This window comes from Arthrobacter burdickii (genome assembly GCF_030433645.1).
GTDB lineage: Bacteria > Actinomycetota > Actinomycetes > Actinomycetales > Micrococcaceae > Arthrobacter_D > Arthrobacter_D burdickii.
Genome location: NZ_JAROCG010000001.1, coordinates 2,219,570 through 2,673,346, shown reverse-complemented (window position 1 = coordinate 2,673,346; position 453,777 = coordinate 2,219,570). Strand labels below are relative to the sequence as shown.

441 protein-coding genes, 10 tRNA genes, 1 other RNA gene, 2 pseudogenes and 2 riboswitches (2 of these 456 only partly in view) are annotated in these 453,777 nt (G+C 67.8%); of the genes and pseudogenes, 205 read left to right on the top strand and 249 right to left on the bottom strand.

Features of this window, described 5'->3' with window-relative positions; genetic code table 11:
- Nucleotides 1–448 carry the 5' end (the start) of a hypothetical protein gene (locus P5G52_RS12565; RefSeq protein WP_301227840.1) on the bottom strand. Its footprint begins 869 nt before the window's first position, so the window shows 448 of its 1,317 coding nt (coding positions 1–448); its start codon is at nt 446–448; the stop codon falls past the left edge of the window.
- A gap of 738 nt (nt 449–1,186) precedes the next feature.
- Between P5G52_RS12565 and P5G52_RS12560 the strand changes: the two genes are divergently transcribed.
- On the top strand, nt 1,187–2,161 hold the full coding sequence (locus tag P5G52_RS12560; protein ID WP_301227839.1) for a metallophosphoesterase family protein: 975 nt from the start codon (nt 1,187–1,189) through the stop codon (nt 2,159–2,161).
- A gap of 74 nt (nt 2,162–2,235) precedes the next feature.
- Here the strand turns inward: P5G52_RS12560 and P5G52_RS12555 are convergent, their stop codons facing one another.
- Nucleotides 2,236–2,643, bottom strand: a complete 408-nt coding sequence (locus P5G52_RS12555) for a VOC family protein (RefSeq protein WP_301227837.1) — start codon at nt 2,641–2,643, stop codon at nt 2,236–2,238.
- An 86-nt stretch (nt 2,644–2,729) separates the two neighbouring features.
- On the opposite strand from P5G52_RS12555, the gene P5G52_RS12550 reads away from it, so the two are divergent.
- Nucleotides 2,730–3,167 (top strand): VOC family protein, encoded by a 438-nt coding sequence (locus tag P5G52_RS12550; protein WP_301227835.1) that lies wholly within the window; start codon nt 2,730–2,732, stop codon nt 3,165–3,167.
- Between the two features lie 27 nt (nt 3,168–3,194).
- Here P5G52_RS12550 and P5G52_RS12545 read toward each other — a convergent pair whose 3' ends face one another.
- Nucleotides 3,195–4,091: a LysR family transcriptional regulator gene (locus P5G52_RS12545; RefSeq protein WP_301227833.1), complete on the bottom strand. Its 897-nt coding sequence runs from the start codon at nt 4,089–4,091 to the stop codon at nt 3,195–3,197.
- Between the two features lie 72 nt (nt 4,092–4,163).
- Between P5G52_RS12545 and P5G52_RS12540 the strand changes: the two genes are divergently transcribed.
- Together P5G52_RS12540 and P5G52_RS12535 are read left to right on the top strand one after the other, a co-directional pair.
- Nucleotides 4,164–5,135, top strand: coding sequence for a DMT family transporter (locus P5G52_RS12540; RefSeq protein ID WP_301227831.1), 972 nt, complete (start codon nt 4,164–4,166; stop codon nt 5,133–5,135).
- A gap of 207 nt (nt 5,136–5,342) precedes the next feature.
- Entirely contained in the window at nt 5,343–6,362 is a 1,020-nt protein-coding gene (locus P5G52_RS12535) for a DUF808 domain-containing protein (RefSeq protein ID WP_301227830.1), read from the top strand.
- Between the two features lie 52 nt (nt 6,363–6,414).
- Here P5G52_RS12535 and P5G52_RS12530 read toward each other — a convergent pair whose 3' ends face one another.
- The 3 genes from P5G52_RS12530 to P5G52_RS12520 are packed head-to-tail and all read right to left on the bottom strand — an operon-like array spanning nt 6,415 to nt 9,138.
- Entirely contained in the window at nt 6,415–7,386 is a 972-nt protein-coding gene (locus tag P5G52_RS12530) for a COX15/CtaA family protein (protein ID WP_301227828.1), read from the bottom strand.
- Nucleotides 7,387–7,390: 4 nt separating this feature from the next.
- Nucleotides 7,391–8,185 (bottom strand): ABC transporter permease, encoded by a 795-nt coding sequence (locus P5G52_RS12525; protein WP_301227826.1) that lies wholly within the window; start codon nt 8,183–8,185, stop codon nt 7,391–7,393.
- Nucleotides 8,182–9,138 (bottom strand): ABC transporter ATP-binding protein, encoded by a 957-nt coding sequence (locus tag P5G52_RS12520; RefSeq protein WP_301228796.1) that lies wholly within the window; start codon nt 9,136–9,138, stop codon nt 8,182–8,184. Before P5G52_RS12520 ends, P5G52_RS12525 begins: the two co-directional genes overlap by 4 nt.
- A 201-nt stretch (nt 9,139–9,339) precedes the next feature.
- Here P5G52_RS12520 and P5G52_RS12515 point away from each other — a divergent pair, with 201 nt between their 5' ends.
- The 6 genes from P5G52_RS12515 (at nt 9,340) to P5G52_RS12490 (ending at nt 14,555) form a co-directional block, all read left to right on the top strand.
- Entirely contained in the window at nt 9,340–10,161 is an 822-nt protein-coding gene (locus P5G52_RS12515; RefSeq protein ID WP_301228794.1) for a helix-turn-helix transcriptional regulator, read from the top strand.
- Entirely contained in the window at nt 10,161–11,633 is a 1,473-nt protein-coding gene (gene sufB, locus P5G52_RS12510; protein ID WP_301227824.1) for a Fe-S cluster assembly protein SufB, read from the top strand. The genes P5G52_RS12515 and sufB overlap by 1 nt, the downstream gene beginning before the upstream one ends.
- Nucleotides 11,634–11,635: 2 nt before the next feature.
- Nucleotides 11,636–12,970 (top strand): Fe-S cluster assembly protein SufD, encoded by a 1,335-nt coding sequence (sufD, locus tag P5G52_RS12505; protein ID WP_301227821.1) that lies wholly within the window; start codon nt 11,636–11,638, stop codon nt 12,968–12,970.
- The gene (locus tag P5G52_RS12500; RefSeq protein WP_087073212.1) at nt 12,970–13,329 is read left to right on the top strand and encodes a non-heme iron oxygenase ferredoxin subunit; all 360 of its coding nucleotides are present in this window, start codon (nt 12,970–12,972) and stop codon (nt 13,327–13,329) included. The genes sufD and P5G52_RS12500 overlap by 1 nt, the downstream gene beginning before the upstream one ends.
- A 61-nt stretch (nt 13,330–13,390) precedes the next feature.
- A complete protein-coding gene (gene sufC, locus P5G52_RS12495; RefSeq protein WP_301227818.1) occupies nt 13,391–14,158 on the top strand; it encodes a Fe-S cluster assembly ATPase SufC in 768 nt (255 codons plus the stop codon).
- Nucleotides 14,159–14,225: 67 nt separating this feature from the next.
- Nucleotides 14,226–14,555: a metal-sulfur cluster assembly factor gene (locus tag P5G52_RS12490; protein ID WP_087073208.1), complete on the top strand. Its 330-nt coding sequence runs from the start codon at nt 14,226–14,228 to the stop codon at nt 14,553–14,555.
- Nucleotides 14,556–14,629: 74 nt separating this feature from the next.
- Here P5G52_RS12490 and P5G52_RS12485 read toward each other — a convergent pair whose 3' ends face one another.
- The 3 genes from P5G52_RS12485 to P5G52_RS12475 are packed head-to-tail and all read right to left on the bottom strand — an operon-like array spanning nt 14,630 to nt 16,654.
- Nucleotides 14,630–15,319, bottom strand: coding sequence for an energy-coupling factor transporter transmembrane component T family protein (locus tag P5G52_RS12485; RefSeq protein ID WP_301227816.1), 690 nt, complete (start codon nt 15,317–15,319; stop codon nt 14,630–14,632).
- A complete protein-coding gene (locus P5G52_RS12480) occupies nt 15,316–16,020 on the bottom strand; it encodes an energy-coupling factor ABC transporter ATP-binding protein (protein ID WP_301227814.1) in 705 nt (234 codons plus the stop codon). The genes P5G52_RS12485 and P5G52_RS12480 overlap by 4 nt, the downstream gene beginning before the upstream one ends.
- Nucleotides 16,013–16,654: a biotin transporter BioY gene (locus tag P5G52_RS12475; RefSeq protein ID WP_301227812.1), complete on the bottom strand. Its 642-nt coding sequence runs from the start codon at nt 16,652–16,654 to the stop codon at nt 16,013–16,015. The genes P5G52_RS12480 and P5G52_RS12475 overlap by 8 nt, the downstream gene beginning before the upstream one ends.
- A gap of 168 nt (nt 16,655–16,822) precedes the next feature.
- Between P5G52_RS12475 and P5G52_RS12470 the strand changes: the two genes are divergently transcribed.
- Nucleotides 16,823–18,421 carry an ABC-F family ATP-binding cassette domain-containing protein gene (locus tag P5G52_RS12470; protein WP_133081896.1) on the top strand — a complete coding sequence of 533 codons (1,599 nt, stop codon included), beginning with the start codon at nt 16,823–16,825 and terminating at the stop codon, nt 18,419–18,421.
- A gap of 356 nt (nt 18,422–18,777) precedes the next feature.
- Here P5G52_RS12470 and P5G52_RS12465 read toward each other — a convergent pair whose 3' ends face one another.
- Nucleotides 18,778–20,373, bottom strand: coding sequence for a hypothetical protein (locus P5G52_RS12465; RefSeq protein WP_301227808.1), 1,596 nt, complete (start codon nt 20,371–20,373; stop codon nt 18,778–18,780).
- 591 nt (nt 20,374–20,964) lie between these two features.
- Here P5G52_RS12465 and P5G52_RS12460 point away from each other — a divergent pair.
- Nucleotides 20,965–21,105: a hypothetical protein gene (locus P5G52_RS12460; protein ID WP_301227806.1), complete on the top strand. Its 141-nt coding sequence runs from the start codon at nt 20,965–20,967 to the stop codon at nt 21,103–21,105.
- A 148-nt stretch (nt 21,106–21,253) separates the two neighbouring features.
- Here P5G52_RS12460 and P5G52_RS12455 read toward each other — a convergent pair whose 3' ends face one another.
- The 3 genes from P5G52_RS12455 to P5G52_RS12445 are packed head-to-tail and all read right to left on the bottom strand — an operon-like array spanning nt 21,254 to nt 22,787.
- Nucleotides 21,254–22,078, bottom strand: coding sequence for an SURF1 family cytochrome oxidase biogenesis protein (locus tag P5G52_RS12455; RefSeq protein WP_301227805.1), 825 nt, complete (start codon nt 22,076–22,078; stop codon nt 21,254–21,256).
- Nucleotides 22,079–22,372 carry a hypothetical protein gene (locus P5G52_RS12450; RefSeq protein ID WP_301227803.1) on the bottom strand — a complete coding sequence of 98 codons (294 nt, stop codon included), beginning with the start codon at nt 22,370–22,372 and terminating at the stop codon, nt 22,079–22,081. It abuts the gene before it with no gap.
- Nucleotides 22,365–22,787, bottom strand: coding sequence for a DUF3099 domain-containing protein (locus P5G52_RS12445; protein ID WP_301227801.1), 423 nt, complete (start codon nt 22,785–22,787; stop codon nt 22,365–22,367). The genes P5G52_RS12450 and P5G52_RS12445 overlap by 8 nt, the downstream gene beginning before the upstream one ends.
- A 221-nt stretch (nt 22,788–23,008) precedes the next feature.
- Between P5G52_RS12445 and fabG the strand changes: the two genes are divergently transcribed.
- The 3 genes from fabG (at nt 23,009) to P5G52_RS12430 (ending at nt 25,752) form a co-directional block, all read left to right on the top strand.
- Entirely contained in the window at nt 23,009–23,746 is a 738-nt protein-coding gene (gene fabG / locus P5G52_RS12440; RefSeq protein ID WP_301227799.1) for a 3-oxoacyl-ACP reductase FabG, read from the top strand.
- Between the two features lie 71 nt (nt 23,747–23,817).
- Nucleotides 23,818–24,567 (top strand): SDR family oxidoreductase, encoded by a 750-nt coding sequence (locus tag P5G52_RS12435; protein WP_301227797.1) that lies wholly within the window; start codon nt 23,818–23,820, stop codon nt 24,565–24,567.
- Between the two features lie 225 nt (nt 24,568–24,792).
- The gene (locus P5G52_RS12430) at nt 24,793–25,752 is read left to right on the top strand and encodes an IS481 family transposase (RefSeq protein WP_301227795.1); all 960 of its coding nucleotides are present in this window, start codon (nt 24,793–24,795) and stop codon (nt 25,750–25,752) included.
- Between the two features lie 10 nt (nt 25,753–25,762).
- Here the strand turns inward: P5G52_RS12430 and serB are convergent, their stop codons facing one another.
- Nucleotides 25,763–26,659 (bottom strand): phosphoserine phosphatase SerB, encoded by an 897-nt coding sequence (gene serB, locus P5G52_RS12425; RefSeq protein WP_301228792.1) that lies wholly within the window; start codon nt 26,657–26,659, stop codon nt 25,763–25,765.
- A gap of 230 nt (nt 26,660–26,889) precedes the next feature.
- On the opposite strand from serB, the gene P5G52_RS12420 reads away from it, so the two are divergent.
- From P5G52_RS12420 to lplAB, 4 genes are all read left to right on the top strand, one after another.
- Entirely contained in the window at nt 26,890–27,675 is a 786-nt protein-coding gene (locus P5G52_RS12420) for an ABC transporter ATP-binding protein (RefSeq protein WP_301227793.1), read from the top strand.
- 37 nt (nt 27,676–27,712) lie between these two features.
- Nucleotides 27,713–28,540: a TrmH family RNA methyltransferase gene (locus P5G52_RS12415; protein WP_301227791.1), complete on the top strand. Its 828-nt coding sequence runs from the start codon at nt 27,713–27,715 to the stop codon at nt 28,538–28,540.
- A 101-nt stretch (nt 28,541–28,641) separates the two neighbouring features.
- A complete protein-coding gene (locus P5G52_RS12410) occupies nt 28,642–28,899 on the top strand; it encodes a type B 50S ribosomal protein L31 (protein ID WP_087073176.1) in 258 nt (85 codons plus the stop codon).
- Nucleotides 28,900–29,120: 221 nt separating this feature from the next.
- Entirely contained in the window at nt 29,121–30,197 is a 1,077-nt protein-coding gene (lplAB, locus tag P5G52_RS12405) for a lipoate-protein ligase LplAB (RefSeq protein ID WP_301227788.1), read from the top strand.
- Here the strand turns inward: lplAB and pepN (P5G52_RS12400) are convergent.
- Nucleotides 30,182–32,791, bottom strand: a complete 2,610-nt coding sequence (pepN, locus tag P5G52_RS12400) for an aminopeptidase N (RefSeq protein ID WP_301227786.1) — start codon at nt 32,789–32,791, stop codon at nt 30,182–30,184. The genes lplAB and pepN (P5G52_RS12400) overlap by 16 nt on opposite strands.
- A gap of 98 nt (nt 32,792–32,889) precedes the next feature.
- Between pepN (P5G52_RS12400) and P5G52_RS12395 the strand changes: the two genes are divergently transcribed.
- Genes P5G52_RS12395 through P5G52_RS12385 form a run of 3 tightly spaced genes read left to right on the top strand, consistent with a single transcriptional unit; the run spans nt 32,890 to nt 36,284 of the window.
- The gene (locus P5G52_RS12395) at nt 32,890–34,452 is read left to right on the top strand and encodes a circularly permuted type 2 ATP-grasp protein (RefSeq protein WP_301227784.1); all 1,563 of its coding nucleotides are present in this window, start codon (nt 32,890–32,892) and stop codon (nt 34,450–34,452) included.
- Between the two features lie 57 nt (nt 34,453–34,509).
- Nucleotides 34,510–35,436, top strand: coding sequence for an alpha-E domain-containing protein (locus tag P5G52_RS12390; protein WP_301227782.1), 927 nt, complete (start codon nt 34,510–34,512; stop codon nt 35,434–35,436).
- The gene (locus tag P5G52_RS12385; RefSeq protein WP_301227780.1) at nt 35,433–36,284 is read left to right on the top strand and encodes a transglutaminase family protein; all 852 of its coding nucleotides are present in this window, start codon (nt 35,433–35,435) and stop codon (nt 36,282–36,284) included. The genes P5G52_RS12390 and P5G52_RS12385 overlap by 4 nt, the downstream gene beginning before the upstream one ends.
- Nucleotides 36,285–36,351: 67 nt before the next feature.
- Here the strand turns inward: P5G52_RS12385 and glgC are convergent, their stop codons facing one another.
- Nucleotides 36,352–37,611, bottom strand: coding sequence for a glucose-1-phosphate adenylyltransferase (glgC, locus tag P5G52_RS12380; protein ID WP_301228790.1), 1,260 nt, complete (start codon nt 37,609–37,611; stop codon nt 36,352–36,354).
- Nucleotides 37,612–37,741: 130 nt separating this feature from the next.
- On the opposite strand from glgC, the gene glgA reads away from it, so the two are divergent.
- Nucleotides 37,742–38,935 (top strand): glycogen synthase, encoded by a 1,194-nt coding sequence (gene glgA / locus P5G52_RS12375; RefSeq protein ID WP_301227778.1) that lies wholly within the window; start codon nt 37,742–37,744, stop codon nt 38,933–38,935.
- 139 nt (nt 38,936–39,074) lie between these two features.
- On the opposite strand, the gene P5G52_RS12370 is transcribed toward glgA, so the two are convergent.
- Both P5G52_RS12370 and P5G52_RS12365 read right to left on the bottom strand, forming a co-directional pair.
- On the bottom strand, nt 39,075–41,195 hold the full coding sequence (locus P5G52_RS12370) for an acyl-CoA dehydrogenase family protein (protein ID WP_301227776.1): 2,121 nt from the start codon (nt 41,193–41,195) through the stop codon (nt 39,075–39,077).
- The gene (locus P5G52_RS12365) at nt 41,192–42,010 is read right to left on the bottom strand and encodes a TetR/AcrR family transcriptional regulator (protein ID WP_301227774.1); all 819 of its coding nucleotides are present in this window, start codon (nt 42,008–42,010) and stop codon (nt 41,192–41,194) included. The genes P5G52_RS12370 and P5G52_RS12365 overlap by 4 nt, the downstream gene beginning before the upstream one ends.
- Nucleotides 42,011–42,072: 62 nt before the next feature.
- Here P5G52_RS12365 and P5G52_RS12360 point away from each other — a divergent pair, with 62 nt between their 5' ends.
- From P5G52_RS12360 to P5G52_RS12340, 5 genes are all read left to right on the top strand, one after another.
- Nucleotides 42,073–43,389, top strand: a complete 1,317-nt coding sequence (locus P5G52_RS12360) for an acetyl-CoA C-acetyltransferase (RefSeq protein ID WP_301227772.1) — start codon at nt 42,073–42,075, stop codon at nt 43,387–43,389.
- Entirely contained in the window at nt 43,389–44,765 is a 1,377-nt protein-coding gene (locus P5G52_RS12355; protein ID WP_301227770.1) for a 3-oxoacyl-ACP reductase, read from the top strand. Before P5G52_RS12360 ends, P5G52_RS12355 begins: the two co-directional genes overlap by 1 nt.
- A gap of 5 nt (nt 44,766–44,770) precedes the next feature.
- On the top strand, nt 44,771–45,664 hold the full coding sequence (locus tag P5G52_RS12350) for a MaoC/PaaZ C-terminal domain-containing protein (RefSeq protein ID WP_301227769.1): 894 nt from the start codon (nt 44,771–44,773) through the stop codon (nt 45,662–45,664).
- Nucleotides 45,665–45,750: 86 nt separating this feature from the next.
- Complete coding sequence (locus tag P5G52_RS12345; protein WP_301227767.1) at nt 45,751–47,001, top strand: kynureninase; 1,251 nt, start codon at nt 45,751–45,753, stop codon at nt 46,999–47,001.
- Nucleotides 47,002–47,024: 23 nt separating this feature from the next.
- Entirely contained in the window at nt 47,025–47,750 is a 726-nt protein-coding gene (locus P5G52_RS12340) for a M50 family metallopeptidase (RefSeq protein ID WP_301227765.1), read from the top strand.
- A 14-nt stretch (nt 47,751–47,764) separates the two neighbouring features.
- Here P5G52_RS12340 and P5G52_RS12335 read toward each other — a convergent pair whose 3' ends face one another.
- Nucleotides 47,765–48,040 carry a hypothetical protein gene (locus P5G52_RS12335; protein WP_301227763.1) on the bottom strand — a complete coding sequence of 92 codons (276 nt, stop codon included), beginning with the start codon at nt 48,038–48,040 and terminating at the stop codon, nt 47,765–47,767.
- Between the two features lie 254 nt (nt 48,041–48,294).
- Here P5G52_RS12335 and P5G52_RS12330 point away from each other — a divergent pair.
- Nucleotides 48,295–48,378, top strand: a tRNA-Leu gene (locus P5G52_RS12330).
- Between the two features lie 140 nt (nt 48,379–48,518).
- Here the strand turns inward: P5G52_RS12330 and P5G52_RS12325 are convergent.
- The 4 genes from P5G52_RS12325 to P5G52_RS12310 form a co-directional block, all read right to left on the bottom strand.
- Nucleotides 48,519–48,716 carry a hypothetical protein gene (locus P5G52_RS12325; protein ID WP_301227761.1) on the bottom strand — a complete coding sequence of 66 codons (198 nt, stop codon included), beginning with the start codon at nt 48,714–48,716 and terminating at the stop codon, nt 48,519–48,521.
- 181 nt (nt 48,717–48,897) lie between these two features.
- Entirely contained in the window at nt 48,898–49,785 is an 888-nt protein-coding gene (locus P5G52_RS12320; protein ID WP_301227759.1) for an NADPH:quinone reductase, read from the bottom strand.
- Nucleotides 49,786–50,010: 225 nt separating this feature from the next.
- Nucleotides 50,011–50,835, bottom strand: a complete 825-nt coding sequence (locus P5G52_RS12315) for a GAF domain-containing protein (RefSeq protein ID WP_301227757.1) — start codon at nt 50,833–50,835, stop codon at nt 50,011–50,013.
- A 192-nt stretch (nt 50,836–51,027) separates the two neighbouring features.
- Nucleotides 51,028–51,372, bottom strand: coding sequence for an ANTAR domain-containing protein (locus P5G52_RS12310; protein ID WP_301227754.1), 345 nt, complete (start codon nt 51,370–51,372; stop codon nt 51,028–51,030).
- A 375-nt stretch (nt 51,373–51,747) separates the two neighbouring features.
- Here P5G52_RS12310 and P5G52_RS12305 point away from each other — a divergent pair, with 375 nt between their 5' ends.
- Nucleotides 51,748–52,023 carry a hypothetical protein gene (locus tag P5G52_RS12305; RefSeq protein WP_301227752.1) on the top strand — a complete coding sequence of 92 codons (276 nt, stop codon included), beginning with the start codon at nt 51,748–51,750 and terminating at the stop codon, nt 52,021–52,023.
- Nucleotides 52,024–52,122: 99 nt separating this feature from the next.
- Here P5G52_RS12305 and P5G52_RS12300 read toward each other — a convergent pair whose 3' ends face one another.
- A complete protein-coding gene (locus P5G52_RS12300) occupies nt 52,123–52,830 on the bottom strand; it encodes a PAS and ANTAR domain-containing protein (protein ID WP_301227751.1) in 708 nt (235 codons plus the stop codon).
- 396 nt (nt 52,831–53,226) lie between these two features.
- On the opposite strand from P5G52_RS12300, the gene arr reads away from it, so the two are divergent.
- The 3 genes from arr (at nt 53,227) to P5G52_RS12285 (ending at nt 55,429) form a co-directional block, all read left to right on the top strand.
- A complete protein-coding gene (gene arr, locus P5G52_RS12295) occupies nt 53,227–53,637 on the top strand; it encodes an NAD(+)--rifampin ADP-ribosyltransferase (RefSeq protein ID WP_301227749.1) in 411 nt (136 codons plus the stop codon).
- 203 nt (nt 53,638–53,840) lie between these two features.
- Nucleotides 53,841–54,821, top strand: a complete 981-nt coding sequence (locus P5G52_RS12290) for a hypothetical protein (protein ID WP_301227747.1) — start codon at nt 53,841–53,843, stop codon at nt 54,819–54,821.
- Between the two features lie 77 nt (nt 54,822–54,898).
- The gene (locus P5G52_RS12285) at nt 54,899–55,429 is read left to right on the top strand and encodes a GNAT family N-acetyltransferase (protein WP_301227745.1); all 531 of its coding nucleotides are present in this window, start codon (nt 54,899–54,901) and stop codon (nt 55,427–55,429) included.
- A gap of 100 nt (nt 55,430–55,529) precedes the next feature.
- Here P5G52_RS12285 and P5G52_RS12280 read toward each other — a convergent pair whose 3' ends face one another.
- The 4 genes from P5G52_RS12280 to P5G52_RS12265 all read right to left on the bottom strand — a co-directional run bounded on the left by P5G52_RS12280 (nt 55,530) and on the right by P5G52_RS12265 (nt 59,293).
- A complete protein-coding gene (locus tag P5G52_RS12280; RefSeq protein ID WP_301227743.1) occupies nt 55,530–57,149 on the bottom strand; it encodes an ABC transporter permease subunit in 1,620 nt (539 codons plus the stop codon).
- Entirely contained in the window at nt 57,149–58,057 is a 909-nt protein-coding gene (locus P5G52_RS12275; protein WP_301227741.1) for an ABC transporter ATP-binding protein, read from the bottom strand. The genes P5G52_RS12280 and P5G52_RS12275 overlap by 1 nt, the downstream gene beginning before the upstream one ends.
- A 194-nt stretch (nt 58,058–58,251) precedes the next feature.
- On the bottom strand, nt 58,252–58,722 hold the full coding sequence (locus tag P5G52_RS12270) for a universal stress protein (protein WP_301227739.1): 471 nt from the start codon (nt 58,720–58,722) through the stop codon (nt 58,252–58,254).
- A 112-nt stretch (nt 58,723–58,834) separates the two neighbouring features.
- Nucleotides 58,835–59,293, bottom strand: a complete 459-nt coding sequence (locus P5G52_RS12265; protein ID WP_301227737.1) for a pyridoxamine 5'-phosphate oxidase family protein — start codon at nt 59,291–59,293, stop codon at nt 58,835–58,837.
- Between the two features lie 140 nt (nt 59,294–59,433).
- On the opposite strand from P5G52_RS12265, the gene P5G52_RS12260 reads away from it, so the two are divergent.
- On the top strand, nt 59,434–61,116 hold the full coding sequence (locus P5G52_RS12260) for a GAF domain-containing sensor histidine kinase (RefSeq protein WP_301227735.1): 1,683 nt from the start codon (nt 59,434–59,436) through the stop codon (nt 61,114–61,116).
- On the opposite strand, the gene P5G52_RS12255 is transcribed toward P5G52_RS12260, so the two are convergent.
- Nucleotides 61,082–61,753, bottom strand: coding sequence for a response regulator (locus tag P5G52_RS12255; RefSeq protein ID WP_301227733.1), 672 nt, complete (start codon nt 61,751–61,753; stop codon nt 61,082–61,084). The genes P5G52_RS12260 and P5G52_RS12255 overlap by 35 nt on opposite strands.
- Before the next feature lie 264 nt (nt 61,754–62,017).
- Here P5G52_RS12255 and P5G52_RS12250 point away from each other — a divergent pair, with 264 nt between their 5' ends.
- Entirely contained in the window at nt 62,018–62,737 is a 720-nt protein-coding gene (locus tag P5G52_RS12250; protein ID WP_301227731.1) for a VIT1/CCC1 transporter family protein, read from the top strand.
- A 41-nt stretch (nt 62,738–62,778) separates the two neighbouring features.
- Here the strand turns inward: P5G52_RS12250 and P5G52_RS12245 are convergent, their stop codons facing one another.
- From P5G52_RS12245 to P5G52_RS12225, 5 genes are all read right to left on the bottom strand, one after another.
- On the bottom strand, nt 62,779–63,672 hold the full coding sequence (locus P5G52_RS12245; protein WP_301227729.1) for a hypothetical protein: 894 nt from the start codon (nt 63,670–63,672) through the stop codon (nt 62,779–62,781).
- 113 nt (nt 63,673–63,785) lie between these two features.
- On the bottom strand, nt 63,786–65,336 hold the full coding sequence (locus P5G52_RS12240; protein ID WP_301227727.1) for a DUF4389 domain-containing protein: 1,551 nt from the start codon (nt 65,334–65,336) through the stop codon (nt 63,786–63,788).
- Nucleotides 65,337–65,575: 239 nt separating this feature from the next.
- Nucleotides 65,576–66,025 (bottom strand): universal stress protein, encoded by a 450-nt coding sequence (locus P5G52_RS12235; protein WP_301227725.1) that lies wholly within the window; start codon nt 66,023–66,025, stop codon nt 65,576–65,578.
- Nucleotides 66,026–66,203: 178 nt separating this feature from the next.
- Nucleotides 66,204–68,405, bottom strand: coding sequence for an alpha-galactosidase (locus P5G52_RS12230; protein ID WP_301227723.1), 2,202 nt, complete (start codon nt 68,403–68,405; stop codon nt 66,204–66,206).
- 74 nt (nt 68,406–68,479) lie between these two features.
- Nucleotides 68,480–69,496: a LacI family DNA-binding transcriptional regulator gene (locus P5G52_RS12225; RefSeq protein WP_301227721.1), complete on the bottom strand. Its 1,017-nt coding sequence runs from the start codon at nt 69,494–69,496 to the stop codon at nt 68,480–68,482.
- A gap of 257 nt (nt 69,497–69,753) precedes the next feature.
- Here P5G52_RS12225 and P5G52_RS12220 point away from each other — a divergent pair, with 257 nt between their 5' ends.
- The 6 genes from P5G52_RS12220 (at nt 69,754) to P5G52_RS12195 (ending at nt 77,783) form a co-directional block, all read left to right on the top strand.
- Nucleotides 69,754–71,817 (top strand): beta-galactosidase, encoded by a 2,064-nt coding sequence (locus P5G52_RS12220; protein WP_301227719.1) that lies wholly within the window; start codon nt 69,754–69,756, stop codon nt 71,815–71,817.
- Nucleotides 71,804–72,733 carry a carbohydrate ABC transporter permease gene (locus P5G52_RS12215; protein ID WP_301227717.1) on the top strand — a complete coding sequence of 310 codons (930 nt, stop codon included), beginning with the start codon at nt 71,804–71,806 and terminating at the stop codon, nt 72,731–72,733. The genes P5G52_RS12220 and P5G52_RS12215 overlap by 14 nt, the downstream gene beginning before the upstream one ends.
- A gap of 95 nt (nt 72,734–72,828) precedes the next feature.
- Nucleotides 72,829–73,662 carry a carbohydrate ABC transporter permease gene (locus P5G52_RS12210; RefSeq protein ID WP_363321907.1) on the top strand — a complete coding sequence of 278 codons (834 nt, stop codon included), beginning with the start codon at nt 72,829–72,831 and terminating at the stop codon, nt 73,660–73,662.
- Between the two features lie 79 nt (nt 73,663–73,741).
- Nucleotides 73,742–75,082 (top strand): ABC transporter substrate-binding protein, encoded by a 1,341-nt coding sequence (locus P5G52_RS12205; protein ID WP_301227714.1) that lies wholly within the window; start codon nt 73,742–73,744, stop codon nt 75,080–75,082.
- Nucleotides 75,083–75,229: 147 nt separating this feature from the next.
- Nucleotides 75,230–76,531 (top strand): M20/M25/M40 family metallo-hydrolase, encoded by a 1,302-nt coding sequence (locus tag P5G52_RS12200; protein WP_301227712.1) that lies wholly within the window; start codon nt 75,230–75,232, stop codon nt 76,529–76,531.
- Between the two features lie 88 nt (nt 76,532–76,619).
- Nucleotides 76,620–77,783: an acyl-CoA dehydrogenase family protein gene (locus P5G52_RS12195; RefSeq protein WP_301228788.1), complete on the top strand. Its 1,164-nt coding sequence runs from the start codon at nt 76,620–76,622 to the stop codon at nt 77,781–77,783.
- Nucleotides 77,784–77,861: 78 nt separating this feature from the next.
- On the opposite strand, the gene P5G52_RS12190 is transcribed toward P5G52_RS12195, so the two are convergent.
- Nucleotides 77,862–78,095 (bottom strand): DUF5703 family protein, encoded by a 234-nt coding sequence (locus P5G52_RS12190; RefSeq protein ID WP_301227710.1) that lies wholly within the window; start codon nt 78,093–78,095, stop codon nt 77,862–77,864.
- Between the two features lie 41 nt (nt 78,096–78,136).
- Here P5G52_RS12190 and P5G52_RS12185 point away from each other — a divergent pair, with 41 nt between their 5' ends.
- Nucleotides 78,137–78,418, top strand: coding sequence for a hypothetical protein (locus P5G52_RS12185; protein ID WP_301227708.1), 282 nt, complete (start codon nt 78,137–78,139; stop codon nt 78,416–78,418).
- Nucleotides 78,419–78,530: 112 nt separating this feature from the next.
- On the opposite strand, the gene P5G52_RS12180 is transcribed toward P5G52_RS12185, so the two are convergent.
- Nucleotides 78,531–79,466 carry an aldo/keto reductase gene (locus tag P5G52_RS12180; RefSeq protein ID WP_301227706.1) on the bottom strand — a complete coding sequence of 312 codons (936 nt, stop codon included), beginning with the start codon at nt 79,464–79,466 and terminating at the stop codon, nt 78,531–78,533.
- Nucleotides 79,467–79,515: 49 nt separating this feature from the next.
- On the opposite strand from P5G52_RS12180, the gene P5G52_RS12175 reads away from it, so the two are divergent.
- Nucleotides 79,516–80,340, top strand: a complete 825-nt coding sequence (locus P5G52_RS12175) for an undecaprenyl-diphosphate phosphatase (protein WP_301227704.1) — start codon at nt 79,516–79,518, stop codon at nt 80,338–80,340.
- A 23-nt stretch (nt 80,341–80,363) separates the two neighbouring features.
- The gene (gene mshC, locus P5G52_RS12170) at nt 80,364–81,638 is read left to right on the top strand and encodes a cysteine--1-D-myo-inosityl 2-amino-2-deoxy-alpha-D-glucopyranoside ligase (protein WP_301227702.1); all 1,275 of its coding nucleotides are present in this window, start codon (nt 80,364–80,366) and stop codon (nt 81,636–81,638) included.
- 127 nt (nt 81,639–81,765) lie between these two features.
- Here mshC and P5G52_RS12165 read toward each other — a convergent pair whose 3' ends face one another.
- A complete protein-coding gene (locus P5G52_RS12165; protein ID WP_301227700.1) occupies nt 81,766–82,656 on the bottom strand; it encodes a PAC2 family protein in 891 nt (296 codons plus the stop codon).
- 105 nt (nt 82,657–82,761) lie between these two features.
- On the opposite strand from P5G52_RS12165, the gene P5G52_RS12160 reads away from it, so the two are divergent.
- The 11 genes from P5G52_RS12160 (at nt 82,762) to P5G52_RS12110 (ending at nt 94,264) form a co-directional block, all read left to right on the top strand.
- Nucleotides 82,762–83,529, top strand: a complete 768-nt coding sequence (locus P5G52_RS12160; RefSeq protein WP_301227698.1) for an HAD family hydrolase — start codon at nt 82,762–82,764, stop codon at nt 83,527–83,529.
- Entirely contained in the window at nt 83,522–84,676 is a 1,155-nt protein-coding gene (locus P5G52_RS12155; protein WP_301227696.1) for a site-2 protease family protein, read from the top strand. The genes P5G52_RS12160 and P5G52_RS12155 overlap by 8 nt, the downstream gene beginning before the upstream one ends.
- Nucleotides 84,677–84,804: 128 nt before the next feature.
- Entirely contained in the window at nt 84,805–85,878 is a 1,074-nt protein-coding gene (locus tag P5G52_RS12150) for a tRNA (adenine-N1)-methyltransferase (RefSeq protein WP_301227694.1), read from the top strand.
- A gap of 281 nt (nt 85,879–86,159) precedes the next feature.
- The gene (gene arc, locus P5G52_RS12145) at nt 86,160–87,917 is read left to right on the top strand and encodes a proteasome ATPase (RefSeq protein ID WP_301227692.1); all 1,758 of its coding nucleotides are present in this window, start codon (nt 86,160–86,162) and stop codon (nt 87,915–87,917) included.
- A gap of 77 nt (nt 87,918–87,994) precedes the next feature.
- A complete protein-coding gene (gene dop / locus P5G52_RS12140) occupies nt 87,995–89,560 on the top strand; it encodes a depupylase/deamidase Dop (protein ID WP_301228786.1) in 1,566 nt (521 codons plus the stop codon).
- A 45-nt stretch (nt 89,561–89,605) separates the two neighbouring features.
- On the top strand, nt 89,606–89,809 hold the full coding sequence (locus P5G52_RS12135; RefSeq protein WP_301227689.1) for a ubiquitin-like protein Pup: 204 nt from the start codon (nt 89,606–89,608) through the stop codon (nt 89,807–89,809).
- Nucleotides 89,810–89,812: 3 nt separating this feature from the next.
- On the top strand, nt 89,813–90,640 hold the full coding sequence (gene prcB, locus P5G52_RS12130; RefSeq protein WP_301227687.1) for a proteasome subunit beta: 828 nt from the start codon (nt 89,813–89,815) through the stop codon (nt 90,638–90,640).
- 3 nt (nt 90,641–90,643) lie between these two features.
- A complete protein-coding gene (gene prcA / locus P5G52_RS12125; protein WP_301227685.1) occupies nt 90,644–91,384 on the top strand; it encodes a proteasome subunit alpha in 741 nt (246 codons plus the stop codon).
- Nucleotides 91,384–92,745, top strand: coding sequence for a Pup--protein ligase (gene pafA, locus P5G52_RS12120; RefSeq protein ID WP_301227683.1), 1,362 nt, complete (start codon nt 91,384–91,386; stop codon nt 92,743–92,745). The genes prcA and pafA overlap by 1 nt, the downstream gene beginning before the upstream one ends.
- 143 nt (nt 92,746–92,888) lie before the next feature.
- The gene (locus P5G52_RS12115) at nt 92,889–93,824 is read left to right on the top strand and encodes an FKBP-type peptidyl-prolyl cis-trans isomerase (RefSeq protein WP_301227681.1); all 936 of its coding nucleotides are present in this window, start codon (nt 92,889–92,891) and stop codon (nt 93,822–93,824) included.
- Nucleotides 93,825–93,868: 44 nt separating this feature from the next.
- Nucleotides 93,869–94,264 carry an FKBP-type peptidyl-prolyl cis-trans isomerase gene (locus P5G52_RS12110; RefSeq protein WP_301227679.1) on the top strand — a complete coding sequence of 132 codons (396 nt, stop codon included), beginning with the start codon at nt 93,869–93,871 and terminating at the stop codon, nt 94,262–94,264.
- A gap of 121 nt (nt 94,265–94,385) precedes the next feature.
- On the opposite strand, the gene P5G52_RS18315 is transcribed toward P5G52_RS12110, so the two are convergent.
- Nucleotides 94,386–94,610, bottom strand: coding sequence for a hypothetical protein (locus P5G52_RS18315; RefSeq protein ID WP_363321886.1), 225 nt, complete (start codon nt 94,608–94,610; stop codon nt 94,386–94,388).
- A gap of 139 nt (nt 94,611–94,749) precedes the next feature.
- On the opposite strand from P5G52_RS18315, the gene P5G52_RS12105 reads away from it, so the two are divergent.
- The 7 genes from P5G52_RS12105 (at nt 94,750) to P5G52_RS12075 (ending at nt 103,918) form a co-directional block, all read left to right on the top strand.
- Nucleotides 94,750–96,378, top strand: a complete 1,629-nt coding sequence (locus P5G52_RS12105; RefSeq protein WP_363321885.1) for a helix-turn-helix transcriptional regulator — start codon at nt 94,750–94,752, stop codon at nt 96,376–96,378.
- A 9-nt stretch (nt 96,379–96,387) separates the two neighbouring features.
- The gene (locus P5G52_RS12100) at nt 96,388–96,738 is read left to right on the top strand and encodes a hypothetical protein (protein ID WP_301227675.1); all 351 of its coding nucleotides are present in this window, start codon (nt 96,388–96,390) and stop codon (nt 96,736–96,738) included.
- A 35-nt stretch (nt 96,739–96,773) separates the two neighbouring features.
- Nucleotides 96,774–97,163, top strand: coding sequence for a Sec-independent protein translocase subunit TatA (gene tatA, locus P5G52_RS12095; protein ID WP_301227673.1), 390 nt, complete (start codon nt 96,774–96,776; stop codon nt 97,161–97,163).
- A 65-nt stretch (nt 97,164–97,228) separates the two neighbouring features.
- Nucleotides 97,229–98,014 carry a twin-arginine translocase subunit TatC gene (gene tatC / locus P5G52_RS12090; RefSeq protein WP_301227671.1) on the top strand — a complete coding sequence of 262 codons (786 nt, stop codon included), beginning with the start codon at nt 97,229–97,231 and terminating at the stop codon, nt 98,012–98,014.
- A gap of 140 nt (nt 98,015–98,154) precedes the next feature.
- Complete coding sequence (locus tag P5G52_RS12085) at nt 98,155–100,980, top strand: DEAD/DEAH box helicase (protein WP_301227669.1); 2,826 nt, start codon at nt 98,155–98,157, stop codon at nt 100,978–100,980.
- A 46-nt stretch (nt 100,981–101,026) separates the two neighbouring features.
- Entirely contained in the window at nt 101,027–102,667 is a 1,641-nt protein-coding gene (locus tag P5G52_RS12080) for an amidohydrolase (protein WP_301227667.1), read from the top strand.
- A gap of 525 nt (nt 102,668–103,192) precedes the next feature.
- Nucleotides 103,193–103,918 carry a polyprenol monophosphomannose synthase gene (locus P5G52_RS12075; protein ID WP_301227665.1) on the top strand — a complete coding sequence of 242 codons (726 nt, stop codon included), beginning with the start codon at nt 103,193–103,195 and terminating at the stop codon, nt 103,916–103,918.
- 77 nt (nt 103,919–103,995) lie between these two features.
- On the opposite strand, the gene P5G52_RS12070 is transcribed toward P5G52_RS12075, so the two are convergent.
- From P5G52_RS12070 to P5G52_RS12055, 4 genes are all read right to left on the bottom strand, one after another.
- Nucleotides 103,996–104,343 (bottom strand): RNA polymerase-binding protein RbpA, encoded by a 348-nt coding sequence (locus tag P5G52_RS12070; protein WP_104051092.1) that lies wholly within the window; start codon nt 104,341–104,343, stop codon nt 103,996–103,998.
- A gap of 275 nt (nt 104,344–104,618) precedes the next feature.
- Nucleotides 104,619–105,551, bottom strand: a complete 933-nt coding sequence (locus P5G52_RS12065) for an SPFH domain-containing protein (RefSeq protein ID WP_301227661.1) — start codon at nt 105,549–105,551, stop codon at nt 104,619–104,621.
- 74 nt (nt 105,552–105,625) lie between these two features.
- The gene (locus P5G52_RS12060; RefSeq protein WP_301227659.1) at nt 105,626–106,099 is read right to left on the bottom strand and encodes an NfeD family protein; all 474 of its coding nucleotides are present in this window, start codon (nt 106,097–106,099) and stop codon (nt 105,626–105,628) included.
- Nucleotides 106,100–106,202: 103 nt separating this feature from the next.
- Nucleotides 106,203–107,147, bottom strand: coding sequence for a putative RNA methyltransferase (locus tag P5G52_RS12055; RefSeq protein ID WP_301227657.1), 945 nt, complete (start codon nt 107,145–107,147; stop codon nt 106,203–106,205).
- A gap of 69 nt (nt 107,148–107,216) precedes the next feature.
- On the opposite strand from P5G52_RS12055, the gene P5G52_RS12050 reads away from it, so the two are divergent.
- The gene (locus tag P5G52_RS12050) at nt 107,217–109,259 is read left to right on the top strand and encodes a S9 family peptidase (protein ID WP_301227655.1); all 2,043 of its coding nucleotides are present in this window, start codon (nt 107,217–107,219) and stop codon (nt 109,257–109,259) included.
- Nucleotides 109,260–109,275: 16 nt separating this feature from the next.
- Here P5G52_RS12050 and P5G52_RS12045 read toward each other — a convergent pair whose 3' ends face one another.
- A complete protein-coding gene (locus P5G52_RS12045) occupies nt 109,276–109,932 on the bottom strand; it encodes a peptide deformylase (protein ID WP_301227654.1) in 657 nt (218 codons plus the stop codon).
- Between the two features lie 165 nt (nt 109,933–110,097).
- Between P5G52_RS12045 and P5G52_RS12040 the strand changes: the two genes are divergently transcribed.
- From P5G52_RS12040 to P5G52_RS12025, 4 genes are all read left to right on the top strand, one after another.
- Nucleotides 110,098–112,485 (top strand): ATP-binding cassette domain-containing protein, encoded by a 2,388-nt coding sequence (locus P5G52_RS12040; RefSeq protein WP_301227653.1) that lies wholly within the window; start codon nt 110,098–110,100, stop codon nt 112,483–112,485.
- 136 nt (nt 112,486–112,621) lie between these two features.
- Nucleotides 112,622–113,452 carry an oxidoreductase gene (locus P5G52_RS12035; protein ID WP_301227651.1) on the top strand — a complete coding sequence of 277 codons (831 nt, stop codon included), beginning with the start codon at nt 112,622–112,624 and terminating at the stop codon, nt 113,450–113,452.
- 117 nt (nt 113,453–113,569) lie between these two features.
- Nucleotides 113,570–114,454 (top strand): NAD-dependent epimerase/dehydratase family protein, encoded by an 885-nt coding sequence (locus P5G52_RS12030; protein WP_301227650.1) that lies wholly within the window; start codon nt 113,570–113,572, stop codon nt 114,452–114,454.
- Between the two features lie 57 nt (nt 114,455–114,511).
- On the top strand, nt 114,512–115,618 hold the full coding sequence (locus tag P5G52_RS12025; RefSeq protein ID WP_301227649.1) for a Gfo/Idh/MocA family protein: 1,107 nt from the start codon (nt 114,512–114,514) through the stop codon (nt 115,616–115,618).
- A gap of 57 nt (nt 115,619–115,675) precedes the next feature.
- On the opposite strand, the gene P5G52_RS12020 is transcribed toward P5G52_RS12025, so the two are convergent.
- From P5G52_RS12020 to P5G52_RS12005, 3 genes are all read right to left on the bottom strand, one after another.
- The gene (locus P5G52_RS12020; protein ID WP_301227647.1) at nt 115,676–117,154 is read right to left on the bottom strand and encodes a sensor histidine kinase; all 1,479 of its coding nucleotides are present in this window, start codon (nt 117,152–117,154) and stop codon (nt 115,676–115,678) included.
- Nucleotides 117,155–117,169: 15 nt separating this feature from the next.
- Nucleotides 117,170–118,612 (bottom strand): BTAD domain-containing putative transcriptional regulator, encoded by a 1,443-nt coding sequence (locus tag P5G52_RS12015; protein ID WP_435868673.1) that lies wholly within the window; start codon nt 118,610–118,612, stop codon nt 117,170–117,172.
- Between the two features lie 545 nt (nt 118,613–119,157).
- The gene (locus P5G52_RS12005) at nt 119,158–121,242 is read right to left on the bottom strand and encodes a fibronectin type III domain-containing protein (RefSeq protein WP_301227643.1); all 2,085 of its coding nucleotides are present in this window, start codon (nt 121,240–121,242) and stop codon (nt 119,158–119,160) included.
- 453 nt (nt 121,243–121,695) lie between these two features.
- Between P5G52_RS12005 and P5G52_RS12000 the strand changes: the two genes are divergently transcribed.
- The 3 genes from P5G52_RS12000 (at nt 121,696) to lepB (P5G52_RS11990) (ending at nt 124,711) form a co-directional block, all read left to right on the top strand.
- On the top strand, nt 121,696–121,950 hold the full coding sequence (locus P5G52_RS12000) for a hypothetical protein (protein WP_301227641.1): 255 nt from the start codon (nt 121,696–121,698) through the stop codon (nt 121,948–121,950).
- Between the two features lie 543 nt (nt 121,951–122,493).
- Nucleotides 122,494–124,104 (top strand): multicopper oxidase family protein, encoded by a 1,611-nt coding sequence (locus P5G52_RS11995; protein ID WP_301227639.1) that lies wholly within the window; start codon nt 122,494–122,496, stop codon nt 124,102–124,104.
- Between the two features lie 160 nt (nt 124,105–124,264).
- A complete protein-coding gene (gene lepB / locus P5G52_RS11990) occupies nt 124,265–124,711 on the top strand; it encodes a signal peptidase I (protein ID WP_301227637.1) in 447 nt (148 codons plus the stop codon).
- 307 nt (nt 124,712–125,018) lie between these two features.
- Here the strand turns inward: lepB (P5G52_RS11990) and P5G52_RS11985 are convergent, their stop codons facing one another.
- On the bottom strand, nt 125,019–125,270 hold the full coding sequence (locus P5G52_RS11985) for a hypothetical protein (RefSeq protein WP_301227635.1): 252 nt from the start codon (nt 125,268–125,270) through the stop codon (nt 125,019–125,021).
- Nucleotides 125,271–125,636: 366 nt separating this feature from the next.
- Between P5G52_RS11985 and P5G52_RS11980 the strand changes: the two genes are divergently transcribed.
- The 5 genes from P5G52_RS11980 to P5G52_RS11960 all read left to right on the top strand — a co-directional run bounded on the left by P5G52_RS11980 (nt 125,637) and on the right by P5G52_RS11960 (nt 129,076).
- Nucleotides 125,637–126,230, top strand: a complete 594-nt coding sequence (locus P5G52_RS11980; RefSeq protein ID WP_301227634.1) for a COG4315 family predicted lipoprotein — start codon at nt 125,637–125,639, stop codon at nt 126,228–126,230.
- Between the two features lie 274 nt (nt 126,231–126,504).
- On the top strand, nt 126,505–126,918 hold the full coding sequence (locus tag P5G52_RS11975; RefSeq protein ID WP_301227632.1) for a cupredoxin domain-containing protein: 414 nt from the start codon (nt 126,505–126,507) through the stop codon (nt 126,916–126,918).
- Nucleotides 126,915–127,400, top strand: coding sequence for a hypothetical protein (locus tag P5G52_RS11970; RefSeq protein WP_301227630.1), 486 nt, complete (start codon nt 126,915–126,917; stop codon nt 127,398–127,400). Before P5G52_RS11975 ends, P5G52_RS11970 begins: the two co-directional genes overlap by 4 nt.
- Nucleotides 127,401–127,527: 127 nt before the next feature.
- On the top strand, nt 127,528–128,337 hold the full coding sequence (locus P5G52_RS11965; protein WP_301227628.1) for an AAA-type ATPase lid domain-containing protein: 810 nt from the start codon (nt 127,528–127,530) through the stop codon (nt 128,335–128,337).
- A 169-nt stretch (nt 128,338–128,506) separates the two neighbouring features.
- Nucleotides 128,507–129,076, top strand: coding sequence for a DapH/DapD/GlmU-related protein (locus P5G52_RS11960; RefSeq protein WP_301227626.1), 570 nt, complete (start codon nt 128,507–128,509; stop codon nt 129,074–129,076).
- Between the two features lie 114 nt (nt 129,077–129,190).
- On the opposite strand, the gene P5G52_RS11955 is transcribed toward P5G52_RS11960, so the two are convergent.
- From P5G52_RS11955 to P5G52_RS11940, 4 genes are all read right to left on the bottom strand, one after another.
- Complete coding sequence (locus tag P5G52_RS11955) at nt 129,191–130,684, bottom strand: MFS transporter (protein ID WP_301227625.1); 1,494 nt, start codon at nt 130,682–130,684, stop codon at nt 129,191–129,193.
- Nucleotides 130,685–131,077: 393 nt separating this feature from the next.
- Complete coding sequence (locus P5G52_RS11950; protein ID WP_301227624.1) at nt 131,078–132,250, bottom strand: ATP-binding protein; 1,173 nt, start codon at nt 132,248–132,250, stop codon at nt 131,078–131,080.
- 1,609 nt (nt 132,251–133,859) lie between these two features.
- A complete protein-coding gene (locus P5G52_RS11945) occupies nt 133,860–134,060 on the bottom strand; it encodes a hypothetical protein (RefSeq protein WP_301227623.1) in 201 nt (66 codons plus the stop codon).
- A 276-nt stretch (nt 134,061–134,336) separates the two neighbouring features.
- Nucleotides 134,337–134,948, bottom strand: a complete 612-nt coding sequence (locus P5G52_RS11940; protein WP_301228782.1) for a TetR/AcrR family transcriptional regulator — start codon at nt 134,946–134,948, stop codon at nt 134,337–134,339.
- Nucleotides 134,949–135,071: 123 nt separating this feature from the next.
- On the opposite strand from P5G52_RS11940, the gene P5G52_RS11935 reads away from it, so the two are divergent.
- Entirely contained in the window at nt 135,072–136,040 is a 969-nt protein-coding gene (locus tag P5G52_RS11935; protein ID WP_301227622.1) for an NAD-dependent epimerase/dehydratase family protein, read from the top strand.
- A gap of 193 nt (nt 136,041–136,233) precedes the next feature.
- Nucleotides 136,234–137,004, top strand: coding sequence for a CPBP family intramembrane glutamic endopeptidase (locus P5G52_RS11930; protein WP_301227621.1), 771 nt, complete (start codon nt 136,234–136,236; stop codon nt 137,002–137,004).
- Between the two features lie 7 nt (nt 137,005–137,011).
- Here P5G52_RS11930 and P5G52_RS11925 read toward each other — a convergent pair whose 3' ends face one another.
- The 9 genes from P5G52_RS11925 to P5G52_RS11885 all read right to left on the bottom strand — a co-directional run bounded on the left by P5G52_RS11925 (nt 137,012) and on the right by P5G52_RS11885 (nt 145,894).
- The gene (locus P5G52_RS11925; RefSeq protein ID WP_301227620.1) at nt 137,012–137,989 is read right to left on the bottom strand and encodes an NADP-dependent oxidoreductase; all 978 of its coding nucleotides are present in this window, start codon (nt 137,987–137,989) and stop codon (nt 137,012–137,014) included.
- The gene (locus tag P5G52_RS11920) at nt 137,979–139,415 is read right to left on the bottom strand and encodes an NAD(P)/FAD-dependent oxidoreductase (RefSeq protein ID WP_301227619.1); all 1,437 of its coding nucleotides are present in this window, start codon (nt 139,413–139,415) and stop codon (nt 137,979–137,981) included. Before P5G52_RS11920 ends, P5G52_RS11925 begins: the two co-directional genes overlap by 11 nt.
- Before the next feature lie 67 nt (nt 139,416–139,482).
- The gene (locus P5G52_RS11915) at nt 139,483–139,950 is read right to left on the bottom strand and encodes a carboxymuconolactone decarboxylase family protein (protein ID WP_301227618.1); all 468 of its coding nucleotides are present in this window, start codon (nt 139,948–139,950) and stop codon (nt 139,483–139,485) included.
- A gap of 170 nt (nt 139,951–140,120) precedes the next feature.
- Nucleotides 140,121–140,825, bottom strand: coding sequence for a TetR/AcrR family transcriptional regulator (locus P5G52_RS11910; RefSeq protein WP_301227617.1), 705 nt, complete (start codon nt 140,823–140,825; stop codon nt 140,121–140,123).
- A gap of 229 nt (nt 140,826–141,054) precedes the next feature.
- Nucleotides 141,055–141,738 (bottom strand): DUF2306 domain-containing protein, encoded by a 684-nt coding sequence (locus P5G52_RS11905; protein ID WP_301227616.1) that lies wholly within the window; start codon nt 141,736–141,738, stop codon nt 141,055–141,057.
- Nucleotides 141,739–141,873: 135 nt separating this feature from the next.
- The gene (locus P5G52_RS11900; protein WP_301227615.1) at nt 141,874–143,184 is read right to left on the bottom strand and encodes an ABC transporter permease; all 1,311 of its coding nucleotides are present in this window, start codon (nt 143,182–143,184) and stop codon (nt 141,874–141,876) included.
- On the bottom strand, nt 143,181–143,885 hold the full coding sequence (locus P5G52_RS11895; protein ID WP_301227614.1) for an ABC transporter ATP-binding protein: 705 nt from the start codon (nt 143,883–143,885) through the stop codon (nt 143,181–143,183). The genes P5G52_RS11900 and P5G52_RS11895 overlap by 4 nt, the downstream gene beginning before the upstream one ends.
- Complete coding sequence (locus P5G52_RS11890; RefSeq protein WP_363321884.1) at nt 143,885–144,811, bottom strand: DUF4389 domain-containing protein; 927 nt, start codon at nt 144,809–144,811, stop codon at nt 143,885–143,887. Before P5G52_RS11890 ends, P5G52_RS11895 begins: the two co-directional genes overlap by 1 nt.
- A 75-nt stretch (nt 144,812–144,886) precedes the next feature.
- On the bottom strand, nt 144,887–145,894 hold the full coding sequence (locus P5G52_RS11885) for an NAD(P)-dependent alcohol dehydrogenase (RefSeq protein WP_301227613.1): 1,008 nt from the start codon (nt 145,892–145,894) through the stop codon (nt 144,887–144,889).
- Nucleotides 145,895–146,087: 193 nt separating this feature from the next.
- On the opposite strand from P5G52_RS11885, the gene P5G52_RS11880 reads away from it, so the two are divergent.
- Nucleotides 146,088–146,708, top strand: coding sequence for a TetR/AcrR family transcriptional regulator (locus P5G52_RS11880; protein ID WP_301227612.1), 621 nt, complete (start codon nt 146,088–146,090; stop codon nt 146,706–146,708).
- A 16-nt stretch (nt 146,709–146,724) separates the two neighbouring features.
- Here the strand turns inward: P5G52_RS11880 and P5G52_RS11875 are convergent, their stop codons facing one another.
- Nucleotides 146,725–147,474 carry a DUF4386 domain-containing protein gene (locus P5G52_RS11875; protein WP_301227611.1) on the bottom strand — a complete coding sequence of 250 codons (750 nt, stop codon included), beginning with the start codon at nt 147,472–147,474 and terminating at the stop codon, nt 146,725–146,727.
- 43 nt (nt 147,475–147,517) lie between these two features.
- The gene (locus tag P5G52_RS11870) at nt 147,518–148,549 is read right to left on the bottom strand and encodes an NAD(P)-dependent alcohol dehydrogenase (RefSeq protein WP_301227610.1); all 1,032 of its coding nucleotides are present in this window, start codon (nt 148,547–148,549) and stop codon (nt 147,518–147,520) included.
- 104 nt (nt 148,550–148,653) lie between these two features.
- On the opposite strand from P5G52_RS11870, the gene P5G52_RS11865 reads away from it, so the two are divergent.
- Nucleotides 148,654–149,337, top strand: a complete 684-nt coding sequence (locus P5G52_RS11865) for a TetR/AcrR family transcriptional regulator (protein ID WP_301227609.1) — start codon at nt 148,654–148,656, stop codon at nt 149,335–149,337.
- A gap of 52 nt (nt 149,338–149,389) precedes the next feature.
- On the opposite strand, the gene P5G52_RS11860 is transcribed toward P5G52_RS11865, so the two are convergent.
- Complete coding sequence (locus tag P5G52_RS11860; RefSeq protein WP_301227608.1) at nt 149,390–150,112, bottom strand: TetR/AcrR family transcriptional regulator; 723 nt, start codon at nt 150,110–150,112, stop codon at nt 149,390–149,392.
- Between the two features lie 88 nt (nt 150,113–150,200).
- Between P5G52_RS11860 and P5G52_RS11855 the strand changes: the two genes are divergently transcribed.
- From P5G52_RS11855 to P5G52_RS11835, 5 genes are all read left to right on the top strand, one after another.
- Nucleotides 150,201–151,007: a DUF4386 domain-containing protein gene (locus P5G52_RS11855; protein WP_301227607.1), complete on the top strand. Its 807-nt coding sequence runs from the start codon at nt 150,201–150,203 to the stop codon at nt 151,005–151,007.
- A gap of 5 nt (nt 151,008–151,012) precedes the next feature.
- Nucleotides 151,013–151,609, top strand: coding sequence for a hypothetical protein (locus P5G52_RS11850; RefSeq protein ID WP_301227605.1), 597 nt, complete (start codon nt 151,013–151,015; stop codon nt 151,607–151,609).
- The gene (locus tag P5G52_RS11845) at nt 151,606–152,565 is read left to right on the top strand and encodes an NAD-dependent epimerase/dehydratase family protein (RefSeq protein WP_301227603.1); all 960 of its coding nucleotides are present in this window, start codon (nt 151,606–151,608) and stop codon (nt 152,563–152,565) included. Before P5G52_RS11850 ends, P5G52_RS11845 begins: the two co-directional genes overlap by 4 nt.
- Nucleotides 152,566–152,627: 62 nt before the next feature.
- Nucleotides 152,628–153,527 carry an oxidoreductase gene (locus P5G52_RS11840; RefSeq protein ID WP_301227601.1) on the top strand — a complete coding sequence of 300 codons (900 nt, stop codon included), beginning with the start codon at nt 152,628–152,630 and terminating at the stop codon, nt 153,525–153,527.
- Nucleotides 153,528–153,684: 157 nt separating this feature from the next.
- A complete protein-coding gene (locus P5G52_RS11835) occupies nt 153,685–153,879 on the top strand; it encodes a hypothetical protein (RefSeq protein WP_435868672.1) in 195 nt (64 codons plus the stop codon).
- Between the two features lie 12 nt (nt 153,880–153,891).
- Here P5G52_RS11835 and P5G52_RS11830 read toward each other — a convergent pair whose 3' ends face one another.
- Nucleotides 153,892–154,473, bottom strand: coding sequence for a dihydrofolate reductase family protein (locus P5G52_RS11830; protein ID WP_301227599.1), 582 nt, complete (start codon nt 154,471–154,473; stop codon nt 153,892–153,894).
- A 641-nt stretch (nt 154,474–155,114) separates the two neighbouring features.
- Between P5G52_RS11830 and P5G52_RS11825 the strand changes: the two genes are divergently transcribed.
- Nucleotides 155,115–155,609 carry an FBP domain-containing protein gene (locus P5G52_RS11825; RefSeq protein ID WP_301227597.1) on the top strand — a complete coding sequence of 165 codons (495 nt, stop codon included), beginning with the start codon at nt 155,115–155,117 and terminating at the stop codon, nt 155,607–155,609.
- Nucleotides 155,610–156,239: 630 nt separating this feature from the next.
- Here P5G52_RS11825 and P5G52_RS11820 read toward each other — a convergent pair.
- On the bottom strand, nt 156,240–156,431 hold the full coding sequence (locus P5G52_RS11820) for an Hsp20/alpha crystallin family protein (RefSeq protein ID WP_301227595.1): 192 nt from the start codon (nt 156,429–156,431) through the stop codon (nt 156,240–156,242).
- Nucleotides 156,432–157,603: 1,172 nt separating this feature from the next.
- Between P5G52_RS11820 and P5G52_RS11815 the strand changes: the two genes are divergently transcribed.
- The gene (locus P5G52_RS11815; RefSeq protein WP_301227593.1) at nt 157,604–157,996 is read left to right on the top strand and encodes a hypothetical protein; all 393 of its coding nucleotides are present in this window, start codon (nt 157,604–157,606) and stop codon (nt 157,994–157,996) included.
- Nucleotides 157,997–158,234: 238 nt separating this feature from the next.
- Here P5G52_RS11815 and P5G52_RS11810 read toward each other — a convergent pair whose 3' ends face one another.
- The 4 genes from P5G52_RS11810 to P5G52_RS11795 form a co-directional block, all read right to left on the bottom strand.
- Nucleotides 158,235–159,515 (bottom strand): alpha/beta hydrolase, encoded by a 1,281-nt coding sequence (locus tag P5G52_RS11810; protein ID WP_301227591.1) that lies wholly within the window; start codon nt 159,513–159,515, stop codon nt 158,235–158,237.
- A 95-nt stretch (nt 159,516–159,610) separates the two neighbouring features.
- Nucleotides 159,611–160,150: a helix-turn-helix domain-containing protein gene (locus P5G52_RS11805; RefSeq protein ID WP_301227589.1), complete on the bottom strand. Its 540-nt coding sequence runs from the start codon at nt 160,148–160,150 to the stop codon at nt 159,611–159,613.
- Between the two features lie 115 nt (nt 160,151–160,265).
- Nucleotides 160,266–161,195, bottom strand: coding sequence for a CPBP family intramembrane glutamic endopeptidase (locus P5G52_RS11800; protein ID WP_301227587.1), 930 nt, complete (start codon nt 161,193–161,195; stop codon nt 160,266–160,268).
- Nucleotides 161,196–161,351: 156 nt separating this feature from the next.
- Nucleotides 161,352–162,170, bottom strand: a complete 819-nt coding sequence (locus P5G52_RS11795) for a CPBP family intramembrane glutamic endopeptidase (protein ID WP_301227585.1) — start codon at nt 162,168–162,170, stop codon at nt 161,352–161,354.
- A 298-nt stretch (nt 162,171–162,468) separates the two neighbouring features.
- Between P5G52_RS11795 and P5G52_RS11790 the strand changes: the two genes are divergently transcribed.
- From P5G52_RS11790 to P5G52_RS11775, 4 genes and pseudogenes are all read left to right on the top strand, one after another.
- Nucleotides 162,469–163,290 carry a CPBP family intramembrane glutamic endopeptidase gene (locus tag P5G52_RS11790; protein WP_301227583.1) on the top strand — a complete coding sequence of 274 codons (822 nt, stop codon included), beginning with the start codon at nt 162,469–162,471 and terminating at the stop codon, nt 163,288–163,290.
- 77 nt (nt 163,291–163,367) lie between these two features.
- Nucleotides 163,368–163,937: a cysteine hydrolase family protein gene (locus P5G52_RS11785; RefSeq protein ID WP_301227581.1), complete on the top strand. Its 570-nt coding sequence runs from the start codon at nt 163,368–163,370 to the stop codon at nt 163,935–163,937.
- 215 nt (nt 163,938–164,152) lie between these two features.
- Nucleotides 164,153–164,299: a hypothetical protein gene (locus P5G52_RS11780; protein WP_301227579.1), complete on the top strand. Its 147-nt coding sequence runs from the start codon at nt 164,153–164,155 to the stop codon at nt 164,297–164,299.
- Nucleotides 164,299–164,577 (top strand): annotated as a pseudogene (locus tag P5G52_RS11775) (helix-turn-helix domain-containing protein). Before P5G52_RS11780 ends, P5G52_RS11775 begins: the two are co-directional and overlap by 1 nt.
- A 489-nt stretch (nt 164,578–165,066) precedes the next feature.
- Here P5G52_RS11775 and P5G52_RS18370 read toward each other — a convergent pair.
- Nucleotides 165,067–165,371, bottom strand: a pseudogene (locus tag P5G52_RS18370) (transposase); the annotation flags it as partial.
- 99 nt (nt 165,372–165,470) lie between these two features.
- Nucleotides 165,471–166,100 carry a hypothetical protein gene (locus P5G52_RS11765; protein WP_301227575.1) on the bottom strand — a complete coding sequence of 210 codons (630 nt, stop codon included), beginning with the start codon at nt 166,098–166,100 and terminating at the stop codon, nt 165,471–165,473.
- A 250-nt stretch (nt 166,101–166,350) separates the two neighbouring features.
- Between P5G52_RS11765 and P5G52_RS11760 the strand changes: the two genes are divergently transcribed.
- Nucleotides 166,351–168,129 (top strand): sensor histidine kinase, encoded by a 1,779-nt coding sequence (locus P5G52_RS11760; protein WP_301227574.1) that lies wholly within the window; start codon nt 166,351–166,353, stop codon nt 168,127–168,129.
- Entirely contained in the window at nt 168,126–168,776 is a 651-nt protein-coding gene (locus P5G52_RS11755) for a response regulator transcription factor (RefSeq protein ID WP_301227572.1), read from the top strand. The genes P5G52_RS11760 and P5G52_RS11755 overlap by 4 nt, the downstream gene beginning before the upstream one ends.
- A 429-nt stretch (nt 168,777–169,205) precedes the next feature.
- Here the strand turns inward: P5G52_RS11755 and P5G52_RS11750 are convergent, their stop codons facing one another.
- Nucleotides 169,206–169,736 (bottom strand): hypothetical protein, encoded by a 531-nt coding sequence (locus P5G52_RS11750; protein ID WP_301227570.1) that lies wholly within the window; start codon nt 169,734–169,736, stop codon nt 169,206–169,208.
- 723 nt (nt 169,737–170,459) lie between these two features.
- Here P5G52_RS11750 and P5G52_RS11745 point away from each other — a divergent pair.
- Nucleotides 170,460–171,146 (top strand): DUF4386 domain-containing protein, encoded by a 687-nt coding sequence (locus tag P5G52_RS11745; protein ID WP_301227568.1) that lies wholly within the window; start codon nt 170,460–170,462, stop codon nt 171,144–171,146.
- 418 nt (nt 171,147–171,564) lie between these two features.
- Nucleotides 171,565–172,299: a TetR/AcrR family transcriptional regulator C-terminal domain-containing protein gene (locus tag P5G52_RS11740; protein ID WP_301227567.1), complete on the top strand. Its 735-nt coding sequence runs from the start codon at nt 171,565–171,567 to the stop codon at nt 172,297–172,299.
- Between the two features lie 84 nt (nt 172,300–172,383).
- On the opposite strand, the gene P5G52_RS11735 is transcribed toward P5G52_RS11740, so the two are convergent.
- From P5G52_RS11735 to P5G52_RS11720, 4 genes are all read right to left on the bottom strand, one after another.
- Nucleotides 172,384–173,040, bottom strand: coding sequence for a maleylpyruvate isomerase N-terminal domain-containing protein (locus P5G52_RS11735; protein WP_301227565.1), 657 nt, complete (start codon nt 173,038–173,040; stop codon nt 172,384–172,386).
- A 143-nt stretch (nt 173,041–173,183) separates the two neighbouring features.
- The gene (locus P5G52_RS11730) at nt 173,184–174,893 is read right to left on the bottom strand and encodes an amidohydrolase (RefSeq protein WP_301227562.1); all 1,710 of its coding nucleotides are present in this window, start codon (nt 174,891–174,893) and stop codon (nt 173,184–173,186) included.
- Between the two features lie 17 nt (nt 174,894–174,910).
- Nucleotides 174,911–176,164 (bottom strand): MFS transporter, encoded by a 1,254-nt coding sequence (locus P5G52_RS11725; protein WP_301227560.1) that lies wholly within the window; start codon nt 176,162–176,164, stop codon nt 174,911–174,913.
- 93 nt (nt 176,165–176,257) lie between these two features.
- Complete coding sequence (locus tag P5G52_RS11720) at nt 176,258–176,875, bottom strand: TetR/AcrR family transcriptional regulator (RefSeq protein ID WP_301227558.1); 618 nt, start codon at nt 176,873–176,875, stop codon at nt 176,258–176,260.
- Between the two features lie 151 nt (nt 176,876–177,026).
- On the opposite strand from P5G52_RS11720, the gene P5G52_RS11715 reads away from it, so the two are divergent.
- The 3 genes from P5G52_RS11715 (at nt 177,027) to P5G52_RS11705 (ending at nt 180,083) form a co-directional block, all read left to right on the top strand.
- Complete coding sequence (locus P5G52_RS11715) at nt 177,027–177,452, top strand: VOC family protein (RefSeq protein WP_301227556.1); 426 nt, start codon at nt 177,027–177,029, stop codon at nt 177,450–177,452.
- Nucleotides 177,453–177,547: 95 nt separating this feature from the next.
- A riboswitch (SAM riboswitch) is annotated at nt 177,548–177,676 on the top strand.
- Nucleotides 177,677–177,934: 258 nt separating this feature from the next.
- Nucleotides 177,935–179,374: an LLM class flavin-dependent oxidoreductase gene (locus P5G52_RS11710; protein WP_301227554.1), complete on the top strand. Its 1,440-nt coding sequence runs from the start codon at nt 177,935–177,937 to the stop codon at nt 179,372–179,374.
- 136 nt (nt 179,375–179,510) lie between these two features.
- Nucleotides 179,511–180,083, top strand: a complete 573-nt coding sequence (locus tag P5G52_RS11705) for an MOSC domain-containing protein (protein WP_301227552.1) — start codon at nt 179,511–179,513, stop codon at nt 180,081–180,083.
- A 32-nt stretch (nt 180,084–180,115) separates the two neighbouring features.
- On the opposite strand, the gene P5G52_RS11700 is transcribed toward P5G52_RS11705, so the two are convergent.
- Nucleotides 180,116–180,670, bottom strand: a complete 555-nt coding sequence (locus P5G52_RS11700; RefSeq protein ID WP_301227550.1) for a cysteine hydrolase family protein — start codon at nt 180,668–180,670, stop codon at nt 180,116–180,118.
- A gap of 242 nt (nt 180,671–180,912) precedes the next feature.
- Nucleotides 180,913–181,446: a hypothetical protein gene (locus tag P5G52_RS11695; protein ID WP_301227547.1), complete on the bottom strand. Its 534-nt coding sequence runs from the start codon at nt 181,444–181,446 to the stop codon at nt 180,913–180,915.
- A 186-nt stretch (nt 181,447–181,632) separates the two neighbouring features.
- Between P5G52_RS11695 and P5G52_RS11690 the strand changes: the two genes are divergently transcribed.
- Nucleotides 181,633–182,226, top strand: coding sequence for a carboxymuconolactone decarboxylase family protein (locus P5G52_RS11690; protein WP_301227545.1), 594 nt, complete (start codon nt 181,633–181,635; stop codon nt 182,224–182,226).
- Nucleotide 182,227: 1 nt separating this feature from the next.
- Here the strand turns inward: P5G52_RS11690 and P5G52_RS11685 are convergent, their stop codons facing one another.
- Complete coding sequence (locus tag P5G52_RS11685; RefSeq protein WP_301227543.1) at nt 182,228–182,692, bottom strand: VOC family protein; 465 nt, start codon at nt 182,690–182,692, stop codon at nt 182,228–182,230.
- Nucleotides 182,693–182,785: 93 nt separating this feature from the next.
- Between P5G52_RS11685 and P5G52_RS11680 the strand changes: the two genes are divergently transcribed.
- Together P5G52_RS11680 and P5G52_RS11675 are read left to right on the top strand one after the other, a co-directional pair.
- A complete protein-coding gene (locus P5G52_RS11680) occupies nt 182,786–183,205 on the top strand; it encodes a DUF3054 domain-containing protein (RefSeq protein ID WP_301227541.1) in 420 nt (139 codons plus the stop codon).
- A 39-nt stretch (nt 183,206–183,244) separates the two neighbouring features.
- On the top strand, nt 183,245–183,526 hold the full coding sequence (locus P5G52_RS11675; protein WP_087075693.1) for an Lrp/AsnC family transcriptional regulator: 282 nt from the start codon (nt 183,245–183,247) through the stop codon (nt 183,524–183,526).
- Nucleotides 183,527–183,628: 102 nt separating this feature from the next.
- On the opposite strand, the gene trpD is transcribed toward P5G52_RS11675, so the two are convergent.
- Complete coding sequence (gene trpD / locus P5G52_RS11670) at nt 183,629–184,690, bottom strand: anthranilate phosphoribosyltransferase (RefSeq protein ID WP_301227539.1); 1,062 nt, start codon at nt 184,688–184,690, stop codon at nt 183,629–183,631.
- 148 nt (nt 184,691–184,838) lie between these two features.
- Between trpD and ctaE the strand changes: the two genes are divergently transcribed.
- From ctaE to P5G52_RS11645, 5 genes are all read left to right on the top strand, one after another.
- Nucleotides 184,839–185,477 (top strand): aa3-type cytochrome oxidase subunit III, encoded by a 639-nt coding sequence (gene ctaE / locus P5G52_RS11665; protein WP_301227537.1) that lies wholly within the window; start codon nt 184,839–184,841, stop codon nt 185,475–185,477.
- Between the two features lie 86 nt (nt 185,478–185,563).
- Complete coding sequence (gene qcrC, locus P5G52_RS11660; protein WP_087075697.1) at nt 185,564–186,355, top strand: cytochrome bc1 complex diheme cytochrome c subunit; 792 nt, start codon at nt 185,564–185,566, stop codon at nt 186,353–186,355.
- A 75-nt stretch (nt 186,356–186,430) separates the two neighbouring features.
- The gene (gene qcrA, locus P5G52_RS11655; protein ID WP_301227534.1) at nt 186,431–187,453 is read left to right on the top strand and encodes a cytochrome bc1 complex Rieske iron-sulfur subunit; all 1,023 of its coding nucleotides are present in this window, start codon (nt 186,431–186,433) and stop codon (nt 187,451–187,453) included.
- Nucleotides 187,454–187,455: 2 nt separating this feature from the next.
- Complete coding sequence (qcrB, locus tag P5G52_RS11650; RefSeq protein ID WP_301227532.1) at nt 187,456–189,138, top strand: cytochrome bc1 complex cytochrome b subunit; 1,683 nt, start codon at nt 187,456–187,458, stop codon at nt 189,136–189,138.
- Between the two features lie 109 nt (nt 189,139–189,247).
- The gene (locus tag P5G52_RS11645) at nt 189,248–189,862 is read left to right on the top strand and encodes a phosphatase PAP2 family protein (protein WP_301227530.1); all 615 of its coding nucleotides are present in this window, start codon (nt 189,248–189,250) and stop codon (nt 189,860–189,862) included.
- Nucleotides 189,863–190,022: 160 nt separating this feature from the next.
- Here P5G52_RS11645 and P5G52_RS11640 read toward each other — a convergent pair whose 3' ends face one another.
- From P5G52_RS11640 to P5G52_RS11615, 6 genes are all read right to left on the bottom strand, one after another.
- Nucleotides 190,023–190,814, bottom strand: a complete 792-nt coding sequence (locus P5G52_RS11640) for a GntR family transcriptional regulator (protein ID WP_301227528.1) — start codon at nt 190,812–190,814, stop codon at nt 190,023–190,025.
- A 121-nt stretch (nt 190,815–190,935) separates the two neighbouring features.
- A complete protein-coding gene (locus P5G52_RS11635; protein ID WP_301227526.1) occupies nt 190,936–191,337 on the bottom strand; it encodes a cytochrome c oxidase subunit 4 in 402 nt (133 codons plus the stop codon).
- On the bottom strand, nt 191,334–193,064 hold the full coding sequence (gene ctaD, locus P5G52_RS11630) for an aa3-type cytochrome oxidase subunit I (RefSeq protein ID WP_301227524.1): 1,731 nt from the start codon (nt 193,062–193,064) through the stop codon (nt 191,334–191,336). Before ctaD ends, P5G52_RS11635 begins: the two co-directional genes overlap by 4 nt.
- Complete coding sequence (gene ctaC, locus P5G52_RS11625; RefSeq protein WP_087075708.1) at nt 193,064–193,936, bottom strand: aa3-type cytochrome oxidase subunit II; 873 nt, start codon at nt 193,934–193,936, stop codon at nt 193,064–193,066. The genes ctaD and ctaC overlap by 1 nt, the downstream gene beginning before the upstream one ends.
- Nucleotides 193,937–194,106: 170 nt before the next feature.
- Entirely contained in the window at nt 194,107–194,487 is a 381-nt protein-coding gene (locus P5G52_RS11620; RefSeq protein WP_301227521.1) for a HesB/IscA family protein, read from the bottom strand.
- A gap of 151 nt (nt 194,488–194,638) precedes the next feature.
- On the bottom strand, nt 194,639–196,063 hold the full coding sequence (locus P5G52_RS11615; protein ID WP_301227519.1) for a dipeptidase: 1,425 nt from the start codon (nt 196,061–196,063) through the stop codon (nt 194,639–194,641).
- A gap of 116 nt (nt 196,064–196,179) precedes the next feature.
- On the opposite strand from P5G52_RS11615, the gene P5G52_RS11610 reads away from it, so the two are divergent.
- Entirely contained in the window at nt 196,180–196,767 is a 588-nt protein-coding gene (locus P5G52_RS11610; RefSeq protein WP_301227517.1) for a DUF3043 domain-containing protein, read from the top strand.
- Nucleotides 196,768–196,931: 164 nt separating this feature from the next.
- Here P5G52_RS11610 and P5G52_RS11605 read toward each other — a convergent pair whose 3' ends face one another.
- Nucleotides 196,932–198,011, bottom strand: coding sequence for a quinone-dependent dihydroorotate dehydrogenase (locus P5G52_RS11605; protein ID WP_301227515.1), 1,080 nt, complete (start codon nt 198,009–198,011; stop codon nt 196,932–196,934).
- Between the two features lie 164 nt (nt 198,012–198,175).
- On the opposite strand from P5G52_RS11605, the gene P5G52_RS11600 reads away from it, so the two are divergent.
- Nucleotides 198,176–199,282 carry an alpha/beta hydrolase gene (locus P5G52_RS11600; RefSeq protein ID WP_301227513.1) on the top strand — a complete coding sequence of 369 codons (1,107 nt, stop codon included), beginning with the start codon at nt 198,176–198,178 and terminating at the stop codon, nt 199,280–199,282.
- Here the strand turns inward: P5G52_RS11600 and P5G52_RS11595 are convergent.
- The 3 genes from P5G52_RS11595 to leuA all read right to left on the bottom strand — a co-directional run bounded on the left by P5G52_RS11595 (nt 199,279) and on the right by leuA (nt 202,637).
- A complete protein-coding gene (locus P5G52_RS11595) occupies nt 199,279–200,079 on the bottom strand; it encodes an isoprenyl transferase (RefSeq protein ID WP_301227511.1) in 801 nt (266 codons plus the stop codon). The two genes, P5G52_RS11600 and P5G52_RS11595, sit on opposite strands and share 4 nt — an antisense overlap.
- Entirely contained in the window at nt 200,076–200,822 is a 747-nt protein-coding gene (gene recO / locus P5G52_RS11590) for a DNA repair protein RecO (RefSeq protein WP_087075723.1), read from the bottom strand. The genes P5G52_RS11595 and recO overlap by 4 nt, the downstream gene beginning before the upstream one ends.
- Before the next feature lie 72 nt (nt 200,823–200,894).
- Nucleotides 200,895–202,637 (bottom strand): 2-isopropylmalate synthase, encoded by a 1,743-nt coding sequence (gene leuA, locus P5G52_RS11585; RefSeq protein ID WP_301227509.1) that lies wholly within the window; start codon nt 202,635–202,637, stop codon nt 200,895–200,897.
- Between the two features lie 228 nt (nt 202,638–202,865).
- Here leuA and P5G52_RS11580 point away from each other — a divergent pair, with 228 nt between their 5' ends.
- The gene (locus tag P5G52_RS11580; protein ID WP_301227508.1) at nt 202,866–204,821 is read left to right on the top strand and encodes a M13 family metallopeptidase; all 1,956 of its coding nucleotides are present in this window, start codon (nt 202,866–202,868) and stop codon (nt 204,819–204,821) included.
- 107 nt (nt 204,822–204,928) lie between these two features.
- Here P5G52_RS11580 and P5G52_RS11575 read toward each other — a convergent pair whose 3' ends face one another.
- From P5G52_RS11575 to P5G52_RS11555, 5 genes are all read right to left on the bottom strand, one after another.
- The gene (locus P5G52_RS11575) at nt 204,929–206,497 is read right to left on the bottom strand and encodes an LCP family protein (protein ID WP_301227507.1); all 1,569 of its coding nucleotides are present in this window, start codon (nt 206,495–206,497) and stop codon (nt 204,929–204,931) included.
- 192 nt (nt 206,498–206,689) lie between these two features.
- On the bottom strand, nt 206,690–207,619 hold the full coding sequence (gene era, locus P5G52_RS11570; RefSeq protein ID WP_301227505.1) for a GTPase Era: 930 nt from the start codon (nt 207,617–207,619) through the stop codon (nt 206,690–206,692).
- Complete coding sequence (locus P5G52_RS11565; RefSeq protein WP_301227503.1) at nt 207,606–208,916, bottom strand: hemolysin family protein; 1,311 nt, start codon at nt 208,914–208,916, stop codon at nt 207,606–207,608. The genes era and P5G52_RS11565 overlap by 14 nt, the downstream gene beginning before the upstream one ends.
- Nucleotides 208,913–209,386: an rRNA maturation RNase YbeY gene (gene ybeY / locus P5G52_RS11560; protein WP_301227501.1), complete on the bottom strand. Its 474-nt coding sequence runs from the start codon at nt 209,384–209,386 to the stop codon at nt 208,913–208,915. Before ybeY ends, P5G52_RS11565 begins: the two co-directional genes overlap by 4 nt.
- Complete coding sequence (locus P5G52_RS11555; RefSeq protein ID WP_301227499.1) at nt 209,383–210,417, bottom strand: PhoH family protein; 1,035 nt, start codon at nt 210,415–210,417, stop codon at nt 209,383–209,385. The genes ybeY and P5G52_RS11555 overlap by 4 nt, the downstream gene beginning before the upstream one ends.
- A 51-nt stretch (nt 210,418–210,468) precedes the next feature.
- Here P5G52_RS11555 and P5G52_RS11550 point away from each other — a divergent pair, with 51 nt between their 5' ends.
- The gene (locus P5G52_RS11550) at nt 210,469–210,729 is read left to right on the top strand and encodes a hypothetical protein (protein WP_301227497.1); all 261 of its coding nucleotides are present in this window, start codon (nt 210,469–210,471) and stop codon (nt 210,727–210,729) included.
- A 162-nt stretch (nt 210,730–210,891) separates the two neighbouring features.
- Nucleotides 210,892–211,887: a GerMN domain-containing protein gene (locus P5G52_RS11545; protein ID WP_301227495.1), complete on the top strand. Its 996-nt coding sequence runs from the start codon at nt 210,892–210,894 to the stop codon at nt 211,885–211,887.
- Nucleotides 211,888–211,926: 39 nt separating this feature from the next.
- On the opposite strand, the gene P5G52_RS11540 is transcribed toward P5G52_RS11545, so the two are convergent.
- From P5G52_RS11540 to hrcA, 3 genes are all read right to left on the bottom strand, one after another.
- Entirely contained in the window at nt 211,927–212,694 is a 768-nt protein-coding gene (locus P5G52_RS11540; RefSeq protein ID WP_301227493.1) for a 16S rRNA (uracil(1498)-N(3))-methyltransferase, read from the bottom strand.
- A 2-nt stretch (nt 212,695–212,696) separates the two neighbouring features.
- The gene (gene dnaJ, locus P5G52_RS11535; RefSeq protein WP_301227492.1) at nt 212,697–213,827 is read right to left on the bottom strand and encodes a molecular chaperone DnaJ; all 1,131 of its coding nucleotides are present in this window, start codon (nt 213,825–213,827) and stop codon (nt 212,697–212,699) included.
- A 108-nt stretch (nt 213,828–213,935) separates the two neighbouring features.
- Nucleotides 213,936–214,949, bottom strand: coding sequence for a heat-inducible transcriptional repressor HrcA (gene hrcA / locus P5G52_RS11530; protein ID WP_301227490.1), 1,014 nt, complete (start codon nt 214,947–214,949; stop codon nt 213,936–213,938).
- Nucleotides 214,950–215,113: 164 nt separating this feature from the next.
- On the opposite strand from hrcA, the gene P5G52_RS11525 reads away from it, so the two are divergent.
- Both P5G52_RS11525 and P5G52_RS11520 read left to right on the top strand, forming a co-directional pair.
- Nucleotides 215,114–215,965: a DUF3097 domain-containing protein gene (locus P5G52_RS11525; protein ID WP_301227488.1), complete on the top strand. Its 852-nt coding sequence runs from the start codon at nt 215,114–215,116 to the stop codon at nt 215,963–215,965.
- Between the two features lie 78 nt (nt 215,966–216,043).
- Entirely contained in the window at nt 216,044–216,460 is a 417-nt protein-coding gene (locus tag P5G52_RS11520; protein WP_301227486.1) for a DUF4870 domain-containing protein, read from the top strand.
- Nucleotides 216,461–216,483: 23 nt separating this feature from the next.
- On the opposite strand, the gene hemW is transcribed toward P5G52_RS11520, so the two are convergent.
- Nucleotides 216,484–217,713 carry a radical SAM family heme chaperone HemW gene (hemW, locus tag P5G52_RS11515; RefSeq protein WP_301227484.1) on the bottom strand — a complete coding sequence of 410 codons (1,230 nt, stop codon included), beginning with the start codon at nt 217,711–217,713 and terminating at the stop codon, nt 216,484–216,486.
- A 30-nt stretch (nt 217,714–217,743) separates the two neighbouring features.
- Nucleotides 217,744–219,597 carry a translation elongation factor 4 gene (lepA, locus tag P5G52_RS11510; RefSeq protein ID WP_301227483.1) on the bottom strand — a complete coding sequence of 618 codons (1,854 nt, stop codon included), beginning with the start codon at nt 219,595–219,597 and terminating at the stop codon, nt 217,744–217,746.
- A gap of 184 nt (nt 219,598–219,781) precedes the next feature.
- Between lepA and P5G52_RS11505 the strand changes: the two genes are divergently transcribed.
- The 3 genes from P5G52_RS11505 (at nt 219,782) to P5G52_RS11495 (ending at nt 221,393) form a co-directional block, all read left to right on the top strand.
- Complete coding sequence (locus P5G52_RS11505; RefSeq protein WP_301227481.1) at nt 219,782–220,312, top strand: type II toxin-antitoxin system PemK/MazF family toxin; 531 nt, start codon at nt 219,782–219,784, stop codon at nt 220,310–220,312.
- 261 nt (nt 220,313–220,573) lie between these two features.
- On the top strand, nt 220,574–220,834 hold the full coding sequence (gene rpsT, locus P5G52_RS11500; protein ID WP_087075755.1) for a 30S ribosomal protein S20: 261 nt from the start codon (nt 220,574–220,576) through the stop codon (nt 220,832–220,834).
- A 136-nt stretch (nt 220,835–220,970) separates the two neighbouring features.
- Nucleotides 220,971–221,393 (top strand): arsenate-mycothiol transferase ArsC, encoded by a 423-nt coding sequence (locus P5G52_RS11495; RefSeq protein ID WP_301227480.1) that lies wholly within the window; start codon nt 220,971–220,973, stop codon nt 221,391–221,393.
- 128 nt (nt 221,394–221,521) lie between these two features.
- On the opposite strand, the gene holA is transcribed toward P5G52_RS11495, so the two are convergent.
- The 3 genes from holA to P5G52_RS11480 form a co-directional block, all read right to left on the bottom strand.
- Complete coding sequence (gene holA, locus P5G52_RS11490) at nt 221,522–222,532, bottom strand: DNA polymerase III subunit delta (protein ID WP_435868671.1); 1,011 nt, start codon at nt 222,530–222,532, stop codon at nt 221,522–221,524.
- A 91-nt stretch (nt 222,533–222,623) separates the two neighbouring features.
- A complete protein-coding gene (locus tag P5G52_RS11485; RefSeq protein WP_301227479.1) occupies nt 222,624–223,379 on the bottom strand; it encodes a ComEC/Rec2 family competence protein in 756 nt (251 codons plus the stop codon).
- A gap of 196 nt (nt 223,380–223,575) precedes the next feature.
- Nucleotides 223,576–224,376 (bottom strand): ComEC/Rec2 family competence protein, encoded by an 801-nt coding sequence (locus P5G52_RS11480; protein ID WP_301227478.1) that lies wholly within the window; start codon nt 224,374–224,376, stop codon nt 223,576–223,578.
- A 51-nt stretch (nt 224,377–224,427) separates the two neighbouring features.
- Between P5G52_RS11480 and P5G52_RS11475 the strand changes: the two genes are divergently transcribed.
- Nucleotides 224,428–224,877, top strand: coding sequence for an ImmA/IrrE family metallo-endopeptidase (locus P5G52_RS11475; RefSeq protein WP_301227477.1), 450 nt, complete (start codon nt 224,428–224,430; stop codon nt 224,875–224,877).
- A gap of 287 nt (nt 224,878–225,164) precedes the next feature.
- On the opposite strand, the gene P5G52_RS11470 is transcribed toward P5G52_RS11475, so the two are convergent.
- Nucleotides 225,165–225,401, bottom strand: a complete 237-nt coding sequence (locus tag P5G52_RS11470; RefSeq protein WP_301227476.1) for a helix-turn-helix transcriptional regulator — start codon at nt 225,399–225,401, stop codon at nt 225,165–225,167.
- 82 nt (nt 225,402–225,483) lie between these two features.
- On the opposite strand from P5G52_RS11470, the gene P5G52_RS11465 reads away from it, so the two are divergent.
- The gene (locus P5G52_RS11465; RefSeq protein ID WP_301227475.1) at nt 225,484–225,975 is read left to right on the top strand and encodes a hypothetical protein; all 492 of its coding nucleotides are present in this window, start codon (nt 225,484–225,486) and stop codon (nt 225,973–225,975) included.
- A 412-nt stretch (nt 225,976–226,387) separates the two neighbouring features.
- On the opposite strand, the gene P5G52_RS11460 is transcribed toward P5G52_RS11465, so the two are convergent.
- The 5 genes from P5G52_RS11460 to P5G52_RS11440 all read right to left on the bottom strand — a co-directional run bounded on the left by P5G52_RS11460 (nt 226,388) and on the right by P5G52_RS11440 (nt 231,274).
- On the bottom strand, nt 226,388–227,344 hold the full coding sequence (locus P5G52_RS11460) for a hypothetical protein (protein WP_301227474.1): 957 nt from the start codon (nt 227,342–227,344) through the stop codon (nt 226,388–226,390).
- Nucleotides 227,345–227,801: 457 nt separating this feature from the next.
- Nucleotides 227,802–228,599 (bottom strand): hypothetical protein, encoded by a 798-nt coding sequence (locus tag P5G52_RS11455; protein WP_301227473.1) that lies wholly within the window; start codon nt 228,597–228,599, stop codon nt 227,802–227,804.
- A gap of 534 nt (nt 228,600–229,133) precedes the next feature.
- Nucleotides 229,134–229,976, bottom strand: a complete 843-nt coding sequence (locus tag P5G52_RS11450) for a hypothetical protein (protein ID WP_301227472.1) — start codon at nt 229,974–229,976, stop codon at nt 229,134–229,136.
- Between the two features lie 67 nt (nt 229,977–230,043).
- On the bottom strand, nt 230,044–231,087 hold the full coding sequence (locus P5G52_RS11445; protein WP_301227471.1) for a phage protease: 1,044 nt from the start codon (nt 231,085–231,087) through the stop codon (nt 230,044–230,046).
- Nucleotides 231,077–231,274, bottom strand: a complete 198-nt coding sequence (locus tag P5G52_RS11440) for a hypothetical protein (RefSeq protein ID WP_301227470.1) — start codon at nt 231,272–231,274, stop codon at nt 231,077–231,079. The genes P5G52_RS11445 and P5G52_RS11440 overlap by 11 nt, the downstream gene beginning before the upstream one ends.
- Before the next feature lie 50 nt (nt 231,275–231,324).
- On the opposite strand from P5G52_RS11440, the gene P5G52_RS11435 reads away from it, so the two are divergent.
- Nucleotides 231,325–231,729 (top strand): hypothetical protein, encoded by a 405-nt coding sequence (locus P5G52_RS11435; RefSeq protein WP_301227468.1) that lies wholly within the window; start codon nt 231,325–231,327, stop codon nt 231,727–231,729.
- Nucleotides 231,730–231,732: 3 nt separating this feature from the next.
- Here P5G52_RS11435 and P5G52_RS11430 read toward each other — a convergent pair whose 3' ends face one another.
- Nucleotides 231,733–232,308 (bottom strand): phage minor head protein, encoded by a 576-nt coding sequence (locus P5G52_RS11430; protein ID WP_301227466.1) that lies wholly within the window; start codon nt 232,306–232,308, stop codon nt 231,733–231,735.
- Between the two features lie 158 nt (nt 232,309–232,466).
- On the bottom strand, nt 232,467–232,853 hold the full coding sequence (locus P5G52_RS11425) for a hypothetical protein (protein WP_301227464.1): 387 nt from the start codon (nt 232,851–232,853) through the stop codon (nt 232,467–232,469).
- 178 nt (nt 232,854–233,031) lie between these two features.
- On the opposite strand from P5G52_RS11425, the gene P5G52_RS11420 reads away from it, so the two are divergent.
- From P5G52_RS11420 to P5G52_RS11385, 8 genes are all read left to right on the top strand, one after another.
- Nucleotides 233,032–233,652 (top strand): hypothetical protein, encoded by a 621-nt coding sequence (locus P5G52_RS11420; RefSeq protein WP_301227463.1) that lies wholly within the window; start codon nt 233,032–233,034, stop codon nt 233,650–233,652.
- Nucleotides 233,653–233,654: 2 nt separating this feature from the next.
- Nucleotides 233,655–234,137, top strand: coding sequence for a hypothetical protein (locus P5G52_RS11415; RefSeq protein ID WP_301227461.1), 483 nt, complete (start codon nt 233,655–233,657; stop codon nt 234,135–234,137).
- Nucleotides 234,101–234,511: a hypothetical protein gene (locus P5G52_RS11410; RefSeq protein ID WP_301227459.1), complete on the top strand. Its 411-nt coding sequence runs from the start codon at nt 234,101–234,103 to the stop codon at nt 234,509–234,511. The genes P5G52_RS11415 and P5G52_RS11410 overlap by 37 nt, the downstream gene beginning before the upstream one ends.
- A 113-nt stretch (nt 234,512–234,624) precedes the next feature.
- Nucleotides 234,625–234,978: a hypothetical protein gene (locus tag P5G52_RS11405; protein ID WP_301227457.1), complete on the top strand. Its 354-nt coding sequence runs from the start codon at nt 234,625–234,627 to the stop codon at nt 234,976–234,978.
- 149 nt (nt 234,979–235,127) lie between these two features.
- The gene (locus P5G52_RS11400) at nt 235,128–235,532 is read left to right on the top strand and encodes a hypothetical protein (protein WP_301227455.1); all 405 of its coding nucleotides are present in this window, start codon (nt 235,128–235,130) and stop codon (nt 235,530–235,532) included.
- 8 nt (nt 235,533–235,540) lie between these two features.
- Complete coding sequence (locus P5G52_RS11395) at nt 235,541–235,705, top strand: hypothetical protein (protein ID WP_301227453.1); 165 nt, start codon at nt 235,541–235,543, stop codon at nt 235,703–235,705.
- A 75-nt stretch (nt 235,706–235,780) separates the two neighbouring features.
- A complete protein-coding gene (locus P5G52_RS11390) occupies nt 235,781–236,110 on the top strand; it encodes a histone-like nucleoid-structuring protein Lsr2 (RefSeq protein ID WP_301227452.1) in 330 nt (109 codons plus the stop codon).
- Between the two features lie 104 nt (nt 236,111–236,214).
- Nucleotides 236,215–236,709: a hypothetical protein gene (locus P5G52_RS11385; RefSeq protein ID WP_301227450.1), complete on the top strand. Its 495-nt coding sequence runs from the start codon at nt 236,215–236,217 to the stop codon at nt 236,707–236,709.
- A 400-nt stretch (nt 236,710–237,109) separates the two neighbouring features.
- Here P5G52_RS11385 and P5G52_RS11380 read toward each other — a convergent pair whose 3' ends face one another.
- Genes P5G52_RS11380 through P5G52_RS18385 form a run of 3 tightly spaced genes read right to left on the bottom strand, consistent with a single transcriptional unit; the run spans nt 237,110 to nt 238,006 of the window.
- Nucleotides 237,110–237,490, bottom strand: coding sequence for a hypothetical protein (locus P5G52_RS11380; protein ID WP_301227449.1), 381 nt, complete (start codon nt 237,488–237,490; stop codon nt 237,110–237,112).
- Nucleotides 237,487–237,732 carry a hypothetical protein gene (locus P5G52_RS11375; RefSeq protein ID WP_301227448.1) on the bottom strand — a complete coding sequence of 82 codons (246 nt, stop codon included), beginning with the start codon at nt 237,730–237,732 and terminating at the stop codon, nt 237,487–237,489. The genes P5G52_RS11380 and P5G52_RS11375 overlap by 4 nt, the downstream gene beginning before the upstream one ends.
- A gap of 16 nt (nt 237,733–237,748) precedes the next feature.
- Nucleotides 237,749–238,006 (bottom strand): aggregation-promoting factor C-terminal-like domain-containing protein, encoded by a 258-nt coding sequence (locus P5G52_RS18385; RefSeq protein ID WP_459076896.1) that lies wholly within the window; start codon nt 238,004–238,006, stop codon nt 237,749–237,751.
- Nucleotides 238,007–238,563: 557 nt separating this feature from the next.
- Here P5G52_RS18385 and P5G52_RS11370 point away from each other — a divergent pair.
- Genes P5G52_RS11370 through P5G52_RS11360 form a run of 3 tightly spaced genes read left to right on the top strand, consistent with a single transcriptional unit; the run spans nt 238,564 to nt 240,217 of the window.
- Nucleotides 238,564–239,187: a hypothetical protein gene (locus P5G52_RS11370; RefSeq protein WP_301227446.1), complete on the top strand. Its 624-nt coding sequence runs from the start codon at nt 238,564–238,566 to the stop codon at nt 239,185–239,187.
- A gap of 2 nt (nt 239,188–239,189) precedes the next feature.
- Nucleotides 239,190–239,735 carry a hypothetical protein gene (locus P5G52_RS11365; RefSeq protein WP_301227445.1) on the top strand — a complete coding sequence of 182 codons (546 nt, stop codon included), beginning with the start codon at nt 239,190–239,192 and terminating at the stop codon, nt 239,733–239,735.
- A 5-nt stretch (nt 239,736–239,740) separates the two neighbouring features.
- Entirely contained in the window at nt 239,741–240,217 is a 477-nt protein-coding gene (locus P5G52_RS11360) for a hypothetical protein (protein ID WP_301227444.1), read from the top strand.
- A gap of 53 nt (nt 240,218–240,270) precedes the next feature.
- On the opposite strand, the gene P5G52_RS11355 is transcribed toward P5G52_RS11360, so the two are convergent.
- The 7 genes from P5G52_RS11355 to P5G52_RS11325 all read right to left on the bottom strand — a co-directional run bounded on the left by P5G52_RS11355 (nt 240,271) and on the right by P5G52_RS11325 (nt 243,270).
- Complete coding sequence (locus P5G52_RS11355; protein ID WP_301227442.1) at nt 240,271–240,480, bottom strand: hypothetical protein; 210 nt, start codon at nt 240,478–240,480, stop codon at nt 240,271–240,273.
- Complete coding sequence (locus tag P5G52_RS11350) at nt 240,481–240,972, bottom strand: hypothetical protein (RefSeq protein ID WP_301227440.1); 492 nt, start codon at nt 240,970–240,972, stop codon at nt 240,481–240,483.
- A 106-nt stretch (nt 240,973–241,078) separates the two neighbouring features.
- Complete coding sequence (locus tag P5G52_RS11345; RefSeq protein ID WP_301227438.1) at nt 241,079–241,291, bottom strand: hypothetical protein; 213 nt, start codon at nt 241,289–241,291, stop codon at nt 241,079–241,081.
- The gene (locus tag P5G52_RS11340; protein WP_301227436.1) at nt 241,288–241,668 is read right to left on the bottom strand and encodes a hypothetical protein; all 381 of its coding nucleotides are present in this window, start codon (nt 241,666–241,668) and stop codon (nt 241,288–241,290) included. The genes P5G52_RS11345 and P5G52_RS11340 overlap by 4 nt, the downstream gene beginning before the upstream one ends.
- A complete protein-coding gene (locus P5G52_RS11335; protein WP_301227434.1) occupies nt 241,668–242,330 on the bottom strand; it encodes a phage replication initiation protein, NGO0469 family in 663 nt (220 codons plus the stop codon). The genes P5G52_RS11340 and P5G52_RS11335 overlap by 1 nt, the downstream gene beginning before the upstream one ends.
- Nucleotides 242,331–242,555: 225 nt before the next feature.
- Nucleotides 242,556–242,966 carry a YopX family protein gene (locus P5G52_RS11330; protein WP_301227432.1) on the bottom strand — a complete coding sequence of 137 codons (411 nt, stop codon included), beginning with the start codon at nt 242,964–242,966 and terminating at the stop codon, nt 242,556–242,558.
- A complete protein-coding gene (locus P5G52_RS11325; protein ID WP_301227430.1) occupies nt 242,932–243,270 on the bottom strand; it encodes a helix-turn-helix domain-containing protein in 339 nt (112 codons plus the stop codon). Before P5G52_RS11325 ends, P5G52_RS11330 begins: the two co-directional genes overlap by 35 nt.
- 533 nt (nt 243,271–243,803) lie before the next feature.
- On the opposite strand from P5G52_RS11325, the gene P5G52_RS11320 reads away from it, so the two are divergent.
- Nucleotides 243,804–244,247 (top strand): hypothetical protein, encoded by a 444-nt coding sequence (locus tag P5G52_RS11320; protein WP_301227428.1) that lies wholly within the window; start codon nt 243,804–243,806, stop codon nt 244,245–244,247.
- Between the two features lie 1,687 nt (nt 244,248–245,934).
- Here the strand turns inward: P5G52_RS11320 and P5G52_RS11315 are convergent.
- From P5G52_RS11315 to P5G52_RS11270, 10 genes are all read right to left on the bottom strand, one after another.
- The gene (locus P5G52_RS11315) at nt 245,935–246,108 is read right to left on the bottom strand and encodes a hypothetical protein (protein WP_301227426.1); all 174 of its coding nucleotides are present in this window, start codon (nt 246,106–246,108) and stop codon (nt 245,935–245,937) included.
- Nucleotides 246,099–246,659, bottom strand: a complete 561-nt coding sequence (locus P5G52_RS11310; protein WP_301227424.1) for a hypothetical protein — start codon at nt 246,657–246,659, stop codon at nt 246,099–246,101. The genes P5G52_RS11315 and P5G52_RS11310 overlap by 10 nt, the downstream gene beginning before the upstream one ends.
- Before the next feature lie 177 nt (nt 246,660–246,836).
- The gene (locus P5G52_RS11305) at nt 246,837–247,148 is read right to left on the bottom strand and encodes a hypothetical protein (RefSeq protein ID WP_301227422.1); all 312 of its coding nucleotides are present in this window, start codon (nt 247,146–247,148) and stop codon (nt 246,837–246,839) included.
- A 200-nt stretch (nt 247,149–247,348) separates the two neighbouring features.
- Nucleotides 247,349–247,639 carry a hypothetical protein gene (locus P5G52_RS11300; protein WP_301227420.1) on the bottom strand — a complete coding sequence of 97 codons (291 nt, stop codon included), beginning with the start codon at nt 247,637–247,639 and terminating at the stop codon, nt 247,349–247,351.
- A gap of 322 nt (nt 247,640–247,961) precedes the next feature.
- Entirely contained in the window at nt 247,962–248,855 is an 894-nt protein-coding gene (locus tag P5G52_RS11295; protein WP_301227418.1) for a ComEA family DNA-binding protein, read from the bottom strand.
- A gap of 383 nt (nt 248,856–249,238) precedes the next feature.
- Complete coding sequence (locus tag P5G52_RS11290) at nt 249,239–250,132, bottom strand: DegV family protein (RefSeq protein ID WP_301227416.1); 894 nt, start codon at nt 250,130–250,132, stop codon at nt 249,239–249,241.
- Between the two features lie 38 nt (nt 250,133–250,170).
- Nucleotides 250,171–252,669, bottom strand: a complete 2,499-nt coding sequence (leuS, locus tag P5G52_RS11285) for a leucine--tRNA ligase (protein WP_301227414.1) — start codon at nt 252,667–252,669, stop codon at nt 250,171–250,173.
- Nucleotides 252,670–252,988: 319 nt separating this feature from the next.
- Nucleotides 252,989–254,506, bottom strand: coding sequence for a glycerol kinase GlpK (gene glpK / locus P5G52_RS11280; RefSeq protein ID WP_301227412.1), 1,518 nt, complete (start codon nt 254,504–254,506; stop codon nt 252,989–252,991).
- 63 nt (nt 254,507–254,569) lie between these two features.
- Nucleotides 254,570–255,316 (bottom strand): MIP/aquaporin family protein, encoded by a 747-nt coding sequence (locus P5G52_RS11275; protein ID WP_087075769.1) that lies wholly within the window; start codon nt 255,314–255,316, stop codon nt 254,570–254,572.
- Nucleotides 255,317–255,451: 135 nt separating this feature from the next.
- A complete protein-coding gene (locus tag P5G52_RS11270; RefSeq protein ID WP_435868670.1) occupies nt 255,452–257,200 on the bottom strand; it encodes a glycerol-3-phosphate dehydrogenase/oxidase in 1,749 nt (582 codons plus the stop codon).
- Nucleotides 257,201–257,326: 126 nt separating this feature from the next.
- Here P5G52_RS11270 and P5G52_RS11265 point away from each other — a divergent pair, with 126 nt between their 5' ends.
- Nucleotides 257,327–258,328, top strand: coding sequence for a sugar-binding transcriptional regulator (locus P5G52_RS11265; protein ID WP_435868669.1), 1,002 nt, complete (start codon nt 257,327–257,329; stop codon nt 258,326–258,328).
- Between the two features lie 27 nt (nt 258,329–258,355).
- Here P5G52_RS11265 and P5G52_RS11260 read toward each other — a convergent pair whose 3' ends face one another.
- Complete coding sequence (locus P5G52_RS11260; protein WP_301227409.1) at nt 258,356–259,366, bottom strand: NAD(P)-dependent alcohol dehydrogenase; 1,011 nt, start codon at nt 259,364–259,366, stop codon at nt 258,356–258,358.
- 89 nt (nt 259,367–259,455) lie between these two features.
- Here P5G52_RS11260 and P5G52_RS11255 point away from each other — a divergent pair, with 89 nt between their 5' ends.
- The 6 genes from P5G52_RS11255 to P5G52_RS11230 all read left to right on the top strand — a co-directional run bounded on the left by P5G52_RS11255 (nt 259,456) and on the right by P5G52_RS11230 (nt 263,924).
- On the top strand, nt 259,456–260,112 hold the full coding sequence (locus P5G52_RS11255; RefSeq protein WP_301227407.1) for a TetR/AcrR family transcriptional regulator: 657 nt from the start codon (nt 259,456–259,458) through the stop codon (nt 260,110–260,112).
- Between the two features lie 59 nt (nt 260,113–260,171).
- On the top strand, nt 260,172–261,005 hold the full coding sequence (locus P5G52_RS11250) for an aldo/keto reductase (protein WP_301227405.1): 834 nt from the start codon (nt 260,172–260,174) through the stop codon (nt 261,003–261,005).
- Nucleotides 261,005–261,922: an alpha/beta fold hydrolase gene (locus P5G52_RS11245; RefSeq protein ID WP_301227403.1), complete on the top strand. Its 918-nt coding sequence runs from the start codon at nt 261,005–261,007 to the stop codon at nt 261,920–261,922. Before P5G52_RS11250 ends, P5G52_RS11245 begins: the two co-directional genes overlap by 1 nt.
- Nucleotides 261,919–263,004, top strand: a complete 1,086-nt coding sequence (locus P5G52_RS11240) for a glycosyltransferase family 4 protein (RefSeq protein ID WP_301227401.1) — start codon at nt 261,919–261,921, stop codon at nt 263,002–263,004. The genes P5G52_RS11245 and P5G52_RS11240 overlap by 4 nt, the downstream gene beginning before the upstream one ends.
- 1 nt (nt 263,005) lies before the next feature.
- Nucleotides 263,006–263,293 carry a hypothetical protein gene (locus tag P5G52_RS11235; RefSeq protein WP_301227399.1) on the top strand — a complete coding sequence of 96 codons (288 nt, stop codon included), beginning with the start codon at nt 263,006–263,008 and terminating at the stop codon, nt 263,291–263,293.
- A gap of 61 nt (nt 263,294–263,354) precedes the next feature.
- A complete protein-coding gene (locus P5G52_RS11230; protein ID WP_301227397.1) occupies nt 263,355–263,924 on the top strand; it encodes a DUF2231 domain-containing protein in 570 nt (189 codons plus the stop codon).
- An 85-nt stretch (nt 263,925–264,009) separates the two neighbouring features.
- Here the strand turns inward: P5G52_RS11230 and P5G52_RS11225 are convergent, their stop codons facing one another.
- The 13 genes from P5G52_RS11225 to pyrR all read right to left on the bottom strand — a co-directional run bounded on the left by P5G52_RS11225 (nt 264,010) and on the right by pyrR (nt 279,223).
- Nucleotides 264,010–266,211, bottom strand: a complete 2,202-nt coding sequence (locus P5G52_RS11225) for a primosomal protein N' (protein ID WP_301227396.1) — start codon at nt 266,209–266,211, stop codon at nt 264,010–264,012.
- A 45-nt stretch (nt 266,212–266,256) separates the two neighbouring features.
- A complete protein-coding gene (gene metK, locus P5G52_RS11220) occupies nt 266,257–267,468 on the bottom strand; it encodes a methionine adenosyltransferase (RefSeq protein WP_301227395.1) in 1,212 nt (403 codons plus the stop codon).
- Nucleotides 267,469–267,631: 163 nt separating this feature from the next.
- Nucleotides 267,632–268,846, bottom strand: coding sequence for a bifunctional phosphopantothenoylcysteine decarboxylase/phosphopantothenate--cysteine ligase CoaBC (coaBC, locus tag P5G52_RS11215; protein WP_301227393.1), 1,215 nt, complete (start codon nt 268,844–268,846; stop codon nt 267,632–267,634).
- Between the two features lie 31 nt (nt 268,847–268,877).
- Entirely contained in the window at nt 268,878–269,138 is a 261-nt protein-coding gene (rpoZ, locus tag P5G52_RS11210) for a DNA-directed RNA polymerase subunit omega (RefSeq protein WP_087025955.1), read from the bottom strand.
- A gap of 42 nt (nt 269,139–269,180) precedes the next feature.
- Complete coding sequence (gene gmk / locus P5G52_RS11205) at nt 269,181–269,750, bottom strand: guanylate kinase (protein WP_301227391.1); 570 nt, start codon at nt 269,748–269,750, stop codon at nt 269,181–269,183.
- Nucleotides 269,751–269,760: 10 nt separating this feature from the next.
- Complete coding sequence (gene mihF / locus P5G52_RS11200) at nt 269,761–270,096, bottom strand: integration host factor, actinobacterial type (RefSeq protein ID WP_301227389.1); 336 nt, start codon at nt 270,094–270,096, stop codon at nt 269,761–269,763.
- A 140-nt stretch (nt 270,097–270,236) separates the two neighbouring features.
- On the bottom strand, nt 270,237–271,088 hold the full coding sequence (pyrF, locus tag P5G52_RS11195) for an orotidine-5'-phosphate decarboxylase (protein ID WP_301227387.1): 852 nt from the start codon (nt 271,086–271,088) through the stop codon (nt 270,237–270,239).
- Nucleotides 271,078–274,389 (bottom strand): carbamoyl-phosphate synthase large subunit, encoded by a 3,312-nt coding sequence (gene carB / locus P5G52_RS11190; RefSeq protein WP_301227385.1) that lies wholly within the window; start codon nt 274,387–274,389, stop codon nt 271,078–271,080. The genes pyrF and carB overlap by 11 nt, the downstream gene beginning before the upstream one ends.
- Nucleotides 274,389–275,714 carry a glutamine-hydrolyzing carbamoyl-phosphate synthase small subunit gene (gene carA, locus P5G52_RS11185; RefSeq protein WP_301227383.1) on the bottom strand — a complete coding sequence of 442 codons (1,326 nt, stop codon included), beginning with the start codon at nt 275,712–275,714 and terminating at the stop codon, nt 274,389–274,391. Before carA ends, carB begins: the two co-directional genes overlap by 1 nt.
- Nucleotides 275,711–276,247: a PH-like domain-containing protein gene (locus P5G52_RS11180; RefSeq protein WP_301227381.1), complete on the bottom strand. Its 537-nt coding sequence runs from the start codon at nt 276,245–276,247 to the stop codon at nt 275,711–275,713. The genes carA and P5G52_RS11180 overlap by 4 nt, the downstream gene beginning before the upstream one ends.
- Nucleotides 276,235–277,614, bottom strand: a complete 1,380-nt coding sequence (locus tag P5G52_RS11175) for a dihydroorotase (RefSeq protein ID WP_301227379.1) — start codon at nt 277,612–277,614, stop codon at nt 276,235–276,237. Before P5G52_RS11175 ends, P5G52_RS11180 begins: the two co-directional genes overlap by 13 nt.
- Nucleotides 277,611–278,639 carry an aspartate carbamoyltransferase catalytic subunit gene (locus P5G52_RS11170; protein WP_301227377.1) on the bottom strand — a complete coding sequence of 343 codons (1,029 nt, stop codon included), beginning with the start codon at nt 278,637–278,639 and terminating at the stop codon, nt 277,611–277,613. The genes P5G52_RS11175 and P5G52_RS11170 overlap by 4 nt, the downstream gene beginning before the upstream one ends.
- On the bottom strand, nt 278,636–279,223 hold the full coding sequence (gene pyrR, locus P5G52_RS11165; RefSeq protein ID WP_301227375.1) for a bifunctional pyr operon transcriptional regulator/uracil phosphoribosyltransferase PyrR: 588 nt from the start codon (nt 279,221–279,223) through the stop codon (nt 278,636–278,638). The genes P5G52_RS11170 and pyrR overlap by 4 nt, the downstream gene beginning before the upstream one ends.
- A 96-nt stretch (nt 279,224–279,319) precedes the next feature.
- Between pyrR and P5G52_RS11160 the strand changes: the two genes are divergently transcribed.
- The gene (locus tag P5G52_RS11160) at nt 279,320–280,609 is read left to right on the top strand and encodes a PrsW family intramembrane metalloprotease (RefSeq protein WP_301227373.1); all 1,290 of its coding nucleotides are present in this window, start codon (nt 279,320–279,322) and stop codon (nt 280,607–280,609) included.
- Between the two features lie 142 nt (nt 280,610–280,751).
- Here P5G52_RS11160 and nusB read toward each other — a convergent pair whose 3' ends face one another.
- The 13 genes from nusB to P5G52_RS11095 all read right to left on the bottom strand — a co-directional run bounded on the left by nusB (nt 280,752) and on the right by P5G52_RS11095 (nt 293,586).
- Complete coding sequence (nusB, locus tag P5G52_RS11155) at nt 280,752–281,162, bottom strand: transcription antitermination factor NusB (protein WP_087075807.1); 411 nt, start codon at nt 281,160–281,162, stop codon at nt 280,752–280,754.
- Nucleotides 281,159–281,722: an elongation factor P gene (gene efp / locus P5G52_RS11150; RefSeq protein ID WP_087075808.1), complete on the bottom strand. Its 564-nt coding sequence runs from the start codon at nt 281,720–281,722 to the stop codon at nt 281,159–281,161. The genes nusB and efp overlap by 4 nt, the downstream gene beginning before the upstream one ends.
- A 112-nt stretch (nt 281,723–281,834) precedes the next feature.
- A complete protein-coding gene (aroB, locus tag P5G52_RS11145) occupies nt 281,835–282,929 on the bottom strand; it encodes a 3-dehydroquinate synthase (RefSeq protein WP_301227370.1) in 1,095 nt (364 codons plus the stop codon).
- Nucleotides 282,919–283,506, bottom strand: a complete 588-nt coding sequence (locus P5G52_RS11140; RefSeq protein WP_301227368.1) for a shikimate kinase — start codon at nt 283,504–283,506, stop codon at nt 282,919–282,921. Before P5G52_RS11140 ends, aroB begins: the two co-directional genes overlap by 11 nt.
- Nucleotides 283,506–284,714 carry a chorismate synthase gene (gene aroC, locus P5G52_RS11135; protein ID WP_301228774.1) on the bottom strand — a complete coding sequence of 403 codons (1,209 nt, stop codon included), beginning with the start codon at nt 284,712–284,714 and terminating at the stop codon, nt 283,506–283,508. Before aroC ends, P5G52_RS11140 begins: the two co-directional genes overlap by 1 nt.
- A 32-nt stretch (nt 284,715–284,746) precedes the next feature.
- A complete protein-coding gene (locus P5G52_RS11130; RefSeq protein ID WP_301227366.1) occupies nt 284,747–285,619 on the bottom strand; it encodes a shikimate dehydrogenase in 873 nt (290 codons plus the stop codon).
- Nucleotides 285,620–286,840 carry an endolytic transglycosylase MltG gene (gene mltG / locus P5G52_RS11125; RefSeq protein ID WP_301227364.1) on the bottom strand — a complete coding sequence of 407 codons (1,221 nt, stop codon included), beginning with the start codon at nt 286,838–286,840 and terminating at the stop codon, nt 285,620–285,622.
- Nucleotides 286,837–287,454: a Holliday junction resolvase RuvX gene (ruvX, locus tag P5G52_RS11120; protein ID WP_301227362.1), complete on the bottom strand. Its 618-nt coding sequence runs from the start codon at nt 287,452–287,454 to the stop codon at nt 286,837–286,839. The genes mltG and ruvX overlap by 4 nt, the downstream gene beginning before the upstream one ends.
- A 7-nt stretch (nt 287,455–287,461) precedes the next feature.
- The gene (gene alaS, locus P5G52_RS11115) at nt 287,462–290,140 is read right to left on the bottom strand and encodes an alanine--tRNA ligase (protein ID WP_301227360.1); all 2,679 of its coding nucleotides are present in this window, start codon (nt 290,138–290,140) and stop codon (nt 287,462–287,464) included.
- A gap of 143 nt (nt 290,141–290,283) precedes the next feature.
- Entirely contained in the window at nt 290,284–290,559 is a 276-nt protein-coding gene (locus P5G52_RS11110) for a hypothetical protein (RefSeq protein ID WP_301227358.1), read from the bottom strand.
- A 24-nt stretch (nt 290,560–290,583) separates the two neighbouring features.
- Complete coding sequence (locus tag P5G52_RS11105) at nt 290,584–290,958, bottom strand: DUF948 domain-containing protein (RefSeq protein WP_087075824.1); 375 nt, start codon at nt 290,956–290,958, stop codon at nt 290,584–290,586.
- A gap of 156 nt (nt 290,959–291,114) precedes the next feature.
- On the bottom strand, nt 291,115–291,741 hold the full coding sequence (gene rpsD, locus P5G52_RS11100; RefSeq protein WP_301227356.1) for a 30S ribosomal protein S4: 627 nt from the start codon (nt 291,739–291,741) through the stop codon (nt 291,115–291,117).
- Nucleotides 291,742–292,107: 366 nt separating this feature from the next.
- Nucleotides 292,108–293,586, bottom strand: coding sequence for a replication-associated recombination protein A (locus P5G52_RS11095; RefSeq protein WP_301227354.1), 1,479 nt, complete (start codon nt 293,584–293,586; stop codon nt 292,108–292,110).
- 84 nt (nt 293,587–293,670) lie between these two features.
- On the opposite strand from P5G52_RS11095, the gene P5G52_RS11090 reads away from it, so the two are divergent.
- Nucleotides 293,671–294,333, top strand: coding sequence for an acVLRF1 family peptidyl-tRNA hydrolase (locus P5G52_RS11090; RefSeq protein WP_301227352.1), 663 nt, complete (start codon nt 293,671–293,673; stop codon nt 294,331–294,333).
- 31 nt (nt 294,334–294,364) lie between these two features.
- Here P5G52_RS11090 and rpe read toward each other — a convergent pair whose 3' ends face one another.
- The 5 genes from rpe to P5G52_RS11065 all read right to left on the bottom strand — a co-directional run bounded on the left by rpe (nt 294,365) and on the right by P5G52_RS11065 (nt 299,332).
- Complete coding sequence (gene rpe / locus P5G52_RS11085; RefSeq protein ID WP_435868699.1) at nt 294,365–295,042, bottom strand: ribulose-phosphate 3-epimerase; 678 nt, start codon at nt 295,040–295,042, stop codon at nt 294,365–294,367.
- Between the two features lie 29 nt (nt 295,043–295,071).
- Nucleotides 295,072–296,667 (bottom strand): RsmB/NOP family class I SAM-dependent RNA methyltransferase, encoded by a 1,596-nt coding sequence (locus P5G52_RS11080; protein WP_301227348.1) that lies wholly within the window; start codon nt 296,665–296,667, stop codon nt 295,072–295,074.
- The gene (locus tag P5G52_RS11075) at nt 296,664–297,635 is read right to left on the bottom strand and encodes a methionyl-tRNA formyltransferase (RefSeq protein ID WP_301227346.1); all 972 of its coding nucleotides are present in this window, start codon (nt 297,633–297,635) and stop codon (nt 296,664–296,666) included. The genes P5G52_RS11080 and P5G52_RS11075 overlap by 4 nt, the downstream gene beginning before the upstream one ends.
- Nucleotides 297,632–298,246, bottom strand: coding sequence for a peptide deformylase (gene def, locus P5G52_RS11070; RefSeq protein WP_301227344.1), 615 nt, complete (start codon nt 298,244–298,246; stop codon nt 297,632–297,634). Before def (P5G52_RS11070) ends, P5G52_RS11075 begins: the two co-directional genes overlap by 4 nt.
- Before the next feature lie 210 nt (nt 298,247–298,456).
- Nucleotides 298,457–299,332, bottom strand: a complete 876-nt coding sequence (locus P5G52_RS11065; RefSeq protein ID WP_301227342.1) for a cytochrome — start codon at nt 299,330–299,332, stop codon at nt 298,457–298,459.
- 210 nt (nt 299,333–299,542) lie between these two features.
- Between P5G52_RS11065 and P5G52_RS11060 the strand changes: the two genes are divergently transcribed.
- From P5G52_RS11060 to P5G52_RS11040, 5 genes are all read left to right on the top strand, one after another.
- Nucleotides 299,543–299,616: transfer RNA gene (locus tag P5G52_RS11060), tRNA-Gly, on the top strand.
- A 51-nt stretch (nt 299,617–299,667) separates the two neighbouring features.
- Nucleotides 299,668–299,738, top strand: a tRNA-Cys gene (locus P5G52_RS11055).
- 26 nt (nt 299,739–299,764) lie between these two features.
- Nucleotides 299,765–299,836, top strand: a tRNA-Val gene (locus P5G52_RS11050).
- Nucleotides 299,837–299,865: 29 nt separating this feature from the next.
- Nucleotides 299,866–299,939 (top strand) — tRNA-Gly (locus tag P5G52_RS11045).
- A gap of 170 nt (nt 299,940–300,109) precedes the next feature.
- Complete coding sequence (locus P5G52_RS11040) at nt 300,110–300,361, top strand: antitoxin (protein ID WP_087075842.1); 252 nt, start codon at nt 300,110–300,112, stop codon at nt 300,359–300,361.
- A 147-nt stretch (nt 300,362–300,508) separates the two neighbouring features.
- Here the strand turns inward: P5G52_RS11040 and zapE are convergent, their stop codons facing one another.
- Nucleotides 300,509–301,543, bottom strand: coding sequence for a cell division protein ZapE (gene zapE / locus P5G52_RS11035; RefSeq protein ID WP_301227340.1), 1,035 nt, complete (start codon nt 301,541–301,543; stop codon nt 300,509–300,511).
- Nucleotides 301,544–301,899: 356 nt separating this feature from the next.
- Here zapE and P5G52_RS11030 point away from each other — a divergent pair, with 356 nt between their 5' ends.
- Together P5G52_RS11030 and P5G52_RS11025 are read left to right on the top strand one after the other, a co-directional pair.
- Nucleotides 301,900–302,829 (top strand): sulfurtransferase, encoded by a 930-nt coding sequence (locus P5G52_RS11030; RefSeq protein WP_301227338.1) that lies wholly within the window; start codon nt 301,900–301,902, stop codon nt 302,827–302,829.
- Nucleotides 302,826–303,266 carry a SufE family protein gene (locus P5G52_RS11025; protein ID WP_301227336.1) on the top strand — a complete coding sequence of 147 codons (441 nt, stop codon included), beginning with the start codon at nt 302,826–302,828 and terminating at the stop codon, nt 303,264–303,266. The genes P5G52_RS11030 and P5G52_RS11025 overlap by 4 nt, the downstream gene beginning before the upstream one ends.
- Here the strand turns inward: P5G52_RS11025 and P5G52_RS11020 are convergent.
- Entirely contained in the window at nt 303,250–304,518 is a 1,269-nt protein-coding gene (locus P5G52_RS11020) for an alpha/beta hydrolase family protein (protein ID WP_301227334.1), read from the bottom strand. The genes P5G52_RS11025 and P5G52_RS11020 overlap by 17 nt on opposite strands.
- A 90-nt stretch (nt 304,519–304,608) precedes the next feature.
- Between P5G52_RS11020 and P5G52_RS11015 the strand changes: the two genes are divergently transcribed.
- The 10 genes from P5G52_RS11015 (at nt 304,609) to P5G52_RS10970 (ending at nt 316,173) form a co-directional block, all read left to right on the top strand.
- Complete coding sequence (locus tag P5G52_RS11015; RefSeq protein WP_301227332.1) at nt 304,609–305,094, top strand: hypothetical protein; 486 nt, start codon at nt 304,609–304,611, stop codon at nt 305,092–305,094.
- Between the two features lie 14 nt (nt 305,095–305,108).
- Complete coding sequence (gene msrB, locus P5G52_RS11010) at nt 305,109–305,534, top strand: peptide-methionine (R)-S-oxide reductase MsrB (RefSeq protein ID WP_301227330.1); 426 nt, start codon at nt 305,109–305,111, stop codon at nt 305,532–305,534.
- A 209-nt stretch (nt 305,535–305,743) separates the two neighbouring features.
- A complete protein-coding gene (locus P5G52_RS11005) occupies nt 305,744–307,108 on the top strand; it encodes a DUF6421 family protein (protein WP_301228772.1) in 1,365 nt (454 codons plus the stop codon).
- The gene (locus P5G52_RS11000; RefSeq protein ID WP_301227328.1) at nt 307,105–307,812 is read left to right on the top strand and encodes an SDR family NAD(P)-dependent oxidoreductase; all 708 of its coding nucleotides are present in this window, start codon (nt 307,105–307,107) and stop codon (nt 307,810–307,812) included. Before P5G52_RS11005 ends, P5G52_RS11000 begins: the two co-directional genes overlap by 4 nt.
- A 7-nt stretch (nt 307,813–307,819) precedes the next feature.
- A complete protein-coding gene (locus P5G52_RS10995) occupies nt 307,820–308,890 on the top strand; it encodes a threonine aldolase family protein (RefSeq protein WP_435868668.1) in 1,071 nt (356 codons plus the stop codon).
- 88 nt (nt 308,891–308,978) lie between these two features.
- Nucleotides 308,979–309,602, top strand: coding sequence for a DUF3000 domain-containing protein (locus P5G52_RS10990; RefSeq protein WP_301228770.1), 624 nt, complete (start codon nt 308,979–308,981; stop codon nt 309,600–309,602).
- A gap of 100 nt (nt 309,603–309,702) precedes the next feature.
- The gene (locus P5G52_RS10985) at nt 309,703–311,013 is read left to right on the top strand and encodes an HRDC domain-containing protein (protein ID WP_301227324.1); all 1,311 of its coding nucleotides are present in this window, start codon (nt 309,703–309,705) and stop codon (nt 311,011–311,013) included.
- A gap of 103 nt (nt 311,014–311,116) precedes the next feature.
- The gene (locus tag P5G52_RS10980; protein ID WP_301227322.1) at nt 311,117–312,367 is read left to right on the top strand and encodes a thiolase family protein; all 1,251 of its coding nucleotides are present in this window, start codon (nt 311,117–311,119) and stop codon (nt 312,365–312,367) included.
- On the top strand, nt 312,364–314,490 hold the full coding sequence (locus P5G52_RS10975; protein WP_301227320.1) for a 3-hydroxyacyl-CoA dehydrogenase NAD-binding domain-containing protein: 2,127 nt from the start codon (nt 312,364–312,366) through the stop codon (nt 314,488–314,490). Before P5G52_RS10980 ends, P5G52_RS10975 begins: the two co-directional genes overlap by 4 nt.
- Before the next feature lie 129 nt (nt 314,491–314,619).
- Nucleotides 314,620–316,173 carry an HNH endonuclease gene (locus tag P5G52_RS10970; protein WP_301227318.1) on the top strand — a complete coding sequence of 518 codons (1,554 nt, stop codon included), beginning with the start codon at nt 314,620–314,622 and terminating at the stop codon, nt 316,171–316,173.
- 6 nt (nt 316,174–316,179) lie between these two features.
- Here the strand turns inward: P5G52_RS10970 and P5G52_RS10965 are convergent, their stop codons facing one another.
- From P5G52_RS10965 to ileS, 5 genes are all read right to left on the bottom strand, one after another.
- Nucleotides 316,180–317,145, bottom strand: coding sequence for an aldo/keto reductase (locus P5G52_RS10965; protein ID WP_301227317.1), 966 nt, complete (start codon nt 317,143–317,145; stop codon nt 316,180–316,182).
- 77 nt (nt 317,146–317,222) lie between these two features.
- The gene (ndk, locus tag P5G52_RS10960; protein WP_087075871.1) at nt 317,223–317,639 is read right to left on the bottom strand and encodes a nucleoside-diphosphate kinase; all 417 of its coding nucleotides are present in this window, start codon (nt 317,637–317,639) and stop codon (nt 317,223–317,225) included.
- An 80-nt stretch (nt 317,640–317,719) separates the two neighbouring features.
- Nucleotides 317,720–318,151 (bottom strand): DUF4233 domain-containing protein, encoded by a 432-nt coding sequence (locus tag P5G52_RS10955; protein ID WP_301227314.1) that lies wholly within the window; start codon nt 318,149–318,151, stop codon nt 317,720–317,722.
- Between the two features lie 7 nt (nt 318,152–318,158).
- Nucleotides 318,159–319,550: a bifunctional folylpolyglutamate synthase/dihydrofolate synthase gene (locus P5G52_RS10950; protein ID WP_301227312.1), complete on the bottom strand. Its 1,392-nt coding sequence runs from the start codon at nt 319,548–319,550 to the stop codon at nt 318,159–318,161.
- Nucleotides 319,543–322,848, bottom strand: coding sequence for an isoleucine--tRNA ligase (gene ileS, locus P5G52_RS10945; RefSeq protein WP_301227310.1), 3,306 nt, complete (start codon nt 322,846–322,848; stop codon nt 319,543–319,545). Before ileS ends, P5G52_RS10950 begins: the two co-directional genes overlap by 8 nt.
- 420 nt (nt 322,849–323,268) lie before the next feature.
- Between ileS and P5G52_RS10940 the strand changes: the two genes are divergently transcribed.
- Nucleotides 323,269–324,597, top strand: a complete 1,329-nt coding sequence (locus tag P5G52_RS10940; protein WP_301227308.1) for a cytochrome P450 — start codon at nt 323,269–323,271, stop codon at nt 324,595–324,597.
- A 48-nt stretch (nt 324,598–324,645) separates the two neighbouring features.
- Here the strand turns inward: P5G52_RS10940 and P5G52_RS10935 are convergent, their stop codons facing one another.
- Complete coding sequence (locus P5G52_RS10935) at nt 324,646–325,620, bottom strand: diacylglycerol/lipid kinase family protein (RefSeq protein ID WP_301227306.1); 975 nt, start codon at nt 325,618–325,620, stop codon at nt 324,646–324,648.
- 5 nt (nt 325,621–325,625) lie between these two features.
- Nucleotides 325,626–326,420, bottom strand: coding sequence for an SDR family oxidoreductase (locus P5G52_RS10930; protein WP_301227304.1), 795 nt, complete (start codon nt 326,418–326,420; stop codon nt 325,626–325,628).
- Nucleotides 326,421–326,699: 279 nt separating this feature from the next.
- On the opposite strand from P5G52_RS10930, the gene P5G52_RS10925 reads away from it, so the two are divergent.
- Both P5G52_RS10925 and valS read left to right on the top strand, forming a co-directional pair.
- Complete coding sequence (locus tag P5G52_RS10925) at nt 326,700–328,226, top strand: SulP family inorganic anion transporter (protein ID WP_301227302.1); 1,527 nt, start codon at nt 326,700–326,702, stop codon at nt 328,224–328,226.
- Between the two features lie 53 nt (nt 328,227–328,279).
- Nucleotides 328,280–330,904, top strand: a complete 2,625-nt coding sequence (valS, locus tag P5G52_RS10920) for a valine--tRNA ligase (protein ID WP_301227300.1) — start codon at nt 328,280–328,282, stop codon at nt 330,902–330,904.
- Nucleotides 330,905–330,967: 63 nt separating this feature from the next.
- Here valS and P5G52_RS10915 read toward each other — a convergent pair whose 3' ends face one another.
- Nucleotides 330,968–331,585 (bottom strand): mycothiol-dependent nitroreductase Rv2466c family protein, encoded by a 618-nt coding sequence (locus tag P5G52_RS10915; RefSeq protein ID WP_301227298.1) that lies wholly within the window; start codon nt 331,583–331,585, stop codon nt 330,968–330,970.
- Nucleotides 331,586–331,763: 178 nt separating this feature from the next.
- Here P5G52_RS10915 and P5G52_RS10910 point away from each other — a divergent pair, with 178 nt between their 5' ends.
- On the top strand, nt 331,764–333,314 hold the full coding sequence (locus tag P5G52_RS10910) for a glyceraldehyde-3-phosphate dehydrogenase (RefSeq protein WP_435868667.1): 1,551 nt from the start codon (nt 331,764–331,766) through the stop codon (nt 333,312–333,314).
- Between the two features lie 94 nt (nt 333,315–333,408).
- Here the strand turns inward: P5G52_RS10910 and clpX are convergent, their stop codons facing one another.
- The 5 genes from clpX to P5G52_RS10885 form a co-directional block, all read right to left on the bottom strand.
- On the bottom strand, nt 333,409–334,701 hold the full coding sequence (gene clpX, locus P5G52_RS10905; protein ID WP_301227294.1) for an ATP-dependent Clp protease ATP-binding subunit ClpX: 1,293 nt from the start codon (nt 334,699–334,701) through the stop codon (nt 333,409–333,411).
- A gap of 164 nt (nt 334,702–334,865) precedes the next feature.
- On the bottom strand, nt 334,866–335,540 hold the full coding sequence (locus P5G52_RS10900; protein WP_087075895.1) for an ATP-dependent Clp protease proteolytic subunit: 675 nt from the start codon (nt 335,538–335,540) through the stop codon (nt 334,866–334,868).
- A 45-nt stretch (nt 335,541–335,585) separates the two neighbouring features.
- A complete protein-coding gene (locus tag P5G52_RS10895) occupies nt 335,586–336,212 on the bottom strand; it encodes an ATP-dependent Clp protease proteolytic subunit (RefSeq protein ID WP_435868666.1) in 627 nt (208 codons plus the stop codon).
- Nucleotides 336,213–336,510: 298 nt separating this feature from the next.
- Nucleotides 336,511–338,040, bottom strand: coding sequence for a trigger factor (gene tig, locus P5G52_RS10890; protein WP_301227292.1), 1,530 nt, complete (start codon nt 338,038–338,040; stop codon nt 336,511–336,513).
- Between the two features lie 69 nt (nt 338,041–338,109).
- Nucleotides 338,110–338,183, bottom strand: a tRNA-Pro gene (locus tag P5G52_RS10885).
- 113 nt (nt 338,184–338,296) lie between these two features.
- Between P5G52_RS10885 and P5G52_RS10880 the strand changes: the two genes are divergently transcribed.
- A tRNA-Gly gene (locus P5G52_RS10880) sits at nt 338,297–338,367 on the top strand.
- An 87-nt stretch (nt 338,368–338,454) separates the two neighbouring features.
- On the opposite strand, the gene P5G52_RS10875 is transcribed toward P5G52_RS10880, so the two are convergent.
- Together P5G52_RS10875 and P5G52_RS10870 are read right to left on the bottom strand one after the other, a co-directional pair.
- Nucleotides 338,455–339,339: an Fpg/Nei family DNA glycosylase gene (locus P5G52_RS10875; RefSeq protein ID WP_301227290.1), complete on the bottom strand. Its 885-nt coding sequence runs from the start codon at nt 339,337–339,339 to the stop codon at nt 338,455–338,457.
- Complete coding sequence (locus P5G52_RS10870; RefSeq protein ID WP_087075901.1) at nt 339,332–339,802, bottom strand: ribose-5-phosphate isomerase; 471 nt, start codon at nt 339,800–339,802, stop codon at nt 339,332–339,334. The genes P5G52_RS10875 and P5G52_RS10870 overlap by 8 nt, the downstream gene beginning before the upstream one ends.
- Before the next feature lie 205 nt (nt 339,803–340,007).
- Between P5G52_RS10870 and pepN (P5G52_RS10865) the strand changes: the two genes are divergently transcribed.
- The 4 genes from pepN (P5G52_RS10865) (at nt 340,008) to P5G52_RS10850 (ending at nt 344,437) form a co-directional block, all read left to right on the top strand.
- Nucleotides 340,008–342,563, top strand: coding sequence for an aminopeptidase N (gene pepN, locus P5G52_RS10865; RefSeq protein ID WP_301227286.1), 2,556 nt, complete (start codon nt 340,008–340,010; stop codon nt 342,561–342,563).
- 77 nt (nt 342,564–342,640) lie between these two features.
- Nucleotides 342,641–343,117 (top strand): OsmC family protein, encoded by a 477-nt coding sequence (locus P5G52_RS10860; RefSeq protein WP_301227284.1) that lies wholly within the window; start codon nt 342,641–342,643, stop codon nt 343,115–343,117.
- A gap of 136 nt (nt 343,118–343,253) precedes the next feature.
- Nucleotides 343,254–343,886 carry a mechanosensitive ion channel family protein gene (locus tag P5G52_RS10855; RefSeq protein WP_301227282.1) on the top strand — a complete coding sequence of 211 codons (633 nt, stop codon included), beginning with the start codon at nt 343,254–343,256 and terminating at the stop codon, nt 343,884–343,886.
- A 122-nt stretch (nt 343,887–344,008) separates the two neighbouring features.
- Nucleotides 344,009–344,437, top strand: a complete 429-nt coding sequence (locus P5G52_RS10850; protein ID WP_363321906.1) for a globin — start codon at nt 344,009–344,011, stop codon at nt 344,435–344,437.
- Between the two features lie 85 nt (nt 344,438–344,522).
- Here P5G52_RS10850 and P5G52_RS10845 read toward each other — a convergent pair whose 3' ends face one another.
- From P5G52_RS10845 to P5G52_RS10835, 3 genes are read right to left on the bottom strand one after another with little or no spacing between them, the layout of a single operon-like run.
- A complete protein-coding gene (locus P5G52_RS10845) occupies nt 344,523–345,434 on the bottom strand; it encodes a metallophosphoesterase family protein (protein WP_301227278.1) in 912 nt (303 codons plus the stop codon).
- 49 nt (nt 345,435–345,483) lie between these two features.
- A complete protein-coding gene (locus P5G52_RS10840; protein WP_301227276.1) occupies nt 345,484–346,140 on the bottom strand; it encodes a DUF8185 domain-containing protein in 657 nt (218 codons plus the stop codon).
- Between the two features lie 5 nt (nt 346,141–346,145).
- Nucleotides 346,146–346,610 carry an acyl-CoA thioesterase gene (locus tag P5G52_RS10835; RefSeq protein ID WP_301227275.1) on the bottom strand — a complete coding sequence of 155 codons (465 nt, stop codon included), beginning with the start codon at nt 346,608–346,610 and terminating at the stop codon, nt 346,146–346,148.
- Between the two features lie 196 nt (nt 346,611–346,806).
- On the opposite strand from P5G52_RS10835, the gene tesB reads away from it, so the two are divergent.
- The 3 genes from tesB to P5G52_RS10820 all read left to right on the top strand — a co-directional run bounded on the left by tesB (nt 346,807) and on the right by P5G52_RS10820 (nt 349,200).
- Entirely contained in the window at nt 346,807–347,724 is a 918-nt protein-coding gene (tesB, locus tag P5G52_RS10830) for an acyl-CoA thioesterase II (protein WP_301227272.1), read from the top strand.
- A 298-nt stretch (nt 347,725–348,022) separates the two neighbouring features.
- On the top strand, nt 348,023–348,349 hold the full coding sequence (locus tag P5G52_RS10825) for a helix-turn-helix domain-containing protein (protein ID WP_301227270.1): 327 nt from the start codon (nt 348,023–348,025) through the stop codon (nt 348,347–348,349).
- Nucleotides 348,346–349,200, top strand: coding sequence for an IS3 family transposase (locus tag P5G52_RS10820; protein WP_301227268.1), 855 nt, complete (start codon nt 348,346–348,348; stop codon nt 349,198–349,200). Before P5G52_RS10825 ends, P5G52_RS10820 begins: the two co-directional genes overlap by 4 nt.
- Before the next feature lie 90 nt (nt 349,201–349,290).
- Here the strand turns inward: P5G52_RS10820 and ettA are convergent, their stop codons facing one another.
- The 3 genes from ettA to P5G52_RS10805 form a co-directional block, all read right to left on the bottom strand.
- Entirely contained in the window at nt 349,291–350,973 is a 1,683-nt protein-coding gene (gene ettA, locus P5G52_RS10815) for an energy-dependent translational throttle protein EttA (protein WP_301227266.1), read from the bottom strand.
- A gap of 90 nt (nt 350,974–351,063) precedes the next feature.
- Complete coding sequence (locus P5G52_RS10810; protein WP_301227264.1) at nt 351,064–351,639, bottom strand: DUF6993 domain-containing protein; 576 nt, start codon at nt 351,637–351,639, stop codon at nt 351,064–351,066.
- 239 nt (nt 351,640–351,878) lie between these two features.
- Nucleotides 351,879–352,487: a single-stranded DNA-binding protein gene (locus P5G52_RS10805; RefSeq protein WP_301227262.1), complete on the bottom strand. Its 609-nt coding sequence runs from the start codon at nt 352,485–352,487 to the stop codon at nt 351,879–351,881.
- 217 nt (nt 352,488–352,704) lie between these two features.
- On the opposite strand from P5G52_RS10805, the gene P5G52_RS10800 reads away from it, so the two are divergent.
- Complete coding sequence (locus P5G52_RS10800; RefSeq protein ID WP_301227260.1) at nt 352,705–353,148, top strand: DUF6098 family protein; 444 nt, start codon at nt 352,705–352,707, stop codon at nt 353,146–353,148.
- A gap of 98 nt (nt 353,149–353,246) precedes the next feature.
- Here P5G52_RS10800 and P5G52_RS10795 read toward each other — a convergent pair.
- From P5G52_RS10795 to mptB, 3 genes are all read right to left on the bottom strand, one after another.
- A tRNA-Arg gene (locus P5G52_RS10795) sits at nt 353,247–353,319 on the bottom strand.
- A gap of 52 nt (nt 353,320–353,371) precedes the next feature.
- The gene (locus tag P5G52_RS10790; RefSeq protein ID WP_301227258.1) at nt 353,372–353,791 is read right to left on the bottom strand and encodes a DUF3224 domain-containing protein; all 420 of its coding nucleotides are present in this window, start codon (nt 353,789–353,791) and stop codon (nt 353,372–353,374) included.
- Nucleotides 353,792–353,871: 80 nt separating this feature from the next.
- On the bottom strand, nt 353,872–355,392 hold the full coding sequence (gene mptB / locus P5G52_RS10785; protein ID WP_301227256.1) for a polyprenol phosphomannose-dependent alpha 1,6 mannosyltransferase MptB: 1,521 nt from the start codon (nt 355,390–355,392) through the stop codon (nt 353,872–353,874).
- A 318-nt stretch (nt 355,393–355,710) separates the two neighbouring features.
- Between mptB and orn the strand changes: the two genes are divergently transcribed.
- From orn to def (P5G52_RS10765), 4 genes are all read left to right on the top strand, one after another.
- Nucleotides 355,711–356,313 carry an oligoribonuclease gene (gene orn, locus P5G52_RS10780; RefSeq protein WP_301227254.1) on the top strand — a complete coding sequence of 201 codons (603 nt, stop codon included), beginning with the start codon at nt 355,711–355,713 and terminating at the stop codon, nt 356,311–356,313.
- A 138-nt stretch (nt 356,314–356,451) separates the two neighbouring features.
- Nucleotides 356,452–356,524: transfer RNA gene (locus P5G52_RS10775), tRNA-His, on the top strand.
- Nucleotides 356,525–356,668: 144 nt separating this feature from the next.
- The gene (locus P5G52_RS10770) at nt 356,669–357,841 is read left to right on the top strand and encodes an acyl-CoA dehydrogenase family protein (RefSeq protein WP_301227252.1); all 1,173 of its coding nucleotides are present in this window, start codon (nt 356,669–356,671) and stop codon (nt 357,839–357,841) included.
- 5 nt (nt 357,842–357,846) lie between these two features.
- Nucleotides 357,847–358,419 carry a peptide deformylase gene (def, locus tag P5G52_RS10765; protein WP_301227250.1) on the top strand — a complete coding sequence of 191 codons (573 nt, stop codon included), beginning with the start codon at nt 357,847–357,849 and terminating at the stop codon, nt 358,417–358,419.
- A gap of 101 nt (nt 358,420–358,520) precedes the next feature.
- Here def (P5G52_RS10765) and P5G52_RS10760 read toward each other — a convergent pair whose 3' ends face one another.
- The 3 genes from P5G52_RS10760 to rnpB all read right to left on the bottom strand — a co-directional run bounded on the left by P5G52_RS10760 (nt 358,521) and on the right by rnpB (nt 361,220).
- Nucleotides 358,521–359,777 carry an MFS transporter gene (locus P5G52_RS10760; RefSeq protein WP_301227248.1) on the bottom strand — a complete coding sequence of 419 codons (1,257 nt, stop codon included), beginning with the start codon at nt 359,775–359,777 and terminating at the stop codon, nt 358,521–358,523.
- A gap of 641 nt (nt 359,778–360,418) precedes the next feature.
- On the bottom strand, nt 360,419–360,694 hold the full coding sequence (locus P5G52_RS10755; protein ID WP_301227246.1) for a hypothetical protein: 276 nt from the start codon (nt 360,692–360,694) through the stop codon (nt 360,419–360,421).
- A 129-nt stretch (nt 360,695–360,823) separates the two neighbouring features.
- Nucleotides 360,824–361,220: RNase P RNA component class A (rnpB, locus tag P5G52_RS10750), an RNA gene on the bottom strand.
- A gap of 80 nt (nt 361,221–361,300) precedes the next feature.
- On the opposite strand from rnpB, the gene P5G52_RS10745 reads away from it, so the two are divergent.
- Nucleotides 361,301–362,062 carry a YaaA family protein gene (locus tag P5G52_RS10745; protein WP_301227244.1) on the top strand — a complete coding sequence of 254 codons (762 nt, stop codon included), beginning with the start codon at nt 361,301–361,303 and terminating at the stop codon, nt 362,060–362,062.
- 3 nt (nt 362,063–362,065) lie between these two features.
- Here P5G52_RS10745 and P5G52_RS10740 read toward each other — a convergent pair whose 3' ends face one another.
- The 3 genes from P5G52_RS10740 to P5G52_RS10730 all read right to left on the bottom strand — a co-directional run bounded on the left by P5G52_RS10740 (nt 362,066) and on the right by P5G52_RS10730 (nt 364,744).
- Nucleotides 362,066–362,929, bottom strand: a complete 864-nt coding sequence (locus P5G52_RS10740) for a reverse transcriptase-like protein (RefSeq protein ID WP_301228766.1) — start codon at nt 362,927–362,929, stop codon at nt 362,066–362,068.
- Nucleotides 362,930–363,021: 92 nt separating this feature from the next.
- Nucleotides 363,022–363,765: a zinc ribbon domain-containing protein gene (locus P5G52_RS10735; RefSeq protein WP_301227242.1), complete on the bottom strand. Its 744-nt coding sequence runs from the start codon at nt 363,763–363,765 to the stop codon at nt 363,022–363,024.
- 100 nt (nt 363,766–363,865) lie between these two features.
- Nucleotides 363,866–364,744, bottom strand: a complete 879-nt coding sequence (locus tag P5G52_RS10730; RefSeq protein WP_301227240.1) for a Nif3-like dinuclear metal center hexameric protein — start codon at nt 364,742–364,744, stop codon at nt 363,866–363,868.
- Between the two features lie 104 nt (nt 364,745–364,848).
- On the opposite strand from P5G52_RS10730, the gene msrA reads away from it, so the two are divergent.
- The 3 genes from msrA (at nt 364,849) to epsC (ending at nt 367,061) form a co-directional block, all read left to right on the top strand.
- A complete protein-coding gene (gene msrA / locus P5G52_RS10725) occupies nt 364,849–365,373 on the top strand; it encodes a peptide-methionine (S)-S-oxide reductase MsrA (protein ID WP_301227238.1) in 525 nt (174 codons plus the stop codon).
- 107 nt (nt 365,374–365,480) lie between these two features.
- Nucleotides 365,481–366,416 carry a cysteine synthase A gene (gene cysK / locus P5G52_RS10720; RefSeq protein WP_301227236.1) on the top strand — a complete coding sequence of 312 codons (936 nt, stop codon included), beginning with the start codon at nt 365,481–365,483 and terminating at the stop codon, nt 366,414–366,416.
- Nucleotides 366,417–366,473: 57 nt separating this feature from the next.
- Nucleotides 366,474–367,061 carry a serine O-acetyltransferase EpsC gene (gene epsC / locus P5G52_RS10715; RefSeq protein WP_087075947.1) on the top strand — a complete coding sequence of 196 codons (588 nt, stop codon included), beginning with the start codon at nt 366,474–366,476 and terminating at the stop codon, nt 367,059–367,061.
- Nucleotides 367,062–367,127: 66 nt separating this feature from the next.
- Here the strand turns inward: epsC and gndA are convergent, their stop codons facing one another.
- Entirely contained in the window at nt 367,128–368,564 is a 1,437-nt protein-coding gene (gene gndA / locus P5G52_RS10710) for an NADP-dependent phosphogluconate dehydrogenase (RefSeq protein ID WP_301227233.1), read from the bottom strand.
- Between the two features lie 233 nt (nt 368,565–368,797).
- On the opposite strand from gndA, the gene rlmN reads away from it, so the two are divergent.
- Together rlmN and P5G52_RS10700 are read left to right on the top strand one after the other, a co-directional pair.
- Entirely contained in the window at nt 368,798–370,024 is a 1,227-nt protein-coding gene (gene rlmN / locus P5G52_RS10705; protein WP_301227231.1) for a dual-specificity RNA methyltransferase RlmN, read from the top strand.
- A 98-nt stretch (nt 370,025–370,122) separates the two neighbouring features.
- Nucleotides 370,123–370,195 (top strand) — tRNA-Val (locus P5G52_RS10700).
- Nucleotides 370,196–370,284: 89 nt separating this feature from the next.
- On the opposite strand, the gene P5G52_RS10695 is transcribed toward P5G52_RS10700, so the two are convergent.
- The 4 genes from P5G52_RS10695 to P5G52_RS10680 form a co-directional block, all read right to left on the bottom strand.
- On the bottom strand, nt 370,285–370,830 hold the full coding sequence (locus tag P5G52_RS10695) for a hypothetical protein (protein WP_301227229.1): 546 nt from the start codon (nt 370,828–370,830) through the stop codon (nt 370,285–370,287).
- 161 nt (nt 370,831–370,991) lie between these two features.
- Complete coding sequence (locus P5G52_RS10690; protein WP_301227227.1) at nt 370,992–371,948, bottom strand: NAD-dependent protein deacetylase; 957 nt, start codon at nt 371,946–371,948, stop codon at nt 370,992–370,994.
- Nucleotides 371,945–372,409 (bottom strand): redoxin domain-containing protein, encoded by a 465-nt coding sequence (locus P5G52_RS10685; protein ID WP_301227225.1) that lies wholly within the window; start codon nt 372,407–372,409, stop codon nt 371,945–371,947. Before P5G52_RS10685 ends, P5G52_RS10690 begins: the two co-directional genes overlap by 4 nt.
- A 3-nt stretch (nt 372,410–372,412) precedes the next feature.
- A complete protein-coding gene (locus P5G52_RS10680; protein WP_301227223.1) occupies nt 372,413–372,832 on the bottom strand; it encodes a DUF3052 domain-containing protein in 420 nt (139 codons plus the stop codon).
- Between the two features lie 351 nt (nt 372,833–373,183).
- Between P5G52_RS10680 and aceE the strand changes: the two genes are divergently transcribed.
- From aceE to fabF, 6 genes are all read left to right on the top strand, one after another.
- On the top strand, nt 373,184–375,937 hold the full coding sequence (gene aceE / locus P5G52_RS10675; protein WP_301227221.1) for a pyruvate dehydrogenase (acetyl-transferring), homodimeric type: 2,754 nt from the start codon (nt 373,184–373,186) through the stop codon (nt 375,935–375,937).
- Nucleotides 375,938–376,059: 122 nt separating this feature from the next.
- Nucleotides 376,060–377,388 carry a PucR family transcriptional regulator gene (locus P5G52_RS10670; RefSeq protein WP_301227219.1) on the top strand — a complete coding sequence of 443 codons (1,329 nt, stop codon included), beginning with the start codon at nt 376,060–376,062 and terminating at the stop codon, nt 377,386–377,388.
- Nucleotides 377,389–377,466: 78 nt separating this feature from the next.
- Entirely contained in the window at nt 377,467–378,432 is a 966-nt protein-coding gene (locus P5G52_RS10665; RefSeq protein ID WP_301227217.1) for an ACP S-malonyltransferase, read from the top strand.
- Nucleotides 378,429–379,490 carry a beta-ketoacyl-ACP synthase III gene (locus P5G52_RS10660; protein ID WP_301227215.1) on the top strand — a complete coding sequence of 354 codons (1,062 nt, stop codon included), beginning with the start codon at nt 378,429–378,431 and terminating at the stop codon, nt 379,488–379,490. Before P5G52_RS10665 ends, P5G52_RS10660 begins: the two co-directional genes overlap by 4 nt.
- A gap of 76 nt (nt 379,491–379,566) precedes the next feature.
- Nucleotides 379,567–379,812 carry an acyl carrier protein gene (locus tag P5G52_RS10655; RefSeq protein ID WP_087075967.1) on the top strand — a complete coding sequence of 82 codons (246 nt, stop codon included), beginning with the start codon at nt 379,567–379,569 and terminating at the stop codon, nt 379,810–379,812.
- Nucleotides 379,813–379,927: 115 nt separating this feature from the next.
- Nucleotides 379,928–381,163, top strand: coding sequence for a beta-ketoacyl-ACP synthase II (gene fabF, locus P5G52_RS10650; protein WP_301227211.1), 1,236 nt, complete (start codon nt 379,928–379,930; stop codon nt 381,161–381,163).
- 138 nt (nt 381,164–381,301) lie between these two features.
- Here fabF and P5G52_RS10645 read toward each other — a convergent pair whose 3' ends face one another.
- The 6 genes from P5G52_RS10645 to P5G52_RS10620 all read right to left on the bottom strand — a co-directional run bounded on the left by P5G52_RS10645 (nt 381,302) and on the right by P5G52_RS10620 (nt 386,699).
- Nucleotides 381,302–381,805: a DUF3145 domain-containing protein gene (locus tag P5G52_RS10645; RefSeq protein WP_087075971.1), complete on the bottom strand. Its 504-nt coding sequence runs from the start codon at nt 381,803–381,805 to the stop codon at nt 381,302–381,304.
- 171 nt (nt 381,806–381,976) lie between these two features.
- On the bottom strand, nt 381,977–382,909 hold the full coding sequence (locus P5G52_RS10640; protein WP_301227208.1) for a tyrosine recombinase XerC: 933 nt from the start codon (nt 382,907–382,909) through the stop codon (nt 381,977–381,979).
- Nucleotides 382,906–383,538, bottom strand: coding sequence for a methylated-DNA--[protein]-cysteine S-methyltransferase (locus P5G52_RS10635; RefSeq protein ID WP_301227206.1), 633 nt, complete (start codon nt 383,536–383,538; stop codon nt 382,906–382,908). Before P5G52_RS10635 ends, P5G52_RS10640 begins: the two co-directional genes overlap by 4 nt.
- A gap of 73 nt (nt 383,539–383,611) precedes the next feature.
- Entirely contained in the window at nt 383,612–384,802 is a 1,191-nt protein-coding gene (gene dprA / locus P5G52_RS10630) for a DNA-processing protein DprA (RefSeq protein ID WP_301227204.1), read from the bottom strand.
- Complete coding sequence (locus P5G52_RS10625; RefSeq protein WP_301227202.1) at nt 384,799–386,304, bottom strand: YifB family Mg chelatase-like AAA ATPase; 1,506 nt, start codon at nt 386,302–386,304, stop codon at nt 384,799–384,801. Before P5G52_RS10625 ends, dprA begins: the two co-directional genes overlap by 4 nt.
- A gap of 29 nt (nt 386,305–386,333) precedes the next feature.
- A complete protein-coding gene (locus tag P5G52_RS10620) occupies nt 386,334–386,699 on the bottom strand; it encodes a YraN family protein (RefSeq protein ID WP_301227200.1) in 366 nt (121 codons plus the stop codon).
- A gap of 223 nt (nt 386,700–386,922) precedes the next feature.
- Between P5G52_RS10620 and P5G52_RS10615 the strand changes: the two genes are divergently transcribed.
- A complete protein-coding gene (locus P5G52_RS10615) occupies nt 386,923–387,216 on the top strand; it encodes a hypothetical protein (RefSeq protein ID WP_301227198.1) in 294 nt (97 codons plus the stop codon).
- Between the two features lie 152 nt (nt 387,217–387,368).
- Here P5G52_RS10615 and P5G52_RS10610 read toward each other — a convergent pair whose 3' ends face one another.
- The 13 genes from P5G52_RS10610 to ffh all read right to left on the bottom strand — a co-directional run bounded on the left by P5G52_RS10610 (nt 387,369) and on the right by ffh (nt 397,455).
- A complete protein-coding gene (locus P5G52_RS10610) occupies nt 387,369–387,692 on the bottom strand; it encodes a DUF2469 domain-containing protein (protein ID WP_087075985.1) in 324 nt (107 codons plus the stop codon).
- 7 nt (nt 387,693–387,699) lie between these two features.
- Nucleotides 387,700–388,434 (bottom strand): ribonuclease HII, encoded by a 735-nt coding sequence (locus tag P5G52_RS10605; RefSeq protein WP_301227195.1) that lies wholly within the window; start codon nt 388,432–388,434, stop codon nt 387,700–387,702.
- Nucleotides 388,431–389,267, bottom strand: a complete 837-nt coding sequence (gene lepB, locus P5G52_RS10600; protein WP_301227193.1) for a signal peptidase I — start codon at nt 389,265–389,267, stop codon at nt 388,431–388,433. The genes P5G52_RS10605 and lepB (P5G52_RS10600) overlap by 4 nt, the downstream gene beginning before the upstream one ends.
- Nucleotides 389,268–389,359: 92 nt before the next feature.
- Nucleotides 389,360–390,043, bottom strand: coding sequence for a signal peptidase I (gene lepB, locus P5G52_RS10595; protein ID WP_301227191.1), 684 nt, complete (start codon nt 390,041–390,043; stop codon nt 389,360–389,362).
- Nucleotides 390,044–390,053: 10 nt separating this feature from the next.
- Nucleotides 390,054–390,413, bottom strand: a complete 360-nt coding sequence (gene rplS / locus P5G52_RS10590) for a 50S ribosomal protein L19 (protein ID WP_087075993.1) — start codon at nt 390,411–390,413, stop codon at nt 390,054–390,056.
- A gap of 211 nt (nt 390,414–390,624) precedes the next feature.
- A complete protein-coding gene (gene trmD, locus P5G52_RS10585; RefSeq protein ID WP_301227189.1) occupies nt 390,625–391,416 on the bottom strand; it encodes a tRNA (guanosine(37)-N1)-methyltransferase TrmD in 792 nt (263 codons plus the stop codon).
- On the bottom strand, nt 391,416–391,988 hold the full coding sequence (gene rimM / locus P5G52_RS10580; protein WP_301227187.1) for a ribosome maturation factor RimM: 573 nt from the start codon (nt 391,986–391,988) through the stop codon (nt 391,416–391,418). The genes trmD and rimM overlap by 1 nt, the downstream gene beginning before the upstream one ends.
- A gap of 127 nt (nt 391,989–392,115) precedes the next feature.
- The gene (locus P5G52_RS10575) at nt 392,116–392,361 is read right to left on the bottom strand and encodes an RNA-binding protein (protein WP_104118497.1); all 246 of its coding nucleotides are present in this window, start codon (nt 392,359–392,361) and stop codon (nt 392,116–392,118) included.
- 1 nt (nt 392,362) lies between these two features.
- Entirely contained in the window at nt 392,363–392,767 is a 405-nt protein-coding gene (gene rpsP, locus P5G52_RS10570) for a 30S ribosomal protein S16 (protein WP_301227184.1), read from the bottom strand.
- A gap of 154 nt (nt 392,768–392,921) precedes the next feature.
- Nucleotides 392,922–393,818 (bottom strand): VOC family protein, encoded by an 897-nt coding sequence (locus P5G52_RS10565; protein ID WP_301227182.1) that lies wholly within the window; start codon nt 393,816–393,818, stop codon nt 392,922–392,924.
- 75 nt (nt 393,819–393,893) lie between these two features.
- Nucleotides 393,894–395,003: an amidohydrolase family protein gene (locus tag P5G52_RS10560; protein ID WP_301227180.1), complete on the bottom strand. Its 1,110-nt coding sequence runs from the start codon at nt 395,001–395,003 to the stop codon at nt 393,894–393,896.
- Nucleotides 395,004–395,117: 114 nt separating this feature from the next.
- A complete protein-coding gene (locus P5G52_RS10555; RefSeq protein WP_301228764.1) occupies nt 395,118–395,825 on the bottom strand; it encodes an alpha/beta fold hydrolase in 708 nt (235 codons plus the stop codon).
- A 46-nt stretch (nt 395,826–395,871) separates the two neighbouring features.
- Complete coding sequence (gene ffh, locus P5G52_RS10550) at nt 395,872–397,455, bottom strand: signal recognition particle protein (RefSeq protein WP_301227178.1); 1,584 nt, start codon at nt 397,453–397,455, stop codon at nt 395,872–395,874.
- Between the two features lie 178 nt (nt 397,456–397,633).
- Between ffh and P5G52_RS10545 the strand changes: the two genes are divergently transcribed.
- Nucleotides 397,634–399,073 (top strand): glucose-6-phosphate dehydrogenase, encoded by a 1,440-nt coding sequence (locus tag P5G52_RS10545; protein ID WP_301227176.1) that lies wholly within the window; start codon nt 397,634–397,636, stop codon nt 399,071–399,073.
- 129 nt (nt 399,074–399,202) lie between these two features.
- Here P5G52_RS10545 and P5G52_RS10540 read toward each other — a convergent pair whose 3' ends face one another.
- The 3 genes from P5G52_RS10540 to ftsY form a co-directional block, all read right to left on the bottom strand.
- Nucleotides 399,203–399,541 carry a P-II family nitrogen regulator gene (locus tag P5G52_RS10540; RefSeq protein WP_055773303.1) on the bottom strand — a complete coding sequence of 113 codons (339 nt, stop codon included), beginning with the start codon at nt 399,539–399,541 and terminating at the stop codon, nt 399,203–399,205.
- Nucleotides 399,538–400,866, bottom strand: a complete 1,329-nt coding sequence (locus P5G52_RS10535) for an ammonium transporter (RefSeq protein ID WP_301227172.1) — start codon at nt 400,864–400,866, stop codon at nt 399,538–399,540. The genes P5G52_RS10540 and P5G52_RS10535 overlap by 4 nt, the downstream gene beginning before the upstream one ends.
- A 262-nt stretch (nt 400,867–401,128) precedes the next feature.
- Nucleotides 401,129–402,322, bottom strand: coding sequence for a signal recognition particle-docking protein FtsY (ftsY, locus tag P5G52_RS10530; RefSeq protein WP_301227170.1), 1,194 nt, complete (start codon nt 402,320–402,322; stop codon nt 401,129–401,131).
- Between the two features lie 64 nt (nt 402,323–402,386).
- Between ftsY and P5G52_RS10525 the strand changes: the two genes are divergently transcribed.
- Nucleotides 402,387–403,679, top strand: a complete 1,293-nt coding sequence (locus P5G52_RS10525) for an MFS transporter (protein WP_301227168.1) — start codon at nt 402,387–402,389, stop codon at nt 403,677–403,679.
- Here the strand turns inward: P5G52_RS10525 and smc are convergent.
- Complete coding sequence (gene smc / locus P5G52_RS10520) at nt 403,676–407,296, bottom strand: chromosome segregation protein SMC (RefSeq protein WP_301227166.1); 3,621 nt, start codon at nt 407,294–407,296, stop codon at nt 403,676–403,678. The two genes, P5G52_RS10525 and smc, sit on opposite strands and share 4 nt — an antisense overlap.
- A 257-nt stretch (nt 407,297–407,553) precedes the next feature.
- Here smc and P5G52_RS10515 point away from each other — a divergent pair, with 257 nt between their 5' ends.
- The 3 genes from P5G52_RS10515 to P5G52_RS10505 are packed head-to-tail and all read left to right on the top strand — an operon-like array spanning nt 407,554 to nt 412,204.
- Entirely contained in the window at nt 407,554–408,579 is a 1,026-nt protein-coding gene (locus P5G52_RS10515; protein WP_301227164.1) for a 3-oxoacyl-ACP synthase III, read from the top strand.
- Nucleotides 408,573–411,239 carry an alpha/beta fold hydrolase gene (locus tag P5G52_RS10510; RefSeq protein WP_301227162.1) on the top strand — a complete coding sequence of 889 codons (2,667 nt, stop codon included), beginning with the start codon at nt 408,573–408,575 and terminating at the stop codon, nt 411,237–411,239. The genes P5G52_RS10515 and P5G52_RS10510 overlap by 7 nt, the downstream gene beginning before the upstream one ends.
- Nucleotides 411,236–412,204: an NAD-dependent epimerase/dehydratase family protein gene (locus tag P5G52_RS10505; protein WP_301227160.1), complete on the top strand. Its 969-nt coding sequence runs from the start codon at nt 411,236–411,238 to the stop codon at nt 412,202–412,204. Before P5G52_RS10510 ends, P5G52_RS10505 begins: the two co-directional genes overlap by 4 nt.
- 129 nt (nt 412,205–412,333) lie before the next feature.
- Here P5G52_RS10505 and P5G52_RS10500 read toward each other — a convergent pair whose 3' ends face one another.
- The 6 genes from P5G52_RS10500 to coaD form a co-directional block, all read right to left on the bottom strand.
- Nucleotides 412,334–413,194, bottom strand: a complete 861-nt coding sequence (locus P5G52_RS10500; protein WP_363321883.1) for a C40 family peptidase — start codon at nt 413,192–413,194, stop codon at nt 412,334–412,336.
- 2 nt (nt 413,195–413,196) lie between these two features.
- A riboswitch (cyclic di-AMP (ydaO/yuaA leader) is annotated at nt 413,197–413,375 on the bottom strand.
- A 141-nt stretch (nt 413,376–413,516) separates the two neighbouring features.
- Entirely contained in the window at nt 413,517–414,491 is a 975-nt protein-coding gene (mutM, locus tag P5G52_RS10495) for a bifunctional DNA-formamidopyrimidine glycosylase/DNA-(apurinic or apyrimidinic site) lyase (RefSeq protein WP_301227158.1), read from the bottom strand.
- Complete coding sequence (gene rnc / locus P5G52_RS10490; protein WP_301227156.1) at nt 414,492–415,226, bottom strand: ribonuclease III; 735 nt, start codon at nt 415,224–415,226, stop codon at nt 414,492–414,494. It abuts the gene before it with no gap.
- A 74-nt stretch (nt 415,227–415,300) separates the two neighbouring features.
- Complete coding sequence (gene rpmF, locus P5G52_RS10485; protein ID WP_087076034.1) at nt 415,301–415,504, bottom strand: 50S ribosomal protein L32; 204 nt, start codon at nt 415,502–415,504, stop codon at nt 415,301–415,303.
- Nucleotides 415,505–415,506: 2 nt separating this feature from the next.
- On the bottom strand, nt 415,507–416,073 hold the full coding sequence (locus P5G52_RS10480; RefSeq protein ID WP_301227153.1) for a YceD family protein: 567 nt from the start codon (nt 416,071–416,073) through the stop codon (nt 415,507–415,509).
- Nucleotides 416,074–416,179: 106 nt separating this feature from the next.
- The gene (gene coaD, locus P5G52_RS10475) at nt 416,180–416,701 is read right to left on the bottom strand and encodes a pantetheine-phosphate adenylyltransferase (RefSeq protein ID WP_301227151.1); all 522 of its coding nucleotides are present in this window, start codon (nt 416,699–416,701) and stop codon (nt 416,180–416,182) included.
- A 126-nt stretch (nt 416,702–416,827) separates the two neighbouring features.
- On the opposite strand from coaD, the gene P5G52_RS10470 reads away from it, so the two are divergent.
- The 5 genes from P5G52_RS10470 to P5G52_RS10450 all read left to right on the top strand — a co-directional run bounded on the left by P5G52_RS10470 (nt 416,828) and on the right by P5G52_RS10450 (nt 421,227).
- On the top strand, nt 416,828–418,063 hold the full coding sequence (locus tag P5G52_RS10470) for an aminotransferase class I/II-fold pyridoxal phosphate-dependent enzyme (protein ID WP_301227149.1): 1,236 nt from the start codon (nt 416,828–416,830) through the stop codon (nt 418,061–418,063).
- Nucleotides 418,060–418,926, top strand: a complete 867-nt coding sequence (locus tag P5G52_RS10465) for a spermidine synthase (protein ID WP_301227147.1) — start codon at nt 418,060–418,062, stop codon at nt 418,924–418,926. The genes P5G52_RS10470 and P5G52_RS10465 overlap by 4 nt, the downstream gene beginning before the upstream one ends.
- Before the next feature lie 161 nt (nt 418,927–419,087).
- Nucleotides 419,088–419,501: a hypothetical protein gene (locus tag P5G52_RS10460; RefSeq protein WP_301227145.1), complete on the top strand. Its 414-nt coding sequence runs from the start codon at nt 419,088–419,090 to the stop codon at nt 419,499–419,501.
- Nucleotides 419,502–419,789: 288 nt separating this feature from the next.
- The gene (locus P5G52_RS10455) at nt 419,790–420,386 is read left to right on the top strand and encodes a hypothetical protein (RefSeq protein ID WP_301227143.1); all 597 of its coding nucleotides are present in this window, start codon (nt 419,790–419,792) and stop codon (nt 420,384–420,386) included.
- 112 nt (nt 420,387–420,498) lie between these two features.
- The gene (locus tag P5G52_RS10450; protein WP_301227141.1) at nt 420,499–421,227 is read left to right on the top strand and encodes a YcnI family copper-binding membrane protein; all 729 of its coding nucleotides are present in this window, start codon (nt 420,499–420,501) and stop codon (nt 421,225–421,227) included.
- A gap of 88 nt (nt 421,228–421,315) precedes the next feature.
- Here P5G52_RS10450 and rsmD read toward each other — a convergent pair whose 3' ends face one another.
- The 11 genes from rsmD to P5G52_RS10395 form a co-directional block, all read right to left on the bottom strand.
- Complete coding sequence (rsmD, locus tag P5G52_RS10445) at nt 421,316–421,888, bottom strand: 16S rRNA (guanine(966)-N(2))-methyltransferase RsmD (RefSeq protein WP_301227139.1); 573 nt, start codon at nt 421,886–421,888, stop codon at nt 421,316–421,318.
- A gap of 10 nt (nt 421,889–421,898) precedes the next feature.
- A complete protein-coding gene (locus P5G52_RS10440) occupies nt 421,899–422,978 on the bottom strand; it encodes a sulfate/molybdate ABC transporter ATP-binding protein (protein WP_301227137.1) in 1,080 nt (359 codons plus the stop codon).
- Nucleotides 422,978–423,808, bottom strand: a complete 831-nt coding sequence (locus tag P5G52_RS10435; protein ID WP_301227135.1) for an ABC transporter permease — start codon at nt 423,806–423,808, stop codon at nt 422,978–422,980. The genes P5G52_RS10440 and P5G52_RS10435 overlap by 1 nt, the downstream gene beginning before the upstream one ends.
- 51 nt (nt 423,809–423,859) lie before the next feature.
- The gene (gene modA, locus P5G52_RS10430; protein WP_301227133.1) at nt 423,860–424,660 is read right to left on the bottom strand and encodes a molybdate ABC transporter substrate-binding protein; all 801 of its coding nucleotides are present in this window, start codon (nt 424,658–424,660) and stop codon (nt 423,860–423,862) included.
- Nucleotides 424,657–425,061, bottom strand: a complete 405-nt coding sequence (locus P5G52_RS10425) for a TOBE domain-containing protein (RefSeq protein WP_301227131.1) — start codon at nt 425,059–425,061, stop codon at nt 424,657–424,659. The genes modA and P5G52_RS10425 overlap by 4 nt, the downstream gene beginning before the upstream one ends.
- A 41-nt stretch (nt 425,062–425,102) precedes the next feature.
- Nucleotides 425,103–427,334: an ATP-dependent DNA helicase RecG gene (locus P5G52_RS10420; protein ID WP_301227129.1), complete on the bottom strand. Its 2,232-nt coding sequence runs from the start codon at nt 427,332–427,334 to the stop codon at nt 425,103–425,105.
- The gene (locus tag P5G52_RS10415) at nt 427,324–428,268 is read right to left on the bottom strand and encodes a DAK2 domain-containing protein (RefSeq protein WP_301227127.1); all 945 of its coding nucleotides are present in this window, start codon (nt 428,266–428,268) and stop codon (nt 427,324–427,326) included. The genes P5G52_RS10420 and P5G52_RS10415 overlap by 11 nt, the downstream gene beginning before the upstream one ends.
- 22 nt (nt 428,269–428,290) lie before the next feature.
- Nucleotides 428,291–429,298 carry a thiamine-phosphate kinase gene (gene thiL, locus P5G52_RS10410; RefSeq protein ID WP_301227125.1) on the bottom strand — a complete coding sequence of 336 codons (1,008 nt, stop codon included), beginning with the start codon at nt 429,296–429,298 and terminating at the stop codon, nt 428,291–428,293.
- A gap of 55 nt (nt 429,299–429,353) precedes the next feature.
- Complete coding sequence (locus tag P5G52_RS10405; RefSeq protein WP_301227123.1) at nt 429,354–430,775, bottom strand: sugar nucleotide-binding protein; 1,422 nt, start codon at nt 430,773–430,775, stop codon at nt 429,354–429,356.
- A 4-nt stretch (nt 430,776–430,779) separates the two neighbouring features.
- The gene (rfbB, locus tag P5G52_RS10400; RefSeq protein WP_301227121.1) at nt 430,780–431,778 is read right to left on the bottom strand and encodes a dTDP-glucose 4,6-dehydratase; all 999 of its coding nucleotides are present in this window, start codon (nt 431,776–431,778) and stop codon (nt 430,780–430,782) included.
- 113 nt (nt 431,779–431,891) lie between these two features.
- Nucleotides 431,892–432,698, bottom strand: a complete 807-nt coding sequence (locus P5G52_RS10395) for a hypothetical protein (RefSeq protein WP_301227119.1) — start codon at nt 432,696–432,698, stop codon at nt 431,892–431,894.
- A gap of 188 nt (nt 432,699–432,886) precedes the next feature.
- Between P5G52_RS10395 and P5G52_RS10390 the strand changes: the two genes are divergently transcribed.
- Together P5G52_RS10390 and P5G52_RS10385 are read left to right on the top strand one after the other, a co-directional pair.
- A complete protein-coding gene (locus P5G52_RS10390; protein ID WP_301227117.1) occupies nt 432,887–433,375 on the top strand; it encodes a DUF3515 family protein in 489 nt (162 codons plus the stop codon).
- A 104-nt stretch (nt 433,376–433,479) separates the two neighbouring features.
- Nucleotides 433,480–434,337, top strand: coding sequence for an SMP-30/gluconolactonase/LRE family protein (locus P5G52_RS10385; RefSeq protein WP_301227115.1), 858 nt, complete (start codon nt 433,480–433,482; stop codon nt 434,335–434,337).
- A gap of 111 nt (nt 434,338–434,448) precedes the next feature.
- Here P5G52_RS10385 and P5G52_RS10380 read toward each other — a convergent pair whose 3' ends face one another.
- Nucleotides 434,449–435,288: an SDR family oxidoreductase gene (locus tag P5G52_RS10380; protein ID WP_301227113.1), complete on the bottom strand. Its 840-nt coding sequence runs from the start codon at nt 435,286–435,288 to the stop codon at nt 434,449–434,451.
- Nucleotides 435,289–435,420: 132 nt separating this feature from the next.
- Between P5G52_RS10380 and P5G52_RS10375 the strand changes: the two genes are divergently transcribed.
- Both P5G52_RS10375 and P5G52_RS10370 read left to right on the top strand, forming a co-directional pair.
- A complete protein-coding gene (locus tag P5G52_RS10375) occupies nt 435,421–436,458 on the top strand; it encodes a glycosyltransferase family 2 protein (protein ID WP_301227111.1) in 1,038 nt (345 codons plus the stop codon).
- 43 nt (nt 436,459–436,501) lie between these two features.
- Nucleotides 436,502–436,732 carry a DUF3072 domain-containing protein gene (locus tag P5G52_RS10370; RefSeq protein ID WP_301227109.1) on the top strand — a complete coding sequence of 77 codons (231 nt, stop codon included), beginning with the start codon at nt 436,502–436,504 and terminating at the stop codon, nt 436,730–436,732.
- A 147-nt stretch (nt 436,733–436,879) separates the two neighbouring features.
- Here P5G52_RS10370 and ribA read toward each other — a convergent pair whose 3' ends face one another.
- Both ribA and P5G52_RS10360 read right to left on the bottom strand, forming a co-directional pair.
- Entirely contained in the window at nt 436,880–438,262 is a 1,383-nt protein-coding gene (gene ribA / locus P5G52_RS10365) for a GTP cyclohydrolase II (RefSeq protein ID WP_301227107.1), read from the bottom strand.
- Nucleotides 438,263–438,335: 73 nt separating this feature from the next.
- Entirely contained in the window at nt 438,336–439,253 is a 918-nt protein-coding gene (locus tag P5G52_RS10360) for a LysR substrate-binding domain-containing protein (RefSeq protein ID WP_301227105.1), read from the bottom strand.
- Between the two features lie 142 nt (nt 439,254–439,395).
- Here P5G52_RS10360 and P5G52_RS10355 point away from each other — a divergent pair, with 142 nt between their 5' ends.
- The 5 genes from P5G52_RS10355 to P5G52_RS10335 all read left to right on the top strand — a co-directional run bounded on the left by P5G52_RS10355 (nt 439,396) and on the right by P5G52_RS10335 (nt 447,147).
- On the top strand, nt 439,396–442,944 hold the full coding sequence (locus P5G52_RS10355) for a bifunctional proline dehydrogenase/L-glutamate gamma-semialdehyde dehydrogenase (RefSeq protein ID WP_301227103.1): 3,549 nt from the start codon (nt 439,396–439,398) through the stop codon (nt 442,942–442,944).
- Nucleotides 442,945–443,062: 118 nt separating this feature from the next.
- Nucleotides 443,063–444,103 carry a YeiH family protein gene (locus tag P5G52_RS10350; RefSeq protein ID WP_301227101.1) on the top strand — a complete coding sequence of 347 codons (1,041 nt, stop codon included), beginning with the start codon at nt 443,063–443,065 and terminating at the stop codon, nt 444,101–444,103.
- Between the two features lie 69 nt (nt 444,104–444,172).
- Complete coding sequence (locus P5G52_RS10345; protein WP_301227099.1) at nt 444,173–445,210, top strand: pirin family protein; 1,038 nt, start codon at nt 444,173–444,175, stop codon at nt 445,208–445,210.
- Between the two features lie 175 nt (nt 445,211–445,385).
- Nucleotides 445,386–446,009, top strand: a complete 624-nt coding sequence (locus P5G52_RS10340; RefSeq protein WP_301227097.1) for an FMN reductase — start codon at nt 445,386–445,388, stop codon at nt 446,007–446,009.
- Between the two features lie 52 nt (nt 446,010–446,061).
- Entirely contained in the window at nt 446,062–447,147 is a 1,086-nt protein-coding gene (locus P5G52_RS10335) for a CE1758 family FMN-dependent luciferase-like monooxygenase (protein WP_301227095.1), read from the top strand.
- A gap of 57 nt (nt 447,148–447,204) precedes the next feature.
- Here the strand turns inward: P5G52_RS10335 and P5G52_RS10330 are convergent, their stop codons facing one another.
- From P5G52_RS10330 to leuC, 6 genes are all read right to left on the bottom strand, one after another.
- Nucleotides 447,205–448,347 (bottom strand): D-alanine--D-alanine ligase family protein, encoded by a 1,143-nt coding sequence (locus P5G52_RS10330; RefSeq protein WP_301227093.1) that lies wholly within the window; start codon nt 448,345–448,347, stop codon nt 447,205–447,207.
- Nucleotides 448,344–449,387, bottom strand: coding sequence for an NAD(P)H-dependent glycerol-3-phosphate dehydrogenase (locus P5G52_RS10325; RefSeq protein WP_301227091.1), 1,044 nt, complete (start codon nt 449,385–449,387; stop codon nt 448,344–448,346). Before P5G52_RS10325 ends, P5G52_RS10330 begins: the two co-directional genes overlap by 4 nt.
- Entirely contained in the window at nt 449,384–450,172 is a 789-nt protein-coding gene (locus P5G52_RS10320) for a lysophospholipid acyltransferase family protein (RefSeq protein ID WP_301227089.1), read from the bottom strand. The genes P5G52_RS10325 and P5G52_RS10320 overlap by 4 nt, the downstream gene beginning before the upstream one ends.
- A 12-nt stretch (nt 450,173–450,184) precedes the next feature.
- Nucleotides 450,185–451,534, bottom strand: coding sequence for a UDP-N-acetylglucosamine 1-carboxyvinyltransferase (gene murA / locus P5G52_RS10315; RefSeq protein WP_301227087.1), 1,350 nt, complete (start codon nt 451,532–451,534; stop codon nt 450,185–450,187).
- A 232-nt stretch (nt 451,535–451,766) separates the two neighbouring features.
- Nucleotides 451,767–452,366 carry a 3-isopropylmalate dehydratase small subunit gene (gene leuD / locus P5G52_RS10310; protein ID WP_301227085.1) on the bottom strand — a complete coding sequence of 200 codons (600 nt, stop codon included), beginning with the start codon at nt 452,364–452,366 and terminating at the stop codon, nt 451,767–451,769.
- Nucleotides 452,367–452,375: 9 nt separating this feature from the next.
- Nucleotides 452,376–453,777, bottom strand: the 3' portion of a protein-coding gene (gene leuC / locus P5G52_RS10305) for a 3-isopropylmalate dehydratase large subunit (protein ID WP_301227083.1). It continues 68 nt past the right edge of the window; 1,402 of the gene's 1,470 nt are visible here — the last part of the coding sequence; its start codon lies beyond the right edge, outside the window — the gene reads right to left on this strand; its stop codon occupies nt 452,376–452,378.

Genomic DNA, 453,777 nt, shown 5'->3' with positions numbered 1-453,777 from the left:
TGGAGTCCTTGTCGATGGTCAGCGCCTCGACGCGCTCGTCGTTGATCCGGGTGGCACTGAGCAGCGTGTACGTCTTCGTGCTCCAGTTGTAGCTGTAACGCCGCATCGTCGTCGGGAAGCCCGGTTCGGCCGGCAGGCCGTCGTTGACGAACCGGTAGCTGGCCACGTTCAGGGTCGTCCCGTCCCACAGCACGTCGTGGTGCGTGCTGGCCCGCGGGTCCGTCGCCACACCCGTATCGATCCACGAGCTCGTTGCGGCATCGAACCGGAAGATATGGAAATCGGAGCTGGCGGTGTCCCACAGGTTCCCCCACCAGGACCCGTCGTTGAACCACAGCGCACTCGTGGCCCGTTTCGTCCCGATCGGCGACGGCGTCCCCGCATGCAAGGGGCCCTCGACGCCGGCATCGCCCGGCTCCGCCGCGCTTGCCGCTGGTCGCGGTGCCACCGCCGAGCCAGCCGAGCCGGCCGATGGAGCCGATGGAGCCGATGGAGTTGTGGGCTCGGTTGCTGATGTCGGTGGTGCCGTCGATGGGACCCGATCATCGAAGCCGGTGGTGGCGTTACTCGCGGTTGAACAACCCGTGAGCAGTAAGACAGCGAGCGCCGCACACACCAGATGTCTGCGGCGGTCGCTGAATGAACTGATCATGAGGTTTTTCATGGTCCCATCAGTGTGTACTGCTGGGTTTCCCCAGCACGTGGCCGCCACCGTGGTCGAGGACGCCGGTGGTGGAGCGGTATCGCGGATCGTCAGTGATCCCCTTCCGGCCAGACACTACGGGCCGACCGACAGCAACACCGTGAGTGATGCCTACCCGACTTTACGGTCGTGCTACGCGATCCACTACCTAATCCGCTTGTGCGACCACCTACTGGTGGTATTCCCGCTGAAGGGGAAGCGACGTCCTGACACCGGTCTCCGGTATCTGCGACAACCACCTGTTCGTTCCCGCTCTGCTACTCGAACCTCTCAGAACCGCGCCGGTAGTGTTGCCGCATCCTGGTCAGCGACCCTACGGTTGAGGATCATCGCAACGAATGTACGGAGCACCGGGGGACCTGCTTCAACAATCCTTCGACCATGGTTCAGCAGCGCGACCACTGCCGAGCCGTTCCGCACCACCAGAGGTTGCCGCCCACCCTCCGGGGCGGGCGGTGACCCTGTATGCATGGGGGGTATCGGATGCAGCCAGCACGTTCTCGTCCCGGGTCCTTCCGGAAAGCGGCGGCGATCGTCGCAGCGCTCCTGGCGGTCTCCGTCACCGGGTGCACCCTCCCGCCGGGCGATGTTCGGATTGCTGCTGTCGGTGACATGAACGGTGCCAAGACCGATGATCCTGATAGCCCGTCCGGCCGGAACGGTGCGGCGATCACCCGGCTCGTGGAGAACGACGAGATCGACGCATTCCTGGGGCTCGGGGACTTCCAGTACGACACCGCGTACTGCGCCGACTACGTGGACTACTGGAAGCGGCTGTGGGGCGGCACGATGCCCAAGCTGTACTGGGTGTCCGCCCCCAACCACGACTGGGAACCCGGCCGCAACGAAGACCTCGACAACTTCATGAACGGGCAATGCCCGGGGTCCACGGCGAAGGCTGCCATCAACGAGCAGCGCGGGTTCATCGGCAACGGGAAACCGTATTCGAAGGACTTCGGAACCTGGCACTTCGCGTTCCTGTCGTCCGCGCACTGGGAGTACGATTCCACGAAGGCCCGGGAGATGACCGAGTGGCTGGACAACGACCTCGCTGCTGCTCGGGCGGCCGGAAAGCACCTGGCCGTCGTCTACCACGAACCGTACTTCACATCGAACACCGACCAACATGAGCGGGCCGCCGACCACAAGCCGTGGATCGACGTGATGTGGAAGCACAGGGTCCGCCTGACCCTGTCAGGGTCACAGCACAACTACGAACGCTCCTGTCCGGTGGACAACGCCGACCGGTGCGTCAGTGACGGGATGACAGCGTTCCAGGTCTCCACGGGAGGTGTCGGCCTCCGCTCCTTCACCAGCCGTCCGCCGTACATCGAGAAACGGTTCAGCGACACCCACGGGTACCTCCGATTGACGCTTCGGGGGGACGGGTCTTTCGACTGGGAGTTCGTTCCGACGACGGGGTCGAGCACGGACTCAGGGACGCGTTCCGCACCGTAACGATAGCCGTGACCCGCATCCCGGGGCGGGTCGCGGGTCAGGGCGAAGCCGCCGGCCGGCGCCCGTCGGAGGAATCACGGTCCGTGGTCCGGCTCGTATCCGATGAGCCAGTGCAGGCCGTGGCGGTCGATCACCTGACCATCGGATGCACCCCACGGTTTCGGGGCCAGAGGATCGATCACGGTTCCCCGGACAGCCAACCTGTCGAACCACTGGTGCAGCGCCGACGGTTCGGCAGTACCCAGGAGTGAGAGCATCAGTCCTTCGCAGCGGATCGTTTCCTCTCCTGCCGGTGCGTCTGCTCCAGCGAGGGCGACGGCGCCGTCGAGCACTCCATGCGCGACGGCATCCGGGGGCCCGTCCGTCCTGGCGAAGTCCTGGTAGGTGAACAGGGACACTTCGCCGCCGAAGACCTCCGCGTAGAACCCCAGCGCTTCACGCGCGGTCCCTGGGAAGCTGATGTAGATCTGTGGTGAAGCCATCCTGCACCGCTCCTCTTGCCACGGAGTGTGGCCTCGCGCTGACCCTGCGATCGCCTGCTGTGCCACCACTTGGTAGCGTGTGCCGCATGCCCATCACACTCGAGAATATAGGCATCGCTGTCCGCGACCTCGAAGCGGCGATCGCCTTTTTCACCGACCTCGGGCTCACCGTCCTCGGTCGTGACACCGTCAGCGGAGAATGGGCGGACACCGCCGTCGGCCTCGATGGCAACCATGCCCGCATCGCCATGCTCCAGACACCGGACGGCCACGGGCGCCTCGAGCTCTTCGAGTACCTGAATCCCGCAGCGATCGAGACGGAACCCACCCTGCCCAACAAGATCGGCATGCACCGCGTGGCCTTCTCGGTCGACGATATCGACGAGGCCCTGGAGATCGCGGCGAGACACGGCTGTCACCCGCTGCGCGGCGTGGCGACCTACGGGGACGTCTACAAGCTCACCTACGTCCGCGGCCCGAGCGGCATCATCGTCATGCTCGCCGAGGAGCTGAACAAGAACTGACCGCGGGCCGATCCTCCTGCAGGACGTCTAGGTGGGGAGTGCACTTCCGCGGAGAGCGTTGACGACGGTGCGGACGGCGGTGCGGTGCAGCGCTTCAGGCCGGCAAAGGATGTCGACGCATCGACCCAGGTGCAGGTCGCTGAGTGGCTTGAGGACTATCCCGCTACCGGGGTGCGGTGCCGCGGTGTAGCGGGGCATCAGTGCAAGAGCGGGGCCGGCTGCCACGATCGCGGCAGCAACGAAGAACTCGTTGATCCGGTGCGTGATGTCGAGGGGTTTGCCTGCGTGGACGGCGATACTTTCCAGCGCGGCAACGAGGGGGAATCCGTCCTGGACGGAGACCCACTGCTCATCGATCAGCTCCGCGACGCTGACGGCGGGTTGGCCGGCCAGGCGGTGGTCACACGCCATGGCGACGTCCAGGGGTTCGCGCACCAGTGGCAGCGCCGTGATGGATGCGGGCCACGGGGCGCTGTGCTCGAGGCGGTGGGCGATGACGAGGTCGTAATCGGCCGTCAGGGCGGGGAAGCCGTCCTGCCCCACATCACGATCGTGGCAGACCAGCCGTGGGTTCCCTTCGCCTGCCAGATCCCTGAGCAGTCGGCCGAAGTAGCTCAGGCCGGCGCTGGTGAACGCGGAGATGCTCACCGTCGCGGTGGGGTCCTGCACATACCGGTTCACGGCCTGCTCGGCCGAGCTCATGGCCACACCGATCTGCATCGCGGCCTCGGCCAGTGCCTGCCCGGCGCCGGTCAGGACAAGGGTCCGCCCCCTGCGTTCCGTCAGAGGCACCTCCACCCGGCGCTGTAACGCGGTGAGTTGCTGCGACACGGCAGACGGGGAGACGTGCAACGCCCGTGCCACTGCAGCCAGGCTTCCACGCTCTCCCAACTCCCGAAGCAGTCGTAACTGGTGAAGATCCATAAGCAAACGCTAAACCATGGATTCACCAAGTGCCCTCTCGTCTAACTCCTGCGGAAGCGGAAGACTCAAGGAGTGCCTTCTCCTTCCTCCGTGGTCCCGCCCCCTCCGCACCCCCCGATCAGAGGGCGGGCCCCGATCGTCTCCTTCCTTGCCGCGCGGCGGGTCGATGTGCTCCTCCTCCTGGTGGCCATCGTCTGGGGCAGTAGTTACCTGGCGGCCAAATTCCTGACCGACACGGTCGACGTCCCCGTCATCCTGTCGCTGCGGTTCCTCATCACGACCGGGGCGCTGGTGGTGATCTCGCTGCTCTGGAAGCGCCGCAGGATCAGTCTCCGGGAAGGTGTCGTCGGCGTCGTGCTGGGCTCCACCCAGGCAGCCGTACTCATCCTGGAGACTTGGGGGATCGCCGGCACCAGTGCCACGAACGCGGGGCTGATCATCAGCCTGGTCATCGTCTTCACCCCGGTCACCGAGAGCATCGCCTTCCGCGTGAAGCTGCCGCGCATGCTGTTCGTCGCAGGCGTGATCGCCGTCGTGGGCGTGTGCCTGCTCGTCTCCGGGGACGGATTCGTGGCTCCGACCCTCGGGGATGCCCTGATGCTCGCCGCGGCGATCGTCCGCTCGATCCACGTCACCGCGGTGTCCGCCCTCACTCGAGGACGCGGCTTCGGCGCCCTGAATCTGACCCTGGTGCAGAGCGCTCTCTGCGCGACCGCCTACACAGCCGCAGGCCATTCCCGCGTTCTCGCCGCCGTGCGGACCTTCAGCGCGGGTGAGTGGGCCGGTGTGGTCTACCTCGGGCTCGCCTGCAGTGTCTTCGCGTTCCTCGTCCAGACCTGGGCCATCCAGCAGACCTCCGCCTCGCGCGCCAGCCTCCTCATGGGAACCGAACCCATCTGGGCTGTCCTCATCGGACTCACCATCGGACAGGAGACCCTGGCCCTTCCCGGAGTCCTCGGCGCCGCACTCATCGTCACGGGCACGTACCTCGGACTTCGAGCCGAGACCCACCACAGGAACCTGCTGCCACCCCACTCCGGGTGAGGCCACGCCGCGCGCGCCTCCCCGGACGGGACTAGGCAGACGTCAGGCCGAGGTGCCTCATCCCGCCTGCGGCTGGTGCGCCCCCGTGAACGGGCGCCGTTGCCCGTCGACGGGCTACCGGCCACCGTATAATCCGAGCATGCCGATCATGCGCCCCCACCGCGGTCCCCGTCCCCAGCAGTGCGCCCTCGGGCAGGGGGGCGGGCTGTGAGCGGCGGTCTCGTCGCCCTGCTCGACGACGTCGCAGCCCTGGCCCGCATAGCGGCCGCTTCGATGGACGACGTCGCTGCCGGGGCCGCGAAAGCGGGGACCAAGGCCGCCGGCGTGGTGATCGACGACGCCGCTGTGACACCGCAGTACGTGTCCGGGGCGGATCCCTCCCGCGAACTGCCGATGATCAAGCGGATCTTCTGGGGGTCGCTCCGGAACAAGCTGATCTTCATCCTGCCGGCGCTGCTGCTCGTCAGCGCTTTCATCCCGGGGGTCATCCCGTTCATCCTCATGCTGGGCGGAACCTACCTCTGCTACGAGGGGGCGGAGAAGGTCTGGCACAAGCTCCGCGGCCACTCCGAGGCCGAGAAGGCGCCGGCGGTCGAACGGGGCCCGGAGGCGGAGGCCAAGGTCACCAAGGGTGCCATCACCACCGACTTCATCCTGTCCTGCGAGATCATGGTCATTTCGATGACCGAGGTCGCCGACGAGTCCCTGTGGGCACGGGCGCTCATCCTGATCGTCGTGGCGTTCGCGATCACGGTGATCGTCTACGGTGCCGTGGCACTCATCGTCAAGATGGACGACATCGGCCTGCACCTGACCACCAAGGACTCGGCGGGCTCCAAGCGCCTCGGCCAGCTGCTGGTGAAGGGGATGCCCGCCGTGCTGACGGTGATAACGCTCGTCGGGACCGTCGCCATGCTGTGGGTCGGTGGTCACATCATGCTGCAGGGGGCCTACGACCTGGGGTGGCACGCGCCCTATGACCTGGTCCATGTCCTGGAGCACCCCTTCGCCGGAATGCCCGTGGCGGGCGGCTTCCTGGCCTGGCTCGTCAACACCCTGTGCTCGGCCGTCCTCGGACTCGCCTGGGGCCTCATCGTCATGGCTGTCGTGCACCCGCTGATGAACGCGCTGCCGTTCGGGAAGAAGGGCGGGCACGACGAAGGCGACATCCGTGCCGCGGTCGCCGGCCATCGGGCGTCGGGAAGCGACGGCGGTTCCGCCGCCTGACCAACGCGCCCTTCTGGCTACCCGGCGTTTCGCCGGTTCACCGCACCGGATCCTAGGAGACGGCCTGCGGCACCCTGGTTCCGGCCGTCGTGCCCGGTAGCGGCTTCCGCGTGGTCCCGGTGTAGAGGGCGTGGATCGCGGCAGCCATCAGCAGGGACGCCCCGAGCATGTGCAGAGCCACGAGGGCGACCGGCAGGTGCAGGAAGTGCTGCGTGTACCCGATGGCGCCCTGCGCCAGCACGACGGCGGCGAGGATGACGAGCGCCCGGCGCAGCTTCTCGTGGACCTGCGAGCGGTGGGCGAGGAGGACGGCGAGAGCCACCGTGGCGACGAGCAGGTACACCGGCAGGGCGTGCACGCGCGTCACGATGTCGGAATCGAGCCCGTTCCGGGCAGCCCCGTGGTCGCCGGCGTGCGGGCCGGAACCGGTGACGACGACGCCCAGGACGACGGCGATCGAGGTCAGGACCGTCGCCGTGACGAGCAACTGGCGCAGGAGGGCCGGCGCTGCCGGGTCCTTTCGGCCGCGGTACTGGTCCGCCGTGAGGCGCGCGCGATTGACCAGCACGGTCGCCAGGGCGACGAGGACCATGGACACGAGGAAGTGGAGGCCGACGACCCACGGGTTCAGGCCGGTCCAGACGGTGATGCCGCCGATGACGGCCTGCGCCGGGATACCGAGGAAGAGCCCGATGGAGAGCCGGAACAGGTCCCTGCGCTCCCGCCGCATCCCGAGCACGGCGACGATCATGGCGACGGCGATGACAACCAGCACGAAGGTGAGGAGCCTGTTCCCGAACTCGATCACGCCGTGGAAACCCATTTCGGGCGTGGTGACGATCGAGTCCGGCGTGCAGCGCGGCCACTCCGGGCAGCCGAGGCCCGACGCGGTGAGGCGGACCGCGCCTCCGGTCACGACGATGGCGATCTGCGAGACGAGCGAGGCGATCGCCAGGCGGCGTACGAGCGGCGTCGTGGTGCGAGGGAGGGCATCCGTGAGGCGGGAGATCGAGGGGAGGGTCATGACGTCAGCTCCATTTGAACCAGCGGATGGCCGCCAGGCTAGCGAGCGCGGCCCAGGCGAGGAGGACGAGGCACGCGACGGGGTCGAGGGTGCCGTCCACCAGGGCGCTGCGCAGTCCGTCGCCGAGGGCGGCGGACGGCAGCACGGAGATGAACGGCTCGGCGGCAACGGGCAGGCTCGTTGCCGGGATGATCACGCCGCCGGCCGCGGCCAGCAGGATCCAGACGAGGTTGGTGACGGCCAGGGTGGCTTCGGGACGGAGCGTGCCCGCCACGAGGAGTCCCAGGGCCGTGAAGGCCGCCGAGCCGACCAGCAGGAGGACGGCGGCGGGAAGGATGCCCTCGGCCCGCGGGGACCAGCCCAGGAGCGCGGCCGCACCGCCGATCACGACGAGCTGGACGGCGAGGACGACGGCGACGGCGACCGCCTTGCCGAGGATCAGCCCGGAACGGCCGAGCGGCGTCGTCGAGAGGAAGCGGAGCACGCCGTACCGGCGGTCGAAGCCGGTGGCGATGCCCTGTCCGGTGAAGGCGGTGGACATCGTGCAGAGGGCGAGGACCCCCGGCGCGGCGATGTCGATGCGACTGGGGCCGTAGGCATCGAGCAGCGGAGTGATCACGAGGGCCGTGAGTGCCAGCATGGGCAGGACGATCGCCAGGACGAGCTGCTCGCCGTTGCGGAGCATCGCCAGGGCCTCGTACCCGCCATGGCGCAGGACGCGGGTCGGCAGGGAGGCGGCAGCGCCCGTGACTGCTCCGGTGCCTTGCAGGCCCTGCGGTGGAGTTGCGCCCGGTGTCATCGGATGCTCCGTCCGGAGATGTCGAGGAAGACGTCCTCCAGGGAGCGGGGCGCCATCGTGATGGCGGTGGGCATCACACCGGACGTCTGCCACCACTCGGCCAGGCGCGCGACGTCGCCCGCCGTCAGCGACCCGCGGAGGACGTAGTGCCCCGGGTCGGGTTCGCGCTGGTGCAGGTGGGGGAGGAGGTCGGGTGGAAGCGCCAGGCCCGGCACGGTCTCGAAGTGCAGTTCGCGCATCCCCTCGGCGTCCTTGTCGGCCGTGAGCTCCGCGACGGTGCCTTCGGCGACCGTGCTGCCGCCCTCGATGATGTAGACGTAGTCGGCGAGCCTCTGGGCGTCGTCGAGCAGGTGCGTGGTGAGGATGACGGCGAGGCCGTCCGCGCGGAGTTCCCGGATGAGGTCGAACACGATCGAGCGGGACTGCGGGTCCAGGCCCGCGCTCGGCTCGTCGAGGAAGACGACCTCGGGCCGTCCGACCAGTGCGCAGGCCAGCGCCAGTCGCTGCTTCTGCCCTCCGGACAGCCGGCGAATGGAGACGGCACCGAACTCGTCGAGGCCGAGGCGCTCGGCCAGCGCGTCGACGGGCAGGGGAGCACTGTACATGGAGGCGACATGGCGCAGCAGCGCCAGCGGCCGGACCGACGGCGGGAGGCCGCCGTCCTGCAGCATCACGCCGACCCGGGCACGCAGCTGGGGTGTCGCCCGGTAGGGGTCCTGGCCGAGGAGGCGGACCACGCCGCCATTTGCACGCTGCAGCCCCTGGGCGCACTCGAGCGTCGTCGTCTTGCCTGCTCCATTGGCGCCGAGCAGTACGGTCACCGCGCCGTGCGCTGCGTTCAGGCTGACGCCGTCGAGCACGCGCACCATCCGGCCGTCGAGGGAGCCGACAGGACCGAAATCCTTGATCAGGCCGTCGATCTCGAGGGCGGGGGAAGTTGTCGGCACCCGAATATTCTACGTCAGGTAGTAGGAGGCCGGAGGGCCGCAGGTGGGTAGCCTCGCCTAAGTGGTGGTGCGGAATACATTAGGTCATGCTTGTGTTGTGTATTTTGTCGCCGATGGGAGGAATGGACTGTGACCGCATCGCCCCGCGCCGCCGTTCCGGCGGACGACAGCCTCACCCCGGGCGTCCCTGCCGGCCGTGCTGACCGGATGGCCCAGATCGTCTCCCCGGATCCCGACGAGCGCACCCGCGACCGGGTGCTGTCGGCCGTGCTCGAGCGCGGACCGGTGAGCGCCGCGGAGCTCGGGAACAGCCTCGGCTTCACACCCGCCGCCATGCGCCGGCACCTCGACGCCCTCTCCTCCGAGGGCCTCATCGAGGTCAAGCGCGTCCGCGGTTCCGCCACAGGCGCCGGCCGCCCGGCCCGCCGCTACGTCCTGAGCCGGCGCGGCCAGAGCAAGATGGGCAACGACTACCTCGACATCGCCACCGCAGCACTGGCGCAGCTCGGCGAGGCCGCGGGCCCCCAGGCCATCGAGGACTTCGCACGCACCCGCTTCTCCGGCATGGAGGAGCGCTACCGTCCGATCGTCGAGGCCGCCGGCCCCGACCTCGAGGCGCGCGCCCAGGCCCTGGCGGGCGCCCTGACGGCCGACGGATTCGTCGGATCGACCAAGACCGTCGGGATGCCGCAGGCACGCGGCGTCCGCACCGCCTCGACCCCGTCGAGCCGCCCGACGATGCTCAGCGTCCAGCTCTGCCAGGGGCACTGCCCCATCCAGGGACTGGCCTCGGCCTTCCCGGCATTCTGCGACCAGGAGACCGGCGTCTTCGCCCGCCTGCTCGGCGTCGACGTGCGCCGGCTCTCGACGCTGGCCGGCGGCGGCCACGTCTGCACCACCCACATACCCCTGGGAAGGGCGACGGCGGCTCCGGCAGCCTCCGGATCCACCGCCGTCCCCGCGGCCGCGGACTCCGCGTCCCCCAGCAATCCAGCAACGTTATCCATCCATCAGCAAGGAAGGCCATGATGACGGATCAAGTAGACCGCAAGCCAGCTGCGTCGGCAGTGCCGGAGTCGGTGATCAGCGACATCCTGGAGAAGAACCCGGAACTCGAGGGCATCGGCACCTACCAGTACGGCTGGGCCGACAAGAACGAGGCGAGCGACAACGCGCGCCGCGGCCTGAGCGAGGAAGTCGTCCGCGACATCTCCGCGAAGAAGAACGAGCCCGAGTGGATGCTCGATCTCCGCCTGAAGGGCCTCAAGTACTTCGACCGCAAGCCCATGCCCGCCTGGGGTGCAGACCTCTCCGGCATCGACTTCGACAACATCAAGTACTTCGTGCGCTCCACGGAGAAGCAGGCCAATACGTGGGAGGACCTCCCCGAGGACATCCGCAACACCTACGAGAAGCTCGGCATCCCCGAGGCCGAGCGTGCACGCCTGGTGTCCGGCGTCGCCGCCCAGTACGAGTCCGAGGTCGTCTATCACCAGCTCCGCGAGGACCTCGAGCGCCAGGGCGTCATCTTCCTGGACACCGACACAGCACTGCGTGAGCACCCGGAGATCTTCAAGGAGTACTTCGGCACGATCATCCCCGTCGGTGACAATAAGTTCGCCTCCCTGAACACGGCCGTCTGGTCGGGCGGATCGTTCGTGTACGTGCCCAAGGGCGTCCACGTCGAGATCCCCCTGCAGGCGTATTTCCGTATCAACACGGAGAACATGGGCCAGTTCGAGCGCACGCTGATCATCGCGGACGAGGACTCCTACGTGCACTACATCGAGGGATGCACCGCCCCGATCTACACGTCGGACTCCCTGCACTCCGCGGTCGTCGAGATCGTGGTGAAGAAGGGCGCGCGCGTCCGCTACACCACCATCCAGAACTGGTCCAACAACGTGTACAACCTCGTGACCAAGCGCGCCATCGCGCACGAGGGCGCCACCATGGAGTGGATCGACGGCAACATCGGCTCGAAGGTCACCATGAAGTACCCGGCCGTGTACCTGGTCGGCGAGCACGCCAAGGGCGAGACGCTCTCCATCGCCTTCGCGGGCGAGGGTCAGCACCAGGACACCGGCTCGAAGATGGTGCACATCGCGCCCAACACGAAGTCCTCGATCATCTCCAAGTCCGTGGCGCGCGGCGGTGGACGTGCCGCCTACCGCGGGCTCGTCCAGGTCCGGGAGGGGGCGACCCACTCGGCGAACACCGTGCGCTGCGACGCGCTGCTGGTCGACACCATCTCGCGCTCGGACACGTACCCGTACGTGGACATCCGCGAGGACGACGTCACCATGGGCCACGAGGCCACCGTGTCGCGCGTCAGCGAGGAGCAGCTCTTCTACCTGATGTCCCGCGGGCTTCCTGAGGACGAGGCCATGGCCATGATCGTGCGCGGCTTCATCGAGCCGATCGCCCGTGAGCTGCCCATGGAGTACGCGCTCGAGCTGAACCGGCTGATCGAACTGCAGATGGAAGGGGCCGTAGGCTAGCAATGGCTGAGACCACCCACACGGAAATTTCGCCCAATACCGCTCCCGAGGGAGAGGTCACCGACCTCGGCGACCTCGACGAGAAGGCCCGCCTGGGCGCCCCCTCGGGCGCCTCGGCCCCCATCGACGGTTTCACGGAGGAGGGTGAGCGCCTCTCGGCGCGCAACGCGGGTTCCGAGCAGCTCGGGCTCAAGAAGCACAGCCATGGCAACGCCCCCGTCGTCCCCGAGGCGTCCCGCGGGGAACGCCGGAGGTCCTTCGACGTCGCCGACTTCCCGTCGCTGACGGGCCTCGAGGAGGACTGGCGCTTCACGCCGCTCAAGCGCCTGCGCGGACTGCACACCGACGCACTGACGGGCGCGGCTCCGGCCGTCGCGGTGACCGGTGCCGGCAACGTGACCGTCGAGACGGTCGAGCGCGGCGACGCCCGCCTGGGCACCGCTGCAACGCCTGAGGACCGCGTGTCCGCGGCAGCCTGGAATGCCTTCACCGAGGCGACCGTCATCACCATCCCGAAGGAGACGGTGGCCGACGGCGAGGTCATGGTCAGCGTCACGGGATCGGTGTCCGACGCCGCCGCGCAGCACATCCTGGTCCGTGCGGAGGCCTCCTCGAAGGCCGTCGTGGTGCTGGACCACTCCGGCTCCGTGACGCTCGCCCAGAACGTCGAGATCGTCGTGGGCGACGGCGCGGAACTCACGGTCGTCAGCGTCCAGGAATGGGACGACGACGCCGTGCACGTCTCCTCGCAGCAGGCGAAGGTGGGACGCGACGCGCGCTACAAGCACGTCGTCGTCAGCCTCGGCGGCGACCTCGTGCGCCTCACGCCGTCCTCGATCTTCACCGCCCCCGGCGCAGAGGTCGAGATGTACGGCCTGTACTTCGCAGACGCCGGCCAGCACCTCGAGCAGCGGCTGCTGGTCGACCACGCCGTGCCCAACTGCAAGTCCCGCGTCACCTACAAGGGTGCCCTGCAGGGCAAGGACGCGCACACCGTGTGGGTCGGCGACGTGCTGATCCGCAAGGCGGCCGAGGGGACGGACACCTACGAGACCAACCGCAACCTCATCCTCACGGACGGCGCGCGGTCCGACTCGGTCCCGAACCTCGAGATCGAGACGGGCCTCATCGAGGGCGCGGGCCACGCCAGCGCCACCGGCCGGTTCGACGACGAGCACCTCTTCTACCTGATGGCCCGCGGCATCCCCGAGAAGGATGCCCGCCGCCTCGTGGTCCGCGGCTTCCTCACCGAGGTCATCCAGCAGATCAAGGTACCCGCGCTCGAGGAGCGGCTCTCCGAGTCGGTCGAGCGCGAACTCGCGGCGGGCAACCTCTGATGGCCGATGCCCCCAGCGGCGAACTGATCTGCAGCGTCGACGACATCCAGGTGAAGCAGGCGCTGCGCGTGCTCATCGACGACTATCCCGTCGTCATCGTCCGCGACTCGGACGGTGAGATCCACGCTCTCGGCGACACCTGCTCCCACGCGGACGTCTCCCTGTCCGAGGGCGACGTCGAGGGCTGCACCATCGAATGCTGGGGCCACGGCTCCCAGTTCGACCTGCGCAGCGGTGCCCCGCTGCAGCTCCCCGCCTACGAACCGGTCCCGGTGTTCGCACTCGAGATCCACGACGGCGACGTCTACGTCGATATCACGACGGTCACCAACGGAGCCCCCGCCCCGCAGTTCGGCTAGCGCGGCCGTCCACGCACTTCCTGCACACTTCCTGCACAGCAGGCGAAGGAGAAAGAACACGATGTCCACACTTGAAATCAAGGACCTGCACGTCAGCATCGACACCGAGCAGGGCAACATCCCCATCCTCAAGGGCGTCACGCTGACGATCAACACCGGCGAGACGCACGCGATCATGGGGCCCAACGGTTCCGGCAAGTCGACCCTCGCGTCGACGATCGCCGGGCACCCCCGCTACAAGGTCGACAGCGGCTCCATCACGCTCGACGGCGAGGACGTCCTGTCCATGAGCGTCGACGAGCGTGCCCGCGCCGGCCTCTTCCTGGCCATGCAGTACCCCGTCGAGGTACCCGGCGTCACGATGACCAACTTCCTCCGCACGGCCAAGACCGCCCTCGACGGCGAAGCCCCGAGCCTGCGCCACTGGACCAAGGACGTTAAGGCTGCCATGTCGCAGCTGCGCATCGACGCGGACTTCGCCCAGCGCAACGTCAACGAGGGCTTCTCCGGCGGCGAGAAGAAGCGTGTCGAGATCCTCCAGCTCGAGCTCTTCCGCCCGAAGTTCGCGATCCTCGACGAGACCGATTCCGGACTCGACGTCGACGCCCTGAAGGTCGTCTCCGAGGGAGTCAACCGCGAGCACTCGAAGGGCGAGATGGGCACGCTGCTCATCACCCACTACACGCGGATCCTGCGCTACATCAAGCCGGACTTCGTGCACGTGTTCGTGGCCGGCCGCATCGCCGAAGAAGGCGGTCCGGAACTCGCCGACCGCCTCGAGGAAGAGGGCTACGATCGGTTCACGGCCCAGTCCGCGGTCGAGGCCTAGGACCACCAGGATCCCCGGCACGTCCGCGTGCCGGACCACCTGACTACTGTTCGGAAGGAAGAGTGCGATGAGTGATGTGCAGCAGGCGCAGACCGCGCTGGATGACATCGAGGAAGCGCTGCGGGACGTGATCGATCCGGAGCTCGGCGTGAACGTCGTCGACCTCGGGCTCCTCTACGGCCTGAAGTATGCCGAGGACGGCGCCCTCCTGATCGACATGACGCTCACCACGGCCGCGTGCCCGCTGACCGACGTGCTCGAGGAGCAGGTCGGCCAGGCGCTGGACGGCGTCGTCGACGAGTGGCGGTTGAACTGGGTGTGGATGCCGCCGTGGGGTCCCGAGAAGATCACCGAGGACGGCCGCGACCAGATGCGGGCTCTCGGCTTCAACATCTGAGCTTCACCCGGCGATGATCCGGAGGGCGGTTCCAGCGTGCGCTGGGGCCGCCCTCTTCGTCGTTCCGGAGGACGTCAGCCGTTCGTCGGGTTCCGGCGGCGGCCGGCTGCCCCGGGGTCCCCGTCCTCGTCCGGCTCGTCGTCCTCATGGTCGCCGAGGCCCCTCGCCGCAAGCGCCTCACCCGTCCGGTGGGCGTACGCCACCGCGCCGACGACCAGCGGCGTCACGGCGACGCGCGGGCTCCGGTCCAGTCCCCGCGCACGGGCCGCCTCGCGGACGTCGACGAACAGGCCCGCGAGGTAGGGAATGCTCCGCAGCATGATCGAGAGCGCGAGGGCGAAGCGTTCCGGATCGGCGCCGAGCCGCCGGAAGGGCCGCACCAGCCGCACCACCCCGTCGAGGAGGTCCTGGGTCGGCGTCGTGAGGGTCACGGCCCGCGCCGCCAGGAGGCAGGCGACGATGCCGCCCACAACCACGAACGCGCGCAGCCACCCCTGGGCCACGCCCTGGTAGAGCGCAAGGATTCCGAGGACGGGCGCCGCCGGGAGGAGCATGCGCAGCACGCGCGCGGGGGAGAGGCGTGCGCCGGCCAGGAGTGCACCGGCCGTCACGGCCAGCGCGACCGCCGTGGTCTCCGGCGACCGCCACGCCACGACGGCGACGGCGCAGGCGAGGGAGGCTCCCGCCTTGAGCGGGAGCGGCAGCCGGTACAGGAACCCATGGCCGCGCTCGTACAGGCCGAGGGTGCTGCCGAAACCTCTCACGGCCGGCCGTCCGGCACCGCTGCCGCCAGCTCGCGGTAGAGCGCCACGGCGTCCGCCGGCGCACCGTCGAAGACGATCCTGCCGCCGTCGACCACGAGTGTCCGGTCGCTCTCGAGGGCGAAGTCCAGGTTGTGGGTGGTGAACACCACCTGCTGGTCGAGGCCCGCGATGAGGGAGCGGACCCGTGCGTCGTTGCGAAGGTCGAGCAGCGTGGTCGGCTCGTCCGCCACGAGGATCCGTGGTTCCACCGCGAGAACGACGGCGAGGGCGAGGATCTGGCGCTCACCGCCGGACAGGTCGTAGATGCTGCGGTCCGCGAGGTGCGCCACACCGAACCGCCGCAGGACGTCCTCGCCCCGCGGGCGGCGCTCCGCGGCAGGGAGCCTGCGGGCCCGGAGGGACAGTTCGACGTCCTCGCGCCCCGTCGGCATGACGAGCTGCGACAGGGGATCGGTGAAGACGAACCCGACGGCGCGGCGCACGGCCCGCCCGGCGGTCCGGGTGTCCTCCCCGAACACCGCCACGGATCCCTCGGACGGAGCCAGCAGGCCGTTGATCATGCGCAGCAGGGTCGACTTCCCGGACCCGTTCCCCCCGATCACCGACACCCGCCGTTCCGCCAGGGTGAGCGTGAGGGGGTGGATGAGCGTTCGGGCCTCTCCGTCGTCCGTCCGGACGCCGGCGCCCCTGAACTCAATCACGGGGTGCGCGCCTCCCGGCGGAGAGCAGTCGGGGGAAGGCGCGGTGGACCGACACGGCGAGGAGCGCGGCCAGGACGTTCTTGACCATGTCGCCGGGGAGGTACGCGGCGTCGATCACGACCGCCTCGCGCAGGGGGAGGCCGGCGTTCACCATGAGTCCCGCCACGCCCAGCGGGTGGATGGTCAGGAGACTGGCCGCCAGGCAGGCGAGGAAGAGGAGGCCCGCGCGGAACCGGCGCGCCCTGCGCAGCACGACGACGGCCAGCAGGCCCGCGACGAGTGCTGCGAGGGGGAACGCGAGGAGGTAGCCGGCCGACGGTCCGGCGAGGACGCCGAAGCCGCCGTTGAAGCCGCTGAAGACCGGCAGGCCGATCAGCCCGGCGACCAGGTAGAGCAGGACGGCGGCGGCTCCGCGTCCCGGTCCGAGCACGACACCGGCGAGCATGACACCCAGGGTCTGCAGCGTGATGGGCACACCGAGCGGGCCGACCGGTATACCGGGTAAGATTGCAAGGGCGGCGATGAGGGCGGCAAAGACCGCGACCAGCGAGAGATCGGTGGTATCCCACCGCTTCCGGGACGACCGCCGGCTCGCGCCGGCCGGTCCGGTGACGGTTTTCTCCGCTGGCTGCATGGCGCACGCTCCTTCAGCAGGCCGGAGTCGCACCGGCTCTTCCGGTGATTTGTCGAATTCCTCCAGCCGTAACTGCTTCTGTACCGAGACTAGCGCCGGTCATTCGGGGATCCCTTGTGGGATTCCTACAAGAAAACGCCGTCTCTGGCACCATCGAAAGGCCTCACCGTGATCAACGTATCGAACTTGGAGCTCCGGGCTGGAGCCCGCCTGCTCATGGACGAGGTGTCCTTCCGCGTGGACAAGGGCGACAAGATCGGGCTCGTCGGGCGCAACGGCGCCGGCAAGACCACCCTCACCAAGGTGCTCGCCGGGGAATCGCTCCCCGCAGGTGGCACGGTGACCCGTTCCGGTGAGATCGGCTACCTGCCGCAGGACCCCCGCACGCCGAACATGGAGCAGCTGGCCCGTGACCGGATCCTCTCGGCGCGCAACCTCGACGCCGTCGTCGGCGAACTCCGCCAGGCCCATGAGGACATGGCCAGCGAGAAGACGTCCGTGCGCAACAAGGCGATGGCGCGCTACGACCGCATCGAGGCCGCGTTCCTCGCCGGTGGCGGATATGCCGCTGAGGCCGAGGCGGCGTCCATCTCCTCGAACCTCGCCCTGCCCGAGCGCATCCTCAACCAGCCGCTGAAAACCCTGTCCGGCGGCCAGCGCCGGCGCGTCGAGCTCGCCCGCATCCTGTTCTCGGGTGCGGAGACGATGCTCCTCGACGAGCCCACGAACCACCTCGACGCCGACTCCATCGCCTGGCTGCGTGACTTCCTGAAGAACCACCAGGGCGGGCTGATCGTGATCAGCCACGACGTCGAGCTCCTCGAGGCGACCGTCAACAAGGTGTTCCAGCTGGACGCCAACCGCGCGACCATCGACGTCTACAACATGGGCTGGAAGCGTTACCAGCTCCAGCGCGAGACGGACGAGCGGGCCCGGAAGCGCGAGCGCGCCAATGCCGAGAAGAAGGCCCAGGTCCTCATGGACCAGGCGAACAAGATGCGGGCGAAGGCCTCGAAGGCCGTGGCCGCACAGAACATGGCCAAGCGCGCGGAACGCCTGCTCGGCGGCCTCGACGCGGTGCGGGCCTCCGACCGGGTCGCGGCCCTCCGCTTCCCCGAGCCGTCCCCCTGCGGCAAAACGCCCATGACGGCCGAGGGGCTCAGCAAGTCCTACGGATCGCTCGAGATCTTCACCGACGTCGACCTCGCGATCGACCGCGGGTCGAAGGTGGTCATCCTCGGACTCAACGGTGCCGGGAAGACCACGCTGCTGCGCATGCTCGCCGGGGTGGACAAGCCCGATACGGGACAGGTCATCGCGGGCCACGGACTCAAGGTCGGCTACTACGCCCAGGAGCACGAGACGCTGGACACCCAGCGGACGGTCCTCGAGAACATGAAGTCCTCGGCCCCGGACATGCAGGACGCGGAAGTGCGCGGCATCCTCGGTTCGTTCCTCTTCTCGGGCGACGACGTCGACAAGCCCGCCGGTGTGCTCTCCGGCGGCGAGAAGACACGCCTGGCCCTGGCGACCATCGTCGCCTCCTCGGCGAACGTGCTGCTCCTCGACGAGCCGACGAACAACCTTGACCCTGCGAGCCGGGCAGAGATCCTGGGGGCCCTCAAGAACTACAGCGGGGCAGTGGTCATGGTCAGCCACGACGAGGGTGCAGTCGACGCACTCGATCCCGAGCGGGTCGTCCTGCTGCCGGACGGCGTCGAAGACCTGTGGAACCAGGACTACCTGGAGCTCGTCACCCTCGCCTAGGTCCGGCCGCCATTCACCACCCCTGCCAGGGGTCCGGGCGTCTCCCATGGGGCGAGGACCCCGGTCGAACACCGCTCGACATCTGTGTCGCCCGCGACCCCTTGGCGGCAGACATAAGGAAAGCCCCTCGGGAGGGGCTTTCGTCGATGGGACAGTTGATGATCGGTCGTGGTCGGCGGTGATGCGCTCCTCCTCCCGGCGCCGGTGGCGCCCCTCGACTGCTTGATGGCAACGAGGCTAATTCCTGCCCGGATGGCGGTGCAACACCGATACGTGGTTGCATTCCGGCCCGTGATGTTCTTCAATCGCCTCCGACCACTCGGAGGCTGCTGGTACCGGAGGGTCGGGCGAGGCGGCTACTGGTAGGTGACCAGCCAGGGCTTCGGGTCGACGAGCGTGTAGGTCTGCTCCGGTGTCAGCATCGGCTGGTCCTCGTCATAGAAGTTCTTCCACGAGGGCCAGGTTCCTTCGGGAGGTACGGCCTGGAGTGCGAACCAGGTATCGAGTTTCTGGGCGGGGGTTCCGTGGCCGTCGGCATGCAGGGTCACTGCCAGTTCTGTCCGTGAGACGTCGAGGTCCTCCCGCTCGCTGATCATGTCGATGCGGAACTGGTGGACCATCAGGAGTTTTTGCGGCAGGGCGCGGTCCCGAGTGAGGTCCGCGAGCCAGGTGGTGGCAGCATTGATCTCGGTTGTGCCCACGGTGCCGATCTGCTCAAGCGGCTGTTGGCCGGGCAGAAGCCTCCACTCCGGGTCCAGGGCCAGGCCGACGGACGGTCGGGCAAGGAGCTCTTCATAGAGCTTGGCCTGGGACAAGAAGTCGGACCGCCCGGACTGCAGGTCCAGCACCACGTACACGCCCTGTTCCTCAGCGGCGTCGATCCAGGGTTCGAGCTCGTCGATGGAGGTCTCGCTGGAGTAGTCGCCGTCGGCACCGGGGTCGGCGCTGGCCACGGTGGCGATGAGATCGAGAGCAGGAATGACGGGTTCATCACTGAACGGCTGGTACTGGGCGGCGAGATCCTTCACCCGTGCGAGCGTCGCCTCGATGCCCTGCTCGCCCAGCGCTCCGAGGTAGGGGCCGCTGGGGTGCCCGTAGAGGGCCACCATGCGGCGGCCGGGAAAGATGGTCTGGCCACCGCCGGGCAACTGTGCGGCCGTCGCCGCAACGCGAATCCGCTCGGTGAAGATTTCCTCGGATCCGAACGCGTCACCCACGGCGAGGATCGCCCGGTCGGCGTGGGACCGTACCGCATCCACACTTCGCCCCGTGGCTCGCGGATCTGCCTCCGCCACCAGTTCGACGTCGGCTCCGGCGGCCCTGGCCGTCGCCAGAGGCGCCAGCGCGGAGGATGGCGTGGCCAGCACCAGCGCCGGGTCGGGCTGGGCCGCGGGCGTGAAGTCCGGGACCTTTTCCGTAGTAGCGAGGTCCGCGAGTCCCGCACCCGGAGACGGAGCACTGGTCGCCGCGGCCGAGGCGTCAGGCGCCGATGCGTCAGGCAAGGGGTCGGGTGCTGTGTCGGGCACAGCGTCGGGTGCCGCCGGGGCGGCCGGCTCGAGCGTGAGCAGGCGCGGGTCAGGCCCGCCCAACGCGCCGACCGAGGCGACGACGCCGGGCTCGGCCACCGGGAGTGGAGTGACGGACAAGCCCAGGACGGGTTCGAATCCGGCGGCCGTCGTAGGACCGGACACCAGGTCGCGCGGCCCGGCGAGAGCCTCCCAGTCGGCCGTCGGATCACCGTATCCGATGACCGTCTCGGCCCCCAGGCGGTCGAGTTCGGCCATGACCTCCGCACCATCGGACCCGTTCCGGTCCACCACCAGGAGGGGAACGTGGAGGCCGGCCGCGGCGCTCGAGGCCGTCGCGAGCTCCGCGTCCGGCGCGGGTCCCTCCTCGCCGCGGCGGGCGAGCACGACGGCAGCGGGACTCCGATCGAACAGCAGGGCGCTCATACCGACCGACGCCTGCGTTGCAGCACCGGCCACGACACGGCGGGTACCGGCACCGGGACTCGCAAGAACGACCGACGCGGCCTGGGACGCGGTCGGCTCCGCTTGCCCCGGTGCCGACGGCTCGTTCGGGATGCAACCGGGCAACGCAACCAGTGTGGCGAGGGCGAGGACAATGCTGGCGCGGGGAGCACGACGGGAAGCGATGAGGGGCCAACTTTCTCGAAAAGGCTCCTCCGACTCTAAGCCCTCGCCCGCCCGCGGACCACGGGCAGCCCACCTCGGGACCGATCCGTCGCATGCGATCCGGTGCAGAACGGCACCTCGGCCACGGTCCTGCCGCACCGGGAGCGGAGTAGAATTATGTCCCCACCATGAATCAGGTGTCTGATGAGAATTCATCGAATCCACCAACAGCAGCATCAGCACGTCGCCGGCAGTCCAGGCTCCGAACCGGCGGCCCGTGGCGCCGGGGATGCAGACCCCGCCGGGCGGTCCGAGCCGACGCCGCGGACGAAGAGAAGGCACCCATCGTTCTTCGGCGGGCTCGATGCAGCCGTCGCGACGTTCCTGGGTCCGCCGGATCGGTCGGACGTGAACACCCCCGTGATCCACGCCCATGACGCGGCGGAGGACAGCTCGGATGAGACCCTTCGCTCCGTGGAGATCTACACGGACTCCTTCGGTCACCACTACGGCCAACGCAAGCCGCGAGCGGAACGACGTGAACCCTGAGCGGTGCACTGACTCTGAGCGGTGCACTGACCCTGAACGCTGCGTGCCGGCGCGCTCGTTCTCTGGTCGATCGTGGTCCGGTCGACCAGCGTCCGGTCGCCGTCGCCCCCCGGTGTATGACTCCCGCTGCTAGCGGAGCGCTGCGTATCTAGCGGATGCCCTGCGCGTCGAGGATGGCGTCCTCCTCCTCTTCGGAGGAAGGGCGACGCCGGCGTGCCGGGCGCTCCGGAGCCGTCCCGTCCTGTTCCTCGTCGCTGCGGCGCTGCTGGCGCGCGGCGTAGCCGAGGCCCACGAAGGCCAGGACTCCGAAGGCGAACCACTGCATGGAGTACGACAGGTGCGGGCCCTCGTCGATGGAGGGCTTCGGTGCGGCTACCGGTGTCTGCGCCGCAGCCGGCCGTTCGACGGCCAGGAGGCCGTAGGCCGCCTCCTGCAGCGGATAGTCGAGCCTGCCCGCGAGCGCGGCAAGGTCGATCGATGCGACCTGGCCTTCGGGGGCCCCGCGGTTGACCGCCGGCTCCCCGGGTTTCGTCCGGGCCGTGACCTCGACCTCGCCGGCAGGCGGAGCGGGAATCTCGTCGGGACGCCCCGCCTCCACGTTGCCGATGGGCAGCCACCCGCGATCGATGATGACGGCCGTGCCGTCGTCGAGCTTCAGGGGCGTGAGCACCTCGTAGCCCGGCTGTCCGTTCAATGGGCGGTTGCGGACGACGACCTGGTTCGCGACGTCGTAGGTCCCGGTGAAGGTGACGGGAGTCCACTCGCGGTCCGGGTCGTAGCTGTCGAAGCCGTTCTCGCCCGGTAGATAGCGCTCAGGGGTGGCGTCGTAGTTCGCCTCGATGCGCTGGATGTTCTCCACGACCGCCTCGCGACGGTCGAGTTGCCAGCGTCCGAGGCCCACGCAGCCGGCGGCCAGGACGATGACCATGGCGAGCCAGCCGAGCCAGCGGGCGGAGAGGAGGAAGCGGTACACCTAGCGGGTCTCCATCGGTTGGTCGGCGGTCAGGGGGAGCGTCTCCTTCCAGAGTCCACGGTCCCGGAGGTATTCCTCGAACCACTCGACGTGGTCCGGGCAGGACGCCCATGCCTTGCGGCGGTCGGGCGTGTGGATGCGCGGGTTGTTCCAGAGCAGCCGCCACTCGGCCGCATTCCTGCAGCCCTTGCGCGAGCAGACGGGCCCGCCGCTGTCCGCGACCCGCGGTGCCCCGAACAGGCCAAGGCCCGCGGTCGAGGCAGCCGCGGGTCGACCCGCCGGGATCTCAGGCATCGGCACCGGTCGCGCCGTTGCCGGCGGCGGAGGAGCCGTGCGCGCGCGGCTGGGTGTCATCGACGATCTCGCCGCTGAGGACCTCGTCCTCGTCCGCCGGACCCGCGTCGACCACCCGAGCCTCGATCTCACGGACCGGGGCGCGATCGATCAGCGCATCGCTGTGCCGGATGTTGCTGGTATCGCTTCCGCCGTTCGCGATGATCACTGCGAAGTACGGCAGGAATACGGCACCGGCGATCATCACCCACTGCAGCCACACATAGGGAACGACGAAGACCAGGACGAAGCAGACGAGGCGGAGCCCCATCGATATCGAGTACCTGATCATTCGTGTCCGCATCTCGTCGCTGTGTGATTCACGAGCGTCGGAGATGGTGTGGACGTCTGGGTTGTGCTTCGTTTGTTTACTCATCACACTCCAAGGAGAATCCCTCAATTATCTCACTCCGGGTCCCGTTCCCGAAGTCGAGGGATGCCCCGCTAGGATCGTCGGGATAGTTTGGCCGCTCGGCAGGCCTGAAAGGGTCGGCACGGTCCGGCGGATCCTTGGCGGGACCGTCGACAGCGGACAACACGGCGAACAACAGCGAACAACGTGGACCCCTTCCGGCCCGCAGATAGAGGAGTTTCCCCTTGGCATCTGGTGCAGACAGCAAGACGACGGCCTCCGGACGCAGCGTCCTCATCACCGGAGGAAACCGGGGGATCGGCCTCGCCATCGCCAAGGTATTCGTAGCCAACGGCGACAAGGTTGCCATCACCTACCGAAGTGGCGAGGTGCCCGAGGGAATGCTCGGCGTCAAGGCCGACGTCACCAGCGAAGAGCAGATCGACGCGGCCTTCACGCAGGTGGAAGCCGAGCACGGTCCGGTCGAGGTGCTCGTCGCGAATGCGGGAATCACCCGGGACACGCTGCTCCTGCGCATGACCGAGAGCGATTTCACGGACGTCATCGACACGAACCTCACGGGAGCGTTCCGGGTCGTCAAGCGCGCGTCGCGCGGCATGATCCGGCTGCGGCGCGGACGCGTCATCCTGATCTCCAGCGTCACGGGTCTCTATGGGGCGCCCGGCCAGATCAACTACTCGGCGTCGAAGGCAGGACTCGTCGGCATCGCGCGCTCGCTGACGAGGGAGCTGGGGTCCCGGGGGATCACGGCCAACGTCGTCGCGCCCGGGTTCATCGACACCGACATGACGGCGGAGCTCCCCGAAGACACCCGCAAGAGCTACCTGGCCACCATCCCGGCCGGGCGCTTCGCCTCCCCCGACGAGGTGGCCGGTGTCGTGTCCTGGCTCGCCGGTGACGCTGCCGGCTACATCTCCGGCGCCGTCATCCCCGTCGACGGCGGCCTCGGCATGGGCCACTGACCCCCCACCGATTCCCGCGGAGCCTCCGCTCCGCTCCCGCACCATCCCCGAAATTCAGCAGAAGGAGCACCATGGCCACGCTCGAGGGCACCACAGCAATCGTCACCGGATCGTCCCGCGGCATCGGAGCCGACGTCGCGCAGCAACTCGCCGCGCAGGGCGCGGCCGTCGTCGTCAACTACCGCCAGAAGGCGCCGCGCGCCAACAAGGTCGTCGCGGGGATCGAGGCGGCGGGCGGCAAGGCCGTCGCCGTCGGAGCGGACCTGACCACGCCGGAGGGACCGGCCGCGCTGATCGATGCCGCAGTGTCGACCTTCGGCGGGCTCAACCTGCTCGTGCTCAACGCCTCCGGTGGCATGGAGACCGGCATGGGGGAGGACTACGCGCTCAAGCTCAACCGCGATGCGCAGGTCAACATGCTCACCGCGGCCGCCGAGGTGATGCCCGCGGGATCGCGCGTGGTCTTCATCACGAGCCACCAGGCGCACTTCATCGAGAAAGTGGAGACGATGGACGCGTACGAGCCCGTCGCCCGCAGCAAGCGGGCCGGCGAGGACGCACTGCGCGCACTCATCCCGCAGCTGGACGAGAAGGGCATCTCCCTCGTGGTCGTGTCCGGCGACATGATCGAGGGCACGGTCACCGCGACCCTTCTCGACCGGGCGACGCCGGGCGCCATCGAGGCACGGCGCCAGGAGGCAGGACGCCTGTACTCGGTGGCGGAGTTCGCCACCGAGATCGTCCGGATGGTCACGGCCGACGTGCCCACCGGCCACACCGAGTACGTAGGCGGCGCCGAGGACTTCCTCGCCAAGAGCTGACGCCGGCAGGTCGGCCGGGGCGCGCCGCGTCCCGGCCGGATTTGCGGGGGTGCCCTTCACACCAAGCGGCGCCCTTCGCGCTGGATCAGCCCTTCGCGGAGAACCTGAGGGGCCGGATCCTAGATGTACTGGGCCGGGACGTTGGTGACAGGTAGGGCTTGAAAATGAGGAGGACCTCCGAGCTTAGTGGAGCTGTCTAGTTCCCGCACCCTCCCGGAGGTCCTCGTGTCCAACGTTATCCCTCGTTTGAGCCCGTTTGGTCGATCAATCATCATTGAACGCGTTTTAGCAGGCCGGCCCGTCGCGCACGTGGCCAAGGAACTCGGCGTGTCCCGGCAGACCGCCTACCGGTGGGTGCGCCGCTACCGGGCCGAAGGAATCGACGGGCTGCAGGACCGCTCCAGCCGCCCGAGGACCTTCCCGACCAGGACCAGCCGTGAGACCGAGCACGCAGTTCTTGCCGCCCGCACGCAGTTACGGGCCGGACCGTTACGCATCGCGGCCGCCACCGGGGTACCGGCCCGGACGGTCTCCCGGATCCTGTCCCGGCACCAGGTTCCCCGGCTTGCCTGGTGCGACCCGGTCACCGGGCAGCTGATCCGCGCCTCGAGGGCGACCAAGGCCCGGTACGAACGAGCCCGCCCGGGCGAGCTCGTGCACCTGGATGTGAAGAAACTCGGCCGGATCCCCGACGGCGGCGGCTGGCGTGCCCACGGCCGCTCCGAAGAGGTTCGGGGTTACGGCATCGGTTACGACTACGTCCACGCGGCTATTGATGACCACTCCCGGCTCGCGTACGCCGAAGTCCATCCCGACGAACGCTCCGACACCGCCGCAGGGTTCCTGCTGCGCGCCCGGGACTTCTTCGCCACGAACGGGATTCCCCGCATCGAACGGATCATCACCGACAACGCCCTGGCCTACCGGCGCGGACACGCGTTCAAAGCAGCCGTAACAGCCATCGGCGCCGAGCAGCGTTTCATCAAACCCCACTGCCCCTGGACCAACGGGAAAGTCGAGCGCTTCAACCGGACCCTGCAAACCGAATGGGCCTACCGCCGGCCCTACACCTCGAACACAGCCCGCACCGAAGCCCTTGACCGGTTCCTCACCCACTACAACACTGAACGCATCCACACAGGCATCGGAACCACACCCATCAACCGACTGTCACCCACCTCATGACCCAGTACACCTAGAGGCCGGCCAGGTGGCGGACGACATCGAGGTCGGGCAGGTCCAGGGCCGCGTCGGCTGCCGCGCGGACCGCGGGTTTGGCCTGGAACGCGACGCCGAGGCCCGCGGCCGCGAGCATGTCGAGGTCGTTCGCGCCGTCGCCCACGGCCACGGTCGCTGCCAGGGGGACCCCGGCACGGGCGGCCTCGGTGCGCAGCATGCGCGCCTTCTCCCGGCGGTCGACGACGGCGCCGCGAACGCGTCCTGTCAGGACGCCGTCGGCGATGTCGAGGTCGTTCGCCTTGGCGAAGGACAGACTGAGGCGCTCGGCGAGGGGTGCCAGGACCTGCGAGAAGCCGCCCGAGACGACGCCGACGCGGTGGCCGGCCCCGAGATACGCAGCCACGAGCTCCTCGGCGCCATCGCTCAGTTCGATCCTGCCGGCCACCTCGTCGATCACGGACGAGGGCAGGCCCTCCAGCGCGCGCACCCGGTGGTGCAGGGACTGCGCGAAATCGAGCTCCCCGCGCATCGCCGCCTCGGTCACGGCGGCCACCTCCGCCTCACGTCCGGCGTGTGCGGCGAGCAGTTCGATGACCTCCTGCTTGATCAGCGTCGAGTCGACGTCCATGATCAGCAGCTTCGGGCCGGGTGCGTAGACCGGTGCCGGGACGAGGACCGCTCCGATGCCCGTCCTGCCGGTCCACTCCGATAGCCCCGTGCGGAGAGGGGACAGCCGCGCGGACCCGTCCGCAGGCAGGACGACGTCGACCGTGAGGACGGCGTATGTCGCCGCCCCGGCCGCGGACACTCCCGTGACCTCGGCGCCGAGGTCACGCAGGACGGATACCAGGTCCTCGTGCTGCCCGTCCTCGAGCCGGCGTGCATAGGCGACAACCCTCGCGCTGTCCGCCATGCTTCCCGCCGTACTGTCCGGGATGTGGTCCGGCATGCTGTCCGCTCCTGTCCGTGCCGCTGGCGGCGTCGTCGTGTACTTCCCGTCCTGACCCGGGGACGCCGGGCGCGCCGGGTTCCCTTCCCGGGCGCTGCCGGCGCGACTCCGACGGCGCCTGCCGGAACGGGCACAACCCTCGGGAGGCGCCCGGTTTCGCCACGGAGCCGCTCCTTAGCCTAGTGTCTAGGACCATGAGTGACGTTCTGGAACTGGCGGGAGTGAGCCTCGTCAGGGGCGGCAAGACCCTTCTCGATGACATCGACTGGCAGGTCAGCGAGGGTGAGCGCTGGGTGGTCATGGGCCCCAACGGAGCGGGCAAGACCACGCTGCTGCAGCTCGCGGGTGCGCGCCTGCATCCGACGCGCGGCGTGGTGGGCATCCTCGACGAGGTGATGGGCGCGGTCGACGTGTTCGAGCTCCGCCCCCGCATCGGGCTGGCGTCCGCGGCCCTCGCCTCCCAGGTGCCGGACGACGAGACGGTCCTGAACGTCGTCGTGACCGCCTCCTACGGTGTCACCGGCCGGTGGCGCGAGCAGTACGAGCGCCTCGACGAACGACGCGCCTTCCGCCTCCTCGACACATGGGGCATGTCCCGCTTCATGAACCGTCGCTTCGGCTCCCTGAGCGAGGGCGAGCGGAAGCGTGTGCAGATCGCCCGGGCCCTCATGGCCGATCCGGAGCTGCTCCTCCTCGACGAACCCGCGGCGGGTCTCGACCTCGCCGGTCGCGAGGACCTCGTGCAGCGCCTGACGGAGCTCGCGCGGGACGAGGAAGCGCCGGCCATGGTGCTGGTGACGCACCACCTCGAGGAAGTCCCGCCGGGCTTCACGCACGCGTTGCTCCTCCGCGACGGCAGGGTCGTCGCCGCCGGCCCGCTCTCCGGCGTCCTGACTGAGGAGAACCTGAGCGAAGCGTTCGACGTCGCCCTCAAGGTCACCGAGGAGAACGGCCGCTACAGCGCGGTCGCCCGGGCGTGACGTCGTCGGCCGCTCCGATGACCGGTCCGGGAACCTGATGGCGCTCGTCGAGCTCCACGACGTCGACGATCCGCGCCTGTCGGACTACCGGAACCTCACCGATGTCCAGCTCCGCCTAGCGAAGGAACCGGCGGAGGGCCTCTACATCGCGGAGAGCTCCAAGGTGCTGCGGCGCGCGATCGACGCCGGCCATGTGCCCCGATCCTTCCTGTTGGCGCCCAAGTGGCTGCCCGACCTGGCGGACGTGCTCGCGCGGTTCCCGTCCGTCCCCGCCTTCGTGGCGCCGGAAGCCACGCTCGAGGCGATCACGGGCTTCCACCTCCACCGCGGCGCCCTGGCCGCCATGCACCGTCCCGAGCCACTCCCGCTCGCCGATGTCCTCGCGTCCGCGCACCGCGTCGCCATCATCGAGGACATGGTGGACCACACCAACCTCGGAGCCGTGTTCCGCTCCGCGGCGGCCCTCGGCATCGACGCCGTCCTGGTGAGCCCCCGTAGCGCCGATCCGCTCTACCGGCGGGCAGTACGCGTGAGCATGGGCAGCGTCTTCCAGGTGCCCTGGGTCCGCCTCGGGACATGGCCGGATGGCCTGGCCGCCGTCCGGGATGCGGGCTTCACCATCGCAGCCCTCGCCCTGGTGCCCGGGGCCATGCCGCTGGGGGAGTTCGCCGCCGGGACGCACGAGCGCCTCGCCCTCCTGCTCGGTACCGAGGGCGACGGACTGAGCGACGGTGCACTCGCCGAGGCCGACGTCGCCCTGACCATCCCGATGCACGGGGGAGTGGACTCGCTCAACGTGGCGGCGGCGGCCGCCGTCGCCTTCTGGGAGTGCCGGTACGATGCCGGCGCGACGTCCGCGCTTTAGCGTCGGAGCGCCTCCTGCGCTAGTATGAGTAGCTGGCCCTGTCGCCAACCTTTCCATCCCCCGTGCCTGGCAAAATCCAGGCAACCAGAGAAGGTAGTCCCGTGAAGTCTGAAATCCACCCCCAGTACCAGTCGGTCGTGTTCCGCGACCTGGCCTCCGACAAGGCGTTCCTGACCAAGTCCACGGTCGGCTCGTCCAAGACCATCGAGTGGGAAGACGGCAACACCTACCCCCTCATCGAGGTCGAGATCTCCTCGGAGTCGCACCCGTTCTACACGGGCAAGCAGCGCATCATGGACTCCGCCGGTCGCGTCGAGCGCTTCAACGCCCGCTTCAAGGGCTTCGGCGGCAAGAAGTAGTCTTCCGCAGTACACCGGACCGAGGCCACGCGCCCGCTTCCACGAGGAAAAGCCATGCCGCTGCGGCGTGGCTTTTCCCGCTTAACGCAGCGTTCACCACAGCAGCGTTAACCACAGCAGCATTCACCAGAGCAGCATTCACCAGAGCAGCATTCACCAGAGCAGCATTCACCAGCACCAGCACCGCGCCCGCAGCGGGCCGGCACCCAGGAGGTCCACCCATGGCACCAGCATCGGACGACGGCCGCCTGCACGGCGAGTTCAAGACGCCGGGCGGCAAGCTCACCGCCGTGGACCTCTCGGTCCGGGACGGGCGCCTCACCGGGGTCTCGGTCAACGGTGACTTCTTCCTCGAGCCGGACGAGGCCCTCCTCGACATCAACGCCGCGCTCGAGGGCCTTCCCGTGGACACGGCGCCCGGGGAACTCGCCAGCGCCATCACGGCACGCCTCGATCCTTCCGCCGTCCTGTTCGGGTTCTCGCCCTCCGCCATCGCCACAGCCGTCCGGCGTGCCCTGGGCCGGGCCACGGGCTTCGCTGACCACCAGTGGGAGATCATCCCGCCGACCCCGCTGTCCACGGCGATGCACGTCGCCATGGACGAGGTCCTGACCCAGGACGTCGGTTCCGGTGCCCGCAACCCGACCCTGCGCTTCTGGGAGTGGCAGTCCCCGTCGGTGGTGATCGGCAGTTTCCAGTCCATGCGCAACGAGGTGGACCCCGAGGGCGCCGCCCGGCACGGTGTGAGCGTCGTGCGCAGGATCAGCGGCGGCGGTGCCATGTTCATGGAGCACGGCAATGCGATCACCTACTCCCTCTACGTGCCGCAGTCGCTCGTGGACGGCATGAGCTTCGCGGACTCGTACCCCTTCCTCGACGCGTGGGTGATGGAGGCCCTCGAGAAGCTCGGCATCCGGGCCTGGTACCAGCCCCTGAACGACATCGCCACGGAGATCGGCAAGATCGGCGGTGCGGCGCAGAAACGGCTCGCCAACGGCGGCATGCTGCACCACGTGACCATGAGCTACGACATCGACGCGGACAAGATGCTCGAGGTGCTCCGCATCGGCAAGGAGAAGATGTCCGACAAGGGCACGAAGAGCGCCAAGAAGCGGGTGGATCCCCTGCGCCGCCAGACGGGCGTGCCTCGCGAAGAGATCATCGACGTGATGATGTCCACCTTCCGGCAGCGCTACGGCGCCGTGGACGCGACGCTGTCCGAGGACGAGCTGCAGCGCGCCGGAGAACTCGTGGAGCGCAAGTTCGGCACCGAGGAGTGGCTCTACCGCGTGCCCTGAGCCTGTGCCCTGAGGGAGCGCAGCAGGTGGTCCCGCTCCTCGAGGACGATGCGGCGCAGTGCTGCCGGGGCGTCGGCATTCCCGTCCAGCCAGGCATCCGTCCGCACGACCACGGGGTGCTCTTCCGGCGCCCCGTCCAGGTCCTGACGCCCCGGGTACAGGCCACGCACGATCCTGCTCGCCATCTCGATGCCACGCGTGGCCCAGACCTCGCGGAGCGCCCCGAAGTAGGGCTCCTCGTAGCGGCCGAGCAGTTCGCGCGGGCCCAGCACGAACCCCTCGATCGCCGCGCTGAGCAGCTCGTTGGACAAGCGGTCGCCGTGCACGGCTTCCTCCCACGTCGCCTTCTTGATCCCCGCGTCCGGGATCGCGGCGGAGGCCAGGGTGAACCCGACCCTTCCCGACGCCGTCGCATCAGCGGCCCGCTCGGCCTCCAGCTCGCCGGGGAGCACGCGTTGCTGTGCCGCCAGTCCCTGCAGGAAGAGCCAGCGCAGCTCGGGGTCGAGGGGCAGCCCTGCGATCCTCTCGTCGCCGTCGAGCACGGCGCGGACGACGTCGGCCGCCCGGGCAGTGGTCCTGGCGGCGGCGGCCAGTGCCCGCGCCCACACGAGCTGCAGGTCTGATCCCGGAGCGGCGGCCCGCAGCCCCTCCTCGAGGAAGCCACTCACCCGGTCGCGCAGGCCGCCACGCCGGCCTGCCGGGGCAAAGCGCTCGACCGCGGTACCGGTATTGGCCAGCAGGACCTGCAGCACGCCTACTCCGGTCTCGGCCGGCGCGGCGAGCAGAACGGCGTCGAGGTAGGAGTCCACCGGCAGGCGGGCGTCCCTCGTGCTGGACCACAGGGCCGTCAGGCACGTCGCCCGGGCCAGTGGGTCGCGCAGGCGGTCGACCGAGGACAGCAGGGTCGAGAGCGAACGCTCGTCGAAGGAGAGCTTGGCGTAGGTCAGGTCGTCGTCATTGACCAGCAGGAGGTCGGGCTGCAGGGTCCCGGCGAGGGCAGGGACCGGAGTCCGGCCACCCTTGACGGTCACCGCCTCGGCGCCCGTCCGCACGAGCCAGCCCTCGGCGTCGAAGGAGTACAGGCCCAGCCTGATCCGGTGGGGACGGGGCTCCTCCGCGCCCGTGACCGGGTCCACCGCGTCCTGCACGATCGTGACCTGTCGGAGCACGCCGCCGTCGGCGGCGACCTCCGCCCCGAGGGACGGCACGCCGGACGTCTGCAGCCAGGACCGCGACCAGGTGCCGAGGTCCCGGCCCGTGGCGGTGGCGAGCACGTCGAGGAGATCGGCGAGCGTCGTGTTCCCGTACTCGTGTTTCCGGAAGTACCGGCGCGCGGCGTCGGTGAACGCATCCCGCCCGACGAAGGCCACGAGCTGCTTCAGCACCGAGGCGCCCTTGGCGTACGTGATGCCGTCGAAGTTCTGCTTCGCGGCCTCGAGGTCCGGGATGTCGGCGACGATCGGGTGCGTCGTCGGCAGCTGGTCCTGCACGTAGGCCCACGACTTCCGGCGGTTCGCGAAACTCACCCAGGACGTGCTCCACCGCGTGGCCTCCGCCACCGCGAGCGCGCCCATGTAGTCCGCGAAGGACTCCTTGAGCCACAGGTCGTCCCACCAGGACATGGTCACGAGATCCCCGAACCACATGTGCGCCATCTCGTGCAGGATCGTGTTGGCCCGCGCCTCGCGCTGTGCTTCGGTGGCCGCCGACTGGAACACGTAGTTCTCCGTGAAGGTCACCAGGCCGGGGTTCTCCATGGCGCCGAGGTTGTACTCGGGGACGAACGCCTGGTCGTACTTGCCGAAGGGGTACGGGTAGTCGAACAGGTCGTGGAAGAAGTCGAGGCCGCGCCGGGTGGTATCGAAGATCTCCGGCGCGTCGAAGGACGGCGCGAGGGAGCGGCGGCAGAACAGGGCCAGCGGCACCTCGAGGCCTTCCCCGGCCGTCCCGGGCGCACCGGTCCACGAGTCGGTCTCGCAGTGGTACGGGCCGGCAAGGATGGTGGTGATGTAGGTCGAGATCCGCCGGGTCGGCTCGAAGGTCCACCGCACGGCCGAGTCGGCTACGTCGTCGAGCGGCACGGCCGTCACCTCCGCGCCGTTCGAGGCCACGGTCCAGCCGGCGGGTGCGATCACGCGGAAGGAGAAGGAGGCCTTGAGGTCCGGCTGCTCGAAGTTCGCGAAGACGCGGCGCGCATCGGCCGGCTCGTACTGGGTGTAGAGGTAGGTCTCCCCGTCGGCGGGATCCACGAACCGGTGGAGTCCCTCACCGCTCGCACTGTAGGCCGCGCGTCCCTCCACCGTCACGGTGTTCGAGGACGCGAGGTCGTCGAGGAGGACCCTGGCACCATCGCTCACGGCGGTCGGATCCAGCACCCGTCCGTTCAGTTCCACCGCGGTGACCTCGCCGATGAAGTCGAGGAACGTCGAGCTGCCGGGTTCGCGGCACGTGAACTCCACGGTGGTGGTGCTCCGGTACGTCCCCTCCCCGGCATCCCGGGCGCCCGAGAGATCGAGCTCGACGGCGTAGCTCCCGGTCTCCAGCAGGGCCGACCGCGCGGCCGCCTCGTCGCGGCGCAGGTTCTCGTTCTCCATCCGGCCATTCAATCACGCAGCCCCTCCGCTTCGTTTCGGGCATGTTAACGGCGCGCGTGGCGGTGCGGACGGCACTTCATCCATGGCACTGTGGGGGTATGTCCGAGCTCTTCGCTGACTATCCAGCCGCCGCCCGCAAGACGACCGCCTTCGATGAGATGTTCGATGCCGGGTACCTTCCGCGCACCGAATACGGCCAGGTCGCGGCCGCCCTGGACGCACTCAACCTCGCCGATGTCACAGCCCGCGCCGACTCGATGGCGCGCACCTTCCTCGACCGCGGCGTCACCTTCGACTTCGCCGGTGAGGAGCGTCCCTTCCCGCTCGATATCGTGCCGCGCGTGATCGCGGGCAGCGACTGGGAGGTCCTGGAACGCGGCGTCGCGCAGCGCGTGAAGGCGCTCGAGGCGTTCCTCAGCGACGTCTACGACAAGATGACGGTGGTGTCCGACGGGGTGATACCGCGGCAGCTCATCACCTCCAGCGCCCATTTCCACCGGGAGGTCGCCGGGTTCGCTCCGGCGGGAGGCGTGCGCGTCCACATCTCGGGGATCGACGTCGTGCGGGACCAGCAGGGCACGTTCCGTGTCCTCGAGGACAACGTCCGCGTGCCCAGCGGTGTCAGTTACGTGCTGGAGAACCGGCGGGCCATGGCCAAGGGGCTCCCGGAGGCCTTCGGGCAGCAGCACATCCGGCCGGTCGAGGAATACCCGCGCCGCCTCCTCGCCGCCCTGCGCAAGACAGCGCCTCCCGGCGTCGAGGAACCCACCGTCGTGGTGCTGACGCCCGGGGTCTTCAACTCCGCCTATTTCGAGCACACGCTGCTCGCCGGGCTCATGGGCGTCGAACTCGTGGAGGGACGCGACCTGATCTGCCGAGGCAACCGCGTGTACATGCGGACGACGGCGGGGGAGCAGCGCGTGGACGTCATCTACAAGCGCATCGACGACGAGTTCCTCGACCCCCTGCAGTTCCGCGCTGACTCGGTGCTCGGGTGTCCCGGCATCGTCAACGCCGCCCGCGCCGGCATGGTGACCATTGCGAACGCCGTCGGCAACGGCGTCGCCGATGACAAGCTCGTCTACACCTACGTCCCCGACCTCATCCGGTACTACCTGGGCGAGGAGCCCATCATCGCCAACGTGGACACGTACCGGCTCGAGGATGCCCCGGCACGTGAGGAAGTGCTCGACCGGCTCGATGAACTCGTCGTGAAGCCCGTGGACGGCTCCGGCGGCAAGGGACTCGTCATCGGCCCGGACGCCACGAAGGCCGAACTCGACATCCTCCGCGCCAAGGTCCTCGAGGACCCGCGCGGCTGGATCGCCCAGCCGGTCCTCCAGCTCTCCACCGTGCCGACCATGTCGGGGGGCCAGTTCAGCCCCCGCCACGTGGACCTGCGGCCCTTCGCCGTCAACGACGGCGAGGAGGTCTGGGTGCTTCCCGGCGGGCTGACGCGCGTGGCCATGAAGGAGGGCTCCCTGATCGTGAACTCGAGCCAGGGCGGAGGCTCCAAGGACACCTGGGTGGTGGACGGCGAAGTGCGCGGTCCGGCGGACGTGCCGCAGGAACGCCCGGCGGTGACCGTCCGCGAACGCACCAGCGTCTGGCCGATCGAGACCAACTGGCAGGACAAGCAATCGGAGCAGCAGCAGCAATGACCGACGCCGTCTCCCCGACTTCCCCGACTTCCCCGACTTCCATGGAAGGCAGGCCTCATGCTCAGCCGCATCGCTGAATCCCTCTTCTGGATCGGCCGCTACGTCGAACGCGCCGACGGGACGGCGCGCATCCTCGACGTCCACCTCGAACGGCTCAACCAGATGCCGCTCGCCCAGCAGCGGGAGACCTCCCGGCAGCTGCTCGGCGTCATGGGCAGCCTGCCCGAGAAGGACGACATCGACCTCTCGGACCTGCTCCAGGCCCTCGCCTACAACCGGACGAGCGCCACCTCCATCGCCGGCGCCCTGGGAGCCGCTCGGGAGAACGCGCGACGTGCCCGCGAGACCGTCTCGAGCAGCGTCTGGGAGAGCCTGAACACCACGTGGTACGGCCTGACCCAGCACCGCAAGGACGTCGTCGGGACCTACCGCTTCTGCCACTGGGTGGTGGAGCGGACGGCGATGATCCGGGGACTGTCGGACACCACCATGAGTCACGACGAGTCGTGGCAGTTCCTGGTCCTCGGGCGCAGCCTCGAACGCGCCGACATGACGGCCCGGATGCTCTCCACGCACGACGTCCACGCTGCGGGCCTGTCCTGGGTCAACATGCTGCGGTGTGCAGGCGCGTACGAGTCGTTCCTCCGGACGCGGCGGGCCTCCTTCGGCGACCAGCAGGCCGCGGAGTTCCTGCTCCTGGACCGCCTGTTCCCGCGATCCATCGTCTATGCGCTGGGCGACGCCGAGAAGTGCCTCACGAAGCTGAACCCCGCGTACCAGCGCGTCGGGTTCATCAATGACGCCACGCGGATCGTCGGGCAGGCGAGGACCTTCCTCGAATTCCACCAGACGCAGGACCTGATGTCCGAACTGCCCGAGCACATGGACCGCATCCAGAAGGCCTGTGCGCGGGCGTCGGACGCCGTGTCCCGCACGTACTTTTCCCAGGCGGACGAGCTGTCCTGGGTTGGAGAGGTCTCATGACACGCCTGCTGATCGAGCACCGCACCGGCTACGACTACCGCGGCCGGGTCTCGCTGTCCTACAACGAGGCCCGTATGACCCCCCTCACCGACCCGCAGCAGGTGGTCCTCGAGTCCACCCTGAAGGTCAGTCCGTCGAGCGCCGCCGTGTCCACCTACCGGGACTACTGGGGCACCCGCGTGACGTCGTTCGACCTCCATGTGCCGCACGAGCACCTCGAGGTCACGGCCCTCTCCACCGTCGAGGTCAGCCGGGTGGAGCGCGTACCCGGCGAGGCCGAGATCCTGTCCTGGGAGGACCTCGCCGCCCCGTCCCTCACCGACGAGTTCGCCGACTGGCTGGCCCAGACGAACCTCAGCGAGCCGGGCGAGGAGGTGCGCGCGCTGGTCGCCGACCTCGCGGGCGACCGCAACCCCCACGAGACGGCACGGGCTGTGTTCGACTGGCTGCGGCAGCAGATGGACTACGTCCAGGGCGCCACCGGCGTGCAGACGAGCGCCCGCGACGCCTGGGCGGAACGTGCGGGCGTCTGCCAGGACCTCGCGCACGTCGCGATCGGAGCCCTGCGCAGCCTCGGCATCCCCGCGCGGTACATCTCCGGCTACCTGCACCCCCGCCGCAGCGCTGGTATCGGTGAGACGGTCGCCGGGCAGTCGCACGCCTGGGTGGAGTGGTACGACGGCGAGTGGCGCGGCTGGGATCCGACCAACAGCGGCCCGGTGAGCGACTTCCACGTGTCCGTGGCCCGCGGCCGAGACTACCGCGATGTCTCCCCGCTCAAGGGGATCCTGTCCGGTGGTGGGGGATCGACGCTCAACGTGACGGTCGCCATCACCAGGGTCGCCTAGCGCCTCCCGTGCGGACCCGCACGCAGAGAGGCCCCCGGCACGTGCCGGGGGCCTCTCTGCGTGTGCGTCAGACCACGGGGTAGGCCGGCGCGACGACCTGGCCCTTGCTGACGATCGTCAGCCCTGAATCGGTGACCGCGAAGCCGCGGCTGCGGTCCAGCTCGAAGTCGACGCCGATCTGTGCGCCCGCAGGGATGCGGACGTTCTTGTCGATGATGGCACGACGGACCACTGCACCGGCGCCGACGGTGACCTTGTCGAGGAGCACGCATCCCGTCACTTCGGCGGACTCGTCGACGAACACATCCGTTGCAAGGATGGAGGTGTTCACGGCGCCGCCGGAGACGACGACGCCGGCCGAGACGATCGAGTCGTGCGCCTCGCCGGGACGGCCCGACGCGCTGCGCACGAACTTCGCCGGTGGCGAGACGCTCTGGCGCGTGTAGATGGGCCACTGCAGGTTGTAGAGGTTGAAGAGCGGCAGGGGCGAGATGAGGTCCATGTTGGCGTCGTAGTACGAATCCATGGTGCCGACGTCCCGCCAGTACTGGCGGTCGCGTTCGGTGGAACCGGGAATTTCGTTGGTCGTGAAGTCGTACACCGCGGCGTCGTTCCGCTCGACGAAGTAGGGGATGATGTCCCCGCCCATGTCGTGCTTGGTATCGAGCCGTGCGGCGTCGTCCTCCAGCGCCTTCAGCAGAGCATCGGTGGTGAAGACGTAGTTGCCCATGGAGGCGAGGAAGCTGTTGGGGTCGTCCGGCAGGCCCGGCGTCGTCTTCGGCTTCTCGACGAAGGCCGCGATGCGTCCGGGATCGTTCTGATCTGTCTCGATGACACCGAACTGGTCCACGAGGTTCATCGGCTGCCGGACCGCCGCGACGCTCACGGAGGCGCCGCTCTGAATGTGTGCCTCGACCATCTGGCTGAAGTCCATGCGGTACACGTGGTCGGCGCCGATCACGACGACGATGTCGGGTTGGGCGTCGTGGATCAGGTTCAGGGACTGGTAGATCGCGTTCGCGCTGCCGAGGAACCAGCTCTTGCCGCGGCGCTGCTGCGCGGGGACCGAGGCGATGTACTGCTGCAACTGCGTGGACATCCGCCAGGTCTCCGAGACGTGCCGGTCGAGGCTGTGCGACTTGTACTGCGTCAGCACCACGATCTGGAGGTATCCCGAGTTGACGAGGTTCGACAGCGCGAAGTCGATCAGGCGGTAGCTCCCCGCGAAGGGCACGGCCGGCTTGGCCCTGTCCGCGGTCAGCGGCATCAGCCGCTTGCCTTCTCCGCCTGCCAACACCACGGCAAGTACTTTCTTCGGTGCCACTATCGACCCCCCGCTCTTCCTTGAGTGTTCTGCCTTGGCGACCTGTGGTCGATCAAGCGTCGGTCCACACACCCGGAACCCTTCCGGTCACTTCACACTAGAGGACTCCGGCGCACTGCACTACGTTGGGATGGTGCGAGTAGACATTGTGACCAAGGAGTTCCCGCCCGAGATCTATGGTGGCGCGGGGGTGCACGTCGCCGAACTGAGCAGGGTCCTTGCGCCGCAGGTGGACCTCCGGGTCCACGCATTCGGTGCAGCCCGGCCGGAGGACTACCACGGCGCATCCGTGCGTTCGTACGGCGTTCCGGAGGGGCTCGCCGGAGCGAACGCCGCCGTGCAGACCCTCGGCACAGACCTCCAGATGCTGGACGCCATCGGTGGCGCCGACCTCGTGCACTCGCACACCTGGTACGCCAACATGGCCGGGCACCTCGCGTCCTTGCTGCACGGCATCCCGCACGTCCTGAGCGCGCACAGCCTCGAGCCGCTGCGCCCCTGGAAGGCCGAGCAGCTCGGTGGCGGCTACGCCCTCTCGTCCTGGGTGGAGAAGACCTCCTACGAGGCGGCCGCGGCCGTCATCGCCGTGTCCGCCGGCATGCGGGCCGACATCCTCCGCAGCTATCCCGACGTCGACCCCGGCAAGGTGCACGTGGTCCACAACGGCATCGACGTCGCGCAGTGGTCGCGCGACGAGGACGACGACGCCCTCCGCGCCCACGGCATCGACCCGGACCGCCCGAGCGTGGTCTTCGTGGGCCGCAATACGCGGCAGAAGGGAGTGCCGTACCTCCTCCGTGCCGCCGCCCACCTGCCGGCCGACGTGCAGCTCGTCCTCTGCCTCGGCGCCGCCGACACACCGGAGCTGGCGGCCGAGACCGAGGTGCTCATCTCGGACCTGCGCGAGCGGCGCGGCTCCGTGGTGCTGATCGAGAAGATGCTGCCGCGGCGCGAGGTCATCCAGATCCTCAGTCACGCCACCGTGTTCGCCTGCCCGTCCATCTACGAACCCCTCGGCATCGTTAACCTCGAGGCGATGGCCTGCGGCGCCGCCGTCGTCGCCTCGGCCACGGGAGGCATCCCGGAGGTGATCGACGACGGCGTGACCGGAACCCTGGTGCCCCTCGAACAGGTCCAGGACGGCACGGGGACGCCCCTGGACCCGGAGAAGTTCGTGGCCGATTTCGCTGCGGCGCTCAACGCTCTCGTCGAGGACCCCGCGAGGGCGACCGCCATGGGCGCGGCAGGGCGCGAGCGGGCGGAGCGGCACTTCGACTGGGGCTCGATCGCGGAGACGACGCTCGGGGTGTACCGCAGCGTCCTCTGACGCCGGCAATGCCCGGGTCCGGGCGTCGGTGCCCGGGACAGTAGGCAGGCAGTTGCTCCCGGCAGGAGCTCCGCACGGAGAAAGGCCCGGATTGCCGGGCCTTTCCCATGTGCGGTGCCCGCGGTGCTGTAGCCGCGCGTCAGCGCTTGGCGCGCGCCCTTCCGGCCTTGCGGGCTTTCCTCTCCGTGGCTGAGCGCGCCAGGAGCGTCTTCTCGTCGATCGGGGCGTCCCCGCTCGCGCGGTGGCGCCGTGCGTACTCGACGGCTTCCTCCTGGCGCTGCTGCTCCGCACCGCCGGCGATGGCGGAGCGCACGTGCTCGGGCCCGTACCCGAAGGCTTCGACGAGGTCGAGGGCATGCGGACGGATCTTGGCCAGCAGGCGGTTGATGTAGCCGTCGAGTGTCCGCGCTCGCTGGGAGGACAGCCGTCCGTTCATGAGGAACCAGGCCAGGTCCTTCTCGATCAGGCACAGGCCGAACAGGTCGCGCAGGCGCGTGAGGATCTCCCGCGTGCCCGGGTCCTTGATCTGCTGGAGGCCCCGTGTGAACGCCTCCCACTGCAGCAGCTCGGCGTGGGCGTGGGCCACCTCGATGAGCTCGTTCTGGTGCTCGTTGAACAGGGCCGCCGACTCCTCCTGCGACTTGCCCTTGGCGCCACGCAGTTCGGCGGCGAGTTCCGCCACGCGGGACTGCACCCGGTCCGTCAGGAGTTCGTGCTGCGTGTCCTCGTCACGCAGTGCGATGGCCGACTTCTTCCCGGACCCGGAATCCGCGACGGTCTGCGCGACGCGGCGGAGGCCCGAGCGGTGGAGGGTCCTGCCTGCTGCCTGGGACACCGCGTACCGCGCAAGGACGCCGAAGTCGACGCCCTTGAACTCCTTCGCGTAGTCGGTCAGCAGGCGCTTGGCGACGAGCTGCAGCAGGACGTTGTTGTCGCCCTCGAACGTGACGTAGACGTCCAGGTCGGCGCGCAGTGACGCGAACCGGTTCTCGATGAGGAAGCCCTGGCCACCCGTCGCCTCGCGGCACTCCTGCAGCGTGTCGAGCGCCAGCCAGGTGCTGAGCGGCTTGAAGGCGGCGGCCAGCGTCTCGAGGTCCTGGCGGTCCTCGTCGGTGTCGTGGTCGCCGGAGAACACGTCGTCGAGCTTCTCGAGGAGTTCCTCGTGGGCGAAGGCCGCGGCGTAGGTTGCTGCGAGGCGCGGCAGGAGCCGGCGCTGGTGCCGCTGGTAGTCCATCAGCACCTCTTCCCTGAGGTCCGACGACGCGTTGAACTGGCGGCGCTGGGTGGAGTAGGTGATGGCCGCGGTCAGCGCGAGCTTGCTCGCGGCGACGGCGGCGCCGTCGAGCGAGACGCGGCCCTGCACGAGGGTCCCGAGCATGGTGAAGAAGCGGCGGCCAGGGGAGGCGATGGGCGAGGAGTAGGAGCCGTCCGGTGCGACGTCGCCGTAGCGGTTCAGCAGGTTGGTGCGGGGCACCCGGACGTCCGTGAAGTGCAGCCGGCCATTGTCGATGCCGTTGAGGCCGCCCTTGATCCCGTCGTCCTCGCCGCCCACCCCGGGCTTGAAGGTTCCGTCCTCGTTGCGCAGTTCCACGTAGAGGCCGTGCACGCCGTGGTTGACCCCGTTGGTGATGAGCTGCGCGAAGACGACGGCGGCGCGCCCGTCGATGGCCCCGTTGCCGATGTAGTCCTTCCAGGCAGCCCGGAAGGGCGTGTGGATGACGAACTCGTCGGTCGCCGGGTCGAAGGTGGCCGTGGTCGCGATGCTCGCGACGTCGCTGCCGTGGCCCGTCTCGGTCATCGCGAAGCAGCCCGGGATCTCCATGTTCATGATGCCGGGTAGCCAGGCCTCGTGGTGCTTCTCGGTGCCCAGGTGCATGACGGCCGAGCCGAAGAGCCCCCACTGCACGCCGGCCTTGATCTGGAGCGAGGGGTCGGCGACGACGAGTTCCTCGAACCCTGCGACGTTGCCGCCGTGGTCGCCGTCCCCGCCGAAGGCTGTCGGGAAGGCGCGGTGGACCGCCTTCTGCTCCACCAGGTAGTGGAGCTGGTCGAGGCACCGCCGGCGGTGGTCGTGATGGGTGAGCCCCTCGATCTTGTGCAGCTCGGGGCGGCCGACGAGTTCCCGCGCAACCCGCCGCACGTGCGCCCACCTGCCGAGGAGCAGTTGGCCGAGCTCCGCTGTGTCCACGGTGGCCTGTTCGTCGTCCCTGATGTCGACCGTGGCGGGAATCTGCTGGGGGCCGGAGATGGTCTGGGTCATGGCGTGTCCTTCGCGGATCGGAGGGTTTCAGGGGAAGACGGGGAACGTCGGGGAGCCGGGGGAACAAGGGCTTCGTACCGGCTGATGCCGTCGAAGAGCCAGCCGGTGATGTGGCGGGCCATCTGCTCCTCGGTGGGCTTGTCAGGCCCGTCAGGGGAGCAGAGCCAGTGCTCCCCGGCCGCCCGGACCATGCCGATCGCTGCTGCCGGCCAGTACTGGGGCACGGCGCCATCGGGCCCCACGGACCGGTCGGGGCGCAGCACGGCTCGCATCGGCCGCGAGAGCATCTCGGTGACCGCCGCGAGGAAATGGGCGAGTGTGTCCTGGGTGCCGTCGTCGGCGGCCGTGGACTCGGCGATCCCCACCCGGGTGACGAAGGCATAGACGTTGGGGGAGGTCCGGGCCATCTGGAGGTACGCCAGCACCATCGAGTACAGGCCTTCCCGCGGCGTCGGTGCGGCCTTTGCGGCGTCGAGCACCTTCTGCTGCATCTGGGCGATGACCACCTCGGCCATGGCCCGCTGCAGTCCGGTCTTGTCACCGAAGTAGCGGTAGTAGACCGACTTGGACGTGTCGGCGGCGGCGGCGATGTCCTCCATGGACGCCCCGGGTCCGAGGGTGCTGATCGCCCGCCTCGCCGTCTTGATGAGCTGCCGCCGCCTCTCGGCGCGGTGCTCCTTCCAGCGGCTGGAACGGCCGTCCGTCACCGTCGGCGTGCCGTTCGCCGTGTCGTTGGTGAGGGCCTCGGCCGCCCCCTCTGGAACGTCAGGGAGACTCTCCTCGGGGGTGACCAGCAGGGTCGGCACAGACTTCATGATACCCAGCGTATCAGGTACGCTAGGTATCGGTAATCACCCTTCGTATCAGGAGCACTCCCATGGCAGATCAGGCCGGCGCGCAGAACACCGCCCCGTCACTCCGCACGGCAGTCGTCATCGGCGGCAACCGTATCCCGTTCGCCCGCTCCGGCGGCGCCTACGCCTACTCGTCCAACAAGGACATGCTCATCGCCGCGCTGGACGGCCTTGTGGCCCGCTTCGGCCTGCAGGGCGAGCGCATCGGCGAAGTGGCCGCCGGCGCGGTCCTGAAGCACTCCCGCGACTTCAACCTCACCCGCGAAGCGGTCCTCGGTTCCGCCCTCTCGCCCGAGACCCCCGCCTACGATCTCCAGCAGGCCTGCGCCACCGGACTGGAGACCGTGGTGGGTCTGTCCAACAAGATCAAGCTCGGCCAGATCGAGTCCGGCATCGCCGGCGGGGTCGATTCCGCCTCGGATGCCCCGATCGTGGTGAGCGAAGGCCTGCGGCGGGTGCTGCTCGATCTCTCGCGCGCCCGGACCACGCAGCAGAAGATCAAGGCGCTCAGTGCCCTCCGCCCGAAGGACCTCTCACCGAACGCGCCCACCACCAGCGAGCCGCGCACCGGCCTGTCCATGGGGGAGCACCAGGCCCTCACCACGGCAGCCTGGGGCATCACCCGGGAGGCTCAGGACGAGCTCGCCTACCGTAGCCACCAGAACCTCGCCGAAGCCTACGAGCGCGGCTTCTTCACCGACCTCATGACCCCCTACCGCGGCCTGACCCGGGACGCGAATCTCCGCGCCGATACCTCTCTGGAGAAGCTGGCCGGCCTCAAGCCCGTCTTCGGCAAGGGACTCGACACGCCGGCCACGATGACTGCCGGCAATTCGACGCCGCTTACCGACGGCGCCGCCCTCGTCCTGCTCGGCAGCGAGGAATACGCCACGGCCAACAACCTGCCGATGCTCGCGAACATCGTCGACGCCGAAGCCGCGGCGGTCGACTTCGTCCACGGCGAGGAGGGCCTGCTCATGGGAGGCGTCCACGCCGTGCCCCGCCTGCTGGAGCGCAACGGGCTCACGTTCGAGGACTTCGACTTCTTCGAGATCCACGAGGCCTTCGCGGCGACCGTGCTCAGCGCGCTCGCCGCCTGGGAGGACCCGGACTACTGCAAGCGCGTCCTCGGGCTCGACGGAGCGCTCGGCAGCATCGACCGCTCGAAGCTCAACGTCAACGGCTCCTCGCTCGCGGCCGGGCATCCCTTCGCCGCCACCGGCGGGAGGATCGTCGCGTCGCTCGCCAAGACGTTGTCCGAGAAAGGCGGACGAGGCCTCATCTCCATCTGCGCCGCAGGCGGCCAGGGCGTCGTCGCGATCCTCGAGGCGAGGAACTGATGGCCGACAACTACCTGGACCTCGTCAATACGTCGCTGCCCGGCAGGATCGCCAAGGCCCTCGGGTTGCCGCGGCCCTCGGTCCTCCGGCGCTACACCCCGGGTGAGGCCCTTGCTGAGATGCCGGTGCTCGTCACCGGGTCGGGCGCCGGAGCGGATGCGCTCGCCGACCAGCTGCTCGGCTGGGACATCGAGGTGCGCCGCCACGTCCTTCCGGGCGAGAAGCTCAGTGCGGCCATCGTGGTCCTCGACCGGGCAGCAGCACCGGCGGACCTCGCCGCCCCGATGCTCGAACTCGGGCAGGCGGTGAAGCTCCTGGTCCCCGGAGGGCGGGTGGTCGGTATCTTCCGGTCCCCGGCCGAGACGGCCGACCCCGCCGAGGCTGCTGCGCGGCAGGGCGTCGACGGAGCCCTGCGATCCGTGGCCCACGAACTGCGCGGGGGAGCGACCGCCAACGGGATCATCCTGCGCGGCGCCGCCACGACGACGGACCCGACCACCCTCGGTGCACTCCGGTTCTTCCTGTCCGGCAGGAGCGCCTACGTGGACGGGCAGTTCCTCGACGTGGCGGTCGCCCCTGCGGAAAGCGTCGCCGAGTTCGCTGCAGCCACCACGGCGGAGGGCGAAGGCGTCCCCGACCGGCCGCTCGCGGGCAGGACGGCCGTGGTCACCGGTGCGGCGCGCGGTATCGGCGCGAAGATCGCCGAGGTCCTCGCCCGCGACGGCGCCCGCGTGGTCGCCGTCGACGTACCGGCTGCAGGGGAGCAGCTCGCCCAGGTCGCCAACCGGGCCGGTGGCACCGCCCTCCAGGTCGACATCACCGAACCCGAAGCCGCGGCGCGCATCCTCGAGCATGTGGGGCAGCGCTACGGCGTCCTGGACATCGTCGTGCACAACGCCGGCATCACCCGGGACAAGCTGCTGGCCAACATGGACGCGGCACGGTGGGATTCCGTGATCGCGGTGAACATCGCCTCCCAGCTGCGGATGAACGAGCAGATCCTCGCCTCGCCCGTCTTCTCCGCGACCGGTCGCATCATCAGCCTCGCCTCGACGAGCGGCATCGCCGGCAACCGCGGACAGAGCAACTACGCGGCGTCGAAGGCGGGAGTGATCGGCATGGTCCGCGCGCAGGGCGCAGCCTTCGACGGAAGCGCCCGGACCATCAATGCGGTGGCGCCAGGATTCATCGAGACGGACATGACCGCGAAGATCCCGCCGCTCCGGCGGCAGGTCGCCCGCCGGCTGAGCAGCCTGCAGCAGGGCGGCCTTCCCGTGGACGTCGCGGAGACCATCGCCTTCCTGGCTTCCGATGCTGCAGCCGGCATCAACGGGCAGGTGGTCCGCGTCTGCGGGCAGAACCTGGTGGGCGCGTGAGTGGGATGGCGCGTGACACGGTCCTGCCTGCGCTGCCGGGGCTTCCCGCGCTCTACCGGCGTGCCGTCACCCTGGCCGCGCAGCGCTCGCTGGGGCGTGCGGCCGCGCCGTCCGTGCTCCCTGCCGTCCGGCACCGCGTCGACGGTGTCCGGACCGACCTCGCGGCGCTCACCCGGTTCCAGCGGCTGATCGGGTCTGCGGGGCGGGACCAGCTTCCGTCGGCCTACCTCCACACCCTCGCCTTCCCGGTGGCCATGAGCGTCCTCGCGCGCCCCGACTTCCCCCTGCCCCTGCTGGGCATGGTGCACCTCAGCAATGAAGTGCACCAGGACCGGCAGGTCAGCGCTTTCGAGCCGCTCGACGTCGTGGCCTACGCCGAGAACCTGCGCCCCCATGCGGCCGGCACCCAGCTGGACGTCGTCACGGAGATCTCGGCAGGGGATCACCGCGTCTGGACGGGCCGCTCGGTCTACCTGGCCCGAGGAGTCCGGCTGGCTGACACGGCTCCGGAACAGCGGCGCGAGGACCGCCCGCCCTTCGCCGCGCCCACCCCCACCGGTGTCTGGACCCTCGATGGGGGCATCGGCCGCCGCTACGCCGCCGTGTCGGGGGACTGGAACCCGATCCACCTCAGCGGGCCGACGGCGAAGGCATTGGGCAGGACGACGCCGATCGCCCACGGCATGTACCTGGCCGCGCGCATGGTGGACCAGGCTGTGGCCGCTCCCTCCGGTGGCCTGGACTGGCGCATCGACTTCGCCGCCCCCGTGCCGCTGCCCGGAGTCGTCACGACGTCGTTCTCGCGGACGCCCGGCGACGGGGGCGGGCGGATCGACGCGATCGGCTGGTCGGCCAAGCGCCGGCGACCGCACTTCACGGGATGGGTGCGCGCGGACTAAGGCGACGCGACCACGCACTGCCTGATGGTGCGTGGACCGCGCCGTACCCGGGGTTCGAGCTCCACCGGCCGCCCTAGACTGGGGCCATGACCGGCTCCTTCCTGGCAGACCGCGCGGCCGAGCTCGACGCCGCCGATCCGCTCGCACACCACCGCACCCTCTTCCTCGGCACCGACGGCGACGCCGTGCGCTCCTACCTCGACGGCAACTCGCTCGGGCGTCCATTGGCGACGACGGCAGACAGCCTCGCCTCGTTCGTCACGGACCAGTGGGGCGGCCGCCTCATCAGGGGCTGGGACGAGGGGTGGCTGGTCCTGCCGGAACAGATCGGCGACCAGCTGGGCCGGGTGGCGCTGGGTGCTGCCGCCGGACAGTGCATCGTGGCGGACTCGACGAGCGTCCTGCTGTACAAGCTCGCCCGGGCCGCGGTGGCGGAGCGTCCGGAGCGGACGGAGATCGTCATCGACCGTGACAACTTCCCGACGGACCGCTTCCTCGTCGAGGGCATCGCGCGCGAGCGCGGGCTCACGCTCCGCTGGATCGACGTGGCGTCCGACGGCGGTGCGACACCCGCCGACGTCGCCGCCGCCGTCGGCCCCCAAACGGCCCTCGTCCTGCTCAGCCACGTCGCCTACCGCTCCGGCTTCATCGCCGACGTACCGGCCATCACCCGGACCGCCCACGACGCCGGCGCCCTCGTGCTCTGGGACCTGAGCCACTCCGTCGGCTCCGTTCCGGCCGACCTGGACGCGTGGGACGTCGACTATGCGGCTGGCTGCAGCTACAAGTACCTGAACGGCGGGCCGGGCGCTCCCGCCTGGGCCTACGTGGCAAAGCGGCACCTGGCCACGCTCGACCAGCCGATTCTCGGCTGGCTGGGCAGCGCCGATCCCTTCGCGATGGGGTCCGCGTACCAACCGGCGGACGGCATCCGCCGCCTGGTCTCGGGTACGCCGCCCATCGTGGGCATGCTGGCGATGCGCGACATGATCACCCTGATCGAGGAGGTCGGCATGGCGGCGGTGCGCAGCAAGTCCGAACTCCTGACGTCCTTCGCCGTCGAGGCGGTCGACGAGATCCTGGCGCCCCACGGGGTGGTCATCGCCTCGCCACGGGCCGCATCCGAGCGGGGAAGTCACATCACGATCGACCACCCGGCCTTCGCCGGGATGGTGCCGGAGCTGTGGCAGGAAGGGGTCGTGCCCGACTACCGGAACCCGAACGGGATCCGGCTGGGACTCTCACCCCTGTCGACGTCGTTCGGTGAAGTGGCGGTCGCCATCGGCGCCATCGCCGCTCGTCTCGCCTCGCCACGGGAACGGGCAGCGGGGGAGTAGGCGTTATCGACGCCGTCCTCCGGATGGAGGAGCGCATCGTCGACGGCCTGGCGCGGGCTGCACCGCCGGACGTCGGCATCGCGGGACTGATCGCGATCGTGCTGGCTGCGATCGCGCTGTCGGTGCCACGCCGTACCTGGCGGTACTTCGGCCTGTTCGTCACGGTCGTCCATGAACTCGGCCATGCGGCGGCGGCTCTCCTGACGCTGCAGCGCGTCACCGGGGTCACCCTCCGCCTCGACCATTCGGGCACGACCACCAGCATCGGGCCGCGCGGTTGGCGCACCGCCTTCACGACGTTCTGGGGGTACCCGGTGCCCGCCGTCGCCGGCGCGGTCCTCGTCTCCTGTGCTGCCTACGGATGGGCGTCGGCAGCACTGTCCGTCGGAGCGCTGATCCTGGTGGCCGCTCTCGTCCTCATCCGGAACCTGCAGGGCGTCCTCATCCTGGGCGGCTGTGCGGGAGCTGCCCTGGCGGTCGTCTGGTTCGGCGGAGGGACGCGGGCCGGCTACGCCTGCCTCGTCCTCGGCCTCGCCCTGCTCGTGGGCTCCTGCCGGGACTGGGTGAAAGTGGTGAGGGTCCATGCGCGACGGCGCGACCTTCGGTCGTCGGACGCCTACCTGCTCCAGCACGCGACACGCGTCCCGTCCCCGCTCTGGCTCGGGATGTTCGCGCTCGTCATCGGGATGGCCCTGCTGTCGTCGCTGGAACCGCTTGCGCGGATCGCGGACCTCGCAGCCATCGGATGAGGAGTACCAGCCCGTCAGGTGCTCGTGTGGCGGTTGTGGCCTGAACTGTACGGGGCGCCCTGCTGCCGGCACAGGTCGTCGAACAATTCGTTGACGGCCTGGGAGATGCAGTCGCGTTCGTGCACGGGCAGCTCGATCAGGCCGTGGAGATAGGCGTTGACCTCGTACTCGTCCACTCCGCCGCCCATGCCGAAGTAGTGCAGCCAGAGCTCACCCGGCGAGATGTTGGCACGCTGCATCGCGTCGAACGTCAGGGCGTACTGCTCCTGGTCGGGATTCGTCTCGTCCACGTCATCCACTCCATGCGCTCGGGGCACCGTCGTTGTACGGCCGGTGGGACCAGCATAAGCACGCGGAAACCGTCCGGGGGGGGTGGGATAAGTTGCAGGCGGCACCCACCAGGTGTAGGACACCATGTGCGCGCCCGGATGACGACGGGGCCTCCTCCCGGCCGCCGCAGCACGGCCCGATTCAACACCTCGGCCAAACCCGTGGTAGAGTCTCTCTCGTTGCTTTCGACGGTTTCAACCGGAGAAAACCACCCGCGCGGGTGGCGGAATGGCAGACGCGCTAGCTTGAGGTGCTAGTCCTCTTATTGAGGGTGGGGGTTCAAGTCCCCCTCCGCGCACAGAAAAAACCCCGGTTCGCCGGGGTTTTTTTGTGCCCTCGACACGCCTCTCCCCGGGTGCGCCGCCAGTCGGAGCCCGACTCGCATGATTCTTTGCACGGCGAACATCGAGAAGAGACCAGCCCACCTGCGGAACAGCTCTATGCTGCCTCCGCTTCAAGGGCCGGCTCGAGGACGGACAGCTGCACGACCTGAGCAGTCCGTCTCGCACGAAGTTCGACCTGAATCGGCAAAGGTGGCATCAGCCGGCCCTGCTCGATGAGCTCGATGGTCTGCCGGGACTGCGGGATGGGAATGTTGGAAGTGGCGTCGTGGTATTCGCCGGGGTGGGTGATCATGGCTTGCTTTTCTTGCTGGGGATGAATCCGTCCACAGGTTATTCGTTGCCGGTGACAGTCGGGCGGGGTGCCATCGGGGTGAGCATCACCACGGCGGCGATCACCGGCCGCTGGTGGCCCCCAGGCGGGTTCGATGACGTCGTCGATCTTCTCTACCAGTCCGGAAGGACGAGGTGGTTCTTCAGGGATGAAGGATGATCCGGCCGGGAGTGTGTGTTCCAACGATGGCTCGATGAGCTGCGGTGGCATCTTCGAGGGCGAACTGTTCACCGACGATCGGCCGGATCACTCCGTGCTGGAGAAACGCGTCGATGGCGGTGTACGCGTCGTGAAGGTCTGCCGGCGTCATGTTCCACAGTGCTGTCCCGCGCACGTCCGTCTCGTTGACCATCAGGGCTCGGGGGCTTACTTCCACGGGTCCGCGGCTTCCGACAACCACGATCCTGCCGTTCCGGGCGAGGATCGCGGTGTCCTGTGACAGGTTCCTGTGTGCTGCCATCTCGATGATCAGGTCGACTCCACGTCCGCCGGTCAGGGCGTATGCCTCCGTGAGATAGTCCCGTGCGGAGTGATCCAGCGCGTGGTCGGCACCCAGCTGCAGGGCCAGTTCCCGGCCCCCTGGTGTGCTCGCCGTGCCGATGATCGTGAGTCCTAGAGCGTGCGCGAGTTGCACTGTGGCGGTGCCGACCCCACCGCTGGCGCCGTGAACGAGAACCGTTTCGCCGGCCTCGGCCCGCCCCCGCTGGATGAGCGCCCGGTACGCGGTCGTGTAGGAGACCCCCACCGCCGCTCCCTCGTCGAAAGAAAGGTGGTCCGGCAGGGCATGAACGATGCTCGGGGCGCACCTTATCTGCTGAGCGTACGTGCCGGCCGCTCGCGCGGGGATCGTGGAGACCCACACCCGGTCATCGACGGCGAAGCCCTTGGCCGAGCCCCCGGTCGCACTGATGATCCCTGCCGCGTCGAGGCCCGGGGTGAAGGGCAGTGAGGGTGTCAGGAACTCGTAGTTGCCGGCCCGAAGGTAGGTGTCCGCCGGATTGACGCCGATCGCGCGGATATCGATCGTCACCGAATCGTCGGCATCGAGCGTAGTGCCAGGGTTTGCAGGGATTTGTACCGGCGCATCTGCGCTGACATGGATGAGGACTTCTTCGGGCCCGTACTGCGAAATTTCTATACGCCTCAACGCCAGCTCCTTCCGGCAGCGCCATGCGCGGAGCCGGTCAACCGAACGGGGACCGAACCGAGCCTGCTTGCAACTCCGGTACGCGCCAAGGATCCGGCTTCCTCTGGTTCAGACCCATATCTCGACCTGTACCTGGGCGGCGAGGCGCCTGAGGGTCTGTACATCCTCCTGGGTGAAGGTCCGTGGCCGGTCGTCCATCAGGCAGAGGGTGCCGATACGCCAGCCGCCGGCTGTGCAGAGGGGGTGCCCGGCGTAGAAGCGGACCTCCGGCCCGCCGGCAACGAGGGGGTGATGACGCCACTCCGGGTCGACGGCGGCGTCAGGAATGACGAGGGTGCGGTTATGTTTGATCGTCGTCGCGCACAGGGACAGGTTCCGCGGGAGGTCCTGGCCCAGGGGTCCGACGACGGACTTGATGACCTGCGCGTCCTCGGTGATCAGTGCAATGGAGGCTGAGCTGACACCGAAGAGGTCCCGGGCCTGCCGGGTGATCCGATCGAAGCGTTCCTCCGCACCGGTCTCGAGCAGCCCCGACTCGTGCAACGCGTGGAGGCGCCGGAACTCGATCTCATCCACGCCGGCACTGTCCACCCCTTCACATCCGGCGCCTGTGCTCGTAGCGACCTCAGGCGAGGTGCCGGCGCTGGTGGTGCTGTGGTCCCCGGCTGGTGGGGCTGCGAAGTCGTAGCCGTCGGGGGAGAGGGCCAGCTCACGGAGGTAGTCGCTGTAGCCGGAGGACGACGTCGCCTCCTGGTTGCTGTAGTGCGCACCATCCACCAGAGAACCGGTACTGTCCAGCAGTTCATTGATGACCTGGGCGAGTAGATCCCGTTGCGGCGCCGGGAGCATCACCAGACCGGTCAGGTACCCCTGGACGTCGAGTTCGTCCCCTTCGCAGGTGAGCTCGAAGTACGTCGTGAGGATTTCTTCCATGCGTAGGCCTGCTGCTCGCACTGTCTGAATCGCGCTCCACTGCTGCACATACTCATTCAGCACACCAATTCCTCCGCCAACTCTCTTGGGTGTATCGCTGCTCGGCAACCCGACCGGATTGCTGCTGCCAACCAACACTAGGCTTTCACGCGCTCCGCGTCGCCCATTGCACGCGCGCGCCCCGGAGTGCGATCAGGGGATCAGGGGGTCCTCGAAGCAGAACGAGTTCATGCTGGCGACGATGCCGGCGGCGATCGCCTCGATCGGCAGTCTTCGTTGATAGGCCGCGCGCTGCAGTAGCGCGCCTGCCTGGTGTTGGGAACAGTCCTGGGTTCCCATGATGATCCCGGTAGCCACGTTCACCGGGCTGGACACTTCCACGAAGGCCCGCAGACACGAGGGCATATCCACCAGGTCATGGTCGGATCCACCGGCGCCAGCGGTCTCACCGGTGCCGCCGGCATCGGTCCGGCCGGCATTTCCACCAGGTGGAACGGGGTGGATCGAGGAGTCGTCTGGAATGTCAGGGTCGGTCATGCGGCACTGCCCCTCACTGGGGATTGTGCTCCGCCGAACGATGCAGGCGCTACCGGACACCATCAAGAAGAATCATTTGGTCAGCAGTCCTACTTTCAACTGCTGGTCCTCACACTACGCGCACGCCGCCTTCGGCGCTCATCGCACGCCCAGCGGTGCGCTTCGGGGCGGTCGAGGACGTCGTCCCGCTCAGGCGATGAGAATCGGAACCATGCCCGGCACGGTCTTCAGCCCCGCGCGTGCGTCATGTCCTTCCTCAAGGACCACGAGGTAGCTAGAACCCCTAGCTTTACAGTTGGTGAGCCTTGCTCTATGGTCTGTGAGTCGGTCCAGTAGCGGGCCTGCACGACTCTTTTCGTGAAGGGCACGTTCGTCATGTCAGGTACCCCGCTCTTTCCCGCGATCGCTCCCACAGCTGACCCCACAGCCGGCTCCGCCAGGGCTGTCGACGTCGATCTGCTCACCGCCTGGGCTGACTCCGACCCGCTGATTCCCGTCGACCTGTCCGTGGTGTCGACGCGCAGGCTCAGGGTGCTGTGCAACCGACTCTACAGCGCCCTGGGCGAGGATTTCCCGCCCTATGGCGCCCTGGAGGCTTACGCCGCTGTGGCGAACGAACTCGAGCAGCGAGCAACGCACCCCCGGCAGTAGTCTCGTCAGGACGGTCGTCCCTGATGATTCCACCGCCCACCACGAAGGGCCTCAGGATTGACATCAGGAAGGTGCATTCCGCGTTCCTTGCGGGCTCTTCTAGGGTGCCGGGAAGAGGTCGAGCAGGGCTTGAGCACGGGATTGCGGCTGGTCCTGCCGATGGAGTTGGTAGGTGCGGTCGATGATGTCCTGGGAGATGGCGATCACCTTCCGGTTCGTCAGTTGGCTACGCTCCCTGATGCATTCGAAGGCTTCGGATGCCGTCAGCCCGCTTCGAGCCATCAGAATGCCCTTGGCCTGCTCGATCACGCTGCGCTTCACAGCGGACGCAGCGACGGCTTCGTTCGCCAACCGGTGGGTGTCCACGTGAATGGATCGCGTCAGGTCCACGACCAGAGCCCAGACTCCAATCGCCTCGCTGCCCTGCTCGCCCTCTTTGTGGATGTAGTCGCCGGAGATCAGCACCTTCCGGACCTTGCCGTTCACATCACGCAGGGACAGGTACGCGGAACGCGGACCACCCTTGCTCAACAGGTTCTCCCACAGGGACCTGGCCGCGTTCTGATCAGCTGGTTGGAAGTGGGAAATACCGAGATCGAGGGTGGGCACGATCTCATCGCGTTCGTACCCGTGTATGCGATACAGCTCATCGGACCAATGCAGGGCCGGTGATTCGAAGTAGTGCTCGACGATGCCGGTCGGACAGTTGACGAAGTACTCGACGGTCTCCGCGGGATGAGCTTCGACACCAGACGAGTGAGCTGGCGATGCCGGGGTTTCCGGGGACGAGGAAGCAGTGGTGGTCACTGGTGGAGGATCCTTCGACGCGACAGAAGAACCGGCCGGCTTCTTGACCGGTTTCATGAGGATGGTGGACCGACGTCATCCCTGCTCGTCCATGTTCAGTTCCCCCTCACAGCCCGGCTGCTTGACCTGTGAAGGAGATCCCACGTTCGTGCACGAGGCTCGTCGGTGTGGCCGGCTGAGCCCCGCGGGTGGTCCGCGGAACATCTTTCAGGCGTATACCAGTATGCGCAGCGCACTTTCAACATCACCCGTGCCCATGCTCAAGCTTCGCCCTGCAAAGCATCCTTGTCCTCGCGGATCGTGTACCAGGAATATTCCTCGAAGATGCTCGAGCAGCGAGGGCTCTCCATCAGATGTGGCTCGCTGCTGCTTCGTGTCGTTCTCTAGAATGTCGCCGTGGGCCGAGCACTCGACGAGGGGCCGTTCTATCACGGCACGAAAGCCGATCTCCGGGTCGGTGATTTCCTTCGCACGGGCTTCCGGTCGAACTATCGTCCCGACGTCCTGATGAATCACGTCTACTTCACTGCGCTTCCCGACGGTGCCGGCCTCGCTGCTGAGCTTGCGGCCGGTGACGGCGCACCGCGCGTCTACGTCGTCGAGCCGACCGGAGAGTTCGAGGACGACCCGAACGTGACCGACAAGAAATTTCCGGGAAATCCGACCCGGTCGTATCGCAGTCGTGCCCCGCTCCGGATCGTCGGGGAAGTCACCGACTGGACACGACAGACGCCCGAGGCACTCCAGACCTGGAAAGTACGCCTAGCGGCGCTGTCCTCGGACGAGCGGGGCAGAATCATCAACTGAAGAGCGTCCAAGGGGGGATCCTGACCTCACGTCACTCGTCATCGCCGGGGCATCACACCGGCGCAGGCGGCGGTTCCGTCGGTTCCGTCGGTTCCGTCGGTACTGTCGATCGCGTAGCGTCGTGACGCGACGCGACGGAGGGCCTGATGCGGAGTGGACCTCCTCGAAGCGCGAGGGGAGCGTTATGCGAGAGGGGACGGGCTATGGGAGATGGCACTGACTGGCTGCTGGATGCTGATCCGGCAATCCGTTGGCAGGTGCTCCGCGACCTCATGGATGTGCCGGCCGCCGAGGTCGTAGCAGAGCGGGCGCGGGTGGCCGAGGCCGGCTGGGGGAAACGACTCCTCGGTCTGCAGGCCGACGGACTATGGGCCGGTGGTGCCTGCTTCCCCAGCAGTGCCTGGCGGCCCCCGGGTCCGGCCGTCGGTGATTCGAATGGTCAGCCCTGGACGGCGACTCTGCCGACCCTCCGGCTCCTCCGCGATTTCGGCATCGATCCGTCATACCCCGCCGTACGCGCCGCGGTGGGCGGAGTGCGGCAGCACTGCACGTGGGAGTACGCCGGAGAGCCGTTCTTCGACGGCGAGGTCGAGCCGTGCATCAACGGCGGCACTGTGGCGATCGGCGCGTATTTCGGCGAGAACGTCGAGAATATCGTCGTACGGCTGCTGGGCGAGCAGCTCGATGATGGCGGGTGGAACTGTGAGGCCGAGCGGGGGTCGACCAGATCATCGTTCCACTCCACGATGTGCGTGCTGGAGGGGTTGCTGGAGTACGAACGTGCCGGCGGGACAATGCCGGTCGGGGACGCGCGGCGCCGTGGTGAGGAATACCTGCTGGCGCGGAGCCTCTTCCGCCGGGCGAGTACCGGACAGATCGTCGACCCCGATTGGCTGCAGTTCTCGTTCCCGGCGCAGTGGCACTATGACATCCTGCGCGGACTCGAGTACTTCCGGTCCGCGGACACTCGTGACCCGCGGTTAGCCGAGGCCGTCGAGGTCGTCCGGGACAAGCAACAGCCGGATGGCACCTGGCTCCTGGAAAACACCCATCAGGGGTTGATCCATTTCGAGATGGAGGAGGGCGACGGCAAACCGAGCCGCTGGAACACGCTGCGAGCGCTGCGCGTGCTGCGCTGGTACGACGCCGAGCAGCCTCGGCCGCCGGGCCACGAGCGGCGTTAGGGACTGGTGGATCGCTTCCTGGATACTGTCGACACTGCATCTGCCGGTCCAGTTGAACCCGCTGTAACGTGTCCGACATGTCGACCGCGGATCGTCCGGCCATTCAGACGGTGATCATCAGACCCGAGCGGCCCGGAGACGCCGAAGCTATCCACGCATTGACGCGAGAAGCGTTCACGGGGAAGTCGTTCAGTTCCGGGACGGAGGCGGCCATCGTCCGTTCCCTGCGCGCTTCCGGCGATCTGGCGCTGTCCCTGGTCGCGGAGTCATCCGGCAGCATCATCGGTCACGTTGCTTTCTCTCCCGTAGGCATCACCGGATCCTCGGGGGACTGGTTCGGCTTGGGGCCGATCTCGGTCAGTCCGGAGCGCCAGCGTGGCGGGGTCGGGCGGAGACTCGTGTGCCGCGGGCTCGGATTCCTGCAGCGGCGGGGTGCTGAAGGGTGTGCGCTCATCGGGGACCCGGAGGTCTACGGCAGACTCGGGTTCAGGTCCGGTGGCCTCCTGTATCAGGGAGTCGATGAGGCTCTGGTCCAGTACGTCGTCCTCAATGGCGCGCCTTTTCCTGCAGGGACGCTTACCTTCCTGCCAGCCTTCGACGAAGAGTAGGGGGGCAGCCGAGGTCCACCCAAGCGCCGACTGACAGGGCGCGCCGATCCGGTCCCCGAAGCGAGGAGCCCGATCGATATCAGGGGGTGAGGTCTCGATATCAGGGGGTGAGGTCGCGGCGCCGGAACAGGTAAGCCGCAGCTGCTGCTCCGGCGAGGGCGATAACCGACATGGCCAGGGCAGGGACGAGGTCGAACGGCTCGACGGGCATCGCCGCGGAGTGCCGGAAAGGGCTCACGTCCTGCAGCCAGGCAGGCAGGCCCAGCAATTCACCGTACTGACCCAGAATCAGTCCGCCCGCCAAGAGTCCCCACCCGAACGGAATGCACAACCTGGGCACCGCTGCGAAGAGCACCGCCGTTGCCGCGATGAACAGGATCGCGGCTGGTACGTGCGCCAGCGCAGCGGCTACCAGAAGGCCCGGAGGATCGTTCACCGTGCCGGAGAGGGTGAGGCCGACGGTCGCAGCCGTCCCAGCCACGATGGCCACGACCACAGCCGAGGCCGCCGCGAGTAACAGGTTCGCGGAGAGCCACCGTGCCCTGGAACGGGGCGCGGACAGGAGAAGTTCCGCTCGGCCCTCGGTTTCCTCCATGCGGAGCCGCAGCACCGCCTGGATACCGGTGGCCGCTGCCAGGACTCCTGCCATGCCCAGCAGTGCTGTGGTGAACACATCGATGATCTCTGCCCGGCTCCCCGGGACGAGTCGGCGGATCAGCTCGCGGAGCGAATCGTTGTCCCCCATCACGTCACTGATCACCGGTCCGAGTCCGCCGGCGATTCCTCCGAGCAGGGCTGCGAAAAGGCACCATCCGATCAGGGTTGGCCACTGCTGGCGCCACGCCAGGCCTAGGAACGAGTCACCCCCGGTGCCGGCGCGTGCCCTGCCTGCAGGTTCAACCAGCAGGCTGGCGCCCAGGTCCCTGCCCTTCCTGATCCCTAGGACGGCAACGGCCAGAACGGTTGCCGCTGCCGTCAGAAGCAGCAGTGGCGCGGGATCGGCGGCCGAGAAGGGACGGGAGCGTTGGCCCCATCCGATCGGCGAGAGCAGTGAAACCCACCCGCTGGTGACCCGGGTCAGATCGGCGTTCGGGGTGCCGAATGCATCGCCGATACCGCGAAGGAAATAGGCTGCGCCGACCAGTCCCGCGGCCGCACCGTTGGCCGCTCGTCCTGAGGGCATGACCTGCGCGACGGCCGCCGCGACGGCCACGAAGAAGACCCCGACAGCACCGACGGCCGCCCCTGCCATGCTTGCTCCGAACGAGCCCAGCCCTGCGGCGGCGAAACCTGCGGCCACGCACAGGGCCAGCACCAGATTCACGGCCGCTCCAAGGATCAGGGTTGCCGTGAGTGACGCTTCCCGCGCAATCGGCGCGGCGCCGACAAGCTCTGCGCGTCCGAGCTCTTCATCAGCGCGGGTATGCCGGATGACCAGAAACGTGCTCATCAGTCCCGCGAGCACCGCCGTGAAGGTATAGCCCTGGAAGAACACCAGTTCTCCTATGCCGGTCCCGTCGGGTAGGCCGCGGATGAACAGGAACGCCGGGCTCGCCGCCGCCACGCGGATGATGGCCGTCCTGTCAGCGTCGCCTGCGAATTCTGTGGCCACAGCACCTGCTACCGCGAATTCCAGAAAGGAGATGCCCAGGATCCAGGCGGGCAGGACCAGCCTGTCCCTGCGCGCCTGGACCAGTACCAGGCTGATGATCCCGGACATCACAGCACCGGGCCGACGGAGTCGCTGTAATGGCTCAGGAACAGGGACTCCAGGGATGGTGGGGAAACACTCAAGCCGCTGATTCCGGCCACCGCGACCGCTTCCAGCACAGATGCGAGGTCGGCTGCGTCGACGTCGAACTCAAGGATGTCGCCGTCCGTATGGACGGCCTGCACTCCGGGTAGGGCTGCCAGCTGTCCGGCATCGGCCCCCTCGATACGGAAGTGGATGAGTTTCAGATGTCTCAGTTCGGTCAGGGTGCCCGATTCCACGGTCCTGCCGGAGCGGATGATCGTGACCCGGTCACAGAGTTGCTCGACTTCGCTGAGGATGTGACTGGAGAGCAGCACCGTGGCACCGTCGTCGCTGACGCGCTGGACCTGCCGGCGGAACACCGATTCCATCACCGGGTCCAGTCCGGCGCTGGGCTCGTCGAGCAGATAGAGCCGGGCGGGGCGGGCGAACGCGGCGATGAGTGCCACCTTTTGGCGGTTGCCTTTCGAATACGTCCGTGACCTGCGCGTCGGGTCGAAGTCGAACTCATCGATCAGGTCCCGGCGCAAGCGTTCCTCGGAGCCGCCGCGCAATCCGGTGATCAGGTCGATCACCTCCCCGCCGGACAGGCTCGGCCATAGGCTCACATCCCCGGGAACGTAGGCGATATCCCGGTGGGTTCGGACAGGGTCCCGCCAAGGATCCAGCCCGAACACACGCGCCGTCCCCGAGGTCGGGCGGATGAGGCCGAGGAGCACTCGCAGGGTTGTTGATTTGCCGGCACCATTAGGGCCGAGGAACCCGTGGACCTCGCCCGGACGGACGCGCAGATCAAGGGCGTCCAAGGCGCGGGTCCTGCCGTACGTCTTCACGAGCCGTTCGACGTCAATGACCGGATCTGATGCTGAAGTCATGGTGGGTCCTGTTCCTCGGTCCAGCGACAACGACCGAGGCGGCTGCCAGGGCGTTCCGCGGTCATGTCACCCGCGGGCCGACCAGGCTTCCCGGCTCTCCGGTCCGCAGTCTACGCCCGGTCCGACTCACCAGGAAAGGGGTATCGACAGCCCTCTGCTCGCGCTCCGGCTTCCGCACTTCGCACCGTCGGAAGTCAATGGGTACTGCGGAACGGCCGGGGGTGCAGGGGTATCACCAGGACGGGCCGGCTTTGATGGTGCGCCAGATGGACGGCGACGGAGCCTTCGACAAGTTCCCCCAGTCGCTTACCGAGGCCGGGCCTGCGAGTACCCACCACAATGGTCGATGCGTTCACCCGATCAGCGAGAATGGAGAGCTCACGGGCTGGATCCCCTGCGAGTGAGCGGAGCGACCAGGCCACCTCGATCCCGGAAAGGTCCCGCTGCACTTCCTGCCTCAGGCGGTCAACCGTTTCCTGGTCGAAATCGGTCACCGCATCCGGGTCGGTCGGGATGAAGCGTTCCTTCCCGTCGCGGTCGTCGCGTTGGGTGAAGCCGGTCGTATCCACGGAGGCACATAGCAGCTCGGACCCGAAGGACAACGCCAGCACCGCAGCGTGGCGCACGACCGACCCGGGCTGACCGATGATGGCGGCGGCGATCACCGGCCCCGTGGATGACAGGGGCATCACGCCTTCACCTGAGCCGGGCCTGGAGGACGATTCATCCGCCTCCACGATCTGCGCCGTCCTTCGACCATGTCAGCTCAACGATCCATCAGACGGGTGATCCGTGTGGGCCAGAGCTGCGCGCCGGTGGTACGGCGCCCGGGACAGGCGTGAACGCCCGTCCGCTGATCGTCTCCGGAACCAGGCGCATGAAACGATCCTTCCGGCCCATCTCCCAAGGGTGCAAGGGCAACTGCACCGTGGCCAGCAACTCCGGTGTCTGGCTGATCGTCGCCGCGTGGCCCTTGACGACGACACTCCACATCAGGGTGTCGCCATCGAGGAGGCCGTCGGCCTCGAAGGCGACGGCAGCCCTCTCGGAGAAACGGGACTTCGTCCCCTCGGAGGTTCGAAATACGATCGAACCGTGATCGACGACGAAGTTGATGGGAAAGATCTCCGGATTCCCCTGCACACACAGGGCCAGCCGCCCGAACGGAGCTTCCCGGAGTAATGTCCAGCATTCGTGGGCTGCAAGGATTTTCGTAGGTGTAGTCTCGGCTTCCATAGGTCGAGAGTACGAAGCAGCTGGCGCGCGGACTAGGGCCCTCTGACCCTGTCTCCGTCAACGATGAGGTCTCGTCATAACTGACGAAGCGTGACTCCCGTGGGGGCGGGCGAGCGCGGTGACAGTACGGGAAGCGCGGGATGACCACATATTCAGGGGAATGGCCGACGGGGGCGACTGCGCAACCGGTGGCGCTGGCGGGGGTAGAAAACCTTCTGGCGGCCTTCGCTGCCATCGCGGACGACCTGGGGCTCGACACCGTGTTGGAGCGGGTCATCGCCGCGGCGTGCCAGCTCGTCGATGCCCGCTTCGGCGCCCTGGGGGTCATCGGCCCGGATCATAGGCTCAGCCACTTCATCACCGTCGGCCTCGAGGATGACGAGATCCAGCGTATCGGCCCGTTGCCGACAGGGCACGGGGTGCTGGGACTGCTGATCACCGAGCCGAAACCCCTGCGGCTCTCCGACCTGCGTGAGCATCCCCTCGCCTACGGGTTTCCGGCGAATCATCCTCAGATGACGTCGTTCCTGGGCGTTCCGATCCGCATCCACGAGCGCATTTTCGGGAACCTGTACCTGACGGAGAAGAACGGGGGAGTGGACTTCTCGGATGCCGACGAGCAGCTCGTTGTCTCGCTGGCCTCCGCTGCGGGCGTCGCGATCGAGAACTCGCGGCTCTTCGACGAATCGAACCGGCGGACTCGGTGGCTGGAGGGCGGGCTGAACGCGGTGAAGGAACTGCTCGGCGAGCATGACGGGATACGCAATGACCTGGAGATCCTCGCCACTCATGCCCTCGAAGCCTCGCACAGCATCCTTGCCGCCGTCCTGCGGGACTTCGGCAACCAACGTGAACTGATCTGTGAAGCGGCGGACGGCGTCGAAGTCGAGGCCCTCCTGGGACGACAGACCCGCGACGCCAGGCTGGTGGACAGGCTGCCGAGCACCCTGTCACCGGTTCTGCTGAACGCCGATGAGGTCGCGGAGGTGCTTCCCGGAGCTCCGGCCGGCACGATCGGGACGGCGCTGTGCTGCAGGCTTCCCGACGAGGGCGACCGGCGTTTCCTGGTCATCGGCCGCGCTCCTGGCGCACCCCAGTTCACCGATGTCGATCACGAGATGATGCGCACCTTCGCCTCCCATGTGTCCCTGGCCCTTGAACTGCTGCGGGTCCATCGCCAGCGGGAGCAGGAGGCCGTCTTCGGCGACCGCGACCGGATCGCACGGGACCTGCATGACGTGGTCATCCAGCGGCTCTTCGCCGCCGGCCTCAGCATCCAGAGCCTGCGCAAGTACACCGCTGATGTGGAGGCCCTGAACCGTATCTCTGCGGTGACGACGGAACTGGACTCCACCATCAGGGAATTGCGCGACACCATTTATTCGCTGCGCTCGGTCCCTCAGGTCACCCCGACCTTCACCTCCACCGTCTTCTCCCTCGTCGCCGAGGCCTTCGACGGCCACGACCTCGACCCCGTCCTCCAACTCTCCGGCCCACTGGATGCTGCCGTCGATGACGAGCGAGCCGATCATGTGCGGGCCGTGCTGCTCGAAGGGCTGTCCAATGCGCTGCGTCACGCCGATGCGCACGCCATCACCGTGATGCTGCGTGCGAGGGACGAGCACCTGGAGCTGAGGATCACCGACGACGGCCGCGGATTCGAAACTCCCAGCCGCAGCAGCGGCTTGGCCAACATGAAGCGCCGCGCCGAATTGTGCGACGGTACGCTGTCCATCACCAGCACGCCCGGCGGAGGAACCGACGTCCGACTCGAGATCCCCCTGGCTGCTAACGAGAAGACGACCCCGCCGGCCTCGAGATGAAGACCGCCGCCTGGGTGCGGCGCTGGAAGCCGAGCTTCGACAGAAGCGACGACACGTAGTTCTTGACCGTCTTCTCCGCGAGAAACAGTTCGGTGGCGATCTCCCTGTTGGTGAGGCCGGCACCGATGAGTGTCAGGACCTTCTTCTCCTGGCTCGTCAGCCCCGTCAGTCGTGGATCCTCGACCGGGGCATCACGAAGTCCGGTGATGATTCGTTCTTTCATGCCGGCCTCGAAGAGGGATTCGCCCGACGCCGCGCGGCGGACCTTGTCGACCAGGTCAGAGCCCAGGATCTCCTTCAGGATGTAACCGGATGCACCCGCCAGTACGGCACCTCGCAGCGCCTGGTCGTCGTCATAGCTGGTCAGGATCACGCACGACTGGAAGGGGTCTATGGAGCGCACATCACGGCACACCTCGATCCCCGTGCCGTCGGGCAGCCGCGCGTCCAGGATAGCCACGTGCGGCGACAGGGCAGGGATCCTCCGGGTGGCCTCCTCGGCGGAACCCGATTCCCCGATGACGGAGAATCCCTCGCCCTCGAGCAGTTCCCGCAGTCCGCGCCGGACAAGTTCGTGATCGTCGAGGAGGAACACCGTGATCTCCTCGGGCTGCGTGCCGCCTTCGGCGTTGTCCATGTCCTGCCTCCGGCTTCGTCGACGGACGGGGGTGCACCCTGCCGAGCGCATCCTGCGCCAGCATCATCATCATCACCTGCCGGCGCCCCGCTCCGTCAGGGTCGAAGGGCCCGGAAGTCCGGGTTGCCTGTCGACTCCGACCTGTCCTGCGACGAGTCCCGCCCGGCGGAGGGCCAACCCTTCGAAGTCCTGAAGGGACACACCCAGGATCGGCACACTGGACCTCGATAGCCCGACGCCAAGGGGTGATGCTTTACTGCTCCCATGACGGATGTCTCGGGTCAGGGCAGTGAGCCGCACAATGGCAGCGTCATGGCCCGGTCGAACTGGCTGCGTGCCGGCGTACTGGGCGCGAACGATGGGATCGTCTCGACCGCCGCCACGGTGGTGGGTGTCGCCGGCGTGACGAACACCCTTGCGCCGATCCTGGTCGCGGGTACGGCGGCCGTCGTCGGCGGTTCGGTGTCCATGGCGCTCGGAGAGTACGTGTCGGTCAGCAGCCAGAAGGACAGCCAGGAAGCCCTGATCGAGAAGGAGCGCCAGGAGTTGCTCGATGACCCCGAGGGGGAACTGGTCGAGCTTGCCGGCCTGTACGAACAGAAGGGCCTGGCTCCAGCGACAGCCCGCCAGGTCGCGGTCGAACTGACAGGACACAATGCCCTTGCCGCCCACCTGTCGGCGGAACTGAACATCGACGAACTCGAGGTGGTGAACCCGTGGCACGCGGCGTTCGCTTCGGCGGCGTCCTTCGCGGCCGGAGCAGTCCTGCCCTTGCTGGCGATTCTCCTGCTGCCGGCAAGCATACGTATTCCCCTCACCTTCGTGGCAGTCCTCGTCGCATTGGCCATCACAGGAACCATCAGCGCCCACGTCGGTGGGAGTTCACGACGGCGCGCAACGGCCCGCCTCGTGCTCGGCGGAGCGCTGGCGATGGCTTTCACTCTCCTGGTGGGCACTCTCCTGGGAACCACAGGCATCGCCTGACCGCGCGCCTGTTGACCCCTGCAGGATTGAGGCTCGCTCTCTCAGGTCCGGACTCTCAGGCTGTTGGCCACTGTGCCCGCCACCAGGGGGACGAGCGCTACGGGGTCGCGCCGGAACGGCACGTCGAGTGCTGCCCGGAGAAGCCAGCGAACCTCCAGGAGGGGTGATCTCACCGTCGGGGCAGGAACCGCAGGCAGGACCAGGGTGAAGGGGATGGTGGAACCGCTGGATGCGGTCAGGGGTATGCGCACTTCACTCATCACGGTTTCCTCGACGAGGGATTCCGCGGGGGAGCTGTGCTGCTGCGGGCGTTGCCCGACCCGGAACATCACTTCTTCCTGCATGACGACGCTGAGAGTCAGGGCTCGGGCCCTGGCTTCGCTCACCTCTGCGACGCCGGAGATTTCCACTCCCGGATACAGGGAGTGTGTCGACAGCTGCGCCAACCGCAGGGGCGGCTCGAAGTGTTCGACCCCGGGCTCGACACCGCCGGCAGCACCGCCGGAGTGGACGGTCAGAGGATGGTGACGTACGACGTCCTCGTTGCCCTCGCTGGATACCCGCACACGCACGGACCAGGCAGAGGTGATGAGCTTTCCGTGAAGTGTGGGTATCGCGTCGGCGGGCACGACCAGCTGGCTGGCCTCGCAGCAGGATTCTCCTGCGCGCAAGGTCGTGTCGGTTCCGCGCTGGGTGCTTCCGATGTCACGGGAGGTACGCTCGTCGGCGCGGAAGGTGCCGCCGTACGGGTTCCCGTGTGTCTGGGCGAGGCTCAGCGAGTGCACGAGCGTGAACTGCACCGATGTCACCCGCACGCGGTGACCCGCACGGATCTCGACGCTGACAGGGGTGCTGTGGCCCAGAGCAGCGGTGCCCTCGGTGCCGCGCTGTAGGAGGGAAATATCCAGAACGTCGGGCGGGTGCGTGAGTAACATCGGGGGCCTTCCTGCGTCGATGAGCATGACGATGGAGTTACCCTCTCAGTTATTCGGCTGGAGGACATGGGTCTAAAGTCACGAGCTGGCCGTGGACCGCAATGCAGGGGGCCCTAGGCGCTGGAACCTGTGGGCGCCGGCGGCCTGACATCCGCAGTCCCCTGTTCTTCCGGATGTGACGCCCAGGGTTCCGGCTCGTCCGGTCCCTGGTCCAGCCGGAACGGCGGGTATTCGTCGCGGAGCAGGAACACGTAGGTCAGCACGCGATAGCTCCAGCGGCGAATGCCCATCACGAGGTCGAACAGCGGTGTGGGATACCGTCCCGTGAACAGCAGTGCGAACCCTGCGACGAGGGCCAGCAGGCCCAGCACTGACGGCCCGGATGATCGAACGAGTTCGCCCGGCCCGACGCCGGCCCAGGTAGCCATGGTCCAGGACCAGGCTCCGGTCAGTCCCGCGACGATCAGCAGGTGCGGCAGGGCCAGCAGCCACCACTTCACGAGCACCAGGCCGCGGTGGAGGCGCCGGGGGTATGGGACCTGGAAGTCGACGGGATAGCCGTGGACGTGAGCAAGGGTGAAGGGCGGATACCAATCCGTTCCCAGTGCCGAGGCGTAGAACTGCACCCGCCAGGTCCAGCGGAAAACGCCCACCACGAAAGGAAAGAGAGGTGCCGGGTAGCGACCGGTGAAGAGGATGACGAACGCGGCGGCCACCGTGCATACCCCGCAGGCCACCCACAGCAGCCCGAGGACAACGGCGTGGGGAATGGCAAGGAACCATTTCACCAGCCAGAGCCACCGTGACAGCCCGGGTTGCAGGTAGCCCGTCAGTCGGGCGGGGTAGGGCAGCAGATCCCGTGCAGGGTCGCCGGTATCGGTGCGATGGCGTTGACCGTCGAGCATCCGATCCTGGTGCCGAAGATCCGGCCTGGACGGGTCCAGCCCCCTGCCGAGCCCGACCGCCCCGGCGAGTACGAGGGGGACCCCGACCAGCACGAACAGCGCTGCCGCCAGGAACAAGGTCATGCCGATCGGGGCGAACAGGTTCGACCGCAACCCGGCCTGGAGATCGACGGCGCCGGATGGGCTTCCATCGGCGTTCATCACGACCACCGCCCAGCTGCCGGTTCGCAGGTCCGCCGTGATTTCCTGCGTCCCCGTCCCGGAGGCCGACTCCGTCCAGAACGTCTGCTCGGCGGGCGGGGCCGGAGCAGTGGTTCCCGTCACATCGCGGTAGCCTGCGCGGAAGGGGTTGGTGCGGACGTCCGTCAGCTCCGTATGAGCCACCGACGACAGGTAGGCGTCGACGTCGGCTTGGCGGCCGACACCGATGAAGACGGACTGCCCTGCCGGGATGCCTGTCGCCCGCAGCCGCAGGGTTGCGATCCCTGCAGGAAGATTCACGGGTCCTTCCGTGCTGCGCAGGTTCTCGAGCCGGGCAGAGGTCAGCGCGTACGTGTCGTACTCGAAACGCTCGGTCGAGGTGCTGAGGAAGCCGTTGTCGCGCTGCAGGCCGGCCAGGGCAGCCACAGCGGCACCACCGGAACCGACACCGATCGCTATCGTGACGAGCAGGGCACCGATGAGGACCATGATGAGTGCCCCTGCCGGCATACGGGCGGGTCCTGATGCGGGCAAGGGGCTGGTGGAATGCGAACTCATGACATGCCGTCCTTTTTCGACTGGTGTTGGGGAACGATGAGAGCAAACGCACTGCTGTGCGCAGCACTGCCCGCCCCCGGGGACGGGCCAACGGTTGTCGTAGCCCCACCCTGTGCTTGCGGCAGCGGCTGGACCAGGGCTGAAGGTCCCTCCTCGGCGACACCCGCCGTTGAAGCGGTACCAAGGACTCCCGGTCCTTGATGTCCGCCTAACGGGCCAGGACCGCGCAATCCCGAAAGTCAGGCGTCCTTCCGGTCACCGGCCTCGCGGATGACGAGGACGGGGCAGTGGGCGTGGGTCACGCAGGCGCTGCTGACGGAACCAAGGAGAAGTCCGCGGAAGGTGCCATGGCCCCGCCGGCCGACGATGAGCAAGACGGCATCCTCCGAGGCCTTGACGAGGGCTTTTGCCGGATGGTTGAACACCACCGTGCTCCGGAACCCGGCGGGTCGGTCCTCCCCGTATGCGGCGGCGAGAGCCTTGTCCAGGTGTTCACGCGCGGCGTCCGAGAATTCACTGCTGCCGAGGGGCATGAATCCCGGGTCGGCTGCGGGGTAGTCCCACGCTGCGACCGCGAAAATTGTCGCGTCGAAGGTAGGGGCGAGCTTCTGGGCGTACCGCAGGGCTTCGATGGATTGCTCGGATCCGTCGACTCCGACAACGATCTGAGGAACGGCTGTTGTGCTCACGGCGCTTTCCCTTCTGAGATCTCACGAACAGCAACCTTCGTCCCTGAACAGTGCATCTCTCCGGGGCTCCTCTCCTAGGGCCTTTCGTCCCGCTTTGAAGGACTCATGCTTCGCTGAGCGGGGGAGAGGCCGGGCCGCATGCCTCGGCCGGCAGCGCGCCGAGATGGCCTCGGTTCGATCAGGAGTGGTTCCTCGAGCCGTCAGGGTGGGCCTCGGTTGCGTGGAGTTCGATCAGGATGGACTGCTCCGGTAACAGGACAGGTGCCTGGATGCCGACATGGGCGAGGGTGGCTCCGGTCAGTGCCAGGGGTGCGCCGGTGAGTGATGCTTCCGCCCAGGCCAGGGGTGACTGACCGTTACCGGGGAGCGCGGTGTAGGGGCTGGAAAGTCGAACCGCGTAGGCGCGGTGCGGGTCGAGGCCCGGGAAGGTGAGTTTCCCCGGGGGGTAGGACGCGCTGGAGGCGGTGAGGGAGTAGGCGAAGAGGGCAGAGGACTTGTCGGACGCGACTGTTCCGCGCAGGTCCATCGCGGGGTCGGGTAGGTCCGTGTGGACGACGTGCCCCGTGTGGAGGACGTCGCGCCACTGGAGGTGGAGGTCGATCCACTCCTTGAGGTGCTCGGTCTCGGTGGCGGTGAGCTTCGAGATGTCCCATTCGATGCCGTAATGGCCGAAGATCGCTGTCGCTGCCCGGAAAGGGAGGGCGTGGGTCCGGCCGGTGGAGTGGGACGTCGGACCGCTGATGTGCATGCCCATGAGTTCGGGGGGTACGAGGAGACCGGTGTACTTCTGGATGGTCAACCGCTCGAGCGGATCGATGCAGTCACTGGTCCAGATGCGATCCGTGTGGTCGAGGACTCCGAGGTCCACGCGGGCTCCGCCTGAGGCGCAGCTTTCGATCTCCAGCCCGGGATGGCGGTCCTTGAGTGTGCGCATCAACCGGTACACGGCCTCGACGTTCCTGTGGACGACGGCGTGGCCGGTGACGGCGTCGGCGGCATCGAGCAGGTCCCGGTTGTGGTCCCACTTGATGTAGGCGATGTCGTGGGTGCTCAGAATGGTGTCGATGCACTCGAGGATGTAGTCGTACGCGCCCGGGTTGGCGAGGTTCAGGACCTGCTGCTGCCTGCCGGAAATGGGCAGCCTGCCTTCGGCCTGGATGATCCAGTCGGGGTGGTCGGCCGCGAGTCTGGAGTCGAGGTTGATCATCTCCGGTTCGAACCAGAGCCCGAATTCCATGCCGAGGGCACGGACGTGATCGACGAGCGGCGTGAGTCCGTTGGGCCAGACCTCGCGGTCCACGAACCAGTCGCCCAGGCTGGAGGTGTCATCGCGGCGGCCCTCGAACCAGCCGTCATCGAGGACGAACCTCTCCACGCCCAGGGCGGCGGCCTTGTCCGCGAGGCGGGTGAGACGTTCGAGGTCGTGGTCGAAGTACACGGCCTCCCAGGTGTTGAGCGTGACCGGGCGGGGAGATGAGGGGTGGACAGGACGGGACCGCACGTGGTCGTGGAAGCGGGCGGAGAGCTGGTTGAGGCCGTGGCCCCAGGACGCGAGCATCTCCGGGGCGGTGTAGGTCTCTCCCGGGGCGAGGACGATCTCTTCGGGCAGGAGCAGTTCCGCGGCGCTGAGGAATGCCTGACCGGCCGGGGTCTTCTCGGCGGTGAGTTGATGATTTCCGCTCCAGGCCAGGTGAATGGCATGGACGAGACCTGTCTCGAAGCCGAAGGACGGGGCGCCGGCGGCCAGGACCACCGTGGCATCGGCGCCGGGCCGGCCGCGTCGGCTCTCCCTCCGGTAGGTTCCCTGGGTGAGCAGGTGGCGCTGGGGGCTCCGCTCGCGCAGGTGCCGACCGGTGGTGTCCAGGACCTCGACAGCCGAATCCGGCAACGGAACGGCGGCCAGCAGGGATCGCACCTCGTAGTCGGAATCACCGGTGTTCGTCACCGACAGCCGTTGGTGCAGAACGCCGGCGGCGCTGAGGCGGATCGACCCGGTAGCACGAAGACGGGCATCCTCGTCATCCGCTGTGAACGACATTTCCCGGCCGCCGTCGGCATCTGCCTGCTCGATCGAGGTGAGCTGGAAGGCGGGAAAGATGTTCGTGCCCTGTCGGTGGCCCGTGAAGCCAGGCGTGCCCTGCCAGCCGAACGCTTCCTGCGGGATGACCGAGAGACGGGCGGGCACATCGAGGCCACCGGACACACGCTGCGGCACCAGCGATGCCACGAGTGCTGAGAGATGCTGCTCGCTGACAGGTCCCAGGGATGGCCCCCAGTGCACGATCGCCGGAACGCCGGGCCCGGAGGCGTCGACCACCACGCTCGTGTCGGCTACTGACAGGTGGATGGTCGTCGTCGAACCAGGGGTGGTGGAGAGCATGAACAATTTCTACAGCAAAACCGGGGCGGATCCCGACAGTGCGCAGGGCGCAGGCCGACTCCACCCGAGCGAGGCTACGCCGATTCGCGCCAGACGACCGTGGTGTCCAGGACCTGGGCGAGGCTCGGCCGGCCCTCGATCTGGGCGAGGACGAGCTCGGCCGCGGTACTGCCCAGCAGGTCGGCCGGCTGCTTGACCGTCGAGAGCTGTGGTCGGGTTCTGAGCGCCCAGCTGCTGTCGTCGAAGCCGACGATGCCGACGTCGTCCGGCACCTTCCTGCCCGATTCCTGAAGGGCCGTCATGGCACCTGCGGCGACTGCGTCGGACGCGGCGAAGACGCCGTCGATCTCCGGGCAACGGCGGAGCAGCTCCTGCATCCCTTCGAGTCCGGCAGCGTAGGTGTAGAGCGGATATTCGACGACCAGCGAGGCATCGAAGCGCTCGCCGAGGGCGTCCCGGAAGCCCGTGAAGCGGTCGTTGCCGGAGTCGCGGTCCATGGCACTGGCAATCATGCCGATGCGCCGGCGCCCGGTGCCGATGAGACGCTCGGTGATGGCACGGGCAGCCGCTGCATTGTCGATGGCCACATACGGCAGATCCGGTGTTCCTGGCGGATGCCCCACGAACGCTGCCGGCACTCCGATGTCGCGGACGGCCGAGGCGATGGGATCCGACGCCCGGGCCGAGATGATGACTGCACCGTCCACGAGCCCGCCCCGCAGGTAGTCCGCGACCCTGCGGCTGTCCCGGTCGGAATCGATGATGAGGGAGACCAGCTGGTAGTCGGCTTTCGACAGCACGGCATTGGCGCCGAGGAGGATGGAGCCGATGTTCGGGTCCTCGAACAGGAGTGAGTGAGGCTCGTGGATGATCAGGGCGATGGCCCTGGATTCCTGGGTGACCAGGTTTCGGGCGGCCGAATTGCGCACGTATCCGACGCGGGCGATCGCGTCCTCCACGGCGATCTTGGCTTCGTCGGACACGTAGCGTTCGCCGTTGACGACGCGGGAGACGGTACCTCGGGAGAGCCCCGCCGCAGTGGCGACGTCATTGATGGTCGCACGGCGATTGCGGACGCGGGTCGGGGACATACCTGTACTTTAGCGGAGCCTCCACATGCCATCCGGGAAGAAGATGGATGGCCTGGGAGTGCCGGAAAGTCAGTGCCGGGAACCCCTCTGCCCGGTCGGCACGCGTTGACATCCACTGTGACCGTGGTTACTCTGGGAACGTTCACAGATCCTCGACGAAGAGCACACCGGCCCGCCTCTGGGAACGTTCACAGAACGTTGGTGGTCCTCTTCCTTCGGCTTGCGCGGGGGATCGGCACATCCAAGAAGGAGCAGGCGTGGCACGCACAGGAACCGTCGCAGGACTGTCCGACGGACAGCTCGTGTACGGGTGTGACTACAACCCGGAGCAGTGGGATCCGTCCGTGTGGCACGAGGACGTCCGGCTGATGAGGGAGGCAGGCGTCAACCTCGTCGCCGTGAACATCTTCGGGTGGGCGGAACTGGAACCCGAAGAAGGGACCTTCCGCTTCGAGGACCTCGATGCCGTGATGGACCTCCTCGCCGAGAACGGCATCGGGGTCAACCTCGGCACCGGGACGTCGTCGACTCCCGCCTGGCTGACCACGGCGCATCCGGAGGTCCTTCCCCGCACCGCCGACGGCACCGTCCGCTGGCCCGGTGGCCGCCAGGCATTCTGCCCCAGTTCCCCCATCTACCGGCAGCGGGCCCTTGCCCTCGTGGAGGAGGTCTCGGCGCGTTACGGCAACCACCCCGCCCTCCGCCTGTGGCACGTCTCGAACGAGCTCGGGTGCCACAACTCGCTCTGCTACTGCGATGTCTCCGCCGAGGCCTTCCGGGGCTGGCTCCGCACCCGCTACGAAACCCTGGATGCGCTCAACGCGGCCTGGGGCACTGCCTTCTGGAGCCAGCGCTACTCCGCCTGGGAGCAGGTGCTGCCGCCGAGGCTCACCCTCTCGGCCACGAATCCGACCCAGACGCTCGACTTCAACCGCTTCAGCTCCGACGAACTGCTGGCGCACTACAAGGCCGAGGCAGCGGTCCTCCGGCGCACCAGCGACGCTCCGGTGACCACCAACTTCATGGTCGCCGCGCACATCCGCGACCAGGACTACTGGTCCTGGGCACCCGAGATGGATGTCATCGCCAACGACCACTACCTCGACCACCGGCTGGACGCACCCCTCGCCGAGCTCGCCTTCGCTGCGGACACAACTCGCGGACTCGCCCAGGGTCGACCCTGGCTGCTCATGGAGCACTCCACCGGCGCCGTGAACTGGCAGCCACGCAACATCGCCAAGGGCCCCGGCGAGATGCTGCGCAACTCGCTGACCCACCTGGCGCGCGGTGCGGACGGCCTCTGCTTCTTCCAGTGGCGCGCCTCGCTCCAGGGCAGCGAGAAGTTCCACTCGGCGATGGTGCCCCACGCCGGCACCGATTCGCAGATCTGGCGCGACGTCGTGGGACTCGGCTCCGCCCTCGGAAAGCTGCGCGAACTCGCGGGCACCACGGTGCATGCCGACGTCGCACTCGTCTTCAGCTGGGAGGCCTGGTGGGCACATGACCAGGAGTCGCACCCATCGGGCGACGTCCGCTACATCGAGCAGGTCCATGCCGCCTACAAGGCGCTGTGGGATGCCGGCGTCACGGTCGACGTCGTGCCGCCGGGCGCGGATCTCTCCGCCTACAAGCTCGTGGTCGTCCCGAACCTCTACCTCGTCCGTGACGAGGACGCCGCCGGAATCAGCACCTTCGTCGACAACGGCGGATCCGCGTTCGTGACCTTCTTCAGCGGGATCGTCGACGAGAACGAGAGGGTGCGGCCCGGCGGATACCCCGGAGCCTTCCGGGACCTCCTCGGCATCCGCTCCGAGGAATTCTTTCCCCTCGACCCGGCGCACCCCCTCATCCTCGACAACGGCTCACCCGCCTCGCTCTGGTCCGAAGCGCTGCGTCTCACCACTGCCGACGCCGTCCTCAGCTATGCGACGGGCCACCACGCCGGCGGGCCCGCCGTCACGCGCAACCGCTTCGGCGCGGGCGAGGCATGGTACGCCGGGACGGTGCTCGACGGCGGTGTCCTCAAGGATCTGCTGCTGCGCGCGGCCGCCACCGCCGGAGTGCAGCTGCCCGATGTGCAGCCCGGTCTGGAGTCCGTCACGCGGCGCGGTAACCGCCACGACTACGTCTTTCTCATCAACCACTCCACCGAGGACCGCAAGCACCGGGTCCGCGGTCTGGAACTGCTGACCGCGGAGGCCGTGGCCGACGTCGTCGTGGTTCCCGCCGGCGCAGTCCGCGTCGTCCGTACCACCCCAGCACATCCCGACACCGACGGCTCGTCGCAGAGCCGAAAGGACGCAGGCAATGACAGTCATTAGCACTCCGGCGGAGGCGCCGAAGGTTCCTGCGGCTCCGAGGAAGAACCGATCCTCGGGAGCGCAGCGCCGGGCCGTGGCCCTGTTCATCGCCCCGTTCGGGCTTCTCTTCCTGGCCTTCTACGCCATCCCGATCATCTACGCCATCGTGCAGTCGCTGCTCACCGTCGAACGTGAAGGGACCTTCGGCAAGCCCCGCCAGGTCTTCGGCGGCTTCGTCCAGTACGAGCAGGTCTTCCAGAACACGGCGTTCTGGGAATCCGTGGGCCGTGTCCTGCTGTTCGGCGTCGTGCAGGTGCCGATCATGCTCGGCCTCGCCCTGCTGTTCGCACTGCTCCTCGACTCCCCGCTGCTGAAGGGCAAGAAGTTCTTCCGGCTCGCCTTCTTCGCCCCCTACGCCGTTCCCGGTGTGATCGCCGCGATCATGTGGGGATTCCTGTACTCGCCGTCGCTGTCACCGTTCGGCGCGGTGACCTCGAACATCGACTTCCTGTCCGGCAACCTCGTGCTCTGGGCCATCGCGAACATCGTGACCTGGGTGTACGTCGGCTACAACATGCTGATCATCTACTCGTCCCTGCTGGCCATACCCACCGAGATCTACGAGGCGGCCCGGCTCGACGGCGCCAGCAACCTGCAGATCGCCTGGCGCATCAAGATCCCCCTGGTGATCCCCGCCATCATCCTCACCGCGGTCTTTTCGATCATCGGCACACTGCAGCTCCTGGCCGAGCCGCAGACGCTGAGGAGCTTCAGCTCGGCGATCAACAGCACGTTCACCCCGAACCTCGCCGTCTACACCACCGCGTCGGTCCCCAACTACAACCTCGCCGCGGCGTTCTCCGTGGTCCTCGCCCTCGCCACGTTCATCCTCTCCTTCATCTTCCTGAAGTCGACCCAGCGGAAGGTTTCCCAGTGACGGCAGCCCCAGCCACCGCCCCCAAGCGACAGCGCGGAGCGGGTTCGACGGCGAACAGCGCCGACGGCCGCGCCCGCGGACCCCGGCAGAGCATCATGTCCCGCAGCGCCGCGATGCTCATCATGGGCGTCTTCACCCTCTACTTCCTGACCCCCATCTGGTGGCTGCTCACCACGTCCACGAAGACGGGCGGCGAAATCACCTCGACGGCGCCCCTGTGGTTCACGGCGGACTCCCTCGGGACGTTCTTCGGCAACCTCGGGCGGCTCTTCACCTACGGCGACGGCCTCTTCGGCCGGTGGCTGCTGAACTCGGCCCTCTATGCCGGTGTGGGTGCCCTGATCGGCACGATCATCGCCGCGATGTGCGGGTACGCGCTCGCCAAGTACGAGTTCCGGGGACGCGAGGCCATCTTCAACATCGTCCTCAGCGGCGTCCTCGTTCCCGCGACGGCCCTGGCCCTCCCGCTCTTCCTGATCTTCAGTCGGGTCGAGCTGACCAACACCATGTGGGCCGTGTTCCTGCCGAGCCTCGTGAGCCCCTTCGGCGTCTACCTAGCGCGTATCTACGCCGCGGCCAGCGTTCCCGGAGAGTTGCTCGAGGCAGCCCGCCTCGACGGGTCGGGCGAGATCCGGACCTTCTTCACCGTGTCCACGCGCCTCATGGCGCCGGCCCTCGTGACGATCTTCCTCTTCCAGTTCGTCGCGATCTGGAACAACTTCTTCCTGCCCCTGATCATGCTCCGCGACCAGGCACTCTTCCCCGTGACGCTGGGCCTCTACGCCTGGAACAGCCAGATCAGCCAGATCCCCGAACTGCGGTCCCTCGTGATCGTCGGAGCACTCGTCTCGATCCTCCCGCTGATCATCGCCTTCCTCGCCCTCCAGCGCTTCTGGAGCAGCGGACTCGGCGCCGGCGGCGTCAAGTAGCAGCCCCAAACCTCCCGACCAGCACCCCAGGCGCAGGGGCGTCCGCCCCCGCACCGCACTACCACCGATAGGAAAGACAATGCGCGCGCATTACGGAAAAGTCACCGCGGCCTTTGCCATGATCTCTGCGCTGGCTCTCTCCGGCTGTTCAGCCGGCGGAGACAGCTCCGAAGCACAAGCAGGAGCCGAAGCAGCCCCCTGCGAAGCGTCCGACGGTCCCGTCGAACTTAACTTCACGACGTGGGTCCCGGGGATGGACAAGGTCGTCGAGCTGTGGAACGCCGACAACCCGGATATCCAGGTGACGGTGCAGACCGGGCCGAACGGCAACTCCGGCACCTACCAGAACTTCTTCAACCAGATCCAGGCGGGCAATGCGCCCGACCTCGGCCAGATCGAGTACGACGCCCTGCCGAACTTCCGCGTCCAGGACGGCCTCGAGAACATCGCCGGCTGCGAAGGCGTCGCCGATGCGCAGGACCAGTTCGTCGACTGGACCTGGGGGCAGGTGACCTTCGGCGAGGAGGACTCCGTCTACGCCATCCCGCAGGACAGCGGGCCCATGGCGATGTACTACCGCGCCGACCTCTTCGAGCAGGCGGGCATCGAGGTGCCGACCACCTGGGAGGAATACGCCGCGGCCGCCGAGAAGATCAAGGCGCAGGGCTCGTACATCACCAACTTCCCCAAGTCGGACGTGAACTGGTTTGCCGGCATGGTCTGGCAGAACGGCGGCCAGTGGTTCGCCAACGACGGCGAGAGCTGGGACGTCAACCTCACGAGCCCCGAATCGGAGGAGGTCGCCACCTACTGGCAGGACCTGCTGTCCAAGGACCTCGTCTCCACCCTGCCGTCCTTCTCGGACGAGTGGAACGCCTCCTTCAACGAGGGCCAGCAGTGGACCTGGGTCTCCGCGGTCTGGGGTGCCACGACGCTCTCGTCCGGCGCACCCGATACGGCCGGCAAGTGGGCTGTCGCCCCGATGCCGCAGTGGGAGGACGGCGAAGAGGCCGCAGGCAACTGGGGCGGTTCCTCCACCGCCGTGCTGAAGGGCTCCGAGCACCCGGCCGAGGCCGCGAAGTTCGCGCTCTGGCTCAACACCGATCCTGAAGCCCTCGCCCTGGCCAACGAGCTCGGTGGCCTGTACCCGGCCGCGAAGTCCGCGACCGACCTGGAGGCCTTCGCCGGGGGAGTCGACTACTACGGCGGACAGAAGATCTACGACATCTTCGCCGACGCTTCTGCGAACGTGAACCCCGACTTCACCTGGGGCCCCACCATGACCCAGACCTACACGGACGTCTCCGACGGGTTCGGCGCTGCCATCGGCGGCTCCGGCACCCTGACGGACGCCCTTGAGAACGGTCAGCAGAAGACCATCGACTCCCTGAAGTCGCAGTCCATCCCCGTGTCCGAGTAACACCCCTCCTGCCCGGTCCGTCCGGGCGGCACACGACGGAGAGCCGCGCCCCCCGAGGGGCGCGGCTTTTCCCGTCCCTCGAGCCTGTCCCCGTTGGAACCGCGTCCTCGGTAGGCTGGATCCGCAACCGCTACCCAGGAGGACCACGTGGGCATTTCACCCGAAGATGAAGTCGTCAGGATCTGCCAGGACCTGATCCGCATCGATACCTCGAACTTCGGGGACAACGTGGGCCCGGGGGAGCGGAAGGCCGCCGAATACACTGCAGGCCTCATCGAGGACGTCGGACTGTCCACGCAGCTTTTCGAATCCGCCCCCGGCCGCACCTCCGTCGTCGCCCGCATGGAGGGCTCGGATCCGTCCCTGCCCGCGCTCGTGGTCCACGGACACCTCGACGTCGTGCCCGCGCAGAAGGAGGACTGGACCGTCGATCCCTTCGGCGGCGAGGAGAAGGACGGCCTGATCTGGGGCCGCGGCGCCGTGGACATGAAGGACATGGACGCCATGATCCTGTCCGTCCTCCGCTCCCTGCAGCGCGACGGGGTCAAGCCCAAGCGGGACCTCATCTTCGGGTTCTTCGCGGACGAGGAAGCGGGAGGGGCCTACGGAGCCTCGTGGCTGGTCGACAACAAGCCGGAGATCTTCGAAGGTGCCACGGAGGCCATCTCCGAGGTGGGCGGCTTCTCCGCGACCATCGGAGGACAGCGCACCTACCTCCTGCAGACGGCGGAGAAGGGCATCTCCTGGCTGCGGCTCGTCGCCCACGGCCGCGCCGGCCACGGATCGCAGATCAACACCGACAACGCCGTGACAGCCCTGGCCCGTGCCGTCACGCGCATCGGCGAGTACTCCTGGCCCATCGAGCTCACCCCGACCACACGGCAGTTCCTCGACGGCGTCACCGAGCTGACCGGCATCGAATTCGACGCCGACAACCCCGACATCCTCCTGAAGGAACTCGGCACCGTCGCCCGTTTCGTCGGCGCGACACTGCAGAACACGGCCAATCCGACGGTCCTCAAGGGCGGCTACAAGCACAACGTCATCCCGGGCACCGCCGAGGCGCTGATCGACGTGAGGACACTGCCGGGCCAGCAGGACCAGGTCCTCGAGATCATCCGCGGGCTCGCCGGCGAGGGCGTGGACGTGACCTACGAGCACAAGGACACCTCGCTCGAGGTGCCGTTCGCCGGAAACCTCGTCGACTCCATGATCGACGCCCTGCACTCCGAGGATCCGGGAGCCAAGGTCCTGCCGTACACGCTCTCGGGCGGTACCGACAACAAGTCGCTCAGCAGGCTCGGCATCACGGGCTACGGCTTCGCACCCCTGCAGCTGCCCGACGAGCTCGACTTCACGGGCATGTTCCACGGCGTCGACGAGCGCGTCCCCACGGACTCGCTCCGCTTCGGCGCCCGGGTGCTCGCCCGCCTGCTCACCACCTACTGAGGAACCACCTCCTGAGAAACCGCCTCCTGATAACCCACCTCCTGAAGAACCACCTACCGAGCACGGAACGGGACGACACGTGGCGACGATGACGGAAGGTGCTTCCGGGCAACTCCTGCCCGCGGAGATGCTCGAACGCTTCCGCGAGAGGGCGGCCCGCTACGACGCGGCCAATGCCTTCTTCACGGAGGATTTCGACGAGCTCGCCGCGTCCGGCTACCTCCGGATACTGGCGGAGGTACCCGTGGGCGACGGCGGGGGGATGGGCCGGGCCGCCGCGGCACAGCGAGCACTCGCCGCGGCCGCACCCGCGACCGCCCTGGGCGTGAACATGCACCTCGTCTGGACAGCTGTGGCGGGCCTGCTGGCGGATCGCGGTGACGCGTCGCTGCAGTTCGTCCTCGATGAAGCCGCGCGGGGCGAGGTGTTCGCGTTCGGCGTCTCGGAACCGGGCAACGACGCCGTCCTGTTCGATTCGCTGACGCGGGTGGACCGCCTGCCGGACGGCGGCTTCAGCTACACCGGCACGAAGGTGTTCACGAGCCTGTCACCGGTGTGGACCCGGCTCGGGATCTTCGGCAAGCTCGAGGGCCGGGAGGGCGACGACGACGTCATCCTGCACGCGTTCGTCCCCCGCGGCACCCCTGGGGTGGAGACCGTGGAGGACTGGAACCCGCTGGGGATGCGCGCCACGCAGTCCAACACCACGCGCCTGTCCGATGTCCGGGTCCGGGCCGACGCGGTGTTCCGTCGTGTGCCGGTGGGACCGAATGCGGACCTCCTGGTCTTCGGGATCTTCGCGGCATTCGAGACCCTCATCGCCTCCGTGTACCTGGGTATCGCGGATCGGGCCCTCGACCTGGCGTCGCAGTCCCTGTCCCGGCGTCGCAGCCATGTCGCGGACCGCCCTCTGTCCGAGGATCCCGTGCTCCGGAACCTCCTGGCCGGGGCTGCGATGCAGCGGACCGGAGCGGAGGCCGAGCTGCGCAGCGTGACCCAGGACCTGGATGGGCGGGTGGAGGTCGGCTCCCAGTGGTTCGCACGCCTCGTGACGCTCAAGACCCACGCCGTCGAGGCAGCGGTTGCAGCGACTGCCACCGCCCTTCATGTCGGTGGGGGATCCGGATTCGCGGCGTCCTCGGAAGCGGTGCGGCTCCACCGCGACGCGCTGGCCGGGCAGTTCCACCCGTCGACGGAGGAATCCGCGCGGGCGACGGTCGCCACGGCCCTGCTCGGTCCGCCGTCGGTCTAGCGTGAGCCTGGAAGACGAGGGCCTGTCCGGGCTTGCAGGGCGGCCGCACTGGCGGCTGTCCTCGCGGCCCGCAGGGGTCTATGCCGTGCGCTCTACGCGCAGGACCTTCCGCCGCAGCCAGTAGCGCCTGCTGCCGCCCAGATAGATGCAGCTCCGCTCGAGTTCCCACTTGCCGTACTCGGCGTGTTCCGTGAGGAGTTTCCGGGCCGCGGGCAAGGACTCTCCGGCATTCACGGTCAGGACCAGGTACTCGTACTGCCGCCCGTAGTCGCGCTTCCGGACGGCCGTTGCGTTCAGAAAATGTTCTCGCATATCCCTCCAATTTTGATCACTTTACCGATAACGTCTAGTGCATGAGCATAGATCCGCGTGTCGCGCTCCAGTCCCTCGTGACGGCCCTTGAAGAGCATCTTGCAGCCTCGGCGTCACGACGGCGGGAAGACGACCCGGCGGTGGAAGCGGCATACCTCGGCATCGCGGATGCCTTCGAGGTCTACGAGGAAGCGCTCTATGACGCCTTCGGCGAAGTGACTCCGCTCGAGATCTATGAGGAGCCGGACGACGACGACAGCGAGGACGAGGCCGACTACGCGCCGGACCTGATCGAGGCCGAAGCCGCACCTGATCGAACCTGACCTAGAGCGCTGAGGAAGACCCGGGCGTAGGCCACGGGCCCTCGCTTGCCACGGTCAGCCACCACAGTCGGTCCCTGTCGTCAGCCGCTGCGCGGACCGACTGGAAGCCGTGTCAGGTCGCGAGCGCTGAAACCTCGTCGAGGACCTCGGCGATGGGCGCTGCGACCGGCGCATCACCGGTCTGGAGGATTTCCTTGAGTTGCTGGGCCGTCCGCGCACCCACGATCGCCGAGGCCACCCCCGGCCGGTGCAGGAGCCAGCGCAGCGCCAGTTCGTGGGGCTGGAGATCGAGCCCGCGTGATGCAGTGCACAGTGCCTCGGTGATCCGCTGCGGCTTCCCCGAGAGGTAGGGCTCCACGTATGGCGACCACAGGTCGGACGCCCCGCGTGATTCGGAGGGGATCCTGCCACGGTACTTCCCGGTCAGTACGCCGCGGCCGAGCGAGCCCCACGCGAGGATCGACGCACCGAAGGCCTCGGCCGCGGGGAGGACCTCCCGCTCGGCGCCGCGGCTCACCAGCGAGTACTCGACGTCGTTGACGAGGAGCGGGAACGACGCCGTCGCCGCCGCGCGTGCGAATTCCCACCCCGAGTAGTTGGACACGCCGACATAGCGCGCGCGTCCCGTTCCATAGGCGACCTCGAGCGCGCTCAGGGTCTCCTGCAGGGGAACGGACGGGTCGGGGGAGGGTGCGAGCCAGACATCCACGTGATCGGTACCGAGCAGCGACAGCGAGGCATCCAGCGAGTCGAGCAGGCCCCGGCGTGAGCCGTCCAGGCGCCTGCTGCCGGAGCGGGTCGTGCCGCCCTGCACCACCAGCACGAGCTCGGAGCGGGCCACGGTATCGCCCATGAAGCCGCCCAGCATGGCTTCCGCCTGGCCCTCCCCGTAGCGTGCGGCGGTCTCGACCAGCGTGCCGCCGGCCTCGGCGAAGATGCGGAGCTGCTCGCGTGCGGCTTCCTCGTTGACCTCCTGGCCCCAGTTCATGGTGCCGAGTCCCAGCGCAGAGACGGCCAGGCCGCTCGCTCCCACGTTTCGCCGTTGCATGGAGCAAGCCTAAAGCCTGTCCCCGGCCGCATGGCTTAGGGTCGTAAGAGTGAATTGGATAGAAGCAGCCATCCTGGGGTTCATCCAGGGCCTTACCGAGTTCCTACCCATTTCATCGAGCGCACACCTGCGCATCGTGGGAGAACTCCTGCCGAACGCGCAGGATCCGGGGGCGGCCTTCACCGCCATCACGCAGCTCGGCACGGAGACCGCCGTCGTCGTGTTCTTCTGGCGGGACATCGTGCGGATCGTCAAGGCCTGGTTCGGCGCTTTGAGTGGCACGGTGCCCCGGAACGACCCGGATGTCCGCATGGGCTGGCTGGTCATTCTCGGCAGCGTGCCGATCGTCCTGCTCGGGCTGCTGTTCCAGGACCAGATCGAGAGCACGTTCCGGAGCCTGTGGATCGTGGCCACCATGCTGATCGTCTTCGGCCTCATCCTCGCCGTCGCCGATCACGTGGGCCGGCAGGAACGCGAGCTTTCGAAGCTGACCTACCCGCACGGCATCCTGTACGGACTCGCGCAGGCATTGGCCCTGATCCCGGGCGTGTCGCGGTCCGGGGGCACCATCACCGCGGGCCTGCTCATGGGATACACCCGCGAGGCGGCGGCGCGCTACTCGTTCCTGCTCGCCATTCCCGCCGTCTTCGGCAGCGGAGTGTTCCAGCTCGCCAAGAGCTACGACGAGACCGGGCCCTACGCCCTGCCCGAGACGGCACTGGCCACCCTGGTCGCCTTCGTGGTCGGCTTCGCCATCATCGGGTGGTTCCTCAAGTACGTCACCACCCGCGGGTACGGCCTCTTCGTCTGGTACCGCATCCTGCTCGGCCTGGCCCTATACGTGCTGCTCGGCTTCGGCGTCATCAGCGCCTGACGCCGGGCCGTAAGGTAGAACGTGTGATTGCGTGGAATTCGACTCCTGTCCCAGAACTCGACGGCACCCAGTCGGGCATCAGCCTCTTCGACACCGCCCTCCAGGAGCTGGCGCCACTCGGGCAGCACCCTGAGCACAGCCTCTACGTCTGCGGCATCACTCCCTACGACGCGACCCACCTCGGCCACGCGTCCACCTACGTCGCCTTCGACCTCCTCAACCGCACCTGGCGCGACGCCGGAGCAGCGGTGTCCTACGTCCAGAACGTGACGGACGTCGACGATCCCCTGCTCGAGCGCGCCACGGCCACCGGCGTCGACTGGCAGGATCTCGCTGCCGACCAGATCGCGCTGTTCCGCGAGGACATGGAGGCACTGAACGTCCTGCCCCCGGACCACTACATCGGCGCCGTCGAGGCGATCGGCTGGATCGTCCCGGCGGTCGAGGAGCTGGTGGGCCGCGGGCTCGCCTACGCGGTGCCCGGGGAGGACGGGGAGCCGGACGGCGACGTCTACTTCTCCCTCGACTCCGCAGCCTCGCTCGATGAGCACGACCCTGCCCGCTGGTTCCTCGGCCAGGTCTCGCACCTCGACGCCGGGACCATGCTCGAGCTGTCGGCGGAACGTGGCGGGGACCCGCAGCGCCCGCACAAGCGCAACGCGCTCGATCCGCTCCTCTGGCGTACGGCACGCGCGGGAGAGCCGAGCTGGCCCGGCGGCGCCCTGGGTGACGGACGGCCCGGCTGGCACATCGAATGCGCAATCATCGCGCAGCGGTTCCTGCCGGCCCCCTTCACCGTGCAGGGCGGCGGCTCGGACCTCGTGTTCCCCCACCATGAGATGAGCGCGTCCCACGCCTGGGCGACCAGCGGTACCCCGCTGGCCCGGCACTATGCGCACGCCGGGATGGTCGGGTACGACGGCGGGAAGATGAGCAAGTCCAGGGGAAACCTGGTCCTCGTGTCGAAGCTCCGCCAGGCCGGCGTCGATCCTGCAGCCATCCGCCTTGCCATCCTCGCGCACCACTATCGCTCGGACTGGTCCTGGACGGATGCCGTGCTGGACGAGGGCATCGCCCGCCTCGCGGCCTGGCGTGCAGCCGCCGACGGTGCGCGGAAGGCCGACATCGCCGTAGTGCGGGAGGCCATCCGGGGGCACCTGGCGAACGACCTCGATGCGCCGTCCGCCCTTGCCGCGGTGGACGCATGGGCAAGGGGAGCACGCGCAGGAGCGGAAGGCGGAACGCATCGGCAGGACCTTGCCGATGTCCTCGACGCCCTGCTCGGCGTCCGTCTCTAGCGTCCGCCTCTAGCGTCCGCGGGGCGGTTCTGCCCCCGCCACCGTCGGCCCGGTGGATGTGCCCGTCCCGGCTGGCGACCGCAGCCGGGCCGACAGGAGTCTCGCGCCCCGTCGGCGTCCGGCCGGCCTACTGTTCGCGGCGGCGCTTCTTCAGGTAGCGCTCGAACTCACGGGCGATCGACTCGCCGCTCGCCTCCGGGAGGTCCACAGTGTCCTTGGCCTCCTCGAGCTGGCGCACGTAGGCCGCGACCTCGGGGTCCTCGGTGGCGAGCTCGTCCACTCCCCGCTCCCAGGCCTCCGATTCCTCCGTCAGCACGTGGGTGTCCACCGTGATCTGCAGGATCTCCTCGAGCTTGTTCAGCAGGGCCAGCTGGGCCTTCGGCGACGGCGACTGGCCCACGTAGTGGGGGACGGCGGCCCAGAGGGACATGGTGGGGATATCGGCGAGCAGACCCATCTCGGCCAGCACGCCGACGATGCCGATCGGGCCCTCGTACGTCGACGGCTCGACGTCCAGGCTCTCCCGGACGAGGTCGTCGTCGGAGGTGACCGTGACGGGGATGGGGCGCGAGTGCGGGACGTCGGCCAGCAGTGCTCCGACGAGGACGATGCAGTCGACGCTGAGCTCCTTTGCCAGGGCGACGAGCTCGGCGGTATAGGCGCGCCACTTGTAGGAGGGCTCGACCCCGTTGACAAGGATCAGGTCGACGTTGGACTTCGGGACGACCGCCTTGCTGATGCGCGTGTTGGGCCATTTGATCCGCCGCTGGCCCGAGGAGTTCCGCTTGATCATGGGCCGGGTGAACTGGAAGTCGTAGAACTCGTCGGCGTCGATGGTCGAGACGCGCTCACTGCCGAAGTACCGGCCCATGTACTTCAGGGCGTCGCTGGCCGCTTCCCCGGCGTCGTTCCAGCCCTCGAAGGCCGCGAGCATGACGGTGATACGGCGCTCTGGCTCGCCGGCATCCTGGAAAAGGTCCTGTACGCCGGTCGGCTGGTTCTCTTCGAAGCTGTCCACCGTCTCACCCTAAACCCCTGCGCGCGGCCATGTCAGGCGGGGTTCGGCGGCTACGCGGAGAGCTGACGCGCGGGTCCGTCAAGGGGTCACCGTAGACTTGAAGGCATGTCCAACCACCTCACCGGCAGTGTCCGAACCCGTCCGACCGAGATCCACCGGACCGTCTCTGGACGGTCGGGAAACGTCCGGGGACTGCAGGGCGTGCTGTGGGACATGGACGGGACGATCGTCGACACGGAGCCGTACTGGATCCGGGCGGAGAAGGAACTGGTCGAGTCCCACGGCGGAACCTGGACCACCGAGCAGGCGACCACCCTCGTCGGCCAGGCCCTCGAGTACTCCGCCGGCGTGCTCCAGCGGGCCGGCGTCGCGCTGGACATCCGCAGCATCATCGAGCACCTGACGGACCGCGTGGCCGCGGACGTGCGCGCCGCCGTGCCCTGGCGCCCGGGAGCGCGCGAGCTGCTCTCGGCCCTGCGGGCGGAAGGCGTCCCGTGCGCCATGGTCACGATGTCCGAGAGCCTCCTCGCCGGCGAGATCGCCGCGCAGCTGCCCGAAGGCACCTTCTCCCACCTCGTCACCGGTGACCGCGTGAGCGCCGGCAAGCCGGATCCGGAGGCCTACCAGCTGGGCTTCGACCTGCTGGCGGCGGATCACCCCGGGCTCCGGAAGGACCGGGTCGTCGCCATCGAGGACTCCCTGCCGGGTGTCACCTCGGCCCTCGCCGCAGGGCTCGTCACGCTCGCCGTTCCCCACTTCGTCCCCCTGCCGCCCGACGGGCGCCGCACCGACTGGGACACTCTGGAGGGCCGGACGCCCGCCGATCTCGCCGCGCTCCTGCCGGAGGAGACGGGCGAGGACCGGCATGAGTAGCGGCCGGCAACCGGCCCGGACGCAGCGGAGCCCCGGGCTGTCGCTCGGCCGACTCGCGGGCATCCCCGTGGTCCTCGCATGGTCCTGGTTCGTCATCACGGCCTTCATCGTGCTCGTGTTCGGGCCGCGCGTCTCGCAGACGTTCCCGGGTATCGGTGCCGGCGCCTACGCCGTCGCCCTCGGCTACGCCCTGCTCCTCGCCGCGTCCGTGCTCATCCATGAACTGGCCCACGCCCTCACCGCGCGTGCCTTCGGCTGGCCGACCACCCGGATCGTCCTGAACCTCTGGGGCGGCCACACGCAGTTCGCGAGCTTCAACGCCTCGCCGGGCAGGTCCCTCGCCGTCGCCCTCGCCGGGCCCGCGGCGAACTTCGTCCTCGCGGGCCTCGGGTGGGTCATCCTGCAGGCCCTCACGCCCGGGTCGGTGTCCTATCTGCTCGCCACCATCCTGGTCTGGGCCAACCTCCTCGTCGCCCTGTTCAACGTGCTGCCGGGCCTGCCGCTGGACGGCGGGCGCCTCGTCGAGAGCGCGGTCTGGAAGGCGACCGGCAGCCAGGAGAAGGGCACGGTGGCGGCCGGCTGGGCCGGACGCATCATCGTCCTCCTCCTGCTCGCGTCGGTGGTGGGCATCCAGTTGCTACAGGGGCGCGGCCCCGACCTCCTGGTCATCGTCCTCACCGTCGTCATGGGCGCCTCCCTGTGGATGGGCGCCACGGCCGCCATCGAGAATGCGCGCATGCGCCTGCGCCTCCCCGCCATCAGTGCCGGCCGGCTGCAGCAGCGCGCCGTCGGTGTCCCCGCGGGCACCACGGTCCTCGCCGCGCACCGGCTCCTGCGGGACAACCCCGGAGCCGCCGTCGTCCTGACCGGACCCTCCGGCGAGCCCGAGGCCGTCGTCGACGAGGCCGCGCTCCTCGCCGTCCCCGACGACGTGGCCGCGACCACGGCCGTCAACACCGCGGCACGTCGGCTGGCTGCCGGCGCCTACGTGCCGGAGTCGGCCGCGGGCCAGGAACTCCTGCAGTTCCTCGCCCGGCTCGAGGGGAACGAGTACGCCGTCATCAACCCCCAGGGTGCCGTGACGGGCGTGCTGCACCAGCGGACGGTCGTCCAGGCCATCACCGGCAAGGCCACGCCCGGTCCCTAGGTCAGAACCCCTGCCCCCGGCGTGCAGGCCGCCTGCCTCCTCCATTCCCTGTCAGATACGCTTCCAGATCCCGCTTCCAGATCCACTTCCACCACGATGCCGGTCCGCCGGCCGCCGAAGGACGAACCATGAGTACCACCCAGACCACCCCCGAAGCGCCCGCCGGTCCCCACGGCGCGGCGGCCCGCCGCGGCCCGTTCCGCGCCGGTGAGCGCGTCCAGCTGACTGACGAGAAGGGCCGGATGAATACCATCACCCTCACCCCGGGCGGCGCCTTCCACACGCACAAGGGCTTCCTGCAGCACGACGCCCTCATCGGTGCCACCGAGGGAACCATCCTCGAGAACACCACCGGCCAGCTGTACCAGGCGCTGCGGCCACTGCTGTCGGACTTCGTGCTGTCCATGCCCCGCGGCGCGGCCGTCGTGTACCCGAAGGACGCGGGACAGATCGTGACAATGGCCGACATCTATCCGGGAGCGCGCGTTGTCGAGGCAGGCGTCGGTTCGGGGGCGCTCTCCATCTCGCTCCTGCGGGCGGTCGGCGATTCCGGCTACCTCCACTCGTTCGAGCGCCGCGAGGAATTCGCCGACATAGCCCGGGGGAACGTCGAGACGATCTTCGGCGGGCCCCACCCGGCCTGGCAGATCACGCTGGGCGACTTCCAGGAGCAGGTCGTGGAGCACGAGGAACCAGGCTCGGTGGACCGCGTCGTCCTCGACATGCTCGCACCCTGGGAGTGCCTGGACGCCGTCGCCACCGTGCTCGCCGCGGGCGGCGTCTGGATCAGCTACGTCGCCACGGTGACGCAGCTGTCCCGCACCGCCGAGGCGATCCGGGCCGACGGGCGCTTCACGGAACCCGAGGGCTGGGAGTCGATGGTGCGCGGCTGGCACCTCGAGGGACTCGCCGTCCGTCCCGACCATCGCATGGTCGCCCACACCGGCTTCCTCCTCATCACCCGCAGGCTGGCCGAGGGCGCTACGGGGTTCACCCCGAAGCGCAGGCCGTCGAAGACGGGGTTCAGCGAGGAGGACCTCAATGCCTGGACGCCGCAGGCCGTCGGTGAGCGCGACGTCTCCGACAAGCGGCTGCGCAGGGTGGCGCGGGACGCAGCGTCGACGATCCAGCGCGGATCCCTGCCACCGGAGGAGGCGCAGGCACGTCGCGACGCCATCGCCGACGGCGGAACGGTCGAGTAGGCGGGGATCGGGCAGGAGTCCGCAGCGGCCGGGCAGGAGTATGCCGCGGCAGGTCGGGATCAGGCGGCAGGTCGGGCCACGACCACGCCGAGGCCGACATAGGGCCCCGGAGAGAGGCCCGGGGAGAGGTCCGGGAGGGCACGCGGAGCGTTCGGCGCCACCGGGGCGGGGAGGTGCGCGGAAAGTTGACCGTGCACGTTGTTAACAGTACTCACCGGGGACCGGCGTCTGCGCTAAGGTCGGAAGACAGCTGAAGGTCGAACCGAAAGTGGCGAACCGATATGCCGAACTCCGAAGACAACGCTCCTGCCGCTGATCCGCGGGGCGCAACCCCGCCTCCCGTCGACACTTCGGTCACCCAGCGCCAACTCAACGTCCTCCGGGACAAGCTGCGCCACATCGACCGTCAGCTCGCCTCGGCGACGCAGAACAACGGGAAGCTCGTCGCCGCGCTGGAGGCGGCGCGGACGGAGATCGTCCGGCTGAAGGCCGCCCTCGAGAAGGAGGGCGCGGCGCCGTTCAGCTTCGCCACCGTGATGCAGGTCAATCCGAGGCGTCCTGCCGAGCCGGGAACCACCACCGAGGCGACCGTCCAGGACACCGCCGACATCCTGCAGTCGGGCAGGAAGCTCCGGGTGACGGTCAGCCCCCTCATCAGCGTGCGGCAGCTCACCCCCGGGCAGGAAGTCCTGCTGAACGAATCCCTGACCATCGTGGCGGCCCTCGGCTTCGAGCGGGCGGGGGAGATCGTCACCGTCAAGGAACTGCTGGGCGCGGACCGTGCGCTCGTCGTCGGCCGGACGGACGACGAGCGCGTCATCCGGCTCAGCGGTCCGCTGCAGGCGGAGAAAATCCGGGTGGGCGACGCACTCGCCGTCGACACCAAGTCGGGGTACGGCCTCGAGAAGGTACCGCGGAGCGAGGTCGAGAACCTCGTGCTCGAGGAAGTCCCGGACATCGCCTACGGTGACATCGGCGGCCTCGGCCCGCAGATCGAGCAGATCCGCGACGCCGTCGAGCTGCCGTTCCTGCACCCGGACCTCTACCGGGAGCACGGCCTCAAGCCACCCAAGGGCATCCTCCTGTACGGTCCGCCAGGGTGCGGCAAGACCCTGATCGCGAAGGCCGTGGCCAACAGCCTCGCCGCCAGGGCCGCGGAACGGGCCGGCCTCGAGCAGATCCGCAGCTACTTCCTGAACATCAAGGGCCCGGAGCTGCTGGACAAGTACGTGGGCGAGACGGAGCGCCACATCCGGCTCATCTTCGCCCGCGCCCGAGAGAAGGCATCGGACGGCAGCCCCGTCGTCGTGTTCTTCGACGAGATGGATTCGCTGTTCCGCACCCGCGGCACCGGTGTCTCCTCCGACGTCGAGACGACCATCGTGCCCCAGCTGCTGAGCGAGATCGACGGCGTCGAGAAGCTCGAGAACGTGATCGTCATCGGTGCCTCGAACCGTGAGGACATGATCGATCCCGCCATCCTCCGACCCGGCCGCCTGGACGTGAAGATCAAGATCCAGAGGCCCGACGCCGAGGGCGCCGCCGAGATCTTCGCCAAGTACATCACCCCCGACCTGCCGCTGCACGCGGACGACCTCGCGGAGAACGGCAACGATCCGCAGACCACGATCGCGGAGATGATCCGCCGCACCGTCGAGCAGATGTACTCGACGGACAAGCGGAACGAGTACCTGGAGGTGACCTACGCCAACGGGGACACCGAGATGCTGTACTTCAAGGATTTCAACTCCGGCGCGGTGATCCAGAACGTCGTGGACCGCGCGAAGAAGTACGCCATCAAGGACCTCCTCCTCGACGGCAGCAAGGGCCTGCGCATCGAGCACCTGATGCGGGCCGTGGTGGACGAGTTCCGTGAGCACGAGGACATGCCGAACACCACCAACCCCGACGACTGGGCGCGCATCTCCGGCAAGAAGGGCGAGCGCATCACGTACATCCGGACGATCGTGCAGGGCAAGGCCGGCCAGGAGCCGGGCAAGTCGATCGAGACGACGGCGAATACGGGCCAGTATCTGTGATTGAAACGGGGGGACGACGGGCCGGTCGGCGCAGCGCATCGCCGGCGGTCGGCGAGGGGGTCTCGGTCCACCGGGTGATGGGGACGGAGACGGAGTACGGCATCATCGCGCCCGCTTTGCCGTCGGCCAATCCGACGCTGCTGTCCTCCCAGGTGGTCAACGCCTATGCGGCCACGCTGCGGGAAGGGCTCGGCAACCTCGCGGGGACCCGCTGGGACTATACGGACGAGACCCCGCTGACGGACGCCCGCGGGTTCCGGATGGACCGGGCCAGTGCGCATCCGAGCCAGCTGACCGACGAGCCGCCCGAACTCACCGCCGAACAGATCGCCCTCGAACGCGGCGAGGCCGCCGAGGCGGCCGTGCTCATGAACCTCGTCCTGAACAACGGGGCGCGGCTGTACGTCGACCACGCCCACCCCGAGTATTCGTCACCCGAGGTGACGAATCCTCTCGACGCCGTCCTCTGGGACCGGGCGGGGGACCACGTCGCCGTCGCTGCGATGGAGCGGATCGGAACCACGCCGGGCTTCTCGCCCGTGATCCTGTACAAGAACAACACGGACAACAAGAGCGTCTCCTACGGGTCGCACGAGAACTACCTCGTGCCCCGGAGCGTCCCGTTCTCGAAGCTCGCCGAGACCCTCATTCCCTTCTTCGTCTCCCGGCAGGTCATCTGCGGCGCCGGACGCGTCGGCAAGGGCCCGCTCAACCAGGAGCCCGGCTTCCAGATCAGCCAGCGGGCGGACTTCTTCGAGAACGAGATCGGACTGGAGACGACCGTCCGCCGGCCCATCATCAACACGCGTGACGAGCCGCACGCGGTGGCGGAGAAATACCGGCGGCTGCATGTCATCATCGGTGACGCCAACCTGAACGAGGTGTCCAATTACCTCAAGCTGGGGACGACGTCCCTCGTCCTCGCGCTGGTCGAGCAGGGCCTCGCGCCGGCTCCCACGCTGGAGGACCCGGTCCAGGCGCTGCGGACCATCAGCCACGACCCGACACTGAAGGCGGCCGTCCGGCTGGCGGACGGCCGCAGCATCACCGGGCTCGAGCTGCAGGAACTGTACTGCGAGGCGGTCCTCGACGCCGTCCCTGCTGACGCCGACGAGCAGACGCGCGACGTCGTCGACCGCTGGCGGACGCTGCTGGAGACCCTGCGGCGGGAGCCGATGGAGGCAGCCCGCCAGGTGGACTGGATCGCCAAGCTGAAGGTGCTCGAGGCGTACCGGGCGCGGGACGGCCTCTCCTGGACGAACCCGCGGCTGGCCCTCGTGGACCTGCAGTACGCCGACCTCCGGCCCGAGAAGGGCATCTACCAGCGCCTGGCCCGCCGCGGCGACGTCGAACTGCTCGTGCATCCCGAGGACGTCGCGCGCGCCGCCGTCCAGCCGCCGCGCGACACCAGGGCGTACTTCCGCGGCCGCTGCATCTCCGAGTACCCGGCCGAGGTCGTCGGGGCGAGCTGGGACTCCCTCATCTTCGAACTGGCGGGGGAACGGCGCCTGCAGCGGGTGCAGACGCGCGAGCCACTCAGGGGCACGGCGATGCTCACAGAGGAGTTGTTCGACGTGGCGGCCGATGCCGAGGATTTCCTCGCCCGATTGTTGAGCGACCCGGATCGGCGCGTGGCACCATAGGACCAGATCACTGAAGTGATCACGAACACGGAGAGGGTGGCCATCATGGCGACACAGGACCGCATCAATACCGGCGGATCGTCCACGGAAGTGGAGGAGGAGACCCCCGAGCCCGCCCCCGCCGCTCCCGCGGCGCAGGACTCCACCCAGACCCAGGGCGTCGACGATCTGCTCGACGAGATCGACGGCGTCCTCGAGTCCAACGCCGAGGAGTTCGTGCGCGGGTTCGTGCAGAAGGGCGGCCAGTAGCGGATGCTCCCGGATGATGCAGCAGCTGCGGTTCCCCGGGCCGCCTCGACATCCTTTGCCGACTTCCTGGGCGCCCACCATCCCGGGCTGCTGCCGTCGAACCGGACGCTCGGTCCGGTGACCGCGTCCACCGACGCCTCGCACCTGGCGCCGCACGCCACGACGATCGTCTCGCTGACCTTCCCCGGCGGCGTGCTGATGGCCGGCGACCGGCGGGCCACGATGGGCAACGTGATCGCGAGCCGCCACATCGAGAAGGTGTTCCCCGCCGACCGGTACTCCGTGCTGGGGATCGCCGGCAGCGCCGGGATCGGCCTCGACCTGACGCGACTGTTCCAGGTGGAACTCGAGCACTACGAGAAGATCGAAGCGACCATGATGAGCCTCGACGGCAAGGCCAACCGCCTCGCCGCCATGGTCCGGCAGAACCTCCCCATGGCGATGCAGGGACTCGCCGTGGTGCCGCTCTTCGCCGGCTTCGACACGGACCGCCACCTCGGGAGGCTGTTCTCGTTCGACGTCACCGGCGGACGCTACGAGGAGCACGAACACCACTCGGTCGGGTCCGGCTCGGTCTTCGCGCGGGGTGCGCTCAAGAAGCTGTGGAACCCGCGCCTGACCGAGGCGTCGGCGGTGCGTGTCGCCGTCGAGTCCCTCTACGACGCGGCCGACGACGACTCCGCGACCGGCGGTCCGGACACCGTCCGTGCCCTCTGGCCCGTCGTCTACGTCGTGGACGGGGCCGGAGCGCGGCGCATCCCGGAGCGCGACCTCGAGTCCGCGGCGCACACCATCATCGAAGCCCGCTCCGCGGCGGGCCGGGAGGCATAGGCCATGACACAGCAGTTCTACGTTTCCCCCGAGCAGCTCATGAAGGACCGCGCGGACTTCGCGCGGAAGGGGATCAGCCGTGGCAGGTCGGTCGTGGTGATGAGTTGCCGCGACGGCATCGCACTGGTCGCCGAGAACGCCTCACCGTCGCTCCACAAGCTGGGGGAGATCTACGACCGCATCGCCTTCGCCGCGGTCGGGAAGTACAACGAGTTCGAGAGCCTGCGGCAGGCCGGCGTGCGCTATGCCGACGTCCGCGGCTACTCCTATGCGCGCGAGGACGTGACCGCCCGTGGGCTCGCCAGTGTGTACGCGCAGAGCCTGGGTGCCGTGTTCACCGCGGAGAGCAAACCGTTCGAAGTCGAACTCGTCGTGGCCGAGGTGGGGCACGCGCAGGACAGCGACCACCTGTACCGGCTGACGTTCGACGGCTCCATCGCCGACGAGACCGGTTTCGTGGTCATGGGTGGTGCCGCCGACGCCGTCGTCGACTCCCTCAGCGGCGCCTGGTCCTCCGACCTCAGCCTTCCCGAGGCCGTCGGGGCCGCTGCCCGGGCGCTGCGGAACGCCTCGCGTCCGCAGGCCGACGGGACCCAGCCCGGGGTTCCACCGCTGGATCCCTCCGTCCTCGAAGTCGCGTTCCTGGAACGCGACCCGGACACGCTGCGCGGCAGCCGCCGCGCGTTCCGCAGGGTCGGCGGCCCCGAACTCGAGAACCTCCTCCAGCACGAACAGGACACCTGATGGACCGGCGCATCTTCGGAGTCGAGACCGAATTCGGGATCTCCTACTCAGGGCCCAACTCACGCCCGCTCTCACCCGAGGAAGTCGCACGGTACCTCTTCCGCAAGGTCGTCAGCTGGGGGCGGTCCTCCAATGTCTTCCTCACCAACGGATCGCGCCTGTACCTCGACGTCGGCTCCCACCCCGAATACGCGACCGCGGAGTGCGACGACCTGGCGCAGCTCATCGCCCACGACCGGGCGGGCGAGCTCATCCTCGAGGACCTCGTCTCGGAGGCCCAGCGCAAGCTCGCGCAGGAGGGCTACGACGGCAAGATCTACCTCTTCAAGAACAACACCGACTCCGCGGGCAACTCCTACGGCAGCCATGAGAACTACCTGATCCCCCGCAAGCTCGAATTCTCGCGCCTCGCGGACATCCTCATCCCGTTCCTGGTGACGCGGCAGCTTCTCGTGGGCGCGGGGAAGGTCCTCAAGACGCAGACCGGTTCCCTCTATGCGTTCTCGCAGCGGGCCGACCACCTGTGGGAAGGCATCTCCTCGGCCACGACCCGCTCGCGCCCCATCATCAATACGCGGGACGAGCCGCACGCCGACGCGGAGCACTATCGCCGGCTGCATGTGATCGCCGGCGACTCCAACATGTCCGAGACCACCATGCTGCTCAAGGTCGGGTCCGTCGACCTGCTGCTGCGGATGGTGGAAGCGGGCGAGATGATGCGGGACTTCCGCCTCGAAAACCCTATCCGGAGCATCCGCGAGATCTCGCACGACCTCACCGGGCAGCAGCTGCTCAAGCTCGCCAACGGCCGGCACATGACCGCCCTCGAGATGCAGCGCGAGTACCTGGCGCGCGTGACGGCGTTCGTCGACCAGCACGGAGCGCACAACGCCCACGTCCCGGCCGTCCTGGACCTGTGGGAGCGGGTGCTCGATGCCGTGGAGACCGGCAGCACCGCACGGATCGACACCGAGGTGGACTGGGCCATCAAGAAGAAGCTCATCGACCGGTACCTCGCGCGCTCGGGCGAGGACCTCGACTCGGCGAAGGCGGCGCAGCTCGACCTGACCTACCACGACATCTCCCGCTCCCGGGGGCTGTTCTTCCTGCTCCAGAGCCACGGCGAAGCCGCCCGGGTGGTGGACGACACGGCGGTCAAGGAGGCGGTGGACATCCCGCCGCAGACCACCCGGGCCAAGCTCCGCGGCGAATTCGTCCGCCGCGCCAAGGAGGCGAACCGCGACTACACGGTGGACTGGGTGCACCTCAAGCTCAACGACCGCGCCCAGCAGACCATCCTCTGCAAGGATCCCTTCACCTCAGTCGACGAGCGCGTGGAGGCGCTCCTGCAGCAACTCTGACCGATTGCCGCCCCGCGTCGCGCTGTCGACCCCTGTTTCTCAGGGCGTTCCCAGGAGAAACCGCGTGCCCGCAGCCGTTAGGCTTGTCAGGGCCCTTTGTTCTGCGGGCAGCCTGAACTGGACACCAATCTGAAAGTAGTTCTGTGCGAAAGTTACTAGCAATCCTCCTTCCGCTGCTGCTGTTGCTCACGGCATGCGGCGGCACGACGACGGGGAAGTCGGCGGGTCCCGCCGAGGTCTTCGACACGGTGAAGGTGAGCGGGGGATCGGACGAGGAAGCACCCGACGTCGAATTCGAATCACCCCTCGACGTCACCGGCGTCGCCGCCAAGACGGTCGCCGAGGGCGACGGCGACGAGGTGGAGGCCGGGCAGCAGGTCCACTACCAGCTCGTCGCGCTCAACGCCGAGGACGGCGAAGTCCTCGGTGATACCTACAGCCAGGGTGAGCCCCAGGTCCTGCCGGTCGACGACATGCTCAAGGAGCAGGACGGCGAGCTCTACGAGGTCCTCGTGGGAACGAAGGTCGGCTCGCAGGTGGCCTACACCCGCCCCGCCCCTGAGCCCGCCGAGGGCGAGACCGCGAGTCCGGAGCAGCTGATCGTGCTCAAGGTCATCTCGGCCGAACAGCCCCCGCCGGAGCCGGAGGTCCTCTCGCCCGAGGACGTGAAGAAGCTCGACGACGAGGGCCAGCTGCCCACGTTCACCTTCGACGACAAGGGCGTACCCGAGGTCACCATCCCCGAGAACGAGCCGTCCGACGACCTCGTGGTCAAGGTGCTCGAAGAGGGCAAGGGCGACGTCGTCGCCGAGACCGACAGCATCACGGCCAAGTACAGCGGCTGGACCTACAGCGACGGCGAGAAGTTCGATTCGAGCTTCGACCGCGGCGAGCCCGCCACCTTCCCCCTGAACCAGGTCATCACGGGCTGGACCAAGGGCCTGGCCGGGCAGAAGGTCGGCTCGAAGGTACTGCTCGTGATCCCCGAGCCGTGGGCCTACCCCAACGCCTCGCAGGGCCAGCCCTCCGGGACGCTCGTGTTCTACGTCGAGATCGTCAGCAAGGAAGCGGCGAAGTAGTCCGCGTCCCCGCACAGGCACCGAACCTCCTACGAAAGGAAACCATGTCCTTCGGACAGCGCAACTTCGACCGGCAGAAGCCGGAGATCGACTTCCCCGCACACGAGGTACCCACCGACCTCGTCATCGAGGACATCATCGAGGGCACCGGCGACGAGGCGAAGCCCGGCAACACCGTGTCCACCCACTACGTGGGCGTGGCCTTCTCCACGGGCGAGGAATTCGACGCCTCCTGGAACCGCGGTGCTCCGCTCGACTTCCGGGTCGGCGTCGGGCAGGTCATCCAGGGCTGGGACCAGGGGCTCCTGGGCATGAAGGTCGGCGGCCGCCGTCGCCTCGAGATCCCTTCCCACCTCGCCTACGGCCCCAGTGGCGCCGGCTCGGCGATCGGCCCCAACGAGGCGCTGATCTTCGTGGTGGACCTGCTCGCCGTCCGCTAGGGCATCCGTCCGAGGCATCCGCCCGGACCATCCGCCGGGCCGGCCCGGCGCTGTCCAGAAGGGACGCACGTCAACCCCGGTTGGTGTGCGTCCCTTCTGCCGCTTCCGGAAAGGTAGGGTTTCACCCGTGTCTGCAAAACGAACCGAACGGCTCCTCACGCTCGTGATCATGCTCCTGTCGAGCCGGCGCGGGTTCACGAAGGAGGAACTGTTCGAGGAGATCGACCTGTATCGCGAGGCGACCTCGGTGGCGGCGCGGGAAAAGCTCTTCGACCGCGACAAGGCGGCCCTCCGCGAGCAGGGCATCCCCCTGGAGTCCTTCAGCGAGGACGCCCTGTTCGAGCACGACAACACCGTGCAGCGGTACCGGATCAACGCGGAGGACTACCGCCTCGGCGGGGTCACGTTCCAGCCCGAGGAGTACGCCGTCCTCAACCTGGCCGCGGGAGTGTGGGATCAGGGTTCGCTCGACTCCGCGGCATCCCGTGCCCTCCGGAAGCTCAGTTCGCGGAGTACGGACGGCACCGTCGAACTCACCCCCCTCATCCAGCCCCGCATCACCACGGACGCGCCGTACTGGGACATCGTGTGGCAGGCCCTCACCTCGCGCACCCCCCCTCCGGTTCCCGTACCGGGCGGCGAGCACCGGCCGCGAGGAGGTCCGCACCGTGCATCCGTGGGGGATGGGAGCCCGTTTCGGCCACTGGTACGTGGTCGGCTTCGACACCACACGCAAGGCCGAACGCTTCTTCCGCCTCTCCCGCATGACCGGGGAGCCCGTGCTGCTGAAGGGCACGTTCGACGTCCCGGCATCCTTCGACATGAATTCCACGCTCTCGTCCCTGTCCCGCAGTGAACCCGACCGCGCCGCGGTCATCGCGGTGCGGCCGGGATCCTGCCAGGTGCTGCGCGTCCGCAAGAACACCGAGGTCCTCCAGACCGGGGAGGAGTGGGACACGCTGCGCGTACCCTACGCCGCGTCGAGCCCGATGGCGGCGACCATCGCGGGTCTCGGCACCAACGCGCGGGTCGAGGAGCCCCAGGAGCTCGCGACGGAGGTCGCCCGGCTGCTGGAGGGAGCCTTCGACGCGGCCGTGGCGGCGCCTGACGGCGTGGAGATCACCTCGGGCGCACGCCCCGTTCCCCGCCGGAAGTCCTCCTCCCAGGACCACCTGCTGCGCCTGCTCGACCTCGTGCCGTACCTCCTGGCGCACCCGGGCGCGGACGTGGGGGACACGGCGCGCCGGTTCGACGTGAGCGAGACCCAGCTGACCAAGGACCTCGACCTGCTGTTCGTGAGCGGTCCCCGGCACTACCCGGACGGGCTCATGGACGTGAACATCGAGGACGGCAGGATCTACCTGACCAACGCGCGTGACCTCGCCGAACCCGTGAAGCTGAGCATGGACGAGGCCTGCTCCCTCATCGTGGGGCTCCAGGCCCTGCGGGAGCTACCCGGGATGAGGAACAACGAGGCGATCGTCAGCGCGCAGACCAAGCTGACGGCCGCCGCCGGCGACGCGGCGCGCATCGGCTCCGCCGTCGCCACGAAGCTCACGGAGGACGACATCGACCCGACCCTCGAGGTGTTGCAGGCCGCCCTGCACTCGGGGGTCCGGGTGGCGGTGGACTACTTCGTCCCGACACGCGACGAGATCACGCACCGGCTGCTCGAGCCGATCCGGATCTTCCTCCACCAGGACACGTGGTACCTCGAAGCGTGGTGCGTGGACTCCGACGGACTGCGGAACTTCCGCCTGGACCGCATCCAGAGCGCCACGCTGACGGACGAGCCGGCCACGGCCACTGAGGACGATGCGTCCGCGGCGCGGGAGAGGGGGTCGGCGCCCTACCGTTCCGGCGATGCCGACCACGCCGTCACGCTCGTGCTGGAACCGCGGGCACGGTGGATCGCCGCCCAGTACAACGCCGATGCCGTGCAGGAGCTCGGGGAGGACCGGCTCGCCGCGCGCCTCAAGGTGGCCTCGACCTCCTGGATCCCCGGCCTGGTGGCGAGCCTGGGCGGATCCGCCGCGGTCGTCGCCCCCGATCAGCTGCGCGAGGAGACACTGCGCTGGCTGGAGGAAGCCCGGGCCCACCAGGCGCTGGCCTAGACTGGACGCATGCTCTGGTGGATGTGGATCGTGCTGTGGGTTGCGCTGGCGGCCGTCAGCGTGATCTTCCTCGTCGTCGTCGGCTTCCGCGTCTTCCGCCGGGGAGCGCGAACTCTCGGTGAATTCGGGGAAGCGATGGACCGCCTCGCGGTGAACGCCCCCGTCGGCGACGACGGTCCGGTACCCTCCGCCGGTGTTCCCGGGATCCGCATACCTGCGGTGTTCTCCGCGCCGGAGGACGTCCGCGCGGCGCGGGAAGCCGCCAAGACCCGGCGCATCGACGACCGCCGCAGCAGGCGCGTCCGAAAGCGCGCCGGTCGCGGGCAGCCCCAACTCCTGCAGGACATGCCCCACCTGTGAACTAAACTGGGCGGGATCAACGAGAGGAATTCGGCATGAGGCTCGAAGGCTGGCACATCGTCATCATCATCGTTCTTGCGATCGTCCTGTTCGGCGCGCCGAAGCTCCCCGGCCTCGCGCGCAGCGTCGGACAGTCCCTGCGGATCTTCAAGTCCGAGGTGAAGCAGATGAAGGACGAGAACAACACCCCTGACGCCGGGACGGATCCGGTGGAGGGCCGGGTGGTCGACAGCGGCCGGCCGCAGAGTCACACGCCCACCTACGAGACACCCGTCCAGAACCCGGCGCCCGACCAGAACCCGGGCCAGCAGGCACCGCGCTACCAGGACGGTGCCGCCGGCAGCGGCCCGGTGGACGGCTCGAGCGGCACCCAATCCCAGGCGGGACCGCCGCAGCACGGCGGTACCTCGACCACCCCCCAGTAGGCCAGGTACCGGTGTCACCCGCGAAGGCCCGGAAGCGCGGCAGGAAAGCCAATCCGGAAGGGCGCATGGCCCTGAAGGAACACCTGCGCGAAGCACGCAACCGGCTGTTCAAGTCCGCGGTGGCGGTCATCCTGGCGACCGTGGCCGGGTTCTTCGTCTACGACCCCGTGCTGCGCGCGCTGGCGGCTCCGATCATCGCGATCAACGAGCAGGAGGGTCGCACGGCGTCCCTGAACTTCGACAGTGCCGCGTCCCCGTTCGACCTGCTCATCCAGGTCTCGGTGTTCCTGGGCCTGGTGATCTCCAGCCCCGTCTGGCTGTACCAGCTGTGGGCGTTCATCACACCCGGGCTCAAGACGAAGGAGCGGCGCATCGCGCTGGCGTTCATCGCCGTCGCGTTCCCCCTGTTCCTGGCCGGCATCGCCCTGGCCTGGTCGATCCTGCCCAACGCGGTTCGGGTCCTGACGGAGTTCACGCCCGAGGACTTCTCCAACTACATCAGCGTCTCGGTGTACTTCACCTTCGTGCTGCGGCTCATGCTGGCCTTCGGGATCGCCTTCCTGCTGCCGGTGGTCCTGGTCGGACTGAACCTGGTGGGCCTGGTCTCGGGCAGGCAGATCCTCAAGGCCTGGCGCATCACCGTGTTCCTCGTCTGCCTGTTCGCCGCGATGGCCGCTCCCGGCGGGGACGCGCTGAGCATGTTCTACCTCGCCGTGCCCCTGCTGCTGCTCTTCTTCGTCGCGATCGGGCTGTGCCTGCTCAACGACAAGCGCAGGGCCCGGCGCACCGCGGCCCGCGAAGCCGCCGTCGAAGCCACCGCCGACACCGCCTCGCCCCTGGACGCCATCTAGGACGCCATCCAGGACGCGGCGCACGACGACGGCGTCGGATCACGGCACGTCCCGGGCCTGTCCCGCAAGCATGATCAGGGCAGGAACACCGATCGGGTGCCCGGCGTGCCCGGCTCCTGCCGAGCGTCTAGGGTGGAACGATGAGCACCCCCGCAGAGAGATATGCAGCTGCAAAGGCCCGCACTCAGCACTCCCGGACCCAGTTGTTCCATTTCGAGCAGACGCTGGATTTCGCCCTCGATCCGTTCCAGCGGGAGGCGTGTACCGCCCTCGAGGCGGGCAGGGGAGTGCTGGTCGCGGCACCGACCGGAGCAGGAAAGACGGTGGTCGGAGAGTTCGCCGTCTTTCTGGCCCTGCAGCACGGTCTCAAGGCGTTCTACACCACGCCCATCAAGGCGCTCAGCAACCAGAAGTACTCGGAACTCGCCGCCGTGCACGGCAGCGACCGGGTGGGACTGCTGACCGGGGACACGAGCATCAACGCCGACGCCGACGTCATCGTGATGACCACCGAGGTGCTCCGCAACATGCTCTATGCCAACTCGGAGGCGCTCAACAACCTCGGCTACGTCGTGATGGACGAGGTGCACTACCTCGCGGACCGCTTCCGGGGGGCGGTCTGGGAGGAGGTCATCATCCACCTGCCCACCGAGGTCAAGGTGGTCTCCCTCAGTGCGACCGTGTCCAACGCTGAGGAGTTCGGTGCCTGGCTGGATACCGTCCGCGGCGATACCGACGTCGTCGTCTCCGAACACCGCCCGGTTCCGCTCTGGCAGCACGTCATGGTCGGGCAGAACCTCATCGACCTGTTCGCCGGGGACATCGCCTTCGACGAGGCAGCGCCGGCCGGCGCGGAAGCCGGAGCGCGGGACCAGTACGACGTCAACCCTGAGCTGCTCGAACTGGCCAGCAACGAGATCCGGCTGAACCAGCGGGCCAACTGGGGTGCCGGTGGCGGCCGCCGCGGCAGGGCGAGGACCGGCCGCGGCGAACCCGCGCAGATGTCGGTGGTGCGCCGTGCGACACGCCCGCAGGTCATCACCGCCCTGGACCGCTCCGACCTGCTCCCCGCCATCACCTTCATCTTCTCGAGGGCCGGCTGCGAGGCCGCCGTCACGCAATGCCTCCATGCCGGGCTGTGGCTGACCACCGAGGACGAACGCGACGAGATCAGCGAGACCATCGACGGCGCCACGATGGACATCCCGCGGGACGACCTGGAGATCCTGGGCTTCTGGACCTGGCGGGAAGGGCTGATCCGCGGCTTCACGGCGCACCACGCCGGCATGCTGCCCACGTTCAAGGAGATCGTCGAGCGGCTGTTCGCTGCAGGGCTCGTCAAGGCGGTCTTCGCGACCGAGACGCTCGCCCTCGGCGTCAACATGCCCGCGCGGACGGTCGTGCTGGAGAAGCTGGACAAGTTCAACGGCGAGGCGCACGTGAACGTGACGGCAGGGGAGTACACCCAGCTCACCGGCCGGGCGGGACGGCGCGGGATCGACGTCGAGGGACACGCCGTCGTCCTCTGGCAGCCGGGGACCGACCCGGGAGCCGTCGCGGGGCTCGCGTCCCGCCGCACCTACCCGCTGAACTCGAGCTTCCGGCCGACCTACAACATGAGCATCAACCTCATGGCGCAGTTCGGGCAGGAGCGGTCCCGGGAGATCCTCGAGACGTCCTTCGCCCAGTTCCAGGCGGACCGCTCCGTGGTCGGCCTGGCGAAGCAGGTACGCAGCCGGGAGGAGTCGCTCAAGGGCTACGAGAAGTCGATGACCTGCCACCTGGGCGACTTCCGCGAGTACGCGAACCTCCGGCGGGAGCTGTCCGACCTCGAATCGAGGGCTACCCGGGACAAGTCGCGGTCGCTGCGGTCGGCCGCGGAGTCGTCCCTGGAATCGCTACGGCCGGGAGACGTGATCGACGTCCCCGGCGGTCGGAGCCAGGGTTACGCCGTCGTCCTGGACAGCGACACCTCGCGGGAACCACGGCCCACCGTGCTCACGCTCGAGACGCAGATCCGCCGCGTGGGCGTGCAGGACCTCGACGGGCCCGTCGAGGTACTCTCCCGCATCCGGATCCCCAAGCACTTCAGCGCGCGGAGCCCCAAGGACCGCCGCGACCTGACGTCGTCGCTACGCAACGCGCTGGAGCAGCAGCGGCCGCCGCGCAAGGGCGCCGACCGCGTCTCCGCCGGGTACTCGGCGTCGGCGGCAGCCGAGGAACGGGCCATCACCGAACTTCGTCGGCGGCTCCGGGCGCACCCCTGCCACGGCTGCAGCGAGCGCGAGCAGCACGCGCGCTGGGCCGAGCGCTGGTGGAAGCTGCGCCGGGAGACCGACAAGCTCGCAGGCCAGATCCGCGGCCGCACCAACACGATCGCGAAGATCTTCGACCGCGTCTCCGAGGTCCTCGGGCACTACGGCTACCTGGAGTACACGGAGGACGGCGTGACCGTAAGCGCGTCCGGCCAGAAGCTCCGCCGGATCTACGGGGAGAAGGACCTCCTGATCGCCCTCTGCATCGAGGAGGGCGCCTTCAACGACCTCGACGCCGCCGAACTCGCGGCCGTCACGACGGTGCTCGTGTACCAGGCGAAGCGCGAGGAACGCGGTGTGCGGCCGGTGATGCCGAGCGTATCGCTGGAGGGCTCCGTCGAGACGATCATCCGGCAGTGGTCGCAGCTGAACGACGTCGAGGAGCAACACCGCCTGCCCGTGACCGGGGAACCGGAGCTCTCGCTCGTCTGGCCCATGTTCAAGTGGGCCCAGGGCCGCTCCCTGCAGGCCGCCCTGAGCGGGACCGAGCTGGCGGCGGGCGACTTCGTCCGCTGGTCGAAGCAGGTCATCGACCTGCTCGACCAGTTGGCCAAGGTGCCGGACCTCCCCTCCGGTCTGCAGCAGACGTGCGTGCGGGCGATCCGGCTGATCCGCCGTGGCGTGGTGGCATACTCGAACATCAGTGAGTAGTCCCGCCGCGGGACCCGCCGACCACAGAAAGCCTCCCAGCACCCCCATGCCGAATTCGAAGCGCCCCCAGACCGTCCTCTACCGCAACGGGTCCGTGTACAGTCCCGCCGACCCCTTCGCCACCGCGATGCTCGTCGACGGAGGGACGGTGGCCTGGGTGGGGTCCGAGCACGCCGCCGCGAACCTCACGGGACCGGACGTGCGGACCGTCGACCTCGACGGCGCCCTGGTCACTCCGGGGTTCGTCGACGCCCACACCCATACGACGGAGACGGGCATCGCCCTCGGTTCGATCGACCTGACCTCCTGCCGTTCGCTCGCGGAACTCCTCGACTCCGTGTCCGCGGCGGCGTCGTCGGGATCCACCACGATCCTCGGCTTCGGCTGGGACGAGTCCCGGTGGCCGGAACGGCGCGTCCCGACCGCGGCGGAGCTCGACCGCGCAGGCGACGGCGCCCTAGTCTACCTCGTGCGGGCCGACATCCACTCGGCCGTCGTATCGGGAGCCCTGGCGGACGCACTCGGCCTCGCCGGCCTGGACGGCTGGGACAACGGGTTCGTGGTGCGCGCCGCGCACGAGGCCGCCCGGCAGGCCACCCGCAGGCTCACGCCGGACCAGCGCCGCAGCTACCAGCAGGCGGCCCTCCTCCACGCCGCGGCCCGGGGGTACATCGCGGTCACCGAGATGGCGGCGCCACACATCGCGCCCCGCGAGGACCTCGAGGTGCTCCTCTCGATCGACGGGACGGCGCACGAGGTGCCACTGCCCGAGGTGATTCCGTACTGGGCCCAGCTGACGTCGTCGAGGGACGAGGTGCGCGACCTGATGCAGGACTTCGGGGGCCGGCTCGCCGGACTCGCGGGCGACCTCAACGTGGACGGTTCGATCGGTTCACGCACCGCCGCCCTCCGTGAGCCTTACACCGATGATCCCGGGAACCGGGGCACGCTCTACCTGGGTGAGGACGAGGTCGCCGCCCACCTGCTCGCGACGACCGCCGAGACCGTCCAGACCGGTTTCCACGTCATCGGCGACGCCGGGCTCGACGTCGTCCTGCGCGGGCTCGAGGCGACGGCCCGCGAGCTGGGCGTGGAGGAGGTGCGCCGGTCACGCCACCGTCTCGAGCACGTGGAGCTCGCCGACGACGAGGCCATCGCGGCGCTGGTGCACTACGGCGTCGCCGTCAGCGGCCAGCCCGTCTTCGACGCCCTCTGGGGCCGGGAGGGCGGCCTCTACGACCAGCGGCTGGGGGAGCGCAGCCACGGGATGAACCGTTTCGCCTCGCTGCTGTCCGCGGGCGTCCTCGTGGCACTCGGCTCAGACAGTCCCGTGACGCCGCTCGATCCGTGGGCATCCGTGCGCGCCTGCCTCCAGCACAGCAGCGCGGCCGAGAACATCTCGGCGCGCGCGGCCTTCATCGCCCACACGCGGGCCGGCTGGCGGCTCTCCGGACGCAGCCCGATGATGGGACAGCTGGCACCGGGCACTCCCGCATCCTTCGCCGTCTGGAAGGTCGACGAGCTCATGGTCCAGACGCCGGACAACCGCGTCCAGTCCTGGAGCACCGACCCGCGCGCGGGTACGCCGCTGCTGCCGGCGCTCGATACCGAGAACGCCCCGCTCTGCCTCGAGACCGTGCATGACGGACGCCGCCTGTACGTCGCCGAGGGCTTCGCTGCGGGCTAGGCAGTAGCACCTCGGACAGAATTCCCGCAGTGCTGCCGGGAGTGTCGCGGGCAGCGTTCGGGCAGTGTTCCGGCAGTATGGCAGCAGGATCTCCGGCACTATCCCCGCCAGGACGAGGAGTGCCGCCTGACCTGCGCGGAAGCACGTCCGCGCAGGTCAGAGGGCTGTTGACACGCACTCCACAGCACGTAAGCTTTTGGCCTACGGGTAGAGGAACTCCTGCGGGAGGGAACCTGGCCGGTCCCCACGAGCGCAGCGCATCGGCCTCATCACTGGCGCGTGCTGCCCACCCGGATGGAGCCGGCACTCATAGCGGCAGGTCCACGCGTCCTTAGAGAACGGTGTCCGCCCGCGTGCGGCTACCGGTACGAAGCTGCGTGGACCTGCCCGAGCGCCGGCCCGATCCCGACGATCGTCCCAGTGTTTCCGGGTGGCTCGGCGACCGTCGCCTATACTTGCAGATCGGCTCCCCGTCCGGGGCCGGTCCCTGCGCCATGCGCACCCCCGATGGAAAGGCCTACCTGCGTGCGAGTCGTCACGATCATCCCCACCTACAACGAGATTGAGTCGCTTCCGCTGACCCTCGCCCGCCTGCGCGCGGCAGTACCGGCCTCGGACGTCCTCATCGTGGACGACAACAGCCCCGACGGCACCGGGGATCTCGCCGACCGGGCTGCTGCGGCTGACGACCAGGTGCACGTACTGCACCGGACCGGCAAGGCGGGCCTCGGGGCCGCCTACATCGCCGGCTTCCGCTGGGCGCTGGCGCGCGACTACGACGTTCTTGTGGAGATGGACGCCGACGGGTCGCACAAGCCCGAACAGCTGCAGGGCCTGCTCGACGCGGTGGACCGTGCGGACCTGGTGATTGGCAGCCGCTGGGTTCCCGGCGGCAGCGTGGTGAACTGGCCCGCCCACCGCAAGCTCCTCTCGCGCGGGGGCAGCACCTATTCGCGCCTTCTGCTCGGGTTGCGGGTCCGGGACATCACCGCGGGTTTCCGGGCGTTCCGCCGCTCCACCCTGGAAGCGCTCGACCTCTCGGCCGTGGACTCTGTCGGCTACGGCTTCCAGGTGGATATGACGTTCCGGGTCGCCCGCCTCGGCCTCACCATCGTGGAGGTACCCATCACGTTCGTGGAGCGGGAACTCGGAGCGTCGAAGATGAGCGGGAACATCGTGTTCGAGGCGATCGCCAACGTCACGCGCTGGGGACTCAGCGCCCGGTGGAAGACCCTGACCGGTCGCCACTGATTCTCCGGCGGCAGCAAAAAGGCACCCGCCGCGGCGGGTGCCTTTTTCGTCTGCAGGGATTCGTCCGCAGAGGGGAACTATGCGGAGCGGCGCTCACCACGGCGCTCGCGCAGGATCGTGAGGCGGTCCTGGAGGATCTGCTCGAGTTCCTCTACGGACCGGCGCTCGAGGAGCATGTCCCAGTGGGTACGCACGGGCTTGTCGTTGGAGGTGTCGGGCTTCTCGCCGTCGACGAGGAGGGCTTCCTTGCCGGTCTTCGAGACCCAGGTGGCCGGGATCTCGGCTTCGGACGAGAAGGTGACGAAGACCCGCTCGCCGTCCTCGCAACGGTACTCGACCCGCTGGCGGGGAGCAGGCTCGACGCCGGATTCCGTTTCCATCGACTGCGCTCCGAGGCGCATGCCGCGCAGGCTGCGATCGCTCATGATTTTCTCCTAGTCACCGTGGCCCCCGTGTGCCGGATGGCCGTTGCCGCTGTTCTTCACCGAAGTCGTCCGCCGGACCTGCTGCCACGCCCGGCACCCGCTGTCGCCCGGAGGCGAAAGGGAAGCTGTCTGTATAACACCCTCTACCGCGCGTATGTTCCTGCGCGGACGGGTAAACACCTAAGTATACAGGCCGGTCCTCCGGACTTTCCGACGGGTCCTGGTGGCGCCGTGCATCGGCGACGACCATCGTGGCGACAGGGCAGTACAGGGGATCAGGGGCGTGGCATCAATTCCGGGCCGTCCGAAGGGGAGTCCGGTGTGGTGGTGCCGAGGACATTACCGATGCCCTTCAGCGCCTCGCCGACCTCGCTGGGGATGATCCAGAGCTTGTTCGCGGAGCCTTCGGCCAGCTTGGGGAGGGTCTGGAGGTACTGGTAGGCGAGCAGCTTCTGCGTCGGGTTGCCCTTGTGGATGGCGTCGAACACCTTGTGGATCGCCTGCGCCTCGCCGTCGGCCCGCAGGATCGCGGCCTTCGCGTCACCTTCGGCGGCGAGGATGGCGGCCTGGCGCTGCCCCTCCGCCGTGAGGATCTGGGACTGCTTGGTGCCCTCGGCGGTCAGGATCGCGGCGCGGCGGTCGCGCTCGGCGCGCATCTGCTTCTCCATGGAGTCCTGGATGGAGTGGGGCGGGTCGATCGCCTTGAGCTCTACGCGGCCGACGCGGATGCCCCATCGCCCCGTCGCCTCGTCGAGGACGCCGCGGAGCTGGCCGTTGATCTGGTCCCGGGAGGTCAGTGCCTCCTCGAGGTTGAGTCCGCCGACCACGTTCCTCAGGGTCGTCGTCGTGAGCTGTTCGACGGCCTGGATGTAGTTGGCGATCTCATAGGTCGCCGCCCGGGGATCGGTCACCTGGAAATAGACCACGGTGTCGATGGACACCACGAGGTTGTCCTCGGTGATGACGGGCTGCGGCGGGAAGGACACGACCTGCTCCCGGAGGTCGAGCAGTGGCAGCAGCCGGTCGACGAACGGGATCAGGATGGTCAGTCCCGGGTTCAGCGTCCGCTGGTACTTGCCGAGTCTCTCGACGACGCCTGCGCGTGCCTGCGGGATGATCCGGACCGACTTCACGAGTACGACCAGGACGAAAAGAATGAGGACGATCAGGACCAGAGTGAGCCCGATCGTCCCGGCGTTGCCGTTCATGGATCCCCTTTGTTGTGGTGGTGCGCCCCGAGGCCGAGGGACGGCCGGGGAGCGCAGGAAGCGTGTGGGCCGCGCTAGGCGTCGGGAACGGGAGGAGCGGGGCGGTCGACCGGTTCGACGACGGCGGTGGCGCCGTCGATCCTTGTCACGGACAGGCGCGTACCGGCGGGAAGCGGGGCTCCGTCGGCGGAGCGGGCCGTCCAGGTGTCACCGCCGATCTTCACCGTGCCGGAGTGGGCCGTCACGGGCTCCAGGGCGAGGGCTGCAGCGCCGACGAGGCGGTCGATGTTGTTCAGCTGGTCCGCCGGGCCCCTCTGGAGGTGCCGCACGGCCACCGGCCGGACGAGCAGGATCATGAGCAGGGACACGACGGCGAAGATCACGATCTGCAGGACCAGTCCCGCCCCCGCGAAGGTCGCTGCGAGGGCAGCCAGTGCGCCGACCGACAGCATGATGAAGAACAGGTCCAGTGTGAGGGTCTCCACGGCGGCGAGCCCCAGGAACAGGATGAGCCAGAGGACCCACCCGTTGGCGAGCAACCAGTCCATCGGGAATCCCCCTCGTGTCGACGCCGCACCGAGCGGCCCTCGCCTTCATCATGGCAAACGGGTCCGCCATAACCTAGGGCACATAGGCCTACATCCGCAGTTGTTACCCTTCCGTGCCGTTCCGGGGTTCCGCCGGTTCCGGTCGTGCGGTCCTGGCCAGTACCTGGACCGTGAAGCGGGCGGCGATCTCAAGGGCCGCGGCCTCACGTAGGGCGGAGGAACCCCCGCTGGAACCGTGGGTGGAACCGTCAGGGAGATCGTCCGCCGACTCGCCTGTCGATTCCTCCGTCGCCGTGCCTCCCTTGCCGTGGTGCGCCGCCGGTCCCATCACCAGCGCGGACCGCGCGAGGTCCTGCGGCAGCTGCATCGCGTAGTCCAGGTCCTCGCGCCAGGTTTCCACCAGCGCGCCCTCGAAGGCCGCCCGAACGTCGTCGGCCTTCTGTGCGGGTACGGACAGCAGCGGTCCCACCGCCTCGAGCCCCGCGAGGTGCCCGGGCCGGGGAGTCACGACGACGAGGCAGCCTCCCGGGGCGAGCACGCGCACGAACTCGTCGGGGTTCCTCGGCGCGAACACGTTCAGGAGGACGTCCACCGAGCCGTCCGCCAGAGGGAGCGGGCGCCAGACGTCCCAGACGACGCTCACCCCGCCGGGGAGCCGGCGTGCCGCGCGCCGCAGGGCGACCTTCGAGATGTCGAGTGCTACGGGGAACAGGCCCGGCACGGCGTCGGCCAGTCCCTCGAGGTAGTAGCCGGTGCCCGCCCCGGCATCGAGTGCGAGGGCGGGCGCCGGGAACTGCCGGAGGGCAGCAGCAACCACGGCGCGGCGGAGTGGCGCATAGTGGCCGGACCCGAGGAACTGCTCCCGCGCATCGACCATCTGCGCGGTGTCGCCCTCGAACGGAGATCCCTTGCCCGTCAGCAGGTTGAAGTAGCCCTGCCGCGCGGCGTCGAACCGGTGCCCGCGGTCACAGGCCAGGGTTCGTGCGGCACGGTCCAGCGGTTCTCCGCAGACAGGGCAGAGCAGGAGGTGGCGGGGGAGGTCGGGCATCGTCCCATCCTAGGGAAAAGGGCCGACGCACCGTTGACTCAGGCCACTATTTCGGGTTCAGTCGGGAGGGTGAAACCAGACCAGCTCGAACTCCTGACCACCACGGGCACCCCGGCCCTCCACCCGGACGGTTCCCGTCTGGTGGTCGCCGCGACCCGCCCGGACTTCCGCGCCGACGCCTACGTCGGCCAATTGTGGGAGCTGACGCTCCAGGGAGGTCGGCGCCGGCTGACGCGGGGCTTCCGCGACACCGCGCCACGCTACTCTCCGGACGGGGAGGTGCTCGTGTTCCTCCGGGCAGCGCCGGGGGGCAAGCCCCAGCTGTTCGCCGTCCGTGCCTCCGGTGGGGAACCCGTCCAGGTGACGGACCAGCCGCTCGGCGTCGGCGCCTTCGACATCTCGCCCGACTCGCAAACCATCGTCTTCGCCGCACGGGTGCCGGAGCAGGGACGCTACGGGACGCTCGACGGCGTGGGCCCGGGCCTCGAGGACGCGCGCCTCATCACCCAGTACCAGTACCGGATGAACGGGCTCGGCTACACGACGGACAAGCGCTCGCAGCTGTTCACCGTCACGGTGCCCGACCTCGACGCGGAGCCGTACATCGCAGCGGTCGGGCGGCTCAAGCAGCAGAACGCCGACGGTCCCGGCGCCCTCGAGGAGCAGGGCGCCGTGCCTCCCGCCACCCAGGTGACAACTGCCGACGCCGATCACCTCGATCCTGCCTTCACAGCGGACGGCCGCCGTGTCCTCTTCACTGCCGCGCTCGGACCGGACGCGGATTCGACCCTCGTCTCCGACATCCACTCGATCGCCCTCGACGGCAGCGACCGGCAGCAGCTGACGAACCAGGGCGGGGACACCCTGCTCGGCTGCAGCGCGCCCCGCCCCAGCACCGACGGCGCGTGGGTGTTCTTCCTGGCCTCGGACCTGTCGCCCTCGGGCCTGGACTTCGTGGCGCGGAACACTGCCCTCTACGTGATGCCGGCAGACGACCCGCGGGACGTCCGGCGCCTCAGCGACCCGGAAACCGTGGACTTCGGCGACGTCCAGGAGATCGTCGCCGACGGCCCGCACTCCGTCCTGGTGTTCAACCGGTCGCGCGGCACGGGCGAACTGCTGCGCGTCTCGGCGACAGGGGAGTCGGCCACCCTGGTCACCGGTCCCACCGTCGTCACCGGAGCCGCCTCCACCGGAAGCACCGTCGTGGTGTCCTACACGGATCCGACGACGTCGGGCGAGGTCGCCGTCGTCGACGGGACCTCCCTGCGTCCGCTGTCCGACTTCTCCGCCGCACTGCGCACGGACACGCGCGTGGGAGACCTGCAGGAACGCACCTATGCGGCTCCCGACGGAACACCGGTGCACGGGTGGGTCGTCCTGCCCGAGGGCGACGGCCCGCACCCGGTGCTGCTCGTCATCCATGGCGGACCCTTCGCCCAGTACGGCTGGGGCTACTTCGACGAGGCCCAGGTGTACGCCGCGGCAGGTTACGCGGTGCTGCTGTGCAACCCGCGTGGTGCCGCAGGGTACGGACAGGCCCACGGGAGGGTCATCAAGGAGGCGATGGGCACTGTGGACCTCGACGACGTCCTCGCCTACCTCGACGGCGCGCTCGCCGAGTACGATGCGCTCGACGGCGAGCGCCTCGGCGTCATGGGCGGGTCCTACGGCGGCTACCTGACCGCCTGGACCATCGCCCACGACCACCGCTTCCGGGCCGCGATCGTCGAACGCGGTTACCTCGATCCGCCCTCGTTCGTGGGGTCGTCAGACATCGGCTGGTTCTTCTCCGAGCAGTACACCGGCACGGACCCGGCGCAGGTCGAGGCGCAGAACCCGTTCGCCAAGATCGGCGACGTGAGGACTCCTGCCTTCGTGATCCACTCCGAGGAGGACCTGCGGTGCCCGATCGAGCAGGCCCAGCGGTACTACACGGCGCTGAAGAAGCAGGGTGTGGAGACCGAGCTGCTCGTGTTCCCCGGTGAGACGCACGAGCTGTCGAGGTCGGGCTCGCCGTGGCACCGGAGGCAGCGCTTCGACCACATCCTGCGGTGGTGGGCGAAGTACCTGCCCACGGGAGCGAACCCCTCCGCCCCTGCGGGCGGGTGACGTGGCGCGGCGGGGGCTAGAAGCCGAGGCCCCGCCGCGCGTCGTCGATCGTGGGCTGCGCCCACCGGGCGTGCTCGGTGTCGGCGGTGAGGGACCGGAGGATCGCCCGGTCGAGGTACAGCTGCCCGTCGAGGTGGTCCGTCTCGTGCTGCACGATGCGGGCGGGCCAGCCCTCGAAGTCGGTCGTGACGGTTCTGCCGTTCGGCTGCGCGTAGGTGGCCGTGATGCGGTGCGGGCGTTCGACGACGGCCTGGTAGCCGGGTACGGAGAGGCAGCCCTCGTAGAACGCGGCTACGGCGTCGCCCGCCGCCTCGTAGCTCGGATTGATGAGGACGGTGAACGGCAGGGGAGTGCGGGACCGCACCTCGGCGACCGCCGGGTCCCGGACGCCCTGGTCCTCGAGGACGGCGATCCGCAGGGGGATCCCGATCTGGGGTGCGGCGAGGCCCACGCCCGGTGCCTCGTGCATCACGCGCCGCATCGTCGCGATGAGCCGGTTCAGGGTGTCGTCGTCGAGCTGTCCGTCGAAGTCCTGGGCGGGCCTGCGGAGGACCGGATGGCCGGCCGCCACGATCTCCGGCAGGTCCGCCGCGAGGACGGCCTCGACCAGCTCGACGACGGCAGCGGCCGGGAGCACGGAACGGACATGGTTGCTTGAAGCATCTGCACTCATGCCTACAGGAAAGCACACTTGCGGACAGGGACGGGTAGAGGCGCATTGCCGGTTCGGGCGTGACGACGGACAATCAGACGTGCTGCGCCGATCCTTCGGCGACGGCCCACCACACGGGTACGGGGGGTCGGCCGCGCTCGCGGCCAGCCGATGGATGGAGACACCATGAGCACAGCCACGACGGACGTCCAGCAGGCAGCGTTCCACCCCGCCGACAGTCACGACCTGATCCGGGTGCAGGGCGCCCGTGAGAACAACCTGAAGGACATCACGATCGAGATCCCGAAGCGCCGGCTGTCGGTGTTCACGGGGGTCTCGGGGTCGGGCAAGAGCTCGCTGGTCTTCGACACCATCGCCGCCGAGTCGCAGCGCATGATCAACGAGACGTACAGCGCATTCCTGCAGGGCTTCATGCCCACCCTCGCGCGGCCCGAGGTGGATGTCCTCGAGGGACTGACGACGGCGATCATCGTCGACCAGGAACGCATGGGCGCCAACCCGCGGTCCACGGTCGGCACCGCCACCGACGTCAACGCGATGCTGCGCATCGTCTTCTCGCGCCTTGGGCAGCCACAGATCGGCTCGCCACAGGCCTATTCCTTCAACGTGGCGTCCCTCAGCGGCGCGGGCGCCGTCACGATCGAACGCGGTGGCACCACGGTCAAGGAACGCCGCAGCTTCACCGTCACCGGCGGCATGTGCCCGCGCTGCGAGGGCATGGGCTCCGTGACGGACATCGACCTCACGCAGCTGTACGACGAGACGCGGTCCCTCAACGGCGGAGCACTGACCATCCCCGGCTACAGCATGGACGGCTGGTACGGGCGGATCTTCACCGGGAGCGGGTTCTTCGACCCGGACAAGCCCATCCGCGAATTCACGAAGCGGGAGCTCCACGACCTGCTGTACAAGGAGCCGACCAAGATCAAGGTCGACACCATCAACCTGACCTACGAGGGCCTGGTCCCGAAGATCCAGAAGTCGATGCTGTCGAAGGACCGCGAGGCGATGCAGCCGCACATCCGTGCCTTCGTCGATCGGGCCATCACCTTCACGACGTGTCCCGACTGCGACGGGACCCGACTCAGCGACGCCGCGCGGTCCTCGAAGATCCGGGGCATCAGTATCGCCGACGCGTGTGCCCTGCAGATCAGCGACCTCGCCGCCTGGGTCCGGGAACTCGATGAGCCGTCGGTGGCGCCGTTGCTGGCGGCGCTGGGGGAGACCCTCGACTCGTTCGTGGAGATCGGCCTCGGCTACCTCAGCCTCGACCGGCCCTCAGGCACGCTGTCCGGCGGGGAATCGCAGCGCACCAAGATGATCCGGCATCTCGGCTCGTCGCTGACCGACGTGACCTACGTCTTCGACGAGCCGACGATCGGCCTGCACCCGCACGACATCCAGCGCATGAACGACCTGCTGCTGCGCCTGCGGGACAAGGGCAACACGGTGCTCGTCGTCGAGCACAAGCCGGAGATGATCGCCATCGCCGACCACGTCGTCGATCTGGGCCCGGGTGCCGGGACGGCGGGCGGTACGGTCTGCTTCGAAGGCACCGTCGACGCCCTGCGCCGCAGCGGGACGCTCACCGGACGGCACCTCGACGACCGCGCCGCGCTCAAGAAAACGGTGCGCCGGTCGCCGCGGTCGCTGGAGATCAGGGGAGCCACCTCCCACAATGTGCAGAACGTCGACGTCGACATCCCCCTCGGAGTGCTCTGTGTGGTCACCGGGGTCGCGGGGTCCGGCAAGAGTTCGCTGATCCACAGCTCGGTGTCGGGCAGGGACGGCGTCGTCGCCATCGACCAGACGGCGATCAAGGGCTCACGCCGCAGCAACCCCGCGACCTACACGGGGATGCTCGAACCCATCCGCAAGGCCTTCGCCAAGGCCAATGGTGTCAAGCCGGCCCTCTTCAGCGCGAATTCCGAGGGTGCCTGCCCCACGTGCAACGGGGCCGGGGTCGTCTTCATGGACCTCGCGATGATGGCCGGCGTGGCGACCACCTGCGAGGTGTGCGGCGGCAAGCGGTTCCAGTCCGAAGTGCTCGAGTACAAGCTCGGGGGCAGGGATATCAGCGAGGTCCTGTCGCTGCCCGTCGCGGACGCGGCCGAATTCTTTCGCACGGGCGACGCGAAGGTCCCCGCAGCGCACGCGATCCTCACCCGGCTCTCCGACGTCGGGCTCGGCTACCTCACCATCGGTCAGGCCCTGTCGACGTTGTCCGGCGGAGAGCGGCAGCGCCTGAAGCTCGCGACGCACATGGGCGAGAAAGGCGACATCTACATCCTCGACGAGCCGACCGCCGGACTGCACCTCGCCGACGTCGAGAACCTGCTCGGCCTGCTGGACCGGCTGGTCGACGCGGGCAAGTCGGTTCTGGTCATCGAACACCACCAGGCGGTCATGGCGCACGCGGATTGGATCATCGACATCGGGCCGGGAGCCGGCCACGACGGCGGAACCATCGTCTTCGAGGGAACGCCCGCTGATCTGGTTGCGTCCCGGTCGACGCTGACCGGACGGCACCTCGCGGAGTACGTCGGGGCCTGATGGATCTGATCGTCCCCCCGTCCGACGGATCGTCGGTCGGGTTATTTCGCCGCTGTGCCGCGCTCCGCTTGAAATGCGCGGAGATAGCGTCGACTATTCGTAAGGCCGGTAGAGCACCGGCAGTGGAGGAGACATCATGACCACATGGCTGATCACCGGCTGCTCGACAGGCTTGGGACGCGCCCTGGCAGAAGCCGTCCTTCAGCGGGGACACAGGGCCGTCGTCACGGCCCGCGACGCATCGACGGTCGAAGACCTCGCGTCCGAGTACCCCGACACCGCACTTGCCCTCCCGCTCGACGTGACCGACGCCAGCCAGGTAAGGACCGCGATCGAGCGTGGGACCGCGGCGTTCGGCGGCATCGATGTGCTGGTCAACAATGCCGGCTACGGATACCGGGCCGCCGTGGAGGAAGGAGACGACGATGACGTCCGCACGCTCTTCGACACGCACTTCTTCGGATCGGTCGACATGATCAAGGCGGTCCTCCCGCAGATGCGGGCCCGCCGCTCCGGCACCATTGTGAACCTGTCGTCGATCGGCGCGAAGATCACCCCGGCCGGTTCCGGCTACTACGCGGCCGTCAAGGCCGCCATCGAAGGACTCACCGGATCCTTACGCAAGGAAGTGGAGCCCCTGGGTATCACGGCGATGGTCGTCGAGCCCGGCGGATTCCGGACCGACTTCTCGGGTCGGTCGCTGCAGCAGTCCGTCGACGCCATCGAGGACTACTCCGAGACCGCCGGGAAGCGGCGGAAGGAGAACGACACCACCCACGGCACCCAGCCCGGCGACCCGGCCAAGGCCGCCGCCGCGATCATCACCGCGGTGGAATCCCCTGACACGCCCGAGGTGCTCGTCCTCGGGTCCGACGCGATCAGCGCCCATACCGGCGTCCTTCGGGCACAGCTGGAGTCGTTGGAGGCCTGGCGACCCCTCGGCGAGAGCACGGGCGTCGACGCCTGAACGCACTGCCCGGGCCTTCCTCACCGGTTCCCGGCAATGCCCCCATGCCCTACCCGATCTGCTCGATCCCATGTTGCCCGGGAACCCGGTCGACGCTCATTCCTCGAAGGAGACACCATGAAGGTCCTGATCACCGGAGCCCACGGCAAGGTCGGTCGCGCAGCCACGCAGGCGATGAAGGAAGCCGGTCACGACGTGGTCACCACCGACCTCACCCGTCCCGGCTTCGAGCGCAAGCCCGAGGGCACGCTCAAGTACACGATGGCCGACCTCACGGACGCCGGCCAGGCCTATGCAGTGGTGCGGGACGTGGACGCCGTCGTTCACGTCGCAGCCATCCCCGAGCCGACCGGTAACCCGCCCCACGTGGTGTTCCAGACCAACCTCATGGCCACGTTCAACGTCCTCGAGGCGGCCATCCGCTTCGGCGTCAAACGCTTCGTCAACATCTCCAGCGAGACCGTCCCCGGATTCTTCTTCCCCGAGCGGGACTTCCTCCCCGACTACGCACCCGTGGACGAGAACCACCCGATCCATCCGCAGGACCCGTACGCGCTCTCCAAGCACTTCGGCGAGCAGCTCATGGACGCCGCGATCGCCCGGTCCGACATCCAGTGCATCAGCATCCGCCCCAGCTGGGTCCAGTTCGAGGGGAACTACGAACAGAATCTTGGACCGCAGGTCCGGGACGCGTCGGTCCTCAGTCCGAACCTGTGGAGCTACATCGACGTCTACGACCTCGCCGACGCCATCGTGCTGGCCACGGAGTCGGAGTTGCCCGGACACGAGGTCTTCTACATCGCGTCCCCCGACAACGTGGGTGGCCACGATTTCGCCGAGATCCTGACGAAGTACTACGGCGACACGATCGAGCTACGCAGCCTGGACCGCACCGATGCATCGGGCATCACCAGCGCAAAGGCCCAGAGGATGCTCGGCTGGACGCCGAAGCGTTCCTGGCGCGACTACCTCGACTCCGATGGGCGCGCGCTGAGGAAATAGTCCCGCCGGCATCGGATGCGGATGCGGATGCGGATTCCGGTCGACAAGGGAGCACCCATGGATTCTTGGACAGACAGTGCTGGTGGCTCGGGTAGGAGGATCCGCTTCGGGATCGTCGGAAGCGGGTGGAGGAGCGAGTTCTTCCTCCGCATCGCCCGGGAAATGCCCGACCGCTTCGAGGTGACGGGCCTCGTCACGCGGAACGAGGGGACGGGGCGGCGCATCGAGAAGGCGTGGCAGGTGCGGCCCTTCGCGTCCATCGACGACCTCGTGGCGACGACTTCCCCGTCGTTCGTGGTCGTCTGCGTTCCCCGGGAGGTGGCGGCCGGGGCTATCCGTCACCTCGCGGAGCTGAAGGTTCCGGTTCTCACCGAGACGCCTCCCGCGCCCGACCTGGAGGCCTTGAGCAGCCTGTATTCACTGATCGGCCGGGGAGCCGTCATTCAGGTGGCGGAGCAGTACCATCTGTCCCCGCTCCTGCGTTCGCAGTTGCGCGTCGCTGCGTCCGGGCGCCTGGGGAGGATCAGCCAGGTGCTGGTCGCCCAGTGCCATGACTATCACGGTGTGAGCATCCTGCGGCGGGCGCTGGGCGTCGGGTTCGAGGATGTCTCCATCTCGGCGGCGACCTTCCGGTCGCCGCTCATGAAGGGGCCCGACCGGGAAGGGGACCCGCGGGAGGAGGTGACCGTGACCGCGGACCAGGTGTCGGCCCGTTTCGATTTCGGTGACCGACTGGGCGTCTACGACTTCGCCGAGCAACAGTATTTCTCGTGGATCCGCGCGAATCGCCTCCTGGTGAGGGGTGACCGTGGAGAGATCAACAACGCGGACCTGCAGTACCTCCGGAACGTCCGCACACCGGTTTCGACGACGTTCCGTCGTGTTGCTGCAGGGGAGGGCGGCAACCTCGAAGGCTTCTTCCTGCGGGGCATCATGGCCGGCGACGAATGGGTGTTCGAGAACCGGTTCGCGCCCGCCCGGCTGAGTGACGACGAGATCGCGATCGCGGAATGCCTCGTGCGGATGAGTGAGTGTGTCGAGGGCGGTCCGGACCTGTACAGCCTCGCTGAGGCGAGCCAGGACCATTATCTGTCCCTGCTCATGAAGCAGGCGGCGATCACGGGCGAAGCGGTCCGCTCCCGGCGGCAGGTCTGGTCCCGATGAGGTCGAACGAGCCGACTCCCGTTTCCGGTGCCGTGCCGGCCGTGCCGGCGCCGAAGGTCATCCTTTGTCCGGCAGGGAGAATGCTGCGGGGCCGGCACCCGATCGCCTGATCCCTGTGGCGGAGTCGATGGCGGAGGAGCGCGAAAAACCCTTACCGGCCCAGCGAGCGGCGGGAGTTCCGACGCTGAAAGTCGCGGTGACGGATGTGCCGGTACCCGCCGTCGAGCTGATGTCGAGGGACCCTCCGGCCAGCCGGATAGTGTCCCCGAGGATCCTCAGGCCGAAGTGGCCGTCCGGACCTGGTTCACTCGGGTCGAAGCCGACCCCGTCGTCCGAAACCGTGATCTGGGTCTCCTGGCTGGATTGCCGGATTCTGATCCCCACCGCTTGGGCCGAGGAATGCTTGGTGGCATTGACCAATGCTTCACGCGCCACACGGTAGACCAGGACTGTATGGTCCCGATCCAGAACCAGGTTGTCCGGGATATCGATTCTGAAGGCGATGCCGCGCTCCACCAGTGGTGCCTCCAGTCTCATGAGGGAGGCCTCCAGCCCGAGTTCATCGAGGTCCGGAGGGTAGAGCTCGCTGGTCATGGCGCGCAGGAGACGGATGTCGTTCTGCAGCATCGTCCGGGCATTCGTGAAGACGGGGCCCATCGAAGGTGGACCGCGGCGCTCTTCTGATTCCAGGGCATACGCCAGCCCGGACAGATTCTGAATCACCTCGTCGTGGAGCTCGGCGGCGATCTGCCGACGCTCCTGGTCGGACGCTTCTATCGCACAGCGCAACAGTGCGGTGCGTGTCGCCTGATGGTCCTGGATCCGGCGTGCCAAACGGACGGCCGGAATCAATTGGGCCACTTGCAGGACCGCCAGTGACAGCAAGGTCGGGGGGATCATGCCCACCAGGACCGCCTGTTGTTCGCGGCGCACTCCCGCACCCGACGAGTAGGTCTCGAAGATCATGGGAGCACCGGTCTGGGAAGTGGAGCGGACGTAGACTTCCACGAGTTCGCCCGAATCGGCCTCGTACTCGTTCTCTTCAGCAGTCTGGGATTCCAGGGTAGCCGTCGCCGGCCCTCCTGCCAGGAGCCGGCGGGCCCATTCCTCCTGCTCGAAATCCTGCCCGATGAGCGACTTCACATCCGAGTAGACCACCCGGCCATGCTCGTCCCACACCTTGATCCTCGTCACGTTGCCGTTGGCCAGCCAGGGGGCCAGCCTTTGATCGAGTGATCTAAGGGCGGCGGGCTCCTGGGCAAGGAGTTGGTTCGTGATCAATGGCCCGACCACGTTGTCGGCCAGGCGTTGGGTGATGTCCCTGGCGTTGGCCAGGGCGTGCTGTTCGGCTTCTGCTCGGATCCAGAAAGCAACGGGTGTTGCCACCAGGACGAGGGCCAGGAAGCCGACCGTGAGAAAACGTGCGACGGCTGCCCGGACCTCGCGTCGTTCGGTGACTTCCGGGGCAGTCGTGGTGTCGTGCGTGGTGTCGTGCGTGGTGGCGTGGTGGGTTTTTCCTGCGTGGAGTTTCCGCACGGTCGGCGTGCCCGGCTATTTTCCGGAAGGATCCGGCGCGGATCCGGTAGCGTCGCCCAGCCTGGCCACCAGCGACGGGTGCACGATCATGTTCCCTGGGCGGGCGTGCCGGAGGGTGTCGAGCATGACTCCCAGGGCGCCGTCCTTCGGAAGGAACCCGCAGATTCCCATGCGGGCAGCTTCCCGCAGCGCTTCCTGGGACGGGTTGCCCGTCAGCATGACGATCCGGGCCTGCGGTGCCTCGGAGAGGATCCGCTCGGCGGCGTTCAGCCCGGACCCATCGGCAAGATGCAGGTCCATGACGACGACGTCGGGGCGCAGGTCCCGGAACATCGTCGCGGCGGACTCCACCGATGTAGCAGCTCCCACACTCATGAAATCAGGTTCCCGGTCCAGTGCTCCGGACAGCAGATCCGAGAACGTGGTGTGATCATCGATGACCAGAACCCGCAGGCGCTCGGTCTGCGTCTCGGTCTGCGTCTCGGTGTCCGTCTCGGTGTCCGTCTCGGGTAGCAGTGATGCCGTGGGATGACTGTTACCCGAGACGGTCACCGCGCGCATCGACGCCCGGGCAGGCGCCGCAGCGTGCGTCGTCCCGGTAGTCGTCCCGGTAGTCGTCCCGGTAGTCGTCCTGCTGGTCGTCCCGGTGGTCGTCAGGAGCCTGGCCTGTGCTTCCTTCAGGACTCCGCTGGGCGCGCAGCCCAGTTCCTCGTCCATGACCCTGCGGCAGCGGTCGAACACCCTCAGCGCTTCGGTGTTCTCGCCGTTCTGCTCCAGCCCCAGGACAAGGGCGGTCCACGCCCGTTCGTTCAAAGGATCCTCCCGGACCGTTTCATGGGCCCAGGCGATCGCCCTCCCGACATCTCCCATGATGAGCGCGGTTTCCGCGGCCAGGACACGGGTATGACCGACCCGCTCGGCGTGCAGGGCCCGTTCCTCTTCGGCCCAGGCCGGCAGCAGCTCGTCGCCGAGCAGCGGGGCGGAAGCGAGTTGGAGTGCTTCGGTCAGCAGTGGCAGCGCGACCGGTGGCGGTGCCACGCTGGCCTGCTTGGTGAGAGTTTCGAACCGGTTCGCATCAAGGCTCACGAGCGAGGGCTCGATCACGTAGCCGCCCGTGACCGTGCGCAGGGGACCTGTCCGGCCGGCTCCTGGCTGCAGCCGCCGGCGCAGGACGCTGACATAGCTCTCAAGGGTCGGCAGTGCGACGGCCGGAGGGTTGCCGTTCCACAGCAAATCGATGATGCGGGTCTTGGATACCGCCAGACCGAAGCTCAGGAGAAGGATCTCGAGTACCTGGCGGGGCTTGGGTCCGCCCAGGTCGTTGGCGTTGAGGGTAGTGTCTCCCCGGCGAATGGTCAGCGGACCCAGGACGGAGATCTGAAGTGCCGACGACTGCCCGGAGGCCTCGGAAGCATGAGCCAGATCCGTTGATTTCCTGACAAATTCCAAAGCGATCACAATGTCTTGTCCCAGTTTATTTGCTACGGTCTCTAACAAAATTAGAAGGGGTCGGAGAACGTGTGTATACGAGTAGTCGGTACGCGGCTTTAAGGGCGGGTACTCAATAATCCGAGTGGCGGCCTAAGCCCGCTCGGGGTGCACGACGCTGACGAGGCGATGTCGGTGATCTCGGGCACGACGTCCTGGCTCGGCACGCCGGTGATGGCCGTCTTGAACTTGCGCGGCAGCCCGCGACGCCGGTGTTGAGGGAGACGGTCACACGCACCTCCCCGGAGGCGATGGTGAAGGTGATGGCCAGCACGTCGGTGCCGGTGACGTAGCGCCGCGAGACCGTGAACTGCTCGACGGGGGAGGGGCTGTGGTAGCCGCCGTTCTCGGCGTCCAGCAGGGCGGCGAATGCTGGGGGCGTGCTGAGGTCGGGCAGCGTCGGCCAGTCGATGCGGCCTACGGCCTTGCGTTGACAGGGCCGGCGGCCCCGGGCACGCGGAAATGCGGGCTCCGAGGAGGAGCCCGCATTCCGGGGGTGTGGTGGTGCTGTGTGACTAGTTGCCCAGTGTGAACGGAGCGCTAACTCCCAGTTCCTTGCCGCTGCCGTCGAACAGCTTGGCGACGATCTGGCCTGGGTTGGTAGTGCCGGTCAGAGCGGTGGTGCGGAACCGACCGTCGAAGGTGGAGCCCGTGGCGGGAGCCACCGCGGCGACCAGTGCGGTCGGGCCGGCGTACACGGTGCTGTAGGTGCCGTCGGCCGACTTGCGGTAGAACCGGACGACGCTCGAGGTCAGGGCCGGCTGGTCGGTCGTGCCCTGGATCCGGGTGTCGGCGTTCTTCCACCGGCCGCTGGTGATGGTCACCTTGGCCGAAGCCACCGGAGTCGTCGCCGTCGCGGTAGCCGATGGGTCGCTCGACGAGGTGCCGTAGAGCGCTTTGACGGTGAACGAGTGCTTTGTGTTCGGCGCGAGCCCGGTGACGATCTGGTTGGTGTCGGTGGTGACCGCGGGCTGCGTGGGCAGCACGGTCGTCGTGCCGTCGGCGTTCACGGTCGAGGCCTCGACCTGGTAGCCGGTGACGGGGGTGCTGCTACCCGAGGGGGCGACCCACTTCAGCGCGACCTGGCCGACGCCTGGGGTGGCGGCCAGACCCGTGGGAGCGTTGAGCACCTGAGCACCGGCCGGCTTGTAGAAACCGACGGCCTGCTGGGAGATGTTGCCGGCCCGGTCGATGGCGACGGCGTGGATCTCGGTCAGCGCGGTGATGGCGATCGGGGACTTGTAGAGCTGGGCGGTGTCGCCGGGCAGGTCGCCCAGGACTGCCTGGCTGCCGTCGGTCGTGTAGTACACGTCGGCGGCGGTCTCGGAGCCGAGGGTGACGCTGGAGGCCTCGGCGGCGGTCTCGGCCGTGTTGCCCGACGCTGCGGGATTGATGGTCAGGGTGGGCGCGGTCTGGTCCGCCGGGAGGTCGCCGGTGCCCGTGGTGGGAGCCGGGTCGAAGGGGTCACCCATTTTGACGCCGGCCATGGAGCGGACCTCGACGGTGTAGTCCGCCACAGCCGGGTCGACCGTCAGGGTCGCACCGGTAGCGGTCGCAGCCACGCGGCTGCCGACGAACGTGCCGTCCGCCTTGTTGGAGGCCTGGACGTTGTAGTTCGTGACGGCGGGCGTGCCCGCGACGGTGTCGGCCGGTGTCCACTTGACGGCGAGCTTGGTCTTGTCCGCGGAGCGGGTGACCGAGTAGCTGGCCTTCGGCGGGGCGACGTCAGCAGGACCCGCCGGGCAGCCGCCCATGCCGGGGCCGCCGAACTCGCCGAACTCGGAGATGGTCAGGCCCTGACGGTTCGCGTCGCCGTCCTCGACCTGCCAGGACATGAACCGCTCGACCTGGGTCGCGGCGGCGGTCTGCGCCGCCTTGAGGGTGTCGAAGTTGAAGGTGGCGGTGAACTTGCCGTCGGCCATCTCCAGGTTGGAGGAGTAGCCACCCTTCGGTGCGGTTGTCAGGCCACCGGTCACGGCGCGCACGTCACGCTTGCCGACGAGGGCGGTGAGGTCGGGGTTGACGATCCGGACCTCGGCCTGGCCGGCGATGACATCGGAGCCGTAGGTGCCCTCGACCGTCACGGTGTTGCCGTTGAGTGCTGCGTGGGTGGTGGCGGTGCCGGTGCTGGTGGTTGTGTCACCACTCGCGCCGTCGGCGAACTTGATCGAGACCTTGTCGCCCTTCTGGATGTCGGGCGTGACGTTGAGGCCGGTACCGGCACCCCAGCAGACCCCGCCCGGGTGGTTGATCTCGAAGGCGACGTCGCCCTCGGCCACGGTTCCTACCGCGGAGCCGACAACCTGGGTGCCGCGGGTCACGGTGACTGTGGCCGTCTCGCCGATGTGGTCCTGGTAGCCCTCGATGGTGACGAAGTCGCGGTCCGGGAAGACCACGACGTTGTCCGGGAAGGCCGGGACGGCCGCATTGGCGGCTGGGATGGCCAGGAGGGACGTGGCGCCCAGGACGGCGGAGACTGTCGCGACAATCGCGGTCCGTCCATAACTCTGGACGCGGGACGTCGGCTGTCCCGGTTCCTGTATCGCAGTTTTCATGATGACCTCACTGATCGTCGTTGCGTGAGTAAGGGGCTCACTCATGATCACAAGCTAGGATGCCCACCTTGCGGAAATGTTGGCCACCGATTCGTCGGGCACCACGAGATGGGCCGAAACCAGCATCAGCGCCCATCTCGAAGACCGGGGTGTTGCCGGTTTCTAGGAATCCCTAGGGTTTCCCTAGGAGGTGGTTGGAGACTGGCCGGCATGGCATCGACGACTTCGCTCAGTCCCTCGCAATCACTTGAGTTTCCGGCACCGCGCAGGCGCATCAGGTTTCTCATTCCGGTCATCTTGCTTGCGGTGGTGGGGGTGGTGGTTGCGGCGGTGTTGTTGGCTGCTCCTCGGACTCCTCCTACTCTTCTTGGTGCCTCGTCCCCTGTTGACGGTGGTCTTGCGCGGATTCAGGGGGTGATTCCGACAGAGGCCGATGGGTGGGTTCCGCCTTCTGAGTCGGCGGTGCTTGCTGAGCCGGCAGGTGAGGGGGTTCATCGTGTGCGGATCCTGGTGGAGCTCACCGCGATGGAGGCGGACGGTTTGTCCTTTGATCCCTCGGGGTATGTCGTGTCTGCTCTGGGTGAGGGGACCTGGGCGCCGGTGTGGTTCTCGCCTGCTCCGGCAACAGCGGCCCAGGGGCAGACCATCGACGCGACACTCGTGTTCGAGCTCCCGGACCGGGCTATCGATCTGACCCTGGAACTGTCCGGAGGACCCGGACTATCCCTTGGCGAGGGACACCACCTGGACTGACCAACGCGAGCGTCGTCAGGTGCCGGGGACCACGTCGTCGGGTGCCGGGGACCACCTTGGCAGGAATGAGCGGGGGGAGTGCCCCCTCGATGCAGGCCCACCGTGGGTACGAGCGCGATCTCCCCAGGGCGAGGAACAAGCGACTATCCCCCGGTGTGGGATGTGAGCTTGGGGCGCTGAGCAGGGGTTCCTCAGGTGTGACATGCCATCCGGGGCTTTCCCTGAGGGTGCGGGGCCCCATCTCGGGTCGATGGGTGTGGGGAGTGTGGCCCTTGTACGTCCTTTGTGTGTGGACGTTATTCGGGTGCTGGTTCGGCGGAATGTGTTGCTGTGATTATTCAGCGGGTTTTTCAGCGGATTTTTCGGCGGAGGTGTTGGCCGGACTATTGGCGGGATTATTGCGCGGGAGTTCTGGTGGGTGATTTTTTTCTTGGGGTTTGCATGGCTGTTCCTAGGGGTCGTCCAAGGACGAGCGAGGCCGGGTGCAGGGAATTTCCAACCTGGGTACGGAATGGTCAGGGTACCAACCAAGGGAGACTCGCAATGTCAACTTCACGCCGTCAGGTTCTGCTTCTGGGGGGACTGGGAGTCCTCGGCGCGGGTGCTGCAGTACTGCCGACGAGGTCGGTGGAGGCAGCGTCAGCAAGCCGGCTCAGTTCCTCCGAGATGCCTCGACCGTTCCAGGTACCTTTCGTCCAGGCCCCATTCCTTGCGCCCTATGCCACCGGCATCGATGCGGCGGACGGGTTGCCCGTCAACTACTACAAGCTGACAGAGAAGGCGGCCACCGCCCAGATCTTGCCTCGACTGACCACACCCATCCTGGGCTACAACGGGTTGTTCCCGGGCCCGACCATCAGCCTGGACCAGGGTACGAAAGCCGTCCTGAGGATCCGCAATCAGCTCCCGGCCACCCATCCGCTGGACGGGCATGCCCTGTCGACGTCTACCCACCTCCACGGGTCCGCGTCCCTGCCGCAGTACGACGGGTATGCCAGCGACGTCACGAACCCGGGGTTCTACAAGGATTATCGCTACCCCAATTTCCAGCCGGCCCGTACGCTCTGGTACCACGACCATGGTGTCCACTTCACCGCGCAGAACGCCTATTCCGGCCTGGCGGCCCAGTACCACATGCACGACCCCATCGAGCGGCAACTGTTGCCGCAAGGCCGCTACGACGTCGCCCTGACTGTCAGTGATGCGATGTTCGCGGAGAACGGGTCGTTGGGCTATGACGACAACACCCACTCGGGTCTGTGGGGGGATGTGATCCTGGTCAACGGCAGGCCCTGGCCCGTGATGAAGGTGCAGAAGCGCGTGTACCGCTTCCGGATCCTGAACTGCTCCATCTCCCGCTCCCTCCGCCCGACGCTGAGCACCGGGGCCCCCTTGATCATGGTCGGTACCGATGGTGGTCTGATGCCGGCGGCGCAGAGCGTGGCCAACTACCGCCACGGCGGGGCTGAACGCTATGAAGTCCTGATCGATTTCCGGAAGTACGCCACGGGGCAGCGGATCGAACTGCGGAACCTGTCGAACAAGAACAACGTCGATTACGACTTCACCAACAAGATCATGGCGTTCGATGTCACGGACGAACCGGTGGACACCACCGACCCGACGTGGAACCGGATTCCCACCACGCTGGTCGGTAGTGAGGCGATGTCGCTCAAGAGCGCGCAGGCCGTGAAGACCCGCAGATTCCGGGTCAAGCGCAACGATGTCACCAATATGTGGACGATCAACGATGACAGTTGGCAGGACGTCATCGCCTCCGGGTACAAGAAGGTCATCGCCGACCCCGCCCACAACTCGGTGGAGATCTGGGAGATCGAGAACAGTTCCGGCGGCTGGTTCCACCCGGTGCACATCCACCTGGTCGACTTTCAGATCCTCAGCCGCAACGGGGCCGCGGCCTTCGCCCATGAACGCGGGCCCAAGGACGTGGTGTACGTGGGCGAGGGGGAGACCGTGAGGCTCCTGATGAAGTTCACCCCCCAACAGGGCCTCTACATGATGCACTGCCACAACCTGCCCCATGAGGACCACGACATGATGGCTCAGTTCCGGGTCGGCCTGAAGGAATCCGACTACGACCCCAACGACCCGATGACGGCAGCACGGGCTGTGTGGGATGACGAGAAAGGCTAAGGAGTTGTACGAGGGGCAGGGGCCGGACGTGTTGTCCGGCCCCTGCCGACCTTCGTCACGGGTCTCCAATCCCCGCCGACCAGAGTCAAAGCCAGGGTCAACGGGAAAGCCGGAGAAAGGGTCCACCCGGCGGCATCGGCCCGTTCTGCTCGCGGTAGCCGTGGTCCCGGCGATCGTTGTTCTCGCTCTTCGGGCGTGGGTGGCGGAGCCGTTCACCGTCTCGTCGGACAGCATGGAGCCGACCATCCGTACGGGTTCCGTCGTGCTTCTCTACAAGCCCGGGGCGGGCACGGACCCGATCCGCAATGGTTCTGTGGTCGCTTTCACCAACCCGGTGGATGGACATACGGCCATCAAGCGGGTCATCGCAGGGCAGGGCCAAAGCGTCGCGATCCGCGATGCGGAGCTGTACGTCGACGACGTCGTCGTGCCGGAGCCGTTCGTCGACCACAGCCGCATCGACGCCACCTACTTCGGACCCGTGGAGGTACCACCCGGTAGCGTCTTCGTGCTAGGGGACAACCGGGGCGTGTCGATTGATTCCAGGGACTTCGGAGCCATACCCCTGACAGCGGTCCGAGGCACCCTGCTCACGGGCCAGAAATAGGTCCCACGGCTGACCGGACGACCCGGAATCCTCTGCAGGGTTGCCGCCGGCGACACGAAGACCATCGGCGCGCATGGAGGCGCTTGCGTCCATCTGAATACTGCCTCCTCACGACACCGTAGGCGAGGCGACCGTATCTGTTGGGGTGGTTGCAGTAATTCGGGCAAATGGATAAGGCATTGTTCCCTCGGGCTACCTTGTAAGAATCTTGGAGCTCGGGCTCGCCTCAGCCCTCCGCCGTTGCGAATGTGCTGGGGATAGAGACCTGGAACCTACTGCGCTCTGGGGCCATCAGTGTCACCATGCATCACCGGGTCGTCAGGTGCTGGCGGACGCTGTCGTTGCTGGCCGCGTTGATGAACGCAGCCAAAGTCTTTGCTTCGCTCGCGGTCAGAAAGACGTCGAAGGGTTTGATCTGGCCCGCTACCTGAAGAGTGAGAGTGAAGCCTTCCGCCCCTACACTCGGGCGGGCAGACCAACTCTCCAGGACCGGCGTGATGTCCTGGCCCAGAAGAACCGAGTGCCCTTCCATGCACCAGGGGGAACCGGCATCGATCAACGCCTTATGGTCATCGCAGACGTAGGCCTCGCGATAACCACCGCGGAGGCCCTGACTGCCCACCACGAAGGCGGCACCGGGATTTGTACACCGAAGCACCGGGCAAGGAAGCATGCCCTTGACGGTACTCAGCGGATATTGGGAAAACCCTGCGTGCCGCACCAGTAGGAAGCCCCATCAGGATCGAGAGGCGAGTGTAGGGCAACAGCACTGTCTTCGGGCCGTGGCAGGGTGTTGTATTTCTCTGGACAGAGGTTTCCTAAGGTTTATCCAAGAAGTGAGATGCAGTGTTCTCCTCAGGGGGTGGCAGTACGTCTGTCCCGCCGGGCCCGGCCCCCCGCCGGGACAATCAGGAGGATCGAAACCATGGGTAAGAAACTTTCCACTTCATTGGCCGGGGTCGCTCTGACCCTACTGGCACTGACAGGGTGCTCCGGGTCCGCGCAGGAGGCCGCCGAGACCGTAGCGGCCGAGGCTACCGAGGCGCCGGCAGAGACGACGGCGGCAGCCGAACCCACTGCGGCAGCCGAGACCACTGCGGCAGCCGAGGCGAGCGGTGCGGCCAGTGGGGAGGCCACCCCGGAGGCCAGTGCTCCCGCGGCGGCCGGACCGACCACGCTGGGTGTAGCGACGAGTGACCTGGGCGAGATCGTGGTCGATGCCAAGGGCATGACGGTCTACTACTTCACCAAGGACGTTGCCGATTCCGGGGTGAGTGCCTGCACGGATGATTGCCTCGTCGCGTGGCCGCCGGTGATCAGCGCATCCGAAACCCCGGAGGTGGAAGGTGTCACCGGTGAAGTCGGCACCATCGAGACCCCCGAAGGTGAACTGCAGATGACGATCAACGGGATGCCGATCTACTACTTCAACAAGGACCTGGCCGCCGGTGACGTCAACGGGCAAGCCGTCGGGGATGTCTGGTACGTCGTGGCTCCTGACGGGACCATGATCCAGTAAGTCCGTCGCTCGTAACTCCGAGCGGTTACTCACGATCGCGGCAGCGAGGGGGAGTCGTCGTATGTCCATGCGTTTCAGGTGGTAGTTCGTGCAGGCGGAGAACGCCGGCACCTTCCTGTCCCACCGGAGCGGAGTGGAGATTCCGACGACTTCTCCCGCGCTGGCCTCGAGCATCCTCGACGAGCGGGCTTCGTCGGTAGCGCGGCCACCTACCCCACCTGCCTGATAGATCATCCCGCCGCCCGTCAACTCACCACTCCTGGGAAGAATCGCTATGAAGATACGTCATGGACTATCAGCTCTGATGTTCGCCGCAGTCATTGCGGGCACCTCCGCCTGCGGCTCCGCCACCGAGCCCGGCACGGCGGAGGCGACCAGCGCGGCCGCGGCACCTGAATCAGCGGTGACCACCGCTGGCACCGGGGCTTCAGCTTCGGCGGAAGAAGCGACGATCACCATCGCGGACTTCGAATATGTGATGCCCGAGACCATCGCACCCGGCGCCACGGTGACGGTGATCAATGAGGACGACGCTCCGCATACGGTCACGGCCAAGGACGAGGGCGGGTTCGACGTCGACGTTTCCGGCGGTGAAACGGTGACCTTCACCGCACCGGACGAAGCCGGTGAGTACGCCGTTATTTGCACATATCACCCCGCGATGTCCGGAACCCTGGTCATCGGATGAGCACGTCAGGAGCCGCCGCCAGCAACAGGAAGGCTGAACCCACACCGGGGCAGGGTCCCGACGCCGGGGGAGAGGGGCGCAATCAACTGCTGATGATCGCCCTGCGGGTCCTGGTCGGGGGTGGTTTGATCGTCAGCGCGGTCATCCACTTCCTGCTTGCTCCAGGGTTCCAGCAGGCCGCGCCGGGTGGAATCGGCGGGGGCAACCTCTTCCGGATTCAGGCGGTCGTCGCGGTCCTCGCTGCGGCGTATGTCCTCATCAGGGGTAGTCGAGCCGCCTACGCGCTCGCAGCCGTCGTGGCGTTGTCTGCTCTGGCCGCAGTGGTTCTGTATCGATATGTGCAGGTCCCTGCGATCGGGCCGATCCCGTCCATGTATGAGCCCGTCTGGTACGCGAAGAAGACCCTGACGGCCGTGGCAGAAGCCATTGCCGGGGCCCTCGCAGTCGTCGGATACGTCCTCCGGCACCGGAGGACCAGGTAGGCCGCTGTGCTGCGCCGTTCCTGGAGCGCATCCGACCATCGCTCCTGGAACGTGGCAGAAGCCACACGGAGGGGTGTTCCGGGTGCAACGGCCACGCCTCGAGCCTGCGGTAGGCACGATGCGCGCCATGTCTCCCGCCTGGACGGCAGCCCTCGAACAGGCGACGACCACCCTTGCAGGAGGGAACGTGGCGGCAGCAATCGGGGAGAATGGAAGCGGGCGCGCCACCCTGCTCGGACAGGCCCTCCGGCGAGCCCATCCGGCCATTCGGATCCTCTGCGCGTCCGTCCCGCCACCGGAGAAAGTCGAAGCGTGGCTGGCGCTATGGACACCGGAACTTTCCAAGTCCGACACCGCCATCATCATCGAGAACGCTGACTTCCTCCCCGCCTGGGCCACGCAGGAACTCGCTACGCAAGCACGGAACATCCTCCGCTCCTCGGCACGAGCTTCCGGACAAGCGCTCGCCCTCCTCTGGGCGTTCACCGCTGAAGACCTGAACAACGTGCCGCAACCACTGAGGGAGTCCGTGGCAACCGTCATACCTGTACCAGCGCTCCGGGAAAGACCCAACGATGTGATGCCACTTGCCAGGTACGCCGCACGCCAGACAAGACTGCGTGACCTAGACTTCACCGCAGCAGCCGAACGTGCGCTCACCAGCCATGACTGGCCCGGGAACATCGACCAACTAGTGCAGGTGGTGCACGACGCCGCGCTCATCACCGAGACGATCGACGTGCGCCACCTTCCTCCGGAAATACTCGGTCCCTCCACCCGCAAATTGACCCGCATCGAGAGCTTCGAACGCGACGAAATCGTAAGGACCCTCGCTCGACCCGGAACGACCGTGTCGGACGCCGCGTCCGAACTCGGCATCAGCCGCGCCACCATCTACAGGCGGCTTGCAAAACTCGGGATCACAGCTCCGAAGTAGGGCGCAAGAATCGGGGCGACAGAGTAGTCCGAAGTGAAGCGCCAATTCTTGTCCTCGACGCACGGACACACAGAGAACAAGTGGTCTGCTGGAGATTGCCGATAGCGCTACGGGCTGTGACGCGTCTGCTACCGTGGCCGTCCCGCAGCCGATGCCGAAAGAGGACGAGATGACGCTGAATGACCTGCTGGACGAACTGAACTCCGGCAGGACCATCCCGGGAGGCTCCCCGCTCCATGCGGTCATGCATCAAACCAGTCAGGAAGCCCTGCGCATCACGGGGGAGCTGAACAGTGGGTGGAAGGACCCCGCAGAGGTCCGCAGGCTCCTCTCCCGCCTGATCGGCACGCCGGTCGACGAGTCGGTGACCGTTTTCCCGCCGATTCATGCCGACTTCGGCAAGAACATCACCATCGGACGACGGGTCTTCATCAATGCCGGGTGCATGTTCCAGGACCAGGGCGGTATCACCATCGGGGACGACTGCCTCATCGGCCATAACGCGGTGTTCGCGACACTCAACCACGATCTGGCTCCCAGTCGCCGTACTGACCTGCATCCGGCCCCGATCGTGCTCGGAACCAATGTCTGGATCGGAGCGAATGCGACGATCCTGCCCGGGGTGACCATCGGACGAAACGCAGTCGTGGCAGCTGCCGCGGTCGTGACGAAGGATGTGCCAGACAACGCGATCGTCGTCGGGTCGCCGGCCAAGGTTGTTCGATACGTCCCCGATTGATGAAGCGGTGGACATCCGCGTCGATAAGCGGGTGCGGAATAAGTCGCTGAGGCCGAGTGGGTTCCCGTCACAGGGAAGAATCGACCGCGCAAGATCCGGGTTCGGGCGGGTGAGTCAGGAGGGCTCTACGGCCCGCTCGGGGCGGGCGGTGACTAAGAAAGTGACGATGAGGGCGGCGGCGGCGAGGATGATCGCCCCGCTGCTCAGGGCGGTGGTGTAGCCGTCGACGACGGCTTGGCTCGTGATCGCGGCTGTGGCCGTGTCGCCGGCTGAACGGGCTTCACGAAGGGTGGTGAGGGCGTTCGGAAATCGGCTTTCTGTTGTGGTGACGCTCATGGTCGACAGGGCTGCGATGCCGAGGGCGACGCCGATCTGCTGGGCGGCGTTGAGCAGTGCCGAGGCGATGCCCGAGTCATCGGGGCGGATGCCGGTGACTGCGGTGAGGGTCAGTGGCACGAAGCTCAGCCCGAAACCGACGGCGACGGCAAAGATCCCGAGCATGAGGTGCCGTGCGTACCCGGAGTCAGGGGTGATGGTCGACAGCCACAGGATGGCGACGGTGGAGATGAGGATCCCGGAGACTGCCACGACGCGGGGAGCGAACCGCACGACGAGTTTCGACGCGATGCCGGCGGAGAGGATGATGCCAGCGCCGAAGGGCAGCCAGGCCAGCCCTGTGCGGACGGGGTCGTATTCGAGGATGTGCTGCATGTGGAGGGTCAGCAGGTAGAAGGTGCCCATGGGCCCGAAGCTGATGAACAGCATGCCGAGGTAGGAGCCGGTGCGGTTGCGATCCCTGAACAGACGCAGGGGAAGCATCGGGTCCTTGCTCCGGGATTCGATGATGACGAACGCGGGGAGCAGGACGGCGGCCAGGCCGAACGCGATCAGTGTCATCGGGGCATCCCAGCCCTGCTCACCCCCGTGGATGATGGCGAAGACGATGGCCGCGACCCCGCCAGTGCCAGCGACCGCTCCGGGGAGGTCGAGGCGGCCCGCATGTCGGGGCGCGTCGACGAGGATGCGGGTTCCCGCCAGCAGAGCGAGTCCGATGGGGAGGTTGATGAAGAACACCCACCGCCACCCGAGCGTCCCAGTCAGCACGCCTCCCAGCAGCAGCCCTACGGTCACGCCGAGGCCTGACATGGCCCCGTACACGGCAAGCGCCTTGTTGCGTGCCTCGCCGGCAGGGAACGTCGTGGTGATCAGGGCAAGGGCGTTCGGCGCGGTCAGTGCGGCGCCGAGTCCCTGGATCGCGCGGGCTGCGCCGAGGACCGGGCCGGCCGGTGCGATCCCGGCCACAAGAGATGAGAGCGTGAACAGGCCGATACCGATCTGCAGGATGCGCCGTCGGCCGAAGAGGTCACCGAGCCTTCCACCGAAGAGCAGCAGACCTCCGAACGCCAGGATGTAGGCGTTGATCACCCAGGGCAGGCTCGCGGGGGAGATACCCAGCTCGATCTGGATCGATGGCAGGGCGATGTTCGCGATCGAATCATCAAGGACCAGCATCAGCTGGGCACTGGCGACTACCAGCAACGCCAGACCAAGACGCCGGCTCTTCGCAGTGGCGGGCCCGACTGAAGGCCGGGAGCTGAGTGAACTCATGGGCATTGGAACTCCTCGAGGAATAGTTCGTCCATCCGGTACCCCTAGGGGGTACCTGCCCACCTTTATACCCCCAGGGGGTATAAGTGGCAAGTTCGGAAAGCGTGGCGTTGGAGTGGTTCGACGCGCTGGCCCAAGGAGAAGTTGATGGGCGAGAACATGCATACTAGCCACCATCATCACGGTGGGTCGTTGGTGGCGCCCTGCCACCGGGGCAAGGATCTGACGAGGAAATAAGCCCTCCCTGAACGCGTTTACCTTGGGGAGATCGGGCTGCTGCGTCTTGTGATGGGGGAGTGGCGAAGAGTCCCGATGATCAAGTTACGCCGCGGATCGTGCGGTGTTCAGAAATGCTTTCAACATCGCACTGAGAGCTGAATGTCACCCCGAAATTCAGTCTTCCTGCTGTCGAAGGATGAAGCCGGACATACCCGGGACTGTGAAGGCGACTTGTCCGTACTTGGGGGAGTAGATGATGCCTTTGTTGATCAGTTGAGCTCGAGCGGGGCCGAGGGCGGTTACTTTGACGCCGAGTCGCTCGGCAATCTGGCTTGTACTGGATCCTGCGTCACCGTCATGAGCCATCGCCCTGAGATAGCCGCGTTCCTTGCGTGTGGCGCGTCCCCAGCGGGAGGAAAAGAAACCTGCGTCGAGTTGGCTCCGACCGATCGACACTGCCACCTCTGCGTCTTCCTCGGTGAAGGGTGTGCTCGGAGCTGCATCCCAGATCGCTTTGCCGAACTCTTGGATGAAGTAGGGGTATCGCCCGGAGGCATCCAGCAGGACGTCGAGAGCGTCCTGGGAATATTCCGCCCCCATCTCTTTCGCCGGCCGCGTCAGGGCATAATGCGCATCTGTATCAGCGAGGGGCCCGATGGTGCGGTAAGTGAAGAGCCGTTCGGCGTAGGTCCGGGCTTCACTGAGGGTGGTAGGGAGATTGGGCAGGCCGGCACCGACGATGTAGAACGGCCAACCGCGTTGACCTGCTGCATGCTGGACGGTGATGAGCGCGGAGAGTAGTTCCTGGTCTAGGTCCTGCATTTCGTCGATGAAAATCGCGAAGGCGCTCTTGTCGGCCTTGAGGGCGAGTGAAACGTCCTCGACGAGCTCCTCAAGGTCGATGTCAATGGTGCCGGAGTTGGCCCGGTTGGCGCTCACGCTGATATCGGCTTTGATTCCGGGCACACCCAGGGCGAGGTTGAAGGACTGGATTGTCCCAAAAGCCTCTCGTAATCGGTCCTTGCCGGAGGGCCCGTTGTATCGGCGGGCTGCGGAGGTGAGCTCCCGTGCAAACTTCTCACGAACCTCCGTGAAGCCTTGTGCTTCGGGCTTGCCCTCGAGCCAGATGGTGAACCAGCCGTGGTTGTCCGCGTGGGACCTAAGGTAGTTGAGGAGGACTGTCTTGCCGACACCCCGAAGCCCCGACAGCACCATTCCACGGTTTGGCAGGTCTCGTTTGGTCCGCGCGACGATGAGGTCGAACGCGTCCATTTCCTGCTGCCGGCCTCCCATGACACGGGGTGGTAGGCCGGATCCGGGGTTATAGGGGTTCAGCTCCAAATGCATATACGGAAATCTACCCCGTTGTAAGGAAAGTTGTATAACTTGTTAGAACCTTGTAGTACTCGTAAGCCGCCGAGCAGCAGTGGGCTGTCTGCGTCGGACAGCACGTCACGAAGGCCAGGAAAGTACGGCCAGAGCAGATGCAGCCTCTGCGTCGTCGCACCTTCCTATCCAGGTGCGACAACGGGTACTAGGTTGAAGGTCCCGTGTTCCCGGTCAGGAGTTCTTGGTCGGACAAAACTGCGCGAGACAGCATCTTCCCATTCGCCCGCCGGCAGATCCTGATGTGAGCCCACACCGCAACGATCCTCGAACGATGTTTCCCGCCACAGGCCGTGGATTTCGCTCACGTTAAGGCGTCAGTAGCCGTGACCTCCGTGAGGCGACCTGCAGCCCCTTCCAAGCTTCCTGACAATTCGCCGATAATCTACATTATGTCAGGTAGCGGTTTGGAGGCCCTCTCCTGACCATGTCCAGGCGGCCAATACTCCCGGAGCTACGTCGGCGTCCCCATAGCTAATAATCTGCGTACTCGGCAACAATCAACGAGGGGCTGCATTAGTCTGGTCCAATGGGGTACCAAGACGATGGCGAAGGCCGGAGCACGGCTGACTGGGCGACGATCACAGCTGCCGTCGGAGTGTCACAAAGCGGCGACAAGAGCCGCGGACGCGAGCTCCTTCTGAACTGTTGGAACGCTACTGGGTTGGCTGATCATGCTTACCGGTGTGTGTTGGCTCACTACCTTGCAGACACGGAATCGGATGTAGGCAGGGAGGTAGCGTGGGATGAGAGAGCTTTCGAGGAGCATGGCTTTCTGGGCGACGATGACCTCAAGCCACTGGGGATCCCCTCGGCACGCACTCTGCGGCCTTCGTTGCACCTCAATCTCGCTGACGGGTATCACCGTCAGGGTAGGGCCGAGCTCGCGCAGGCCCATCTGGAACGGGGACAAGCCGAGACGGGGGCCCTTGGCGAAGACGGGTACGGGAAGATGATTCGTGCGGGTTTGAGTAACCTGGCTCAGCGGATGAGCGCTTTCATATAAAAAGCCCGGCAACCCGCAAGAAGATCGCCTACTGGGACGCCCAACCAAGGTCTTGACTACTGGCGGTCGGTCGCTGGGGCGTCAGAATTGATTGGCGCCTCGGGGGTCAACACCGGTGAGCCGGGGTTGGACGATTGGCTCGTGCCATCCGTGCTCCCGACGGACCGGGCGGGGAACCGGATCTGGCCGATACCGCGCCTCCGGAAGGATGAGGCATTGGTGCCGGCTCTTTCGGGACCGGTCCAGCATGTCCAGTGCCTGGGTGCCGGGCAGCAGATGTGTGTCTCCCCCGGTGCTGGCGTACACGCACAGCGGCACGTCAGCATCGGCACGTCACAGACATGCAGGAGCGCGATGCAAGGGTGCAGGCCGCGTTGCTCGCCGTCCCGGGTGACCCAGGATCGGCCGTACCTGTCGTCCGCTACAGCTCCGGTCCAGATCCAGCAGTCATGCGGTCGTGGGCCCTTGATGACTTTCTCTCAGAGCCGATCACCCTCTCCCCTGCGCTTCCTCATTACCGGCTACCTCCACCAAAATCTCATCGGGCATGAGCCGGTCGGTCGATCATCGTCCGCCGCCGCCTTCCATCCATACAACACCCGCGATGATGAACGCGGCTGCAGCAGCGACCATCAGCTGCCCCCACCAGGGCGCGGCGGCCGCGGTGACCAGAACGTCCACGCCGAGAAACCACAGGCCGATTGCCAGGGCGCCAGCGACCTGATTACGGACGCGCGGCGGGATGGGCAGCAGAAGGAGCGACATTCGGAGGATGGAGCGCGAACAAGTAGCTGTAGCGGATGCTCGAGGTGAGCAACCAGTGGATGGGTCTACTCATCGGGTTTTCCTGATCATTGAGTGCCCTCTAGACCCTTACGTTGCTGGTCGTACCCTCCTCGGTCGGTGGTCATCTTCTACAGCTGAAGAGGCTATATGAGGGACGCTACCCCGCTGCGTGGTTATGACCTCTGTGTGCGGTCCACCTCAAACACGCTCATCCTTTCGGATGGGCGCCGGGCGCGAACTGTGATTTGCGTGGTATCAAGCGGCGGGAATTCGCCCGCGCGGTTCGGTGAAGGGCACGAGGATATCGTCGACTATCCCTTCGATCAATTGGGGGGTGATCGGATCCCCGGTGATGAGGAACCGGTGCCAGAGGAACGCCTGGCCCAGCTCCCGTGCCACTTCGAAGGGCACATCCGCACGGACTTCTCCCCGTGCAATTCCCCGGTGGAGCGTTTCCGCCATCGCCTGCTTCCGCCAAGCGATCACGCCGCCTCGGAAGGCCGCTGCGAGTTCAGGATCGTGTGGCATCGCACCGACGATCGCGGGCCCGATCGCGCCGACGGGACTGGCGAAGAAATCCGCCCAACCCTGCAGGATGGCCAGCATGTCACTGCGATAGCTGCCGGTGTCGGTATGGGGAATGGCTTCCATGGCCAGCGGGACGAGCGTGTCCCTCAGCAGCGCGGACCGGCTGTCCCATCGCCGGTAGAGGACCGGCTTGCTCGTTCCGGCACGGGCGGCCACCGCTTCCATCGTGACTCCCGCGACGCCGTGGTCGATCACGAGCTCCAGAACGGCGCTCCGGATTGCCTGGTCTAGGACTTCGCCGCGGCGGCGGGTGGCAGCTGGGGCTTGAGGGCTAGGCATGACTTCAGAATACAAGAAACGCTTGCGTTTCCTATGGCGAGAATTCACACTGATTTTAGACACGCTCGCGTATCTAAAATAGGCGGAGGGCCTCGCACGCGACCGTGAGGATCGAGGTCGGTCGTGAGCAGGGACCAGGTGCATGTGGTGGTCGGCGCCAGTGGCGGAACCGGAGCAGCGCTGGTGCGTGAACTCCTTCGGCGCGAGTACCGTGTCCGGGGCGTTAACCGGTCCGGACGGGCGGATGTACCGGCAGGGGTGGAAATCGTACGGGGGGACGCGGCCGACCCGGAGCGGATGCGGCAGGTCTGCCAGGACGCGGGGGTGGTCTACAACGCCGTAAACCCTCCCCTGGACCGCTGGCGGGAGGATTTTCCTGCAGTGGTCGACGGGGTCCTTGCCGGTGCCGAGGCCGCAGGAGCGCGCATGGTCTTCGTTGATGACACGTGGATGTACGGGCGGGTGAGCGGGCCGATGACCGAGGACCTGCCCGAACGCCCGGTCTGCAACAAGGGAGTGCTGAGGGCTTGGCTCGCCGAGCGGGTCCTTGCCGCCCACGCCCGGGGTCAGGTCGCCACGGTGATCGGCAGGGCCCCTGAACTGTACGGCCCGGGAGTCGAATCCCTGCTCGGCCGCACTCTCTTCGGCGCGGCAGTACGAGGCAGATCCGGGTTGTGGGCAGGGTCGACAACGGAGCCGCTGACGCCGATGTTCATCGAGGATTTCGCCTACGGGCTGGTGGAGTTGGGCGAAAATACCGAAGCCCTGGGGCAGGTGTGGCATCTGCCGACACCGCCACCGACGACGGCCGGGGAATTCATCGACGGGATTTCCATCGAAAGCGGCAGGCGATTTCGTGTTCACAGGGTGAGCCCCGGGTTGGTGCGCGCTGCCGGAATCTTTTCCACCGTCGCCCGTGAAGGTGCCGAGATGCTCTACCAGTTCGAGCACCCCCACGTGATCGATTCCACCAAATACCGGAACGTGTTCGGGCATGGAAAGGTCACCTCCTACGAGGCCGGCATCCGCGCGACGCTTGACTGGTACCGCACCCGGCAGCCGGCCCGGGGCCTCATCCCTTCAGGAAGGTAGAGCGGCCATGCCCGGTTCGCCGCCCACCCGCCGCCCTGCTCCGCCCACCGTGCTGGTCCGTACTCGAAGCCACATCACCAGACTTATCAGGCGCCATCCGGTAGGCGCTCTCCTCACATGGTTCTTCACCGTCGGACAAGCCATCGCTTTCGCGCCGGTCATTGCGAACACCTCCGGAGCAAATCTCCCAACAGTGCCTTTCGTCATCGCCAGCAACGCGGTCGGCCTGCTGGTACCCGCCCTGGTGATCACCTGGGTGGTCGACGGCGACGCCGGGCTGAAGGCGCTGGGGCATCGGATCGCCGCAGTACGACGAAGTGCCGGCTGGTATGCCTTTGCCGCACTCGCCGTCCCCGCCGTGGCCACGGTACTGGCCCTGTTCCTCGGCGGGCCTCCCCCGGGGCTTCCCCTCGGAACGCTGGTTACGGCGCTGGCATCAGGCCTGCTGCTCCAGACAATTCTCGGTCTCCTGACCAGCAACCTGTGGGAGGAAGTGGCGTGGACAGGCTTCGTCCAAGCACGGTTGCAGGACCGCCACGGCGCACTGAAAGCCGCACTCATCACCGCTCCACTCTTCGCCCTGCAACACCTGTCACTTCTCGCCGGGAATTCCGCCGCAATCATCGTCCTCATCCTCATCGCCGTCCTCGCCATACCGTTCCGGGCAGCCACGGGCTGGCTCTACAACCGCACCGGCAGCATCTTCCTGGTCGGAATCTTCCACGCCGCGGGAAACGCGGTAGCCGTCGGCGGCGGCTTCGGAAACGGGCTGCTCCCCCTTTTGTACTCAGGAACCACGGTCGGATCCATGCACCTGCTCGCCACAGCGACCGTAGGTGTCGTCGTTCTCGCCGCCAGCCGCGGCCGCCTCGGCACCCCCCCCCCCCCCCCCCCGGAAGGCCCCGGCACCAAAGCCCGGAACCTAGGGCCAGGGCCGGATCCGGATCCGGATCCGGATCCGTGAGGTATGGTCAGGCCCCGATGGCAAGAATTGTTCTGCCGTGTCGTCCATGACGGGGTCCTTCGGCGTATACCCGCCGTCCGTCGGCCAGGGGATACACGGCGGCGACTGTGGGATGCAGCTGACCGGCGTCGATCATATCCGCGATGGTGCCCAACCGGTGCCCATCGGGAGTCACGATGAAGAAGGCGACCTCAAGCGGACGGTCACCGATCAGTGACTGGTCGACAGGAGCTCCCAGAGGAACCAGCCGGGCACCATCGTGCATGTGTGCAGTGGCGTCCTGAAGAGCAGTCCCACCCACCGTATCGATGATGAGGTCCGCTTCCTGTAGCGCAGCCCGCAGTTCTTTGGTACGGGTCTGGATGATCCTGTGTGCACCGAGTTGTTCCGCAAACCCGTCGTGGATGGTGCGGACCACCGCGGTTACAGTGGCGCCCAGAATACGTGCGAGTTGCACCGCGTACGACCCGACTCCACCGGTCGCACCCAGAATGAGTACCTGCTCCCCTGCCCTGAGGCGTCCCTGAGTCGTGAGAGCTTCCAGGGCGGTCAGGGCAGAAGGGCGCACGGACGCTGCGGCCTGATGACTCAGCGATACGGGACGGTGCGCGATGTTCTTGTGGCCAACCGCCACATACTGGGCGGCCGCCCCGTCACGATCGAACTCCGGGATACCGATAACGTCCTCTCCTACCGCGAATCCCGTGACATCTGGACCCAGGGCTGCGACGACACCTGAGAATTCATGTGCCGGGATGGTGGGCATCCGATCATTGCCGTTGCCGTCGACGTATGTCTCCGGCCACTGGAACTCATCGAAGGTGATAGCTGTGGCGTGCACTTCGACAAGAACGTCGCCAGGACCTAGCTGCGGGAGCGGAGCGTCCTCGTAGAGGAGGTCGTTGCTGTCGCCCGGCGTGTGGAGCCTCAAGGCCTTCATCGTCCTGCGGCGATGATCGGCCGTCCGCCTGGCATCAGTGCGCATGGTTTTCCTCCTCGTGGTCTGTGGTGCTCGTAGCTGCGGCGGGTACCGCGCCGATTACAGCGATGTGTGCTGAGGCGGGGATAGTCACGATCGGAGCCAGCGGATGGGGCCGGCTGTAGGACGCGGCTTCCTCGAACGACGCCCGTGGCGACTCGAGGCCGCGAAGCCCAGCGGTGTCGCGGCCGAGCCAGAGGTTGTTCCACCACCCCCACAGGACCCGCCACTTCCGTTCCCAGGTGGGGATGGCTAGCACATGGTAGCCGCGGTGCATGACCCAGGCGGGAAAGCCCTTGACGACGATCGGCCCGGACTGGAAGACGCCGGTGCCCAGTCCAAGGGTGGCGACGGCGCCCAGATTGCGGTGGCGGTATTCCTGTGCCTCCCCGCCGCGCAGGGTGTCCCGGATGTTCCGTGCGAGGAGTTTGGCTTGCCTGATGGCGTGCTGGGCGTTGGGGACGGTGAAGCCGCCCACCCCTCCACCTGTGAGGTCCGGGATGGCCGCGTTGTCTCCTGCCGTCCAGGCGTCGGCAACCGGCGTGTCAGCGCCGCCGATCCGGAGGTCGGTGCGGGCGATGATGCGTCCCCGCTGATCGATCGGCAAGTCCGTGTTCCTGGTGATCACGGGATTTGCGATGACGCCGGCGGTCCAGACGAGCAGGCCCGCGTCGAAGGACTCGCCCGTCGACAGGCTGATCCGTCCGTCGGTCGCGGATGTCAGCTGGGTCTCCAGATGGATGATGGCCTGCCGCCGGCCCAGATGGCGGAGGACCCAGCGGCTGGTCTTCTCGGATACTTCCGGCAGTATCCGCGCGGTTGCCTCGATCAGGTGGAAGTGGGTCTCGGCCAGGGACAACTCGGGGTACTTCTTCAAGGTGGCTGTCACGAGCGCCCGGAGCTCGCCGAAGGACTCGATGCCGGCGTAGCCGCCGCCGATGAAGACGACGGTCAGTAGTTTCTCCCTTTCGGGGCCCGGGGGGAGGGACGCTGCGGTGTCGATGTTGCGCAGCATCGTGTCCCGGATGAAAACGGCCTCCTCGATGTTCTTCACGCCGATCGCCTGTTCAGCGACGCCCGGGATGGGGAAGGTGCGCGTCGCGGCGCCGGCGGTGACCACGATGACGTCGTACGTCTCCCGTTGCTGGCGTCCGTCGGGAAGCTTCAGAGTCACTGTCCTGGCGGCGTGATCGATGTAGGTGACCGTCGCTGTGATGAGCCGGGTCTTCTTCAGGTGCCGCCGGTGGACGATGACGCTGTGGCGGGCTTCGATGGATCCGGCGAGCACTTCGGGCAGGAACGGCTGATAGGTCATGTAGGGAACGGGGTCGATCAGGGTGACCTGCGCTTCCCCGCGACGGAGGTACTTTTCCAGCCGCCAGGCGGTGTAGAAACCTGCGTATCCTCCGCCGATGATGAGGATCCTGCGCATGTGAATGCGCCTCCAAACTTTCTCTTGGTACTGCTTGGGTGGTGGTACGTGAGCCCGGACAGAAGTGTCAGGGGGCGACGCGGTAGGCGCCGCTGATGGCGATGCGGTTGTAGGTATTGATGATCAGTACCACCCAGGTCACGGCGGACACCTGTCCGGAGGTGAGGTGCGCGGTGGCCGATTCGTAGAGGCCCGCGTTGCGATGGGAGTCCTGAATGAGGGTGAGGTACTCGGTGAGAGCCAGGGCGGAGCGTTCCTGTTCGTCGAAGTACTCGCTCTCCCGCCAGGCGGAGAGAACGTTCAGCCGCACGGGACTCTCACCCTTGGCGAGGGCATCCTGGGAGTGGGCGCGCAGGCAGAAAGCGCACCCGTTGAGCTGGGACGCGCGGAGCTTCACGAGCTCGATCAGCAACGGAGACAAGCCCTCCTCGAGCGCGGTCACATCCGCCATCCTTGCGACCGGGGGCATCGCCCGGTAGAGCTGCGGATGCCTGCTGCCGACATCCGTCCTTGCGGTCTTTTCCTTGGTGATCATGGCCTTCGTACCTCCGGTGAGTGGTGATCAGCGCCTGTTCCTGCGCTGGTTCCACCATCCCGCCATGACCAGGGGACGGACGAAGGAATGGGACGAAATGGCACCGATCGTCCCACGAGCCCATAGGTGAGAAGCTCATTCGGACGTCGGGCAGTGCGCCGATGCGCCAGTCAGGCTTGGGCGTGGTAGCTCGCAAGGTATGAAGCTGAAGCGGCACCATCGATCGCGAACCGTGTCAGGTTCCGCAGGAACGAACCATCTATGTCCTGACCTGTGGCGACCAGACGGTGATGGATCGATCCGTACACCGCATCGATCACCATTACGAGGTCGACGTCGTCTCGAACCTGTCCGCGGCGCTGACCCCGTTGCAGGATCGCCAGAAACCCCTGGCGCCGCTCCCGCAGCATGGTCTGGCGGAACTGCGCGGCGAAGTCCTCGCTACGGATCGCCTCGGCCAGAAGGTTCGCCACCGTAGAGGCAGCACCTCCGACGTGGAGGCAGTACGTCAGCGCCACGAGGTAGGCGTGCAGGTCCCGTGCGACGTCACCCGTGTCCTCGACGTTCGTCAGCAGGTTGGTCTTGTAGGTGAAGGCTTCCAGCACTAACAACTGGCGAGAGGGCCAGTACCGGTACAGCGTCGACTTGCCCACCCCCGACGCCCTCGCCACCGCGTCGATAGTCACCGCGTCGTAGCTGAGCCGGTCGAGCAGCACGCTGGCGGCCTTCAGAACCCGCAACCGTACCTCAGCCTCGTGGGACGCGATCAACGGATGCGCCGGATCAGCCCCACTACGAGGTCCGACGCGCGCCTTCGAACCAGGCCCGGCAGAACCGCTACCAGACCCCACCAGGACGCTCTCAAACGCACTCATAGCACTTGAATCCTTGCCGTTCTATACCCGTAGCCGTGGAGCTTACACCCCGGAAATGAAGTAGCCGGACCGGCCTTCCTCGAAACTCCTCCACTGGATAGGGAATGGATTGTGCGCTCGTCCGGCATGCAGGGGACGGGCGGAGCTGAGCGTGCGGGTCGGCGTGGGTGGGAGCTTCGGTGCATGACCGAAGTGGAGACGCCCAGACGCTTTGGCTATTTCGGCCCTTTTAGAGGGGTTGCGGTTCGGATTCGATAGGGAGGGCGGGAGCATGAGGGATTCGCGGCGACGTCTGGGCCCGTCGGTGGATGACGTACTCGGCCACCGCCAGGCTGAGCACCCATGATGCTCCGATGAGTAGGGCCCGGGTCAGTTCGGTGACCGGGCCGACCAGGACAATCCAGGGGATTGTCACCACGACGATGGTCCCTTGAGCGATGCCGATGGCGTAGGCGCGGGTCATCCACTCGCTGTGCCGAACGTAATCGTGACGGCGGACCGCGAGGAACCCCAGGCTGAGGCTCGCGACCATGGCCGACCCGAAGATCAGCCTAAGGATCAGCAGAAGCGGCCCGTCCAGGGGTGGGAGGTCATAGAAAACCGCCATCCATAGACCCGACAGGGCAGCGAGCAGGCCGGCAGGGACGAGGATGCGTCCGGCCATGCGGTGCCAGCTGGTCCTGCCGCGCTTCCCTCGGCGCAGTGAGGGAACGAATTGGAACGATCCGAGCAGCAGGTAGAGGGTGACCGTTGGAATGTGGATCAGTACGGGGACAGGCGAGTCGAAGAACCTCGCATTCTCGGCTGTGATCCCACCTCCGGCCAGTTGGGTCAGGCGGCTTGATCCAGCGATCACGGGGACGAGGCTGAGGAAGATCAGGCCGACGGGGACGAACCACCGGGCCCAGTGCATCCGGTCCAGTTTCGGAGGTCGGCCCAGATCCGGCGTGGTTGCAGCCGGCGTATTTGCAGGGCGTAGCGGTACCTTTGCGGGTTTTCTGGTGGGTTCCACTGAGGATCCTTTGTTCGACAGGTCGGGGCGGCGCCGCTATTCGTACCTGAGGGCGTCGATGGGGTTCTGGCGTGATGCCCGTCGTGCCGGAAGGGTGCCGGCGAGGAAGGCGATGAGCATGACCAGGAGGATGATGGCGGCCATCGGTAGTGGCGCGAACCGCAGGACCTGAAGTCCTTCGAGGTCTGCCAGCACCGTGCCTGCGAGGAAATTGTTCGCGATCGCGCCCGTACCGATTGCGGCCAGCGCCCCGATGGCGCTGCCGAGGAAGCCGATGAACACGGCTTCGATGCTGAACAGTGCGTAGATCCGGCCGCCACCCATGCCCATGGCTTTCATCAGCCCGATTTCGCGGGTGCGTTCCTGGACGCTCATGAGCAACGTGTTGATGATCCCGAATCCTGCGGCGATCAGCGCGATCACGGCGAACGCGTTGAGCACGCCGACGATCCCGCTGATGACGGTCTGAATGATGCCGATTTGGTCGGCGACAGTGACGGCGGTGTAGCCCTGCGCCGCGAGATCGGCCTGGAGTGCGTCGATTTCGTCTTCGCTGGATGCCGCGTCGAAGTGCGCCATTGCAAGGAATGCGCCCTCGGTGGTGTTCGCCGGCTTGCCCGTGTTCTGCACGTCGTAGAGCTCGTCGGTGAGGGCCTGGTTGAGCGCGCCACCACCGCCGGTGAGGATGGACTGGTTCTGCACGCCGGCCACTGTTGCCGTGACTTCGTGCATCTCACCCATGTAGTCGACGATTCCTATGATCACGCTCTCGCCCACCGCGGCGTCGGCGGTGGGGAACCCGAGGCCGTCCAAGTCGGAGGTGACGAGCAACAACTGATTCCCGTTTCCGGCGCTTTCGCCCTGCAGTTGGGATCCGGCAGCCAGGTCGGGGGTGCTCAGGGCGGCGCTGGCATTGACTGCCAGTTCGAACTTGCCGTTGCCGGCGTATTCGATATAGCGCGGGGTGACCTGCAGGACCGGGTTGACGTCGAGGATCCCTTCCACACCCTTGATGGCTGTCAGGTCCTCAGCGGTGAGGACCCCGGTCGCGAATTCGGAGCCGTCACCTTCGAATCCTCCGGCGGCGACTGCCTGATCCGGGTCATAGGGTGCTGGTCCTTCCTCCGCGGGGGCCTCTTCCTCGGCTGTCACGGTGATGGAAAGGACGTCGGCGGCACCGAAGGCAGCGACCTGGGTATCGATGTAGCTGGAGATGCCGGTGCCGATCGCACTGGTGATGGTGAGTGTGAAGGCGCCGATGAAGACGGCGATGACGGTGAGCGTGGTCCGGAGCCTGCTGCGAAGGCTGTTGCCGATCGCGGTGCCGATGATGTCGATGAAGCTCATGGTGCGTCCTGTGGATTATGGAGGGATTCCACTTCGCGTCCGTCGCGGATGAACATTTGCCGGTCGCACCGGGCGGCGAGCTCCGTATCGTGGGTGACGATCACGAGGGTGATGCCGTGGTCCCTGTTGAGGGAGAACAGGATGTCCTCGACCAGGCGGCCGGTGGCGGTGTCGAGGTTGCCGGTGGGCTCGTCGGCGAAGATGACTTCGGGGTTGTTCACCAGGGCGCGGGCGATCACGACGCGTTGCTTCTGCCCGCCCGAGAGGTTGATGGCCTTGTTCTTCGCCTTGTCGGCGAGTTCGAGCTTTTCGAGGACCGCCATGCCGCGGGCCTTTCGTTCCCGGGATCCGATTCCTGCGATTTTCAGCGGTAGCACGACGTTCTCGAGGACGGAGGCGTTGGGGGTGAGGAAGAACTGCTGGAACACGAAACCGAAGTCCTCGTTGCGCAGCCGGTTGACCTGTCTGACGTTGAGTTTTGTCGCATCGGCGCCCTTGACGAGCAGCGCGCCACCGTCGGGTGTATCGAGGAGGGCCAGCAGGTGCATCAGGGTTGATTTGCCGGACCCGCTCTTGCCGACGATTGCGAGGGATTCGCCTGCCTGTATCTCCAGGGTGACGCCCTTGAGCGCATCGAAGCGCGCGCTACCGCGCCCATAGGACTTGCTGAGGTTCCGGACAGCGAGAACGGATGTGTCCATCAGATGGCCCCGCTCAGGGCTCGGGCGGGTGGTGCAGGTGGGTCGAGCGGGCCCTGGTCCAGCCGGAACGGCGGGTAGTCGTCCCTCATCAGGGCGGTGTAGGTGATGGTCCGGTAGACCCACCGGTTGATGCCCATGATCAGGTTGAACAGCCCCAAACGGTAGACGCCAGTGAACAGCAGGATCACCGCGGTGATGAACACCAGCAGGCCCAGCACAGACATCCCATTGGTGCCACCATCATTCGAGGACGCCCATACGCTGCCGGTAAGCACCCCGACGATGAGCACGTGCGGCAGGGCCAGGAGCCAGGACTTCACCAGGACCTTCCAGTGGGACAGCTTCTCGGGATAGTCCACCTCGAACGTGGCCGGGTAATCGGTGTGGGCGAGGGTGAACGGCGGGTAGACGTCCGTGCCCAGCACCCCGTTGGCGTAGAAGGCCACCCGCCAGTTCCAGCGCATCACCCCGACCGTGAACTGGAACAGTGACGCCGGGTAGCGGCCGGTGATCAGGATCATCACCCCCGCGGCGACAGTGACCACCACGAAGGCGATCCCGAGGATGGCGAGCACGATGTAGTGAGGGATGGCCAGCACCCATTTGACGAGCCACATCCACCGCGAGAGGTTCGCATCCAACTGGCCTTCCAGCCGTGCCGGATACGTTCCCCCTGCGTTTCCATTGTGCGCAGGGTGGGAGGAGGAGAGCAGTCCCCGGCCGAGGCCCGCGGCGCCGAGGATGATCAGCGCAAGCCCGGTAGCCAGCAGCGCGAGGCCCACGAACACGGGGCCGGAGTTCGCGAAGACGGCCAGGGATCCTGCGCCCAGCAGGACCCCGGTGACGAGCACCAGCATGTAAGGTGCACTCATTTTTTCGGGCGGCGGACTGGAAGGGCCGAACGTGTCGATCGGGGTGCTGCTCATGGTCTTGGTCCTGGTTCTTGAAGGATGAAACGGGTGGAACCTGATGCCGCCCCGGTCTAGCGGCGGCGGATGCCATTACACGGTGATGGCGATTTTTGCCCTGGCGTGATCCTTGACGAAGTAGTCGATCGCTTCGGGTACCTGGCTCAACGGGTACGTCCGGTCGATGACCGGGGTGACCCGGCCGGATTCGATGAGATCCCGCAACATGTCCAGGCTTTCCCTGCCCGGCTTCGCGGGAACGGTGCGCAGGTCCTGGCGGATGAACCTCGACAGGACAAGCGCCCGGACAATACGTCCCATGGGCCCGTGGACGCGGCCGCCGGTGCCACTGGAGAGCACGAGCGTCCCCTCGCGGGTGAGGGCCTTCCGGAGTGCCGACAGCGGGTGGTTTCCGATGGAGTCGAAGATCAGGTCATATTGCAGGCCGCTCTCTGTGAAGTTCTCCCGGGTGTAGTCGATGACGCGATCGGCGCCGAGCGCCCGGACCGGTTCGGCATTCCTCGCACTGCATACCCCGGTCACCTCCGCACCGAAGGCCTTCGCAATCTGGATGGCGAACGTGCCCACCCCGCCGGAGGCGCCATTGATCAGGACTTTCTGGCCAGGCTGGATGGTGCCGCCGCCCCTGAGTCCCTGCAGAGCGGTCCTGGCCGAGAGCGGAACCGTGGCGGCCTGCTCGAAGGTCAGGTTCGCCGGCTTCGAAGCCAGCAGATCAGCCGGGACGGTGGCGAATTCGGCGAAGCCTCCAGCTTCGATTTCGCCGTACACCTCGTCACCCGGACGGAAGTCGGTGACGCCGGCACCTACCGCCTCCACCCGGCCCGCGATGTCCTTGCCCCGCACAGTGTTCCTTGGTGTGCGCAAACCGAAGGCCAGCCGCGCGATCAGCGGGCGGCCGCTGGCATAGACCCAGTCCGCGTGGTTGACGGACGCGCCATGGATGCGCACCAACACCTCGCCGTCCCCCACCGTCGGCTTGTCGACGTCCTGGAAGCTGAGCACCTCAGTGCTGCCGTATCTGTGCTGGACCACGGCTTTCATCGCGGTAGTCGTTTTGGCTGGGCTGATGCTCGATCTCATTGCTCTGCGCCTCGATCGGTCGACGTTACCTAACGGTGTAAGGTAACTATTTGAAGATACCATACGCCGTAAGGTACGGTCTATGGGTAGCGTGAATATTTGCACGGACTACGAGCTATCCGAGACGGGAGATGCTGTGGCACCAGCGAGAACGAAGGCCGCCCCGAGGGAGCCTGTCACCAGGGATCGGGCAGTGCAGGTGGCTGTCGGCCTCGCCGACGCCGGCGGGCTGGAGTCGCTGAGTATGCGCAAGCTCGCTCAGGAACTCGGTGTCGAGGCGATGTCGCTCTACTATCACGTGAAGAACAAGGACGACCTCATCGACGGCATGGTGGACGTCGTCTTCAGCGAGATCGTCCTGCCCTCCCCCGGGGAGGATTGGAAGACGGCGATGCGGGAGCGTGCGGAGTCCGCCCGCGCTGTCCTCGCCCGGCATCCCTGGGCCATCGCGCTGATGCGGTCCACGCCAGGGGCTGCGACTTTGAGACATCTTGATGCCACGATCGGATGCCTGCGCACCGCGGGCTTCTCTCCGGCCATGGCCGGTCATGCGATGTCCCTGCTCGACAGCTACGTCGATGGATTCGCCCTGCAGGAGGCCGCCCTGCCACTCGACGAGGCCGGTGGCATAACGGAGGCGACGGAGGACGTTCTGGCGCAGCAGCAGATGATGTCGCACGCCTTCCCGAATCTGGCCGAAATCGCGGCTGCCTACATCCTGCAACCCGGATATGCGTTCGGGAACGAGTTCCGGTTCGGGCTTCAGGTCATCCTTGACGGTATCGAGGCTGCCCACGCGGCCAAGGAGGGTTGAGTTGCCGGGGTGCTTGTCAGACATCGGGGCTACGTGGGCCGGTTCCTTCCATGGATGGCTGATCCTGGATGATCGAGCCCGGGGTGGTCCGGCGACCTTTGATGAGTAGCCAGAAGCTGAGCGCGACTTCGCCCATGAAGACGAATTGGGCGAGCCCGATCGAGAGGTCTGGGACCAGCACAGCACCGAAGGCGTCGGTCAGGTAGCCGAGCCCGGCGATCACGAGGAGAACCCCGAAGACTTTCGCCATGAACCCGGACTGATACGCAAGGTAACCGATCAGCAGCAGATGCACGGCGAAGAGAGCCAGACCGATGTCCCAGATCTGGTTGAACGCCTGGACCGCGAGCAGCATCCGCTCCCCGTTTCCTTCCAAGGCCGGTACTTCCAGGAGCTGACCGATGGCCACCAGGAAGACCGCCGCGTAGGCAAGCCTGAACCATGCCGCGGTCATGGAAACGGCCCGGTTCACCGAGGCGAACACTTCGAAGAGTGCAGCTGCCACGATGACGTCCAGAATGACCACGATGATCAGGCTGGCGATGCCTGAGCGAAACAAGGTTTCGGAGGCGGCGACATCCACCGCGGTTTTCGATGCGTCGCCGGGCGTCACAAGCTTGCCAACGGGCCCGAAGACACCGTAAATGGAAAACACGATCATGAGAAAGAGCGCGGTTCCCGCGATCAGACTGGGCCTGCGCAGGGAGCCGGGGACCCGCTGTACGGGTACCTGCCGGGGCGATTCATGCTGCTTCAGGACGGACATGGTGTTTCTTCTTTCCGAGGATTGGAGTGGGGCAACGCAGGCGCTAGATTGTGATGGCGGTTTTTCCGCGCGTTTGCCCGGACTGGAGGTGGCGCATGGCGTCCGGGACCTGTTCGAGCGGGTAGGTGCTGCCGATGCTTGCCGCTATGGTGCCGGCCTCGAGGAGGCTGGCGAGCACCTGCAGGTCGCTGGCGCGCGGTGTGGAGAAGAACATGACCAGGCGCTGCCTGATGAATGGTGACAGCATCATGGCCCGCACCTGCCGGCCCATCCCTGTCCAGTCGCCGCCTCCCTCACCACCGACGAGAACGGCGGTACCGCGGGGCGTGAGCGCGCGGCGAAGCCGGGAGAGTCCCGGATTTCCTCCGGTGTCGATAATCAGGTCGTAGCGGGAGGCGCCATCAGCGAAGTCATCACGGGTGTAGTCGATCACGTGGCCGGCGCCGAGGGCGCGCACGAGGTCGAGTTTGGCTGGGCTGCAGACGCCGGTGGTTTCAGCACCGAACGCCGCGGCCAGTTGTACTGCATAGCTGCCGACACCACCGGAAGCGCCGATGATCAGCACCTTCTGTCCCTGCTGGATACGGCCGGCGTCGCGCAGGGCGTGGAGTGCGGTGAGCGCCGATGTCGGAACCACAGCAGCCTGCTTGAAGGCTGTGTTGGCGGGCTTGCGGGCGAGTCGGTGTTCACGGGCCACTGCGGACTCCGCGAAGGATCCTTTGCTGACGCCGAATACTTCATCGCCTACCTGGAATCGGGTCACCGACGCGCCGACTTCAGTAACCGTTCCTGCGACATCTACACCCACTACAGGATTTTTGGGCCGCCGCACTCCTACGCCGAGGCGCATCAGGTAGGGCTTGCCGGTCATCAAGTGCTCCGTTCCCCGGTCCAGACCAGCCGCGTGCACCCGGATCAGCACCTCATCCTCGGCGGGCGTCGGTCGGGGGATCTGTTGAATTTTCAAGACCTCGGCCGTGCCATAGCGGTCCTGCACGACTGCGCGCATCGTGCTGCCGGCTGGCCCGCGGCCCTCTTCGTGACCTTGTACCTCGTGCTGCCCGTCCAGTGTCATGACTGTTGCTCTCTCACTGATAGTGTTGGCGAAAGGCTGTTGCGTACTATGTACGAGAACGGTAACGTACAAAGTACGGAAACGCCATGGACCTGGGGAGTGGAATGACTGCCGAATCCGGAAAAGCCAGCACGCCGGGGCGGACCCGGCTCAGCAGGGAGAGGGTGCTGAGCAGCGCCCTGGCCTTGGTGGACGAGTCGGGAATAGGCTCACTGACGATCCGTTCCCTGGCCCATGCAATGGGCACCAGACCCATGTCGATCTACCATTACGTCGCCAACAAGGATGAGATCCTCGACAGTCTCGTTGATCTGGTCTTCAGTGAAATCGACCTGCCCTCCGACGACGGTGGCTGGCGATCCGGGATGTACCGCCGGGCCAACTCCGTCCGTGCGGTCCTGCAGCGCCACACCTGGGCTATCGGTCTGCTGGAGTCTCGGACCAGTCCCGGCCCTGCCACGCTGCACCACCATGAAGCGACGCTCGGTGTGCTGCGCAGGGCGGGCTTTTCGATGGAGATGACCTCCCACGCGTACGCCCTGCTTGACAGCTATATCTACGGATTCGCGCTTCAGGAAGCCGCTCTTCCTCTGAGTAATTCCGGGCCCGTCGCCGAGGTTGCCGAACCGATGGTTCAGATGTTCTCGGACGGCAAGTACCCATACCTCTATGAGATTGCCACCGAGCGCGTTCTCCAGCCCGGCTACAACTTCGGCGACGAGTTCGACATCGGGCTCAATGTGATCCTCGACGCCCTCGAGGGCTGGATTTCACCCCACCCGGGGTGAAGGCCCTCCCAGTTCCTGGGTGGAGAATGAATCCAGGAACTGGGAGGGCCTGCTAGTCCACCATGGAACGCTCGGCGGATGCCGCCTGCTGAGGCAGGGAAGCGGTGAGGCCGTCGAGTACTCGATGGAGGCCCCACACATACTGCTCGGTGGAGACGTAGCGGGCCATGACGTCGGCCGAGGCGGCGGACAACGGATAGCTCTTGGCGGGTATCTGGGAAAAACCGGCATGCCGGGCCGCGATACGCTCGGCTTCAGGGGGGGCGGAACGGGCTTCACCGAGTTCGGCCATCTCCAGGGCCATGGAACCGAACACGTAGACAATCAGCAGATAGGACGCCCTCGCGGCGTCTGCAGGGCAGAATCCAGCGCTGGAAAGCACTTCCATCAGGCGTTCGTTCAGCGCAAGGGCCCGCGGCCCGTCCATGGGTCCTCCGATCATCAGCCCGACGGCGCCCGGATGGATAGTGAGCCGTTCGCGCAGTTCAAGGGCGAGCAGCTCGATCCGCTGGCGCCACGCGACGTCGCGGTCAGCGAAGACCGCGTGGTCAACCTGCCCGAGCAGGTGCTCCACAATCGCTTTGACGACGGCAGCCTTATCAGGGAAGTACGTATAGACCGCATTCGGGGCCACTCCGATCCTGGCGGCGATGCCTCGAATCGACGCCGCCTTCACCCCGCCTTCATCCAGCAGTTGGAGTGCAGCTTCCAGAATGTCCTCCTCGGTCGAGGCCCTTCGGGGGCCACGGCGGGAACCCTTAGCTTGCGCTGTCATCGCCGACCCTTCCTACTCTTGACTTAACTCTGTACGGGGTACACGATTTGTACGCCGTACAGATTACCACTCAAGAAAGCGTCAGGCCATGACAACCACCAGCAGCAGCAGGAATCTGCGGTGGGTCACTGCAACGTTGTTCCTGATCAGCGCACTCACCTTCGCCGCAGCCGCCACAGCGCTCTCCATCAGCTTCGACTGGCCTGACATCCTGCGGGAACCGGCCAGTGTCGTCCTGCCTGCCTTCGCCGCCGGCGGGTCTGGGTTGGTCTGGCTCTGGTTCGCCACCGCCTGGACCTACGGGCTCCTTGCCCTCCCTGTACTTCTGCTGCCCGCGGTACTGGGAATGCGCTCGAGCCAGGTCCTGCGGGTAGCCACCTATGCGGGAGCCACCTCGGTACTGCTGTCCCTGATCGGGTTTCTGCGCTGGGTTTTCGTCGTTCCCCCGCTGACGGAGTCCTACGTCACCGGTGACGCCCCGACACAGGCAGCGGTGGACGCGGCATGGACCGCCCAGCACCAGTTCGGCGGTGCCCTGCTGGGTGAACACCTGGGCCAGCTCCTGGTCATCGGATGGTCAATAGCTCTTAGCGTGATTATCTTGCGCACCGGAGTCCTTTCGCGCTGGCTCGGCGTCGCTGGCATCGTCGTCAGCGCGATCTACCTGCTCAATCAGGGCGACATCCTTGCCACCGCCCTCCCCGGATTCCCCGTCTGGGACCTGGCTGGGCTTCTCGGCAGCACCGGATGGGGGCTCTGGGTAGCCGCTCTCGGTATCAGCCTCCTGATGCGCCAGGACCCGACAAGGAGCAGCTCCGACGACCGTTCCACCGAAGCGCCCTCCCTGCCCGTACCGACAAAAAGCCGACCAATCCCGGCTGACACGAGGAACTGATTCCCATGAAAACGATCGACTCACCCGCACCCCCTTCCCTACGCAGTTGGCTGCTGTGGACCGCCGGATTTATTGTTCTTCCGCTGGCCGGATTCGCAGGGAGCGCCATCATCGGTCGCATCGATAATCCCGCCGCGGCCCTGGCCGGCGGCGCGATCGTCGGACTCATCATCGGCTTCGGGCAGGCACTGACCAGCACACACCGGCTGCAGGCAGTTACGTGGATACCCGCGACCGCCACCGGCATGAGCTTAGGACTGTTCCTCGGCGCCACCGCGGTCAGCTACCGAACCTCGCTGGCCGACCTGGTCCTGATGGGGGCCATCAATGGCCTCGTCCTTGGCACCACACAGGCCGTGGCCCTACCCCGCAGGGCCCAACGGCGCTGGATGTGGGCAGCCGCCATGCCCGTCCTTTGGGCACTCGGCTGGAGCGTCTCCACCCTCATCCTGGTAGGAGTCGACGCGCAGTTCATCGTCTTCGGTGCAAGCGGTGCTCTCGTCGTCACGGCACTCTCCGGCCTCCTGCTCCACCAGATCCTTCCCTCCCAGCACGAGCCCGGAACCCATCCGGTGCTACCCGTGAAAGCGGCGACGGCGTGAACACCGGGCTGCACGTCGTCTTCGGTACTGGAGCGATTGGTCTGGCCACCGCTGACGCACTGAGACGTCGCGGGCGGACGGTGAGGCTTATCAACCGCTCAGGCCACGCCCCTGTCCCCCACGACATCGAAGTTCTGGGCGGGGACGCCGGAAAAGCCGACTTCGCCGCCGACGCCGCGCGAGGCGCCTCCGTCGTCTATCAGACCCTGAACCCTCCCTACTCGCATTGGAGTGAACAGTTTCCGGCGCTGCAGGCCGGCGTGCTCTCAGCTGCCGAAAGTACCGGTGCGCGTCTGGTCAGCATGGAAAACGTCTACATGTACGGTCGTCCCGCAGGACGCCCACTCACCGAGGATCGCGGGGACGCCGCCCACACCAGAAAAGGGCAGCTCCGGGCACACATGGCCCAGGAACTGCTCAGGGCCCATCGGGCCGGCCGCGTCGAGGTAGCGATCGGCCGCGCCTCCGACTATTTCGGCCCCCGCGGTGGCGCTCAATCAAATCTCGGTGACCGGGTATTTCCTGCGGCGCAACACGGTAAGACTGCGACTGTGTTCGGCAATGCCGACCAGCCGCACACCTACACCTACATTCCCGACATCGGCGAGGCCTTGGCGGTCCTTGGCGAACACGCGGACGCACCCGGAGAAGTCTGGCACCTGCCCAACGACCCCCACACCCGGACCACGCGGCAACTCACCGACATCATCTACCGGCAGGCCGGCCAGAACCGCACCAAACTCCGACCCATGCCGTCGTTGCTGCTCCGGGCTCTCGGGTTCATCAATCCCACCGTGCGCGAACTCCTCGAGATGCAGTACCAGTTCGAGGAACCGTTCATCGTCGACAGCAGCAAAATCACGCAACGGCTTGGCATCAGTGCCACCCCGATCGACCAAGCCATCGCCGAGACTCTGCGCAGCTACACCCAGGAGCAGATCTCACCGGTGGGATAGAGCCGGCACCTCCGGATTCCCCACTCACCTCCGCCCTGTATTTGAATCTGCGAGGACCGACCATGACCGCATCACCAGCTACTCACCATGAGTGGACCAGTGCCCGCCTGCCGAACCTGGCAGGCAAGACCATCATCATCACAGGCGCCAACAGCGGAATCGGCCTCGAAACCGCGCGCGCATTCGCCGCGCATGATGCACACGTCGTCCTCGCTGTGCGCGACGAGACAAAGGGACAGACAGCTGCCGCCAGCATCGGCGGATCGACCGAGCTCCGTTCGCTGGACCTGGCCGATCTATCCTCCGTGCGGGAATTCGCGGCAGGCTGGCAGGGAGACATTCACCTTCTCATCAACAACGCAGGAGTCCTCACACCACCCTTCGGGCACACCCGGGATGGCTTCGAGCTCCAATTCGGTACCAATCACCTCGGACACTTCGCCCTCACGAACCTGCTCCTACCCCGCATCACCGGACGCGTAGTTACCGTGGCGAGCAATGCGCACCGGACGGGACTGATCGACTTCGAGGACCTCAACTGGGCAACGCGGCGCTACCGCCGCGGAGCCGCCTACAGTCAATCGAAACTCGCGAACCTGCTCTTCACCTTCGAGCTGCAACGACACCTGGAAAGATCAGGGTCAAGGGTCATCGCAACAGCGGCACACCCCGGCATGACCGCAACCAACCTCGGCTCCAGCTCCCAGCACGTCGGGCTCGACACCGCGGCCTGGTTCGCCAACCACTTCTTCGCCCAGGACTCCGTTTCCGGGGCCGCCCCAACATTGTTTGCCGCGACCGAACCGATCCCCGGCGGCAGCTATGCAGGACCGGGCAACCGGCGGGAGATGGCCGGACCACCTAGACTCGTCGGTCGAACGAAGAGCGCTTCGGACCCGCTTACCGCCACCCGACTATGGGCAACATCAGAAGTACTGACCGGAGTCAGCTACCCGCTTTGAGTCCACACAAATACACCCGTCCTGCATCAATGGACCGTAGTAACCCGCGAGTTGCAGCGCAAGCTCGAGGTGAGCAACCAACGGATGAGCCGGATCCTCGTATCCTCCTGATCATGAAGGGCCCTCGGGTACGAGTCTGGTCTCGATCGCTCCGACGGTGCTGGATGGTCTCGCCGGTGGCTTCACTCTCGTCAGCCCAAAAGTCATCGCGGACAAGACTGCCCTCGCCGCCGATGCGCGCGCTAAGGGACGGACCGCGGAGGAAGCAGCTCGCCTCGTGGGATGGAGCCGGGCGACGCTGTACCGCCATCAGCAAGCATCCGCTATCAGCGAGAGCCTCACGAACTCCTAATCAAAAGGGTCGCTAGTCCGTGGTGAGGTAGCGGAGCTTCACGAGCTCCGACCCCGGCAGAATGCTTGCCTCGGTCAGGTGCAGGCCGGCACGGGAGCCCGTAAAGAGCTTGTTTCCTGCTCCGAGGAGGGCAGGACCGACCAGGACGATGAGTTCGTCGACGAGCCCCAGCTCGAGCAAGGGATTCCAGGTTGTCGCGCTGCCGAACATCACCACATCACCGTCGCTGCGCTCTTTGAGCCGGGCGAGCTCCGCCGGCGCCGCAGCCCTATGAACAACCCGGGTCGTTGGCGCCCACGGTGCGTCCGGATCCGCTGCCATCGAATCGCTGATGACGAGCTTCGGCAGCGCGGTGACGAAGTGCGCGATGTCGCGTTCCCTTGTGTTCGCAGACGAATCCGCTGCAACCTTGGACCAGAAATCCCAGTTCTCGGTGAACCAGGTACTGCCATAGGCGAGGGTCCCGGCCGTGCTGAGCAGCTCGAGATTGTGCGTGTTGAAGGCGTCCTGGAAGGGCATGACACCGAGGTCGCCATTAGGGCCCTGGAAGTAGCCGTCGAGCGAGGTGAGGACCGAAACCACGAGTTTGCTCATGCCGTGAGCGTACAACTCCCCCCGCGGGCGCCGGAAGACGAACCGGAGGGAGCTCAGGTCAGTCACCTGTGGGCGGGTGGAGCCCAAAGGGTAGAGCTCCAAGTCGTCCACCTGTGGGGGACCCCCGCACCTTTAGACACTGCTCTTCAGACCCAGCAGGCCCGACCTTTCATATTCTCGACAGGGCAGGACCAGTGATTCGTTCACGACGTCGCAAATGAGTGGTGCACAACGGGCCGTTTCTGCACATACCGCCAAGGACGCGTGTGACTACACGCTGCACCCCCTGGGCCGGCACGGATCTTCGTTCGGCGGCGGTGATAGGTCCGCTTTGCGTAGTCGTGTCGTGTGCTGAAAGGATGGGCGTGCACGAAGCGTCGAGGAACAAGGAAGTATGAGCATGCTGCGGACCTCCGGGTACGGGACTGCCATGGTGAGCGGGGTGGCCGCTAGGGCCTGCTGTGCGACCGGGCCCCGGCCGGCCTTCCAGCGTGTCGCAGGTATCTCCCTTTAGCTGAAGCACCCAGCCCGACGCCGCACGTGCGTCTGGGCGACGTCGCATCCGACACCCATACCTCCGCACGCCATGAGCCGGCAGAGCCTGATCACCTTCGATCCTTCAACTGCTAAGGCACTTTTTCATGCATCCGATCTCTCTCAAGGACATCCGTTCGTCCTTCATCAACGCCACCCGCTCTGAGGCGGCGAAACTCACCCCGCCCACAAACCTCGAATCCCTCGACTGGGACAGCCTCGATTTCCTGGGCTGGCGGGACGAGAAGATGCCCCTGCGTGGGTACCTCGTAGTACCGACCACGCAGGGGTTGTCCGGCATCCTCCTGAGGGCACCCGAGGGTGACGCCCGCAAGAACCGCGCGGTCCTCTGCGAGCTCTGCCGCGACGTGTTCTCGAAAGAGGACGTCCTCCTGTGGGTCGCGCGTCGTGCCGGGCAGTCCGGTCGTGACGGCAATACCGTGGGGACGCTCATCTGCGCCGACTTCATCTGCTCCTCCAACGTGCGGCGGGAGCCGCCCGCTAACGAGATCCACCCGGATCCCACCCTCGTCGTCCAACGCCAGGTGGGCGAAATGCGCGAACGGACGGAAAAGTTCCTTCTCCGGGTGCAGCAGCAGTAGCCAGCTCCTGGTGTCAGCGGCCCTCGGGGCCCCGGCACAGGCGGGAAGTGCCGCTGACAGGAACGATCCGCGCGGTTCGCCAGTCGGTCAAAAGGGTGCCGAGAGTGGGAGTCGAGATCCCGGGAAGGAGTTGCTCGTTCGGTGGTTTCCGGAAGGACCAACCATGATCGCGGTCCGGCACCACTGAGTTGATGCTTGATCGAACGGGCGGTTCTGACTGGCATGGCATCCCGCCGGGTGCAGACCGATTGCTGCCTTCGTTGCACCTGGACGGGCATTGGCATCGCCTCGCTCCGCCAACCTTGGCACGGATGCCGGCGATGAACCCGTTCCACGAAGCGTGCCCGCAAATCGTCCTAGCGCCGCGGTCCGGCCCCTTAGCTGGCAAAGGCTGGGCTCAGGTCAGCGGTTCGGGTCGGACTGGCGCTGCGGTGAGCACGCTGACCGAATCACGCTGGTCGCAACCGTCCGGCGCACGTCCTAGTGAACGAATGTGACGATGTCGTGCGCTGACATGTAGGACTGAAAGCCCTTGTTGGTTCTGCGGGTATTCGTAAGGAGGTTTCGGTGCTTCAACTGCTGGTACCCCCGGCATCTGCGGGGGTACCAGCAATTGGGGAAGGGGCGACGCTACGCCTCGACGGCTTTATGGCGTCCGGCACCGGACGCATGGGCATCGACCGCCGTGGACTCAGCCGGGGACTCATCGCTCACGATCTCGATCTCGATCTTGCGGGGCTTCACGCGCTCGATGACGGGGATCATCACGCTGAGGACACCGTTCTCGTGGTTCTTCCGTGGGTTGAGCAGACAGCCTTCCACTCAATGGGTGCTGACTCTGCAAGAACCAGAAAGGTGCCCCTCGTGAGTGACACACCCCGCATTGATGAGATCGGTGCGATCATCGACAGGACCAAAGGCTTCCTCCTCACCGAACGAACTGCCCGCAACGTCGTCGACGGACTGGCAGAAGGTGCACGGGATGCCGTCGACCACGCCGAAGGCGCAGGCGTAAGCCTCATCCGGGACGGTGACCGGACCAGCGTCGGCGCAACCGACGCGGAAGTCCTCGAAGCGGACACCCTGCAATACACCCTCGGGGAAGGCCCCTGCCTGAGCACCTGGGCGGACCTCCAGCCCGTCCTTAATGCCGACATGCTGACGGACACGCGGTGGAAGGAATGGTCGGGCGCCGCGGCCGAGGCCGGCGTGCGGTCCTGTCGGCCTGACCCAACTCATACTCTCCATGCAGCGCATGCCCGCCTACCCGGAACAACGGCATCTGGAGGCCCGGCTGACAGCAGAACAGACCCGGACATGGCGATCGAGCGTGACACGCAGTTTCCTGAACGGCGCTGCCGCCGAACTCGCAAGCGTTCCCACCTGCCCATGCTGCGGAAGAACTGGCAACCCCCTCGACCCCTACCAGCCCACCGCTCGGCAACCTCCCGCTGGCAGTCGTCTCCAGCTCTGCCTACGGAGCCAAGTGGGACGCATGGCAGACCGAACTCGCCCACACCTCGACCGGGCATATCCACCGCGCACAGGCGACCGATTCCACAACATCCACCTACGACACCCAGACCTGGTCGTCGACGCCATCCACCAAATCATCACCGAAGTCCAACGGAGGAAAACACAGGTCCGTGCCGACCGTTGACCACGTTAGGCGCCGCAGTAAGAAACGTGAACGCGCCCGACGCTCCTTCCATATCTGCCTGACATGTGGTGGCACAACGATTCATGGTTCACAGCCTGTTCGCGCTTACCTGCACAGTTGCCCTACGAACCCTGCACAGCCTCTGGGAATGGGGTTGCAGTCGCGCAACAGCGCTTCCGCTTGTACTACCGGCGTGCCTACGGTCGAAGAAGGAAACAAAAGACGACGACATTGGAGGCCCCCCTTGATCGAAAACACCAGTGACACCAGTGGAACGGCAACCCGTCCCAGAGGCCGGTTGCTGCGCCCTGGGATGCTCCTGCTTGCAGGAGCGATGATGGTCACCGGCTGCGCCACGGGCGGCGAAGACAACTGGAATTCAACGGCCGTCGGTGACGACAAGAGCGTCGGCAGCATTGACCTGCGCAGCGTCCTACTCGTGGCTACCGATGAGGGCGAACCAGCACGACTCCTCGGGACCTTCGAGAACGATGGCGACCAACCAGTGAACGTGACTATCAGCGATACCGATGAAGAGACGACACTGACCATCCCAGCCCAAGGCAGCCTGCCCCTGGACACAGTCGACACCCGGCTAGGGACCGCCGGGGACGCACCTGGAGCACGAACAACTCTCACCGCGACGACCGACCTGGGAGAGGTTGAGCTCCTCGTACCCGTCGTCGACGGCACCCTCGACCCCTATAAGCCCTACCTACCCGACTAGGCCCCGGATCCTTCAGGGTGCACTGCCAGCGCTATGTAGCGCCAGGCACCGCGTTGTTTATTTGGCCCGTCGACTGAGCGGTGAGTCCCCGCTTTCGTGATGGTGACCTTCGTAGCCGGGCTATCCTTCATGCCCGCCGGGGTAGACGACCTTCTTTCCTCTGACCTTTCCCTTGGTTCGCTGTGAGGCCCGCCATCTCCGTTGAGCAGGATTCAGGGCTGGCGGGGCGGTTCGGGTATCAGACCCGGGTGCTTGCGTGCGCTGCGATCCAGTCGGTGACGGCGTCGATGGTGTCCGCGTCGGTGGGTTTGCGCACGAGTTTCTTGTAGCTGGCGAAGCTGGCGGGTTTCGGGTCCGACCGCAGAAGGTGCGTGAGGTTCGCCGGTCGCCGGACCTCGACGGGCCCGGGAACCTGCTCGCGGATGATCTCGAGGTCATCGGGATTCACCTGAAGGTCCTTGCCGCCGGTAATGGCCAGCACCGGGGCGGTGATATGCGGCAGCACCGTCGCAGGATCGAAATCGAGCAGTTCGCGCTGCCACCTGGCGTTGATGGTCCTTCCCTGCATCCGGAGGGTATCGGTGCTGCTGGTCCGCAGCTTCGCAACCGACTTCCGCTGCTGCTTGGTGATGTCGATGCGCGGCAGTTTGATGACAGCTCCGACGAACGGGGGCAGCGCCTGGGCAAGCTGTCTCGTCTGCCAGGACATCGTCTTCTCTCCGGTCGTACCGGGCGCCGCAAGGAGGACAACACCCGCAAGCTGGCTCTGGTCGGCGGCGAGAAGCTCCGCGATCATCGCTCCTTCACTGTGACCGACAAGGAACACCGGTAAATCCGTAGCATGCGCTGCCTTCTGCAACCATGCCAGCATCGCCGCGGCGTCTGCTGTGTTGTCCGAGATCCCGGCGTGCAGGTAGGAACCGGTGGAACGTCCCACTCCCCTCTTGTCGTACCGCAGGGAAGCGATCCCCCTGGCCGCGAATGCGTGTGCCAGATCACGGCTGACCCCCAGTGGGATCCTGCGGTGGTCCGCGTTCCGGTCGACCTCGCCGGAACCGGGCAGCAACAGCACCTGAGCAACGGGTTCCGTGGTGGCCGGCCGCACGTGTGTCCCCGACAACACCACATCACCGGAGCGAACGCAAACGTCGGTCTCGGCAAGGACAGCGTCGGGAGCCGCGGCCAGGATCTCCTCGGCCAATTCAGCTGCAGCACCGGTACCGATGACAAGGGTCGAGTACTTCCCACCACGAAGGGCTATCACGACCGCCGGCTGATTCTTCTTCGCCGCAACGAGGGTGCGTTGTCCGGCGGAGCGCCAGGTGCCGATGCGGGTCCGGCCCGGCAGGGCGAACCCCGGGGCCCGAAGACCCTTGGCCACCGAAAAGGGGGCATCGGTGACGGCAACGGATACAACCGCGGAGACCGGCACACTGAGATCCTGCACCAGACCGAGCGCCTTCTCCACCGACTCGAACCGTAGCCCCAGCCTTCCCCCGCTGACCGTCAGTTGTGCCACCGTTGATCCTCCTCATCGAAGCCGTCCGGGCCGCTCCGGCTACCTCAAAGATATTAGAACTGCGACCATTGTCAATAGTGATAAGGGTAGCTGGGTCAGGACGAGGGCATGACGATCGTAGCGATCAGTCGTCGCCGTCGACCTTCTGCCGGAGCGTTACCCGCGGCGCGTAAGAGTGCTTCGCGAGTCGTCGCGAGGAGGTCGGCCAATTCCTGATCCGAAAGCCAGAGGGCGGTCTGCCGGTAGCCCACGCCGTCCCGCACGAGGTCGACCTCTTCCGCTTCGTCGACGTAACGGTCGAAGCTTCCCATGAGGCCGGCTACGAAGGACGTGAAAGCCTGTTTGTGCTGCTCCGGGGTCATTGACGCGAGCTCCTCGGCCGAAAGCTCACTGGCCTCGAGGCGGAGGGCGTACGTCCGCTCGACCGCTCCACGGATCGGGCGCTCCCCTACCACCTCAAGGATCCCGGCTCCTGCCAGGGTGGCGATGTGTCGGTAGAGCGACGCGGTTGTCACCTCCGGCAGGCCCTCAGCGAGCTGCGCCGTGGTGAGTTGCCGACCGCCGAGCAGGCCCTGGATGATGCGCAGCCGCACCGGGTGAAGAACAATATCCGCCGTGCTCTTGGAACGAGTCATATCCCCATCATTCGCATATTCATGAATAATCACAAAACCAGCAGGCTTCGTATCTGTCCCCGCAGGCACGTGATGTCATACCAACACAAGGCACACTCTGGGGCTGGAGCCGGGTTTATCGGGGAAGCCGAGCCTGACCCGCCTCGGCTGTTTCATGCCGGGTCACGGGGCCGTGTGCACGGAACCACATGAACGCGCCGATGGCCCCGAGCAGGGCAGCCCCAAGAAGGCCCAGCGGGCCGGTGATCACCGACGTGGTGCCCGGGGCGAGGAGCAGCAGGATAACTGCCAATGCGTTGAACATGCCGTGGGCTGCGGCGACCGGCAGTAGGCTGCCGGTGCGCTCCCGGATCGCGGTGAGGACGAAGGACATGCCGGTGCAGAACGCCACCATGGCGACGATGCCCGCCACGGGGTAGCCGGGGTAGTTGTAGCCCTGCAGGATCACCGGTGCGTGCCACAGCCCCCAGGCAACACCGATCAGTAGGTTCGCCCGAACCGGGCCCAACGCCTTGACCTCGTCCCACATCAGGCCGCGCCAGCCGTACTCCTCCCCCATGGCGAATAGGCCGTTGATCGTCCAGCCGGCGACGATGGCACCCCACATCCCTGCCAGCAGCAGCACAATGGCCGGGGGTGGCGGGCCGGCAGCCTCCACCGCGGCTTCCCCGAGCAGTCCGGCGGCCCCCTTCACGAGTTCCGCTTGGGTGGTGGCGAGACCGCCGAACAGCGGAACGCCCAGAAGTTCACCTCCGATGAGAACAGCAACCAGGTAGAGGAGCACGAAGGCGAAAATCGCAGCCACCGGTGCGAGCAGGAAGGTGACTACTCCCCTGATGCCGCCCTGGGGAAAGCTGAAGCGGTCCCGTCGGATGCCCCGCTCGGCGATCAGCGCGGCAACGAAGGGAGAGGGCATATACAGCACGGCCATGACGATCACCCCCGGAAGGGAATCCAGTGGCGTGCCGGTGACGAAGAGGCCTGCGCCTACCAGCGCCGCCCACCCCAACGAGATAACGAGGAACAATCTCAACTTCCGCGACATGTGGCGATCTTCCTTTCGATCAACAGCGGATTCATACGGGCCAGGGATTCTCTCCAGAAGCACAGACACAGGCACGTCGCTGACGGTTGGTCAGTGCTGCGGGCGAGGCGGCGCAGTGGGCAAGGCAGTGCTGTGGGCGAGATCGTGCTGTGGTTCTCAGTAGGCGCTGGCGGCTGACGTTGCTGCCTGCGGCAGCAGTGTCGCTTCCTGGCCGCGGCGCTGCACCAGCGCGACGACTACGGCCGTCGCGGCGGTCGCGACGACGAAGATCCAGAACAGTGAGGTAGCGCCCCACAGCAGGTTCGTGGCAGCCCACCAGGTATTCATCGCGGCGTGGAACAGGGCCGCGATCAGGATGCTGCCCCGAGTCCGGTCGAAGATCCACGTCATGATCACGCTGATCGAGACGATCAGGACCACGAAGCCCAGGAACGGATACGTCTGCCTGGTACCCGCCACGAAGAACATTGGAATATGCCATGCCCCCCAGAGCAGCCCCAACACCACCCCCGCGACCAACGATCCGAACCGGGCGCGCAACCGTGGCAGGGCGAAACCACGCCAGCCGAGCTCCTCCGTGAGCAGATGCAGCAGCGTCTGGGTGAGCAGCAGCGGCACGATCGCGGACGCCGGCACCAACGCCCCGACGTCGTGGCTGCCACCGAGCGCGGCGTAGGTCACCATCGCGACCACGGCGGGGATGCCGGGGATCAGCAGCGCGGCGAGGTACCACTTGACGTGCACCCGCCACAGGATCATCCGCCGGAAAAGATCCTTCACACCCTTCGACCCTGCTGACAGTGCAGTGATCGTCAGAGCCGCAACAGTGACCGCCAGGTATGACAGGGGGTCCCCCGGCAGTCTCCAGTCGAGGAGACCGTTCTGGAAGGCCAGGGCCGTGGCCCAAATGGTCCATGACAGGACGTAGGTAAGGACGAAGAACGCCACAAGGGCTTTGCGGTCGGAGCGGAACATCGGTCGTTGTTCTCTTTCTGGAAGCAGGGACATGACCTTTCTTACAAATGAGAACATACACCTGAGCGGGCCGGCGCGCCATACACTTGCTGGTACTTTCTCAATCGTGAGAATAGAACATGACCTGATGCAACGACGTCGGCCGCGGGAGGGGCAATCATGGGTGAGTACACGACGGGTGGTGGACCTGACAGAACACTGGGCGGAGCACCTGGTGGAGCTCATGGGAGTGCTGATGAGGCCTGTGGGATCAGTGGAATGAGTGGAATGCGCAGTGCAGCCTATGACGGGGTGCTTCATGGCTGAGCGTGATCGGCCGTTCCCGCAAACCGTTGAAGGTGATCGCGGTGATCCGGCCAGGGCGGCAGGAAGCCGTTCGGGGATCACCAGCCGTCCGCTAAACCCGTCGCAGGTGCCGGGGAGTCCTTCGGCTATCGAACTGGGGGCGTTCCCGTCGCTCTTGGAAGTGCTCGCGGTGTACGTCGTCGCACTGACGGTCAGCGTTCTTGTTGGGATCTGGTTGGTGCCGGTTGCCCCGCTCCGGGTCCTCGTGTCGTGCGCCACGCACATTCCGATGCTTCTCATCCCGCTGCTCTGGTGTCGGATACGCCTGCGTCCCTTCCTGGGACCTGAGCAGCCTTCCCTTCTCGGCTGGCACCGGCAAGGTACGACCGTGTTCGTGGTGATAGCCGTCGTTCTGGTAACGCTGAACCTCGCCGACGAACTGCTCACCGCTTCCGCCGCTGCCCCTGAATGGGTTCGTGGGGGCGTCCTCTCGATCGCGCTGACGCTCGTGTTCCAAGGGGTCGTTGTGGGCCTCGCCGAGGAGATGCTCATCAGGGTCGGTGTTCACCTTCCGCTCAAACGACGTTGGGTCGACCGAGGTCCTGTGCCGTGGGCGCTCATCGTCGCCGCACTGGCCTTCGGGATCATGCACCTACCCAACATCCTCCTCGGACAGCCGCTGGGTCCCGCGATCGCCCAAGCCGGCGTAGCGACAGTACTCGGCCTGGTGATCGGCTACTACTTCCAGAAGACAGAGAACTACCTGGGCAGCGCGCTCCTCCACGGCGCGTTCAACACGGCGGGAGCAATCGGCATCCTGCTCGGCAATCACTGAAAGCAGCAGGCGCTGCTCGACGATTAGGGAGGCTGGGAATCTCTCGCGCCTCAGATCCCGGGTGTTATCGTCCATCTATGGCCACACCTCCACCACATTTCAGTCAGCCCGCCCTTGTGGTGATCGACGTGCAGCGAGGGTTCGACGACGCCGCCTTTTGGGGCGAACGGGACAATCCTGCGTGTGAGGACAACATCGCTGCGCTCCTGAGGGAATGGCGTAACCACAACTGGCCGGTGGTCTTCGTTCAGCACGAATCCAAGAATCCGGACTCACCGCTCTCACCCTCACAGCGCGGGCACGCTTTCAAGGACATGCTCACCGGCGAGCCCGACCTGCTGGTACGCAAAAGCGTCAACTCAAGCTTCTACGGAACCCCGGACCTGCACCACTGGCTGCAAAGCCAGGACATCACCCAGGTCGTCATCTGCGGCATCACAACCAACCATTGCTGCGAAACCACCGCCCGCATGGCCGGCAACCTGGGCTACGACACCTACTTCGCCATCGACGCCACGCACACCTTCGACCGAAACACTCCGAACGGCACCCGGGTTCCTGCCGAAACGCTTTCAGTCATAACCGCCACCAACCTCCACGAAGAGTTCGCCACAGTGCTGACCACCGCGGCTCTCCTGAATCAGTAAGCCACCCTCACCCCGCATCATCCCCGCCAGTCCAAGCGCTCACGCCCGAGACATCAGCATTGGCATCCTCATGGGAACCGGGACGCCTGCTACCTCCACCCTTTGCTTCCTGGCGTAACCCGTGGCCCTCCGCGCTTTGCCCTCTGGGCTAACCGACGCGATCAGGGCCGTAGGTTCAGGTGACCCACCACTGACATTCCGGATACTGGCACGCAATGAAAATCAGGATTCTTGTGATGGTGCGGCGGGGAACAGTGTTCTCGACCGACGCCTTCCGTCTGGTCCACATCATGATCGGTGCCATCGCAGCCGCTTCCCTATTGACCTTCGGGCTCCGCACCGAGCTTGACGAGGTGATCTGATGCCGATCGGCGTACGCATCGATGTGGAACTTGCCCGGCGAAAAATGAGCGTCGGCGAGTTCGCCGACCGGATCAGCCTTACGCCCGCGAACGTCGCCGTCCTGAAAAACGGACGAGCTTAGGCGGTCCGTTTCGGCACTCTGGAAGCCATGTGCAAGGTGCTCGACTGCCAACCAGGAGACCTGGAATGGGTCGATGAGGTCAACGAACCAGGCCTCCCGCGAACCACCTCTGACCCGAGCACCAGCACCAGCACCAGGGCAGAAAGACACTCATGATCGACCTCCGCACGTTCATGAAACAACTCAGTGACGTGCCTGCCGCCGATTCCCCCGCTCCGACGTCGGACCCGCGAAGATTGAGGCCTTATTTGGGGACGAATGGGGCCAGCACCCGTCATCTCGCTGCATCTCGATGAAACTGAGCCGATACGGCAACCCGTTCACGACCATATGAAAGGTCTGAGATGAGAAGACTGGTACCGACACTGCTGATAGCGGTCGGGGTAGTGCTCATGGTCGCGCAGATCCGTGCAGAAAGTGAACCCGGAGCAATAAAACTGGCATTGATCGGACGTGGTCTCGGTGCACTCCTCATCACACGCGCTGGAGACCGCCGGAATCGCAATCAACCCCGTAGACAACGTACCTCTGGCACGTAGTCGTCCCGGGATAGGACAACGCACCTGGCTGGAATGGCCTGCTGCCATTCCAGCCACCAAAGCTGCAGCCCTGGACCTACCCGAAGAATTGGTTGCGAGACATCGCCAGGCATCGTTTCCGCTGGGACACGATCACCGGCTCGAGCGACCCGTCCTGGTCCCGAGCACCTCGATTGCTGACAGGACCGATTTCGGTCAGTGCGGTCTTCACCCGGTTTCGTTGCGCATGTTCGCCGCGCTCGGCGTCTGCCTGCGCTCGTACACGAGGTGCTCCGTCAGCTTTGCCTCAAGCGCGGCCTCGAGGACATTTTTCGCCAGCTGGCTCAGCAGCCCGCCAGGGCCGACCAAACTCACGCCCTGCTCTTTGGCCTGGGCGTGAGTTCGGTCGGCGACTTTCCCTGCTGAAAGCAGGCCCTGCTACATGTAGGCGGTGCTGCACAACCCCGTTATCAGGGGCGGTGGACGATTGCGTCGGTTATGGGAGCGATGGTCGTTGATGCGGCACCGTTTCTATGCGTTCCTGGCGGCAGTAGCGTGGGCAGGGGTGCTGCTGTCAGCGCTTCGCCTCGAGGTGGCAGCGACGCTGATAAGCGCAGTTCCGAGGTTGATCACGGTTTCCAGGTAGGCCGGGTGTGCCCACCTCGATGTCGACTCAAGCACGATGGTCAGCGGAAGGACGATGATGGGCGAGGCCAGCAGCCACCCCGAAAGCTGCATCCGATGATGTTTGAGCAGCAGCAGCCCCAGTGGGATGGAGACGATGAAGGAACCCAGGAAGGGTACGAAGACCGCCGTCAACATCCATGTCGGGGCATCCGTGTCGAGATGGGGTGCGAACAGTCCGGCGAAACTGAAGAACAGTCCGAGGATTACGTAGCAGCCTGCCAGGATATTCCGTAGCCACGGCAGTGCTCTGCTGTCCTGGGCGATCTGGCGTCGGTACGTCATCAGCACCGCGGCAAGCAGCAGATACGCGATTCCGTGAAGTAGGTTGACGGCCCGGAGCATCAGCTCGGATGCACTTTCAGGATCCCATGGTGCCGCTCCGGATGGTGTGAGCGCATTGAGCGCCGCGTCCGACAATGCGAGGGCGGACAGTGCCGCTGCAGCGGAGACGGCAGCGACTGGAAGCAGTTTCATGATCAGCTCCTTATTGCACGGCGGTGGGTCCGCCTGCTGCCTCCCAGCCTGCTCTGGTGAGACTGCTGGGACATCGTCCGCGGCACACCCGCAGCATCCACCTCAAGTAGGTTTTCGTTCCTACCCGGGGTGGAGCCCTGACCTCCTTCAGGTCGGCGCCACCGCCGGGCTGAAGGGCTACGCTCAGACGATGAGGCTAGTTCGGCCCAGGGCAAGCGAATGGACCGCCGCCCTGACGTGCGGAGCGTGGATGGCGGTGTGGCTCCTTCAGATCGCTCCCTGGGGATTGGTTCTGGCCGCCGCGACCTCCGCAGGGATGCTGTTCATCTGCCGGTTCACCATACTGTCCGTGCTGGCGGTGGCGGCCCTGCAATTGGCGGGCGGCTTGGTGTACTCCAACGCTGACACTCCGGCATTCTTGGCCCCCCTCCTTGCTGCGTCCTATTTCTTGGCTCGATACGTCAATCTGGCACGCGGCCTGCTGGTGGGTGCCGTCCTTCTCTACTGCTCGATGGTGAGTTCGGTTGAGGATTTTGAGACGGCGATCTTCGGGTCCATCCTGTTCTGCGGACCGTTTGCCTTTGGTCGCGTGGTTCGCCGACGCGCATTAGCAGCCGAACATGCGCGGACAGCAGCGGCATCATTGGCGGGAGTGGATGCCGCCGCTGCGGCCGAACAGGCCATTGCGGACGAACGCGGACGTTTGGGAGGGCAGGCGCTGTCCGTCATCCGGTCTTCGGTGGAGCAGATGAACGAGGATGCTGCCGCCGCGGCCCAGAACCTGGATCCTGTCCTGATCGGACGCATCTCGGACCGGGGCCGTGCCGCAGTCACGGAACTGAGGTCGCTTCTTGGGCTGCTGAGGACAAGCCCGGATGCGCCGCCGGCCCCGCAGCAGGACCAGCGGCAGAAAGCCTGGCTCGTAGATGCCGCGACGGCGGCCGGGGTCGGTCTTCTGTCCCTTCTGGAAGCCGTTCTCGCAGGAGCACCGCCGGGCAACATGCCGGCGTGGATCCTTCCCGCGCTCCTTCCCTTGCCACTGGCATTCCGAAGGCGCAACCCCATGGCGGCATGCCTCGCCGTCGCAGCGCTCATCGCCATAAGCCCTGTCCTCGGACTGCCCTTCCTCTACGGTTTTACGCTGGGTCCGATGATCACCTTCACCGTATTGGCGTGGTCCGTCGCGACCGCCCGGCAGTGGGCAGGCTGGATGGGCCTGGCCCTCCTCGGCGCCGTCGTCATCTGGCGGTTCTACCTCATCCAGCCGGGCGCCGTCCCCCTGGCCATTGCCATGTTCCTCATGCCCGCCCTGGCAGGACAAGAATGGCGTACCCGGGACCGGGATCGCCGCGCCGCCGAGGCTCAAGGCAGCGCCCTGGCCTCGGATCTGTACGACCACATAGACCGAGGCATCCGCTCGGAGCGGCTGCGCATAGCGCGGGAGCTACACGACGTCACCAGCAATGCGGTGGGTGTGATGGTCCTGCAGGCGTCGGCCGCTCAGACCCTCCATGAAAGGAATCCGCAGGGTGCGAGGAACGCCTTGGCAAATGTGGAGTCCGCCGGCGATCACGCGTTGACGGAACTTGCCGAGCTGTTCCGAGTGCTGGACACCGGTGTCATTGGTTCCCCGGCACTGGCGGCCCCTGCGGGGGAAACCCTCCAGGAACTAATCACCCGGATGCGTACAGCCGGCCTGAATGTCGACCTCGTCAGCGATCCCTTAGCCGTGCCTGCTGGATTGTCACGAACCATCTACCGCACCATCCAGGAAGCTCTCACCAACGTAGCCCGCCATGCCCCGGGAGCCAGGGCATCAGTCAACGTCAGCAACCATGGAGCCGGCATCGTCATCACCGTGACCAACGACCTGCCCCGACCGGTGGCAGCAGCCGACAGCGCCGGCTTCGGTCTGGCCGGCATTCGTGAACGCGTGGACAGTCTGGGTGGCACACTGACGATCAACAGCTCCGGCGGGTCCTTCACCGTCACGGCCTACTTTCCTATCCCGGATGCGACGCTGTCATGATCCGCGTCGTGGTTGCCGACGACCAGGCCCTGATCCGGGGCGGGCTTCGAGCCATCCTGCTCGCGGAACCGGACATCGACGTCGTGGGTGAGGCAGCAGACGGCGAAGGCGCGGCAAGGTTGGCAGGAACCGAAGCTGCCGACGTCGTCCTCATGGATATCCAGATGCCCGGTACCGACGGCATCGAAGGGGTGCGTCGAGTTGCAGCGGCACGCCCCCAGGCCAAGGTGCTGATTCTGACGATGTTCGACCTTGATGAGTATGTCTTTGCGGCGCTACAGGCCGGAGCCAGTGGATTCCTGCTCAAAACCACCCCTCCGGATACGCTGGCAGCAGCGATCCGCGCATGCCACGTCGGAGAGCTCATTTTCGCCCCGACCGTCACAAGGCGCCTGATCGACGCCTATGTGCATCGCCCACCGGCTCCCGCCGGTATCCCGCCGGTGCTGCGCGTCCTGACGGACAGGGAACTGGATGTCTTCGAGGCCATTGCTCTCGGCCTGACGAACTCTGAAATCGCCGCGAAGCTGTATATGGGTGAGGCCACCGTGAAATCCCACGTGACCCGGATCCTGGCCAAACTGGGTCTCCGTGACCGTGTTCATGCCGTCCTGCTCGCCTATGAATGCGGGTTCATCGGCCGCTGAATCAGGGCAGCGAATTACTCCCCTGCGGCAATCCCACTACGTCTGGCCGCCATGCGGCGGCCGGGAGATGGTTCGCTCGGCCAGTCGGTCGCGCTCGAGCTTGGCGAAGCAACACCTCGAAAGGAGTGGCGGGACCCGTGGGAGCACCATGACCTACCGCCACATTGCCACGCCCTTGTGCTGGCGACTCTTCGCGGCCCGCCTAGGCCCTTCAGAGCGGCGCGAATCTTCCCAGTGCAGGACGGATGGTGATCTCGATTGGTCAACACGCCGTCCGTGCGCTTTCTCGGCGGTTGAGGGGCCGAGTATTCCCGATTGCCAGACGACTTTCGCGCGGGATGGAAGTTACCACGGGTCACGCATGCGGCGGCTTGGGTATCGGCGAAGTCCCAAGGGTCGAGCGTTGATCAACGAGTCGCTGGCCACTGTCTAAAGACGTTCATCGGCTGCCTTCGGTTCCAGGGACCGGCCCACGTCGACCACGGGCCGGAAGGGCGCGGAACACGCGAGGGACAACACCGCGAGCAGCGCATAAAAGTGCAGGGCGACCAAAGCCCCGCGGGGTGTCCCGACGGCAAGGGCGCTGCCGCCGGCAAGCGGGGCCATGACCGCCCACAAGGGGATGATGGAAAGGGCAAGGAGGCCGCATGCGGCGCGGGTCCAGACGCGTCCACGCCCGCTCAATGCGTAGCCGCCCGCCAACCCGATGAGCGGCACCATGATCGCCCCGCCGCCGATCCCAGTGGTGACCAACGCTGCCAGTGCTCCCGGCATCGCCAGGGGCGCCACGATGAACAGCAGCGGCGTCAGCGCCAGCCAGCGCCATCCCCGACGGCCACCAGTTTGCCGTAGATGTTCTGCCCAACCCAGCAGCGCACCCACCGCCACACCGGGGCCGAGGACGCCCGCCAGGGTTCCCACCCACGTGACATCCGATTCAGCACCGGCTACCTCTCCCATATACTCGCGGAGTCCTGCCGCCCAGGCCAGGCCACAAACGGCACCGATCTGGATAAGTCTCACCGTTGCCTCACTTTCCTGATCCCTCTGGTGTCCGCGGTACGGAGAAATACACCCGCAGGATCAAGGGTAAGAACCGCTTCGCACCCTTCCAAGTGCCGGCCCGGAGGAAGCCGCGGCCACGGATCAGTTCAACCCGTGTGATCCTTATCGGCATACCAGGGAATACCATCGCAGAGCCGTTCTTGTGTTGCCGGGCTTGCTGCATCCTGGATGCACCACAGCGGATTACCGACAACACCGGCTCGACCACCGACTGACCGAACGTGAAGATGGCCGGTTGGTCGAGCATCCTCCACCGGGCGATGAGCAGCCCTAACCACGAGCAGCCCTAACGCGCTGAACTAGTGACGAGTGCGCGACCGGGAGTGGCGGCTCAGGAGATCGTTGAGCGCCAGCGTGGCGACGATGATCGATACGGCGACGCACACCACCCCGACTCCGATCACTCACGCCGGTGCCGGCGCCATCCGCCCCGACATTTTGAAGACCGCTGTCCAGCCGCCTCGAGTTACACCTTCGCGCCCGTCGACCCTCCGCAGGTGGCACCCTTGACAGGCGTACGCCGTACACCTAGCCTTCGAGACAGAAGGTGTACGCCGTATACCTCTGTCCTAGGGAATCATCATGAACCTATCCAGACCTGCCGCCGTCGTAGCTGGAGTGTTCTTCCTCCTCACCGAAGTGGGCGCGATCACCGGGCGAGCCCTCTACAGTCCGATCCTGGAAGGCACCGATTACATCACCGGCGCCGGCGCGGACAATTCAATCCTTCTGGGCGGGCTCTTCGAGCTGCTTCTGGTGATCGCCGCCGTCGGCACCGCTGTCACGCTGTACCCGATCATCAAGCGACAGAATGAAGGGGTCGCTCTTGCCTTCGTCGCGGCCCGCGTGCTGGAAGCAGCAGTTCTTCTCGTCGGAATCCTCAGCCTGTTGTCGATCGTCACACTTCGACAGCAATTCGACGGCGTCGCAGACACAGACCTGACGGCGCTTTCCACTATCGGCTCCGCACTGGCGGCCCTGCACAGCTGGACATTCCTGTTCGGACCGAACTTCGCCCTGGGTGCCGCTTCGCTGCTCCTGGCCTACCTGATGTATTCATCGGGTCTGGTGCCCCGCGCGATCGCCGTGCTCGGGCTGGTCGGCGGGACGCTGATCTCCCTTTCCGCGCTCGCAGTGATGTTCGGCGCCTATGAGCAGACGTCCACCATCGGCCTCCTCGTCGCGCTTCCAGTCTTCACCTGGGAGCTCTCCCTGGCGGTGTGGCTCATCGCCAAGGGCTTCCGCCCGGTAAGCATCCTCACCACGCAGTCAACCCTGACCGACGTGGCTGCGGCTGTGCGATAAAGGCAGCTCAACCCAACACCCTGAGGCGCGGTCACCGCCGTCATCTATCTGGCACGGGAGCCCACCAGGAACCTCGTGGGCTCCCGTCCGGCTTCGTCGCCGCTTTCCGTATGGACCCAGCGACCTCATGGTCATCGGATCGATAATGGACATCGCTTCCCCCTCGTTGTCGAACGCCTCATCCGGGTCCCGGTCACGATCGTGCTGGTACTGACCCTCTGGGGCGCGGCCAGGCTCGACGCGGCGTACCCCATCCCCGATCAGCAGCACCGCGCCGCACCACACCTGAAGAAGGCCCGCATATTTTCAACGGCACCTCCGCACCGCTCATGTGCGGCTTGCACCTGAGATAAGCGCAGTAAAGTGTACGCTGTACTCCCGTCGATGAGCTCGGACGGAGAAGGGAAAGGTGTAGGACGTGACCCAGAACCTTGAAGTGGACCGGCGCGTCCGCCTCAACAGGGACCGTGTCCTGCAGGCCGCCGTCTTCCTGGCCGACGAGACCGGCATTGACTCACTGAGCATGCGCAGGCTCGCCCAGGAGCTTCAGGTAGTGCCGATGGCCCTGTACAAGCACGTCTCCAAAAAGGAAGAACTCCTCGACGGCATGGTGGAAACCATCATCGCCGAAATCGACCCTTCAGCGGGAGGATCCGACTGGAAAAGCGAAGTCCGGCAGCGGGTGCTCTCAGCACGCCGCGCGTTGCAGCGGCACCCATGGGCGCGCCAGGTCATTGAGTCGCGCACCACCAGAACCCCTGCTGTGTTGGCCTATTGGGATTCCTTCACCGGCATGTTCCTGGCTGGTGGTCTCTCCGTCGATCTCACCCACCACGTCATGCATGCCATGGGCGGCCGCATGTGGGGTTTCACGCAGGAGCTGTTCGACGACCCCGCCGCGGCCGCCGGACAGAGTGCGGTGCCGTCGGCCGCCCAGGCGGTGATGCTGCAGCAGATGACCGACCTGTACCCCAACATCGCTGCCATTGCCGCCTCCAGCGCCCATGACGGCGCCTCGGTAGTGGGGCAGGGCTGCGACGATCAGTTCGAGTTCGAGTTCGCTCTCGACTTGCTCTTGGACGGATTTGAACGACTGCACCGGCAGGGCTGGAGCTCAAAGCCCGGAAAGCCGAGTGGCGGACGGCAGGACTGAATTCTCCCGATGCCCCGGCAGCACTCTCGGCGCTGGCGGCGGTGCCGGCATTGACCCTCACCCGCCAGGTATTCGCGTTTCCCCTCAGAATGCGCGGATGGCATCCGGGTGGCGTTCTCTCCGGGCCAGACCTCGAATCACCGACAGAGCTCCGTGCCGACGTGCGGCTACTTGAACCAGGACGATGGCAACCTCGTCATAGGCGTCCTGCGGACAGTCTTTGCTGTTCTCCTGGCCCACGCTGACCGCAAGGTCATCGAGGTGTACCACCAGTTCCACCAGGCGCGTCCGCAGGTATTCCTCGACCGTGATCACAACACCCTGCAGGACTTCGACCCGTCGACCCAGGGTCGATCCATCAAGACGTTCTTGCAGCGCCAGTCTCGCTCGTCCGACCTCCCGTGCAAGGGCCGACGCCCCGGCGCTGGAGGTATCCAGGGATCGGGCACGGACACTCCGGTGGAACCCGCTGTCGACCGGATCATGATCACCCAGCACTGCAGTGATGTAGCCCGCGGCATCAGTGGCTTCGGTTGCGTCGGGCGGTGCGGGGGCATCGAGGTACCGCTCCACCGTCAGCACGCCCCGTGCCAGGTGCCCGGCCAGACCCGCCACGGTATAGCCCTCGAGTGCACTCTGGTCCTCCCAATGATCAGCAACAGGCTTGCTGTCGAGAACGACTTCGACCTGCTGGGCCGCTCCCAAGAAGGCGGTAAGAATTCCGGTCGATGCATTCCGCATCTATCAACTCCCGTCCGGCTGCGCCTCGTTGCTGTCCGTGGCTACTGTCCCCCTGTTGGGACCGGGTGGCAAGATGCACTCGCCCGCCTGCGTGGGCCGACGGAGGCCCTACTCCCCCGCCGGCCCGAGGTCGGTCGGCAACGTCAGGAAGGAGAGCATTCCGACGGCGTACGAATCCGTTCCTGATGCGCTTCCTCCCGGCGTGACAACAGCCCACTCGGCGTCTCGTACCGGTGGACGCCGTTCACAACCACCAAGCAGGTCTGGTTGCTGAGCAGCCCGATCGGATCCTCCGACAAGGGGTCCGCCTCCAGCACCGCGAAGTCCGCAAGGAAGCCGGGCTCTATGCTGCCCTCCTGACGCTCCGCCCTGCAGGAATAGGCCGCATCCCTGGTGGCGTGATGTAGGGCCGACTCCAGGTCGAGCGCGTATCGGGGAAGATTCGCCGGCAGGGACTGATCCAGCGCGGACTTGCGGGTTGCTGCGACATACATGTTGGGGAGCGGCTCGTGGGGGGCGGTCGGCGCATCGGTGCTCAGCGCCAGAGTAGCCCCGGCGGCGATGAATTCCACCCACGGGTAGGCGCGGTCTGTCCGGTCATCTCCCAGCATGGCCTGCCAGTTGTGCTGGATGGCGGGGTCGGCATGGACGGGTTGCATCGAGGCGACGACGCCGAGCCGGGCCAGCCGGACCACGTTCTCGGGTGTGACGGTCTCCAGGTGTTCTATCCGGTGGCGCCGGTCGCGGGGCCCGTTGATCGCATAGGCCGCTTCCAGTGCGTCGAGTGCAATATCCGAGGCCTCGTCGCCGATGGCGTGGATGGCGATCTGGAGTCCGGCCGCATCTGCTGCCGCGACGACGGGGATCAGGGCCTCGCGATCCCAGATAGGGTCGCCGTTCGTTCCATCGAAGTACGGTTCCTTCATCGCTGCGGTGCAGCTGTCGATGACCCCGTCGAGAACCAGTTTGATGCCTGCCATCTTCAGGGTCGGCGAGTCCACCTGAGCGGCCAGCTCGACGGCACGGTGCACCTGCTGGAGGTTCTCCTCGACGGTGGGTCGGCGGTGGACGAACCAGTGTCCTTTGATCCGGAGGGGCAGCTCTCCCCCGTGTCGGATTTCTGCGCGAAGGAAAGCCTGGAGGTCGTTGTCCTCCACGGCCATGTCGACGACGCTGGTGACTCCGCTGGCAAGATAGTGGCTGATCGCGCTCTCGAGCCAGGAATCCCGGTCGGTGTCGGTGGCCTGCCGGGCCAGCGCGGGCCAGACGATCTGTTGCGCCGCGGTCTCGAGAAGCATCCCTGTCGCTTCTCCGGTCTCGGGGTCCCGCGTGATGGATCCTCCATGGGGATCCTCGGTGTCAGCGGTGATGCCGAGCTCTGCCAGTGCTGCCGAGTTCACCCACACCGAATGCAGGTCGTTGGCGTCAAGGTAGACGGGGACGTCCTCGACGGCGGCGTCGAGCATCGCCCGGTCGGGAGCGGTGCCGTCCAGGGCGCTGTAGAGCCAGCCGCCGCCCAGAATGCGTGGGGCCCCGGGGTTCCGGCGTCGCGCGTCCTTCACCGCTTCCTGTATCTCCGCCAGCGACGAGGCTCCGCGGAGCTGCACTTTCTGCAGGGACTGTCCGAGCATGAGCAGGTGGGTGTGCGCGTCGACGAATCCTGGCAGGACAAAGCGGCCGCCGAGGTCGACCTCACGCGTTCTCGCCGTGTCGGCCCGGTCAGTGCCCTGATGGCCGGCGTCATCATGACGGACGGCATGGATCCTGGTGCCGTCGACGAGGATGGAGCCTTTGATCACTCCCCGAGGAGTAAGGATGGACGCGTTGGTATAGGCGGTCTGCTGAAGTGGCACGAGAATCCGTTCTATTGTCAGGCGATGGCTGCGTGGGGGAAATCGGTCTCCGGCGTCGCGTCCGGCACGGGACGTTTTTCCCTGCGCAGGGACTCGCGCGAGACGACTACCAGGGGACCCAGGACCAGCAGGGTGATGCAGCCGAGAATGATGCCCAGGGCCGGGTAGCCCAGAGCCGAGGAGACCGCGGTGCCGAAGAGGGGTGCGAAGGAGGAACCGACCAGGTAGACCCCGAGGATGGGAGCCGACCAGCGGCCTGTTGGATCCAGCGCGGCGGCGATAGCGATGACATAGAGGAACGCCACCATGTAGACGGTGTTCCAGATGATGATCACCACCAGGTACAGCTGGGGATCGGTGATGAATCCGGACGCGATCTTCAGCGCCGCACCGATGAGGAGAGCTACTGCGAGCGGGACCGTCCGCCCGAGTCGTTTGCCTGCAACTCCCACCAGTGCGGAAGCCAGGAGCCCACCCAGGGTCGAAAGGCTCAGTACCAGGCCCATTCCTGCTTCATCGAGCCCGGCTTGCTCTGCCCCCATCACTGCTGCGACGGCCCAGAGCGAGTCCTCGCCCAGTGCCCACATAGCGAAACAGGCAAGGAGCACGACGCCGGCGATGGTCACGCTTCGTGGGCTGTCGACGGGAGACGCCGAGCGGCCGATGCTGCCGTGCGGTGTGGCGGCCGGACGATCCGGCAGCCACCCCGTGGTCACGAGCGCCGCAAGCGCCAGGCATGCCAGGATGCCGAAAGCGCTCGCCATGCCCAGGCCGACGACGGGGATGATGAACAGCACGACGGCGACAATGGCCCTGTTGGCGAATCCGCTGATACCCGATGCACGGTCAGGATCACGCAACGCAGCAAGGGCGGCTCCGCCTGCAGCGACTGCGCCGCCACCGCCGATGCCGCCGACGATGATCCCGGCCGCGGCGATCGTAGGCTCGGCGACCAGGGCGGCCGCACCGAACCCCAGGGCCGTGAGTGCCAGACCCGCCCGCGCGACTACATAGCGGCCGCCGAGGGCGGTCCAACGGGAGGTAGCCAGGCAGGCAAGGGCGGACAGGAGCAGGCAGGCCGTCATGAGTGTGCCCGCTCCGGTCGGGGTGAACCCCAGGTCGGCCAGCGCGACGATCATGACGGGGACCAGATTCGCGGTCATGAATCCTACGACCGTGATCCCGAAGGTGGAGATGGCCCGGGAGGCCGTCAGTGGAACCCTGACGGTGGCGTCGGGTTGTGCAGGCGTTCTTCCCACGGCGTGCTCCATTCATTGAGAGTGTGATGGCCGCCACTCCAAATGAACGGCGTTCATTTAGTATCGGGGCGAGGGGCCCCCCGAGCAATAGTTTTTGAAAGCCTTTCAGTTAACTTTGTGTTTCACCCGTGTTGCGATGCCGGCGATCAGTGCCTCGAGGCCGAACTCGAAGGCGCGCTCGACCCGCTCCGGCGCCGACGGGCTGGATCGGACCGCCCTCGTCAGGGCCGGGTACTTCTCGGGTTCCGGCCCCCAGACCTCCTCGGGGGCAGTGAAGTCGAGTGCCGCACCCAGGGCGAAGTAGTCGACCAGCGAGAGGGCCGGAGCGACGTCGGCGGCGTCGAGGCCGGACCGTTCCAGGGCGAGCGTCAGATCCTCGTACATGGCGATCACCTCGGCCGCCCTCACCGTTTGGGTCACCAGCAGGGGTACCAGTCTGGGGTGCGGAGCGAAGCAGTCGCGATACCCGCGGATGAGCATGCGCAGCGCCTCGTCCCACGGGGCGTCAGTGGTCGACGGCGTGGGATTCGAGGTGAAGAGGTGGGCGCGGAGGAGTTCCACGATGTGTTCGCGGCTGGAGATCCGGTTGTAGAGCGAGGACTGACTGACGCCGAGCTCGCGGGCGATCCTGGGGAAGCTGAAGTCGCCCGTCTCGTCGACGAGCTTCAGTGCTGCCTCGACGATCAGTTCGACGGACAGGAGGGTGGATCGGGGGCGCGGCATTGACGGTCTCCTTTTAGGCCCAAAGTAGCAGCCGGACAACCGGCGGCAGAGCGGTCGCGCCTGGAACGGCCGCAGGGGCAACCGCACCGCATGCGGAAGTCCATGGCTGCGCACACTCACCGGACAGCCGTCGCGCGGCTACGCTCTCGCCATGGACCAACAGCTGCACTTCATCACCGTCGCCACGCGGGACCTCGATGCGGGACGGTCGTTCTACCGGACGCTGGGCTGGACGCCGGCACTGGATGTTCCGGGCGAGATCATCTTCTACCAGGTGGCACCCGGCCTGCTGCTGGGGCTGTTCCTCGATGACAAGTTCGCCCAGGACGCCGGACTCGATGCCAGACCCGCGCCGTCCGGGGTGACGCTGTCCCACAACGTCGGCAGTCCTGCCGACGTTGACCAGCTCGTCTCGGCGATGGCGGCTGCGGGCGCGACCATCTTGCAGGAGCCCCGGGACGGCGCTTTCGGGGGCATCTTCCACGCACTCGTGCGCGATCCGAACGGCATCGTCTGGGAGATCGCCCACAATCCGGGCTGGCATATCGGTGAGGACGGCACGGTGGACATCGGCTGACGCGGAGTTCACGGCATGGAACGGCCGCTCCGACGACGGGTCACATCGCTTCTCATTGGTCCCACCGCTCCGTTCTCCGCCTATAGTCGTTCCAGCTTCAAGAGATGCGGTCGCAAAGCTCCGACTGGACCGCGCACCAACCCCATGTTCCTGGGTGGTTCGGATGACGAAGCGGCCTTCGCCTCGGCATGACAGTGCTGGTCCGGCGTGGGCAAGAGCACGTCGAAAGGCTTATCCCGTGAGCTGTACCGCCCACCGCACCGTTCCCTAGCAGGCACCTGCCGGACGACGCCGATCCTGCTGTCGCTGTCCGGTCCTCTTCCGCACCGTGTGCCGGCCGTGCCAGGACTCACGCAACGACGTACTGGTCATGAGGCGTCCGGCTCCACGGTCGGCGACGCTTTCGACGCGCACAGGCGCCAGGACATTCTGTGCTTCCTACTCCCCGGTTTTCCCGCCTTCCGAAAGGACCAGGTCCACGCATGACACGTCAGATCGCCTTCAACCTCTTCGAGATGAACTGCGTGGGCCACATCTCCCACGGCCTCTGGGTCCACCCCGAGAACAACCGGCACCGCTTCAACGATCTCGACTTCTGGACGGAGACTGCGAGGATGCTCGAGGCAGGGCTCTTCGACAGCGTGTTCCTCGCCGACGTGATCGGCACCTACGACGGCTACCGCAACGGCCCCGAGACGGCCCTCCGGGAAGCCGTCCAGATCCCGAGCAACGACCCCCTGCTGGTCATCCCGGCGATGGCTGCGGTCACCAGGCATCTCGGCTTCGCCGCAACCTTCTCCACCACCTACGAGCCGCCGTTCGCCTTCGCCCGCAGGGCCTCGACGCTGGACCACCTCACCAAGGGCCGGTTCGGCTGGAACATCGTCACGTCGTACCTCCCCAACGCGGCCCGCAACTTCGGACTGGCCGACGAAGTGGAGCACGACCAGCGCTACGCCATCGCCGACGAGTACCTCGATGTGCTGTACAAGCTGTGGGAAGGGTCCTGGGACGACGACGCGGTGATCGAGGACCGTGATCGGCGGGTCTATACCGACCCGTCCAAGGTCCGCTACATCAACCACCGTGGCCCGAACTTCTCCGTCGCCGGTCCCCACCTCAGCGCACCGTCCCTCCAGCGCACGCCGGTCCTGTTCCAGGCCGGCAGTTCGACGGCGGGGAAGGCGTTCGCGGCCAAGCACGCCGAGGGCGTCTTCGTCGGCGGACGCGACGCGGCGGCGTACCGCGAGAACGTCCAGGACCTGCGCAGGCTGGCAGTCCAGAACGGCCGGGAAGCCGGCCACATCAAGGCTTTCGCCGGGGCCGTCGTCATCGTCGGCAGGACCCACAAGGAGGCACAGCGCAAGGCGGAGGAGTACCGGCGACTCTCCAGTGCCGAGGGCTACCTCGCGCACGCCGGTGGTGACGGCATCGACCTCGCTGCCTACCGGCCGGACGAGGTCATCGACGACATCCTCGCGCGGGAAGACCGCCCCGGCTGGGACAAGCAGCCCAGCAACCGGCACCATCGGCCGGGGACGACGGTCGGGCAGGCACTGGAAAGCATCACGAGGTTCGACCGCGGTCCCTTCGTCGCCATCGGCACTCCCGGCGAGGTCGCCGACGAGATCGAGCGGTGGGTCGAGGGCACGGACCTCGACGGATTCAACCTACGGCAGTTCCTCACGCCCGGCACCGCCGAGGACTTCATCGAACTCGTCATCCCCGAACTCCAGCGACGAGGCCTGTACCGGACGTCCTATGAGGAGTCGACCCTCCGCGAGCGCCTGTTCGGCCCGGGGAACACGAGGCTGTTCGACCAGCACCCCGGTGCGCGGTACCGCAACGGCGCCCACCTCGGTCCGGGGGCCGGCACCCTCGATGCCAGCGGCGTCGAGCCCGCGACCCCCTCCTTCGCCTAGGTGGAATGTCCACCCCGACGACCTGTCCGAGACACCTCCGGCCGTTTCCGTCCTCGGGAGGACTGTCGGCCGGAGTGAACCGGTGCCGGGGGCTATCGAGGCGAACTGGAGTGCTACGACCGGATACCGTGGGGGCATGACGCCCGGCTTCCGGTACGACGTGGAGATCCTGCACCTGCTCGTGTCGGGGGCGCACGCCTACTTCGGTCGGGCGCGGGATGGTGCGGCGGACGTCGTGACCACGGACGCCGACAGCGTCGAGGTCGTCGCGGGCAAGGGAATCGTGGGAGACCGCTTCTTCGGCAAGGCGGCCCACATGGATGCCGCGGTGACCCTGTTCGCCATCGAGTCGCTTGAGGCGATAGCGACAGAGCTCGGCGCCGATCCCTTCGATCCCCTGCTGCCCCGCCGCAATCTGGTCCTGCGCGGCGCAGAGCTTCCGCCCCTCATCGGGCAGGACTTCGTCCTGGAGACACGGACGGGGAGCGTGGGATTCCACGGAGGCCGGCACGCGCACCCCTGCGCCTGGATGGATAGGATGCTCGCGCCCGGCGCCCATAAGGCGATGCGGGGCAGGGGCGGGCTGCGCTGCCGCCCACTCGACAGCGGGACCCTCTCCCGCGGACCGGCGGTCCTGGTCAGCCCTGTCCCCTTGGACCCCGCGCAGGCCGGCAGCGCCTCCGTGCTGAGGCCGAGCCGGCTCCCCTGACCCGACCGGGGGCGCACGTGGCGATGGGACGGCTAGCCCGGAAAACGGATGTCCGCCGTCGCGCCGACACCGGCGGTCCGGCCGGGGGCGGCCTGGTACTGCCAGTACAGATTGGTGTGACCGATGACCTTGTCCGGCGAAGGGGCACCCCACGCGCTCTGGTCCTCGGTCGTATGGGCGTCACCGACCAGCGTCACGTCGTACCCCCGCACGAACGCCCCATGGATGGTCGAGCGGATGCACGCGTCGGTCTGAGCACCCGATACCACCAGCCGACCGACGCCTGCCGCTGCGAGGACATCCTCGAGGTCGGTTCCCTCGAACGAGTCCCCATAGCTCTTGTGCACGAGCGGTTCGGACGGGAGTCGCTCGAGTTCGGGGACCAGTTCCCAGGAATCCGAACCCACCTCGAGGTCGGCATCCGAGTGCTGCACCCACACCACCGGGACACCTGCGGTGCGTGCCTTCGCGACCAGCACATCGATGTTCGCGACGACCGCGTCGCGGTCATAGGCATCGGCGACGACACCGTTCTGCACGTCGATGACGAGCAACGCTGTCCTGGGGCGGTTCTGCAGGGTCGTCATGGCTGCTCCTCGTGTGCTTCTCGACAAGGGCGGGGTCGCTGGTCTGCGCTTCCCGCCGACTGAGGAAAGAGTACGTCGCCGGGCTGCCGCAGGGAGGAGCAATGCGGACAACCCGGTTCCGCAGCAGCAGGGCTGCCGAGGAACCGGGCCTGTGCGCACGGCGCCGACCAGGGGCAGGGCGGCGCCGTGCGCAACGGGCTGTCCGAAGCGGGGCTCTCCAGGACCAGCCGATGGTGTTCCGCTTACCGGTGTCCGCCGATGATGCCGAGTTCCACGGCCTTGGCCGCACCGTCCGCCTCCGCCCGGGTGAGGGACCCGTCCGTGACTGCGGCATCGAGACGGTCCTGAAGGGCAGCGGCCCGTTCCTCCTGCTGCTCGGTGCGAAGGTCATCCAGGGCGGTCTGCACCGTGGACTCGTCCAGTCCCAGTGCCTCCGCGAGCGAAGCAGCCAGAGCGGCCTGCATCGCCTCCCGATCAGGCCTGGTACCGTCGTCTTTCCCGGACCGTGCCTCGTCCCGAATGGCCTCCAGCGCGTCGCTGACCGCCGTTTCCTCCACCCCGAGCTTCTCGGCGAGGCTTGCCGTATCGACTCCGCCGCGGCCGTGGCGACCGAAGCCGCCGTCGTGGTTCTCGTCACCCGGAGTGGCCGACGCGCTGGCCGTCGGCTCGGGCGTCGCCGTCGTTGCCGCAGAGGCCATACCGGTGACTCCGAGGCTCGCTCCGGCCACGAGGGCAGCAGCGCTGACGCCCAATGCGATCTTCCTACGCTGAATCATTTCGTCTCCTCGATCTTCCGCTCGTCTCGAGCGGTTGCAGTGATGGGCCCACACGGCCCAGGACCACTGTCACTGCCGCGCTTGTGGCCCACCTTTCGCGATGCTGTGCGCAGGCTGTGCCGGGAGGCAGTGTCCTCCTCCGGTGCGGAGGCACATACTGGAGGTCCCCGCGGAAGGTGGCACGCCATGATCATCCCCACCATCGATCCCCAGGACGCGTCCGGAACAGTGGCAGAGATCTACCGGAAGGACATCGCGGCATTCGGCTACGTTGCGCCGCATACCCGCGTGCTGGCACTGCATCCGGAGGCGTATGACGCCTGGGAGCAGCTGATCGGCGCTATCGCCGGGCCCATGGACAAGCGCCGCTACGAGCTGGTGACACTTGCCGCCGCACTCGGCATCGGTTCCCCCCACTGCCGTCTCGCCCACGGCCGGAAGTCCCTCGGGCTGATCGACGAGGCGCAGCTGATAGGGATCGCCCGCGACTACCGCACCGCCGGGCTGCCGTCGTCCGACGTCGCGATGATGGCGTTCGCGGAGAAACTCAGCAGGAACTCCTCCTCGATGACCGATGCGGACACACAGGTGCTCCGCAACGAAGGATTCAGCGACGAGGAGATCGTGCAGATCGTCCTTGCCGCGGCTGCGCGCAATTACCTCAGCCGGACGCTCCAGGCGCTGGGGTCGGACGTCGACGACGAGGTCGGCCTCAGGCCCGAACTCCGGGCCGCACTGCTCGAACCGCTGCTGGACCCGCGGGATGAGGCCGGACGATAGATCAGTCGCCCCGATAGGCGGCTTCAAGGGCTGCGATGTCCAGCTTCCGCATGCCCAGCATGGCCTCGAGGGCGCGCTGGGCGCCCGCGGCGTCCTCGCCTCCGATCAGTCCGGGCAGCACGGTCGGAACAATCTGCCACGAGAGTCCGAACCGGTCCTTAAGCCAGCCGCACCGGCTCTCCTCGCCGCCCTCGGTCAGCGCGGTCCAGTAGTGGTCGACCTCCGCCTGGTCCGCGCAGGCGATCTGGAAGGACACCGCTTCCGTGAAGGAAAACTCGGGGCCCCCGTTCAGGGCGACGAACGATTGGCCGTCCAGGTCGAACGACACCGTCAGCGCCGGATCATCCGGTCCCTGCCCGGCGCGGGAGACGTCGACGATGCGGGAGTTCCTCACGACCGATGTGTACAGCTGAGCGGCTTCCTCGGCCTGGCTGTCGAACCAGAGGCACGGGGTTATCGATCCCATCGGAGGTGTCCTTTGCTCGTGCCGCGCTGGAGCGCCGGCTGGTGCCCGAATCTAGTCCACGGGCAGGACGGCGACAACCACTACGCTGGTTCCATGCCCCGCCCCGACCCTGTCCCTCCTCCGGTCGAGCAGGTACGGGAGCGTTCCCGTGCCGTACCTGCCGCCTGGGGAGCCGCCGACGTCGTCCTGATCCTCGCCTTCGCCGCTTCGGGGCGCCGCACCCACGAGCACGGCGTTACCGTGGCCGGTGTCCTGGAGACGGCCTGGCCGTTCCTCGTCGCGTATGCGCTGTCGGCCCTCGCGGTCCGGGCCTGGCGCTCCCCCGCCGCCCTGCGGCCCACCGGGCTGGTCCTGTGGCTGGGCACCGTCATCGGCGGCCTCGCGCTGCGGGCACTGTCCGGCGGCGGGGTGGCCCTGAGCTTCCAGGTCGTCACCCTGCTCGTCCTCGGCGCGTTCCTCCTCCTGCCCCGCGCCGTCGTGCGCTGGATCAGGCGACGCCGCGGAAACCGGTAGCGTAGATCCGAGTCCCCGCCCCCTCCTGAAAGGCACGCCATGATCACCGCATTCGTCCTCATCCAGACCGACGCGTCGCGCATTCCCGAGAGCGCCCAGGCCATCTCGGAGATCGAGGGCATCAGCGAGGTCTACTCCGTCACCGGTGAATGGGACCTGATCGCCATCGCGCGCGTGAGCCGCCATGAGGACCTCGCGGACGTCATCGCCGACCGCCTTTCCAAGGTCGACGGCGTCCGCTCGACGACGACGCAGATCGCCTTCCGTTCCTACTCCCAGCACGACCTCGACGCCGCGTTCACCCTGGGCTTCGACAGCTGACACTGCGGGCGCTGCCCGGAACTCCCCGGGCGAACCGGGCGACGACGCCGCGGAAGGATCCCGTGTCGGCCGGCCGAGCCGGCGGGACAACGAGCCGGGTGGTCAGGAGGACCGGCTGACCTCGACCCACCGCTCGAGCACTCCTGCGGCGGCGCCGGAATCGATCGACGTGCGCGCCCGCTCCATCGCCGTACGGATCCGGTCGACGAGGCCGCCGTCGGCGGTCTCGTCCAGCGCCACCAGGCCCGCCGCTGCGTTCAGGATGACGGCGTCCCGCACCGGGCCGGCCTGCCCGCCGAGAACCGCGCGGACCACGTCCGCGTTGCCGCTCGCGTCGGTGCCGCGCAGCGCATCGACGGGGACGACGTCGAGCCCGAAGTCCCCCGGGTGCACCTCGTGCGCCTGGACCTCTCCGTTCCGGACCTCCCACACCGTGGACGACCCGCTCGTCGTCAGCTTGTCCCGGCCGTCGTCGCCCCGGAACACCAGCGCGCGGATGCCCCGCGCCGCGAGCACCCCGGCCATCAGCGGAGCCATCCGGGCATCGGCGCACCCGAGCGCCTGGGCGGAGACCCCTGCCGGATTGCTCAGCGGGCCGAGGAAGTTGAACGCCGTGGGAACCCCGAGCTCCCGCCGGGGCACGGCTACGTGCTTCATGGACGGGTGGAAGACCTGCGCGAAGCAGAACGTGATGCCGGCCTGCTCGGCGGTCCGGGCGACGTCGGCCGGTGCGAGATCGAGCCGCACACCCAGTTCCTCGATCACGTCCGCCGCACCCGAGGCCGAGGACGCCCCCCGGTTCCCGTGCTTGACAACCTTCGCCCCGGCTCCTACGGCCACGAGCGAGGACATCGTCGAGATGTTGAGGGTGTTCAGCCCGTCACCGCCGGTGCCGACGATGTCCAGGGTGGGGCCGGCCACCTGGATCCGGTGCGCCCGGCCGAGCATCGCCTCCACGAGGCCGACGAGCTCGTCCACGGACTCGCCCTTCGCCCGAAGGGCGATGAGGAAGCCGGCGATCTGGGCATGACTCGCCTCCCCCGCCATGATCGTGTCCATCGCCCAGCGGCTCTGCCCGGTGCTCAGATCGAGGCCCGCCAGAAGGGACGAGAAGATCGACGGCCAGGTGGGTTGCGCCGCGGGAGGGCTTGTTGTCAGGCTCACCGTCCAAGATTATCTACGAATTGTAGAAAGTCATCACGGGGAACTTCCGCGGAATACCGGGCGTTAGGGCTCCCCACCCCTTCGCAGGAGGCTTCGGGGCGCCGTTTCGCGTTGGTGATCGGAATGATCTTGGGGACATAATGAGATCGTGACATCTGCGACCCAAGCCCCCAGTGCCGCCCCGCATCCCGCGCTCAACCGTCCCAACATGGTCTCCGTAGGAACCGTGGTGTGGCTGTCCAGCGAGTTGATGTTCTTCGCCGGCCTCTTTGCCATGTACTTCACCCTGCGCTCCACCTCCAGCGAACTGTGGGCCACGGAGACCGAGAAGCTGAACGTCCCGTTCGCCCTCATCAACACCATCGTCCTGGTGTCGAGCTCCTTCAGCTGCCAGTTCGGCGTCTTCGCCGCCGAGCGCCTGCAGCCGCGCAGGACGGGCGGACTCTTCTCCTTCGCCCGCTGGGGCATGGTCGAGTGGTTCCTGCTGACGTTCATCATGGGCGCGATCTTCGTCTCGGTGCAGGCCTACGAGTACGCAGAGCTGGTCTCCGAAGGCGTCGCGCTGTCGTCCAACCCCTTCGGGTCGGCGTTCTACATGACCACGGGCTTCCACGGGATCCACGTGATCGGCGGTCTCATCGCCTTCCTCTTCATCATCGGCCGCGCGTTCATCGCCCGCCGCTTCGGCCACTTCGAAGCCACCTCCGCCATCGTGGTGTCGTACTACTGGCACTTCGTCGATGTGGTCTGGATCGGCCTGTTCATCATCATCTACTTCCTTCAGTAACTACCTCCCCCAGACTCTTCTACTAGAGGTAGAATTCAATGAAGAAGTCCAGCAGCTCTGGTACCACAAAAGGCAGGAAGCATTCCGTGAAGGCACTCTCCCAGAGGCGGCGTCATCCCCTAGCAGCGTTCGCGCTGCTCCTGATGGCACTCCTCGTCACCGGCGGGATCTACGCCGCCGCCAGCACCGCCAACCAGGCACAGGCCCAGACCACCACATTCACGGCCGACGACGTCGAAGAGGGCAGCAAGCTCTTCTCGGCCAACTGCGCTTCCTGCCACGGGCTGGGTGCCACGGGCTCCAATGCGGCACCGTCGCTCATCGGCGTGGGAGCCGCGTCCGTCGACTTCCAGGTCGGCACCGGCCGCATGCCCATGCAGATGGACGGCCCCCAGGCGCAGGCCAAGCCGGTCCAGTTCACCGACGAGCAGATCGGGCAGCTGGCCGCCTACGTGGCGTCGCTCGGCGCAGGTCCGTCCATCCCGTCCGAGGAGATCCTGGACCCCTCCGAAGGTGACGCCTCCAACGGCGGTGAGCTCTTCCGCGTGAACTGCGCCATGTGCCACAACGCGGCAGCGGCCGGCGGCGCGCTGACCCAGGGCAAATTCGCTCCGTCCATCGACGACACGAGCGAGCGGCACATCTACGAGGCCATGGTTACCGGTCCGCAGAACATGCCCGTCTTCAACGACGCGAACATCTCGCCGGAGGACAAGCAGGACATCATCGCCTTCCTCGACACCATCAAGGAGCAGGGCTCGCCGGGTGGAGCGGACCTCGGTTCGCTCGGTCCGGTCTCCGAAGGGCTCTTCATCTGGGTTGCCGGGCTGGGCGTCGTCATCGCCTTCACCGTGTGGCTCACGTCAAGGTCCTCCTGACCATCCGCGCACGCCTCGAGAACGAATCAATGACAGACCTGCGAATGCAGCACCTAAAGAAGGATGAGAGTGATCATGGCCGACTCCAGTAACGGCGCTCCGGGAACCTCGGTCACCGTCGCTACGCCGGGCCGGGAACTCGACGAGTTCGAGAACCCGGGTCTCCCGCCCCACCGGCCGCGCCTCGCGGATCGTGACCGACGCGCGGAGAAGCGCGCCGAACGCCAGGTCGCCCTGCTGTTCTTCATCTCGGTTCTCGGTACCCTGCTCTTCTTCGCCGGCTACTTCTTCGTCCCGCTCGACCAGTCGGTGGAGCGCCTGCGCCTCCAGAACCTGATGCTCGGCCTTGGCACCGCCTTCTCGATGCTGGGTATCGGCGTCGGTATCGTGCACTGGGCGAAGACGCTCATGCCGGACCACGAGATCACGGAGAGCCGCCACGAGATCCGCCCGGAGAGGGACCGCCAGGACGCGGAGAAGATCGTCAACGACGTCCTCGACGAGTCCGGCATCAAGCGCCGCCCGCTGATCCGCAACACGCTCCTCGGAGCGGCGCTGCTGGCTCCCCTGCCGGCGATCGCGATCTTCCGCGACCTCGGTCCGCTGCCGGGTAACTCCCTGAAGCAGACCATGTGGGACACCGGCGTCCGCCTGACCCGTGACCCGAGCGGTACACCCATCCGTGCCTCGGACGTGACCATCGGATCGGCGTTCCACGTCATTCCCGAAGGCCTCAACGAGATCGAGAACAAGCTCGAGGAGAAGGCGAAGGCAGTCGTCCTGCTGATGCGCCTGGACCCCGAGGAGCTCAACCCCTCTCCCGGCCGGGAGAACTGGGGCTACGACGGAATCGTTGCGTATTCCAAAATCTGCACGCACGTCGGCTGCCCGGTAGCACTGTACGAACAGCAGACACACCACCTGCTGTGCCCCTGCCACCAATCCACCTTCGACCTCGAGCAAGAGTGCAAGGTGATTTTTGGGCCGGCTGCGCGTCCGCTGCCACAGCTACCCATCGAAGTCGACGACGAGGGCTACCTCGTCGCGTCAAGCGATTTCCAAGAACCCGTAGGACCTAGTTTCTGGGAGCGAGGCTGACCATGAGCAGCTCAACTGCGACGCAAAGTTACGTGCCGAAGACGCGCGTAGGAAAGGTCACCGACTATGTCGACTCCCGGGTCGGCGGCTCGGGGATCGTCAAGGAGTTCGGCCGGAAGATCTTCCCGGACCACTGGACGTTCATGTTCGGTGAGGTGGCCCTGTACACCTTCATCATCCTGCTGCTCACCGGTACCTTCCTCACCTTCTTCTACGACCCGTCGATGGCCGAGACGCACTACGAGGGCAGCTACCTTCCCCTGCGCGGCGTCGAGATGTCCGTGGCCTATGCCTCGTCCCTCGACATCTCGTTCGACATCCGCGGCGGCCTGTTCATGCGGCAGATCCACCACTGGGCGGCTCTGCTCTTCGCGGCCTCCGTGGCCGTGCACATGCTCCGCGTCTTCTTCACCGGCGCGTTCCGCCGTCCCCGTGAATTCAACTGGGTCGTCGGTTGCACCCTGGTCATCCTGAGCCTGGCGGCCGGCTTCACCGGCTACTCGCTCCCCGACGACCTCCTGTCGGGCAACGGCCTGCGCATCATCGACGGCGTCATGAAGGCGCTCCCCGTGGTCGGCACCTACCTGAGCTTCTTCCTCTTCGGCGGGGAGTTCCCCGGCACGATGATCATCGGACGCCTCTACGTTCTCCACATCCTGCTGATCCCGGCCGTGATCCTGCTCATGATCGGCGTCCACCTGTTCATGGTCGTGCTCCACAAGCACGCGCAGTTCCCTGGCCCGGGCCGGACCAACACGAACGTGGTCGGCTACCCCGTCGGTCCGGTCTACGCAGCGAAGGCCGGCGGATTCTTCTTCATCGTGTTCGGCGTGCTGGCCGCGATCGCCGCAGCGTTCACGATCAACCCGATCTGGAACTACGGCCCGTACGACCCCTCCCCCGTGTCGGCCGGAACGCAGCCCGACTGGTACATCGGCTGGGTCGACGGCGCCCTGCGCCTCATGCCGGGCACGATCGGTAACTTCGACTTCGAGTTCATGATCCCGTTCCCCTGGGGAGTGAACGCGCTCTCGCTGAACGTGCTGGTCCCCGCCCTGGTCCCCGCGACCATCGTCTTCGCCCTCATGTTCACCTGGCCCTGGATCGAGGCGTGGGTGACCAAGGACAAGCGCGAGCACCACCTGCTCAACCGCCCGCGCAACGCTCCTACCCGCACCGCCGTCGGCGTCGCAGGCGTCGTGTTCTACTGCGTCCTGTGGGCTGCTGCCAGCTCCGACCTCATCGCCACCCACTTCCTGGTGTCGCTGAACGACGTGACCTACTGGCTGCGCTTCCTGGTGTTCTTCGGTCCGGTCATCGCCTTCATGGTCACGCGCCGCATCGCGCTGGCCCTGCAGCGCAAGGACCGCGAGATCGCCCTCCACGGCCGCGAAACCGGACGTATCGTGCGGCTGCCGCACGGCGAGTTCATCGAGGTCCACGAGCCGGTCGACGACTACAAGCGATACAAGCTGGTCAGCTTCGATTCGCCCGAGGTCATGGTGCCCACCGCGGACGCGAACGGCAAGGTCAGCCTGCTCGACAAGGTCCACGGTCGGGCGTCCCGCTTCTTCTTCGAGGACCGGGTCGCACCGGTCACGCCGAAGGAACTGGCGGCGTCACACGGCGACCACCACGACGAGGTTGCCGGTGCGAAGGATCGCGAGTCGATCGCAAGCCACTAGGCTGCTCGCCGAAAGGGCCCGGACTCCTGAGTCCGGGCCCTTTCGCCGTCTCCAGCCCCCTGCCGCCGCCCCGGGTCCCCACGTCCCCCACCTTCCGGAAAGGTCATCCGTGACCGCTTCAGGCACCGCACGAGAGAGATCGGCCGGCCGTTCCCTTGCTGCTGCGATCAGCGAGGTCTTCGCTCCGGCCATCCTCGTGTCGGCCTTCCTCCTGGTCGCCGCGGTTCGGTCGGCGGGCGGACCCGGCGGGATACTCCCCGGCGCCATCGCGGTGGTCTTCACCGCGGCACTCCCCTTCGCGGGGGTGCTGCTCCTCGTGCACAGCGGCCACCTGGTGGACCACCACATCAGTGATCGCCGTCAGCGGGGCCCGGTGCTCGCTGCGACGCTCGTGTCCATCGGTGTGGGACTCCTGCTCCTCACTCTCCTGCACGCGCCCTGGGCGGTCACCGGCACCGTCCTGTGCACAGTCGGGGGCGTGGTCGTCGTCCTCGTCGTGAACCTCTGGTGGAAGCTGTCCGCCCACTCCGCGGTCGCCGTGTTCTTCGTCGTCGGGATCGTGGCGCTCTTCGGCCCGAAGGCCGCACCGCTCCTCCTCGTACCCCCGGCGGTGGGATGGTCACGGGTACGGCTCCGCGCGCACAGCCCGGGGCAGGTCTGGGCCGGCTGCCTCCTCGGTGCCGTCATCGGCGCGGCCTTCGCGGTCTTCGTCGCGGGGCGCTGAGCCGTCCTCGGGCCACCGTGTGCCCCCTGGAGTCCGGCTGGTCCCCTGCGCGGCCACGAAGTGCCCCTGAGTCCCCTGCGCGGCCACGAAGTGCCCCCTGGGTCCGCTCGGACCACCGTGTGCCGCTGAGTCCCCTGCGCGGCCACGCAGTGGCCGGGTGCTACCCGAGGCGCTTCGAGGTGTAGGCCCGCGGCGTACGCACACCCGGCCGCTGCAGGGGCACCCAGAGCTTGTAGCGGTCCGCCCGGTAGTACGAGACCGAGTAGTCGATCATGGCGCGCGCGACGTAGGCATGGCGCTGGATCTTCAGCAGCGGCGCGTTCATCTCCACGTTGAGCAGCCGCGCGATCGCCGGCGACGCAGCGGTCGCCTCGATGGTGTCCTCGCCCCACTCCATCACCAGGCCGTACTTCTCGCTGAGCACGTGGTACAGCGACGTCGGCGGCGGATCATCGAGGATGCCCTTGACGCGGTGCGCGGGGATGAAGTTCTCGTCGACGCTCATGGGCTCCCCGTCGGCGAGCAGCTGCCGGCGGAACCGCACGACCGGCTGCCCGATCTCGATCTGTAGCTCCCTCGCCACGAGTGGCGTGGCGCCCTGCTGCTCGAAGCTCAGCACCCTGGCGTCGGGCACCATGCCTCGACGGATCATCTCCTCCGAGTAGGAGGTCATCTTCATGTGCAGATCCATCTTGCTGCGTGCCACGAAGGTCCCCAGGCCGACGATGCGCTCGAGGACTTCCTCCGCGACCAGAGCGTCGATGGCCTGGCGTACCGTCATGCGTGCCACGCCGAAGTATTCGCTGAGCTGACGCTCGGACGGAATGCCCTCCCCGGGTTCCCCGAACTGCCGCACGTAGCGCCGCAGGCTCTCGCGCAGCTGGACATGCTTGGGCGCCCCGGACGCTGCGTCGAGCGGCTCGGCGTTGAAGGGCCTCGGCAGCACCGCCATGTTGTCCGTCCCCCCCCGATCCTCAGGCCGCCCCGGCGGCAGCACTATCGACTGTACTTAAACGGAAGGGAGCCCGCACGCGACGGGCTCCCTTCGGACGGGTCGTACAGGTTGGACAGGCCTAGTGGGCGTGGTACCCACGGCTGTACTCGAAGACCCAGCCGACCAGGGCGATCACGGCCAGCCCCATCCCGATGTACATGATCCAGAACCCGATCGCGATACCGAGGAAACCGGTCGCGGCGGCGAGCCCGAGGACCAGGGGCCACCAGCTCCAGGGGCTGAACTGGCCCTGCTCACCGGAACCCTCGTGGATCTCGGCGTCCAGACGGTCCTCGGGGCGCAGGCCCACGCGCTTGCCGGTGAAGGCGAGGTAGAACCCGATCATCCCCGACAGGCCTGCCGTGAGGTAGAGCGCGAGGAATCCTACGGGCTCCGACCATTCCACGAGGAAGCCGTACACGGTTCCCACCAGCAGGAAGAACGGCGTCATGTAGACGAAGAGCTTGGTCTCGATCCTCATACGTTCGCGTCCTTCCGGGCGGCGGAGCCCAGGATCTGGCCCGCGGCGTTGTCATCGGGCGTGTGGGTCTGCTGCAGCTCGGGGTGGTGCAGGTCCAGGGCCGGGCGCTCCGAGCGGATGCGCGGGAGCGAGGTGAAGTTGTGGCGTGGGGGCGGGCACGACGTCGCCCACTCCAGCGAGGCTCCGAAGCCCCAGGGATCGTCCACCTCTACCTTCTTGCCGCTGCGCCACGTGATGTAGACGTTCCAGAAGAACGGGATCAGCGAGGCTCCGAGGACGAAGGACCCGATGGTCGAGAACTGGTTCATCGCCGTGAAGCCGTCCTCCGGCAGGTAGTCGGCGTAGCGGCGGGGCATGCCCTCCACACCGAGCCAGTGCTGGATCAGGAACGTGGCGTGGAAGCCGAGGAACAGCATCCAGAAGTGGATCTTGCCGAGGCGCTCGTTCAGCATCTTGCCGGTGAACTTGGGCCACCAGAAGTAGAACCCGGCGAACATCGCGAACACGACAGTGCCGAAGACCACGTAGTGGAAGTGGGCCACCACGAAGTAGGTGTCCGAGACGTGGAAGTCCAGCGGCGGCGACGCCAGGATGATGCCGGTCAGACCGCCGAAGAGGAAGGTGACGAGGAAGCCGATGCTCCACAGCATCGGGGTCTCGAAGGTCAGGGACCCGCGCCACATGGTGCCGATCCAGTTGAAGAACTTCACGCCCGTCGGCACGGCGATGAGCATCGTCATGAAGGCGAAGAACGGCAGCAGGACCGCGCCGGTGACGTACATGTGGTGCGCCCACACCGTCACGGAGAGGGCGGCGATCGAGATCGTCGCGTAGACGAGGCCCTTGTAGCCGAAGATCGGCTTGCGGCTGAAGACGGGGAAGATCTCGGAGACGATGCCGAAGAACGGCAGCGCGATGATGTACACCTCGGGGTGGCCGAAGAACCAGAAGAGGTGCTGCCACAGGATGGCACCGCCGGCTTCCGGGTCGAAGATGTGGGCACCGAAGCGGCGGTCGGCACCGAGTGCGAACAGGGCTGCGGCGAACGGTGGGAAGGCCATCAGCACCAGGATCGAGGTGATGAGGGCGTTCCAGGTGAAGATCGGCATCCGCCACATGGTCAGGCCTGGAGCACGCATGCAGATGATCGTCGTGACGAAGTTGACGCCACCGAGGATGGTGCCGAAGCCGGACAGTGCGAGGCCGAAGACCCACAGGTCCCCGCCGATGCCCGGCGAGAAGGTGGTGCTCGAGAGCGGGGCGTACGCGAACCAGCCGAACGAGGCCGCACCCTGGGGGGTGATGAATCCGGAGACCGCGATGGTGCTGCCGAAGAGGAAGAACCAGAAGGCCAGGGCGTTCAGCCGCGGGAAGGCGACGTCGGGCGCCCCGATCTGCAGCGGCATGATGACGTTGGTGAAGCCGGCGAACAGCGGTGTCGCGAACATCAGGAGCATCACTGTGCCGTGCATCGTGAACAGCTGGTTGTACTGCTCCTTCGTCTGCAGGACCTGCATCCCGGGCTCGAAGAGCTCGGCGCGGATGATCAGCGCCATCACGCCGGCGAAGCAGAAGAAGACGAACGAGGCGATCAGGTACATGTACCCGATGGTCTTGTGGTCCGTCGTCGTGATCCAGTTGACGACGATGCGTCCCTTGGACCGGGGAACAACACGCGGAGCGGCTATGGTGCCGGCTTCCTCAAGGGTGTATTCGAAGGTGGACATCAGCTGCTGCTCCTGGCTGGGTCGGTATCGGGATCATCCTCTGGGTAGGAGTCGCGGTCGTACTCGTCACCGAGCTGACCGTCTTCCAGCTGCGCCATCTGCGCGTCGAATTCCGCCTGCGAGACGACCTTGACGTTGAAGAGCATCTCCGAGTGGTACTGACCGCACAGCTCGGCGCACTTGCCCGCGAAGGTCCCCTCCTTGGTAGGGGTGAGGTTGATGTAGTTGGTGCGCCCCGGGTAGAGGTCCCGCTTCTGCAGGAACGCCGGGACGAAGAACGAGTGCTGCACGTCGCGGGCGTTGAGCTGGAGCTCGACACTCCGGTTCACGGGCAGGTACAGGGTCGGCAGGTCATCGACCCGGCCCGGCTCCCCCGTGAGGTGGGCCTGCTCTCCCGTGGAGTACTTGTCCTCGGTGACGTAGTTGAAATCCCACGCCCACTGCTTGCCACGGACGTCCACGATGACATCGGGGTCCTCGACGCGGGCGTCGATCGTGTTGATGTCGCGCTCGGTGAAGTAGAAGAACACGAGCACCATGAACAGCGGGATCGTCAAATAGAAGATCTCGAGCGGCAGGTTGTAGCTCATCTGCCGCGGGTAGCCGGTGTCGTTCTTCCGGCGGCGGTAGGCAACCATGCACCAGATGATCAGGCCCCACGTGATGATGCCGACGACCAGCGCCGCGATCCACGAATTGACCCACAGATCGGTGATGATCCCGGTGTGATTGGTGTTGTCCCGGTCAGCCGGGAGCCAGCCATTCTGGGCTTGTGCCGAACAGCCGGTCAGTAGGAGGGCGCCAGCCAGCGAGATGCTGGAGATCTTCGCGATCCTGACGCGCTTGCTACCGGTTCGGTCCTGCGAACTCACAGACGGACCTTCCTTTTCTACGTGCGTTGCCACCCGCCCATGAAGCTGCCCGGGGAGCACATCCAGTTTTACTACTCACTGTAGAGCTTACCTGTACGGCCGGCGATCTGGTGACATGCAAAAGGCCCGGAACACACCTCATCGGTGATGTTCCGGGCCCCTGCGACGTGTTAGTGGAAGGAGTCCCCACAGGCGCAGGATCCGCCTGCATTCGGGTTGTCGATGGTGAATCCCTGCTTCGAGATGGTGTCCTCGAAGTCGATGGACGCACCGGACAGGTAGGGGACGCTCATCTTGTCCACGATGACCTCGACTCCGTCGAAGTCCCGCACCGCATCGCCGTCGAGGACGCGCTCGTCGAAGTACAGCTGGTAGATCAGCCCGGAGCAGCCGCCCGGCTGGACCGCGACGCGCAGACGGAGGTCGGTGCGTCCTTCCTGCTCGAGGAGGCTGCGCACCTTGCCGGCTGCGACATCGGACAGGTTGACCTCGTGCACGGGAAGTTCCGAGGACTCCTGGAGGGACCCTGTTTCGGTGGTCGATGTGCTCATAGTGTTTCTCCTAGCTCGGACCCATGGTGTCCGCTCTCAGTGCCGTCCGCGGTGTGGCGCACACGGCTTGATCCAATGGTAGCCGTGCACGCTCCAGACATAACGGACGGGAGGGCCGAAACATTTCCGCCCTCCCGCGCGCGCCGGGCGTTCACGCGCCGGCGAGTCCTTCGTCGTTGAGCCGGGCGAGCAGGATCGCCTCGGCGAGCACGGCCTTCCGGAACTCTCCCAGGTGCAGCGACTCGTTGGCGCTGTGGGCCCGCGAATCCGGGTCCTCGACGCCGGTGATCAGGATCTGCGCCGAGGGGAAGAGCTCGGTCAGGTCGGCGATGAAGGGGATGGAGCCACCCATGCCGGCCTCCACGGGCTGCACGCCCCAGGCCTCCTCGAGTGCCTCCAGTGCCAGGCGCGACGCCGGCTCGGAGGTGTCCGTCTGGAAGGGGCTGCCGGTCTCCCCCGGTGTGAACGTGACCCTGGCCCCGAAGGGGGCGTGGGACTCGACGTGGGCCCGCACGGCGGCCATGGCGGCCTGCGGATCCTCGCCGGGAGCGAGCCGGAGGCTGAACTTGGCGCGCGCCCGCGGCAGCAGCGTGTTGGAGGACAGGGCGACGCTCGGGATGTCCATGCCGATGATGGACAGGGCAGGCTTGTGCCACAGGCGGGAGGCGATCGAGCCCGTGCCGGCGAGTTCGACGCCGTCGAGCACCGAGGCGTCGGAGCGGTAGTCCCGCTCGTCGTACTCGACGGACGCGAGGTCGCCGCCCCGCAGGCCCGCGATGGCGACGTCGCCGGCGTCGTCGTGCAGTGTCGCGATGAGCCGCGCGAGGAGGGTCGGCGCGTCGAGGACCGGACCACCGAACATGCCGGAGTGCACGGCGTGGTCGAGGACCTGCACCTCGATGGTGCCGTCCACCAGCCCGCGCAGGCTCGTGGTCAGTGCCGGCACCCCTACTTTCCAGTTGCTGGAATCGGCGACGACGATCACGTCGGCCTCGAGGTCGTCGCGGTACGTCTCGAGGAACGTGCGGAAGGTCGGCGAGCCGGCCTCCTCCTCCCCCTCGATGAAGAGCGTCACCCCGACCCCGAAGGAGTCGCCGAGTACTTCGGTGAGGGCTCCGAAGGCGCCGATGTGCGCCATGATGCCCGCCTTGTCGTCGGCCGCTCCGCGACCGTAGAGCCTGCCGTCGCGCTCCGTGGCGACGAAGGGCTCCGTCTCCCACAGCGCCGGATCTCCGGGCGGCTGCACATCGTGGTGGGCGTAGAGGAGGACGGTCGGCTTGCCCTCGGCCGCCGCGCGGCGGGCGACGACGGCGGGCCCGCCGGGAGTCCCGTCGTTGTCCACGCGCAGGACGCGGACATCGTCGATGCCGACACCCCGGATCAGTGCGGCAACGGCGTCGGCGCTGCGGTCCAGCTCGGCCGCGTCGAACGCTTCCCAGGCGATGCCCTGGATGGCGACGAGGCCCGAGAGCTGCTCGACGACGCGGGGGAACGCGGCGTCGACGCTCGCCCGCAACTGCTCGACGACGTGGGACCGGTCGTGCGACTGCTCGGTGGAGGTATTCGTGGAAGTCATGCCAGAACCCTACACACGCGGCCCCATGGGGCGGGGGATGCGCCGTCGCGGACCGGCGTCGAAGCCCGCGCTCCCGAGGGGGCGTCCGCCGGACACCGAGCCGGTATCCTGAAGGGGTGTTCGGACGAAAAGAAACCCCGCCTGCCCAGGAAGCCGTTGACAGCGCTTCACGCACCGACGAAGCGCTGCGCGCCCAGGGCAAGGGCGCACCGACGCCCAAGCGCAGCGTGCAGGAGGCCGCGCGGAAACGGCCCCTCGTTCCCACCGACCGCAAGGCCGCCCGGGACCAGAGCCGTGCGAATGTGCGCGACGAACGCGCGAAGACGCGCCAGGCCCTCGATACCGGGGACGAGCGCTACCTGCCGCTGCGGGACAAGGGCCCGAACCGTCGCTACATCCGCCAGTTCGTCGACGCCCGCGTCAACATCGGCGAGTTCCTCATGATCGCCGCCCTGGTGTTCGTGGTCCTGAGCTTCTTCCAGTCCGTCGCGGTGCAGAGCGCCGTCCTGATGGCCTTCTGGGTGCTCATCGTCGCTGTGATCGTCGATTGCGTCCTGCTGCGCCGGAAGCTGAAGAAGAAGCTGACCGAGAAGTTCGGCTCCCCCAACCAGGGCGACCTCTGGTACGGGGTGACGCGTGCGCTGCAGTTCCGCCGCCTGCGCCTCCCGAAGCCGCAGGTCAGCCGGGGACAGTACCCCTCCTGATCCACATCTCCTGATCTGCACCGCCTGATATCTGCACGTCCTGACGCCGGCCGCATGCCGGGCGATTGCAGGAACTGCGGGTGGAGGAAACGAAGAAGCCGGGCCCGCGGGCCCGGCTTCTTCTGTCTGATCAGCGGACCGCGGGACGGCCCGGCTCCGTCCGGTCAGGCCGCGGTGCGGCGCGCGCGCAGCAGGCCGCGGTTGATCCGATGCGCCCAGAAGGGACCCTCGTAGAGGAACGCCGTGTACCCCTGGACGAGGGTGGCGCCGGCCTCCAGCCGCTCGAGGACGTCCTCGGGGGTCTCGACGCCGCCTACGGCGACGATGGCGAGCTGATCCCCCACGGCGGCACGCAGGCGCTTGAGGACCTCGAGGGACCGCGCCTTGAGCGGTGCGCCGCTCAGGCCGCCCACACCCTTGGCCATCACGGTCGCGGGATCGGTGACGAGGTTCTCACGCGTGATGGTGGTGTTCGTGGCCACGATGCCGTCCAGCCCCAGATCCAGCGCGAGGGCGCCGACGTCATCGATGTCGGAGTCCATCAGGTCGGGGGCGATCTTGACGAGGAGCGGCACATGGCGCCCCGCCGCCTCGTCGGCGGTGCGGCGGACCGCTTCGAGCAGGGGCCGGAGCGACTCCACGGTCTGGAGCAGCCGGAGGCCCGGGGTGTTCGGCGAGGACACGTTGACCACGAGGTAGTCCGCCACGGGGGCCAGCTGCTCGGCGCTCACGAGGTAGTCGGCGACGGCATCGGCGAGGTCCACTTTCTTGGTCTTGCCGATGTTGACCCCGACGACCGGGCGCGAACGTGCGCCGTAGCGCCGGGCCAGCCGCTGCCGGGCCGACAGCAGGCGCGGGGCGACGGCAGCCGCCCCGTCGTTGTTGAAGCCCATTCGATTGATGACCGCCCTGTCCTCGACGAGCCGGAAGAGCCTGGGCGCCGGGTTGCCGGGCTGGGCCTGGCCGGTGATCGTCCCGATCTCCACATGCCCGAAGCCGAGCGCGGTCAGCGGAAGCACGCCCTTGCCCGCCTTGTCGAAGCCGGCAGCGAGGCCGAACGGTGAAGGGAAGTCCACCCCGAAGGCGGTGGTGGCTAGGCGGGGATCGGGCGCGCAGAAACGCCGCAGCGCCCATCCCACAGGTGGAAGGTCGGCGACCCGGATGAGGGCGAACCCGATCCTGTGGGCCCGTTCGGCGTCCATTCCGGAGAACACGATCCGGAAGAAGGTCGGGTAGAAGCGCATGCCTCCAGAATTCCACGCGGACGGGGCGGGCACCAACTCAGGACGGGATCGGGCCGCCGCCCCACCAGCAGGGCCGGCAGCAGGTCCGGCAGCAGGGCCGGCAGCGGGGCCGGCAGCAGGGCCAGCAGCAGGGCCGGCAGCAGGGTCGGCGGTAGGGTCATCGCATGGACGAGCTCTGGTCGGAGGACATCCTCGGCGGATCCTTCCGTGCGCTGACACTCCCGCTGGAGCCCGACGACGAGGGGCCGCGCGTCGCCACCCTCGTCGCGTACGAGCCCGACGACGGGCCCGCCGGGGACGACCCGCAGCAGGGCGGACCGACCCGGGCGGTGCTCTACGTCCACGGTTTCAGCGACTACTTCTTGCATACGGAGCTCGCCCGGACACTGCACGCCCGCGGCTGGGCGTTCTTCGCCCTGGACCTCCACAAGTACGGCCGGAGCCTCCTGCCGGGCCAGACCCCCGGATTCACCACCTCCCTCGACGACTACGACGCCGACCTCGAAGCGGCGATCGCGGCGCTGACGGACCGCCTGGCCGCCCGCCGCGACGGGGACTCCGCACCGGCTTCTTCCACGGCCTCTCCCGCAGCCTCTTCCACGGCCTGTTCCCCGACCCCTACCGTCGACCTGGTACTCATGGCGCACTCCACCGGAGGGTTGACCACGGCGCTCTGGGCCGCCCGCAACCCGGGCCGGATCGCTGCGCTCGTCCTCAACAGCCCGTGGCTCGACACCCCGGGCAGCGCCCAGTTGCGGAGCGCCGCGCAGGGCATCCTGGCGGTGTCGCGGCGTCGGCCGAAGACCCGGTTGAGGCTGCCCGAACTCGGCTTCTACTTCCGCAGCATCAGCGACACCCGCGACGGGGAGTGGAGCATCGACCCGGCGTGGCGACCCGAGGCGGGCTTCCCCATCCGGGCCGGCTGGCTGGCGGCCGTCCTGGCCGGCCATGCGGCCCTCGCCCGGGGGGTGTCGATCGACGTCCCGGTGCTCGTGCTCTGTTCGAAGGCGTCCACCATCAGCACCAGCTGGAACAGCGCCATGCTGGAGACGGACAGCGTCCTCGACGTCACCCCGATGGTGCGCCGGGCGGCCGAACTCGGTCCCAATGTGACCATCCGGCGGCTTCCCGGCGCCCTGCACGACGTCTTACTCTCACGCCGCGAGGTGAGGACGCAGGCGGTCGGGATCGCCGCCTGGTGGCTGGACGTGTACGTGCCCGCGTGCGGGCCGTGCCGGGAGGACGGCCGGCCGGGGGGCTTCCGTCCCTAGGAGGACGCGCTGCCTACGGCAGCCTTGTCCACCGCTCCCCCGTACCGGCGGTCGCGTGAGGCGTACTCCTCGACCGCACGCCACAGCGTCCGTCGGTCGACGTCGGGCCACAGCGTGTTCATGAACACCATCTCCGCGTAGGCCGACTGCCAGAGCATGAAGTTCGACAGTCGCTGCTCGCCGGATGTGCGGAGGAACAGGTCGACGTCCGGCAGATCGGGTTCGTCCAGGTACCGCTGGATGGTCTTCTCGCTGACCGACGAGGCCTTCAGGGTGCCGGCCGCGACGTCCTCGGCGATGGCCCTGGCGGCGTCGGCGATCTCGGCGCGACCGCCGTAGTTCACGCACATCGTGAGCGTGCACGTCGTATTGTGCGCGGTGTACTGCTCGGCGTCCTCCAGTTCGCGGATCACCGACTGCCAGAGCTTGGGCCGGCGTCCGGACCAGCGGATGCGGACGCCCCACTCGTCGAGCTGGTCCCGCCGGCGCCTCAGCACCTCCTTGTTGAAGCCCATGAGGAAGCGCACCTCCTCCGGGGACCTCTTCCAGTTCTCGGTGCTGAACGCATACACGGAGACATGCCGGACGCCGATCTCGATGGCGCCCGCCATGACGTCCAGCAGCGCGGCCTCCCCGGCCTTGTGCCCCTCGGTGCGCGGCAGGCCCCGCTCGTTCGCCCAGCGCCCATTGCCGTCCATGACGATCGCCACGTGAGCCGGCACGAACTGGCGCGGGATCGACGGCGCCTGCTCACCGCTCGGGTGGGGCCACGGCGCCACGGGACGATGGTTCTTCATACACGCTCCACATGTTTGAGGGAGGCGACCCCGCGTTCGAGGTGCCATTGCAGGAAGGCCGCCACGAGTCCGGCGGCTTCACGGCGGGCGCCGTTGTCCGACGCGTCCGCGATCGCCCAGTCGCCCGTCAGCAGGGCTCCTAGCAGTTCCATCGTGGCGGCCGACGGCGACGCGGCGCCCGGCGGACGGCACGACGGGCAGACGGCCCCGCCGAGCGGCGCGGAGAAGGCCGAGTGCGGGCCGGGGGCGCCGCATCGGGCGCAGTCCGTGAAGCTCGGGGCCCAGCCCGCCGTCGCCAGCGCGCGCAGCAGGTAGGAGTCGAGGATCAGCTCGGACGGGTGCAGGTTGCGGCTAAGCGCGGAGAAAGCGCCGGCGACCAGCGCGTACTGCGCTCCCCCGCCCTCGCCGATGTCCGTCAGGCGTTCGGCGGTCTCGGCGATGGCAGTCGCGGCGGTGTACCGGCCGTAGTCGGAGGCGATGCCGTGCCCGTAGGCGCCCTTTGTCTGGGCCTGGGTGACGACGTCGAGGTTCCGGCCGTGCGCGAGCAGGAGGTCGACGGACATGAAGGGCTCCAGGCGCGATCCGAACTTGCTGCTGGTCCGGCGCACGCCCTTGGCCACCGCACGGACCTGGCCGTGCTCACGCGTCAGGAGCACGATGATGCGGTCCGCCTCACCGAGCTTGTAGGTCCGCAGGACGACACCTTCGGTGCGGTAGGTGCGGAAGGCTGTCGATGAAGGCACGGGACCATTCTCCCACCTGCCACCCCCGCGGAGCTCGGGAGGCGCGGGGGCGGCGGGCGGAAAGTGCCGGAATCAGGCGGCGTCGCGGATGGCGCGGTTGACGGCGGAGATGACGGCCTTCAGCGCCGCCATCGTCGTGTTGGCGTCGATTCCCACGCCCCACAGCACCCGCTCCCCGACCGCGCACTCGACGTACGCGGCAGCACGGGCGTTCCCGCCGGAGGACAGGGCATGCTCGGTGTAGTCGAGGACGCGGACGTCGACGCCGTCGTGGCTGAGGATGGCCAGCAGCGCATCGATCGGGCCGTTGCCCTGGGCACTCCTGCGCTGCTGCACCCCGTCCACCAGGAGCGTCGCGACGAGCTTGAACGAGCCGTCCTCCGCGGTGTCCGTGTTGACCGACGTCAGCTCGTAGTGGCCCCAGGCCTCGGAGGCGCCTTCTGCACGGGTCGGCAGGTACTCGTCCTGGAAGACCGACCACAGCTGCGCACCGCTGACCTCGCCGCCCTGGGTCTCGGTCCGGCGCTGGATGACGCCGGAGAACTCGATTTGCGCCCGGCGCGGCAGGTCCAGGCTGTGCTCGTTCTTCAGCAGGTAGGCCACGCCGCCCTTGCCCGACTGCGAGTTGACCCGGATGACCGCTTCGTAGGAGCGCCCGATGTCCTTCGGGTCGATCGGCAGGTACGGAACGGCCCAGGGCAGGTCGTCGACCCCGACGCCGGCTGCGGCGGCGTCGCGCTCCATGCTCTCGAAGCCCTTCTTGATGGCGTCCTGGTGCGAACCCGAGAACGCCGTGAACACGAGGTCGCCGCCGTAGGGCGAGCGTTCGGGCACGCTGAGCTGGTTGCAGTACTCGGCCGTGCGGCGGATGGAGTCCATGTCGGAGAAGTCGATCTCCGGGTCGATGCCCTGGCTGAAGAGGTTCATCCCCAGCGTCACCAGGTCCACGTTGCCGGTGCGCTCCCCGTTGCCGAAGAGGCAGCCCTCGATGCGGTCCGCGCCGGCGAGGTAGCCGAGTTCGGCGGCTGCGACGCCGGTCCCGCGGTCGTTGTGCGGGTGCAGGGACAGGATGATGCTGTCCCTGTCCGCGAGGTTCCGGGTCATCCACTCGATGGAATCGGCGTAGACGTTGGGGGTGGCCATCTCCACGGTGGCCGGCAGGTTCAGGATCATCTGGCGGTCCGCGGAGGCCTCGAACACGGAGGAGACCTCGTTGCTGATCCTTGCGGCGAACTCCAGTTCGGTCCCGGTGAAGGATTCCGGCGAGTACTCATAGGTGATCGCCGTGTCGCCCATGTTCTCCTCGAACTTGCGGCAGAGGCGTGCCCCCTGGAGGGCGATGTCGATGATGCCGTCCTGGTCCTGGTTGAACACGACGCGCCGCTGCAGGACCGACGTCGAGTTGTAGAGGTGGACGATGGCGCGGTCGGCGCCCTCGAGGGACGCGTAGGTGCGCTCGATCAGGTGCTCACGGGACTGTGTCAGTACCTGGATGGTGACGTCGTCGGGGATGCGGTCGCCCTCGATGAGCTGGCGGACGAAGTCGAAGTCGGTCTGGGACGCCGAGGGGAACCCGACCTCGATCTCCTTGTAGCCCATCTGCACGAGAAGGTCGAACATCTTGTGCTTGCGCTCGGGGTTCATCGGGTCGATCAGGGCCTGGTTGCCGTCACGCAGGTCGACGGCGCACCAGCGGGGCGCCTTGGTGATGACCTTGTCGGGCCACGTGCGGTCGGGCAGCTCGACGGAGATCTGCTCCTGGAAGGGTCGGTACTTACCGAACGGCATACCGGAGGTCTTCTGTGCGTTTCGCATGGGAATCGGCCTTGTCTGTTGGAACTGAAGGTGCTGGCGGCCGGGCAACGCAGACTCCGCGGCGAGGATTGGCCAGTAGCTCGAATGTCCTAGATGGCCTCGCCGCGGCACCGAAGAAGAGTCAGCTGCGCGCGCACAGTGCCACCATAGCACGGCGCATAGGATGGCTGGCGGGGCGTTCGGACGAGCGCCACCCTGCCCCGCAACACGAGGAAACGGGAAGCGACAATGACGATCAGCACACTCGATCCGGACCATCTCGACCGGACGGTCCGGCCCCAGGACGACCTCTTCCGGCACGCCAACGGCGTGTGGCTGAGGGAGACGGTCATCCCCGACGACCGTCCGCTGACGGGCTCCTTCACCGCGCTGCGCGACGCGTCGGAACTCGCGGTCCGCACCATCATCGAGGACGCTGCCGGGGCGGACGAGGGATCAGCGGACCCTGTCGGAGCGAAGCTGGGCGTCCTCTACGCGGACTTCATGGACACCGACCGCATCGAGGCGGAGGGAGCCGCTCCGATCGTGCCGCTGCTGGAGCGGATCGCCGCGATCAGGACGGTCGAGGAACTCGTGGACCTCAGCGCGGGGCTCACCCGGTCGGGGGTCCAGGGACTCGTCGCACCCTACGTGAGCAATGACGCCGGCAATCCCGAGCGGTACCTGCTCCACCTGTACCAGTCGGGCCTCGGGCTGCCGGACGAGTCGTACTACCGTGAGGAGGGCTTCGCGGAGACGAGGGACAGGTACCGCGACCTGCTTGCGGCACTCTTCGGACTCGTCGCCACGGACGATCCCGTCGGAGCGGCCGACCGTGTGTTCGCGCTCGAGACGCGCCTCGCGGCGTGGTCCATGGGCAGCGTGGAACGGCGGGATCCGCAGAAGACGTACAACCTGGTCCAGCACGACGACGTCGCCGGATTCTCGGGGCACCTCGTCCCCTGGTTGCGGATCGTCACGGACGAGCCGCACCAGTCGGCGGAACTCGTGGTCAACCAGCCCGACTTCGTGCGCGGACTCGACGCGGCGCTCGCTGCGGAGGACCTCGGGACCTGGCGCGAGTGGCTGGTGAGCCGCGTCCTGCTGCATGCCTCCGACTTTCTCGACGAGCGCTTCGTCGACGCCGCCTTCGCCTTCTACGGCACGCACCTCGCAGGGACCCCGCGGTTGAAGGACCGGTGGAAGCGCGGTGTGGCCCTGGTCGAGGGGGCGATGGGCGAGGCCATCGGGCAGCGCTACGTCGAGCGGCACTTCCCGGCCACGCACAAGGCCGCGATGCTCGAGCTGGTGGGCAACCTCATCGCCGCCTATGAGTCGAGCATCACCGGTCTCACCTGGATGACGGACGCGACCCGCGCCAGGGCGCTCGAGAAGCTCGCGCAGTTCACCACGAAGATCGGCTACCCCGACAAGTGGATCGACTACGGGCCGCTCGAGGTCCTGCCGTCCGACCTGTACGGCAACGCCCTTCGCGCAGCGGAGTTCGAGCACCGCAGGCAGCTGGACAAGCTCGGGCAGCCGATCGACCGCGGCGCATGGCTCATGACGCCGCAGACGGTCAACGCCTACTACATGCCGACGATGAACGAGATCGTCTTCCCTGCCGCCATCCTCCAGCCCCCGTTCTTCGACATCGAGGCTGACGACGCCGTCAACTACGGGGCGATCGGCGCGGTCATCGGGCACGAGATCGGGCACGGGTTCGACGACAAGGGCTCCCAGTTCGATGGGACCGGACGACTGCACAACTGGTGGAGCGAGGACGACAGGACGGCGTTCGACGCGCTGACCGGGCGGCTCGTGGCGCAGTACGCCGCGCTCGAGCCCTCGGAGGTCCCCGGCCGGACGGTGAACGGGGAACTCACCCTCAGCGAGAACATCGGGGACCTCGGCGGACTCGGCATCAGCTACCGCGCCTATCTCCTGAGCCTCGGAGGCGCCGAGGCACCCGTGATCGACGGGCTGACCGGGGCCCAGCGGTTCTTCCTGTCCTGGGCCACCTGCTGGCAGCAGAAGATCCGCCCCGAGGAGGCCACACGGCGCCTGACCGTCGACCCCCACTCACCCAACGAGTTCCGCTGCAACCAGGTGGTGCGGAACCTGGACGAATTCCACGAGGCATTCGGCGTGGGCGTGCAGGACGGCCTGTGGCTCACCCCCGAGGAGCGGGTCCGCATCTGGTAGGGCGGCGCCGCCGCATCCCTCCGTCAGGCGGGGTGCGGCGCGCCGGGCGCGTCCAGGAGAATTCCACGCGGGGAGTTCCCGGGTGCCTCCGGGCCGGGCAGGTCGGGCTAGAACCCCGACGACGCCTGGCAGGTCACCTGGTCCGCCGTCTGGCCCTGCAGGTCGCTGCCGAGCGGCGGGACGACGACCCGGGATCCGCTCGCGAGGTCCGCGCCGACGAGCAGCTCGATCCCGACAGCGGTTGCGCTGAACTGCACCTGGCTCGCGGGAACGCCGAAGCGGGCGGCGAGGTCGGCGGCCGCCGCGTCGTAGCCGGTCCCGAACAGGATCTGCGTCGTCTCGGCCGGGACGGACTCGTACGGTGTGGCCTGCGAGTACCCGGCGTCCACGAGGAGCTGCTGCACCTCGGCCGCGCGATCGGCGTTCATCGTCGCGTTGATGACCAGGACGGGAACGGCCGCAGGATCGATGGCCGGCGCCTCGGGAGTGGCCGGCGCCGAGCTGCTACTGGGCGCGGGTGTCGAGGCTTCGGGAGTGGCCTCGGTGAGGCCGCGGTCCTCGCGCAGCGCCTCGAAGAGCGGCGCGGCGCCCTCTTCGTCGAGGACCAGCCGGTTGGGGTCCTCCACCCACGGCGCGGTAGGCACCGTCACGAAGGCGATGTTGCCGAGATCGACGTTCTTCATGCGGTCGGCGATCTTCAGCAGTTCCGTGGGCTGGGACAGGCCCTCGTCGACCGTCAGGTTGCGGGTGACCGTGTCGGCGATCGCGTAGAGCTTGGGCAGGTTCGTCAGCGTGCCCTCGGCCCGCACCTTGCGTGCCATGGACGCCAGGAAGGACTGCTGGGCGGCGATGCGCCCGGTGTCGCCGCCATCGCCGAAGCTGTGGCGCGTGCGCAGGAAGGCGAGGGCCTGGTCTCCCTCCACCTCGCTGGTGCCGGCCGGCAGCGACAGTCCCGAGTATTCGTCGTCCACCGGCTCCTCGACGCAGACCTCCACGCCGCCGAGCGTGGAGGACAGTTCCTTGACCGCGTTGAAGTCCGCCATCATGAAGTGGTCGACCGACAGGCCCGTGAGGTTGTTGATCGCAGCGACGGTGCAGCCCGGTCCGCCCTCCTGGAGGGCGCCGTTGAGCTGGCCGAGGTCCATCTCCTCGGATGACTCTCCCGTCTCGGGATCGGTGCAGCTGGGCAGTGGCACCAGGAGGTCACGGGGGAACGAGACGACCGTGACGTTCTCCCGATCCGCGGAGAGTGTCACCAGCATCATGACGTCCGAGTTCCCCTCACCCGAGGAAAGATCCTCCCCGCCGATGAATTCGCCGCCGTTGCCGGTCCGGGTGTCGGTACCGAGGACCAGGATCTGGAGCGGGTCCGTGCTGGAATCGACCGGGAGGGCCGATTCCCCGCCGAGATTGAGCGGCATCGTGGCCACGTTGGACTGCAGGCGGAACACCTGGACGGCGACGAACGCGACGGCGGCCACGAGGACCGACGCGATCACGATGGCGATCACCCTGAGCCTCCGGCGTGCGTTGCCCAGGTGCCGCCCAGCCGGGTGCGGGCCGTCCGCCTCATTCGTGCTGCCGGCCGTGTCGGGGGCGGTTGCCGCGTCGGGGACAGTTGCCGAAGGGGCATCGCTGGCGCTGTCGGCGCCCTCAGGGGACGTTCGGCGGGTCATGCCCTGGCTCCTTCGGATGGTGTCGGTGCCGGCCCGAGGCCGGCGGGGTTTTGTCCCTCGCTCACCGCGGCCGGTGCAGCGGCCGGATCACCGCTGCGCCTCGGGCGCGGTGATCGACGGCGATCAGCAGGTGTCGCAGGACCGGCGGCCCCGTTCCCGGACCCAACGAACGGGGCCGGGAGGTAGTGCCGGCTAGAAGCCGAGCTTGACCAGCTGCTTGGGATCGCGCTGCCAGTCCTTCGCGACCTTGACGTGCAGGTCCAGGTAGATCCGGGTTCCCAGCAGGGCCTCGATCCCACGGCGGGCGTTCGTGCCGACCTCCCTGAGCCGGGAACCGCCCTTGCCGATGATGATCGCCTTCTGGGACGGCCGCTCGACGTAGAGGTTCACGTGGACGTCGAGCATCGGATTGTCCTCGCTGCGTCCCTCGCGCGGGATCATCTCCTCGACGACGACCGCGATCGAGTGCGGCATCTCGTCACGGACTCCCTCGAGGGCTGCCTCCCGGACGAGCTCGGCGACCATGACGGCTTCCGGCTCGTCCGTCAGCTCGCCGCCGGGGTACAGGACCGGCGATTCGGGCATGTGGTTGCTGAACACCTCTGCGACCGTGTCCACCTGGAAACCGTCCGCGGCCGACACCGGCACGATGTCCGCCCATCCCCCGGGACCCGCCACGTCGGTACCGAGCTTCGCCACGGCAAGGAGCTGCTCCGTGAGTGCCTGGCGGTCGACGAGGTCGGTCTTCGTCACCACCGCGATCAGCGGCTTGCGGTTGAGCCGCGCCAGCTGCTCGGCGATGAACCGGTCACCGGGACCGATCTTCTCGTTGGCGGGCAGGCAGAACCCGACGGCGTCGACCTCGGCGAGCGTGTCGGCCACGAGGTCGTTGAGGCGCTGGCCCAGCAGGGTGCGCGGCCGGTGCAGCCCCGGGGTGTCCACGAGGACGATCTGCGCGTCCGGCCGGTTGACGATGCCGCGGATGGTGTGCCGGGTGGTCTGCGGCTTGGCCGAGGTGATGGCGACCTTCTGCCCCACCAGGGCGTTCGTCAGGGTGGACTTGCCGGCGTTCGGCCGTCCGACGAGCGAGACGAATCCGGCCCTGTGCTTAGCGTCGCTCATTGTCAGCCTCTATCGTCTCTCGTTCGTCCTGCTCGGTGTGCTCGGGTGGCAAGCGGTAGGCGATGACGTGGGAGACCCTGTTCCGTCGGCCCTCCACGCGCTCGGCCCGCAGGCCTATACCGTCAATTGTGACCTCGGATCCCACGATCGGCACCCTTCCGAGGGTCTTGGCCAGGAGTCCGCCCACCGTGTCGACTTCCTCGTCGTCGAGGTCGAGGCCGAAGAGCTCGCCCAGGTCGTCGATCCCCATCCGGGCGCTGACGCGGTATTCGCCGTCGTCGAGCTGTTCCTGCTCAGGCACCTCGGAGTCGTACTCGTCGACGATCTCGCCCACGATCTCCTCGATGAGGTCCTCGAGGGTGACGAGCCCGGCCGTTCCGCCGTACTCGTCGATGACGATGGCCACGTGGGTGGATTCGCGCTGCAGCTCCCGGAGCAGGTCGCCCACGGGCTTCGACTCCGGGACGTACCGGGCCGGCCTGCAGTCCCCATCCACCGCCCGCGAGAGGTTCGACGCCGGGCGGCCGTGCAGGCTGGCGACGACGTCCTTCAGGTACAGCAGGCCCTTGATGTCATCCGAGCTCTCCCCGATGACGGGGATCCTCGAGTATCCCGAGCGCAGGAAGAGCGACATCGCCTGGTTCAGCGTGGAGCCCGATTCGATGGTGACCATGTCGGTGCGCGGAACCATCACGGAACGCACCTTCGTGTCCCCGAGTTCGAACACCGAGTGGATGAGCTCCGCCTCGTTGTCCTCGATCATCTCGGCGTCCGAGGCGCGGGAGAGGAGCTCGCGGAACTCCTCCTGCGTGAAGAACGCTGCTTCGTCGCGTGCGGCGCCCGGGGTGATCGAACTGCCGATCCGCACGAGCCAGCGCGGGATGGGTCCGAGGACGGTGCAGAGGGAAGCCACAAGTCCGGCGGTCAGGCGGACGACGGCGAGGGCGTGCAGCCGACCGAGTTGGCGGGGCGAGACTCCAACGATCACGAACCCGACGGCCGCCATCACGGCTGTCGCCAGGAGCCCGGCGAGCCAGACGTTGTCCAGCAGGTCGTGGAACAGGATGGCGACGGCGACGGCGCCGGCCATCTCGAACCAGACCCGCCAGAACCGCAGCGCATGCATGTGGGCGACGGGGGCTTCGAGGATGCGGCGGAGCGACGGCCCGCGCGACTCCTGCACCAGGACCTCGCCCTCCTGCCGCGGGAGGTAGCTGAAGGCCGCTTCGGCAGCGGTCACGAGGGCAGCGGTGAGGGCGAAGAGCAGGGCCATGAGCCCGAGGAGCCAGATGGTCAAGCGCTGGTCTCCTGGGGTGCGGTGCCCCCGAGGAACTCCGACAGGAGCTGGCGCTGCAGGCCGAACATCTCCTTCTCCTCCTCGGGTTCCGCGTGGTCGTAGCCGAGGAGGTGGAGGACGCCGTGCGTGGTCAGCAGCAGCAGTTCGTCGTTCGTGCTGTGACCCGCGGCCGCACCCTGGGAAGCAGCGACCTCCGGGCACAGCACGATGTCCCCGAGCAGTCCGGCCGGCGTGATGCGCCCGGGTGTGCCCGGGCGTAGTTCATCCATCGGGAAGGAGAGCACATCGGTGGGGCCGGGCTCGTCCATCCACTCGACATGCAGCTTCTCCATCGCCGCCGTATCCACCAGGATGATCGACAGCTCGGCCTCGGGGTGGAGGAAGAGCGACTCGAACAGGAAATTCGCGAGACGGACGAGCGACTCCTCGTCGACGTCGTACCCGGATTCGTTGTTGACCTCGACGCTCATCGTGCCACCCCCGGACGGCCGGCACGCGCCTGCCCGGCGCGCTGCTCGTCGTCCCAGGTGCTGTAGGCGCTGACGATGTCACCGACGAGCCGGTGCCGCACGACGTCGGCGGCGTCCAGTTCGCTGAAGTACACGTCGTTGACGTCCCGGAGGATCTCGCTGACGATCCGCAGTCCCGAACTGGTGCCGTTGGGGAGGTCCACCTGCGTGACGTCGCCGGTCACCACCATCTTCGAACCGAAGCCGAGGCGCGTGAGGAACATCTTCATCTGCTCGGGCGTCGTGTTCTGGGCCTCGTCGAGGATGATGAAGGCGTCGTTCAGGGTCCGCCCGCGCATGTACGCCAGGGGTGCGACCTCGATCGTTCCCGCCGCCATGAGGCGCGGGATGGAATCGGGGTCAATCATGTCGTGCAGGGCGTCGTACAGCGGGCGCAGGTACGGATCGATCTTGTCGTTGAGCGTTCCGGGCAGGAAGCCCAGGCGCTCCCCCGCCTCGACCGCGGGCCTCGTCAGGATGATCCGGTTGACTTCCTTCTGCTGCAGCGCCTGGACGGCCTTGGCCATGGCCAGGTAGGTCTTGCCGGTACCCGCCGGGCCGATACCGAACACGATGGTGTTCCGGTCGATCGCTTCGACGTACGTGCTCTGGTTGAGCGTCTTGGGGCGGATGGTCTTGCCGCGCGAGGTCAGGATGTTCACGGACAGCACTTCCGACGGCCGGGCAGCGCTCTGCGTCTTGAGCATCGTGACCAGCTGCTCGAGGACATGGGGAGAGACCGTCGCATTGTTGGTGGCCATGGTCTGGATCTCACCGATGAGCCGCTCGGTACGCAGCACGTCCGCCGAGGGACCGGTGATCGTCAGTTCGTTGCCCCGGGCCTGCAGGCCGATGCCGGGGAAGGAGTCTTCGATCAGACGCAGGGCCTCGTCGTTCGAACCGAGCGCCTGAACCATCTGCTCCGTCGAGTCGAAGACGAACGTCCGTGTGTCGAGTCCTGCCACGTTGATGCCTGTTGAAGATTCGCTCATAGCTCGGCCGTCCGGCCTTCGATCGCCCCTCGTCTGAGTAGTCGTACTGTGGTGTCGCTTCTGCTGGTGTTCATGCTGCCGTTCGTGCTGATGCCCGGCGCCGATCCCGCCCTCGGGACGCAGCTCACCGGCACCGGCAGAGATGCCAATGTTACGGCATCCCCATTTTGTCAACAGGCGCGTGAGCGCCTTGATTCCCGCGCCGTCCGGTGGCTCACGTCTTACCGAGCGCCGCTCGACTTTCGTCGCGAATCGGCAACAGGTTCGTATCGATCAGGTTTCAGTCCCGTCGACCGCGCGTATTCGCACTGATGTGCTCCGCACGCTGTGCCAAGCTGAAACAGGTCCGGCAGGTACGCGCCCACGAGTGGTCGCCGAACCCTCCGGCGCAGACGTCGAGGGTCGGGCCGACCGGGACGATTTCACGTTACAGATTCCACCCGCGCACCAGCGCGCCGACGGAAGGGGGCCGGCATGCACGAGCAGGACCCCCTGAAGAAGAACCGGCTCGGGCTCCGCGGGATGCTCCTGGCGTCGGGCGCGGTGCTCGCGGCCAGCAGTGTGTTCTTCCTTCCGGAGGTGGGGCTGCTGCAGGGCAGCGCACCGACGACGACCCTTCCCGTCCCGCTTCCGACAGCGGTCCCCGACGGGGAGTCGGCCGAGCCTGAGGCGCGCGTCCAGACCGAGGGCGCGGCAGCGGGTCCCGCTGACGCCGTCCGGCCGCTCCTGCCGGTCTACTGGCTCGGGGAGGTCGAGGGGACCGACCGGCTGTTCCGTGAATTCCTCGTGGCGCCGGAATCCACCGGCGATCCCATCTCCGACGCGGTGCGGCTCATGACCGCGGGGCAACCTCTCGACTCCGACTACCACTCGCCCTGGCATGCCGCATCGAGCGTGAGCTCGTCGATCTCCACGAAGAACGTCATCACCCTCGACATCTCCTCGGACGCCTTCTCGGAGAGCCTCGGAGAGAGCGACGCGCGCCTGGCCCTGCAGCAACTCGTCTACACCGCCACGGCGGCCGCCTCGAACGCCGGCCTCATCACCGGCGGCGAGTCCAGTTCCGTCGTCGTACTCGTCGACGGAGCGGCGGGCTACCGCGCCTTCAACTCCGTGGACGTCGGCGGGGAGTGGACCCGGGATACCTCCACACTCGCTCCCGTATGGATCATCGACCCGCAGGAGGGCGTCGAAGCCGACCGCTCCGGGCTGACCATCCACGGGGTGGGGCCGACATCGGAGCAGACGCTCGCCTGGCGGATAGACCGGAGCGAGGGCGGGCCGGCGGACGGCGGAACCGGTGATACCTCGCTCTTCCGCGACGGCTCGGTCCGGATCTCGCCCGAGGACGGCGCTCCGGGCGCCTACTCCTTCTCCGTGACACTCCCGCCCGGCTCCTACGAGATCACGGTGGCCGTGCCCTCCGGGCACGGCCAGGCTCAGGACTCCAAGTCCGTCGTCGTCCGGTGAGCGCGGCGCTCCTCCCGGCGGGCCGTCAGCCGCGGTCGACTACCAGCGCCCCAACAGGTGGTTCAGCAGCACGAGGGCAGCAGGGCCGGCGGAGGACGAACGCAGGACGTGCGGTCCCAGTCGGGCCGCACCGGCGCCGACTGCGCGCAGCTTCCCCAGCTCGGCCTCACTGATGCCGCCCTCAGGACCCACGACGACGGCGGTCGACGACGGCACGTCCAGGGCACCCGCTGCGCGGAGCTCCGAGACCTGATCGGCGAGGGAGGATTCGGCGTCCTCGTGCAGGACGACCAGCCGGTCCACCGTCGACGCCCAGGCGGCCAGCCCCGAGGTATCCAGGACGGCATGGACCTCGGGCACGAACGACCGCCGCGACTGCTTCGACGCCGCACCCACGAGGGACACCCACTTCTGCCGGCCCTTCTCGGCCTTGTCGCCGCGCCAGCGGACGATGCTGCGCTCGGCATGCCACGGCACCACGGCGTCGACGCCGAGCTCGGTGGCCGACTCGACGGCCTGCTCGTCACGACCGCCCTTCGCGAGGGCCTGCACGAGCACCAGGCGGTGCTGCGGCGCGGGATCCTGGCCGGCGGTCTCCACCTCGACCTCGACGGTTCCCGGCCCGACGGCCGAGATCACTCCGCCGATCCGGTAGCCGGAGCCGTCGGACACGTCGATGCGCTCTCCCGTCCCGAGCCGCCGGACGGTTGCGGCGTGCCGGCCCTCGTCACCGTCGAGGACGAACAGGGCGCCGGGTGCGGCCGCGCGGACAGCCTCGCTCGACCCGAAGAACAGGGGACGCGTCATGGTCAGCGGTTCCCGAGGCGCTCCCGCAGGCGTGCGAACACGCCGGAACCGCTGCTGGCGAGCTGGCCGTCCGTGTACTCCTCGTTCCGCAGTTCGGCGAGCTTGCGCAGGAGCTCCTCCTGCTGGTGGTCCAGGTTGCGCGGCGTCTCGACATTCAGGTGGACGCGCAGGTCTCCCCTGCCCTGGTTCCTGAGGTGCGTGACGCCGAGCCCGCGGAGGGTCATGATCTCGCCGGACTGCGTCCCGGGCTTGATGACCAGTTCCTGGTCGCCGTCGAACGTGTCCAGCTGCACCGTGGTGCCCAGCGCGGCCGCCGTCATGGGCACGCTCAACGTGACATGGAGGTCGTCGCCGTCGCGGAGGAACGTCGAGTCGGTGTTGACGCGGATCTCGACGTACAGGTCGCCCTGCGGGCCGCCGGCGATGCCGGCCTCGCCCTGGCCGGCGAGCTGGATGCGGGTGCCCGTGCTGACGCCGGCGGGGACCTTGATGGTCAGGGTGCGGCGCGCACGGACGCGTCCCTCGCCGCTGCATTCGTGGCAGGGGTTGGGGATCACGGTGCCGTAACCCTGGCAGGTCCCGCAGGGCGCGCTCGTCATGACCTGGCCGAGGATCGACCGGACGGCCCGCTGAACCTGGCCGGAGCCGCCGCAGATGTCGCAGGTGCGGGGCGACGTGCCCGGCTGGCAGCAGGTCCCGTCACACGTGGGGCAGACCTCCGCGGTGTCCACCTCGATCTTCTTGTTGGTGCCGAAGACGGCATCCTTGAGGTCGATCCGCACGTTGATGAGCGCGTCCTGGCCCCGTCGGGTCCGGGAGGGCGCTCCTGCCTGCTGGCCCCCGCCGCCGAAGAAGGTCTCGAAGATGTCCTGGAACGCGAACCCGGAGCCCGAGTAGCCGGCACCGTAGCCGTTGTCCGTGCCGTTCTCGTTGCCGGTCGTGTCATAGATCCGCCGCTTCTGCGGGTCGGACAACACCTCGTAGGCATGCGTGATGCGCTTGAACTCCTCCGCGGCGTCCTCACCCGGGTTCACGTCCGGGTGGAGCTTCCGGGCGAGCTTGCGGTACGCCTTCTTGATTTCCTCCCCGGTCGCACCCTGCGCCACACCGAGGACCTCATAGTGATTACTCACTCGTGCACATCACTTCCTGTTGGAGATTTCTGTCTACTGCTCGCCGGTCGTGCCGGCGGAATACCGTTGTGCCGGCGGAATACCGGGGACGGCCACGGGGGCCGGTGCCTACTCCTCGAGGATCCTCGAGAGGTAACGGGCGACGGCGCGCACCGCGGCCATCGTCGTCGGATAGTCCATGCGGGTGGGCCCGAGGATCCCGAGCTTCGCTCCGGCGTCCGGACCGTAGCCTGTCGCGACCACGGAGGCCTCCGACAGGCCACCGTAGGGGTTCTCGCTGCCGATCCTCACCGAGATGCCGCGGGCGTCGTACTCCATCTCCGACAGGAGCCTCAGCATGACGACCTGCTCCTCGAGTGCCTCGAGAATGGGACCGATGCTGAGCGGGAAGTCACCCGTGGACCTGGCGAGGTTCGCCGTTCCTGCCAGCAGGATCCGGTCTTCACGTCCGAGCCCGGCGAGCTGCTCGAGCGCTTTGATGATCGTACCCCCGTGCGCCCGCAGCGCGGGGGGCAACTGCGATGCCGCGACGCCCAGCTCACCCGCAAGCGCCGACAGTCTCACCCCGGACACCGCGGACAGGATGCGCTGCTTCAGGTCCGCGAGCTCGGCTTCCTGGATGTCCGCGTGCGTCCGGACGATGCGCTGCTGGACGGTACCGTTGGTCGCGATCAGGACCACGAGGATCTGCTGCGGAGCCAGCAGGACGAATTCGATGTGGCGGACCGACGCCCCGCCCGTACGGGGGAACTGGACGACGGCGACCTGGTTCGTGAGTTGGGCGAGCAGCCGGACGGTCCGGTCCATGACGTCGTCGAGGTCCTCCGCACCCTCCAGCAGGGTCTGGATCGCCTTCTTCTCCGGCGCGGACAACGGCTTGACCTCGGAGATACGGTCCACGAACAGGCGGTATCCCTTGTCCGTGGGGATGCGGCCCGAACTCGTGTGGGGTGCCGCGATGAGGCCTTCCTCCTCGAGGACCGCCATGTCGTTACGGATGGTGGCGGAGGAGACGCCGAGGTGGTGCCGGTCGACCAGTGCCTTGGAGCCGACGGGCTCCCGCGAATGGACGTAGTCCTCGACGATGGCCCGGAGCACTTCCAGGCGTCGCGGTTCACTCATTCGATGTCACCTCCGGGTCTGCACGAACAGGCGTGGGGGCGGCTCCGAGCGATTAGCACTCGACACACCCAAGTGCCAAGTCTAGTACGTCCGAGCCGATTGTTAGCATTGGGAACCCGGGCCGCGGCAGACCGCCGAAGCCCTCGGCGGAAGGACAGCTCGGGATGGACTACGGCTGGGGAGCACAGGATATTACGGCTCCGAAGCGGGTCAGCCTGCCCGATGTCCCGGTGGAGAAGGACATGGTCCTCGAGGACGTGCAGAGCGGATTCGTCGGCGCAGTGGTCCGGGTCGAGAAGTCCGGCGGGCTGCATGTGATGGTGCTCGAGGACCGGCGCGGGAAGCACCGGACGTTTCGGCTCGGCCACGGATTCCTCCTCGACGGACAGCCCGTCCACGTCGTCGCACCCGTGCAGCGCGCAGCGCCGGCGACCACCCGGACCGCGTCCGGATCGGTCCGCGTCGAGGGCGCGCGGGCGAGGACTGCGCGGGCCAGCAGGATCTGGGTGGAGGGACAGCACGACGCCGAGCTGGTCGAGAAGGTCTGGGGGGACGATCTCCGGCTCGAGGGAATCGTCGTCGAGCCGCTGCACGGCGTCGACGATCTCGCGGGCGCGGTTCGCGCGTTCGACCCCGGTCCGCAGCGGCGGCTGGGCATCCTCGTCGACCACCTGCTGCCCGGCACCAAGGAGTCCCGGATCGCACAGCAGGCGATGACCGTGCCGGGGGCGCGCCACCACGTCCTGATCGTCGGCCACCCCTACGTGGACGTCTGGCAGGCGGTGAAGCCGGCCGCGCTGGGACTCGACGCCTGGCCCGTTGTGCCGCGGAACGAGGACTGGAAAACCGGAATTCTCGCCGGGCTCGGCTGGCCGCACTCCAACCAGGCGGCCGTGGCCCACGGCTGGAAGCGGATCCTCGCCGGCGTCAGCACCTACGCCGACCTCGAGCCCTCGCTGCTCGGCCGGGTGGAGGAGGTCATCGACTTCCTGACCGCTCCCCCGGGCACCGCCTGAGCAGTCCGGGCGCCGCCACCACGTATCCTTGGACACAGTCCGGGGGAACAATCCCGCCAGCCAGCAAAGGAATTGACGTTGTCCAACACCGCCGACCAGCAGCACCACGGGCGGGGCGAGTCCCGGCCCGCGTTCGAAGGGACGCCGGCACAGGCCCTTCCCCTGACGGCCTCCGAGGACCGCCAGTTCGCGACGCTGGCGCACTTCGGCGGCATCCTGGGATTTATCCCCTCACTGCTGATCTTCCTCATCTTCAAGGACCGGGGCCCGTTCACGGCGCAGGAGTCGAAGGAGGCGCTGAACTTCACGCTTCCGCCGACCCTCCTGGCGCTGGCGGCCTGGCTCCTGTCGCTCGCGCCGGTGATCGGAGGGGTGTTCGCCGTCGTGAACGCCCTCATCTGGGTCACGATCACGATCTTCTCGGTGAATGCGGGCATCCAGGTCAACCGTGGCCGGCCCTACCGGTACACCCTGAACCTGCGCCTGATCCGCTAGGACCGCCCGCGCTCGGCCGGCACTCAGTCCGGCAACAGTCTCCGCACGACGGCGTCCGCGAGCAGCCTGCCCTGGAAAGTCAGGACCACGCGGCCCGCGAAGGCCGCGGCGGGCTCGACGAGCCCGTCGGCGATCAGCCCGGCGATCGCCGTGCGGCCCGGTGGCGTGAGGGAGGCGGTCGGAAGTCCCTCACGCAGCCGTACGCGCAGCATGACGTCCTCGACGTAGCGGTCCTCCGCCGACAGGATCTCGCGCCCCGCGGCGGGTGACCGTCCGGCACCCAGCGCTTCGGCGTACGGGCGCGGATGCTTGACGTTCCACCAGCGCGTGCCGCCGACATGCGAGTGCGCGCCCGGGCCCGCACCCCACCAGTCGCTGCCACGCCAGTAGGCGAGGTTGTGCCGGCATTCATCGGCGGGCGTGCGCGCCCAGTTGCTCACCTCGTACCAGTGCAGGTCACCGGCCGTCAGCATCTCCTCCGCGAGGGCGTACTTGTCGGCGTGGTCGTCGTCGTCGATGGGCGGGACCTGGCCGCGGCGGATGCGCGACGCGAGCCGCGTCCCGTCCTCGATGATCAGCGCGTACGCCGAGATGTGGTCGGGGCCGTAGGACAACGCCGTGGACAGCGACGTCCGCCAGTCCTCAAGCGACTCCCCCGGTGTGCCGTAGATCAGGTCCAGGCTCACCTTCAGGCCGGCCTCGCGAGCCCACTGCACGGCCTGCGGCACGCGTTCGGGCGAGTGGGTGCGGTCGAGCACGGCGAGCACGTGGGGCACCGCGGACTGCATGCCGAACGAGACGCGGGTGAAGCCGGCCTCCTTCAGGACGCGCAGCGACTCCGGCGTCACCGAATCGGGATTGGCCTCGGTGGTCACCTCCGCGTCGGGGGCCAGGCCCCACTGCGCCGTCGCCGCCCGCAGGATCGACGCGAGGTCCTCGGCGGGCAGCAGGGTGGGAGTACCTCCGCCGAAGAAGACCGTGGACAGCGGCCGTGCCGGCATCCTCGAGGACCGGAGCACCTGCGCACCGAGGGCGAGCTCGGCGAGCACGGATCCGGCGTAGGCGTCCTGCGACGCCCCGCCGCCGAGCTCCGTGGAGGTGTAGGTGTTGAAGTCGCAGTAGCCGCAGCGGACAGCGCAGAACGGGATGTGCACGTAGAGGCAGAAGTCGCGGTCGAGCGCACCTTCTGCTGCCTCAGCAGGCAGCACGCCGTCCTCGGGTGCCGGCAGGCCGAGCGGAAGGGCGCTAGGCACGCGGACCGGCCCCCTCGAAACCGTACGGGGTCACTTCTTGGCTTTGTCCTTCGACTCGTCGGAGGACAGTGCAGCGATGAAGGCTTCCTGGGGCACTTCCACGCGCCCCACCATCTTCATGCGCTTCTTGCCTTCCTTCTGCTTCTCGAGCAGCTTGCGCTTACGCGTGATGTCACCGCCGTAGCACTTGGCGAGGACGTCCTTGCGGATGGCCCGGATGCTCTCGCGCGCGATGATGCGGGCACCGATGGCGGCCTGGATGGGCACCTCGAACTGCTGGCGCGGGATGAGCTCGCGGAGCTTGCCCGTCATCATGACACCGTAGGCGTAGGCCTTGTCGCGGTGGGTGATGGCGCTGAACGCGTCCACCTGTTCGCCCTGCAGGAGGATGTCCACCTTGACGAGGTCGGACACCTGGTCGCCGTCGGCTTTCCAGTCCAGGGAGCCGTACCCGCGGGTCTTCGACTTCAGCAGGTCGAAGAAGTCGAAGACGATCTCCGCCAGCGGCAGCCGGTACCGGATCTCTACGCGGTCCTCGGACAGGTAGTCCATGCCGCCGAGGATGCCGCGGCGCTGCTGGCACAGCTCCATGATGGCGCCGACGAACTCCGACGGCGCGAGGATGGTCGCGGACACCATGGGCTCGCGCACCTCGGCGATCTTCCCGACCGGGTACTCGCTCGGGTTGGTGACCTTCAGGATGCGCTTGTCCTCGAGGGTCACCTCGTACTCGACGTTCGGTGCGGTGGAGATCAGGTCGAGGTTGTACTCGCGCTCGAGGCGTTCCCGCGTGATCTCGAGGTGCAGCAGGCCGAGGAAGCCGACGCGGAACCCGAAGCCCAGCGCGGCCGAGGTCTCCGGCTCGTAGACGAGCGCGGCGTCGTTCAGGGTGAACTTCGCGAGGGCGTCGCGCAGGACGGGGTAGTCGGTGCCGTCGAGCGGGTACAGACCGGAGAAGACCATGGGCTTCGGATCCTGGTAGCCGCCCAGCGACTCCGCGGCAGGCTTGGCCAGGTTGGTCACGGTGTCACCGACCTTCGACTGGCGCACGTCCTTCACGCCGGTGATGAGGTAACCGACCTCGCCGACGCCGAGCCCCTTGGAGGGCTTCGGCTCGGGTGAGCTGACGCCGATCTCGAGCAGTTCGTGGCTGGCTCGCGTGGACATCATCTGAATGCGCTCGCGGGGGCTGAGCTTGCCGTCGACCACCCGGACATAGGTCACCACGCCGCGGTACGTGTCGTACACCGAGTCGAAGATCATGGCGCGGGCCGGCGCGTTCGGGTCACCGGTCGGGGCCGGGAGGTCGCGCACGATCTTGTCCATGAGGGCCTCGACCCCGACGCCGGTCTTCCCGGAGACCATCAGGACGTCCTCGGGTTCCCCGCCGATGAGGCTCGCCAGCTCCGCGGCGTACTTCTCCGGCTGCGCGGCGGGCAGGTCGATCTTGTTCAGGACCGGGATGATCGTGAGGTTGTTCTCCATCGCGAGGTAGAGGTTCGCGAGAGTCTGCGCCTCGATGCCCTGGGCGGCGTCGACGAGCAGGATGGCTCCTTCGCAGGCCGCGAGCGAGCGTGACACCTCGTAGGTGAAGTCGACGTGGCCGGGAGTGTCGATCATGTTCAGGGCGTAGGCGGTGCCATCCACCTCCCAGGGCAGGCGGACGGCCTGGGACTTGATCGTGATGCCGCGCTCGCGCTCGATGTCCATCCGGTCGAGGTACTGCGCCTTCATGTCCCGCTGCTCGACGGCTCCCGTGAGCTGGAGCATGCGGTCGGCCAACGTGGACTTGCCATGGTCGATGTGGGCGATGATGCAGAAATTCCGAATGATCGCCGGATCGGTGGAGGCAGGCACCGGCGCGGTGCGGGCCATGGGTGACACGTAGGTTCCTCACTTTTTCGGGACATGGTGCGGCACGCGGCTCCCAGCCGTGCCGTCATCGGCGGCGGCCGGGGCTGGTTCGCGCCGTTTCAACTCCCCTTAGTGTCCCACGTGGCCGGACGGCTCCGGGAATCGCTGCCCCCGGCAGCTGGGCCGGCGGCCACTGTCCGCCTAGGATTCGAGCATGGCGTTCACGGTCCGCTCCCTCCTGTCCCTCGCGGTTCGCGTCGTCCGGGCGGCTAGCGCGTCGCCCCCGGAGGCACCCCGCCGCGGTGCGAAGCGCACCCGGGCACCCGGTTCCGCAGCCCCCGCCGCCACGCGCAGGACGACGGGTCGCCGGCAGGAAGCGCTGCTCGCCTATTCACCCTCGAGTGACGGCAAGCCCGACCCGGGCGAGATCGTCTGGACGTGGGTGCCCTACGAGGATGACCCGGCGCAGGGGAAGGACCGCCCGGTGCTCCTCATCGGGCGCGACGGCGGTGACCTGCTGGGCCTGATGCTGACGAGCCGGGACCGGAACAACGCCCGCGACCACGACGAGCGGTACGTCGATATCGGCACGGGAGCCTGGGACCGGCAGGGACGGCCGAGCGAGGTGAAGGTCGACCGCCTCCTGCGGATCCCGCCGGCGGACATCAGGCGCGAGGGCGCAGTCCTGCCCCGCCGGCGCTTCGAACAGGTGCTCGCAGCGATGCCCGATCACCTGCTGGCGTAGCGCACCGGCGCGGGAAGTCCCCGCCTCCCCTGGTGCGAGCCACCTGCGCCCTCCTGAACGCCCTGACCACCCGTTGCCGGACCGGGCCCGGACCACCACGGGTCGGGTTCCGCGCCTGTTTCTGGTAACCTTTATAGCTGTGTGTCCGCGCAGGTCTCCGGGCACTTTGGCCAATCGCCATACGGTATCCCCACGCCGCTCAGTCTTGGTTGGCCGAAATACCCTCACGACCAGTCCGCAATACAAAGAAAGTTCTCATACGTGGCAAATATCAAGTCCCAGAAGAAGCGCATCCTCACCAACGAAAAGGCGAGGCAGCGCAACAACTCGGTCAAGTCCGAGCTCAAGACCGCCATCCGCGCCGTGAACACGGCCGTCGAGGGCGCTGACAAGGACGCTGCCGCTACGGCTCTGCAGGCAGCCAGCCGCAAGCTCGACAAGGCTGTGAGCAAGGGTGTGCTGCACAAGAACAACGCAGCGAACCGCAAGTCCGCGATCTCCAAGAAGGTCAACGCGCTCTAGGCTGCGGACCCTTCGATGTAGGGCCGACTCCTCACGGAGTCGGCCCTACATCGTTAACGGGCCTATCCCGGCCGAAGCCCAGTGATCCCCTTCCGACTTCCCGGGCAGCTGCCCGCCCCAAAGAATCGAGCACCCCGTGAGCTTCAAGGCCGACAAGCCCTTCGTCCTGTTCGTCTGCGTGAAGAACGGAGGCAAGTCCCAGATGGCCGCAGGCCTCATGGACAGGGTCGCCGGTGACTCCGTGACCACCGCTTCTGCCGGATCGAAGCCGGGTTCCGCGGTCAACGACCTCTCCGCTCAGGTCCTGGGCGAGGTAGGGGTCGACATCAGCCGGAACGTCCCCCGGCAGATCACCGTCGAGGACCAGGAGCGGGCGGACCTCGTCGTCATCCTCGGCCCCGAGGCGCAGGTCGACGAGGTCGAGGGCACCCTGTATGAGCGATGGGACACCGACGAGCCCAGCGAGCGCGACATCGACGGGATCGACCGGATGCGCCTGATCCGCGACGACATCCTCGAACGGGTCACCGACCTTCACGCCGCCCTCACCACCCGATAACGCAGGTCCTGTCAGCTTGCCGCAGGGCGCAGGGCGCACGGCCATGACCGACAGCTGACGGTTGGTGCCGGCCGCACTCCCCGTCATCCCCCGGTCACAGCCACGGCCCCGCGGCGGTCAGCCGTCCGTCAGCCGTCCCCCAGTGCGATGACGGTCACGGCCCGCTCGACGGCGTAGACCGGGTCCCGCGACTCGCCCTTGACCTGGGCATCCGCCTCGGCGAGGGCTCGGATGGAACGTGCGAGGGCGTCCGAGCTGAAGCGCTGGGCTTCCTTCCGCGCCTGGTCGACCTGCCACGGGGCCATGCCCAGGTCCTTCGCAAGCTGCATCGAGGACCCCCTGACGCCGTGGACCTTCGCGACGGCACGGACCTTCATGGCGAGCGCGGCAACGATCGGGACCGGGTCCGCGCCTGTCGCGAGGGCGTGCCGCAGCATGGACAGCGCCTGGGCCGTGCGTCCCGCCAGCGCCGCGTCGGCCACCTTGAATCCCGTAGCCTCCACGCGTCCGCCGTAGTACTTCTCCACCGTCTCGGCGGAGACATCGCCGGCGGAGTCGGCCATGAGCTGCTGGCAGGCTGCCGCGAGTTCCGGCAGCTGCGACCCGACGGCGGCGACGAGCGCCCTCACGGCGTCCGGGTCGATCCGACGACGCGCCAGCCGGAACTCTGTCGTGACGAATTCCGCTTTCTCGCCGTCCTTCTTGAGGGGCTGGCAATCGATGACGGTACCCACGGCCTTGATCGCGTCGAGCAGCTTCTTCCCGCGGTTGCCGCCCGAGTGACGCATGACCAGGACGACATCCGGTGCGGGATCCGTGAGGTAGGCGAGCGCGTCGACCAGGAATGCATCATTCATCTGGGCCAGCCCTGCGACCTCGATGACCTTCCAGTCACCGAACAGTGACGGGCTCGCGTGCATGGTCAGTGTGCCCGCCTCGTAGGATCCGGCGTCGAAAGTGACGAGCTCCGCCCCGGGCTGAGCGGTGCGGACCTGGGCCCGGATCGACTCGGAGACCTTCGACGCCAGGTAGTCCTCGGGACCGGACAGCAGCATGACGGCGGCGGGACGCGCCTCACGCCACGATGCCGGCTGCTGGTTGGAGCCGCTGCTGCGGCCGGCGGGTGATCTTGTTGCCACGTGGCGAGGTTCCTTCCGTCAGACCTCCGTCTACTGTTTCACGGCGCGGCCATGCCTCAAAGCTGCGGGGGACCCCGATGGCGTGCCGGCCCTACCGGAGGGTGCGGACTTCGACCGTGTCCCCGACGACCTCCACGGTGAACGACCCGAGCTCGTCCGTCCTGGCTGTGGCAATACCCAGGCGGGCGAGGGCGTCGATGATGACCGGGTGGGGGTGCCCGTAGTCGTTGTCCTCACCCACGGAGATGAGCGCGAGGCTGGGAGCGATCGCTTCCAGCACCGCCGTGCCGCCGTTCCTGGCTCCGTGATGGGCGATCTTGAGGATGTCCACTCCCCCCTCGGCCAGTGCCGGCTCGGCGGCCAGCAGGGCGGCGGCAGCGTCCTCCTCGATATCTCCGGTGAGCAGCAGCGTCACGGACCGGTCCGGCGTCGGCACGACGACGTCGAGGACGGCGCTGGCGTTGTTCTCCTCCGACGGAACGGTGTCCCCTGTCGGCCAGAGGACGTCGACCTGGATCTGGGGGAGGTCGAGAGTCGTCGAGCTGGTCAGGCGCTCGGCCTCCAGTCCGGCGGCGGCTGCAGCCTCAGTCACCTCGCGGGGCGGGCTCTCCTCGCTCGTCGAGTAGTAGAGGGCCGTGAGGGCCCTTCCCCGAATGGCCCTCACGACGCCGCCGTAGTGATCGTCGTGCAGATGAGTGATGACGAGCGCGTCGATCACGTCGACCTCCAGGTGGTCCAGGCACCTGTCCATGGCGTCGGGATCCGGTCCTGCGTCCACGACCAGCGCATGGCCGGCCGTCGTCCTGACGACGATGCCGTCTCCCTGGCCGACATCGCACATCGCCATCACCCAACTCCCGGCGGGCCGCACCATCGTCCGGTGGATGACAAAGGCCCCTCCCGCGGCGCATAGAACGAGAAGGAGGGCGAGCGCGGCGCCGCGATGCCGCCGGCGCCCGTCCTTCCTGGCAGCGGAAGATGGCGCGGGCCGGCGTAGGGCGCGACCACCCGGGCTCCGGCCCGCCTCTCGATCCGGGTCCGGATCAGTGCCAGTGCCAGTGCCGCCATCCGGAACCCGCGGCTGGGGGGGATGCGATTCTCCTCCCCCACCAGTCGGTGATGGCCTCCTGCTTAATCATGAGCACGAGAAACGACAGTGATGCGAGTGCGGCCACGGCGGCGCCGGGCGCTCCCGGGATCCACGGCAACGATGCCACCGGCGCAGCAGCAAGGGTGTCGGCAACGCCTTCCACCCACCGCGTCCCCCACTGGGCTGCAGCGATGAGGGGCTGTGCAAGGACCGGAGCGGCTACCAGGGCGAGGACGGCCAGCATCCCCACGAGAGTGATCGCGGGGACCACGGGCGAGGCCAGCACGTTCGCCGGCAGCGAGTACATCGGGAGTACCGGCTGGATCAGGACGAGGATCGGTGTGCAGAAGAGTTGCGCCATCAGGGGGATGGCGAGCAGTTGGGCGGCGACACGCGGCATCACGAGGCTGAGCGTGTCGGCCGCCTTTGGTCCGGCGGTGACCAGCCCCAGGGTTGCTGCGACCGAGAGCAGGAAGGCGAAGGACACCGAGAGCCACGGGTCCACCGCGAGAAGGATGATGATCGACAGCATCAGCAGGGTCAGGGACGCCCTGCCGCGCCCCGAGAGGACCGCGGCCACTCCGATCGTGCCCATCACCGCGGCCCGGAGGACACTCGGTTCAGGGCGGACAAGCATCACGAAGCCCACCAGTGCCATCACCGCACCAGCGGCGGCGGGTGGCCGTGGGAGTCGGACCGCCCTTAGTCCGAGGAACGCGAAGGCGACGACATAGGAACAGTTGGCTCCGCTCAATAGTGTTTAGCCTACGTGGTGAAATCTGCACCCCTGGCCGAAGGATCTGCAATGACTACCGACATGACACAGGCGCAAAACCCGTTCGGCATTTCTTACGATCCTTACCGGCACCTTGCCGAGCATTACCCCCACATTGCGGTGATCCGGATACGCCTGAACGACAAGGTTGTCGGGCTCACTGACGGTAAGAGCGTCGTGTTCCTGGACGAGCGACTGAATGAGGTAGAGGACCGCAATGTCCTCTGTCACGAGGTAGTGCACATCGACCACGGCCACGGCACCTGCCAGCCGCCCGAGGTTGAGTACATGGTTAGGGCCGAGACTGCCCGCCGACTGATTGACATAGATGAACTGCTTAAAGCCACCCAGGTAACCCAGGACCGCGCTGCACTGGCGCGGCTCGTGAACGTCACCCGTCAAACCCTGCACGACCGCCTAGCCACATCGAGCGAGGAGGACAGAGCCAAGCTTTGGAACGCGCACCCAAAGGGGCTCTAGGATTCAGCACGAACGCTAAGCTTCATCCGAGAGAGCGAGCGGCGCTCTGCCGGGGAGGCAACTGGTGCAGTTTGAGGAAGCAGAAAAGCGGCGTACGGCTTGGTCCGCGAAGGGTAACCCACCATGTGATCACCCAGAGATCAGCAGAGAGTACGGCCTCTCCATGCAGAGCGGTGATTACCGATGTGACACTTGCGGAGCTGTAGTTCCGCGAAGATCCAGAGGGTAACCCCGCGCACTCTCACCTAACGCCTCCCGCGGGTCCTTCTGGGCCGCTATAGCAAGGCTCAATCCTTAGCTTCGACATCCTCGGGCGTGATCTTGGCACGTGCTGAGGCTGCTTGCTCGTACATACGGGCGATGTACTCCTCCAGCTTCACCCGCTCCACACGCCACTGACCGCGCCCGCCAACCTGGATGGCGGGGAGGTCGCCGGACTTCACGAGCGCGTACATCTGGGATTGGCTGACGGCGAGTTCCGCGGCGACGTCGGGCAGCGTCATGAATCGTGATTGATCGGTCATGGGCTCACCCTAGGAGAACAACACTTGGTTTGGCAGTCGGCGTGCATAATTACTTGTCGTCAACAAACACTATGGGGGTCTCATGCGCCGGATAGCGCTCACCATCATCACCGCGGTCGCTTTAACGGGCTGTTCGGGTGCAAGTCTCACCGTCCCAGAAGCTGGTGAGTTTTACCTTGATGGCGTATGCCCGGTGAACTTTGCCAACGACGACCTAGCCCTTGAAGTGAACAGGGCCTACATCCTCGACGAGCCCATGAACATGAAAGCAGTGAACGAAAAAGCAGCCACCGCTCGGGACGCCTACCGGTCCGTGATCGAGAAGTTTTCAGCAGATACAGCAGCATGGCCCGAGGTAGTTGACGCCGACGTGGATGTAGTTGTCGACAATTGGTACACAGACGTGTCGATAACGAACCAGATGGCAGAGATTTCTGACCAAGCGAGCTTCGAGACCCTCTGGAGCGTGTGGACGGACCCCGCAAGCCAAGTGAATACATCGGGCACTCCGCAGAAAATCCGAGCAAAACTCGGACTTTCGCCGGACCTCAGCACGAGCTGCGAAGGTCGTTAGACGAACCTGTCGGCCCCGTGCCGCGCGTGCCGCCGAGTTACCTTGGTTCTGGCGGCATCTAGCCGTCGCGGTGGCGTTTCTTCTCTTCCACCTGGCGGCGTTGCACCTTGTCGGCGGTCACCCACGCCTCACGCGCCATCGAGTACTCCACCCACTGCACTTGCACTAGCTCACGAGTCCAAGCGATCGCAAAGCCCTTCACAGTTTGCATGACGCCGCCGGGATAGGTCAGCTGGGCCCAGATGGGAGGGGCCTTCTCTGTCGTCCAATGGATGCCCTCTGTTGGCTTAGGCAGGGACTCGGGCGGAACGAACCGGTCCCGTGACGGGGGTATCCCATGCCAGCCAGGGTGCGCCGCTCTCTTCATATGGACGACCGTAACGAGCCCCTACGACTAAAAGCCCAGCACCCACTAACTCCGGAGTTCCTCAGTCAGCGCTCGCCCGACAATCAGGTCCGCTGCCAGCCACGAGAGAGCGGCTGCAAACTGAACGAATTCAGCCCGAGAGCGACCAGGGTCATCGCCGTGCACCAACTTGCCACGAACTTTGTAGCATTCATTGAACAATTCGGAAGGTTTCATATTCATATAATTTCGATCGTCTAGCGTTGCGCAAAGCCGCATGCCCGCCTGCTTAATCGATTCTTTCTTCATATCTGACAATGCTGAAGCCATTCCCGTCGCTTCCTCCAGTGGGAGGCCTGCATCTTTAACCTGCTGCAAGAATGATTTTACCAGTGTTCTGGCACCGTCGCTTCTTTCCTCACGCTCAATCAGGGTTTCGATTGCCATCATCGAACACATGAAACTCGCTTTTGGTTCGGATGCAACAAACCTGGACAACGAATACAGCTCGAACGCTAGACGTCGTTGCCCTTCAACTGGAATGTTGTTCCGCTCGGAAGTTAGCGCCTTAATTACTCGATCGGACGACGGAACCGCGAAGCCGGTTGCTGATGCACCGAAAAACACTTCTCTGCCGGTGTACGGGTAAACTGTGATACCAAGATGATCGTTGTATGCCTTGGCGCCCGAGTCCTTTGAGAATTCTTCAAGCGCATCGCTAGTGAATCCACCGTTCATACTCGCGTCGCCAAAGTACCCCGCCATCAATAGTGCGGTGAGGGCTATCGAAATTCTGCTCTGCCACCTCTCCGCCTCGTCTGTAGCTTGCTCGCGAGTGTCGAAAGGTCCACCCGTTAGTACGAAAGATTGAGCCTCTGACAGTGGTCCTTCTGGAATGGCAGACAGGGTGAACCGCTGCTCCGTATCGGTTGGAAGGACGACACTGTTTTCGCTGAACGGCAGACTGTGCGTATTGCTAGTGAGAAACCGAAGCCGGAAGTTGAATCTTGGTTCGCTTGCCATCGCCCAAGACTAGGTTGCCGGAAGCGAGCACGAAAGAGCCTTTCTAGAGGCAGTCTTAGCTTCTAAGTGTCACAACCAGCATGTACGCTCCCCTGGAGGACCAGAATAAGCGGTATCCCCATTAGCTGACCGTCCGATGGACGAGCGAGAGACCGATGGGTGATGCGGAAGGAACCCATGCTCCTCACCGCGGCCGAGTTACAGCTGCGCCAGAACCTGCCAATTGACTTTGACGAGCCCCGCCGCGTGTACGCCTGGGTTCGCTACACCACCTAAGCCGCCAGAATTCAAGCCCTAGCCGTCTCATGGACGGACACCGCAGTCAAGATTCGGTTCCTTGAGCCCCGCATCGACGCCTTGACGGAAGGCTGGGTCTGGCGCAAGGCCGTTACGCCGGAATAGCGACGCAGCATGTTGGTCAGGGCATGGAAGCCCTCGCACCCGTAATGGGGCGCAGCTACTTGTGAGGCTCATCCAAAGAAGCCAAGACATCGTTAACTATGTCATCGCTAATGATTTTCTTGAATGCTTCCTCATCGTTTCGTACCTGCTTTGCAAGAATCGAGTGTATTTCACTCGCAAGCTGCCAAGACTTCTGAGATTGCTTGTTGGTAGGCTTTATGACTGTGCGAACTAGGAAATTCGGATCGTTTTGTATCTCGAAATTATATGTGACCTTTCCGTTGACTCTCGTCGTTGTCTCCGCGACCTCCAACGAAAGGTACAGGTTGTGGCAACCATCCTCATCAGAGTCCCCCACGTAGGCTGAAAAAAACTCGCCCTCGCCGTCGGACGTTGTGAGAGTCCACAGTATTGATCCCTCTGCCGTGAGATTCTTCACGAGAGCGAGTATTTCCTCATCCTGAGAATACGTAAATTGTCCGCTAAAACTCATCGCCTGCAGATCATCCCATCGTTCACCCTCGTTTTCGGGATGAACGACTTCATTAGTTCTGGGATTAACTTTTGTCGGATTGGTCAGGTAGTCAATGACCGCGTTGAATGCACGCTCTCGGATGACATTCGAGGACTGAGCTCGAGCAGCTTTGAAGAGACCACTGAAATCGATACCGTTGGCTTTGTCCTTCGCTGTGACCCGAATACTCTCTTTGAATGGTTCGCCCGCGGTTCGCCTAGTGCGACAGAGCTCATAGGAGTAATTCTTCTCGTAACCCCAGATGCTGAGCGTGGTGTTTACGTCAATTGACGCCTCAAAGCTCAAGTTCTCTCCGGTCCCACGCTTGAGGCGGACCACAGGAGGTCTCTCGATCCCGTATTGCGAATAGCGTTATCAACAATCTGCTTCCAGACGTTTGCATCCATGCTTAGACCCCTTTGCCGATAACAGAAACTGAAGCCATCCTAGTTGGTGTCCAGCGGAGTGCGCTGCAGTACGACTGACTAACCAAGACGCCCTCAGTTGACACCCCAGGGCCTGACGAGCGCGGGCGGGGGTCGGGCCCCATTGGGCCGTGAAGGGCACTCCTCTGGCATAGTGCCTATCCCTCTAGTTCCCTCTCACACCCAAACGGGCATGGAAAAGAAACTGCGGGGGGATATTTATCGCTATGGCAGAGGAGCGACTGAGAGGGGTACTGGGGGGGCTCCCTCCCATCCTCCCTTGGGCGTGTGAGGCACTAGAGGGATACGTCGCTGGCCACGAGGTGCGACCTTGGGGCGCGGGAGACGCCCTCCCCCACCCGCCACCGTGGAAAAAATTGAATGAGTGAGAATGGCGCTATGCCAGAGGAGCGAGCGGACCCCGTTGGGGGATCCGCCCGCCACCCCGTTAGCTGACCCTGATTCTTGAGCCTTCCCGGACTGTCTCCCGCTTGTACGCGGCAGTCGCGTTGGCGCGGCGTTCGCCTAGTTCCTCCGGTGTTGCGAGCTTGAGGGTGACGCCCTCGTATGCGCCGCGTGCGACATCGACCAGTGCGAGGTCGATGTCGTCCTTTGCGTCCTGTGCTAAGCGCCGGATTGCGTAGGTGCCTGCAAGTTCAGTCTTGTTGAGGACGGTGATGTCCACGCCGACGCTGGCCCTGATCTGTTCTCGTATCGCGGTGGGCAGGTCAACGACTGCGGGGATGCGGTTGAGTGTGACAGGCACGTCGCTGGGTTTCGTGGCCTGGTAGATGCTTGCTGCTGTCGCCAGTTGCGTGAGGGCGTTACGTGCCTCGATGAGCGGCGTCCCGGTGTTGTTCTGGAGGTTCGCCTCGGGGTCGAGTGCGAGCTTCCCGGCCGGCAACTTACCTGCAGCAGTGGTGAGCTTGCGGATGACTTTATCAAGCGTCGGCGTGAGGTCGGCTGACGCCTCCTCCAGGTACTGAGGGAGCGATTGGGCAACAGCGGCAGAGAAGGACCTGTTGAACGCGTTGGCGAGGAGTTCCTTAGCCTGCGCGTCCCTGATTTGTCCCAGCGCGGAGGCGTACCACTCACTCGGGTTCTGGTCTGTGGTGATGGCTTCGTGGGCTAGTCGTGCAGCCAGGACGTTCACGTCTTCGCCCTTGCTGTTCACGAGGTTGCGGATGTCGAGGGCCCTGGTCAGTGGGGTAAGCCCGAACGCGGTATATGCGTCACTGATGGACTGAAGCTGGTTGTGGGAGCTGGTGAGCTTGAGCGTGAAGAGATCCATAGGGGTTTGTCCTTAGTTGGTGATGCCGAGGGCGCGGGCTACGTCTGAGCTGTACCCATCAGGCGTGTCACAGGTCTGTCAGCAGGTCGGACAATGACGAGGTGGATTCATCCGCCAGGGAGATGGTTCCGGTAGTGGCGGCGGTGGACAGAGCGATGAAGGTTTCCTTCTGAGCGGGGACGATCTTGCCCTCGCGGAGCAGGGTGTCGTACGCCTTTTCCGACTCTCCTAGGGCAATCTTCTTGTTGGCGTCAGCCAGGGCTTCTTTGGTCTGCTCTAGCTCGGACTTCTCAGCGTCAGCCTTGGCCTTTGCATCAGCTTCAGCCTTGTCAGCTGCTTCTTTGTCAGCTGCGGCCTTGTCCTCGGTCTCTTTGGCGGCAGTTTCTTCAGCGGCCTTCTCTTCGTCAGTCTTTTCAGGAGCCGTAGCGTCCTTGATTTGGCCAGTCACAGCTTCCGCTGCGTCTTCGGATACTTCAACCTCTTTGCCGGCTGGAAGGGTGATGGTCTTCTCTTCGCCCTCTTCGGTATATTTCACGTCTATCGGAAAATCGCGGTCATTCTTTACTTTCGACACTTCTAACTCCTTGCTTTCACTTAGCATAATTATTTTAGTCTTATCCGCCAATGCCTCAAATGGTTTCATCCCTTTCAGGTAGGGGTCATTCACAATGCCGACGTGCAATAGCGCTGGGCCGACGTTGTCACCTTTGAGCTTGTCCAGATAATCGGGGTCGAAGGAGATAGACACGTCGTCGAATAGACCGCTGTCGATTTTGGTGGTGGTATCAGAGGCGGTGATGTCCAGCTCGCCGTACACGCCGTCATCCTCGATGGAGAGACCGGCCAACCAGCCACGGGTCGAGGCCAGGAGTTCACCACTTGTCTTGGGATGACCCTCGACGACGGGAACCTTGTTGAGCACCTTGTCCTTGAAGTTCTGCACCACTTGGGCAGCCCAGGACTTATCCAGCACCATCTTCTTGCGGGGATCGTGGGGGTTCACCCAGTTGCCGAACTTCACCAGCTGCTTGCGGTAGCGGCGGCCGTCGTCCAGTTCGACGACGCAGAAGTCTCCCTCGGAGGGAAGCTGGTAGACGACCTTATCGGCCACTGGCTCGTCTCGTCTTGGCGGCCATATACCGCTTGGCGTAGTCCTTGTCGCCGGCGAACCGACGGGTGTAAGCCTCAAGGCTGTACGCCTCGGCTTCGCGTGTCCGTTCGATAGCTTCCTTCACGTCGCCAGTAGTATGAGCAACGAGGTCGCCGGTTGAATTGGAATTGGTGATAAATCCACTCATGCTTTCACTATGAATAGCTATGAGTAAACCGTCAATCTTTTGGGAATACATTGCAGAAATTTGCCTTCTTTCAGGTCGCAGCGACAGCGATTCCTACTCTTTTCATCGCTCTCGCCGTTACCGGCAAAATTTTCGACAACGAAGGAAAATCGCCCTACGCCCTCAAAAGCTGGGGTCAGGCCCAGTTTGCCATCGGGAACATTCTTGTTTGGGTTACGGCAGAACTCGCTTGCCTAGCCGTTCTTATATCCGGTCATACGAATGAGTACCTAGGGTGGGCAATTGGCGGCGTCATTGGCATCCAAATGCTCACGTTGGTCACCGCAGTTCTTACGGAGCCAATCTCGAAGTTCATTCCACCCATTGGGAAAGACCGAGACAAGTGGGTATGGCAGCTAATTGCATGCGCTGCCGCTCCAGTCATCATCTACATTGTTCTGATTCTTTTTCTCTAAGCTTCAAAGCTGGGGCTTGGACACTCCGCCCGGCGCTTTCGGAAATCCCGTGATGTCCGGCTGCTCTGTCTGCTCTGCTCCCACGCCAACCCATAGGCAGCGGCAGTTCCCATGCACCGGCGGCTCCCACTTGCTGGCCCAGTAGCCGGCGTAGTCGACGACAGTCCCGTCTAGGTCTTCGCATATGGGGCACGTACGATCGTCCAGGATGGCGCTGTACTGGTAGACGGATATCTTTGCCCGATAGTTCTCAAACACGTCCTGGCGGCCTCTGTTGACGGCCTGCGAGATGACGATGGCACCAGTCAGGCTGAGCTTCGAGTCGAAGAATGAATTGAAGGCGTCCCCGATGGCTCCCAGGATGTCCGACAGTCCTAGGTTGGTTTCCGACAGGGTGTTCTTCCGCAGCTCTTTTAGCACCTCGGACTTGATTATGAACAGCAAGTCACCGAACTGCTTGTCGACGACGGACTGGGCGCTCTGGTTGATGAGGGCGGTGGTGTCGCGGTTGGTAGAGGGTGCGGGAACCTTCAGCTCGTCGGCTGCGCCGTTCTTGGCGAAGTCGTATGCCTGGCGCATCTGGGCGGCGATGACAGCCCGGTACTCCCCCGCGAAGTTCAGGCTGAACTCGTTGAGCGCCTTGATATCGTGAGCTTCCAGAATTCTCGTTAGCCGAGCGACGGCATCAGCTTTGACCTTGTCGTAGATCGCGCCGGTGTCAGATATGAACTCGGCCTCTAGATGATTGAGGCGGCGCTGTAGTACCGCAAAATTGACTCGCTTCTCTGCCGGCGTGAGTGCCCGGTGCCACCTTTTGGGCCTTCATCGGAACCCGGGGCAGTCCCGACCAGCGCCTGCACTGTCTTGGTGCCGGAGATGGCTACGGAGGTGAACGTGCTGTCGGCGGCATCGAATACGCCCAGGGCCACTGTCGGACTGGTCAGCGTCTGGTCGGTGGTACCGGCGTAGCTGGTCACACTCGACTTGTACTGATGCGAGGCGGAGTAGGTGTAGTCCGTCGAAGTGTTAACCAGCGCCACTTTGATGGTGTCGGTGTCCAAATCGACCGACGGGCTTTGTGAAAGCAGACTTTGTTTGAAGAGCGGGTATCGGGCGCTAGCCATTAGTAAACTACCTTGTATATTCTGCTTTCTACTATGGGCTACCCGCTAACCCTTAGCAATAGCATTACTGCCCAAGTGATTGGTTGTCGCTCTGCGGTTCCGGGCGCGTCTCCAGTCTGGCGCCGACCGCTTCCCCCGTAGGGTGGAGGGAGGTCAGGACTAATAAGGGGAGTTTGAAGTGGGCAAATCGAGCGGCGGCATGGGCGGCACCACGCTGACGAGGCAAACAGCTGCGGACCATCGAGTGGAGCTGAAGCTGCGCTTCGTCTCGCGTGACTACACCCTGCCGCAGCTGCGCAAACGGCTCCAGGACATCGAGGCGTTACTGACGCTGTTGCTAGCCGATAGGACCGCCCTGCCGCGCCCCAGTCGCGGCCGAGTGGTCGGACGCGCCACCATCACCGGCTCATACGTGAGAAGGCGAACGGCCGCTGAAGAAGAGCTGGACGCTCTAATGAAGGGAGTCGTCGTTGAAAAGGTGTCCCTCAGCAGCCCGCTGGAGATACTCATCGTCATTACTGCTGCAGCGCCAGCGGTCGCTGGCATCATCAAACTCTTCCCTAAAGTCATCGCCGCAAAGAACGATTGGAATGACAGCCGGGTCAAGCGAGCCGAGTCCAATTTGAAAATTGATCGCATTGAGCTGGAGCGTAAGTTCGTCAAGGTCCTCTCCGAAGAAGCGAATAGGCTCACACTCGCCGACTACGAAGCCGCCGGAACAAACAGCAATACGAAGCAGATGGTGAAAGCAGCTGCTAGGGCAATCAGCCAGCTGGACGAGGCTGAAACCAAAGACTGAAGATGACCACATTCAATTCGGCCGAGCTGGCCACTTTGGCTGAACACATCCCAGATGCAGCGGCCGACAAGGGATTGCTGTTCGTGGTCGAAGCCACGTTCAGCGGGCAGGCTGACGTGGAACTCAGCGCTGCGACCGTCACGCTCGACACCGCCCTCGCTATCGCCGTCGCTGCCCAGGCGCCGTTTGTCTCGCTCAGCACCACTACCTTCTACGAAGACCTGCTTCGTACCCTGATGATGCAGGACGAGAGGGTTGAGCTGCCCCGCAAGGTTGACCGGGTCATTACCGGAGCCAGTTCCCACGAAGGTGAGATTGAGGTACTGACGCTCCAGTGGCCGGCGCACGGGTCATCTTCGAATGGACCGCTGAGGCGGACTGGCACGAGAGCCTATGGGAGCAGATTTCCGAGGCGTCGGCTGAGGAATCCCAGGAATCCGAAGAAGAGTTGGCAGAGCAGCAGAAGCTCCACAACGCCCAGTTGAAGAAGCTCGAAACCAAGCTCGCTGCTTCCCGTGAGTTTAGGGGTGCATCGGTGCAGAACCGCCGCGCAATCGCTGAATCAATCGCCGGCACCGTGTCCGATGACCTGGTGGATAGCTGGGCCGGTCGCCAGGCGATAGCGGACGCCACCCGCGTCGCCAAGAGGACGGCCTACGAGTACGAGCAGATTTTCTCCTCGCAGCTTCCTGAACTCGCTGCGGAACTAGTAGCGCGACCCGATTGGCCAAACGCCACCACCATGCTTGCCATCCGTGAGCTGACGCTGAAGTTCCTGATGGAGAAGGCCGACGGGTATCGTCTCGGCACGGCCTTCGTCGATGAGGTCGTGCAGCTCGCCCGCAAGTCAAAACGCTGACTATTCCTGACCAGATTTCGACCAGAAGTTGAACTGAGTTGAGGCGCGGCACCCTGTAGCGTTGCAAGACACCGCGAACCGGCTGGGGAGTCGCCTTAGCGAGGAGGTTCCCCGTGCACTTGTTGGAAGCGACATCGACCCCCGACCCCGCCGTTACGCCCATCAGGCCCATTACCCCGGACATCGACTTCACCTGGATTTACGCGGGCCTTGGAGCCGTAGCCTGCCTGGCTGTGGCTGGCCTGTTCTTGTACCTGCTGATTCAAAACCTCCGCGGGTTAGGCCAAGCTCCCGTTGCGGTTCACGTGATCGGACTAGTAGCGGCCCTAGCTGCCATGTTCGTCCTCGGTACCATCTCCACGAACACCATATGGGAACCATTGCGAGAGTTGGCACAGAACATCTCGGGACCGGGCGTGATCATTATCTTGCTAGCCTTTTCAGTCTTCGCTCTGGCCAACAGCTGAAAACTGCTCAACTCAATTGTGATGTTATTTCAAAACGGATTTGCCGTGTAATCAGACTAGAACCCTAATTCAGTTATTTGATTGTGGTCGTGCTGCGGTCTTACTTTTGAGCCGCTTGCATAACGCACATAACTGATTAGGAGAGAGTGATGAAGCAACTCGGCAGTACGCTGGCGGTGGACGTGCTGATAGGCAGCACCCTACTTGCCACCCCGGATGCAGCGCAGGCCTACAGCTACGTCAGGGTTTGCGCTTCGTATAAATGCGTCACGGTCCCGTCATACCGGTACAAGCCTGTTGGTTCGTACGGTGGCGGGTACTACCGCTTCCGGCCGTATGACGGCTACTGCTCTTCATCCTTTGGGTGCTTCAGGCTGAACGGGCGGAACTACATCGCTATCAACGGACCAATCCCGACGGCGGCTGAGCGCAACGCGATGGCTCAGTGCGCTGTCTTCCTTGGACTAACCGTCGCTTCGGCCGCTTCCGGCGGTACTCTGGGTTGGACGCTACTCGGTGTGGGAACAACAATCTGGGGGTGTGCCTCGATATGAAAACCACAATGGGCTGGAAAGCTGCTCTCGTCATAGCTCTGCTCTGGGCAGCCTTCGCCGTCTGGGTCTGGACGACCAATGGGGCGCTCATTTTCGTCATCGGGGCTATCGTCCTGGCCGCAGGGTTCGCCGTTACTGCGGTCAACCGTAAGCGGGCTGTCGAGCCGCGCTAATTACCGGCGTTCCGCTTTCCCTGATTGTTATCGCGTTTTTAGCGCTTTGCAACACTGAAACAGTAGACTCGCGGCATGGCACAGAAAATAGTAACGCTTCTCTCTGACGACATCGACGGCTCCGAAGCTAGCGAGTCCATCCGATTCGGTCTCGATGGGACCGAATACGAGATTGACCTCAACGAACAGCACGCCCGCGAACTCCGCGAAGCTCTGCAGCGCTTTACCGAGGTTGCTCGTAGGCCTTCCGGTGGGCGGCCACGGCGGGCTGGGCGTAACTCCAGCGGTTCGGGCATTGACGCCAAGGCAGTCCGGCAGTGGGCGCTTGATAACGGCCTCCAGGTGAACACTCGCGGCCGTGTCCAGCAGGAGATTGTCGAGAAGTACCAGGCCGCTCAGCGCTAAGAGGGGTAAAGGTGGCCGCCTGCCCAAAGTGTGCCCAAGACCTTCCTGATGACATAGATAGCGAATCAGGGAGTTGTCCCCACTGCGGGCATGCCTGGGGACACTTGCACCTCGACGGCATTGGCATCTTCGATGCTGTGCATGTCGAAGTTGGCTTCGGAGCTGAGAAGTCGTGGCTTGAGCAGTGGGGGCTTGTCGAGCGAGCATATAAAAGGGTTCAGGACCTCTACGCGGCTGGCTCGGTAGATAATCGGGAAGCACAGGCTGTAGTGAAGGAGTTCTTCATTCATAGCTGGCACCTCAGCGACTGGCTCAGAAAGGACCCGTCCACCAGCGTCAGGTTTGAAGACATAGGCACGTTGGTTACGAGCCAACCCGACATGAGGGTTTGCAATGCCATGGCGAACACGTCTAAGCACTTCGACCTCGACGGGAAGATGACGGCCCGCGTCAGCCGCGTAGTCGTACATCCCCAGTGTTTGGTGACTATCGAGATTACAAGAACTACTGGCAGCGAAGAGCGCGACGCCCTCGACCTCGCCACGAGTTGCATGGGTATCTGGCGAAAGTTTTTGCACCTACACGGCTTGAATCCGTAGGCCAGTACCAGCCAGGAAGCATCTGCACATCCAACTGGTACCGGCTGATTTCAGGCTAGGTCGGCGTACATCTCGCCTTCAAAATCGAGAATCAGGGTCAGAGCTGAATTAGCTTCTGGCCCTGATGTCGTTTCCAGCTCAGCGCTTTGGCGGTCGGAAGCCTGGCGACTCTGACAGTGAATCCAACTTCGTACTAGGGACCGCCTTCATCGGCTGTTCCTTCTTCTGTGCCTGGAGCAGGCCGTCGGGGTCGTTGTAGACCACCTGACCAGGTAGGAGTCGGATGGGCTCGTAGTCAGCAATCATATGAAACCTCCATCTATGGCGGCAGTTACGGTGGCAAGGAAGGTGACGAATAGAAACAGAACTACCTTCATGATGAATACCGCTGTCTCCCCCATCAACGGCACCCTCCACCGATGACTTCGATGCTCGTGCCTGGTGCCTTCGATATGACTGGAGCAACGCAAGGCGTGGGAACAGCGGTCGGAGCCTGCGTAGCTGGAGCGGGTTCGGCGGCAACGGGCTGAGGTGCGATCGTATCGGCTGTCGGAGCGGCAGTGGTCTTTACTACTGGGACGACTACATGCACGGCCGGAGCGGTGCCAGTGGATTCCTGGAGCTTCACGATGTCCTGCTCGTTGTTGGTCGTGCGGGCGTCGATGCTGTCGATGCGCTGGTTCAGGCCGGGTAGGTCTAGCTCACTGGAGCTGACGCCGGAGAGGCCGAAGACGCTGACGACAGTAGCCAGGACGCCGGAGATGAGAAGGGTGCGCTTCATGCTTCTGCTGCCTCGCGGCGCTTCAGACGTTTGAGCCACTGCTGATGGATAAGGTTGCGCACGCTGAATAGCCGGCCATGAGCGGGACTGGTGAGGGTGCGGTCTTTGCGTTTCCGACGTTGCCCCAACCCTCGAAGCGAAGTAGGCGGGTTGGAGTCGATAGCGACTATCGGGTTTGGGTACTCCCCTTGTCCGCGCTTCCCGGCCTCACGATTCTTTCGATAGATGTCTTTGTTGAACATGAAAATTGGTCCTTGATTAGTAATAGTTATGGCTGAGCCAGAAGCCATGTGCTCCAGCCCATCCCCCGTACCGGCTACTGACGTAGCTGTCCATTGCGACTAGGGCGGCCACGGGATCGTTCCAGGCTCCCGCCCACTTGCCACAGGGCAGTTGCTGGCCGAGCCCGCAGGCTCCACTGGTGGGGTTCACGGCGCTGGGGTTCCAGCCCGACTCCTTGGCAACGATGAACTCCACATAGCCAAAGTTGGCAGGGTCTATCCCCGCGGCGGTCATCCAATCGGCGTCAGAGCCGGCCGGTAATGGAACTGGAGTCTGTACAGGTGCGGCTGTCGGGACAGGGCTTGGAGTAGCCGCCGGTGTAGGGACCGACGTCGCAGGGACGGCGGCTACGGTTTTGGGAGCGGGGACACCTGGGCAACCGGGACGGCTTTGAGCGCGTCGTGGCCGACGGGCGCGGTCTTAGCAGATGCCTGGTCGACTACGGCGAGGATAATGTAGCTGCCGATGGCAGAGCCGAATAGCAGAAGCAATATATGCAGGACCGATTTGATTTGTTGCAATGGTAGACGCCTTGTTTAAGTGTCCTGATTATGCGCCAAGCATTATCCGATTACAAGGGTTTTATGCACAGGAATGTTCGGGTCGTCCAATGTAAATTTTCTGACGCCTGCTTACGGCAGGATCGTACTCAACCCTTGACATGATTCTGAACGACATAATTATGCAATGCATATTAGAGCATAATTCCACCACAAACCCTTGACAGCCGTAACGCTCATCAGCGTCGCGGACAATCGGTACTGACCGAACACGTCTGGCAGACTACCGGCATGGACATCGGGGAGTTCTTCCAGCCAAGCACACTAGAGCCCATCATCAAGTGGACCGGAGTCCTCGTTGGCCTCGCCGGGGCCATACTTGCATCTCCGGATGGGAGCCGTCAGTTTGTCCGAGCAAGCTGGCGATGGGTTCGCTCCCTGTTCGGGCCTCGTTCACCCAGCGTGGAGTCCGCTACGGGACAAGCCAGCGGGGGCGTCAGAACTGAGGGCACAGCGTATGGGGTGAAACCCTGGGATGAACACACAACACTGAAGACTCGGATCGATATGCTGCTCACCCGTATTGAGCAGCTCGAAGGCACCCTGGTGCAGGTGAAAGCCGAGTTGGGCAATCGGATTGACTCCCTTGGCGCACAGATTTCCGAGCTGACGAGCGCCCTAGACCAAGCCAAGCAAGAGCTTCATCGGCGAATCGACACTAACGAGAAAAGAGCCGCAGAGATAGACGCCTTCGGACTGCCTGTCATCGGTCTAGGAATCTTCCTGAGCGGGGTCCCGGATGAACTCGCTGCCGCTCCTTGGGTAGGCGTACCCCTGACCATCGTCAGCATAGCTGCGGCGATAGTCGTGTTTGCGCTCGGCATCAAGCGAGGCGCCTGGTCTGGCAAGCTGTAACCATGGATGGGGAGACTATACGGCTGATAGTCGTGGCATGTGGAGCAATCATTGCCGGTCTCGGTGGTGCACTCATTGCTGGGGCTTTCAATAGCGGAAACACGCAAGCGACCATTGAGGCCGCACGGGCGGCAGCAGCGGAGCAGCGTGAGGCCGACCGGGAGCTGGAACATGCTCAATGGCTGCGAGATCGTAAGATCGATGTCTACATGGCGTATATCCGAAAGTTGCACTCCGTCGAAATAGCCATCGCCGCGATGAAGGACGGGATCGAGAACCCCGGTATCGCCAGCATCACTGCAGCGGTGAAGGAACTGTTTGACATGTCACTGACCATGCGCATCCTTGCTCCAGATAACGTCGCCAACACGGCACGGGAGGTCACGCAAATTCTGCGGAAGATTGTCGTTGCAGCGCCAGACGCTCTCCAACTCGCGCCCGAGCCATATGAGCCCTATGAGACGGCTGTCGTAAACTTCCGGGAGACCATGGTGCTACTTGAGCTACAAGTAGCAGCTGATTTGGGAGTGAGGGCAGTGCGAGATTGATGGACTTGAACCCCGACACCTGGGGCACCGTAGCTGATTGGGTCGGAGGAATCGGGACTACCGCAGCCTTCGTTGCCGCTGTTGTTGTAATGGCCAAAGATGCGAAAGTACGGAAGATTGCGCAGGCTCGCAAGGTCGTCTACGTGGCCGAGACTACGCAACTCATGGCTATATCCGTTCCCGGCGGTCCGTCTTATGGCGGAGGCACGAGTACGCGATACATCCTCAAGAACCTAAGTGACGAGCCGATTTATCGTGTGTTCTTCTACGCTCACGCCGGTTCGAAGGCTGGGACGGCGTTGGATTCGACGGCCGTCATCCTGCCGGGGGACGAGTTCTCATACGACTTCGACATCGACGAGCCGCCCCTCGCCTGCTTCCGGGACAATTCAAATATCGGCTGGATTCGCAACATTAAGGGAAAGGTCCATCCGTACCGGGGCCGCGCATTCGAGCTGGATGCCAAGGCCTACGCGGAGTGAGCCTTTAGCTCGCCGGCGTGGACTGGCTCTTAGCAAGTCGCTGGGAGCTGTGGTCAGCCATTGTCCGCCTCCAGCTTCTTCCGCTTCCGTGGCGACTTACCGCCGACAGTCCCCCAGTACACGGCTCGGTCGTGGTCGAAGGCAAAGCCGCCGCCGCGAGAGCGCTTCCCGCCGGTTTTTCCTATCTGTCTGTAAAAGCTCAACCCATAGCGCTGCTTGTTGGTTGCGGCGGCCTTCTTGCCGCCTTCTACTGTTCCTGCCACCTATTTTTTCTCCTGGGTTAGTTCTAATTGCTTGGCTACCGGCGCTTCCGGTATAGCCACCCTCACGCCGAAGTGCTGGCTGAACGACAGCTTGGTCTGGTCCATCACCCGCTTGCCGGGCTTCGACAGCCGGGCCGACAGCTCTATCTGCCGGTTGCGGGCGGAGCTGTCCTTCACCACGTCCCGGCCGGTGTCCGGGTGGTAAGCGACGAGGTGATGGCTGAGCATGTCCCTGAGGTCGTGCAGGTGATAGCTCACCTCTCCCCTCTGCTCGTATAGGGCGTTGAGTTCCCGGTCGTCCCGGATAGCCAGCTTAAGCTTCACCTCCGCGGTCCGGAGCATCCCCCGAACGTTCTCCAGATCCTTGAACTCCGGCAGTTCGGTGATGAGCTCGGTTCGACGTTCCTTGACCGCCCGGAGTTCCAGCTCCGCGGCAGCTATCTCCCCCTCTAGTGAATGAATGCGCTGTAACTGCGCTAGATCGACAGACATTTTTACTTTTCCCTCTTTATTACTATTCGCTTGTCGCAGCGTAGACAGATGCGGTGCTCCGACCACTGCTTGAAATTGACCACCATGAGCCAAAGGTGCTTGCACTTCATCGGCGCATCCCGTACTCGCTGGAGCCCTGAAGAGCGTCGCGGTTGAAGATGGCCATGTCGTACGCCTTGAGCAGGGGTTCCGGGTGCTCCGTGCAGACGTGGAACTTGTAGAGCGTGCCGTGCTTGCGGCGCTCCAGCAGCTTCCAGTTGTGGCGGTGGCCCTTGAAGCCCTTCGCGACCAGTCCTGATAACCCTCCAAGCTTGGTCATGGCCGGCCCGGCAAATCTTGCTTGAGTCTGGCGATGATGGAGTTCATCTGGTTGGCGTAGTACACGTCGAACGGCTCGGACTGGTTGGTCAGCTCCCGCCACCGAACGTAAAGGGTGTCGTACATGCGTTCGCTAGGTGACTTGCCGTCGAACTGGGCGTCGGCCTTCTCTTTAGGGATCGCCGCTTCGTCGATGGGGTTCGGGCTGAAGATGAACCAGCCCTCCCCCTGCCTCGCCAGCTTGAACAGAGTCGTCATCTCATCGTCAGGAAGTTCCTTGGAGATGTAGATGGTGCCTTTGATCGTGCCGTCGACCATCGTGGACATGGTGCCGAGCTTGGCCGGGGCGCGGACGATGAGTGTCTGCTGCCCCTCCATTAGAAGGGGATGTCGTCTAAGTTGATGTTGTCGATGGCGGGCAGGTCTTTGATGACCACGTCATCCGACTTTGGGGCCATGGGAGTGGCAGCTTTGGCTACAGCCAGGACTGCTCCCGCTGGTGCCTTGAACTCCGGTGCAGCCTGTACCTTGAGCTTCAGGAAGTCGGGTAGCCCGTTGAAGGTGTCGGCGTCCGGCTCTTCAATATCGAACAAGATGTTGGCGTTCACCGCGGCCGGCTTCTCTCCCTTGTACGGCATGAGCGCGGACACGTTGGCGTAGGTCTTGCCGGTCTTCTCGTTCTCGCTGTGGAGCACCTGCAGCATGGCATATGCGCCAAGGACGGCAACCATGTCGAACTCAAGCAGCTCGTCGGCGTTGAAGCGCTTCCCGCGCCACGCGTTCAGGTCGCTGTAGAGGTTGCCTCGCTCGTCCAGGGTGCGAGTGTAGGTCTTCGAAATGGTGAAAGGCTTGCCGTCCTTAGTCTTGCCGTCTTCGTCCAGGAGCTCCCATTGGATGACGACCTTCTCCTGCTGCTTGGTTTCACCCTTGAACTGAACCTCCTGTGTGCCGAGGAAGACCAGGCCGTAGCAGCGTGCTACGAACGTTCCTTCCGGTACTTGCTCAAAATCACTGGCGGGTTTGCTTACTGTTGTGCTCATTTCTTTAGTTCTCCTGGCGGACTTCACCGCCACTTAGTTTGATGCTTGTTTCTAGATCCCTGAACCGCTGGCCCCGATGTGGGTCCCAGGGCTCACTGGTGCGGGGCTCTCGCATGGCCTTCATGCTGCTGACGAGGCCGGCGACATACGCCTGGGCTTTGAGGGACTGCTCGCAGCCATGGATGTCGGTCGAGAAGTCGCGGAGCTGGTGGCAGTAGCAGCAGTTCATTTCAGCAACTCCGGGTTCTCGTAGATGTTGCCGATAACCTCGATGTCATACGGTTCAGCGGTTTTCGTGTCGTAGTCCGTAAGGGGCTGGTAGACGTGGGAGTTATTTAGTGCCCAGGTGTAACGGTTCCACTCGATGGCCAGGGCACGCCAATCGAAGTCTGGGAAGTTCTTGAAACCGATACTAAGATTGCTGACACGAACTATGTCCCCCTCGTAAATTTCCGTGCCGTTCTTATCTTTGAGGCCGGTGTATTGCATGATGGCTTTGAAATCGTTGTCGAATCGTCCCGATAGTTGTTGGCAGATATCTTCAGCGCACCAGTCCCAGCCGTACATCTTTAGGCCGTTCCACGCCCTGAACTTGATTTCTCTAGACGTGCTCACGGCAGCCTCCACAAAATCCATCCACTACTATCTCGCCGCAGCAGTCGCTCGGCCGGAGCGTCTCTAGGAACTCCATGTACTGGGGTTCGTCCAGCTGCGCCGCCACTTGCATGGACTGAGGGTTGGCCGTGTCCTGGGGCAGCAGGGTGAAGCGCCAGACGCCCTTCCGTACGTGCTTCGTGCGGATGCGGTAACCGTCCTGGCGAAGCTCGTAGAGCCGGCCGCCGTAGCGGAAGGCAATCTCGTTCAGTTCGATGTTCAGGACGCCCTGGTCGCCACGGTCTTCGAGAACCTTGAGTATGCGATCTTTCTGGGTGCTAGGCATGATTGGCCTCACGCAACCTGGTGGCTTCCCTGAAAAACCGGTTCAGTACCGCGACGAACTCAACTTTGCTTAGGGAGCCCATCTGGTAGTGAACCTTTAGGAGCTGGATACGTGACCACAAGTCGTTCATCGGTCACCTCCCGTCAGCAGCAGTGCTGCGACCATGAGGAGGAACATGAAAGCGAATAGGCCTAGCCAGCCGATTAGCTCATTCCGGGCAGAACGCCAGGAGGGAGAATTGGAATAACGGGGTGGTTTGAACATTGGTTAGACGCCTTATTTATATTCGTATTATGCGCCAAGCATTATGAAGCGTCAAGACTTCTATTTGTATCTGTTGGCATCAACTTATCCACAAGCACCAAGGCGGGTCTGGCAATTAGACTGGAGAAGTGCTAATTTATACCCAGAACCCCCGGCAAAGTTGGTTTAGACGCCTTACTCCGCCGGGGGTTTGTTTTTTTGCTTCGTCTTTCGGGGCAGGTCGACTACCCTACGGAACAAGGTGCACTACTAACTAGGCGGTTGAGGCGATGTCCGATGTGACGGATTGGATCGGCGCTATCTCCGGAGCCTTCGGCGCTGTGGGGGCAACGGGAGCACTCATCATAGGAGCAGTCACACTTCGACGTCAGATCTTTGACAGTCGCCGACAACAAGCAATGGCTGTCACCCTCATAACCACCAGGCCACCACCTGCATTCGTGAACGGCGAAGAGCAACCAACGCTGATAGAACTCAGAAATGACAGCTCACTACCAATTTTTGCGATTTATATGGGAGAGAGATTCGCGGCAAGAGTTGACCAGGTTCTCTACACGCACACCCTCTCAGCGCATGAGCGAATTTCCATAGAGATAGTACGAAGCCAAATCAGTCACGTGACAGCAGTATTCTACGACGCGGCCGGGCGAGGATGGACACGCGACTCAGGTGGATCGCTCGCAAACCAGTACCCAAGCAATTTTGGTGAATGATAATCAGGGACAATTGCTGAGAGTTTCACGCGGGATGAGTAATGAACGCCTCATAAAGGATTTTGGAGCCCGTCTGGCTGCGCTGGTCTGGCACCGTGGTGGTGATGACCTGAACGCTGACTTGGCCAGTCTCATGATTGCGTATTATCCGATTCAATCGGTCCGCTAAGTCCTTACCGTTGTCAGAGGATGTGTACTCCATTTTTGCTGCCATTGCTGCTCTCCCTAGGGGTAGGTAGCGGACACCTTACTGGACCGGTAGCAGTCTGGGTAGCCCGTTTCCAGCTCATCAACCGGCCTCTCGGGATGGAGGATGCAGAGTGGTAGGGACGAATACCGATGGACTACGGGAGTCTCAGGTCTTCCAAAGATTCTGGCCTTGCCATACTCTGGTCCTACCATATGCCCGCTGGGAGCATCTTTTATGTGAAAGGGTGTTGAACATGCAATTCTCGGCAGACTGGTTGGCTCCGTTGATCGCGGTCCTATTTGCAGTCTTAGCAAAGCCATTACGTCACGTGATGGGTGGTGTCTTTGCGAGGCAGGACCACTCAAAGATAGGACCCTCGACGAGCACGGAAGCAAGCCCGACACCACCGCCCCGAACCGAGGTGCCTGAAACAGACGGACGAACAAAAACTACATATGGTGGCGTGTCCTACCAGTTCGTATTCATATGCATTTTGGTGCTGTCTCTTATATGTCTAGCACTAAATGTTACACTGACCGTCATGTTCTCAGACGATGACAGCGCTGCGATGACGAGGCTGATTGAAACGGTCGATTCAACATGGAAAACAGGCTTTGGAGCACTGGCTGGACTACTTGGAGGTAGAGCCGCATCTTCATAGTCGACCTCCGAGCTGCGCCTTCAGCAAAGCGCTGAAGTACCGTGCCGGCGCTTTGCCCTTCCGTGCTTGATCGGCCAGGTCGCTGAACTTCTGACAGCCCAGTGCGTAGATGGCTTTGCAGTACCAAGCACGGAACTCCGGACTCGTAACGTCTCCGTAGGCTCCGAGTAGGGCGTCGACTTCATCCCTGGTCTTATGACATTCACAACTGCAATTGTCAGTTGCAGTTGAAGGTTCGAAGAACCTTTTCTCAATTGGTTGCCTACCGGCAGTAATGTGTCGATAGTTAGGGTTTACTTGTTCTAAGGCCATAGCGAATACACCTCCTTGCATGGCGCATAAGGGCTTTGATGTTGTTCTGAACCCCATGCGGCCGCTAGGAGTGCTTTGATGTATTCCCAGGCTGGTAGCAGCAGGCAAGGATTTCCAACAGGTCACCTTGCATTAGTATGAGTGGACTCTCCATACAACCCGGCAGTCCTATATCGACCAGGTGCGTTACTTGAACGGCGGTTACGTCCGCCAACAGATTTGCCTATTCCGCCACTGCTGCTATCAGCCTGTGAATGTGCGGGGCAAAAGAAATGCCCCTCTTTCGAGGGGCTAGTCCTACTTCGCTTTCTAACAACTGCAAGCAGAAGTGAAAATCCTCAAGCGTCATAAACACGACCCTCACACGGGCGACGTGATGGCCAGAGTCTAAGCAACTAAACTTAGCTCGCTCTGTACCAGTTTTTGAGTTCCGGCTTGATTGGCTGATATGAGGAGCAACCCGCACGTCCCATAATGGTTGGATAGACGGGACCAACTGCGCCCTCCTCATACCAGCTCATCAATCACAACCTGGTCCCCCGGCTATAGAAGAACCAACCAACCGTCAGGACCACGAGGCCGACGAGGATATACACGATGTACGGCTGAATCACCGCTACAACGAGTTGCATAGCGAGGAATATAGCCAAGATGGCGAACAGCGTGGCCCGGACTTCCTTGAGGTACTTCACCGCCACCGCCGTTCCCTTGCCAACCGCTTGCCATTCTTCAGCGTGGCTTTGCGTAGGCGTCGAAGCTCCGACCTGGCCTGAGCTGCACGGGCCTTCTCGTAGCGCAGCGCAGAGTCTAGGTAGAAAGCCAGCGCCCAACAAAGCGGCCAAAGGCCAAGAACCACCAGAAGCCAGAAGTCCGTCCTTGGACTCCGAACGTAGGCGAGAAGCTGCAGGCTGGGCTCCGTAAAATCCCTGAACCCGACGGGGGCAGTATGTCGGTCGAGAAAGTATGACATGCCCACAGTCTCCCAATAACACCCGCTGACCAGAACGCATGCAAAGCCCAGCAGGAGTGCCGTCATGGCCTGCGCTTCATGATCGTCCCGAAGGGCGGCTCTCCACGCTATTCTCGCCTTCTTCGCTTCTTGTCGGACTGCCCTGCGAGCTTCCTCGGCTTCAGTCTTCCGCCGTTCGGCTTCAGCCTCCCGCTGTCGCTTGCAGACCACGCACTCGCATTCCGGCTTATGTTCCTCCCGCTTTATCCCGTGGAAGGAGATTCCAGCGTCACGTCCCATCGGTCTCACCTGCCGATTCAGACACCATGATGGCGGCGGCCAGCGAACGGATGTAGCGCCGTTCCTGGATGCTGAACGTGGTCGAAAGCTCCGGGTACAACTGGCAGAGTCGCCTGGTTATCTTTTTGATTCGGCGTAGCTGGCGGGCCGCGTCTTTGCGCCTCTCCGATGTCACTGTCATGGCTTCTCCCCGTCCATGTAGTCCGCGATGATGTCACCAGCGCCGGCGATGAAGTTGCCCTCGAAGTAGGCCAGGCCGGGTTCTGCCCCTGGGTCATCCTGGATGTGGTTCTGAAATTCGTTGCGGATGCCCTTGAGGTTCTTGCCCGCATCCTTCGTGATAGCTCCGCCAGCGTGGACGCGGTAGTCCGCTTTCCACGCTCGCTCAACTTCCGCCCGCCGCACGACGCGAGGAACCACGGCACCGCTGCGTTGAACGTCCGCACCCTGATAGACCCGCCTTGGGCCTCTGCTGATTTCGCCAGTCATCTCTATCTCCTTGGTGTTCATACCGGGTGTGACGCCGGTGTTGATACACCCAATTCTCGGAGCAGGGTGCTGGTACATCGAGGTAAAGACTGGTCGATTACTGGTCAAATCCAGATTGAAGCTGAATCAAAAAAGCGGCTTAAATGAAAGACTCCCAGTCCTTTTCAGAACTGGGAGCACAAGTGCTGCTTTAGGGTCCGCTACGCGGCGTTGGCCTCAGCCATAGTGTCTGGCCCCAAGTGCGCCAGATAGAGTGCAAAGGGAAGGAGAACACACCGTTCCTTGCCCTTACGGTAGGTGCCAGCGTCCCAACCTCTTTGCGTCCCGGTATCTATACCCAGGATGTTGATGATGATCTCGTTGCGGCGGTCATCCAAGGAGCCACTGCCCTCGGAATAGTGATGCAGGATTTCTCTGACCTTCTCCGGTGAAGCAATTACCCGACCAGGAAACCTCGCCTCGTATTCAAACTCTGCAATGAGTTTCTGCATGCCACTCTTTGTGTGCAAGTCCACGTACCTGCACATACAGCCCTCTGGGACTAGCAAGGACCAAAGGTAGTGGTGTTTGAATCTGTTAATTCGGCCTCGCAGTCGGTAGAAGCTAAGCAGCTCCGTTAGAATTTCATTCGCAATACAGGCCGTATTGTAATCATCCAGTTTGTCGTCCATGTTGTCGGTCATGGCGTCCTCTCGTAAAAAAATCTGCGGGGGGATGGTCATTAGGCCGGCGGGGTCATAGGGCGACTCCCTTCAGTTTCTCTATGGAGTTATGGAGAATCAGTTTGGCATTTTAAACGTAATCTGACAACGCCTACTGGCGGGTAGCATGTGTGGCTGGTAGGTTACGCACTGGCCGCCTGCCAGCTGGGTTACTTTTGAAGCTCATCGTCCAGTCGATGATCCGCTGCCCCAGAACCGGACCCACGCGGGGCAGGAACTCGATCTCGGCGAGGGTGGCGGTGTTGATGTCGATGACCGCACCCGGGCCAGCACCGCTGCTGTCCGTCGTTCCGCCGGAGGGGCCGGCCTGCGCGGCCGGAGGAGTTACCGGCGCATCTGGTATGCCCTGATCGGTTCGCGGCTCCTCACCCACGGCGAGGAGGTGGATGTGCTGCCCGTCGGACGGGGTGGCTGCGAGATTGATCCCCTCGAGGTCGGCCTCGGGAAGGGCACCACCGACCTTCTCCAGAACCTCGAACAGGCGCGTGCCGGACAGGATCGTCACCACGCCGGGCGAAGCCACCGCGCCCGTGACGTAGACGACGAGCGTCCCCTGGTCGGCACCGTCCGCCGGGGCAGGCGTTCCTGCCGATGACCCTCCCGGCGCGTCGTCGCCACGCTCTTGGGCGTCCCCCTGCTTCCCCTGCTGCTCGCCCCCGGCTGCGGCCCCACTGCCCTCACCCGCGGCTCCGTAGGCACCGGAGGCACCGGAGGCACCGGAAGCACCAGAGGCACCAGAGGCACCAGAGGCACCGGAGGCACCGGAAGCACCGGACACGGTGCCGCCCGCATCAGGACCGACCGTGCGGGGAGCGTCCGGCGGGTCAGCGCCTCGGTCTGCACCGCTGGGGAACCCGGCGTCGAGCTGTACCGACACCGCAGCGGCAGACGGTTCGGAGCTGCGTACCAGGAACAGCGCAGCACCGATCGCCAGCGCGATCCCCAGGAAGACGAGCGCCGCAGACCGGGCAATGCCCCACTGCACTCCGATTCGGAGAGGACCCTGATCCTGGTTGCCCGGCCGTGAGGACAGATTGGACGTAAGGCGCGGCAGGACGCTGCTCCGGCGAAGCGTGTGCTGCTCATGGCCGGAGCCCCTACCCGGGCTCTCGTCGGACCGGCCCTCGTCCTGCAGCCGAGCAGCGGACGGCGGAAAATCGGACGGCGGAGAAGCAGGCGGCGGGGACACGGACGCCTGCGGGAGCTGCGCCCCTTCATCCCCTGCCGTCGGCCATCGGTGCTTTCCCATGGGGCAACGCTAGGATCGGCGCACGGCGGACCCGCCGACGGCTGATGCTATGTGGACATCCGGCTGGAACGGCCGGCTGTAACCCTCAGGAGACCATCAGGAAGACCGTCAGGCGGCCGTCAGGACCTGTCGGAGGTGACGGGCTGGTCCGCGGTGACCGTCACGGCGACCACGCCGAGGCCCGCGTGCGCGGCGAGGACAGAGGGGCAGGGAGCCAGGGACACGCGTCCCGTCCCTGCGATGACCTCGAGGCGCTCGGCCAGGCCGCCTGCCTCGTCCTCGTTGCCGAAGTGATGCACGGTCAGCAGGACCCCGCCCGTCCGGGTCGCGACGTCGGCCTCCACCAGTTCCTGGAGCCGCGCCATCGCCCGGTGCGCCGACCGCATGCGTTCGAGGGGTACCAGCCGCCCGGCCTGCACGTGGAGGATCACCCTGACGGACAGGAGCGTGCCCAGCCAGGCCGCGGCCGCGGTGACCCTCCCGCCGCGCCGCAGCTGCTCGACGCTGGGCACGTAGAAGTAGAGCGCGGATGCACGTGCCGCCATCGCCGCGGCGGCCGCCGCTGCCTGCAGGTCCGCACCCGTCCGGGCGGCAGCGAGGGCGGCGAGGGCTGCCCGGCCCTGTGCCATGCCCGCCGTCCTCGTGTCGATCACCTCGACCGGGATCGTCGCCCGCGACGCCGCCAGCCGTGCTGCTTCGACCGTCCCGGACAGCAGACCCGACAGGTGGACGGACACGACGCCGTCGTAGCCTTCCTCCGCAAGGCGTCCGTACACCCTGTCGAACTGGCCCGGGGACGGACGGGACGTGCGCACGTCCGACCCCGCGGCGAGGGCCACCATCAGCGGACCGGTGACGTCGTCGTGCTCACCCGTCAGGATGTCGGAACCCACGAGGACCGGCATCGCCACCACCTGCACGTCCTCGGCCGGACCGCCCGGCTCCAGCCAGTCGAGCGGGAAGCCTGCGGCCGAATCGGTGACGACGGCTACCCGTACGGTATCCGCGTGCACGGTGTCGTTATGCACCGGCGCCGCCGGTCCCGGCTCCATCAGGCCGGGACGATGTTGACCAGTTTGGGCGCGCGCACGATCACCGTGCGGATCCCCCGGCCGTCCAGGACGCGCTGCACCTGCTCGCTGGCCAGGGCGAGCTCGCGCAGCTCCTGCTCGGCGATGTCCGGGGACACCGTCAGCCGGTCCCGCACCTTGCCCTGCACCTGGACGACGGCCACGACGCTCTCCTGCGTCAGCAGCCCGGCATCCACCGCGGGCCAGCCCGCCGTCGCCACGGTCGCCTCGTGCCCGAGGCGGTTCCACAGGTCCTCCGCCGTGTAGGGCGCGAAGAGGCTGAGCATGATGGCGACTGCTTCAGCCGCTTCACGCACCGCGGGGTCGGCGCCGCCCACACCCGAATCGATCGCCTTCCTCGTCGCATTGACGAGTTCCATGAGCTTCGCGATGACGACGTTGAACTTGTTGGCCTCCATCAGCTCCGAGGCCTCGGCCACGGTCCGGTGCGTCACCGAGCGCAGTGCCCGGTCACCCGCCAATGCGTCGGCTCCGACCTCGCTGGTGACGTCGCCACCGAGTCGCCAGGCGCGCGCCAGGAACTTCGCCGAGCCCGACGGCGAGACATCCGCCCAGTCGACGTCGTCCTCCGGCGGGGACGCGAAGACCATGGTGAGGCGCACGGCATCGACGCCGAAGCGGTCGAGCTGCTCACCGAGGTCCACGCCGTTGCCGAGGGACTTGCTCATGGCCTTGCCACCGTTGAGCACCTGCCCCTGGTTCAGCAGCGCGCTGAAGGGCTCGGTGAAGCCGACCATGCCGAGATCGAAGAGCACCTTCGTGAAGAACCTGCTGTACAGCAGGTGCAGGATGGCGTGCTCGACGCCGCCCACGTACTGGCCGACAGGCAGCCAGCGGTTCACGGCCTCGGTGTCGAACGGCGCGGTGTCCAGCTGCGGGTCGACGAAGCGCAGGTAGTACCAGGACGAGTCCACGAACGTGTCCATGGTGTCGGTGTCACGGAGCGCCGCGCCGCCGCAGTCCGGGCACGCCACGTTGACCCACTCCTCGACGGCGGCCAGCGGCGACGTCCCCTTCGGTGCGAGGGCCTCGCCGCGCAGGCCCTCGGGCAGCGTGACGGGCAGCTGGTCGTCCGGAACGGCGACCTCACCGCACGAGGGGCAGTGGATGATCGGAATGGGCGTGCCCCAGAAGCGCTGCCGCGAGAGCAGCCAGTCCCGCAGGCGGTAGTTGATCGTGTGCTCGCCCGTCCCCTGCTCCTCGATCAGCTCGATCGCGCGGCGGATGGCCTCGGCCTTGTCCAGGCCGGTCAGCTCGCCGGAGTTGACCAGGGTCCCCTCGCCCGTCGTGGCGATTCCGGTCTCGGCGGCATCGTCCGCTCCGGTGTCGACGACGGTGCGGACGGGCAGGTCGAAGGCGCGGGCGAAGTCGAGGTCGCGCTGGTCGTGCGCGGGGACCGCCATGATCGCCCCGGTGCCGTAGTCGGCCAGGACGTAGTCGGCGGCCCAGACGGGCAGCTTCTCGCCGTTGAGGGGGTTGACGGCATAGCGGCCGGTGAAGATCCCGGTCTTCTCGCGCTCCGTCGCCTGGCGTTCGATCTCCGACAGTCCCTTGACCTGCTCCCGGTACTGCTCGAGGTCCGCCTTCCGGTCCGGCGTGACGAGGTCCAGCGCGAGGTCGGCGTCCGCGGCCACGACGAAGAACGTCGCCCCGTACAGGGTGTCCGGCCGGGTCGTGAAGACGGTGACGTCGCTCACCGGCAGGCCGCCGTCGGCCTCGATCCGGAACCGCACGTGCGCGCCCTCGGAACGGCCGATCCAGTTGCGCTGCATGGCGAGCACGCGCTCGGGCCAGTGGCCCTTCAGCTGCTCCATGTCGTCCAGCAGGCGGTCCGCGTAATCGGTGATCTTGAAGTACCACTGGTTCAGGTTCTTCTTCGTGACCATCGTCCCGCAGCGGTCGCAGGCCCCGTTGATGACCTGCTCGTTCGCCAGCACGGTCTGGTCCTTGGGGCACCAGTTCACCGGTGAGTTGCGGCGGTAGGCCAGCCCCTTCTGGAAGAACCGCACGAAGAGCCACTGCGTCCAGCGGTAGTACTCCGGGTCCGAGGTGTGCAGCCGGCGGCTCCAGTCGGCGCTGATCGCGTAGCGCCTGAACGAGTTCGCCTGGGTCTCGATGTTCGCGTAGGTCCACTCGGCGGGATGGGCGTTGCGCTTGATGGCCGCGTTCTCGGCGGGGAGGCCGAAGGAGTCCCAGCCGATCGGGTGCAGGACGTCGTAGCCCTTCTGGCGGTAGAAACGCGCTGCGACGTCGCCCATGGCGAACGCCTCGGCATGGCCCATGTGCAGGTCGCCGGAGGGGTAGGGGAACATGTCGAGCACGTAGCGGCGCTCGCGCTCGCCGTCGTCGGCCGGTGCGAACGCCTGGAGCCGGTCCCAGACCGCGGGCCACTTCGCCTCGATGGCGGAGAAGTCGTAGGTGTTCTCGTCCGGCTGAGCGCCCTCGGGGTTGATGCTCACTGTATGTTGACCTGTCCTGTCGGTGGAACGTCGTCCTGCTCGATGCTTCTTGTCTGCTGCGCTGCCGCGGACCCGTGCCCTGGCGCCTCGGGGGTGTCCTGCGCCGGACACACAAAAGCCCCTCACACAGGGAGGGGCCGCCGCACGGTGAGTACCGTGCGGCTAGGTAAGCAGGAGGGCGCGGAGCATGCGTTCACTTTAGCAGTGCGCGCCGACCCGTGCCGGATACCCGGGTGCAGAGGCCAACGGTGTAGCTGCCAGGACATGCCCGGTCCGCCCTGCGGCGGACCGGGCACGCGCCCGAGATGGACGGTCGGTACTAGCGCACGTCCTCGTCGACCCAGTCGAAGGTCTTCGTGACGGCCTTCTTCCACAGGCGCAGCTGGCGCTCCCGCTCGGCATCGTCCATGGACGGCTTCCAGCGCTTGTCCTCGGCCCAGTTGGTGGCGAGCTCGTCGGTGTCCTTCCAGAAGCCGACGGCGAGGCCCGCAGCGTAGGCAGCGCCGAGAGCCGTGGTCTCCGTGACCTTCGGTCGGATGACGGGGATGCCGAGGATGTCGGCCTGGAACTGCATCAGGGCGTCGTTGGCGACCATGCCGCCGTCGACCCTGAGGTCCTCCATGTTCACCCCGGAATCGGCGTTCGCGGCGTCCAGCACCTCACGGGTCTGGAAGGCCGTGGCCTCCAGCGCCGCACGGGCGATGTGGCCCTTGTTCACGAAGCGGGTCATGCCGACGATGGCACCGCGTGCATCCGCGCGCCAGTACGGCGCGAAGAGGCCCGAGAACGCCGGCACGATGTACACGCCGCCGTTGTCGTCGACCGTCGTGGCGAGCTGCTCGACCTCGGGGGCACTGTTGATGATGCCGAGATTGTCGCGGAGCCATTGGACGAGCGAACCGGTGACGGCGATCGAACCCTCGAGCGCATAGACGGGCTTCGCGTCGCCGAGCCGGTAGCAGACCGTCGTGAGCAGGCCGTTCTTGGAGTGGACGATCTCCTCACCGGTGTTCACGATCATGAAGTTGCCGGTGCCGTACGTGTTCTTCGCACCGCCCTTGTCGAAGGCGGCCTGGCCGAAGGTCGCCGCCTGCTGGTCACCGAGGATGCCGGCCACCGGCGTCTCGCGCAGGAGCTGCGAGGTGTGCACGGTGCCGTAGACCTCGGACGAGGACCTGATCTCGGGCATCATCGACACCGGCACGCCGAAGTCGGCGAGGATCGACTCGTCCCACGCCAGCGTCTCCAGATCCATGAACAGCGTGCGCGAGGCGTTGGTGACGTCGGTGATGTGCACACCGCCGTCGGTGCCGCCCGTGAGGTTCCAGGTGACCCAGGAGTCCGTGTTGCCGAACAGGAGGTCGCCGGCCTCCGCCTTCTCGCGTGCCCCGTCGACGTTGTCGAGGATCCACTTGATCTTGGTGCCGGAGAAGTAGGTGGCCAGCGGCAGGCCGACCTTCTGCTTGTACCGCTCGACGCCGCCGTCCTGTGCCAGCTCGTCCACGATGTTCTGCGTCCGCGTGTCCTGCCAGACGATCGCGTTGTAGACGGCCTTGCCGGTGGTCCTGTCCCAGACGACGGCGGTCTCGCGCTGGTTGGTGATGCCGACGGCGGCGATGTCGTGGCGCGTGAGGTTCGCCCGGGAGAGTGCGGTGCCGATGACCTCACGGGTGTTGTCCCAGATCTCGGCGGGATCGTGCTCCACCCAGCCGGCCTTCGGGAAGATCTGCTCGTGCTCCTTCTGGCCGGAGGACACGATATCGCCCTTGTGGTCGAACACGATGGCCCTGCTGGAGGTGGTGCCCTGGTCGATGGCGATGACGTACTGCTGCGACATGTCTTACTCCTTCATTGGATGGACGTCGTTGATCGGCGGCTGCGCACAGCTACCGGGTGGTGTCTAGGCCGCGGCGACGGGGAACGTGATGAACTGGACGACGATGCCGGCAAGGACACCACCGACGATCGGTCCGACGACCGGGACCCAGGCATATCCCCAGTCGCTGCTGCCCTTGCCCCGGATGGGCAGGATGGCGTGAGCGATGCGGGGACCGAGGTCGCGGTTCGGGTTGATGGCGTAGCCGGTGGGGCCACCGAGGGAAGCACCGATACCGACGACGAGCAGTGCGACCGCGAGGGGGCCGAGGCCCGTTGCCGTGGGGCCGAGGGACAGGATGACGAAGACCAGCACGAACGTACCGATGATCTCGGTGACGAGGTTCCAGCCGTAGGAACGGATGGCGGGACCGGTGGAGAAGACGCCGAGCTTGTTGGCGGGGTCCGGCTCCTCGTCGAAGTGCTGCTTGTAGGAGAGCCAGCAGAGCACAGCGCCGAGGATGGAACCGAGCATCTGGGCCGCCAGGTAGGCGATGGCGTTGATGAAGTTCTTGTCGACGCCGGGAGCGAATTCGGCGGTGTCGCCGTTGACCCAGAGACCCATCGTGACCGCGAAATTGAGGTGGGCTCCGGAGAGGGCTGCGACGTAGACGCCGGCGAAGACGGCGAGCCCCCATCCGAAGTTGACCATGAGGAAGCCGCCGTTATTGCCCTTGGTCCTGGCGAGCGCGACATTCGCGACGACGCCCGTACCGAGCAATAGCAGCAGCATGGTGCCGAATGTTTCGGCAACAAATACTTCCAGAGACATCATTGACTCCTTTTTCTATTCATTTATCGACGGGTGCCGCCGCCTCGACGGCACCCGTTGGTTCCCCCCCGGCAGCCACTGCCGTTGGCACTGCACCGCTGGAACAGCGGTTCGACCACGTCGCGGCAGGTGCCGCTACACGGTCAAGCTCTTGACCTGCACCCGGTGGGCCTCGGCGAGGACCTTCTCGGCGAGCTTGATCTCCGCTGCGGATTCCGCAGCGGTCCAGCCCAGCAGCGGGGCCAGGGTCTCGGCAAGCTCGGCGAGCAGTTCCTCGGAGACCAGGCCCCGGAATGCAAGCGATGTACGGCGAATCAGGACGTCGATCAGGTGGCCGACCTGCTCGTGCTCCACCATGTAGGCGAGTTCTCGCGTGCTCAGCTCCTGCGTGGAATTAAACATGCTGTCCGGGCTTTCGGCGAGGTATTCGAGAACATCCTTCGCGCGGGTCCCGTACCGGGTCAGCAGAACCTCCACGCGGGCCTCGTCGGCGCCCGGCCGGACCGCCGCCGCGATCCAGGCGCGCCGCGACGCTTCGTCCGTCGGGAAGTCCTTGCCGCCACCGATCGCGACACCCGCCGTCGAGGTCCTGCGCGTCGCGCCGAGGGCGGTGAGCGTGTCGTCGGTGAGGTGCTCGGACAGGGCGCGGAAGGTGGTCCACTTGCCGCCGACCAGGCTCAGCGTGGTGACGGAGCGGCCGCCCCGCTTCTCCTCGCGCTTCTCGATGCGGTAGTCGCGCGAGACGAAGCCGGGCTGGGTGTCGTCGTGGCGCGGCAGGGGCCTCACACCGGAGAAGCTGTACACGATGTCGTCCCGTGACACTGGAATGTCGGGGAACACGTGCCCGATCAGCTCGAAGAAGTACGCGATCTCCTCGTCCGTGCAGACGGCCTGCTCCTGGACGTCGACGTCGATGTCCGTGGTGCCGACGAGGACGCGGTCCCCCATGGGGTAGATGAGGACGATGCGGCCATCGACATGCTCGAAGAAGATCTCCGTGCCATTGCACGCCGCGAGCAGTCGGGGGTTGTCCAGCACGATGTGGGAGCCCTTGGTGCCACCCATGAAGAGGGTCTCCGCACCGAGCGCGGCATTGGTGCTGTCGGTCCAGGCACCGGTCGCATTGACGACGACGTCGGCCTGGAAGGGAAAAGTCTCCCCCGTGAGCTCGTCCCGCAGCACGATGCCCTCCTCGCCGGTGCCGATGGCGCTGACGTAGTTGGCGGCGCGGGCCGCGGGGTTAGCGACCTGGCCGTCGCGCAGCACGTCCAGCGTGAGGCGCTCCGGGTTGTGCACGGAGGCGTCGTAGTAGGTTGCCGCGTACTTGATGTCCTTGCGGAGTTCCGGCATGGCGGCGAGCGCCTTCTTGCGGCCCACGAAGGAGTGGCGGGGGACGTTGCCGCCGTCGCGCGAGAAGAAGTCGTACATCGTGAGGCCGGCCTTGATGAGCACGGCGCCGCGCTCCACCTGCTTGCCCTGGCGGTGCGTGAGGAAGCGCATGGGGGCGGAGAGAATGCCCGAGAACGTCGTGTAGATGGGGATGGTGGTCTGGAGCGGCTTCACGTAGTGCGGCGCGATCCTCAGCAGGGCGTTGCGCTCGATGACGGACTCGCGGACGAGGCGGAACTCGCCGTTCTCGAGGTAGCGGATCCCGCCGTGGATCATGTGCGATGAGGCACCCGAGGCACCCTGGCAGTAATCGCCGCGCTCCACGAGGGCGACGTCGATCCCCTGCAGTGCGAGGTCGCGGAACGTGCCGACCCCGTTGATGCCGCCACCGATGACGAGCACGGAGGCCCGGGGGGTGTCCCTGAGCTTCTGCACCACGGTGCGGGTAGAAGTTGTCGTGCCTTCACCGGTGGTCCGGTCGGCTGGATTGCTCAAGGGACTACTCCGTCGCTTCTCTGTAGCTTCTCTGTCTGGAATGGGTGCTGCGGTTCCATTCTTCGAGCAGTGGGAATAACAGTCAATCGGATTGCACAAACGTGCAAAGGCGGCCAGACTGGCGGGATGACGACGACGCAGGGCGGTCCCGTGCGGGAGTCCGCAGAGGTGGAGCGCCCGCAGGGCAACCGCTCGCGGGATGCCCTGCGGGCTGCCCAGATGTACTACCTCCAGGACCTCACCATGGACGCCATCGCGCGCGAGCTGCGCACCTCGCGCTCCACGGTCTCCCGCCTGCTCTCGACGGCGCGTGAGACCGGCCTCGTCCAGATCCAGGTCAACAATCCATCCGAGCGTGCGCCGGCCCTGGAGCAGCAGATCGGCCGCCGGTTCGGCGTCGAGGTCCACGTGGTGCCGGTCGCGGACTCCATCAGCGACTCCGAGGTGCTCGACCGCGTCGCTATCCAGGCGGCCCGTACCATCGGGCCCCTCGTGGACTCGAACGCCATCATCGGCGTCGCCTGGGGGTCCACCCTGAGCGCCGTCAGCCATCACCTGACCCGTAAGCAGACCCAGGACAGCACGATCGTGCAGCTCAACGGTGCCGGCAACACCCAGACCACGGGGATCACCTACGCGAGCGAGATCCTGCGGCGCTTCGGGCAGGCCTACGGCGCGCGCGTGGAACAGTTCCCCGTCCCCGCGTTCTTCGACCATGCGGCCACCAAGACGGCGATGTGGGAGGAGCGCAGCGTCCGCCGCATCCTCGACCTGCAGGGCCGGATGACCATGGCGATCTTCGGTGTCGGGTCCATCGGCGCCGGCATCCCCAGCCATGTCTACAGCGGTGGCTACCTGGACCGGGAGGACCTCGACCTTCTGGAGAGCGAGGAGGTCGTGGGCGACGTCGCCACCATGTTCTTCCGGGCCGACGGCACCCACAGCGACATCCTGCTCAACAAGCGCAGCACCGGCCCGGACCTCGACGACCTCAGGCGGGTTCGAAGGCGCATCTGCGTCGTGTCGGGAGAATCGAAGATTCATGGACTGCGCGGGGCGCTCGCGGCGGGACTGGCCACCGACCTCATCCTGGACGAGGGAGCCGCCCGGCGCCTCGTCCACACCTGAGCGGAGGAACGCCCGAAGCACGCGCGGCTACACCGTGAGGACCACCTTGCCGCGGACGGCGCCCGACTCGAGGTAATCCATTGCCTCCGCAGCCCTCGCCAGCGGGAAGGCGCGGTCGACGCTCGGCACGACGGAGCCGGCTTCGATCAGGAGTACGAGCCGCTCGAGCGCCTCCGCGCGCACCACGGCGAAGACCATGGCCAGCCTCTGGCGAACGAACGGGGACAGCGCCACGGCTCCGATCTGTCGGTGCAGGCCGCCGGTCAGGGTCCCTCCGCCCTCACCGCCGACGATCACCGCCGTGCCGTCCGGCGCGAGCGCACGGCGCAGGTGGGCCACCGAGGGGGTGCCGCCGATATCGAGGATGAGGTCGAACGCGGCACCGCCGTGCGCGAAGTCCTGCGCCGCGTAGTCGATGACGTGGTGGGCACCCAGTGCGCGCACGTACTCGCCCTTGGCGCCGCTGCAGACCGCCGTGACCTGCGCTCCTGCCGCCCTGGCGAGCTGCACCGCGAAACTGCCGACACCACCCGAGGCCCCGAGGATCGCCACGTGCTGGCCCTCGCCGACCCGACCGGCGTCATGCAGCGCCTTCATCGCCGTGACGCCGGAGACCGGCAGCGCGGCGGCCTCGACGAAGGACAGCACGGCGGGCTTGTGCACGAGGGCTCCCTCCTTCGCCGTGGCGTATTCCGCGAAGGTGCCGCGACCGACGCCGAGCACCTCGTCGCCGACGCCGAAGCGCGAGACACGGGCACCGACTGCGACGACGACACCCGCAACGTCCATGCCGGGCACGGGATTCCTCGGCTCGCGCAGCCCGAAGGCCAGCCTCCCGAGGTACGGCAGTCCCGTCATCGTGTGCCACACCCCCCGGTCGAGCCCGGCGGCGTGCACCTGGACCAGCACCTCGTCCGCCGCGATCCCTGGCACCGGCACATCGCCCGGGTGCAGCACCTCAGCCCTGCCGTAGGCATCCTGCAGCACCGCCCTCATGGTCCCGGTACCCGCCGTCGTCCTCCCGAGCCGTTCCTGCATGACTGCCTTTCCGGGGCCGCACGGTGCGGAACCCGCGCGAGCAGATTATCGTACAGTGTACGAAAACACTAGGCCGAGGAGGCGCCGCGATGGCCGCACGCACGGGAACCGACGAACGCATCCCCCTGTCCCGGGAGCGCGTCCTGCGGTGCGCGCTCACACTGGCCGACCGCGAGGGTATCGCCGGCCTGACGATCCGCACGCTCGCCCAGGAGCTGGGCAGCAGGCCCATGAGCCTCTACTACTACGTGGCCAACAAGGAGCAGATCCTCGACGGCATCGTGGACCTGGTCTTCGGCGAGGTCCACCTTCCGGTGATCGGCAATCCCTGGCGGGAGGAGATGCTCGTCCGTGCCCGCTCAATGCGGGAGGTGCTGAGTCGCCGCCCCTGGGCGGTGGGGTTGCTCGAATCGCGGACCCATCCCGGCCCGGCGACCCTGCGGCACCATGATGCGACGCTCGGCACCCTGCGCAGCGCCGGTTTCACCCTCCGCGCGACGGCCCACGCCTATGCACTGCTCGACAGCTACATCTACGGCTTCGCGCTGCAGGAGGTGGCCCTGCCGCTCAGCGGCGCCGACTCGGTGGCCGACGTCGCGGCACCGATCATGGAGCAGTTCTCGGGCGGGCAGTACCCATGGGTGATGGAGATCGCCACCGGGATCGTGATGCAGCCCGGCTACGACTTCGCGGACGAATTCGAGTACGGGCTCGAGCTCATCTTCGACGGGCTCGATCCCCGCTGACCGACGCAGGGCCCACCGGGCGCAGGCCCTGCCCGGGCCGATCTCGGTAGAGTTCCCCCATGAGCTTTTCAGTCCCCCGCGTCGCTCTCGCCGACGGCACCCCGATCGACGTCGTCGGGTACGGCGTCTACAAGGTCCCCCCCGCGGACACCGCGCACCTCTGTTCGACGGCGCTCGACGCCGGCTACCGGCTCCTCGACACGGCGGCCCTCTATGGCAACGAAGCCGGCGTGGGCGAAGCCGCGCGGGCCTACCTCGAGACCGGCGACCGGGAGGACCTGTTCGTCACGTCGAAGGTCTGGAACGACGACCACGGCCATGACGCCACGCTGCGCGCGTTCGACGCATCGATGGACCTGCTGGGCCTCGACCGGCTGGACCTCTACCTCATCCACTGGCCGTGCCCGTCGAGAGACCTGTACGTCGAGACCTGGCGTGCCCTCGGGCGGCTCCAGGCGGAAGGACGTGTCCGGTCCATCGGGGTCTCCAACTTCCAGCGGCCGCACCTGGAGCGCCTGCTGGTCGAGACCGGCGTCGTCCCCGTCCTCAACCAGATCGAGCTGCACCCGTACCTGCAGCAGCACGACCTGCGCTCGTTCCACGAACGGCACGGCATCGCCACGCAGGCGTGGAGTCCCCTCGGACGCGGCAACGTGCTGCAGGACCCCGTCGTCGGACGCATCGCGGCCGAGCTCGGGCGGACGCCGGCGCAGGTGATCCTGCGGTGGCACCTGCAGCACGGCATCCTCACGATCCCGAAGGCGAGCTCCCGCGAGCGCATCAGCTCCAACCTCGACATCTTCGGGTTCGTCCTCACGGACACGCACCTCGCGGCACTCGACGCACTGGACCGGGACCAGCGGTTCGGCTCGCACCCGGACCGGGTGGGCTGATGCGCCACGCCGTCGTCCGCAGCATCCCCTGGGAGGGGACGCTCCAGCGGGTCTGGGACTACCCCGCCGACCATTCCGCCGACTATTCCGCCGGCGGACCGAACGAACGTCCGCGCCTTCCGCACGGCGCGACCATCGTCATGGTGCACGGGTTCCGGGGGGACCACCACGGGTTGCTGCGCCTGGTCGAGGAACTACCCGGGCACCGGGTCCTCCTGCCGGACCTGCCGGGGTTCGGGCAGGGCCAGGAACTGAGCGGCACGCACGATGTCGCCACCTACGCCCGCTTCATTCGGGACGTCACCCGGAGACTCGTCCCGGAACCGCGCGTCCTGCTCGGGCATTCCTTCGGGTCGATCGTCGCTGCCGAGGCCGCCGCCCTGGACCCGGACCTCGTCGGGATCCTGGTCCTCGTCAATCCCATCAGTGCTCCCGCCCTCGAGGGGCCCAGCCGGGCCGCATCCCGGCTGGCGGAGGGCTACTACGTCACCGCGGACCGCCTGCCGGAAGCCGCCGGGCGGGCGCTCCTGTCGAATCCCGCGATCGTGCGGGGTATGAGCATCTTCATGGCCAAGACGAAGGACAGGAACCTGCGGCGCTGGATCCATGGGCAGCACGACGCCTACTTCAGCTCGTTCGCCGGCCGGCGCGTAGTGCTGGAGGCGTTCCGGGCGTCCATCTCGGGCACCGTCCGGGATCGTGCCCGGGAGCTGACGATGCCGGTCCTGCTTCTTGCCGCGGAGAACGACGACATCGGGTCGGTCGCCGGCCAGCGGGAGTTGGCAGCGCTCATCCCGCACGCGACCCTGGAGATCATCCCCGACGTCGGCCACCTCGTCCACTACGAGAAGCCGCGCGAGGCAGCGCTGCTGCTGGAGGACTTCCTGGAGAACTGCCTGAAGGACGCGCCTGCATGAGGATCCTGTTCGACGCGCGCTTCACGCGCACCGACCACCACGACGGCATCAGCCGTTACGGGGCCAGCCTGATCGCCGCGCTCGCCGAGACGGACGACATCGTGATGCTCATCAGCGACCGCCGGCAGCTCGCCCTCCTGCCGGACGTGCCGCACGTGCGCATCAACAGTCCCCTCTCCCCCGCGGAATTGTTCGTCGCCCGGCGCATCAACCCCCTCGAACCCGACGTCGTCGTATGCCCCATGCAGACCATGGGGTCCTGGGGCCGCAGGTATCCGCTCGTCCTCACCCTGCACGACCTCATTTACTACCAGAACCCGACGCCGCCGTCGTTCCTCCCACTCCCCGTGCGCCTGCTCTGGCGGCTCTACCACCTCGCCTACTGGCCCCAGCGCCTCCTCCTCGACCGCGCGGACGTCGTCGCCACCATCTCCAGCACGACGGCGGACCTCATCCGCCGGCACCGGCTGACACGCCGGCCGGTCCTGCTCGTGGGCAATGCGCCGCAGCCGACGGAGCGCCGTCGTGATCCGGAGGCGCCGCGGTCGGCGTCGCTGCTCTACATGGGCTCCTTCATGCCCTACAAGAACGTCGAGACACTCGTCCGCGCCATGGCCGCCCTGCCCGGGCACATGCTCCACCTGCTGAGCCGCATCACCCCGGAACGCCGCGGGGAGCTCGAGGCCCTCGCTCCCGGAGCGGACCGCGTCGTCTTCCACGGCGGCGTGACCGACGCCGAGTACGAGGACCTGCTGCACGGCTCGACCGCGCTGGTCACCCTGTCGAAGGCGGAAGGGTACGGCCTGCCGATCATCGAGGCGATGGCGACGGGCACCCCGGTGATCGCCAGCGACATCCCCATCTTCCGCGAGGTCGGCGGCACCGCCGCGCTGTACGTCGACCCGGACGACCCGTCGGCGGTGGCCGCCATGGTGCGCACCCTGGAGGAGCCGGACCGGTGGGCCGAGGCGTCCCGAGCCGGGCTCGAGCGGGCGTCCGCCTACTCGTGGGCCGCATCGGCACGGCAGCTCCGGCTCGCGTGCGAGCGGGCCGTCGCCGAGCATGCGCGACGGCGGGCCTGACGTGACCGACCTCCAGTGCCCGGCCACGGCGATCCTGCTCGACAACGACGCCGCTCCGCCTTCATGGCTGGCGCGCCTGCAGCTTGCGGGCCGGTTCGAGGCACGCGGTCCCGACGCCGTCGTCGCCCTCGTGGAGGAGACGGCCGACCTGTACCGCGGCGAGGCCTTCGTTGTCGCCGCACCACCGGCCGACATCGCCCAGGCACTGCGGACGCGGGGCACCGCAGGCACCGCGCCGATCATCGTCGAGATCGATTCCGGCGGGTGGCGGACCGTGCCCGCTCCCTGACAGGCGCCATCCGTCACTACGCTCTATACAGCCGCACGGCACCGGCGTACCGTCCATGACCATGGAACCGTCACTGCCGCAGCGTGTCGCGCACTCCGTGGGAGAGGATCCCCTGTCGGAGCGGGTCGCGGTCGCCCAGGAGGTTCTGTACGGCCCGCTGCTGAAGTGGGCAGGGCACAGCCCGTTCCATACGGGCATCCTCGGCCACTCGGTGCATCCCCTGCTCACCGACGTGACGCTCGGGTGCTGGCTGAGCGCGTCCATCCTCGACGTGGCCGGAGAGGTCGGCGGACGCTCAAGCGCCACGCTCCTGGTCGGAGCAGGGCTGGCGGCGTCGGTACCGACGGCGCTCTCCGGCGCCGATGACTGGGCGGGGATGACGGGCGCAGAGCGTCGGATCGGCGCGGTTCACGCACTGGGCACCGACATCGCCATCTTCCTCCTCCTCGGTTCCCTGATCGCCCGGATCCGCGACCGTCATGCCCTGGGCATGGGGCTCGGCCTGGCGGGTAACGCGGTCGTGGCCGGTGCGGGATTCCTGGGAGGGCATCTGGCGCTCAATCGCGGGACCGCGCGGCGGGCAACCGACACGAGCACGGGAACGGACGCAGTCACTGGCGCAGACGGCTGACTGACGCAGGCTGAGGAGACGTTGCGGTGATCCCGGCGCAGCTATCCCGGTGCGCGCGGCCGGCTAGAACACGACGAGCCGTCGGCTAGAGCACGTCGAGCGCATCGAGCCGGATGTGGACCGGCTCTCCCGTCCGTTTCGCGGACAGGGTGGCGCGGCGGGCCCGCAGCTGCCGTGTCATGCCGGCTGCTGCCCGGTAAGGGAAGAACAGGAGGACGCGGTGGCTTCCCTGCCCGGCGAGTGCGTCCGGGGCCGCAGCGCCCGACCGTCCGGTGTCCTTCGGGTCCGCTGCTGCACGTGCCGCCCGCATCGCCTCCCGGCGGATGTCCGGCGGGACGGGCGCGGGCCCGACGACGCGGGCGCCCTCCGTCTCGACTCCTTCGAGGAAGTACGTCAGGGCCTCGCGGGTCCCCGTCAGCACGGCATACCGGACGGCGGGAGGCAGGCCGAGGTGCTGCCGCTCCAGGAGTTCCCGCGCCGCCGCGCCGGCGGGATCCCAGCGCACGAGGTGGCCCACCGCGACGTCGTCGTCGCCCGTGATGACCACGGTGCCCCCTGCGGTGGACGGGCGCGCCAGGATGGCCGCCGAGAACCAGCGCCGCAGGGCGTCCTCCCCGGCGCGCAGGGACTCACGGCTGAGCAGGGCGTTCCCGTCGAGCAGGATGACGGCCGCGTAGCCGTTGGGTGCCACGGGCTCGGCGCCGGGTGTCGCGACGACGACGGCGGGCACGTCCCGGACGGCATCGACGATGTGCTCGCCCGCGGAGGACACGACCGGCACGCCGGGGAAGGCCCGCCCCAGTTCCTCGGCGGTCCGGGTAGCACCCGCGACGGTTGCGCGGACCCGGACCCCGCCGCATTCGGGACAGGACCAGGAGGTCTCGGGCCGCCCGCACCAGCGGCAGGCCGGCGGAGCATTCCGGCTCGGCTGGGCCAGCGGCCCGGCGCAGGAGGAACACCGCGCAGCGTGACGGCACCGGTCACAGGCCAGGGACGGCGAGAATCCGGTGCGGGCCACCTGCAGCAGGACGGGCCCGTGCTTCAGCCCGGCCTGCGCCGCCGCCCAGGCCGCGTGGGGTATCCGGGCCTGGGCAGCCAGCGGGTCGCGTTCCATCTGGTACGCGTCGGCGGCGTGGACGACCCGCGGTGTCGCCCGGCGCACCTCGGCACGATCGGCCTGGACGGCGTGGGCCCAGCCGGTGTCGACGAGCCGCTGCGCCTCCGTGCTGCGGGAGAAGGAGGAGAGCAGGACGGCGGCGCCCTCCTGCTCGGCCCGCAACAGCAGCACGTCGCGGACGTGCTGGTACGGTGCTCGCTGCTCGAGATGCTGGTCGTCGCCGTCGTCCCACAGGCACACCAGTCCCAGGTCCCGCACGGGCGCGTAGGCGGCCGAACGGGTCCCGACGGCGACCGTCGCCGACCCGTGCAGGATCCGCAGGAAGCTGCGGTACCGGGGCGTCGCCCCGTCCTCCCCCGTGAGGCGGGCCACGGCGGTCGGGCCGAGGCGCGCCACGAGCGCGGTTTCGATGCGCGCGAGGTCTCGCTGGTCGGGGACGACGACGATGGAGCCGCGGCCCGAGGCAGCCGTCTCGGCGACGGCCTCGGCGATCTCCTCCGTCCACGCCGTGCTGCCGAAGCCGCCGAGGCTCGTGAGGACCGCGCGCGGTGATTCCCCCGCACGCAGGTGCTGCAGGTAGGCCGGCCCGTTGGAGTAGCGCCGGAAGATACCGGAGGCCGGCTGTGCCGGCCTCGCTGCGCCTGGATCGACCGCCGGATCGACCGCCGGATCGCCGGCCGGATCGCCGGCCGGAGCGACGGCCGGAGCGGTTCCCGGAGGGAACTCGTCCTCGACACGGGCCATGCGCGGCGGGACGGCCAGCCGCAGGACGTCGCTCACCGTTCCGACCGAGCGCGCCGCGATGGCCGTCGCGAGGGCCAGGACCTCGGGCGTCAGGACCCGCTGGGGGGACACGACCTTGCCCAGGGGCAGGAGCGTGGCCGTGGTGCTCGCCTCATCGACCCGTTCGGCGAGGAACCCCGTGTGCTCGCGTCCGGCGAACCGCACCTTGACCCGCACCCCGGGTTGCGCCTCGGCGTCCATCGCGGCGGGCACCGCGTAGTCGAAGAACCGGTCGAGATGGGGTAGCTGCGCGTCGAGGACCACCCGGGCCACGGGACGCGTCGACGCCCGCTCGGGATCGGTCTGTGGCAGCTTCGCGGGCCCGAAGCCGTGCAGCAGCGACAGCTGGCCGTCCGTCCCGATCGTGTCCCGCGTCGTCTCCGTCATGCTGAAGCGTCCGGCAGCCTGCGCCGCGCGCTGTCCCCTTCCCGCTCAGGCGTTGAAGTAGCTTCGGAGCTTGTCCACGCGGTCGGTGCGCTCCCAGGTGAAGCCCTCCTCCTCGCGGCCGAAGTGGCCGTGGGCGGCGGTGCGCTGGTAGATGGGCCGCTTGAGGTCGAGCGCGGTGATGATGCCGAGAGGGCGGAGGTCGAAGACCTCGCGGATGGCGGTTCCGATGGCGAGTGGGTCGACCGTCTCGGTACCGAAGGTCTCGACATAGATGCCGACGGGCTGGGCCATGCCGATGGCGTAGGCGATCTGGATCTCGGCGCGGCGTGCAAGACCGGCCGCGACCACGTTCTTCGCGACCCAGCGCATGGCGTAGGCGGCCGAACGGTCCACCTTCGAGGGGTCCTTGCCGCTGAAGGCTCCACCACCGTGCCGGGCCATTCCTCCGTACGTGTCCACGATGATCTTGCGGCCCGTCAGTCCGGCATCTCCTACGGGGCCGCCGATCACGAACGCGCCGCCCGGATTGAGGATGTGCCGGACGGAGGACGTGTCGAGGTCGGAATCCGCGAGGACCGGCGCGATGACGTGGTCGGCGAGGTCCGCCCTGAGCTGCTCGAGGGACACGTCGGAGGAGTGCTGCGACGAGATGACGACGGAGTCGATCGAGACCGGCTGGTCGCCGTCGTACCCGATGGTGACCTGGGTCTTGCCGTCGGGCCGGAGGTACGGGAGGGTGCCGTCCTTGCGGACAGCGGTGAGTCGTTCCGACAGGCGGTGGGACAGCCAGATGGGCGCCGGCATCATGACCGCGGTCTCGTCGCTCGCGTAGCCGAACATGATCCCCTGGTCGCCGGCACCCTGGGCGTCGAAGGGATCGACGCCGGTGCCCTCGCGGGTCTCCAGCGAGGTGAACACGCCCGAGGCGATCTCCGCGGACTGCTGGCCGATGGACACCGACACGCCGCACCGGGCGCCGTCGAAACCGTTCGCCGAGGAGTCGTAGCCGATGCCGAGGATCGTCTTGCGGACGATGTCCGGGATCTCGACGTACGCCTCCGTGGTCACCTCACCCGCGACATGCACCAGTCCGGTGGTGACGAGCGTCTCGACCGCCACGCGGGAGTCGGGATCCTGCTCCAGGAGGCCGTCGAGGATCGCGTCGCTGATCTGGTCGCAGATCTTGTCCGGATGGCCCTCGGTGACCGACTCCGAGGTGAAAAGGCGCAGGGGGGAATCAGTGCGGGGTGAATTCACGTGCCCACTCTACTTGGTCGGAGGGACAGTCCGGCCGGATGCTACGCGGCCCGACGGTCCCCGCGGCTGCCGGACGGACACCCGTTGAACTCCGTACGGACACCGGTTGAACTTCGGACGGGCGTTGGGCGGAGGCCCGCCGAGACCCGCCGGCGGACCTGCCTCAGCGGGACAGGAGCTGCGCGGCGTGGTCGAGCACGGCATCCGCGACGGCCCGCTTCGATCCCCGCACCGCAGCCGACTCGCTGCCGTCGGCATCGAGGATGGTGACCTCGTTCGAGTCCTCGCCGAAGACCCGGTCCGAGCCGACGACGTTCAGCACGAGGAAATCACAGCCCTTCCGCGCGAGCTTGGCGCGGGCATGCGAGAGGGGGTCTGCCGTGGCATCCCCGGTCTCGGCGGCGAATCCCGCGATGACGGGGGGGTTCCCGTGATCCCGCCGGGCCAGCACGGCCTCACGGAGGACGTCCGGGTTGCGGACGAGAGTGATCACCGGGTCGGTGCCGTCGTCGTTCTTCTTGATCTTGGTGGCGACGACCTCGGCGGGACGGAAGTCGGCGACTGCAGCGGCCATCACGAGGATGTCGGTGGCCGGGAGCGCCGCGAGGACGGCCTCGCGCAGCTGGAGGGCTGATTCGACCCGGACGACGTCGCAGCCGCGGGGCGGTGCCACCTCCGCATGCGCGAGGACCAGGGTCACGTCGGCTCCCCGGGCGAGGGCCGCCTCGGCGAGGGCCATGCCCTGCTTGCCGGACGATCGGTTGCCGAGGAAGCGTACCGGGTCGAGGGCCTCGCGCGTGCCTCCCGCGGAGATGGTGACGCGCTTTCCCTGCAGGGCCCCGGACCCCGAGGACCGCGCGACGGCGTCCATCGCCGCGTCGAAGATGTCGGCCGGTTCCGGCAGCCGGCCGGGGCCGGAGTCCGAGCCGGTGAGGCGCCCGGATGCGGGCTCCATGATCGTGACGCCGCGGGAGCGGAGGGTCTCGACATTCGCCCTCGTGGCGGCGTGCTGCCACATCTCGGTGTGCATGGCGGGTGCCAGGAAGACGGGACCGTGCGCCATGAGGAGGGTGCCGGTCAGCAGGTCGTTGGCGAGCCCGGCGGCAGCGCGGGCCAGGACGTCGGCGGTGGCGGGGGCGACGACGATGAGGTCGGCCTCGTGGCCGAGCCGTACGTGGTTCACCTTGTCGACGTCGTCCCAGACGCTGTTGCTCACCGGGTTGCCCGAGAGGGCCTCCCAGGTGGCGGTGCCGACGAAGCGCGTCGCCGCGTCCGTGGGGATGACGGTGACGTCATGCCCCGACTCCGTGAAAAGACGGAGGAGGGATGCTGCCTTGTAGGCTGCGATCCCTCCTCCGACACCAAGTACTATCCGCACCGGTTGTCCGTGTCCTGCCCGACCGGCGGGACTACTCGGACTGTTCCATCGGCGTGGACACGAGCATGCCCTCGTTGATCTCGCGCAGCGCGATGGAGAGCGGCTTCTCGTTCAGCTTCGTGTCGACCAGGGGGCCGACGTACTCGAAGAGCCCCTCGTGCAGCTGCGAGTAGTACGCGTTGATCTGGCGGGCGCGCTTGGCACCGTAGATCACGAGGGCGTACTTCGAGTCCGAGGCCTCCAGCAGAGAGTCGATCGGCGGGTTGATGATGCCTTCGGGCTGAGTTGACACAGATTCTCCAAATATTAGGTGGAACGGCTGGTGCAGGGCTTGTCAGCGCTGCAGCGGACGCAGTCCCATCAGTGATACGAGCTCGTCTGCCGCATGCTCCACGGTGTCGTTGACGACGGTGTGGTTGAATTCCGGCTCGGCGGCAAGTTCCAGTTTAGCTGTTTCCAGCCGCTGCTGCTGTTCCTCCGGGGTTTCGGTGCCGCGGCCCACGAGCCGGCGCACCATCTCGTCCCAGCTGGGCGGTGCCAAAAAGACGAAATTAGCCTCCGGCATGCTCTCCTTGACCTGGCGCGCGCCCTGCAGATCGATCTCCAGCAGCACGGTGCGGCCCTCGTCCATCGCGGCCTGCACGGTGCTGCGCAGGGTGCCGTAGCGGTTGCGGCCATGGACCAGGGCCCACTCCAGCAGCTGCCCGTCCTCGATGAGCTGGTCGAACTCCTCCGGGGAGACGAAGAAGTAGTGCACGCCATGGACCTCGCCCGGGCGGGGAGGGCGGGTGGTCGCTGAGACGGAGAGCCACACCTCCGGGTAGTTGTCCCGGATGTAGGTCGAGACAGTTCCCTTGCCGACCGCGGTCGGGCCGGCCAGGACTGTCAACCGGGGCTGGAACACTGACGCTTCCTTACTTACTGGCCGAGCCAGAATGGTGTCCGAGGTACTCGACGAGTAACCTGCGCTGATGGATGCCGAGTCCGCGGACGCGGCGCGTCGCGGCGATACCGACCTCTGCCATGATGGCGGCCGCCCGTACGTCCCCTACGCCGGGCAGGGCCTTGAGGAGATCCAGGACCTTGAGGCGGCCCACGGCGTCGTCGCCGTCGGGATTCTCGATCACTTCCGCCACCGAAAGCTTACCGGTCTTCAGTCGGGACTTGATGTCCGCCCGAACCGCGCGCGCTGCCGTCGCCTTCTCCCGCGCCCGTGTTCGTTCGACATCCGTCAATGGCTTCAGACTCACTGGTGCTCCCTGCGCTTGACGGCACCTGATAGGGCGGCGGCCGCTCGTCGTATCGATGGGGTGGATGGGTCGGGTCCCGAACCGAACCTACCCGGCGTACGCCTCCGAAATCAATGCGCCCTCCCCGGAATCACTGCGACCTACGCCAGCTCGTCGCGCGTCCGCTCCGCCGCTGCCCGCAGGTTCCCTGGAGCGGGTCCGGCCGCGAGGATGGCACGGCTCGACGTCGGCAGGACGAACGGCAGGGCGTCCCCGAACGCGGCACCGAGTTCCTCCGGCCCCGCACCCTGCGCTCCCACGCCGGGGGCGAGGATGGGACCGTTGAGCGAGGCGAGGCCCAGGCCGAGCCGCTGGGCGGCGTCGCCGATGGTCGCCCCGACGACGAGTCCCACGTGCCCGGGTGCCGACCCGGCATTCTCGGCGGCGGCAGCATGCGCGATGGACCGCGCCACGGACGCGTCCCCTCCGACGTGCTGCACCGATCGGCCCTCAGGATTCGACGTGAGCGCGAGGACGAAGACGCCCCGGCCGGTCGCGGCGGCGAGATCGATCGCAGGCCGGAGGGACTCGAACCCGAGGTACGGGTTGAGCGTCACGGCGTCGGCGGCCAGGGGCCGTCCCTCCCCCAGCCACGCCTCCGCATACGCCTGCATCGTCGAGCCGATGTCGCCGCGCTTGGCATCGGCGATCGTCAGGACCCCGGCCTCCGCGGCGTGCGCCAGCAGGGCCTCGAGGACCGCCAGCCCCCGCGCACCGTGCCGCTCGTACAGCGCCACCTGGGGCTTCACGGCTGCCGCGACGGGCCCGACGGCGTCGAGCACCGCGAGCGAGAACCGCTCGAGACCCGAGGGGGAGTCGTCCAGTCCCCAGGCACCCAGCAGCGCAGGATGCGGGTCGATCCCGACACACAGGCTGCCCTTCGCCGCGCGCGCCGCCGCGAGCCGCTCCCCGAAGGGGGCACGGGACGCGGCGGCACCGGCCTCAGGAGGCATCGCGGGCTTCGGTCGACGCGCGCAGGTTGGCGGCGTGTTCCTGGAGGCTCGTCACCGACCACTCGTAGGAGCGCATGGCCTCGATCGCCTGCACGGCTGCTCCCACCTCGGGGATGGTCGTGATGACCGGCAACCCGTAGGAGGTGGCCGCGGCGCGGATCTCGTAGCCGTCACCGCGTGCCTGCCCGCCCGAGGGCGTGTTGATGATCATGTCGATCCCGCCCTCGGTGATGAGGTCGACGACGGTGCCCTCGCCGGAGGCGCCCGCGCCCTCCGCGACCTTGCGGACCGTGGTCGCCTGGATGCCGTTGCGCCGGAGCACGTCCGCCGTGCCGCCGGTGGAGACGATCTCGAAGCCGAGGTCCACGAGCCGCTTGACCGGCATGATGATGGAGCGCTTGTCCCGGTTCGCGACGGACACGAAGACCTTGCCCTCGATCGGCAGGGCCGCGTTGGCGGCGGCCTGGCTCTTCGCGAAGGCCGTGTCGAAGTACTTGTCGATCCCCATGACCTCACCCGTGGAGCGCATCTCGGGGCCGAGCAGCGAGTCGACCACGGTGCCCTCCGGGGTGCGGAACCGGCTGAACGGCAGGACGGCTTCCTTGACGGACACCGGTGCGTCCAGCGGCAGGGAGCCGCCGTCACCCTTCGCGGGGAGCAGTCCGTGCTTGCCCCGGAGCTCCGCGATGGTGACGCCGGTGCCGATGAGCGCCGCGCCCTTGGCGAGCTGCACGCCGGTGGCCTTCGAGACGAAAGGCACGGTGCGCGAGGCCCGCGGGTTGGCTTCGAGGACGTAGAGCACGTCCGAGGCGAGGGCGAACTGGATGTTGATGAGGCCCCGCACGCCCACACCCGCCGCGATGGCGAGGGTCGCCTCGCGGACACGCTGCAGGACATCGGCGCCCAGGGTGATGGGCGGCAGCACGCACGCGGAGTCGCCGGAGTGGATGCCGGCCTCCTCGATGTGCTCCATGATGCCGCCGAGGTACATCTCCGTCCCGTCGTACAGGGCGTCGACGTCGATCTCGATGGCGTCCTCGAGGAAGCGGTCGATCAGGACGGGGTGGGCCTCGGTGATCTCCGTGGCGTTCGTGATGTAGCGCGAGAGGTTCGCCTCGTCGTAGACGATCTCCATGCCGCGGCCGCCGAGCACGTAGGACGGCCGGACGAGGACGGGGTACCCGATCTCGTCGGCGATCTTCTTGGCGTCCTCGAAGGACACCGCGGTGCCGTTCTTCGGGGCGATGAGGCCGCCGGCGTCGAGCACGCGGCTGAAGGCGCCGCGGTGCTCGGCGAGGTCGATCGCCTCCGGCGAGGTACCGAGGATCGGGATGCCGGCGTCGGCCAGTTCCTGGGCCAGCTTCAGCGGTGTCTGGCCGCCGAGCTGCACGAACACGCCGAGTACGCCACCGGTGCGCTCCTCGGCCGCGATGACCTCCAGGACGTCCTCGAGGGTCAGCGGTTCGAAGTACAGGCGCGTCGAGATGTCGTAGTCGGTGGAGACCGTCTCGGGGTTGCAGTTGATCATGACCGTCTCGTGGCCTGCCTCGCGCAGCGCCATGGTGGCGTGGACGCACGAGTAGTCGAACTCGATGCCCTGGCCGATCCTGTTCGGGCCGGAGCCGAGGATGATGATCGAGGGCTTCTCGTGCGGCTCCACCTCGTCCTCCTCGTCGTAGGACGAGTAGTGGTACGGCGTGTAGGCGGCGAACTCGGCGGCACACGTGTCCACCGTCTTGAAGACCGGGCGGATGCCCAGGGCGTGGCGGACGCCGCGCACGACGGCGTCGGGCGTGGAGGTCAGCAGCCCGATCTGCTCGTCCGAGAAGCCGTGGCGCTTGGCGTGGCGCAGCACCTCCTCGGTCAGGTTCGGCGCCGAGCGCACCTCCTCGGCCACCTCGTTGAGCAGGACCAGCTGGTCGAGGAACCACGGGTCGATCCCGGTGGCCTCGTACAGGCGCTCGACGCTCGCCCCGCCGAGCAGCGCGCGCTGCACCTGCGAGAGGCGCTCCGTGGTGGGGCGCTTCGCCGCCTCGACGAGGGCGTCGACCTCCTCCGCCGCGACCGGCGCGAAGGACAGCTGCGAGCCCTTCTGCTCGAGCGAGCGCAGTGCCTTCTGGAGCGCCTCGGTGAAGTTGCGGCCCATGGCCATGGCCTCGCCGACGGACTTCATGGTGGTGGTCAGCGTGGGGTCGGCCGCGGGGAACTTCTCGAAGGCGAACCGCGGGACCTTGACCACCACGTAGTCGAGGGTCGGCTCGAACGAGGCGGGGGTCTTCAGCGTGATGTCGTTCGGGATCTCGTCGAGCGTGTAGCCGAGGGAGAGCTTCGTGGCGATCTTGGCGATCGCGAAGCCCGTGGCCTTCGACGCCAGCGCCGAGGACCGCGACACGCGGGGGTTCATCTCGATGACGACGACGCGCCCGGTGTCCGGCTCGACGGCGAACTGGATGTTGCAGCCGCCCGTGTCGACGCCGACCTCGCGGATGACGGCGATGGAGATGTCGCGCAGGCGCTGGTACTCGCGGTCGGTCAGGGTCAGGGCCGGGGCCACGGTGATGGAGTCGCCCGTATGGACGCCCACGGGATCGAAGTTCTCGATGGAGCAGACGACCACGACGTTGTCGTTCTTGTCGCGCATCATCTCGAGCTCGTACTCCTTCCACCCGAGGATGCTCTCCTCGAGGAGGACCTCGCTCGTGGGGCTGTACTGCAGGCCCTGGCCGACGATGCGGCGCAGGTCCTGCTCGGTGTACGCGAGGCCGGAGCCGAGGCCGCCCATGGTGAAGGAGGGGCGGACGACCATCGGGTAGCCCAGGTCCTCGGCGGCCACGAGGGCCTCGTCGATCGAGTGGATGATGGCGGACCGGGCGGACTCGGCGCCGCAGCGCTCGACGACGCCCTTGAACTTCTCGCGGTCCTCGCCGAGCTCGATGGCGGCGATGTTCGCGCCGATCAGCTCGACGCCGAACTTGTCCAGCACGCCGTTCTTGTCGAGGGCGATCGCCGTGTTCAGCGCCGTCTGGCCGCCGAGGGTCGGGAGCAGCGCGTCGGGGCGTTCCTTCTCGATGATCTTCGCGACGACGTCGGGCGTGATCGGCTCCACGTAGGTCGCGTCCGCGAACTCGGGGTCCGTCATGATCGTCGCGGGGTTCGAGTTCACGAGGATGACCCGCAGGCCCTCCTCGCGCAGGACGCGCAGCGCCTGGGTGCCCGAGTAGTCGAATTCGGCGGCCTGCCCGATGACGATCGGCCCGGAGCCGATGACCAGGACGCTCTTGAGGTCGGTTCTGCGGGGCATCAGTTCTCTTCCTGCGTTGTGCTGCTCAATGATGTCGTGCTGTGCCGGGACTGCGTGCCCGAGACCTTGGACCCGTGGGTCCCCAGTTCTGCCGAGGCCGCACGGGCCAGCGCGTCCGACTCGGAGGACGCGTCGAGGAGGGAAGCCGCGCGGGCGTCGCCTGCCCCGTGCTTCTCGGCCTGCATGAGGTCGACGAAGCGGTCGAAGAGGTACGCGGAGTCGTGGGGACCCGCGGCCGCTTCGGGGTGGTACTGGACCGAGAACGCCGGGATGTCCAGGCAGGCGAGTCCCTCGACGACGTCGTCGTTGAGGTTGACGTGGCTCACCTCGACGCGCCCGTAGCGGCCGGCGGGTGCTTCGACCGGGCCGCCGAGCGGGGCGTCGACGGCGAACCCGTGGTTGTGCGAGGTGATCTCGACCTTGTCGGTACGGCGGTCGAGGACCGGCTGGTTGATGCCGCGGTGGCCGTAGCGGAGCTTGTAGGTGCCGAAGCCGAGGGCGCGGCCCAGGATCTGGTTCCCGAAGCAGATGCCGAAGAACGGCATCCGTTTGTCGAGCACGCGGCGCAGGAGGTCCACCTGGGCGTCGGCGGTCGCCGGGTCGCCCGGGCCGTTGGACATGAACACGCCGTCCGGCTGTGCGGCCACGACGTCCTCGAAGGTCGCCCCGGCAGGCAGGACGACGGTGCGCACGCCGCGCTGGGCGAAGTGCTTGGGCGTCATGGCCTTGATGCCGAGGTCCAGCGCCGCGATGGTGGCGACGGGCTCGTCGGTCCAGCCATGGTCGGCGGGCTCGACGACGTACGCCTCATCGATGCTGACCTCCTCGGCGAGGCGGGCGCCTGCCATGGACGGCTGGGCGAGGACCTGCTCGAGCAGCTGCCCCTCGGTCAGGGCCGCGTCGGCCCCGGAGAAGATGCCGGCGCGCATGGCGCCGCGTTCGCGGAGGTGGCGGGTGACGGCGCGGGTGTCGACGCCCTCGATGCCGACGACGCCCTGCTCGCGCAGCTGCTCGTCGAGGCTCTGCTCGGACCGCCAGTTCGACGGGCGGCGGGCGGCGTCGCGGATGATGTACCCGGCGACCCAGATGCGCCGCGACTCGGCGTCGTCGGCGTTGACCCCGGTGTTGCCGATGTGGGGCGCGGTCTGGACGACGAGCTGGCGGGCGTACGAGGGATCGGTGATGGTCTCCTGGTAGCCGGTCATGCCGGTGGCGAAGACGGCTTCTCCGAGGGCGGTGCCCTCGGCTCCGTAGGCCCGGCCGCGGAAGGTCCGGCCGTCCTCGAGGACGAGCACCGCGGGTGCCTTGGATTGGACGTTGCTCACAGCTGTTCCCTGCCTTCGGGTTTCGGTGGGGTTCGGGGGGTGGGTTCGGCCGGCACGAGCGCCGCGACGGCGGCGACGAGCTGGGCCTTGGATGCGGGGTGGCGTGTGCGGAAGCCGGTGTCGACGCGGCCGGGGCCCAGGCGCCAGGTGATGACGACGAGTCCCTCCTTCTCGACGAACTTGCCGGTCATGCCGCTGGCGAGCTGGACCGAGACGAGGTCCGCACGGGGGATGAAGACGGTCCGTGCACCCGTGCGGGTGATCACGACGCCGTCGGGGTGTACGGCGGTGACGGCGTTGCCGCGGAGGCCGAGCCCGTGCACCGCGATACGGTCGAGCCAGTCCGCCGCGGTGGTCGTCGCGACGTACTGGCCCTCGGCCTCGTAGAGGACGGGACCCGGGTCGGCGGGCGCGTCGGGTGGTGCGGGGACGTCGGCCTGGCGGCGCAGCCGGTTGCGCCACCCGAGCGCCATGAGCGCGACGATTCCGACGATGATGCCGAGGGTCAGCGCGATCCAGCCTAGGTATTCCATGCCGGGGCCTCCTCCGCGATCGGCGCCGTACGGCGGGGCGAGGCGAGGCGTCCGTCGAGGACCGTCGGGTGTCCGCCGTAGAAGGTCGCCCGCACGCTGCCGGGCAGCTCGAGCCCCCGGAACGGGCTGTTGCGCCCCTTGGTGGCCATGGTGGACGGATCCACCGTCCAGCGCGCGGCCGGGTCGACGAGGATCAGGTTGGCGGGCTCGCCGGCCGCCAGGGGTCGGCCCTGGTGCGCGAGGCGGCCGATGCGGGCCGGCGTCGTGGAGGTGACGCGGGCGAAGCCCTCCCAGTCGAGCAGGCCGGTCTCCACCATGGTGTGCTGCACGACGGACAGCGCGGTCTCCAGCCCCGTCATGCCCATCGCGGCCTGCGCCCACTCGCATTCCTTGTGTTCGCTCGGGTGGGGCGCGTGGTCGGTCCCGACGACGTCGATCGTGCCGTCGGCGAGGGCCGCGCGCAGGGCGTGCACGTCGTCGGACGTGCGCAGCGGCGGGTTGACCTTGTACACGGGGTCGTAGCTGCGGACCAGTTCGTCGGTCAGCAGGAGGTGGTGCGGCGTGACCTCGGCCGTCACGTCGATCCCGCGGGCCTTGGCCCAGCGGATGATCTCGACCGACCCGGCGGTGGAGACGTGACAGACGTGCAGCCGGGACCCGACGTGCTGGGCCAGCAGGACGTCGCGGGCGATGATGCTCTCCTCGGCGACGGCCGGCCAGCCCGTGAGTCCGAGGACGGCCGAGACCTCGCCCTCGTTCATCTGGGCGCCCTCCGTGAGCCGGGGCTCCTGGGCGTGCTGGGCGATGACGCCGCCGAAGGCCTTGACGTATTCCAGGGCCCGGCGCATCAGGACGGGGTCGGAGACGCAGATGCCGTCGTCGGAGAACACGCGGACGGATGCCCGGGACTCCGCCATGGCACCGAGCTCGGCGAGGCGTTCACCGCCCAGGCCCACGGTCACGGCGCCCACGGGACGCACCTCGACCCAGCCGGACGCGAGGCCCAGGCGGTACACCTGCTCGACGACGCCTGCAGTGTCGGCCACGGGCGAGCTGTTGGCCATGGCGTGGACCGCGGTGAAGCCGCCCAGCGCCGCGGCCCGGGAGCCGGTCTCGACCGTCTCGGCGTCCTCCCGGCCCGGCTCGCGGAGGTGGGTGTGGAGGTCCACCATGCCGGGCAGCGCGACGAGGCCGTCGGCCTCGATCGGAACGGCTCCCTCGGAGGCCTCCGCCGCGGCGGCCTGCCCGACGGCGGCGATGATGCCGTCGCGGACGAGGAGGTCCTGCTGGGCGCCGCCCAGGATCGAGGCGTTCCGGATGAGGTATTCGGAGGTGGAGCGGGTGGAGTCGCTGGTGTTCGTCGTCACGGGGTACGGCCTTCCGGTGTCGTGGCAGGCTGGCGGTCCTGCAGGTCGTCGTCCGGCTCGTCGTGCTGGTCACCCGAGAGCAGCAGGTAGAGCGCCGCCATGCGCACGGAGACGCCGTTGCGGACCTGGGCGAGGACGGTGGAGCGGGGTGAGTCGGCAGCGGCCGAGGAGATCTCGAGCCCGCGGTTCATGGGGCCGGGGTGCATGATCACGGTGTCGTCGAGGCCCATCGTGTCGAGCAGGGCGAGGCGCCCGTCGTCGAATCCCCAGCGTCGCGAGTACTCGCGGGTCGAGGGGAAGAACGCCGCGTTCATGCGTTCGGCCTGGAGGCGCAGCATCATCACGGCGTCGGGCCGCTGCGCGAGGGCGTCGTCGAGGTTGTAGTACACCGTGCACGGCCAGGAACCGACGCCCACCGGGAGCAGCGTGGGCGGACCCGCGAGGAGGACCTCCGCGCCGAGCGTGGTCAGGAGCCACACGTTGGAGCGGGCCACCCGCGAGTGGAGGACGTCGCCGACGATCAGGACCTTCATGCCGGCGAGGGTGCTGCCCGCCGAGGGACTGCCGCCGAGCTGCGCCCAGTGCCGCCGGAGCGTGAAGGCGTCGAGCAGGGCCTGCGTGGGGTGCTCGTGGGTGCCGTCGCCGGCGTTGACGACAGCGGCATCGATCCAGCCCGACGCGGCGAGCCGGGCCGGCGCACCGGACGCCGGGTGGCGGATCACCACGGCGTCGGCGCTCATTGCCTCGAGGGTCTGCGCGGTGTCCTTCAGGGACTCGCCCTTGGACACCGACGAGCCCTTCGCCGCGAAGTTGATCACATCGGCGGACAGGCGCTTCGCGGCGGCCTCGAACGAGATGCGCGTGCGCGTGGAGTCCTCGAAGAAGAGGTTCACCACGGTGCGTCCGCGCAGGGCGGGGAGCTTCTTGATCTCGCGCTCCCCCACGGCCGCCATCTCCTCGGCGACGTCCAGCAGGCGCAGGGCGTTCCTCGCCGAGAGGTCCTGGGTGCTGAGCAGGTGCTTCACGGGCGGTCCTCGATGACGACCTCGTTCACCGCGGAGCCGCCGATCAGGTCGATCTCCGCCAGGTGGACCCGGACACGTTCCCGCGACGACGTGGGGAGGTTCTTGCCGACGTGGTCGGCGCGGATCGGGAGTTCGCGGTGGCCCCGGTCCACGAGGACGGCGAGGCGCACGATCCGCGGCCGTCCGAGGTCCGCGAGGGCGTCGAGGGCTGCGCGGATGGTGCGTCCCGAGTACAGGACGTCGTCGACGAGCACCACGACCTTGTCGTCGATGCCCGACGGCGGCAGCTGCGTGGCGAGCGGCGAACGGGTGGGGTTGCGGCGCAGGTCGTCCCGGTACATGGTGACGTCGAGCTGGCCGGTGATGAGGTCGGGGTCGACGGTCTCGTCGACGGCGGCGATCTTCTGGGCGAGCCGGCGGGCCAGGGGGAAACCCCTGCGCGGGATGCCGAGGAGGACGAGATCGCGGGAACCCTTGTTCGCCTCGAGGATCTCGTGGGCGATGCGCGTGAGCGCCCGGTCTATATCTGCTTCTGCGAGAACAACGCGCTTGTGGATGCCGGATTCCGGGGCAGGCACAGTCATAACACGCTTCCTCCTTCCCCGCCTCACTGGACGGAATTTAAAGGCTGGTTGCACCGTCAAAACTATCACAGCGCCGCTTGCCCCTAGGGTTGCACCATGGCGATCAACAATCACGGAGCGGGCGCAGGCGGCCCGCAGTGGAACGAGGCCCGGGGCTCCGGCCGCCACGACACCTCCTTCTCCCCGCACCCGGGCTGGTGGGGCGACACCACGGTGCGGCAGCACCGTCCGGCCCCCACCCCGACCGGCGGGCACCCCTTCCGGCCGGTCTGGAACCAGCCGCCGCCGCGCCGCCACGGCGTCCTGAACGTCCTGCTCGTGATCGTCGCGGCCCTCGTCGTCGCAGGCGTCCTCCTCCTGCTCTCGCTGTCCCTGGGTCCGTCCGCGTTCGTGCTCTGCGGCATCCTCGCCCTCGTGCCCCTCGGCATCTGCCTGCTCGGCCTGCGCTGGATCGACAGGTGGGACCCCGAACCCCGCGGTGCCCTGCTGTTCGCGTTCCTCTGGGGCGCCGGCGCCTCGGTCGTCGTGGCCCTGCTGCTCGGCACCTACGTCGTGGAACTCCTCGGGACCGCGCTGGAGACGACCTCGCCGGAGGTCATCGGCCCGGTCCTGCAGGCGCCGCTCGTCGAGGAGTTCGCCAAGGGCCTCGGCGTCCTCATCCTGGTCTACACGCGCCGCAGCCACTTCGACGGCCCCGTGGACGGCATCGTCTATGCGGGGACGGTCGCGGCGGGCTTCGCCTTCACCGAGAACATCCTGTACTTCGGATCGGCCGTCAGGGAGTCCGGCACCGCGGGCGCCCTGGTCAGCGTATTCATCCTGCGCGGCCTGTTCTCCCCCTTCGCGCACGTCATGTTCACGTCCCTCCTCGGGTTCGTCCTCGGCTTCGCACTCAGCCGAGGAGGGGGCAACGCCCGTATCCTGACGGCGTTCGTCCTCGGACTGATCCCCGCGATGGCGGGGCACATGCTCTGGAACGGCGGTACCCTCGTGCTGTTCCACAACTTCCTCCTGTTCTACCTCGTGGTCCAGGTGCCGCTGTTCATCGTCGCCGTGATCTCGGTGGTGGTTCTTCGCCGGTCCGAGCGGCGCCTGACGGAGGCGCGCCTCGGCGACTACGCCCGCGCCGGCTGGTTCACGCCGGAGGAGGTGAGGATGCTGGCGACGCGCCCGGGGCGCTCACAGGCGCTCGCCTGGGCGCAGTCCGTCGGGGCGAAGCAGGACATGCGCGAATTCATCCGCACCGGGGCGCGCATCGCCTACACGCGGCAGCGCCTGCTGGGCGGGCGGCGCGACGCCGACTACGCCGGGCAGGAGCGCGTCCTGCTCGAGGAAGCCACGCAGCGCCGCGCACGGATCTTCGAGCTGGCCTCGGCCGCACGCTGAACCGCGAGGCGTCCACTCCGCCGGCTTCCGCCGTCCCTGCATCCTGCAGGGCGGGGAGGCGGTCCGGGAGCACAGAAGCTCCCGTCGTCCAGGGACGACGGGAGCTTCTGGAGAGCGCTGCGGGACTGGTTCCTGCAGGGCCTTACGCGAGCAGGGTCGGCTTGAGCTGCTGGAGCCGGCCGAGGAGCCCGTTGACGAACTTGGGTGATTCGTCGGTGGAGAGGATCTTTGCCAGCTCCACGGCCTCGCTGACGGCGACGCCGTCGGGGACGTCCTCGTTGTACAGGAGCTCCCAGCTGCCGATGCGCAGGATCATGAGGTCGACCGCGGGCATGCGGTCGAGCGTCCACCCCTGCGAGTAGGTGCTGAGGAACTCGTCGATCTGCTCCTGGTGCTCCAGGACGCCCTCCACGATGTCCACCGTGTAGTCGGCGATGACCATGTCCGTCTTCTCGCGGCGGGCGCGGATGACCTCGAGGGCCGGCATGCCGCGCTGCTCGGATTCGAAGAGGATGTCCAGGGCCCGGCGACGGGCCTTACTGCGTGCACTCACTCGTTGACGCGTCCCAGGTACTCGCCCGTGCGGGTGTCGACCTTGACCTTGGTGCCGGTACCGAGGAACAGCGGCACCTGGATCTCGTGGCCGGTCTCGACCGTGGCGGGCTTGGTGCCGCCGGTGGAGCGGTCACCCTGCAGGCCCGGCTCCGTGTAGGTGATCTCCAGCGTCACGGACGCGGGGAGCTCGACGTACAGGGGCGAGCCCTCGTGCAGGGCGATGGTGGCCATCTGGCTCTCGAGCATGAAGTTCGCCGCGTTGCCGACGGTCTTGCCGGGCACCGTGATCTGGTCGTAGTCCGAGGTGTCCATGAAGACGAAGTCCTCGCCGTCCTTGTACAGGTACTGGTAGTCGCGGCGGTCCACGGTGGCCGTCTCGATCTTCAGGCCTGCGTTGAAGGTCTTGTCGACGACCTTGCCGGAAAGGATGTTGCGAAGCTTGGTGCGGACGAATGCTCCACCCTTGCCAGGCTTGACGTGCTGGAATTCGAGGACGTTCCAGAGGTTGCCTTCGAGCTTCAGCACAGTGCCGTTCTTGATGTCGTTCGTGGTCGCCACAGATTCACTTTCGTCGGTTTCGCGGATGGATGGGCCGGCCGAGGCACAGCGGGCACGCGGAAGCGCGCTAAAAGTCCACGGTCCAGTCTACCCTGTGCAGCGTGGGGGGTGATCAGGAGGCGATCTCCTGGTAGGCGGCGAACAGCAGCGAGGTGTCGGGGACCTCGAGCATGCCGGGGCGGCCGATGCCGTCCAGCACGACGAAGCGGAGGAGGTCACCGCGCGACTTCTTGTCGCGGCGCATCCCGTCGAGCAGCGACGCCCACCGGTCCCGCCGGTACGTCACCGGCAGGCCGAGGGACTCGAGGATGCTCCGGTGGCGGTCGGCGTCCGCGTCGCTGAGCCGTCCCACCATCCGGGAGAGTTCGGCCGCGAAGACCAGGCCCACCGACACGGCGGCGCCGTGCCGCCAGGAGTACCGCTCGGCGAGTTCGATGGCGTGGCCGAGGGTGTGGCCGTAGTTGAGGTACTCGCGGCGGCCCGTGTCGCGCAGGTCCTCGGAGACGACGTCGGCCTTCACCCGGATGGCGCGTTCGACGAGGTCGCGCAGCACAGGCGATGCCGCGTCCGTGGCGGCCGCGGTGTCCTGCTCGATTCGGTCCAGGATGACGGGGTCCGCGATGAAGCCGCACTTGACCACCTCGGCGAGCCCGGTCACGAGCTCGTTCTTCGGCAGCGTGGCCAGGGCGTCCAGGTCGGCGAGGACGGCGGCGGGCGGGTGGAAGGCGCCCACGAGGTTCTTCCCCTCCGCCGTGTTGATGCCGGTCTTGCCGCCGACGGCGGCGTCCACCATGCCGAGCAGGCTGGTGGGAAGGTGCACCACCCGGACGCCGCGCAGCCAGGTCGCCGCGACGAACCCGCCGAGGTCAGTCACCGCGCCACCCCCGACGGTGACGACGGCGTCCGAGCGGGTGAAGTCGTTCTGGCCGAGCACCTGCCAGCAGAACGCCGCCACCTGGATGTGCTTGCCTTCCTCGGCGTCGGGGATCTCGGCGGTCACGGCCGTGAAGCCGGCGTCCGCCAGCTCGGCACGTACCGTGTCACCGGTCGCCCGCAGCGCCCTCGGGTGGATCACCAGCACGCGGTGGACACGCTCCCCGAGGATCGCGGGAAGCCGGCCGAGCAGCCCCCGTCCGACGACGACGTCGTACGTGTTCTCCGGAGTACTCCCGGTGACAGGGATGATGGTCGCTTCGTCAGTCGCCATGGGGGTTCGTCCCGCTTTCCTCGTTCAGATCGTTCGATGGTGCCGCGACGCTGTCGCGGGATGGTCCGGGGGCGTTCCCGAGGGCTGAGAGCACGGCGTCGGTCACTTCGCGCACCGACCGGCCGCGGGTGTCCATCACGACCGTCGCCAGCGCGGCGTAGAGGGGCCGCCGCTCGTCGTACAGTTCCTGCCACCGCTCGGCGGGACGCTCGGCGAGGAGCGGCCGTCCCGTGTCCCCGCTGATGCGCGGCAGCACGGTCGCGACGTCGGTGTCGAGGAAGACCACGGTGGCCTGCGCCAGCAGGGCCTGCGTGTCCGGATGGAGCACTGCTCCCCCGCCGAGCGAGACGACGGCGTCCCCGGCCCCGAGCGCCTCGCCGACGATGCTCGCCTCGAGGGTCCGGAACGCCTGCTCGCCCTGCTCCTCGAAGATGGTGCTGATGCTGCCGTGGCGCTCGACGATCTCGCGGTCCGAGTCGATGAAGCGGGCACCGGTCCGCTGCGCGAGCATGCGGCCCACCGCGGACTTGCCGGAGGCCATCGGTCCCACGAGGACCACGGGGTGGTTCCGTTGCATCAGACCCCGGCGGAGTCCAGGAACTCCGGGATGTTCTCGAGGTAGCTGCGCAGATTGCGGGCGGTCTCCGCGAGGGAGTCGCCGCCGAACTTCTCGGTGACGGCCTCGGCCAGCACCAGGGCCGTCATGGCCTCGGCGACGACGCCGGCAGCAGGTACCGCGCACACGTCCGACCGCTGGTGGTGCGCCCGGGCGGACGCGCCGGTGCTCACGTCCACGGTGCGCAGGGCCCGCGGCACCGTGGCGATGGGCTTCATCGCGGCGCGCACGCGGAGGACGTCACCGATGCTCATGCCGCCCTCGATGCCGCCTGCCCGGTTGCTGGCACGGACGATCTTGCCGTCGTCGTTTCGCACGATCTCGTCGTGTGCCGCGGTGCCGCGGCGCGCCGCCGTCTCGAAGCCGTCACCGACCTCCACACCCTTGATGGCCTGGATTCCCATGAGGGCGGCCGCCAGCCGTGAGTCGAGGCGCCGGTCCCAGTGCACGTAGCTCCCGAGTCCCGGCGGCAGGCCGTAGGCGACCACCTCGACGACGCCGCCGAGGGTCTCGCCCTCCTTGTGGGCGGCGTCCACCTCGGCCACCATCGCGTCCGAGGTGTCCCGGTGGAAGCAGCGCAGGGGGTCGGTGTCGAGGGCGATGACGTCGCTCGGCGTGGGCAGCGGGGCATCCTCGGGCACGGACACGGTGGCGATGGACACCGTGTGGCTGACCAGGCGGATGCCGAGGCCCTCGAGGAACCTGGCGGCCACGGTGCCGAGTGCCACCCGGGTGGCGGTCTCGCGGGCACTCGCACGCTCGAGGACGGGACGGGCCTCGCCGAATCCGTACTTCTGCATGCCGGTGAGGTCGGCGTGCCCGGGCCGGGGCCGCGTGAGCGGGGCGTTGCGTGCGGAGACGGCGAGTTCCGCGGCGTCCTCCTCGCCGAGGGGATCCGCGGACATGATCTTCTCCCACTTGGGCCACTCGGTGTTCGCCACCTCGATGGCGACGGGACCGCCCTGCGTGAGGCCGTGGCGGACACCGCCGAGGATGCGGACGGAGTCCTGCTCGAACTTCATGCGGGCGCCGCGTCCGTACCCGAGACGCCGGCGTGCCAGGGCCTCCTGGATATCGCTGCTCGTGATGCCCACACCCGCGGGCATTCCCTCGATGATCCCGACCACGGCCGGACCGTGGGATTCTCCTGCCGTCAACCAACGCAACATGGTTTCCATACTGCCATGCAGGGCACCGGGCTTCAGCGCCGGGGAGCCCCCACTGCGTCACACATCACGTTTAAGACGGACGCCGGGTCCTGCACCACGTCCGGGAAGAACAGGCGGACCTGCTCGACGGCCTGGTGGAGCAGCATGTCGAGGCCGGGGACGATCCTGCCGCCCGCGCGCTGCCACGCGGCGGCCAGGGCGCTCGGCCACGGGTCGTAGGCCACGTCGAGCAGCGTGCCGTCGGTCCGGAAGCCGTCGTCGAGCGAGGCGGCGAGGGGGTCCCCGGCGCGCGGCGGCAGCGTGGAGACGACGACGTCCGCGGAGCGCAGCGCAGCACCGACCTGCGGCCAGGCTTGCAGTTCGACGTCGATGCCGAGGAGCGCCCCGATCCGCAGGAGGTCGGAGGCTGCCTCCGGGCGCCGCACCACGACGCGCGTGGTCGAGGCGCCGAGGCGCGCCAGTCCCGCGACGGCGGCAGCGGCCGTGCCTCCTCCGCCGATGATGAGGGGACGGGTGGGCGTGCCCACCCCGGCACCGCCCAGGGCGTGCGCCACGCCGGCGACGTCCGTATTGTGCCCGGTGAGCACGCGGTGGTCTCCGTCGCCGTCGACGACGACCGTGTTGACGACACCCAGCGCGGTCGCCAGCTCGGTGGTGGTGTCGGTCAGCCGTGCTGTGCCGGCTTTCAGGGGCATGGTGACGGACAGGCCGCGCCAGCCGTCGTCGGACCGCACGGTGCCGAGGAACTCCTCGAGGGACAGCTCATCGACGTCGATCGCCGTGTAGGAACAGGCGATGCCCAGGGCGCGGTAGGCGGCGGCGTGCAGCAGCGGCGACTTCGAGTGTCCGATCGGCGAACCGATCACGGCGGCCCGGAGAGTCCGGGCCGATACCTCCGGATGCACCTAATCGCACCGTCCGGGGTGGTCGGCACACCATGCGTCGTACTCGGCGACGTAGCCCAGGTGCTCCGCATACGTCTCGGAGAACTTGGTCTCCGCCGTGTCGAGGTTCACCGTCACCCAGAAGTAGAACGGGACGTCCGCCGGGTTGACCGTCGCGTCGATCGCCTCGTCGCTCGGGGAGCCGATGGGACCCTTCGGGAGACCGGGATTCGCGAAGGTGTTGTACGGGTTCGACGCGTCCGCCTTCTCTTCCTCGCTGAGCTGGTAGGTGCGCTTCCCCAGGCCGTACGCGACGGTCGCGTCGGACTGCAGGAGGCCGCTGGTCTCGGTGTTGCCGGGCGTGAGCCGGTTGTTGATCGCGCCGGCCACCGTGGCGTAGTCGCCCTCGCCGGCCTCGGCCTGGACGATACTGGCGATCGTCAGGATCTCGTACTGCTTGGCCGGATCCGTGACGCCGTCCTCGGCGAGGCGGTCGGTCGTGGCCTTGACCATCTCCTCGATGATCTGCGGGGCCGTCGCCTCGACGTCGAAGCGGTACTCGCCCGGGTGGAGGTACCCCTCGAGCGACAGCGCCTGCGACGGGAGGCCGAACTGCGTGGGATCTTTCGCGAGGGCGTCGAACTCCGCGCGCGGAATGCCGGTGGACTCGCTGAGGATGTCGAAGACCTCGCCCTGCCGGAGGTCGCGGGCGACGGCGGCGTACGAGACGAGCGACGGGTCGGCCCCGAGCAGCGCCTCGGCGGCGTCGGCCGCCGGCATCTGCAGGCGCATCTCGTACTCGCCGGGCTGGACCTCTCGTCCTTCGGAGATCGCGGACAGCGCCGTGATGAACGTGGCGGAGTCGGCGACGATATCGGCACTCTCGAGGCCGGTGCCGATCGCCAGGGCGCCGGCTCCCTCGGGCACCGTGAACACGGTCTCCTCGCCGCCGGGACCGGGGTAGTCGGTCACCTTGTTGAGGCCGAGCATGTCGCGCAGCATCAGCGCGACGCCGAAGACCATACCGGCGAACAGCAGCAGGACGACGAGCACGACGACGGTACGGCGGCGTCGCCGGCGCTGCCTGGCCTTGGAGGGGCGCTGCGCCGTCCGTGCGGGGGTGTCCTGCGCTGCGAAGAATTCCTCGACGGGCTCGGGATGCGCGTAGCCGTCATCCTCGTAGTACGCGTCGACGTCGCTAGGGTCCTGCGATGCAGTGGAATTGCGGCTACCGTCGTTCACGACTCCGCATCCCTCCTGCTCGGCGAAATGTCCTTGATAACTGGCTCCTCTGTAGGGGTCAGCAGCGGGCCCTGGATGCCCGCTGCGTCACGCGCAGGAACCGGATCCCCCACGTCCCGTCCACGTGAACGTTGCATATCGATGGCGTGCTGGAGTATTTCGACAGCAGCCACTTGATCCACTACCTTACGATGCTCACGGCTACTCAGACCAGCGGCATGAAGCGAGCGGTGGGCCGACACCGTACTCAGCCGCTCATCCACCAAGCGTACCGGGACCACGAGGGACTGTCGGTTAAGTTCCTCGACGACGAGTTTCGCATAGGTCCTTGCCATCTCGGCGGATGCCCCCTCGCGGCCGCTGAGGTTCCGGGGAAGTCCCACGAAGATCTCCACGACGCCCCGCTCGACGGCCTCCCGCACGAGGATCCGGATGTCGTAGTTCTTCCGCGCGTCGCGCTTCAGCGTGCGGATCGGCGTCGCCAGCAGTCCGTCCCTGTCACATCCCGCGAGGCCGACCCGGACCTGGCCCACGTCGACGCCGAGCTTCGGGCCGAAGGGGTAGGGAGCGGCGTCCTGCGTGCCGGACGCCGCTCCGGAACCGTCGTCTCCCACGGAGGCGTCAGCGCTCCGCTACGGCGGTGCGGATGGCCGAGAGCGCCTCGGGGATGCGGGACGCGTCGGACCCGCCGCCCTGCGCGACGTCGTCCTTGCCTCCACCGCCGCCACCGAGGATCTTCGCCGCAGTGCGCACCAGCGCCCCTGCCTTGACACCGGCGCTCCGGGCGGCCTCGTTCGTGGCGACGAGCACGAGCGGACGGTCCTGGGAGACACCGGTTGCAGCGACGACGGCGGCATCGGACCCGAGGCGCCCGCGCAGATCGAGGACGAGCGTCCGCAGTTCGTCCGCGCCACCGATCTCGCCGGCGTCGTGCGCGATGAGGCGGACGCCGTCGACGTCGACCGCGGTGTCCACGAGGGATCCTGCAGCGACGGCCAGCTGTTCCTTCCGGAGCCGGTCGAGTTCCTTCTCGGCCGCCTTCAGCTTGTTCAGGGTCGCCGAGAGGCGCTCCGGCAGCTGCGCCGAGGGCACCTTCAGCATGTCGGAGAGCTCGGAGACGAGGGCACGCTCTGCCGCCAGGTGGCGGAACGCGTCGAGCCCGACGAGGGCCTCGACACGCCGGTTGCCGGACCCGACCGACTGCTCGCCGAGGAGCGTCAGGCTCCCGATGAGGGACGTCGACGCCACGTGCGTGCCTCCGCAGAGTTCCCGGGAGAAGTCGGCGTTCATCTCGACCACGCGGACGGTCTCCCCGTACGCCTCGCCGAACAGGGCGGTGGCGCCGAGCGCCTTGGCATCCGCCAGGGACATGATCTTGGTCTCGACCTCGTAGTTGTTGCGGATCGCGATGTTCGAGACCTCCTCGATCTCGGACCGGGCCGCGGCACTGATGCCCTCGCCCCACGAGAAGTCGAAGCGCAGGTAGCCCGCCTTGTTGAACGAGCCGCGCTGCAGCGCCTCGGGACCGAGGATCTCGTGCAGGGCCGCGTGGACGATATGCGTGCCGGAGTGCGCCTGCTCCCCCGCGTGGCGGCGCTGGCGGTCGACGGAGGCCGTGACCGTCGCGCCCTGGGCGACCTCGCCCTCCCGCACGACGGCGCGGTGCACGCTGAGGCCCTTGACGGGCCGCTGGACGTCCAGGACCTCGACGACGAAGCCGTTCCCCGTGATCAGCCCGACGTCGGCCGCCTGGCCGCCCGCCTCCGCGTAGAACGGGGTCTGGTCGAGGACGAGCTCGATCTCGTCGCCCTGGAGTGCACTCGGGACCGACGCGCCCTTGTCGAGCACGCCGATGATGGTCGCTTCGGACGTCAGCTCGTCGTAGCCGGTGAAGACCGTCTGGCCGCGTCCGAGCAGCTCGTTGAACACGGAGAGGTCGGCGTGCCCGGCCTTCTTGCCGCGGGCGTCCGCCTGGGCCCGCTGGCGCTGCTCGAGCATGAGCGAGCGGAAGCCGTCGGCGTCGACCGCCAGGCCGGCCTCCTCCGCCATCTCGAGCGTCAGGTCGATCGGGAAGCCGTACGTGTCGTGCAGTGTGAAGGCATCCTGTCCGGACAGCGGGCGCTGCTCGGACAGGGACTCACGGACCGCTTCCTCCAGCCGTGCCGTGCCGGAGGCGATGGTCCGCAGGAACGCCTTCTCCTCGGCGTAGGCGATGCGGCTGATCCGCTCGAAGTCCTTCTCGACCTCGGGGTAGACGCCCTTCATCGCGTCCCGGGACGCCGGGAGGAGCTCGGGCAGGCACGCCTTCTCGACACCGAGGAGGCGCATGGCCCGGACGGCACGGCGGATCAGGCGGCGCAGCACATAGCCGCGGCCCTCGTTGGAGGGCGTGACGCCGTCGGCGATGAGCATGAGGGAGGACCGGATGTGGTCGGCCACCACGCGCATGCGGACGTCGTCCGTGTGGTGCGGGTCGTCGGGCGATTCCGCGCTCGTGTAGGTCCTGCCGCTGAGTGCGGCAGCCCGGTCGAGCACGGGGCGCACCTGATCCGTCTCGTACATGTTCTCGACGCCCTGCAGGATCATCGCGAGGCGTTCGAGGCCCAGCCCCGTGTCGATGTTCTTCTTCGGCAGTTCGCCGAGGATCTCGAAGTCGTCCTTGCCGGTGCCTTCGCCGCGCTGGTACTGCATGAAGACGAGGTTCCAGATCTCCACGTAGCGGGTGTCGTCCGCCTCGGGCCCGCCGTCGACGCCGTACTCGGGTCCGCGGTCATAGAAGATCTCGGAGCAGGGCCCGGCGGGGCCGGGCTGGCCGGTGGACCAGTAGTTGTCCTTCTTGCCCATCTTCTGGATGCGTCCGGCGGGGACGCCGATGCTGTCACGCCAGATCGCCAGCGCTTCCTCGTCCTCGTGGTAGACCGTGATCCAGAGCTTCTCCGCCGGCAGCCCGAAGCCGCCGTCGGCCACGTCGCTGGTCAGCAGCTGCCAGGCGAGACGGATGGCGTCGGCCTTGAAGTAGTCGCCGAACGAGAAGTTGCCGCACATCTGGAAGAAGGTGCCGTGGCGGGCGGTCTTGCCGACCTCCTCGATGTCACCGGTGCGGATGCACTTCTGGACGCTCGTCGCCCGGCTGTAGGGAGCCTCTTCGCGCGCCGTGAGATAGGGGATGAACGGCACCATGCCGGCGACGGTGAACAGGAGCGACGGGTCGGAGGAAATCAGCGACGCCGAGGGCACGACGGTGTGCCCGTTCTTCTCGAAGTAGCTCAGCCAGCGGCTGGCGATCTCGTGGGACTTCATGGGGCAATCCTTCTGGTGGTCGGGACGCGGCGAGCGGGAGCATCGGCAAGCCCGTGCTGCGGAAAGCTGGGCCGCGGCCAGGACACGGCGCGGTCAGGACACGTCGCGCTGGGCGGCGTGCGGGGCAGGAGCTGCGGGCCGTCCTAGCGGATGGCGCGGCGCGGGGTGGGCAGCGCGTCGGCGGTACCGGCGTCGGACGCGGCAGGAGCGTCGACACCGAGCGCGGCGCGGAGGTCACCCTCGCGCTCGGCCATCGCTGTGCGCAGCGTGTCCGCGAAGTCCGCGATGCTGTCACTGATCTGCCCGACGGCGCGGTTCAGGCCCTCGGGCCCGAGGTTCGATCTGGCCTGGGATACCTTGCGTACGGCGACGACGCCGATCGTGATGCCGGCTGCCAGCCAGAAGGCTCTTCTGATCATCGTTCTCTCCGGTTCGGTGGGGGACTAGCGGCTGCGCCGACGGCGCGCAGGCGACTTCCGGCCCGCGAGGGCCGAGCGGACACCGTACGAGAACGCCGACACCTTGATGAGCGGAGAGCCGATCGTGGCGGCGACGAGCGACGACAGGGCGGAGATGTTGGCCGACGCGTCGGAGACGTTCGACGTGATGCCGTCGACGGTCCTGAGCTGCTGGTGGGTGGTGCTCACCGTGCTGGTGACCTCCTCGATCAGCGGGGTCGTCTCGTCGGTGACGGTGCGGATGGCCTTGCGCAGCTCGTCGAACACGCGGCCGAGCTTCCAGATCGGCACGGCCAGCAGCAGGACCAGGACGGCGAACACGCCAGCAGCTATCAGGCCCGCAATATCTCCACCTGACATGGGCGGTCTCCTTTACGCAGGGGTGCACCGCCTCTCGGGCGGGCATGGGAATTCTTGCTCCTAGTACCTTACAGAACGAAGAGCCCGCGGCGTGTGCCGCGGGCTCTTGGTCTGCACTTCTCGCTCGAGGCTGCCGGATACGGTCAGCCTGCGCGACTAGCGTGCGTAGTACTCGACGACGAGCTGCTCTTCGCAGGTCACGGGGACCTCGGAGCGCTTCGGGCGACGCACGAGGCGCGCCTGGAGCTTGTCGAGCTGGACGTCCAGGTAGCCGGGAACGGCGGGGAGGACGTCGCGGTGCGCACCAGCGGCAGCAACCTGGAGCGGGACCATGGTCTCGCTGCGGCTGTGGACGTGGATGAGCTGGCCTTCGGCCACGCGGAACGACGGGCGGTCCACGCGGGCGCCGTCGACCATGATGTGACGGTGCACGACGAGCTGGCGGGCCTGGGCGATCGTGCGGGCGAAGCCCGAACGGAGCACGAGGGCGTCGAGACGCATCTCGAGCAGTTCGATCAGGTTCTCACCGGTCAGGCCTGCGGTACGGCGGGCTTCCTCGAAGACACGGGTCATCTGTGCTTCGCGGATACCGTACTGGGCGCGCAGACGCTGCTTTTCGCGCAGGCGTACGGCGTAGTCGCTGTCCTGCTTGCGACGCGCACGGCCGTGCTGGCCCGGCGCGTAGGGCCGACGCTCGAGGTACTTCTCTGCCTTGGGGGTCAGAGCGATGCCGAGGGCACGCGAGATGCGGACCTTCCGGCGGGCACGTGTGTTGTTAGCCACGTTTACCTTTCGATGTTTTTGCGGCGAAGGAACGGACTTGCGCCACGGGGGCGTCCGCACTTCTGGTGTCGCTGGCCTCCACTTGCGGAGAGCCGGGATTGGCCGCTTCCCGGTACTACAGTTCGCTGCGACCCTGGCCACCACTCCGCGCCGGGCAGCAGGAAACCTGCGGAACGGCACGGGGAGGAAGGCTGGTACACGACGACTTGCCAGTCAGCCTTCAATGCTAGCAGCCGGCCCGCCGGGCCACCGAATCGTAGGCCACCGAACCGCGCGCCCGTGCACCCGCACCACCTGGCACCGCCTGGCACCGCCTCGCCGGGCAGTGTCGGGATGTACCAGGCAGTGTCGGGCCTGTTCCCGGCGCTACTTCCCGCGGATGATCCGCCGGAGCTTCGCCAGGCGCGAGGCGATGTCCCGCTCGACGCCCCGGTCCGTCGGCTCGTAGTAGTTGCGCCCCACGAGGTCATCCGGTGCGTACTGCTGCAGCGCGATGCCGTGCGGCTCGTCGTGCGAGTACACGTAGCCCTTCCCGTGCCCGAGCTGCGACGCCCCCGGGTAGTGCGCGTCCCTCAGGTGGGCGGGGATCCCCTGGCCCCGGCCCGCCCTCACGTCCGCGATGGCCGCGTTGATGCCGTTGTACGCCGCATTCGACTTCGGGGCGGTCGCGATGTGCACCACTGCCTCCGCGAGGATGATCCGTGCCTCGGGCATGCCGACGAGCTGCACCGCCTGGGCGGCCGCGACCGCGGTCTGGAGGGCGGTCGGATCGGCCATCCCCACGTCCTCGGACGCGGAGATCATCAGTCGCCGGGCGATGAACCGGGGGTCCTCCCCCGCCTCGAGCATCCGTGCGACGTAGTGCAGCGCGGCGTCGACGTCCGACCCGCGGAGGGACTTGATGAAGGCACTCGCTACGTCGTAGTGCTGGTCGCCCGCGCGGTCGTAGCGCAGGGCGGCGACGTCGACGGCCTTCTCCGCGTGGTCCAGCGTGACCAGGACAGGCGCCGCGTCCTCGCCTGCGTCGTCGCCCTCGCCGCCGTCGTCCTCGCCGTCCATCCAGTCCTCGCCGCCCCGGTGGGCGCCAGGCTGCGGTTCCCGTTCGGAGTGTGCGACGCCGGCCGCCGCTTCCAGCGCCGTCAGGCCGCGTCGCGCGTCACCGGCCGCCAGGCGGACGAGGTGCTCGAGGGCCTCCTCCGAGAGTTCCACGGTGCCCGCCAGGCCGCGCTCGTCATCGACGGCGCGCTGCAGCAGGCCTCGGATGTCCGATTCGTCCAGCGGCCGGAGTGTCTGCAGGAGCGAGCGGGACAGCAGCGGTGACACCACGGAGAACGAGGGATTCTCCGTGGTGGCGGCGATCAGCACCACCCACCCGTTCTCCACGCCGGGCAGCAGGGCATCCTGCTGGGCCTTGTTGAAGCGATGGATCTCGTCGAGGAACAGCACGGTGGTCTGCCGGTACAGGTCCCGGGAGGTCAGGGCGTCGTCCATGACGCGCCGGACGTCCTTGACCCCGGCGGTGATGGCGGACAGCTCGACGAACTTCCGGCCCTGGCCGCGCGCGATCACGTGGGCGAGGGTCGTCTTGCCGGTACCGGGCGGGCCCCAGAGGATCACGGACGACGGCGCCGCGTGGGCCCCGGGGTCATGCTCGCCGGCGAGCGTGCGGAGCGGTGATCCGCGGCCGAGCAGATGCTGCTGCCCCACGACCTCGTCCAGGGTGCGCGGCCGCATGCGCACGGCGAGGGGGCTGCGGGGCCGCACGACGCCGGGCGCACGGACGCCACCGGCAGGTGAGTCATCCGACTCGTCGTCCTCCGCCGCGGCACTGAATAGATCATTCACAGCGCCAACGTTACTGTGGGGCACTGACCCGGCCGCCACCGCGGTGGCCCCGTGTGGTTGCCGTCGCGAGCGGAAAGGAAGCCCATGCCCGCCAGGTCCGTCCTCGTCGAGGTGCAGCGCCTCGACGGCTGGCTCGCCCGGTTCGGGGAGCGCAACGGCTCCTACTCCCTGCACCCCGAGGCGGAAAAACGCGACGGCTCCGTGAGGGTTACGGGCGCCAACGGCTGCACCGCGGTCCTGAGCCCACCCCTGCCGGGAGCGCCGGCACCCGCCGGAGCCGGCGGGGAGAATCTCCTGCGGGCCCTGGTGTCCGGAGTCGACGTTTCGGCCGTCGTGGGTCTCCTGCTGGTCCGGCGCGGCGGCTACTCCGTCGGGGTCGCCCAGGCGGGCGCGGTCCTGTCCTCGAAGACGGGGACGCGGTACGTCCAGGGCAGGACGGCCGCCGGCGGCTGGTCCCAGCAGCGCTTCGCCCGCCGACGGGCCAACCAGGCCGATGCCCTCGTGGAGGAGACGGCCGCCCGAGCCGCGGCGCTCTACGCAGCGGAACCGCCGTCATGCCTCCAGCTCGGCGGCGACAGGGCGCTCGCGACCAGCACGCTCGGCGAGCCGGTGCTCGCACCCTACGCCGGACTCCCGCAGGTCCCCTTCCTCACGGTGCCCGATCCCCGCTTCGCGGTCCTCAAGGAGGCGGCCCGCTCGGCGCTGTCGATCAGGATCACGGTGACCGACCCGCCGACCGAGCCCTGACCGATCCGGTGGCGACTCAGGTGGTTCCCGCTCAGGCGTCCCGGAAGCCCGCCGTGCGCAGGGCTGTGATGGCGGAGGCGGCGTCGTCGGCCCCGTAGACCGAGGAACCCGCGACGAACACCGTCGCCCCGGCTTCCGCCGCGCGGAGGATGGTCTCCTCCGTGATGCCGCCGTCGACCTGGATGACCAGGTCGAGCCCCGCACCCTCGATGGCCGAAGCGGCCCGGCGGATCTTCGGCAGCGTGAGGTCCAGGAAGGACTGCCCGCCGAAGCCCGGCTCCACCGTCATCACGAGCAGCATGTCGAGTTCGCCGAGCATGTCGAGGTACGGCTCGACGGGTGTCGCCGGTCGCAGCGCCATGGCCGCCTTCGCCCCGGCGTCCCGCAACTCCCGGGCCAGCTTCACCGGCGCCGTGGCCGCTTCGGCGTGGAACGTCACGGACGCGGCGCCGGCCTCGGCGTACTGCGGCGCCCAGCGGTCGGCGTCCTCGATCATGAGGTGCACATCGAGCGGCAGCGGGCTGACCTGCTGGATCCGGCGGACGACGGGCAGGCCGAGCGTCAGGTTCGGCACGAAGTGGTTGTCCATCACGTCCACGTGCACGGCGTCCGCGGAGGAGATGCGCTGCAGCTCGGCCTCGAGGTTGACGAAGTCCGCCGAGAGGATGCTCGGGTTGATACGGAGGTGCGTCACAGCCGTTCCTTTCATTGCGGGTACGCCGGGAGCGAGGTCCGTCGTCATGGGGTCTTCCGGAGCAGCGCGAGGTACATCGCGTCCGTACCGTGGACGTGCGGCCAGAGCTGCGCGCTGGTCCCGTGGCCGGCACCGAGCGCTCCCCCGATGCTCACGGCGTCGAGCGCCGCACCCGCATCGAGCCGTTCGAATCCCGGGCGCTTGCGCAGGCAGTCGTCGACGACGGCGTCCGTCTCCGCATGGTGCGGGGAGCACGTCACGTAGGCGACCACGCCGCCCGGCGCGACGGCGTCGAGGGCGGACGCGAGGAGTTCGCGCTGCAGGGGCGCCAGCCCCACGAGGTCGGACGGCTTGCGCCGCCACCGGGACTCAGGGCGGCGCCGTAGCGCTCCGAGGCCCGTGCAGGGGGCGTCGACGAGGACGCGGTCGTAGCGGTCCGGCTGCTCCCGCCCGACCTCGCGCCCGTCACCCACGCGCACCGTCCACGAGTCCTCGGGCAGCGGCCGCAACGCCTGCCGGACGAGCTGGGCGCGGTGCGGGACGGGCTCGTTCGCGGTGAGGTGGACGCCGCTGTCCTGGCCGATCGCCGAGAGCAGGGCCGTCTTGCCGCCGGGCCCGGCACACAGGTCGAGCCATTCCTCCGCGCCTTCCCGCCGTCCCGTCCCGAGGTTCACGGCGGCCAGAGCGCGGGCCACGAGTTGCGACCCCGAATCCTGCACGCGGATGGTGCCCGTCGAGACCCCGGGGAGCCGGCTGACGTCACCGCCGGAGTAGTAGGCCGACCCGGGAGCGAGGCGGCCGGGCTCGGCCCCTTCCGCCAGGGCGTCGTCCAGCGAGGCGAGTCCCGGCAGCGCCACGAGGTGCACCACGGGCGCGGCATTGTCCGCGGCCAGCAGTGCATCGATCTCGGCGACCTCGCGCCCGTGGGCGACGAGTGCCTGACGCAGTGCGCGGACGATCCATTCCGGGTGGCTGTACGTCAGGGCCGCAATGGCGGTGGCGTCCGTCATGCCGTCGACGAGCTCGCCGATCCACCCATCGAGATCGTGGGCGGTGACCTTGCGGAGCACGGCATTGACCAGCGACGACGGTCCGGCACCGATGACGGCGCGCACCAGCCCCACGGTCTGGTCCAGGGCGGCGTGGGCGGGCACGCGCATGGCGAGCAGCTGGTGGACCCCGATCCGCAACGCATCCAGCACCGCAGGATCGAGCTGGTCGAGCGGCCGGTCCACGCAGCGGGCGAGGACGGCGTCGTAGGTCCCCTGGCCCCGGAGGGCACCGTAGGTCAGTTCGGTCGCGAACCCGGCGTCCCGGCGGTCCAGCTTGTGCTTGCGGATGCTCGCCGGCAGCACGAGGTTCGCGTAGGCGTCCTCGGCAGCGACGGCCCGCAGGACCTCGAACGCCACGAGGCGTGCGGGATCGGCGCGGCGCGTCCGCTGCGCCGGGGCGGCCTGCGAGAACTGCCGCTCGCCGCCCCGGTTGCGCTCGCGCCCCTGCTCGTTGCGGCGCCGGTTGCCGCCCTGTCCCCCGCCCTTGCCGGCGGATCCCCTGCCCCCGGGTCCTCCGGAGCTGCCGGACCCGCCGGATCCCCTGTTGGTTCCGCCGGATCCCCTGTTCGTTCCTCCGGTAGCGCTCACTCGAACACCAGCTCTCCGCGCGTCGCCGCGCCCCGTGCCCAGTCGAGGGCATCCATCATCTTCTTGCCGGCCGGCTGGAGGGTCCCGAGGGCCACCGGTTCCGTACCCGTCCCGACCCGCACTTCCCGCCCGACGACCTGCAGGGCGCCCGGTGCCGGCCGGGACGCTCCGCCTCCGGTGTCGGGCGCCGTTCCGGTGCCGGGCGCCGTCCCGACGCCGCTCGCCAGCGGCGCTACCGGGCCGAGCTTCACGCGCTGACCGTCGAGGGTGGTCCACGCACCGGGTTCAGGGGTGACCGCATTGATGCGGCGCCGCACCGCGACGGCGGGCTGGAACCAGTCGATGCGCGCGTCGTCGATCGTGAGTTTCGGTGCGAAGGTCGGCTCGCCGGTCTGCGGGGTGGCCGTCACGCGGCCCGCGTCGATCCCGGACAGGGTCTGCACGAGGAGGATGGCGCCGCTGTGCGACAGGCGCTCGAGGACCTCGCCACTCGTGGCCCCGGGCTCCAGGGCCTCGGTCATGACTCCGAAGACGGGCCCCGTGTCGAGCCCTTCCTCCAGCCGGAACGTGGTTGCCCCCGTGATGTCGTCGCCGGCGAGCACGGCGTGCTGCACCGGAGCCGCACCCCGCCAGGCGGGAAGCACGGAGAAATGCAGGTTGATCCAGCCGTGCTCGGGAACGGCAAGCCCGGCCGGCGGCACGATCCCGCCGTAGGCGACGATCGCCGCTGCGTCGAGGTCGAGGGTTCCCAGGTGGTCGATCAGTTCCGGCGTGAAGCGGTTCGCCTTGAGGACCGCCAGTCCCAGGTCCTCGGCGGCCACGGCAACCGGGCTCGGGGTCAGGACCTTCCTCCGGCCCACCGGAGCGTCGACGCGGGTGAGCACGGCGGCGACGTCGAAGCCGGCGTCGACGAGGGCACGCAGCGATGGCACGGCGACCTCGGGGGTCCCGGCGAACAGGATCCTCATCGGGCGCCCTGCCCGAACGTCCCGGTGCTGCGGGATGCCGTTCCGCCTGCTGCGGGCCCCGGCGTGAAGCTCGAGCCGAGGGACAGGGAGCGCTGCGCGGCGGTTCGGGAGGTGACGCGGTTGTACTCCGCGCTGCGGATGGCCCTCAGGGCGCTCTTGCGGTCCTCGCCCTCGAGGCGGTCGATGTACAGGGTGCCGCGCAGGTGGTCGGTCTCGTGCTGCAGGGCCCGGGCAAGCATGCCCGTCCCCTCGACCACGACGTCGCCGCCCGAGACGTCCTTGCCCGTGACACGCGCCCAGTCCGTCCTGCCGACGTAGCTTCCCAGACCGGGAACGGACAGGCAGCCTTCGACGTCGGACTCCCCCTGGGACTCCCCGCCGACCTCGAGCACCGGGTTCACCACGTGGCCCTGCACGCCGTCGACGCGGTAGGTGAACACCTGCAGCCCGATGCCGACCTGGGGAGCGGCGAGGCCCGCTCCCTGGACATCGATCATCGTCTCGGTCATGTCCTCGACCAGCCGGGCCAGCTCCGGTCCGAAGTCGGTGACCTCCGCTGCCGGCGTGCGGAGGATCGGGTCGCCGATCATTCGGATACTCAGGACGGCCATCGGTGCTCTGTTCCTCGCTTCGGTCGCGGAACGCGCGGAATGCGCGGGGATTGTCGGTGCCCGCGGCGCAACTCCTGCCGCGAGGCTCCCATCAATCCTAGTGCCGCTGCGTCCGGCGCCGGGCAGGAACCGGCTCGGGGAACACGGCCCGTGCCGAACCCCGTGCCCGAACCCCGTGCCCGAACCCCGTGCCCGGAAGCGTGGCCGGTGTCAGGCGGGCAGCGCGGACGCGGACGGGGCGACCCTGCTGGGCGGGGGTCCGATCGGCAGCAGGGCCCGCCCGGCCTCCTCGGCGTCCAGCCCTGCCTCCCACGCCCGCCGCAGGGCGCAGAACCGCAGCCAGTGATTGCGCAGCACGGCAGGGTTGGCCCGCATGGCCCGCACCTCGGTCTGTCCCACCGCGACCCCCAGCAGCAGCGGCTGGTCTCCGTGTGCCCAGGGGCGCCATTCGCCCTTCTGGGGATCCACGAGCGATTCCTCCGCCTTCATCCCCGCGACGAGCTGCATGACCACCTTGTCGTCGAGGGCCTTCACGAAGCCGTCCCGGTCGGTGTTCTTGGTCTTGTAGTCGATGAGGCACGTCCTCCCGCCGATCGTGGCGACGAGGTCCAGCGTTCCCGCGTAGCCCAGCTCCGTGTTCCACACGGTCAGCTCCGGTTCGACGGGACGGACGTCGTACAGCTCCCACCACTCGTCGAACCGCTGCGCGAATCCCCCCTCGCCGTTCTCCTCGAGCACGAGCCGTGCGGCGTCGAGCTCCTCGGGCCGGCCGAGCGCCCGCAGGGCTACCTGTTCGCAGTAGTGGTGCACGCGGGTGCCCCGCTGGGCGGCGTCGTCCCGATAGCGTTCGGCTGCCGCGGCGGCCTCCTTGACCGCCGTCCTGAGCTCCGCCGGATTGGACAGCGCGCCGGGAAGGCGCGGGTCCCGTGACAGCGCACTGGCGGCCATGTGGCCGAACCAGCCGCCGAGGGAGCTGGGCAACTGCGAGATGACGGTGGTGATGGACGGGACGGAGGGCTGGTCCGCGGTGGAACGGGCGTACATCCTGCCGTGGGGTGTGGCGTGTGCCAGGAGCGGGGCGGTCATGATTCCAGTCTCTCAGGTGCCTCTGACAGCCCCTGGACACTGCGGGCAGACACGGGGCAGATCGCCCGTGGACACCGCGGGCAGACACGGCGGCCCGACGCCGATTGGACGAACCTCCAAACGTCCTATAGAGTTTTTTCTCGTTGGAAAACGAAGAAACACTGCGAAATGCACGGCATCGAACGGGAATTTCGCACGTTTCTTTCTTCTGCGGACGTAGCTCAGCTGGCTAGAGCACCACCTTGCCAAGGTGGATGTCGCGGGTTCGAATCCCGTCGTCCGCTCGCAAGTCACTGTAAGCCGGATCAGTCCGGTGACCGGAGCCATCCGGTCATGGTGGGGTGGCCGAGAGGCGAGGCAGCGGCCTGCAAAGCCGTATACGCGGGTTCGAATCCCGTCCCCACCTCGTTACGGTACGAGCACCATGAAAATGGGCGATTGGCGCAGCGGTAGCGCGCTTCCCTGACACGGAAGAGGTCACTGGTTCGATCCCAGTATCGCCCACTACGGCGCCCCCTCGGGGGCGCTTTTTTGCGGACGTAGCTCAGCTGGCTAGAGCACCACCTTGCCAAGGTGGATGTCGCGGGTTCGAATCCCGTCGTCCGCTCTCAGGCCGGTCGTCGGCCGTTGCCCGGTCCTGGCGAGGACCGGGCATTTTTTATGCCCTGCGCGTACCCGCCGCCCTTCCGCCCCCTCTCGGAGGACATCCCCAGCGTCGTGCCCTAAAATCTATGGTGCGGAAACGGACTGCGTTTCCACGACCGAAAGGAGGTGTCCGTGGGTTTATTGGATGGGCTCAAGGGCAAGGCCGGCACCCTCGCGGGTAAGGCGACCGAACTCATTGGCGATAATTCCGACAAGGTGAAGAACGGCATCGGGAAGGCTGGCGGCTACGTCGACAGCAGGACCCATGGCAAGTACTCACATCACATCACCGGAGTGCAGGCGAAGGCTTCGGAGATGGTCGACAGGATCGACAAGAAGGACGGCAAGGGCGACGTCGGCCCTACCTCCCCGCCGGCCGTGTAATTCCCAGCCTGGCAATAAGGAAGCGCCGGTCCCGCCGAGAGGCGGCACCGGCGCTTCTTGCGTCTGCGGGGTCTGTGAGGAGAGGGCTCTGCGGAGACGGTCCGATGCAGGCCCGGCTTGGGCCGGGCTCGCTCCCGGAGAGGGCAGCTAGGACGCTACCTCGCTCCCCTGGCGCGCCAGGGCGGTGAGGCGGGAGACCGCGCGGTAGTACTTCTTCATGTAGCCCCCGCCCATCATCTCCTCCGTGAAGAGGTGGTCGAAGGTGGTCCCGCTCGCCATGATCGGCACGTCCCTGTCGTACAGCCGGTCGGCCAGGACCACGAAGCGCAGGGCCACGGCCTGCTCGGTGATGGTCTCCACGTTGTGCCAGGCGACCGCATCGATGCCGTCGAGTAGCTGCCGGTAGCGGCTCGGGTGCACGTCGGCGAGGTGCCGGATGAGGTTCCCGAAGTCGTCCTCCGCGAGGACGCCGCCGGAGTAGGAGGAGATCCGCTCCTGCAGGGCGGCGTCATCGAGCGCGTCCGGAGCCTGCGGGAGCCCGCGGTGCCGGTAGTCCTCGCCGTCGATCCGTGCCACCTCGAACTGGTCCGCGAGGACCTGGATCTCCCTCTGGAAGTCCTCTGCGGCGAAGCGCCCGTCGCCCAGGGACCCGGGGAGGGTGTTCGACGTCGCGGCGAGCTTGACGCCGGCGTCGGCCAGTTCCCTCATCAGGCGGGACATCAGCACGGTGTCCCCCGGATCGTCGAGCTCGAACTCGTCAATGCACACGAGGCTGTAGCCGCTCAGGGCGTCGACGGTCTTGCGGAAGCTCAGCGCACCCACGAGGTTCGTGTACTCGACGAACGTCCCGAAGGCCTTCCTGCCCGAGGACGCATGCCACAGCGAGGCGAGCAGGTGTGTCTTGCCGACACCGAATCCGCCGTCGAGGTAGATCCCGGCCCGCGTCGCGACCTTCTTACCGCCACCGAACAGCTTGCGGAACCCCGACGGCTCCGGCTCGTTGACCGAGGTGGCGAACTCGCGGAGCTTGGAGACGGCCGCCGACTGCGACGGCTGCTGGGGGTCCGGACGGTAGGAGTCGAAGGACACCTCGCCGAAGCGGGGCGACGGGTAGAACCCGCCCAGCAACTCATTGACCGAGACTTTGGGCGAGCGCTCTGTCAGGTGTTCGATGGCTGGCACTGGGGACCGCTTTCTTTTTCCGGCAGGGGTGGCGGCGGCCCCACGGGCGGCCGCTTCGCTAGGCAAGAATACGTCAGATCGGTGCACGCCCTCCCCGGATGGTCCGCGCCCGCACCTTCTTGACCCGACGCCCCGACACCCTTCCCGATGCTGTTCACGACGCCGTCTCCACTCACGTTCCCGCCACCTTCCCTCTGCCTTCCCTCTGCCTTCCCGTTACATTCCATCTGCCCTGCGCGGTGCGTCTCCTCACGCCGCAGCCCGGAAGTAATTGCCGCAGCGCGTGGTTAGGCTAGGTGGAAGGACGCGCACCGCGGGCAGAGACCGCGGTGCAGACAGCTACGCGAAAGGCCCCCATGACCCTGGCAGCAGATCCGCAGGACAAGTTCTCCGAGTACGCCCACCCCGAGCGGCTGGTCTCCACCGACTGGCTCGCGGCGAATCACGACGCCGAAGGCCTCGTCGTCGTCGAATCGGACGAGGACGTCCTGCTGTACGAGACGGGCCACATCCCCGGCTCCGTCAAGATCGACTGGCACACCGAGCTCAACGACGAGGTGGCGAGGGACTACATCGACGGAGAGGGCTTCGCGCGGCTCATGGCAGCCAAGGGCATCTCCCGCGACTCCACGGTCGTTCTCTACGGCGACAAGAGCAACTGGTGGGCCGCGTACACACTCTGGGTCTTCACGCTGTTCGGGCACGAGGACGTCCGCCTCCTGGACGGCGGCCGGGACAAGTGGGTGGCCGAGGGCAGGCCGATGACCACCGACAAGCCCGAGATCACCGCAAGCGACTACCCCGTCGTCGAGCGCAACGACGCCCCCGTGCGTGCCTTCCTCGGCGATGTGCTGGAGCACCTGGGTAAGCCCCTCATCGACGTGCGGTCCGGCGACGAGTACACCGGCGCCCGCACCACCATGCCCGCCTACCCGGAAGAGGGCGCGCTGCGCGGCGGACACATCCCCACCGCGGTGTCCGTCCCCTGGGCCCGCGCCGCCGCGGAGGACGGGACGTTCCGCACCCGGGCGGAACTCGACGCCATCTACCGGGACGAGGCCGGGCTCCAGGAGGGGGACGAGGTCGTCGCCTACTGCCGTATCGGCGAGCGCTCGAGCCACACGTGGTTCGTCCTGACATACCTGCTCGGCTTTGGGAACGTGCGGAACTACGACGGGTCGTGGACCGAGTGGGGCAACGCGGTGCGCGTGCCGATCGTCCGGGGCAGCGAGCCCGGCGAGGTACCCGCGGCAGTACCCACGGCATCCGCACGGGTCGCGCGATGACCGGCGGAGCCGTCCCGGCGAAGCTCGCCGAGATCATCGACGACTTCCAGGACCTGACGGAGCCCGACCGGCTGCAGCTGCTGCTCGACTTCTCACGGGAACTCCCGGACCTCCCCGAGCGGTACGGCGACCACCCCGAGCTCCTGGAGCAGGTGGTCGAGTGCCAGAGCCCGCTCTTCCTGACCATGGAGATCGGGGACGAGCCGGAGCGGCCGGTCCACCTGTTCTTCTCGGCGCCGCCCGAGGCGCCCACGACGCGCGGGTTCGCCGGAGTGCTCCTCGAGGGACTCGACGGACTGCCCGCCGAGGAGGTCCTCGCCGTCCCGGACGACGTGCCCGACCGGCTCGGGCTCACCCGGGCCATCACTCCCCTGCGGATGCGCGGCATGGCCGCGATGCTGGGGCGGATCAAGCGGAAGATCAGGGAAGCGCAGTAGCCTCCGGGTCGGGCGCCTTCCCTCCGGGAAGCGTCCGGCCGAACAGGCGCCCGCCGAGCCAGCGTTCGACCACGGCTTCCCACTGCTCCGGGTCCACGTTCCATTCCTTCGTGTGGCGCGCGCGGTGGAACCGCTCCAGCGTGACGAAGGCCGGGTTCCTGGCCGCCAGTTCGGCGGAGGGCCCGATGGGGACGAACTCGTCGTCCTCGCTGTGCAGGACGAGTGTCGGCAGGGTCAGCTGCTCCGCCCGGGCTATCCAGTCCATGCTCTTGAGGTCCAGCGGCGCGGCCAGTCCCGTGATCCTCCGGGCCCGGCGGCTCGCCAGCAGGTACTGTCCGAGCCGCCCCACGGGCGCCGGGATCCGGTTCAGTTCCGCATGGTGCGCCAGCACTTCGATCCAGTTGATGACCGGGCCGTCGAGCACGAGTGCACTGATACGTTGCCGGTGGCGCGAGAGGTCCGCCGTCTGCAGGACGATCGCGCCTCCCATGGACCAGCCGAAGAGGACGACGTCGCGGGCTCCGTGGGAGACCGCGAAATCGATGGCGGCGTCGACGTCGTGCCACTCCGTCATCCCGAGTCCGTAGCGACCGTCGGGCGCCGACGGCGCTTCGCCGTCGTTCCGGTAGGACAGGACCAGGCTGGTCAGCCCGAGGCGGCGCGCCGGTCCGAGCGCGCGCAGTGCCTCCGCGCGCGAGGCGCCGCGGCCGTGCACCATGATCGCCCACGTGCGGGCGGGCGCCTCTGCGCGGACGAGCCAGGCGGGGGCGGAACCGCCCTCGACCGGGATGAGCACCTCCTCGTCGGCGAAGCCCATCGCCGCCGGCGAGGGGTAGACGGCGCCGCCCCACCAGCCGCGCGTGGCGGAGGCGAGGTCGCCGACGTAGACCTTCTCCACGACGCGTTCCACCGTTCCCTCGCGGGGCACGTACGAACGGATCTCCCCGATGCGGGCGTGACCGGTCCCGCGGGCGAAGTGGAGGCTGTACGTGCCCTCGACCGTGGTGTCGTCGTTCGCGGGCAGGATGACGGTCTGCTTGCCGGCGGGGCCGACGACGGCGAGGATGTCCAGGTTCTCGTCCCGGATGCGCGCGGGCGTCACGATCTGCCGCGCGAAGTAGACGGCGAGTCCCGAGACCGCCCCGGCTGCAGAGGACGCGAGGGCGGCTCCCGCCCCCACCCCGAGCGCCGTCCATTTGAGCCAGGGAGCGGTGGTCCGCTGCTCCGCGGCCGTTGACCTCGTCGTTGCCATAGCTCCATTTCTACCCTGACCTTCCAAGCGCCGTCGATTCGTCGCACAACCCCGGCGTGGTGCCCCCGGATCCGGCAGTACAGTGGCGCCATGACCCAAACAATCCTGGTGCTGACCGAGGAAGCCCTCACCCGCGCCGATCTCCGCAACCTGCTGACACTGCAGGGCGAGGAGCCCGCGGACGTCGTCGTGCTGATCCCGGAGGACCGCCATGAGTCCGTCCTGGGTGAGTTCTTCCGCCACCTGAGCCTGCTCGAGGTCGGCGAGGCCTTCCGGACGTTCTCGTCCGACGACCACCGCCACGACGAGGCCACTGCGCGCACCGCCCTGGCGGAGTCCCTGCAGCTCCTGACGGCGGAGGGGTTCGCTGCACGCGGGAGGACGACGACGGGGAACCCGGTCGACGCCCTGGTGCAGGAAGCCGCTGATAGTGGAGCCGTGCAGGCCGTGGTCATCACCCGGCCGCATGCCATGGCCGACACGTTCCACACCGACTGGGCCAACAGGGCACAGGACAAGCTCGGCATCGCCGTGCTGCACCTGTACTCCGGCTCGGGATTTATTGGCGACTCGTAGGCGTTGGAGCGAGTATGACTACCGAACGCGATGCCTACCGGCCCGAAATCGAGAAGTCCGACGCCGAGTGGCGCCAGGAACTGACACCGCAGGAGTTCCAGGTCCTGCGCAAGGCGGGCACGGAGCGCCCCTATACCGGGGAGTACTACGACGCGAAGACGGCCGGCACCTACGAGTGCCGCGCCTGCGGCGCCGAGCTCTTCACCAGCAACGAGAAGTTCGACTCGCACTGCGGGTGGCCCTCCTTCTGGGCGCCGCTGGCCGAGGACAAGGTGCGGTACCTGCATGACCGGTCCATGGGCATGGAGCGCATCGAGGTGCGGTGCGCCCGCTGCGATTCGCACCTCGGGCACCTCTTCAAGGGAGAGGGCTTCGACACCCCCACCGATCAGCGGTTCTGCATCAACTCGATCTCGATGAAGCTGGTGGCGGCGGAGTAGGTCCGCCCCAGGGAATACAGCGAAAGGCCGGCTCCTCGGAGCCGGCCTTTCGTGTACCCGTCGTGTGAAGCCGCTCTGGTTCTTCCCTGTACGGGTATACGGTTGAGCATAAGATTTGCTTTACGTCCGCCTGCTGACCTGTAAGGAACGCTGTTCTTGTTGTTACGCTCGCGTCAGTACTGATGACCGCACGACAGAAAGCAGGAGCCATGACCGTCACGCCGCTCGCGCAGGTAGTATCCATCCCTCAGGAGACCGCCGCCTGGCACTCCCTGAAGGCCGCAGCCGAGGAACTCCGCCTGCTGCAGGTCAAGGACGGCTCCATCCCCGAGACCGAGCACCACGCCGCCGCTGCCGACCTGACGGCGGTTATCGTGTCGGCCGTCGAGGAGCTCGCGCCCCTGTTCCCCCACGACGCCGAGTACCTCCGCCGCACCGTCACCGCCTTCGAGGCATGGCGGTCGAGCGGTTTCGCCGTCCCCGACTTCCTCGAGCCGCTGCTCGCCTTCCAGCCGCAGCAGGACCGGACCGACGGGCTCCAGCACCTCGTCGTCTTCCCGATGTACACGCAGAACGGCAGCACGAGCCGGCTCGTCGAGGCCGTGCTCATCGAGGTGCTCTGGCCCGAGTTCATCGCCGAGCTCGAAGCCGGCGACTACTCGAACGCCCTGTTCGTCCCCATCCGGTTCCTCGACTTCACCGAGGGCTACAACACCAACTCCGCGGTGCTCTTCCCGGAGACCGTCGCCGTCAGCGAGACGCCGACCTTCACCTGGGGCGCCATCTTCGCGGACCGCGAGGCGGCCCGGTTCCGCCGCGTGGTCCGGGCCGCAGCGGACATCACCCGCCTCGAACTGCCCGATGACGCGTTGGAGCTCCTCGACGACCAGAAGCTCACCGAGGAGACCTTCGTCATGTGGGACCTCATCCACGACCGGACGCACATGCGCGGTGACCTCCCCTTCGATCCGTTCATGATCAAGCAGCGCATGCCGTTCTTCCTCTACTCGCTCGAGGAACTGCGCTGCGACCTCACCGCATTCCGTGAAAGCGTCCGGATCGAGAAGGACGAGAACGCCTCTCCCGAGGCGCGGAAGCACGCCAGGCTCGTGCAGTACGCCGTCATCTTCGACCGCATCTTCCGCTTCAGCATCACGGGCAGCCGGGTGCGCAACTACGACGGCCTCGGCGGACAGCTCCTGTTCGCGTGGATGCACCAGCGCCGGGTCCTCCACTGGACCGACACGAAGCTGACCATCGACTGGGACGAGGCCGCCGACGTCGTCGTCGCCCTGGGCGAGCAGATCGAGCAGCTGTACTGGCGCTCCATCGACCGTCCGAAGATCGCGCACTGGCTCGCCGCCTACGACCTGGTCTCGGCCACGGTCACCCCGCACCCGGCATCGGTCTGGGCGAAGGGTCCCGAGGCCCTCGAGCTCCTGGGCCCGCCGCGCGCCCTCACCGACGCGGTGCTCGACGACGAGTTCCCCCTCTCGATGTTCTTCGAGGCGCTCGACCGCAAGATGAAGCCGGTCATCGAGTCCACCGCGGGCATCACGGCGGACGCGGCATGACCGACGCTCCCGGCGGCCGTACCGCCGTCGTGGCCGGCGCCACGAGCGCCTCCGGCATCGCCCTCACCCGGCGGCTGGTCGCGGACGGACTCACCGTCGTCGCCGTCGGGTCCGACGGGGCTCGCCTCGACGCGGCCTTCGCCGGGGTCGACGGCGTCGTCCGCGAGGTGTGCGACCTCACGGACGAGGCCGCGGTCGGCACCCTCGCCGACCGTGTGCGCACCGGCCAGGGCGGGGCGGACGCCCTGTTCCACCTCGTCGGTGGCTGGCGGGGCGGCAAGGGCATCACGACGCAGTCGACGGCGGACTACGAGGTCCTCCACCGATCCGTCTTCCTCACCCTGTTCAACACGAGCAGGGCGTTCTACGACCAGCTGGCCGAGCGCGGCGGGCGGCTCGCCGCTGTGTCCGCGACGGCGGTGGCGAAACCGACGGCGGGCAACGCCTCGTACGCGGCGGTGAAGGCCTCCGTCGATGCCTGGCTCCAGGCCGTGGCCGACGGCTTCGCGCGCGACGGCTCCTCGGCCGCCGCGACCGCCGTCGTCGTGAAGGCGCTCCTCGACGACGCGATGCGGGAGCAGCAGCCCGAGCGGGCGTTCCCGGGATTCACGCACGTCGACGACCTCGCGGCCATCCTGGCGTCGCTGCTCGGGACGCCGGCCGCGCAGGCCAACGGGGCCCGCATCGATGCGGTTCGGGGATAATGGGACAGTGACCGACACCCTGACCTCACCCGCATCCCTGCACGACCGGACCCAACGCAGCTTCGCGTCCGACAACTACTCGGGCGTGCACCCCGAAGTCCTCACGGCCCTCGCGGCCGCCAACGAGGGGCACCAGGTCGCCTACGGCGAGGACCAGTACACGGCCCGGCTGCAGGAGGTGATGGAGCACCACTTCGGCGAGGGGATCTCCATCTACCCCGTCTTCAACGGCACCGGCGCCAACGTCCTCTCGCTGCAGTCGATCCTCCCCCGCTGGGGAGCGGTCGTCTGCCCGCAGACGGCCCACATCAACGTGGACGAGAACGCGGCACCGGAACGCGTGGGCGGCATCAAGCTGCTGACGGTGCCCACACCGGACGGCAAGCTGACGCCGGAACTTATCGACCGGGAGGCCTGGGGCTGGGGGGACCAGCACCGCGCGCAGCCCCTGGCCGTTTCCATCACGCAGACCACGGAACTCGGCACGCTGTACTCGGTGGCCGAGATCAAGGCCATCGCCGACCACTGCCACGCGCGCGGCATGCGCGTGCACATGGACGGAGCGCGGCTCGCGAATGCCGCCGCGGCGCTCGGGCAGCCCCTGCGGGCCTTCACGCGTGACGCCGGGGTGGACATCCTGTCCTTCGGCGGCACCAAGAACGGCCTCATGTTCGGCGAGTGCGTCGTCGTGCTGAACCAGGAGGCGTCCACCGGGCTCGACTACCTGCGCAAGCTCAACATGCAGCTCGCCTCGAAGATGCGCTTCGTCTCCGCCCAGCTCATCGCCCTGCTGGAGGGGGACCTCTGGCTCCGCTCGGCATCGCACGCGAACGCCATGGCCGCCCGCCTCACCGAGGGCGCCCGGGGCATCCAGGGCGTGATACTCACGCAGGAGACCAGAGCCAACGCGGTCTTCGCCATCCTCCCGCCGGGGGCGGCAGATCGCATCCGCGAGAGTTTCCGCTTCTACGACTGGGACCAGGCGACCGGCGAGGTGCGGTGGATGTGCTCGTTCGACACCACGGAAGAGGACGTCGACGCCTTTCTCGATGCGATCCGCCGGGAAGTGTCCGCCTGACCGACGCTCCGTGCCTGCGCCGGGCCCGTGCCCGGCGCGCCGCCGTCGATCTCACTCCCGCAGGGCATAGCCTGCGGGAGTGAGTGCAATCGGTGGCGTATCGCAGCTTCCTGCGGAATTCCTCGACGCCCTCTCCGGCCTCCGGAAGGCAGCCCGTCGCAGCGAGATCCGCCTCGAGGAGATACCGGCACCCTCACGGCTCGCGCCCTTCGCCGTGGCTCTCGGCACCGAGGTCGTCGAGGCCACACCGGTCCCGCTTCCGCTCCACGGACCGGCACGGAACCTCATCCTTCCGCCCGAGCCGGCGGAACTCGCAACGGGGCGGTTCATCCTCCTCTACGATCCCGACGGGTCGAAGGTCTGGAACGGCCGCTTCCGCATCGTCACGTACATCCGCGCACAACTCGAACCGGACATGGGCAACGACGTCCTCCTCGGCTCGGTCGCCTGGACCTGGCTCGTGGAGGCCCTCGACAACCATGGCGCGCGGCACCACAGCACGGGCGGTACCGCCACGAGGATCCTGTCCGAGAGTTACGGGACGCTCGAGGACCGCGGCGACACGATCGACATCGAGTTGAGGGCATCCTGGACGCCTGCGACGGCGGACGTCCGGCGGCACCTCGAGGCGTGGTCGGAGATGGTGTGCACGTTCGCCGGGCTGCCGCCCCTGCCATCCGGCGTGGCGCACCTGCCGGTCCGCCGGTCCTGATCGGGCCAGGGTATCCGGCCAGCACTGCCGGGCGGGTGGATCCCTGCGGCGGGCCGTCGCTTCGGGGTGCGGCTCCACGCGGGGATAGACTGAAATCACCATGAGTTCCCACACCTCCGAACAGACGGACAGCACCGGCGCGTCCGATCCAGCCGTCGATCCCGGCACTCCTCCTGCCCTCCCCCTCCTGACCGAGCCACGCGAAGGCGTCCCGCTCGTCATCGACACCCCGGCGGGCCTCGAGCGTGCCGCAGCCGCACTGGCCGCAGGAACGGGACCGGCAGGAGTCGACGCCGAGAGGGCCTCCGGGTTCCGCTACGGACAGCGCGCGTTCCTGGTGCAGATCCGGCGCGAGGGTGCCGGGACCTGGCTCATCGACCCCGAGCCCTTCGACGACCTGCGCGTGATCGACGACGCCCTCGACGGCGTCGAGTGGATCCTCCACGCAGCCAGCCAGGACCTCCCCTGCCTCTCGGAACTCGGGATGTGGCCGGACAAGCTGTTCGACACGGAGCTCGCTGCGCGCCTCGCGGGCCTTCCACGGGTAGGGCTCGCCGCCGTCATCGAATCCCAGCTCGGTTTCAGCCTCGCAAAGGAGCACTCGGCGGCGGACTGGTCCAAGCGGCCACTGCCCGAGCCCTGGCTCCGCTACGCGGCCCTCGACGTCGAAGTCCTGACGGAGCTGCGGGACAAGCTGGCCGGCATCCTGGAACAGGACGGCAAGCTCGGGATCGCGGAGGAGGAGTTCGAGCACATCCGCCAGACCCCTCCCGCCGAGCCCCGCGTCGATCCCTGGCGCCGCACCTCGGGCCTGCACCAGCTGCGCGACCGCCGGCAGCTCGCCGCGGTGCGGCAGATGTGGCTGGAGCGCGAGGACCTCGCACAGCGCCGCGACGTCGCACCCGGGCGCCTGATCCCCGATTCGGCGATCGTGGCGGCCGCCAAGGCGATGCCGAGCACCGTCCCGCAGCTGCTGGCCACCAAGGGTTTCCACGGCAGGGCCGCCCAGAAGGAAGCACCGCGCTGGCTGCGGTGCATCAGCGAGGCGAAGAAACTCACCGACCTCCCGCCCCTCCACGTCTCCACGAACGCCCCGCCGCCGCCGCGCATCTGGCCGGAGAAGGACCCGGAGGCCGCGGCGAGGCTCCTGACGGCGCGCCCCCGGGTCGCACAGCGGGCGGAGAAGCTGGGCATGCCCGTGGAGAACCTGCTGACGCCGGACTACCTGCGCCGGATCGCCTGGCGACCGCCCGCCGAGATCTCGCTCGAGTCCGTCTCCGAGGCGCTCGAAGAGCTCGGCGCGCGCCGGTGGCAGATCGAGCAGGTCGCAGCGATCATCACCGTCGCCTTCCTGGACCCCGATCCCCTGCCCGCCAAGGGGCAGCGGGGTGAGGAGACGGCCGCAGGCTGACCGGAGGGCACCGGCGAACCGCTTGCCGACCATGTTACTCACCAGTAACATAGTCGCGGATCCATCTCCCGCTGAGGGATCCTATCTCGATGAGGAGCAACAGGTGAGCCTAGCAACAGGGACCGCGTCCACGCGGAGCGCAGCACGTGCCGTCCGCGATGTCGTCTTCGTCGACGGAGTACGGACGCCGTTCGGCAGGGCGGGCGACAAGGGCATCTACGCAGGCATGCGTGCCGACGACCTCGTGGTGAAGTGCATCCGCGACCTCCTCCGCCGCAATCCGTCCCTCCCGCCCGAACGCATCGACGACGTCGCGATCGCGGCCACCACGCAGACCGGCGACCAGGGCCTGACGATCGGCCGCACCGCCGCCCTCCTCGCTGGACTCCCCCGCACGGTCCCCGGCTTCGCCATCGACCGCATGTGTGCCGGCGCCATGACCGCCGTTACCACGACCGCCTCGGGCATCGCCTTCGGCGCGTACGACGTCGTCATCGCGGGCGGCGTCGAGCACATGGGCAACCACCCGATGGGCGCGGACGCCGACCCCAACCCGCGCTTCCAGACGGAGCGGATCGTGGACCCGGCGGCGCTGAACATGGGCGTCACGGCGGAGAACCTGCACGACCGCTTCCCCGCCATCACGAAGGACCGGGCGGACGCGTACGCCGTCCGCAGCCAGGAGAAGCTCGCCGACGCCTACAAGGCCGGGCAGATCCAGCCCGACCTCGTTCCCGTCGCGGGCAGGAAGCCCGGCTCCGGGTGGACCCTGAACACCGTCGACGAGCCACCGCGCCCCGGCACCACGGTGGAGGACCTCGCCGCCCTGCGCACGCCCTTCCGCCCCCATGGACGCGTCACCGCAGGCAACGCCGCCGGACTGAACGACGGCGCCACCGCGGCCCTCCTCGCCTCCGCCGACGCGGCCGCCGAACTGGGCCTGCCCGTCCGCATGCGCCTGGTCGCCTACGCCTTCGCCGGCGTCGAACCCGAGGTCATGGGCATCGGTCCGGTGCCGGCCACGGAGAAGGCACTGCGGCAGGCCGGCCTGGACATCTCCGACATCGGCCTGTTCGAGATCAACGAGGCCTTCGCCGTGCAGGTCCTGAGCTTCCTCGACCACTTCGGCATCGACGACGACGATGCCCGTGTGAATCGCTACGGGGGCGCCATCGCCGTCGGCCACCCGCTGGCGTCCTCCGGCGTCCGGCTGATGAACCAGCTCGCGCGCCAGTTCGAGGAGGATCCGACCGTGCGCTACGGCATGACCACCATGTGCATCGGCCTCGGCATGGGCGCCACCGTCATCTGGGAGAACCCCCGCCACGAGCACTACGGACAGGATGCAGCATGAGCTTCGAACGCTACGACGAACTGGCCGGGCTCGTTCCCTCGGAGATCGTCACCCACTCCTACGTCCAGGACATCGCCCTCCCCGGTGGGGCCGGCGTCCTCGCGCTCATCACGCTCGACAACGACCTGGACCACACCAAGCCCACCACGCTCGGGCCGAACACGCTCATCGAGTTCGGCCGCACCCTCGAAGGGCTGAAGGAACGCGCCGCCCGCGGCGAGATCTCCGGCGTCGCCGTCACCGGCAAGCCCTACTTCCTCGTGGCGGGTGCGGACCTCAGCACCGTCAAGAGCGTACGGTCCGAGCACCTGGGCCGCCTCATGGCGGAACTCGGCCACGAGGCGTACGACCTCCTCGCCGACCTCGGAGTCCCCAGTTTCGCCTTCATCAACGGCGTCGCCCTGGGTGGCGGCCTCGAGATCGCCCTCGCAGCCAACTACCGCACCGTGTCCTCGGGCGCCAGCGGCATCGGACTGCCCGAGGCCTTCATCGGACTCGTCCCGGGCTGGGGTGGCGTCTACCGCCTGCCGCGCCTCATCGGCCCCGCGAACGCCGTGAAGGTCATGATCGAGAACCCCCTGAGCAACAATCGCAGCCTGGACGGCAGGGCCGCCTACGAGCTCGGCATCGCCGACGCGCTCTTCGAGCCCGCCGACTACCTCGAGCAGTCGCTCCTCTGGGCCGGGCAGGTGCTGGCCGGTGGCGAAGCCGCCGACGCCGTCGAGCAGCGTCGCGCGGAGCGTGCACGGTACGACGACGCCGACTGGAAGGCCGCCGTCACCGCCGGCCGTGCCTTCGTCGAGGCGAAGACCAGCAATGCGGCGCCCGCACCCTCACGGGTCCTGGACCTGCTCGAGGGCGGCCTCACCTACTCGCGCCAGGAATCCGCGGCGGCGGAATGTACGGCTCTCGCCGAACTGATGCAGACGCCCGAGTTCCATGCCACCGTCTATGCCTTTTTGGACCTCGTGCAGAAACGCGGGAAGCGCCCGGCCGGAGCTCCGCACGGGAAGCTCGCGCGGCCCGTCTCGAAGGTCGGCGTCGTCGGCGCCGGCCTCATGGCAAGCCAGCTGGCCCTGCTGTTCGCCCGCCAGCTCAAGGTGCCGGTGGTCCTGACGGACATCGACCAGGCCCGGGTCGACAAGGGCGTCGCCTACGTCCACGCCGAGGTGGACAAGATGCTCGCCAAACGGCGACTCTCCCCGGACGCCGCGAACCGCACGAAGGCGCTCGTCTCGGGCTCGGTGTCGAAGGACGTGTTCGCCGACGCCGATTTCGTGATCGAGGCGGTCTTCGAGGAACTGTCGGTCAAGAAGCAGGTGTTCGCCGAAGTCGAGGCCGTCGTCTCCCCCGAGTGCATCCTCGCGACGAACACCTCGTCCCTGTCCGTGGCCGAGATGGCTGCGGACCTGATGCACCCCGAGCGCGTGGTCGGCTTCCATTTCTTCAACCCGGTGGCTGCGATGCCGCTGCTCGAGGTGGTGCGTGCGCCCAAGACGGACGACGCGGTGCTGGCCACGGCCTTCGTCCTGGCGAAGGGACTGAAGAAGAACGCCGTGCTGGTCCAGGACGCGCCCGCCTTCGTGGTGAACCGCATCCTGGGACGCATGTTCGGCGAGATCACCGCGGTCTTCGACGAGGGCACCGACCCGGAGACGGCCGACAACGCACTGCGCCCGATGGGCCTTCCCATGACGCCCTTCCGGTTGCTCGCGCTGGTGGGCCTGCCCGTCGGCCAGCACGTGCAGGAGTCGCTGCACGCTGCCTTCGGAGACCGCTTCCACGTGTCGGCGAACCAGCAGAAGCTGATCGACGCCGGCATCAAGGGACTGTGGGAGAAGCAGGAGGACGGCAGCTACGCGGTCCCCGAGTCGGTCCTCGCCCTGCTGGACCGCGGCACCAGCTCCTCGTCCGCGGACGAGGTCCTGCGCCGCACGCAGGACGCGCTGGCCGACGAGATCGGGCGCATGCTCGCCGAGGGCGTGGTTGCAGCACCGGAGGACATCGATCTCTGCATGATCATGGGGGCGGGGTGGCCGATGCACCTCGGCGGGATCACCCCCTACCTGGACCGGGTAGGTGCGTCCGAGCGCGTCAACGGGAAGACCTTCCACCAGGCCTGACGTGCGCAAGGGTCCCTGCCTCCGCGGGCGGGGACCCTTCGTCGCTTGCCCCGCCCTCCTGAAGCGGAGCCCTTCATCTCTGATGTGATCCACCTCTCAAAACGTCAGTGGCGGCTGACAGACTGGGGTATGGACAACAAGCAGGGACACGAGTTCAGGCACACGCTCTCGTCCCCTTCGCGCACCACGACGCGCAGCGCGGTCTCGGGCAGTGCCGTCTCGGGCAGCACCATTCCCGCTATCCAAGGTGCGACGCTTCCGCGCTCTCCCGTTCGGGACCTGATTCGTGAGGTGACCTCTTTGGCGATCGACAGCGAGAGGGCCGGCTTGATCGATCAGCTGCGGGACCTGGAAGACCTCAAGTCCTCGGTGGCCGCCGCGCAGGCGAGGATCGCCGTCGCGTTCGACCTCGCCGAACGCCGCGCACAATCCAAGGCCGGCGTACCCGCGGCGGACCGGGGACAGGGCGTGGCCGCGCAGATTGCCCTCGCCCGCCGCGAGTCGCCCTCCCGCGGAAACCGGCTCCTCGGCTTGGCACGAGCGCTCGTCACGGAGATGCCGCATACCCTGGCCGCGTTGGACTCGGGCCAGCTCAACGAATGGCGGGCAACCCTGCTGGTCCGCGAGACCGCATGCCTGAGCGCAGCCGACCGGTGCGCCGTCGACGAAGAACTCTCCCCTGATACGGGAACATTCGACGGGGCGGGCGACCGGGCCCTGATCGCGGCGGCCAGGACCGCCGCCTATCGCAGGGACCCCCGCTCCGCGACGCAACGCGCGAGCCACGCCGCAGCGGACCGGCGCGTCAGCCTCCGCCCCGCACCTGACACCATGACCTACCTGACTGCCCTGCTTCCCGTCGCCCAGGGCGTAGGCCTGTACGCCGCCCTGACCCGGCACGCCGACTCACTCCGTTCGGCCGGCGATACCCGTTCGCGGGGCCAGCTCATGGCGGACACGCTCGTCGAGCGGACCACCGGCACCGTCGAAGGTATCTGCGGCGTGGACCTCCAACTCGTGATGACCGACCGCACCCTTCTCAGAGGCGGCAATGAACCGGCCCACCTGAGCGGCTATGGCATCGTTCCCGGCGCCTGGGCCCGCACCGCCCTGAACCCGGCCGGCAGGGCGACCTCCGCGACTCCCTCGACCGGTTCCCGTACAGGCACCGTCGGTGGCACCGTCGACGGCGTTGTCGGCCGTGCGGGGCATGGGCAGGCATTCAGGGTCTGGATGCGCAGGCTGTACACGGCCCCCGGCACGGGGGATCTACTCGCCGTCGACTCACGCTCCCGGCTTTTCACCGAAGGACAGCGCCGCTTCATCGAGGCCCGCGATCGATCCTGTCGGACCCCCTACTGTGATGCGCCCATCCGTCAGGTGGACCATATTCTCCCCTGGCGGGACGCCGGACCGACAAGCCTCTGGAACGGCGCGGGTCTGTGCGAAGCATGCAACCACACCAAGGAGATCAACGGGTGGAAAGCCACCACCCGATCTGGTCCGACCCACACCATAGACCTCCGGACTCCCACCGGACATACCTACAGCTCTGCGGCGCCCCCGGCGTTAGGCACCGGATCCGACGAGCCTGCACACGCGCAGCCAACACTTCCCCGACGCGAGAAGCGGCACCGCAGCAAGGCGTTGAAAAACGCGCACCGGCAGCCAGCCACCGCCTGACAGGACCTACCCCTTGGGGCGCGGGAAGAGGTCGTCCAGTTCGGCCAGATCCGCGTCCGACGGCGTCCACTCGGCCGCCGTCGCATTCTGCCGCACCTGCTCCGGCGACGTGGCACCGGCGATCACCGACCCCACGGAGGGCTGGGCCGCGAGCCAGGAGAAGGCGACCTGCACCTCGGTGAGTCCCCGCTCGCCCGCGAATGCCGAGAAGGACTCGAGCTGGTCCCAGTCCGCCGTCTCCAACAGGTTCTTCCGGGAGTGCGTGAGCCGGCTGCCCGCGGGAACCTCGTTGCGCCGGTACTTGCCGGTCAGCAGGCCGTTGGCGAGCGGGAAGTAGGGCAGGACGCCGAGACCGTATGCTTCGGCGGCCGGGACGACCTCCCGCTCCAGACGGCGATCCAGCAGGCTGTAGGGGTTCTGGGCGGAGATGAACGGGGTGTAGCCGCCGCTGCGCGCCGTGAACTCGGCCTCGGCGATCTGCCACCCGGCGAAGTTGGAGTGTCCGAGGTAGCGGACCTTACCGCTCGTCACGAGGTCGTCGAGTGCCGCGAGGGTTTCCTCGATCGGCGTCTGCGGGTCCGGGGCGTGGTACTGGTACAGGTCGATCCAGTCGGTCCCGAGGCGCCGCAGGGACGCTTCGACGGCCCGGATGATGTAGCGCCGGGATCCCCGCGCACCCCAGTCCGGTCCGTTCACCCCGCCCATATCGAGCCCGAACTTCGTGGCGAGGACGACGTCGTCGCGCCTCGCACCGAGGGCCTTGCCCAGCTGCACCTCGCTGACACCGGGAGTCTTGCCGTACATGTCGGCGACATCGAACAGCGTGATCCCGGCGTCGATCGCCGCATGAACGACGGCGTCGGTGCCCTCCTGGGACTGGGACGCGGTGCCGGCCCTGCCCAGGTTGTTGCAGCCCAGGCCAACGGTGGAAACGCTGAGTCCCGAGGAACCCAGTCTGCGGTAGGTCATCATGGATCTAACCTACCAAGATCCCGACTGTTCGTTGCCCCGGGCACACGACCCGGAACCTCGACCACGTGCGGGGGCGATCAGGCGAACCAGATACCGATCTCGCGCTCGGCCGACTCGGCAGAGTCGGAGCCGTGCACGAGGTTCTGCTGGACCTTGACGCCCCAGTCGCGGCCCAGGTCGCCGCGGATGGTGCCGGGTGCCGCCGTCGTCGGCTCCGTCGTCCCTGCCAGGGAGCGGAATCCTTCGATCACACGCTGTCCCTCGAAGACGGCGGCGACGATCGGCCCGCTGAGCATGAATTCCACCAGCGGTTCGAAGAACGGCTTGCCCACGTGCTCCGCGTAGTGCTCCTCGAGCAGCTCGCGCGAGGCGTGCACCTGCTTCAGCTCGGCGATGGTGTAGCCCTTCGCCTCGATGCGGGACAGGATGGTGCCGGTCAGGCCGCGGGACACGCCATCGGGCTTGACGAGGACAAGGGTGCGCTCAACGCTCATGGGAACTCCTGGAAAGGTGGGCGCCGTCCAGGACGGCGCAGTGGTGGGGTATCACGACCGACTCTACTAAAGGCGGGCCGCTATTCGGGGTTGGCCTTCTCCCACTCGGCCTGCAGCCGGTCCCGCTCCGCGTTCTCGCGGTCCACTCGGATGCCCTGCCGGATGCCGTAGAGCCATGTCAGGGCGAAGGCGGCGCCGACCACGAACATCGTCGGCTCGAGGAAACCTCCGGCGATGATGACCAGCTGGAGGATCCAGCCGAGACCGATCCCCCACTTCTTCGTCAGCACCGCGCAGGTCAGGACCAGCACGACGCTGAGGGCGATGCCCGAGGTCAGGATCAGGACGGGCGAGATCTCGTCGCGCCGCAGCCCGAACACCGCGAGCGTCGCGAAGAACACGACGAACGCCTCGAGCAGCAGGACCGTGGAGGCGAACATGATCTTCGTGGACCGGCGTTTCTTCGGCATCCCGGGCCGCCACTCGCGCTGGGCCCTGGTCATCCGTGCCATGCTCTGCCTACTTCCCTAGGAGCGTGCGGGCTTCCCCGACCACGGTGATCGAGCCGGTTACGAGGATCCCTCCGGCGAGGTCGTTGTTCTCCTCCGCCTTCATCACGGCCCACTCCAGCGCGTCGTCCAGCCCGGGGGCGATGTTGATGTTCTCCTCCGCGAAGCCCGCCGACAGCGCCGCCTGCAGGAGGTCCGCGGCAGGGATGGAGCGGGGCGACGTCGACTGCGTCAGGCAGACGTCCTCGAGGATCCCGGCGAGCTCCTCATGGAGTTCGGCGAGGATCGCGGCGGCGTCCTTGTCCTGCAGGACGCCGATGACGAGGACGAGGCGCGAGAACTCGAAGGCCTCACGGATCCCCTTGGCCGCGGCGCGGGCGCCGGCAGGATTGTGGGCCGCATCCACGATGATGCTCGGAGCCGTACGGACCACCTCGAGGCGTCCGGGCGACGTGACGGCACGCAGCCCGTTGCGCACGAGCTCCGTCTGGAGCTCCCGCTCGCCACCGCCGAGGAAGGCCTCCACCGCGGCGACGGCCACGGCCGCGTTCTCCGCTTGGTGCTCACCGTGGAGGGGCACCAGCAGCTCCCCGTAGCGGCCGGCGAGCCCGGTGAGCGACACCACCTGCCCGCCGACGGCGACCGTGCGCGACTCGACACCGAACTCGACGCCTTCGAAGCGGAATTCCGCTCCCACCTCGCGGGCACGCTCGAGGAGGACCTGCGCGGCGTCGCGGGGCTGGATCGCGCTGACCAGGAAGGAGCCGGGCTTGATGATGCCGGCCTTCTCGAGCGCGATGTCCTCGACCGTGTCGCCGAGGAGATCGGTGTGGTCGAGGGAGATCGGTGTGATCACGGCGACCTGCCCGTCGCCCACGTTGGTGGCGTCGGTGATGCCGCCGAGCCCCACCTCGATGACGCCGACGTCGACCGGCTCGTCCGCGAAGATCGCGAACGCGAGGATGGTGACGCACTCGAAGTAGGTCAGGCGTGGTTCACCGGCGGCCTGCAGCTCACCGTCGACGATGTCGAGGTAGGGCCTGATCTCGTCCCATACCCGGACGAAGGTCTCGTCCGCCACGGGCTCTCCGTCGATGCTGATGCGCTCCGTGACCCGTGAGAGGTGTGGACTCGTGTAGCGGCCGGTCCGAAGATCGTGCGCCAGGAGGATGCTCTCGATCATGCGCGCCGTCGACGTCTTGCCGTTGGTGCCCGTGATGTGGATGATCGGGAAGGCCCTGTTCGGCTCGCCCAGGATCTCCATGGCCCGGTGCAGCGGAGCCATCCGGGGCTCCATCCGGTCCTCCGGCGCCCGGCTCAGCAGCTCGGCGTACACGCTCTCGACCGAGAACGCATCGAGTTCTGCGCGGCCCTCGGTGCCGGTTCCGTTCGTGTCATCCATGCTGCTGCTCCTGCTTCCCGACGGTGATGCTGAATTCATTGCCCGAGCCCTCGACCGCCGTGATGCGCAGGTCCAGCGTCAGGGTCTCCGCCCTGATCAGCTCGGCATTCGCCTCGAGCGCGGCCACCTGGTCCGGCGCCACGCCGATGGTGGTGGTGATGCGGTCGCTGATGTCGAGGTCGGCATCGCGACGGGCCTGCTGGATGGCGCGGATCGCGTCGCGGGCTGTTCCCTCAGCCGCCAGTTCGTCCGTGACCTCCGTGTCGAGGACCAGGAACCCGCCACCCGGCAGGACCGTCACGGCCTTGGAGGCTGCATCGTTGCCCTCCACCACGGTGTCGAGCGTGTACTCGTGCGGCTCGAGGGCGAGGCCACCCGCGGTGACGCCGCCGTCGTCGTCCACGGACCAGTCCCCGGACTTCGACGCCTTGATGACCGTCTGCACGTTCTTGCCGAGGCGTGGGCCGGCGGCGCGGGCGTTGACCACGAGGCGCTGGGAGATGCCGAATTCGGCCGGCTCGGCGTCGGCCGAGTCGACGAGCCGGACACCCTTGAGGTTGAGTTCGTCCGCGATGATCGCCGAGTACTGGCCCGAGAGGCCCTCTGCGCCGGGCGCGACGACGGTCAGTTCCCGCAGCGGGAGCCTCACCCTCAGGTTCGCCGCCTTCCGCAGGCTGGAGCCCACGGAGCACACCTGGCGGGTGCGGTCCATCTGCTCCACGAGGTCGGGAGCGGCGGGGAACGACGCCGCCTCGGGCCAGTCGGTGAGGTGGACGGACCGACCACCGGTGAGGCCGCGCCAGATCTCCTCGGTGACGAGGGGAAGCAGCGGTGCCGCGACGCGGCACACGGCTTCGAGGCATGTGTAGAGCACGTCGAAGGCGTCGGTGTCCTCGTCGAAGAAGCGCTGCCGGCTCCGGCGGACGTACCAGTTGGTGAGCGTGTCCAGGTACCGGCGCAGGGACTCGCAGGCGTCGCTGATGGTGAAGGCATCGAGGGCCTCGGTGAGGTCACGGATGAGGTTGCCGGTGTTCGCGAGGATGTAGCGGTCGATCGGCTCCCTCAGCTGGGCCGCGGCCTCGGGGGTCACCGTCTTCGCCTCGTAGCCGTCGCCGCCGTTGGCTGCGTTCGTGTAGAGGCTGAAGAAGTGCCAGACGTTCCACAGCGGCAGGATGACCTGGCGGACGCCGTCGCGGATGCCCTGCTCCGTGACCACGAGGTTGCCGCCGCGGAGGATGGGTGAGGCCATGAGGAACCAGCGCATGGCGTCGGAGCCGTCCCGGTCGAAGACCTCGGAGACGTCCGGGTAGTTGCGCAGGCTCTTGGACATCTTCTGCCCGTCGGAGCCGAGCACGATGCCGTGGCTGATGACGTTGCGGAAAGCCGGCCGGTCGAACAGCGCCGTGGAGAGGATGTGCAGCATGTAGAACCAGCCGCGCGTCTGCCCGATGTACTCGACGATGAAGTCCGCGGGGTTGTGGGTGTCGAACCACTGCTCGTTCTCGAAGGGGTAGTGCACCTGTCCGTAGGGCATGGACCCGGAGTCGAACCAGACGTCCAGGACGTCCTCGACGCGGCGCATGGTGGAGCGGCCCGTCGGGTCGTCGGGGTTGGGCCGCGTGAGCTCGTCGATGAAGGGACGGTGGAGGTCCACCTCGCCCTGCTTGTTGAGTGGGAGGCGGCCGAAGTCCGCTTGGAGCTCGGCGAGCGAGCCGTAGACGTCGGTGCGCGGGTACTCGGGGTCGTCCGACTGCCACACCGGGATGGGGCTGCCCCAGAAGCGGTTGCGGCTGATGGACCAGTCGCGCGCGTTGGAGAGCCACTTGCCGAACTGGCCGTCCTTGACGTTGCCGGGGATCCAGGTGATGTCCTGGTTGAGCTCCACCATGCGGTCGCGGATCTTCGTGACCTCGACGTACCACGAGGACACGGCCCGGTAGATGAGCGGCTTGCGGCACCGCCAGCAGTGCGGGTAGCTGTGCACGTAGCTGGCTTGGCGCACCAGGCGTCCCGCGGACTTGAGCACGCGCGTGATGTGCCGGTTCGCGTCGAAGACCTGCAGTCCGACGATGTCCGCGAGCGGGCCCCTGCCGAACATCGGCAGGAACTTCGCGCCCTCGTCGACCGAGAGGATCACCTGGATGCCGGCGTCCTCGCACACCTTCTGGTCCTCCTCGCCGTAGGCGGGTGCCTGGTGTACGAGGCCGGTGCCGTCCGTCGTCGTGACGTAGTCCGCCACCAGGATGCGGAAGGCGTTGCGGTAGCCGCCCTCCTCGGGATCGGCGAGGTAGTCCCACAGCGGCTCGTAGGTGAGGCCCTCCAGCTCGGAGCCGAGGTGCCGCGAGGTGACCGATTCCCGGGCGGCGGCGGCGTCCGCGAAGCCGAGGTCCTTGGCGTAGTTGCCGAGCAGGTCCTCCGCCAGCAGGTAGCGCCCGGTTCCGCCGTCGCGCTCCGCCTCGACGACGACGTACGCGATGTCGGGCCCGACGGCGAGCGCGGCGTTGGTGGGCAGCGTCCAGGGCGTGGTGGTCCAGGCGAGGGCCTGGACGCCGGCGAGGTCCTTCGAGAGGGCCGATTCGCCTGCGAGGAGGGGAAAGGTGACCGTGACGGTCTGGTCCTGGCGGTCCTGGTAGACGTCCTCGTCCATCCGGAGTTCGTGGTTCGACAGGGGGGTCTCGTCGTTCCAGCAGTACGGCAGCACGCGGTACCCGTTGTAGGTCAGGCCCTTCTCGTGCAGCGTCTTGAAGGCCCAGAGGACGGACTCCATGTACTCGGGGTTGAGGGTCTTGTAGTCGTTGTCGAAGTCCACCCAGCGGGCCTGGCGGGTCACGTAGTCGCGCCACTCCCCCGCGTACTTCATGACGGAGGCCCGCGCTGCGTCGTTGAAGTTGTCGATGCCCATGGCGACGATCTGCTGCTTGTCGGTCATGCCGAGCTGCTTCATCGCCTCGAGTTCGGCGGGCAGGCCGTGCGTGTCCCAGCCGAAGCGGCGTTCCACCCGGTGGCCGCGCTGCGTCTGGTAGCGACCTACGAGGTCCTTGGCATAGCCGGTGAGGAGGTGGCCGTAGTGCGGCAGGCCGTTGGCGAAGGGCGGGCCGTCGTAGAACACGAATTCGTTCGATCCGTCGACGCCGGCATCGCGGGCATCGATGGAGGCCTGGAAGGTGCCGTCCTCCTGCCAGTAGCGGAGCACGCGTTCCTCGAGCTCGGGGAAGCGCGGGGAGGCGCTGGTTCCGGAGGAAGCACCGCTGTCGTCGGGCGACACGGCTTTGGGGTAGATCTGCGGCATTTGTCTCATCCTGTGTACGGCGGCGTCGGGTGGAGCAGGAGTCCTGCCGTGAGGACGGGCGCCCGTTCCGTCGCCGCCGGTTGCCTGACCGGCCGCAGGGAACTGGACCCGCGGTACCACCTCACTTGCCGCCGTCGTCCGCCGTGCCGCTCGTCGCGGTCACGGCAGCCTGGGCCGCCGCTCGTTTGCAGGCTGTGACGGGCCGCCCCGTCCGGTTCTACGGGCCATCGTCCCCTGTGGGCAGGCCTTTCTTCCGGAAGCTCACCGGTGATTGCCGGGTCGATGCTTGTCCTTCAAGTCTAGCCCTGCCGCGAATTCGTTGTCGAAAGGGCATGCACACCGCCACCGCCCACGGGCCCTGTGAAATGCGTTGTGGGCATGGGGCGTGCTTGGCAAGGTGGGAGACATCCGACAGCGACAGGACACGCCATGCCAACGCCGACCCTCCCCACCGCGTCCGCACTCGACACCGCCCGGGTGCTGATGGGGGTGATCCTGCCGGCGGTCGCGGAGGGTCCCATCATCCGGCGCCCGCGGGCCGTCGGCCTCGCCGCCCGACTGGAGCTCGATGCGAGGGCCGTCGGCATCCTCCAGCAGCTCCATGCCCGGTACCCGGACGGTCCGCTGCTGCTGAAGCTCCCCTTCCGGAGGCAGGCAGTCGTGCTCGCACCCGAGGACGTGAACACCGTGCTGGCCCGTTCGCCCGAGCCGTTCTCCCCGGCCAGCAGCGAGAAACTCGCGGTCATGGCGCATTTCCAGCCCTCCAACGTCCTGGTCTCCCGTGGTCCGGAGCGCACGGTACGCCGCGCCCTGCAGGAGCAGGTCCTCGACACGAGCCACCCCGTGCACCACCTCGCCGACCGGTTCGTCCCCGTGGTGGAGGAGGAGATGCGGCAGCTCCTCGTCGGTGCCGAGCACAGCGGCTCGCTGCCCTGGAGCGATTTCGCCGAGGCCTGGCAGCGCGTGGTGCGCCGCGTGGTCTTCGGTGACCATGCCCGGGACGACACGGAACTCACCACGATGCTGAACAGGTTGCGGAAGGACGGGAACTGGGCGTTCCTGAAGCCCGTGCGCAGGAGAACGCGTGAGCGGTTCCTCGCCCGCATCCGGGACGAGCTCGCCCACGCCGAGCCCGGGAGCCTCGCCTCGGTCCTGGCCGCCGTCCCCGAGGGCGACGGGGCCGAACCCGTGGACCAGGTGCCCCAGTGGCTCTTCGCCCTGGACAACAGCGGCATGGTGGCCTTCCGGACCCTGACCGTCCTGGCGACCCACCCGCAGGCCATGGAGGCCGCGCGGCGCGAGGTTGACGCCGACGCCTCGGGCCGCCGGTTCCTCCCGTACCTGCGCGCCTGCGCCCTGGAGGTGCTGCGCCTCTGGCCCACCACGCCGATGATCCTGCGCCAGACCACGCAGCCGGTGCAGTGGGCGCGGGGCCTGATGCCGGCCCGGTGCGGCGTGCTCATCTACTCCCCCTACTTCCACCGCGACGAGCACCACCTGCGCGACGCCCACAACTTCTCGCCGGAGCGCTGGCTCAGGGACGAGGACGACGGCTGGCCGCTGGTCCCGTTCAGCGACGGACCGGTGGTGTGCCCGGGGAAGCAGCTGGTGCTGCTGCTGACCAGCGCAGCGCTGGCCTCGCTGGTCGGTGTCCGGGACTTCAGCGTCGAGGAGGGCCAGCCGCTGGATCCCTCCCGCCCGCTGCCCGGCACCATCGACAACTACTCGGTGCGACTCGGCGTCTCTCCCCGGATGTGAAGGCTGCAGGCGTCCTCCGGGGGGCCGCGTCAGTGCAGGGCCGGTGAATCAGTGCAGGGCCGGTGAATCCGCCGGCATCAGCACCTTCAGCGCCCTGGGCGCGATCGTCATGGCTGCTGGAAGCGGACCCACCAGCTCGCCGTCCGCGTACACGTTGAGGGGTTCGTCCGCCGTGATCCTCACGCTCGAACCACGCGCCGCCGCGATGCCGCGCCGTCCGAGATGCCGCCCCCGGTACGAGAGGAGGAAGGTGGCTACGACGGTCAGGAAGGACGACCGGCCCAGGGACACCACGTCCAGCAGTCCGTCGTCGACCTTCGCCCGAGGGCAGATCCGCAGTCCACCGCCGTACTGTCCCCCGTTCCCGACAGCGACGAACCAGCCGGGAAAGACCCGCTCCGTCCCGTCGACGGACAGCGTGAACGTCACGCCGCGCCAGGCCCGGAACGCCTTCAGCCCGCCGTAGAGATAGACGAACGGACCCAGGGCGACCCGGGTCGCGTTACCGTACTCGTTGGCGAGCGCATCGAAGCCGACGTGCGCGACGCCCAGGTAGGGTCGACCGTTCACCTGGCCCAGATCGATCGCCGTGACCTCGTAGCGCGGGAGCGCCCTGACGGCCCGTACGGGGTTCAGCGGCAGGCCGAGGCGCCGCACCGCGTCGTTGGCGCGGCCTCCGGCCAGGGGCAGGAGGACGGCGCCGGAGTCCCGGGCGCCGGCCGCGACGGCACCCAGGAAGCCGTCACCGCCCAGGGCAGCGACGACGCTCCCCGGAGCGGCCGTGCGCGCCCGCTCCGTGGCTTCGCGGAGACTCCCGGTCATAACGGTGGAGACTGTGAACCCTGCGCGCCGGAGCGCTTCGGCCGTGCGGGGTGCGAGCCGCCGGGCCCGTCCCCGGCCTGCCGTCGGACTAACGAGGAGCAGGGCGTCTCCCCCGGCCCCCGGAAGGGTTCGCGGTTCCCGGCGTGGGCGCCACCGATCGGCGCCTGCGGCCGGGCGGCGAGGACCCTTCTGTCGGGGCACGGGGATCAGCCCCGGAGCACCTTGTGGTTGGCGGCCTGCGCGAGCGGACGCAGGACGAGCTGGTCGATGTTCATGTGGTGCGGCGCATCCAGCGTGAAGGCGACCGCGGAGGCGACGTCGTCCGCAGTCAGGGGGTAGTCCACACCCTCGTACACCTTGTCGGCGGCACCCTGGTCCCCGCCGAGGCGGTTGAGGGAGAACTCCTCGGTGCGCACCATGCCGGGCGACACCTCGATCACCCGGATGTTGTTCTCCGCCTCCTCCAGGCGGAGCGAACGCGCCATCGACTCCTGGGCGGCTTTCACGCCGCAATATCCCGCGCCGCCCTCGTAGGCCGCGAGCGCAGCCGTGGAGGTCAGGAACAGGACGCTGCCCTGGCCGCCGGACCGGAGCGCCGGCAGCAGGGCGCGCGTCATCCGCATCGACCCGAGCACATTCACGTCGTACATCCACTGCCAATCCTCGGTGACGCTGTCCACCACGCGGTCCGCCCCGAAGGCGCCGCCGGCGTTGTTCACCAGGGCGTGGACGGGACCGGCGGCCGTGACCTCCGCGGTGAAGGCGTCGACGGACGCCTGGTCCGTGACGTCGAGGGCCACGGCCGTCGCGCCGGTCTCCTCCGCGAGGGCCTCGAGACGGTCGACGCGGCGCGCCGCCGCGACGACGTCCCAGCCGTTCCGTCGCAGGGCACGGACGGTCGCCGCGCCGATGCCGGAACTGGCTCCGGTGACGACGGCGCGCAGGGCCGGAGGGGCGGGGACGACGGGTGCGCCGAGCGGCGCGGGGGATGTCGGAGTCATGGGGCCACTGTAGCGAGCCGCGGCGGGACGCAGCTTCCAGGGAGCGTGAACTGCCCGGGGCGGCCGGAATCCGCCTGCCGGTTCGATACACCGCCGGTCCGCCGGTAACGTTGAAAGCGCCTGTCTGCCCCGGTGACGACGCCGGGCAAGCCATCCGGGTCCAGTCACGCGTCCGCTCACGCATCCCATCCCGCGTCCCCAGTATGTTCCCGGCATGTTCCCGGCATGTTCCCGGCATCAGCAGGCGCTCCGCGCCACCACCGAAGGAAGAAACGAACCATGACCGCTCCAGGCCCCTCGACGACCGACGCTCCCCTGTCGCCCGTCGACCGCCAGTCGGTGCGGACGGCGCTGCGCACGCCGAGACTCCTGAAGACCGAGGTGCTCGCCGGTCTCGTCGTCGCGCTCGCGCTGATTCCCGAAGCCATCGCGTTCTCGATCATCGCCGGCGTCGATCCACGGCTCGGACTCTTTGCATCCTTCACTATGGCGGTGTCGATCGCGTTCCTCGGCGGCAGGCCCGCCATGATCTCCGCCGCCACCGGTGCCGTGGCCCTGGTGGTCGCACCCCTGGTCGCCAGCCACGGACTGGACTACTTCCTCGCCGCGGTCATCCTCGGCGGAGTGTTCCAGGTCGTCTTGGGACTCACCGGCGTGGCACGGCTCATGCGGTTCATCCCGCGCTCGGTGATGGTGGGCTTCGTCAACGCCCTGGCCATCCTCATCTTCCTGTCCCAGGTCCCCGAACTCCTCGGCGTCCCGTTCCTCGTCTACCCGATGACCGCCGTCGGCCTGCTGCTGGTCTTCGGCCTGCCCCGCGTCACCCGGGCCGTGCCTGCGCCCCTGGTGGCCATCGTGGTGCTGACCATCGCCGCCGTCCTCGCGCACGCCGCCGTCCCGACTGTCGGGGACAAGGGCGACCTGCCGGACAGCCTGCCCTCGCTGTTCTTCCCCGACGTGCCGCTGGACCTCGAGACCCTGCGGATCATCGCGCCGTTCTCCCTCGCCCTCGCCGCCGTCGGACTCCTGGAATCGCTGATGACCGCCAAGCTCGTCGACGACATCACGGACACCCGCTCCGACAAGACCCGCGAGTCGTGGGGCCAGGGCGTCGCGAACATCATCACGGGCTTCTTCGGCGGCATGGGCGGGTGCGCGATGATCGGCCAGACCATGATCAATGTGAAGGCCTCGGGCGCACGCACGCGGATCTCGACCTTCCTCGCCGGGGTCTTCCTGCTCATCCTCGTCGTCGCACTCGGCGACATCGTGGCGCTGATCCCGATGGCTGCGCTGGTCGCCGTCATGATCTTCGTCTCGATCGCGACGTTCGACTGGCACAGCATCCGGCCCTCCACGCTCAGGCGCATGCCGAAGAGCGAGACCCTGGTCATGCTGGCCACCGTGGTCGGGACGGTCTGGACGCACAACCTCGCGATCGGCGTCGGCGTCGGCGTCCTCGTCGCGATGGTGGCCTTCGCACGCCGCGTTGCGCACTTCGTCACGGTGACGCGCCGGGAGGACACCCGCGACGGGGAAGCGCACGTAACCTACGCGGTCGACGGCGAACTCTTCTTCGCGTCGTCCAACGACCTCTACACCCAGTTCGACTACGCGCGCGATCCCCGCCGGGTCACCATCGACCTGCACCGATCGCATCTCTGGGACGCCTCGACCATCGCCGCCCTCGATGCCATCTCCGAGAAGTACCGGGCGCACGGCACGGAGGTGGACGTCGTCGGCCTCAACGAGGCGTCCGCGTCCATGCGCGACCGGCTGCGCGGCCAGCTCGGCGCCGGCTCCTGAGCCCGGAGCACCGGACGGACCCCGGGCCACCCGCCGTAGGGAACAATGGACCTATGGCCGATACGACCCAGGGCACAGACACGCCCTCCCCCCAGCCCGTTTCCGTTCCCGACAAGCCCGCCCTCGAGGGCCTCGAAGAGAGGCTCTCCCGGCAGTGGCGCGAGGACGGCACCTACGCCTTCGACCGCGACACCACGCGCGAGCACGTCTACTCGATCGACACCCCTCCGCCGACGGCGTCGGGGTCCCTCCACGTCGGACACATGTTCTCCTACACCCAGACCGACGTCATGGCGCGCTTCAAGCGCATGCGCGGCGCCAACGTCTTCTACCCCATGGGATGGGACGACAACGGGCTGCCGACCGAGCGCCGCGTCCAGAACTACTACGGCGTCCGCTGCGACCCCTCGGTCCCCTACGACGCCGACTACCGGCCGCCGGCAGAGCCCGCGAAGAACCAGCGCGACTTCGACGCCGTGTCGCGCCGCAACTTCATCGAGCTCTGCGAAGAGCTGGCCGTCGAGGACGAGAAGGTCTTCGAGAACCTCTTCAGCACGCTCGGTCTCTCGGTCGACTGGGACCTGACCTACCGGACCATCGACGACACGTCCCGTGCCGTCTCGCAGCGCGCCTTCCTCGAGAACCTCAAGGCCGGCGACGCCTACCTGGCCGAGGCCCCCACCCTCTGGGACGTCACCTTCCGCACCGCCGTCGCCCAGGCGGAGCTCGAGGACCGCGAGCAGCCCGGTGCCTACCACCGGATCGCGTTCGCCGCGCCGAACGGCGAGCAGATCCACATCGAGACGACCCGGCCCGAGCTGCTGCCGGCGTGCGTCGCCCTCGTGGCGCACCCCGACGACGAGCGGTACAAGCCGCTCTTCGGCACCACCGTCTTCTCGCCCCTGTTCGACGTCGAGGTCGAGATCAAGGCCCACCCCCTGGCCAAGCCCGACAAGGGCAGCGGCATCGCGATGATCTGCACCTTCGGTGACCTGACGGACGTCACCTGGTGGCGCGAGCTTCAGCTGCCGACGCGCGCCGTCGTCGGCCGCGACGGGCGTATCCGTTCGGAGACGCCGGACTGGATCACGACGGAGCGCGCCCGCGGGAACTACGCGCAGGTGGCCGGCAAGACGATCTTCAGCGCCAAGGAGGCCGTCGTCGCTCTGCTCCGCGAGAGCGGGGACCTCGACGGCGAACCGAAGAAGATCCTGCACCCGGTCAACTTCTACGAGAAGGGCGACAAGCCCCTCGAGGTGGTCACCAGCCGCCAGTGGTACATCCGGAACGGTGGACGCGACGCCGGGAAGCGGGACGCCCTGATCCAGCGCGGCCGCGACATCGACTTCCACCCGTCCTTCATGCGCTCCCGCTACGAGAACTGGATCGAGGGTCTCAACGGCGACTGGCTCGTCTCGCGCCAGCGCTTCTTCGGTGTGCCCGTGCCCGTCTGGTACCGACTCGACGCCGACGGCGAACCGGAGTACGACGACCCGATCCTGCCCGCGCTCGAGTCGCTGCCGGTCGATCCGGCGGCGGATCCGGCACCCGGCTTCGAGGAGTCCGCCCGCGATCAGCCGGGCGGCTTCATCGGGGACAGCGACGTGCTGGACACCTGGGCGACGTCGTCCCTCACACCCCAGATCGTCGGTGGCTGGGCGCGCGACGAGGACCTGTTCGGGAAGGTCTTCCCCTTCGACCTCCGTCCGCAGGGCCACGACATCATCCGGACGTGGCTGTTCTCCACCGCGGTGCGGGCGGACGCGCTGCAGGATTCCGTGCCGTGGAAGCACGCCGCGCTCTCCGGCTGGATCCTCGACCCGGACCGCAAGAAGATGTCGAAGTCCAAGGGCAACGTGGTCGTTCCCACGGACGTCCTGGAGCAGTTCGGTGCCGACGCCGTGCGCTACTGGGCGGCCTCGGCGAAGCTCGGCGCGGATACCGCGTACGAGGTGAACCAGATGAAGATCGGCCGTCGCCTCGCCATCAAGCTGCTGAACGCGTCCAAGTTCGTCCTCAACCTGGGCGTCACGGAGGCGTCGATCGGCGAAGGCTCGCTCGCACGCGTCACGAACGCCCTGGACACCTCCCTGCTGGCGCAGCTGCGGTCGGTGACGGAGCAGGCGACGGCCGCCTTCGAGAAGTACGACTACGCGAGGGCGCTCCAGCTGAGCGAGTCCTTCTTCTGGACCTTCACGGACGACTACGTGGAGCTGGTCAAGGACCGCGCCTACGGTGATGCCGGCGACGCCGGGACGCAGTCGGTGCAGACCGCCCTGGCCACGACGCTCGACGCCCTGCTGCGCCTGTTCGCGCCGTTCCTGCCGTTCGCCACGGAAGAGGTCTGGAGCTGGTGGCGCTCCGGTTCGGTCCACCAGGCGGCATGGCCGAGCGCCGACACGCTCGACGCCCTGCCGGAGACCTCCGACACCGAGGTGCTCACGTCCGTCGCGCTCGCGCTCGGCGGCATCCGCAAGGCCAAGTCCGAGGCGAAGGTCAAGCAGCGCACCGAGGTCGAGACCGCCGTCGTGACGGCGCCCGCCGCACAGGTGGAGCAGGTCCGGGCGGGCCTGGCCGACCTCCTCGCCGCCGGCAACGCCAGGGACCTCCAGCTCGCGGAAGGCAACGGCCCCCTGGCCGTCTCCGACGTCGAGCTGGTTCCCCAGCCCGCCGAGTAGTCGCTCGCGCAGACAGGAGGGGACCCACCCTGCAGGGTGGGTCCCCTCCTGTCTCCGGCAGCCCTAGTCGAACTTCGGGCGCTCGGTGCGGGAGCGCTTGAGCTCGAAGAACTCGGGGAACTCCGACATCAGCACGGCGCCGTCGAAGATACGGCCGGCCTCCTCACCGCGCGGGATCCTCGTGAGGACGGGCCCGAAGAAGGCCGTGCCGTTGAAGGCGACGACCGGGGTGCCGACCTCGTCACCCACGCGGTCGATCCCGTCCTTGTGGGAGGCCCGGAGCTTCTCGTCGTACTCCTCGGAGTGCGCGAACTTCGCGAGGTCGGCGGGCAGTCCCACTTCCTCGAGCGACTCGCTGATGACGACGTCGAAGTCCTTGTTCTGGCCGATGTGGATGCGGGTCCCCATCGCGTCGTACAGCTTCTTGACGTACTCGTCCCCGTGCAGGTGCGCTGCGGCGATGACGACCCGGACCGGGCCCCACCCCTGCAGCATCAGTGCCTTGTACTCCTCCGGCAGGTCGCGTCCCTCGTTCAGGACGGACAGGCTCATGACGTGCCAGTCCACCGAGATGTTCCGGACCTGCTCCACCTCGCCGATCCAGCGCGAGGTGATCCAGGCGAAGGGGCACAGGGGGTCGAACCAGAAATCGGCTTTCTGGGTGGTCGTGGACTCGCTCATACGGGACTCCTTCTGGGGTTGGTGAGGCCGGGGCCTTTTCCGGTGCAACCCGCCATACCTCCTCCCTATTCCGTCCGAATTCCGTCCGAGTTGGTGCCGTGCGCCGCGAGGCGGTCTAATGAAAGGACACGACCGGTCGAAGATGCCTGGCGCTACTCCTGCGTCGCCATCTGGCTGGATGAGTTCGCGCCGGGCACCCCGGCGCAGTAAGGGACGCGTTTTGCAGCAGCACCGGACCGAGAGCCCCGCCGAAACCGGCGCCGAAACCCACGACACCTGGCTCGAACGCGAGGCACTCGCCGAGGCCATGATCCCGCTGATCGGGCACCTGTACCGCAACAACAACGTGGTCACGAGCATCCACGGACGCAGCCTCATCAACAAATCCACCATGAACATCCTCAAGGCGCACCGCTTCGCCCGGCGCATCACCACCGAGGAACTCCGACTCGAGGACACCGCCCCCATCCTCGCGATCCTCGCCGACCTGGACCTCGGCGCCGCGGCCATCGACGTCGGCCGGCTCCGCCTCGCCTACGACCGCGTCTCCACCGCCGGCACGGGACAGAGCCTGGAGGAGTTCCTGCGCACCGAACTCGCCGACATCGTCGGCCAGGGCGGAGCCGACGAGCGCACCAGCACCGACGTCGTCCTCTACGGCTTCGGGCGCATCGGACGCCTCGTGGCCCGCCTGCTCATCGAAAAGGCAGGCGGCGGCCACGGCCTGCGGCTGCGCGCCGTCGTCGTGCGCCGCGGCTCCGCCAACGACCTCACCAAACGCGCCAGCCTGCTGCGCCGCGACTCCGTGCACGGCTCCTTCGACGGCACCATCCAGGTCGACGAGGACACGAACACGATCACCGCCAACGGCACCCGCATCCAGGTCATCTACTCCGACGACCCCGCCAGCATCGACTACACCGCCTACGGCATCACCGACGCCCTCGTCGTGGACAACACCGGCCGCTGGCGCGACGAGGCCGGCCTCTCCCAGCACCTCAAGAGCACCGGCGTCGCCAAGGTCCTGCTCACCGCACCGGGCAAAGGCGCGCTGAAGAACATCGTGCACGGCATCAACCACGCAACCATCGAAGACTCCGACCGGATCATCACCGCCGCGTCCTGCACCACCAACGCCATCACCCCGGTCCTGAAAGCCATCAACGACCGCTACGGCGTGGTCCACGGCCACGTCGAGACCGTGCACTCCTTCACCAACGACCAGAACCTCATCGACAACTTCCATCGGGGCGACCGGAGGGGCCGCTCCGCGGCCCTGAACATGGTCCTCACCGAGACCGGCGCGGCCACCGCCGTCGCCAAGGCCCTGCCCGAACTGGCGGGCAAGCTCACCGGCAGCTCCATCCGCGTGCCCACCCCGGATGTGTCCATCGCGATCCTGAACCTCACCCTCGAGCACGCCACCACGAAGGAGGAGGTCAACACCTACCTCCGGGAGATGTCCCTGCACTCGGGCATGCGCAAGCAGGTCGACTACATCGACAGCCCAGAAGTCGTCTCCACCGACTTCGTCGGCTCCCGCCGGGCCGGCATCGTCGACGGCCTCGCCACCATCGCCGAGGACACCTACCTCGTCCTCTACATCTGGTACGACAACGAATTTGGCTACAGCTGCCAGGTCGTCCGCGTCATGGAGGAAATGGCCGCCGTCCACCCACCCACCTACCCCGCCGCCGACGCGGACGCGGCGGTAGCTGCAACCGTCTGACTCCGGCGCAACGCACGGCGGAACGCACGGCGGAACGCAGGAAGGGCCCGGCCGATCGGCCGGGCCCTTCCTGTCTGTCTCCGGTGCGCCCGGGTCAGGCGGACTTGTTCCGCCGCTTCGCGACCACTTCGTGGGAGATGAGCGTGGGCTCCGCCCGCTTGGCGACGACGTCGTCCGTGATCACCACGGTGGCGATGTCCTCGCGGCTGGGGAGGTCGAACATGACCGGGAGGAGGACCTCCTCCATGATGGCGCGCAGGCCGCGGGCGCCCGTGCCGCGGTCCAGGGCGAGATCGGCGATCGCCTCGAGTGCCTTCGGCTCGAAGACGAGCTCGACCCCGTCGAGCAGGAACATCTTCTGGTACTGCTTCATGAGCGCGTTCTTCGGCTCCGTGAGGATCTGCATCAGCGCCGGACGGTCGAGGTGCGTGACCGTGGTGATGACGGGAAGGCGTCCGATGAATTCGGGGATCAGCCCGAACTTCAGGAGGTCCTCCGGCATGACGTCGCCGTAGCTCGCCTCCTCGTTCTTGAGGGAGCTCAGCGGCGCACCGAAGCCGATGCCCTTGCGGCCTGCCCGCGAGCCGATGATCTCCTCGAGGCCTGCGAAGGCACCGGCCACGATGAAGAGCACGTTCGTGGTGTCGATCTGGATGAACTCCTGGTGCGGGTGCTTCCGGCCGCCCTGCGGGGGCACGGAGGCAACCGTCCCCTCGAGAATCTTCAGCAGGGCCTGCTGGACTCCCTCACCTGACACGTCACGCGTGATCGAAGGGTTCTCGCTCTTGCGGGAGATCTTGTCGATCTCGTCGATGTAGATGATGCCCTGCTCGGCCTTCTTGACGTCGTAGTCCGCGGCCTGGATGAGCTTGAGCAGGATGTTCTCGACGTCCTCGCCGACATAGCCGGCTTCCGTCAGCGCCGTGGCGTCCGCGACGGCGAACGGCACGTTCAGCCGGCGCGCGAGCGTCTGGGCGAGGTAGGTCTTGCCGCAGCCCGTCGGGCCGATCAGCAGGATGTTGGACTTGGCGATCTCGACGTCTTCGGTCTCGGCGGCGTCGGCGAGGGTTCCGGCGGCACGTGGCCCGGTGCCGGACTGGATCCGCTTGTAGTGGTTGTAGACGGCGACGGCGAGGGAGCGCTTCGCGGGCTCCTGGCCCACCACGTACTCCTGCAGGAAGTCGAAGATCTCGCGGGGCTTGGGCAGTTCGAACGTTCCGAGATCCGCTACCTCGGACAGCTCCTCCTCGATGATCTCGTTGCACAGGTCGATGCACTCGTCACAGATGTACACGCCGGGGCCGGCAATCAGCTTGCGGACCTGCTTCTGGCTTTTTCCACAGAAAGAGCACTTGAGCAGATCCGTGCTCTCACCAATGCGAGCCATGGTTCAATCCCCTTAGGTATTTCGCGATTGCTACCACCACTCTAGGCCACATGCCCGTGGTAGCCAGTATCAAAATGCCCGTGGTGCCTCACGGCGCCACGGGCGGATCCCGACCTGGACGGCGTCATCCGAGGGTTCCGGGAACCACGGATGACGCCTGCCGCTTACGGGGTGTTGATCTTGACCGGGGTGATCTTGCGGGAGTTGAGGACCTCGTCCACCAGGCCGTACTCGACGGCGTCGGCGGCGGTGAGGATCTTGTCACGCTCGATGTCGAGGTTGACCTGCTCCGAGGAACGGCCCGAATGCAGGGCGAGCGTGTCCTCGAGCCAGGTCCTCATGCGCATGACCTCGTTGGCCTGGATCTCCAGGTCCGAAGCCTGCCCACCCTGTCCGCCGGAGAGGGCAGGCTGGTGGATCAGGACGCGGGCGTTCGGCAGTGCCAGCCGCTTGCCGGGGGCGCCGGCAGCGAGCAGGACTGCGGCGGCGCTTGCAGCCTGGCCGAGGCACACGGTCTGGACCTCGGGCCGGATGAACTGCATGGTGTCGTAGATCGCCGTCATCGCGGTGAAGGAGCCACCGGGCGAGTTGATGTACAGCGTGATGTCGCGCTCGGGGTCCGTGGACTCGAGGACCAGCAGCTGGGCCATGACATCATCCGCGGAGGCGTCGTCGACCTGCGTGCCGAGGAAGATGATGCGGTCCTCGAACAGCTTCGTGTAGGGGTCCTGGCGCTTGAAGCCGTACGGCGTGCGCTCTTCGAACTGGGGAAGGATGTAGCGGCTGGTCGGGAGGTTCTGCGCCTTGGATCCCGCTGCTGCCTGGAAATCGTGGTTCATGGTGTCTCCTGTAGGACGACTGGTCGGAGTGTGGGCTGCTGCGGACTAGGACGTCTGGTCGGTTCCGCCGCCACCGGAGACAGAGCCCGAGTGCGCCGAGATGTGGTCGAAGAAGCCGTAGTCGAGCGCTTCCTGGGCCGTGAACCACTTGTCGCGGTCGTTGTCCTTCAGGATCCTCTCGACGGTCTGGCCCGTCTGCTCCGCCGTCAGTTCCGCCATGACCCGCTTCATGTGGAGGATCAGCTCCGCCTGGATGCGGATGTCGGTGGCCGTGCCGCCGATGCCGCCGGAGGGCTGGTGCATGAGGATGCGGGCGTGGGGGGTCGCGTAGCGCTTGCCCTTCGTGCCCGAGGACAGCAGGAACTGGCCCATGGAGGCTGCCAGCCCCGTCGCGACCGTCACGACGTCGTTCGGGATGAACTGCATCGTGTCGTAGATCGCCATGCCCGCGGTGACCGAGCCGCCGGGCGAGTTGATGTAGAGGTAGATGTCACGCTCGGGGTCCTCCGCCGACAGCAGCAGGAGCTGCGAGCAGATGGCGTTCGCGTTGTCGTCACGGACCTCGGAACCGAGCCAGATGATGCGCTCCTTGAGGAGCCTGTTGTAGATGTACTCGTCGCGACCGGCCGCTTCGGGTCCGGCCATGCTCGGGGTGCTTGGTTCGGTTGCCATGAACGTTAACCTCTCACTCTGGCGGGCCGCTCCAGTTCGGCCGACCCGTCCGTTTGTCTCTCCTTGGACACTAACCCGCTCCGCAGCTGATTTCGTCCCGCTCGCGCAACTGTTCGCTGACGGCGCACGGTGCCCGGGCGATACCCGGGCGGCCGACGAACAGGCGCCGTGCACCCTCCGCCCGGCATCCCGACGGCCCGCGGCATCGGCCCTGCCCGACCCGGAATTCCGTGCTTAACGCGGCAGCGGTGCCGCTGCCCGGAGGCTGCGGCACCGCTGTCTGCGCTGCTGGGACAAGCTACTCGGCGCTTGCCTTCTTCTTGGTCTTCTTCGGTGCGGCGGCCTTCGGAGCCTCTGCCGGCTCCTCCTCGGACACCGTTTCCTCGGTGACCTCGGACTCAGCAACCTCGGGCTCGGTGACCTCGGACTCGCCGGCGCCGGACTCGGTGGTCCCGGCTTCCGTGGCCTCGATGTCCTCGGCGACGTCCTGCTCGGTCTCGACGTCGTCGACGTTGATCGTCTCGTCCTCGTCGCCCGCAGGGCGGACGAATTCGGTGAGGTCGATCGCGGCACCGTTGGTGTCCGTGACGGTCGCGTACTCGAGGACCTTGGCCAGCGCCTTGCGGCGGCGGACCTCTCCGACGATCATCGGAACCTGGCCGCTCGAGTCGAGCATCTGGGCGAACTGGTTGGGCTCCATGCCGTACTGGCCCGCGGTGGAGACGATGTAGTCGATCAGCTCGCTCTGGCTGACACCGACCTCTTCCTTCTCGGCGACGGCGTCGAGGATGACCTCGTTCTGGAAGGCGCGCTCCGTGTTGGTGCGGATCTCGGAGCGGTGCTCCTCGGTGTCGTGGTCCTCACCGGCGCTGTGGGCGTTCTCGCCATTGAAGTGCTGCTCCAGCTGCTCCTCCACGACGCTCTCGGGAACCGGTACGGCGACGAGCTCGACGAGCTTGTCGAGCACCTTGTCGCGTGCCTCGACGCCCTGGTCCATGAGCTTGGACTCGGAGGCCTGCTTCGCGAGGTCAGCACGGAGCTCCTCGGCGGTGTCGAACTCGGAGGCGAGCTGAGCGAACTCGTCGTTCACCTCGGGGAGCTCGCGCTCCTTGACGGCCTTGACCTGGACGGTGACCTGAGCGTCCGCGCCGGCGTGCTCGCCGCCTGCCAGCTTGGTCTCGAAGGTCGCGCTCTCATCGGTGGACAGACCCGTGACGGCCTCGTCCATACCCTCGAGCATGGTGCCGGAACCGATCTGGTAGGACAGGTCCTGCGCCGAGTCGACCTCTTCGCCGTCGACGGACGCGGTCAGGTCGATGGTGAGGAAGTCGCCGTCCTTGGCGGGGCGGTCGACGGCGGCCAGCGTGCCGAAGCGTCCGCGGAGCTCGTCCATCGCCTTCTCGATGTCCTCGTCGGATGCCTCGACGGGCTCGACGGTGACCTCGATGCCCTTGTAGTCGGGGAGCTCGACCTCGGGGCGGATGTCCAGCTCGACGGTGAAGGTGAGCTGGCCGTCCTTCTTGGCGGGATCCGGGACCTCGGTGATCTCGACCTCGGGACGGCTGAGGGGACGGATGCCCGTCTCCTGGACGGCGCTCTGGTAGAACCCGTTCAGGCCGTCATTGATCGCGGTCTCGATGACGTAGCCCCGGCCGACGCGCTGGTCGATGAGCTGCTGGGGAACCTTGCCCTTGCGGAACCCTGGAACCTGGACCTGGGTGGCGATGGTCTTGTAGGCCTCGTCGATGCTGGGCTTCAGTTCCTCGAAGGGGACCTCGACGTTCAGCTTCACCCGGGTGGGGGAAAGGGTTTCAACAGCGCTCTTCACAGCGTAGGACTCCTGAAATGATTGGGATTGGTTCTGCAGCGGAGGCACTTTCCTCATCACACGACAGAGTCGGGGTGACAGGAGTTGAACCTGCGACTTCCTGCTCCCAAAGCAGGCGCTCTACCAAGCTGAGCTACACCCCGTAAGTGCGAGTGACAGTCTACGCACCTTTACGTCTACCGCGCACATTTGGCGATAGCGCGGCAGCTGTGGTGTAGTTATATGCGTTCCACGGGGCCCCGAACGGCGCTCCAGCGGGGATGTAGCTTAATGGTAAAGCCTCAGTCTTCCAAACTGATTACGCGGGTTCGATTCCCGTCATCCCCTCTCCCCCGGGCCGACAGGTCCGCATCACCCGGACACTGCTCCGGGTGATTTTCGTTTAAGCCCCCGGATCCTACGGAGCGTCGGCCGTCAGTCGGCCTGGCACTGCGGGCACCAGTAGACGTTGCGCGCCGCCATCTCCGCCGTGAGGACGGGTGCCCCGCAGCGGCGGCACGGCTCGCCCGTGCGCTTGTAGACGTAGTGGGGTGCGGACGCCTTCGGCCGGCCGCCGCGCGCCTCCGCCGTCGTCGTGATGATGCGTCCCTCGCCGACGCCGTCCTTCATCAGCCGCACGGTGTCCGCCCAGATGCCGGCCACCTCGTCCTCGCTGAGCTGCCTGCCCGGACGCCAGGGAGAGATGCCCTGCAGGAAGAGCACCTCCGCACGGTAGACGTTCCCGATGCCGGCGATGACCGCCTGGTTCATGAGCTGGACGCCGACGGGGCTGATGCTGGACAGGATCCTGCGTGCGAAGAGCCCGCCGTCCGACCGCGGCTGCAGCGGGTCCGGTCCAAGCCTGGTGCGCACTGCCGCTTCCTCCGCGGGGGTGATGACCTCGCAGGCCGTGGGCCCCCGGAGGTCCGCCCAGCCGTGGGCGGACACGAGCCGGACCCTCACGGCTCCGACGGGCTCGGGCGGTCCTGCGTACCCTCCGTGCGCATCGCCGTTCCCGGACGGCTGCTCCGACTCCCCGATCCTCCGTGGTGCCCCGATACTCGAGGCGCCGCGGAACGTCGCGTCACCCCCGAAGCTCCACGCGCCGTACAGCCCCAGATGGACGCGCAGCACGCGGTCGTTGTCGAACCGCAGGAAGAGCTGCTTGCCATGGGCGAGCGCGCTGAGCAGGGTGGCCCCGTCGAGCTGCTCGGCTCCGGCGGCGAAGCGTCCCTGCGGGCTGGACACCGCCAGCCTCTCGCCGGCGAAGACGGAGGTGAACTGCTTCGCCAGCCGGTGGACCGAGTGGCCCTCAGGCAACGCTGCCCGTCTCCTCGAAACGCGCGATCTGCGCGATCCTGCGGCTGTGCCGCTCGGCGCCGCTGAACGGCTCGGCGAGGAACGCCTCGATGAGGGCGGTCGCCTCCTCCACGGAGTGCTGGCGTCCGCCGACGGCGATGACGTTCGCGTCGTTGTGCTGCCGCGCGAGGCGCGCCGTATCCAGGTTCCAGGCGAGCGCTGCCCGTACCCCGTGCACCTTGTTCGCCGCGATCTGCTCGCCGTTCCCGGACCCGCCGAGCACGATGCCGAGCGCTTCGGTGCCGGCCGCCCGGTCGGCGACGACGGCGCGTGCCGCGTCGATGCAGAAGGAGGGGTAGTCGTCCTCGGGATCGTAGGACGTGGGGCCGTGGTCGACGACGTCGTGCCCTGCCGCTGTGAGGTGCGCAAGCAGGTGGGCGCTCAGCTCCATGCCGGCGTGGTCGGTGGCGAGGTGGACGCGCATGGCGATTGATTCCTTCGGGTGGCGCCGGGAGGAACCGGCGGTGGCTGGGGACGTCCGCGGAGCAGGACCTTCCCAGCCTAGTCCGACCGGCGGGGACTCGACGAGGCGCGGAACGCCCGGCAGGCGGAGGAGGAGGGGCGGAGTGAGAGAATACGAATCGCCGCGGTCCCGCGCGCGTACCCGCAACCCACCCTGGAGGCGATCCTTGCCCGGTCTGAACCTGACGCGCGACGAAGCACGCACACGCGCCGATCTGCTCACCGTCCACTCCTACGAGGTCACCCTCGACCTGACGCGCGGCGACCGCGTGTTCGGGTCCACGACGGTCGTCTCCTTCGCTGCGGAGCAGGGCGCGTCGACGTTCATCGACGCCGTGGCGGACACCGTGCACCGCGTCGAACTGAACGGCGTGGAACTGGACCCCGCGGAGGTGGCCGACGGCGTGCGGGTCCAGCTTCCCGTGCTGGCCGCGAGCAACACCCTCGTGGTCGAGGCCGACATGCTCTACATGAACACCGGCGAAGGCCTCCACCGCTTCACCGACCCCGTCGACGGCGAGGTCTACCTCTACACCCAGTTCGAGGTTCCCGACTCGCGCCGGGTCTTCGCCGTCTTCGAGCAGCCCGACCTGAAGTCCACGTTCCGCTTCTCGGTGACCGCGCCGTCGCACTGGGACGTCATCTCCAACATGCCCACGCCCGAGCCCGTGCCGGCCGGCCCGGCCGAGGGCGCCGGGAACTCCACCTGGTACTTCGAGCCCACGCCGACGATGTCCTCCTACGTGACCGCGCTCATCGCCGGCCCGTACCAGTCCGTCCGCAGCGAGCTCACGAGTTCCGACGGACGGACCATCCCCTTGGGTGTCTTCGCCCGCAAGTCGCTCATGCAGTACATGGATGCCGAGAACATCTTCGCGCTGACCCGGCAGGGCTTCGAGTTCTACGAGGAGCAGTTCGGCACGCCGTACCCCTTCGGGAAGTACGACCAGCTGTTCGTCCCCGAGTTCAATGCCGGCGCGATGGAGAACGCGGGCGCTGTCACCTTCGTCGAGACCTATGTGTTCCGTTCCCGCGTGCCCGACGCGACCGTCGAACGACGTGCCATCACGATCCTGCATGAACTGGCCCACATGTGGTTCGGCGACCTCGTGACGATGCGCTGGTGGAACGACCTGTGGCTGAACGAGTCCTTCGCCGAGTTCATGTCCACCCTTGCCGCCGCCGAGGCCACGGAGTTCGAGCAGGCGTGGACCACCTTCGCGATTCTGGAGAAGGGCTGGGCCTACCGCCAGGACCAGCTGCCCTCCACCCACCCGATCGTGGCGCAGATCAACGACCTCGAGGACGTCCAGGTCAACTTCGACGGCATCACCTATGCGAAGGGCGCCTCGGTGCTGAAGCAACTGGTGGCCTGGGTGGGCCAGGACCGGTTCATGGAGGGCGTGCGCCAGTACTTCGCCAAGCACTCGTGGAAGAACACCGAACTCGTCGACCTCCTGTCGGAGCTCGAGGCCGCAAGCGGCCGCGACCTGAAGGCGTGGTCGGCGCTGTGGCTCGAGACCGCCGGCGTCAACACGCTGAGCCCCGAGTTCACGACGGACGACGACGGCACCATCACCTCGTTCGCCATCCTGCAGACGGCCATCGAGGCATTCCCCACGCTCCGCCCGCACCGCCTAGCCGTCGGTTTCTACGACCTGGACGGGGGCGCCCTCGTCCGCACGCACCGCCTCGAACTCGACGTCGACGGCGAACGCACCGAGGTGCCGGAGCTCGTGGGACGCACGCGGCCCGCGCTCGTCCTGCTGAACGACGACGACCTCGCCTACGCGAAGATCCGCCTCGACCCGGCCTCCCTGAAGACCTCCGTGCTGCACGTGAAGGACTTCCGGGACTCCCTCCCCCGCACGCTCGTCCTCGCCTCGGCGTGGGACGCGGCGCGCGACGGCGAGACGCCCGCGCGGGACTACGTGGAGCTGGTGCTGCAGAACATCGGCGCGGAATCGGACTCGTCCGTCGTCCTCGTCCTGCTCCGGCAGCTCGCCTCCGCTCTCGCGTTCTACGTCCGTCCCGAGGACCGCGAGGCAATGGCCGACGCCGCCGCCGACAGGCTCCTCGACCTCGCCCTCGCCGCGGACGCGGGCTCCGATGCGCAGCTGCAGTTCACGAGGGCCTTCTCGGCACACGCGCGGACGGCGTCCCAGCTGGACACCGTCGAGGCGATGCTGGCCGGCGAGCGCGTCCCGGAGGGCATCACCGTGGACCAGGACCTGCGGTGGGAACTGCTGACCAGCCTGGTCGTGGGAGGCCGCGCCGGCGAGGCTCAGATCGACGCCGAACTGGCGCGCGACTCGACGGCGACCGGAGCGCTCGCGGCAGCAGCGGCACGGGCTGCCCTGCCGACGGCGCCCGCCAAGGAGGCGGCATGGGCCGCCCTCGTCGAGTCGACCGACCTGCCGAACGCCACCCAGCGGTCCATGATCGCGGGCTTCACGCGCGTCCACGACCGCTCCCTCCTCGAGCCCTTCGTGGAGCGGTACTTCGCCTCGGTCCAGGACGTCTGGGCCACCCGTACGCACGAGATCGCCCAGCAGATCGTCGTGGGCCTCTACCCCTCGCTCCTGACGACCCAGGACACGCTGGACCGGACCGACGCCTTCCTTGCAGCACTCGGCGACTCCTCCCCCTCGCTCCGGAGGCTCATCCTGGAAAGCCGGGACGGCGTCGAGCGCGCCCGGAAGGCACAGGCCGCCGACCGGTAGTCCGCCTGCTGCAGGAACGGGAGGAATCTTCCCGTTCCTGCATCGGGACGGCAGCGCTCCGGTACTAGGTTTGGAGCATGAACCTGCACAGCTACTCGGCCCGGATCCGCTGGACGGGCAACCTCGGCTCGGGGACCTCCGGCTACCGGTCCTACAGCCGCGACCACGAGATCGAGGTCGAGGGCCCCGGATCCCTCGCCGGTACGGCCGACCCCACGTTCCACGGGTCGCGGGACCGGTGGAATCCCGAGCAGCTGCTGCTGACCGCCGTCGCGCAGTGCCACATGCTGTCCTACCTGCACGTCGCGGTGAAGGCAGGTGTGGTCGTGACGGGGTACCGGGACAGCGCCACCGGAACCCTGCGGCTGAACCGGGACGGCAGCGGCGAATTCACCGGCATCCTGCTGCGTCCGCACGTGGAACTGGAGGACGCCGGGCAGGGCGCGCTGGCCGATTCGCTGCATGCCGAGGCGAACCGGCTGTGCTTCATCGCCCGGTCGGTGAATTTCCCGATCCATCACGAGCCCACGTCGGCCGGTTCCACGACGTCGTAGCCCCCGCTCGTCGCCCGCGGGCGCGACCGTCCGCTGTAGCCTGTTAAGGCGTCTCCGCGCTCCCGGTCCCGATCCACGAGGACCGCCAGATGATCGACCACGGCGGAACCCCCGGCGCCTGCATGAAAGCGACACCATGACATTCCTTTCCTCCCTCGGCTACGGCGGCCAGGTCCTCGCTGCGGTGATCATCCTGATCGCCGCCTTCCTCCTGTGGCTCGTGGTCCGCTACCTGATCGCGCGGTCGGTCAGACGCGTCCAGAACGGCTACAGCGTCTTCAAGAAGCCGCACTTCAAGTGGGCGCAACCCGCGCTCCGCCCGTTCGACAGTGCGCGGCGCGTACAGCGGGCCGAGACGATCGGTGGCCTGATCTCGAGCATCGCCGCCGTAACCATCGCCACCGTCGCCGTCCTCATGGCCATCGAGTCGCTCGGCTTCAACATCGGGCCCATCCTGGCCAGTGTCGGGATCGTCGGTATCGCGATCGGCTTCGGGGCCCGGGAAGTGATCCGCGATGCCTTCCTCGGGTTCTTCATCACGATCGAGGACCAGTACGGCATCGGTGACACCATCGAGGTCGGTGACACGGTAGGGGTCGTGCAGTCGCTCGGCCTGCGGATCACCCGCATGGTCGACGGGAACGGGGCCATCTGGTACGTCCGCAACGGAGACATCACCAAGGTCGGCAACAGGTCGCAGGGCGACTACGTGGAACCGCCGTCGAACCCGGCAACGCCCGCTCCGGCGGCAGTGGAGGGACACGCATGAACGCGCAGGATCCAGGCGGCGCTCGTTCCGGCGACGCTCGTCTCGGCGAGGGCCCGCAGGGCGGCCTCCCCGCCCCGGCCGGCGCACAGCTTCCCCTGCAGGCCGCGGGCGCCAGGAGTGCGCTGCCCGTCGAACGGCTCGTCGCAGCCGGCCAGGGCTTCACCCAGCCGCAGTACACGGACAACTTCTACGAGGCAGTGGGCGGACACGCGACCTTCGTGAAGCTCGTCGACGCCTTCTATGACGGGGTCGCGGGCGACGACGTCCTGCGGCCGATGTATCCGGAGGAGGACCTCGGACCGGCGAAGGAGCGCCTGCTGCTCTTCCTCGAGCAGTACTGGGGCGGGCCGAAGACGTACGGCGAGCAGCGCGGACACCCCAGGCTGCGCATGCGCCATATGCCGTTCCGCGTCGGACCCCAGGCGAGGGACCACTGGCTCCAGCACATGCGCGCCGCGGTGGACACCCTCGGCCTCGCCCCCCTGCACGAGGCCACCCTGTGGGACTACCTCGACCGCGCCGCCCACTCGATGGTCAACGCGGCCGACTGAGGATCCGCTCCGGCCACGACTCGGTCGCCGAGTACCGGAGCGGTTCCGATGCCACGGCGTGCGGTGCCAGAGGCTGCGTGTGGACTCACCGGTCGATGGTGAAGCTGTCGACGAGCCGGCCCGACTGGTCGATCGCCCTGCCCACGAGACGCTCCTCGTAGACCAGTAGATCGACGTAGTGCAGCGTGGAACTGCTCACCGCGGTAAAGTCCCGGCTTCCGGTCGGGCGCACTTTCGCGCCCGCTCCCGAGACGACATAGGTGACGCCGTCCTGGGGTGTCGAACGCTGGTAGTCGTGATCGTGGCCCGCCAGTACCAGCGGCACGCCCGCTGCGGCGAACAGCGGACTCCACGCGTCGCGAACAGCCCGGTTGGACCCGTGACGGCCGGCGGAGTACGCCGGGTGGTGCATCGCGACCACCGTCCAGCTTCCCGGGGGCTGTACCTCTGCCAGCGTCGCGCGGAGCCACCGCGTCTGTTCCTCGTCCTCCACGCGGGTGCTATCCAGCACGATGATCCGCAGCGGGCCCACCTGTTCGGTGTACCAGGGGCCCTGGTGGCCCAGGCGTTCCAGGATCTGTCGTTGTTCGCCGCTGTCGTAGTCATGGTTTCCCAGCACGGGCAAAAGGTCGGCACCGCGGTCGATGATCGGGGCGAACGGCTCCGAGACGACGGTTTCCGTCAGCTCTGCCTCCCCGTCCTCGTAGATCAGGTCACCGAGCAGGACCAGCGCATCATAGGGATCCTCCCGGCTTTCGGCGGCCATACGATCGGCGGTGACGTGTTCGGCGGCGTCTCCGGTCCCGGTGTCCCCCGCGATCGCCAGGCGCACGATGGGTGGCTCGTCAAGCGGCGGGACCGGACCGCCGGCGCCGGCTGCGAGCCGCTCCCGGGAGAAGAAGGACGCGGCAAATGCCGGCGGGTACAGCACGACGAGAACGAGAGCAGCACACGTCAGCACCAGACCCAGGACGAGTGCCGCTCGTCGGTGCGCCATGAACCCATTCTGCGCGGTGGGCGGACGTCCCGCCATGCCGATCTGCGACTCAGAGAATGGCAGCCGCACGCACCAGGACGTGGCCCCGGCCGGTACTGAGGCGGGACCAGCGGCCATTGGTGTGAACGGTCGCCTCCGCGCCGGGCTCGAGGAATCCCAGGCTGAAAGCTCCGAAGGCGGCTCCCGCCGGTACCGCTCCGGGAACGCCGGCCAGCGGACGTCCCCAGACCGCCGTGCGCGCACTGCTCACCAGCGGCGCACCGGCACGCTCAGGGAGGCTCCGGGCAACCTCGCCGATGCCGTCCTTCGCCGCCTGCTCCAGGGCATCCGACGGAACGGTCCCGGCGTGCGCCCAGCCGGAGCGCGGCGGAAGGATCCCTGCCCAGTTCTCCGTGACCGTCACTGCAGGGACGGGGAACTCGAGGTCGCCGTCGTGCATGCGCGCGAGCCTGTCGAGGACGGAGCCCAGCGAGACGGTGACGTCGACGTCGGCATCGCCGTCGAGCGCCATGGTCCGGAGCCCGAGCACCGTGGGGACGGCTTCTCCCAGCATGGTGGGGCGGAGGGTGCAGACGTACGCCGCGAGGACGCGACCGACGGTGAGCAGGCGCATGCCGCCGTCGTCATTCGCGCGGGCCCGGGCGGTGAACGTCTGGAAGTCCGCGACCGAAGGGGAGTCCGCGAAGCGCAGGGATGAGGATGCCATGGGTCCTACTTGCCGCGGGCGCGGCGGAACGGGACGGCCGGGCCCGCCCAGGACGAGAGGATGTCCTTCTGGGGCCCGGACAGCCGCACGGGCCGCCCCGTGCTGCGGCTGACGAGCACCATGGTGGTCGCCGCGATCGCGCTGGTGGTGCTTCCTTCGGTGTCGACGCGGTCCCGGACTGCGTAGCCCAGGTCGAAGCTGGAGCCTCCTACCGCGGTCACCCAGAGATCGACGCCGGCCGGCGTCGTGCTGAAGTTCAGGGGCGCACGGTATTCGATCTCCTGGCGGCCCACGAGCGTGTATTGGTCAGGGTCGATCAGGTCCAGGAAGGATCCGCCCGGCTGTGGCCGGCTCATCAGCAGAACGCGTGCGTCCTCGAGGAACTGGAGGAATCGGACGTTGTTCACGTGGCCGTAGGAATCCTCGTCGCCGAACCGCAGCTGGAGGGGAAGAGTGTGCACCGGAGACATACGGCCATCCTCTCAAAATCTGCTTCCTGCGAGCCATTCCGCGCACCCGCACGGCACCGGGTGTGAGCAATGCCATCCGTTCGCCCCGCGCCGTGTTGAGCGAGGCAGGGGCGGCGTCTACTGTCAGTACGTGCCAGGCGCCGCCTGCAGCGGCGCACCGCGACGCTCTTACCTGTCCACGAGGAGACATCGAACCATGGCAGACCACGCGCCATCAGCTGAAGCACCGGCCGGACAGCGGAGGAAGGACCCCACCGCGGCACTCCTGGACCTCCTCGACCTGAGCAGCGCGGAGGGGGCGCAGACGGACGAGGAGATCTTCGTCGGGACCTCGGCGCGGCAGCCGGGCCGTCGCGTCTTCGGTGGCCAGGTGCTCGCGCAGTCGCTCATCGCGGCCATGCGTACCGTGGAGCCCAGCCGGGCCGTCCACTCGATGCACGGCTACTTCCTGCGTGCCGGCGACGCGGACCAGCCCATCACCTTCGGGGTGCAGCGCCTGCGCGACGGGCGGTCGTTCTCGGCCCGCCGCACGCACGCCTACCAGAACGGCGTGCCGATCCTGTCGATGATCGCGTCCTTCCAGGAGCCCGACGAGGGCATCGCCCACCAGGACACGATGCCGGCCGGTGTGCCCGACCCCGAGAGCCTGCCGTCGACCGCCGAACTCCTGGGAGGCTTCGATCATCCGGTCGCCCAGGCCTGGGCCTTCGACCGGCCGTTCGACATCCGGCACATCGATGCGCCGCTGTACCTGTCCAACGAAGGTTCGCGCGAACCGCGCAACGCGGTCTGGATGAAGAGCCTGGGACCGATGCCCGACGACCCGAACCTGCACCGCGCCGCCCTGGCGTACGCGAGCGACTACACCCTGCTGGAGTCGATCCTGCGACCGCACGGCCTCACCTGGATCCAGCCCGGCATGAACGTCGCCAGCCTCGACCACGCCATGTGGTGGCATCGCCCGGTCCGCGTGGATGACTGGCTGCTTTACGTCCAGAGTTCGCCGAGCGCGTCCGGCGCGCGCGGGCTTGCCGCCGGACGGATCTACAACCGCAGCGGAGAGCTCGTGGCGAGCGTGGCGCAGGAGGGCATGGTCCGGGTCCCTCCCGCCTGAGGTCGCTCGGCACGGCATGCGTATCCGTTCGGCGGCCGGGTGGAGCATTCCGGACACGGAAAGGGGCACACGGCCTGAACTGCTCCCCGGAAGTTGGACTGAGGAATTCAGTTTCGACTTCCGGGGAGCAGTTTTTATGGATGCACGTAGTTCGTTGTCGGTGGAGCAGCGCGAGGCCGCTATAGCGTTGTTCGAGAAGGGCATCGCGGATATGGCGACAGCCAGTTCACTGGGTGTGCATCGTAGGCCGGTGGGTCGTTTGTATGAGCGGTGGAAAATCCGTGGTCGAGGAGCGCTGGTGGCTAAGCCGAAACAGGTGTACTCGTTCGAGGTCAAGCTCGTCCTGGTGGAGCGGTTCATCGCGGGTGAGACGTCACTGAACCTCGCGACGGAGGCCGGTCTGTCCTCGCCTCTGCTCCTTCAGAGATGGGTCAGGGAGTATCGCCGCGACGGCGCCGACGGGTTACGGCCCAAACCCAAAGGCAGACCCAGGAGCCCCAAGTCCTCACCGCCTGCGGAGGTGTCCGAGCTGGAGCGGTTGCGGCGCGAGAACGAACTGTTACGGGCGGAGGTCGCGTACCTGGGAAAATTACGGGCCTTGAGCGCGCAGGAACCACGACGGTGAAGGTGCAGGCCGTCATCGCCCTCAAGGCCGACTTCCCGCTCCCGGTGCTGCTCGAGGTCACCGGCCTGGCCCGGTCCACGTTCTTCTACCACCAGGCCCGGCTCCTGGCACCGGATCCGCGCCAACAGCTCAAGACCGCGATCACAGAGATCTTCACGACGAACCATGGACGGTACGGGCACCACCGCATCCACACCATCCTCACCCAGCAGGGGTGGACCGTGGCGAAGAAGACCGTGCTGAAGCTGATGCGATCACTGCGCCTGGCCTGTCAGGTCCGGCGGAGGAAGCGCTACAGCTCCTACCGGGGCGGGCAGGGCAGGATCGCGGCGAACGTGTTGGACCGGGACTTCGCAGCGGACGCGCCGAACCAGAAGTGGGTCACCGATGTGACCGAGTTCAGTGTCGGCGACCGGAAGCTCTACCTCTCACCGGTCATGGACCTCTTCGACCGGCAGATCATCTCCTACACGGTGGGCACCTCACCGAACCTCGGGCTGACCAACACATCCCTACGAGAAGCCCTGACAACGCTCGAGGACGGACAGCGGCCGTTGGTGCACTCGGACCAGGGCTTCCAATACCAGCACGCCTCCTGGCGGCGGTTGCTCCAGAACGCCGGCGCGAACCAGTCGATGTCCCGCAAGGCCAACTGCTACGACAACGCCGTCATGGAGAACTTCTTCGGCCACCTCAAGGAAGAACTGTTCCACCGCGTGCGCTTCATCAGCACCGACGCCCTCACCGAAGCCCTGCACGACTACATCCACTGGTACAACACCACAAGAATCTCCACAAAGCTCGAGGGCCTGAGCCCGGTGCAATACCGTGCTCAGACCCTCGCGGCCTAACCTACGTACTTAGCCAGTCCAACATCCGGGGACCAGTTCAGCCAGCCGTGTGCCCCTTTCCGTGGTTCCGCTCCGGTTCCCCGGTCGACCCTAGTCGCGCGTGAGGCGGCGGTGGGTGACGCGGTGCGGCTTCGCAGCGTCGGCGCCGAGGCGCTCCACCTTGTTCTCCTCGTAGGCGTCGAAGTTGCCCTCGAACCAGTACCAGCTGTCCGGATTCTCCTCGGTGCCCTCGTAGGACAGGATGTGCGTCGCCACCCGGTCGAGGAACCACCTGTCGTGCGAGACCACCACGGCGCAGCCTGGGAACTCCAGCAGGGCGTTCTCGAGGCTCGAGAGCGTCTCCACGTCGAGGTCGTTGGTGGGCTCGTCGAGGAGCAGCAGGTTGCCTCCCTGCTTGAGTGTCATCGCGAGGTTGAGCCGGTTGCGCTCGCCACCGGACAGCACGCCGGCCTTCTTCTGCTGGTCCGGACCCTTGAAGCCGAACGCCGAGACGTAGGCTCGGGACGGCATCTCGACCTGGCCGACCTGGATGTAGTCGAGACCGTCGGAGACAACCTCCCACAGCGACTTGTTGGGATCGATCCCGCCCCGTGACTGGTCCACGTAGGAGATCTTCACCGATTCACCGATCCGCAATTCGCCGCCGTCGAGGGGCTCGAGGCCCACGATGGTCTTGAACAGCGTGGTCTTGCCGACGCCGTTGGGGCCGATGACCCCGACGATGCCATTGCGCGGCAGCGAGAAGGACAGTCCGTCGATGAGGATGCGGTCGTCGTAGCCCTTGCGCAGGTCGTGGGCCTCGATGACCTGGCTTCCGAGCCGGGGGCCGGGCGGGATCTGGATCTCCTCGAAATCGAGCTTCCTCGTGCGCTCGGCCTCGGCGGCCATCTCCTCGTAGCGGTTCAGTCGTGCCTTGGACTTCGTCTGGCGCCCCTTGGCATTGGAGCGGACCCACTCGAGTTCCTCGCTGAGGCGCCGGGAGAGCTTCTGGTCCTTCTTGCCCTGGACCTCGAGGCGCGCGCGCTTCTTCTCGAGATAGGTGGAGTAGTTGCCCTCGTACGGGTACAGGTGACCGCGGTCCACTTCGGCGATCCATTCCGCGACATGGTCGAGGAAGTACCGGTCGTGGGTGACGGCCAGGACGGCGCCCGCGTAGGACTTGAGGTGCTGCTCCAGCCAGAGCACGCTTTCGGCGTCCAGGTGGTTGGTGGGCTCGTCGAGGAGCAGGAGGTCCGGCTTCTGCAGCAGCAGCTTGCAGAGCGCGACGCGTCGGCGCTCGCCGCCTGACAGGACGGTGACGTCGGCTTCCGGCGGTGGGCAGCGCAGCGCGTCCATGGCCTGCTCCAGCTGAGAGTCGAGGTCCCAGGCGTCGGCAGCGTCGATGGCCTCCTGGAGCTTGCCCATCTCGTCGAGCAGCGTGTCGTAATCCGCGTCCGGGCTGGCCATCTCTTCGGAGATCTCGTTGAACCGCTGGATCTTCCCGTAAATCTCGCCCACGCCCTCCTGAACGTTGCCGAGGACGGTCTTCTCCTCGTTCAGGGGCGGTTCCTGCAGGAGGATGCCGACCGTGTAGCCGGGGCTGAGGCGCGCCTCACCGTTCGAGGGGGTGTCAAGGCCCGCCATGATCTTCAGGATGGTGGACTTACCGGCACCATTCGGTCCGACGACGCCGATCTTCGCGCCAGGGAAGAACGACATGCTCACGTCGTCGAGGATTACTTTGTCGCCAACGGCCTTGCGGGCCTTGGTCATTGTGTAGATAAATTCCGCCATACACCTAAGGCTAGTGCTTGCCTAGCCTTATCTCACATTTGGCTAGGTCCGGACCGGCCCGTCGCGGCCGGACGGTGTCCGGTGGGGCTGCTATCGCTGGTCACCGACGAAACACCGGCCGGAGGCGAGCGCGGGAAGCACCGCCACGGACACAGCGCCCTCGCGCACCTCCCCCACGATGCACGTTCCATCGGTACGCCCGGCGCCCTGGATGGCATCGACGTCGAGCCCTGTCGGCGTCCGATCGATCGACACCTCCACCTCCTCGGGCGCCGACCCGGCGTCGGCGAAGCCCTGCTCGATGGCACCCCGGACCTGGTCGCTCGACACCGAGTCCTGGCTGCCGGCCACCGTTCGCAGTGCCGCTTCGACGGCTGCCGCAATCCTTGGGGCGTCCACCTCCGGCGAGGAAGGCACCGCGGACAGCGCTGGTGCAGTATCGGCCGGCGCTGGTGTTGCATCGGCCGGCTGCCCGGATGCCGTGGCGGAGTCGGCCGGCGCGGCAGTCGGTGACGAGGTGCCGCTGTCGGTGAGGGCATCCGGCGACGGCGAGGGTGATGTCGTGCAGGAGGTGAGCGTGAGCGCTGCACCCGCCGCGAGCGCGGCGAGGGTCCGGCGCCAGGCAGGTGCTCGGTGCTGCGGCTTCGCGGGAGGGGCATTGGTCACCCGTTCATCCTGCCACGCACGCGGCATCCTGCCCGGCATCGAGCCGGCACCAGAACGGCGTCGAGCCGCCATCAGCCCGGCATGCCGCCGCCATCGGGACGGCAACGACCCGACATCAGAACGGCATCAGACCGGCATCAGACCGGCATCAGACCGGCGTCAAGCAGCCAGCACGCCTGGCCTCACACCGGCGATTGCACCCGCCCAGCGACGCCCTCGCCAGAAGGGGGCACCCCTCGCTAGAAGGGGGCACCCGTTGCTTCGAGCAGCTCGTCGCGGTCCTTTCCGTCGTGCCCGATCGCGGCGTCGTCCCCTGCGTCATCCCCCGAGCCGGCCGCTGCGGCGTCGTCACCTTCCGGGCCGACATCGGGCCCACCGCCGTACACCTCACCGGTAGCGGCATCGACGACGTCGGGGACACCGGCTTCGGCGGAAAGGCCAGCCCCATGGTCGTCGGGCACAGCGCCCGTCGGCGCCTCGCTCCGGTTGGCCGCCGTCCTGATGAAGTTCGCCGTGCCCCACATCAGGTCGTGGCCGGCCGTGTCGGCCTCGATCTCGACAGACGTCCCCGTCCGTCCGTCGGCATTGCTCCACGGTCGCACCTTCAGCCGGCCGGAAACGATCACTCGATCCCCCTTCTTGATGCTGGCGCCTGCATTGGTCGCGAGCTGCCGGAACATCGAGACGGAGTACCAGTTCGTGTGGCCGTCCACCCACGCACTGGTTTCCCTGTCGAAGCGGCGCTCGGTGGAGCACATGCGGAAACCCGTGATGGCCAGGCCGCTCGATGCCACGGTCAGCCGCACCTCGGTGGCGACATAGCCCCGCACGGTGATGATGTCGGTCATGATCTGTCCTTCCGTTGCGTGGAGGGCGGCAATGCCTGCGGCCCGGCTCAAGTCTCGGTTCGACGCCGGCAGCGGGGAGGGAGGGACCGTCCTATGTTGATAACCGCTTGGACGGCATTACCGGACGGCCCTAGGTGAACAGCGCGCGGAGTGGAAGTGGTGCAGGGGTACCAATCACCGCTTGAGGCGCACAGGCAAACGTTCCTAGCGTTGAGGTATGGACACAGCAGCACCTCCCGAGACCACCGGGACCGATGAGCGCGTCATCGGCACCCTCAGCGAACTGGCCGACCTCGTGCGGGGCGCGGAGACGCTTTACCTCCGCTACTCGTGCGGCTTCGAGGCGGACCGGGGCTCGACCAGTGAGGACGGCGAAAGCGGGCTCGCCCTGCCGGGGCTGTCCGTCAACCCGCTGACCCCCGAGCAGTGGTGGACCCGCCCGCTCGAGGACTGGCTGGCACGCCAGATCTGCCAGTACCGGCACCTGGCGGAGGACGAGGAGAGATTCCCCTGGGTCCTGACGGGACGATGCGTGGGGCGGGGCCCTGACTGCGAGCCGCTCCTCGCCGATGTGAAGCCGCTCGGCCGGCTGCACGAGGACCTTCTGCACGAGGCCGGGCGCGTGTACGACGAGAGATTCGATACCGGCAACCTCCCGTAGTCCGGCCGGGCGCTGGCAACGGCGGGACGGGGAAGGACACGGACGGCGGGACGGGGAATACAGAGGGCCGGACGCCTCGGCGTCCGGCCCTCATCCTGTGCCCCCGGCAGGATTCGAACCTGCGACCAGAGGATTAGAAGGCCCCTGCTCTATCCCCTGAGCTACGGAGGCATTTCCCCCAGTTTACTATGGACGCTTCCACCTATCCCGGAACCGCACCGACCTACTCGTCGTCGCCGGCGAAACTCACCCTCAGTTCGAGGCGATGCTGGCCGTCCGGATCCTGCGAATAGATGGCCTTGCCCGAGATGCCGCGGAGCCCGTCCGTGCCGGAACCCGGGATGATGTGACCGGAGCTCGCAGCATCGGATCCCTCGGCGACCCCCCAGTGCTGGACCGTCATCGCGCCGGTGCGGTCCCCGATGGTCCCCACGAACTGTTCAGATGCCACATACCCCGCACCGATGTCGTTTCCCGCCATCAGCAGTTCCGCCGTGCTCGTCCCGCTGATCTCACCTTCGAAGACCTTTGCGGCCCGGACCCGGGACAGTTCGCCGGTGCTGCCGGGCTCGGAATAGGTCTCGGCATCCCAGGCGGTGATCTCGAACTCGCCGCTGTACGTCGTCGTTCCTGTTTCAATCATCTGCTTAGTATTGCCGCTCGCCGCCGGTCCCGCATGCCGATTCCCGCCGGATCCGCCGTTTCCGGACCGGTTTCCCGGCGTCAGTGCAATTGGCCCGGCGCCAGTGGCCGGTAACGACGCCGGAACAGGATCTTCGTACTGCGGTCGACGAAGACCAGGTAGAGCGCGAAGCCGAGGGCGACGACGGCGGCCACCTGGCGCGCCATCATCAGGCTGAAGTCGAAGTAGGGGAAGATGTCCAGCTGGTCCGAGATCGCATAGACCATGAAGAAGGCGACGGTGAAGTAGAGGAACTTCACCTGCCAGTCGTCGCGTATCCCCGTGACGGCGAACAGCGGAATGAGCCAGACGACGTACCAGGACTGGATCATCGGCGAGAGGACGACGACGGCGGCGAACGCTATGGCGAGCCTCCGGACGAGGCGGCTGTGGTCGCCGCGGAAGATCTGCAGCGCGATGATCACCAGGGAGGCCAGGCGCGCGAGGGTATGGAACACATTGGCGATGTCCCACCCGTTCAGGCCGACGGCGTTGCCCAGCGTGGCGATGACCAGTCCGATGAAGCCGACCGGGGCGTACCAGATCCAGACGCTGCCGGGGGTGCTGAGCGCGCCGACCCAGCCGAAGCCGAAGGTGTTCACGACGCCCATGATCCAGAGGATCCCGAGGGACAGCCCGGCGGTCAGGAACCAGTAAAGGAAGCGCCGTGGCCAGGAGGCTCCCCTGCCGGCCCACATCAGCCCCACGAAGGGCAGGAAGATCAGGGTGATCGGTTTGATCCCGACGGACAGCGTGATCAGCAGGATCCCGACCACCGGGCGCTTCGTCGCAGCGCAGTACAGCCCTGCGAGCGCGAGGCCGATCATCAGCGAATCGTTGTGGATCGACGCCACGAAGTTGATGAGGAACAGCGGGTTGGCGACGGTCAGCCAGAGAGCGCGGTTCGCATTGATCGAGTGAAGGGTGGCGAGCTTCGGGACGAAGTAGACGCAGAGCGCCACACCGATGAGGGCTACGACCCTGAACAGGATGATCGAGGTGTCGGGGTGACCGCCCGTCACCCTGACGATGCCCTCCTCGATCCAGAGGAACACCGGACCGTACGGCGTGGGGCTCTGGGCCCAGAGGTCGTCGGCCCCGATCTGGAGGTAGTTCGAGATCTGGGAGTAGCCGTCCACGTAGGGGTTCAGCTTGGCGACCATGACCTGGCCCTGGGCTATGTAGGCGAAGACGTCCCGGCTGAACAGGGGCAGTGCCGCGGCAAGCGGGATGGTCCAGGCGACGATGGCTCTCATCAGGTGCGGCCGGGTGTCATCCGACCAGCCGTTCAGCCGCTGGCCCAGCCGGAGCCACGCCCGGATCAGGAGCATGCCGCCCAGCGCCAGGAGCAGGACGGACAGCACAGCCCCGGCGGGCTCGAAGCGCAGCCAGATGATGACGGGGTTGCGCCGAAGTTCCGCGGACGCCAGCGACAGCCAGCCGACGCCGAGCGATCCCATCCACATCATCAGGGACCCGATGAATCCCTGGACGATCGCGACATTGGGACGGTTCGGCCCCGGCTGCGTCTCGACCTCGGTGAGCGGGACCTGGGCGGCCATCTGGGGAATCCAATCGTCGGCAAGCAGAAGTCGGCGGGGAACGCCCATGTCCTCAGGCCGGTGGCCGCAGAAGGCTGAACGGCGGGAACTCCGCGGTACGGCGCCCTTGCTGGAGGCAGCAGGGTTACCCAGATCTCCCCGCAGCCCTGAGCGAACTGTTCGAATATTAGCACCGGGGCCTGGTGCCGGCCGGGCAGCCAGCCGGGCGAGAGGCCCTCGACAGGAGCATCGGACGGTAGGCGGGTCGCCACCAGGCCGCGAAGGACGGGCGCGAAGGATGGGCGCGAAGGCGTCGGCACCGGACGGTAGATTGGTCGAATGCCGATATCGAATGAACACATCGTCTGGATCGACTGCGAGATGACAGGGCTGGACCTCGCCCATGACGCCCTCATCGAAGTCGCCGTCCTCGTGACCGACGCCGAACTCAACATCCTGGGTGACGGTGTGGACGTGGTGATCAAGCCCACGCCCGAGGCCCTCGCGCAGATGGGTGATTTCGTGCGGGAGATGCACACGACGTCGGGCCTGCTCGAGGAACTCGACGGCGGCATCTCCATGGCGGAGGCCGAGCAGCAGGTCCTGGACTACATCAGGAAGTGGGTGCCGGAGCCGAGGAAGGCTCAGCTGGCCGGCAACTCCGTCGGGACGGACCGGACCTTCCTCGTCCGCGACATGCCGCTCGTCGTCGATCACCTGCACTACCGCATCATCGACGTGTCGACCATCAAGGAACTCGCTCGCCGCTGGTTCACGCGCGCCTACTTCCAGTCGCCCGCCAAGACGGGCGGGCACCGGGCGCTCGGCGACATCGAGGATTCGATCCGGGAGCTGCGCTACTACCGCGCCGCGGTCTTCGTCCCCTCGCCCGGACCGGACTCGGCCACGAGCAAGGCCATCGCCCGCACGATCGTGCCCTGACGCTCCCCTGTGTGCTCCGGGGCGGCGCCGTCGGCGCGGCGGTCCGGAGCACTCCAAAAAGTGTGTAAACTTGTATCCGCTGCCTTTCGCAGACAGCCTGGAGGAAGTATTCCGCCGGGCCGGCCGCGAAGACACTTGGTGGGTATAGCTCAGTTGGCAGAGCGCCTGGTTGTGGTCCAGGAGGTCGCGGGTTCAACCCCCGTTACTCACCCTCAGTCGTCAGGATGAATCCTGGCCACGTATGCCGCTCCGGAGATCATCCGGGGCGGCATACGCATTTCCGGCCCCAGCAAGCCCCGGCCCGGACGGCATGGTGTGAACCGCCTCCGGCTGACAGCAATGAAGGACCAAGACCATGGATCGCACGGTGTTCGAAGAGGATCACGAGCTTTTCCGGGACGTCGCCCGTGAGTTCAACGACCGTGCCGTCGCTCCTCACTACGCGGGCTGGGACCAGCAGCACATGATGGACCGGTCCGTCTGGACCGCCGCGGGCGAGCAGGGCCTGCTCGGACTGGCCGTACCCGAGGAGTTCGGTGGCGCGGGGATGCCCGACTACCGCTTCCGCGCCGTGCTCGATGAGGAGTTCGCCCGCAGCAACCACCTCGCCGTCGGGCTCGCCTTCCACCTGCACGACGACCTGGTCCTTCCGCACCTGCTCGCCCACGGGTCGAACGACCTCAAGGAGCGGTGGCTCCCGGGCATGGTCTCCGGCGAGATCGTGACCTCCTGCGCATGGACGGAACCCGGAGCCGGCAGTGACCTGCGCGGGATCCGGACCAAGGCGGTGCGCGACGGCGACGACTGGCTCATCACCGGCCAGAAGGTCTTCATCGGCAATGGCATCAGCGGGGACGCCTCCCTCGTGCTCGCCCGCACGGACGGCAGTTCCGGCCGCGGCTCCAGTGACTCCTTCTCCCTGTTCATGGTGCGCAAGGGCGAGGGCTACACCCCCGGGCGCCAACTGGACAAGATGGGCCTGCGGGCCTCCGATACCGCGGAACTGTTCTTCGACAACGTGCGGGTTCCCGGAGCCGACCTCGTCGGCGAGGTCGGCGAGGGCCTGCGCTACAGCCTCGAGCAGATCCCGCAGGGCCGCCTCGGCATCGCCGTCGCCTCCTCCGCCCTCGCACGGGCCACCTACGAGCAGACCGTCCGGTACGTCACGGAGCGCAGCGCCTTCGGTGAGCGCGTGCTCGACTTCCAGAACACCCGCCACGTCCTCGCCGACGTCCTGACCGAGGTCGAGGTGACCGAGGCCTTCGTCGACCAGGCGGTACTCGCGTTCAACGCGGGGACGCTGACGCCGACCGCCGCAGCGCAGGCCAAGCTGTGGGCGAGCGAGCGGGCCAAGTCCATCACGGACCGGTGCCTCCAGCTGCACGGCGGCTACGGCTACATCCTCGAATACCCGGTCTCGCAGGCCTTCCTGGCCGCACGTCTGCTGACCATCTTCGGCGGTACCAGCGAGATCATGCGCGAATCCATCGGCCGGTCGATCGCGGACCGGCGCACCCAGAACAGGTAGGTCCCATGACTGTCCACCCCATCACCATCATGGGCGAACCGGTCCTCCACCGGCGTGCCCAGCCGGTCGAGTCCTTCGACGACGAGTTGCGCACCCTGATCGCCGACATGTTCGAGACCATGGACGTCGCCAACGGCGTGGGTCTCGCGGCGCCGCAGATCGGCGTGGGCCTGAGGATCTTCGTGTACGGCATGGAGAACGACGACGGCGTGGCGCCGCGTGGCGTCCTCGTCAACCCCACACTCGTGACCACCAAGATCCCCGGGTCGGACCCCGATCCCGAGGACGAGTCCGAGGGCTGCCTCTCAGTCCCTGGGGAGGCCTTCCCGCTCAAGCGTGCCGAGTGGACGCGGGTCTCCGGGTTCGACGGCGACGGCGCGCCCGTCGAGTTCGAGGCCACGGGATGGTTCGCCCGCTGCATGCAGCACGAGTACGACCACCTGGACGGGAAGCTCTACGTCGACCGCCTCAACAACCGGCAGGCGCGGAAGGCCAAGAAGGCGATGCAGAACCACGGCTGGGGGGTGCCGGGACTCACCTGGATGCCCGGCGTCGATCCGGACCCGTTCGGCCACTAGGACCGCCTGCTCCGCCCGCCCGTCGGGGCTCCTGTCCGGACGGGTTCCCGGCGGACTTTCGACCGGGTCCGTGCAGCCGCGTCGCGAGCGGGGACGCAGGGTCAGGTGCTCTTCGAAGCCCCGAGCCGGGAGTCGGCGGCGGGAGCCTCGACGAGGTCCTCCAGGCGCCGGACGCCCCGCAGCGGCCCGAGCAGGGCCACGAGCGGGGCAGTACATGCGATGACGACGCCGATCAGGATGGCCTCGCGGATCCCGAGCGTCTCCGCGAAGATGCCCGCGAGCAGGCTTGCCAGCGCGAGCATCCCCCAGCTCACCGTCCGGGATGCCGCACCCAGCCGTCCCATCATCCCCGGCGGGCAGACGCGCTGCCGAAAGCTCGAGCCGACCACGATGTTCCAGGCAACGCTCGCTCCCATGGCGAACATGCCGAGGATTCCCCAGGCCATGCCCCACCCGGGGGTGATGATCAGCAGCGAGGCGTAGCCGAACACGCCGGGCACCATGGACCAACGCCACAGCGGGCCCGAGCCGAACCGTTCCCCCATCCAGTTCGCCGTGACCCCGCCGACCGCTCCGCCGACGGATGCCGCCGCCAGCAGCAGGCCCAGCCAGACCTCCGACTCCCCCAGTGTCCTCAGGACCAGCAGGACGATCAGGGAGGCTGCGATGTTACCGCCGAGGTTCCACAGGGCCGCATTGAAGAGGATGGCGCGCAGGGGCGCCGTGCTGAAGGTGTACCGGAGGCCTTCGTACATCTCGCGGAGGACCCGCCGGTCGCTCTGCGGCTGCACCACCTCCGCAACGTCGAGGCGCTGGATGGCCACGAGGGAGACGATCGACGTCGCCAGCTGCACGACCAGGGTGTTGGACGCGCCTGCCGCACTGGTGAGCCAGCCTGCCGCCGAGCGGCCGGCCGCATCCGCCGCGGCGCCCGAGCCGGTGATGAGGCCGTTGCCCTCCATCAGCTCGTCCGGCGTGATGGCCTGTTGGACCAGGGCGGCATCCGCCAGCTGGAAGAACACGGACGTGATCCCGGCGACGAAGGCAGCACCGAACAGCAGGGGTGTGCTGAGGAATCCGAGCCAGTAGCCCACCGGCAGCAGGGCGAGCACGATCACGCGTACGGCGAGTGATGCCAGCATCACCGGCTTCCGGGGTAGCCGGTCCACCCAGACGCCGATGACGAGCCCGAAGAGGAGCCAGGGCAGGAACGTCATGCCGGCAAGCGCCGCGACCTCGAAGTTGCTGGCGTCGAGTTCCACCGCGGCGATGATCGGCAGTGCTACGGCTGCGACAGCGTTGCCGAGCACCCCGGACGTGCTCGAAACCATCAGGGCCCGGAAGTTCTGGTTGCGCACCAGAAGGTGTCTTCTCCCTGTACCCCCAGCGCTCATCCGATCACCCTAACGGAGGACGCGTAGGGATCCCTGCCGCATTCGGCCACTTCTCGGCCTCACTTCCCCTGCTCTTGACGGCGGAGATCCCGCGGCCGATAATAGTTCGCTTTGGTAATAACTTGCTGCCCTGCCGGAAGTTCCCGGTTTCTCCCTTGGCTTAGCTCGTCCACTGAGATTGCCGCGCGGGAACGGGGAGCGGAAAATGGTGTCTGGGTGGGTGTCCCGCGGTCGTTCCCCAGCAGTACCGCGGTCGATGCGCTCCCGAGGCGGCTATAGACGCCGGGCGGTCCCCCTACCTCTTGAGACCGGGTACGGGGGACCGTTTTCTGCCCGGCCTCGCGTAGCCCGACGTCGGGAATCACCGGCGCCTTCGGAAACCACCGGTGTGCGAGGTGAACGGGCCGGCCCAAAGCCCCAGCAGTATGCCGACCCGTTCGTTACCGTCGCGATTGCGTTTGAGACCTGCGGCGGTTCCCATAGGGTAGGCCGCCCGGCGCGTGGGACAACGCACGACGCGCCGGGCGCGTACCAGAACCGTCGCGGGACGGAACCGCCCTCTGGGCGATGCCCGTCGCAAAGCACTCCGGCTGCTGTCCCTGCCGCTACGCCTCACCCGCGAGGAAAGCCGCACTGCGCTCGGCGATGTCTCCCACCCGGGTCTGGAGGCCGTGTTCCTCGGCGAGGTCGTTGACCGCCACGCCCAACAGGTCCACCTGAGGGAGCGGCAGCTCGCGAACCCCGTACAGCCACTCCTCCACCTCGTGCTCACTGGCATCGCCGGAGTCGGCGAAGTACGTCAGCCACAGTTCCTCCGGCGTCGCGTGCATCAGGCGCATCATGGCCGAGACGTCGCTCCGATGTTCCGCAATGGTTGTCATTGCTGCCCTCCTGTCGGCCCAGCCTGGACATGATGCAACCAAGGCGGCCGTTCCCGCGCAACCCGAATTATGGCATTGCACTATCCCGGCAAGGAGGGGCGATGCCTGCCGAAGGGCGGCAGGGGTCGAGGGATGGGTCGACCGATACGCCGGGTTCTGTCATCGCACGCCGTTACCGTCGCGCGAGTGGCGGCCATCCATCTACGGACGCCGTTGCCGACGCCCTCCAGCGGCCTACCCGTGCACTCGGGCGGGCAGCCCTCGAACGTGCACTGTCTGGCCTTGCTCCGGGTGGGGTTTACCGAGCCACGCCGGTCACCCGGTGTGCTGGTGGTCTCTTACACCGCCTTTTCACCCTTACTGCCGGCAGCGGCCGAAGCCTGCCGCGGACAGCGGTCTCTTTTCTGTGGCACTGGCCTGCGGGTTACCCCGAGTGGGCGTTACCCACCACCCTGCCCTGCGGAGCCCGGACGTTCCTCGGTGGAGCAGTGCGAACACCATCCAACGCGGCCGCCTGGTCGACCCATCCAGGAACCATTCTAGGCGGCCCAGGCGGCCGTCCTGTCCGGGGCACGACGAGCCGCGCGGGTTGGGTACAGTTGATCGGTGCTGATCCTGCTTCCCCCGTCCGAAGGCAAGTCCGCAGCCCGCAAGGGCAGCCCGGTCCACCTGGAGGACCTGCACTTCCCGCAACTCAACGAGGCCCGCCGGGCTGTCCTCGCCGCCCTCAAAAGCGCCAGCAGCGCCGACGACGCGCACGCGATCCTCGGCGTAGGAGAATCCCTCGCAGCCGATGTGGCCCGGAACCTGGTGCTCGACGTCGCGCCGGCCGCACCCGCACACGACGTCTACTCCGGAGTCCTCTACGATGCGCTCGGCTACGCCGGCATGACGCCGGTGCAGAAGCGCAGGGCACGCGAGCACTGCGTCGTCGTCTCGGGCCTGTGGGGTGCCATCGCGTTCGGCGATCCGATCCCGGCCTACCGGTTGTCGATGTCGGTCGACCTGCCCGGGACGGGACGGCTGGCGGGCTTCTGGAAGAAGCATCTCGCCTCTCCCCTGGCCGAGCACGCAGGCGCGGGGCTCGTCGTCGACTGCCGGTCGAGCACCTACGCCGCTGCCTGGGCGCCGCCGGCGCAGCAGAGCGCGGCAGTCAACGTGGTCCAGCTGCGCAACGGCAAGAGGACCGTCGTGTCCCATTTCGCCAAGCACACGCGCGGCGAATTCGCCCGCCACCTGCTCACGCGGCGCGGCGCCGCGCCGGAGACGGCGGAGGCCCTGCTCAGGGTGGCCCGCGAGAAGTGGACGGCGGAGCTCGAGCCCGCCGGCGCCCGGAAGCCCGCGCAGCTCACGATCGTGCTCGACTGACGGTCAGTCGGCGACCAGCTCCACTTCGAAGCCCTCGGCGTTCTCGAGGTAGGCGGCGTAGTGCTCCGGCCCGCCCGCGAAGGGGTGCCTGTCCGTGAACATCAGGGACCACCCGTGACTCGCAGCACGCCGTGCCAGCAGATCGACGTCGGCTCGTGCGCCGGCGCGGAACGCGAGGTGGTTCACTCCTGGCCGGCGGCGCTCGTGGGCGCCGGCGGCGACGTCGGGACCGCTCTCGAGGACGAGGTAGAACTCGTCGGAGCCGTAGCTCACCCCGTCCTTCCACGAGTCCCTGCGGGGGAAGCCCAGCCGTTCGAGAAGCCAGCCAAGGCTCGCCTCCGCGGCAGCGAGGTCCTGGGTCCACACCTCCAGGTGGTGGAGCCTGCCTGCGGGACGGGGTGCCTCCTCGACCGGCGCATCGGGCTCCGCCGGCTGCACGGCAGCGACACGCGGTTTCCACTCGACGCCGGCCATGCCGGCATCCATCGCCTCGTTGGACAACCGGTCGGCGTCCTTGTTCCGCTCGCGTGGAATCCACTCGTAGCTCACCTGGCGCGGATCGAGGACCTTCCGCGCCTTGGCCGCCAGCGTCCGCATGTCGGCGTGCTTGATCTGCCACCGGCCGGACATCTGCTCGACGACCAGCTTGGAGTCCATCTTCACGTGGACGGAGGCCTGGGGGTTGATCTCGCGGGCCAGCTCCAGCCCCGAGACGAGCCCTGAGTACTCCGCCACGTTGTTGGAGGCCTTGCCGATGTAGGCGGCCTTCTCCACGAGGATGCGGCCCGTCTCCGGGTCGCGCACGAGGGCGCCGTAGCCCGCGTGCCCGGGGTTGCCGCGCGATCCGCCGTCGGCTTCGACGACCAGTCGCGCAGGGGCGCCCTGGTCCTGTTGGGGTGATGCGCTCTTCTCCGAGGTACTGGATGCGTACGGGTCGAACAACTGCTGATCTGTCACGGCTACTGGTTTCCCCAGTCGCTGGACCGGACGAGGATGCACCCGGAGTCGGGGCACAGCACGATGTCGTCCGGGGCGGAACCGGAGATGTCGGCGAGGTCGCCCGGGCTCAGCTGCATCCCCGAGCCCTCGGACTTGCCGTGGAAGAGCCGCGCCGCCCCCACTCCGCGCCGGGTGAGGATCCGCTCGTAGATCGCGAGCAGCGCCGCGTCGAACGTCGCCGCGAGTTCGTCGCGCTGCGCCTGCACCTGGCCGCGCTGCCCCTCGAGGGCTGCGAGTTCGGCGTCACGCGCCTCCTCGAGGGCCCGGAGTTCCGCCCTGACGGAGTCCGTCCGGCCCTGGACCTCGGCCTTAGCGGCGCGTGCCGCCTCCACCCGTTCCATGACGTCGAGTTCGACGTCCTCGAGGTCGGAGCGCCGCCTGGTGAGGGAAGCGACCTCGTGCTGCAGCGCCGTCAGGTCCTTCGAGGTCCCGGTTCCGCTGTTGAGGCGCTTCTCGTCGCGTTCGAGGCGGTTGACGACGGCCTGCACCTCGTCTTCCGCGCGGGTCAGCTCACGCTCGAGGTCCCCCAGCTCCGTGGTGGCGCGCACGAGCTCCGCGTCCACCTCGGCCACCCGGGCGGCGACCGTGCCGAGCTCGGGATTGGCGCGCGCGGCAGCAGCCTGCCGGCTCAGCTTGTTGAGGGTCGAATCGAGCGCCTGCAGGTCGAGCAGGCGGAGTTGTTCCTCGGGTGCAGCCTTGGCCACGGTTAACCTCCAGGATGGGTCGGATGGGGCACGACGAGCGGGCGTGGGCGTCGTCCAAGCCTAGGCCACGTCGCCTCGACCGGACGTCAGCGACGGGACGTCAGGGGCCGGGGGTGAGGACGAAGTCCCAGGGGTCCGTGTTGACACTGCTGACCCGGATATCGGTCGTGAAGCCCCGCGCGCCGAGCACATCGCCCAGGGCGTCCGCGGCCGGCGTCAGCCACAGCCACTCGCTGCCGAAGTGGGACACGTCGATCAGGTAGGGCGGGCCGCCCGCTGCGGCCTCCCGGACCTCGAAGGCCGGATGGTGGCGCAGGTCGGCGGTGACGTAGACATCGGCCCGGCTGGCACGGACGCGGTCGAACAGGGAGTCGCCGGCCCCACCACACACGGCCACGCGGCGCACCAGCGCATCGCTGTTCCCTGCGACCCGGACCCCTCCTGCCACGGCGGGCAGGAGGGAGAAGACCGCCTCGGCGAAGGCACCGAGCGTCACCGGTGCCCCGAGATCGCCGACGCGCCCGATGCCCTCCTCGGGCAGGCCCCCGGCAGCCGGTGCGAGCGGTTCGACGTCGCGTAGCCCGAGGGCGTCGGCCAGGACGTCGGACACGCCGCCGACCGCACTGTCGCCGTTGGTGTGGACGGTCACGAGGGCGCATCCCGCCTCGATCAACCGATGGACGACGTCCCCCTTGAATCCGGACGCCGCGACCGACGAGACGGGCTTCAGCAGGAGCGGGTGGTGGGACACGATCATCGACGCTCCCCAGGCGAGCGCCTCGTCGAGGACGGCAGCGGACGGGTCGACAGTGAACAGGATCTTCGCCGCCCGGTTCTCCGCCCTGCCTGCCACGAGCCCGACGGCGTCCCAGCCCTCGGCGAGGCTCTCGGGCCACAACTCGCCGATGGCGAGGAGGACGTCGCCGACGGTCGGTGCCGCCGCTGCCACCGGAGCGTCGTCGTGCTGGTTCTGTTCCATGACACCAGTAATACCCCCGCCGTGGAACGCCTCCAACTTCCGCCGTCCACCGGCGGCTGATCCGCCCCGGGAATCATCCGCGCTCGCGGCGCATTGACAAGGACATGAAGACTTTCGTGCTCGGAGGAGGCTGTTTCTGGTGCCTCGACGCCCTTTACCAGAAGACCCGCGGAGTGACCGAGGTCGTCTCGGGCTACACCGGCGGGCATACGAGGCACCCTGACTACGATTCCGTCTGCTCGGGCATGACCGGCCACGCGGAGGTGGTGGCGGTGACCTTCGACGAGGACGTCATCCCGGAGGACGTCATCCTGGACATGTTCTTCGTGTCCCACGACCCCACCACGCTGAACCGGCAGGGCTACGACGTCGGCACGCAGTACCGCAGCGTCATGTACTACCAGGACGCGGAGCAGAAGGACCTGTTCGAGGACGCGATCAGGCGCAACCAGGAGAACTGGAAGAACCCGATCGTCACCGAGGTCAGCAGGCTCCCCCAGTTCCACGTGGCGGAGGACTGGCACCAGAACTACTACGCGAAGCACCCGGAGCAGGGCTACTGCCAGGTGATCATCAACCCGAAGCTGTCCAAGGCGCGGAAATATTACGCCCAGTGGCTTGCCGCGTAGGAGCGACCCGGACCACCCGTTAAACTGACCGCCGTCGGTCCCGGGCGGTTCGGATTCGCCCCGCCCGACGCCGACATCCACCGCACCCCGAACAGGCAGGCTCCCGCATGGCAAAGATCTATGACGACGTTACCCAGTTGGTGGGACGGACGCCCCTCGTCCGCCTCAACCGCCTGACCGAGGGGCTCGACGCCCAGGTCGCCGTCAAGCTGGAGTTCTACAACCCCGCCAACAGCGTGAAGGACCGCATCGGCGTGGCCATCATCGACGCGGCGGAGCAGGCAGGCGCCCTCCGTCCCGGTGGAACGATCGTCGAGGGCACCTCCGGCAACACCGGCATCGCCCTGGCCATGGTGGGAGCCGCGCGGGGATACAAGGTCATCCTGACGATGCCGGAGACCATGTCCACGGAGCGGCGCGTCATGCTGCGGGCCTACGGTGCCGAGATCGTGCTGACCCCGGGCTCGGAGGGCATGCGCGGCGCCGTCGACAGGGCGAAGGACATCGTCGCCACGACGGAGAACGCGATCTGGGCGCAGCAGTTCGCCAACGCCGCGAACCCGGCGATCCACCGCACCACCACGGCGGAGGAGGTCTGGGAGGACACTGACGGCGAGGTCGACATCTTCGTCGCCGGTGTCGGCACCGGCGGCACCATCACCGGCGTCGGTCAGGTGCTGAAGGAGCGCAAGCCCGGCGTGCAGATCGTCGCCGTCGAGCCCGCTGACTCCCCCATCCTCAACGGCGGAGCTCCGGGCCCCCACAAGATCCAGGGCCTCGGCGCCAACTTCATCCCCGAGAACCTGGACCGTGAGGCGTACGACGAGGTACTGGACGCGACGGTCGAGGACTCCGTCCGGGTTGCACGCGCCCTCGGCACCCAGGAGGGCATCCTCGGCGGTATCTCGTCCGGAGCCATCGTCTGGGCAGCCCTCGAGCTCGCGAAGCGTCCGGAGAACGCCGGTAAGCTCATCGTGGCCGTTGTCTGCGACTTCGGCGAACGCTACATCTCCACGGTGCTCTTCGACGACATCCGCGGCTGAGCCCGCACGACCTCGGACACCGTCCGAGACCATGACATCCCCAGGAAAAGGTAGCCGGTGAGCTTTCTAGAACGACTGCGCGAGGACCTCGAAACCGCACGGACCCACGATCCGGCGGCCCGCGGTTCCTTCGAGAACACCGTCGTGTACTCCGGACTCCATGCCATCTGGGTGCATCGCCTCACCCACCGCATGTGGCGCAACGAGAAGCTGCGCTTCCCCGCGCGCGCCCTCGCCCAGCTCGCGCGGGCACTCACCGGGGTCGAGATCCACCCGGCGGCGACCATCGGGCGCCGGTTCTTCATCGACCACGGAATGGGCATCGTGATCGGCAGCACCGCGGAGATCGGCGACGACGTCATGCTCTACCAGGGCGTGACGCTCGGCGGCCGCTCCCTGGAGAAGGTCAAGCGCCACCCCACCATCGGTGACCGCGTCACCATCGGGGCGGGGGCCAAGGTGCTGGGGCCCATCACCATCGGGGCGGGCAGCGCCGTCGGCGCCAACGCCGTCGTGGTGAAGGACACGCCACCGGATTCCATCGTCACGGGCATCCCGGCGACGTTCCGGCACCGCGACTCGCGGCGCGAGACGCAGCCCGCCGTCGACCCCGCGGAGTACGTGGACCCTGCCATCTACATCTAGCCGCCTCCATGCGCAACGACAGAAGCCCCGGACCTCGGTCCGGGGCTTTTGTCGTTTCGAGAATCGTCAGTGGGTGTCGACGGCTTCGATCTCGGATTTGTCCTCGCCCCAGAGGGTGTGGAAGGTTCCGTCGGTGTCGACGCGGTTGTAGGTGTGTGCTCCGAACAGGTCGCGCAGGCCCTGGGTGAGTGCGGCGGGCAGGCGCTTGCGGCGCAGGCCGTCGTAGTAGGCCAGCGATGCCGAGAAGACCGGGACGGGGATGCCCAACTGCACGGCGGTCGCGACCACGCGGCGCCAGGCCGGGACTGCTCCGGCGATGGCCTCGGCGAAGGCGGGGGCGAGCAGCAGGTTCGCGGGGCGCTCGTCGCCTGCGTAGGCCTTCATGATGTCGTCGAGCAACTCGGCGCGGATGATGCAGCCGGCACGCCACAGGGAGGCGATCTCGTCGAGCTTGAGCTCCCACCCGTACTCCTTCGCCGCCGCGGTGAGCATGTCGATGCCCTGGGCGTAGCTGACGAGCTTGGAGGCATACAGTGCCAGCCGGACGTCCTCCACGAACGTCTCGGGCAGCTCGACGGTGTTCTCGTGGCCCTGCAGGATGTCCTGGGCCAGGACGCGCTGGTCCTTCTGCGAGGACAGGGCGCGGGCGAACACCGACTCGGCGATGCCCGAGGTCGGGCTGCCGAGCTCCAGTGCCGAGACGACCGTCCAGCGGCCGGTGCCCTTCTGTCCGGCGGCGTCGACGACGACGTCCACGAAGGGCTTGCCCGTGCGCTCGTCCGTGTGGCCGAGGACCTCGGCGGTGATCTCGATCAGGAACGAGGACAGGGTGCCCGAGTTCCAGTCGGTGAAGATCTTCGCCTGTTCGGCGGGTTCGATCCCGGCGCCCGAGCGCAGCAGGTCGAAGGCCTCGCCGATGACCTGCATGTCGGCGTACTCGATGCCGTTGTGCACCATCTTCACGAAGTGCCCGGCGCCGTCCGTGCCGATCCAGGTGCAGCACGGCTCACCGTTGTACTTCGCGGAGATCTTCTCCAGCATGGGGCCGAGGGAATCGTAGGACTCGCGGGAGCCGCCGGGCATGATCGACGGGCCCAGGAGCGCACCCTCCTCACCGCCGGAGACCCCGACGCCGACGAAGTGCAGGTCGTGCTGGGAGAGGGCGGCCTCGCGGCGGCGCGTGTCCTCGTAGTGCGAGTTGCCGCCGTCGATCACGATGTCGCCGGGCTCCAGCAGCGGGACCAGCTGGTCGATCACCGAATCCACCGGCTTGCCGGCCTTGACCATGATCAGCACACGCCGGGGCTTCTCGAGGGAGTCGACCAGTTCCTGCAGGGTCTCGGTACGGATGAAGTCGCCATCGTCGCCGTGCTTCTCCAGCAGGATGTCGGTCTTCTCCACCGACCTGTTGTGCAGGGCCACGGTGTAGCCGTTGCGGGCCAGGTTCCGGGCGAGGTTCGCTCCCATGACTGCCAGGCCTGTGACGCCGATCTGTGCGCTCAATGTGTTCTCCGTCGTTTATCCGCTGCATGCAGTGCGCTGCATGTGCCGGTGCTTTCGGGCGCGTTCCCGCGCGGGCCAACCGGCCGCTTTCACACTATTACCGTCGCAACACCCGCCGCCACACGCACGACCGGACCCGCCGTTTTATGTCGGCGGATTCCGAGCGGGGGAAGTGTCCTATCGAACACGCCGTCGACTGGGACGCTGGCGCCATCCATGAAAGAATGATAAGGATGTCCGACGTTACGGTTACCCCCGCCGCCCCTGCCCCTGCCTCCTCGCGCCCTCAGGTGCGCCCCGAAGTGGAGGGCGCCGAGCCGATCGTGTCCAGCGACGGCAGGCCGCTGCTGCAGTTCAAGTCCCCGCGCGTCAGCCAGCCGCCGGTGCACCTCGCGGACCTGACCCTCGCCGAGCGGCAGGACCGGCTGAAGGAACTGGGCCACCAGGGTTTCCGTGCCAAGCAGCTGTCGACGCACTACTTCTCGCACTACACCACGGATCCGGCCGCCATGAGCGACCTGCCGAAGGCGGGGCGCGAGGAACTGGTGAAGGCCATGTTCCCGCCGCTGCTCACCGAGGTGAAGCGCTTGACCACGGACAACGGCGACACCATCAAGTTCCTGTGGCGCCTCTTCGACGGCGCCCTCGTCGAGTCGGTCCTGATGCGCTATCCGGGCCGCGTGACGCTCTGCGTGTCATCCCAGGCGGGGTGCGGCATGAACTGCCCGTTCTGCGCGACGGGCCAGGCCGGCCTGACGCGCAACATGTCCACGGCCGAGATCGTGGACCAGGTCGTCGCCGCGAACCGTGCCCTCGCCGAGGGCGCGCTGGGCGACCTGCGCACCGATGGCGGGCACGACGCCGACCGCGTGACGAACATCGTCTTCATGGGCATGGGCGAGCCGCTGGCCAACTACAAGCGGGTCATGGCGGCCCTGCACCGCTTCGTCGACGACTCCCCCGAGGGTCTCGGCATGTCCGCCCGCAACATCACCGTGTCGACGGTCGGTCTGGTGCCGGCCATCAACAAACTGGCGGCCGAGTCGCTGCCGGTCACCTTCGCGCTGTCGCTCCACGCGCCCGACGACGAACTCCGCGACGAGCTCATCCCGGTGAACACGCGCTGGAAGGTCGACGAGGCCCTCGACGCGGCGTACAACTACTACCGGACCACCGGGCGCCGCGTGAGCATCGAGTACGCGCTCATCAAGGACATGAACGACCACGCGTGGCGTGCCGACCTGCTGGCGAAGAAACTCAACCAGCGCGGCCGTGGCTGGGTGCACGTCAACCCGATCCCGCTCAACCCCACGCCGGGCTCCATCTGGACCGCGTCGGAGAAGAGCGTCTCGACGGAGTTCATCAACCGTCTGCGCGACGCCGGCATCCCCACCACGCTGCGGGATACGCGCGGCAAGGAGATCGACGGCGCCTGCGGACAGCTCGCGGCCGGCGAGTAGCGTGCACGGATTGGCGCGATCCTTCGCCGAGCCGGTATAGTCGATCCTCGTGATGACGCGCTGCCGGCTGTAGCCGGCGGGACGGCATCGCAGGACCAGGGTCTTTAGCTCAGCTGGTAGAGCGCCACGTTTACACCGTGGATGTCATCGGTTCGATCCCGGTAGGACCCACTCGTGAACAGGGAAGCCCCGCAGGTGCCGTACGGCACCTGCGGGGCTTCCTGCATTCCGAGCTCCCCGCGGTCGGCTACGGCGCTCGGCTACTGCCGGGCCTCCGCCACGCCCACGGGCTTGCCGTCGGAGAACGTCACCACGTAGTCCTGGCCCATGATGGTCACGGTGCACTGCAGCGCGCCGACGAGCCTGCAGTCATCGCCGGGGCCGGGCGGGGTCTGGGGCTCCTCGAAGATCGGCTCGAGCAGTTCCGGATCGATCCCCGGTGGCGTGGGCTCGTGGAACGGCATGGAGCCCGGCGGGATGCACGTGTAGGGGTCGGCGGGGTCGGTCCACCAGACCCCTGCCTCGGTGATGGGACACTGCGGGTACGGCGGGACGGGCAGCGAGCCGGGCGGGAGGTCGCCACCCATGCCACTGCCGGGCTGCGCGGGAACAGGAGCAGGCGCAGGAGGCGTGTCCTCGGGCACCGGGGAGTCCTGCCCGCCTATTGCCGTGACCGGATCCGCAACGGCGTCACCGGCGACACCTGAGGGGGCTGGAGCGACAGCGTCCGCGACGGCGGAGACGGGAGCGTCCTCCGCAGCCTGCCCCTGATATTCGAGGGCCAGGGGGGCGACGGCTGCAGCCATCACTGTTCCGAGAGCGACCAGCAGAGACCTTGTTGAATGACGCATGTTCCACCCCAGTTGAGAGACCTATGGGATGAACCTACGGCGCAGCCGATGACGGGGAAACAGTGGGCGCTACTCGCTTTGCGGGTTGACTACTCGGACCAGCCGGTGAAGAACACCTAGGCCCGCGGAACTTCGGGCAACCGTTCGGCCAGGTACGTCAGGGCCTCCGACACGCCTGCCTCGATCTTGAGCGTGGCGAGGTCGTCGCCGCGCGTCCAGCCGCGGTTGATGATGACGGCGGGCTTGCCCGCCTTGACGGCATGCCGGACGAAGCGGAGTCCGCTCATGACCGTCAGGGACGACCCGGCGACCAGCAACGCCCCTGCGGCATCCACCATGGCGTACGCGTCGGCGACACGGTCCTTCGGCACGTTCTCGCCGAAGTAGACGAAGTCCGGCTTCAGCATCCCGCCGCACACCGGGCAGGGCGCCATTACGAAGTCCTCCGTGTCGTCGACATCCGCGTCCGCGTCGGGGGCCACGTCGCCGGCGTCGGACTCCCGCTCGAGGTACCCCGGGTTCAGGTCCTCGAGGATCTCGGCGATGCGCGATCGCGCGAAGGTCGACGCGCACTGCAGGCACACGACGCGATCGAACGTCCCGTGCAGGTCGATGACGTTCACGCTGCCGGCCGCGGAGTGGAGCCTGTCGACGTTCTGGGTGATGAGGCCCGACAGCAGGCCCCGCTGCTCCAGTTTCGCCACGGCTGCGTGGCCCGCGTTCGGGTCGGCACGGCGGAGATGCCGCCAGCCGACGTGGTTGCGCGCCCAGTAGCGGCGGCGGAGCGCCTCGTCGCCCACGAACTGCTGGTAGGTCATGGGATTGCGCGGGACGGACTGCGGGCCGCGGTAATCGGGGATGCCCGAGTCGGTGCTCAGTCCCGCTCCGGTCAGCACGGCAAGCCGCAGGCCACCGAGCAGGTCGACGGCCTGGTCGAGGAGGTCGCGCTCCCCGGGGGCCAGGGGTGCGAGGGCCGACGCCGGCGTCCCGCTCGCGAACCCGGTCAGGCCGAGGCGGGGGTTGGATTCGGGCCCGGGCACGTCCTGCTCGCGCTTGTCCCCCGCCGCCGTCACAGTGCGGCTTCGACCGAGCCCAGCGCTCGCGCGTAGTCGGCGATGGGCCGCCCCTGTCCGTGCGGCGACGACACCACGGCACGCACGGTACCGGAGCCGTCCAGGACGTAGCTGACCCGCTCCGCGTACCCGTGGACGGCGTCGAAGGCGTCGAAGGCGCGGGTCACCGAGCCGTGGGGCCAGAAGTCTGCCAGGAGGTCGAAGGAGATGTCGTTAGCGTCCGCGAAGGCGCGCAGCGTGTACTTGTGGTCGACGGACACCGCGACCAGCGTGACGCCCGCGGCGTCGAAGAGGTCGAGGTTCTCCCGGAGCTGGCCGAGTTCATCGGTACACACGCGGGAGAAGGCGAACGGGAAGAAGACGACGACGGAGCCGCCGACGAGCGACGCGCTGTCCACGGTCTCGCCGAACTGGTTGTCGAGCGTGAACCTGGGCGCGGCGGACCCGACCTCGAGCGGCAAGGCCTACTGCTTCCGGCGGCTGACGAGCCGAGTCGCGGCCCATTCCTTGGAGACCCCGGCCGACGACGTCGAGTGCAGGCCGGCCGTCGGAGCGGCTTCCTGGATGTCCGCCGGAGCCACATAGCCGGGGCGGCCGGATTTGGGCGTGAAGAGCCAGACGACGCCGCCGGCGCCGAGCGAGGTCAGGGCGTCCACGAGGGCGTCGACGAGGTCGCCGTCCCCGTTGCGCCACCAGAGGATCACACCGTCGACGACGTCCTGGTCATCCTCCGTGAGCAGCTCGGTGCCGATGCCGTCCTCCAGGCTCTCCCGGAAGTCGAAGTCGACGTCGTCGTCGTAGCCGAGTTCCTGAACAAGGTCTCCGTCCTTGAAACCCAACTTGCCTGCCACGTTGACCGCAGTGGCGGCTTCAGCCTCGCTCACTTAGCTCCTCCTGGAAAGACGGGACTGTCGGCTGACGGGCCCTCGTGTAGATATACATTGCTACCAGCCAACACCCTTATCCGCCAAGCATCAAGCCAGTGCCTCGATTTGGGGCTCCGGGTGCCCCGACGCGACGCCCCGGCGTCCGCACCGGGGCAGGAAGGGCAAGCCCTCGGCGTAATCTGCCCGGCGGCCCCGGTCCCGCTACGCATGGAAGGCCCGGCGGCGATAGAGTGTGGCCTTATATGGCCGCGGTCCAAGCACCGGGGCTTGCATCCCTGCGCGGGCCCACGAGCCGGGCGCAGGCATAAAGCGACACAGACAAGATCTGTGGAAGTGGAGAGATATCGCGTGGCTGCAGAACAAGGTACAGCGGATATTCTGAGCGGTCTGACCGTCGGCAAGCCCGATGGGGATCCGGAAGAGACCGCGGAGTGGATCGAATCCCTCGACCAGCTGATTCGCACCCAGGGCACCGAGCGCGCGCAGTACATCATGCGTTCGCTCCTGCAGCGTGCCGGTGCACAGTCCGTGGGCGTGCCCATGGTCACGACGACGGACTACGTCAACACCATCCCGGCGGATCAGGAAGCCGAGTTCCCCGGGGATGAGGAGATCGAGCGGAAGTACCGCGCATGGATGCGCTGGAATGCCGCCGTCATGGTCCACCGCGCCCAGCGCCCGGAGATCGGCGTCGGCGGGCACATCTCCACCTACGCGGGCGCGGCGACGCTCTACGAGGTCGGTTTCAACCACTTCTTCAAGGGCAAGGACCACCCCAGCGGCGGAGACCAGGTCTTCTTCCAGGGACACGCGTCCCCGGGCATGTACGCACGGGCGTACCTCGAGGGCCGCCTCACCGAGGAGGACCTGGACGGCTTCCGGCAGGAGAAGTCGAAGGAGGGCTCCGCGCTCTCCTCGTATCCGCACCCGCGCCTGATGCCGGACTTCTGGGAATTCCCGACCGTGTCGATGGGCATCGGGCCGATGAACGCGATCTACCAGGCGCAGTCCAACCGCTACCTGCACAACCGCGGGTTCAAGGACACCTCGGAGCAGCAGGTCTGGGCGTTCCTGGGCGATGGTGAGATGGACGAGCCCGAGTCGCGCGGCCTGCTCCAGCTGGCCGCGAACGAGAAGCTCGACAACCTCAACTTCGTGATCAACTGCAACCTGCAGCGCCTGGACGGACCGGTCCGCGGCAACGGCAAGATCATGCAGGAACTCGAGGCGTTCTTCCGCGGTGCGGGCTGGAACGTCATCAAGGTCGTCTGGGGGCGCGAGTGGGATGCGCTGCTGGAGAAGGACGACGCCGGCGCGCTGGTGGACATCATGAACCAGACGCCCGACGGCGACTACCAGACCTACAAGGCCGAGTCCGGCGGCTTCGTGCGCGATCATTTCTTCGGCAAGTCCCCCGCGACCAAGGCCATGGTCGAGGACCTCTCGGACGACGAGATCTGGAACCTCAAGCGCGGCGGGCACGACTACCGCAAGGTCTACGCCGCGTACAAGGCCGCCACGGAGTTCAAGGGCAAGCCCACCGTCATCCTCGCCAAGACCGTCAAGGGCTACGGCCTGGGCCCGCACTTCGAGGGCCGCAACGCGACCCACCAGATGAAGAAGCTCACCAACGCCGACCTCAAGGCGTTCCGTGACCACCTGCGCATCCCGGTCACCGACGAGCAGATCGACGACGACCTCTACAACGCGCCGTACTACCACCCGGGCGCCGACGCCCCGGAGATCAAGTACCTGCTCGAGCGCCGCCGCGAGCTCGGCGGTTTCGTGCCGGAACGGCGTACCAGGCACACCGACGTCGTGCTGCCGGGCGACAAGGCGTACGAGACGGCCAAGCGGGGTTCGGGCAAGCAGGCGGCCGCGACCACGATGGCATTCGTGCGCATCCTGAAGGACCTGATGCGGGACAAGGAATTCGGCCGGCGCATCGCGCCGATCATCCCGGACGAGGCCCGCACCTTCGGCATGGACGCGTTCTTCCCCACGGCGAAGATCTACAACCCCAACGGCCAGAACTACCTGTCCGTGGACCGCGACCTGGTCCTGGCGTACAAGGAGTCCATCGAGGGCCAGATCCTGCACGCGGGCATCAACGAGGCCGGATCGATGGCGGCCTTCACCGCCGCCGGCACTGCCTACGCCACGCAGGGCCAACCGCTGATCCCGATCTACGTGTTCTACTCGATGTTCGGGTTCCAGCGCACCGGGGACTCGATCTGGGCCGCCGCGGACCAGATGGCCCGCGGGTTCATCATCGGCGCCACCGCAGGACGCACCACGCTCACCGGTGAGGGCCTGCAGCACGCCGACGGGCACTCGCCGATCCTCGCCTCGACCAACCCCGCCGTGATCACCTACGACCCCGCGTTCGGGTACGAGATCGGGCACATCGTCCGCGACGGCCTGAACCGCATGTACGGGGACATCGGCGACAAGCCCGAGTCCTTCCGCAACGTCATGTACTACCTCACCGTGTACAACGAGCCCTTCGTGCAGCCGGCCGAACCGGAGGAACTGGACGTTCAGGGCCTGCTCAAGGGCATCTACCTGCTCAAGCCCGCGAAGGTCGACGGGCCCCGCACGCAGCTGCTCGCCTCCGGCGTGGCCGTCCCCTGGGCCCTGGAAGCCCAGGAGATCCTCGCCAAGGAATGGGGCGTCTCGGCCGATGTGTGGTCCGTGACGTCCTGGAACGAACTGCGCCGCGACGGCCTGGACGCCGAGGAGGAAGCCTTCCTCAACCCCGGCGCCGAGGCACGCAAGCCGTTCATCACCCAGCAGCTCGAAGGGGCGACCGGTCCGATCGTCGCGGTCTCCGACTTCATGAAGGCCGTCCCGGACCAGATCCGCCAGTTCCTCCCGAACGAGTTCGCGACCCTCGGAGCCGACGGCTTCGGCTTCTCGGACACGCGCGCCGCGGCACGCCGGTTCTTCAAGATCGACAGCCACTCCGTCGTCGTCCGGGCCCTCGAGATGCTCGCCCGCCGCGGCGAGGTCGACGCCAACGCGCCCAAGGAAGCCATCGAGAAGTACCGCCTGCTCGACGTCAACGCCGGCACCACCGGCAACGCCGGCGGCGAAGCCTAACCCCCGCACCACCGCACCAGAAGGCGACGGCGGACGCAGCACCCACGCTGCGTCCGCCGTCGCCCTTTTTGTAGCCTTCTCACAAATGGAAGGCTGCGGCACCGAGACCGTATGCTCGGAGGATGCCGCAGCCCGAAGATGATCCCGGTAGCGCCCCGAGGGCGGCCGGAGCGACCAACGCAGGTGCAACTCCCCCGGATCCCGCCACCGTCGAGAAGCTGCGCTCCACGATCGGCTCCCTCTCCACGGCGACCCTCAAGCAGCTCGACGCGGACCTGCCGTGGTACCGCGGGCTCCGGCCGGACGAGCGGTCCGCCCTCGGGATGGTGGCGCAGAAGGGCATCGCCTCCTTCGTCAACTGGTACCAGAAGCCCGTGTCCCCGGAGTGGGTCCTGAGTGATGTCTTCGGCACGGCGCCCACCGAGCTGACGCGATCCATCAGCCTGCAGAAGGCCCTCCAGCTCATCCGCGTGGTGGTGCAGGTGGTCGAGGACCACGTGCCGTTCCTCGCGCCCGCGGCCGACCAGGCGCCGCTGCGCGAGGCCGTGCTCCGGTACTCCCGCGAGGTCGCCTTCGCCGCGGCGGACGTCTATGCCCGGGCGGCCGAGACCCGGGGGTCGTGGGACACGCGCCTCGAGGCGCTGGTGGTCGACGCCATCCTCCGCGGCGAGAGCTCCGACGCCCTGCGCTCCCGCATCGCCGCGGTCGGCTGGAAATCGCAGGCCCGCATCACGGTGATGGTCGGCAGCGCTCCCTCCGAACCGAACGTCGGTTTCCTCAACGAGCTCCGCCGCGTCACCGGGCGCCTCGCGGAGGACGTCCTGGTGGGCATCCAGGGCGAGCGGCTCATCCTCGTGCTCGGAGGCGTGCGGGACCCCGCGAAGGCCTACCCCAGGATCAGCGAGCTCTTCGGGGACGGCGCCGTCGTGTTCGGGCCGGAGGCGGAGTCGCTAGTCGCCGCCAGCAGTTCCGCCCAGGCCGCCTTCGCCGGACTCACCGCCGCCCGCGCCTGGCCCGGAGCCCCGCGCCCCGTCTCGTCGGAGGACCTGTGGCCGGAGCGCGTGATGTCGGGGGACGACACGGCCCGGCGGTCGCTCGTACGCACCATCTACCGTCCGCTGCTGGCCGCGTCCAACGGGCTCGAGCAGACCCTGTCCGCCTACCTCACCCTCGGGCACTCACTCGAAGCCACCTCGCGGTCCCTCTTCGTGCACGCCAACACGGTCCGGTACCGCCTCCGCCGGGTGTGCGACGTGACCGGGTGGGACCCCCTGATCCCCAGGGAGGCGTACGTCCTGCAGACCGCGCTGGTCGTCGGACGCCTCTCCGCACCGCCGGCCCCGCCCGTCGCTGCGAACGGCGCGCCGGGGACGGGAAACGGGCGCGCGGCCCGCGCTGGAAGCATCGACAAAGCCCCGCCGGTTCCTCTCGGGCGTCCGAGTGCCTTGTAGACTTCCTACAAAGAGGCACAGCCAGCTTGGTTCAGCCGAACACCCGATAATGCTCCACCTCTTTGGAAAGCTGGAACAGTGCTTGCAATCGCCTGCCCCGGACAGGGCTCACAGACCCCGGGCTTCCTCAGCCCCTGGCTCGACCTTCCGGGAGTAAGGGACCACCTCGAGCGTCTCAGCAACCGGGCCGGCACCGACCTCATCCGGCACGGAACCGTCTCCGACGAGGAGACCATCAAGGACACCGCCGTCGCCCAGCCGCTCATCGTGGCCGCCGGCCTCGTAACCGCCCGCCTCCTCCTCCAGAATTCTCCGCTGACCGCAGCGACCGTCGTGGCAGGACACTCCGTGGGCGAACTGACGGCGTCCGGCATCGCCGGAGCCCTCTCCGAGGACGACGCCGTCGCGTTCGTCCGGGTCCGCGCCACGGCGATGGCGGAAGCTGCCGCCGCGACACCGACCGGCATGAGCGCGGTCCTGGGTGGCGATCCCGAGGAGGTCGCAGCGCGGCTCGCGGAACTCGGCCTCACCGCCGCGAACGCCAACGGTGGTGGGCAGGTGGTTGCCGCGGGAACCCTCGAGCAGCTCGCAGCGCTTGCCGGGAACCCGCCCGCGAAGGCCCGGGTGATCGCACTCAAGGTCGCCGGCGCCTTCCACACCGGCCACATGTCTCCCGCCGTCACAGCCCTCGAGGCACTGCGGCCGTCACTGGCACCCGCCGACCCGGTGGCCACCCTCATGTCCAACTATGACGGGCAGCCCGTGGCGACCGGTGAGGGCAACCTCGACAGCCTGATCGCGCAGGTATCGCGTCCGGTCCGCTGGGACCTGTGCATGGAATCGATGCAGGGGATGGGTGTCACGGGGATGGTCGAGCTCGCTCCGGCGGGAACGCTGACCGGCCTGGCAAAGCGCGGAATGCGCGGTACGGCAGCACTGGCCGTAAAATCGCCCGAGGACCTGGATGCCGCCCGCAGCTTCATGCAGGAGCACTCGCGGACCACGGACCTCGATCCGTCCCTTACCCCCGAAGGACCTCAGTGAGCATCACCGCCATCAAGCAAGCTCCCCTCCGCGAGCACACCCGCATCCTCGGCGTCGGCGCCTACCGGCCGGAGATCATCGTCACCAACGACGACGTGTGCCAGTGGATCGACTCCTCGGACGAGTGGATCCGGCAGCGGACCGGCATCGTCACGCGTCACCGCGCTCCGCGCGACGTGAGCGTCATCGACATGGCGGAGGCCGCCTCCCGGGAAGCACTCGCCGCGGCGGGCATCGAGGCATCCCAGCTCGGCGCCGTGCTGGTGTCGACCGTCACCCACCCCTATGCGACGCCGTCGGCCGCCGCGCAGCTGACCGACCGCCTCGGAGCGACGCCCGCACCCGCGTACGACATCTCGGCCGCCTGTGCCGGCTACTGCTACGGGATCGCCCAGGGCGACGCCCTGGTCCACGCCGGCACGGCCGAGTACGTCCTGGTGGTCGGCGTCGAGAAGCTCTCGGACTTCATCGACAACTCCGACCGCACGATCTCCTTCCTCCTCGGCGACGGAGCGGGCGCCGTCGTCATCGGACCCGGTGACGCAGCCGGCATCGGGCCCTCCGTCTGGGGGTCCGACGGCAGCAAGCACGAGGCGATCCGGATGACGCGCTCCCTGACCGATGTCCGGGACTACGCCATCGGCGCCGTCGCCACCGATACCGAGCGCGAGCAGGACGTCGACGCCGGCCGCGAGAGCCTGTGGCCGACCATGCGCCAGGACGGACCGACCGTGTTCCGCTGGGCGGTGTGGGAGATGGCGAAGGTCGCGCAGCGCGCCCTCGACGCCGCCGGCGTCACAGCGGACGACCTCGCGGTGTTCCTCCCCCACCAGGCCAACATCCGTATCATCGATGAGATGGTGAAGCAGCTCAAGCTCCCCGAGCACGTCTACGTGGCACGCGACATCGTGGACGCCGGCAATACCTCCGCCGCCTCGATCCCCCTCGCCATGCACCGCACGCTCCAGGAGCAGCCCTCGCTCAGCGGCAAGCTCGCACTGCAGATCGGTTTCGGCGCGGGCCTCGTCTTCGGCGCGCAGGTCGTCGTCCTCCCCTAGTTTTCAAGCCCAGACCGCGACCGTGCGGTTTGACCATCCCCGCCGGTGCACCGGCACGAACAGAAAAGGAGCCACCATGGCTAGCAACGAAGAAATCCTGACCGGTCTGGCCGAGATCGTCAACGAAGAGACAGGACTCGCACCCGAGTCCGTCGAGATGGACAAGTCCTTCACCGACGACCTCGACATCGACTCCATCTCGATGATGACCATCGTCGTCAACGCCGAGGAGAAGTTCGGCGTGCGCATCCCCGACGAAGAGGTCAAGAACCTGAAGACCGTCGGCGACGCCGTCACCTTCATCTCGGGCGCGCAGGCCTGATTCCTGCCGTTCCCAGCGCTGCGGCCGCTCCCGGTGTTCCCGCCGTGGGCGGCCGTACTCGTCATCCCCTCGCCCCGGTCCTGCCGGCGCACGCCACAGCTTCGAAAGAGTGACCATGCCACGCAAAGTCGTCATCACCGGACTCGGTGCAACCACCCCCATCGGCGGAGACGTCCCCACCATGTGGGCCAACGCCCTCAAGGGAGTGTCGGGCGCACGCACCATCGAAGCCGACTGGGTGCAGGAATTCGAACTGCCGGTGACCTTCGCCGCCCAGATCGCCACCCCGGCGTCGGAGGTCCTCTCGCGGGTCGAGGCCAAGCGCATGGACCCGTCGACGCAGTTCGCCGTCGTCGCCTCCCGTGAGGCCTGGCGCGACTCGGGCATCGAGGAGGTCGACAAGGACCGCCTCGCGGTCGCGTTCGCCACGGGCATCGGCGGCGTGTGGACCCTGCTGGACGCCTGGGACACGCTGCGCGAGAAAGGCCCCCGCCGCGTCCTCCCCATGACCGTTCCCATGTTGATGCCCAACGGACCCGCAGCGGCCGTGAGCCTCGACCTCGGTGCGCGCGCCGGCGCGCACACCCCCGTGTCCGCCTGCGCCTCGGGCACGGAGGCCCTGCACCAGGGCCTCGAACTGATCCGGTCCGGCAAGGCCGACGTGGTGGTATGCGGCGGCGCCGAAGCCGCCATCCACCCCATGCCCATCGCAGCCTTCGCCGCGATGCAGGCGCTGTCCCGCCGCAACGACGAGCCGGAACTGGCCTCACGCCCCTACGACACCGACCGGGACGGCTTCGTCATGGGTGAGGGAGCCGGCGCCCTGGTCATCGAGGCCGAGGAGCACGCCCTCGCTCGCGGTGCGCGGATCTACGCAGAGCTGGCGGGCACCGCCGTCACGGCCGACGCGTACCACATCACCGCACCCGACCCCGAGGGTCTCGGCGCCACCCGCGCGCTGAAGGCCGCGCTCTTCGATGCGCGCGCCCAGGCGGAGGACGTGGTCCACGTCAACGCCCACGCGACGTCGACCCCCGTCGGCGACAAGCCCGAGTACACCGCCCTCAAGGCCGCCCTGGGTGCCCGCGTGGACCAGGTCGCGGTCTCCGCGACGAAGTCACAGACCGGCCACCTCCTCGGCGCGTCCGGCGCCGTCGAGGCCGTGATGACCGTGCTGGCCATCCACGACCGGAAGGCACCCCTCACCATCAACCTGGACAACCAGGATCCCAACATCCCGCTCGACGTCGTGACGTCGCCGAGGGACCTTCCCCAGGGGGATATCGTCGCCCTGAGCAACTCCTTCGGCTTCGGCGGGCACAACGCCGTCATCGTGCTCCGCAACGTCTGAGCATCTCCGGACGCAGCGAAAGGCGCCGCCCATACGGGTGGCGCCTTTCGTGTGCCGGCGGCTACCTCGCGGTCGCGTGATTTCGCCGCGTGCGTGCCATGAACGGCGGCCCCAGCACGGCCGGGTAGTGGGAGACCGTCAGCCGACTTGGTGGAGCCAACGGACCGGAGCGCCCTCGGCCGCGTGGCGGAAAGGCTCCAGTTCCTCGTCCCAGGACTCTCCGAGTGCGAGGGAGAGTTCGTGGTAGACGGCGGCAGGATCGCCGGCGCCTGCCTCGTAGGCGTACCGGATCCGGTCCTCGGTCACCATGATGTTGCCGTGGACGTCCGTCGTGGCGTGGAAGATCCCGAGCTCCGGAGTGTGCGACCAGCGACCGCCGTCGGCGCCCGGGCTCTGCTCCTCGGTGACCTCGTAGCGGAGGTGCGCCCAGCCGCGCAGGGCGGACGCGAGCTGCGATCCGGATCCCTGCGGACCGACCCATGAGAGCTCGGCGCGCAGCATTCCGGGCGCGGCAGGTTGCGCTGTCCACTCCATGTCGATGCGCTTGTCCAGGACAGAGCCGATCGCCCATTCGACATGAGGGCACAACGCAGTAGGGGCCGAGTGCACGTACAAGACACCGCGCGCCATCACAACAGACATTCCATCCTCCATAGCTGTAGGTACGTCTTCCCCAACGACCTTCATATGGCTGATGAAACTGCAACGGATGATGCCAGAGCTTTACGAGACCCACCCGCGCATATCATGCGGGTTCCGTTCCACTAGTCCTCATTCTGCCTGAGAAGCGTGAATTTCGCCACTGTAGCGGGGTCACGCCCTGGGATGGGCCTGCTCGTAGCTTCGGCGGAGGCGTTCGACCGACACGTGCGTGTAGAGCTGCGTCGTGGCGAGGCTCGAGTGGCCGAGGATCTCCTGCACGGCCCTGAGGTCGGCCCCGCCGTCGAGCAGGTGCGTGGCGGCGCTGTGCCGCAGCGCGTGCGGTCCCTGCGCGGCGGTGTCGCCGAGGGCATCGAGGGCGTCCTTGACCTGGGTGCGGACGGCGCGCTGGTCGATGCGTCCGCCCCTCCGGCCCAGGAAGAGGGCCGGTCCGCTCTTCTCCGACACCCACTGCGGCCGGCCGCGGCGCAGCCAGTCGTCGAGGGCATGGGCCGCGGGAATCCCGTAGGGCACGGTCCGCTCCTTCGACCCCTTGCCGAGGACCACCAGGGTGCGCCGCTCCGCGTCGACGTCATCGATGTCGAGGCCGACCAGCTCCCCGACCCGGACACCGGTGCCGTAGAGCAGCTCGATCATGGCGCGCCGCTGGAGGTTCGAGGGATCGCCCTGCACGGCCTGCTCGTCGAGGCCCTCGAAGAGGACGTCGGTCTGCGGCCGGCTGAGGACGGCGGGCAGGCTGCTGCTCCGCTTGGGCGCCCGGAGGCGCAGCGCCGGGTTGGCGGGAACCGTCTCCTCCCGGACGGCCCAGTCCATGAAGGAGCGCACCGACGCCGCACGCCTCGCGATGGTCGACCGGGACAGACCCGCCCCGTCGAGCGCGCCGAGCCAGGACCGGAAGTGGCGGAGCTCCAGCTGGTCCAGTGCCGACACCCCCGCCTGCGCAGCGTGGGCGAGGAAGAGCTCGATATCCGTCCGGTACGCCCGCACCGTATGGGCCGAGCGGTTCCGTTCCCGCGTGAGGTAGTCCGCGAACCCGGAAAGGGCCGCGTCGAGCTCGCCCGCAAGCGGAGCGCCACTAGTTGTCATGTTCGCCTCCCCTCCCAGTATCCACGCCGGGGGCTCCCTACCCCTCCAGGTCCGGCTCCGACTCTTTCCAGATCGAGGAGCGCCCTCTTCGTCCCGGCACCTGCGGCATACCCGATGACCGTGCCCGCGCTGCTGACCACACGGTGGCCCGGGACGATGATCGAGACCGGATTGGCCCTGACCGCCGCGCCGATCGCCCGGCCCATCCGCGGATTGCCCAGGTGCTCCGCCACGTCCCGATAGCTGCGGCACTCCCCGTACGGGATCCGCCGAAGTGCTGCCCAGACGCTCAGCTGGAACGGCGTGCCGGAGAGCTCGATGGGAGTAGCGAAGTCCCGCAGTGAGCCGTCGAAGTAGTCCTTCAGCTCGCTGCAGGCCTGGAGGAGTACGGCCGCCGTCGGCTCCGGCACCGGCGGCACCTGGCCTTCCAGTCCCGGCACGGAGCACGGGCTTCCGGGAGTGGGACCGGCGTGTCCGAGCAGGGCCGGAGCCGGCGGCGGATGGTGCTCCCCGTGGTACAGGCCGACGATGGCCGATCCTCGGGCGACCACGCGCAGGAGCCCGAGGGGTGTATCGATCTCGGCGTGGAACCGCTCGTCCTCCGGGGCGAACCCCTTGCTGCGTGTCATGACGTCCTCCCGGTCGTGCCGTCCGTCGTCGTCCGGCTCTTCGTGTCGTGCCTGCCCGAGCGCCTGCCCGGCCTCAGCCCTTCTGTCGCCGCCAGCCATCGGCCGACCTCTGGGCCAGGCCTGCCAGTTCGAGGCGTGCGAGACCTCCGATGACGTCCTTCGTGGAGAGGCCCGCGACGCTCGACAGTTTGTCGACCGATGTCGAGGCACGGACCGGCAGGCCGTCGAGCAGCAGCAGATCGGGAATCGTCAGGCCGTCGTGGTCGCGCGCGGGCGACGCTTCGTCCCTGGCCGAATCCCCCGATTCGCCGCCCAGTGGACGAGCGAGTTCCGCCACGTCGGCTGCGTCCGTGACACAGACCGCGGTGCCGTCCCGCAGCAGTCGGTGGCACCCCGCCGAGTTGGCCGACTGGACGGAACCTGGAACCGCGCCCACCGGCCTGCCCAACTCGCCCGCGTGGTGGGCGGTGTTGAGCGCGCCCGAACGCCAGCGCGCCTCGACGACCACCGTGACTGCGCTGAGGGCCGCGATCAGCCGGTTCCGCTGCAGGAACCTCCATCGGGTCGGAGAGCTACCGGGCGGGACTTCGGAGATCAGGAGTCCCCGCTCCGCGATCGCACGGAGCAGCTCCTCGTTGCCAGCCGGATAGTACCGGTCCACCCCTGAGGCCAGAAGGGCGATGGTTGCCGGGGCGTCGCGATCGTCCGTGGTGGCGAGAGCGGCACGGTGGGCCTGGGCATCGATGCCGTACGCGCCGCCCGAGACCACCGTGAAGCCGCGGGCCGTGAGACCGGACGCCAAGTCGGTCGTCACGGAGGAGCCGTAGGTGGTGCTGTCACGGGAGCCTACGAGAGCGGCCAGCCGCTCGATCCCGGGCACCTGGTGGCGGCCCCGCACCCAGAGGCACAGCGGAGCGGAGACCTGCAGGTCGTCGAGCGCTTCCGGCCACTCCTCGGATTCAGGCACGACCAGCCGTCCACCCAACCGGGCGAGCGTCGCCAGGTCACGCTCGGGAGCGAGGTCGCCGAGGCGTGGAGCCCAGCGGGCAAGCCCCTCCTCGAGGAGGTTCGGGCGTTCTCCGACGCCCAGTGCCTCGCACAGGTGCCGGGTCAGCTCGTGGCCGGTGCCGATCTCCCGGCGGGCGACGCGCAGGGCATCGACCGGGCCCACGAGCGAAACCAGCCCCAGGCCGACGGTGTCGGAGGGTTCGAACAGCCTCGACAGTGCTGCCCTGGCCAGACTGCTGCTCGCGAACCCGCTCATGCTGCACGCTCCTGCAGCCGGAAGCCCAGGGCCGTCACCACATCGTCCGCATCCGGCCGGGCACGACCTGCGAGATCGGACACGGTCCAGGCGACACGCAGGACCCTGTCCCAGCCACGCGCGCTGACCAGGTTCCTGTCCAGTGCCCTGTCCAGGGATGCAGTCACTGCCCGCGGCAGTGCGAGCTCGCCCCTGAGAATCCGACCCTGCACCTCAGCATTCGTCGCGTAGTTCCACGGGCGCAATCGATCCCGCTGAGCGCTCCTCGCCGCGGCGACCCGCTCGGCAACACGGGCGGAGGTTTCAGCCGACCCGCCCGCGGCGTAGTCGGCAAGGCCGACCCGCTGCACCGCGAGCTGCAGGTCGACGCGGTCCAGCAGCGGTCCCGAGAGCCGGTTGAAGTACCGCCGACGCTGCTGGGCCGTGCACATGCAGTCGATGCCCTTGCCGTTGGCAAGCCCGCACGGACAGGGGTTGAGCGCGAGGACGAGCTGGAACCTGGCGGGATAGGACGCGGTTCCGGACGCGCGGTGCAGGACGAGGCGGCCGCTCTCCAGCGGTTCACGCAGGGCCTCCAGGACCCGGCGTTCGTACTCGGGCGCCTCATCGAGGAACAGGATGCCCCGATGCGCCCGTGATGCGGCACCGGGCCTCGGGATACCACTTCCTCCTCCGATGATGGCGGCAGGGGTCGCGGTGTGGTGGGGGCTCTCGAAGGGCGGCGTGCGGACCAGTTCGCCGCAGTACCGCTCACCGCTCAGGCTGTGGATCGCGGTCACCTCCATCGCATGGTCGTCCTCGAGCTCCGGCAGGATCCCGGACAGGCGTTCTGCCAGCATCGTCTTCCCCGCCCCGGGTGGCCCGACCATGAGGAGGTGGTGCGCGCCGGCGGCTGCGATCTCCAGCGCGTACCTCGCCTCGTGCTGGCCCGCGATGTCGGAGAGGTCCCGCAGCGGCGCCGACCGGACTGCCGGCGCCGGCACCTCCTGCCGCGGTACGGGATCCGGCAGCGTGACCTGCGCGCCGTCCGCCCCGAACGCCAGCGCCACCTCCGCGAGCGACCGGAAGGACCGCACTCGGGCGGCAGGGACGAGCGCGGCCTCGGCGGCGTTCTCCTCCGCGACGACGATGCTGGTGTGGCCCGCCTGCACAGCGGCCATGACGGCGGGCAGAACGCCGTGGACGGGACGGAGTTGCCCGTCCAGGCCCAGTTCGGCGAGAAAGACCGTGGACCCGCAGCCCCGGACGTCTCTTGCAGCAGCCAGTGCGGACATGACGATCGCGAGGTCGAAGGCCGAACCGCGCTTGGGCAGGGAGGCCGGTATCAGGTTGACCGTGATCTTGCGGCGGCTGAGCGGGACGCCGGCATTCCGTGCCGCGGCCCGGATGCGGTCCTTCGCCTCGTTGAGCGAGGCGTCGGGCAGGCCGAGCAGCACGAAGGCGGGCAGGGTCTGCCCGATATCGGCCTCGACCTCGACGACGTGTCCGTTCATGCCCAGCATCGACACCGCGTACGTCCGGCCGAGCACCGTCAGATCACCGCCCGCACGTGCTCGATACGCGGTGCTCCGGAACCGTCGTCGAGCACGCCCACGGCGTCGATGCGGAATCCGCTGAACCGCAGGTTGTGCACGCGGGCCCACGTGGACGCGAGCCGGTACAGCCGCTCCAGCTTGCTCGCCGTGATCGCCTCCAGCGGCTGCCCGAAGTCGTCCGAGCTCCGCGTCTTCACCTCGACGATCACCAGCGTCGATCCGTCGACCGCGACGAGATCGATCTCCCCCACCGGGCACCGCCAGTTACGGTCGACGATCCTCAGGCCCGCCTGCTCGAGGAAGACCGCCGCCGTTGCCTCCCCGCGACGCCCCAGCTGATCCTTTGCCACCATGGCTTCCACCTCCTCTCCCAGCCTCGGGGAAGCGGCAGACGCACGCCGCGGCGTGAGGGGCTATGTGGACAACACCGGGTCGGGTGCCGGCCGGAACCTGCCCGACCGGCACGCCGACCGTACGCCGTGGGTTAGGGAAGAAAGCGGTGGCACAGGCCCCCCGCCCCTCGTACCGTGGACGAGAGAAGCGACGTCGACCCGACGTCGGCCCGGAGGGAGAACGGAGGACACCGTGTCAGAATCCAGCGACATCCTGCAAGACGGATCCGAGGCGGACCTGCAGGAACAGGGAGCGACCGGGCGCCCCGGGGGCGCGGACCGAGCCGGTACCGGGACGGGCGGTTCGGAGGCGGACCTCCAGGAACAGGGGATGCCCGCCGAATCCGGCGACGACGGCTATGGGGGCGGCATCGCCGGTGAAGGCACGGGTGGATCGGAAGCGGACCGGCTCGAACAGGCAGCAGACGTCCCGCTCGACGGCGAGGACGCCTTCCCCTACGGCGGGACGGACGACCCGGCCGTGTGAGGGGAGGATCCGGCCGCGGGGCGGACGACGACCCGGCCGCGTGAGGGCCGACCAGCGGAAGGGACGACCAGCCAGTGGGCCGATCAGCCAGCAGAGGGCCGATCAGCCCAGAAAAGTCGGCCAGCCTCGAGGGGTCGGCCGGCCGGGGCCGGTCAGCCCAGTGTGCCGTCCTTCGGCAGGGCGATGTCGTCCGACTTCGAGAGCTCCTCGACGTTGACGTCCTTGAACGTGATGACGCGGACGTTTTTCACGAACCGCGCTGAACGGTACACGTCCCAGACCCAGGCGTCCTGGAGGGTCAGGTCGAAGTAGACCTCCCCGTCGGCCGAGCGCGCCTGCAGGTCCACGTTGTTGGCCAGGTAGAACCGGCGCTCCGTCTCCACGACGTAGCTGAAGAGACCCACGACGTCCCGGTACTCGCGGTAGAGCTGGAGCTCCATGTCGGTTTCGTAGTTTTCAAGATCCTCAGCACTCATTCGACAATCATCCCCCAATTTCCGCGTGTGGCATGCCGGTCCTGTCCTGGCTTCCCAGCCGCCAGGTCTTTCGGTGATACTCGCTGGGCCCCAGGGCGTCGATGGCTGCACGGTGCCCCTCGGTGGCGTACCCCTTGTTCCCGTCCCAGCCGAACGCGGGATGGTCAGCGGCCAGGGAGACCATCAGGGCGTCGCGCTCGACCTTGGCCAGGACGCTGGCCGCTGCGACGCTCAGGCACTTGAGGTCCGCCTTGATCCGGGTGTGCACGGGAGCCGTGCAGCCGATGGCGGGTGCCGCGGGGCTCTCGCCGTCGAACAGGACGCCCTGGGACCGGGCGGAGAGCCAATCGTGGTTGCCGTCGAGGATGACGGCGTCGGGCGTCACGGTGTCGAGGACGGCTGCCCAGGCACGGCTGCCCGCGGTCCGCAGTGCGGCCATCAGCCCCAGCGCGTCGATCTCCGCGGCCGATGCGTGCCCCACGGCGGAGGCCACGGACCAGCGCCGGATGCGTGGCACGAGTGCCTGGCGCTCGGCCGGCAGGAGGAGTTTGCTGTCGCGGACGCCCCGCAGGCCGGGAGCCGCATCGAGGTCGACGACGACGACGCCGACCGATACGGGGCCGGCCAGCGCTCCCCTGCCCACCTCGTCGCACCCGGCGATGTAGCGGTGGCCGTCCACGGCGAAGGACTTCTCGACGCTCAGGGTGGGAGCTGAGGAGCGTTTCTTCCGGAGGGCCGTCATGATCCGGTAGGAGTGGGTTGTGCTGAGGGCTCGGGATCGGGGATGCCGTCGAACACCTCCGGGTGGTTGCCGAGGAAGCCGATGCGGTCCAGCGGCCAGGCGATGACGGCGGCCCTGCCCTCGATGTCCTCGATGTCGACGAAGCCCTCACCGGGCTTGTCGCGGTTGGCCCGGGAGTCCGCGGAGGCGTTGCGGTGGTCTCCCATGACCCACACCTTGCCCTCGGGCACGACGACGTCGAACGGGAGGTCCGAAGGATTGGCGCCGGGGAAGAGGTAGGGCTCCTCGAGGGGCTCCCCGTTGACGGTGATGCGGCCCTCGGCGTCGCAGCAGATGACATGGTCGCTGGGGAGTCCGATGACGCGCTTCACGAGGTGCTGCTGCGACTCGTCGGGAGCGAGGCCGACGAAGATGAGCGCTTCCTTGAACCAGCTCACGCTGGACTCCGCCTGCGGCGGGAGCCAGCCCTTGGTGTCACGGAAGACGACGATGTCACCGTGCTGCAGGTCGAAGGGCTGCGGCACGAGCTGGTTGACGAAGATCCGGTCGTCGATCTCGAGGGTCTCCTCCATGGAGCCGGACGGGATGAAGAACGCGCGGAACAGGAAGGTCTTGATGAGGAAGGACAGCACCAGCGCGATCACGACGATCGTCCCGATCTCCTTCAGCCACGCCCCGAAGCCCCGGTCGGAGTCCTTCGCGTCCCGCTTCGGGTCCCGCTTCCGGTCCCGCATCCCGTCGGCGGAGGGAGCCTCCGTCGCGGCGGCGTCGGGATCGAACGAGTGTGCTGCGGGTTCCCCCGCGGCCGACTTCCTGCGGAAGCTCCGTGCCATGTGCTGGTTTCCTCTGTGGTCGTGGTACACGGCGGCCCCTCCACCGAAGGGAGTCCCGCTGGTGCGGCATCCGCGCCGCTAGGGCGGTCGCTTCAGCCGACCGGCCTGGTGATCGGAGCATACCTGTCAAATGGCCAGACTAGCTGAAAGGCCCGTCCGATGATGCGATCCTCCGCGACGAGGCCTCCGCCGGCTGCACCGAGCAGCGAACGGGAGTCCATGGAGACCGAGCGGTGGTCCCCGAGGAGCCAGATCCGGCCCTCGGGAACGACGACGTCAAAGTCGAGATCGCTCGCCGCATCCCCCGGATGGACGTACGGTTCGTCGACGGGGTTCCCGTTGAGAGTCAAGCGCCCGCCGTCGGAGCAGCAGGCCACCCGGTCCCCGCCGATGCCGATCACGCGCTTCACGTAGACCGTGTCGCTCCCCGCCAGCCCGAGCCACTGGGCCGTGCCGGCGACCAGGCGTTCCGGGAGGCTGCGCGGGTCGGTGATGGGGTCGAAGGACCCGCGGCCGTCGAAGACGACGACGTCCCCGCGCTGCACGGTGCCAGGCGTGTCCTCGACCTTGCTGACGAGCACCCGGTCGCCTTCCCTGAGCAGGGGCTCCATGGAGGCTGACGGGATGAAATAGACGTCGACGAGGAAACCGCGCACGAGCCCCGTGAGAAGGGCTGCGACGAGGACGGCGGAGAACACGAAACGCCAGCCCGCACAGCGGGACCGGCGTTTCGTGTGCTCTCCGGCCGGAAGCCGGGAAGCGGGGGTTTCGTGCACCTTCAGGAGGTTACTTGACCGTCTTGGGGTCGCGCTTCTCCTTGATCTTGGCTGCCTTGCCGCGCAGTTCGCGCATGTAGTACAGCTTGGCGCGGCGCACATCGCCCTTGGAGACGACCTCGATCTTGTCGAGGACCGGGCTGTGGACGGGGAACGTACGCTCCACGCCGACACCGAAGCTCACCTTGCGGACCGTGAAGGTCTCGCGGATGCCGTCGCCCTGGCGGCCGACGACGAAGCCCTTGAAGATCTGAACACGGGTGTTCTTGCCTTCGATGATGTTGACGTGGACGTTGACGGTGTCGCCCGCGCGGAAGTCGGGGACGTTGTCGCGGAAGGATCCGGCGTCAACGGAATCGAGAATATGCATACTGATACTCCTGGCGAACGCCACAGGTCATTCACGTTGGTCACGGCGGTCAAGGACAGGGCGCGGGGCCCGGGCAATGCCGCCGAAGCAGGATTCCGGCCGATCCGGAGATTCGGTGGCCGGTGTGGGACTGTTGGCTGGACGCCCCCTGTGGCAGGGTCCGGCCCAGTGGACACAATCTACGATTATTCCACAGGAGCGGGACCAACTGCTAATGCGACGGGCGGGTCAGCCTGCCGTCGACGACGTCGAACCCGGCCTCTCGCAGCGCCTTGAGGTCCGCCTTCGTCAGCAACGCGGTGTCGACGCCCGCCAGCAGGTCGGGGCGCCGCTCCGCCGTCCGGTGGAACTGCTCGAGCCGTCGCCACTGCGCGATCCTCGCGTGGTTGCCGCTCAGCAGGACGTCGGGGATCTCCCTGCCGCGCCAGGACGACGGTTTGGTGTAGACCGGGTATTCCAGCAGGCCGTCGGAGTGGGACTCCTCCACGAGCGATTCCGGGTTGCCGACCACGCCGGGGATCAGCCGGGCGACGGCCTCGACCATCGCGAGGACGGCGACCTCCCCGCCGTTGAGGACGTAGTCGCCGAGGGAGACGGGGCGGACGTCGAACGCCCCGCGCGCCCAGTCGATCGCCCGCTCGTCGATCCCCTCGTACCGTCCGCAGGCGAAGACGAGGTGGTCGAGCTCCGCGAACTCGTGCGCCATGGCCTGGTTGAACACGGCTCCGGCCGGTGAGGGGACGATCAGGGTGGGGCGGTTCCCGTCCGCGGGCGACCCGGCGAGGACCGCTTCGAGCGCCAGGGCCCACGGCTCGGCCTTCATGACCATGCCGGCTCCGCCTCCGTACGGGGTGTCGTCGACAGTCCGGTGCCGGTCCGTCGTGAAGGAGCGGAGGTCATGGACCCGTACGTCGAGGACGCCGTCCTGCCGGGCCTTGCCGATCAGCGACAGGTCGAGGGCGGCAAGGTACTCCGGGAAGATGGAGACGACGTCGATGCGCACTAGTCGCGGGCCTCCTCTGAAGCTCCGTCGTCGTCGCCGTCGTCGGGTGCCTGGTTGGAGCCGGGGGTGTTGAGGTCGAAGAGTCCCGCCGGCGGCACGATCGTCACGAAGCCGCCCTCGGGATCCACCTCGGGTACGATCTCGCCGACGAACGGCACGAGGGCCTCGTGGCCGTCGGCGAGTTCGACGACCAGCAGGTCCTGGACGGCCATCGTCCGCAGGCCGGTGACCTTGCCCACGGACGCGCCCTCGACGCGGGCATCGAGGCCGACGAGCTCGTGCTCGTACCAGGAGTCGTCGTCGCCGTCGTCCGTCCCGTCGGAGTCGATGAAGAGCCGGGCGCCGCGCAGCGTCTCCGCCTGGTTGCGATCGGCGACCTGCTCGAAGCCCACGATCAGGATGTCCTTGTTCCACCGGGCCTTGGCGACGGTCAGCTCGGAGACGGCGGCGTCCTCGACCCGGAATGTCTCGCCGGGCTCGAAACGGTCCTCGGGGGCGTCGGTGAAGAGCTGGACGGTCACCTCGCCCCGAATGCCGTGGGGCTTGCCGATCCTGGCTACGAGTACTTCCATCGTGCTGCTCCTGCTGGTTGTGCCACGGGTGGTCCGGCGTGGTGCGGGATTACGGGGGAAACTGGTCGGCCCCACCACCAGGTTCTGGTGGCGGGGCCGATTCGTGGTGTGCCGTGCTCTGGAGGGGTCAGCCCCGGCGGCGGTCGGTGTCGACGACGTCGACGCGTACCGGCTCGCCGTCCGCGAGGGCGGCGACCACGGTGCGCAGCGCCCGGGCGGTGCGCCCCTGGCGGCCGATCACGCGGCCGAGGTCCTCCTGGTGGACGCGGACCTCGAGCGTCTCACCGCGGCGGTTGTTCTTCGCGGAGACCCGGACGTCGTCCGGGTTGTCGACGATGCCGCGGACGAGGTGCTCCAGAGCTTCGGCCAGCAACTTACTCTGCCTCGGTCGCTTCCGCGGCGGCGTCGTCGTTCTTCTTCGCCTTCGGCGTAATGGCCTCGGGGACGATCACGGAACCCTTTTCGGGGGCGACGAACGATTCCTTGGCTGCCTTGGTCCTCAGGGTGCCTTCCTGGCCCTTGAGTCCCTTGAACTTCTGCCAGTCACCGGTGATCTTCAGCAGCACGGAGACCTGCTCGGTCGGCTGGGCGCCGACGCCGAGCCAGTACTGCGCACGGTCGGAGTCGATCTCGATGAACGAGGGCTCCTCGGTGGGGTTGTACTTGCCGATTTCTTCGAGGGCACGGCCATCACGCTTGGAGCGTGCATCCATGACGACGACACGGTAGAAAGGTGCGCGGATCTTGCCCATGCGCTTGAGGCGAATCTTTACGGCCACTTGTGTGGTCACTCCTTGTAAATGAAAAGGGGCGAACCCGTCATCCTGCTCCCGTGGGGCGGGCCATTCAGAGGGGTTCAAAGGACACAATTCACGCACAGAGAGAGGGGCTGCACGGATCGAGTACGAATCTATTGTGCCAGACGGGGGTAGTTTAGGCGATTCCGCCCGGCGAGCCCGCGACGGCGACCCTCAGCCGGTTGCGCCAGGGGTCCTCGAAGCGCAGTTCGGCTCCGGTGGAATGGCTTTCGATGCCGGCGGAGGCGAGGCGGTCGGCGAGCGCCCCCACCTCGTTGGCGGCGGGCACCTGGATGAGCACCTCACCGAGACCGAGCGTGTCCTTGCGCGGGCCGGCGCCCCTGCTGTTCCAGACGTTCATGGCCATGTGGTGGTGATAGCCTCCGGCCGACACGAAGAGGGCCTGGTCGTGCCAGCCCGCTGTCCGCTCGAATCCCAGCACGCCGACGTAGAACCGCTGCGCCGTGTCCACGTCGCCCACCTGCAGGTGCACGTGCCCGACCTCCGCGCTCTTCGACGCGGCATGCGACACGGCGTCCTCCGTCAGGTGTTCCTCCAGGTAGGCCCGCGGTGACAGCGGAAGGCTGTCCATCACGACGGAGCGGTTCCCGCGCTCGTCCCGGGACCAGTCCCAGGTCTCCCTCGGGCGGTCGAAGTACAGTTCGATGCCGTTGCCCTCGGGATCGCTGAAGTAGAAGGCCTCGCTCACGAGGTGGTCCGCGCTGCCCACGAAGGAGCTGAGCGGATGGCGGGCTGCGGACGCCACGGCTGCGGCCAGGTCGGCGCGGTCCGCGAACAGGAGGGCGGTGTGGAACAGGCCGGCCTCGCCGCGCGGGGGCAGGTGCAGGTGGCCGGCGGCTTCCAGGCGGATGACGGCCTTCCCGCGCCGCCCGAGCACGACGGCGTCCGCGCGGTCCTCGAGCACCTCCAGACCGAGCGCAGTGGCGTAGTAGGTGGTCATGGCCGCGAGGTCTCCGACCCGAAGGGTCAGCGTGCCCATGGCGGTGGTGGTGGGTAGCAGGTCCTGCTGCATAGCGGCTCCTCGGGCGGTGGTCGTGCTGTCCCCGTATAACTACTTGAAGGTTCAAGTTATTCCGGGGAGGGCGCCTTATTCCGCGGTACGGGGCAGCACTATCGATCCGCGGAGGACGATCGCCCGGAGGTCGGCCAGAGTGGCGACGTCCCGGCGGGGGTCGGAGGAGCAGACGACGGCGTCGGCACCGGCCCCCTCCTCGATACCGGGGAAGCCCAGCCAGCGGCGGGCGGACCAGCAGGCGGCGTCGAGGGCCGCGGTGGCACCCAGCCCGGCGGCTGCGAGCGCGGCCACCTCGTCCGGGAGGCGGCCGTGCGCGATCACGCTCCCGGCGTCCGTTCCCGCGTAGACGGCGATTCCGGCATCGTGGGCCCTGCGCACCATGTCCTGCCGTCCTCCCCACAGGCGCCGCATGTGCGCCGCATAGTCCGGGTACTTCTCCGCGGCACCGTCGGCGATGGCGGGGAACGTGTCGATGTTGATCAGTGTCGGGACGATGGCCACGCCCTGCTCGACGAAGCGCGGGATGTGCCGGGGAAGCATCCCCGTGGCGTGCTCGATGCAGTCGATGCCGGCGTCGAGCATCCCGTCGAGCGTGTCGGCCGCGAAGCAGTGGGCGGTGACGCGGGCGCCCTCGGCGTGGGCGGCGTCGACCGCGTCCCTGAGGGCCGCGGTCGGGAAGGCGGGAGCGAGGTCCCCGAGCGACCGGTCGATCCAGTCCCCCACGATCTTCACCCAGCCGTCGCCGCTCCGTGCCTGCTCCGCCACGGCGTCGGCGAGCTGCGCGGGCTCCACCTCCACGGCGTAGTCGCGGAAGTAGCGGCGGGTGCGGGCGACGTGGCGCCCTGCCCGCACCAGCCGCGGCAGATCCGGCCGCTGCTGCACCCACCGCGTGTCGTTGACGACACCGGCGTCCCGGATGAGGAGCGTTCCCGCGTCCCTGTCGGCCAGGGCCTGCTGCTCGGCCAGGGCGTCCGGAACGCGGCCCCTCCGGTCGAGGCCGACATGGCAGTGCGCGTCGACGAGGCCGGGCAGGATCCACCCCTCCAGCGTGCGCGACGGCGCCCCGAGCGGGCGCGTGAAGGTGAACCGGCCGTCCTGCACGTAGACGTCGGGGACGGAGCGCGACGGCGACAGCAGCACCGTGCCCGTGAGGTGCAGGTACCCACCGGACGGCGGGGTCATGTCGGCGGGGTCATGTCGGCGGGGTCATGTCGGCGAGGGTTCCTGCCGGCGAGGTCATGTCGGCAGGGTTCCTGCCGGCAGGGAACGGAGCGCGGCCCACTGGAACGCGTTTCCTCACGCCGCGGCCTGCTCGCCTGTGGAGCGCAGGAAGGCACGGATGAGGGCGGCACCCTCGGGGGTGTCGTGCGGGCGGTGCCCGCCGGGGACCACGCGGTGGATGGCGCCGGTTCCGGCCAGGTACTGGGCCACCTCCTCGTAGAGCGGCTCCCAGCCACCGGTGAGGACGAGGGTCGGCACGCCGGGGACGATCGACAGCGGAGCCTCCCAGGGCGGGCTCTGGAGCCGCAGCCGGGCGGCATTCCGCCCGACGCCGCCCACGGGTTCCTCCGCTTCCTCCGCGATGGAGCCGCGCCGCAGGAACTCCCGGAGGAAATCCCCGTCCGACATCGCGTGGCGCTCGGCGACCAGGGGCGCCATCAGGTCGATGTGCGCCTTCGTCGCGGGGAGGCCCGCCGTCAGCGAGAGGCATGCGGGCTCGATGAGCGTCAGGGAGCCCACGAGGTCCGGCCGCTCGACGGCGAGCAGCATGGCGGGAACGGCACCCTCCGCGTGCGCGACGACGTGGCCGCCGGCGCCCAGGGCCTCGGCGACGATCTCCTGGTCACGATCGTGGTCCGTCGCGAGGGGCTCCGCCTCCGCGTCGAAGCCGTGGCGCCGGAGGTACAGGCAGTCGAAGTCGAGCGACAGGCCGTGCTGCTTCGGCCAGGCCGCGGCTCCGAAACGACCACTGCCATGGACGAAGACGACGCGCTCGAGGCTCAGCACGGGCGGGAACCCGCCGGGCCCGGTGCGGGCTGCACTGGAGTCACTACTTCCCGAGGAACTTCTCGAAGCCCTTCGGGAGGTTCATGGCCGACGGATCGAAGTCCTGCTGGCCGCCGAACGCCGCACCCGTGGGCGCCGCCGTACGGGCAGCGGTGCGCCGCGCCTCCGCTTCCTGCAGTTCCTGCGCAGCCTTCGCGGGGTTGCCCGAGCGCGGCTTCTTCTTGCCCTTGGCCGCGACGGCCTTCGCCTTGCGCGGACCGCCGAAGCCGCCGGGGCCGGCCATGCCTGGCATGCCCGGGATCCCTCCGCCGGATGCCATCTTCTTCATCATCTTCTGCGCCTGGGTGAAGCGCTCGAGCAGTCCGTTCACCTCGGAGACGTGCACGCCCGAACCGCGGGCGATCCTCGCGCGGCGCGATCCGTTGATGATCTTGGGGGCGAGGCGCTCGTGCGGGGTCATGGAGCGGACGATGGCCTCGACACGGTCGATCTCGCGCTCGTCGAAGTTCTCGAGCTGCTCCCGCATGTTGGCGGCACCGGGCATCATCATGAGCATCTTCTTCATGGAGCCCATGTTGCGAATCTGCTGCATCTGGGCGAGGAAGTCCTCGAGGGTGAACTCCTCCTGGTCGGCGAACTTCTTCGCCATCCGGGCCGCTTCGTCCTTGTCCCAGGACTGCTCCGCCTGCTCGATGAGCGTCAGGATGTCGCCCATATCCAGGATGCGCGAGGCCATCCGGTCGGGGTGGAACAGCTCGAAGTCGTTCAGTCCCTCGCCCGTGGACGCGAACATGACCGGCTTGCCGGTGACCGAGGCGACGGAGAGGGCGGCGCCACCGCGCGCGTCGCCGTCGAGCTTGGTCAGGACCACACCGGTGAAGTCGACGCCCTCGTTGAAGGCGAGCGCGGTGTTGACGGCGTCCTGGCCGATCATCGCGTCGATGACGAACAGCACCTCGTCGGGGCTGATGGCGGCACGGATGTCCGCTGCCTGCTGCATCAGTTCGGCATCCACGCCGAGACGGCCCGCGGTGTCGACGATGACGACGTCGTGCAGGCGCGCCCGCGCCTCCGCGACACCCTGGCGGGCGACGGCGACCGGATCACCGGTGGCGGACTCGAATTCGGAGCTGACGCCCGGGTGCGGCGCGTAGACGGGAACACCTGCGCGCTCACCGTTCACCTGGAGCTGCCGGACGGCGTTCGGCCGCTGGAGGTCGCAGGCGACCAGCAGCGGGCTGTGTCCCTGGCCCTTGAGCCACTTGGACAGCTTTCCGGCGAGCGTGGTCTTTCCGGCACCCTGCAGGCCCGCCAGCATGATGACGGTCGGTGGGTTCTTCGCCAGGCGGATCCGGCGGGTCTCTCCGCCGAGGATCCCGACGAGTTCCTCGTTGACGATCTTGACGACCTGCTGGCCCGGGTTCAGGGCCTGGGAGACCTCGAGGCCGAGGGCGCGTTCCTTGACGGCGGCTGTGAAGGCGCGCACCACGGGCACCGCGACGTCGGCGTCGAGCAGGGCGCGCCGGATCTCACGGACGGTGGCGTCGATGTCCGCCTCGGTGAGGCGGCCCTTGCCACGCAGGTTCTTGAAGGTCGCAGTCAGCCGGTCGGAGAGTGAATTGAACACGTGCCGTGAACTTCTTTCATCGGGAAGTAGAGAGACTCAACTCCCTAGGGTACCAACTGGGGGTCCCGGAGGGATGCCCGACGCCGGTGGGACCGGCCGCAGCGGACACTTCCCGCGCAACCGGCGACGCATCGCGGGAGGGCAGGACACGCGCAGGGATAAGTGGCAAGGTGAAGAGGTGGATACTTCCTCCCTCGCAGAACACGACACCATTCCCGCCGATGCCGATACCCGGGTGAAGACACTCCTGATCCTCGGGGCCTCCGGCGACCTCACGGGACGCCTGCTGCTTCCGGGGCTCGCCCGGCTCATCCGCCTGGGCAGGGCCGACGGGCTGAAGCTCGTGGGCGCCGGATCCGACGACCTCACCGACGAGCAGTGGCGCGAGCGCATCGACGGTGCGTTCGCGGGTTCCCTCGACAAGGCGGACGACGCCGGCCGGGCATCCCTGCAGCAGGTGCGTGACACCAGCGCCTACCACCTGATCGACGTCACCCAGGACGGGCTCGGTGACCTGGTGCAGACACTCGAAGGCCCGGTAGCCCTGTACTTCGCCCTGCCCCCGGCCATCAGCCAGAAGGCCTGCAGCGCCCTCGGACCGGACTCCCTGCCCAAGAGCACGCGCCTCGTCATGGAGAAGCCGTTCGGGACGGACCAGGCGTCGGCCCACAAGCTCAACGAGAAGCTGGCGAAACTGGTCCCGGAGCAGAACATCCACCGCGTGGACCACTTCCTCGGCAAGGCGACCGTCTTCAACATCCTGGGCCTGCGCTTCGCCAACCGCATCCTCGAGCCGGTGTGGAACAACCTCCACATCGAGAAGGTCGAGGTCATCTTCGACGAGGACCTCGCGCTGGAGAACCGCGCCCGCTACTACGACGGGGCGGGCGCACTGCGCGACATGATCCAGAGCCACCTGCTGCACGTCATGGCGCTGCTGGCGCTGAACGCGCCGTCGACCCTGCACGAGCGGGACCTGCGGGACCACATCGGCTCGATCCTCCGGGCGAGCTCGGTGGACCTCGACAGCCCGGGCAGCAGCCGCCGCGCCCGCTACACGGCGGGCTCCATCGGCAATCGCCAGATCCCCGACTATGCGGCGGAGCCCGGCGTCGATCCCTCGAAGGGCACCGAGACCCTCGCCGAGGTCACCGTCTCGATCAACAACGAGCGCTGGTCGGGCGTGCCGTTCGTCCTCCGCTCCGGCAAGGCCCTCGGCATCAAGCGCAAGGAAGCGGTCATCACCTTCCGGCCCGTCAGCCACCTGCCCGTGGGCTTCACGGGACAGGACGCGCCCACCAAGCTGCGCATCGGATTCGGACCGGACACCCTCCAGCTCGAACTCGACGTCAACGGGCCCGGTGACATCTTCTCGCTGGACCGCGCGACCCTCAGTGCGGACCTCAACGAGACGGACCTGCTCCCCTACGGTGAGGTACTCGACGGGGTCCTCGCCGGGGATCCCACGCTGTCCGTCCGCGGTGACACCGCCGAGGACTGCTGGCGCATCGTGGAGCCGGTCCTCAAGGCCTGGTCGGAGAACCGGGTACCCCTCGAGGAGTACCCCGCGGGATCGAACGGACCGGAGTCCTGGCCGTCGTCCCACGGCCGGCTCTGACGACCGCTCCCCCGGCTCCCCCCGCGCTTCCTCCACCTTCTCCCGAGAACGACGGAAGGGCCGCCACGGTGTGGCGGCCCTTCCGTCGTTCTCCTGCTGCGGTCCCCGCCGCGCGGGGTCCAGCGTCCCCTACAGTGCCGCGTCTCCGCGCTCACCCGTGCGGACCCGGACGGCTTCCTCGACCGGGATCACCCAGACCTTGCCGTCGCCGGCGCGCCCCGTGTTGGCCGTCGAGACCAGGACATCCACGATGTCGGTGACCCAGGCATCCGCGACGAGGACCTCGACGCGCGCCTTCTGGAGGAGGTCCACGGTGTACTCGGCGCCGCGGTAGACCTCGGTGTGGCCGCGCTGGCGGCCGTAGCCGCTCGCCTGGCTGACCGTGAGGCCCTGGACCCCGTAGTTCTCGAGGGCTCCCCGGACGCCGTCGAGCTTGTCGGGACGAACGATCGCTGTCACCAGTTTCATGAATGTATGCCCTCCGTGACGTTCTGCTGGGTGGTCTTCTGCGTGGTCTTGTGCGGCGTGAACATCTGCTCGGCGAAGGGGTGGAAGGATCCGCCCACTCCCAGTCCACCGAATTCGTAGGCGGTCTCCGCGTGCTCCGAGAGGTCGACGCCGCCGATCTCGTTGTCGGCGCTGACCCGGAACCCGATGGTCTTGTGGATCGCCAGGCCGATGATGGCGGTCATGACGGCGGAGAGTGCGATCGCGATGGAGGCCGCGACGACCTGGGCCACGAGCTGGCCTGCGCCGCCGCCGTAGAAGAGTCCGCCACCGGCGCCCTCGACCGGCAGTGCGATGAAGCCGAGGGACAGTGTGCCCACGATGCCTGCGACCAGGTGGACGGCGACGACGTCGAGCGAGTCGTCGAAGCCGAGGCGGTACTTGATGCCGACGGCCAGGGCGCAGACCGCGCCCGAGAGGAGGCCCAGGCCCACGGCGCCGATGGGGCTGACGTTGGCGCAGGCGGGGGTGATGGCGACGAGGCCGGCGACGATGCCCGAGGCGGCGCCGAGGGACGTCGGGCGTCCGTCGCGGATCCGCTCGGTCATGAGCCAGCCGACCATGGCAGCGGCGGGGGCGGCCATGGTGTTGATCCAGATCAGGCCGGCTTCTTCGGCGCTTCCTGCCGCGCCTCCGTTGAAGCCGAACCAGCCGAACCACAGGAGTGCGGCACCGAGCATCACGAACGGGATGTTGTGGGGGCGCTGGGCGGGGTCCTGGCCGAAGCCCTGCCGCTTGCCGAGGATCAGGGCGAGGACCAGGGCGGCCACACCGGCGCTGATGTGCACGACCGTGCCTCCGGCGAAGTCGATGGCTTCCCCGACGGCGCCACCGACAGCACCGTCAGCGCTGAGGAGTCCACCGCCCCACACCATGAACGCGAGCGGGCAGTAGACCGCGGTGACCCAGATGGGTACGAAGATGGTCCAGGCACCGAACTTGGCGCGGTCGGCGATGGCTCCGCTGATGAGCGCCACCGTGATGATGGCGAAGGTGGCGCCGTAGCCCGCGCCGATGAGGTCCTCCGTGCCGATCAGGCTCGCGAGCCCGAACGAGGTGAACGGATTGCCGAAGAGCTGGGCGATGCCGTCCCCGCCGGTCATCGAGTAGCCCCACAGGACCCAGACGACCCCCACGAGCCCGACGGCGATGAAGCTCATCATCATCATGTTCAGTGCGGCCTTGGCACGGGTCATCCCGCCGTAGAAGAAGGCGAGGCCCGGAGTCATGAGGAGTACGAGGGCAGCTGAGATCATCACCCAGACGTGGCCTGCTGTGAGGTCCATCAAACACGATCCTTCCAAAGGGGCGGGGACTTCCCGCACCTCCAGAATGCGATGGGCGTGTTTCCGTCCCTGGGGCGGAACATTGCGCGCAGGTTACATCAGTCTCACCGACGTAAAAGGCGAATGACGCAGATGTTTCCGGCAGGTTTCCGGCAGCCCGGCCCCTTGCCGGATCATCGGAGGGACCCTACGTGGCGGCCCGGTCGACGGCGCGTCCCGTCAGCACAGCTGGCTCGGCAACGCCTCTCGCTCAGGAGCGCGTCTAACTCAGCAGCGCGTCGACGAAGCCCTCGGCGTCGAAGGCCGCGAGGTCGTCGGCGCCCTCGCCGAGGCCGATCAGCTTCACGGGCACGCCGAGGCTGCGCTGGATCGCGACCACGATGCCGCCCTTCGCGGTCCCGTCGAGTTTGGTGAGCACGATGCCGCTGATGTTCACGACCTCGGCGAAGACGCGCGCCTGGTTGAGTCCGTTCTGCCCGGTGGTGGCATCCAGTACCAGGAGGACCTCGTCGACCGTGCCCTGTTTCTCGACGACGCGCTTGACCTTGCCGAGCTCGTCCATCAGGCCGACCTTGTTCTGCAGGCGCCCGGCGGTGTCGATCAGGACCACGTCGACTTCCTGCTCGATGCCCGCCTTGACGGCCTCGAAGGCCACGGACGCCGGATCGGCGCCGTCGACGTCGGACTTCACCGTAGGGACGCCGACGCGCGCCCCCCACGTGGCCAGCTGCTCCGCCGCGGCCGCGCGGAAGGTGTCCGCCGCGCCCAGGAGGACGTCCTTGTCGTCGGCGACCAGCGCACGTGCGAGCTTGCCGACGGTGGTGGTCTTGCCCACCCCGTTCACGCCGACCACCATCACGATCGCTGGCCGGTCCGCATGCCGCTGCGTGGCGAGCGAGCGGTCCATCGAGGGATCGACGAGCTTCACCAGTTCCTCACGGAGCATGTCCTTGACCTCGGCGGGATTGCGGCTGCCGGCCACCTTCACGCGCTCGCGCAGCGCATCGACCAGTTCCATGGTGGGCTCGGTGCCGAGGTCCGCCATCAGGAGGGTCTCCTCCACCTCGTCCCAGACGTCCTCGTCGATCCTGTCGCGCGACAGCAGGGCGAGCAGTCCCTTGCCGAGTGCGTTGTTCGAGCGGACGAGTCGTGCCCGCAGCCGGGCGAGGCGGCCCTGCATGGGTTCGACGGTGTCGAAGCGCGGGGCGGGGGGCGCCTCGTCGAGGGTGCTGAGGTCGTCCGGGACCAGGACGTCCGTCGTGGTCCCACCCGGGCTGTCGAGGACGTCGGTGGAGGTCGCGCCATGGGCGGTGACGCCGGCCTGGTCGTCGGGATCCCTCGGCGAGGAATAGAGCCCGGGAGGTGTGCGCCTGCCCCGGACGAGGAGGACCGCGAGCGACCCGATCACGGCGATCGCGAGGATGACGAAGATGACAGGCAGAAGGATGTCGTTCACTGATCCACCTTCTCATACGGGCCGATTGAGCATCCGACCGATGCGGTGACAGAATGCGAGGACCATGGCCGGTTCCCCTCGCGCTCGCAAGCAGTCCCTCCTTCGGATCCTTCCGCGGAGGACGCGGGGAGAGGGTGACGCTCCCGCGCCGGAGCGCCTCGCCATCCCGCGCGAGATCCGGGTCCTCATCGCGGCGGCGTTCGTGATCGCCATCGGCTTCGGGCTCGTGGCCCCGATCCTGCCGCAGTTCGCGCAGAGCTTCGACGTCGGCGTGACGGCGGCGTCCGTGATCGTCAGCGCCTTCGCCTTCACGAGGCTCCTGTTCGCACCGGCGGGCGGGTGGCTCGTGGAGAAGCTCGGTGAGCGTCCGGTGTACATCATCGGGCTGCTCATCGTGGCCCTGTCCACCGCCGCGTGCGCCTTCGCCGCGGACTACTGGCAGCTGCTGATCTTCCGCGGCCTGGGCGGCATCGGGTCTACCCTGTTCACCGTCTCGGCCATGGGGCTGATCGTCCGGCTCGCACCGCCGTCCATCCGGGGCCGGGTCTCCGGTGCCTACGCCACGGCCTTCCTGCTCGGCAGTATCGGCGGGCCCCTCATCGGAGGCCTGCTCGCCGGCCTCGGGCTCCGCGTGCCGTTCCTCGCGTATGCGGTCGCGCTGCTCGTCGCATCCGCCGTCGTGTTCTTCCAGCTCCGGGACACCTCGCTCGCCGACCGGCAGGCGGCACGCCACCAGGCGCCGCTGTCGGTCCGGGAAGCCGTCCGCGACTCCGCCTACCGTGCGTCACTCATGTCGGGCTTCGCCAACGGGTGGTCCTCGTTCGGCATCCGGATGGCCCTGGTCCCGCTCTTCGCCACCGCCGTGCTCGACGCCGGGCCTCAGGTCGCAGGCATCTCGCTCGCCTTCTTCGCGGGCGGGACCGCACTGTCGCTGACGGTGTCCGGGCGCCTCGCCGACACGGCCGGCAGGAAGCCGCTGGTCATCACCGGGCTCCTGGTCAACGGCGCCGCGATGGCCGCACTCGGCTTCTCCGGCAGCATCGCCGTCTTCCTGGCGATCTGCGTGGTCGGTGGGATCGGGACGGGGCTGCTGAATCCGGCGCAGCAGGCGGCCGTGGCGGACATCATCGGCACCGGACGCAGTGGAGGCAAGGTCCTGGCGACGTTCCAGATGAGCGCGGACCTCGGCGCCATCTTCGGCCCGATCGTCGCCGGCCTCATCATCGACCGGCTGGTCGTTGGCTCCTACGCCCTGGCCTTCGTGGCCACGGGTGCCCTGGCCCTGGTCGCCGCCCTCACCTGGCTCGCGGCCCGCGAGACCCTCCCCCGGCAGTCCCGGGACCGGGTCCCCGGCTAGCCGAGGAGCTGCTCCTCGGCGTCCAGGCGCTGACTGATGACCGTGGACACCCCGTCACCGCGCATGGTGACGCCGTAGAGCGCGTCGGCCACCTCCATCGTCCGTTTCTGGTGCGTGATGATGATGAGCTGGCTCGACTCGCGGAGCTCCCGGAAAATCCTGATGAGCCGGCCCAGGTTCGTGTCGTCGAGGGCGGCCTCGACCTCGTCCATGACGTAGAAGGGCGAGGGCCGTGCCTTGAAGATGGCGACCAGGAGCGCCACGGCGGTCAGCGAGCGTTCCCCGCCCGAGAGCAGGGACAGCCGCTTGATCTTCTTGCCGGCGGGTCGAGCCTCCACCTCGATTCCCGTGGCGAGCATGTCGGAGGGATCGGTGAGTACGAGCCTGCCCTCACCACCGGGGAACAGCGTGGCGAACACGCGTTCGAACTGTTCGGCCGTGTCCCGGTAGGCGGCCGTGAAGACGCGCTCGACGCGCTCGTCGACTTCCCGGATGATGTCGAGGAGGTCCTTCCGGGTGGCCTTGAGGTCCGCCAGCTGCGTACTGAGGAACTGGTGCCGCTCCTCGAGTGCCGCGAATTCCTCCAGGGCGAGGGGATTGACCTTGCCGAGCGCCGCGAGATCCCGTTCCGCGCGCTTCAGCCTCTTCTCCTGCTGCTCCCGCACGAACGGGATCCCCTGCGGCACCGGGATGCCGTCGTCGTCGACCGGTGCCCGCAGGGCCGCCCACTTGTCCGCCGCGGAGTCCGCGGAGTCCTCGGGTACGGGCAGGTGCGGGCCGAACTCGTCCACGAGGTGGTCGGGCGTCAGCCCGAGCTCCTCGATGGATCGGTTCTCCAGGGCCTCGATCCGAAGCCTCTGCTGGGTGCGGGCGAGCTCGTCACGATGCACGGAGTTCGTCAGGCGTGCCAGCTCGGCGCCGAGATCCGCCGTGGCCTTCCGGACCGCCTGCAGCTCCGTGTCCTGCTGTTCGCGCAGCCGCTCGGCGGCATCGCGCTGCTCGGCCGCGACCGCGACAGACTCCGCGGCCCGCCGCTCCGCAGCACGGGCTGCCCGGGCGACCGCCGCGGCCTTGACGGCCTGGGCCTGCCGGATCCGTGCCTTCTCCGCCGCCTGGTCGCGCGCCCGGCGTTCCGACTGGGCCGCGCGCTCCAGCGACGCCGCCCTGTTCCCGAGGGCTGACAGCTGCTCCTCGCCGCTGCGCAGGGCCAGCCGCGCCTCGAGCTCGGCCTGCCGCGCGTCGGCGGCGGCTCGGTGCAGGGTGGTCCGCTGCTCGGTGGACGGCTCGGCCTCGACGGGCTGCTCCTGCAGGTCCTTCAACCGCTGCGCCGCCTCCTGGAGCCGGGTCTCCTCCTGTGCGAGGTTGGCCTCGGCGGTCCGCATCAGTGCGGCCAGCCGTTCGGCCTCGCCGGATGCCGAGCGCAGGCTCGCGTTGAGGTGTCCGAGCTTCTCGGCGACGGCGGCCATGCGCGCGTCGGACTCGTGCAGGCGCTCGAGCGCCGCGTCCACGCGCTGCTGCGCGGCCTGCTGGCGGGTCCTCGCGCCCGACAGTCGGAACCGCAGGCGCTCGGTCGAGGCGACGGCCTGGGCCAGCCGCTCCTCCGTCTCCTCGGCGGCGGCGCGGAGCTCCAGGTAGCCTGCCGCGCCGGGGGTGCCGCCGCGGGCGGCGTGGCGGGACAGGACGTCGCCGTCGCGGGTGACGGCGAGCGGTGCCGCACCGTCCTCGATCACGCTGCGGGCGTGGTCCAGGTCCTCGACGACGACGGCGCCGCGCAGCAGGTCCTCGAGGGCGGGACGGAGTGCGGAGGGGACCTCCACGACCGAGAGCACGGGAACGACGGCGCTCCGATCGACGGGACCGGTTCCGCGCTGAGACGCCTTCGCCGGACGCCCGTCCGACCCGGCCCCGGGGGCGACGACGAGCGACACCTGTCCGGCGTCGTCGTGCTTCAGGAGCTCCAGTGCCGCGACGGCGGCGGCGACGCTCTCCACGGTGACCGCATCGGCGGAGCCCGCGAGCGCCGCGGCGACCGCCTTCTCGAAGCCCGGTAGGACCTGGAGGAGCTGCGGAAGCGGCAGCGCCACGCCGTCGAGCCCGGCGGCCAGGAGGGCGCCCGAGCCGTCGCGCTGCTGCAGCCCCTCACGCTGCGCCTCCAGGCGGGCCGCGAGGGCGCTCCGTTCCCGCTCGGCGGCGCGCTCCTCGCCGGCGAGCGCCTGCAGTTCGTCCGTGATGGTTTCGAGGAGAGCCGAGGCCTCCTCGTACTCGGCGTCGAGGCCCTCCTCGCCCTCCTCGTGACCGGCCACCTGGCCCTCGAGCGCGGTGAAGTCCCGCTCGGCGGCACCGCGCCGTTCCTCGGCGGCGGCGATGGACGCCCGGAGGCGTCCGAGTTCCGCGACGGCCGACTCGACGCGGGACCGGGCCGCTCCCACGGTTCCCGCCAGCCGGGCCTCGCCCTCGCGCCTGTCGGCGGCTGCGCGCAGCAGGCGCGCGAGCCTCGCGTCCTCGGCGGCCGACGCGTCCTCGGCGGCGCGACGTGCGGACAGCGTCGCTTCGAGTGCGTGTCCGAGCGCGGCCACCTCCTCCTGCAGGGCCGCGACCTCGGTCCGCACACGTGCGGCCTGCCGGTCGAGGTGGTCGGGATCGCGTCCGGAGTCCGGCTCGGGGCCGCCCTGTCCCAGCAGGTGCCCGCGATCCTCGGCACGGGCGGCGAGGGCCGCGAGCTTCTCGCGGGCACTGGACAGCGCGTACCAGGTCTCCCGCGCCCGGTTGAGGGCCGGGACGGCCCCCGCGGCGGCCTGCTCGAGGTCGGCCTGGCGTTCCTGGGCGGCACCGAGTGCCTGCTCGACCTCCTCCCGGCGTGCCTGGAGCGCGGCCTCGGCGGCGACGTCCCGCTCGAACCCTGAGCGCAGGGTCACCAGGTCGTCCGCGAGCAGGCGGGACCGCGCGTCCCGCACGGTGAACTGCACCTGCTGGGCACGGCGTGCTACCTCGGCCTGCTTCCCGAGCGGGGTCAGCTGCCGCCGGAGCTCGGCCGTGAGGTCGGACAGGCGTGCGAGGTTCGCCTGCATCGCGTCGAGCTTCCGCACCGTCTTCTCGCGCCGGCGGCGGTGCTTCAGGATCCCGGCGGCTTCCTCGATGAAGCCGCGCCGCTCCTCCGGTGTGGCATGGAGCACCTTGTCGAGCTGTCCCTGCCCGACGATGACGTGCATCTCGCGTCCGAGCCCGGAGTCGGAGAGGAGTTCCTGGATGTCGAGGAGCCTGCAGTTCTTGCCGTTGATCGCGTACTCCGAGCCGCCCGCGCGGAAGAGGGTGCGCGAGATCGTGACCTCGGTGTATTCGATGGGCAGGGCGCCGTCGCTGTTGTCGATGGTGAGGGAGACCTGCGCCCGCCCGAGCGGAGCCCGTCCGGACGTCCCGGCGAAGATGACGTCCTCCATCTTGCCGCCGCGCAGCGTCTTGGCACCCTGCTCCCCCATGACCCAGGCGAGTGCGTCGACGACGTTGGACTTGCCGGAACCGTTGGGGCCGACGACGGCGGTCACGCCGGGTTCGAAGTCGAAGGTCGTCGCCGAGGCGAAAGACTTGAACCCCCGCATGGTTAGACTCTTCAGATGCACAGTGTCAGGATCTCCAGGGGGAATGGGACCTCCCTAATCTACTGGAACGCACCGACTGTACGGAGTGTGGGACTGTAGCGGGCGGACACGGCCGTGACCTCCGCGAATCGGGAGTGACCGGCCGGTGCATTAAGAAGTAGGCTTACAAAAGTTTCAGCAGTATCCGTTTCAGCAGTATCCAGAGGCGTCCAGGCCGATCCATCCGTGGATCCCCCATGGCCACCTACCGGCGCTGACCAGTTGACGAGGCAGGAAATTTGACCGGTAACGCGACGTTTCGACATGACAACACGGCTTTGCTCGCCGTCACGAGTGTGGAGGCGCCGGTAGTCGTCAGTTCCGCAGAGTTCGACGAACGGCTGGCGCCCAGCCTGAAGAGGCTCCGGCTCTCGAAGCGGCTCCTCGAGCGCGTGGCCGGTGTGACGGAGCGCCGCTGGTGGTCGCCCGGGTCCGACTTCGACGACGCCGCCATCGAGGCGGGAGCCAAGGCCATGGCGGAAGCCGGCATCGAACCCGGTGACGTCGGCCTGCTGATCAACACCTCGGTGACCCGCCGCAACCTCGAACCGTCGGTCGCCGTGAAGATCCACCACTCCCTGGGTCTCCCCTCGTCCGCCATGAACTTCGACCTGGCCAACGCGTGCCTCGGCTTCGTGAACGGCATGACGCTCGCCGCCAACATGATCGACTCCGGGCAGATCAGGTACGCCCTGATCGTCGCCGGCGAGGACGCCCAGCGGACCCAGGAAGCGACGTTCAAGCGGCTGAACCGCGAGGACTCCACCCGTGAGGACTTCCTCAGCGAATTCGCGACCCTCACCCTCGGTTCCGGGGCTGCCGCCGCCGTGCTCGGTCCCGCCGACTCCCACCCCGGGTCGCACCGCATCCTCGGTGGCGTCTCGCGTGCCGGCACGCAGCACCACGAACTGTGCGTGGGCGGCATCGACGGGATGTACACCGACACGAAGGGCTTGCTCGACGGCGGGCTCGAACTCGTGGTCACCGCATGGCACGAGGCGCAGGCCGACGGCTGGTCCTGGGACGCGATGGACCGCTACGTGACCCACCAGGTCTCCAACTCCTACACCAACGCCATCATCAAGGCCGTGGACCTCGAGCGCGAGCGCGTTCCCATCACCTTCCCGCACTGGGGCAACGTGGGGCCCGCATCGCTGCCGATGACCCTCGCGCAGGAGTCCCAGTCGCTCTCGCCGGGAGACCGCGTGCTGTGCCTGGGCGTCGGATCGGGCCTGAACACCTCCATGATGGAGATTGCGTGGTAGCACTCCCCGGCGTTGACCCCTCGTGGTCGACGTACATCGACGTGCCCTCGTCCAGTGCCGCGGACGCCCCGGGCACCAGCCATCGCTGGCACTACCTCGACAACGGGCTGGGCCAGGACGACACCGGCAGCGCGCGGGGGACGCTCCTGTGCGTCCACGGCAACCCGACGTGGTCCTACCTGTGGCGGACCTACCTCGCCGCCGGGCTGGAGGCCGGGTGGCGCGTGATCGCCGTCGACCAGCTCGACATGGGCTACTCGGAACGGACGGGCGTCTTCCGCCGCCTCGAGCACCGCATCACCGACCTCGAGGACTTCGTCGCCGCCGTGGGCCTGTCGGGGCCCGTGGTCACGGTGGGACACGACTGGGGCGGCGTCATCAGCCTCGGCTATGCGAACCGCAACCGGGACGACCTCGCCGCCGTCATCCTGACCAACACGGCCATCCACCAGGATCCCGACCGTCCGATCCCGGCTCCGCTGCGGCTCGCGCTCGCGCCGGGCGTGCACGGGCTCGGCACCAGGACCAGCACGGCGTTCCTGGACGTGACCCTGTCCCTCGCCCGGCCCGCCCTGGACCGGGCCGTACGCCGCGCGTTCCGGGATCCCTACCGCACGCCCGCCGCACGCCAGGGCATCGCGAACTTCGTCTCCGACATCCCCGCCGACCCGTCCCACCCGAGCTACGGCGCCCTCACCACGACGGCCGAGGGGATCCGCAGCCTCGGCGTGCCCGTCCTTCTGATGTGGGGCCCGCACGATCCGATCTTCTCCGACCCCTACCTCGAGGACCTCGCCCGCCGGATGCCGCACGCGGACATCCACCGCTTCGAGCGGGCCGGCCACCTCGTGCAGGAGGACGCCCCGACGGCCTCGACGGCCATGGAGTGGCTCGGGAACCGCTCCGTCGGGGAATCCCGTTCCGGGACGGAGCGGGACGATGCTGGACTGGATATCCAGCAGGATCTCCAGCAGGATCCTCCGCGGTCCGTCCAGCAGGACACCGCCTACCTGCCGCTCGGCGCCCGCATCCCGGAACTGGCGGCCGGTCCCGCAGGAACCACGACCGCCGTCGCCGAGCTGACGGCCGCCGGGACGCGCACGCTGTCCTGGCGCGAGCTGGACGACGACATCCGCGCCGTCGCCGGGGGCCTCACCGCGCTCGGCTTCGGCGCGGGCAGCAGGGTGAGCCTGCTCGTCCCGCCCGGAGTCGACCTGACCGTCCTGATCTATGCGTGCCTCCGGATCGGCGCGGTGATCGTCGTGGCGGACGCGGGGCTCGGGGCGCGCGGCCTCAGCCGGGCCGTGAAGGGTTCCGCGCCCGACTTCGTCATCGGCATCGAGCGGGCGCTCCTCGCTGCGCGCGCCTTCGGCTGGCCGGGGCGCCGCATCAGCGTCGCTCCGCTGTCGCCGGTGCGGCGGGCGGCACTGCGGGTCGAGGCCTCACTGAACGACCTCCGCGCCGCCGGTCCCGCAGACCCGGCGGGAGCAGCACCTGACGCCGATGCCGCCATCCTCTTCACCTCCGGTTCCACCGGGCCGGCCAAGGGCGTGGTGTACACGCACCGGCAGCTCTCCGCCATGCGCGACGCCGTGGAGACCACTCTCGGACTGGGACCGGGAGCCGCGCTCGTCGCGGGCTTCGCCCCCTTCGCCCTGCTGGGTCCTGCCCTCGGTGCGACGTCCGTCACGCCCTACATGGACGTGACCACTCCCGGGACCCTGACCGCCCAGGCACTGGCCGACGCCGCCGCGGCCGTCGACGCGACCGTCGTCTTCGCGTCCCCCGCAGCCCTGCGGAACGTCCTGACGACCTCGGCGGACGTCACCGGACTCGGGCGGGCGGCCCTGGGCAGGATCTCGCTCCTGCTCTCCGCCGGCGCCCCGGTTCCCGTCCCGCTCCTGGACGCCGTGCAGGACCTCGTACCGTCCGCCGTGCTCCACACGCCCTACGGCATGACCGAGTCGCTGCTCGTCGCGGACATCGACCTGGCGGGGATCCGGACCGCTGCCGCAGCGGCGGCCGCCGGGCTCGAGGGCGCCGGCAACGGCGTCTGCGTCGGGCGCCCGGTCTCCGGTGCCCGTGCCGCGGTCAGCCCCCTCGACGGCACAGGCGCGGCGGCGGGAGAACCGACGACCGCCCCCGGGGTGACCGGGGAGATCCTCGTCGATGCCCCGCACGTCAAGGACCGTTACTTCCGCCTGTGGAGGACGCAGCAGGAGTCGTCGCGAACGCCTCCGTGGCACCGCACGGGCGACGTCGGCCACTTCGACGCCGAAGGACGCCTGTGGGTCGAAGGCCGTCTGGGCCATGTCGTGACGGCGGCGGGAGGCGTCCTGACCCCGGTCGGGCTCGAGCAGGCGCTGGAGGAACTCGACGGAGTGCACCTCGCCGCCGTCGTCGGCGTCGGGCCCGTGGGCACCCAGGCCGTCGTGGCGGTCCTCCAGGCGGAGACGGCGGGACGACACCCGCGTCTGGCCGACCCACGGCTCGCGGCAGCTGCCCGGGCGGCGGCTCGGGACCTCGGCGTGGATCTCGCGGCCGTTCTCGCGGTGCCCGCACTCCCGGTCGACATCCGCCACAATGCCAAGATCGACCGCACGCGCGTCGCCGCGTGGAGCGGCCGCTTCCTGTCGGGGGACCGGGCGGGATCCCTGTGACCGTCCTCGTGACGGGTGCCAGCGGCATGCTGGGCCGGGCCGTCGCGGAACACCTCCTGGCCGGCGGTTCCGACGTGCGGTGCTTCCAGCGCCGTCCGTCCGGCATCGACGGGGTCGAGGAGTTCCTCGGCTCCATCGGGGACGCTGGGGCGGTCACGGCAGCGGTGCGGGACTGCGATGCCGTGATCCATCTCGCCGCGAAGGTGTCCTTCACCGGGACGCCGGCCGAGTTCGAGCGCACGAACGTGGAGGGGACTCGGCTCCTGCTCGACGCCGCGCAGGAGGCCCGCGCCACCGACGTCGTGTACGTCTCCTCCCCGTCCGTCGCCCACGACGGCACGTCGCTGGTAGGCGCTCCGGCCGGCCCCGCGGACCCGGAGTACGCGCGCGGACACTATGCACGGACCAAGGCGACGGCGGAGCTGCTCGCCCTCGCACGCTCGACGCCGGAGTTCCGCGTGGCGGCGGTGCGGCCGCACATCGTGTGGGGGCCGGGCGACACACAGCTCGTCGAACGCGTCCTCGAGCGGGCCCGGCATGGTCGCCTGCCGCTGCTCGACGGCGGTACCGCACTCATCGACACCACCTACGTGGACAACGCGGCATCGGCCATCGTCGCCTGCCTCGATCGCATGCAGGCCGCGCAGGGGCAGGCATTCGTGGTCACGAACGGCGAGCCGCGCCCCATCGCGGAGCTGCTGGGCGGCATCTGCCGCTCCGGCGGCGTCCGGCCCCCCGCCTGGTCGGTGCCGGGGGCGCTGGCCCGGGGCGCCGGCGCGGTGATCGAACGGGCATGGCTGGCACTCGGACGTGCGGAGGAGCCCCCCATGACCCGTTTCCTGGCCGAACAGCTCTCCACGGCGCACTGGTTCGACCAGCGGCACACGCGGGCGGTGCTGGACTGGCAGCCGTCCGTCAGCATCGAGGAAGGCCTCGAGCGGCTCGCTGCGCACTACCGCGGCTGACCCGGCACCAGGAACCGGCAGAACCGACCGGACCGACCGGACCGACCGGACCGACAAGGAAGGGCGGGATGCTGTGCATCCCGCCCTTCCTTCGTATCGTCCTGGTACCGGCGCAGGGCCGGTGCAGGGTTATCGCGTGTAGTAGCCGTCCACCGACATGGCGTTGACCGAGTGCACGAGCGTTCCCTGCGAGGGGTTCAGCGCGCTGATCATCTGGCCGTTGCCGAGGTAGATACCGACGTGACTGCCGCCGTTCTGGCTCACCAGGTCGCCCGGCTGGGGGTTGCTGGTGGGCGTCAGGGCTGCGAACTGCGACCAGGTGGTGCGCGGCAGACTGATGCCGTTCTGTGCGTAGACCCACTGCACGAAGCCGGAGCAGTCCCAGGCGCCGAAGGAGGTGCCGCCGTAGACGTATGCCGAGCCGAGGCCCTGCATCGCGGTCGCGGTGATGCCGCTGGTCGCTACCGGCGAGAACGCCGCAGCCTGCGTGCTGAGGCCCGTCGAGTTGCCTGCCGGAGCAGCTACGGGAGCCGCTACGGGTGCAGCGACGGGTGCAGCTACGGGAGCGGCGACGATGGCTGCAGACTGGGTGGAGTACTGCTGGGGTGCAGCGGAACCGCCGAGGGAGATCGACTGGCCGGGGTAGATGATCGAGCTGTACCCGAGGCCGTTGGCCGTGAAGACGGCCTCGAGGCTCACACCGTGGGCTGCTGCGATGCTCCCGAGGGTGTCACCGGCCTGGACAGTGTAGGTACCTGCCGCAACGGTGGTCGCCGCTGCCGGCTGGGTGCTGATGGACTCGACGCTGATCTCGCCGGCGGCGCTTGCCGGAAGCGCTGCACCGAGCATGATGCCGGAAGCGGCAACAACGACGGCGGCGGGCTTGCCGGCCACCGAAGCGGTGGCGCTGACCGCGCGGGATGCGGTGACGAGGGGGTTGATGCGCGTGGGGACTGCCCGGTGGCGCGCGAAATTGCTCTTCTTGGACATGCTGTTGCCTTTCCCAATGCCTACGAAGTTAGCTGTCGGGTTCGGATGGGACATCCGGACGTGTTTCTCGCAGACCACCGCCCCCGGTGCTGGTCTACGCGCGTCTTAACCCCAAGGACTCACAAGTGAGTCCGCTATTGGTTCCCCCGCCCCTGTCGAACGTGTTGAGCGAACGGTCCATCCTCATCGACAGGGTTAGGCAGTGCGAGGATGGGCGCCCGTCCGTGGTGGACCGGGCGCGGGCTTAACCGTACGCGGTCGATCGCGTCTTGTCACGTTTGGGTCACGAACCCCGCATCGCGACGGGGTTTCGGAGCCTCGGCTAGGCTCGCGCGTTGCGCGGTCTGGGCTGGCAGAAGAGGCAGAGGAAGGACGACCGGTTCATGAATGCCTCCCGTCGCATGAGGGTCGTCCGGCCCTCCGACAGGCACCGGCGGCAGGGCTGCCCGGCACGCCCGTAGGCTTCCAGGTCGCGTGCGAAGTAGCCGGACGCACCGTTGACGTTGACGTACAGCGAGTCGAAACTGGTGCCGCCGGCCTCCAGTGCCCGCCGCATGACGGTCGTGACCGCCTCGACGATGCGGAGGGTGTCCGGCCGGCGGAGGGTGTCGGTGGGACGCGCGTAGTGCATCCTCGCCGCCCACAAGGCCTCGTCGGCGTAGATGTTCCCGATGCCCGAGATGAGCCCCTGGTCGAGGAGCGCACGCTTGAGGCTGGTCTTCCGCTCCCGGAGCCGGCGGTGGAAGGACTCCGCGGAGAACGCCGGGTCGAGGGGATCACGGGCGATGTGCGCGGCCTGCCGGGGAATGAGCGGGAGGCTTCCGCCCCCGAGTCCGCCCGGCCGGCCATCCGTCGTCGGCTCGAGGTCCGTCACGAACATGCCGCCGAAGATCCGCTGGTCCACGAAGCGCAGGTCCGCCGGAAGCGGCGTACCGTCGGCATCGCTTGCTGCGGACAGTCTCAGCCGCACCTTCAGGTGCTTCTCCAGCGGGGCGTCGGGCTCCTCGATGAGCAGCTGCCCGCTCATCCCGAGGTGGGCCATGAGGGCGGTGGAAGGAGCGGCTGCGAGAGCGCTGCGGGGGCCGTCCGGATCCTCGAGGATCATCCAGAGGAACTTCCCGCGACGGACGACGTCGGTCACGCGGGCGCCCGTGACGTTGCCGCGAAAATCCTCGACCCCGTGGACGTGTCGTCGAAGCGATCGCGCGTCGAGCACGTCGACGTCCTCGACCGTACGCCCGGTCACCCAGCGCGCCAGGCCTCGGCGCACCACCTCGACCTCGGGGAGTTCAGGCACTCAGGCCCTGTCCGCGGAGGAACCGCCGGCCGCTTCGGGCCCGGCATCCGCGCCAGGTGCCTCGGCGAGGAGCCTCCACGACTCGGCCGCCGCCGCCTGCTCCGCTTCCTTCTTGGAGTGCCCGCAGCCGGATCCGTAGTCGACGCCGCCGATCACCAGGCGCGCCGTGAACGTTCGGGCGTGGTCGGGGCCGGTCCCGTCGACCTGGTAGTCGATCAGCCCCAGGCGACGGGCGGCGGCGGTCTCCTGGATACGGGTCTTCCAGTCGGTACCCTCCCCGAGGACCGCTGAGTCCCGCAGGAGCGGACCGATGAGCCGCATGACCATCGCGCGAGCGGTCTCGATCCCGTGACTCAGGTATGCCGCGCCGATGACGGCTTCCATGGTGTCCGCGAGAATGGAGGCCTTGTCGCGGCCATTGGTGAGCTTCTCCCCCTGGCCGAGCAGCACGTAGTTGCCGAGATCGAGGGAACGGGCCACCCCCGCCAGCGCCTTGGTGCTGACGACGGCGGAACGCCGCTTCGCGAGTTCACCCTCGGAGAGGCCGGGATTGTCCCGGTACAACGCGTCCGTCACCGACAGGCCGAGCACGGAGTCACCGAGGAACTCCAGGCGCTCGTTCGTGGGGATCCCGCCCTGTTCGTAGGCGTAGGACCGGTGCGTCAGGGCAAGACGAAGCGTCTCGGTGTCGATATCGACACCGAGACGCTTCGTGAGTTCTGCTGTATTCTTCACAACCGCATCAGCTGATCCAGCATCGGACGGATGCCTGCCCCAGCACCAGGCGTGCGGCAGGCTGCGGTCCGTTGTTAGACGTCGGCTACCTTGCGGCCCTTGTACTCAAGGAACAGCGGGGTACCGGCTGAGTCGGTGACAACCTTGGCCTGGTGGGCGAGGCTGTAGGTGACGCGGCCGTTCTCGATGGTCTTGACCAGCTTGGGGGCGGTTGCCTTCCACTGGGACCGGCGTGCACGGGTATTCGCGCGGGACATCTTCCGCTTCGGGACAGCCACGGCTAACTCTCTTCTCTCTCGTCTGACTCTGACTTGGTTGCCGCGTCATTCTCAGCGGCGGTGCCTGCCAGCCCGGCAAGGGCTGACCAGCGAGGATCCAAAACTTCATGGTGGTGGTCCGGATCGTCGTTGAGCCGGGCTCCGCATTCGGAGCACAGACCCTTGCAATCCTCCCGGCACACCGGCTGGAATGGCAGCGACGTAACCACCGCATCCCTCAGCACGGGTTCCAGATCGACCGAATCGTTCTCCACCCTGTACTGTTCTTCGTCCTCTTCCACCGACAGCGACTGGGAGTCGCTGTAGAAGAAGAGTTCCTGGATGTCCACGTCGCGGTCGAACCGCAGTGGCTCCAGGCAACGGCCGCACTCGCCGGTTACCTCGACGTTTGCCGTTCCCGACACCAGGATCCCCTCGTGCACCGATTCGAACCGCAGGTCCAGTTCCATCTCGGAACCTTCCTGCACACCGATCAGTGCGACGCCGAAGTCCTTCGGTGCCGGTACATGTTCTTCAACTGTCCGCATGCTTCCCGGACTGCGTCCGAGATCCTTGACACTGAAAGTCAAAGGCGAACTGAGATCGCTTTTAATGGTGACTCCTGTAGAACATATGACCGACGTACCATCTTAGCCTGATGAGGCGGGCAGTCCCAAAACCGGCAGTAGGGGGGGGTCACGCTCCCCCGGGCCGATCCCCGGCACTCCCTGCCGTGCTCGGGGCGTCGCCGGACGGCACCAGGCGGCGGAAGACCGCTTCCGGAACGAACGGCTGCACATCGCCGCCCAGGAAGGCAACCTCTTTCAGGAGCGTCGAGGAGACGTGCGCGAACTCGCTTCCCGTCGGCAGGAAGACGGTCTCGACGTCGGCGAGGTGGCGGTTCATCGTGGCCATGGGGAGTTCGTAGTCGAAATCGAGCCCGGACCTCAGTCCCTTCACGAGCGCCGTCGCACCGTGCTCCCTGCAGAAGTCGGCCAGGAGGCCGGACCCCATCGGGAGCACAGTGACCCCGTCGAGGTGCGAGAGACTGCCCGTGCAGAACGCGATGCGCTCGCCCAGGGGGAACCGGTACTTCTTCGCATAGTTGGTAGACACCGCGACGATCACCTCGTCGAACAGGCGGGCGGCCCGGCTGATGATCTCGACGTGTCCGTTGTGGAGGGGGTCGAAGGATCCTGGGCAGACGGCGCGACTCATGCCCCCACGCTACCCAGTCGGGCGGGCACGGTGGGAACAGGACATGCGGAAGGAGCGCCGGGAGGGAGCGCGGGACGAGGGGCGCCCTGTCCCCCTCCGGCCGGCAGGAGCGGCGATACTGGTGTCATGACGACGGAAGCGCGCACGACCATCACCCCGGCCAGCGGCACGGCACCGTGGGCACGAGCGGCGCGTGGCGCGAACCTGCTCGGCAGCGATGGCGGGCTCGGCATCACGATCTTCGAGGAGGTGACGGCCCTCGCGCAGCAGCATGCGGCGATCAACCTCGGGCAGGGTTTCCCGGACGAGGACGGGCCGCAGGAGATCCTCGAGGCTGCCCGCACCGCGATCGCCGAGGGTGCCAACCAGTACGCCCCCGGGCAGGGGCTCGCCGTCCTGCGCCATGCGATCGCCGAGCACCAGGAGCGTTTCTACGGGCTGCACGTCGATCCGCAGAGCGAGGTCATCGTCAGCACGGGGGCCACCGAGTCGATTGCGGCCGCGATCCTCGCTTTCGCGGGTCCGGGTGACGAGGTGCTCACCTTCGAGCCCTTCTACGACTCCTACGGTGCCGTGATCGGGCTCTCGGGTGCCACGCACACCACCGCGCCCCTGAGGGCTCCGGATTTCCAGCCCGATGCCGCCGGGCTGGAGGCCGCCTTCAGCGAGCGCACCCGGGTCGTCGTCGTCAACAATCCGCACAACCCGACGGGCAGCGTCTTCACCCGACCGGCCCTCGAGCTCATCGTGCAGCTGGCGGAGCGCTACGGGGCCATCATCGTGACGGACGAGGTGTACGAGCACCTGACGTTCGGGAGCAGGCACCTGCCGATCGCATCCCTGCCGCGGGCCGCCGAGCGCACCCTGACCATCTCCTCCGCGGGCAAGACGTTCTCGGTGACCGGCTGGAAGGTCGGCTGGCTCAGCGGCCCGGCCGAGCTGGTGGCGAAGGTCCGCACCGTCAAGACCTTCCTGACGTACACCTCGGGGACGCCGTTCCAGGGTGCCGTCGCCCTGGGCCTGGGGCTGCCCGACGAGTACTTCTCCTCCACCGCAGCGACGCTGCGGAAGAAACGGGACCTCCTGGGTGAGGGCCTCCGGGCCGCCGGCTTCGACGTCTTCGAGCCGCAGGGCACGTTCTTCACCGTGGTCGATGCCGCCCCCCTGGGCATCGACGACGCGACCGACCTCGCGCGACGCCTGCCGTCCCTGGTCGGGGTCGCGGCCATCCCGGTGGCGGTGTTCTGCCACGAGGAGGGCGCCGAGCACACGCGCTCCATGCTCCGGTTCGCCTTCTGCAAGAAGTTCGACGTGATCGAGGAGGGCGCCCGCCGCCTCGCCACGCTGCGGGAGCGCGTGTGAGCCCGTCCCAGGAGCCGGAGTCCGACGGCGACTTCGACGTCCCCACCCGCTGGCTGCCCGGCGCCGCTGCCTACGCGGAGATCGACGAGGATGCCTACATCGACGGGGCACTGATCCTCAGCATCGGTGGGGCGCAGCAGTCCCACGTCGACATGCGCCACCCCGACCGGGTGTTCTATGAATACCTCCAGCGCATCGCGCGGGTCATCGACCTGGTGTCGCCCCCCACCGCTCCCCTGCGGATCCTGCACCTCGGAGCCGGCGCCCTGACCCTCGTCCGGTACGTCCAGGCGACCCGTCCGGGGTCCGCGCAGGTGGCGGTCGACCTGGAGGCAGACCTGATCGACTTCGTCCTCGACGCCATGCCGCTCCCGGACGGCACGGTGTGCGAGGTCGTCGTCGCCGACGCCGCGGACGCGGTCCTCGAGCAGCCGGACGCGGCGTTCGACGCCGTCGTGCTCGACATCTTCGCCGGAGCCGACGCACCGGCCCACCTGACCGGCGCGGATTTCGCGGCCCACCTGCTGAGGGTCTGCGCGGAGGACGGAGTCGTCCTGGTGAACGTCGGGGACGACCCGCCGCTCGCCTTCGCCCGCGCACAGAGCCGGCAGCTGTCCGCGCTCACGGCAGGGACCGCCGTACTGACCGAGGCCGGCATGGTCGGCGGCGCGCATCCCGGCAACGTCATCATCGCCGCCCGCCCCGCGGGCTGGCCGGACGCATGGACGCCGGCGCTCCTCGCCGCAGGGCCGCACCCGGCGGCCGTTCTCGTGGGCCGGGAACGCGAGGCCTTCGAGCAGGACCTCCCGCAGGACTCCAAGCCGGACCTCCCGCAGGCCTCCGGGCCTGAACGCGCGGAGTAGCTCGAACGGCAGGCACGGCGGGAGATCCGCGGCACAGGGGCGATGGCTCCGCCCTTGTCAAGCCGGATTACTGCTCGCCTCGGTTCCCCTGCTTCTTCTAGCCTGAAAGAGCTTGAGCAGCCGGGCATCGAAGACCTTCGCGTCATCGGGGAACCTGGACCATGGATCACAAACTGCGAGTCACCGTCCGTCTGGACATCGATCTCCACTGGGCACGCATGGATGTACGCGGCTGCCTCACCGAGCAGAACTGCCGGGCACTCCTGCCCATCGTCCGGCGCAGCTTCCGCTTTCTGCAGGAGCCGAACGTCGTGATCGATGTGAGCAGCGCTCAGCACATCGACCTCGGGGGCGTCGACGCCCTCGAACGTCTCGGTATCACGGGATCCACCGCGCACCCCCTCCTCGGCACCCCGGGATCCACCGCGCACCCCCTCCTCGGCACCCCGGGATCCACCGCGCACCCCCTCCTCAACGAGGACCTGGGCACCTGCTTCCTGATCGTGCCGGAGGTCCTGCCCAGCTGCCCCTCCCGCTTTCCCCGGCCGCACGGCAGCCACCGCTTCGCCGCCTGAACACCTGAACCGCCCGGGGTGAAAGGCACGCCGCGCCGCCACGCGGGCTACTTGCCCAAGGATGGCTCCACCAGCAGGCACCAGTTCTCGACCGTCGGCTCATTCCTCCTCGGCGCATTCGTCATCCCGTTCATCCGGAACGTCCCGGGTACCTCCCCCTCCCATCCGCGGGGCCGCCGGACCCGAACCACCTGCACGCGGGTTCCGGCCGTGCGGCGGTACCCTGAGGACGTAGCCTGCCGACGCCGGGCTCGCAGGACCGCAGGACGGAACGGGGAGGAGACAGCGATGGCATGCCTTCCCTATGTCCGGTCCCTGGTCCTCGTCTCGCTGGTCCTGTCGGTCTCGTCCGCGTCGCACGTCCTCGCGGAGGGCCATCTGCCCGCTCCCGGGGTCCTGCTCCTGTTCGGCGTGCTCCTCCTCGTGCCGATGACGCTGCTCGGCCGGCGCACGCTCTCCCTCCGCTCGTCACTGCTGGCCATGGGCACCGGCCAGGCCCTGCTGCACACCCTCTTCACGATGACGGCCGTCCCCGCGGTGTGCGAGAGCTCCTCCGCGCTACCCGGCCACCATGCCGCGTTCGAACTCGCCTGCTCGCCCGTGACGCGGGACGCCATGGGCCCGGCGGCGGCCGACGCCCCCGTCATGGTCCTCCTGCATGCGATGGCAACGGTCCTCCTGGCCCTCGCCACCTCGCGGAGTGACGAGGCCGCCGCCCTGCTCCGCGCCTGGCTCCTGCCCCTCCTGACCCTTCCCGCCGTCGCTTCCCCGGCTCCCACGCGCCGCCCGGTCCTCGACGTACCACCGCCCGTTCCGCCGCTGTCCGTCCACGCCTCGGTCCCTACGCTGCGGGGTCCCCCGCTCCGCGGACCGCAGCCCGCCTGACCCTGCCTTCCCAGACCGCGGGTCGGCCGGCGGTCCTGCCCTGATGCCGATTCCCCGTTCCCTGCTGCCGTCCGCCCTCGCGGGCCGCAGCGCATTCCCGAAAGGCAGTTCCATGACCTCGTCCTACCCCCAGCGCGCCTTCACCGGCGTCGTCCTCACCACCGCCGGTCTGATGGCCCTCGGCCTCGGTGCCGCAAGCGCCCACGTCTCGGTCGCACCTACGTCCACGACCGAGAACGGCTATTCCCAGCTCACCTTCAGCGTGCCCAGCGAGTCCGAGACCGCAGCGACCAACAAGCTCGAGGTGCAGCTTCCCACCGGTCAGCCCTTCACCTCGGTCCGCGTCAAGCCCGTCGAGGGCTGGACGGCGGAGGTCGTCTCCGGCGCCCTGCCCGAGCCGGTCACGACGACCGACGGCGCAACGCTCACCGAAGCTCCCCTGTCCGTCGTATGGACCGCGGAGCCGGGCTCGGAGATCTCGCAGCAGGAATACCAGACCTTCTCGATCTCCGTGGGACCCCTGCCCGAGGCAGGCTCCACGGTGCTGCTCCCGACCGCCCAGTCCTACACCGATGGTGAGGTCGTCGAGTGGAACCAGGAGACCGAGGGCGAGGAGGAGCCCGAGAAGCCGGCGCCGTCCTTCGTCACCACCGCAGCGGTCGAGGGCGACGCATCCCACGGAGGCCCGGAGGCCACCGAGGCCCCGGAGGCCATCGACGCCGAGCAGGCCTCGGCGACGGCAGGATCCCCGTCGGCACTCGCGTGGGTAGGTCTCGTCGCGGGCCTGCTCGGACTGGCCGCCGGCGTAACCGCACTGCTCCGGACGCGGCGCAGGGCATAACCTTCCGGGTACGGCGGACTCCCAGCGCGGTGCCGGCAGGCGGACCGGCACCGCGCCCCTGGCCCTACCCGGCAGGGGCCGGAGCGGGTCAGTCGACGGCGGGCTCCAGGAACCACAGGCGCGTCTCGCCGTACTTCTTGTCCGAGAAGCGTTCGAGCCACGCGGGCCATTCCGGTTCCGGCGTCCTCGCGGATCGCTCGACCACGACGACGGCGCCTTCCGACAGCCGTGTCCGCAGGGCCGCGAGGACGGCGAGCACCCCGTCCTCGCGGACGCTGTAGGGCGGGTCCATCAGGACGAGGTCCCAGGTCAGCTCCGGCGCCACGCGCTCGAGGTACGTCTCGACCTTCGTCCGGTGCACGCGGACGGCTGTCCAGCCCAGCACGCGGTTCACCAGGTCCGCGTTGCGCTGGGCGACGGCGGCCGCCCGGTCGGCGGACTCGACGAGGTCCACGGAGGCCGCACCGCGGCTCGCACTCTCCACCCCGAGCGAGCCGGACCCGGCATAGAGGTCCAGGACGTGCGCTCCGTGGATCACTCCGTAGGATTCCAGGCTCGAGAACAGGGCCTCCTTCACGCGGTCGGACGTGGGCCGCGTCCCGTTTCCCTCGACGCTGGTGAGGGTCGAGCCGCCCGCGGCTCCGGCGATGATTCGGGTCATGCCATCGACTCTATCGTCCGCCCGCGGGACTTCGCAGACCGGTCTCGTCCACGGGATAGACGGTTGCATCCGCAGGACGGACGCCGAGGAAGATCCGCACACCGGGGGCGATTCCGAGCCCGACGGCGGCCGCCGGGGCGACGTCGGCGGCAAGCCCCGCAGCATGCACCCGCACGAGGTCGCCGCGGTGTTCGATGTCGTCGACCTCCGCTCCGATCCAGCTCCACCCCGGCCCGTCCTCCGCTGTCCGGGACACTCCGACACTGACCGGGCGTACGGCGAGGGCGAGGCGCGCTCCGACCGGCGCTTCGTGCTCCAGCGGTACGTCCAGTCCGTTGTCCGCCCGGAATCCCCCCGTCGTCCGCCGCCCCGGCACGAGGTTCAGGCCGGCGAGGCGTGCGCCGAAACTCGTCACGGGGCGTGTCAGGACGTCTCCCGTGGCGCCCGACTCGACGATCCTGCCGCCCTCGAGGATGAGCACCCGGTCCGCGAGCAGGAAGGCGTCGAGCGGGTCGTGCGTCACGAGAATGGTCGGCCGTTCGGCCAGGACCTCCCGCAGGAGGGTGCGGAGGGCCGGGGCGACGCTGACGTCCAGTGCCGCGAGCGGTTCGTCGAGCAGCAGCAGCGACGGGTCGGCGGCCAGCGCCCGGGCGACGGCGACGCGCTGCGCCTGCCCGCCCGACAGGTGGGCGGGCCTGCGGGAGGCGAGGTCGTCCACGCCGACGCGTTCGAGCCAGTGCCGCGCCGTCGACCGGGCTGCAGACCTGTGCTGCCCGCGGCTCCGTGGCCCGAACGCGACGTTCTCCAGCACCGTGAGGTGGGGGAACAGCAGCGCTTCCTGCGCCAGGAGCGCGACACCGCGGTGGCGTGGCTGGGTCAGGACGCGCCGGCCGGCCCCGACGTCGAAGAGGAGCGTGCCGTCCAGTTCCGCCCGGCCTGCTGCCGGAGCCAGGAGCCCCGCCACCAGGTCGAGCAGGGTCGACTTCCCCGCCCCGTTCGGGCCGAGGACGGCGAGCGTCTCCCCCGGGGCCAACTCGAACGACACGTCGAAGCCCCGTTCCGGGAGGGTCGCCGTGAAGGTGAAGCCCATCAGCGGACCGGATCGCGGTCGTTCGCCGGCCGGATCGACGGCATCGCGCTGCCCCCGAGCGGCCGGACCCGGTGTGCGACGCCGACGACGGCGATGGCCACTGCGACGAGGATGAGCGAGAGGGCGACGGCGGCGTCCGGATCCGTCTCCCGCTGCAGGTAGACCTCCAGCGGGAGCGTCCTCGTGGTGCCTTCGAGGCTGCCCGCGAAGGTCAGTGTGGCCCCGAACTCGCCCAGCGCCCGGGCGAAGGAAAGCACCGTTCCCGACACGAGCGACGGCAGTACGAGGGGCAGTGTGATCCGCCGGAGGACCGTCCAGCGTCCCGCTCCGAGGGTCGCCCCGACGGCCTCGTAGCGGGTGCCGGCCGAGCGCAGTGCCCCTTCGAGGCTGAGGACGAGGAAGGGTAGCGCCACGAAGGACTGCGACATCACGACCGCCGTCGTCGAGAAGGCGATGTCGATGCCCAGCGCGTGGAGGCTGCTGCCGAGCAGTCCGCGCCGCCCGAAGGTGTAGAGCAGGGCGATACCGCCGACCACCGGCGGGAGCACCAGCGGCAGGAGCACGAGCGACCGGACGAGCCGCTGTCCCCGGAACGAGGTCCGGGCGAGGACGAGGGCCATGGGCACGCCGACCACGACACAGAGGAACGCCGCCGTGAGGGAGGTCCTCAAACTGAGCAGGAGCGCCGCCTGCGCGCTGTCCGACGTGACGAGGGGGACGAAGCGGGGCCAGTCGACCCGCAGGGCCAGAGCCACCAGCGGCAGGACGACGAACAGGCCGCCCACGACGGCGATCGCCACCACCCAGCGGGGCAGGCTCGCGCCGCTCACCGCACGTCCTCGCTGCCGGCGGCCGGCGGGTGGAGTCGATGGCGGGCCGGTTCAGGGCGCACCGAAACCAGCCGCCCCGAGCACTGCCCGCCCGTCCGCCCCGAGCACGTAGTCGACGAATGCCTGCGCGGTGGCTGTGTCCTTCCTCCCGGCGAGCGCCGCGATGGGGTAGGTGGTCGTTCCACCGGCTGCCTCGGGAAGGGGGATGCCGAGGACCGCGTCTCCCGCCGCCCGGACGTCCGTGACGTAGACGAGGCCTGCGTCCGCCTCTCCGGAGACCACCTTCCCCAGGACATCGGTGACGGACGACTCCTCGCTGACCGGCGTCAGGTCGACGTCCGCGGCCTCCTCGACCTGCGCCGTCGCTGCACCGCAGGGGACCTGCTGGGCGCAGACGACCGTCTTCACGCCGGGCCGGGCGGCGTCCGCGAGGGACGAGATCCCGGCGGGATTGTCAGACGGGACGGCGAGTTCGAGGGTATTGGTGGCGAACGGGACCGCGTCTGCGGCGAGCAGCTCCGCGCCGGCGACCCGATCCAGGTTCCTCGTGTCGGCGGAGGCGAAGACGTCGGCGGGTGCGCCCTCGGTGATCTGCGTGGCGAGGTCGGACGACCCCGCGAAGGTGAGCGTGACGTCCGCGCCGGGGTGAGCCTCCTCGAACCGCGCAGCCAGGTCGGTGAAGGGCGCCGTGAGGGACGCCGCCGCGAAGACGGTGATGGCGCCGTCGACAGCCTCGCCGGTCCGCTCGGGGCGTCCGTCCGCAGGAGCGCCGCTCCCGCAGCCGGCGGCCAGCACGACGACGGCGGGCGCGGCGAGTGCCAGGAGCCGGAAGCGGGACGGCCGCGTCTTCACGCCCTCCCGCCCGGGGTCTCGACGATGACGGTGGTGGCCTTGACGACCGCGATCGCGACGGACCCCTCGGCGAGCCCGAGGTCGCGGACGGCCTCACTGCTCATCAGGGACACCACCCGGTGCGGCCCGCACTGGAGCTCGACCTGCGCCATCACGGTATCCGTGATGATGTCGGTGACGATACCGACGAACCGGTTCCGCGCGGACCGCCCGATGTCCGACGGATCGCCGGGCAGGACGGCGTTCCGCCGGGCGAGCCGCGCGAGTTCCAGCGCATCGACCACGACCTTGCCGGAGGAGTCCTTCGTGCTCCCGAGGATGCCGCCGTCGATCCAGCGGCGGACGGTGTCGTCGCTGACGCCGAGGAACCGCGCCGCATCGCCCACCCGTATCTGCGTCATGAGAAGGATGCTACTCCCGCAGGTGCGGAAGCGCTCGTTCCCTATCCCTTCTCGAGGAACGCTTCCTTCTCGGGGTTCAGGTAGAGGTCGATCGCGAGCGAGAGCCCCGGGTTGTCGTGCAGGTCGGGATCACCGGCGACGATCTCCTGCGCATCGGCCCGCGCCTTCTCGATGACCTTGCCGTGCTGGGTGATCCTCAGGAAGCGCAGCGCCGAGCGGCCGCCGGACTGCGAGGCCCCGAGGATGTTCCCCTCCCGCCGCAGCTCGAGGTCCTTCTGTGACAGCTCGAATCCGTCGGTCGTGGACGCCACGGCGGACAGCCGCTCGCGGCTCGGGTGCCCGGGTTCCAGTTTCGTGACGAGCAGGCAGGTGCCCGCGTGGCCGCCACGGCCGATCCGGCCCCTCAGCTGGTGGAGCTGGGAGATACCGAAGCGGTCCGCGTCCATGATGACCATGAGCGTCGCGTTCGGCACGTCGACGCCCACTTCGATCACGGTCGTCGCGATCAGCAACTGCACGCTGCCGTCCGCGAAGCGCGCCATCACGTCCGCCTTCTCCTGCGGGTCCATGCGGCCGTGCAGCATGCCGCTCGTGACGCCCTGGAGCTGCGGGATCCCGCCCAGGGACTCGACGAGTCCCACGACACTCGTGAGCTCCTGCTGCCCGCCGGGCTTCCGCTCCGGCGCGGGCTCCCCGTAGAGCGCCTCGGGCGCGTCCTCCTCCGTCTTCCCGTCGTCGCCGATCTTGGGGCACACCACGTACACCTGCCGGCCGGCGGCGATCTCCTCACGCGCCCGCGACCAGACCCGGTCCATCCAGGCGGGATGTTCGGTGAGGCCCACCTCGTGGGTGGCGATGGGGGAACGGCCGGCGGGCAGTTCCGACAGCGTCGAGGTCTCGAGGTCGCCGAACACCGTCATGGCGACGGTTCGCGGGATGGGTGTCGCCGTCATGACCAGGACGTGCGGGGACGTGCGGGCCTTGGTGCGCAGGGAGTCCCGCTGCTCCACGCCGAAGCGGTGCTGCTCGTCCACGACGATCAGGCCGAGGTCGAAGAACTCCACGTTGTCGGACAGGAGGGCATGGGTGCCGATGACGATGCCCGCCTCACCCGACGCCGCGTCGAGGAGCGACTTCTTGCGCTGCGCGGCGGACATCGAACCCGTCAGCAGGACCACGCGCGTGCCGTCCGTGGCACCGCCCAGCATCCCGCCCTCGGCGAGCGGGCCGAGCGTCCTGGTGATGGACTGGAGGTGCTGGGCGGCCAGGACCTCGGTGGGCGCCAGGAGCGCCGCCTGCCCGCCGGCATCGATGACCTGCAGCATGGCCCGCAGCGCCACGAGGGTCTTGCCCGAGCCGACCTCCCCCTGCAGCAGCCGGTTCATCGGGTGGTCGCGGGCAAGGTCCTCCGCGAGTGTCCGGCCGACGTCGAGCTGGCCCTGCGTGAGGGTGAAGGGCAGCCGCGCATCGAACTGGTCGAGCAGGCCTCCGCCGTGCGGCGGCCGTGCCGTCGCTTCCTCCCGGGCCGCGAGCGCGCGGCGCCGCGCGAGGGCAGCCTGCAGGACGAACGCCTCCTGGTACCGGAAGCGGTGCTGGGCGCGGTAGGCGTCCTCGACCTGCAGCGGCCGGTGCACGAGTTCGTAGGCCGAGGCGAGGCTCAGGAGCTTGTCGCGCCGGGCGATCGACGCCGGGACGGGATCGTCGAAGTCCGAGAGCCGCAGCGTGTTGAGGATGATCCCGACCGCGGTCGCGATCTGGTCGCTGCCGAGCTTCTCCACCGCCGGGTAGACCGGGATGGGCCGGTGGACGTCCTCGGGGTCGTCGCCCTCGTCGAGGAGGGCGTACCGCGGATTGGTGAGTGAGAGCCTCCCGCGGTACACCGTCACCTTGCCCGAGAACATGGCACGGACACCAGGCTTCAAGTCACGGGCGGCAGCGAATCCGTTGAAGAACGTCAGGTTCATCCCGCCGAGCCGGCCGTCGGCGTCGTCGGTGATCACCACCTCGAGCAGCATCCCCTTGCGCGTGTGCATCCTCCGCGACGCGGCGGACTGCACGCGCGCGATCAGCGTCACCTCCTCGTCCACCGGGACGTCCGCGATGGGCGTCAGCTCTCCCCGCTTCAGGTAGGTGCGGGGGAAGTGGTTGAGCAGCTGGCCCACGGTGGTGATACCGAAATGCTTCGCGAGCTGCTTGGCGACCGGCCCGAGGTGCCGGTCGAGCGGTGCGTCGAGCTCCGATGCGGTCGCCGACCGCGCCGCGTCAGGAGTCACCGGCCTCGGCTCCTACGGCGGGGGCGGCGAGCTGCGTCACCGAGATGTTGACGGGCGTGCCTGCAGCGTGGATGAGGGCGAGGGCAGGACCGGGGTCCGGGACGTGCACGTGGACGCGCCAGCGGTAGCCCTCCTCCACCGCCGTCACGGCACTCATGATGACCGAATCGCCCAGCTCGTCGAGGTGCAGGCGGAGCGTCGCGGCATCCAGCGGGCTCAGGTTGATCGTGCACATGACCTCCACACCCTCGGCGTCGCCGCCGTCGTGGATGTGCGGTGCCTGGATGTCGTAGCCGTGGAGCCCGTCGAGCAGCTCGTCCTGCAGCTCCTCGCCGAGCGCGGCCGCGCGGAGCGCATCGAGGACCAGCAGGAAACCGACGCCGCCGGCATCGACCACCTCCGCGCGGGTGAGCGGACCGAGCTGGCTCTCGGTACGCACGACCGCCAGCAGCGCGTGCTGCACACAGCCCCTCAGGGCCAGCGCGAGCGCGTGGTTGCTGTCATCGCCCGCGTGTCCTGACGCAGCCTCGGCGGCACCCCGCGCGCTCGACTCCAGGACCGAGAGCATGGTGCCGGGCACGGGATCGCTGAGCGCCGACCAGCTGCGGATCTGCGCGCGATGCAGCGCGGACGCCAGGAGCGTGCACGTCAGGCGGGTGGCCCCGTGCAGCGGCTCGGCGAACGCCGCGAGGAAGACGGCGAAGAGGGTGCCGGAGTTGCCGCGGGCATCCTCCATGGCGGCCCTGCCCGCGATGGCGAGCAGCTCCCCGAGGTCCGAGGTCTCGGCCTCGTGGGCTGCATGCGCCGCGGATCGGACGGTCTGGTAGAGGTTGGTGCCGGTGTCGCCGTCGGCCACGGGGAAGATGTTGATGGCATTGAGGCGGTCACTGTGGTTGCCGAGGGACTCTTCGGCCTTGCTCAACCAGCGCTTCATCGCAACTGCGTTCGCGGTGATTTTAGTCTGCAAAGTGATCCCATCCCCCGAGGGCAGTCGCCTGTGACGCCAGTGTCACCTGCGGCGTGCCCGGCACTACCGAGCCTACCGCAGTGAACCCGGGTGGCAGCAGGGCGTCCTGCGGGAAGGTGGCGAGGAGCCCGTGGTCCTCGCCGCCGCCGAGCACCCAGACCATCGGGTCGACGCCCAGCAGATGGGCGGCCGGGAGCAGCGGATCGGCGTACCGGCGCAGGAGGGAGGGGTCGAGGTCGAGCCGGACCCCGCTCGCGGTCGCGATCCGGCCGGCGTCACGGACCAGGCCGTCGGAGATGTCAAGCATCGCGCTCGCGCCAGCAGCCGCGGCCGCAGGACCGGCAGCCAGCGGCGGGTAGGGACGCAGCTGGGCGGCGACGAGCTCCTCCCCCGGCGAGCCGAAGTCCTCGACGGGGCGGCCGTCCTCCAGGATGGCCAGGCCCGCTGCGGCGCGTCCCAGCGTTCCGGCCACGGCGACGGTATGACCGGCCCGCGCTCCGGAGCGCAGGACCGGGGCCCGGCCGTCGAGCGTTCCCGTGACCGCCGCGGTGATCACGAGCTGTCCGCCACCCCCGAGGTCGCCGCCGACGACGGAGCATCCGGTGGCACCGAGTCCACGAATGGCGGCGGTGAGTCCGCGCGCGCAGTCCTCGACCCAGTCCACGGGTGTCTGTGGCGGAAGGGTCAGGCTCACCACCAGGGCGGTCGCCGTGCCGCCCATCGCGTTGATGTCGCTCAGGTTCTGGGCAGCGGACTTCCAGCCGACGTCGTAGCCGCTGGTCCGGAAACCGTTGACCCGGACCAGCCGGAAGTCGTGGTCCTCGACGAGGGTGTCCACGGACACCACGACCGGCCCGCCGTGGTCGGCCAGCACCGCGGCATCATCACCCGGGCCGACCACCGTGCCGGTGGCCGGGCCGAGCAGCGGGAAGATCCGGGCGAGGAGCTCGCCCTCACTCAGGTCGCTGACAGCGGGGCGCTGCGAGGTCTCGGTCATGATGCCTACCGTACGGTGCGCGGCCGACACTGCGGTCCGGGACGGCCGGGCCGGCTCACGCCGTCGTCAGCGCCGCGACGTAGGCGGAGAGCCGGTCGGCCGACGAGGCGGGTGCGAAGCCCGTCGCCTTGAGCTTCGTGAGGTCGAGTGTGCTCCGGAGCGGGCGAGGGGCGGCTTCCTTCCCCGCGAAGTACGTCTCCGTGCTCACACCGGTGACGTCCGCGCGGTCCCTGCCGCAGAGGGCGTACACGTCCGCGGCGATCTCCGCCCAGCTCTGCGCATCGCCGTCGTTCGTGACGTTGTAGGTGCCGAACGGAGCTCCCGTGCCCAGGAGGTGCAGTATCGCCGCGGCGATGTCCTCCGTGAAGGTGAGGCGTCCGATCTGGTCGTCGACGACGCTCGGCGAGATGCCGCGGCCCGCGAGGCCGGCCATTGTCCGCACGAAGTTGTTGCCCTCGCCGATCACCCAGCTCGTGCGCAGGATGTAGTTGCGGGGCACCGTGGCGACGAGCGCGTCCCCCGCGGCCTTGGTCTGTCCGTAGACGCCGAGCGGGCTGACGGGTTCGGCCTCGTCGTGGAGTTCCCGCGACCCGTCGAAGACGTAGTCGCTGGAGATGTGGACCAGGGTCAGGCGGTGGGCATTCGCCACCCGGGCGAGGGCGGCGACGCCGGCGACGTTGACGGCCCAGGCGGCCGCGCGGCCCTCGGGTGTCTCCGCGGCGTCGACCGCGGTGTAGGCCGCGGCGTTGATGATCGTGTCGTAGGACGCCCAGGGCCGTGCGTCGTCGAGGGCCCCGCCGAGCAGGTCGAGTTCGGCGCGCCCGGCGAATTCGACGGAGGGGTGGCCGGCGAGGGCGATGCGCAGCGCCTTGCCGAGCTGGCCGTCGGCCCCCACGACGAGCGTCCGGCGCGGAGCGAGGGGTGCCACGTCGGCGAGCCGCGGGTGGTTCCGGTCCTTCTCGGACAATTCCGCGTCGGCGAGCGGGATGGGCCAGTCGATGGCGGCCGTCTCGTCGGCGAGGTTGAGGAACACGTACTGGTCCTGCGCATCGGCGGACCAGTGGTCGTTGACGAGGTAGGTGTAGGCGGTGCCGTCCTCGAGGGTCTGGAAGGCGTTGCCGACTCCGCGCGGGATGAAGATCGCCGTCGACGGATCGAGCTCGGCCGTGAAGACGGCACCGAAGGACGGCCCCTCGCGGAGGTCCACCCACGCCCCGAACACGCGTCCCGTGGCGATGGAGATGAACTTGTCCCAGGGCTCGGCGTGGATGCCGCGCGTGGTGCCGGCGGTCTCGTTGAAGGAGATGTTGTTCTGCACGGGACCGAAGTCGGCGAGGCCGGCGGCGGTCATCTTGGCCCGCTGCCAGTTCTCCTTGAACCAGCCGCGGTTGTCACCGTGGACGGGGAGGTCGAAGAGGACGACGCCGGGGATCGGCGTCTCGCGGGCGGCGAGGGGCTTCGAGAAAGCGGGTCCCATGGCCTTACTGCCCCAGCTCGGTGTACTTGGACTCGGTGACGGCCTTCTGCGGGCGCCACCAGTCCTCGTTGTCCCGGTACCAGGCGATGGTGTCGCGCAGGCCCTGCTCGAAGTGGTGGAACTCGGGGGTCCAGCCGAGTTCGGTGCGCAGTTTGGTGGAGTCGATGGCGTAGCGCAGATCGTGTCCGGCGCGGTCCACCACGTGGTCGTAGGCGTCGGCGGGCTGACCCATCTCCGTGAGGATGAGTTCGACGACGTCCTTGTTGTTCCGCTCGCCGTCCGCGCCGATCAGGTAGGTCTGCCCGATCTCGCCCGTGGTGAGGATCGTCCACACCGCCGACGAGTGGTCGTTCGCGTGGATCCAGTCCCGCACGTTCAGGCCCTCCCCGTAGAGCTTGGGGCGGACGCCGTCGATCACGTTGGTGATCTGGCGGGGGATGAACTTCTCGACGTGCTGGTACGGCCCGTAGTTGTTGGAGCAGTTGCTGATGGTCGCCTGGACGCCGAAGGAGCGGACCCAGGCCCGTACGAGCAGGTCCGACCCTGCCTTCGTGGACGAGTAGGGGCTCGACGGGTTGTAGGGCGTGTCCTCGGTGAAGCGCGCCGGGTCGTCGAGTTCGAGGTCGCCGTAGACCTCGTCGGTGCTGATGTGGTGGAACCGCTTCCCGTACCGGCGCGCCGCCTCGAGCAGCGTGTAGGTGCCGATGATGTTCGTATCGAGGAAGGGACGCGGGTCGTGCAGCGAATTGTCGTTGTGCGACTCGGCCGCATAGTGCACGACGGCGTCGGCGCGCTCGGTGAGCGGATCGACGACGGCGGCGTCGGCGATGTCCCCGACGACCAGTTCGAAGCGGTCGCCGGGCAGCCCCTCGAGCGAGGCATGGTTGCCGGCGTAGGTCATCTTGTCGAGGACCGTGACGGAGGTGTCCGTGTGCTCCATCAGGTAGTGGACGAAATTGGACCCGATAAAGCCGGCGCCGCCGGTCACCAAGAGATTCTTCACGTCCTGCACTTTACCGGGCGGAACCGGCACTGCCGGAGCGGGGCGCGGCCGGGCCCTGGTTTGCGCAGCGACGGAGGCGCCCGTCCGGTACCAGGACGGGCGCTCCCCGTGCCTCAGGACTGGTGCCGGCCCCGCCGTCGGACGGCGAGGACCGCGACGACGCCGAGCGCGACCGCGAGGATCCCCGCGCCGATCCACGCCGCCGGGGCCGGGGACGAGGTCCGTGCCTCCTGCACCGCCTGCGCCGTGCTGCTGGCGGTGGGCGTGCCGGAGCGGCTCGCCCGCGGGGTCGCGCTCGTCGAGGACGTCTCCGCCGGGGGCACCGGGGCGGCGGGCGCCTCGGTGGCCGGGGCGGGCGTACCGGAGGGCGACGCGGAGGCGGAGGCCGTCGCCGAGGCCGTTGCCGTCGCTGGTGCCGTTGCTGGTGCCGTTGCTGGTGCCGGTGCTGTTGGTGACGGGGTCGGCGTCGTCCCCCCTGGGCCCGGAGCCGGAGCGGCGATCTCGCCGTCGACCTCTCCAACCTCGCCCGTGACCTCGTCGTAGCGCAGGTTCGTGTAGATGAGGGTGTCGGCGAACAGGAGGTTTCCGGTTCCGGGCTCGATCAGGTACCCGGTGGCAGGGTGGACCAGGAACCCGGTGCGGGCGTTGATGGCGAAACCGGTCTCCGGGTCGATACCCGACGTCGCCGTCGGGTCGGCAGCGGGTGGAGCCGGTTCGCCGAAGGTGGCGGCCGGCTGCGGCTGCTGTGCCACCGCGGGTTGCTGCTCGGTCATGGCGGGCAGGACCGGGGCCGGCTCGGGTTCGACCGCAGAGGCGGCCATCGGTGCGGCGAGTACCGCACCCGCGAGGAGGGCGGCAGCGGCCCCGGACAGAATCCTGGTACTGGCGGTTGTCGGGGTACGGCGGTGGGGCGCGTTCATGTTTCCTCGGCTCGGGCTCTCGCCCCCGGCAGGCTGGAAGGCATCGCGCGGGGTGCGGGTGGAACAGCAGCCTGAGACCGGCTGCGGCTCTCGAATCCTACTGTCGGCCGTATTCCCCGCCCTGCTTTCCGGGAAGGACGACTCCGTCGTGTCGCCGCGGTGCACGGGCCACCTACTAGGCTGGAGCCATGCCTGCCCTCCCCCGTGTCGGAACCCGCCTGGTGCCCGCGGCGGTGCTGCTTCTCGCGCTGTCCGGCTGTGCCTCCGCGGTGGATGTAGACCCCGCCGGTGATGCCGCGAACGCCCGGTGCGCCGACGTGATGATCGCCCTGCCACCGACGGTCGCCGAGAACGATCAGCGTGAGACGACCAGCCAGGCGACGTCCGCCTGGGGGGATCCCTCGAAAGTGGTCCTGCGCTGCGGGGTGACCGTTCCCGGACCCACCACCGACCCCTGCGTGACCGTGAACGACGTCGACTGGGTGGTCCGCGAGGGGGACCCGGCCTGGACCGCCACCACCTACGGGCGCGACCCCGCCGTCGAGGTCCTCTTCGACCCGGACGAGGTCGCATCGAGCACCGTCCTCGTGGAACTCGGGGACGCCGTGTCGCGGATCGGGCAGACGCGGGCGTGCGTGGGACTGTCCGACGCGACCCCCGTACCCTCGGGCGGCTGACACCGTCCCGCCCAGCCACGCCGGCACGGGCCATCCCGACCGCATCAACCAGCAGCCGGACCGGCACCGAGCCATCCCGACCGCACCAACCACCAGGAGGAAACGTGAAAGCCGAGCAAATCTCCGACGTCTGCACCTTCCACGGCGAAGGCCCGTACTGGGACCCGCGCCGCGGCGAGCTCCTGCTGGTCGACATGATGGAGGGTGATGTCCTGGTCCGCCACGAGGACGGCAGCATCGACCGCCACGACGTGCACCCGCGGCTCGCGGGCGTGATCCGGGGCCGGGAGTCGGGCGGCTACGTGGTCGGGGTCGAGCGGGGATTCCTGTTCGCCGACGACGGCTTCTCCGTCCTCGAGCAGGGACCGGAGGCCTTCAGCGACGCGGCCGTGCGCATGAACGACGGCGGCTGCGACCCGGCCGGACGCTTCCTCTGCGGATCGATGGGCTGGGAGGGCGGCTTCGGTATGGGCACCCTCTACTCCCTGGGCACGGACCTCTCGGTGTCCACCGTGCTGACCGGAGCCACCATCTCGAACGGCCTCCACTTCTCCCCGTCCGGCGAGACCGCGTTCTTCAGCGACACCCCCACGGGGAGGATCGACGCCCTCGGGTACGACGTGGGGACCGGGCGGTTCACCGATCGCCGCACGTTCGCCGTCGTCGAGCCCGCGCTCGGCATGCCCGACGGCATGGCCGTCGACGCGGAGGGCGGTATCTGGACCGCGCTCTACGGGGGCGGGGCCGTCGCCCGCTACGACGCCTCGGGCAGGCTCTCGGAGCACATCCCGCTGCCCGTCACGAACGTGACCGCGTGCGCCTTCGGCGGAACGGACCTGGGGACGCTCTTCATCACCACCACGCAGGAGAACATCCCGGAAGGGTCGGAGCCGACAGCGGGCGCCCTGTTCGCCGTCGAGCCCGGAGTTGCCGGCGCCCCCCTGCCGATGTTCAGGGGGTAGATGGTCAGGGGGTAGCGCACCGGCATTCCCCGGACGACCACTGTCAGGCGTCCGGGGAATGCCCGAGAGTCCTTCGTCGCCGGTCCGGCCGCGGATGGGGCCGGCGGGACGTCAGAGGATCGGCTTCCCTCCGGTGACCGCGATGCGCGCGCCCGAGACGTAGCTGGCCTCGTCGGACGCCAGCAGGACGTAGACCGCCGCAAGTTCAGCGGGCTGGCCGGCCCGCTGCAGGGGGACCTGCTGGCCGAAGCTCTCCACCTCGTCCTCCGGCATCGTGGCCGGGATGAGCGGGGTCCAGATCGGACCGGGCGCCACGGAATTCGCCCGGATGCCGCGTTCCGCGAGGAGCTGGGCCATCGACGCCGTCATGTTCGCGATGCCGGCCTTCGTCGCCGAGTAGGGCAGCAGGGTGGGCACGGGGTTGTCAGAATTCACCGAGCTCGAGCCGATGATGGACCCGCCCGGCGGCATGACGGGCAGGACCGCCTTCGTGAGGTGGAAGAACGCGCTGAGGTTGATCGCCAGGGTGCGGTCCCACTCCTCGTCCGGAATCTCCTCGATGGTCTCGTGCGTCATCTGGAAGGCGGCATTGCTGACGAGGATGTCCACCTTCCCGAACTCCTGGACGGCCTTGTCGATCACGGCCCGGCACGTCGCAGGATCGGCGAGGTCACCCGGGAACAGGACAGCCTTGCGCCCGGCCTCCTCCACCCACCGGGCCGTCTCCCGGGCGTCCTCGTCCTCGTTCAGGTAACTGATGAGGACGTCGGCACCCTCCCGTGCATAGGCGATGGCGACAGCCCGGCCGATGCCGCTGTCACCGCCCGTGATGACCGCCTTCTTGCCGGCGAGTCGTCCCGACCCGCGGTAGGACTGCTCTCCGTGGTCCGGGGTGGGCTCCATGGCACCGGTTGTTCCGGGCGGTTCCTGCTGCTGCGCTGGCTGGCTCACTGTTCCTCCTCGTGTCTACGGGCAATTCCGCCCGCCGGTTCCTTGCACCCTCACCGTAAGCACGCTTAGTAATTGAAGGGAAGCGGCCAGCCGGTCCGGAAACACGTTGCACAAGGAGGACACCCGCCGTCCATGCAGTACGCAGCCGAATACATCCTGCCGTTGAAGTGGAACGGCGCGGGGCCCGTGACGGAACTGGCGCACTACCTGCGCGACCTCGTCCGCTGGATCGACGTCACCGTGGTGGACGGCTCCGACGAGCCCTCCTTCGACCGGCATTCCCGTGCCTTCCCGCCGGAGGTCCGCCATCTCCGGCCCGATCCGGACCTCGTCCGCCGGGGCGGCAACGGGAAGGTGCACGGCGTGCTGACGGGGCTCGCCGCGGCGCGGCACGAGCTCGTCGTGATCGCGGACGACGACGTCCGGTACCGGCGCCCCGAGCTCCAGTGGGTCCTCGAGCTCCTCGAGGAGTCCGATCTCGTGCGTCCGCAGAACTACTTCGCCCGGCTGCCGTGGCACGCCCGGTGGGACACGGGCCGCACACTGCTCAACAGGGCGTTCTCCTCCGACTATCCGGGTACGCTCGGCGTCCGCCGGAGCACGCTCCTCGCGGCGGGCGGCTACTGCGCCGACGCCCTCTTCGAGAACCTCGAGCTCATCCGCACCGTGAAGGCGGCCGGTGGTGTCGAGGCCCGCGCCGACGACCTCTTCGTGGCACGACTCCCCTGCTCCTCCCGGCACTTCGCCCGGCAGCGGGTCCGTCAGGCCTATGACAGCTTCGCGCAGCCCGGACGGCTCGCCGTCGAACTCGGCCTGCTGCCCGCGGTCCTCCTGGCCCGACCTGCCCCGCGCCACCTCGCGCTGGCAGGACTGGCGGTCGTCGCCGTCGCCGAGGTGGGCCGGCGACGGCGGGGCGGACGCCACGTCTTCGGGCCCACGGCCGCCCTGTGGGCACCGGCCTGGCTCCTGGAACGCGCCGTCTGCAGCTGGCTCGCCGTCGCGAGCAGGGCACGTGGGGGCGTGCGGTACGCAGGCGGCAGGATGCTCCTCGCAGCGCACCCGGAGCGGTACCTGCGCGCGCAGCTCGAGCAGCGCGGCGTCGGCGGCGTGGTGCCGGCAGGGGCCACCTCTCCCCCGGCGGCGCCCACGCGGGGTCCCTCGGGAAAGTAAGTAGACTGATGGCTCATGCTGGCCACGACCGATAGGAACCGACATGGCAGACACACTGGGAAGCCCCAACGCGGAGCCCGAGGGCGGATTCGAGCGGGATCCCGAGGACTGGGTGACCGGCGACGAGCCCATGACCGACGCGCAGCGGAGCTACCTCGACACGCTGGCACGGGAAGCGGGAGAAGAGATCCCGGCGGACATCACCAAGGCGGAGGCCTCGGAGCACATCGACCGCCTGCAGAAGAAGAGCAAGAGGCTCGGCGGGGACTCGTAGGGACGCCTCCTGCGTCCCACCGGGGCGGGATGCCCGGGATGCTGCGGCATTCCCGCCCTGGGCGGGAGGCGGCCGGTGTGTCCGGGCGCCGGGCCGGTGCCGGCCCGGTGGAGACTGGGCGCGGACTCGGTGAAGAACCCGGCAGGCTCAGCGCACGGCGGCGAAGTTGAACTCGGTGCAGATGTCCTGGCCGAAGACGAATCGGCGGACGGGAGCCGTCCGGGCCTCCGCCAGCGCATCCGACCCGGAGAACCGGATACCGGGGACGCCGTCGCCCACCAGCACCGGAGCGGTGGTCAGGTACAGCCGGTCGAGCAGGCCCGCCTCCAGGAAGCGCGAGACGGTGTTGCCGCCTCCCTCCACCAGCACTTTCCACAGGTCCCGCGCCTGCAGGATGTCGAGGACGCGCCGCGGCGCGAAATCGTCCGCGGCCAGCCTCACCACCTCAACCGAGGCGGGCAGGGCCGCGGGCACCTCCGCATCGTGCCCCACGATCCAGAGGGTCGGCACGCCGTCGTCGGCCAGGACGCGTGCGTCGACGCCCACCCGCGCGGCGGCGTCGAGCACCACGCGGACGGGGCTGCTGCCCGGCACGTCCTCGACGGCGAGCGAGCAGTCCTCGGTGAGCACGGTGGACGCACCGACGACGACGGCGTCCACGAGGGCGCGCAGCCGCTGGAGGTGCCCGTGGTCGCCGCGGTCCTCGTGGAAGCCTGAGTCGCCGGAGCGCGACGCGATGAACCCGTCCAGGCTCTGGCGCAGCTGCCCGACGACGATCTGTCCTGACGCGCCGGCCAGGTAGCCGTACCGGTGCGCGAGCTCCTCCGCCTCGCCCGGAGCGGGCGCTGCAGGGACGACGCCGTCGAGCAGGTCGCTCCAGGCGTCGGCCGAGGGGGCCTCGTCGTGCCGCATCCGTGCACGCTTGGTCGCGAGGTATCCCGCGTTCTCGGAGCGCTCGGACACGGGCAGTCCGCGGCGCTCGACGACCGCGATGCCGAGGTCCTCCAGCGCTTCCTCCTTGGCGGGATTGCCGGAGAGCAGGCGGACGGCGCCGATACCGAGGTCCTGCAGGATCTCCGCGGCCTGGTCGTAGCGCCGGGCATCGACGGGAAGCCCGAGGGCGGTGTTCGCATCGACCGTGTCCACGCCCCGGTCCTGCAGGGCGTACGCCTTGAGCTTGTCGAGCAGGCCGATGCCCCGGCCCTCGTGTCCCCGCACATAGACCACGGCGCCGCGGCCCTCCTCGGAGATGGCGGCGAGCGCGGCATCGAGCTGTTCCCCGCAGTCGCAGCGCCAGGACCCGAAGGCGTCACCCGTGAGGCACTCGCTGTGGACGCGGACCAGTGGAGCTGCATCCGCGGCGTGGGCGCCGTCGTGGATCCCCTGCGCGAGCGCGACGTGTTCGGTCCCCTCGCCGTCGCGGTAGCCGATCATGCGGAACGTGCCGTACCGGGTGGGGAGGACGGTCTCCGCGACCCTCTCGACCGTGGCCGGCACGGAGGCGGACTCAAGCTGGGTGGACTGGGTCATGCATCAACCTTAGGAGCGTGGTGGGACGACGCGAAAACGCGTGTCGTAGGAGTCAACAGGACGGGGGGACCATTTATTGCGGCACCCGGTCCGGACGGCCTACGCCTGCCGCGGCGCGTTCGAGGACCTCGCGGACGGCGAGGACGGCGGGCCGGCGCGCACCGGCCCGCCGCGCCGAGGTGAAGATGGACCGGCGGGGGTTCTCGTCGAGGTCGAACAGCTGCACGGGTACGTTGCGGCCGGTCCACACGAGGTCCGGCATGAGGGCGACGGCGTTGCCTGACTCGATCAGTCGGATCTGCGCCTGGAGGTCCGCCGTCTCGTACCGGACGTCGGGCTCGAAGCCGGCGAGCCGGCACGCCTGCTCCGCCCAGTGCCGGGAGGCCGATCCCCGGGGCTCCATCACCCAGGCCGCTCCCGCCGCCCCGGCGACCGAGGAGATCCCGGCGGCGGGTCCGACCAGCGGAACGGCGAGGCGGATCGCATCCTCCGTCAGCGGCACCTGGTCGAGTTCCGGGTGGCGGGGAGCCGCGTGGCCCGGGTACTGCTCGGCGATCACGAGGTCGAAGTCCCGCGCGAACGTCTCGTACAGGGCCGTCTCGGGCTCCCGCTGCACCATCTCCACGCGGACGTCGGGATAGTCGCGGGTCATGGCCGTCAGGGCATCGGGCATGAGCGCCAGGGCAGCCGACTGGAAGACCGCCACACGGACGGTGCCGGACACCGTGGTGAGGGAGGCCGCCAGGTCGGCTTCCGCCCGTTCCAGCGTCTCGAGCAGTTCGGCGGTGTGCGCGACCAGCACGTCGGCCTGTGCCGTGAGGACCACCCGCCGCCCGGTCTTCCGCAGCAGCTCCACGCCCACTTCCTTCTCGAGCAGGGCAAGCTGCTGGGACACGGAGGAGGGGCTGTAGCTGAGGGCGGCGGCCACATCGGCGAGGGTTCCGCGGATCTTGAGTTCGCGGAGCAGACGCAGTCTGCGCAGGTCGAGCACGGGGCCTCCCAGTTCGGTTCTACTGATGAATACCCTTCGGTAATCATCGCTTTTCCTAATCCTACGGCCGGGCAGATACTGGACGTGAAGTAGCTGCTTCATCCTGTGCCCGGCGGAAGCCGTCGAACCGAAAGCCGTTGCCATGACAACCCAGATCCCGCCCCTCGAGGGCCTCGCCGACACCCCGGCGCTCCACGACGCTCGCCCCACCCCTTACCCGGGGTCGGACCGCGCCCCCGAATTCTCCGCTCCTGAATTCTCCGCCGGTCCCGGCGGGACGACGGACATCCCCGCGGCACTGCCGGACGCCACTGTCGCCCTCGTCCGGCGCTGGCTGACCGAGGCATCGAAGGTACCGGTGGACTCCTCGGCCAAGCAGCTCGCGGGCGTCCTCAAGGATCCCAACGGGCTCGCCTTCACGGTGGGCTTCGTCGACGGCGTCATCCGCCCCGAAGATCTCTCGGTCGCAGCCCGCAACCTCGGGGCCATCGCTCCGAAGGTCCCCGGCTTCCTCCCCTGGTACATGCGCTCGGCCGTGAAGGTCGGCGCCGCCGTCGCCCCCGTGCTGCCGCAGGTCGTCATCCCCATCGCCCGCCGCGTCCTCCGGGAGATGGTGGGGCACCTCATCATCGACGCCTCCGACGCCAGGCTCGGGCGGTCCATCAGCAAGATCAGGCGCGAGGGTATCCGGCTCAACGTGAACCTGCTCGGCGAGGCCGTCCTCGGTGAACACGAGGCCGAACGGCGGCTCGAAGGCACGGTCCGGCTCCTCGAGCGCCCGGACGTCGACTACGTCTCCATCAAGGTGTCCTCCACCGTCGCCCCGCACCCCGCGTGGGCCTTCGAGGAGGCCGTGGAGCACGTCGCCGAGAAACTCGCACCCCTCTACGCACTCGCCGCCCGGTCCGAGAAGCCGAAGTTCATCAACCTCGACATGGAGGAATACAAGGACCTCGACCTCACGATCGCCGTGTTCATGGCGATCCTCGACCGGCCCGAATTCACGGACCTCGAGGCCGGGATCGTGCTGCAGGCCTATCTTCCCGACTCCCTCGCAGCGATGATCCGGCTGCAGGAGTGGGCGGCAGCCCGGCGCGCCAGGGGCGGTGCCGGGATCAAGGTCCGCGTGGTCAAGGGCGCCAACCTCCCGATGGAACACGTCGAGGCCTCCCTCCACGACTGGCCGCTCGCCACCTGGGGCTCGAAGCAGGACTCGGACACGCACTACAAGCGCGTCCTCAACTACGCCCTGCAGCCCGGGCGCGTCGACAACGTGCGCATCGGCGTCGCGGGCCACAACCTCTTCGACCTCGCGTTCGCCTGGCTCCTCGCCGGCGAGCGCGGCGTACGCTCCGGCATCGAGTTCGAGATGCTCCTCGGGATGGCGCAGGGCCAGGCCGAGGCCGTCAAGCGCGACGTCGGGTCGCTGCTGCTCTACACACCCGTGGTGCACCCGGGCGAGTTCGACGTCGCCATCGCCTATCTGATCCGCCGCCTCGAGGAGGGCGCGAGCCAGGACAACTTCATGTCGGCGGTGTTCGAGCTGTCCGAGAACGAGGCGCTGTTCGAGCGCGAGAAGAACCGCTTCCTCGCGTCGCTGGCAGCGCTCGACACCTCCATCCCGGCCCCGAACCGCCGGCAGGACCGCACGCTCCCGGAACCGGCCCACCCCGGGTCCGGATTCACCAACACCCCGGACACCGACCCGTCCCTCCCGGCCAACCGGGCCTGGGGCCGGGCGATCCTCGAGCGCGTGGCCACCTCCGAGCTGGGCAACGACGTCGTCGCCGCCACCACGCTCACCCGCGCCGAGGACCTCGAGGACACCATCGCCGGCGCGGTCGCCGCGGCATCCTCCTGGGGTTCCCTCACGGGCGCCGAGCGCGCAGCCGTCCTCCACCGCGCGGGCGACGCGCTCGAGGCACGCCGCGCCGACCTCATGGAGGTCATGGCAGCCGAGACCGGGAAGACGCTCGACCAGGCGGATCCCGAGATCTCCGAAGCCGTGGACTTCGCCCACTACTACGCCGAGCGCGCCCGTGAGCTCGACGACGTGGACGGCGCCTCGTTCTCCCCGGTCCGCCTCACGGTGGTGACACCGCCGTGGAACTTCCCGGTGGCGATCCCCGCGGGTTCGACCCTCGCTGCCCTCGCCGCCGGCTCGTCGGTGATCATCAAGCCGGCCTCGCAGGCGCGACGCTCCGGTTCCGTCATGATCGAGGCACTCTGGGCCGCGGGCGTGCCGCGCGAGGTCCTGCGCCTCGTCCAGGTCGACGAGCGCGACCTCGGGCGCCGGCTCATCTCCGATCCCCGGGTGGACCGCGTGATCCTCACCGGCGGCTACGAGACCGCGGAGCTCTTCCGCTCGTTCCGCACCGATCTGCCGCTGCTGGCCGAGACGTCCGGCAAGAACGCGATCATCGTGACACCGAGCGCGGACCTCGACCTCGCCGCGAAGGACGTCGCGCAGTCCGCCTTCGGGCACGCCGGCCAGAAGTGCTCGGCAGCTTCCCTGGTCATCCTCGTGGGCAGCGTGGGCACGTCGCAGCGCTTCCGCAACCAGCTCCTCGACGCGGTGACCTCGCTGTCCGTCGGTTACCCGTCGGACCCCTCCACGCAGATGGGCCCCGTCATCGAGCCCGCCGCGGGCAAGCTCCTCGACGGGCTGACGAAACTCGGGGACGGTGAGTCCTGGCTCGTGGAGCCGCAGCGGCTCGACGATTCGGGCCGCCTGTGGAGCCCGGGCGTGCGCGACGGGGTGAAGCGTGGATCGACCTACCACCTGACCGAGTACTTCGGCCCGATCCTCGGCATCATGACCGCGCCGACACTCGAGGACGCCATCGTCCTGCAGAACGACATCGACTACGGCCTCACCTCCGGTATCCACTCCCTCGACAGCCGTGAGATCGCCACCTGGATCGACGGCGTGCAGGCCGGCAACCTCTACGTCAACCGGGGCATCACCGGCGCCATCGTGCAGCGCCAGCCCTTCGGAGGCTGGAAGAAGTCCGCCGTCGGGGCGGGCACCAAGGCGGGGGGCCCCAACTACCTCGTGGGACTCGGAACCTGGTCCCCCCGGGAATCGGCAGCCCAGGGTGCGCCCCTGCCCGCCGTGGCTCCGCTGCTGTCCGCTGCGCACTCGGCGGGCCTGCCCGCAGCAGACATCGCCCGGCTGGGCCGCGCAGCGGCATCGGACGCCGCGGCCTGGAACGGTGAGTTCGGCCAGGTGAAGGACGTCTCCGCGCTCTCGGCCGAACGCAACCTCTTCCGCTACATGGCCCACCCCGTGACGGTGCGCCTCGCAGAAGGCGCTTCCGTCGCCGATCTCGTCCGTGTCCTCCTCGCGGCGAAGGCGGCCGGCGCCCCGGTAGCGGTCTCCAGCGCCGTGGAGCTCCCGGCGGCGCTCCGTGCGGTCGTCCAGGAACAGGCCGAGACCGTCACCATCGAGGACGACGGCGCATGGCTGGCACGGGCCGCAGCGCTTCCCGTCCGGCGCGTCCGGCTCATCGGCGGGGACCTGTCCGCGCTGGCAGCCGCGACCGGCGGACGACCCGACCTCGCGATCTACGCACAGCCCGTCACCGAATCGGGCCGGGTGGAGCTGCTCCCGTTCCTGCAGGAGCAGGCCATCAGCATCACGGCGCACCGCTTCGGCACACCCAATGCGCTGACGGAGGGTATCGTCTAGCCGCGGACCGACCGGCGCCCGAAGACACGGACGGCACCGAACGCACGGCAGCCCTCTGGCACAATCGATCCGGAGAGCACCATGCTGCCGCCGGGCGGCCGGAAGGATCGCGCCACCGATGAACAACCGCAGCACCACCCCGAAGACCCGGGATCCCCAGCTCCGAGCGTGGATCCCGGGTCTTCTGGTGCTGGCGGCCGGCGTCGCCGGTGCCATGGTTCTGGCCGGCCTCCAGACGGTCCTCGGGGCCCTCGTGATCGCCCTGATCCTCGGGATCCTGCTAGGCAATTCCGGCCTCTACACGGCGACGCTCCGCACGGGCATCGGCGGTGGGACGAAGCGCCTGCTGCGCGCCGGCGTCGTCCTGCTCGGGCTCCAGCTCGCCCTGCCGGATATCCTCGCCCTGGGCCCGCAGGTCCTCCTGCTCATCCTCGCGTGTGTCGCCGGAAGCTTCTACGCCACGCTCTGGCTCGGCCAGCGCCTCGGGCTGAGCCGGGCCGGGGCGCTCCTGATGGCAGCGGGCTTCTCGATCTGCGGCGCGTCCGCTGTCGCCGGGATGCAGGGCATCGCGGACGCGGACGACGACGAGGTGGCCTCCGCCGTCGCCATGGTCACGCTCTACGGGTCCCTCATGATCATCGCCCTGCCCCTGCTGAACACGCTCCTCGGCCTCGAGCCGACGGAGTTCGGCGTGTGGTCGGGCCTCGCCGTCCACGAGGTGGCACAGGTGGTGGCCGTCGCCAGCACGGCCGGGGCGACGGCGCTCGCATCGGCGACGGTCGTCAAGCTGGGACGGGTCCTGATGCTGGCGCCGGTCGCGGCGGCAGCGGGCCTCGGGGAACGACGACGCTCGCGCCGGCACGGCACGACGACCACTGCGGACGGGAACGGGCGGGCGGCCGCACCCCTCGTGCCCCTGTTCGTCCTGGGCTTTCTGGCCCTGGTCGTCCTGCGGTCGCTCGGCATCCTGCCTCCGCCGGTCCTGGAGGCCGGCCGCACCGTGGCGACCGTCCTGCTGGCCGCCGGCATGTTCGGACTGGGCGCGGGGATCGACGTCCGGCGCCTCCTGCGCACGGGTGGACGGTTCGCCGTGGTCGGAGCCGCGTCCACGCTGCTGCTGGCGGGAGTCTCACTGCTCGGCGTGGTCGTCCTGGGCTAAAATCTGTCGTGACCGGCAGGGCCGGACGCCACGCCCGTCGTCAGCGTCGTGCCGTAGCGAGGGAGTGTCATGGTCGACTCGGTTCTCCCGGACATCCCTCCGGGCACCTTCCCGGGCACCTTCCCAGGCACCTTCCCGGGCACCGATGCGGACGGGGTCGAGGTCCTGGTTCCACGGGAGGTGCCCCTGGGCGGCCCGCGCGCCATGCCGGTCCGGCGCACCCTGCCCCAGAAGCAGCGCAGCCTCATCGGGGCGTGGTGCTTCCTGGACCACTACGGCCCCGACCTCGTCCCGGAATCGGGAGGTATGCGGGTCCCCCGCCACCCCCACACCGGCCTTGCCACGGTGAGTTGGCTGTTCACCGGCAAGATCGCGCACCGCGACTCCGCCGGCTACGAGGCGATCGTCCGGCCCGGGGAGGTCAACCTCATGATCGCCGGACGGGGAATCTCCCACCAGGAGTTCTCCACCCCGGACACGCGCATCCTCCACGGCGCCCAGCTCTGGTACGCCCTGCCCGATACGACCCGGAACATGCCTCCGACCTTCGAACACTACGCTCCGGACCCCGTCCTCGGCGGCGGCACCGCACTGCGGGTCTTCATCGGCTCACTGGCCGGATCGGTCTCCCCCGTGGCCACCCGCACCCCGCCGCTGCTGGGGGCCGAGGCGCTGCTCAGGGACGGCGCGCGCCTCGAACTGGACCTGGACCCGTCCTTCGAGCACGGCATCCTGGTCGACACCGGGGAGATCTCCCTCGACGGCGTACCCCTTGCCGTCGACCACCTCCACTACCTGCGGACCGGCCGCGGCAGGATGGTCCTGCAGGCCGGACAGACACCTGCCCGGGTGCTGGTCCTCGGCGGAGAGCCTCTGGGGGAACGGATCGTCATGTGGTGGAACTTCGTGGGGCGCACCCACGAGGAGGTGGTCGCCTACCGTGCCGCCTGGCAGGCGGAGATCGACGCCGAAGCGGCCGACCCTCCCCGCGACGGCATGTACCCGGACTGCGCGCCGTACCCCCGCTTCGGTCCCTACCCGGAAGGCTATCCCGACCCCCTGCCCGCCCCGGCGCTGCCGAACGCCCGCCTGCGCCCCCGCGCCTGACCGGCAGACCTCCTGCACAGCAACGTCATTCGCGCGGCGGATGTCGCTCCGGAAGCGACGGTGCCCGATGATCGGCACCGCGATGTCCCCGACGACGACGGCCGGGAATGACTCGGCGCATCGGCGCGTTGAAGAGGTCGATGCATATGCATCTACTAGAGGGATGGAAGCCATGATGAAAGTCGCAGTTGTCACAGCGGGACTCGGCGTCCCGTCGTCCAGTCGAATGCTTGCCGATGTGTTGTCGGACGCCGTGAAGGGTGAGCTGTCCCTTTCGGGCTCCGACGTCACCGTCGATGTCCTCGAGCTCCGCGACTACGCAGTGGACATCGCGCACCACCTGGTGAGCGGGTTCGCGCCCCCTGCCCTGGCCGCCGCCATCCGGAGCGTCACGGATGCGGACGCACTCATCGTCGTCAGTCCCGTCTTCTCAGGGTCCTACAGCGGACTGTTCAAATCCTTCTTCGACGTCATCGACAACACCGCGCTGGAGGGCATGCCCGTTCTCCTGGGGGCGACGGGCGGCAGCGCGCGTCATGCCCTGGTTCTCGACCACGCCATGCGGCCCCTCTTCAGCTACCTGCGGGCGCGGGTAGCTCCCACCGCCGTCTATGCGGCGCCCCAGGACTGGGGAGCCGGCGCCGACGATGAACCCGCGTTGGCACAGAGGTCACGCCGTGCCGCACGGGAACTGGCCGGAATGCTCGACGGGCGGCCCCCGGCACGCCCTTCCCACCAGATCGAACCGTCCGCGCCGTTCGAGGACCTCCTGGCAAGGATCCAGGCACCGACGTCCTGAGCCCCCGGGCTCCCGCCTTTCGCAACCCCTATAACCGCTTTGGAGAAGAATCATGGAAATCGGCGTTTTCACAGTCAGTGACGTCACCCGGAACCCCCTCACCGGTGAGACACCCACCGAGGGTGAGCGCATCAAGGCCGCCGTCGCCATCGCCAAAAAGGTCGAAGAGATCGGCATGGACGTCTACGCGACCGGCGAGCACCACAACCCGCCCTTCTACGCCAGCTCCCCGACCACCCTCCTCGGCTACATCGCCGCCCAGACCGAGCGCATTACGCTGTCCACCAGCACCACCCTGATCACCACCAACGACCCGGTCAAGATCGCGGAGGACTTCGCCACGCTGCAGCACCTCGCCGACGGTCGCGTGGACCTGATCCTCGGCCGCGGCAACACCGGGCCCGTCTACCCCTGGTTCGGCAAGAACCAGCAGGACAGCGTCGAACTGACCGTCGAGAACTACAACCTGCTGCGCCAGCTGTGGGACAACGACGTCGTGAACTGGGAAGGCAAGTACCGCACACCGCTGCGCAACTTCACCTCCACCCCACGCCCGCTCAACGGCGTCGCACCGTTCGTCTGGCACGGCTCCATCCGCACGCCGGAGGTCGCGGAGATCGCCGCCTACTTCGGCGACGGATTCTTCGCCAACAACATCTTCTGGCCGAAGGAGCACTACCAGCAGCTCATCGGCCTCTACCGGGAACGCTACGCCCACTACGGCCACGGCACCGAGGACCAGGCGATCGTAGGACTGGGCGGACAGTTCTACATGGCGCGGAAGTCACAGGATGCGGTGAAGGAGTTCCGTCCGTTCTTCGACAACGCCCCTGTCTACGGCCACGGGCCGACGATGGAGAGCTTCATGGCCCAGACGCCGCTGACGGTCGGCAGCCCCCAGGAAGTCATCGAGAAGACCCTCTCCTTCCAGGAGTTCTTCGGCGACTACCAGCGCCAGCTGTTCCTCATCGATCACGCCGGCCTGCCGCTGAAGACCGTGCTGAACCAGCTCGACCTCTTCGGCGAACTCGTGCTTCCGGAACTACGGGCAGAATTCGCCAGGCGACGGCCCGCCCATGTCCCCGACAAGCCGGTGCACACTCCGCGCAGGGTCGGCGCCGTCACGGCCGCGGGGTGACCCGGAGCGGTCTGCGTCCTTGCCGGGTCCTGACCGGGCCCGGCAAGGACCTCCCGGTCAGCGCAGGCCGGTACCGCGGTCGAGCGCCAGCCCGATCAGTTCGTCGATGAGCTCGGTGTAGCCGAGGCCTGACTTCGCCCACATCTGCGGGTACATGCTGATCGGCGTGAAGCCGGGCATGGTGTTGATCTCGTTGATGACCAGGCGGCCGTCGGGCGTGTAGAAGAAGTCGACGCGGGACAATCCCTCGCCGCCGATCGCGTCGAAGGCCTCGCCCGCGAGCCTGCGGACGCGGTCGATCACGTCCTGCGGGAGGTCCGCCGGGCAGGACAGCTCGGCGGCGGCGCCGTCGACGTACTTCGCCTCGAAGTCGTACCAGGCGTGCTCCCCGGGCTGGATGGCGATCTCGCCGGGCAGCGACGTGCGCGGGCCGTCGAGGCCCCGGCCCTGCAGGACCGCCACCTCGATCTCGCGTCCGAGGATCCCGGCCTCGATGACCACCTTGGGATCGAACACGCGCGCGGCCTCGACCGCGGCCCGGATGCCGTCCGCATCCTCGACCCGGCTGATCCCCATGGAGGACCCGGCGCGGGCCGGCTTGACGAACAGCGGGAACCCGAGCGCTGCGGCGCGCCGGATGCTCTCCCCGGCGTCCGTCCGCCACTGCCGATCCGTCACCACCACGTAGGGGCCGACCTCGAGGCCCGCCGCGGCGAAGACCACCTTCATGAAGTGCTTGTCCATCCCGACCGCGGACGCCAGGACCCCGGCCCCGACGTAGCGCATGTCGGCCAGCTCCAGCATGCCCTGCAGTGTGCCGTCCTCGCCGAACGGTCCGTGCAGCAGCGGCAGCACGACGTCGACGCCGCCCAGGCTCTCGGGAACGGACCCGGGAGCGGCGACGAGCAGTTCCTGCCCCTCGCTGCCGTCGGCGGCAGTGCCCATCACCACGGCCTGCTCGGTCGCGGTGACCTCGGGCAGCACGTCGGCCCGCAGGGACCACGAGGACGGGTCGGCGGAGACGAGGGACCACTGGCCGGACTTGGTGATGCCCACCGGGACGACCTCGTACCGGCTGCGGTCGATCGCCTCGAGGACGCCCGCCGCGGTCACGCAGCTCACGGAGTGCTCGCTGGACCGGCCGCCGAACAGGACGAGGACGCGGGGTTTGCGGGAGCGGACAGGAGAATCGGTGGTCACGGAGCGGAATCGCCTTCCGGCTTGAGGTTGCGGGCCAGCAGGCGCGGCCCCAGGTCATTGACGGACAGGCGGCCCTGGAGGACGGCCACGACGCTTTCGGTGATGGGCATGTCGACGCCGAGTTTCATGGCGGAATCGAGGACGGCCTGGGCCGATTTGATGCCCTCCGCCGTCTGGTTCATCCTCACCGTCACCTGGTCGAGGGTCAGGCCCTGCCCCAGCAGGTGGCCCGCCGTGTGGTTGCGCGAGAGCGCGGAGGAGCAGGTGGCGATCAGGTCGCCCATGCCGGCCAGGCCCGCCATGGTCTCGGGCCTGCCGCCCAGCGCCACGGCGAGGCGGGTCGTCTCGGCCAGGCCGCGGGTGATGACCGACGCCTTCGTGTTGTCCCCCATGCGGCGCCCCTCGCAGATGCCGACCGCCAGGGCGATCACGTTCTTCACGATGCCGCCGATCTCCACGCCGATGACATCGGTGGAGGTGTAGGGGCGGAAGTAGGAGGACGTGCACGCCGCCGCGATCCAGGTCGCCGTCCCATGGTCGGGACACGCGACGACGGACGCCGTCGGCTCCTCGCGTGCGATCTCCATCGCCAGGTTGGGCCCCGAGACGACGGCGATGCGGTCGGCCGGCAGCGCGAGCTCCTCCGCGATCACCTCGCTCATGCGGGCGTCGGTGCCGACCTCGAGTCCCTTCATGAGGGAGACGACGACGGCGTCGGCCGGCAGGAAGGGCCGCCAGGCCGGGAGCTGGGCGCGCAGCGTCTGGGCCGGCACGGCGAGGACCACCAGGTCGCTTCCGGCCAGGACCTCCCGGACGTCGGCGGAGGCGCTCACGTTTCCCGGAAGACGGGTATCGCCGAGGTACGGGGAGTTCCTGTGGTCCGCCGTGATCTCGGCCGCCACCTCGGGGCGTCGCGACCAGAGCATGACCGCCGTATCGGCGGAGGCATCGGCGAGCACCTTCGCGAACGTGGTGCCCCAGCTCCCGGACCCGAGGACGGCGATCTTCGCGGGCTGCGCAGCGCGCGGCCCCGCTGTCACGGTTCTCCTCCGGTCAGTGGTTCACCAGGATTCTTGTCGTCGTCCTGCGCCCCGACGTTGCGGCCCATCCGCTTCTGCTGCTTGTCCGCAGGGTCCCACCGCTCGGCGGGAGGTTCCTCGCCCCTCAGCTCCGCCAGCAGTTCCGTGATGGCGTCGAGGATGCGATCGGTCGCGGCGTCGAGCGTGGTCCTCGTCAGTGGCGCATCCCTGAACTCGCTGAGGTCCACGGGATCCCCGACGAGCACCCGGGAGCGCTTGCGCGGGAAGAGGTAAAAGCGCTTGGCATAGCGCGGGAAGAGCTCGTGGGCACCCCACTGCGCCATCGGCACCACCGGCGCGCCGGTCTGCAGTGCGAGGCGGGCGGCGCCGGTACGGCCCTTCATGGGCCACATGTCGGGGTCACGGGTGAGGGTGCCCTCGGGGTAGATGATGATGCCGCCGCCGTCCGCGAGGGCCTCGCGGGCAGCTTCGAGCGAGCGGTTCGCTCCGGCCGAGGTGCGCTCGACGGGCACCTGCTTGATGGTGCGCAGGATCCAGCCGACCACCGGCACCTTGAACAGCGATGCCTTCGCGAGGAAATGCGGCATGACGCCCTGGTTGTACAGGAAGTGCCCGACCACGACCGGATCGATCTCGGTGACGTGGTTGGGGCAGACGATCATGCCCGTTCCCACGGGCAGCTTCTCCTGCCCGTGCCACTCCTTGCCCATCAGGCCGTTCATCACAGGCCTCACCCAGAGGGCGAGGAACGTGAACATGGCGCGTGAGTCCCGTGACTCGCCCATGTGCCGGACCGCCTAGGAGAGTGCCACGGCGGCAGCCGGGGCGTCCTCCGTGATGTCGAAGTCGGCGCCCAGGCCCTCGAGCTTGTCCTGGAAGCGCTCGTAGCCACGGTTGATCAGCTCGATCCCGGTGACGCGCGAGACGCCGTCCGCAGCGAGTGCCGCGATCAGGTGGCTGAAGCCGCCGCGCAGGTCGGGGATGTCGATGTCCGCGCCGCGCAGCTGCGTCGGGCCGGAGATGACGGCCGAGTGCAGGAAGTTGCGCTGCCCGAAGCGGCAGGGCACGCTGCCGAGGCACTCGCGGTGCACCTGGATGTTGGCACCCATGCGGATCAGGGCTTCGGTGAAGCCGAAACGGTTCTCGTAGACGGTCTCGTGGACGATCGATACGCCCGACGCCTGTGTGAGGGCGACGACGAGGGGCTGCTGCCAGTCGGTCATGAAGCCGGGGTGGACGTCGGTCTCGAGGACGAGCGGCTTCAGGAGGCCGCCCGGGTGGTAGAAGCGGATGCCCTCGTCGTCGACGTCGAAGGCGCCCCCGATCTTCCGGTAGGTGTTGAGGAAGGCCGTGAGGTCGAGCTGCCGGGCGCCCTCCACGTAGATGTCGCCCTTGGTCACCAGCGCCGCCGAGGCCCAGGACGCCGTCTCATTGCGGTCGGAGATGGCCTTGTGGTTGTAGCCGGTGAGGGTCTTGACGCCCTCGATGCGGATGACGCGGTCCGTCTGCACCGTGATGATGGCGCCCATCTTCTGCAGGACGGCGATGAGGTCCATGATCTCGGGCTCGACGGCGGCACCCGAGAGCTCGGTGATGCCTTCCGCGCGGATGGCGGTGAGGAGCACCTGCTCGGTGGCTCCGACGCTCGGGTACGGAAGGGTGAGCTTCGCGCCGTGCAGGCCCTTCGGGGCGGAGATGGAGATGCCGCCGGGCCGCTTGTCGACCACCGCGCCGAAGTTGCGGAGGACCTCGAGGTGGTAGTCGATCGGGCGGTCGCCGATCTTGCAGCCGCCGAGGTCGGGGATGAAGGCCTCACCGATGCTGTGCATCAGGGGTCCACAGAGGAGGATCGGGATGCGCGAGTCGCCGGCGTGGGCGTCGATGTCCTTGAAGCGGGCCATCTTGGCTTCGCTCGGGTCCATCGTGAGGTCGCCGGTGACCGGGTCCTTGGTCACCCTGACGCCGTGCAGCTGTAGCAGGCTGGTGACGACGTCGACGTCCTTGATCTCCGGGACGTTGCGCAGGACCGAGGGCGTGTTCCCCAGCAATGAGGCGACCATTGCCTTCGGAACCAGGTTCTTCGCACCGCGGACGGATACCTTGCCGGCCAACGGAAGTCCGCCGCGAATGGTCAGAACGCTACCCATGAATACCTATTTTCCTTCTATGTTGAAACCCCGCGGACGCCAAAATGCTCGTTCCAAGCATAGAAGCACTGCGGAGCAGACAGAAATACAAGGGTACTGCGAGCATCCCCTGTTTGCTGTTAGCAACCCGTCCGGATGCGCCGCCATTCCTCGCAGGCGCCCTCGGAGCCCGTGACATGCATTACTGTCACGGGCTGCGGCGCCCATGCGGCGCCACGGTGCGGGTACCGCCTCAGGTGCGGACGGGTAGCGTGGTCGGCTTGTAGGACGGGCGGCTCGCCTCGAAGGCCGTGATGTGCTCTTCCTGCCGCAGCGTCAGGCCGATGTCGTCCAGTCCCTCGAGCAGGCGCCAGCGCGTGTAGTCGTCGATCTGGAAGGGGGCGCTGACCGGACCGCACTGCACCGTCCGCGACTCGAGGTCCACCGTGACCGTGGTGCCCGGCTCGTTCTCGAGGATCTTCCAGATGAGCTCGATGTCGTCCTGCGCCACCTGGGCGGCGACGAGCCCCTGTTTGCCGGAATTGCCGCGGAAGATGTCGGCGAAGCGCGAGGACAGGACGGCCTTGAAGCCGTAGTCCTTCAGTGCCCAGACGGCGTGTTCCCGGGACGAGCCGGTCCCGAAGTCCGGCCCCGCGACGAGGACCGAGCCGCGGGAGTAGGGCTCGCGGTTGAGGATGAAGTCCTCTTCCTTCCGCCATCCGGCGAAGAGCGCGTCCTCGAAGCCCGTCCGCGTGATCCGCTTCAAATAGACGGCCGGGATGATCTGGTCCGTGTCGATGTTGCTCTGGCGCAGGGGGACGCCGATGCCGGTGTGGGTGGTGATCTTCTCCATGGCGTTCTCCTAGGCTGCTGGGATCGTGGGCTCGGCGGCATGGGCGCCGGTGCCGAGGAGAAGGGGCGCCAGGTCCGACGGCGAGCTGAGGGTGCCACGGACGGCTGTCGCGGCAGCGACCACGGGCGAGACGAGGTGCGTGCGTCCGCCCTTGCCCTGCCGTCCCTCGAAGTTGCGGTTCGAGGTCGAGGCGCAGCGCTCCCCCGGTGCCAGCTGGTCCGGGTTCATGCCGAGGCACATGGAGCAGCCGGCGAACCGCCACTCCGCACCGAAGTCCTTGAACACGCGGTCCAGGCCCTCGGCCTCGGCCTGCAGGCGCACGCGGGCCGATCCGGGGACGACCATCATGCGGATCGCGGGATCCTTCTCCCTGCCCCGGATGATGTCCGCGGCGATGCGCAGGTCCTCGATGCGGCTGTTGGTGCAGGAACCGAGGAAGACGGTGTCCACCCGGATGTCCTTCATGGGGGTACCCGGCTCGAGCGCCATGTAGTCCAGCGCCCGGTTGCATGCGGCCTTGTCGTTCTCGTCCGCGAAGTCGTCGGGCGAGGGGACGGCCTGCGAGAGGGAGACGCCCTGCCCGGGGTTGGTACCCCAGGTCACGAAGGGCTCGAGCTCGTCCGCGTCGAGGAAGACCTCGGCATCAAACACGGCGTCGTCGTCGGTGCGCAGCTCGCGCCAGTCGGCGACGGCGGCGTCCCAGTCGGCGCCCTGGGGCGCGTGCGGCCGGCCCTTCAGGTACTCGAAGGTGGTGTCGTCGGGCGCGACCATGCCGGCACGCGCTCCTGCCTCGATGGACATGTTGCAGATGGTCATGCGGGCTTCCATCGACAGCGAGCGGATGGCCGACCCGCGGTACTCGAGGACGTATCCCTGTCCCCCGCCGGTCCCGATCTTGGCGATGACGGCGAGGATGATGTCCTTCGACGTGACGCCGGGCTTCAGCGTCCCCTCCACCGTGATGCCCATGGTCCGGAACGGCTTCAGGGAGAGGGTCTGCGTCGCCATGACGTGCTCCACCTCGGACGTGCCGATGCCCATGGCGAGCGCTCCGAACGCGCCGTGCGTAGAGGTGTGGGAGTCGCCGCAGACGACGGTCAGTCCCGGCTGCGTCAGGCCGAGCTGGGGGCCGACCACGTGGACGATGCCCTGTTCAGCGTCGCCGAGCGAGTGCAGGCGGACGCCGAACTCCCTGCAGTTGGCACGCAGTGTCTCGATCTGCGTGCGGCTGGTCAGGTCGGCGATCGGCTTGTCGATGTCGATCGTCGGCGTGTTGTGGTCCTCGGTCGCGATCGTGAGGTCAGGACGCCGGAGGGGCCGGTTGGCCAGGCGAAGACCCTCGAAGGCCTGCGGGGAGGTCACCTCGTGGATCAGGTGCAGGTCGATGTAGAGGAGGTCGGGTTGCGCCTCC

Coding starts and splice junctions, on each gene's coding strand:
- P5G52_RS12560 (WP_301227839.1), top strand. CDS start 1,187: ATGCAGCCAGCACGTTCTCGTCCCGGGTCCTTCCGGAAAGCGGCGGCG.
- P5G52_RS12555 (WP_301227837.1), bottom strand. CDS start 2,643: ATGGCTTCACCACAGATCTACATCAGCTTCCCAGGGACCGCGCGTGAA.
- P5G52_RS12550 (WP_301227835.1), top strand. CDS start 2,730: ATGCCCATCACACTCGAGAATATAGGCATCGCTGTCCGCGACCTCGAA.
- P5G52_RS12545 (WP_301227833.1), bottom strand. CDS start 4,091: ATGGATCTTCACCAGTTACGACTGCTTCGGGAGTTGGGAGAGCGTGGA.
- P5G52_RS12530 (WP_301227828.1), bottom strand. CDS start 7,386: ATGACCCTCCCCTCGATCTCCCGCCTCACGGATGCCCTCCCTCGCACC.
- P5G52_RS12525 (WP_301227826.1), bottom strand. CDS start 8,185: ATGACACCGGGCGCAACTCCACCGCAGGGCCTGCAAGGCACCGGAGCA.
- P5G52_RS12515 (WP_301228794.1), top strand. CDS start 9,340: ATGGCCCAGATCGTCTCCCCGGATCCCGACGAGCGCACCCGCGACCGG.
- sufB (WP_301227824.1), top strand. CDS start 10,161: ATGACGGATCAAGTAGACCGCAAGCCAGCTGCGTCGGCAGTGCCGGAG.
- sufD (WP_301227821.1), top strand. CDS start 11,636: ATGGCTGAGACCACCCACACGGAAATTTCGCCCAATACCGCTCCCGAG.
- P5G52_RS12500 (WP_087073212.1), top strand. CDS start 12,970: ATGGCCGATGCCCCCAGCGGCGAACTGATCTGCAGCGTCGACGACATC.
- sufC (WP_301227818.1), top strand. CDS start 13,391: ATGTCCACACTTGAAATCAAGGACCTGCACGTCAGCATCGACACCGAG.
- P5G52_RS12490 (WP_087073208.1), top strand. CDS start 14,226: ATGAGTGATGTGCAGCAGGCGCAGACCGCGCTGGATGACATCGAGGAA.
- P5G52_RS12475 (WP_301227812.1), bottom strand. CDS start 16,654: ATGCAGCCAGCGGAGAAAACCGTCACCGGACCGGCCGGCGCGAGCCGG.
- P5G52_RS12465 (WP_301227808.1), bottom strand. CDS start 20,373: ATGAGCGCCCTGCTGTTCGATCGGAGTCCCGCTGCCGTCGTGCTCGCC.
- P5G52_RS12450 (WP_301227803.1), bottom strand. CDS start 22,372: ATGCCTGAGATCCCGGCGGGTCGACCCGCGGCTGCCTCGACCGCGGGC.
- P5G52_RS12445 (WP_301227801.1), bottom strand. CDS start 22,787: ATGAGTAAACAAACGAAGCACAACCCAGACGTCCACACCATCTCCGAC.
- P5G52_RS12435 (WP_301227797.1), top strand. CDS start 23,818: ATGGCCACGCTCGAGGGCACCACAGCAATCGTCACCGGATCGTCCCGC.
- serB (WP_301228792.1), bottom strand. CDS start 26,659: ATGGCGGACAGCGCGAGGGTTGTCGCCTATGCACGCCGGCTCGAGGAC.
- P5G52_RS12420 (WP_301227793.1), top strand. CDS start 26,890: ATGAGTGACGTTCTGGAACTGGCGGGAGTGAGCCTCGTCAGGGGCGGC.
- P5G52_RS12415 (WP_301227791.1), top strand. CDS start 27,713: ATGGCGCTCGTCGAGCTCCACGACGTCGACGATCCGCGCCTGTCGGAC.
- lplAB (WP_301227788.1), top strand. CDS start 29,121: ATGGCACCAGCATCGGACGACGGCCGCCTGCACGGCGAGTTCAAGACG.
- pepN (WP_301227786.1), bottom strand. CDS start 32,791: ATGGAGAACGAGAACCTGCGCCGCGACGAGGCGGCCGCGCGGTCGGCC.
- P5G52_RS12395 (WP_301227784.1), top strand. CDS start 32,890: ATGTCCGAGCTCTTCGCTGACTATCCAGCCGCCGCCCGCAAGACGACC.
- P5G52_RS12390 (WP_301227782.1), top strand. CDS start 34,510: ATGCTCAGCCGCATCGCTGAATCCCTCTTCTGGATCGGCCGCTACGTC.
- P5G52_RS12385 (WP_301227780.1), top strand. CDS start 35,433: ATGACACGCCTGCTGATCGAGCACCGCACCGGCTACGACTACCGCGGC.
- P5G52_RS12370 (WP_301227776.1), bottom strand. CDS start 41,195: ATGACCCAGACCATCTCCGGCCCCCAGCAGATTCCCGCCACGGTCGAC.
- P5G52_RS12365 (WP_301227774.1), bottom strand. CDS start 42,010: ATGAAGTCTGTGCCGACCCTGCTGGTCACCCCCGAGGAGAGTCTCCCT.
- P5G52_RS12360 (WP_301227772.1), top strand. CDS start 42,073: ATGGCAGATCAGGCCGGCGCGCAGAACACCGCCCCGTCACTCCGCACG.
- P5G52_RS12355 (WP_301227770.1), top strand. CDS start 43,389: ATGGCCGACAACTACCTGGACCTCGTCAATACGTCGCTGCCCGGCAGG.
- P5G52_RS12350 (WP_301227769.1), top strand. CDS start 44,771: ATGGCGCGTGACACGGTCCTGCCTGCGCTGCCGGGGCTTCCCGCGCTC.
- P5G52_RS12345 (WP_301227767.1), top strand. CDS start 45,751: ATGACCGGCTCCTTCCTGGCAGACCGCGCGGCCGAGCTCGACGCCGCC.
- P5G52_RS12340 (WP_301227765.1), top strand. CDS start 47,025: ATGGAGGAGCGCATCGTCGACGGCCTGGCGCGGGCTGCACCGCCGGAC.
- P5G52_RS12325 (WP_301227761.1), bottom strand. CDS start 48,716: ATGATCACCCACCCCGGCGAATACCACGACGCCACTTCCAACATTCCC.
- P5G52_RS12315 (WP_301227757.1), bottom strand. CDS start 50,835: ATGGAAGAAATCCTCACGACGTACTTCGAGCTCACCTGCGAAGGGGAC.
- P5G52_RS12310 (WP_301227754.1), bottom strand. CDS start 51,372: ATGACCGACCCTGACATTCCAGACGACTCCTCGATCCACCCCGTTCCA.
- P5G52_RS12305 (WP_301227752.1), top strand. CDS start 51,748: ATGTCAGGTACCCCGCTCTTTCCCGCGATCGCTCCCACAGCTGACCCC.
- P5G52_RS12290 (WP_301227747.1), top strand. CDS start 53,841: ATGGGAGATGGCACTGACTGGCTGCTGGATGCTGATCCGGCAATCCGT.
- P5G52_RS12285 (WP_301227745.1), top strand. CDS start 54,899: ATGTCGACCGCGGATCGTCCGGCCATTCAGACGGTGATCATCAGACCC.
- P5G52_RS12280 (WP_301227743.1), bottom strand. CDS start 57,149: ATGTCCGGGATCATCAGCCTGGTACTGGTCCAGGCGCGCAGGGACAGG.
- P5G52_RS12275 (WP_301227741.1), bottom strand. CDS start 58,057: ATGACTTCAGCATCAGATCCGGTCATTGACGTCGAACGGCTCGTGAAG.
- P5G52_RS12265 (WP_301227737.1), bottom strand. CDS start 59,293: ATGGAAGCCGAGACTACACCTACGAAAATCCTTGCAGCCCACGAATGC.
- P5G52_RS12260 (WP_301227735.1), top strand. CDS start 59,434: ATGACCACATATTCAGGGGAATGGCCGACGGGGGCGACTGCGCAACCG.
- P5G52_RS12255 (WP_301227733.1), bottom strand. CDS start 61,753: ATGGACAACGCCGAAGGCGGCACGCAGCCCGAGGAGATCACGGTGTTC.
- P5G52_RS12250 (WP_301227731.1), top strand. CDS start 62,018: ATGACGGATGTCTCGGGTCAGGGCAGTGAGCCGCACAATGGCAGCGTC.
- P5G52_RS12245 (WP_301227729.1), bottom strand. CDS start 63,672: ATGTTACTCACGCACCCGCCCGACGTTCTGGATATTTCCCTCCTACAG.
- P5G52_RS12240 (WP_301227727.1), bottom strand. CDS start 65,336: ATGAGTTCGCATTCCACCAGCCCCTTGCCCGCATCAGGACCCGCCCGT.
- P5G52_RS12230 (WP_301227723.1), bottom strand. CDS start 68,405: ATGCTCTCCACCACCCCTGGTTCGACGACGACCATCCACCTGTCAGTA.
- P5G52_RS12225 (WP_301227721.1), bottom strand. CDS start 69,496: ATGTCCCCGACCCGCGTCCGCAATCGCCGTGCGACCATCAATGACGTC.
- P5G52_RS12215 (WP_301227717.1), top strand. CDS start 71,804: ATGACAGTCATTAGCACTCCGGCGGAGGCGCCGAAGGTTCCTGCGGCT.
- P5G52_RS12210 (WP_363321907.1), top strand. CDS start 72,829: ATGTCCCGCAGCGCCGCGATGCTCATCATGGGCGTCTTCACCCTCTAC.
- P5G52_RS12205 (WP_301227714.1), top strand. CDS start 73,742: ATGCGCGCGCATTACGGAAAAGTCACCGCGGCCTTTGCCATGATCTCT.
- P5G52_RS12195 (WP_301228788.1), top strand. CDS start 76,620: ATGACGGAAGGTGCTTCCGGGCAACTCCTGCCCGCGGAGATGCTCGAA.
- P5G52_RS12190 (WP_301227710.1), bottom strand. CDS start 78,095: ATGCGAGAACATTTTCTGAACGCAACGGCCGTCCGGAAGCGCGACTAC.
- P5G52_RS12185 (WP_301227708.1), top strand. CDS start 78,137: ATGAGCATAGATCCGCGTGTCGCGCTCCAGTCCCTCGTGACGGCCCTT.
- P5G52_RS12180 (WP_301227706.1), bottom strand. CDS start 79,466: ATGCAACGGCGAAACGTGGGAGCGAGCGGCCTGGCCGTCTCTGCGCTG.
- P5G52_RS12160 (WP_301227698.1), top strand. CDS start 82,762: ATGTCCAACCACCTCACCGGCAGTGTCCGAACCCGTCCGACCGAGATC.
- P5G52_RS12155 (WP_301227696.1), top strand. CDS start 83,522: ATGAGTAGCGGCCGGCAACCGGCCCGGACGCAGCGGAGCCCCGGGCTG.
- P5G52_RS12150 (WP_301227694.1), top strand. CDS start 84,805: ATGAGTACCACCCAGACCACCCCCGAAGCGCCCGCCGGTCCCCACGGC.
- arc (WP_301227692.1), top strand. CDS start 86,160: ATGCCGAACTCCGAAGACAACGCTCCTGCCGCTGATCCGCGGGGCGCA.
- dop (WP_301228786.1), top strand. CDS start 87,995: ATGGGGACGGAGACGGAGTACGGCATCATCGCGCCCGCTTTGCCGTCG.
- P5G52_RS12135 (WP_301227689.1), top strand. CDS start 89,606: ATGGCGACACAGGACCGCATCAATACCGGCGGATCGTCCACGGAAGTG.
- prcB (WP_301227687.1), top strand. CDS start 89,813: ATGCTCCCGGATGATGCAGCAGCTGCGGTTCCCCGGGCCGCCTCGACA.
- prcA (WP_301227685.1), top strand. CDS start 90,644: ATGACACAGCAGTTCTACGTTTCCCCCGAGCAGCTCATGAAGGACCGC.
- pafA (WP_301227683.1), top strand. CDS start 91,384: ATGGACCGGCGCATCTTCGGAGTCGAGACCGAATTCGGGATCTCCTAC.
- P5G52_RS12110 (WP_301227679.1), top strand. CDS start 93,869: ATGTCCTTCGGACAGCGCAACTTCGACCGGCAGAAGCCGGAGATCGAC.
- P5G52_RS12100 (WP_301227675.1), top strand. CDS start 96,388: ATGCTCTGGTGGATGTGGATCGTGCTGTGGGTTGCGCTGGCGGCCGTC.
- tatA (WP_301227673.1), top strand. CDS start 96,774: ATGAGGCTCGAAGGCTGGCACATCGTCATCATCATCGTTCTTGCGATC.
- tatC (WP_301227671.1), top strand. CDS start 97,229: ATGGCCCTGAAGGAACACCTGCGCGAAGCACGCAACCGGCTGTTCAAG.
- P5G52_RS12085 (WP_301227669.1), top strand. CDS start 98,155: ATGAGCACCCCCGCAGAGAGATATGCAGCTGCAAAGGCCCGCACTCAG.
- P5G52_RS12080 (WP_301227667.1), top strand. CDS start 101,027: ATGCCGAATTCGAAGCGCCCCCAGACCGTCCTCTACCGCAACGGGTCC.
- P5G52_RS12070 (WP_104051092.1), bottom strand. CDS start 104,343: ATGAGCGATCGCAGCCTGCGCGGCATGCGCCTCGGAGCGCAGTCGATG.
- P5G52_RS12065 (WP_301227661.1), bottom strand. CDS start 105,551: ATGAACGGCAACGCCGGGACGATCGGGCTCACTCTGGTCCTGATCGTC.
- P5G52_RS12060 (WP_301227659.1), bottom strand. CDS start 106,099: ATGGACTGGTTGCTCGCCAACGGGTGGGTCCTCTGGCTCATCCTGTTC.
- P5G52_RS12055 (WP_301227657.1), bottom strand. CDS start 107,147: ATGCCCGACCTCCCCCGCCACCTCCTGCTCTGCCCTGTCTGCGGAGAA.
- P5G52_RS12045 (WP_301227654.1), bottom strand. CDS start 109,932: ATGAGTGCAGATGCTTCAAGCAACCATGTCCGTTCCGTGCTCCCGGCC.
- P5G52_RS12040 (WP_301227653.1), top strand. CDS start 110,098: ATGAGCACAGCCACGACGGACGTCCAGCAGGCAGCGTTCCACCCCGCC.
- P5G52_RS12035 (WP_301227651.1), top strand. CDS start 112,622: ATGACCACATGGCTGATCACCGGCTGCTCGACAGGCTTGGGACGCGCC.
- P5G52_RS12030 (WP_301227650.1), top strand. CDS start 113,570: ATGAAGGTCCTGATCACCGGAGCCCACGGCAAGGTCGGTCGCGCAGCC.
- P5G52_RS12025 (WP_301227649.1), top strand. CDS start 114,512: ATGGATTCTTGGACAGACAGTGCTGGTGGCTCGGGTAGGAGGATCCGC.
- P5G52_RS12005 (WP_301227643.1), bottom strand. CDS start 121,242: ATGAGTGAGCCCCTTACTCACGCAACGACGATCAGTGAGGTCATCATG.
- P5G52_RS11995 (WP_301227639.1), top strand. CDS start 122,494: ATGTCAACTTCACGCCGTCAGGTTCTGCTTCTGGGGGGACTGGGAGTC.
- P5G52_RS11980 (WP_301227634.1), top strand. CDS start 125,637: ATGGGTAAGAAACTTTCCACTTCATTGGCCGGGGTCGCTCTGACCCTA.
- P5G52_RS11975 (WP_301227632.1), top strand. CDS start 126,505: ATGAAGATACGTCATGGACTATCAGCTCTGATGTTCGCCGCAGTCATT.
- P5G52_RS11970 (WP_301227630.1), top strand. CDS start 126,915: ATGAGCACGTCAGGAGCCGCCGCCAGCAACAGGAAGGCTGAACCCACA.
- P5G52_RS11965 (WP_301227628.1), top strand. CDS start 127,528: ATGTCTCCCGCCTGGACGGCAGCCCTCGAACAGGCGACGACCACCCTT.
- P5G52_RS11960 (WP_301227626.1), top strand. CDS start 128,507: ATGACGCTGAATGACCTGCTGGACGAACTGAACTCCGGCAGGACCATC.
- P5G52_RS11955 (WP_301227625.1), bottom strand. CDS start 130,684: ATGAGTTCACTCAGCTCCCGGCCTTCAGTCGGGCCCGCCACTGCGAAG.
- P5G52_RS11950 (WP_301227624.1), bottom strand. CDS start 132,250: ATGCATTTGGAGCTGAACCCCTATAACCCCGGATCCGGCCTACCACCC.
- P5G52_RS11945 (WP_301227623.1), bottom strand. CDS start 134,060: ATGTCGCTCCTTCTGCTGCCCATCCCGCCGCGCGTCCGTAATCAGGTC.
- P5G52_RS11940 (WP_301228782.1), bottom strand. CDS start 134,948: ATGCCTAGCCCTCAAGCCCCAGCTGCCACCCGCCGCCGCGGCGAAGTC.
- P5G52_RS11925 (WP_301227620.1), bottom strand. CDS start 137,989: ATGCGCACTGATGCCAGGCGGACGGCCGATCATCGCCGCAGGACGATG.
- P5G52_RS11920 (WP_301227619.1), bottom strand. CDS start 139,415: ATGCGCAGGATCCTCATCATCGGCGGAGGATACGCAGGTTTCTACACC.
- P5G52_RS11915 (WP_301227618.1), bottom strand. CDS start 139,950: ATGATCACCAAGGAAAAGACCGCAAGGACGGATGTCGGCAGCAGGCAT.
- P5G52_RS11910 (WP_301227617.1), bottom strand. CDS start 140,825: ATGAGTGCGTTTGAGAGCGTCCTGGTGGGGTCTGGTAGCGGTTCTGCC.
- P5G52_RS11905 (WP_301227616.1), bottom strand. CDS start 141,738: ATGCACTGGGCCCGGTGGTTCGTCCCCGTCGGCCTGATCTTCCTCAGC.
- P5G52_RS11900 (WP_301227615.1), bottom strand. CDS start 143,184: ATGAGCTTCATCGACATCATCGGCACCGCGATCGGCAACAGCCTTCGC.
- P5G52_RS11895 (WP_301227614.1), bottom strand. CDS start 143,885: ATGGACACATCCGTTCTCGCTGTCCGGAACCTCAGCAAGTCCTATGGG.
- P5G52_RS11890 (WP_363321884.1), bottom strand. CDS start 144,811: ATGAGCAGCACCCCGATCGACACGTTCGGCCCTTCCAGTCCGCCGCCC.
- P5G52_RS11885 (WP_301227613.1), bottom strand. CDS start 145,894: ATGAGATCGAGCATCAGCCCAGCCAAAACGACTACCGCGATGAAAGCC.
- P5G52_RS11875 (WP_301227611.1), bottom strand. CDS start 147,474: ATGTCCGTCCTGAAGCAGCATGAATCGCCCCGGCAGGTACCCGTACAG.
- P5G52_RS11870 (WP_301227610.1), bottom strand. CDS start 148,549: ATGACACTGGACGGGCAGCACGAGGTACAAGGTCACGAAGAGGGCCGC.
- P5G52_RS11865 (WP_301227609.1), top strand. CDS start 148,654: ATGACTGCCGAATCCGGAAAAGCCAGCACGCCGGGGCGGACCCGGCTC.
- P5G52_RS11860 (WP_301227608.1), bottom strand. CDS start 150,112: ATGACAGCGCAAGCTAAGGGTTCCCGCCGTGGCCCCCGAAGGGCCTCG.
- P5G52_RS11855 (WP_301227607.1), top strand. CDS start 150,201: ATGACAACCACCAGCAGCAGCAGGAATCTGCGGTGGGTCACTGCAACG.
- P5G52_RS11850 (WP_301227605.1), top strand. CDS start 151,013: ATGAAAACGATCGACTCACCCGCACCCCCTTCCCTACGCAGTTGGCTG.
- P5G52_RS11840 (WP_301227601.1), top strand. CDS start 152,628: ATGACCGCATCACCAGCTACTCACCATGAGTGGACCAGTGCCCGCCTG.
- P5G52_RS11830 (WP_301227599.1), bottom strand. CDS start 154,473: ATGAGCAAACTCGTGGTTTCGGTCCTCACCTCGCTCGACGGCTACTTC.
- P5G52_RS11825 (WP_301227597.1), top strand. CDS start 155,115: ATGCATCCGATCTCTCTCAAGGACATCCGTTCGTCCTTCATCAACGCC.
- P5G52_RS11815 (WP_301227593.1), top strand. CDS start 157,604: ATGATGGTCACCGGCTGCGCCACGGGCGGCGAAGACAACTGGAATTCA.
- P5G52_RS11805 (WP_301227589.1), bottom strand. CDS start 160,150: ATGACTCGTTCCAAGAGCACGGCGGATATTGTTCTTCACCCGGTGCGG.
- P5G52_RS11800 (WP_301227587.1), bottom strand. CDS start 161,195: ATGTCGCGGAAGTTGAGATTGTTCCTCGTTATCTCGTTGGGGTGGGCG.
- P5G52_RS11795 (WP_301227585.1), bottom strand. CDS start 162,170: ATGTTCCGCTCCGACCGCAAAGCCCTTGTGGCGTTCTTCGTCCTTACC.
- P5G52_RS11790 (WP_301227583.1), top strand. CDS start 162,469: ATGGCTGAGCGTGATCGGCCGTTCCCGCAAACCGTTGAAGGTGATCGC.
- P5G52_RS11785 (WP_301227581.1), top strand. CDS start 163,368: ATGGCCACACCTCCACCACATTTCAGTCAGCCCGCCCTTGTGGTGATC.
- P5G52_RS11780 (WP_301227579.1), top strand. CDS start 164,153: ATGAAAATCAGGATTCTTGTGATGGTGCGGCGGGGAACAGTGTTCTCG.
- P5G52_RS11765 (WP_301227575.1), bottom strand. CDS start 166,100: ATGAAACTGCTTCCAGTCGCTGCCGTCTCCGCTGCAGCGGCACTGTCC.
- P5G52_RS11760 (WP_301227574.1), top strand. CDS start 166,351: ATGGCGGTGTGGCTCCTTCAGATCGCTCCCTGGGGATTGGTTCTGGCC.
- P5G52_RS11755 (WP_301227572.1), top strand. CDS start 168,126: ATGATCCGCGTCGTGGTTGCCGACGACCAGGCCCTGATCCGGGGCGGG.
- P5G52_RS11750 (WP_301227570.1), bottom strand. CDS start 169,736: ATGGGAGAGGTAGCCGGTGCTGAATCGGATGTCACGTGGGTGGGAACC.
- P5G52_RS11735 (WP_301227565.1), bottom strand. CDS start 173,040: ATGCGGAATGCATCGACCGGAATTCTTACCGCCTTCTTGGGAGCGGCC.
- P5G52_RS11725 (WP_301227560.1), bottom strand. CDS start 176,164: ATGGAGCACGCCGTGGGAAGAACGCCTGCACAACCCGACGCCACCGTC.
- P5G52_RS11720 (WP_301227558.1), bottom strand. CDS start 176,875: ATGCCGCGCCCCCGATCCACCCTCCTGTCCGTCGAACTGATCGTCGAG.
- P5G52_RS11715 (WP_301227556.1), top strand. CDS start 177,027: ATGGACCAACAGCTGCACTTCATCACCGTCGCCACGCGGGACCTCGAT.
- P5G52_RS11710 (WP_301227554.1), top strand. CDS start 177,935: ATGACACGTCAGATCGCCTTCAACCTCTTCGAGATGAACTGCGTGGGC.
- P5G52_RS11705 (WP_301227552.1), top strand. CDS start 179,511: ATGACGCCCGGCTTCCGGTACGACGTGGAGATCCTGCACCTGCTCGTG.
- P5G52_RS11700 (WP_301227550.1), bottom strand. CDS start 180,670: ATGACGACCCTGCAGAACCGCCCCAGGACAGCGTTGCTCGTCATCGAC.
- P5G52_RS11695 (WP_301227547.1), bottom strand. CDS start 181,446: ATGATTCAGCGTAGGAAGATCGCATTGGGCGTCAGCGCTGCTGCCCTC.
- P5G52_RS11690 (WP_301227545.1), top strand. CDS start 181,633: ATGATCATCCCCACCATCGATCCCCAGGACGCGTCCGGAACAGTGGCA.
- P5G52_RS11685 (WP_301227543.1), bottom strand. CDS start 182,692: ATGGGATCGATAACCCCGTGCCTCTGGTTCGACAGCCAGGCCGAGGAA.
- P5G52_RS11680 (WP_301227541.1), top strand. CDS start 182,786: ATGCCCCGCCCCGACCCTGTCCCTCCTCCGGTCGAGCAGGTACGGGAG.
- P5G52_RS11675 (WP_087075693.1), top strand. CDS start 183,245: ATGATCACCGCATTCGTCCTCATCCAGACCGACGCGTCGCGCATTCCC.
- qcrA (WP_301227534.1), top strand. CDS start 186,431: ATGGCCGACTCCAGTAACGGCGCTCCGGGAACCTCGGTCACCGTCGCT.
- qcrB (WP_301227532.1), top strand. CDS start 187,456: ATGAGCAGCTCAACTGCGACGCAAAGTTACGTGCCGAAGACGCGCGTA.
- P5G52_RS11640 (WP_301227528.1), bottom strand. CDS start 190,814: ATGGCGGTGCTGCCGAGGCCCTTCAACGCCGAGCCGCTCGACGCAGCG.
- P5G52_RS11635 (WP_301227526.1), bottom strand. CDS start 191,337: ATGAGGATCGAGACCAAGCTCTTCGTCTACATGACGCCGTTCTTCCTG.
- ctaD (WP_301227524.1), bottom strand. CDS start 193,064: ATGTCCACCTTCGAATACACCCTTGAGGAAGCCGGCACCATAGCCGCT.
- P5G52_RS11620 (WP_301227521.1), bottom strand. CDS start 194,487: ATGAGCACATCGACCACCGAAACAGGGTCCCTCCAGGAGTCCTCGGAA.
- P5G52_RS11615 (WP_301227519.1), bottom strand. CDS start 196,063: ATGACTTCCACGAATACCTCCACCGAGCAGTCGCACGACCGGTCCCAC.
- P5G52_RS11605 (WP_301227515.1), bottom strand. CDS start 198,011: ATGCGCTTCTACCCGACCTTCTTCCGGATCGTGTTCTCCGGAATGGAC.
- P5G52_RS11600 (WP_301227513.1), top strand. CDS start 198,176: ATGGACGAGCTCTGGTCGGAGGACATCCTCGGCGGATCCTTCCGTGCG.
- P5G52_RS11595 (WP_301227511.1), bottom strand. CDS start 200,079: ATGAAGAACCATCGTCCCGTGGCGCCGTGGCCCCACCCGAGCGGTGAG.
- leuA (WP_301227509.1), bottom strand. CDS start 202,637: ATGCGAAACGCACAGAAGACCTCCGGTATGCCGTTCGGTAAGTACCGA.
- P5G52_RS11580 (WP_301227508.1), top strand. CDS start 202,866: ATGACGATCAGCACACTCGATCCGGACCATCTCGACCGGACGGTCCGG.
- P5G52_RS11575 (WP_301227507.1), bottom strand. CDS start 206,497: ATGACCCGCCGAACGTCCCCTGAGGGCGCCGACAGCGCCAGCGATGCC.
- era (WP_301227505.1), bottom strand. CDS start 207,619: ATGAGCGACGCTAAGCACAGGGCCGGATTCGTCTCGCTCGTCGGACGG.
- ybeY (WP_301227501.1), bottom strand. CDS start 209,386: ATGAGCGTCGAGGTCAACAACGAATCCGGGTACGACGTCGACGAGGAG.
- P5G52_RS11555 (WP_301227499.1), bottom strand. CDS start 210,417: ATGAGCGAATCTTCAACAGGCATCAACGTGGCAGGACTCGACACACGG.
- P5G52_RS11545 (WP_301227495.1), top strand. CDS start 210,892: ATGCACGAGCAGGACCCCCTGAAGAAGAACCGGCTCGGGCTCCGCGGG.
- P5G52_RS11540 (WP_301227493.1), bottom strand. CDS start 212,694: ATGACGCGTCCCCTGTTCTTCGGGTCGAGCGAGGCTGTCCGCGCGGCC.
- hrcA (WP_301227490.1), bottom strand. CDS start 214,949: ATGAGTGAACCGCGACGCCTGGAAGTGCTCCGGGCCATCGTCGAGGAC.
- P5G52_RS11525 (WP_301227488.1), top strand. CDS start 215,114: ATGGACTACGGCTGGGGAGCACAGGATATTACGGCTCCGAAGCGGGTC.
- P5G52_RS11505 (WP_301227481.1), top strand. CDS start 219,782: ATGGCGTTCACGGTCCGCTCCCTCCTGTCCCTCGCGGTTCGCGTCGTC.
- P5G52_RS11485 (WP_301227479.1), bottom strand. CDS start 223,379: ATGGCGATGTGCGATGTCGGCCAGGGAGACGGCATCGTCGTCAGGACG.
- P5G52_RS11475 (WP_301227477.1), top strand. CDS start 224,428: ATGACTACCGACATGACACAGGCGCAAAACCCGTTCGGCATTTCTTAC.
- P5G52_RS11470 (WP_301227476.1), bottom strand. CDS start 225,401: ATGACCGATCAATCACGATTCATGACGCTGCCCGACGTCGCCGCGGAA.
- P5G52_RS11465 (WP_301227475.1), top strand. CDS start 225,484: ATGCGCCGGATAGCGCTCACCATCATCACCGCGGTCGCTTTAACGGGC.
- P5G52_RS11460 (WP_301227474.1), bottom strand. CDS start 227,344: ATGGCAAGCGAACCAAGATTCAACTTCCGGCTTCGGTTTCTCACTAGC.
- P5G52_RS11450 (WP_301227472.1), bottom strand. CDS start 229,976: ATGGATCTCTTCACGCTCAAGCTCACCAGCTCCCACAACCAGCTTCAG.
- P5G52_RS11440 (WP_301227470.1), bottom strand. CDS start 231,274: ATGAGTGGATTTATCACCAATTCCAATTCAACCGGCGACCTCGTTGCT.
- P5G52_RS11430 (WP_301227466.1), bottom strand. CDS start 232,308: ATGCGCCAGGCATACGACTTCGCCAAGAACGGCGCAGCCGACGAGCTG.
- P5G52_RS11425 (WP_301227464.1), bottom strand. CDS start 232,853: ATGGCTAGCGCCCGATACCCGCTCTTCAAACAAAGTCTGCTTTCACAA.
- P5G52_RS11415 (WP_301227461.1), top strand. CDS start 233,655: ATGACCACATTCAATTCGGCCGAGCTGGCCACTTTGGCTGAACACATC.
- P5G52_RS11400 (WP_301227455.1), top strand. CDS start 235,128: ATGAAGCAACTCGGCAGTACGCTGGCGGTGGACGTGCTGATAGGCAGC.
- P5G52_RS11395 (WP_301227453.1), top strand. CDS start 235,541: ATGGGCTGGAAAGCTGCTCTCGTCATAGCTCTGCTCTGGGCAGCCTTC.
- P5G52_RS11390 (WP_301227452.1), top strand. CDS start 235,781: ATGGCACAGAAAATAGTAACGCTTCTCTCTGACGACATCGACGGCTCC.
- P5G52_RS11380 (WP_301227449.1), bottom strand. CDS start 237,490: ATGAAGCGCACCCTTCTCATCTCCGGCGTCCTGGCTACTGTCGTCAGC.
- P5G52_RS11375 (WP_301227448.1), bottom strand. CDS start 237,732: ATGTTCAACAAAGACATCTATCGAAAGAATCGTGAGGCCGGGAAGCGC.
- P5G52_RS18385 (WP_459076896.1), bottom strand. CDS start 238,006: ATGACCGCCGCGGGGATAGACCCTGCCAACTTTGGCTATGTGGAGTTC.
- P5G52_RS11370 (WP_301227446.1), top strand. CDS start 238,564: ATGGACATCGGGGAGTTCTTCCAGCCAAGCACACTAGAGCCCATCATC.
- P5G52_RS11365 (WP_301227445.1), top strand. CDS start 239,190: ATGGATGGGGAGACTATACGGCTGATAGTCGTGGCATGTGGAGCAATC.
- P5G52_RS11350 (WP_301227440.1), bottom strand. CDS start 240,972: ATGTCTGTCGATCTAGCGCAGTTACAGCGCATTCATTCACTAGAGGGG.
- P5G52_RS11345 (WP_301227438.1), bottom strand. CDS start 241,291: ATGACCAAGCTTGGAGGGTTATCAGGACTGGTCGCGAAGGGCTTCAAG.
- P5G52_RS11340 (WP_301227436.1), bottom strand. CDS start 241,668: ATGGAGGGGCAGCAGACACTCATCGTCCGCGCCCCGGCCAAGCTCGGC.
- P5G52_RS11335 (WP_301227434.1), bottom strand. CDS start 242,330: ATGAGCACAACAGTAAGCAAACCCGCCAGTGATTTTGAGCAAGTACCG.
- P5G52_RS11330 (WP_301227432.1), bottom strand. CDS start 242,966: ATGGATTTTGTGGAGGCTGCCGTGAGCACGTCTAGAGAAATCAAGTTC.
- P5G52_RS11325 (WP_301227430.1), bottom strand. CDS start 243,270: ATGCCTAGCACCCAGAAAGATCGCATACTCAAGGTTCTCGAAGACCGT.
- P5G52_RS11320 (WP_301227428.1), top strand. CDS start 243,804: ATGTCCGATGTGACGGATTGGATCGGCGCTATCTCCGGAGCCTTCGGC.
- P5G52_RS11310 (WP_301227424.1), bottom strand. CDS start 246,659: ATGGGACGTGACGCTGGAATCTCCTTCCACGGGATAAAGCGGGAGGAA.
- P5G52_RS11305 (WP_301227422.1), bottom strand. CDS start 247,148: ATGACTGGCGAAATCAGCAGAGGCCCAAGGCGGGTCTATCAGGGTGCG.
- P5G52_RS11300 (WP_301227420.1), bottom strand. CDS start 247,639: ATGCAGAAACTCATTGCAGAGTTTGAATACGAGGCGAGGTTTCCTGGT.
- glpK (WP_301227412.1), bottom strand. CDS start 254,506: ATGTCGCAGCAGTACGTCATCGCCATCGACCAGGGCACCACCTCCAGC.
- P5G52_RS11275 (WP_087075769.1), bottom strand. CDS start 255,316: ATGTCTCTGGAAGTATTTGTTGCCGAAACATTCGGCACCATGCTGCTG.
- P5G52_RS11265 (WP_435868669.1), top strand. CDS start 257,327: ATGACGACGACGCAGGGCGGTCCCGTGCGGGAGTCCGCAGAGGTGGAG.
- P5G52_RS11260 (WP_301227409.1), bottom strand. CDS start 259,366: ATGCAGGAACGGCTCGGGAGGACGACGGCGGGTACCGGGACCATGAGG.
- P5G52_RS11255 (WP_301227407.1), top strand. CDS start 259,456: ATGGCCGCACGCACGGGAACCGACGAACGCATCCCCCTGTCCCGGGAG.
- P5G52_RS11250 (WP_301227405.1), top strand. CDS start 260,172: ATGAGCTTTTCAGTCCCCCGCGTCGCTCTCGCCGACGGCACCCCGATC.
- P5G52_RS11245 (WP_301227403.1), top strand. CDS start 261,005: ATGCGCCACGCCGTCGTCCGCAGCATCCCCTGGGAGGGGACGCTCCAG.
- P5G52_RS11240 (WP_301227401.1), top strand. CDS start 261,919: ATGAGGATCCTGTTCGACGCGCGCTTCACGCGCACCGACCACCACGAC.
- P5G52_RS11230 (WP_301227397.1), top strand. CDS start 263,355: ATGGAACCGTCACTGCCGCAGCGTGTCGCGCACTCCGTGGGAGAGGAT.
- P5G52_RS11225 (WP_301227396.1), bottom strand. CDS start 266,211: ATGACGGAGACGACGCGGGACACGATCGGGACGGACGGCCAGCTGTCG.
- pyrF (WP_301227387.1), bottom strand. CDS start 271,088: ATGCCTCCTGAGGCCGGTGCCGCCGCGTCCCGTGCCCCCTTCGGGGAG.
- carB (WP_301227385.1), bottom strand. CDS start 274,389: ATGCCCCGCAGAACCGACCTCAAGAGCGTCCTGGTCATCGGCTCCGGG.
- P5G52_RS11180 (WP_301227381.1), bottom strand. CDS start 276,247: ATGGAATACCTAGGCTGGATCGCGCTGACCCTCGGCATCATCGTCGGA.
- pyrR (WP_301227375.1), bottom strand. CDS start 279,223: ATGACTGTGCCTGCCCCGGAATCCGGCATCCACAAGCGCGTTGTTCTC.
- P5G52_RS11160 (WP_301227373.1), top strand. CDS start 279,320: ATGGCGATCAACAATCACGGAGCGGGCGCAGGCGGCCCGCAGTGGAAC.
- aroB (WP_301227370.1), bottom strand. CDS start 282,929: ATGGCGACTGACGAAGCGACCATCATCCCTGTCACCGGGAGTACTCCG.
- P5G52_RS11140 (WP_301227368.1), bottom strand. CDS start 283,506: ATGCAACGGAACCACCCCGTGGTCCTCGTGGGACCGATGGCCTCCGGC.
- aroC (WP_301228774.1), bottom strand. CDS start 284,714: ATGTTGCGTTGGTTGACGGCAGGAGAATCCCACGGTCCGGCCGTGGTC.
- alaS (WP_301227360.1), bottom strand. CDS start 290,140: ATGAAGTCCCACGAGATCGCCAGCCGCTGGCTGAGCTACTTCGAGAAG.
- P5G52_RS11110 (WP_301227358.1), bottom strand. CDS start 290,559: ATGATCAGAAGAGCCTTCTGGCTGGCAGCCGGCATCACGATCGGCGTC.
- P5G52_RS11105 (WP_087075824.1), bottom strand. CDS start 290,958: ATGTCAGGTGGAGATATTGCGGGCCTGATAGCTGCTGGCGTGTTCGCC.
- P5G52_RS11090 (WP_301227352.1), top strand. CDS start 293,671: ATGCCCGCCAGGTCCGTCCTCGTCGAGGTGCAGCGCCTCGACGGCTGG.
- rpe (WP_435868699.1), bottom strand. CDS start 295,042: ATGAAAGGAACGGCTGTGACGCACCTCCGTATCAACCCGAGCATCCTC.
- P5G52_RS11075 (WP_301227346.1), bottom strand. CDS start 297,635: ATGAGGATCCTGTTCGCCGGGACCCCCGAGGTCGCCGTGCCATCGCTG.
- def (WP_301227344.1), bottom strand. CDS start 298,246: ATGGCCGTCCTGAGTATCCGAATGATCGGCGACCCGATCCTCCGCACG.
- P5G52_RS11065 (WP_301227342.1), bottom strand. CDS start 299,332: ATGACCGCCCCGCTCCTGGCACACGCCACACCCCACGGCAGGATGTAC.
- P5G52_RS11030 (WP_301227338.1), top strand. CDS start 301,900: ATGACCCTGGCAGCAGATCCGCAGGACAAGTTCTCCGAGTACGCCCAC.
- P5G52_RS11025 (WP_301227336.1), top strand. CDS start 302,826: ATGACCGGCGGAGCCGTCCCGGCGAAGCTCGCCGAGATCATCGACGAC.
- P5G52_RS11020 (WP_301227334.1), bottom strand. CDS start 304,518: ATGGCAACGACGAGGTCAACGGCCGCGGAGCAGCGGACCACCGCTCCC.
- P5G52_RS11015 (WP_301227332.1), top strand. CDS start 304,609: ATGACCCAAACAATCCTGGTGCTGACCGAGGAAGCCCTCACCCGCGCC.
- msrB (WP_301227330.1), top strand. CDS start 305,109: ATGACTACCGAACGCGATGCCTACCGGCCCGAAATCGAGAAGTCCGAC.
- P5G52_RS11005 (WP_301228772.1), top strand. CDS start 305,744: ATGACCGTCACGCCGCTCGCGCAGGTAGTATCCATCCCTCAGGAGACC.
- P5G52_RS11000 (WP_301227328.1), top strand. CDS start 307,105: ATGACCGACGCTCCCGGCGGCCGTACCGCCGTCGTGGCCGGCGCCACG.
- P5G52_RS10985 (WP_301227324.1), top strand. CDS start 309,703: ATGAGTTCCCACACCTCCGAACAGACGGACAGCACCGGCGCGTCCGAT.
- P5G52_RS10975 (WP_301227320.1), top strand. CDS start 312,364: ATGAGCTTCGAACGCTACGACGAACTGGCCGGGCTCGTTCCCTCGGAG.
- P5G52_RS10970 (WP_301227318.1), top strand. CDS start 314,620: ATGGACAACAAGCAGGGACACGAGTTCAGGCACACGCTCTCGTCCCCT.
- P5G52_RS10965 (WP_301227317.1), bottom strand. CDS start 317,145: ATGATGACCTACCGCAGACTGGGTTCCTCGGGACTCAGCGTTTCCACC.
- ndk (WP_087075871.1), bottom strand. CDS start 317,639: ATGAGCGTTGAGCGCACCCTTGTCCTCGTCAAGCCCGATGGCGTGTCC.
- P5G52_RS10955 (WP_301227314.1), bottom strand. CDS start 318,151: ATGGCACGGATGACCAGGGCCCAGCGCGAGTGGCGGCCCGGGATGCCG.
- P5G52_RS10950 (WP_301227312.1), bottom strand. CDS start 319,550: ATGGATGACACGAACGGAACCGGCACCGAGGGCCGCGCAGAACTCGAT.
- ileS (WP_301227310.1), bottom strand. CDS start 322,848: ATGAGACAAATGCCGCAGATCTACCCCAAAGCCGTGTCGCCCGACGAC.
- P5G52_RS10940 (WP_301227308.1), top strand. CDS start 323,269: ATGCCAACGCCGACCCTCCCCACCGCGTCCGCACTCGACACCGCCCGG.
- P5G52_RS10930 (WP_301227304.1), bottom strand. CDS start 326,420: ATGACTCCGACATCCCCCGCGCCGCTCGGCGCACCCGTCGTCCCCGCC.
- P5G52_RS10925 (WP_301227302.1), top strand. CDS start 326,700: ATGACCGCTCCAGGCCCCTCGACGACCGACGCTCCCCTGTCGCCCGTC.
- valS (WP_301227300.1), top strand. CDS start 328,280: ATGGCCGATACGACCCAGGGCACAGACACGCCCTCCCCCCAGCCCGTT.
- P5G52_RS10915 (WP_301227298.1), bottom strand. CDS start 331,585: ATGAGCGAGTCCACGACCACCCAGAAAGCCGATTTCTGGTTCGACCCC.
- P5G52_RS10910 (WP_435868667.1), top strand. CDS start 331,764: ATGAGTTCGCGCCGGGCACCCCGGCGCAGTAAGGGACGCGTTTTGCAG.
- clpX (WP_301227294.1), bottom strand. CDS start 334,701: ATGGCTCGCATTGGTGAGAGCACGGATCTGCTCAAGTGCTCTTTCTGT.
- P5G52_RS10900 (WP_087075895.1), bottom strand. CDS start 335,540: ATGAACCACGATTTCCAGGCAGCAGCGGGATCCAAGGCGCAGAACCTC.
- P5G52_RS10895 (WP_435868666.1), bottom strand. CDS start 336,212: ATGGCAACCGAACCAAGCACCCCGAGCATGGCCGGACCCGAAGCGGCC.
- P5G52_RS10870 (WP_087075901.1), bottom strand. CDS start 339,802: ATGCGCGTCCACCTCGCCACCGACCACGCCGGCATGGAGCTGAGCGCC.
- P5G52_RS10860 (WP_301227284.1), top strand. CDS start 342,641: ATGAACCTGCACAGCTACTCGGCCCGGATCCGCTGGACGGGCAACCTC.
- P5G52_RS10855 (WP_301227282.1), top strand. CDS start 343,254: ATGACATTCCTTTCCTCCCTCGGCTACGGCGGCCAGGTCCTCGCTGCG.
- P5G52_RS10845 (WP_301227278.1), bottom strand. CDS start 345,434: ATGGCGCACCGACGAGCGGCACTCGTCCTGGGTCTGGTGCTGACGTGT.
- P5G52_RS10840 (WP_301227276.1), bottom strand. CDS start 346,140: ATGGCATCCTCATCCCTGCGCTTCGCGGACTCCCCTTCGGTCGCGGAC.
- P5G52_RS10835 (WP_301227275.1), bottom strand. CDS start 346,610: ATGTCTCCGGTGCACACTCTTCCCCTCCAGCTGCGGTTCGGCGACGAG.
- tesB (WP_301227272.1), top strand. CDS start 346,807: ATGGCAGACCACGCGCCATCAGCTGAAGCACCGGCCGGACAGCGGAGG.
- ettA (WP_301227266.1), bottom strand. CDS start 350,973: ATGGCGGAATTTATCTACACAATGACCAAGGCCCGCAAGGCCGTTGGC.
- P5G52_RS10805 (WP_301227262.1), bottom strand. CDS start 352,487: ATGACCGACATCATCACCGTGCGGGGCTATGTCGCCACCGAGGTGCGG.
- P5G52_RS10800 (WP_301227260.1), top strand. CDS start 352,705: ATGGACACAGCAGCACCTCCCGAGACCACCGGGACCGATGAGCGCGTC.
- P5G52_RS10790 (WP_301227258.1), bottom strand. CDS start 353,791: ATGATTGAAACAGGAACGACGACGTACAGCGGCGAGTTCGAGATCACC.
- mptB (WP_301227256.1), bottom strand. CDS start 355,392: ATGGCCGCCCAGGTCCCGCTCACCGAGGTCGAGACGCAGCCGGGGCCG.
- orn (WP_301227254.1), top strand. CDS start 355,711: ATGCCGATATCGAATGAACACATCGTCTGGATCGACTGCGAGATGACA.
- P5G52_RS10770 (WP_301227252.1), top strand. CDS start 356,669: ATGGATCGCACGGTGTTCGAAGAGGATCACGAGCTTTTCCGGGACGTC.
- def (WP_301227250.1), top strand. CDS start 357,847: ATGACTGTCCACCCCATCACCATCATGGGCGAACCGGTCCTCCACCGG.
- P5G52_RS10755 (WP_301227246.1), bottom strand. CDS start 360,694: ATGACAACCATTGCGGAACATCGGAGCGACGTCTCGGCCATGATGCGC.
- P5G52_RS10730 (WP_301227240.1), bottom strand. CDS start 364,744: ATGGAACAGAACCAGCACGACGACGCTCCGGTGGCAGCGGCGGCACCG.
- msrA (WP_301227238.1), top strand. CDS start 364,849: ATGAAGACTTTCGTGCTCGGAGGAGGCTGTTTCTGGTGCCTCGACGCC.
- cysK (WP_301227236.1), top strand. CDS start 365,481: ATGGCAAAGATCTATGACGACGTTACCCAGTTGGTGGGACGGACGCCC.
- rlmN (WP_301227231.1), top strand. CDS start 368,798: ATGTCCGACGTTACGGTTACCCCCGCCGCCCCTGCCCCTGCCTCCTCG.
- P5G52_RS10695 (WP_301227229.1), bottom strand. CDS start 370,830: ATGGCTGCAGCCGTCGCCCCCCTGGCCCTCGAATATCAGGGGCAGGCT.
- P5G52_RS10670 (WP_301227219.1), top strand. CDS start 376,060: ATGCCGCAGCCCGAAGATGATCCCGGTAGCGCCCCGAGGGCGGCCGGA.
- P5G52_RS10655 (WP_087075967.1), top strand. CDS start 379,567: ATGGCTAGCAACGAAGAAATCCTGACCGGTCTGGCCGAGATCGTCAAC.
- fabF (WP_301227211.1), top strand. CDS start 379,928: ATGCCACGCAAAGTCGTCATCACCGGACTCGGTGCAACCACCCCCATC.
- P5G52_RS10645 (WP_087075971.1), bottom strand. CDS start 381,805: ATGTCTGTTGTGATGGCGCGCGGTGTCTTGTACGTGCACTCGGCCCCT.
- P5G52_RS10640 (WP_301227208.1), bottom strand. CDS start 382,909: ATGACAACTAGTGGCGCTCCGCTTGCGGGCGAGCTCGACGCGGCCCTT.
- P5G52_RS10635 (WP_301227206.1), bottom strand. CDS start 383,538: ATGACACGCAGCAAGGGGTTCGCCCCGGAGGACGAGCGGTTCCACGCC.
- dprA (WP_301227204.1), bottom strand. CDS start 384,802: ATGAGCGGGTTCGCGAGCAGCAGTCTGGCCAGGGCAGCACTGTCGAGG.
- P5G52_RS10625 (WP_301227202.1), bottom strand. CDS start 386,304: ATGCTGGGCATGAACGGACACGTCGTCGAGGTCGAGGCCGATATCGGG.
- P5G52_RS10610 (WP_087075985.1), bottom strand. CDS start 387,692: ATGAGTGCTGAGGATCTTGAAAACTACGAAACCGACATGGAGCTCCAG.
- P5G52_RS10605 (WP_301227195.1), bottom strand. CDS start 388,434: ATGACGGCCCTCCGGAAGAAACGCTCCTCAGCTCCCACCCTGAGCGTC.
- lepB (WP_301227193.1), bottom strand. CDS start 389,267: ATGGCACGGAGCTTCCGCAGGAAGTCGGCCGCGGGGGAACCCGCAGCA.
- rplS (WP_087075993.1), bottom strand. CDS start 390,413: ATGCATATTCTCGATTCCGTTGACGCCGGATCCTTCCGCGACAACGTC.
- rimM (WP_301227187.1), bottom strand. CDS start 391,988: ATGGAAGTACTCGTAGCCAGGATCGGCAAGCCCCACGGCATTCGGGGC.
- P5G52_RS10565 (WP_301227182.1), bottom strand. CDS start 393,818: ATGCAGCAGGACCTGCTACCCACCACCACCGCCATGGGCACGCTGACC.
- P5G52_RS10560 (WP_301227180.1), bottom strand. CDS start 395,003: ATGACCCCGCCGTCCGGTGGGTACCTGCACCTCACGGGCACGGTGCTG.
- P5G52_RS10540 (WP_055773303.1), bottom strand. CDS start 399,541: ATGAAACTGGTGACAGCGATCGTTCGTCCCGACAAGCTCGACGGCGTC.
- P5G52_RS10535 (WP_301227172.1), bottom strand. CDS start 400,866: ATGGACCTCACAGCAGGCCACGTCTGGGTGATGATCTCAGCTGCCCTC.
- P5G52_RS10525 (WP_301227168.1), top strand. CDS start 402,387: ATGGCCGGTTCCCCTCGCGCTCGCAAGCAGTCCCTCCTTCGGATCCTT.
- P5G52_RS10500 (WP_363321883.1), bottom strand. CDS start 413,194: ATGTCCAAGAAGAGCAATTTCGCGCGCCACCGGGCAGTCCCCACGCGC.
- coaD (WP_301227151.1), bottom strand. CDS start 416,701: ATGAGTCGCGCCGTCTGCCCAGGATCCTTCGACCCCCTCCACAACGGA.
- P5G52_RS10470 (WP_301227149.1), top strand. CDS start 416,828: ATGACGACGGAAGCGCGCACGACCATCACCCCGGCCAGCGGCACGGCA.
- P5G52_RS10460 (WP_301227145.1), top strand. CDS start 419,088: ATGGATCACAAACTGCGAGTCACCGTCCGTCTGGACATCGATCTCCAC.
- P5G52_RS10455 (WP_301227143.1), top strand. CDS start 419,790: ATGGCATGCCTTCCCTATGTCCGGTCCCTGGTCCTCGTCTCGCTGGTC.
- P5G52_RS10450 (WP_301227141.1), top strand. CDS start 420,499: ATGACCTCGTCCTACCCCCAGCGCGCCTTCACCGGCGTCGTCCTCACC.
- rsmD (WP_301227139.1), bottom strand. CDS start 421,888: ATGACCCGAATCATCGCCGGAGCCGCGGGCGGCTCGACCCTCACCAGC.
- P5G52_RS10440 (WP_301227137.1), bottom strand. CDS start 422,978: ATGGGCTTCACCTTCACGGCGACCCTCCCGGAACGGGGCTTCGACGTG.
- P5G52_RS10425 (WP_301227131.1), bottom strand. CDS start 425,061: ATGACGCAGATACGGGTGGGCGATGCGGCGCGGTTCCTCGGCGTCAGC.
- P5G52_RS10415 (WP_301227127.1), bottom strand. CDS start 428,268: ATGAAGCGCTGGTTGAGCAAGGCCGAAGAGTCCCTCGGCAACCACAGT.
- thiL (WP_301227125.1), bottom strand. CDS start 429,298: ATGACCGAGACCTCGCAGCGCCCCGCTGTCAGCGACCTGAGTGAGGGC.
- P5G52_RS10405 (WP_301227123.1), bottom strand. CDS start 430,775: ATGGGACCCGCTTTCTCGAAGCCCCTCGCCGCCCGCGAGACGCCGATC.
- P5G52_RS10395 (WP_301227119.1), bottom strand. CDS start 432,698: ATGAACGCGCCCCACCGCCGTACCCCGACAACCGCCAGTACCAGGATT.
- P5G52_RS10390 (WP_301227117.1), top strand. CDS start 432,887: ATGCCTGCCCTCCCCCGTGTCGGAACCCGCCTGGTGCCCGCGGCGGTG.
- P5G52_RS10375 (WP_301227111.1), top strand. CDS start 435,421: ATGCAGTACGCAGCCGAATACATCCTGCCGTTGAAGTGGAACGGCGCG.
- P5G52_RS10370 (WP_301227109.1), top strand. CDS start 436,502: ATGGCAGACACACTGGGAAGCCCCAACGCGGAGCCCGAGGGCGGATTC.
- ribA (WP_301227107.1), bottom strand. CDS start 438,262: ATGACCCAGTCCACCCAGCTTGAGTCCGCCTCCGTGCCGGCCACGGTC.
- P5G52_RS10355 (WP_301227103.1), top strand. CDS start 439,396: ATGACAACCCAGATCCCGCCCCTCGAGGGCCTCGCCGACACCCCGGCG.
- P5G52_RS10350 (WP_301227101.1), top strand. CDS start 443,063: ATGAACAACCGCAGCACCACCCCGAAGACCCGGGATCCCCAGCTCCGA.
- P5G52_RS10345 (WP_301227099.1), top strand. CDS start 444,173: ATGGTCGACTCGGTTCTCCCGGACATCCCTCCGGGCACCTTCCCGGGC.
- P5G52_RS10340 (WP_301227097.1), top strand. CDS start 445,386: ATGAAAGTCGCAGTTGTCACAGCGGGACTCGGCGTCCCGTCGTCCAGT.
- P5G52_RS10335 (WP_301227095.1), top strand. CDS start 446,062: ATGGAAATCGGCGTTTTCACAGTCAGTGACGTCACCCGGAACCCCCTC.
- P5G52_RS10320 (WP_301227089.1), bottom strand. CDS start 450,172: ATGGGCGAGTCACGGGACTCACGCGCCATGTTCACGTTCCTCGCCCTC.
- murA (WP_301227087.1), bottom strand. CDS start 451,534: ATGGGTAGCGTTCTGACCATTCGCGGCGGACTTCCGTTGGCCGGCAAG.
- leuD (WP_301227085.1), bottom strand. CDS start 452,366: ATGGAGAAGATCACCACCCACACCGGCATCGGCGTCCCCCTGCGCCAG.